This window comes from Mycobacterium sp. MOTT36Y, from assembly GCF_000262165.1.
Classification (GTDB): Bacteria; Actinomycetota; Actinomycetes; order Mycobacteriales; family Mycobacteriaceae; genus Mycobacterium; species Mycobacterium intracellulare.
Map to the genome: position 1 here is coordinate 4234805 of NC_017904.1, position 459345 is coordinate 4694149.

Genomic DNA, 459345 nt, shown 5'->3' on the forward strand with positions numbered 1-459345 from the left:
GGAGGCTTCCGAGCGCACCAGCGCGTCGCTTTCGGCGAAACCGAGGTTGAGCTGCCGGGTCACCTGCTGTGCCACCCAGTTGACGAACCTCGCAGCCAGCACCGCCGCGATCAGCACCATGGCGATCCGCAGACCCCTGGTGATGATCCACTCACCGATCTCGCCCCGCCAGAAGTCGTGCCAACGGTGCGTCATCGAGGCCGCAAGAATGCTTGTGTTATTCGTCATCTTTTCGGTTGCGCCAACGGATTCCCGCTTCCAGGAATCCGTCGATGTCTCCATCCAGGACGGCCGCCGGATTGCCGACCTCGTATTCGGTCCGCAGGTCCTTGACCATCTGATAGGGGTGCAGCACGTAGGAGCGCATCTGGTTACCCCACGAACTGCCGCCTTCGCCTTTTAACGCGTCCAGCTCCGCGCGTTCTTCGGATCGCTTGCGCTCCAACAACTTTGCCTGAAGCACTCGCATCGCCGAGATCTTGTTCTGCAATTGCGATTTTTCGTTCTGGCAAGTGACGACGATACCCGTTGGGACGTGGGTTAAACGTACCGCGGAGTCGGTGGTGTTCACGGATTGGCCGCCCGGGCCGCTCGAACGGTAAACGTCAACGCGCACATCGCCTTCCGGAATGTCGATGTGATCGGTGGTCTCCACCACAGGCAGCACCTCGACTTCGGCGAACGAGGTCTGACGCCGGCTCTGGTTGTCGAACGGGCTGATTCGCACCAGCCGATGGGTGCCCTGCTCCACCGACAGCGTGCCGTAGGCGAACGGGGCGTGCACGGCGAACGTCGCGCTCTTGATGCCGGCCTCTTCGGCGTAGGAGGTGTCGAACAGCTCGACGGGATACTTGTGCTGCTCGGCCCACCGGATATACATCCGCATCAGCATCTCGGCCCAGTCGGCGGCGTCCACCCCACCGGCGCCGGAACGGATCGTGACCAGCGCCTCGCGCTCGTCGTACTCGCCCGAGAGCAGGGTGCGCACCTCCGTGGCCTCGATCTCGGCCTGCAGCGCCTTCAGCTCGGCGTCCGCCTCGGCCAGCGCCTCTGCCGCGCCCTCGCCCTCCTCGGCCGCCAGCTCGTACAGCACCGGAAGGTCGTCCAGACGCCCCCGCAGCTCCTCGATCCGGCGCAGCTCGCCCTGGGCGTGGGACAACTCGCTGGTCACCCGCTGGGCGCGGGTCTGGTCGTCCCATAACTGAGGATCGGACGCCTCGTGTTCGAGCTTCTCGATGCGGGCGCGCAGACCGTCCACATCGAGCACCCGCTCCACCGTGGTCAGGGTGGAGTCGAGGGCGGCGATGTCGGCTTGACGGTCGGGTTCCACAGCCGACAACGTTACCGGGGGCCGCCAGCCTGCTCGGCCACCGGCGAGTGCTGAGGTCACGACCAGCGGTCATGCGTTTAGAGTCGAGGCACGATCATGTGCGCCCCGCGTTGCGCGCCGGCCTACTTTGGAAGCCCCCGGCGCTGACGTGGCCCGAATAGAAGGTCGAGAATGCGCCCGTACCACGTTGCAATCGTCGGCTCCGGACCGTCGGGGTTCTTCGCCGCGTCCTCCTTGCTGAAGGCGGCCGACGCGTCGCAGGACACCGATGTCGCCGTTGACATGCTGGAGATGCTCCCCACCCCGTGGGGGCTGGTGCGCTCTGGCGTCGCGCCCGATCATCCGAAGATCAAGTCGATCAGCAAGCAATTCGAGAAGACGGCCCAAGATCCGCGGTTCCGTTTCTTCGGCAACGTCTCGGTCGGCGAGCACGTGCAAGCCAGTGAGCTCGCCGAGCGTTACGACGCCGTCATCTATGCCGTCGGGGCCCAGTCCGACCGCGCGCTGAACATCCCCGGCGAGGAGTTGCCGGGCAGCATCGCCGCCGTCGATTTCGTGGGCTGGTACAACGCGCACCCCAACTTCGAGGAGGCCACGCCCGACCTGTCGGGCGCGCGCGCCGTGGTCGTCGGCAACGGCAACGTCGCCCTCGACGTCGCGCGCATCCTGGTCACCGATCCCGACGTGCTGGGCCAGACCGACATCGCCGACCACGCGCTGGAGTCGTTGCGGCCGTGCGGGGTCGACGAAGTGGTGGTCATCGGCCGGCGCGGGCCGCTGCAGACCGCCTTCACCACGCTCGAACTTCGCGAGCTGGGCGAGCTGGAGAACGTCGACGTGATCGTCGACCCGGCGCAGCTCGAGGGCGTGAGCGACGAGGACGCCGCCGCGGCCGGCAAGACGGCCAAGCAGAACATCAACGTGCTGCGTGATTACGCGAAGCGCTCCCCGCGCCCGGGGCATCGCCGGATCGTGTTGCGCTTCATGACCTCGCCGATCGAGATCAAGGGCGAGGGCCGGGTTGAGCGGATTGTGCTCGGCCGCAACGAGCTCGTCACCGACGCCAACGGGCGGGTCTCCGCGAACGACACCGGCGAGCGCGAGGAGCTGCCGGTGCAGCTGGTGGTGCGCTCGGTCGGTTACCGCGGCGTGCCCACGCCGGGGCTGCCGTTCGACGAGAAGACCGCGACGATCCCCAATAGCGGGGGCCGGGTCGACGGGAGCCGTAACGAATACGTGGTCGGGTGGATCAAGCGCGGGCCGACCGGCGTCATCGGCACCAACAAGAAGGACTCCCAGGACACGGTGGACACGCTGCTCGCCGACCTGGCCAGCGTCGCCCGCCCCGACGGTGGCGGCCTGGCGGATTTCCCGCACGACCACGCCGATCAGCTGGCCGAATGGCTGGCCTCGCGCCAGCCCAAACTGGTCACCTCGGCGCATTGGGAGCTCATCGACGCCCACGAGCGGGCGGCCGGCGAGCCGCACGGGCGCCCCCGCGTCAAGCTGCCGAGCTTGGCCAAGTTGCTTCGGGTCAGCCACGGCTAGATTGGGATCGTGCGGAGCGACGAACCGGTGAGCGTGCTTACTGAAGACGAGAGCTGGAATCGGTTGGGCAGCGTCACGCTGGGCCGGCTGGTCACCAATTTCGCCGGTGAGCCCGAGATCTTTCCGGTCAACTTCGTGGCCCAAGACCGCACCGTGCTGTTCCGGACCGCCGAGGGCACCAAACTGTTCTCGGCCGTGGCGAACCACGCGGTGGTTTTCGAGGTGGACGATCACACCCTCGTCGAGGGCTGGAGCGTCATCGTCCGCGGTCGCGCTCGGCTGCTGAAAACCAACGCGGACATTGCCAGGGCCGACCGCGCGCAATTACTGCCGTGGACGGCCATGCCCAAGCCGCACTATGTGCGGATCACCCCGACCGAAGTCACCGGTCGTCATTTCCGGTTCGGGCCGGAGCCGGACCCGCACGCGAGCTTCGCCTGAACGGTTCAGCGGGCCACGAGGGCGTCGGGCTCGCGCGCGTCCACGCCCACCAGCCGGCGGTGTATCGCCCACGCGATCCTGGCGGCCTGCACCTTCGCCCGCTCGGCCGCCGGGCCGCGATACATCTCGTCCACCGTGTGACACCAAAGGTCGAGCCAGCGCCGGAAGTGGTCGGCCGACAGCAGTGTGCGGTCGTGGATGTCGCGGTGGACGTTCAGCGCGCTGCCCCGGCACCGGCCTGCGCGAAACAGCACCGTCTCCCAGAAGTCGCACATCGTGGGGATGTGCCCGTCCAGCCCGGCCGCGCGCAGCTGCGCGAACGGCTCGGATAGGACATCGTCGACGAGCGCGCGTTCGTAGAAGCGTCGCAGCAGCACCTCGATGTCGGTCCGGTCGGCCAGGTCCATGCGTCCACTATCCGCCGCGGGCGCCGGTGGGCGGCAGGGCCGAAAGTCCCTTGTGTACGGGGCTTTCGCCTCTCCCGCCTGCGGTGTCGACGCACGAAGCTGGAGGTCATGATCGCGGGTGCTCACCGTGAGGCCGGAGAGGCAATCATGTATCCCTATTTCCCCGACGCCGTGACCATCCGGACGGCGCTGACGCTGGCCGGGCGGGCGCCCTCGATCCACAACACGCAGCCATGGCGGTGGCGGGTGGGCGGCGCCGACCTCGAGTTCTACTGCGAGCCCAACCGGCAGCTGGAGAACACCGACCCGGACGGCCGCGACCTGATGATCAGCTGCGGCGCCGCGTTGCATCACTGCGTCGTGGCCCTGGCCGCGCTGGGCTGGAAGGCCAAGGTGCATCGCCTCCCCGACCCCGACGACGCCGGCTACCTGGCCGCCGTCGAGGTGATGCCGCACTCCCCCGACCAGGTCGACATCGCGCTGGCCGCGGCCATCCCGCGGCGACGCACCGACCGGCGGGCCTACAGCTGGTGGCCGGTGGCGCCGGGCGACATCGCCCTGATGGCGGCCCGGGCCGCCCGCAGCGGGGTCATGCTACGCCAGGTCGATGCGGTGGACCGGATGAAAGACATTGTGGCGCAGTCAGTCTGGGCCCACATCACCAATCACGACTACCTGGTGGAGCTCACCAGGTGGAGCGGGCGCTACGGTTCGGTGGCAGGGGTGCCGGCCAGGAATACCCCGCCGTCGGACCGCAGCGCCCCGATCCCGGGCCGGCTGTTCGCCGAACCGATGCTGGCCCCCTCCGGCGCGTCGCCCGCCGAGGACGGCGCCGCGATCCTGGCGCTGGGCACCGAAGGCGACGACCGGTTGTCGCGGCTGCGCGCCGGGGAGGCGACGAGCATGGTCGCCCTGACCGCGACGGCGCTGGGGCTGGCGTGCTGCCCGATCACCGAGCCGCTGGAAGTCCGCGAGACGCGCGAGGCCGTGCGCGCCGACGTGTTCGACGGCGGCGGCTACCCGCAGATGCTGCTACGGGTGGGCTGGCCCCCGATCAACGCCGATCCGCTGCCGTCGACGCCGCGCCGGGACGTGTCCGAAATCGTCGAGTGGGCAGGGCTATTGGAGCAGCGGGGCTGACCAGCGCAGCACCGTCCCCCCCGTGTCCGGCGCGCCGTCGATGTCGAACCGGCCGCCGGCCTGTTCGGCCCGTCGCCGCAGATTCGTCAGGCCGCTGCCGGTGTACTGATCCGGCATCCCGCGCCCGTTGTCGGCCACCTCGATCGTCAGGTCGTCGTCGACCGCGACCCGGACCGTCACGGTGGTGGCCTGCGCGTGACGGATGGCGTTGCTGACGGCTTCGCGGACCACCGCCTCCGCATGGTCGGCCAGCGCGGCGCCTACCACCGACAGCGGCCCGACGAACTGTACGGTGGTGCGCAGTCCGGAGCCGGCGAACTGGCCCACCGCCTCGTCGATGCGCTGGCGCAGCCGGGTGATGCCTTGCGACGCGCCGTGCAGATCGAAGATGGTGGTGCGGATTTCACCGATGACGCCCTGCAGGTCGTCGATAGATTCGGAAAGCCGTTGCCGCACTTCGGGTTCGGCCGCCCTGGCCACGGTGCCCTGCAACGCCAGGCCGACGGCGAACAGGCGCTGGATCACGTGGTCGTGCAGGTCGCGGGCGATGCGGTCGCGGTCGGTGAGCACGTCGAGTTCGCGCATGCGGCGCTGCGAGGTGGCCAGCTGCCACGCCAGGGCGGCTTGATCGGCGAAGGCGGCCATCATCTCGAGCTGCTCGTCGCCGAAGGAGCCCGGGCTGCCGTGGCGGAGCACGACCACGACGCCGGCGACGGTGTCGGCGGCCCGCAGCGGCAGCAGCAGCGCGGGTCCCGCGTCGTCCACGCCGTCGAGTTCGAGGCGCTCGACGCGCCGCGGGACGCTCGTGGTGTACACCTCACCGAGCGGCGTGCCGGCCACCGGTATCGCGCTGCCGCCGACGGAAGCGACTGCGCTGCCGATGGTTTCGATGACCAGCAGCTCGGCCGCGGGCTCCTTCTCACCCGCCGGGATGGCCACCAGGGCCGCGTCAGCCGCGGTCAGCTTGAGCGCCTCCTCGGCGACCAGGCGGAACACCGTCGCGGGCTCGCTGCCCGACAGCAGCTCGGTGGCGATGTCACGCGTGGCCTCGATCCACGACTGGCGCTCCTTGGCCTGCTCGTAGAGCCGGGCGTTGGCGATCGCGATCCCCGCGGCCGCGGCCAGCGCCTGAACCAGCACCTCGTCGTCGACGCTGAACGGTTGGCCGTTGGTCTTCTCGGTCAGGTACAGCGTGCCAAAAGCGTTGTCGCGCACCCGAACCGGAACACCGAGAAACGTCCGCATGGGCGGATGGTTTTCGGGAAACCCGACCGAGGCCGGGTGCTGCGCGACGTCTTCCAGCCGCAGCGGCTTCGGCTCGTCGATGAGCAGTCCGATGACCCCCCGGCCTTCGGGCAGATGACCGATGCGCCGCACCGTTTCCTCGTCGACACCCTCGTAGACGAAGTGCACCACCCGGTTGTCGGCGCCGTGGACCTCCAGGGCGCCATAGCGGGCGTCGACGAGGCTGGTCGCCGACCGCACGATCGAGCGCAGGGTGGCGTTGAGCTCCAGCCCCGAGGTCACCACCAGCATCGCCTCGAGCAGGCCGTCGAGCCGGTCCCTGCCCTCGACGATCTGGGTCACCCGGTCCTGCACCTCGACCAGCAGTTCGCTCAGGCGCAGCTGGGACAGCGTGCGGCGCAACCGCATTCCCGCGTCGTCCTGATCGGCCGTGGTCACCTCACCGGTCCCCGTCCGGGCGCGTGCGCTTCAATTCCGTTGCGAACACCGCTGCCTGGGTGCGGCGCTCCATGCCAAGCTTGCTCAGCAGCCTCGACACGTAGTTCTTCACCGTCTTCTCGGCCAGGAACATCCGGTCCGCGATCTGCTTGTTGGTCAGGCCCTCGCTGAGCAGCGCCAGCAGCTTGCGCTCCTGATCGGTGAGGCCCGACAGCGGGTCCTCGCGCTCGGCGCCGCCGCGCAGCTTCGCCATGAGCGCAGCCGCGGCCCGGTTGTCGAGCAGCGAGCGCCCCGCGCCCACCTCCTTGACGGCACGGGCCAACTCCATCCCCTTGATGTCCTTGACGACGTATCCACTGGCGCCGGCCAGTATCGCGTCCAGCATCGCCTCGTCGGAGGTGTACGACGTCAGGATCAGGCAGCGCAAATCGGGCATGCGCGACAACAGGTCTCGACACAGCTCGATACCGTTGCCGTCGGGCAACCGGACGTCGAGCACGGCGACGTCCGGATTGGCCGCCCCGATCCGGGCCAGCGCCTCGGCGACTGAGCCCGCCTCACCGACCACGTCGAGGTCGGGGTCCGCGCCCAGCAGGTCGATCAGGCCGCGCCGCACCACCTCGTGGTCGTCGACCAAGAAGACTCTGACCAAGGTGTCGCTCCCGGGATCGGTTCCTTATAGGTTGCCGCATCGTACGGTGAGAATCGAGCTCTTCGCGCTGTACGAGCCGCACAAGTTGTCGGCGAGGCACGCGTCGACGACGAACACGTGGCCGGGCTCGGCGTCGGTGGCCAGGTAACGCTCGACGCCCCCGCGGACGACGGCCGATTCGACGGGCACGTCCGGATACAGGCGCGTCCACCGGGCCAGTCGGCGGCTCAATTGCGCTCGTGCCGAACGGTTTTGGTACACGACGTCGTCCGGCGTCTCGGGAGTGCGCAAGCAGATTGCCCGCAGGGCGACCCCGCGCATCCTGGCCTGCTCGAACGCGTGACGCAGCACCGAACCATTGTCCACTTGGGCGACGACGGCGGTGACGGCGGGGCTTGCCGGCGCGCCGGGCGGCTGGTGGACGACCGCCACAGGGCACAGCGCCGATCCGGCGAGGCGCGCGGCCACCACCCCCTGCCCGCGCAGCGCGTGGTTGCGGCCGAGCGATCCGACGCAGACCATCGCCGCCCATCGCGATTCGTCCAGCAGCTTGGTCAGTGGCCGCCCCCAAAGGATTTCGGTTTCCACCTTGACCGGCCGGCCGGTCGCCTCGACGGCCGCGCGCGCGTCGAACAGTGCGGCGCGCGCCGCGGCGTAGGCCACATCGGAATCGTGGGCGTTGCGCGCGTCGCGCGAATCGATGGCGTACACCAGGCGCAGCGGAATGTCCCGCTCGATCGCTTCGTCGATGGCCCACACCGCCGCGTGAGTCGCGGCCCTCGAGCCGTCTACGCCGACGACGATCGTCGGGGCTGCCTTCATGTCGCTCATCGCGGCCTCCCTCATCGAGCCGGGGGGACGAATCCCCTGATGAACCCACGTTATTGGCGCGCGAGGGCGCCTCCCAGAGGCATTGGTCCCCGATTGGGTGCCAGAAGTCCCTTTCAATCGGGTGGGGCCGAAACTAGGGTTTGACGTGCGTGACCCGGACCAGCCCCGCCGTCCACCAGGGAGTTCACCGAATGGCCACTGAACAGTCCGCTGCCCAGACGTCGTCCGCACAGCCGCTGGTCGGCAAAGGCTGGGTCCAGGGTGTCGCCCTCGTCATGATCTTCGGCTTCCTGGTGATGGGAATTCTGGCCTACCGCACCTATTCGGCGTCGATGCCGATGCCGGACAAGGTCGTCAGCGAATCCGGTCAGCTGCTGTTCACCGGCGAGGACATCACCCGCGGACAGGAGCTCTACCAGGCGCGCGGACTGATGGAATACGGCTCGGTGCTCGGCCACGGCGCCTACCTGGGACCCGACTACACCGCCGAATACCTGCGCGCGGCAACGCAGGACGTCGCCGATCAACTGCGGGCGCAGGGTGTCACCGAGCCGCGCGATCGGGTGGTCACCGAATTCCGCACCAACCGCTACAACCCGGCGACCAAGACGTTGGTGTTCACCGATCGGCAGGCCGCGGCGTTCGACCACATCCAGAACCGGTACGCGGCCTACTTCGGGGAGAATTCGACGAAATACGGTCTGCTGCCCCACATGATCACCGACCGGGCGCAAATCCGTGAACTGACCGGGTTCTTCGCCTGGACGGCATGGGCGGCGGCGGCCGAACGCCCCGGGCACCGGTACACCTACACCAACAACTGGCCCGCCGAGCCGCGAGTCGACAACGGCCCCACCGCTCCGGTGATCGTCTGGTCGGCGCTGTCGCTGATCGCCCTGCTGGGCGGCATCGGCATCATGTTCGCGGTCTACGGCCGCTGGAGCCAGAAGGTCGGCTGGCACAGCGCCGAGTCGTCCACCCTGTCCTTCCGCCAACCCGGCGAGGTGAGCCTGACGCCCGCGCAACGAGCCTGCATCTGGTTCTTCGCCATCGTCTCGGTGCTGTTCCTGGCGCAGACGCTGCTGGGCGCGGCCGCTGAGCACTACCGGGCCGACCTGTCGAACTTCTTCGGCTTGGACCTGGCCCGCGTGCTGCCGTACAACCTCGCCCGCACCTGGCACCTGCAGCTCTCGCTGTTCTGGACGGCGGCGGCGTTTTTGGCCGGTGGCATCTTCTTGGTGCCGTTCATCGCGCGTCGCGAACCCAGGCGTCAGGCGTTGCTCGCCTACGTGTTGCTCGGGGCGGTCGCCGTGGTGGTGTTCGGCTCGCTGATCTGTGAAGCGCTGTCCATCTATGGCGTGATCCCCGCGGGCGGGCTGTTCTCCCAGCAGTGGGAGTACCTCGACCTGCCGCGGCTGTGGCAGGTCCTGCTGATCGTCGGCATGTTCTTGTGGATCGCCATCATCTGGCGCGGCATCCGCGGCAGGCTCAAGACCGAGTCGAAGATGAACATGCCCTGGCTGTTCTTCTTCTCCGGGCTGGCCATCCCGGCCTTCTACGCCGTCGGCCTGTTGGCCGGCAGCGACGCCCACTACACCGTCGCGGACTTCTGGAGGTTCTGGGTCGTGCACCTGTGGGTGGAGGACTTCCTGGAGTTGTTCACCACCGTGATGGTGGCCTACATGTTCGTTCTGCTCGGTGTGGTGCGCGAGCGGATCGCACTCGGCGTGATCTTCCTCGACGTCATCCTGTACTCGGCCGGCGGCGTCATCGGCACCATGCATCACCTGTACTTCTCCGGCACGCCGGTGGAGCACATGGCGCTGGGGGCGTTCTTCTCCGCCGCCGAAGTCATACCGCTGACCTTCCTGACCGTCGAGGCGTGGGCGTTCCTGCAACTCGGCGCGCGCCAGCAATCCGGCGACGCCAATCCCTTCCCGCATCGCTGGGCGGTGATGTTCCTGGTCGCGGTCGGATTCTGGAACTTCTTGGGGGCGGGCATCTTCGGGTTCCTGATCAACCTGCCCATCGTGTCCTACTACCAGATCGGCACCGCCCTGACGGCCAACCACGGGCACGCGGCGATGATGGGTGTTTACGGCATGCTCGCCGTCGGCCTGGCCATGTTCGCCTTCCGGTACGTGATCCCGGCCGACAAGTGGCCGGAGAAGCTGGCGCGGATCTCGTTCTGGTGCATGAACATCGGGCTGGCGTGGATGGTGTTCGCCACCCTGCTGCCGCTGGGCGTGCTGCAGCTCTACCATTCGGTCAACGACGGCTATTTCGAGGCGCGGTCGCTGGGCTACATCACCAAGCCGGGCAACGCGGTACTCGAATGGCTGCGGCTACCCGGAGACGTCATCCTGATCGTCGGCGGCGTGCTGCCGTTCGTCTGGATCGCCTGGATCGCGCTGCGCAATTTCCGGTCGGGCACGACGGCGCAGGAGCTGCCCGAAAGTCCGCTGTACACCCAGGCCGCGGTCGAGCCGGAGGCCGGCGCCGCGGTGCCGGCGAAGGATTGACGGTGACCGCGCCGGCGACCTCGGTGTGGTTGATCGCGGGGTACTCCCTGGCCCTGCTGGCCGTCGGGTGGAGTTTCGACGTCATGGCCCGACGGGCGTCGGCGCACGCGGCGCGCTGGCGCACAGGCCAATTCACCTACCGGCCCGACCATGACGCCTGGATATGTCCGCAGGACCACTGGCTGTGGCCGACGTCGTTCGATCCCAAGCACCGGGTCATGCGGTACCGCGCGCTGCCGGTGGTCTGCAACAGCTGCCCCGTCAAATCCGACTGCACCACATCGGAGCACGGTCGCGAGATCAGCCGCGAGATCGACCCGTGGCCGCATTCGGACGCCGGCCGGTTTCACCGCGGAATCGCCTGCTGCGTGGCGGCATTGGGCATCGTGTTGCCGCTGGCCACCTTGATCGCCAACCACTCGGCCGCGGACGCGCTGGTCCTGATGGCGACCGTGCTGCTGGTCGCACTGCTCGGAGCGCCGCTCGTCCGCCACCTGTGGAACACTCCGTCGAACGCGCCTGAACACCTGCCGCACCGCACCGCGATCGAGGATCAGGTGGCGGCGGCGATCGACCGCTACTCCACGCGCTGGGGCGGCTGGAAGCCCAAGGAGGACAACACGACATGACCACACTGGTGATCGGTCTCATCGCCGCCGGATTCGTTGTGCTTGTGGTACTGGCGACGTGGTCGCTGGTGGTGCTGCGCGAGTACGAACGCGGGGTGGTGTTCCGGATGGGACATGTACGTCCGCTGTACGCCCCGGGGCTGCGCCTCCTCATTCCGCTTCTGGACAAGATGATTCGCGTCGACCAGCGCCTGGTCACGCTGACCATTCCGCCGCAGGAGGTGATCACCCGCGACAACGTGCCGGCCCGCGTCAACGCCGTCGTGATGTTCCAGGTGACCGATCCGCTGAAAGCGATTCTGGCGGTGGAGAATTACGCGGTCGCGACCTCGCAGATCGCCCAGACCACCCTGCGTTCGCTGCTGGGCCGGGCGGACCTGGACACGCTGCTCGCCCACCGCGAGGACCTCAACAGCGACCTGCGCACGATCATCGAGAAGCAGACCGAACCCTGGGGCATCCAGGTCCGTGTCGTGGAGATCAAAGACGTCGAGATCCCCGAGTCGATGCAGCGAGCGATGGCGCGTGAGGCCGAGGCCGAACGCGAGCGCCGCGCCAAGGTCATCAACGCCCGCGGCGAGTTGCAGGCCTCGGAGGAGCTGCGCGAGGCCGCCGAGACCCTGTCGAAGAGCCCGGCCTCACTGCAGTTGCGTTACCTGCAGACGCTGCTGGAGCTGGGGGCCGATCAGAACTCGACCGTCGTCTTCCCGTTGCCGGTCGACATCATCACGCCGTTCCTCCGAAATCCCGAGATGCTGCGGGGTGTGGTCGACAGCTTCAACCACCGCGGTTGACGGCGGGCCGACGCCGGGGTTAGCCCAAATATCAAGCGCGTCAATTACTTTCAATATTCGACACGCGTAGATCTAGAGGCCGATTCGGTGAACAGAAGATGAACGATGGGCAAACGTAGTCTTAATTCTGCCTGGTCGGCGCCGTGAAATACACAAAACCCCGCACACGTCGGCCGCACCTGCGACCTTTGAAGGGCCCAAAAACCGAAGGTCTCCCGCGATGCCCTGTGCGCACGGTCCGCCAACTCGATAAGTACCGCGCTGCCCGCTAGGCAGGCGCGGAGCGATCGCGCCCGGCCGTCCCGTCCCCCGACGCGGGGATGAGCTTTGCCGGCTTGTCACGCCGGCCTGGGAACGGCCCCACCAACTTTGATCAACGCCGTTGCGGCAAGCGCCGGCGCCAGTGGCGTCTGTCCACAGACCGCACTTTGAGGGGATGTATCCACATGGATTGGGCTTTTCTTCCACCAGAAATCAACTCCGCCCGGATGTATACGGGCCCCGGCATGGGCTCGCTGTTGGCCGCGGCGGGAAGCTGGGACGCGCTGTCGGCCGAGCTGAGTTCGGCCGCCGAGGGCTACGAATCGGCGCTCTCGGGCCTGGACCTGCAATGGCGCGGTCCCGCAGCGCAGGCGATGGCGTTCGCCGCCATCCGCTACGCCGAGTGGCTGCAGGTGACCGCCGAGCAGACCAGGCAGACGGCCATGCAGGCCCGGACGGCCGCGGCGGCTTATGAGCAGGCGTATGCGATGACGGTGCCCCCGCCCGTGATCACCGCCAACCGCACGCTGCTGGCGGCGCTGGTGGCGTCGAACATCGTCGGCCAGAACACCGCGGCCATCGCGGACACCGAGGCGCAGTACGCCGACTATTGGGCCCAGGACGCCGCCGCCATGTCCGGCTACTCGGTGTCCTCGGCGGCCGCGACCCAGTTGCCGCGGTTTGCGCCCGCGACCAACTCCACCAACGAGTCCGGGGTGAGCGCCCAGAAGGCCGCCGTGACCGCGGCCAACAGCAACGCCGCCGCCAACAAGGCCGTCACGCAGACGTTTTCGGCGCTGGACGACACCACCGGAACGACGGTGAACAACTACTACTACTTGGACGCATCGACCACCAGTGCGGCCAACGCCAATGCCAACGCCTTCCGGGTCCTGGATGCCATTCAAGGAACGGGCCTTGGCTTCAGCGCCCCGTACAACATGGAGCAGTTCGTGTCCGGAATCATCGGGGCCGAGAACAATCTGGGCATCCTCGCCAAGCCCGTGGCCGCCGCCCCCAGGCTTGCAGCGCCCGCACTCCGCGGTGCCACAGCGGGACTCGGTGGGGGCCTCGGCGGGGGGCTGGGCAACGTCACGGCAACGCTCTCGCGGGCCGGCTCGATCGGGCCGATGTCGGTGCCCGCGAGTTGGGCCGCACCGACGAGCACCCACATCTCGCCGTTGACACCGGCGGGCTTCACCACGCTGCCGGGGACCGAGGAGCCGATGGCGTCCGGTTACCCCGGTTACCCCGGCATGCCGGGTGGGGGCGCCTCGCGAACCGCCGGCGCGGGCGTCCCGCCCCGCTACGGTGTGCGGCTCACGGTGATGCCACGCCCGCCTGCCGCCGGGTGACGCACCGCCGGCAGGGCCGCTGTACGCAGCTGATAGCGCTGTAAGACAATGGATTTCGGGTTTCTACCTCCAGAGGTGAACTCTGGCCGGATGTACGCGGGTCCCGGGTCGGGCTCGTTGTTGGCCGCTGCGGGAAGCTGGGACTCGGTGTCCGCCGAGTTGAGCATCACGGCCGCCGTGTGCGAATCGGTGCTGTCCGGCCTGACCAACCTGTACTGGCACGGGCCGGCATCCCAGGCGATGGCGGCCAGCGCCGCCCCCTATGTTGGATGGCTGTACGCGACGGCCGAGCGGGCACAGCAGACGGCCATGCAGGCCCGGACGGCGGCGGCGGCCTACGAGCTGGCGCGCGCCATGACCGTGCCCCCACCCGTGGTCGCGGCCAACCGCACGCAGTTGGCGACGCTGGTGGCAACGAACTTCTTCGGGCAGAACACCGCCGCGATCGCGGCAAACGAGGCCCAGTACGCCGATTTCTGGGCCCAGGACGCTTCCGCGATGTACAGCTATTCCGGCAGTTCTACTGCGGCGGTGCAGTTTTCGCCGTTCTCCGCCCCGCGCCAAGCCACCGATCCGGATGGGGTGAGCGCCCAAAGCGCCGCCGTCGCCCAAGCCGACGCCAGCACCACCGGTTCAACCGCGGGCGCGCAGGCCGCGCCCGGCGCCTCGGAAATCCCGCTCGACTTTCGCGTCCTTGACACCATCCTGGGCACCCAGGTCGCCTTCCGATCACTGTTCACGGCGGAGGGATTCAACGCCGGAATCATCCAGGCCGACAAGAACTTGGGCATTTTGCCGAATCTCGCCGCGGTTCCGGCCGCGCTCCCCAAGGTTCCCGCGCTCAGCGGCGCCGCGTCCGGTCTGGGGAACGTCAATGCGGTGCTGGCCCGCGCCGGCCGGATCGGCCCGATGTCGGTGCCCGCGGGTTGGGCCGCCACGGCGGGTGACCCCGTCCCGGCGTTGCAAGGCGGCGGGTGGTCCGGGCTGCCGGCGACCGAGGAGCTCGCCCGCACCGGGCCCGCCGCCGCGGGCGTCCCCGGCATACCCGGAGGGACGGTTCGGCGGGCACCGCTTGTGGTGCCCCGCTACGGCGTTCGCATCACGGTCATGACGCGCCCGCCCGCCGCCGGCTGACGCGCCCTAGGCCTGCGGCTCCTGCGGTGCGGGGGGAGTCGGCGGGGCGATTCTCCAGTTGTCCGGATTCTTGGGCGAATACAGCACCGGGAAGAGTTGACCGATGGTCGGCCACTGATCCACGTCGACGGCCATGCGCTGATACACCGCGTGTTCGTTGACGGAGGGGCCGTTGATCACTCCGGCGATGGTGACGAATTGCTCGCCGGTGGCATCGGGACGCGGGCTGACTCCAGTCACCAGCAGCGTGCCACTCAGCAGCTCACCGCGGGGACCGCGCGGGACGAACCGCTGGACGAGGAATACCGCCAGCACCGCGATCAGGAGGATCAGCAGTCCGAATTCCCACACCCCGCCATCGTAGGGCCGTGATAAGACTGCGTCATGAGTGGCACCGAGGATCTGGCGCTGGCACTGACGCTTGCCGACCGCGCAGACTCGTTGACGTCCTCCCGATTCGGTGCGCTGGACCTGCGCGTTGACACCAAACCGGATCTGACGCCGGTGACCGATGCCGACCGCGCGGTCGAAACCGAGCTGCGGGAGGCGCTCGCGCGCGAACGGCCGAAGGACAGCATCGTCGGCGAAGAATTCGGCGGAGACACCGCCTTCACCGGGCGGCAGTGGATCATCGACCCGATCGACGGGACCAAGAACTTCGTCCGCGGGGTGCCGGTCTGGGCCAGCTTGATCGCGTTGCTGCACGACGGCGTCCCCGTCGTCGGCGTTGTGAGCGCCCCAGCGTTGCAGCGCCGGTGGTGGGCCGCGGACGGCCACGGCGCGTTCGTCGCCCTCAACGGCACACCACCCCGCCGGATATCGGTTTCCTCAGTGGCGCAACTGAATTCGGCCAGTCTGTCGTTCTCCAGTCTTTCCGGGTGGGCGCAGCTGGGCGTGCGGGACCGCTTCATCGCGCTGACCGATGCCGTGTGGCGGGTGCGCGCGTTCGGCGACTTCCTGTCCTATTGCCTGGTGGCCGAGGGGGCCGTCGACATCGCCGCCGAGCCGGAAGTGTCGGTATGGGATCTGGCCGCGCTGGACATCCTGGTGCGCGAAGCGGGCGGGACGCTGACGGCGCTCGACGGCACCGCGGGACCGCATCATGGCAGCGCCGTGGCCACCAACGGCCTGCTGCAGGGGCAGGTGCTCGGCAGCCTCACTGTGAATTAGTTAACAAGTGTTCTCTGTGATCTTACTCCGGAGTAAGATCGGCTGTATCCGCTTGCCCATCAACCTGAGGCCGCTGACCCATGACCGATACCGGTTCACCAAAAACAACCGCCCGCTCGCGCGTCAAACGGCGCGACCATAAGTCCGCGGTCGGGCTGCAACCGCACAAACGCACCGGCGTCGACATCGCCATCGCGCTCATCACCCCGCTCGTCGGCCAGGAGTTCCTGGACAAATACCAGCTGCGCGACCCGCTCAACCGCGCCCTGCGCTACGGCACCAAGACGATTTTCTCTACGGCCGCCACGACTTCTCGGCAGTTCAAGCGGGTCCAGAATCTGCGCACCGGGCCGACCCGGCTCAAGTCCAGCGGCAAGGACTATTTCGACCTGACGCCCGACGACGAGCAGAAGATGATCGTCGAGACCCTCGACGAATTCGCCGAAGAAGTGCTGCGCCCCGCGGCGCACGACGCCGACGAGGCGGCCACCTACCCGCAAGACCTGATCGCCAAGGCCGCCGAGCTGGGCATCACGGCGATCAACATTCCCGAGGATTTCGACGGCATCGCCGCGCACCGCTCCAGCGTGACCAACGTGCTGGTCGCCGAGGCGCTCGCCTACGGCGACATGGGCTTGGCGTTGCCGCTGCTCGCGCCGGGCGGCGTCGCCTCCGCGCTGACCCATTGGGGCAGCGCCGATCAGCAGGCGACTTACCTACCGGAATTCGCCGGCGAGAACGTGCCGCAGGCCTGCGTGGCCATCGCCGAGCCGCAACCGCTCTTCGACCCCACCCGGCTCAAGACGACCGCGGTGCGCACCCCGAGTGGCTACCGCCTCGACGGCGTGAAGTCATTGGTACCGGCCGCGGCCGACGCCGAGCTTTTCATCGTCGGCGCCCAGCTCGACGGCAAGCCGGCCTTGTTCATCGTCGAGTCGTCGGCGAAAGGCCTCACCGTGAAAGCCGATCCCAGCATGGGGCTGCGCGCGGCGGCCCTGGGCCACGTCGAGCTCTCCGGGGTGTCGGTGCCGCTGGGCGCGCGCCTCGGCGAGGACGACGCCTCGGATCAGGATTACTCCGAGGCCATCGCGCTGTCCCGGCTGGGCTGGGCGGCGCTGACGGTCGGCACGTCGCACGCGGTGCTCGACTACGTCGTCCCCTACGTGAAGGAACGCGAGGCCTTCGGTGAACCGATCGCCCACCGCCAGGCAGTCGCCTTCATGTGCGCCAACATCGCCATCGAATTGGACGGGCTGCGGCTGATCACCTGGCGCGGCGCGGCGCGTGCCGAGCAGGGCCTGCCCTTCATCCGCGAAGCGGCGCTGGCCAAGCGACTCGGCGCCGACAAGGGCATGCAGATCGGACTGGACGGCGTTCAGCTGCTCGGCGGCCACGGCTACACCAAGGAGCACCCGGTGGAGCGGTGGTACCGCGACCTGCGGGCCATCGGCGTCGCCGAGGGTGTCCTAGTCATCTAGCAGTCATCTAAGTCGTTAACTCATTCGAGCTGAAAGTTCAATCATGGCAATCAATCTGGAACTGCCCCGCAAGATGCAAGCGGTCACGACCAAGACGCATCAGGGCGCCGCTGAGTTGATGCGGCCGATCGCCCGCAAGTACGACCTCAAGGAGCACGCGTACCCGGTCGAGCTCGACACCCTGTTCAGCCTCTTCGAAGGGGCTTCGGAGTCATTCGAATTCGCCGGAGCGAACGCGCTCGGCGGCGAGGACGAAGAGCGCGACAAGAACCACAACGGCGCCAACATGGCCGCGCTACTCCAGACGCTGGAAGCCAGCTGGGGCGACCTCGCGATGATGCTGTCGGTCCCCTACCAGGGGCTGGGCAACGCCGCCATCTCCGCCGTCGCGAACGACGAGCAGCTGCAACGCCTGGGCAAGGTGTGGGCGGCGATGGCGATCACCGAGCCCGGCTTCGGGTCGGACTCGGCGGCGGTCGCGACGACCGCCACCCTGGACGGCGATGAGTACGTGATCAACGGCGAGAAGATCTTCGTCACCGCCGGGTCGCGCGCCACGCACATCGTGGTGTGGGCGACCCTGGACAAGTCGCAGGGCCGCGCGGCGATCAAGTCGTTCGTCGTGCCGCGCGAGCACCCCGGGGTCACGGTCGAACGGCTCGAGCACAAGCTGGGCATCAAGGGTTCCGATACCGCCGCCATCCGGTTCGACAACGTCCGCATCCCGAAGGAAAACCTGCTCGGCAACCCCGAAATCGAAGTCGGCAAGGGCTTTTCCGGCGTCATGGAGACCTTCGACAACACCCGGCCCATCGTCGCCGCCATGGCCGTCGGCGTGGGGCGCGCGGCGCTCGAGGAGATTCGCAAGATCCTCACCGAGGCCGGCGTGGAGATCTCGTATGACCGACCGGCGCACGTTCAGAGCGCGGCGGCCGCCGAGTTCTTGCGAATGGAAGCCGACTGGGAGGCCAGCTACCTGCTGTCGTTGCGGGCGGCCTGGCAGGCCGACAACAAGATCCCCAACTCCAAGGAAGCGTCGATGAGCAAGGCCAAGGCCGGCCGGATGGTCACCGACGTCACCCTCAAGTCCGTCGAATTGGCCGGCACCGCAGGGTATTCCGAACAGACCCTGTTGGAGAAGTGGGCGCGCGACTCGAAGATCCTGGACATCTTCGAGGGCACCCAACAGATCCAGCAGCTGGTCGTCGCGCGCCGACTGCTGGGCCTGTCCTCGGCCGAGCTCAGGTAGCGACCGCGTTCAGCCGCTCGCGGTCGTCGTCGTCCAGTTCGATCGAGGCGACGTCGACGTTCTCCTCCAGGTGCCGCAGCGACGAGGTGCCGGGGATCAGCAGCACGTTGGGCGCCACGCCGAGCGTCCACGCCAGCGCGACCTGGGCCGGGGTGCGGCCGAGGCGCTGCGCGATCCCCTGGACCAGCTGATGGCCGAGCACGGGGTTGGGACGCATGAACGCCGCGCCCAGCGGGAAGAAGGGGACGAACGCAATCCCCCGCGTCGTGCACTCGCCGAGCACCGCGGCCGACTCGCGGTGAATGAGATTGAATGCGTTTTGCACACAGGCGATTTCGGTGCGCTCGCACGCATGGGCCAGCTGCTCGCGGCTGACGTTGCTCAGTCCGATTGCGCCGATCAGCCCGGCGTCGCGCGCGGAGATCATGGCCGAGAGCTGGTCGTCGAACAGCTGATCGGGAGCCGAGCTGTCGAACACCCGCAGGTTGACCACGGCGAGCCGCTCGACGCCGAGAGTGCGCAGGTTCGTCTCGATGTCGCGGCGCAGCTCGGCCGGCTCGCCGGCCGGCAGCCAGGCCCCGTCGCCGTCGCGGCGCCCGCCGACCTTGCTGACCAGCGCCAGGTTTGGCGGATAGGGATGCAGCGCCTCGCGGATCAACTCGTTGGCAACGTCGGGCCCATAGATCTGGGCGGTGTCGATGTGGTCGACGCCGAGTTCGACCGCGCGCCGCAGTACGGCCAACGCCTCGTCGCGGTCGCGCGGCGGGCCGAACGCGTTCGGACCGGGCAGTTGCATGGCGCCGAAGCCCACGCGGTTGACCGAAAACCCACCGAGTGGAAAGGGATCCATACGGTGAGGTTAGCGTCGAAGCATGGACACGTTTCACGCGCTCGTCGCGCGCCAAGATGGTGACCGGATAACCGCGTCGGTCGAGACGCTTCGTCCCGACGACCTACCGCCCGGGGACGTGACGATCCGGGTCCTGTATTCGAGCGTCAACTACAAAGACGCGCTGGCGCTGACGCCCGGCGGCGGCGTGGTGCGCAACTATCCGGTGGTGCCCGGCATCGACCTGACCGGCGAGGTCGTGGAGTCCACCTCACCGGACTTCGCCGTCGGCGACGCGGTGCTGGCCCACGGCTATGCGATCGGCACCGGCCACCACGGCGGCTACGCCGAATACGCGCGGTTGCCGGCCGACCAGGTGGTGGCGCTCGGCGCGTTGAGCCCCCACGAGGGCGCGGCGATCGGAACCGCGGGCTTCACCGCGGCGATGAGCGTGCAGGCGCTGATCGACTGGGGCATCGCACCCGACGCCGGCGACATCGTCGTCACCGGCGCGACCGGCGGAGTCGGCTCGGTCAGCGTGGACCTGCTGGCGGCCGCCGGGTACCGGGTCGTCGCCTCGACCGGCAAGGCCGACGCCGCCGAGCGGCTGAAAACCCTTGGTGCCGCGGAGGTTATCGGTCGCCTGCCCGCCGATCCCGACGCCAAACCGCGACCGCTCGGCAAGGCCCGCTGGGCGGGCGGGGTGGATTGCGTGGGCGGGGCGACGCTCGCCGACGTGCTCAGCACCATCGACTACGGCGGCGCGGTGGCGGCCAGCGGTCTCACCGGCGGTCCCGCCCTGCACACCACGGTCATGCCGTTCATCCTGCGCGGTGTGGCGCTGCTGGGCATGGACTCGGTGCTGATGCCGATCGGGCCGCGGCGCGCGCTGTGGGCCCGGCTGGGTGATTCGTTGCGGCCGCGTCACTTGGACTCGCTGGTCAGCGACGTCGACGTGAAGGACGTCGTCGGCGTGATCGATCAGGTGCGCGCCGGCAAGTTCTCCGGCCGGGCCGTGGTGCGGGTCGCGGGCGGTTTTTGAGGCGGCAGTAGGCTCTGCTGGCATGCGCGCGGTACGGGTGACTCGGCTCGATGGTCCAGACTCGGTCGAGTTGGCCGACATCGACGAACCGACTGGTGACGGGGTCGTCGTCGACGTGCACGCCGCCGGGGTGGCGTTCCCGGACGCCCTGCTCACCCGCGGCCTGTACCAGTACCGCCCGCAATTGCCCTTTGTGCTGGGCGCCGAAATCGCCGGCGTGGTCCGGTCGGCGCCCGAGGGCGCGCACGTGGGTCCCGGCGACCGGGTCGTCGGCCTCACGATGCTGTCCGGCGGCATGGCCGAGGTCGCAATCTTGGCCCCGGACCGGGTGTTCAAGCTGCCCGACAACGTGAGCTTCGAGGCCGGCGCCGGCCTGCTGTTCAACGACCTGACGGTGTACTTCGCGCTCACCGTGCGGGGCCGGTTGCAGCGCGGCGAGACGGTGCTGGTCCACGGCGCGGCCGGCGGCATCGGCACCTCGGCGCTGCGGTTGGCGCCGGCGCTGGGCGCCTCGCGCACCATCGCCGTCGTCAGCACGCAGGACAAGGCCGACATCGCCACGGCCGCCGGCGCGACGGACGTGGTGCTGGCTGACGGGTTCAAGGACGCGGTCAAGGAGCTGACCCACGGCCGTGGCGTCGACATCGTCGTCGACCCGGTCGGCGGCGACCGGTTCACCGATTCCCTGCGCTCGCTCGCCCCCGGCGGACGACTGCTGGTCGTCGGATTCACCGGCGGTGAGATCCCCACCGTCAAGGTAAACCGATTGCTGCTCAACAACATTGACGTCGTCGGCGTGGGCTGGGGCGCGTGGGCGGGCACGCATCCGGGCGCGCTGGCCGAGCAATGGGCCGGCCTCGAACGTCTGCTCACCTCCGGGGAGCTGGCTCCGCCCGAGCCGGCCACCTACCCGCTGGACGAGGCCGCGGCCGCCGTCGCCTCACTCGAAAACCGCACCGCCAAGGGCAAGGTCGTGCTGCGCGTCCGGGGTTGACGGACGTATTTGTTGGCCGCCTCCCAGCGAGCGGGCGCGTTGCCATCGGAGTTGTCGCTGGGAGGTGGGCACCGAGCGGGTCCGGCCTGCCGGAGACGCCTGTGGCGACTGTGACTGACGCGAGACGACGACGGCCTGGCGCTCTTGCGGCCCTTGTGTCCGACCAAAACAAAAAGTAATGTCACTTTCAGTTTTGTGACCGCCGAGCTTGGCCCATCGGAGGAGCCGTCCATGGAATCCTTTGTGCACCTGCGGAAAGGGAAGACGCCACGCCGGCTTCATGCGGATCTTGACGGGCTCAAGGACGACGAGCTGGGCCGCGGCGGGTTCACCGGTCGCACCGCCAACCTCTACCGGCGCAACGATCCCACCGCCTACCGGTCGGTCGGCCCGCTGCGCCCCCTCGACGTGCTGTCCAGCGAGCTCAAGCCCGGCGACGCCACCGACGCGGGTGGCGGGCCGCTGCTGATGTTCAGCAACGACGACTGCCGAATTCTGTTGAGCCGTCGCCATGAGCCGATGCCGTTCTTCGCTCGTCACGTCGACGGCGACCTGCTGTGCTTCGTCCACCAAGGCACCGGTCTGGCCGAGACGGAGTTCGGGCCGCTGCGCTATCGGGAGGGCGATTGGCTGTACATCCCGAAGGCGTGCACCTGGCGCCAGCTGCCCGATACCGCGACGACGATGCTGATGATCGAGGCCCGCGACGAGTTTCGGATACCGCCCCCCGGCGCGCTCGGCCGCCACTTCCCCTTCGACCCGTCGCAGGTCGTCATCCCCGAGCCGGTCCCCGCCGACGACGACGCGTCCGGCGGCGAGTACGAGGTCCGGCTGATCCACGAGGGCGGACCGACAACGCTGTTCTACCAACACAATCCGCTCGACGTCGAGGGCTGGCGCGGCGATAACTTCGCGTTCACGTTCAACATCGCAGACTACAACGTGGTCACCTCCGACAGCGTCCACCTGCCGCCGACCGTGCACCTGTTCATGCAGGCCACCGGCGTCTACGTGATGAACTTCCTGCCCAAGCCCGCCGAGGGCGTCCCGGGCACCGAGCGCACACCGTGGTATCACCGCAACGTCGACTACGACGAGATCGCCTTCTTCCACGGCGGCTCGCTCTACGGCATCCCGATGCCGCCAGGTTTGATTTCGCATGCGCCGCAAGGGGTTCACCACGGCGCACCCGAAAAGGCGCGCGAACGGGCGCGCCGCAAGTTCGACGAATACTCCCGCGTCGACTGGCAGGTGATCGCCATCGACACCCGCCGCCGGCTGACCCCGTCGGCGGAAATACTCGCCCACGACCTAGGACAACATTGATGACCCGCGATGAGGAGGAGCGGCGCTAATGACGCACGCCGTGAAACCCAAGAAGCACGAGTACGATCGCATCCCCTATCTCGTTGCCTTCCAGAACAATTCCGGTGTCCGGGACGTCTACGGCGGCCTGGCCGAGATCACCGTGCTGGAAAGCTACCTGCTCAAGCCCAGGGACAATCCGTCGGACACCGTGCTGGTGTTCATGCACCCGATCGGCGGTGGCGCCTACCTGCCGATGATCAATGCCCTGGCCCGCGCCGGTCATCACGTCATCTACTGCAACAGCCGCTTCCGCGGCACCGACTCGGCGCTGCTGATGGAGAAGGTGGTCGAGGACCTCGGCGAGTGCATCAAGGACGCCAAGAAACGGCTGGGCTACTCCAAGGTGGTGCTGGCCGGGTGGAGTGGCGGAGGTTCGCTGTCGGTGTTCTACCAGCAGCAGGCGCAGAATCCGACGATCACCTCCAGTCCGACCGGTGACGGCCCCGACCTGACCAAACTCGACCTGCCCGCCGCCGACGGCATCATGCTGCTGGCCGCGCACATCAGCCGGCACGGCACGCTGACCGAATGGCTGGACGCGTCGATCCTCGACGAATCCGACCCCACCAAGCGCGATCCCGAGCTGGACCTGTACAACCCGGACAACCCCAACCAGCCGCCCTACAGCCAAGAATTCCTGGCCCGGTACCGGCAGGCGCAGGTCGACCGCAACCGCCGCATCACGGCGTGGGTCAAAGACAAGTTGGCCGAGCTGAAGGCCGCCGGCCGGCCGGACGACGAGTTCGGGTTCGTCGTGCACGGCACCATGGCCGACCCGCGATGGCTGGACCCGACCGTCGATCCCAACGAACGCGCCCCTGGGACGTGCTACCTGGGGGATCCTCAAGTGGTGAACATGAGCCCCGTCGGGTTGGCCCGGTTCTCGACGTTGCGCGGCTGGCTCTCGCAGTGGAGTTACGACGACGCCCGCGGCGACGCGGTGTCCTGCGGCCCAGACATCGCGATCCCGGCGCTGGTGATCGGTAACCTGGCCGACGACGCGTGCACACCCAGCCACACCCGGCGGCTTTTCGAAGCGATCGGACACCCGGACAAGGAGATACACGAAATCCCCGGCGCCACACACTATTACGCGGGACCCGACCAGCGCGACGCGCTGCGCACGGCGGTCACCATCGTCACGAACTGGCTGGTCCGGCACGACTTCGCGAGCGCCGAGTGATTCCCACTGGTCCGCTGGACGGCGTCCGGGTGCTCGAACTGGGCACCCTGATCGCCGGCCCGTTCGCCGGGCGGCTGCTGGGCGACATGGGCGCCGACGTCATCAAGGTGGAACTACCCAAGGCCCCGGACCCGTTGCGCACCTGGGGCCAGGCCGAAGTCGACGGGCAGCACGTCTTCTGGACGGTGCACGCCCGCAACAAACGAGCCATCACCCTCGACCTGCGCCACCCCCAGGGCCGCGAACTATTCTGCGAGCTCGTCGAGAAATCCGACATCGTGGTGGAGAACTTCCGCCCGGGCACCCTGGAGAAGTGGAACCTGGGCTACGACGTGCTGTCCGAGCGCAACCCCGGCATCATCCTGGTGCGCGTGTCCGGTTACGGACAGACCGGACCCGACGCGTCCAAGGCCGGTTACGCGTCGGTCGCCGAGGCGGCCAGCGGACTGCGACACCTCAACGGTTTCCCGGGCGGCCCACCGCCCCGGCTGGCGCTCTCGCTCGGCGACAGCCTGGCCGGCATGTTCGGCGCCCAGGGAGCGCTGGCCGCGCTGTACCGCCGCGGCGTGACCGGGCGCGGCCAGGTAGTCGACGTCGCGCTCACCGAATCCTGTTTGGCCGTCCAGGAATCCACGATCCCCGACTACGACGTCGGCGGCGTGGTGCGCGGACCGTCGGGCACCCGGCTCGAGGGCATCGCCCCGTCCAACATCTACCGCAGCGCCGACGGCTCGTGGGTGGTGATCGCCGCCAACCAGGACACCGTCTTCGCGCGGCTGTGCAAGGCCATGGGGCGCCCGGAGCTGGCCACCGACGACCGGTTCGCCACGCACGTCGCGCGCGGCCGCAACCAGGACCAACTCGACAACATCATCGGCAGCTGGGCGGCCGAACGCCAGCCGGGCGAGATCATCGAAACCCTTTCCGCCGCAGGGGTGATCGCGGGTCCCATCAACACGGTCGCCGAGGTCGTCAACGACCCGCAGCTGCGGGCCCGCGACATGCTGGTCGAGCACTACGACGAGCGGTTGCAGCGCAATGTCCTCGGACCCGGCATCGTTCCGGTGCTCTCGGAATCTCCGGGCCGGCTGCGCAACGCCGGTCCGGCGCGTCCGGGCGAACACAACGACGACGTCTACGTCGGGTTGCTGGGCAAGACCGCCGCGGAACTCGAGGAGCTGCGGGCCCAGGAGGTGCTATGACCGCCCAGCATGTCCAGATTCGGGAAGTGGCACTGCGCGACGGCCTGCAGATCGAGGCGCCAATCCCGTTGTCGGCCAAGCTCGAACTGCTGGCCGCGGTGGCGGCCACCGGCGTCCGCGAGGTGGAGGCCACCGCGTTCGTCTCCCCGACGAAGGTGCCGTCGATGGCCGACGCCGCCGAGCTCGCCGCCCACCTGCACGACTACCCCGACATCGAATTCTCCGCCCTGGTCGCCAGCCCCAACGGGGCCAGGCGGGCCGTCGCGGCGGGGCTGCGCTCCATCGAGTACGTGGTGGCCGCCGACGACACCTTCAGCAAGGCCAACGTCGGGCGCACCAGCGCGGAGGCGACCAACCAGATCGACGAGATCGTCGCGATCGCGCACGACGGCCCCACCGGCGTCCCTGTCACCGTCGAGGTCGTCATCGCCACGGCGTGGGATTCGCCGTTCGAAGGCCCCACCCCGCCGCAGCGGGTGCTCGACATCGCCGCGGCCGCACGCGAGCGCGGCGCCGACCGGCTGTCGATCGCCGACACCATCGGCACCACCACCCCGGGCCGCGTGAGTTCGCTGATCGCGCAACTGCGTCCGGTCATCGGGGACATGCCGCTGGGCGGCCACTTCCACAACACCCGCGGCTCCGGACTGGCCAGCGCCTATGCCGCGGTCACCGCCGGGGTGACCCGGCTCGACGCCTCGGTCGGCGGGCTGGGCGGCTGCCCGTTCGCCCCCGGCGCCACGGGCAACATCGCCACCGAGGACCTGGTGTATCTGCTGCGCGACAGCGGTATCGACGTCGACGTCGACCTGCAAGCCGCCATCGCCGCGGCCGCCGTGGCGAAGTCGTTGGTGGGCCACGATTTACCGAGCTCCCTGCTGCGCGCCGGCGACCGGATACAGAATTGATGTCCGCCCCGGAGGCAACCCGCGAGCTGACCGCCAAAGGCCGCCAAACCAGGCAGGCCATCGAGCAGGCCGCCCGTAAACTGTTCGCCGAACGGGGCTTTCACGGCACCACGGTGGCCGACATCACGTCGGCCGCCGGGAAATCGCCGGCGGTGTTCTACCGCTACTTCACCGACAAGGAAGACCTGCTGGCGGCGCTGGCGAAATCGTTCCTGCACGAGGTGGTGACCCCGTCGGGGGCCAGCGTTCACCTGCCCGACGCCCCCGACGACGACGCCTTCTTCACCTCCGTGGTCACCGGCTACTGGAACATGTTCAAGCAGAACATCGGGATCATGATCGCGGTGGCCCAGCTGGCCGCCACCCAGCGCCGGTTCGCCGCCGTGCAGAACGAATTCCGGCGATTGGGCATCGATCTCGTGGCGGCCTCGGTGCGCCGCGCCCAGGAGCAGGGCTACGGCGCCGAATTGAACCCCGAACACACCGCGGCGGCCATCGCGCTGCTGTTCGAGAACTTCACCACCGTGTTCGTCGGTCCCTCCAACCTGGGCATCAAGATCAGCGACAAGGACGCCATCGCCACGCTGTCGACGATCTGGAAGAGAACCCTGTACGGCGCATAAGGAGAACACCATGGATTTCACGCTGCCCGAGCACCTTCCGGGTGTGCTCGCCGAGATGGACGAGTTCATCGAGGCCGAGATCAAACCGCTGGAACGCGAGAACATCCAGTATTTCGACCAGCGCCGCGAGCACGCGCGCACCGATTGGGACAACGACGGCATTCCCACCCGCGAGTGGGAGGACCTGCTCGCCGAGATGCGCAGGCGCGCCGACAAGGCGGGCTGGCTGCGCTACGGCCTGCCGGCTTCGCTCGGCGGCCGCGACGGCAGCAACGTCGACATGGCCGTCATCCGGGAACACCTGGCGCGCAAGGGACTTGGCCTGCACAACGACCTGCAGAACGAGTCGTCGATCGTCGGGAACTTCCCGCAGGTGATCATGATGGAGCGCTTCGGCACCGACGAGCAACGCCGGGTGTGGTCGGAAGCGCTGATCACCGGGGAACGTTCGATGGCGTTCGGGCTGACCGAGCCCAAGCACGGCTCGGATGCCACCTGGCTGGAAACACACGCCGAACGTGACGGCGACGCCTGGGTGATCAACGGCTCCAAGCGGTTCAACACCGGCGTGCACCGCGCCACCCACGACCTGGTCTTCGCCCGCACCTCCGGGGAGCCCGGCGGCGCACGCGGAATCACCGCGTTTCTGGTGCCGACCGATACGCCGGGGTTCGACGTTCCCTACTACTGGTGGACGTTCAACATGCCTACCGACCACGGCGAGGTCGAGCTGACCGACGTTCGGGTGCCCGCGGACGCGGTGCTCGGCGAGGTGGATCGCGGCCTGGAGGTGGCGCAAACCTTCCTGCACGAGAACAGGATTCGGCAGGCGGCCAGCAGCCTGGGCGCCGCGCAATACTGCATCGATCGCGCCGCCGAATACGCCGGCGGCCGAACGGTGTTCGGCAAGCCGCTCTCGGTCAACCAGGCGGTGCAGTGGCCGCTGGCCGAGTTGCAGACCGAAGCGCAGATGGTGCGCCTGATGGTCCAATACGCCGCCTGGCACCTGGACCGCGACCACCACATGGAGGTCTCCGACAAGGTGTCGATGGCGAATTACCGCGCCAATCGCCTGGTCTGCGACGCCGCCGATCGCGCCATGCAGATCTTCGGCGGCCTCGGGTACAGCCGGCACGAGCCGTTCGAGCACATCTACCGACACCACCGTCGTTACCGGATCACCGAGGGCGCCGAAGAGATCCAGATTCGCCGGGTGGCGCAGCGGCTGTTCAACTTCGGCCGAAAATGATGCACGACGACGAGTCGGCCGAGCTGACCGCCAAACTGGCCGCCGTGCTCACGTCGGCCATCGGCACCGACACGGCGGTCGAGAACCTGCGCGCGCTGACCGGCGGCGCCAGCAGAACCACCTGGGCGTTCGAGGCCGTGACCGGCGCGCAACGCCGCTCGCTGATCCTGCGCACCGGTCCACCCGACGACGTGCATGCCGGCATGGAACTCGAGGCCCGGTCCCAGGCCGCCGCCGCGGCCGCCGGCGCTCCGGTCCCCCACGTCCTGATCGCCGACGATTCGCCTGCGGCACTGGGTAATCCGTTTCTGATCTGCGATGAGATCAAGGGCGAGACCATCGTGCGGCGCATCCAACGCCGGCTCGACTCCGGTGACGGGCACGCCGGCCGCGCCCGATTGCTGCAGCAGTGCGCGCAGGCGGCGGCCGCCATTCACCGCGCCGACCCACACGGCCCGGGCCTGGCACACGAGGACCAGCTCGACGAATGGCGCCGGCGCCTCGACGACATGGGCGACACCACCGCCACGTTCGAATGGGGGTTTCGCTGGCTGGCCGCCCACCGTCCCGAACCGACGCCGCCGGTGCTGGTGCACGGCGACTTCCGGATGGGCAACCTCATCGTCGACGGATCCGACCTTGCCGCCGTGCTGGATTGGGAACTGGTGCACGTCGGCCAGGCGTACGAAGACCTGGCGTGGTTCTGCATCCGGGCCTGGCGATTCGGCGCCCCGGCCAGCCTGGGCGCCGGCGGCCTCGGCAGCATCGAGAGCTTCCTGCGGGCCTACGAGCAGGCCGGCGCGACTACCGTCGACCGGGTGGCGTTTCACTGGTGGCTGGTGCTGGCCACGCTGCGCTGGGGTGTCATCTGCCGATTCCAGGCGGAACGGCATCTGAGCGGTCAGCACCGCTCGGTCGAGCTGGCCACCATCGGGCGCCGCGTCTGCGAGACCGAGTGGGACTTGCTCAACCTGCTCGCGCCCGCCGACGACGCGCGCCCCGCGGCGGCGCGAGGAGGAGGCGGGCAATCGGGGCCGGGCGCAGCCATGACCGGCGCGTACGGCCGCCCGCGGGCCGCCGAACTCGTGGCCGCGGTGGCCGAATTCCTGGAGACCGACGTGCGCGCGGCGACCGACGGCCAGGTCAACTTTCACGCCAGGGTGGCGGCCAACGCCCTGCGCATCGTCGAGCGCGAACTGCTCGACGACAGCGAGGCCGAATCCCGTGCGGCGCTGGCCGGCCTGGGTGTCGCCGACGAGGACCAGCTGGCCGCCGCGATCCGGTCCGGCGAGATGGACGACCGGGCGGCCGACGTCACGGCCTGCCTGCGCACCCTGGTACGGCGCCGGCTCGCCGTCGCCCACCCCGGATACGACAGCGAATAGGAGCCACCGCCATGCCCGCGTCCCGCGCAGAAACGGTCATCGAGGCCGCCGACCGCCTGTTCACGGCGATCGAGCGAGGCGATGTCGCGGCGGTCGGCGCGATGTGGAGCGACGACATCGCGGTATGGCGCGTCGGCTCGCGCCGCGACCCCCTCAAAACGGACGACAAGGCCCGCGCGATGCGGGTCATCGAGTGGTTCATCGGCGCGACCACGCAGCGCCGCTATGAAATTCTCGACCGGCAGCTCTTCGACGACGGGTCCGCTCAGGGCTTCGTCCAGCAGCACGTCCTGCACGCGACCGGGCATGCGGGGCAATCGATCTCGCTGTGCGTGTGCATCGTGATCCGGGTGGGCACCGACGGCCGGATCGAGCGCATCGACGAGTATTTCGATCCCGCCGGGATCGCGCCGTTGCTGGATTGAGACTAGATTCGCCACCAGACATGGGGGTGACGATGACGACTTTGGAGACACTGCTTCACGATCCCGATCTCGCCGGCGGGTGGAACCTGGTCCCGGATCGCTCGGCCATCACGTTCAAGGTCCGCAACATGTGGGGGCTCGTCAACGTCAAGGGCCGCTTCACCGACTTCAGCGGCGACGGCCAACTGACCGGCAAGGGAGCGGTTTTCGGGCGCGTCGACATCCGGGCCGCCTCGCTGGACACCGGGATCGGCCGCCGCGACAAACACCTGCGCTCGGCGGACTTCTTCGACGTGGACCGCTTTCCCGAGATCGGCGTCGTCGTCACCGCGCTGCGCCCCACTCAGGGCCCTCCCAAAGGCAGGGCCGCCGACGTTCGGACCAACTTCACCGTCAAGGGCATCACCACCGAGCTGCCGCTGCCCGTCACGATCTCCGAACTCGACGACGGCTCGGTCCGCGTCGCCGGCGAGACCACGCTCGATCGTGCCCGGTTCGACCTGGGTTGGAACCGGCTCGGCATGATCGGCCCGACGGTGACCGCGGCGGCGGAAGCCATCTTCGTGCGCGAATCGCGATGAGATTTCTGCGGGCACCGGCGATAAACCCGCAGCGACCCCAGTAGCATCTGCACCGTGTCCGACAGCCTCCCCCAATCCAGCGTCGCCCTGCGGATCCTCGTCTACAGCAGCAACGCCCAAACCCGCGAACGGGTGATGCGCGCGCTCGGCAAGCAGCTGCACCCGGATTTGCCCGAGTTGAGCTATGTCGAGGTGGCGACCGGTCCGATGGTGGTGCGGACGATGGACGAGGGCGGCATCGACTTGGCCATCCTGGACGGCGAAGCCACCCCGACGGGCGGCATGGGAATCGCGAAACAGCTCAAAGACGAACTCGAGACCTGCCCGCCGCTGGTGGTGCTCACCGGGCGTCCCGACGACGCGTGGCTGGCGTCCTGGTCGCGCGCCGAGGGTGCGGTGCCACATCCCATCGACCCCATCCTGCTGGGCCGCACGGTCCTCAATTTGCTGCGGACCCCGGTTCGCTGACTTTCTCCTAGCCGCGGCGTTGCCGCGGCTTTTGCCTTCCGCTGACCCCCTGCGGCGGTTCTGACCACCGGCGCCGGTCCGAGTTCGCGCAGCACAGCACGCGCGCGGCCCCCCAATAGTGCAAAACGCCCACCCCGGGCAAGCGCACCGCGCGCCGCGACGCTATGTTGAAGATCACTGTGACGGGCTCCAGACCCAGTTCGTCACAGCAGCCCGGTTACCGCCTGGCCGCTGCAGGCGGCTCGTACGACGGATCATGGAGCGAATTGAACGTCTACATACCCATCCTGGTGCTCGGTGCGATCGCCGCGGCCTTTGCCGTGGGCTCGGTGGTGATCGCGAGCCTGGCGGGCCCGTCACGGTTCAACAAGTCGAAGATGGCGGCCTACGAGTGTGGGATCGAACCCACCGAGACCTCGGTGAGCGGGCCGCATGCGACGGCAGGACAGCGGTTTCCGGTCAAGTACTACCTGACCGCGATGCTATTCATCGTCTTCGACATCGAAATCGTGTTCCTGTATCCGTGGGCGGTCAGCTACGACGCGTTGGGCACGTTTGCTCTGGTCGAAATGGTCGTGTTCATGCTCACGGTCTTCGTGGCCTACGCCTACGTGTGGCGCCGCGGCGGCCTGACGTGGGATTGAGGTAAAACGTGGGTCTTGAGGAACAGCTGCCCGGCGGGATTCTGCTGTCCACGGTCGAGAAGGTGGCGGGCTATGTCCGCAAGAACTCGCTGTGGCCGGCGACATTCGGGTTGGCCTGCTGCGCCATCGAGATGATGGCAACCGCCGGGCCAAGATTCGACATCGCGCGGTTCGGCATGGAACGCTTCTCGGCCACCCCCCGGCAGGCCGATCTGATGATCGTTGCCGGCCGGGTCAGCCAGAAGATGGCACCGGTGTTGCGGCAGATCTACGACCAGATGGCCGAGCCGAAATGGGTGCTGGCCATGGGCGTGTGCGCGTCGTCGGGCGGAATGTTCAACAACTACGCGATCGTCCAGGGCGTGGATCACGTGGTCCCGGTGGACATCTACCTGCCCGGATGCCCGCCACGGCCGGAGATGCTGCTGTACGCAATCCTGAAGCTGCACGAGAAGATTCAGGAGATGCCGCTGGGCGTCAACCGGGAAGACGCCATCGCCGAGGCCGAGCAGGCGGCGCTGTCGGCCCGGCCCACCATCGAGATGCGCGGACTGCTCCGATGAGTTCGCCGAATCAGGATCCTCACGAGGCGATCGGCCGCGCCGACGAAGAAGTCATCGACGTGCGCCGCGGAATGTTCGGCGTCCAAGGCTCGGGTGACACGTCCGGCTACGGCCGGCTGGTGCGCGAAGTCCTGCTTCCGGGCAGCAGCCCGCGGCCCTACGGCGGCTACTTCGACGAGCTCGTCGACGGACTGGCCGAGGCCCTGAAAAAGGGTGGCGTCGAATTCACGGACGCGATCGAAAAAGTGGTGGTGTACCGCAACGAGCTCACCTTGCATGTGCGCCGGGAGGCGCTGCCGCAGGTCGCCCAGCGCCTTCGCGACGAACCGCAACTGCGCTTCGAAATGTGCCTGGGCGTCAGCGGGGTGCACTACCCGCACGAGGCCGGCCGCGAACTGCACGCGGTTTATCCGCTGCAATCGATCACGCACAACCGCCGCGTCCGCCTGGAAGTGTCTGCGCCCGACGATGATCCGCACATCCCGTCGCTGTTCGGCATCTATCCGACCACCGACTGGCACGAGCGTGAGACCTACGACTTCTTCGGCATCATCTTCGACGGTCACCCGTCGCTGACCCGCATCGAAATGCCCGACGACTGGCACGGACATCCGCAGCGCAAGGACTACCCCCTCGGCGGAATTCCCGTCGAATACAAAGGCGCACAGATACCCCCGCCCGACGAGCGGAGAGCGTACAACTGATGAGCACCACCACCGAATCGACGCACGACGGCGCCGGCGAGACACTCGTGGTCGCCGGCGGCCAAGACTGGGACAAGGTCGTCGAAGCCGCCCGCAACGCCGATCCCGGCGAACGCATCGTCGTCAACATGGGGCCCCAGCACCCGTCCACGCACGGGGTGCTGCGGCTGATCCTGGAAATCGAGGGCGAGACGGTCACCGACGCCCGCTGCGGGATCGGGTACCTGCACACCGGCATCGAAAAGAACCTCGAATACCGCTACTGGACCCAGGGTGTCACCTTCGTGACCCGGATGGATTACCTCGCACCGTTTTTCAACGAGACCGCCTATTGCCTGGGCGTGGAGAAGCTGCTCGGCATCACCGACCAGATACCCGAGCGCGTCGACGTCATCCGAGTGTTGATGATGGAGCTCAACCGGATTTCGTCGCACCTGGTGGCCTTGGCCACCGGCGGCATGGAACTGGGCGCCATGACCCCGATGTTCGTCGGTTTCCGGGGCCGCGAGATCGTGCTGACCCTGTTCGAATCGATCACCGGCTTGCGGATGAACAGCAACTACATCCGGCCCGGCGGCGTGGCCCAGGACCTGCCGCCGAACGCGCAGACCGAGATCGCCGAGGCCCTCGAACCGCTGCGGGAAGTGCTGCGCGAGATGAGCGGTCTGCTCAACGAGAACGCGATCTGGAAGGCCCGCACCCAGGACGTCGGCTACCTGGACCTGACCGGGTGCATGGCGCTGGGCATCACCGGGCCGATCCTGCGTGCCACCGGGCTGCCGCACGATCTGCGCAAGAGCGAACCGTACTGCGGATATGAAAACTACGAATTCGACGTAATCACCGAAGACACGTGTGATGCTTACGGGCGCTACATGATTCGTGTCAACGAGATGTGGGAGTCGATCAAGATCGTCGAGCAGTGTCTGGACAAGTTGAAGCCCGGCCCGACCATGGTCTCCGACCGCAAGATCGCCTGGCCGGCCGACCTGAAGGTGGGGCCCGACGGCATGGGCAACTCGCCGGAGCACATCGCCAAGATCATGGGCGGTTCGATGGAGGCCTTGATCCACCACTTCAAGTTGGTCACCGAGGGCATCAGGGTTCCGCCCGGCCAGGTGTACACCGCGGTCGAGTCGCCGCGCGGGGAGCTCGGCGTGCACATGGTCAGCGACGGCGGCACCCGGCCCTACCGAGTGCATTACCGAGACCCCTCCTTCACCAACCTGCAGTCGGTCGCCGCGATGTGCGAGGGCGGGTTGGTCGCCGACCTGATCACCTCGGTCGCCAGCATCGACCCGGTCATGGGCGGGGTGGACCGGTGACCGGCCCACAGGGACAGCCGGTCTTCCTGCGGCTCGGCCCGCCGCCGGACGAGCCCAACGCGTTCGTCGTCGAGGGCGCGCCCACGTCGTATCCGCCCGAGGTGCGGGCCCGGCTGGAGGTCGACGCCAAGGAGATCATGGGCCGCTACCCCGAGAAGCGCTCGGCGCTGCTGCCGTTGCTGCACCTGGTGCAGGCGCAGGATTCCTACCTGACGCCGGCGGGCCTGGAGTTCTGCGGTGAGCAGCTGGGACTCAGCGGAGCCGAGGTGTCCGCCGTGGCGAGCTTTTACACGATGTATCGCCGCGGCCCCACCGGCGACTACCTGGTAGGCGTCTGCACCAACACGCTGTGCGCCGTCATGGGCGGCGACGCCATTTTCGATGCCCTGAAAGAACATTTGGGCATCGGCAACGACGAGACGACCGCCGACGGATCGGTCACCCTGCAACACATCGAATGCAACGCCGCCTGCGACTACGCGCCCGTGGTGATGGTCAACTGGGAGTTCTTCGACAACCAGACTTGCGAATCGGCACGCGAACTCGTCGACTCGCTGCGTTCCGGTGAGCCGAAGGCCCCGACCCGCGGCGCGCCGCTGTGCGCCTTCCGGGAGACGTCGCGCATCCTGGCCGGCTTGCCCGACGAGCGGCCCGACCAGGGGCAGGGAGGCGCCGGTGCGGCGACCCTGGCCGGCCTGAAGGTAGCCAAGGAACACGGCATGCAGGCGCCCGGCGCGCCGGAAGGCCAGCCATGACAACCACTTCCGAGACGTCCGGCGCCACGCCGCTCACTCCGGTGCTCAGCCGCTTCTGGGACGACCCCGAGTCCTGGACGCTTGAGACCTACCGCCGGCACGGTGGCTACGAGGCGATGAAGAAGGCGCTGGCGATGGAGCCGGACGCGGTGATCGGGGTGGTGAAGGATTCCGGGCTGCGCGGGCGCGGCGGCGCGGGCTTCTCGACCGGGACCAAGTGGTCGTTCATCCCGCAGGGCGACACCGGCGCGGCCGCCAAACCGCACTACCTAGTGGTCAACGCCGACGAGTCGGAACCCGGTACCTGCAAAGACATTCCGCTGATGCTGGCGACACCGCACGTCCTCGTCGAGGGCGTCATCATCGCCGCCTACGCGATCCGGGCCAACCACGCGTTCATCTATGTGCGCGGCGAGGTGCTGCCGGTGCTGCGCCGCCTGCAGAACGCGGTGGCCGAGGCGTACGCCGCCGGGTACCTGGGCCGCGACATCAACGGCTCGGGATTCGATCTGGAGCTGGTCGTGCACGCGGGCGCCGGCGCGTACATCTGCGGCGAGGAGACCGCGCTGCTGGATTCGCTGGAAGGCCGACGCGGCCAGCCGCGGCTGCGCCCGCCGTTCCCCGCGGTGGCCGGCCTGTACGGCTGCCCCACGGTGATCAACAACGTCGAGACCATCGCGAGCGTGCCGTCGATCATCGGCAACGGCGTGGACTGGTTCCGCTCGATGGGAAGCGAAAAATCCCCGGGCTTCACGCTGTATTCGCTGTCCGGGCACGTCACCCGCCCCGGACAGTACGAGGCCCCGCTGGGAATCACGTTGCGGGAGTTGCTCGCCTACGCCGGCGGGGTGCGGGCCGGCCACCGGCTGAAGTTCTGGACGCCCGGCGGCTCGTCGACCCCGCTGCTGACCGACGAGCATCTCGACGTCCCGCTGGACTACGAGGGCGTGGGCGGCGCCGGCTCGATGCTGGGCACCAAGGCGCTGGAGATCTTCGACGAAACCACCTGCGTGGTGCGTGCGGTGCAGCGCTGGACGTACTTCTACAAGCACGAATCGTGCGGCAAATGCACGCCGTGCCGCGAGGGCACCTTCTGGCTGGACAAGATCTACGAGCGGCTGGAGGCCGGCACCGGCACCCACGAGGACCTCGACAAACTGCTGGACATCTCCGACTCCATCTTGGGTAAAGCGTTCTGCGCCTTGGGCGATGGCGCCGCCAGCCCCGTCATGTCGTCGATCCAGTACTTCCGCGACGAGTACGTCGCCCATGTCGAGGGCGGCGGATGCCCGTTCGACCCACGAGACTCCATGCTGATACCGAACGGAAAGGCATGACGAGCTGATGACGAGCCTTGCCAAAACCGAGACCGGCGACGAGGTGCGTCCGCCGGAGATGGTGACGCTGACCATCGACGGCATCGAAATCAGCGTTCCCAAGGGAACTCTGGTGATCCGGGCCGCCGAACTGATGGGCATCCAGATCCCGCGGTTCTGCGACCACCCGCTGCTGGAGCCGGTCGGCGCGTGCCGCCAGTGCCTGGTCGAGGTCGAGGGCCAGCGCAAGCCGATGGCCTCGTGCACCACCGTGGCCACCGACGACATGGTCGTGCGCACCCAGCTCACCTCCGAGGCCGCCGACAAGGCGCAGCACGGCGTGATGGAGCTGCTGCTGATCAACCATCCGCTCGACTGCCCCATGTGCGACAAGGGCGGCGAATGCCCGCTGCAGAACCAGGCAATGTCCAACGGGCGGGCCGATTCTCGCTTCACCGACGAGAAGCGCACCTTCGCCAAGCCGATCAACATCTCCTCGCAGGTTCTGCTCGACCGCGAGCGCTGCATCCTGTGCGCGCGCTGCACGCGGTTCTCCGAACAGATCGCCGGCGACCCGTTCATCGACATGCAGGAGCGGGGCGCCCTGCAGCAGGTCGGCATCTACGCCAACGAGCCGTTCGACTCCTACTTCTCGGGCAACACGGTGCAGATCTGCCCGGTGGGCGCGCTGACCGGGACCGCCTACCGCTTCCGGGCCCGTCCGTTCGATCTCGTCTCCAGCCCGAGCGTCTGCGAACACTGTGCCTCCGGATGCGCACAGCGCACCGACCACCGCCGCGGCAAGGTGCTGCGCCGGCTGGCCGGCGACGACCCGGAAGTCAACGAGGAGTGGAACTGCGACAAGGGCCGGTGGGCGTTCACTTACGCGACCCAGCCCGACGTGATCACCACTCCCCTGGTTCGCGACGCCGACGGCTCGCTGCAGCCGACCTCGTGGTCACACGCGATCGCCGTCGCGACGCAGGGCCTCGAGGCGGCGCGCGGGCGCACGGGGGTGCTGGTCGGCGGCCGCGCGACCCTGGAGGACGCCTACGCCTACTCCAAGTTCGCGCGAATCGTGCTGGACGGCAACGACATCGACTTCCGCGCCCGGCCGAGTTCGGCCGAGGAGGCCGACTTCCTGGCGGCCCGCATCGCCGGCAGGCCGATGACCGTCAGCTACGCCGATCTGGAGTCGGCGCCGGTGGTCGTGCTGGCCGGGTTCGAGCCCGAGGACGAGTCGCCGATCGTGTTCCTGCGGCTGCGCAAGGCGGCCCGCAAACGCGGGTTGCCCGTCTACGCGGTGGCGCCGTTCGCCACCCGGGCGCTGGACAAGATGTCCGGCCGGCTGATCAAGACCGTGCCCGGCGCCGAAGCCGCGGCGCTGGACGGGTTGGCCACCGGCGAGGTGGGTGACCTGCTGTCCACCCCCGGCGCGGTCATCATGGTCGGCGAACGCTTGGCCACCGTGCCGGGCGGATTGTCCGCTGCGGCGCGGCTCGCCGATACCACCGGCGCCCGCCTGGCCTGGGTGCCGCGGCGCGCCGGCGAGCGGGGCGCGCTGGAGGCCGGTGCGCTGCCCGGGCTGCTGCCCGGCGGCCGTCCGGTGGACGACGAGACCGCCCGGGCGCAGGTGGCGCGGGCCTGGAACGTGTCCGAATTGCCCTCCGGCCGTGGGCGTGACGCCGACGGCATCCTGGCCGCCGCCACCGACGGGACGCTGGGCGCGCTGCTGGTGGGTGGCGTCGAGCCCGACGACTTCGCCGACCCCGAAGCGGTGCTGGCGGCGCTGGACGGCGCCGGCTTCGTGGTCAGCCTCGAGATGCGGGACAGCGCCGTCACGCGGCGCGCCGACGTGGTGTTCCCGGTCGCGTCGACGACACAGAAGGCCGGCGCGTTCATCAACTGGGAGGGCCGCTTCCGGCCCTTCGACGCCGCGCTGCGCAACACCCAGGACGCCACCCAGTCCGACCACCAGGTGCTCGACGCGCTGGCCGACGAGATGGGCGTCTACCTGGGCATGTCCACCGTCGACGCGGCCCGCGAAGAACTGGCCGCGCTGCGGCACTGGGACGGCAAGCGCCCCGCGAGCCCGGACGTCGCGGCGCCGCAGCCACCCGAGGTCGGCGCTGGCGAGGCGGTGCTGGCCGGCTGGCGGATGTTGCTGGACAACGCCCGAATGCAGGACGGTGAGCCACATCTGGCGGGAACGGCCCGCAAATCCGTCGTGCGGCTGTCCGCCGACACGGCCGCCGAGATCGGCGCCGCCGAGGGCGACGCGGTGACCGTCAGCACGTCACGCGGGTCCATCAGCCTGCCGCTGCTCGTCACCGACATGCCCGACCGGGTGGCGTGGCTCCCACTCAACTCGTCGGCGTCGGCGGTGTACCGCCAGCTCGGGGCAACCCCCGGCAGCACAGTGAAAATCGGAGTGGGCAAATGACTCGCGCCGGCGACGATGCAGAGCGAAGCGATGAGGAGGAGCGGCGCACATGACCACCGGCTTGACGGTCTTCGGGCACGACACCTGGTGGCTGGTGCTCGGCAAGGCCCTGGCCATCTTCGTGTTCCTCATGCTCAACGTGCTCGTCGCGATCCTGCTCGAACGCAAGATCCTCGGCTGGATGCAGCGCAGGCCCGGACCGAACCGGGCGGGACCCTGGGGCGTCCTGCAGAGCCTGGCCGACGGAATCAAGTTGGCGCTCAAGGAAACGATCACGCCCGGTGGTGTCGACAAGTTCGTCTACTTCGCGGCGCCGGTCATCTCCACGATCCCGGCGTTCACCGCCTTCGCGTTCATCCCGTTCGGCCCGGTGGTGTCGGTGTTCGGCCACCGGACGCCGCTGCAACTGACCGACCTCCCCGTCGCGGTGCTGTTCATTCTGGGGCTGTCGGCCATCGGGGTGTACGGAATCGTGTTGGGCGGCTGGGCATCCGGGTCCACCTATCCACTGCTGGGCGGGGTGCGCTCCACCGCCCAGGTCATCTCCTACGAGGTGGCGATGGGACTGTCGTTCGCGGCGGTGTTTCTGTACGCCGGCTCCATGTCGACGTCACAGATCGTCGCCGCGCAGGACCGGGTCTGGTACGTGTTCCTGCTGCTGCCGTCGTTCGTGATCTACCTGATCTCGATGGTCGGCGAAACCAACCGGGCGCCCTTCGATTTGCCCGAGGCCGAGGGTGAACTGGTCGCGGGATTCCACACCGAGTACTCGTCGCTGAAGTTCGCGATGTTCATGCTGGCCGAGTACGTCAACATGATGACGGTGTCCTCGCTCGCCACCGCCTTGTTCTTCGGCGGCTGGCATGCGCCGTGGCCGCTGAACATGTGGGCCGGCGCCAACACCGGGTGGTGGCCGGTGCTGTGGTTCACCGCCAAGATGTGGACCTTCTTGTTCATCTACTTCTGGCTGCGGGCCTCGCTGCCCCGGCTGCGCTACGACCAGTTCATGGGCCTGGGCTGGAAGCTTTTGATCCCGGCCTCGCTGGTCTGGGTGCTGATCGCGGCGGTGGTCCGCACACTGCGCAACCAGGGGTATCAGCACTGGACCCCGGTACTCGTGGTGAGCAGCATCGTGTTCGCCACGGTCCTGGTGATGTTGCTGCGAAAACCGTTCAGCGCGCCGGGGATTCGCGCGCTGGAGCGCCAGCTGCGGCGTCAGGCGAAGAAGGTGCCGGCCGCATCGATCTCCACACCGGTATTCCCGACACCGCCGCTGCCGGCGAAAGAGATGAAGTCGCTGGCGGCGGCGAGCAAGGAGGAAGCACGTGGCTAAATTCTTGGACGCCGTGGCCGGATTCGGCGTGACGCTGGGATCGATGTTCAAAAAGCGCGTCACCGAGGAGTATCCGGAAAAGCCGGGCCCGGTCATGCCCCGCTATCACGGGCGTCACCAGCTGAACCGCTACCCCGACGGCCTGGAGAAGTGCATCGGCTGCGAACTGTGCGCGTGGGCGTGCCCGGCCGACGCGATCTACGTCGAGGGCGCCGACAACACCGAGGAACTCAGGTACTCCCCCGGGGAACGCTACGGCCGGGTGTATCAGATCAACTATCTGCGCTGCATCGGCTGCGGCCTGTGCATCGAAGCCTGCCCGACCCGGGCGCTGACGATGACCAACGACTACGAGATGGCCGACGACAATCGCGCCGACCTCATCTACGAGAAGGACCGGCTGCTGGCTCCGCTGCTGCAAGACATGCTCGCGCCGCCGCATCCCAGGGCCGAGGGCGCCACCGACAAGGACTACTACCTGGGCAACGTGACCGCACACGGGCTGCGGGACAACCAGCACGCCGGAGACTCCCGGTGACCGGTTTCGCGGGCCACGCCGTCACGTCCGTGATGGCATCCAGTTTCGCCCACGACACCATCGCTCGAACCTCCACCGGCGAAGCGGTGACGTTCTGGGTGCTGGGGGCGCTGGCGGTGATCGGTGCGCTCGGGGTGGTGTTGGCGGTCAACGCCGTCTACTCGGCGATGTTTTTGGCCATGACGATGATCATCCTGGCGGTGTTCTACATGATCCAGGACGCGTTGTTCTTGGGCGTCGTTCAGGTCGTCGTCTACACCGGCGCGGTGATGATGCTGTTCCTGTTCGTGCTCATGCTCATCGGCGTGGACTCCGCCGAATCGCTGCGGGAGACGCTGCGGGGCCAGCGCGTCGCCGCGGTGGCCGCCGGTGTCGGGTTCGGCATCCTGCTCATCGCCGCCATCGGCAACGTGGCCACGGGCGGCTTCGCCGGGCTGACCACCGCGAACGCCGCCGGCAACGTGGAAGGGCTGGCGGCGCTGATCTTTTCGCGCTACCTGTGGGCATTCGAACTCACCAGCGCGTTGCTGATCACCGCGGCCGTCGGGGCCATGGTGCTGGCGCACCGCGAGCGTTTCGAACGCCGCAAGACGCAACGCGAGCTCTCCCAGGAACGATTCCGGCCCGGCGGGCACCCCACCCCGCTGCCCGGCCCCGGCGTGTACGCCCGCCACAACGCCGTCGACGTGGCCGCGCTGCTGCCGGACGGCTCGTACTCGAAGCTGTCGGTGTCGCCGATGCTGCAAAGCCGCGGCGCCGACGGCAAGAAGACCCCGTCCCCCGAGGCAAGCTCGGGTCTGTCACAAGGCGGTCCGTCGTGAATCCCGCTAATTACCTGTACCTTTCGGCGCTGCTGTTCACCATCGGGGCCGCCGGTGTGTTGCTGCGCCGCAACGCCATCGTGATGTTCATGTGCGTCGAGCTCATGCTCAACGCCGTCAACCTCGCGTTCGTCACGTTCGCGCGGATGCACGGCCACCTGGACGGACAGATGATCGCGTTCTTCACGATGGTGGTGGCCGCCTGCGAGGTGGTCATCGGCCTGGCCATCATCATGACCATTTTCCGTGCCCGCAAATCGGCGTCCGTCGACGACGCGAACCTACTCAAAGGCTGAAGAGCGCCACGTGACGAATCTTATTGGGACTCAATACAGCTGGCTGCTGGTCGCGCTGCCGTTGGCGGGTGCCACCATCCTGCTGTTCGGCGGGCGGCGCACCGACCGCTGGGGGCATTGGCTGGGCTGCGCCACCGCGCTGGCGGCATTCGCCCTGGGCCTGAGCCTGCTGGGCGAGTTGCTCGGCCGCCCCGCCGACGACCGCGTCATCCACCAAAAGGTGTTCAGCTGGATCCCGGTCGGCCAGCTCCAGGTCGACCTCGGGCTCCAGATCGACCAGCTGTCGGTGTGTTTCGTGTTGCTGATCTCCGGGGTCGGCTCACTGATCCACATCTATTCGGTCGCCTACATGGCCGAAGACCCCGACCGCCGGCGGTTTTTCGGCTACCTCAACCTGTTCCTCGCCTCGATGCTGCTGCTCGTGGTCGCCGACAACTACGTGGTGCTCTACGTCGGCTGGGAAGGGGTGGGCCTGGCGTCCTACCTGCTGATCGGGTTCTGGTACCACAAGCCGACCGCCGCCACCGCCGCCAAGAAGGCTTTTGTGATGAACCGGGTCGGCGACGCCGGGCTGGCGCTCGGAATGTTCTTGATGTTCAGCACTTTCGGCACGCTGTCGTACGCCGGGGTGTTCGCCGGGGCGCCGGCCGCAGGGCGGGGCGCGCTGACCGCGATGGGACTGTTGCTGCTGCTGGGCGCCTGCGCCAAATCCGCGCAGGTGCCGCTGCAGGCCTGGCTGGGTGACGCCATGGAGGGCCCCACCCCGGTGTCCGCGTTGATCCACGCCGCCACCATGGTGACCGCCGGGGTGTATCTGATCGTGCGGTCCAACCCGCTGTACAACCTCTCGCCCGACGCGCAACTGGCGGTGGTCGTCGTGGGTGCGGTCACGTTGCTGCTCGGGGCGTTCATCGGCTGCGCCAAGGACGACATCAAGCGGGCGCTGGCGGCCTCGACGATGAGCCAGATCGGTTACATGGTGCTGGCCGCGGGCCTGGGTCCGGCCGGCTACGCGTTCGCGATCATGCATCTGCTCACCCACGGCTTCTTCAAGGCCGGGCTGTTCCTGGGATCCGGCGCGGTGATCCACGCGATGGACGAAGAGCAGGACATGCGCCGCTACGGCGGCCTGCGCGCCGCGCTGCCGATCACGTTCGCCACGTTCGGCCTGGGATACCTGGCGATCATCGGTGTGCCGCCCTTCGCGGGCTACTTCTCCAAGGACGCCATCATCGAGGCGGCGCTGGCCGCCGGCGGCGTCCGGGGTTACGTGCTGGGCGCGGCGGCGCTGCTGGGCGCGGGCGTCACCGCGTTCTACATGACCCGCGTCATGCTGATGACCTTTTTCGGTAAAAAGCGCTGGGCGCCCGGCGCCCACCCGCACGAGGCGCCCGGCCTGATGACGTGGCCCATGATCCTGCTGGCGATCGGCTCGGTGTTCTCCGGCGGCCTGCTCGCGGTCGGTGGCACCTTGGCGCGCTGGCTCGAACCGGTCGTCGGGAAACACGAAGAAGTCACCCACGCGTTCCCGGTCTGGGTGAGCAGCGCGCTGGCACTGGGTGTGGTCGCCATCGGGATCGCCGTCGCCTACCGGCTTTACGCCACCGCGGACATCCCCCGGGTGGCCCCCCTGTCGGTCTCGCCCCTGACGTCGGCCGTCCGCAAGGACTTCTACGGCGATGCCCTCAACGAGGAGGTGTTCATGCGCCCCGGTGCGCAACTGACCCACGCGCTTGTCGAAGTCGACAACGCGGGCGTCGACGGCTCGGTCAACGCGCTGGCGGCGCTCGTGAGCCAGGCGTCGAATCGGCTGCGGGGCCTGCAAACCGGCTTCGCCCGCAACTACGCACTGTCGATGCTGACGGGCGCGGTGCTGGTGGTCGCGCTGATCCTGGCGGTGAAACTGTGGTGAACCCGATGACCTCGGTTCCATGGCTCAGCGTGCTGTGGCTGGTGCCGCTGGCCGGAGCCGTGCTGATCATCCTGATGCCACCCGGGCTGCGGCAGCTCGCCAAGTGGACGGGCCTGGTGTTCGGCGTCGCGACCCTGGCGGTCGCGATCGTCGTCACCCTCGGGTTCAAGACCGGCGGCGCCCCGTATCAGTTCGTCGAAAAGCACCAGTGGATCCCGGCTTTCGGGGCCGGCTACACCCTGGGCGTCGACGGCATCGCGGTGGTGCTGGTGCTGCTGACCGCGGTGCTGATCCCGGTGCTGCAGATCGCCGGCTGGAACGACGGGGGCCAGCGCACGCGCGGCGTGCACGCCTACGTCGCGCTGACGCTGGCCATCGAATCCATGGTGCTGATCTCGGTGATCGCGTTGGACGTGCTGCTGTTCTACGTGTTCTTCGAAGCCATGCTCATCCCGATGTACTTCCTGATCGGCGGCTTCGGCGGGGGGTCGGGCCGCTCACGTGCGGCCGTGAAGTTCTTGCTGTACAACCTGTTCGGCGGGCTGATCATGCTGGCCGCGGTGATCGGGCTGTATGTGGTGACCTCGCAGCACGGGTCGGGCACGTTCGACTTCCGTGAGATCGTCGCCGGCGTCGCCTCCGGGCGCTACGGGGCGGATTCCGCGGTGTTCAAGGCGCTCTTCCTGGGCTTCATGTTCGCGTTCGCGATCAAGGCCCCGCTGTGGCCGTTCCACCGCTGGCTGCCCGACGCCGCGGTCGAGGCCACCCCGGCCACCGCGGTGCTGATGATGGCCGTGATGGACAAGGTCGGCACCTTCGGCATGCTGCGCTACTGCCTGCAGCTGTTCCCCGATGCCTCAACGTATTTCCGCCCGCTGATCGTCGTGCTGGCGGTCATCGGGGTGGTCTACGGGGCGATCGTCGCCATCGGCCAGACCGACATCATGCGCCTGATCGCCTACACGTCGATCTCGCACTTCGGGTTCATCATCCTCGGCATCTTCGTGATGACCAGCCAGGGCCAGAGCGGGTCGACGCTGTACATGCTCAATCACGGGCTGTCCACGGCGGCGGTGTTCCTGATCGCCGGCTTCCTGATCTCGCGGCACGGCAGCCGGGCGATCGCCGACTACGGCGGCGTGCAGAAGGTGGCGCCCATCTTGGCGGGCACCTTCCTGGTCTCCGCCATGGCCACCCTGTCATTGCCCGGCCTGGCCCCGTTCATCAGCGAATTCCTGGTCCTGCTGGGAACTTTCAACCGGTACTGGCTGGCCGCCGGATTCGGCGTCACCGCGCTGGTGCTGTCGGCCGTGTACATGCTGTGGCTCTACCAGCGCGTGATGACCGGGCCGGTGGCCACCGGCAACGAGAAGATCGGCGACCTGAGGGCGCGCGAATTGATCGTCGTCGCACCGTTGATCGCGCTGCTGCTCGTGCTCGGGATCTATCCCAAGCCCGTCCTCGACATCATCAATCCGGCCGTCGAGAACACCATGACCACCATCGGCCAGCACGACCCCAAACCGACGGTGCCGGTGGGCAATCCCAGGCCGGCCCAAGCCCGGACCGCTGAAGGACCGCGATGACCCTCCCCACCCCCAGCATCCAGTACTTTCTGCTGTCCCCGACCCTCATCGTGTTCGGCATCGCCGTGGTGGGGGTCCTCGCCGAAGCGTTCCTGCCCAGGCGCATCCGCTACGCCGGCCAGGTGACGCTGGCCCTCGGCGGCTTGATCGCGGCGTTCGTCGCCGTCGTCGCCGTGAGCCGCTCGATCAAGAGCTCGGGGCGGGCCGCGGTCCTGGGCGCCATGGCCATCGACCGTCCGACGCTGTACCTGCAGGGCACCGTGCTGCTGGTCGCGGTGATGGCCGTCATCTTCATCGCCGAACGGACCCAAACCAAAACGGAGAGCAAGGTTTCCGTCGCAACGGGCGCCGGCGGCACGGGAGGCCTGGACTCGTTCACCCCGCAGGCGTCGGCGGTGCCCGACAGCGACGCGGAGCGGGAGGCCGAGCGGGCCGGAGCCGCCCAGACGGAGCTCTTCCCGCTGGCGATGCTGTCGGTCGGCGGCATGATGGTCTTTCCGGCGTCCAACGACCTACTGACGATGTTCGTCGCGCTGGAAGTGTTGTCCTTGCCGCTGTACCTGATGTGCGGCCTGGCCCGCCACCGTCGCCTGCTGTCGCAGGAAGCGGCCATGAAATACTTTCTGCTGGGCGCGTTTTCGTCGGCCTTCTTCCTCTACGGTGTGGCGCTGCTCTACGGCGCGACCGGCACGCTGCTGCTGACCGGTATCCGCGACGCGCTGGCCACACGCGGCGACAGCTCGCTGGCGCTGGTCGGTGTCGCGCTGCTGTCGGTCGGTCTGCTGTTCAAGGTCGGCGCCGTTCCGTTCCACTCGTGGATTCCCGACGTGTACCAGGGCGCCCCCACCCCGATCACGGGATTCATGGCGGCGGCCACCAAGGTGGCGGCGTTCGGCGCGCTGCTTCGGGTGATCTACGTGGCGCTGCCGCCGCTGCATGACCAGTGGCGGCCGGTGCTGTGGACGATTTCCATCCTGACCATGGTGGTGGGGACCATCACCGCGGTGAACCAAACCGACGTCAAGCGGATGCTGGCCTACTCCTCGGTCGCCCACGTCGGATTCATCCTCACCGGCGTCATCGCCGACAACCACACCGGACTTTCCTCCACATTGTTCTATTTGCTCGCCTACAGCTTCAGCACCGTGGGCGCGTTCGCCATCGTGGGCCTGATTCGCGACGACGACGGTGTCGAGGATGCCGCGCTGTCGCACTGGGCCGGGCTGGGACAGCGCTCCCCCATTGTGGGCGTGATGTTTTCGATGTTCTTGTTGGCGTTCGCCGGCATCCCGCTGACCAGTGGATTCGTCAGCAAGCTCGCCGTGTTCAAGGCCGCCGCCCAGGGGGGCGCCGCGCCCCTGGTGATCGTCGGTGTGGTCGCCAGCGGTGTCGCCGCCTACTTCTACGTGCGGGTGATCGTGTCGATGTTCTTCACCGAAGCCACCGAGGACACCCCGCACGTGGTGGCGCCGGGCATCCTGAGCAAGGCCGCGATCGCGGTCTGCGCCGCGGTCACCGTGGTGTTGGGCATCTTCCCGCAGCCGCTGCTCGACCTGGCCGATCACGCCGCGCACCTGCTGCACTGACGGTGACCGACGTCGGCGCTCAGGCCAAGAACGGCCGGATCGCCAGCAGGTAGATCACCAGCGCACCCAGCGGGGCGGCCAACGGCAACCACGGCAACTGCAACGGGAACGACGTTGCGACCAACCCGGCGAACGTAAACCCCACCGCGGCAACGGCCGTCGGCCAGCTGCTCAGCACCACCGGGGCGGCCGCGCCGGCCGCATGGCGGCACACCAGGTAGGCGGCCGCGCACAATCCGGACAGCGCGACGAACACGACCGGCGGATCGGACAGCGTGACCGTCACGACCGCCAGCAGCACGGCAACCGTTGCGGCGAACCGGAATACCGTCCCCGCACCCACCGAAACCAGGGCCGCCACCCACGCGGCCACGGCGAAACCGTGCGAGCCCCCGGCCGCCGATCCCACCATGAGCAGACCGAACCCGGTCGCGAACGCGGGCGAGCCCAGCCGACCCAGCGCGCCCGCACCACCGCTATCCACGCAGCCTCCCGCGCACCCGGCGGCGGCGATCGGGCAGCACACCCATCGACTGCTCGAGGCCGCTCTCGCCCCGCCACGACACGATGTCCACACCGACGGTGGCCATGTCGCGATACATCGAGGAGCGCTGCAGCGCCCACATCCGATCGACCAACGGATCCTGATCGTCTTCGAACGGCGAACAGTCGAGGATGTCCATGGCCAACACGACATGGCCCCGCCTCCGCAGATCGATGAGGGCGAGAGCGAATTCGGTGTCGAGCAGCGTGGAGAACGCGATGACGATCGCCCCGGCAGGCACCGCCGCGCGCGGCGCCAGCGTGCCCGTGGTGCGCTCGAATCGGTCACCGGCACCGAGCACGGTGTCGAGCACCCGATAGAACTGGCGCTGCCCGATGTCGGCGCCGAGCCAGCGCGGACGGTTGCCCCCGAGCGCGACGATCCCGGCCCGATCACCGTGCCGCAGGGCGGTTTGCACCACTTGCGCCGCGCCCCGGACGACCCGTTCGGTGGCTACGGTCGCCGGACCCGCCGGCTGCCGATACCCGTCGATCAGCACGACCACGTCCGCCGCGCGGTCGGTCAACCGCTCCGTGACGTGCAGCTGGCCGCGGCGCGCGCTCACCGGCCAATTCACCGCGCGCAGTTGGTCTCCCGGCACGTAGGGACGAATGTCGGCGTATTCCACCCCGGGGCCGACGTGCCGGGTCAGGTGGGCGCCCAGCCGGTCGAGCAACTCGATCTGCGGGATGGGCGTGGCCTGCGGCGGCGTCAGCGGAAACACGATGACCTCGGCGGCGTCGACAACGCCGGTGCCGGTGAGCAGCCCACCGCGTGCGATCACCTCGACGCGGGCCGCGATCCGGTACCGTCCCCAGCGCTGCGCCGTGGCCGCCACCGTCTTCGCCCGGCCCGCATCGGCATCGGCGATCTCGAGCTCCATCCCCTCCACGTCCGGGACCGTGAGCCGGGCGGCCGACAACCCTTGTTCTTCCCCGCTGATCCACACCCGCAGGTGCGCCTGCTCGCTTTCGAAGCATCGCTGGGCGTCAGGCTCGCCGTGCACGCGAATTTCCGGCACCCGCCGCTGCCAGCTGATCGAACACAGCACGCCGAGCAGCGGCGCCGCGAACGCGATCAGCTGCCACCGGGCGCCGATGACGGCCGCGGCCATCGCGAACCCCGCGCAGGTGGCAACCGCGCGCGTCAATCCCGATGCGCGCCAGCGAAACTCGATCTCGCGGCCCTGCGTCACGCCGGACTCATCCGGTGTCCCCCGGGCTCGCGCCGGTGCGCGGCACCGGCAGCCGGTGCAGCAGCTCCCCGATGACGTCGGCGCCCTGGATCTTTCGCACCCACATCTCCGGGCGCAAGGTGATGCGGTGCGCGACCGCCGCGGTGGCGAGCGCCTTGACGTCCTCGGGGATCACGTAGTCGCGGCCGAGCAGCAGCGCGCGGGCGCGGGCGAGCTGGACCAGGTCGAGTTCGGCGCGCGGGCTGGCTCCGACCGCGACCTGCGGGTGGTGCCGCGTCGCGTTGGCCAGCGAGACCACGTAGTGCAGGACGTCTTCGTGCACCGTCACCTGCTCGACCGATTCCCGCATCGCCAGCAGGTCGTGCGCGTCCACGACCTGATTGACCGTCGGCTCGGCCGATCCGCGTTCGAGGCGCTGCCGCAGCATGGAGGTCTCGTCGCGTTCGGAGAGATAGCGCAGTTCCAGCCGGATCGCGAATCGGTCGAGCTGCGCCTCGGGCAGCGGATACGTGCCCTCGTACTCGATCGGGTTGTCGGTGGCCAGCACGATGAAAGGCCTTGACAGCTGGTGTGTTTCGCCGTCGATGCTGACCTGTCGTTCGGCCATCGCCTCCAGCAGCGCCGCCTGGGTTTTCGGTGGCGTGCGGTTGATCTCGTCGGCGAGCAACAGGTTGGTGAAGATCGGTCCGGGCCGGAACGCGAAGCGCCCCGACTGCATGTCGTAGATCGTCGACCCGAGCAGGTCCGCCGGCAGCAGGTCGGGGGTGAACTGCACACGGGTGAATTGCAGCCCCAGCGCGGCCGCAAAGGATCTCGCGATCAGCGTCTTGCCCAGACCCGGCAGGTCCTCGATGAGGATGTGACCGCGCGCGAGAACGGCGGTCAGGATGAGCTTGAGCGCGGCGCGCTTGCCCACCACCACGCGTTCTATTTCGTCGAGGATCGCCTCGCAGTGTGCGGTCGTGGTTGCTGCCGGCAGCGTCATTTCTGGATCGCGCCCCCTGTCATACCTGCTCCAACTTTCGCAGAATCTCTTCCAGCGCCGCCCGGCCCGGCCCCGGCTGGCGGTCACCGTTGCGGATGACGTTGTTGGGGTTGACCCAGTCCCACAGCTCGACACCGAAGAGCATTCGGCCAGTCGCGTGGAAGGCGGCGGGATCTTTGGCTTGCCGTTGGCCCGTGGCGATTTCGTACCGTCGGGCCAGCATCGGGCGCAGATGCCGGTCCCAGTCGGCCCGGGTGGCCTCCGACCGGCGGATGGTCGTCTCGGTGGTGGAAAGCCAGCGGCGCAACGAATCCCCGAGGTCGTCGGCCTCGGGCTCGGTGCCGGCCTCGGGCCCGCGTCCCAGCGTGCGCCGCAGGCCGAGCAGTACCACGGCCAGCCCGATACCGGAGGCCGCCAACACGAGTCGGCGGTCATGCTGCGTCAGCGTCAGCAGTTCGATGGCGATGATGAGGCAAACCCCGAGGGCCGCGGTCCTTTTCATGCGACGCTCAGCGATCGGAGTTCGTCGAGGACCAATCGAAGCACGCGCACCGCCACGTCGCGGTGTCCCTCGTTCATCACGTGCGGACTGAACCGCGCCTCGGTGAACAGGTTCACCAGTTGTACGGCGTTATCGGCATGCAGGGCATGGCGTTCGACCGCACGGGCCAACACCTCGGACGGGGTATCGAAGTCCTGGGGGACGGCCCCGGGAACATGCGCGAGTTCGCGTTCCATCGCGGCGTAGCAGGCGATGATCGCCTCGCGCGGCTCGCGGCTGAGGTCCGTCATCTCCGCCAGTCCACGCTCGGCGGCCCGCGCCAGCGACCGCGGCGGCGCCGCGGCCGCAGGGGTTTCGGCCGGCTCGTCGGCGATGCGGGGTGCGATCGGGTGCCGCCGTCGCCTCGCCGTGGCGACCGTTCCGGCGACGATCACGAACAACATCGCGGCCGTGCTGGCGAGCAGCACGCCGAGCATGCTCTGGGAGCCGTCGCGCGGCCGGTGCTGCTGCTGCGGTGGTGGCGGCGAGCCGCCATGCCCCGACGGCGGCTGGCCGCCGGTCTCGGATGCGGAGGGAGCCGGGCCGATGCCGTGGGGCGCCAGGAGCCTGCTCAGCAGCATCACGATCAGTAGCCACGCGACGATCACCGCGAGGCCGATCAGCAACACCCGCCAGCTCGGTCGGCCCCTCCCGGTGCCCAGCATGTCGGACAGCGCCCCGGCGGACGGCGCGGGTGCACGGGGGTCTCGCAACCGCGCGACGACCGCGATCGCGACCAAGGCCAGCGTCGCCGCCAGGATCGCGACCACGAACACCATGGCCGCCCGGCCCCCCGCCTCGCTGCGGGCCGCATGCTGCTGAGCCGGGAAATACCCGCGCAGGGCGGCCGCGACCACGAGTAGGAGAACGATCAGGGCCACGACCCGCCCTGTCGGCTTGTCCATACCAGGCATGGGCACACCACTCAACCGGTTGCCTGCCGCCGTTGCGGCACTGGCTTTGCTCATACTTGCACGTCAGGCGACCCTAGGGCCAGGACTGGCGTTCGATAGCGTCGGTGGCGTGGTCCGGGCTTCGCCGGAGTGCGATCGACCGCCCCGGCTCAGTCCAGCGCGAACGGCCGGAAACTGCCGTCGAGCACTTGTAGGTGCCCGATGGTGCGTCCGGTGACCTTGCCGGGGTCGACGAGCGCCAATTCCACTGCAGCGCGGGCGAATTCATCCGCGGACGCGGTGTCGTCGAAGTTGCGGGCGTAGTAGGAAAGCCCCGGTGTGAGGATCGGCTTGGACGGCGACAGCGCGTTGACCGCGATGTTGTGGTCGGTGAGATCGAATGCCGCGCATTGGGTTAGATGCTCGAGCGCCGCCTTGGACCCACCGTACCCGGGCAGCACACCGCCGCTGCGGTCGGCGTACGGGCCATCACCGGGCAGTCGCGACGCGACCGAGGTGATGTTGATGATCGACCCGCCACCCGCCTCGATCATGTCGGGGCACACCAGCTGCATCAGCTCGTAAGCCGCGAACACCGCGATGTCGAAATGCCGGCGATACGCGTGCAAGGGCGTACTGACGAACCCCGGCCAGCCGGGCCTGGCGGCGCCGCTCGGCGGTTTGGCGGGCTTGGGGCGCGGTTCGCCGCCGGGCGCCGGCGGGCGGCCCGGCGCGGTGAAGGCCGCATTGTTGACCAGAATCGCGATCGGGCCCAACGCATCTCGCGCCGAGTCCACCAGCCGGGCGATCTCGTCGCGGTCGGTCAGATCGGCCCGCACCGCGACGGCGCGTCCGCCCGCGGCCTCGATGTCGGCGACCGTCTCACCGATCGTTCCCGGCAGCCGGTCATCCCAGACCTCTTCGGTGCGCCCGCCGACCGCCACCGCCGCGCCCTCGGCGGCCAGCGCCAACGCGATCGCTCGACCGAGGCCGCGGCTGGCACCGGTGACGATCGCGGCGCGCCCGGCGAGCCGGCCCGTCATCGCCGCACGCCGTGCACGACGATGGCCGTGGTCTGTTCCACCCACGCGTCGTCGAGCTCCTCCTCCGGGCGCAGCAGCATCCGCAGCATCGTCGCTCCCCCAATCAACTCGATCAAGCGATCCGGATCCACGTCGGGATGGGCTTCGCCCCGGTCGACGGCCTCGCGCAGCCGCACCCGCACCGCGGCGAACAAGTCCACGAATCGCGACATCACCCGCGCGTTGAGCGCGGGATCGGCCGTCATGTCGGCCACCAGGCCGGGCAGCGCGGCGCGCACCACCGGGGTGGTGAACACGTCGCGGGCGGCCTCGATCATCATCCGCGTGTCGGCGGCGATATCCCCGGCCGGCGCCTCCAGCGCGGTGGGGGCAACGGGGAAGGCCGCCTCGTGCACCAGTTCGGCCTTGCTGGACCACCGCCGGTACAGCGCCGACTTCGTGGTGCCGGCGCGCTCGGCAACCGCGGCCAGACTGATGTTTGAATAGCCCGTTTGGACAAGCAGTTCCGCGGTCGCCGATAGGATGGCCGAGTCGATACGCGGATCGCGCGGGCGGCCGGCGCCGGGGGCCTTGTCAAGGCCGGACGGGTCTGCTTTCATAACGCTACCTACCGTATCGTAATTGCCGCGAAAAAGTCTCAAAGGATGGAGGCACTCCCCGTGGCCACTGAACCGGCAGTCGACAACGTCGACCGGCTGCAGCGCTCCAGCCGCGACGTCACCACGTTGCCGACGGTGATGTCGCGCTGGCTCTCCACCGTACTGCCCGACGGCGCAAAACCCGAGGTGACCGTCGAAAGCGGCGTGGATTCGACGGGCATGTCGTCGGAGACCATCATCTTGACCGTCCGCTGGCAGCAGGACGGGCAACCGACCGAGCAAAAGCTGGTGGCGCGGGTGGCGCCCACCGCCGAGGACGTGCAGGTCTTCCCGACCTACCGGCTCGACCACCAATTCGACGTCATCCGCAAGGTCGGCGAACTCACCGACGTGCCCGTGCCCCGGGTGCGGTGGCTGGAGAACACCGGCGACGTCCTGGGCACACCGTTCTTCGTGATGGACTACGTCGACGGGGAGGTGCCGCCCGACGTCATGCCCTACACGTTCGGCGGCAACTGGTTCGCCGACGCGCCCGCCGAGCGGCAACGCGAACTGCAAGACGCCACCGTCGGCGTCTTGGCTTCGCTGCACTCGATTCCCGACGCGCAGAACACCTTTGGCTTCCTCACCGAGGGACAAATCGGGGACACCGCGCTGCGCAAGCACTTCAATTGGGTGCGGTCCTGGTATGACTTCGCCGTGCCCGACATCGGGCGGTCGCCGCTTTTGGAACGCACCTTCGACTGGCTGGAGGCCAACTGGCCGACCGAGACGGCCGCCGCCGAGCCGGTGCTGCTGTGGGGCGACGCGCGCGTCGGCAACGTGTTGTACAAAGACTTCGCGCCGGTGGCGGTGCTGGACTGGGAAATGGTGACGCTGGGCCCGCGCGAGCTGGACGTGGCGTGGATGATATTCGCGCACATGGTCTTTCAAGAACTCGCCGGCCTGGCGACGCTGCCTGGGTTGCCGGAGGTGATGCGCGAGGACGACGTGCGCGCGACCTACGCGCGCCTGGCCGGCGTCGAAGTCGGCGACCTGCACTGGTTTTACGTGTACTCGGGCGTCATGTGGGCGTGCGTGTTCATGCGCACCGGCGCGCGCCGCGTGCACTTCGGCGAGACCGAAAAGCCCGACGATGTCGAATCGCTGTTCTACCACGCCGGATTGATGCGACGTTTGATCGGAGAGGACCAGTAATGCTCGGACCGCTCGACGAATACCCGGTACATCAGATCCCCCAGCCGATCGCGTGGCCGGGCTCCTCGGACCGCAACTTCTACGACCGCTCCTACTTCAACGCCCACGACCGCACCGGGAACATCTTCGTCATCAGCGGCATCGGCTACTACCCCAACCTCGGGGTCAAGGACGCGTTCCTGCTCGTCAGGCGCGGCGACACCCAGACCGCCGTGCACGTCTCAGACGCCATCGATCAGGACCGGCTCAACCAGCACGTCAACGGCTATCGCGTCGAGGTCATCGAACCGCTGCACCGGCTGCGCATCGTGCTCGACGAAACCGAAGGCATCGCAGCCGATCTCACCTGGAAGGGGCTGTTCGACGTCGTCCAGGAACAGCCGCACATCCTGCGTTCGGGCAACCGGGTGACGCTGGACGCCCAGCGTTTCGCGCAACTCGGCAGCTGGAGTGGCCGCATCGTCATCGACGGGGAGGAAATCACCGTCGACCCCAACACCTGGCTGGGCAGCCGCGACCGGTCCTGGGGCATCCGCCCGATCGGCGAGGCCGAGCCCGCCGGCCGGCCCGCCGACCCGCCGTTCGAGGGCATGTGGTGGCTCTATGTGCCCATGGCCTTCGACGATTTCGCGATCGTCCTGATCATTCAGGAGGAGCCCAACGGGTTCCGTTCGCTCAACGACTGCACCCGGATCTGGCGCGACGGCCGCGTCGAGCAGCTCGGCTGGCCGCGGGTCAAGATCCACTACCGCTCGGGCACCCGCATCCCGACCGGCGCGACCATCGAGGCCACCTCCCCCGACGGCACCGAGGTCCACTTCGACGTGGAGTCCAAGCTGCCGGTCCCCATTCACGTCGGCGGTGGCTACGGCGGCGATTCCGACTGGATACACGGCATGTGGAAGGGCGAGAAGTTCGCCGAGCGGCTGACCTACGACATGACCGACCCGGCGATCGTCGCGCGCGCGGGGTTCGGCGTGATCGACCATGTCGGCCGGGCGCTGTGCCGCGACGGCGACAAGCCACCGGTGGAGGGTTGGGGCCTCTACGAGCACGGCGCGCTGGGCCGCCACGACCCGTCGGGATTCAAGGACTGGCTGACGGTCGCGCCGTAACCGGTCCGCTTCACGATTTCGCCCTGCAAACCGCGGAAATGCGGTTCACTAGACCGCGTGTCAAAGCCGCCCCGGATCGTCGACGTCGTCGTGGTCGGAGCGGGCTTTGCCGGGCTCGCCGCCGCGCGCGAGCTCAACCGGCAGGGCCACGACGTGGTGGTCTTCGAGGGCCGCGACCGGGTCGGTGGGCGGTCGCTGACCGGCAACGTCGCCGGATTGCCGGCCGACCTGGGCGGCACTTTCGTCGGGCCGACCCAAGACGCCGTGCTGGCGATGGCGGCCGAACTCGACGTTCCCACCACGCCCACGCACCACGACGGCAAGAATCTGATCCACTGGCGCGGCTGGACGCACGCGTATCGCGGCACCATTCCCAAGCTGTCCCTGACCGGCCTGCTGGACATCGGCCGACTGCGCTGGCAGTTCGACCGGATCGCCCGCGGCGTCCCGCTGGCGGCCCCGTGGGACGCCCGCCGGGCGCGCGAACTCGACGGCCTGTCGCTCGGCGGCTGGCTGCGCTCGGTGCGGGCAACCGCCTCGTCGCGCGACCTGCTGGCGATCGTGGCGCGGGTGACCTGGGGGTGCGAGCCCGACGACGTGTCGATGCTGCACGCCGCCCGCTACGCGCACGCGGCCGGCGGCCTGGACCGACTGCTCGACGTCGAGGACGGCGCCCAACAGGACCGCTTTCCCGGCGGCACGCAACAGATCGCCGAAGCCGCGGCCGCCGAACTGGACACGCGGGTGGTGCTGGGCGCACCGGTGCGGCGCATCGAACGCCACGGTGCGGGCGTGACCGTGACGACCGATGTCGGCGAGACCGAAGCCGGCTTCGTCATCGTCGCGATCCCGCCGGCCCATCGCGCCTCGATCGAGTTCACTCCCCCGCTGCCCGCCGAGTACGAGCAGCTCGCCCGGCATTGGCCCCAGGGCCGGCTGTCCAAGGCGTACGCGGCCTATTCCACGCCGTTTTGGCGGGCCAACGGCTTTTCCGGCCAGGCGCTGTCCGACCGGGGCCCCGTTTTCATCACGTTCGACGTCAGCCCGCACCCGGACGGTCCGGGCATCCTCATGGGTTTCGTCGACGCCCGCGCGTTCGACTCACTGCCCGGCGACCAGCGCCGTCGCGACGTGTTACGTTGCTTTGCAACGCTTTTCGGTGACGACGCACTCAAACCGCTCGACTACGTCGATCATCGTTGGGGCGCAGAGGAATTCGCGCCGGGCGGCCCGACCGCGGCGGTGCCGCCGGGGTCGTGGACGCGGTTCGGGCGGTGGCTGCGCGAACCGGTCGGCCCGATCCACTGGGCGGGCACCGAGACCGCCGACGAATGGACCGGGTTCCTCGACGGGGCGATCAGGTCCGGCCAGCGTGCGGCCGCCGAGATCACCGCGCTGCTATGAGCTGATCCGGCTGGTCGCCGCTTGGTGGATCGCCGCTTCGGCCAGCGTGCGCAGCTGGCGGCTCACCTCGCGCGGGTGCTCGAGCATCGAGCAGTGCCCACCGGGCAGCTCCACCAGACCGATCAGATTGGGCACGTCGCGTGCGATCCGGCGGGACTGGCTGATCGGTGTCAGCCGGTCGCGTTCGCTGCCGATGACCAGCGTCGGCACCGTCAGCCCGCTCAGGTCGAGATAGCGGGACCCCATCGACGTGACCAGCGCCCGCGCGCAGCCGGCCCGGCCCCGCGGCGACGTGTTCTCGAAGAGCTCGTAGACGAGGCGGGCGATGCTCGGGTCGGCGTCGCGCCCGGTCGCCAGCATCGCGACCACATAACGGCTCGGGATGCGGGCCGCACCCGGGACGGGAAACCCACCAAAGACGCCGATGAGGGCCTGCCCGGCGAGCACCCGCGCCGGCGACAGCCCGTGGGGCACCGCGAGAAGTTGCACGTTGCGAATCAGGTCGCCGCTCGTGGTGTTGATCAGCGCGACGGCGTCGGCGCGCCGCGGAACCTTGTGCCGGTAGCGCTCCGACCACGCGGCGATCGTGATGCCGCCCATCGAGTGGCCGGCCACCACCGCCCGTTCATGCGGCGCCAGCGTCGCGTCTAGCACCGAATCCAGATCGGACGCAAGGTGTTTGAGGCTGTACGCCTTGGCCCGCGGTACGCCGCTGCGGCCGTGCCCGCGATGGTCGAACGCGATCACCCGGTAGTCGCCGGCCAGGTCGACGATCTGGTAGGCCCACGCGCGGATCGCGCACGTGATGCCGTGCGTCAAGACGATCGGATAACCGTCAGCAGGCCCGAACACCTCCGCGTGCAGCCAGGTGCCGTCGGCCGCGCGGACCGGCAGGGTCTCGCTCGGTGGCAGCCGTTCGGGGAACGGGTCAAAGGCGCGTACCGCCCGTCGAGCACTCATGCGCCGCTCCCCCCTCGAACACGGCCCCGCCGCCGCAGCTAAGGATGAGACGATTTTATCCCGACATTCGGTATGGGTTTGGGAAATCCGGCTCTTCGGGTACCACATCGCGCTGACCGACGTACGGACGTGGATCCGCCCGGCTCCGGCCACCGCGACCGGCGCGGTGCTCGGTGGGCGCTATGCCGCGAAGCAACTGCTGCACCGGGTGAGCGGTTGATCGCGCGGCCGTCACGCCGGGGTCTGCTGGCGCAGCGTGGTGTGGGGGCTTTGCCCGTAGGTCTGCCGGTACAGCACCGCGAACCGCCCGGTGTGCGCGAACCCCCACCGCTGGGCGATTTCGGTGACGGTCGAGGTGCCCGCCGACGCCGCGATCAGCTCTAGATGGGCGCGGCGCAGCCGGACACGGCGCATGTACTCGGTGGGTGTGGTGTCGAGTTGGCGGCGGAACAGGTACTGGACCGCCCGGGGGGTCAGATGCACCGCGGCCGCGACATCGTTGATGCCGATGTCCTCGGTGGTGTGACGGTGGATGAAAGACACCGCCTCCTTGAGCGTTTCGGGCAGCGTGCCGTCGCCGCCCGGATCCTGCTCGGTCAGATTGGATGGATAACACTCGAGCAGCGCGCCGGCCAACAGGTTGGCCATGCCCGCGGCGATCATCGGTTGCTGGGCGGTGTCGGCACACGCCAACGTCGTCAACACGTAGTCGAGCGCGCGATGCCAGGCCCGCACGGCGGCACGCGAACGTGGTCGCCACTTCAAGAACTGGGTCCGTTGCGACAGCGCCGTGTGCCATTCGGCGGCGACCGCGTGCAGCACCTCCGCCGCGAGGACAACCACATCGAAACGTGCCCCGTTGCAGTGCAATACACACGACATGCCGTGCGCGACGAGGATGGGGAAGTCCGCGGTCGCCGAGGGGCCGCCCGCGACGCTCAACGATCCCGCGCGCGGCTGTATGACGACAACGGTGTCGCCCGCCGGGATCTCGAGCGTCAATCGACCCTGGATCGCCACCTCGTCCACCGTCATCGATCCGGTGTCCCGGCGCCGATGCGACACCGCGCAGTGTCCGGTGAAGCCGGAGAGCCGCCAGCCCGGCCGATAGGCGGCGGCGAAAAGCCGGCGCGCAGCCCGCGCATCGATGCCGCGAAACTGCTTGTATTCCACCGCGACTGGCTGAACCCCGTGCTCGTGCTCACCTCCGAGCTCGGGACGTGCGGGGCGGTACTCGGCCCGGGTCTCCTCGCCCGCGGAACCCAGGAGCCCCCCAGAGGGCAAACTGGCGGTCGCGCGGGTCGCGGTGGTCATGGCCGGCTCGGAGGAAAGACCGGGGGCAGCCTCGTCATTGCATCACCGTGCCGCCGTCGAGGACAGATCTGTGGATGCCCAACCCTGCGCGCCCAGGCTCTGGTAGACATTCAGCGCGTCGAGCGCGATTCGCTCCCATGCGAAGCGTGACTGTGCGCGGCTGCGTCCGGCCGCGCCCATGCTTTCGCACTGAAAGCGCTGGGCGAGAAGCCGTCTCAGCGCGGCTGCCAGGCCGACGGGATTCTCCGGGGGCAGTATGACGCCGGTGATGTCGTCGAGGACGACGTCGGCGAGGGCGCCCACCGTCGCGGCGACCACCACCACGCCACTGGCCATGGCCTGCAACGCGGTCGAGGGGCGCAACGGTTCGCGAGGGGTGCACACCATGACATCGGCGGACCGGACCCACATCGGCATTTCGTTGCCGGGGATCGTGCCCGCGAAGCGGACGCGGTCGGCAACCCCGAATTCCTTGGCGAGATACTGCAGCTGGGCCCGCGCGTCGTCGTGCGCGGGGTTGGTCGCCTCGGTTTCCGCAATGACCAACTCCGCTCCGGGGACGCGGTACAGCGCGCTGATCGCAATGTCAAAACCGTTATGCTGCAGGGGGTTCGGCGCTATGCAGAGAACACGCTGCAGCCCGTCACGGGCAATTGCGGGACCGGCCGGGGTGTATCGCTCGGAATCCACCCCGCAGGTCAACGCGGACACCCGCGCCCGGCTGCGGCGCAGTTGGGCCAGGAGGTCGACGTCGGCGCTGCTCTCGCCGGTCGCCCAGGCGGCGCCGCGCGCCAGCAACGGCTCGATGCGCCGGCGTTCGCTCCCATTCCCCGCGTGGGCGCCTGATGCCGTGGCGAGGCCCAAGAACGTCTGCACTACCGGGACACGCTGACGTCGTGCGGCCAGCTGGGCGGCCAACCCGCCCAGCCACCCGTACGCGTGCACGACGTCGGGTTGTTCCTTCGACCAGACCCGCTCGAGTCTGGCCGCCCAGTCCCCGACGTAGGGCAGCACGTCGGTGGCGGAGGCCGCGGCGCGCGGACCGACGGGAACCGACACGCTGCGGCAGGCACCGGCCCTGGCACGCCGCCGGCCGTTTTGCCGCAGGCAGACCACCGCATCGTGCCCCTGGGTGGTCAGCGCGGCGCCCAGCTGCTCGGGGTCCTCCCCGACCACGTCATCGCCGCTGACGATTGCGATCTTCACTCGCGGTTCCCTCCGCGCACGTCATCCATCCACCCCGACATCACCTGGGCATACCACCCTGGGGCGTCCGCGAAACGAACAAGATCACCGCTTCGTTTGGTGGCCGGGAATTCGGTTGATGGACCACACGTGTGCTGGCGTGGACTGCTAGCCCAGAACCTCCATCAGCAGCAGGGCGCCGCCGACCGTGCCGATGTTCGAACGAAACGGCGTGCAGGTGACCCGCACCCGAGCGGGGCGCCCGCGCCGGTTGACCGCGTCCACCACGACTTCCCCGGAGGTGTCGGGGTCGACGAAGGCGTTCCCGATCAACGGCAGCACGCCGTCGAGCGGCAGGCCGATGTCGAGGGCGGTCAGCCGCGACCCGAGCGTCTCGTCGGCGCGGAGCCCCCACAGGTCTTCGCAGCCGCGGTTCCACAGAACGATCTTCATTTCGCGGTCCACCACCACCATGCCGCTCTGGATCGAGTCGACCAGGGAATCCTGGAAGCTCTTCGCCTCGTCCAGTTCCAGGCTGCGTTCGCGCAGCATGTCGTTGATGGTTTGCAGTTCGTCGTTGGTGGACTGCAGCTCCTCGTTCATCGTCTCGAGTTCTTCGTTGGTGGACTGCAGTTCCTCGTTGGTGGTCTCGAGTTCCTCGACCGTGGATTGCAGTTCCTCATTGGTGGTTTCGAGCTCTTCGTTGGTGGACTGCAGCTCTCCGTAGGCGGCCTCGAGCTGGCGGTTGGTTTGCACGACCTTGTCCAGGAGAGCCCGCGTCGCGGTGACGTCGAAGAAGACGATCGACACGCCGAGCAGACCGTTCTCGGCGTCGACGAGCGGATTCACGTGGATCTCGAACCACACCGTCTCGGTGCCCGGCCGCTGCCATTTGACGTCCTGGATCCGCGACGGACGGCGCTCCACCTTGGCCTGCTCCACGTAGGCGCGCAACTCCACCGGACGATAGGAGACCTCGAGATCACGCAGCAGCCGGCCGATGTCGCGCGCCGAGAGGCCGAACAGGGTTTCGGCCTGCTGGTTGATCATGGCGACGATGTCCTCGCCGGTCACCACGATCTGGGCCACCGGGCTGGCGCGGAAGGCCAGGTCGCGCACGGTCGCCAGGCCCGGCAGCTCCGCGTGGCGTTCGTAGAACGCCCCGCCCGGCTCGTAGCGATCCGCGCCGACATGGGTCCCGGCCGCCTTGCGGAAGATTCGATGTTTCAGGCTCACCGGCGTGAATCGGTCACCATGACTGAGGAGCATCTCGGCGTGCCCGAGAAACAGCGTGCCCTGGGGCGTGAGCGCAAAGTGTAGACGCCCCAACACATTTCGCTGCGTCTCCGCGTTGAGATACATCAACGCGTTGCGGCACACCAGAAGGTCGACCCGTGATATCGGCGCATCCGTGACCAGGTCATTGCGGCCGAAGATCACCGCCCGGCGCAGGTCTTTGCGAAAGACGTAGCGGCCGTTGACCTGCTCGAAGTAGCGCCCGAGCATTTCCGGCGGCACGGACTCGACCGCCTTGGCGTCGTAGGACGCCCCGCGCCCCTCGCCGAGTGCATCTTCGTCGACATCCGTGGCATAGATTTTGACCCGCTGGCGAAACTCCTCGGCTCCCAGCGCCTCGGCCAGCATCATGGCCAGCGTGTAGGCCTCCTGGCCCGACGCGCATCCGGCGCTCCACACCCGGATCGGGTCGTCGGGTCCCCGCTCGGCCAGCAGCCGCGGGATGACCTCGGCGCCCACGTAGTCCCAGGCCTCCGCGTCGCGGAAGAACGACGTGACGTTGATCAGGATGGTGTTGAAGAGCGCGGTGAATTCGTCCGAGCTGGCCTGCAGAAAGTCAAGGTACTCCTCGAACGAGGTGTAACCCGCCTGGTCCATCCGGCGACGGACGCGGCGCATCAGTGAGGTGCGCTTGTAGCCCGTGAAGTCGAAGCCCCGCGAATCGCGCATATAGCGCAACAGGGCCTCGAAAGCCTCGTCAGTGGTGGATTCCAATGCAAGTCCCGTCCGACAACGGTTCGACGAAGGACTTGAACACTACTCGCGAAATCAGAGGCGGTTTTCCCGACCGACCATCGCCCACACCGTCTTGCCCGACAGCGTGGGGGTGGCCCCCCACCGGCGAGACACCGCGGACACGATCGCCAGACCGGAGACGACGTGTGCGCCGCGGTCGGCATCTTCGTGCCGGCCCGGCAGATGCGGGCTGTTGTCCTCGACCGCGACCGTGACGGTGTCCTGATAGCTCTCGACGATCAGCACGGGCGCGCTCTCGGTGTGGTCGAGGACGTTTTCGACGAACACGGTCGCCACGGTGGCCGCGACCGCGATCACCTCGCGAATGTCCCAGTTGGTCAGCCAATCGGCGACGACGGCACGGGCGAGATCGATGCTGGCGCTGGATCGCGACAGCTCGGTGCGGGCCCGTCGCCGGACCTTGAGGGACTCCCCGTGCACCGCCTCCAGCGCGAGCTTGCGGTCCGGATGCACCGGCACATACCGGGTGACCCCGGCCCTGGTGAGCGCCCGGCGCACCGCCGGATGTTCACATACCAGCAGGATCGGGACGTCCGGCCACACGCTGACGTGCCAGCGAGCGCTGGTGAACACCGCCCACGCCGAGGCCGACGGCGCATGCAGACCGTTGATGTCGACGATCACCGCGGGCGGCGCGTCGATCGCGGCCTTGATCACGGCGTCGCGGATCGTTCGATACGAAGAGCTGTCCAGCACGCCCTCCACCCTCAGGATGGGCGCATCCTGACGGGGTTCCAACGCTACCCGCGGGGCGGGCGGGCGATCGGTCATCCGGCTTCACCCGGATGACGGGCCGCGCCCGACAGCCGGTCGCTGAGCACGTGCAGCGCGCGTTCGGTTTCCTCGGCGATCGCCGAGTAGCGGCGGACGAGCAGTCCCGGCCCGGCCCTGTCGGCCATGTCCCTTGCGAGCCGGGCCTTTTCCTGCAGGCTGCGCACCGCGATCCACAGCGCCCCCTCGAGCTCGTTGTCCCGCGCGCCGAGCAACGCTTCGGCCGTCCAGGCGTGGCCGACCTGGCAGCGGAAGTTGCCCTCACTGATGGAAACCAGCGAACCGTTGCAATCGGGGCAGGTGTAGCCGGACGGCGACCCCAGTTTTTCCGTGTCGAAGTCGGTCGCGAACCGCGACCTCATGGCGATGCGGTTCTCGAGCTCCATCGCGGCGTCGCGCTCCATGGCAAAACCCTCTATCTCTCGGTGCGACAGCTCTTTGAGGACCGCTCCGATGTCGGCCGCGTCGGCCTGCCGATCCACCACGCCGGCCTCGGCGGCGTTGACGGGCATCGCGGGGAACAAGGCGTCCTCGGGTGACTGGCCGATGGTGGTGCCGCCTCGGGCACGGATGGCTCCCATTCCCAGCACGCCGTCGTCGAGCACGCCGGACAGCAGCACGCCGATCGCGCGGGGCCCGAACGCGACGGCGACCGATCGGAACAACGCATTGATCGCCGGCCGATGCCCGTTCTCGGTGGGCCCCTGGGACAGCAGGACGTGATGGTCGGAGACGAGCAGGTGGCGATCGGGAACTCCGACATAGATGTGTCCCGGCTCCAGCGGCGCGCCGTCCTGCGCGGCGACCGCGGGCAGCGGCCCGCTGCGGTCGATGATGCGCGCCAGGATGCTGGGTGCGTCGGCGGGCACGTGCAACACCATCAAGTAGGCGAATGGCACATCCGGCGTCAGACCGGCGGCCAGATTCGACAGCGCTTCGACGCCGCCCGCCGAGGCGCCGATCGCCACTACACCGTTGAGGCCCTGGAGGTCGCCCTCGAGGTCGCCACCGTCCGCCGCCGCAATCACCACTTCCGTCTACCCGGATCGATGGTAGGCAACCGTCGACGCGATGGACAGGGCCGGATTCGGGCCGTTTTACACCGGTTTCGCTGTGGTACCCCACACCGTTGAGCGGCCCATCACAGCAAATCAGTCCCGATTCCACATCAGGCAGAGAGGGAGGCCATGGCCACCGACCAGAATCCCAAGCAGCGCGACCTGGAATCCGCACGGTTCCGCCGCGACACGGGATACCTGACGACCCAGCAGGGCGTGCGCGTCGACCACACCGACGATTCGCTGTCGGTCGGTGAGCGGGGACCGACGCTGCTGGAGGACTTTCACGCCCGGGAGAAGATCACCCACTTCGACCACGAGCGCATCCCGGAGCGCGTGGTGCACGCGCGGGGCGCCGGCGCCTACGGCTATTTCGAACCGTACGACGACTCGTTGTCGCAATACACCGCGGCGAGATTCTTGACCACTCCAGGTTTGCAGACCCCGGTGTTCGTGCGATTCTCCACGGTGGCCGGCTCGCGGGGTTCGGCCGATACCGTGCGCGACGTGCGCGGCTTCGCCACCAAGTTCTACACCGAACAAGGCAATTACGACCTGGTGGGCAACAACTTCCCGGTGTTCTTCATCCAGGACGGCATCAAGTTCCCCGATTTCGTGCACGCGGTGAAACCGGAGCCGCACAACGAGATTCCGCAGGCGCAGTCGGCCCACGACACGCTCTGGGACTTCGTGGCGCTGCAGCCCGAGACGCTGCACACCATCATGTGGCTGATGTCGGACCGGGCATTGCCGCGTAGCTACCGGATGATGCAGGGCTTCGGCGTGCACACCTTCCGGTTGGTAAACGACCGCGGCGAGGGCACTTTCGTGAAATTCCACTGGAAGCCGCGGCTCGGCGTGCACTCGCTGATCTGGGACGAATGCCAAAAGATCGCCGGCAAGGACCCCGATTACAACCGCCGCGACCTGTGGGAGGCCATCGAGTCGGGCCAGTACCCGGAGTGGGAGCTCGGCGTCCAGCTCGTTCCCGAGGAGGACGAGTTCAGCTTCGATTTCGATCTTCTCGACGCGACGAAAATCATTCCCGAGGAACAGGTTCCGGTGCGCCCGGTGGGCAAGATGGTGTTGAACCGCAACCCGGACAACTTCTTCGCCGAGACCGAGCAGGTCGCGTTCCACACGGCGAACGTGGTGCGGGGCATCGACTTCACCAACGATCCGCTGCTGCAGTTGCGCAACTTCTCCTACCTGGACACCCAACTGATCCGGCTGGGTGGCCCCAACTTCGCCCAGCTGCCGATCAATCGGCCGGTGGCCGAGGTCCGGACCAACCAGCACGACGGCTACGGACAGCACGCGATTCCGCAGGGCCGCTCCAGCTACTACAAGAACACCATCGGCGGCGGCTGCCCAGCGCTGGCCGACGAGAACGTGTTCCGGCACTACACCCAGCGCCTCGACGGGCAGACCATGCGTAAGCGGGCCGAGTCCTTCGAGAATCACTACAGCCAGGCGCGGATGTTCTGGATGAGCATGACGCGCGTGGAGGCCGAACACATCGTCGCCGCGTTCGCTTTCGAGCTCGGCAAGGTGGAGATGCCCGAGATCCGTTCGGCGGTGGTGGCACAGCTCGCGCGGGTCGACGGCGAATTGGCCGCCCAGGTGGCCGCGAAGCTGGGGCTTCCCGCGCCGCCCGAGGAGCAGGTCGACACGGTGACCGCCTCACCGGCGCTGTCACAGGTCACCGATGCCGGCGACACCATCGAATCGCGCAAGGTCGCCGTGCTGGCCGCCAACGGCGTCGATGTGGTGGGGACACAGCGCTTTATCGAGCTGATGGGACAGCGCGGGGCCGTGGTCGAGGTGTTGGCGCCGGTGGCCGGCGGCACGCTGGAGGGCGGATCCGGCGGCGAACTGCCCGTCGACCGGTCCTTCACGACGATGGCGTCGGTGCTCTACGACGCGGTCGTGGTGGCGTGCGGGCCGCGGTCGATCGCGACGCTGTCCAACGACGGGTATGCGGTGCACTTCGTGACCGAGGCCTACAAGCATCTCAAGCCCATCGGGGCGTACGGGGCCGGCGTCGACCTGCTGCGCACCGCCGGTATCACCAACCGCCTCGCCGAGGACACCGACGTGCTCAACGACCAGTCCGTCATCACCACCAAGGCCGCCGCCGACGAGTTGCCCGATCGCTTCGTCGAGGAATTCGCCGGCGCGCTCGCCCAACACCGTTGCTGGCAACGGCGCACCGACCCGGTTCCGGCCTAGCGCCGGTGTTTTCCCCGCGGCCGGGGCGGGCATAACTGAAAAGGTGTCTCATCGTGGACAGGAGGATGGATCATGCCGCGTTCGTCGATCAAGAACGAGAAGCTGTACCAGGATCTGCGCAAGAAGGGTGACTCCAAGGAGAAGGCCGCGCGGATTTCGAATGCGGCCGCCGGCCGGGGCAAGTCCTCGGTGGGCCGCAAGGGCGGAAAGTCCGGGTCTTACCAGGACTGGACCGTTCCGGAACTGAAGAAGCGGGCCAAAGAGCTTGGCATGTCAGGTTATTCGAGCCTGACCAAGGACAAGCTGGTGGCCAAGCTGCGTAATCACTGACGCGACAGGCCGAGTCGGTCGGCCAGCACCAAGAAGGCGACCGCGTAATCGTTTTCGGCGGTTTCCGCCTCGATGCGCTGCCAGTCCAGGCGTTCACGCACCGCGCGCACGGCCGGCAACAGCCGGGCGAAGTCGCAGTGATGCTCCCCCAGGGAGCGCAACTGCTGGACGAGCACCATGGTCGGGGGCAGCACCGGCATGCCGATTGCCAGGACCTCCTGCTGTTCGGCCTGATCCAGCGTCGCGGCGTCGACGGGCACGCCGTTGATGCGATGCAGGACGTCGACGAGCGTGTCGCCGGTGCGGGCCTTGAACAACCAGTCCTCCGGGGGACGTTCGATGGCGAAGCCCGCATTGGTCAGGGTGGCCACCGCCGTCTCCACGTCGGCCTCGGCCACCACGAGGTCCACGTCGTGGCTGGGTTCCGGTGCGCCGTAAGCCCATAACGCATAGCTGCCGGCCAGGGCGAAGCGCGGCCCATGTTCCTTGAGGGCCGAGGCGGCGCCTCTCAGCGCCTCTCGCAACCGCGAGGCGCAGCTGGTTGCGTCGGCATGTGCGTCGAGGGGTTCCATGGTGCATTAGGTGATACCCCGCGGGCCGGACCGGCAACCTGACGACGGACGGTCGTAAGGCCGTTTAACTTGCGCGCAACGGGGAAATCGTCCGTTATGTCAACCGCGGTGCCACGTTCATACGATGCTGCGGCCGTCGTGATTTCGGCCCCCTCCCCCGACCCCATCAGGCGAGGGGGAACGCTCCCGGTGGGCGGCCCGGCGTGACGGCGGGGCTGGTCGAGCACTGGCTCGAGTCCGGACGGCTCGAGCTTCCCCTGCCCGCGTCGGGACGCACGGCCGAACGCTGGCAGCGGCTGGCGCGGCTGGCCGAGGACAACATCGTCGCGGCCAGGATCGCCGAGTCGCACGTGGATGCGGTCGCGATCCTGCACGAGTTGGGCGGCAAGCCCCCCGACCCCGGTCAGCTGTGGGGCGTGTGGGCCGCCGAAGCGCCGGACACGGCGTTGACGGCAACCGACACCGACGGCGCGTTCACCCTGAACGGCACCAGGGTCTGGTGCGCGGGCGCCGGGTTCTGCACGCATGCGCTGGTGACGGCGCGGCTCGAGGACGGGACCCAAGGCCTGTTCGCGGTGACCGTGACCGACCCCGCCGTCAAGGCCCTGCCCAGCACCTGGTGGAACGCGGGGATGGCCGGCAGCGACACCAGGCCGGTCCAGTTCACCAACGCCCAGGCCGTCGCCGTGGGTGACCCCGGGGCCTACCTGAATCGACCGGGCTTCTGGCACGGCGCAATCGGTGTCGCCGCCTGTTGGCTCGGCGGTGCACGCAGGGTCGCCGACCCGCTATACCGCTGCGCCGCAAGCCGATCCGCCGACGCGTACTCGCTGGCGCACCTGGGCGCGGTGGACGCCGCGCTCGCCGCCAGTGACGCAATGCTGGCCGAGGCCGCGGCGCAGGTCGACACGGATCCGTTCGACCGATCCGGAACCGCGCAACTGCTGGCCCGCCGCGTCCGCACGGTAGTGGAACACGCTGTCGACGAAGCGATTACGCGCACCGGCCGGGCCCTGGGCCCCGGCCCGCTGTGCCAGGACGGACGGCACGCTCAACGGGTCGCCGACCTGAGCATCTACATCCGGCAGAGCCATGCGGAGCGGGACCTGGCCGAACTCGGGCAGCTGGCGGGCAGACAGGCGATGAGGGCGCCGTGAAAACCGCGCCGGCGGGCAACTGCGCGTTCGCGGCCGATCCGCTGACCCACGGCGGCACACCGGTGCCGTTGTGGCTGGCCGCTTTCGCCGAAAGTCCCCTGCCGACACTGGATCTGGCGGAGTGTCAACGGCTGATCGTCGTAGCCCCGCATCCCGACGACGAAACCCTCGGCCTGGGCGCGATGGCCACGCAGCTGAGCGCGCTGGGGGTTGACGTTCAGGTGGTCTCGGTCAGCGACGGCGGCGCCGCCCAGCCCGGCGTGTCGGTCACGGATCGACTTCGTATGGCAACCATCCGCAGATGCGAATTGGGCCGGGCGGCCAGCCTTTTGAATGTCCCCAGCCCGATCTCGCTGGGTTTTCCCGACGGTGAGCTGACCGATCACGAGGACACGCTGGCCGACACGCTGGCGGAGATCCTCGAGGGTGGCGGCCCGGCGACCTGGTGTGCGGCGACGTGGCGGGGGGACGGGCATCCCGATCACGAAGCCGCCGGGCGCGCGGCCTGGGCGGCGTGCGCCCGCACCGGCACGACGCTGCTGGAATATCCGGTGCTGATGTGGCATTGGGCGCGCGTCGCCGATCCTGCCGTGCCGTGGGATCGGGCCTATTCGGTGCCGTCACCGAGTTGGGCGATGGGCCGCAAACGCCGCGCGGCGCAATGCTATCGGAGCCAACTCGAGCCCGCCGGCGGGGAATCCTCGCCCACCTTGCCGGGTTTCGTGCTTGCGCGGCTGCTCGCGGTGGGCGCCGCGATGGGGGAACTCGTATTCCGGTGACCCCCGCGCCGACCCGCGACGAAATGCCGCGGTGAGTGCCCAGGCGGCAAAGTGGGTAGGTGAAAACCTATGCGCGTGGCGACCTTCAACATCCTGCATGGCCGCACGGTCGGGGACGGTGTCGACGTTGCGCGCCTGCGCGATTGCGTGCGCCGTCTCGATCCGGACGTGCTCAGCCTGCAGGAGGTCGACTGCGATCAGCCACGCTCCGAGCGGGCCGACCTGACCGCCGCGGCGGCAGAGGCCATGGGCGCGGTCGAGCACCGGTTCGTGGCGGCGATTTCCGGTACCCCGGGCGCGACCTGGATGGCCGCCACCGGCCGGGAACAACCCGGGACAGCCGCGTACGGAATCGCCCTGCTGTCCCGATACCCCGTGGCCAGTTGGCAGGTGTTGCGACTGCCCCGCATCCCGATGCGGTTTCCGATGTACCTGCCCGGCCCCAACCGGGTGATGATCGTCGACGAGGAGCCGCGGGCGGCAGTCATCGCGCAGCTGCGCACCCCGATGGGCGGGCTGACGGTTGCCAACACGCATTTGTCCTTCGTTCCGGGCTGGAACAGGCGCCAGCTGCTGCGGGTGATTCATGACCTGCGCGGCTTCCCCGGTCCACGGCTGCTGACCGGCGACCTGAACATGACGCCGAAAACCGTTGGCCGCTGGTCGGGTATGCGGGCGTTGGCCACCGCCGAAACGTTTCCCGCCGATAACCCCAACCGCCAGCTCGATCACATCTTGACCGACGATCCCCGGCTGCGCGGCGGAGCGGTCGACGCCAGCCCCATGCCGATTTCCGATCACCGACCGCTGGTGGTCGACCTGCAGCGAGTCTGAGCCCGCGGCGTCAGCACGGGCGATCGCCGGCCGATTTCATGGCACCCAGGACGCGCTCGATGTCGTACGTCGACGGCGCCTCGCCGGTGACCCTGATGATCTCCACTCCGACGTCGGCGCTGTCGACCGGGCGATGCTGGGGCGCAACAAGTTTGCGGGCGATGGCCATGACCTCGTCGTCGGCCACCCGTCGCGGCAACAACGCCAGCAGCGGCGCGTATCCGGTGGCCGGCGCGAGCGGCGGGCAGCCCGCACGCAGAAACGCGACAACCCTGGACACCCGAGCTTGAAGGTTCATGGTCCACCTCGCTCATCCACCGCCCGCCCGCTCCAGCGGGACACGGCAGGGATAACCAGGCGCGGCGGATTGAAACCGGTCCCGGACCGGACCCCTCGAGCAAGCGGCTTACTGGTTTTTCTTCTGGCGCTCTTCGGCCGCGTCCGCGCCGGCTCGCGCCGACTCGGCTTCGGCTTCCTTCTTGCCCGCGTCGCGTTGGGCGTCGGCTTTGTCTTGCTGAGCCCGGCCCTCGTCGGCAAGGTCGTCACGGCCGAGCACGGCCCCGCCGACCTCCTTGGCCTTGCCCTTCACGCCCTCGACGGCGCCCTGCACCGCTTCCTGCGGCCCGCTCTTCTGATCCCCATGGGTCGACCTCCCTCTCGGTGGTGAGTGACTTGCGCTCGATGGCACCTAGGGCGTTCCCGCCGCACGCCTCGCCAAACGCCCCGCCGTCGCATCCCACGCCCCACGTATCGGAGCGTCGATCGGTCGGTTTGAACGGGGTTTTACCGGGTAGTAGTACTAGCCGGCGGCGCGAAGGGGGGTGAAGGCGGTGACCACCATCGCCGTGATAGGGGCCACCGGCACGGCCGGGTCCCGCGTTGTCGCCCGGCTGAGGTCGCGCGACGTCGCGGTGGTCGAGATCTCACGCGAGCAGGGCGTCGATGTGTTCAGCGGGTTGGACCTGTGCGAGGCGCTCCAGGGCGTCGACGTGGCGATCGACGTGTCCGATCCGGTGCCGCCCGAGCCGTCCGACATCGGTCAATCTCTGGCCACCGCCTCCCACAACATCGTGGGCGCCTGTGCCATCCAGGAGGTGCATCGCCTGGTGGTGCCGACGATCGCGGGCATCGACGACCCGGAATTCGACGGCATCCCCTACTACGAAGGCAAACGGGCGGCGAAGAACATCGTGCTCGACGGCCCGGTGCCGACGACGATCGTGAAGTCCACCCAGTGGTATGAATGCGCCACCCACTGCGACGCGGTGAGCTGCGACGGTGACGAGGTGATCGTCGAGGACTGGCTGATTCAGCCGATCGCCGCCGACACCGTCGCCGACGTGCTCGTCGAGGCGGCGCTGGGACAGTCGCACACCCCGCGCACCATCACCGGCCCGCACCCCATTCGCCTGCCCGAGCTGACATCGAAACTGCTTGCCCAGCAAGGCGATGGCCGGCAGGTGCGGACCGTGCGGCCCGCGGTGGCCGCGCTCGCCAACGGGGCGCTGTTGGCGTCCGGGCACGCGGTGGTCGTCGGTCCCGACGTCGACACGTGGCTACGGACGTTGGCGCCGAGCACCGACGGGCACCATGCGGCCGACGGCGAAAAACCCGGCGGGGCTTAGCTCACAGCAGCAGCGCACAACTGACGACGATCATCCCGCCGGTGACGAACGCGGCGTAGTCGTTGATGCTCCCGGTGTGGACGCGCCGCAGCCACCCCAGCGATCGCGCAACGCCGTCGCGCCGCAGCGCCAGCACCAGCAGCGCCACCCCGAGGATCAACTCGATGGCGATGGTTCCCAACGTCTTCGGTTCGAAATAGCCGAATCCCACGCCGGGGTCCGGCAGCGTGACCGCCGACCCCAGGGCGCCCGCCGCATATCCGGCCGGGTCGAGCAGCCCGGCGGTAGCGGGGCCGGCGACGTGCGCGACGAACGGGCCGGCCAGCACGCCGAAGCCCAGGCAGCACGCGCTCAACATGATCAGGCTGGCCTTCATGCCCGGCCGGATCGGCTCCAAATGGGCGTATGCCCGGTTCCGGCGGCGGTAGAAGCCCAGGTATGCGGCGCGCCCCAGGGCGGCGACGGTCAGGACCTGCGCCAGCAGCGCACAGCCCAGCACGGCGGGCCGGTCGGACAAACCCTTGTGTATCAAGCCAAGTGAGGCATAGCCGTTCAGCGGCGGCAGGCCGGCGATCGACAACACCCCGACCGTGAACGCCGCGGTCAGCAGCGGACGCCGACGCGCCAGCCCGCCCATCTCGGAGAGCTTGGTCAGCCCGGTGGCGTGCACCACCGCGCCGGCGCATAGGAATAGCAGCGCCTTGAACAGTCCGTGGTTGACCAGGTGATAGACCGCACCCGCGACGCCGTCCGCGGTCCTGCTCGCGAATCCCGTTGTCAGGACTCCGGTTTGGGCGACGGTGTCCCAGGCCAGCAATCGCTTGAGGTCGTCTTGCAGCAACGCCATCGCCGCGCCGACCAGCGCCGAGGCCAGGCCGAGTCCGGTCAGCAGCGCCGGCAGCGACGGCAGGTTCACGAATACCTGCAGCCTGAGGCGGGCCAGCGCCACCACCCCGAGGTCGACCATCAGCGCCGAGAACAGCGCCGACACGGCGCCCGGGACGGGGGTGTGAGTGTCGGGCAGCCAGGCATGGAACGGCACCAGGCCGGCCTTGGTCGCGAAGCCCGCCACCAGAAACGCGACCGCGAGCAGCGTCGCCCTGGTGGCACCGGTGGCGACGGCGCCGTGCAGTTGCCCGAAGTTCAGCGCCCCGGTCGCCGAGTAGAGCATCGCGCTGCCGATGAAAACCGAGAAGCCGGCGATGCTGGTGAGGACCAGGTTTTTGAAGGCGGCCTCCACCGCGATGGGGCGTTCCAGAAAGAAACCGGTCAGGCCGTAGCTGGCCAGCGCGGCCACCTCGAACCAGACGAACAGATTGACCGTGTCGGCGGTGAGCGCGGCCCCGATCAGCGCGGCCAACAGCAGCTGCACCAGGCAGGCCAGGCCACCCAGCTCTCGGCGGCCGAGGTCTCCGAGTTCGGAAAGCGCGCTGACCACCAACACGATGCCCACCCCGGCGGCCAGCGTGGCGAAGGTGAGCCCGAAAGGGTCTGCCACCAAGGCGATTCCGAGCGACGCGCCCCGCACCGGGTGTTCGTTGGACAGGAAGTGCGTCAACAGATGACCGGTACCGGCGAACACGCGCGCGGCGACGCCCAGCAGCACCGCCAGCGATGCGCTCAACGCGGTCACCGCCACCCACAGCGGCGCCCGCGGCGCCCGCCGGGCGGCCAGCGGGGCCAGCACCGCGCCGATCAGCGGGAGCACCACTGGCAACGGGAGCAGCTGCGCGGGCGTCGGCACCGGCTCAGCCCCGCAGCTCGGTCAGGTCCGCCGCGTCGACGCTGCGGTAGTGCTGGGCCACCCGGACCACCACCGTCAAGAACACCGCGGTGATGGCCACCCCGATGACCACCGCGGTGATGCAGAAGTTCTGCAGCACCGGATCTGCCACATTCCCGGCAACCAGGTCTTTTTGAGTGCGCCCGCCCGGCAGCCCGGCGAGCACCGGCGCGGTCGAGTCGTTGCGATAGGCCATCGACACCAGCAGCAGATAGGTCGAGGACTCCATCAGTGACAGGCCGAGGACGATTTTGATCAGGTTGCGGCGCGACGTCACCGCGAACAAACCGAGGCAGAACAACACCCCGGCGGCGACGTAGTTGGCGACGATCATGATTCGTCCTCGTCGGGTGTCCAGTCATGTCCCATGCCCAGCAACGCGAACACCGCGATCGTGATGCCGGTGGCCACCTCCACCAACTCGGCGGCCGAGATCACCTGCAGCGTGCCACCGGCGCGGATCGTCTGTTGGGGCGCCAGCGGAAGCCAATTGTCCAGGAATGAACCGGTCAGCCACATGCCCACCAGGCCAACCCCGACAATGGCTGCGGCGCCGGCCATTTCGGCGACCTCCAGCGTCGCCGGGCGCACCGCGGCGCGCACCGCGCGGTGCCCGAGCGCCGTATAGAGCAGGACGACGCAGCCCGCCAGCACCACCCCGGCGGGAAAACCGCCGCCGGGCGTGTAGCCCCACGCGGCCAGGTAGACCCCGGCGACCGCCAGGATGACCGCGGCGACGCGCGCGCCCACTCGCACCACCACCGTCATCGCGACCGCCCGCTCCGGGGCGGGCGCGCCCAGCGCGTCGTCGTCGGCGTGCTCGGGGGCGGGCTCCGGCTCGTCCCGGCGCTCTTGGTCTTCCGCCGCACGCGCCTGTGACTCCCGCCGGTCGGGGCCTTCGTCGGGGTCGGCCTTCTCCTGCTCGGCGCGCCCGGCGCTGGCTTCGCCGACGAACTCCGATCGCGGTTCGCGGCCCCGCGAGAGCAGCAGCACCGCGACGACGGCGGCCAGCAACAAGAACGTCTCGCCGAACGTGTCGAAGGCCCGGCTGCCGTAGACCACTTCGCTGACCGCCTCGGTGGTCCCCCACCGCGGCAGAGCGATCGCCATCGCGTGTCTTGCGATGTCCGGCAACGCGTTTGAACCGTCGGGCAAGGCCGTGAGGCCGACGGCCACCACGGCGGCGAAACCGCCGACCAGCAGCCCGCCCAGCCACGCGCGATGCCACCCGGCCTCGCGCGGGGATCGTCGATCAGTCATCGCGGGCACCACCATCGTCGAGGGCCTCGCCCAGCTCACCCCGGTCGAAAACGTCGGTGCGAATCTTCCCGATGGCGATCAGGTACAGGACCGGCTGGGCGATCGCGCCGACCGCGACCGTGGCGAGCGCGACGTCCGGCGCGGCCATGACCACGAACAGCGCGCCCAGCACGGTGCCCATCGCCGACAGGGCCATCACCGAACCGGTGATGCTGCGCAGGAACACCACCAGCACCGCGCAGCCGATGACCAGCGCCAGGCACAGATAGTCGACCGCCCATAGCGATGTCACCGGCCCGCTCCGGGCCCCTCGGGCTGGTCGATGACCGCGCCGTGCCACATCGGCACCCCGGTCTTGTACGCCGCCCGCGCCAACGCGTGCGCGGCGATCGGATTGACCAGCAGGAGCAACACGGCGACCAGCAGCGCCCTCGAGCCGTACTCGGTGAAAGGCCCTTTGGCCACCGCCAGACCGGCCAACAGCGGTAACGCGCCGGCGGTGATTGTCTTGGAGGAACACTGGATTCGCGTGTAGACGTCGGGCATGCGCAGGATGCCGATCGCCCCGCTCAGCGAAAAGAACACTCCCACAACGCATAAGACGATCACTAGTGCGTCGGTGACGACGGAGCTCACAGCAGACCCCGCTCCAGGTACCGCGCCCACACCAGCGCGCCGAGGTAACTGAACGAGGCCAGCCACAGCGCCACGTCCAGATAAATCGCGCGGTCGGCCACGGCGGCGTAGAACAACACCACCAGCGCGCACTGCGTGGAGATGGTGTTCAGCGCGACCACGCGATCCGACACCGACGGCCCCCGCGCCAGCCGAATCAGCAGGACGCACGCCACCAGCAGCTGCGCGATGCAGACCCCCGAAAGCACGCCGCTCATCCGCTTCTCCCGCCCCGAGACCGGCTCACCGCGATCACTCGGCTCTCCAGCGGCCCGTTCACCGATTCCCGCGCCGGGCCGCGCGGCACGGCCATCGCGTGATACTGCAACAGGTGCCGGCCGCGATCGAGGTCGACGAACTGGTTGTCCACGACCAGGGACGTCAGCAGGCCCGTCGCGGCGAGTTCCCCGTCGGAGCGCGCCTGGGTCGGCACGATGATCATGCCCGAGCGCAGCGGCCGCGACGGCGACAAGATGCGGCGCGACAGCGACAGGTTGGCCGCCACGATGCGCGCCGCACAGGCGGCCGCGAGCGCCACCAGCGCGGCGAGGCGGCGCGGCGCCAACGCCGACCACGGCCCGGAGACCGGGCCCAGCGGAGCGAAAGCGAACCCGCACCCCACCGCGACCACCAGGCCGACCAGCAGGTTTTCCACTGTCGGGGTCCAGGTCAGCAGGATCCACACCGCGAAAGCCCACGCCGTCAGCGCCACCACCCGCTGCGCACGCGCCGCAATGCCCACCCCGATGCCCACCTTTCGCCCTCGTATCGCGGGGACGGTCCGGAATACCCGTCGCACGGCATGATCAACCGTCCACGGTCAGCGCACCGCGAATAACGATTGCGTCACGATCGACATCACGATTGGTTAAGAACGGGTGCGTTCTCTTAGAAATTTGCGGACCGCTTCACGGTTCGCTTAGCAAAGACGGCCGCGAGCGCCCTCAACGGCCCAAGCGCGCCCGATCGTTCGTCGTCAGCGAACATCGCCACTGTTTGCCTCCGCTACTTTGGATTTCGAGGATCGGGAGCCTCAGTCGAAAGAAATCCATTTCGTTTCGAAGGACAACAAACATCATGAAAATCAGCAGTATTGTCGCGCGCCGCCGAGTGGCCGGAGTCAGCGCCGGCTGCCTGCTCGGGGGGATGGCCATGGGCATCGTCGGCGCGCCGTCGGCTGCCGCGGCACCCGACTGCAGCCCCGCCGGTGTGAACTCCACCGTCTCCGCGGTGCAAGGATCCGCCGAGCAGTATCTGGCTGCGCACCCCGGGGCCAACCAGGTGGTGACGGCCGCCTATGGCCAGCCGCGCCCCGAGGCCGCATCGAGCCTGCGCAGCTACTTCACCGGGCACCCGCAGGAGTACTACGACCTGCGCGGCATCCTGGCGCCGATCGGCGAGACCGAACAGCAGTGCAATGTCACCGCCCTGCCGCCGTACCTGGAGTCGGCCTACCACGAGTTCATGGCCGGCTGATCCAGCCCACGAGACGACCCGCCACGACGTTGTGGCGGGTCGTTTCCGCGTTGACTCCCGAGCACCCGTGTGAACGGCTTTGCGGGCGGGTACTTCTGGCGAATATCGGTGCGGGCGGCGAACGGGAGTGGAGGGCCGATGATGCGACTGCGTCGCAGCGTGCTGAGCAAGCCGGGAATCGCGCGCAAGCGTCGCGGAAAGGGCTTCTCCTACTACGAGCCGGGCGGCAAGCCGGTTTCCGATCCGGAAACCCTGCAGCGCATCAAGGATCTGGTCATCCCGCCGGCGTGGAAGAAGGTGTGGATCTCGCCGCATCCGAACGGCCACATCCAGGCCGTCGGCGTCGACGCCGCCGGGCGCCGGCAGTACCTCTACCACTCCGCGTGGCAGGCCGAACGCGCCGAGGAGAAGTTCGACCGGGTGCTGGAACTTTCGACGCGGCTTCCCGCGTGCCGCGCCGAGATCGCCAAAGACCTTGCGCGCCACGGCTTGACCCGCAAGCGCGTGCTGGCGCTCGCGCTGCGGCTGCTCGACCGCGGTTACTTCCGCGCCGGCGGCGAGCAATACGCCGAGGAGCACGAGTCCTACGGGTTGTCCACCCTGCTATGTGAGCATGTGGTTGTCCGGCGTGACGCCGTCGAATTCGACTTTCCGGCCAAGAGCGGGGTTCGGCGCACCGTGGAAATCGAGGACCCCGACGTGGTCCGCGCGGTGCGTGCGCTGATGCGCAGGCCCGACCGCACCGAGCGATTGCTGGTGTGCCGCAACTCTTCCGGGTGGATCGATGTGCGCGCCGATGACCTCAACGCCCGATTCAAGGAGCTGGCCGGCGACGACTACACCGTCAAGGACCTGCGAACGTGGCACGGGACGGTGCTGGCGGCCGCGGCCTTCGCCGACGCCGACCCGGCGGTATCGGGCCGGGTGGCCAAGCGCGTCGAGGCCGCCGTGATGAAAGAGGTCGCCGAGGAGCTGGGCAACACGCCCGCGGTGGCGCGCGGTTCCTACGTGGATCCCCGCGTCGTCACCGGCTATGAGCAGGGTCTGACCATCGCCGCGGCGGCGCGCCGCGCCGAGCGCGCCAAATCGCCCGACCTGGCGCAGGAGATTCTGGACAAGGCCACCCGAATGCTGATCCGGCGCGTGGCCAAGGCCGACAGCGCCAACGGATCGTCCGGCCTGCGCAAGACGGCATGAACGATTCCCCACCGTCAGCTGTTAACTCGCTGTGAGTCCGCCGGCCGGACCGTGAAGGGGAATAACAACCCTCTTTGCGGGTAACCCGGCACGTGTGGGAAGTGCCAAAGCCGCCCATGCGCGGTCGCCTGCCGTAGTCACGCCTGCCTGCAGGTGGTTCAACCAACAGCCACACACGCCCACCCGCCAGCACTGAAGAACCGTCTGCCCAGGAGGGAACAACATGTCCAAACAAGAGGTCTCCGACTACCTGCTGGAACGGTTGCGGGCGTGGGGCGTCGAGCACGTGTTCGGCTACCCGGGCGACGGCATCAACGGCCTGCTCGCCGCGTGGGGCCGGGCGGACAACAAGCCCCAGTTCATTCAGTCGCGCCACGAGGAGATGAGCGCCTTCGAGGCGGTCGGCTACGCGAAGTTCACCGGCCGAGTGGGCGTCTGCGCGGCGACATCGGGCCCTGGCGCGGTCCACCTGCTCAACGGCCTCTACGACGCCAAACTCGACCATGTCCCGGTGGTGGCGATCGTCGGTCAAACCAACCGCAGCGCCATGGGCGGCAACTACCAGCAGGAGGTCGACCTGCTGAACCTGTTCAAGGACGTCGCCAGCGACTACGTCCAAATGGTCACCGTCCCCGAGCAATTGCCCAACGTGCTGGACCGCGCGATCCGCATCGCGATGACCCAGCGGGCGCCGACGGCGTTGATCATCCCCAGCGACGTCCAGGAGCTGCCGTACTCGCCGCCCGAGCACGCGTTCAAGATGGTGCCCTCCAGCCTGGGCATCGAGTACCCGGACATCGCCCCCGACGACGCCGCCATCGCGCGCGCCGCCGACGTCCTCAACGCCGGCAAGAAGGTCGCCATGCTGGTGGGCACCGGGGCGCGCGGGGCCCACGAAGAGCTGGCCGAGGTCGCCGACCTGCTCGGCGCCGGCGCGGCCAAGGCGCTGTTGGGCAAGGACGTCCTTTCGGACGAATTGCCTTGGGTCACAGGATCGATCGGGCTGCTGGGAACGCGGCCGAGCTACGAGCTGATGATGGGCTGCGACACGCTGCTCACCGTCGGATCCAGTTTCCCCTACACGCAGTTCTTGCCGCAGTTCGACCAGTGCCGGGCGGTGCAGATCGACATCGACGGGCGAATGATCGGGATGCGCTACCCGTACGAGGTCAACCTGGTCGCCGACGCGAAATCTGCACTGCGCGCACTGATTCCGCACCTGCGCCGCAAGGAGGACCGGTCGTGGCGCGAAGGCGTCGAGAAGAACGTGGCGCGCTGGTGGGAGACGATGGATAAGGAAGCCATGGTCAGCGCCGACCCGATCAACCCCATGCGGCTGTTCTCCGAGCTGTCCCCCCAGCTGCCCGAGAACGCCATCGTCACAGCCGATTCCGGCTCGTCGGCCAACTGGTACGCGCGCAACCTGCGCTTCCGCGGCAACATGCGCGGCTCGCTGTCGGGGACGCTGGCGACGATGGGCCCCGGGGTTCCCTACGGCATCGGCGCGAAATTCGGCCACCCGGACCGGCCGGTCATCGTGTTCGCGGGCGACGGCGCCATGCAGATGAACGGCATGGCCGAGCTGATCACGATCAAGCGCTACTGGAGCGAGTGGAAAGACCCCCGCCTGATCATCGCGATCCTGCACAACAACGACCTCAACCAGGTGACCTGGGAGATGCGTGCGATGGCCGGCGCCCCGAAATTCGCGGAGTCCCAAAACCTTCCTGACGTCGACTTCGCCGCGTTCGCGGCCAGCCTGGGCCTGAACGCCATGGCGATCAAGGATCCGGACGAATTATCCGACGCGTGGCGCAATGCCTTGTCGGCCGACCGCCCCACCGTGCTGGACGTCTTCACCGATCCCGACATGCCGCCCATCCCGCCGCACGCCACCTGGGAGCAGTTCAAGTCGGCCACCACCGCGGTGTTGTCCGGTGACGAGGACCGTGTGGGCTTCGTCAAGGTTGGCCTGAAAACCAAGATGCAGGAGTTCATGCCGCACAAGAAGAGCTGACCGGGCCGGGTCAGCCGAGCGACTACGCCAGCCCGGAGCGGGCGATGCGCAGGTCGTCGACGAACGACTGGTAGACCTCGTCGCGGCGGTCGCTGCGGTCGCGCAACACCGACGACGGGTGCACGGTCGCCACCACGATGGGCTCGGGCGTCCTTGCGATGTCGACGGACGCCGGGAGCTTCAGCTCCCGGCCCCGCTGCTCGGAAACCCGAAAGGTGGTGCCCAGCAACGATTGTGCGGCCGTTGCCCCCAGGCACACGATGACCTCGGGCTGCACGGCCTCGATTTCGGCGATCAGCCAGGGCCGGCAGGCGACGACCTCGGTGCGGCCGGGCTTTTGGTGGATGCGCCGTTTGCCGCCCTTGCGGGTGAACTTGAAATGCTTGACGGCGTTGGTCTGATAGGTGAGCACCGGGTCGATGCCGGCGTCTTCGAGCGCCCGGGCGAGCAGTCGGCCCGCCGGCCCGACGAACGGCTCACCGGCGCGGTCCTCCTGGTCACCGGGCTGCTCGCCCACCAACATGATCGGCGCCCCGGGATGCCCGTTGCCGAACACGGTTTGGGTGGCATCTTCGAAAAGCGCACAGCCGTGGCATGTTTCGGCCGCGCTGCGCAGCGCGTCGATGTCCCGCTCCTCGGGGAGATAGCGGTCGGCGCCGGGGGCCTTCGCGGTGGCTGTCATGAGAATGTGGCGGCGTGGGTACCCCCGCTCCCCCACCGAGCGGGGGTACCCAGCCTCGGGTGGCTCGTCAGCCCTTGCCCACGATGGCGTCGCGGGCACGGTCGAGCATCGCGGCGAACGGGCCCGCGGCCAGGTTGGCCACCTGTGATTCCACACCGGCGTGGGGCCGGGTGGGCGCGATGGCTTCGGCGAGCTGCGCGGCGCGGCCCATCCGTTCCAGCTCGTCGGCGCTCAATTCCTCGCCCAGCTTGGCGAATTCGTCGTGCTCCTCGTGCTCGGCGTGGTCGATCACCGCGTCGCGCAGCTTGGTCAACTCGCGGGTGAATTCCTCGCTGTCGACGTCGAGCTTTTCCAGCCGCTGCAGCACGGTCTTGGCCTCGTGCTCTTCGTGCAGCCGCTTGTCGACCACGGTGGTGCCATTGGCGATCTTGCGCTTGGCCCGCGGGTGAACGATTTCCTCCTCCGCGGTCTCGTGCACGGCGAGCAGCCGCCGAAGCTCGACGAAGGCCTTCTCCCGTGCTTCTCCGGACGCCGCCAGGGTGTCGGCGAACATCGCCTTGATCTGCTCGTGCTGACTGACGAGAAAGTCGACCACGTCGGTGGGCGACGTGATGGCGCGTGCCATGGTGTCCCTCCCATCTCCCTTGGTTCGACGCGCAGGGCTGTTGCGCGCTCACCGAAGCGGCTACCCGGCGAAATCGGCCATCAAACGGGTGTGGGCGCGCCCGGGTGGGGTATGTGTCCCTGGTCGTGGGCTACATTTCGGGCAGGTTCGGCCGCGAAGGAGGCACGGCGTGACCAACCCCCAGGACCCGTATTGGCAGAACCCGCTGAGTTACGACCCACTCGGCCGGGTCCCCCCGATCGAGCCGATGGAGCCGATCGAACCGCCGGCGGAACCGCCCGGGATCCCGCCGCCGCCCGCACCCCCGCCGTACCGCCCGGCCGTCAACACCCTCGCGACGCTGTCACTGGTGTTCGCGTTCGTGTTCGCTCCCGCCGGAGCGGTTCTGGGGCACCTCGGGTTGGCGCGGATCCGGCGCACCGGCGAACTCGGCCGCGACCGCGCCCTGGTCGGGGTGACGCTGTCGTACGTGTTCATCCTGTTGGCGGTCGTCGCGCTGGCCGGATGGGCGACGCTGGGCGGGTCCACGTCGTCGCACCGGACGGCCCACGACGCGACCACGTCGGCCGGACCGCCGCCCCCGACCGTCCCACCGGACACGATCACCACGCTGCTGCCCGGATTGGACGCGCTGCGGAACATCACCTCCGACGCGAACCTCGAGGTCGGTCCGACGTGGAACAGCCCCGGCCGCTCGGCGCAGGACGGCAGCATCGACCGCCCGGAATGCTGGGGAAGCATCGCCGCGGGCAGCCCGGACGCCTACACCCCGGGCTCCTTCACCGGGTATCACGCCGGCGAATTCACCGACACGCGCAGCATGTTCAAGTCGATCCAAGTCATCCAGGGCGTGGCGGCTTTCCGCGATCCGGCCGGGGCGCAGTCCCAACTGGACACGCTGCTGTCCGGATGGCGCCAGTGCGGCGGCTCGACCGTCACCGTGACGGCTTCGGGTGGGCAGCCGATCAAGATGGCGGTGAGCGCTCCCGCCGACGCCGGCAACGGCATCACCACATTGGACTTGACGCCCAAGGGAATACAGGTGCGCTCGGCGCGAGCGGTCGCGGCCAAGGCCAACGTCGTCCTCGACCTGAACGTGTCGGCCAGCGGCACCACGGACAGCGAGCGCCCGCGGCTGGCCGCGGTCACCATCGCCAACTACATCCTCGGCAAGATCCCCGGCTGAGCGGCCCGCCCGGCTCCGCCGCGCTTGCCATCGCCACAGGGTCACGCGTGGCGACCCGCCGCGCCCGGCTCCGCCGCGCTTGCGATCGCCACCGGTTCAGGCGTGGCGACCCGCCGCGCCCGGCTCCGCCGCGCTTGCGATCGCCACTAGGCTGACCGGATGAAATATGTCGACGTCGACGGGGTCGGGCGGGTCAGCCGGATCGGCTTGGGCACCTGGCAGTTCGGCTCGCGCGAATGGGGTTACGGCGACAGCTACGCCGCCGGCGCCGCGGGCGACATCGTGCGGCGCGCGCGAGCCCTGGGGGTGACGCTGTTCGACACCGCCGAGGTCTACGGGTTGGGCAAGAGCGAGCGGATCCTGGGCACCGCACTGGGCGACGAACGCGCCGAGGTGGCGGTGGCCAGCAAGATCATGCCGGTCGCTCCCTTCCCCGCCGTCGTCAGGCAACGCGCGCGGGCCAGCGCCCGGCGGCTGGGACTGGACCGCATCCCGCTGTACCAGATCCACCAGCCCAACCCGGTGGTGCCCGACTCGGTGATCATGCCGGGGATGCGGGACCTGCTGGACCGCGGGACGATCGGCGCGGCGGGCGTCTCGAACTATTCGCTGCAGCGGTGGCAGAAGGCCGACGCGGCGCTGGGCCGGCCGGTCATCAGCAACCAGGTGCATTTCTCGCTCGCCTATCCGAAGGCGCTCAGGAACCTGGTGCCGTTCGCCGAACGGGAGAACCGCATTGTGATCGCCTACAGCCCGCTCGAGCAGGGGCTGCTGGGCGGCAAGTACGGCGTCGACAACCGCCCCGGCGGCGTTCGGGCGGTGAACTCGTTGTTCGGCACCGAGAACCTGCGCCGCGTCGAGCCGCTGCTGCAGTTGTTGCGCGACGTCGCAACGCAACTCGGCGCCAAGCCGGCACAGGTGGCGCTGGCCTGGTTGATCAGCTACCCGGGCGTGGTGGCCATCCCCGGCGCGTCCAGCGTCGAGCAGCTCGAGTTCAACGTCGCGGCCGCCGACATCGAGCTGCCGACCGAATCCCGTGACGCGCTCACCGAGGCGGCGCTGGCGTTCCGGCCGACGTCGGCGGCGCGCTTCCTCACCGACCTCGCGCGCGAGAAACTCGGCCGGCGCTAGGACTGGTTGGCCTCGGCGAACGCGGCCGGGCTGGCCGGCGCGCCGCGCGCGACCACGAGCGGCATCGACGTCGAGGCGTTGGTGCGCAGGATGGTGTGCACGACGTCGATCAGGTCGTCGACCGGCATCAATTTGCCGGGCATGCAGCCGCGCGACGACCACAGCGGAACCGCCTTCATGGCGAGGTCCATATCCCAGTCGGCGTTCATTCCGGTTGCCGCGTCGCCCTCGCCGCCCGCGCACTCCCCGACGATCAGGTTGGTGAAGCCGACGTCGGAGTGTTCGGCCCGCCACGCCTCCACGAGCCGTTCCAGGGCGGCCTTGCTGACGCCGTACGCGCCCAGGCCCGGCCACGGCGGTCCGAAGGTGCCGGCATCGGAGGACAGGTACACCGCCTTGCCGGCCGACGCGGTCAAGTGCGGCATTGCGGCGGCCGTCACCAACGATGCGCCGATCACGTTGGTGTCGAAGATGCGCCGCCACGTGTCGGCGTCGGTGTCCACCATGCGCACGAGCGGCCCGACGGCGGGTGTGTAGACGAGGTTGTCGATCCCGCCGAGGGCGTCGGCGGCCCGACCGATCGCCGCCCGGCAGGACGCCTCGTCGGTGACGTCGCATTCGATGGCGGTCGCGTTCGGGCCGGCCTCCTTGGCCGCGGCCTCGATGCGCTGCAGACGCCGGGCAAGCAACGCGACCTGATCGCCGCGCTGCGCGAGACCGACCCCGATGCAACGCCCCAGCCCACTCGAGGCGCCGACCACCACTGTCCTTGACATATTCGCCCTCTCTTGTAACGCGAGACGCTGTCGCGGTGAAACCTACCGGATGCGAAACGTCCGTTGGCGATCACTCGCTACTTAAGTCGCCGCTTAGGTCGCCACCACGGCGTTCCGGTCGCCCGACTTGGCCCGGTACATGGCCTCATCCGCGCGCGCGGTGACCGCGTCGACGGACTCGGCGGGAAGGGCGAGCGTGGCACCGATGCTCAAGGTCGCGCCGATCGTGTTGCCGGAAACGTGGATGGGTTCGGCGACGCGCCGGCGAATCTTCTCGGCGATCTGGGCGAGCTCGTCGGCGCTGCGGACGCCGGGCAGCAGGATCAGCATTTCGTCCCCGCCCGTGCGCCCCACGGTGTCCTCGCGGCGGACGCTCGCCCGGATCCGCGCCGCGACGGTCGCCAGCACGACGTCGCCCGTGCCGTGTCCCCACCGGTCGTTGATCGCCTTGAAGTGGTCGACGTCGCAGAACAGCACGCCCACATGCGTTTCGGGGGGCCGCGGTTGCCGCAGCGCGGCGTCCAGGCGGGCCAGGGCCTCGGCCCGGTTCACCAGGCCGGTGAGGGTGTCGAACCGTGCCAACCGTTCCAATTGTTGTTCGGCCTCGACCTGATCGTCGACCACCCGCAGCGCCGCGATCAGCCCATCGGTGTTGCCCTGGGCATCGGTGTAGGGCTTCCCATGACCGTCGACCCAGTGGTATTCGCCGTCGAGGGAACACACCCGGAAGCGTTGGAGCACCTGTTCGCCCCCCGCGATGCGGCGCAGGGCGGTTTGGAGTTTGTCGCGGTCCTCGGGGTGGATGCGGCGGGCGAAATCCGTACCGGTCCACCTCGACAGCGGGCCGCCCAGCGCGGGTTCCACGGACGGGGAGATCCACGCGACCCCGCCGCCGCGAAAGTGCACGATGATGTCGACGGCGTTGTCCGCGAGGATGCGATATCGCGTCTCGGCCTCGGCGCGTTGCTTGCTGGCCAGCTCCTTGGCGATCAGCAGGTGCTGCTCGCGCTGGCTGAAGTAGAAGGTCACGGCGCCGACGACCGCGGTTCCCAACAGGATCGAGAAGGTCCACTGCGCGTTGGCGTCCGGGCCGAGCTCCAAAAAGATCGGCCTCACCACGGCCACGACGAGCGGAAAGCCGGCCAGGATCGCGAGCAACCGGACGAGCGAGGAACGGTCGGGCCGCGCGAGCAGCCACGCGAGCGGAAACCGGTCAACGCGCGCCAGCGACGCGGCCGCGACGAGCAGCAACAGGGCCGCCGCCGTCAGGAACGCCTGGCCCTTGGACGGCGAGACCCCCACCAGCGCCAGCGCGTCGAACAGGTAGGCCCCGGCCGTGACGAAGGGGATGGCAGCGCTCGCCGCCAGGCACAGCGGCCAGACCGCGCGGGTGCACCGATCCACCCGGATCAGCGCGACGGCTGTCGCCAACGGCAGGGCCGACAGCGCCGTCTGCACGCTCGGGCGCCCCGGCCAGGACCACTCGTGCATGCCGACCGCCTCGCCGAACCAGATCCGGTCGACGGTGAACGAGCCGAGGCTCGCGTACTCCGCGAGCACGAGGACGGCGAAGGCGGCCGCGGCCGCGGCCAAACACCGTCCGGCCCATCGACGCCCGCGCGAGGGATTCCCCCATTGCAGCAGGATCGCCGCGCCCAGCGTGGCCAGCCACAGCGCGGTCCACGGCATCATCTGCGGCCAGGTCGGATAGATCCGCGTCAAGCGCTCGATGCCTGCCGTCCAGCCCACCCACGTCAGCGCTGCGACCACGAGCACCAACAGCGCGGCGGCCCGCCCGGAGGTGTTCATCGCCGATTCCAGTCGCGCGTCGGGACCGGGCCTGTCCATCGGCTGTCCCTTTCGTTCCCGGCGCTCGGCGCGCAGCATCAATGCCGCCGTCGAAAAAATTAGCCGATGTGGCTTGTCGGCGAGAGCGATTCGCGCGATCCGGAGCCGCGGATCGCGCTAGTTCGAGGGAAGTGCCTGCAGCACCACGGCGGTGTGGGCCTCCACGTTGAGGGTGCCTCCGCCGGGGACCTCGTCGGCGGGGGAGGTCTCGTCGGGCCCGGTGTACACCACGACCTGCCAGGCGCCACCGAATTCCTTTGGTGGAAGGGTGAATTCGATCGGTTCGTGGTGAGCGTTGAAGCACAGCAGGAACGAATCGTCCAGCACCCGTTGGCCCCGCTCGTCGTGGCCGGGGATGCCGTGGCCGTTGAGGAACACCGCGACGGACTTGGCGAAGCCAGCGCCCCAGTCCTCGTCGCTCATCTCCGTGCCGTCGGGAGTGAACCAGGCGATGTCGGGCAGCCCGCCCTGGCCGCGGCGGCCCACCGGCTTTCCGGAAAAGAACCGGCGCCGCCGGAACACCGGATGCTCGGCACGCAGCGCCGACACCGCGCGGGTGAACTCCAGCAGGCCCGCGTCGGCGTTGGCCCAGTCGATCCAGGTGAGCTCGTTGTCCTGGCAGTAGCCGTTGTTGTTGCCGTTCTGGGTGCGTCCGAGTTCGTCGCCGTGGCAGATCATCGGAACGCCCTGCGACAACAGCAGGGTGGTCAGGAAGTTGCGCTGCTGCCGGGCGCGCAGCGCGTTGACGGCCTCGTCGTCGGTGGGTCCCTCGGCGCCGCAGTTCCACGACCGGTTGTGGCTTTCGCCGTCGTTGTTGTCCTCGCCGTTGGCCTCGTTGTGCTTCTCGTTGTAGGACACCAGGTCCCGCAGCGTGAACCCGTCGTGGGCGATGACGAAGTTGATCGACGCCACCGGGCGCCGCGCGGTGTGCTCGTAGAGGTCTGCGGATCCGGACAGCCGGTAGGCGAATTCGTCGAGGGTGGCGGGCTCGCCGCGCCAGAAGTCGCGGACGGTGTCGCGGTACTTGCCGTTCCATTCCGTCCACTGCGGCGGGAAGTTGCCCACCTGATAGCCGCCCGGCCCGACGTCCCACGGTTCGGCGATGAGCTTGACCTGGCTGACGGTCGGATCCTGTTGCACGAGTTCGAAAAACGTCGACAGCCGGTCGACGTCGTAGAACTCGCGGGCCAGCGTCGAGGCCAGGTCGAAGCGGAAGCCGTCGACGTGCATCTCGGTCACCCAGTAGCGCAGGGAATCCATGATGAGCTGCAGCGCGTGCGGATGCCCGACGTTGAGGCTGTTACCCGTGCCGGTGTAGTCCATGTAGTACTGCTTGTCGTCGTCGACCAGCCGGTAGTAGGCGGCGTTGTCGATGCCGCGCATCGACAACGTCGGGCCCAGGTGGTTTCCCTCGGCCGTGTGGTTGTAGACCACGTCGAGGATGACCTCGATGCCGGCCTCGTGCAGCGAGCGCACCATGGCCTTGAACTCTTGCACCTGGCCGCCCGGCGTGGTGGCGCTGGAGTACTTGAAGTCGGGCGCGAAGAATCCGATCGTGTTGTAGCCCCAGTAGTTGGACAGGCCCTTGTCGACCAGCGTGGAATCGTTGGCGAAGTGGTGCACCGGCATCAATTCGATGGCCGTGATGCCGAGATCCTTGAGGTGGTCGATGATCACCGGGTGGGCCACCGCGGCGTAGGTGCCGCGCAGCTGTTCGGGGATGTCCGGGTGGGTCTGGGTCAGGCCCTTGACGTGTGCCTCGTAGATGACGGTGTCGGCGTAGTGGCGGTCCGGTGGGCGGTCGTTTCCCCAGTCGAAGTAGGGGCTGATCACGACCGACTTGGGCATGCTGGCCGCCGAGTCGTCGTCGTTGCGGCTGTCGGGGTCGCCGAAGTTATAGCTGAAGAGCGATTGATTCCACTCGAACGAGCCGTCGATGGCCTTGGAGTACGGGTCCACCAGCAGCTTGTTCGGGTTGCATCGGTGCCCCGCCTGCGGGTCGTACGGACCGTGCACGCGGTAGCCGTAGCGCTGGCCGGGTTCGATGTTGGGGATGTAGGCGTGCCAGATGAAGCCGTCGACCTCGGGCAGGGTGATGCGGCTCTCGGCGCCCTCGGCGTCGAACAGGCACAGCTCCACCCGCTCGGCCACCTCGCTGAACAGCGCGAAATTGGTGCCCGCGCCGTCGTAGGTCGCGCCCAGGGGGTAGGCCCTGCCGGGCCACACCTCGCCGGTGGGTGTGGGGGCGCCGGCGTCTGCGGCCTCTGCTGGAGTCATGGCGCATTCAATACCCGGCGAAAGCGCCAGTCAAACTCCCGGGCCGCTCGCCGGGGCGGCGTCACCACACGGAAAGCCTTGTGGCATAGCCGATCACGGATTGAGGATGACCTTCACCGCTCCGTCCTGCTTCTTCTGGAAGATCTCGTACGCGTGCGGGGCCTCATCAAGCGGAAGCACGTGGGTGGCGAAGGTGTCGACGCCGAGCGGGTCGTCGTCGGTCAGCAGCGGCATGATGTCGTCGACCCAGCGCTTGACGTTGGCCTGCCCCATCCGCAGGGTGACCTGCTTGTCGAACAGGGTGAGCATCGGCAGCGGGTCCGCCATGCCGCCGTACACGCCGATCAGCGAGATCGTTCCGCCGCGCCGCACGATGTCGATGGCCGAGTACAGGGCGGACAGCCGGTCCACGCCGGCGGTTTGCATGAGCCGCTTGGCCAGCGCGTCCGGCAACAGCCCGGTGGCCTGCTGCGCCAATTTGGCGGCCGGCGAGCCGTGCGCCTCCATGCCCACCGCTTCGATCACGGAGTCGGATCCACGTCCGTCGGTCAGGTCACGGATCGCGTCACCGAGCGAGGAGTCGAGCCGGCCCACATCGATGGTGTGGATGCCGCGTTGCGCGGCGCGGCCCAGCCGCTCCGGGACCAGGTCGACGGCGATGACGCGGTAACCCAGGTGATCGGCGATGCGGGCCGCCATGTCCCCGATGGGGCCCAGGCCGAGCACGGTGACCGTGCCTCCCTCCGGGATGTCGGCGTAAGCCACCGCCTGCCACGCGGTGGGTAGCACGTCGGACAGATAGACGAACCGCGAATCCGGCGGCCCCACAGGGACTTTGATGTGGGTGAACTGGGCCTGGGGGACGCGCAGCAGCTCCGCTTGCCCGCCGGGGACTTCGCCGTAGAGCTCCGAATAGCCGAACAGCGCCGCCCCCATGCCCTGGTCGCGCACCTGGGTGGTCTCGCACTGGGTGTAGAGCTGCTGGCCGCACATGTAGCAACTGCCGCAAGAGATTTGGAAGGGGATGACGACCCGGTCCCCCACCCGAAGGTCGCCCGTCTGAGTGCCGACCTCCCGTACGATGCCCATCGGTTCGTGGCCGAGGATGTCCCCCGGCTTCATGAAGGCCCCGAGGATCTCGTAGAGGTGCAGGTCCGACCCGCAGATGTTGGTCGATGTCACCTCGACGATGGCATCGGTGGGCTGCTCGATCTTCGGGTCGGGCACCGACTCCACCCGGACATCGCGCTTGCCGTGCCACGTGACAGCCTTCATGGAAAGGGCGCATACCCGCCTGCCACCCGACGAAACGACGGGCGCCGGCGCCGCAACCGTCGTGGTCAGTGCCCGCGGCGCCTGAGCGGATGCTCGCTCTCGATCAGCGCCCGCGCGATCTCGATCAGCTTGATGTTGCATTGTTGCGAGACCCGGGCGAGCAACTGGAACGCTTCAACGGCGTCGATACCGAAGCGCTCCATGATGACCCCCTTCGCCTGCCCGATGATGTCGCGCGAGGCCAGGGCGCTACGGAATTGATCGTTGCGGCGCATCATCGACCACGCGAGAGCAATGTGTGTGGCGAAAACCGTGCCGATCTCCACCGACTCCTCGCTGAACGCGTGCGGGTGGTCGGCATAGAAGTTCAGCGCCGCCATGCTGCCGCCGTCGATGAACAACTCGTAGGACAGGATGGAGCGGATCGGGGTCTGCTCGAGCGCCATGCGGCGGTAGCGCAACCAGCGCCGTTCGGCGCTCAGGTCGGCGATGTGCATGATGTGGTGCTCCCAGGCCGCGGCCAGGCAAGGCCCCTCGCCGGAGGTGTCCTGGATGGCATCCAGCACCATCGGGTAGCGATGCGTGGCGACCACACTGCTGACCGACGCGCCCTTCTCGGCGAGGGTGATCCCCGCGTACTGGGCGCCGGTGACGTGCTGGACCCCGTCGTCGAGCAGTTCGTGCAGGCCGGCCGCGGTGCCGCTGTGTTCACGCTCCAGATTGGCCACCAGCTCCACCAAATGATTGGCAATCGTGGCGCTGCCGTCTCGCATCACATCACCCCCGGAACCGTTCGTGGCCCGCAGAGCCCTTCCTGATAGGCGTCGCGATGGCACGCAAAGCCCGCGCATACCAACGCTCACCAGAAGTGTATGAGCCATACAACGAAGCGCAAGGCACGATAACGAAACGCCCGGGCGATAGCGTAGGTGGCGGCATCCGAGCGGAGGACGTTCTGGGCCGTTTTTGCCCGGCCGGTCCCCTTGGATTCCCTTGTCGAACAGTCGTTTTCAAGCCGCCGTCGGTCTCGGGGCGGCGCGGGACACTCCTCACCACCGAAGTCCGCCTACACTCGGGTCGGTGACCTCCATTGCGATCGTGGGAAGCGGCTTCACCGGATTCACCTGCGCCCGCCGTCTGGCTCGAATTCTGCGCCGGCGGCACGCGCCCGTCGACATCACGATCATTTCTCCGGTCGACTACATGCTGTACACACCGTTGCTGCCCGACGTGGCGGGCGGGGTGGTCGACGCCCGATTTGTCGCTGTCCCACTGGCCAATTCGTTGCGGGGTGTGCACGCGGTGCGCGGCCGCGTCGACGGGGTGGACTTCGCGCAACAGACGCTGACGTATTGCGATCCCGAGGAACGCAGCCATTCCATGTCCTGGGACCGGCTGGTGCTCACGCCGGGGTCGGTGACGCGGTTGTTCGACGTCCCGGGCCTCGCAAGGCATGCGCGCGGGTTGAAGACCACCGCCGAGGCGCTCTACCTGCGCGACCACTTCGTCGAGCAGCTCGAGCTGGCCAACAACGAGGACGATCCGCGGGTGGCGGCGGCCCGGCGCACCGTGGTGGTGGTCGGCGCCTCCTACTCGGGCACCGAGTTGGTGGCGCAGCTGCGGGCGCTGGCCGACGCGGCGGCCAAACAGATGGGCTTCAACCCCGCCGAAGTGCGATTCCTGCTCCTGGACCTGGCCGAGCAGGTGATGCCCGAGGTGGGCAAGAAGCTCGGCGAGGCCGCGATGAAGGTGTTGCGCAAGCGCGGTATCGACGTCCGGCTCGGCGTCACACTCAAGCAAGCGCACGCCGATCACGTTGTGCTGAGCGACGATTCGCGCATCGACACGCACACGATCGCCTGGGTGACGGGGGTGACCGGCGCCCCGCTGATCCAAGACCTGGGGCTGCCGACCGAGAAGGGCCGGATCACGGTGCAGCCCGATCTGCAGGTGCCCGGTCACCCGGAGGTGTTCGCCGCCGGCGACGCGGCCGCGGTTCCCGACCTCACCCAGCCCGGCAAGATCACGCCGCCGACCGCCCAGCACGCCACCCGGCAGGGCAAGGTGCTGGCCCGCAACGTCGCCGCCAGCCTCGGTTACGGCAGCCCCAAGCAATACAAGCACCGCAACCTGGGTCTGGTGGTCGACCTGGGGCCCCGCTACGCGGTGGCCAACCCGCTGAACATCCACTTGTCCGGGCTGCCGGCCAAACTCGTGACGAGGTCCTACCACCTGTACGCGATTCCGCGCGGCGTCAACCGATGGGCGGTCTCGCTGGCCTACCTGACCGACGTCCTATTCAACCGCTCCGTCGTCTCCATCGGGTTGTCCTCCGAGGACGACGCGCAATTCACGGCCAGCGAGGGCATCCCGATGCCCAAGACCAGCTGATCGTCAGCCTTCGGCGGACTGCTGGGCCATCGCGTAGGCGAGCTGAAGGAAATCCGCCCCGGCCAACGCGCTGAAGACGCCCGCGATCAGCCGGGTGAACCGCGGTACGAACACCAGGCCGATGGCGAATCCGGTGGCAACCCACATGTCCAGGCAGAACGGGCAGGTCAACAACTCGCCCAGGCTGTGCCGAAGCTCGCTGTGCTCGCGGACCTCTTCCTGGACCTCGGCCGGGCCGCCGGTGCCCGCGTAATGCGTGAACGGGGCGCGCAGCGGACTGGTCACCGCGTCTTTGGTCAACGTTCGCGAGAGCTTGTGGGTGCCCAGCGTGAGGATGATCAGGTCCTGAATCCGCCAGCGCGACGGCAACGTGCGCCCGCTGACCACGGCGGCGACCACCGCCGCCGTCACGACGAGGCCGTAGACCACCAACACCGCCAGGTAGCCCCCCAGCGGCCGGGGATTGTCGCCGCGGTAGGCGTCCGCCTCCTGGCGTGCACCGTCCACCACCTGGGCGCCGGTTTCCGTCAACTCACCCATCGCTTCTCCTTGAAGGCATAGGGGGTCGAGTACCCGGCGCCGCCCGGCGCAATCGGCGATCAGCTCACCGCCGCGTGCCCTCCCGATCCCGGGACTCGCCGGGCTTGGCCGCCTTCGCCGCTTCTCGCAACGTGCGGTTGGTGGACCGCAGGTCGGTGTTGGCGGCCGCCAACGTCTCGTTGTCGTCTTCGAGATCGAGGATGCGCGCGATGCCGGCCAGGTTGACGCCGGCCTCGACCAGACCGCTGATGCGCCGCAGCCGCGCGAGGTCGTCGGCGCTGTAGCGGCGCGTTCCCCCTTGGCTTCTCGCGGGCGTGAGCAGCCCATAGCGTTCGTAGAGCCGCAACGATTGCACCGGAATCCCGGACAGTTCGGCGGCCACCGAGATTCCGTACACGCCGTGGCCGGACGCCGGCGCCCCGGCCTCGCCGTGATGTTCGACCATCGCACATCCCCTCAGCTGATTCACTCAAAAAATCTGTTTAGCACACTTGCATGAATATGTCGACAATGCTATACCGAATCTATGTCGTCAGACACAGGAAATTTGCCCGACCACCGCGTAGATCGGAGTGAGAGGTGACAACCATGCTGATGCGTTCAGATCCCTTCCGTGAGCTCGACCGCTTTGCCCACCAGGTCCTCGGCACGGCCGCCCGGCCCGCAGTCATGCCGATGGACGCCTGGCGCCAGGGCGAGGAGTTCGTCGTCGAGTTCGACCTGCCCGGCATCGATGCCGACTCGCTGGACATCGACATCGAGCGCAATGTCGTGACCGTGCGCGCCGAACGCCCGGCCCTCGACCCCAACCGCGAGATGCTGGCCACCGAGCGCCCGCGCGGCGTGTTCAGCCGCCAGCTGGTGCTCGGCGAAAACCTCGACACCGACAAGATCCAGGCCTCCTATTCCGAAGGCGTCCTGAGTCTGCACATCCCGGTGGCCGAGAAGGCCAAGCCCCGCAAGATCGCCGTCGGCCGCGGCGACGGGCACCGCGCCGTCGCAGAGGGCGCCAACCAGCGCGAGGTCATCAACGCCTGACCGGGCGACGGACCGGGCGGCGGCCGCAGGCGCACGCGCTCGCGTGCCGGCCCCGCGGCCGCCGCCCGCCACGGCAGTCAGCGAGGAGCCACGGTGGAATCGACATGGGAACTCAACGGCGAAACGGCCAGCGTCGAGCAGGCGTTGTCCGGCGGCAACGCGCAACCCGCGGGCTGGTTTCGGTTCCACTTCACCGATCAGCGGTGGGAATGGTCGGAACAGGTGCAGCGGATGCACGGCTACGAGCCGGGCACCGTCGTGCCCACCACCGATTTGGTGCTCTCGCACAAACACCCCGATGACCGCGGGCAGGTCGCGGCCACCATCGATCAGATCGTGAACACCCGCCAGGCGTTCAGCACCCGGCACCGGATCATCGACACCGGCGGAAACGTACGCCACGTCGTCGTGGTCGGCGATCGGCTCTACAACGACGACGGCGACGTGATCGGGACGCACGGGTTCTACATCGACGTCTCCGCATCGAACGGGCAGGTGCACGAGGACGCGGTCAGCGCGAAACTCGCTCAGATCAGCGAGAATCGGGCGGGCATCGAACGCGCCAAGGGCATGCTGATGCTGATCTACGGCCTCAGCGACAGCGCGGCCTTCGAGTTGCTCCGATGGCTCTCGCAGGAGGCGAATGTCAAGCTGCGCACGCTCGCCGAGCAGATCGCCGAGGACTTCCGCGGCGCGGGCTTGCCGCTCAATACCCAGTCGGAATTCGACCATTTGCTCCTGACGGCGCACCAGCGCGTCCGTCCCGCCGACGACCGCGGGTAAGGCACTGCAGCCCACGTCTTTTCGGCGTGGGCGACCCGCTGGGGACCGTCCGCATTTATGCTGACCACGATGGCGAATCACGGCCCCGATCCCACGACGCCGCTGTGGCGCGCGGCGCAGGTTTTTCGGTTGCTGAGTTGCGTGTATGCCGCCGGGTTTCAAATCGCGATCAATCCCGATCTGCGCCGGCCCGCGCTCGGTTGGGTCCTGTTCACTGTGCTGATCGGCTGGAGCGCGGCGTGCGCCGTCGCCTACCTGCGGGGGTTCGGGCGACGACCGTCATGGGTGCTGGCCGAGATCGCGATCGCGGTGTTGCTCATGTGGTCGAACACCGTCGTCGCGACGCCGCACTGGGCGGCCGAGAACCAGACCTGGCCGACGACATTGTGGGCGAGCAATCCCACGATTTCCGCCGCGATCCAGTTCGGCCCCGGTGGCGGGATGCTGACGGGCCTGGCGGTGATGGCCACCAATTTCGCCGTCAAGGACTACCTCGCCCTCAACCTGGGGCACAACGCCACCGTCATCATCGAGCTGGCCATCGGCATGGCGATCGGCATGGCCGCGCAGACCGCGCGCCGCGCGCACGCCGAACTGCAACGGGCGGCCCAGTTGAGCGCCGCGGTGCAGGAACGCGAGCGACTGTCCCGCGAGGTGCACGACGGCGCCATCCAGGTGCTGGCGCTGGTCGCCAAGAAGGGCCATGAAATCGGCGGCGCCACAGCGGAACTCGCCGACCTGGCGAGCGAGCAAGAACGAGCGCTGCGTCGATGGGTGGCATGCGCCGATATCGATCCCGATGCCGACGGCGCCACGATGGATCTGCGCACGCTGCTGCGATGCCGGGCGTCCGACCGGGTGTCGATCAGCCTGCCGGCGACTCCGGTGTTGTTGGGACGCCGGATAGGGACGGAGCTCGACGCCGCGGTGGGCAATGCCCTGGACAACGTCGGTGCCCATGCGGGGCCGGAGGCACGCGCGTACGTACTCGTGGAGGACCTCGGCGATTCCGTCGTGGTCAGTGTCCGCGACGACGGCGTGGGCATTGCGGCCGGTCGACTCGAGGAGGCGGCGCGTCAGGGACGCCTGGGCGTTTCCCAATCGATCGTGGGGCGGCTGGCGTCGCTCGGCGGCACCGCGCAACTGCGCAGCGGCCCCGGCGAGGGCACCGAGTGGGAGTTGTGCGTGCCGCGCGGGGAGGGACGTCGTGGTTGAGGATGCGGCGCCGGCGACGGTGATGGTGGTCGACGACCATCCGATCTGGCGTGATGCGGTCGCGCGCGACCTGGCCGAGGGCGGATTCACCGTGGTGGCCACGGCCGACGGGGTGGCCGCCGCGGGGCGGCGGGCGGCCGTGGTCAAACCCGACGTGGTGGTGATGGATATGCAGCTGCCCGACGGGAACGGCGCACAGGCCACCGCGGCGGTGCTCGCGGCGTCGCCGTCGACGCGGGTGCTGGTGCTGTCGGCCTCCGACGAACGTGAGGACGTCTTGGAAGCCGTCAAAGCCGGTGCGACGGGATACCTGGTCAAGAGCGCCTCGAAATCCGAACTGGCACAGGCTGTGACGGCGACGGCCGCGGGCCGGGCCGTGTTCACCCCGGGGCTGGCCGGACTGGTGCTGGGTGAATACCGGCGCATCGCGCAGAGCAAGGACGACGGCCCCGCCCGTCCCAGCCTGACCGAACGCGAGACAGAGGTGTTGCGGTACGTCGCAAAAGGGCTGTCCGCCAAGCAGATCGCCATGAAGCTGTCGTTGAGCCACCGCACGGTCGAAAACCATGTGCAGGCGACATTCCGTAAGCTTCAGGTCGCGAACCGGGTGGAATTGGCGCGCTACGCGATCGAGCATGGCCTGGACTCCGAACCGTGACCCGAGGGGCAGGCGACCGCCCGCGCGGCGACTAGTGCGGCCACGACCACGGCCATGCACACCAGCCCGTCGTCCTTGAGGCCCCACCTGATCGCGGCCAGGATCGCGACACCGGCCACGCACAGCAGCGCGCCGACGACCGCGCCCCGCCCGCGCGAGGTGACGGTCCCGGCGCCGTCCCAGCCGGCCAGCGGGTTGTTTTCGAGCGGCCGCAACGCGACGAACAGCACGGCCACGGCGAGGACCACGATGAGCACCTGCGCGACGCTGACGGCGAGGAAATCCGGCTGGCCCGGAAACCGCGGGGAGCCAAGGTAATCGAAGAGCAGGTGCACGCCCAGCAGCACCGGCATGTGCCACAGGTAGAGGGTCATTGCTCCGGAGTTGCCGATCGCGGTCCACCACCACACCCGCGGTCGCTGCGCCCAGCGCGCGATCGCCGGTGCGGCCGCGATGGCCAAGGCGCTCAAGATGATTGCGTGCCCGGCCAAGAGCAACGACGGCGGGCTGGTGTTGGAAAGGTGGTGATCCCCGGTGCCGACCATGCTGATCTGGTAGGGCCCCCAGCGCACCAGTGCGACGTCGACGGCGAAGAAGACGCCGGCCACGGTTAGCGCGGCGCGGCCGCTGAGCAGCCGGCGGCGGTAGGCGACGCCGAACATGGCCGGAATGAGCCAGACGCACAAGTTGAGGTAGCCCAGCGGCATCATCGCCGGCGAATGCAGCCGGATGACGTCGATCAGCGCGGTCGCGCCGTAGACCGCGGCCACCCCCGCGGCGAGGCGCCGCGCCGTGGTGATGCGATACAGCATCGGCATGGCGGCCAGCACCAGGACGTAGGCGCCCAGGAACCACAGCAGCTGCGTGCTGACGCCGGCAATCGGCTCGTAAATGTGTTGGGGCAGAGCCCGATACAGCACGGTCAGCGCGACCGCCCAGAACGCCAGGTAGTAGAACACCGGCCGGAACAGCCTGGTGCAGCGTTTCATCAGCCAGTCTCCCCAGTTGGTGCCCGGGGACCAGGAGGACAGGCAGGCCGCGGCGCCGGCGAAGAAGAACAGCGGCATGATCTGAAGCAGCCAGGTCGCCGCCTGGAACAACATCGAGGTGGTGAGCAGGTTGTCCCAGATCAGGACATGGTTTTCGATGACGCTGATGGCCATCACGGTATGGCCGAGCACCACACCGATCAGGGAGGTGATGCGGATGACGTCCAGGACGCGATCACGGTCGGCCGGCGTGCGCGCGGCCACCTCGGCGACGTCGGGAAATCTGGCGAGAGTTGACATGGGTGTCCTTCTGTGAATCGGGATGAAAGCGTTGCGGCGGAGCCGAAGTCGTGCGATGAAAGAAGCATTGCCGACCGCGCGGCTGTGAGCCTGAGCGGTTCTACGCGTTGGGGCTGAGTAGTACTACTCAGCTCGCGGTGTTGAGTGGGTCGTAGTCGGCCAGCAGCCTCTCGATGCGGGCTTCGTCGAGTCGGACCCGCACGGTTGCGGCTTCCTGCTGGTCGCGAATGACCTTGGCCAGCGTGAACGCGCTCGACACCAAAAAGAGGAAGGTGATGCCGAGGAACAGGCGTTGCCACGCGTCAAGGGGAAGAAAGTAAATCCCGGCCAGCGCGGTGAGAAAGCTGATCGCGAACGCGACGGCGGCCTGAACGAAGAAGGCGGCGGTGGTTTTTGACATGCTGTTGGGAACGGTCATGCCAATAAGCCTGCGACGGCGCACCCTTGGCGGGATCCGTAAGACTACTCAGATTTGGCGGGGATCCGTGGCGCCCTCGACAGCGACGCCGCGACACTCGCGGCGCACGCCCCGAGCATCGTGGCGATCACCGTCGCCACCTCCACCACGGCGAAGTGGGCATCCACGACCGGCTTGACCACCAACACCACGGCGAGGGCGGGCACGATCAGCCGCACCCACCACGCCACGAGGCTGTCACCGGGGATGCGTGAATTAGCCTCTATGGCAAACACATACAACAAGACGAGCAACAGGGCCGCCGCGCCGAAAACGACCGTGGCGATCACGCGCATCCCGTGCGCCGAAAGGATGGCCGACATCGCCGCGACAAGCCCTACCACCGCCACTCGCAGGCCGGTATTCGGCGTTGCCTCACGAGCGGCCGCCAGCCCGGCGGCGATGCGCACCGCCGCCCACCCCGAACCCAACGCGGCCGCCGCCGTCAACGCGACGCCCGCGACGGCCATCCACGTCCAGCCTGCGTCGGCGTAGAACTCCGGAACAGCCTCGGTCAGAAACTTGGCGTTCCACCGCCACGGCCCCGCGACGCCCTGGTGGTCGCCCACCCACAAGATCACCGCCGCGCCGCTCACCACCGCGACCGCCAGCGACATCGATCGGCCCGGCCTGGCGATGCGCGCGGCGCGGGCCGTGACGAGTTCGACGCCCACCATCCCCAGACCGAAGCCGACGAGCTGGCCGGACAGCTGGCTCGGCGTTGCGGCCGTTCCGATGACGACCGCGTCACTGCCCGCGGCGACGCGGGCGGTGACCGCCAGCGCAAGGTAGACGTAGACGAGCAAACCCGCGACCACGAGCGGCGCCACCACCGAGGCGACCACCCAAGTCGTCACCCAGCAGACGACGGCACCGACGGCGAGCGCGGCCACCAGTGCGCAAACCGGCAGCCACAGAACAACCTTGGCGGGGTCGTCACCGGAGGAAAAGTCCACCAGCACAACCGCTCCGAGCGCGACCGCGAACTTAGCCGCCAACGCGAGGTAGGCAAGCAGCTGAATGGCGCCCGCCGCGAAACCCGCCCGGGGGGTGGCGCCGATCAACTCGGCGGTACTGCGCGCGTGCGGGGCGTAGGCGCGCAGCCGCGTCAAGGCATAGATCACCGGAGTCACGGTCACCGCTCCGAGCAGCGCGCCCAGCCCATCCGCCGCCGCGGACGCGATCACGGCCATGCTCAGCCCGGCCGCTTGCCACGTCCCCAGCAGCGGACCGTTTGGACCGGATTCCGGTGGCGCCGGCGGGCGCAGCGATTTCTTCGGCATCGCTCCAGCATGACCCAGCGGCGCGCAATCGAATACCGAACGCCAACGCATTCCGATACTTTGTAGCCCCAGGGTCAAGGTAGGTAGGGCTGCACATGTCTGACACGGTGAAGGTGACCGTCGACCGCGACTCGGTCGCCATGGGCGACGACGTCGACTCCCATCGCGAGTTCTGGGTCTATCCCGCCTCGGCCACCATCGATGACCTGCTGGTCGAGATTTCTTCCCACTACGTACCGGGAATCGCCGGGCCGGCCGGGTGGTGCGTGTATCTGGACAACGACGACCGATCGCGCCACCGGGAAATCGGCCTCATCTATAGCCGGGATGACCTCAGGCAGCGGGATCACATCTGCAGGTTGTTGCCCGGAAAGACGACCATGAGCGATTTGACAAAACGCGTGGGGTCGCCGGAATTGGGCGTCTATGTGTCCTACCTGACTTTTGACGAAGCGCGACCCTTAAGCCTGGACGAGGTTGAGGGAAGTTCCACGTTCACCGGATGCCGGCCCACCAAGCTGGAATCCGAGGCCGCCGCCGACGCCAAACGCGACTGGGTGCTGATGCGCGAGCTGGACCGACTCGCGCGGAGCGTCGCCGGGGCGCGCCGCGACTGGGTTCGGGCCAATCTCCTTGCGGCGCCGCCGCCATGGATCGACATCTTCATCGCCCGCAACTTCCACTACCTGACCGAATTGCATTGCCCGGCCAGCATGTCAATAGCCGCAGAGCTTCTCGGCGTCGACGCCTCCCGCGATGAGGACTTGGCGGCAGTGGCCAACGCCGACGCGCGCCCCATCGTCGTGACGCTCGCGATGGTGCTGGCCGCCTTCGAATGGGGAACCCAGCGCGGCACGTGGCGGGCAGGAGAACAGCCATCCCACAAGGTCTACTTGGAGCTGCTCGCCCATTGCGGCTACCGGCTCTCGCCCATCGAACAGGTCATGGCCGGCCACATCAGCGTCGAGCAGCTCAAATTCGGCGCGGCGGACGCCGCCAGGCTCGATCGGATCCGCCAACTCCGGGACCAGCAATACCAGCTCCGCATGAGCCGCTACTACGCCAAGACCCTCACCGACGAGCAATACCAGGCCGCCATCGGGCCCGTGCATGCCGAACTTTCCAGCCTGGGAGAGCTTCCCGGCCCCATGTAGGCGATTCGAAACGCTCAGGCGTCGATGACCACGCGCCCGTTTTTGGCCCGGGACACGCAGACCAGCATCTCGTCGTCGCCCTCGGCGGCGCTCCCCCGTCGATCGACCTGTCCGGCAAGGACTTTCACCTTGCAGGTGCCGCAGAAGCCCTGCTGGCAGGAGTAGGCCGTCGTCGAGTCGCGGTCGAGCATCACGTCCAGCGCCGACCGGTTGGACGGCACGGTGAGCACCCGCTGCGAACGCGCGAGTTCCAGTTCGAACGGGACGCCGTCGATCACCGGCGGCGGTCCGAAACGTTCGTAGTGCAACGGCGCGTTCGCGTGTTCGTCGCGCGCGATGCGCACCGATTCGAGCAGCGCGGTCGGGCCACACACGTAGACGGCGGTGGTTGGACCGGCGTCGGCGAGCAGGTCCGCCGCGGTGGGGATCCGGCCGCGCTCGTCGTCGGCCCAGACTGTGACGCGGTCCGGCGCGACCGCCACCACTTCGTCGAGCAGCGGCATGTAATCGCGGCTGCGCCCGGCATACACGGCGCGCCAATTGATTCCGTGCTGCTGCGCGGTCTGGATCATGGGCAGGATGGGCGTGACCCCGATGCCGCCGATCACGAACAACACCTCGTGCTCGTCGGTGACGAGATAAAACGCGTTGCGGGGGCCTTCGAACTCGATCAAGTCCCCCACGTGCAAGGTGTCGTGCATTTCGATCGAACCACCGCCGCCGTCGGGAATGCGGCGCACGGCGATGCGATAGTCGGTGCGCCGCCCGGGCGCACCACACAGCGAGTACTGCCGGCGGCGTCCCGATGGGAGCCGGACGTCGATGTGCGCGCCGGGCGTCCAGGATGGCAGCAATCCGCCGTCCGGGTCGGCCAGCGTCAACGCGACCACATCGGGCGCCGGCTCCTCACGTTTGGTGATCACCGCGGTCGTGGTCCGCCGCACGGGCTGGACCCGTGAGGGCGTCCACCGCGACGCCGACGCCATGCCGCCGAACAGCGTGCCGACGCCGTACAACGCGGTGTACATCCGGTCGCGTTTGCGCCGGCCGTAGAGGTCGGCCGGAATGCTGTCCCAAATAGCCCGTGTCACAGCCATCCTCACGCCTGCCCCATGCCGTGACGGCCCGCGGGCTCCGACGTCAGGTTGACCCACTCGCCGGTGAATCCGGCGATGACGTCGGGATGCGAGGTGACCACCCAATGGCCACCCTCGATCGGGACGATCCTGCCGCCGTCCGGAATGGAGCCGGTAAACCGTTGCAGGGCGGGCGATACGAAATAATCCCGCCGGGCGACGAGCACCTGCACCGGCACCCGTGTCTGCGGCAACTGCTTCACGGGCACGAAGAACGGCGCCGGCATGTTCGCCCGGTACAGGTTGAGGCCGTTGAGGTAGTCGTCGATCGACCGGGTCGCCGCCGCCCGCTGCCGGTCGCTGCCGCGGCTGCGGCCGATACGTTCCACCGCGGCAAAGACTTTCCCGGTGGCGCGCGAGCGGATCGCCAGCTCCGGCACAACCGGGCACAGGAAGAACCAGATGTACGACGACGCGAGGGCCTGCTTGACGACGTCGAAGACGGCACGCGGTGTGCGCGGGGACCGTAGGAACCTCCCGGCATAGTTCAGGTGCGGCCCGGAGATCGACGTGAACGAGGCGACCTTGGCCATCACCGTATCGTCGGTGACCGCCGCCCAGCCCTGGATCGAACCCCAGTCGTGGGCCAACAGGTGAACCTGGCCAACCCCGAGGCTGTCGATCACCGCGCCGACATCGGAAACCAGCTGCGGCAGCACATAATCCGTTCGCCGTGCCGGTTTGGAGGAGTCGCCAGACCCGCGCACGTCATACGCCACGACGTTGAACCGGCCGGCGAGTTCACCTGCGACACCGTCCCACACGCGGTGGTTGTCCGGGTAGCCGTGGATCGCCAGAACGGTGGGCCGCCGCGGGTCGATCTCCGTGTAGGCGTGGACGGCCAGCGAAACCCCGTCGGAGGCGATCACTGTGCTGGACTGAGTCATCCCGAACGCTCCCGTGTTCAGTGCGACGCGCGGGCGGCGGGTGAGCGGGCCAAATAGTCGACCGCGCGACCCACCCCGCCCAGCTGGGACGGATGGAAACTCGGCGTGTAGTAGGCGCCGATGACCCGCAGGAACTGGAATGGCCCGGGCACCAAGCCCCTTCGGGCCGCGCGGAAGTAGTCGCGCCAGCGCGGTTTGGTCCCCGGCGGCAGGTACGGGTCGACCGAATACATGAACCGCACGCCGCGGATGAACAGCCACAGCAACGCCGGCGTCACGAGCAGCTGGGTGCGCACCTGCCGCCAATACCCGGCGCGCAGGTGCTTCATGGTGTCGAACGCGACGGCCTTGTGCTCGACCTCCTCGGCGCCGTGCCAGCGCAGCAAGTCCAGCATCACCGGATCGGTGCCCAGGGCGTCGTGCTGCGGGGTGTCCAGAATCCATTCGCCCAGGATCGCGGTGTAGTGCTCGAGCGCCGCCACCATCGAGACCCGTTCGAGCAACCAGCTCTGCCGGCGACGCCGGCTCCAGTGCGGCCGGTCACCGATGAGTTGGGTGAACAGCCAGCGCATCTGGTCGGTGAAGGGCGTGACGTCGATGTCGTTGGCCGCGAAGTGCCCGAGCACCCCCGCGTGCGCCTGGGAGTGCATGGCCTCCTGGCTGACGAATCCCTGCACATCGCGCCGCAATTGATCGTCTTTGATCAGCGGCAGGGTGTCCTTGAACGCGTCGACGATGAACTCCTCACCCGCCGGCAACAGCAGATGCAGCACGTTGCAGAAGTGGGTGGTGAAGGGCTCGTTCGGCACGTAGTAGAACGGCAGCGTCGACCAGTCGAAGTCGACGTCACGCGCCTGCAGGACGATGCGCTCGCGATCGAGCGAGGCGTCATGCGGGCCCGCTGCCATGTCATCGACGGTGAACATCGTTGCCATCCCCTTTCCGTGCTAGGCGCTGCGCTGGGCCTCGTCCTCTACTTCAGTGATCAGACGCTCGCTGCGCAAGAACCGGACGAGGTGATCGACCGTCTCGGTGAGCGCCGGCTCGCGCAGGCGGACCGTGGCCAGCCCCCGCCGGTGACGGTACTGGGTGTTGTCGTAGCGCTTGTCGCGCATCGCCGCGATCTTGCCCGCCGACCGGGTGAGGAAGTCGACCAGCGGATACATCTGGTCGTTCGGCGTGCACCGACGGTCCAGCTGCTCGGCGAACGATTCGATGTCGTGGTACTCAAAGCGGTACCCGTAGCGCTCGGTCAAGATCCGGGTGATGTCGGTCAGGTTGTAGTAGTCGTCGGCCGTCATGTTGAAGACACTGCCCGACTCGTCTGGGAGGTCCATCAGCGCGACGATGTGATCCGCGATGAGGTCCGCCGGCAGCAGGCTGATCTGGTTGAGCGCGTTGACGGCCAGACCGTGCTCGATCATGAATGCCGTGAGGCGCACCAGGATGTCGTCCTGGCTGCCGAAGCCCGCCCGGGTCGGAGAGATCAGCGACGGCCGGTAGATGCGGACGTCGAGGCCCTTCCGCTGCGCGGCCAGCGCCAGCTGCTCGCCTACCCACTTGGTTTGCGAGTAGCCGAAGTCCAGCCCGGCCATCTTCTCGTTCGCGTCCCACTCCCCGACCACCGGTTCGGTGCTCCAGCCGTAGATGAACGTGCTCGATACCAGGTGGAAAGTCTTGCGGTGGGCGGTCATCGCCAGCCGCAACAGCTCGCGGGTGCCTTCCACGTTCGCGGGCCGCAGCGCGTCGTAGGTCCGCACGTAGTTGACCAGCGCGCCGTTGTGCACGACGGCGTCGACGTCCTCGGCGAGTTGCTGGAAGGCCGCCTCCCCGATGCCCAGCGCAGGCTCGGCGAGATCGCCACAGATCACCCGCACCCGCGCCCGGACCTCGGCCTCGAGCGCCGGCGTCCAGAGCTGGGCGCGGCGCAGCGACGCGACGATACGGTCCAAACCGTGCGCGGCGTCGGTGGCTCGCACCAGCGCGTGCACGTTGTACGACGTCCGGCTGAGCAGGCTGCCCACCAGGAACGGCCCCAAAAACCCGGTCGCGCCGGTCAGCAGGATGTCGGTGGGCGCACCCGCTCGCGCGGGCGCGAGCTCGGGCAGCGGCAGGGCGGCGTCGGCACGCATCTGCGCGGTCTCGTAGGCCTCGTAGTCGGCCGAGATCTGATCCAGCGCCCGGCGCAGGGCGTCCAGCGGCTGGCCGGATCCCTCGCCGAATTGGCGCATCAGCCCGAAGAATTCGGCCACCGTCAGCCGCTGCAGCAGGCGCGTGTTGACCTCGTCGGCGAGCTCGCCCGCGCCGTGCTCCTCGAGCACGGCCTGCAGGTCGGTGCGGAGTTCGGCCAGCGCCAGCGAATCGATGCCGAGGTCGGCGAACGAGCAGTCCTCGTCGCCGGTGAGGTCGTAGCTCTCGATGAGATTGCGGAAGCGCTCCAGCGGGCCCGCACTGACCTCCACGGCCTCGCGGGTCCGGGTGGCCGCCGGGTTGACCCAACTCGTGAACGCGGGCAGCGTGCCGTCCAGCCACAGCTGGCGGGTCCGCGCGCGCCGGATCTTGCCCGAGGTCGTCTTGGGGATGCTGCGTGGCGGCGCGAACACGATGGTGTGCGGATCGATGTGGCAGTGCCGCCGGATCGCGCGGGCCAGGGCCTTCGCGTCGGGCAGGTTGTGCTCGTCTCGCACCTCGGCGACCACGACCAGCGCCTCCTGCTCGTCGCGCTCGACCGACAGCGCGGCGACGCACCCGCTGCGGACCTGGCCGGCGGAGCGTTCGACGACGGCTTCGACGTCGGAGGGGTAGCAGTTGACGCCGCGCACGATGATCAGGTCCTTGCTGCGGCCGCAGACGAACAGCTCACCCTCGTAGAGGAAGCCGAGATCGCCGGTCCGCAGATAGGTGTGGTGGTCATCGCCGGCGATGCGGGCCCCGAACATCTCCGCGGTGAGCTCCGGGCGGTTCCAGTAGCCGCCGCCCTTGGAGGGCCCGTCCAGCCAGACTTCGCCGACCCGACCCTCGCCCAGCGCCGTCCGCGATTCGGGATCGACGATGCGAACCAGGGTTTCGTCGATGGGCTTGCCGCAACTGACCAGCGGGACCTGGTTGCTGTTCTCCGGCAACGCCTTTTCGACCCGTGCGACATTCTTTTCCAGCCCGCGCTTGTTCACCGTGATGGTCTGGCGCCCCCGGATCGAGACGATCAGGGTGGACTCGGCCATGCCGTAGGCGCCGGTCAGCGCCTCGGGCCGCAGGCCGTAGTCGCCGAACCGCTTCCGGAATTGGTCGAAGGTGTTGGCCCGCAACGGTTCTGCCCCCACGACGATGCACTCGAGGCTGCTCAGGTCGACACCGGCCAGCTCGGACGCGGGCAGCTTGTCCTCACGCAGGCAGTATTCGAGCGCGAAATTCGGTCCCGGCGTGTGCGTGGCGCGCACGTCGCTGATCAGCCGAAGCCAGGACGAGGGCCGCGCGAGGAAGTCCAGCGGCGACATCGCATGGGTGGACCCGCCCAGCAGCAGGATGAACATGTAGGCCGAGATCAGGCCCATGTCGTGATGCTGCGGAAGCCACGAGGCCAGGACCACGTCGCCGGTGAAGGCGGACCCGTTGGCGATCACGTTGGCGTGGCTGACGATGACGCCCTTGGGGTCGTTCGTCGAGCCCGAGGTGTATTGCAGGAAGAGCACGTCCCCCGGCGTGTCCGCCACCGGGGCGCCGCCGAATTCCTGGGCGCCGTCGGTGGCGAACCAGGGCAGCTCCGGCAGGGCGGCGTCGGACCACGCCTGCCCACCGTGGCGCTGGCCGAGCAGCAGCCGGAAGTCGTACTCGAACTGCTTCGTCGACAGCACGGCCTTGGCGCCGCAATCCCGCGCGATGAAACTGAGCTTGGCCAGTCCGGACTCGAACGACATGGGCAGCGGTGGGCTGACGGGGACGGCGATCACCCCGATTCGGGCGCAGGCATACAGCGCCGCGATCATCTCCAGGCCGGGGGGGTAGACGAGCAACGCGCGCTCGCCCGCTTTGAGGCCGGCCTCTTTGGACAGGTAGGCGGCCAGCTCGCGGGTGCGGTCGGCGAAGCTCTGATAGGTGTAGTGCTCGAGTTCGCGCCCGTCGGCGTCGACGAAGCGGAAGAGAGTCTGGTCCGGCTTCAGCGCTTCCCACTTGTGCAGGTAATCGATCAGCGTCTCCATCTTTGGAGCGACCCCCTTCCAGGTTTGGGCTGAGCCCGGGAACGACTTCCGTCATGAATATAAAACCAATGTAACCCTGACGGCCGGTGAAGAGCAAAACATCCAGCATCATTAATGGGCTATGCACAACACATTCACAGCTTCGACTTAAGCGGGGAATTTAATTGCATAAATCCTGATCTGTGTCGATACGGACTTCAGTATCTCAGTGGTTGGTGACCAGGAATTATGCTCGATGTTTCTCCTCAGATACTGACGTACGGATGTACTAATCCACGCAATTCATATGTCCTGTGGCGCGCGCAATAATAACCCTGCCACCCCGTCTCCTTATGGTCAAATCGCTGAGCCAGAAAAGATTTCCATATTCCGATTTTCCGGGCTTTTTGTGCCCAGGCGCCGGAAGTGGATTGCGAACTAAAAAGTGACAGGCGTCACGGCGCCGGCGCGCTGTGCGCGCGGGCGATGGTGGACGGGGCGACCGGCGCGATGCGGATCCGCGGTCCCGCCCGGGCCACGAGCTTCACGATGCCCAGGAAGCGCTCCCCGTCGATGATGGGTGACAGCGGCTCGTCCTCGGCCTCGATGATCATCTCGTGGCCGTTGACGTCGCGCAGCCCCTTGCCGCGGAGCATGCCGTTGGTCAGCGCCGTGGGAAGCTGCGCCACGATCCGCGAGGGCCGCAGGTATCCGGCCTGAAAGTGCAGCGCGCCCGGCTCGGCAGCCTTGGGGAACAACCGCAGCGGGCCGCCGATGCGCAGATCGATCGCGCCGGCGTGCAGCAGGCTGTGCGTGCGCGACGGGACCTCCTCGCCGTCGATGACCACGCGGGCGCTCGTGGGGGTGAACAGGATCGAGGCGTAGTTCGGCGTCTTGACCCGGCTCGGGGCGATCTTGGACGTGATGTAGTCGCCGAAGCTGCGGGCGATCACCCGCGCGACGGCGAGCCGACCGTGATCGGGGGCGTCGTAATACCGGTCGTAGAAGCGGTTCCCGACCCCGCCGGCGGCCAGCCCGAAGCAGAGGCGATGAAACGCCGCGCCGTCGTCGGTTTCGCCGTCGAGCACCAGCGTGTCGAGCCACATCTCGGGCGGAGGCTGATCGGCCTCGGCGGCGGCGACCAATGCGCGGATGATCGTCTCCGGCCGGCCGCGCACCCGGGCCTTGCGGGCCACCGCGTTCACGCTGCCCCCGTTGGACGGGACGAACGCCGGCCAACTTTCCGGGTCGCCGATGCATCGCTCGGTTTCGTTGATCAACCAGTGCAGCGCGCCGTCGCCACCGTCGCCCACCAGGTGGGTGACCCGGGGACCGATCTGCGCGATGGTTTCGCGGAGATCGTCGATGGATGCGGTCTCGTGCACCTCGCCCCAGGGACCGACGAGGCGACGCAGTTCGTCGATGCGCCCGCGGGGCGCGGCACGATTCTTCCGCGCTTTCGGATTGACGATGACGCCTAGAAACATCCGGCGGTCCCCCACGCGTACCTGACAAAACACCGCTGTCGTGCTACCCGCGCCGGTGGGATGTCGCTGGTCATCCCAGGCACGATACCTGCGAGCGCCGCCGGACGAGCAATGCGTCCTCACCGCCACCGCGCGGCCGCTCGGCCCAGCGGCGCGCCCGGCAGGTGCGTCGTTAGGGTGTCTGCCATGGCCGATTGGACCGCAGCGGAGCTGCCCTCGTTCGCCGGAAGGACCGTCATCATCACCGGCGCCAACGCCGGGCTGGGTGAGGTCACCGCCCGCGAGTTGGTGCGGGTTGGTGGCCACGTCATCCTGGCCGTCCGCAACACCGACAAGGGGCACGCCGCCGCCGCCGCCCGCATGGCCGGCCCCGGTCGGGCCGAGGTGCGCCAGCTCGATCTGCAGGACCTGTCGTCGGTGCGGCGCTTCGCCGAGGGCATCGACACCGTCGACGTCCTGGTCAACAACGCCGGCATCATGGCCACCAAACACGCGGTGACCGTCGACGGCTTCGAGGGTCAGATCGGCACCAATCACCTCGGCCACTTCGCCTTGACCAACCTGCTGTTGCCCAAGCTGACCGACCGCGTGGTGACGGTGTCCTCGCTGATGCACCACTTCGGCTATATCAGCCTCAAGGACTTGAACTTTCAGTCGCGGCCCTATTCGGCCTGGCTGTCCTACAGCCAGTCGAAGCTGGCCAATCTGCTGTTCACCAGCGAGCTGCAGCGGCGTTTGGACGGCGTCGGCGCGTCGCTGCGCGCCCTGGCCGCCCACCCCGGATGGTCGCACACGAACCTGCAGGGCAACTCCGGCCGCAAACTGGGTGACGCGGCGGTCCTGGCGGTCGACCGCATCGTGTCGACCGACGCGGAGTTCGGCGCCCGCCAGACGTTGTACGCGGTGTCGCAGGATTTGCCGGGCAACACCTTCGTCGGCCCGCGGTTCGGGCTGTACGGTCGCACCCAACCGACGTGGCGCAACTGGCCGGCCAAGAGCGCGGGCACCGCCGCCGCGCTCTGGGAACTGTCCGAGCGGCTCACCGGAACCGCATTCCCGCTCTGAGCGGGCCGCGTCTGTGCGGCTGGGCAACCGCGGGGCGCGCGGGTCGGCGCCGCGATTAAATTAGTAGTTCGAGCACAAGCCAGCTGGGTGAGGAGGTTATGCCATGTCCGACGTGCATCTGGCGGCCATTCTCGCCCTGTGTGCCGCGCTGGCATCCGCGATCGGCAACGTCGTGCGTCAGCGGTCCGCGCAGGAGGTCACCGACGGGCGGGTGGGCCACCTGACGTTGTTCGGCATGTTGCTGCGCGACACCCGGTGGTGGCTGGGCGGTTTGGGCGACATCGGCAGTTACGTGCTGCTGGCCGCCGCCCTCGACAAGGGCTCGGTGTTGCTGGTGATGTCGCTGCAGGTGACGGCGCTGCTGTTCGCGCTGCCGATTTACGCGCGGATGAGCCATCACCCGATCACGCGCCGGGAGTGGACCTGGGCGCTGCTGCTGGCGGTCGCGCTGGCGGTGCTCATCGCGATCGGAGACCCGACCGGCGGTCAGCAGCGGGCGCCGCTGCAGACGTGGCTCGTGGTGGCCGCGGTGATCGGCCCGCTGTTGCTGCTGGGCTTGTTGGGCGCCCGCATCTGGGTGGATCGTCCCGTCGCGGCGCTGCTGCTTGCGGCGGTGGCCGGCTCGCTGCTGGCGGTGTTCGCGGTCCTGATGAAGGGCGTTGTCGACATCCTCGAGCGCCATCCGGGCCAGGTGTGGCAATCCTTCGAGCTCTATGCCCTGGTGGGCTGCGGGGTGGCCGGGATGATCTATCACCAATCGGCGTATCGGGCCGGCGCGCTCACCGCGTCGCTGCCGACGATCATCGTGGCGAAGCCCGTGGTGGGCGGGATCCTCGGAATCGTCGTGCTCGGCGAGACGCTTGCGGCCGGCGGCTGGGAGTGGTTTGTCCTGGCGGTGACGGCGGTGGTGGTGATCGTCGCGACGGTGGGCCTGGCGCGCGGTGAGGCGGCCACGGTGTCGGCCGGCGCGGGGCGCGACGTGAAATCCAATGAGCGGCCGACCGCCGCCACCCAAGCGTGAGCGGGCCGGAGCGGGACGCGAATCACCGCCTCTAGCAAGCTTTTCGGCTGCTACGGGTTGATGGTGTTGTCGCCGACCTGGCGGCCCCAGACGTACTCGATCGCGTACGGCGATCCGGTGTCCAGGTGGTTGTAGGGCGCGATGCTGTTGCCGGTGTCCATGACCAACTCGGGTGCGGGCCACAGGTCGCGGCTGATCTTCTGCCAGCAACCCGGGGCGCCGCCGGGGCCGCCGCGGGCGTTCACGCGTGGCAGGTTCTCGGGCCAGATGTAGGGGTTGGGCGCCCCGCCGACCACCCCGGCGATGCCGCCCACCAGCGACGCGATGACGGGCACCGCGGACACCGGGTTCGCGATCAGTCCGAGCCCGGAGAGCACCTCGGTGTCCATGTTCAGCGAGTAACCGTTGAAGCCGCCTTCGGCCGCGCCCGTGGGGCCCAGCGCATCGACTTCGCTGCGCATCAGGCAATAGATCTCGGGGCTGTAGGTGTCGAGCAGTTGGGCCGTGGGCACCAGGTCGGCGGCCCCGCGGGCCAGATACGGGCCGCCCTTGGTGAACAAGTCGGCCCCGGTGTTGCCGAACCCGGCCGCCGACAACAACGCCTGATCCAAATCCTTTTGCTGCGCGTTGATCGTGCGCGAGGTGACCACCGCGTTGTTCAAGAAGTCGAACAGATCCGGCGAGGCGTCCGCATACGTGTCCCCCAGCGCCGCCAGCCGCTGAATGTCCTTGCGCGCCTGCGGCATCCGCGGATTCACGTCGTCGAGGAGCGTATTGGCGTTGACCACCGACTGCCCGAACTTCTCCCCCAACCCGGCCAACGACTGCGCCGCCGCGCTCAACGTCAGATTCAACTTGACCGGATCGACCTTCTGCGCGATCGAGGTGATCGTCTGAAACAGCGTGTTGATCTCGGTGGTCACCGAACGCGCATCCAGCACGGTGTGCGCCGAGATCTTCTGCGGCGACGGGTGCGCCGGCGTCGTCAACGACACATACTTGCCACCGAACACCGTCGTCGCCTTGATATCGGCATTCACATTCGACGGGATCAACGCCAAATACCGCGGATAGACCTCCAGCGTGAACTTCGCCGCCGGCTTGCCATCACGCACCGTCTCCGCGATCTTGCCGACCCGCCCGATCTCCACCCCGTTATAGGTCACCTTCGACCCCGGATCCATCACCAACCCAGCCCGCGACGCCAGCATCGTCAACTCGGTCTTCGGCGTGAAGCCGCCCCGGAACTGGATGTACACCAAGGTGAAGATCACCGCGAGCACGAGCAGCGTGGCGACCGCGATCCACTTATAGGGCGGGGTCCGCTGCGAGTTGATCTGCACAGGTGAACCGGGACTCTGCTGTCTCGATACCACCGTCGCCGCCCCTTACGTTCTCCCCCGGGTCAGAGCCGATACCAGGAGCCCTTGATAGAAAGATCATTAAAATCTACCGCGGCGCCCGCACTTATGCGAACCGCCATTAACAAAATTCGTGTTGGCGCCTGTTCCAGCGCTCAACTTTACGAGACGCGCTGGCGCGTCCCCTCTTCGGTGGCGGCGCACCCGTCCGCGTGCGGGTCTACGCTCGGGTAGCGGTAAGGAGAGGTGCGCAATGCTCGCAGCGTTCGGATTCGAATCCCTGGGTGTGGTCGTCGGCGACATGTATTTCGTCGACCCGTCCCCGCTCGAAGGTCAGGAAACCCCGGAGCGGGGCGTCAGACTGGAACTGCGCCTCGTCGACCGGGCCGAGCCCCAGGGCTCGATCTATGCCGGTGTCCCGATCGCCTTCACCCGCCCGGTGTGGCGGGTGGACCTTTTCGGATCGACGGAAAGCCCACCGGGGACGCTGGACCGGGCCCATCACCACCCGCGTTTCGACGGCTGGGAACCCGGACGCCGGCACTTCGTCCCGGAGCTCTCAGCGGACCCGGTGTCGTGGCTGGCCGAGCAGCTGGCCGACCCGTCCGCCGTGCTGACCCGGGCCGGCGTCGACGCCGACGCGGTCAGCGAGGCCGACAAGGAAGGGCTCGCCGCCGCGGCGCCGGAGATCGTCGCCGCGGTGAAGCGGTTGCTCGACGGTGTGCGGGACGGGGAGCTGGCCCCCGAACCCGCCGAGCCGGTTGCCGCCGCCCGTACCGGTTGGCTCTGATCTGCGTTAGCGTCGTCGGCGTGACCCTCAAAGACATCGCCCTGAACACCCTCGACGGCCGGCCCACCACGCTGGCCGAATTGTCCGACGGCGCAACGCTCGTCGTCAACGTGGCCTCCAAATGCGGGCTCACTCCGCAGTACACGGCCCTGGAGAAGCTGGCCAAGGACTACCGCGACCGCGGCCTGACCGTCGTCGGCGTCCCGTGTAACCAGTTCATGGGACAGGAACCCGGCACGGCCGACGAGATCCAGGAGTTCTGCTCGACGACCTACGGAGTGACGTTCCCGTTGCTGGCGAAGACCGACGTCAACGGCGACGGCCGCCACCCGCTCTACGCCGAGTTGACCAAAGCCGCCGACGCCGACGGCCAGGCGGGAGACATCCAGTGGAACTTCGAGAAGTTCCTCCTCGCACCCGACGGTGCGGTGGTGCAGCGCTTCCGGCCCCGCACCGAGCCCGACGCCCCCGAGGTCATCAGCGCCATCGAGGCCGTGCTGCCGCGGTAGGTCGGCGCTCGCTAGGCGAGCATCGGGTCGATCGCGGAGCGCGGCACCAACACCTGAGTGGCGTCGGGCACCATGCGACCTTGGTCGAAAAAGAAGATCACGCCATCGTTGGTGACGGCGAAATTCTGGTAGTTCGCCGGGTCGTAGGCGGCGGCCGGCGCGATGGCCACCGGCGGCGCCGTCGGCGTCTGGTTCGCGGGCGGTGTGGTCTGCGGCTGGTTCGCCGGCGGGGTCTGCGCCGGGTTCGCGGGCGGCGCGGCCTGCTTCTGCAGCTCGCTCTGCACGATCGGCGCGACTGTCTGCAGCGGGTCGTCGACGCGCCACAAGGGCGTGTTGTTCTTGTCGTCCGAGGCGGCGGTCCACACGATCGCCTTGCGATAGGTCTGGTCCCAGTTGAACGACTTGAACGTCGTCTTGGGGGCGCCGGTGTTCTCGACGACCTTGAACACCACGGCCTCGGTGCCGCGCGGTGGTATCGCTGACCCGTAATTCGTCGACGAAATGGTCAGTTGGTAGGGCTGGTCGCGGGGTGCGGACGATTTGGCGGCGTTGAGGAAATCGTCGCGCTCCTTGGTGATGAAGTCCGCCACGGACTTCTCGTCGGGGTAGTTGACCGGGAAGCTGATGTTGACGTTGTAGCCGGGGTCGGCCATCTGGATCTGGCATGCCTGGCCGGTGTTGGCGCCCTTGAGCTCGGCGCAGTAGTCCTTCGGCGGCGCGGCGGCGGCGACGCCGGCCGAGCCGAAGAGCACGAGGGCCGTGGCGGACGCTGCCACCTGGATGCTGCGCATGTGGGATCTCCTCCGACAACTCGCGGTACCGATGCGACGGACGGAGGTAAAGATATGCCATCGCGTGCTTGGCGAACACGTTCCCGACTGATCATTCGCTTTGCGAACGTTCGCGCCAACGCCCCCGCCGGGCGTGAAAACGGCCCCCGGAGCAATCTCCGGGCGCCGTTTTACCTGGTAGCGGGGACAGGATTCGAACCTGCGACCTCTGGGTTATGAGCCCAGCGAGCTACCGAGCTGCTCCACCCCGCGTTGGTGAATGCCAGGTTACCGAACCGGTGTCACGGCGACCAAATCGCGCGCTCAGCGGGGTGAGCGGCCCGGCGTTCGCTGACAGGACTGCGCCGGGCGCGTCAGAGCGCCATCCCCATTTGCGTCAATCTGACCCGGTTCTCGTCGAACCACTCCTGTTCGCGACCAGGCTCAGGCAAAACCAATCCAGCCTCCATTGCATTTGCCGGGTCGACTTCGGTCAACGCGACGAGAAATTCGGCTTCAGACTGGCCGGTGGCACGACTCCACATCCGCGAGAATTCGCGCAGCATCGTTTGGCGGGTCGCGGCATCGCGCCCGTGGCGGATGGCGCCGAACAGGTAGGAGTGGCTCGCCTGTTTGCGGCCAACGAAGCAGTCACCCACCGGGATCTCGTGGAAAAGAACGTTGACGAATAATTCCGGTGCTCCGGTGGCGCTGGTGTGAATGGTGGTGATCTCGTCGGCGATTCGAGCCTTCGCCGACTCGCTCAGCAGTCCTGGCGGACTGTAACACTGGTAGACGGGCATTTCGTGGGAGTCCTTTCGAACGAGTAGGGATTTGGCCGGCGCTATGCCGCCAAGGAAGGCGAGCAGATCAGCGACCCCATCGGGGCGACCGAACCGGCCGTGCTAACCACGCACGGCCGCCATGAATCTTTCGAGTTCGCATGGGATGTCGGGTCCCGAGGGCTCGATCATGACCTCGGTGGCACCGGCCTCCGCCATCGCCGCGACGGCCCTCCCGACCGCGTCGGCCGATCCGCTCAGGGTGACCGACGGAACCGAGGCGTAGCCTCCGGCATGCCAGGCCGCCATGTCGGCCGTGTTCATCTCGACCATGGTCCCCTGGTGAATGTGTAAGTGGCGCAGGCGTTGCGGGATCCGCTCGATCACGTCCAACCACGCTGCGCCACCCGGCATCTCGCGCAACGCGTCGGCACCCTGCGTGGTGTAGACGAAATGATATGCCGCCGCCCAGGGGGCACCCACCGCCGAGCGGACCCGTTCGTCTGCCAGGCTCTCCCCTTCGTCGAGTACGGTGCCCATTGTCGCTACCACTGTGCGCGCAAAATCACGCTGTCCGGGCACGACATTGAACATCGAGATGATCCCGTCGGCGCCGACCCGCTTGGCGACGCCTGCACCCTTGGGACCGGTTGCCGCCAGCAGCAACGGGATTCGCAGGGGCAGCACCTCCGATTGCGATGAGCTGAGCATCAATTTTATGGCCGCACCTTCCCAGTCGACCACCTCGCCGGCCAACAGCGCCTGGTAGGCACGGATATAGGCCTCCATGTACGACCATGCGATCGGGGGCTGGCCGATGGCCGCGCGGCTGGAGAATCCTGTGCCGAACGACGTCAGAATGCGTCCGGGTGCCACTCGGTGCAGTGAGACGGTCTCTGCGGCGTTGACCAACGGATGACGCTGTGTCGGAATCAGTACCGCGGGACCCAGCTCAATCGTCGTCGTCCGCTCGGCGGCGCGGTGCAAGGCCAGCCAGACGTCATCACCACCGAACGGACTGTCGTAACAGTAGGCGCGCCGATAGCCAAGTTTCTCCGCTGAGGCAATGTGCTGAGCCGACTCGATCGACGGTGGTAACGCGACGCTTACCGCAACATCCGTCATCGCCTCTCTACACCTCCGGCATTCGCTTGCTGAGTTTTTGCAGCGTCAGCATTTCGCGTCCTTCGTCGTCGAGGTACGGGATGCCGATCCCGTACTCTTCCCACCGGCCGGCAATTTTGGATTCCAGCTCGGGCGATAACCGATCGGTCGGCGGGAAGCGGCGCCCGCCCCATTCCGCGCGAGGCTCGATCTCCCAGCTACGGGTGGCGTCGATGAGCACCCGCGTCCACTGGCCGGCCCCGTACTTGTTGGTGTCGTTCTTCTCCGGCGGGGTCGACGGATCGAGCGAGGAGCCCAAACCCGGTCCAAAGAAAGCGATGTCGCCGAGCCCCGCGTTGACCCGATAGGACATGGCCCAATCCAGCGCGACCGGATCGTGGATGTCGATGTCCTCCTCGACGACCATCACGTTTTTGTGGAACCACACCGATCCCCCGGTGCCCCAGAGCGCCGCGGCGATCTGTTGCGCGTGGCCGCGGTACCGCTTCTGGATCTGCACCAGTGTGTTCTGGCCGTTGGTCACCTCGGTCATCCAGAGGTCGGTGATGCCGCCGATGCCAAGATCGTCGAGCACGTTCCAGGTGATCGCCGACCGTGCGAAGTTGGTGATGCTGTCCTCGTTGAACATCCCCGGCCGGATGCCCTCGAGGGTGCCGCGAAGCACCGGGTCGTTGCGGTGGGTGATGCGGGTGACCCGCAGGACCGGCGCCGGTGCCGCGCCGCCGATGAAGCCCGGATACTCGGCGAACGGACCCTCTACGACGAACGTCGAGGGGTCGGGATCGATGAAGCCCTCGACGACGATCTCCGCGGTCGCCGGCACGTGCAACGGCACAGATTCGCAGGGCACCAGGTCAACGGGTCGGCCGAGCAGCGCCCCCATCATGTCCCACTCACAGACGTTCTTGGGAAAGGGGCTGCCGGCGCAGAACGGCAGCACGTCGTGCCACCCATAGACAACCGCAACCGGCATCGGCTCTGGCTTGTATTCCTCCATATGGCCGCCCCAGCCCTGGCTGGGCACCAACAATTTGGCGATCTTGTCGCGGTCGACGATCTGGCCGCGGTAGAGACCAATGTTGTCGCGTCCGGTTACCTTGTCTTCGGTGACGACGCCGCAGAAGGTGTCGATGTAGCGGCCGCCGTCCTCACCGTGCCACTTCGGGACGGGGAGCTCCCACAAATTGATGTCGTCGCCTTCGACGATGTTCTCTTTGACCGGGCCCGAGTCGACAACGCGTGGTGGGATGGGCTTTTTGAACGCCTCTCGCAAGTGACGAACGATGGCCGAATCGCTGGTGCCTTCTGGCAGCCCGAGCATCAGTTGGACCTGGCGCCGGCTGCCCAGTGCCGACGTCAACAGCTTTGTGCACCTGGTGTTCTCATGGCCGACAATGTTTTCGAACAGCAGAGCCGGGCCGCCCAGAGACAGGTTGGCGCGGGTGATCGCACCGATTTCCTGGTCCCAGTCGACAGCGGCTCTGACCCGACGCAACTGGTCCGCCGCTTCCAGTGTTGCCAGCCAGCTACGCAGGTCGGGTCCCGCACCGGCCCCGTCCGGTTGGGTGATACTCGTCGTTTCCGGCAGGCTTGTGCCCGTGGTCATTTCGGTCTCCTCACTCGATCGGGGCGCACAGCGGCTGGCGCAACTCCTGCTCGATCCGGGTGGCCCACCGGTCGGCCTCCGTTAGAGCTGAGTCGCCGTTTGGGTGTTGCTGATCGTCCTTCCAGCGCTTGATCAGACTGTGTTCGATGCCGAGCTGATCAAGGACCCGGCCGACCACATAATCGGTCACTTCGTCGACCGAGGTGGGCCGCGCGTAGTACGCCACCGTCGGTGGGAAGATCACGGCTCCGGCTCGCGCCAGGTAGTGCATGTTCTCCAAGTGGATCTCACTCAACGGGGCCTCGCGCGCGACCAGGACCAGCCTGCGTCGTTCCTTGAGCGTCACGTCGGCGGCGCGCGTGATCAGGTTGTCGCTGAAGCCGATTCGGATGGCGCTCAACGTCTTCATGCTGCACGGGCAGACCACCATGCCGTCGGTGCGGAACGATCCACTGGAGATGCCGGCGGCGAGGTCGCGTGCGCTGTACGCGTGTGAGGCCAACGCCCGAACCGCCTCGACGCTGGTATCGGTCTCGAGCTTGATCGTCGCCCGCGCCCAGTCACTCAACACCAGGTGCGTCTCGACACCCAAGTGCCCGAGGGTTTCCAGTAGGCGGATGCCCAGAGCGGCACCGGTCGCTCCGGTCATGGCAATCACCAATCTCATGACCTCCTCCTTTCACGGATCGCCGCTCGAGAACAGCTACGGCGTAACGTTTTCCGACTTCAGCAGCCACGCCTCTTTCTCGAGGTCATCGATGATGGCGTGCAATAGGTCGGCGGTCGCGGGGTCAGCAGCGTCGACGTCGTCGTGCACGGCGCGGATGGTGCCGACGACGGCGTAGATGCGGGTGGTGATCAGGTCAACGGCTTCGGCGGCGCCGATCAGACCCGGGGGGATAGCCGGAACCGTCGTCGTCGCCACCACCGTGTCCGAGCGGCCGTCCGGGACCGCGTCCAACGCGCGCAGTCGTTCGGCGATTGTGTCGCTGGCCTCGCGGGCGGTGTCCACGATGGCGTCAAGTTGCAGGTGCAGGTCGCGGAAGTTCGTGCCGACGAGGTTCCAGTGCGCCTGTTTGCCTTGCAGGTGCAGTTCGATCAGGTCGACCAGGACCCTCTGCAGGTCTTCGAACAGGCTCGCCGCGGCCCGAAAGGGCCGTACGTCGGCGGCGTTACGCCGGTTGGCGGACAGTGAGATCGTCATCATGCTTCCCTTCAGATGGGGGCCGGGTGGCGGTACCCACGGCAATCCTTCCGTCGTGGATCCAAGTCTGCGGCGAACCGAACGGCCGTCGCATCCGCCGGTGGCTAGTCATGCGGGGTCGTCGATCTTCACGCCATAAGGGGTCCGACGGCCCATGCTCCGGAACCCTTCGGTTCACTATGCGTTGCCGAAAGGTTGTGCCCACTTATCAGACGGGACATCTTTCCCACAATTAGCGCCATGGCCGTACAAACGCCTGGGCGCTCTGCTGCGCCGCCTTGTTCAGCCGAAGCGAGAAAGTCCCGTGCAAATCGCTGCCGTTGTGCACACACTGCGCGCGGTGATTGCGCTCGACGCACGCACTGTCGCCAGCCTCCGGCCTGTCGAAATCCCACGCGTCACGCGAGCAAGTCCCGGCGGTAGGCGGTCGGCGTCGTCGCGAGCCTCCGGCGCATCACCGCCGCCAAATGCTGAGAACTCGCGAACCCGCATTGGTGGGCGATATCGGTGATGCTCAGTGACGGGTTGCCCAGCAGCTCACAGGCGTGCATGAACCGACGATTCATCAGCCACCGGTGCGGCGGCTCTCCGGTGCCCTCCAGGAACAGTCCTGAAAGGCGTGTCGTCGACAAGCCCACCACCGCCGCCAGTTCGTTCAGGCCGACATCATCCGAGAGGTGCGCCTCTAGGTAGTCGATTGCGCGCCGCAGGCGCCAATCCCGATAGCCTGGACCGCTTTTCTTCGCTAAGGACGGGGATCCCGACACACTCGAGTGCTGGCGTATAAGTCGAACAACGAGTTGTTGACCGAGAGAGTCAATCATCATCCGGGAACACCCGTCCCGGTGAGTCATTTCGCGAACGATCTGCCGGCATATGCTCTCTGCCAAAGGGTCCCGGGAACACATTGGATCGATCAACGTGACCGACCGAGCCACGTTGGCGGCGCCGCTTTCCACCGCGAGCCTTTCCACCATCGCGTGCGGCACATACACGTGCAGATAACTAAATGGCCGCTCAGCGCTGAATACTCCTCTTGGCTGTTCGCCGGCGACCACAACGTTCATGTGGAAAGCCGGATGTTCGCGGCCCCATTTGCGGCGCCCGTCACCAAAGTACGTGTGGTGGTGATGTCCGCTCAGGGGCATGGCGATAAGGTCCGTGGTGTCGACGGCCGGACCCACCAATTCGTATGCCGATTTGTTTTCGAACCGCCAGATCGCTGCGGTAAGAACACCGCCGGAGCCTGTGATGCGTTGTCCGGGCTTGAAGCCCAGGCACTCAGAAACATCTTCGGGCGTGACGAATGCGGGCCCAGTCATGCTTGGACGCCCTGCCCAGGCGCCGTGTGGACGCCGCGCGCGGACCGGTCGCGGTCATCCGAGATCACACAGACAAGTCTCGACTCGGTGTCGGGCCTTCAGCCACCGATGATGGGACACGTTTCCCACAGATAGCGACATCGTCCGGCTACGCACGACATTCCCGAAATCGGTGCGTGTCTCGTGCACAAGGTACGCGCCGCAGACACGCCAGTGACCCACCTGTCGCGGTAGACACGTCCGGACGTTTCGTTTTACACGCGGAGGAACACGATGGATGTCAATCGGTTGGACGCCCAAGCGGCATCCACGGTCACGGCGGAGAAATCGGCCAAGTCTCAAGCGAGACCGAACGCTCGATTTCCGGAGCACCGCCCCCTGCCCCTGCCGTCCGTGACGAGCATTGCAGGGCAAGCATGCTTTCACAGCTTTGTCGCGCTATCGCTGGTGTTCGCAAGCGCCATGTTGTGGGCGGCAACATTCGGCGAGCTTCCCATGTTCGTCAAGCCTCCCACACATTGCGTTCAATACGACTTCGGCCCGGCGGGCTCGGCTGACCGCCTCAGTCGATGAAGATGGGCATGAACACACACCGAAGCACGAGAACGAGATTCGGCTCAGAGCGCTATCGCTTTGTGATCCCGGATTATTCGCGGTCGACCGAATTGGACGACTCGCTTGGCCGGGATGTCGTTTTACGACAACTTGTCCTGCACGGCCTCGCCACGGTCTTGCTGATGATGGCCGCCTTCGCAATCAGCTGTTAGTCCTCGCGCGTCGTCCGCCGACAAAAACGGATCAGAAGGAGACTCAGTGTGCCTGAATTCGGCGAAACCGCAGTCGTTCTGGGGGGAAGCATCGCCGGCCTGATGGCCGCCCGTGTTCTGGCTGACTACTACACCACGGTGACCGTGGTGGAACGAGACGTTCTGCCCGAACGCCCAGTGGCCCGCCGCGGAGTGCCCCATGGCCCCAGTCCGCACATTCCCCAAGTTCGCGCCACGCAGACCATGGAGGAGCTGTTCCCCGGGCTCCTCGATGAGTTGGTGGCGATGGGAGCGCGAGTGTGGAAGGACGGTGACCTATCGCGAATCTGGATGTCGTTCGCTGGGCACAAATTTCTGCAATCCGGCACCATCCCGGATCCCGAGACGGTGATCAAGTACTACGTCAATAGGCCCCTACTCGAGTGGTGCATCGGACGCAGAGCACGCCACATTCCCAATATCGAGTTCCTCGTTGGCCACGATGCGGTGAGACTGACTTCGACTCCGGCCCGTAACCGGATTACGGGTGTCGTGACCGCACAGCGTGACTCAGGTGCGGAAAGAATCTTGGCCGCCGATCTGGTGGTCGACGCCACAGGACGCGGTTCGCGGACCCCGGTATTCCTCGACGATCTCGGCTACCGTCGCCCCCACGAAGATGAGCTGATGGTGCATGCCGCCTACGCGAGCACGTTGTTGCACGTGCCACCTGGAACGTTGCGCGAATACATGGCTGTCAGTGGCGCATTGCCCGGCCGGCCAACGGGATTCGCAATGTTCGCCGGCGAAAACGACACCTACATGGTTGGAATGCAGATGATGGCGGGAGGCCAGCCGCCCTCCGACCACGACTCGCTGCTGGCCCGCTTGGCAGAAGTCGCGCCCGCGCATGTCGTTGAAGCCGTGCGTCGCGCCGAACCACTCGGACCGCTGCGTCAGCATCGCTTTCCAGCGAATCGGTGGCGCCGATACGACAAGTTGACGGCGATGCCTCAGGGTTTGATCGTCATCGGCGACGCCATGTGCAGCTTCAATCCAGTTTACGGGCAAGGAATGTCGATCGCCGCTGTCGAGGCGCTCATCCTGCGCACGTGCCTTGAGCGCGGCGACCGCGACCTTCAGCGGCGGTATTTCCGAGCGGCCGCCAGGGAGATCCGGACCGCTTGGCAGGCCGCCGTCGGGGCAGACCTAACGCTTCCTCAAATCCAGGGGCCGCGGCCTTTGTCCATGCGAATAACAAACGCGTACCTCCGTCGGGTTATGGCAGCCGCGGAAACCGACCCCGTCGTCGTCCAGCAATTCATGCGGCTGATTGGCATGGTCGACCGTCCGTCGCGCCTGCTGCGCCCCTCGATGGTGTTGCGTGTCATGACGAAGTCGAGGCGGGCGACCAAGGACAAAACGCACGTCAGCGCCCAGCCCTGCAAAGAGGAACAGGTCAATGGACATCTATGAAGCGCTCTACACGACCAGAACGATGCGCCGCATGCGGCCGGACCCGATACCCCTGGGCACGCAGGCCCGCATACTTGATGCGGCGATCCGTGCGCCCAACGGCGGCAACACCCAGCGCTGGCATTTCCTCGCGGTCGACGATCCCGCGCTCAAGCGCTCGCTGGGTGAGTTGTACCGCCGCGGCCGCGAGAAAGAGCACGAAGAATTCAGGACAGGGACAATGGCCGCGCCCGCGCCCGGCCTGGATCCCACCGCGCACGCCGACACGCTGCGTCGCGTCATCCGCTCGGGCGACTACCTGGCCGATCATTTCGACGAGACACCGCTATTGCTCTTTGTTTTCGCGATCGACGACCACGGCGGTGCCAACATCTTTCCCGCCATCTGGAGCGCGCTGCTGGCCGCCCGCGCCGAAGGCGTCGGCGGTGCCATGACAACTTTGCTTCGCTATTTCCCAGATGCGGTGAATGAGCTCTTGGGGGTGCCGATCGAGCAGGGGTGGACGATGTCGGCCATGGTGGCGTTCGGGTATCCACTCGGCAGGTGGGACGTTGCCGCCAATCGCCGCCCGGTGCACGAAGTCTCATCTCGTAACCGTTGGGGCGCTTCTTTCGGCACCGACGTGCCGCGACCACTGTGGCCCGGTAGCGACGAACCAATCCTGGGCAATCGGTTGCGGCAGGTGAATCCCGACTCCCGGTGTTGAGAGCCAAGGATTCCATTCCACATCGATCAAATCGGGGAGATTGCGTGATCACTTCAGCAAGGGCATTTTCGCTCGACGCCACGACGACGCGCGTGGACGCCCTGTGAACGGGCATCAGCGGCTGCTCGGCCAAACCGGGTTCCGGATGGTCCGGAAAGCCGACACTACAACGGATTTCAGCGTCGTCGAAGCCCGCGTCAGATGACTTCGACACCAATGCCGGCACCCGAGGTTGCCGCGCGCTACGACTTCGTGATCTGTGGGTCAGGGTCTTCTGGATCGGTCGTCGCCGGTCGGCTTTCGGAGAATCCGGACGTTACGGTGCTTTTGCTCGAGGCCGGTGAAACCGATGATGTTTCGGCAGTCCACGATCCCACGCAGTGGCCGCTGAACTTGGGTAGCGAGCGTGACTGGTGTTTCGTCTCGCAGCCGAGCGCCCATCTCAAGGGCAGATCGGTGCTGCTGTCGATGGGGAAGGTGCTCGGCGGGGGGTCGAGCATCAACGTGATGGTGTGGGCTCGGGGACATCGAAGCGACTGGGACTACTTCGCAACCCAGGCGGGTGACGAAGCCTGGGGCTATGAATCGGTGCTTGACATCTACCGTCGCATTGAGGATTGGCACGGGCCGGCAGTCTCCGCCCGCGGCACCGGGGGCCCCATGTCCGTGACGTCCCCGCCCGACCCCAATCCGATCGCTCCGGCCATCGTCGAGGCTGCTCGCTCGCTGGGGATCCCGAGCTATCCGAGCAACAACGGCGCCATGATGGACCGCGGCGGCGGCGCAGCGCTCTTGGACGTGACATTGCGAAACGGGCTGCGGCAGTCCGTGTATCGCTCCTACGTTCATCCGCACCTGCACCGCCCGAACATGACAGTCCTCACCGGTGCGACGGTGACTCGGTTGGTCGTCGGCCGAAACCGGGCTACGGCGGTCGAGTTCTCGCACAACGATCGGACGCACCAGGTCGTCGCGGCACACGAGGTAGTTGTCTCGCTTGGGGCCATCAACACGCCAAAAGTCCTCATGCACTCCGGTATCGGCGACGCTGACGAGCTGCGGCGCTTCGGAATTCCCGTCGTGGCGCATCTTCCGGGCGTCGGCAGAAACTATCAGAGCCATCCACGGATCGACTGCGTGTGGGAATTCCGCGAGCCACTCGAGCCACGGAACAACGCCGGGGGCGCCGGGGTGTTCTGGAAGAGCGACCAGAACCTGGAGGCACCCGACCTGCAGATCTGCTTCGGCGAAGTTCCGTTGTCCAGCAGCGCGAACGCTGCCGCTTATGGCCTGCCCGAGCACGGGTGGACGGCGTGCGCCGGGGTGCTGCGCCCGAAAAGCTCTGGCCGAGTCCGGATTACCGGAGCAAGGCCATGCGACCCGGTGTCGGTCGAAGACAACATGCTGGCACACCACGACGACCTCGCGGCCGCCATCGCCTGCGTGGATCTCGCCCGTGAGATCGGCAACTCGACAGTACTTCGGCGTTTCAACAAGCGCGAGGTCATGCCGGGCGATCTCACACGTGCCGAGCTCGAACAGTTCATCCGCTATGGGGCCGAATGCTATTTCCACCAAAGCTGCACGGCGAAGATGGGACGCGACAGCATGTCTGTGGTCGACTCGAACCTCAAAGTTCATGGCATAGAAGGGCTTCGGATTGCAGACGCCTCAATCATGCCTCGGATCACCACCGGCAACACCATGGCGCCCTGTGTCGTCATCGGTGAGCGCGCCAGCGACATCCTCAAAACGGCGCACGGACTCTGACGCCGGCGCTTGGGCATCTGTTTGTCACCCTGAACCTGGACGATCTGTCGGCAAGACCCGGTCAAGTTGACTGCGCGAGCTGATATCGAGCTTGGTGAACACCTTGCGAAGGTGGTACTGGACGGTTCTGGGGCTGATGAACAACCGGGCGCCGATCTCCGGATTCGACAAGCCGTCCCGAGCCAGCCGCGCGACCTGAGTTTCCTGCGCCGTCAGCTTTTCACCGTCGACACCGGCAGTGCGCTTTCGTGCGGTCTCACCGGTGGCCTGCAGCTCACGTCGGGCCCGTTCAGCGAATGCCTCCATCCCCATCGCGTCGAGCATTTCGTGCGCGATACGCAGCTGCGTCCGCGCCTCCGTGCGCCGGCGCCCCCGCCGCAGCCATTCACCGTAGAGCAGATGCGTGCGGGCGAGCTCGGCACGGACACGACTGTGCCCGTAGTGTGCGATCGACTCTCGGTACAGCAGCTCGGCGGCCTCACCGTCGGCCAGCAGCGCACGGCAGCGCGTCTCCACACCGAGCGCCCATCCGGTGCGGGAAGCGCTGGTCATCTCGGTGATCCACTCCATCGCTTGGGTTGCCTCTTCGCGCATTCCGCTTCGCACGGCGGCCTCGACAAACTCTGCCGCGGCCCAGTTGGCCACCCCCGGGTAACGAAGGCTGGGATACTCCTGTTGCTCGAGCCCGCGGCGGGCGGCCGCCAGTGCTTCCGCGTAGTTGCCGAGGCCGTTATGAAGCAGGGCTTTCGTCCACTCGGCCACGGCGATCGAGATGCCTTCTCCCCGTTGAGGGGCTTCTGCAACGGTCCGCGAGATGAGCGCCTCCGCGTCTGCTTGATGGCCGCGGATCGAGGCCAGGGTCATGGCGGCGTACGGCGCGAGGTTGCTTCCCGTGGCCTCTGTCACCGTGTGCTGCTCTTCGACCAGCACGCTCACAGCCGTCAGATCGCCAACGAACGTCAGCAACATCGCCCGTGTGCTCAGGGCGAGCGGAAGCGCGTTCATCGCGCCCGTCTTACGTGCCAACGTGAGGTAACGTTGCGAGAGCCTGTCCCAGTGTGCGTCATCCCAAAGGTGCAGTGCCGCTTGGCTAGTCAGCCACATCCAGCGAAGCTCGTCATCAACCGACATACCGGTTCCCGTGGCGTCCAGCGCCGCACGCAGGTATGGCACCGCGGCCGAATACCCCTCGATGAAATTCGCCGCCAGCCCGTTAAGCACGAGATCGGGAGCGCGTGGCAGCTCCGCCGATCGGGGGGCCGCGGTCGCAGCCCTTGCTACCTCGAGTACGTGACCCCCCGGACTGGCGAGACGGCCTGCGAACTCAGCGGCGGAAATCGCGTCGAGGTACGTCTCCCGGGCCAGTCTGGCGTCAATCGGCTCGAGGCGCCGCGCCGCCCGAAGCAGCAGGAGCGGAGCATCGCCGCCCCGGTTCGTGGCGTATGCCAACTGGGCACGAATGAGGTCCGCCCGAGCATGCTGCAGTTCGCTGAGCGGTCCGCGCTCGGCCATGGCAAGCAGATCCAGCGTCGAGTCGAACGCGCCGGCGTCGGCTTTCGATGCCGCGGCAACCAGAGCGCGCTCGACGCGAAGGGCCGGATCGAGGGTCAACATCGTCGCCCGCTCGTGAAAGGCGGCCGCGGCCGCCATGCCGCCACGGGCCCGCGCCCGCCCTGCCGAACGCTCCAACTCGGCGGCGACGTCCTCGTCCGGACCTGGCGCAGCATGTGCGCGATGCCATGCGCGCCGGTCAGGATCGGAGTCCGGGTCGGTCACCTCGGCCAGCGCGGCGTGTACCTGCTGTCTGATGTGCAACGGGGCCGCCCGGTAGGCGGCTGAGCGTGCCAGCGGATGGCGGAAACGCACCCGCGCACCGAATTCCGCCAAGCCCGCCTCGATCGCCGGGGTGGCGGCCTGCGCACGGATCTCCAAACGTGCGGCGGCGCGCCACAGCAGCCCCGGGTCGCCGAGCGGCTCCGCCGCCGCCAACACCAACAATCGACGGCTCTGATCGGGCAAGGCCTCCACCCCGCGGCGGAAACTTTGCTCCATCGCCGCTGACAGCCGCGGCGCCCCTGGTAACCCGAACCCGCCGGCCAGTTCTCGCCCCGCGAGACTACGGGGCAATTCGAGCAGCGCCAGTGGATTGCCGCGAGTCTCGGCGATGATCTGGTCGCGCACCCGCGCATCCAGCGGCGTGGCCAAAACCGTCTCCAATAAAGCTCGCGCGTCCGTTTCCGTGAGCCCGTTGACCTCCAGCGTCGGGAGCTTTTTCAGCTCGGGGTTCACAACCCGCGTCGTGAGGACCAAACCCACAGATTCAGCGGCCAACCGCCGGGCGACAAATACGAGCGTCTGCGACGAGGCCTGGTCGAGCCACTGCAGATCGTCGACCAAACAAACGAGCGGCTCGACCTCAGCCATGCTGGAGAACATGTTCAACACCGCCAACCCGACGAGAAGGCGGTCCGGTGCGGGACCTATCGTTTGACCCAATGCCGTGCTCAAAGCGTCGCGTTGCGGCACCGGCAGATAGTCGAGACGATCGAGCATCGCCGCGCACAACTGGTGCACCGCGGCGTAGGCCAGCTCCATCTCCGACTCGACCCCGCTGGCACGGATGACGCGACAGCCGGCGGCCCGTTCACCGACGTAGTCCAGCAAGGCCGTCTTGCCGACACCCGGCTCTCCATGAAGTACCAGAACACGACTCTCACCGGCGCGTACGCGGGTGAGAAGCTGTTCCAGCGCAACACATTCCGCGTGCCGGCCTATCAGGCCACCACCATTCCGTGGCGGCGACACCGGGTCCACGGTGTCGAGAATAGTCGCGTGGTCAGCCACCCGCTGGCCAAAGGATGCTGTTCGGGCGCCAGGCGTCGTTCACGATGATGTCACGCGCTGACAAGAGCTTGAGCCCCCAGGTTCCGCGCCGGGTGAATTTCTTTGTCGCAGTGTGAGTCCAGCGTCGCGCACGCCGCCACTTATCCGGCAGCGTTTCTCAGGTGATCGCCGTTCGTGTCGCCGATCCACACGTTGTGACATCCTCCGGCTTGTACTCGTCGTCGCCGGCGCGACACGATGGGCGTATGGCGGAGGCCAACGCAACAACTCGTGTGGTGGTGATCGTCGTCTTCGACGGCGTGAAACTGTTGGACGTTGCGGGTCCCGCCGAGGTGTTCGCCGAAGCCAATCGGTTCGGCGCACGCTATTCGCTCGAAATCGCATCGGTAGACGGACGCGATGTGACCACGTCGATCGGCACCCGATTCGCTGTGACGTGTCCCCTCTCGGCCCTCGAATCCGTCGACACCGTCATGGTCGCGGGCGGTGACACGCTGATCGGGCGGCCGATCGATCCCGCTCTCATCGAAGCACTCAAGACCGTCCCGGGCCGGACCCGGCGCTTGGCATCCGTTTGCACGGGTTCGTTCATCCTGGCGCAGGCGGGCCTGCTCAACGGCAAGCGGGCGACCACGCACTGGCGGCATACCGGGCGGTTGGCCCGCATCTTCCCCGAGGTGAGCGTCGAACCGGATGCGATCTTTGTCCGCGACGGAGATGTATTCACCTCGGCGGGAGTGTCGTCGGGCATTGATCTCGCGTTGACGTTGGTGGAGGCGGATTATGGAGCCGAGTTGGTCCGTAAGGTCGCCCGGTCGTTGGTGGTATATCTCAAACGCGCTGGCGGACAATCGCAATTCTCCGTCATGGTGGAGGCCGACCCTCCGCCGGATTCTCCACTCAGGGCGGTTACCGATGCCGTCAACGCGGATCCAGGTGCCGACCACAGCGTGAAAAAGCTTGCGGCTCAGGCATCTTTGAGTACGCGCCAATTGTCCAGACTGTTTCAGTCCGAGTTGGGTTTGACGCCGGCACGTTATGTCGAGTTGGTTCGCGTCGATTTCGCTCGTGCCGCACTCGAAGCCGGCCGGACCGTTGCCGAGACCGCACGGGTAGCGGGCTTTGGGAGCACAGAAACACTCAGGCGGGTTTTTCTCAGCCGCCTGGGCATCACCCCCAGCGCCTATCGGGATCGTTTCCGCACCTCCTACGACTGAAACAACCGGGCCGGCTGCAACAGGTCGTGCATCCCGATGCGGTGGAGCATCTCGGCCCTGAGCCTGTCGAGCACGGCGAAGCCGACCTCCGCGCCATCATCGGCAGGGTCGATATGGACCCGAAAAGGACGCTGCCCAAAGGGTTCTTGCACCACGTTGACGACGGCTTCGGCCACTGTGGATGCATCGGCATCCGGAGGCACGATCGCTGCAACGGCCTCACGAATGCGGGCGGCGAACCCCGCGTACGGTCCGCCCTCATACTCGTCGACCACCGCCTCATCAGCGGGTGAGCCGGCACGTGCGAAGTGGTTGGTGCCGCTGGTGAACGCGCCGGGAACGATGATGGTCGTCTCGATGCCCCACCGCGCGAGCTCCCGGGCGTAAGCCACGGCCAACGCATCCATCGCGGCCTTCGCCGCAAAGTAGGGGGCGAGATAGGGTGGCGTGCCGCCGGCCGCACTGCTGCTCGATACCCACACCAGGAGGCCTTGCCGTTGCCGTCGCATGTGCGGCAGGATCACGCGGTTGACGCGCTGCGTGCTCAGCACGTTCACGTCATAGAGCTCTGCCAACTGTTGCGGTTGAAACGCCTCGGCCGGGCCGAACACCATCTGTCCCGCGTTGTGAACCACCACGTCGATCCGCCCGTTGGCCTCGAAGATCCTTTCAATCGCGGCATCCACCGAAGTCTGCGACTGCACGTCCATTTCCACAGCCCGCAGCTCGACGCCATTGTCCTTCGCGAAGTAGCCGATCGTCTCAACCTGAGACGCGTTGCGGCCGTCCGTGTCCCGCATCGACGCATAAACCCTGTGGCCGGCTAACGCCAGCGCTTCCGCGCTGAGGCGGCCGAACCCGCTTGATGCACCGGTGACCACGATGACGTCGCGACCCATATGGAAAGCTTGACTAGCCTATCGGGTGATCGCATCCGCCGATGGCTAGTTCTCGTCCCTCTGGACTTCCCGGACGCCGCGTTGGCCCGCACGGCCGATTCATCCTGCCGCGGGCAGGCTCGCCGTGTCCTGCGGCGGCCAAAGCGGTTGCGGCACTTCGACACCGAACGGCGTGTTCCAGCCGTTTCGGGATGAAACCTCGTGCACGGGATGCCGATTGGCCGCGACACCCCATTTGCCCCGCGGGTAGCCGAGGGCCAGCATGGCCGACATCGTCCAGCCCTCCTCGACGGGGACGCCCAGTAACTCGTTGACCCTGTCCTCGAAGTTGCGGAGCACCATGGTCATGACGCCGCCGACGCCCTCGGCGCGGGCGGCCAGCAGCACGCTCCAGATCGCCGGGAAGATGTTGGCTCCACCGAGGTCGTCGATCGCGAAGACGAAGAGCAGCAAGGGAATCTCTTCGAAATGGTCGGCCAGGTAGTCCCCCGACCCCTTGATTCGGCGCATCGTCTCGGCGTGGGCGGCCGCGTCGGCACCGGGCGCGGGCGCCACCATCGGTCCCGTCCCCGCCCCGAACTTCTCGTATTCGAGGGCGCGGGCCCGCCGGAACAGTTGGGCGAACTCACCGATGAGCGCCGGATCGTCGACGGCGACAAAGTGCCAGCGTTGGGTGTTGGCCCCGTTGGGGGCGCGAATGGCCGCGTCGAGGATGCGGGCCTGCGTGTCCAGCGGAACCGGATCCGGCCGCAGCCGCCGCATCATCCTGGTGGTGTACAGCGCCTCGTGGATGTCCATCTGTCTACTCCCTTCCGGGCTATTCTGGCCAGCTGTTGTGCAGGATCTTGTCGACGAAGTCGACGCGCTCGAACTTGGGATCGAAGTGCGCCAGGACGTCGGCGTTCATGGTGCCGGCCGTGGTGTGCGGGCGGTGCTTCATGCCGTCGTTGAACGCCGCCAGGATGCGGTTCTTGAAATCGGGGCGCGGGTGGGCGGCGGTCACCGCGGCGAGCGCCTCGGGAGCCAGCTGCTCGCGCCCGACGCCGACCACGTCGACCTCCACACCGGCCTGCAGCAGCGCGACTTCGGGCGCCAGGAACTCGGGCACGCCGGGCGTCGTGTGCAGGGCGATGCCGAGCCACACGGTGTCGGCGTCCGCCTTGTCGGCGCCGGCGTCCATCAGGAAGTCCCGCGCCGCGTTGGCGCCGTCGACCTCGAAGCGGACGGTTGAGTTGCGGTAGTGGTCGGTCAGGCCGACGTCGTGAAACATCGCGGCGGCGTAGAGCAGTTCCAGGTTGGGGTGGATCCCGCGGCGCAGGCCCTGCAGGGCGCCGAAGAAGAACACCCGCCGGGAATGGTTGAACAGCAACTCGTCTTCGGTGTCGCGAATGAATTCGGTGACCTCGCGCGCCAGCGCGGTGTCGGGCACGTGGATGCCGGCGATGGCGTCGATCGAGCTGGTGGTCATGGTCGTGTCTCCTTCTGCGGCGACGGTTGTGCCCAGTGTGCGACGGTCCGGTCGATCCGACGCCGCTCGTTTGAGCCGTCAACTCCTCAAAAAGCGACACAATGGCTGACGTGGCGCACGAGGGAAAGCATTCGCGGGTGGTGGTCATCGTCGTCTTCGACGGGGTGACGCTGCTCGACGTCGCGGGGGCGGGTGAGGTCTTCGTCGAGGCCAACCGCTTCGGCGCCGACTACCGGCTCAAGATCGCGTCGGTGGACGGCCGCGACGTGACGAGCTCGATCGGGACCCGGTTGGGGGTCACCGATTGCCTGTCGGCCATCGACTCCGCCGATATCGTCCTGGTGGCCGGCAGCGACCACCTGCCCGGGCGACCGATCGATCCGGCGCTGGTCGAGGCCGTCAGGTCGGTCGCCGCGCGGACCGGGCGGATGGCGTCCATCTGCACGGGGTCGTTCATCCTCGCGCAGGCCGGCCTGCTCGACGGCCGGCGCGCCACCACGCACTGGCACGACGCCCGGTTGTTGGCCCGCGCCTTCCGGGACGTCACCGTCGAGCCCGACGCGATCTTCGTGCGCGACGGCGACGTGTTCACCTCGGCGGGGATTTCCTCGGGTATCGACCTGGCGCTGGCACTGGTCGAAATGGATCACGGGACCGAACTGGTGCGCGACGTCGCCCGGTGGCTGGTCGTCTATCTGAAACGGGCCGGCGGCCAATCACAGTTCTCGGTGCTGGTCGAGGCCGATCCCCCGCCGCAGTCGCCGCTGCGCGCGGTCACCGAGGCGGTCGCGGCGGACCCCGGCGCCGACTACAGCGTGAAAAAGCTTGCGGCCCTGGCATCGTTGAGCACCCGCCAGCTGACCCGGCTCTTTCAATCCGAGCTGGGGATGACACCGGCGCGCTACGTCGAACTGGTTCGCGTCGACTTCGCCCGTAACGCGCTCGAGGCCGGCCGATCGGTCACCGAGACCGCGGGCATGGCCGGCTTCGGCAGCATCGAGACGCTGCGACGCGCGTTCGTCAATCACCTGGGCATCAGCCCGAAGGCCTATCGGGACAGGTTCCGAACCGCCTACGCCTGAACGCTATTTGGTGTTGTTGTACTTGGTGATCGCGTCGTCCAATCGCTGCAGCGCCGCGCCGTAACCGGCGAAATCGCCCTTCTTCTGCGCGTCCTTGGCCGCGCCGATCGCAGCCTGGATCTCTTGCAGCACAGCCGCTTTGGCCGGTGACAGCGCCACCGACCCGTCCGGCGCCGGCGGGACGGCCGCGGGCGGCGGCGATCCCGGCGTCGCGGCGGGCGCCGGCGCGCTGGGCGGCGGATTCGCCGGGGTCCCCGCCTCGGTGGGCTGAATGCCCGTCGCCGCCGCCCCCGCGCCGGGGCCGAACAGCCCGGTGAGCGCGTCGCGCACGGTCGGGCCGTACCCGATCTTGTCGTTGTACATCATCGCCACCCGGATCAGCCGCGGGTAGGACGACGCGGCGTCGCTGGCCCCCGGGGAGGCGTACACGGGTTCGACGTAGAGCAGCCCGCCCTGCCCCACGGGCAACGTGAGCAGGTTGCCCCACCGGATCCGGTTCTGGTTGTCGCGCCCGATCACCCCAAGGTCCTGGGACACCACCGGGTCGGTGGTGATCGCGTTGTTGGCCAGCTTGGGCCCGTTGACCTGGCCCGGGATGGTCAGCACGGTGATCCGCCCGTACGTCGCCGGGTCGGAGCTGGCGCTGATGTAGGCGGCGAGATAGTCGCGCTTGAACCTGTTCATCGCGCTGGTCAACTGATACGACGACGAATTGTCGTTCTTCGCAATGTTTTTCGCGACGATGTAATACGGCGGCTGATAGCTGCTGGCGGTCGGGTTCGGGTCCAGCGGCACGTCCCAGAAGTCCGACGTGGAGAAGAACGTCACCGGGTCGTTGACGTGATACTTCGCCAGCAGCATCCGCTGCACCTTGAACAGGTCCTCGGGATAGCGCAGGTGCTCGGCCAGCTCGGGGGTGATGTCGCTCTTGGGCTTGACGGTTCCGGGGAACACCCGCATCCACGCCTTGAGCACCGGATCCTGCTCGTCTTGCTGATACAGGCTGACGGTGCCGTCGTAGGCGTCGACGGTCGCCTTCACCGAGTTGCGGATGTAGGAGACCCGCTTGTCGGGTGCGAGCCTGTTGAACGCCACCTCGTTGGAGTCCGCGGTCGCCGACTCCAGCGACGTGAGTTCGGAATACGGGTAGTTGTCCAGTGTGGTGTAGCCGTCGATGATCCACACCAGTCGCTTGTTGACGATCGCCGGGTAGACGGCGCTGTCGGTGGTCAGCCACGGCGCCACCGCCTCCACCCGACGCGCCGGGTCACGGTTGAACAGGATCTTGCTGTTCGAGCCGATCACGTTGGAGAACAAGAAGTTCCGCTCGGCGAACTTGGCGGCGAACACGCTGCGCGACAGCCAGTCGCCGAGGGGTACGCCGCCGAGTCCGGTGTAGGTGTAGTTCTTGGTTTCGTTGCTGGTCTCGTAGTCGTATTCGCGGTCGGCGCCGTTGCGCCCGACGATCGCGTAGTCCGCGGCCGTGTTGGAGATGACCGGCCCGTAGTAGACGCGCGGCTGGTCGAGCGGCGCGGGACCGTCGGACACCACGTTGCCGTTGGCGCCGACGACGTTGACCAGGAATTCGGGGTAGCCGCCGTTTTGGTTGGGGTCGTTGGCGATTCCGCGCACCGTGTTGGCCGGTGACGCGATGAACCCGTTGCCGTGGGTGTAGACCGAGTGCCGGTTGATCCAGTCGCGCTGGTTGTCGATGAGGCGGTCGGGGTTGAGTTCGCGGGCCGCCACGACGTAGTCCCGCAGCGACCCGTTGCGGTCCAGGTAGCGGTCGATGGAGAGCTGGTCGGGGAAGTAGTAGAAGTTCTTGCCCTGCTGGAACTGGGTGAACGCCGGGCTGACGATCGTCGGGTCGAGCAGCCGGATGTTGGAGGTGGTGGCGCGGTCGTCGGCGACCTGCTGGGCGGTGGCCTGCGCGTCGCCGGTGTAGTTGCGGTAGGTGACCACGTCGGCGGTCAGGCCGTAGGCTTGCCGCGTCGCGGCGATGCTGCGGCTGATGTATTCGCTTTCCTTTTGCGCGGCATTGGGTTTGACGCTGATCTGCTCGACGATCAACGGCCAGCCGGCGCCCACGATCAACGACGACAGCAGCAACAGGACCAGGCCGATCGCGGGAATCCTCAAGTCCCGCAGGACGACCGCGGAGAACACCGCGCCCGCGCAGATGAGCGCGATCGCCATGAGGATCAGCTTCGCCGGCAGCACGGCGTTGATGTCGGTGTATCCGGCGCCGGTGAAGGGCTTGCCGCCGCGGGTGTGCGACAACAGCTCGTAGCGGTCCAGCCAGTAGGCGACCGCCTTGAGCAACACCAACAGACCGACCAGGGTGACCAGCTGGATCCGCGCCGACCGGCTCAGCGCGCCGGTGCGTCCCGACAGCCGAATGCCGCCAAAGATGTAGTGGGCCAACAGGTTGGCCACGAACGCCAGGAACACCGCCACGAATAGGTAGGACAGCAGCAGCCGGTAGAACGGCAACTCGAACGCGTAGAAGCCGAGGTCCTTGCCGAACTGCGGGTCCTTGATGCCGAAGTCGCCGCCGTGCAGGAACAACTGGATCCGCACCCAATAGCTTTGGGCGATGATGCCGGCCAGCAAGCCGATCGCCACCGGGACGCCGGCGCTTACCAGCCGCAGCCGGGAAAGGACCAGGGCGCGGTAGCGCGCCACCGGATCGTTGTCGTTGCTCGGCACGAACACCGGTCGGGTGCGGTAGGCCACCGCGAGCCCGGCGAACACGATGCCGCCCACCAGCAGGCCCGCGATCAGAAAGACCACGAATCGGGTGACGAGCACGGTGGAAAACACCGACCGGTAGCCGAGCTCGCCGAACCACAGCCAGTCGACGTAGGCGTCGATCAGCCGCGGGCCCGCCAGCAGCAGAGCGATCACACCCAGTGCGATCAGGATCAGAATCCGGCTACGCCGAGTCAGCTTCGGCATTCTTGCGGTGGGCCGCATCCCCACTGGCTACGCTCCCTGATCGATTGCTAGACGGTGACAACTCTACGCACTGCACAACCGGCGATCCCGCGCTTGCCTAGCAACTCGGCGGCTGCCCACCGGACGTGATCGCGTGCAGCGCATCTACCGCCTGGCTGAGCGTCTCGACCTTGACCAGCCGCAGGCCGGACGGATTGTCCGAACTGGCCTCGTAGCAGTTCTTCGCCGGCACCAGGAACACCGTCGCCCCGGCCGCGTGCGCGGCGACCATCTTGTGGGTGATGCCGCCGATCTGGCCGACCTTGCCGTCGGCGGTGATGGTCCCGGTTCCCGCGATGAAATTCGACCCGGCCAGGCCACCGGTGGTCAGCTTGTCGACCACGGCCAGGCTGAACATCAGTCCGGCGGACGGGCCGCCGATGTTGGCGAGATTGAAGTCCACGACGAACGGCGCCCACGGCGCGTCGAGCACCGCGACGCCCACGTAGCCGTAGTCGCGGTCCTTGTTGGAGCCCAGCGTGATCTGCGCCACACCGCCGGGTTCGTTCTTGCGGCGGTAGTCGATCGTCACGGTCTGACCGGGTTTGGTGTTCTTCAGCAGCCCGGTGAAGGCGTCGACGGTCGCGACCGGGGTGCCGTTGACCGCGTCGATGGCGTCGCCGGCCTTCAGCTTGCCCGCCGAGGGACCGGGTTCGGGGACCTTCGCCACCGTCACCGCCGACGGGTACTTCAGATAACCCAACGCCGCGTATTCGGCGCTGTCCTCGGATTGCTTGAAGTCGGCGCTGTTGGCCTTGTCCACTTCCTCCCGCGACTTGCCGGGCGGATAGATGATGTCGCGCGGCACCAGCTGTTCGGTGTCCGAAAGCCAGAGCGTCAGCGCCTCGCCCAGCGTCAGATCGTCGCGCTGGGACACCGTCGTCATGTTCAGGTGACCGGTGGTCGGATGCGTCAGGGTGCCCTGGATCGCCACCACCTGCTTGCCGTCGACCTCGCCGAGCGTGTCGAAGGTGGGGCCGGGACCCAGCGACACGAACGGCACCGTCACCACCGCCAGCAACACACCGAACACCACGATCGGCACCAGCGCGACCATCAGGGTCAGGATGCGCCTGTTCACGCCGAATACACTAGACGGAGCGCGCCGCCGGTCATTCGGCTGCAAGGCCCCCGGTGCGAGGTTCAGCTACAAGCTGACCCGCCGTCGCGCGCCTTCCGATCCCACGGTGAGTACCGTTGGGGTCATGGCTGACCTGCCGTTCGGCTTCTCCCCCGGGGAGGACCCCGACAAACACGGGAAAAAAGATCCCGACTCGGGGTCGAACCCGTCCGACCCGTTCGCCGCGTTCGGCATGAGCGGGGACTTCGGCATGGGTGACCTGGGCCAGATCTTCACCCAGCTGGGTCAGATGTTCAGCAGCGCCGGAGCCGTCGGACCCGGCGGAACGGCTTCGGGGCCGGTCAATTACGAACTGGCGCGGCGCGTCGCCTCGAACTCGATCGGCTTCGTGGCGCCGGTGCCGGATACGACGAATTCGGCGATCGCCGACGCGGTGCACCTGGCCGAAACCTGGCTGGACGGAGCGACGGCGCTGCCCGCGGGCACCGCCAAGGCGGTGGGATGGACTCCCGCCGACTGGGTCGACAACACATTGGAGACGTGGAAGCGGCTGTGTGACCCGATGGCCCAACAGATCTCGACGGTGTGGGCGGCGTCGCTCCCCGAGGAAGCCAAGAGCATGGCCGGCCCGCTGCTGCAGATGATGTCGCAGATGGGCGGCATGGCGTTCGGTTCGCAGCTCGGGCAGGCGCTGGGGCGGTTGTCCCGGGAGGTGCTGACGTCGACCGATATCGGTTTACCGTTGGGGCCCAAGGGAATTGCGGCGATCATGCCCGACGCCGTCGAGTCGTTCACCACCGGGCTCGAGCGTCCGCGCAGCGAGATCCTGACCTTTTTGGCCGCGCGCGAGGCCGCCCACCACCGGCTGTTCAGCCACGTCCCGTGGCTGTCGAGCCAATTGCTGGGAGCGGTCGAGGCCTACGCGATGGGCATGCAGATCGACATGTCGGGAATCGAGGAGCTGGCCCGCGACTTCAATCCGGCGTCGCTGTCGGATCCGGCGGCGATCGAAAACCTGTTGGGGCAAGGCGTTTTCGAGCCCAAGGCCACGCCCGCGCAGACGCAGGCGCTGGAGCGCCTGGAGACGTTGCTCGCACTGATCGAAGGGTGGGTGCAGGTGGTGGTGGCCGCCGCGCTGGGCGACCGGATTCCCGGCGCGGGCGCGCTCGGCGAGACGCTGCGCCGGCGCCGGGCCAGCGGCGGCCCGGCCGAGCAGACCTTCGCGACGCTGGTCGGGCTGGAGCTGCGGCCGCGGAAGATGCGTGAAGCCGCCGCGTTCTGGGAGCGCCTGACGCAGGCCGCCGGGGTCGACACCCGCGACGGCATCTGGCAGCACCCCGACCTGCTGCCTGACGCCGAGGACCTCGATGAGCCCGCCGGTTTCATCGATCGTGTCATCGGTGGTGACACCAGCGGCATCGACGAGGCGATCGCCAAACTCGAGCGCGAGGACCCCGACTCCGACGGCCCTGTGGACAACTGAACGGGGCCGTCGCCCCCGCCGTGGCACAGTTGCGCGGTGACTCAGCAGTGCCAGGCCGCGCTGTCCACCTACGCGCTGGACCCGGCGATGCCGGTGCTGCTGCGCCCCGACGGCGCGGTGCAGGTCGGCTGGGATCCCCGTCGCGCGGTGCTGGTACGTCCTCCGGGCGGTTTGGCCGCCGCCGAGCTGGCCACGCTGTTGCGGACCATGTCGTCGCCGACCCCGCTGCCGGAGTTGCAGCGACGGGCGCTTGACCGTGGCCTGACCGACACCGAGGGCCTGAGAAGCCTGGTGGCGCAACTGGTTCGGGCCGGGGTGGCGACCGAATGCGGGCGACCGCGCGGCCGGGCGCCGTCGGTGCGGGTGCACGGCCGCGGGCCGCTCTCGGAGTTGCTCGTGGAATCGTTGCGCTGCTCGGGCGCCCGGATCGCGCACAGCAGCCAACCGCACGCGGCGGTGTCGGCCGGCGACGTCGACCTGGTGGTGTTGTCGGACTACCTCGTCGCCGACCCGCGCATGGTGCGCGATCTGCACGACCAGGGCGTCGCGCATCTGTTGGTGCGGGTGCGCGACGGCATCGGGCTGGTGGGTCCGCTGGTGATCCCCGGGGTGACGAGCTGCCTGGGCTGCGCGGACCTGCACCGCAGCGACCGCGACGCGGCGTGGCCGGCGATCTGTGCGCAGCTGCGGGAAACCGTCGGCGTCGCCGACCGGGCCACCGTGCTGGCGACCGCGGCGCTGGCGCTGTCTCAGGTGAACCGGGTGATCGCGGCCGTGCGCGGCCAGGGCGCGGCGTCCGAGCCCGAACCGCCCCAGACGCTGAACGCGACGCTGGAATTCGATCTGCACGCCGGCGCGATCGTCGCGCGGCAGTGGGTCAAGCACCCGTTGTGCGCCTGCTGAGGGCGGTCCCGTGCGCTGACCTGCGGCGACGCGAGTTGACAACAAGCGTTGTCGGCTTCTCTCCACATCGCGTGGGCCATCATGGATGATGGTTACGTGGCAGACATCAAACGGGGCCGGGCTGCGCGTAACGCCAAGCTGGCCAGCATTCCGGTCGGATTCGCCGGTCGGGCAGCGCTCGGATTCGGTAAGCGGCTGACCGGCAAGTCCAGGGACGAGGTCCAGGCCGAGCTTCTGGAAAAGGCCGCCCACCAGTTGTTCACCGTCCTGGGTGAGCTCAAGGGCGGCGCGATGAAGGTGGGCCAGGCCCTGTCGGTGCTCGAGGCCGCGATTCCCGAGGAGTTCGGCGAGCCCTACCGCGAAGCGTTGACCAAGCTGCAAAAGGACGCCCCGCCGCTGCCGGCGGCCAAGGTGCACCGGGTGCTCGACGCCCAACTGGGCACCAAGTGGCGCGAGCGGTTCAGTTCGTTCGACGACACCCCGGTGGCCTCGGCGAGTATCGGCCAGGTGCACAAGGGCGTGTGGTCCGACGGCCGCGAGGTGGCGGTCAAGATCCAGTACCCCGGGGCCGACGAGGCGCTGCGGGCCGACCTCAAGACCATGCAGCGGCTGGTCGGGGTGTTCAAGCAGCTCGCGCCGGGCGCCGACATCCAGGGCGTGGTCGACGAGTTGATCGAGCGCACCGAGATGGAACTGGACTACCGGCTCGAGGCCGAGAACCAGCGCGCGTTCGCCAAGGCGTATCACGACCACCCGCACTTCGCGGTGCCGCGCATCGTGGCCAGCGCACCGAAAGTGGTGATCCAGGAGTGGATGCAGGGCATCCCGATGGCCGAGATCATCCGCCACGGCACCACCGAGCAGCGCGATCTGGTCGGCACCCGCCTGCTCGAGCTCACGTTCGACGCGCCGCGCCGGCTGGAGATGCTGCACGGCGACGCCCACCCGGGCAATTTCATGCTGCTCGACGACGGCCGCATGGGCGTCATCGACTTCGGCGCCGTCGCGCCGCTGCCCGGCGGCCTGCCGATCGAGCTCGGGATGAGCATCCGGCTGGCCCGCGACAAGAACTACGACCTGCTGTTGCCGACGATGGAGAAGGCCGGGTTCATCCAGAAGGGCCAGCAGGTGTCGGTGCGCGACATCGACGACATGCTGCGCCAGTACGTCGAACCGGTCGAGGTCGAGGTCTTCCACTACACCCGCAAGTGGCTGCAGAAGATGTCGGCCATCGAGATCGACCGGTCCGTGTCGCAGATCCGCACGGCCCGGCAGATGGACCTGCCGCCCAAGCTGGTGATCCCGATGCGGGTGATCATGTCGGTGGCCGCGATCCTGTGTCAGCTGGACGCCCACGTGCCGATCAAGGCGCTGTCCGAAGAGCTGGTGCCCGGGTTCGCCGAACCCGACAACGCGGTCGTCTAGTCTCGCGCGCTAGGTGTAACTCTTCGACAGGTTGTGAACGGCGTGGTGAGCGGAAGTAGGTGAGGACCTCCGGTATCGGTGTGGTTACCACATACACCCCGATTACCGAGAGGTCCTCATGTCCCACGCTAATGCCTGTTTGACCCCACGTGGCCGGTTGCGGCTTGCTCGTTGTGTCGTCGATGACGGTTGGACGTATGCCCGAGCCGCTGAGCGGTTCCAGTGCTCGACGGCCACGACCAAGAAATGGGCCGACCGTTACCGTGCCGGCGGGCCTGAGGCCATGGTCGACCGCTCCAGTCGCCCACATCGCAGTCCAGGTCGGCTTTCTCAGCGTCGGGAGCGGCGGATCATCAAGGTGCGCTTCACGCGGCGCTGGGGCCCGCATCGCATCGCCGCCTACCTGCGGCTGGCCCGCTCGACGGTGGAGGCGGTGCTGCGCCGTTACCGCATGCCGTTGCTGCGCCATCTCGACCAGGCCAGTGGGCTGCCGGTGCGCCGGGCCAAACCGCGCCGTTATGAGCATCCGCACCCGGGGACCTGGTCCACCTCGACATCAAGAAGCTGGGCCGCATCCCCGACGGTGGCGGGCACCGCAAACTGGGACGGCAAGCCGGTCGACGTAACCGCAGCGGTGTGGGGTATGCGTTTTTGCACCATGCCGTCGATGATCATTCGCGGCTGGCCTACTCCGAGATCCTCACCGACGAACGCAAAGACACCGCAGCCGGGTTCTGGTTGCGGGCTAACGGGTTTTTCGTCGATCACGGGATCACCGTCAGGCGTGTGTTGACTGACAACGGAAACTGTTATCGGTCAAAGGCTTTCACTGATTCTCTCAGCGCGAAGATCACCCACAAACGCACCCGCCCGTACCGTCCTCAGACCAACGGGAAAGTCGAGCGGTTCAACCGCACCCTGGCCAGCGAATGGGCCTACGCGCAGACTTACCTGTCTGATGCCGACCGCGCGGCGACTTATCAGGACTGGCTGCACTACTACAATCACCATCGACCCCACACCGGCATCGGCGGAAAAACACCCATCGACCGCCTACGCGTTCACAACCTGCCAGTGAAGAACAGCTAGGCCGCCTTGCGGGGGCGGCCGCGGGGTCGTTTGAAGCTCAACACCGAACCGCGGTCGAAGATCTCGCCGCCCCACACGCCCCAGGGCTCGGCCCGTTCCAGCGCGGCCGCCAGGCACTGGCGGCGCACCGGGCAATCGACGCACAGCGACTTGGCGCGTTCGAGATCGGCCGGCGCTTCGGCGAACCAGAGATCGGGATCGCCGGCGTGACACGGCAGGTCCGGCCTGGGGGCTATCCGTGCCGACATGTCCTACCACCTACTTCCTGGTCTGGGTTGCTGTCCTTGAGCGGTGATCCGGACCAGGTCGCTTCGTTGCCGACCGATAACTATGGCCACGGATCCTTGACTTCGGGTCCGTGGCCATCTGGGTGAAAACCGGGGCTGCTGCTTACGTTGCCTTCGGTGGGCCCCCGACTCCTACGGACGCGTCGGTCGCGGCGGCGGCGCGATGCTTACGCGCGGCCGCCGACACGGCGGCGTGTGCGGCATGGGAGGTACCCGCGGACAGCTCCGCGCGGGCCACGCCTACACCGAACGCGTCGCTGAGCATCGCGGCCACCTCCTTCGTCCGTAGTGCCGAGTCGCGGTATCGAGGGTAAACGGTCACCGTCGTCGTCACAACCGATTTTCTGACCTGCGCGTTTGGCGGTCAGCGACCGCGAACCAGCTCCAGCACGTCGGGGCCGTACTGTTCCAGCTTGCGCGCGCCGATGCCGGGAATCGCGATCAGCGCCTCGTCGTCGTCGGGCCGCAGCTCGGCGATGGCGATCAGCGTGTTGTCGGTGAAGACGACGTAGGCGGGCACCTTCTGTTCCTTGGCGACGTCCAGCCGCCACGCCTTGAGCCGGAGCAGCAGGTCCTCGTCGATGTCGGCCGCGCAGGTCTCGCAGCGGCGCAGCATGACGGCCGCCGGGGTCGTCAGGTTGTTGTTGCAGATCCGGCAGCGGGTCGCGGTGGCCCGGTTGCGCCGAGACTTGTTCGGCCCCGGCTCCGCCCGCGCCTGGGGTGCGATGCCGTTGAGGAACCGCGACGGCTTGCGCCCCTGGCGCCCGCCCGGGCTGCGGGCCAGCGCCCAGCTGAGCGCCAAATGCGTTCGGGCCCTGGTGATTCCGACGTAGAGCAGGCGACGTTCCTCCTCGACCGCCTCGCTCTCGGCGCCGTGGGCGAGCGCGTGTGAGATGGGGAGCGTGCCGTCGGCCAACCCGACCAAGAACACCGCGTCCCATTCGAGCCCCTTGGCGGCGTGCAGCGATGCCAGCGCGACGCCCTGCACCACCGGCGGGTGCCGGGCGTCGGCGCGCATCCGAAGCTCGGCCAGCAGCCCCGGGAAGTCCAGCTGCGGGCGTTGGGCGACTTCGTCGTCCACCAGTTCGGCCAGCGCGCTCAGGGCCTCCCAGCGCTCGCGGGCGCGGGTACCGACCGGCTCCTGGGCCGTCAGGCCCAGCGGTTCCAGCACCGCGCGGACGACGTCGGGCAGGGGACCCTCCGCACCGCGCTCCGTGGCTTGTTCTGAGGCCCGATGCAACGCCAGCAGGGCCTGTTTGATCTCCTGGCGATTGAAGAATCCCTCCCCGCCGCGGACCTGGTAGGCGATGCCCGCCTCGGTCAGCGCCTCCTCATAGATCTCCGACTGCGCGTTGACCCGGTACAGCACGGCGATCTCGGATGGCGGGGTGCCGGATTCGATGAGCCGCGCGATCGACGCCGCGACCGCGGCGGCCTCGGCCGGCTCGTCGGGATGCTCGTGGAATGTCGGCGCGGGACCCGGCGGGCGCTGGCCCACCAGGTGCAGCTTGCTGCCGGCGACCCGCCCGCGCGCCGCGGCGATCACCTGGTTGGCCAGCGAGACCACCTGGGGGGTGGACCGGTAATCGCGCTCGAGGCGCACGACGGTGGCGTCGGGGAAGCGGCGGGAGAAGTCGAGCAGGAACCGCGGCGAGGCCCCGGTGAACGAGTAGATGGTCTGGTTGGCGTCGCCCACCACCGTCAGGTCGTCGCGGTCGCCCAACCAGGCCGTCAGCACCCGCTGCTGCAACGGCGTGACGTCCTGGTATTCGTCGACCACGAAGCAGCGGTAGCGGTCGCGGAACTCCTCGGCCACCGCCGGGTCGTTTTCGATCGCGGCCGCGGTGTGCAGCAGCAGGTCGTCGAAATCGAGCAGGGTGACGTGTTCGCCGCGCGCTTTGAGGGCCTCGTAGGCGGCGTAGACGCCGGCGATCTGGGCGGCGTCCAGGGGGATGTCCCGCCCGGCGGCGGCCACCGCGGCGGGGTATTCCTCGGGGCCAATCAGCGACGCCTTGGCCCACTCGATCTCGCCGGCCAAGTCGCGCACGTCGTCGGTGCTGGCGTTGAGCCGGGTGCGGCTGGCCGCCCGGGCCACGACCGCGAACTTGCTGTCCAGCAGCTGCCACCCGGTGTCACCGACCACCCGCGGCCAGAAGTATCGCAGCTGCCGGTGGGCGGCGGCGTGAAAGGTCAGGGCCGAGACCGCGCCGACGGCCGGCCCCGTGCCCGCCGCGGCATCGATCGCCCGCAACCGGGAGCGCATCTCCCCCGCCGCCCGCTGGGTGAACGTGACCGCCAGCACCTGGCCGGCGGCGACATGACCGCCGGCGACCAGCTGGGCGATCCGGTGAGTGATGGTGCGGGTCTTGCCCGTTCCGGCGCCGGCCAGCACGCAGACCGGGCCGCGCGGAGCCAGCACGGCCTCGCGCTGCTCGTCGTCCAGCCCGGCTGTCAGTGGATCGGCGACCGTCGGCATGGCGTCCATAGTGGCTTCCCATACTGACAAGTCGCCGAGCGAGCTGATGCGTCGCCACGCCCGAATCGGATGGCCTGGCGTGTCGCCCCGGCGCGTCGCGTCCCACTCCTCCGCATCCCGTCCCCCTCGCCGCTGCGCGGCTGGGGGCGGTACCCCCGGCGCGGAATGCATCGTCGCCGGGCTACGTTATCGGGCTATGACCACTGCCCCGCTCACCGTCTACACGACCTCCTGGTGCGGCTACTGCCACCGGCTCATGACGGTGCTCAAGTCCAACGGAATCCCGTATGAGGCGGTCGACATCGAGCACGACGCGGCGGCCGCTGACTTCGTCAGCTCGGTCAACGGCGGCAACAGGACGGTCCCGACGGTGAAGTTCGCCGACGGGTCGACCATGACCAACCCGAGCGCGGCCCAGGTGAAGGCGAAGCTGGCCGAGACCGGTAGCTGAGCCAGGCCCAGTCAGTCGATCGCGGCCCAGGATTCGATGATCACCCGCGCGATCGAAATCGACCCGGGCAGCAGGAGTTTCGACTCCGAGGAACTCGACCAGTCCCCGGCCGCCAGCGCCTCGCGCACCTCGTCGCGCGTGAACCACGCCGCCTCGGCGATCTCGCCGTCGTTGAACGAAAAGTCCTGCGCCGGGTCCCCGACGGCGTGGAAGCCGACCATCAGCGAGCGCGGGAACGGCCACGGCTGACTGCCCAAATAGCGCACGTCGCGCACGGTCAGCCCGATCTCCTCACGGATCTCCCGAGCCACGCACCCCTCGAAAGACTCACCGGCCTCGACGAATCCGGCCAACAGCGAGAACATCCGCTCCGGCCACACCGCCTGGCGCGCCAGCACCGCGCGGTCGCCGCCGTCGTGCACCAGACAAATCACCGCCGGGTCGATGCGAGGGAACTCCTCGTGCCCGGTGACCGGGTTCACGCGGGACCAGCCCGCCCGGGCCGGACGTGTGGGTGAACCGTCCACCGAGCTGAATCGCGACTTCTCGTGCCAATTCAGCAGTGCGACGGCCGATGACATCAGTTGGCCGCTGGTGTCGTCGAAGATCGGGCCGAGGCTGCGCAAGTTCACCACCTCGGTGCGCGCGTCGGGGTCCTCCGGTGCCTGCAGCGCGCCGCGGATCGCCCACACGTGGCGGCCACCCTCGAGGCGCCCCAGAAACACCGCCTCCGACGGCGGCTTGTCGCCGAGTTCGGCGGCGGCACCCAGCACCACCCGGCCGTCGGAAACCAGCACCTGATTGCGCGAGTCCACCCGCAGCAGCGCCGCGTCGGCCCAGCCCGCGGTGGCCGCCTCGACGTCGGTGCGCAGCTGATCGGCTCGGTCGGCTCCGACGCGCGACAGCAACGGGACGCTGCGCAGCTGAAAGTCCGCGATCGCCATCAATGCCCCACGCTTCGGATGTAGAGCAGGCGGTCGTTGGCCTCGACGGCGTCCACCTCCGGGGCGTCGATGCGCCACAGGTGCCCGTCGCGCACCACGCCGAGCACGATGTCGCGCAAGTGCCGCGGTGAACCGCCCACTTCGCTCTGCTCGACCTCGCGCTCGGCGATGGCGAGCCCGGCGTCGGGGGTCAGGAGGTCCTCGATCATCTCCACGACGCTGGGCGTCGTGGTGGCAAGCCCGAGGAGGCGACCGGCGGTCGCCGACGAGACCACGACCGAGTCCGCGCCCGACTGCTGCAGCAGGTGCTGGTTTTCGGCCTCCCGGATCGAGGCGACGATCTTGGCGTTGGGCGCGATCTCGCGCGCGGTCAGCGTCGCCAGCACCGCGGTGTCGTCGCGGCTGGTGGCGACGATGATGGACGCGGCGTGCTGGGCCCCGGCCAGCCGCAACACATCGGCCTTGGTGGCGTCACCGTGGACGGTGACCAGACCCGCGCTCTCGGCGTGTTCGAGCGTGCTGCGATCGGTGTCGACGACGACCACCTCCGCCTGGATGGTTTCGTCGCCGAGGATCGCGGCCACCGCCGTTTTCCCCTTGGTGCCATAGCCGATCACGATGGTGTGGTTGCGCACTCTGCTCCTCCAACGCTGAATCTTCCACCCTTGGCGAGACCGCTCGGAAAGCACTTCGAGCGTGGTGCCGACCAGCACGGCCAGGAACGCGATCCGCAGCGCGGTGAAGATCAGGGTGTGCACTAGGCGCGCGGTTTCGGTGTACGGCGTGATGTCGCCATAGCCGGTGGTCGACAGCGAAACCGCCGAGAAATACAGGCAGTCCAAAAATGTCAGCGGCTCGTTGCGCACATCGCGGAACCCGTCGCGGTCCAGATAGACGATGACGGCCGCGCCGAACAGCACCACCAGGGCGATGGCCAGGCGGCGGGTGATGACCCGAATGGGGCTGGCGTGCTCTTCGGGGATGCGCACCACGCCGATCAGCTGGTGACCGCGCTGGGCGGTCAGCGTTTCGTCCAGACCGCTCAGCTTTTGGGACCTACCGTTGCCCACGGCGGCCCGTCATCGGTTTGATTTCCGCGCACGAGACACGCACGCGTCTTATGTAACCACGGGCACCGCCTCCCCAATACTCGGGCGGCGCGGGTCACACCGTGTACCGTCCGGATCGGTCAGCAACCCGGCCAGCTCGGCGGCGCTCGGCAGTTCGTCGGGGACCACGGTGGTGCCGGCGCGCACGTAGTAGAAGGCGGTGCGCACCGACGATTCCGCGACCCCGGCCAGCGCCGCCCAGGCCATCCGGTACACCGCGAGCTGGACGGCGGCCTGGCGCAGCGCCTCCGCGCCGTGCGGCGGTTCGCCGGTTTTCCAGTCCACGACGGTCGCGCCGCCGTCGGGATCGGCGAACACCGCGTCGATGCGCCCGCGGACCAGGGTCTCACCGATCGGCATCTCGAACGGCACCTCGACGGCGACGGGAGTCCTTGCGGCCCACGGAGATTCGGTGAATGCGGCCTGCAGTGCGGCCAATTCGGCGCTGTCGCCGACGTCGGAGTCCGCCGCACCCGGCAGATCGCCGAGATCGAACAGGCATTCTGCGCCGTAGAACTTCTGGACCCAGGAGTGAAACGCATTGCCCAGCAACGCATGCGGATCCGGCCGCGACGGTAGCCGATGCCTCAACCGCTGCGCGGTGCCCGCCGGGTCGCGCGCCAGGCCGACTAGGGAGCTGACCGACAGCTGGCCGGGCAGTGCCCGGACCGGTGGCTCGATCAACCGCGCCCGTTCGGCCAGCAACGCATCGACGTCGGCGCCCCAGCCGTCGACATCGGCGCACGGCCGACCGGGCCCGGCGGCGAGCGCCCGCCTCACCAGCGCCGCACCGCGCTCGACCTCGTCGCGCCGCACGGCCAGCGGGTCGGCCGGCCACACCGCTTCGATAACGTTGTCGCGAAGCGGGTTTCGCTCGCCGTCGGCGGGCGTCGGCGCCCAGTGCTCCACGGTGCCGCAGGGGTCGCCCGCCACGGCCGCACGGTCGATGACGTCCTTGATCTCCACCAGGAAATCCGACGGGCCGCGCGGCTTGACCCCGGTGGCGCCCCAGTGGTGCCCGGACACCAGCAGGGTGTCCTCGGCCCGGGTGATCGCGACATACAACAATCGGCGCTCCTCGTCCACGCGCCGCTGATCGAGGTGGCGGCGATGCTCGGAGATCTTGTCCGACAGTTGTTTTCGGTTGGTGACGTCCGAGGCGTCGAGCACCGGGATGCCCAGCGCCCCGGTGGCGGCGCGGTCGCCGCGAAGCAGCGGGGGCAGCTCCGCGGCGTCGGTGAGCCAGGTGCTCCTGGACGCGGTCGACGGGAACGTCCCACCCGAGAGGTGCGCGACCGCCACCACCTGCCATTCGAGTCCCTTCGCCGAATGCACGGTGAGCACCTGGACGCGGTCGCGCGCGACGGCCAAAGGTGCTGGCGCCAAACCGTTCTCGACCGCCTCGGCGGCATCCAGAAACCCCAGCAGCCCGGCCACCGAGGCGGTTGCGGACGCGTCCAGCCGCGTGGCCGCGCCGTCGGCGCGCTCGGCGTAAGCGGCGACGACGTCGGCGAACGCGTCCAGGTGCTCGGTGCCGGCCCAACCCGCCGCCACCCCCGCCGCGGCCCGGACCTCGCAGTCGACGCCCAGCACGCGGCGCACCTCGGCCACCAGGTCGGCGAGGGGATGCCCGAGGTGGGCGCGCAGGGCGCTCAGCTCGGCGCCCAAGGCAGTGATGCGCTGATACCCCGCCGCCGAATACGAGCCGGCCGGACCGGGATCGGCGATCGCGTCGGCCAGACAGACAGTATCGGCGTCGACGTGCGAGGGGTCGGCGGCGCGCGCAATCGCCTCGGGCGAGGGCGGCGCGGTGTCCCCCGCGGTCCCGCCGAGCGCGCGCGCACGCTGCCACAGCGCGGCGATGTCGCGGGCGCCGAGGCGCCAGCGCGCGCCGGTGAGCACCCGCATCGCCGCCGCGCCGGCCGTCGGGTCGGCGACCAGCCGTAGCATGGCCACCACCTCGGCGACCTCGGGCACCGACAGCAGCCCGGCCAGCCCGACCACCTCGACGGGGATGCCGCGCGCCCGCAGCGCGTCGGCGATGGGCGCGGCGTCGGCGTTGCGGCGCACCAGCACCGCGGCCGTCGGCGGGCTCACGCCGTCGGCCCGGGCCCGCCGGTAGTGGGCGTCGAGGTGATCGGCGATCCACTCGCGCTCGGCCACCACGTCGGGCAGCAGGGCGCAGCGGACCGTGCCGGGCGGGGCGTCCGGGCGAGGGCGCAGCGCGTGCACGGCCACCGATCGCCGCCGCGCCTCGGCCGACACCGCGTTGGCGACCCGCAGGGTCCGCGGCGGATTGCGCCAGCTGGTCCGCAATTCCAGGACGGGCGCGGGCGTGCCGTCGGAGCGGGGAAAGTCGGTGGTGAACCGGGGCAGGTTGGTCGCCGAGGCCCCGCGCCAGCCGTAGATGGACTGGATGGGGTCGCCCACGGCCGTCAGCGCCAGCCCGTCGTCGACCCCGCCGCCGAACAGGGCCGACAGCGCGATGCGCTGGGCGTGGCCGGTGTCCTGATACTCGTCGAGCAGCACCACCCGGTAGCGGGCGCGCAGGTCCGCACCGACCTGGGGGAAGCCCGCGGCCAACCGCGCAGCCGAGGCCATCTGCATGCCGAAATCCATCACCTTCTCGGCGCGCATGCGCTCGTCGAGCGCGTCCAGCAGCGGCACCAACTCCGCGCGCTCGGTCTGGGTGCCCAGCAGGCGCAGTAACCATTGGCTGGGACCGCGCTCCCGCTGATAGGGCCCGGCGGGCAGGCCATGGACGAGCCGCTCTAGCTCGACGTGGGTATCGCGCAGCTGTCCGGTGTCGACGAGGTGTTCGGCCAACTGTCCCCACAGGCGCAACACCATCGAGGTGACGGCGGCCGGGTTCTTGTCGGTGTGCAGCTCGCCGCGGTACCCGTTGACCACGTCGAAAGCCAGCTGCCACAGCTCGGTTTCGCTGAGCAACCGGGTGTCGGGCTCGACGGGCAGCAGCAGCCCGTAGTCGCGCAGCAACGAACCCGCGAATGCGTGGTAGGTGCTGATCACCGGGGCGCCCTCGGGCTCGGCGGCGGCATCGCCGACGGGGCCCAGGCCGACGCCGGCCAACCGGGCCAGCCGGGACCGAACGCGGCGCATCAGCTGGCCGGCGGCCTTGCGGGTGAACGTCAGTCCCAGCACCTGGGCGGGTTCGGCGTAGCCGTTGGCGATCAGCCACACCACCCGTGCGGCCATGGTCTCGGTCTTACCGGCTCCGGCCCCCGCGATGACGACCAGCGGGCCCGGCGGCGCGGCGATGACCGCGGACTGCTCCTCGGTCGGCGGGAAAAGGCCGAGCGCGCAGGCCAATTCGCTCGGGTTGTAGCGGGCGTTCATCGGGCCGCTCCGTCGGTGTGCGCCGGGCAGCACGGCCGGATGGGGCAGTGCGTGCAACCGTCGTTGCGCCGCGCCACGAACTGCGGGCCGGCCGTCGCGGCGGCGGCACGCCGGATGACCTGTCGCCATTCGTCGCCGGCGTCCGCGGTGAGCGGGTCCTGTTCGCGTTCGACGGCCCCGGCCGCCCCGGCCTTGCCGACGTAAACCAGCCGCGCCCCACCGGGTTCCACGGTGTCGCCCCCGGCGGCCACCAGGCCTTCGGACACCGCCAGCTGATACATCGCCAGTTGGGCGTGTTGTTGGGTGTCGTCCTTGCTGACCGGGGACTTGCCGGTCTTGACGTCGACGATCACCAGCCGGCCGGCGGCGTCGCGCTCCAGCCGGTCGACGCGGCCGCGCAGCCGAATCTGTTCCCCGTCACCGGTTTCAAGGGTTCCGTCGATCTCGACCTCGACGCCGACCTCGGTGAGCGCGCCGCGGCTCTGGCTTCGCCACTCGACGAACGCCTCGAGCATCGCGCGGTGACGGGCCAGCTCGTTGTCCGAATGCCATTGCGCCGCAATGGGTAGGTGCTGCCAGGCGCGCTCCAGCTCGGCCAGCAGTTCGGATTCGCTTCGATGCGGTTCGGCGATCAGCGCGTGCACCACCGAACCGATGGTGGAGCGCAGGTCGCGCGGATTGGTCCCGCCGTGGCGTTCGGCGAGCCAGCGCAGCGGGCAGTCGGTCAGTGTCTGCAGGGTCGACGGGGTCAGCGTCACGACGTCGCCGCCGCCCCGCAGCGGCTCGCCGGTGCTGACCGGGGTCAGGCCGTGCCAGCCGGCCGGGTCGGCGCCGGGCACCCCGGCTTTGGCCAGGCGGGCCAATTGCGTTGCCGCGCAGTCCCGGGCGAGCTCGTCCACCGCCCCGTCGGGAGCGCAGACCACGCCCCGCAGCCGTCCCACCAGCGCAGCCGCCGACAGCACCCGGGGCGCCGAAACAGGTTGCAGCGCAGTTGTTTCCACGTCTTCGTCGGCCCATTGCGCGATGTCGAAGAAGAACGGCGACGGCAGCGCGGCCGCGTGGTCCGCCCCACCGGTGTCGCTGTCGACCGCCGTCACCAACAGCCGCCGGCGGGCACGGCCCATCGCCGCCACCAACAACCGGCGCTCCTCGGCCACCAGGGGTGCGCGCATCGAGGCGTCCGCGGTGACCCCGTCCAGCTCGTCGAGCAGCCGCTGGGTGCCCAGCACACCGCCCCGCGGAACGGTGTTGGGCCACAAACCATCCTGCAATCCGGCGATGACCACGAAATCCCATTCGTGTCCCAGCGCGGCGTGCGCGCTGAGCACCCTGACCTGCCCCGCCGTGGCGGCCGGCTCGGGGTTGGCGTTCGGCAGGTGCAGCGCGGCGACGTGCTCGACCAGGCCGCGCAACGACGCGCCGGAAGTGCGCGACACGTAGTCGTCGGTGATGTCGAACAACGCGGTGACCGACTCGAGATCCCGGGTGGCCTGGGCGGCGGCGGGGCCGCCGCGCTCGCTGACCGACAGCCAGCGGCGCTGCAGCCCGGACCGGTGCCAGGCGGCCCACAGGGTGTAGCGCGGGTCCTCACCGGCTTCGTGGCACCGCGCGGCCGCATCCAGCACCGCGCGGACCCTGCGCAACGAACGGAACTGTGGACCCGGCGGCACGGCGCCCGACAGCGTCTCGACCAACAGCGCGGCGAAGTCGCCCGGCGGGCGATCGGGGTTGGCGCGCTGCAGGGTTCGGCGCAGTTGCCGCAGCGAAACCGGGTCGACGCGGCCGATGGGGCCGGTCAGCAACGCCAGCGCCTGCTGCCCGTCCAGCCCGTCGGCGGCGGCCAGCAGCACGGTCAGCAGCGCGCGCACCGCCGGCTCCTCGGCCAGCGGCCCGGTGGCGGCGGCCGCGGCCACCGGCACCCCGGCGGCCGCGAGCGCGCGCGGCAACCGCGCGCCGGCCCGCGGTACCGACCGGACGATGACCGCCATCTGCGACCAGGGCACGCCGTCGACCAGGTGCGCCCGCCGCAGCGCGTCGGCGATCGCCGCCGCCTCGGCGTGCGCCGAGGCGGCGAGGCGCACCGTGACCGATCCCTCCCCCGCCCCGGCGCCGTCGATCCGGCGGCCGGCGCCGCCGCCGGGCAACCGGGCGGCGATGCCGCTGACGGCGCGGGCCACGGCGGGCGCGCAGCGATGCGACGTCGTCAACGTCACCGCCGGGCCGTCGCCGTCGAGCAGCAGCCCGGCCGGTTCGCCGCCCCGGAAGCCGAACACCGCCTGATTGGGGTCCCCGGCGATCAGCGCCAGCTCGGCGCCCGCCGCGAGCACCCGCACCAGGCGGGCCGCCTGAGGGTCGAGCTGTTGGGCGTCGTCGACCAGCAGGACCCGGATCCGGCCGCGTTCGGCCGCCAGCAGCTCGGGGTCGACGGCGAACGCCTCCAGCGCCGCGCCCACCAATTCGGCGGCGCCCAGCGCGGGTGTCGTCGCCTCTGGCGCGGCCGTGCCGACCGCCGCGCGCAGCAACATCACCTGCTCGTACTGGCGCGCGAATTGCCCCGCGGCGATCCACTCCGGCCGGCGGCAATGACGGCCAAGCCGCTCCAGTTCCCCTGGGTCGATACCGCGTTCGGCGCAGCGGGCCAACAGGTTTCGCAGTTCCGTGGCGAACCCCGCGGTGCTCAGCGCCGGCCGCAGCTGAGCCGGCCACGCGGACGTCGCGCGGGGGCCGTCGTCGAGGTCTCCGGCCAGCAGCTCCCGGATGATGGCGTCCTGCTCGGCGCTGGTGACCAGCCGCGGGGGCGCGTCGCCGGCCCGTTCGGCGGCGCGCCGCAAGACCGCGTAGGCATACCCGTGCACGGTCCGCACCAGCGGTTCGCTGACGGCGACCCGGCCCGGTCGGGAGCGCAGCAACGCCGTCGTCAACGCGCTGCGCTCGGCAATCCCGAGCCGGCCCGAACCGGTCAGCAGCAGAACCGATTCCGGGTCGATCCCGGCGTCGATCCGGGCGACCGCGGCGTCGATCAGCAGGCTGCTCTTTCCGGTTCCGGGCCCGCCGAGCACGCGAACGATCCCGCGCGCACCGGGCGCCAGCACAGCGCTCGCGTCGGCCTCCCAGGTGTGTGCCATGGCTGCATGCAATCACCAGGGTGTGACAAGTGGACCCGGCCAGCGCCGACGCGAGCTCTTACCCTGGAAGTCGCAGCAGCGCGAAGAATGGTCTCAAGGCTGCAAAAGGAGGGGTTGACGAACATGACGGACGAGCACGGCTTTCCCACCGACGAGGCGCCCGAGGGCGACGCGGTGGAGCAACTGCGGCCCGCCGATTCCGACGACGACGCCGGCCTGGACACCGATTACGTCAGCGCCCGGGACCGCGAGGCCAACGAAGCCGACGTGATCGAGCAGGCATACGTCGTGTCCGCGGACGACGAACGGGACGACGATCGCTGAGGACCGCCCGCGACGCCCGGTGACGGCGGCTGGCACCATCGACGGGTGACCGCGAAGTTGTACGTCCACCGCTACGGTCCGTCCGGCCCGGCGCGGATCCTCGCGCTGCACGGGCTGACCGGGCACGGGCAGCGTTGGCAACACCTGTCCGGCCTGCTGCCCGAGATCGGCCTGGCCGCACCGGATCTGCTCGGCCACGGCCGGTCCTCGTGGGCGGCGCCGTGGACCATCGACGCCAACGTCTCGGCGCTGGCCGCGCTGCTCGACGCGCAGGCCGGCACGCCGGTGGTGGTCGTCGGCCACTCGTTCGGCGCAGGGCTTGCCATGCACCTGGCCGCGGCGCGGCCGAACCAGGTTTCGGGGCTGCTGCTGCTCGATCCGGCGATCGGGTTGGACGGCGCGTGGATGGGCGAGATCGCCGAGGCCATGTTGTCCTCGCCCGACTATCCCGACGCCGAGGAAGCACGCCTGGAAAAGGTGCACGGCTCGTGGTCGGATGTCGAGCCCGCGCTGCTCGATGCCGAGCTCGACGAGCATCTGATCGCCCTACCCAATGGCCGCTACGGCTGGCGCATCAGCCTGCCGGCGATGATGGCGTATTGGAGCGAGCTCGCCCGCGACGCCGTGCTGCCGCCGGCGCAAACGCCGACGATCCTGGTGCGCGCCAAGCGAACATCGCCGCCGTATGTCACCGACGAACTCATCGCGGGCCTTGCGCAGCGGCTGGGATCGCGTTTCCGGCTGCTGGATTTCGACTGCAACCACATGGTGCCCTACGCCAAGCCCGACGACGTCGCCGCGCTGGCCCGCGAGCTACTGGAAGCCCGCTGACCGTGGCGCCGGTGACCGACGATCAGGTCGAGCGGGTGCGGGCGCTGGTCGCCGCCATCCCGTCCGGCAGGGTGGCCACCTACGGCGACATCGCCTCGGTCGCAGGGCTTTCCAGCCCGCGGATCGTCGGCTGGATCATGCGGACCGACTCCTCGGACCTGCCGTGGCACCGCGTCATCACCGCCTCCGGGCGCCCGGCGCGCCACCTGACCACCCGGCAGCTGGAGCTGCTGCGCGCCGAGGGCGTGCTGGCCCGCGACGGCCGGATCGCGCTGCGCGAGGTTCGCTACGAATTCCCGGACGGGGTTTTGTAGTTTCGACTACAGCACCAACCGGACCAGCGCCGCGGTGCGCGCCAGACCGGGGAACGCCGCGGCGGTGGACCGCGGGTGCAGCGCATGGACCGCCAGGCGAAACATCAACGCCCGCAACAACATCTGCGGCCATTCCGGTAGGGCGTTCCAGCGCTCGATCAGTCCGTCGTCGGCCTCGCCCCAGGACAACGCGTCGATGACGGCCACGCCCGCCGCCCACGACGCGGGCCGCCAGTACGGAGTGATGTCGGTGATGCCCGGCGCCGCGGTGCCCACGAAAAGCACTGTGCCGTAAAGGTCCCCGTGGACCAGCTGGTTGGGGCTCTTGGTCGGCTTGCGCAACGTGGCGAGCTGGTTGAGCAACTCCACCGAGCGCTCGGCGTCCGCGGTGGCCGGGGCCACCCGCGCGCCGGGCGGCACCGAGGCCAGTGGCCGTTCCTCCCACGCCGCGCGGTCGGCGGCGATGAAAATGTCGACGTCCCCCCAGGGCGCCGCGGGGCCCTGGGTCAAAAAGCGGGGGCGTTCCAGTTTGCCCGTCGCCTCGTGCAGGCGCACCGCCGCCGAGACGACCTCGTCGTGGCGGGGCTCCGGCGTCCCCGCGACGAAGGTGTCCGCCCGCCACCCGGAAACGACGTAGCGCCCGTCGGTGGACCGGACCGGGCGGGCCAGCCGGACGCCGTCGACGAACAACGTCTCGCGGACCCGGGCGGACCACGCCGCGCGGGCGTTGTCGGCCACCAGCGACAGGACGACCTCGCCGCACCGCCAGCCGCCCTCCCAGCTGGCGCCCAGATAGACGGGTTTGACGCCGGCCAAACCGAACGCCGACAGCACATGGTCCGGCGGTGGCTCGACTGTCACACCGGTACTCTAAACGAGTCCAACAGCGGCGAAGCTCAGTACAGGATCATGTCGGGTTGCATCTGCTGCGCCCAGGCCACAATTCCGCCCTCCAGGTGCACCGCATCGGCGAACCCCGCCTGCTTCAGCACCGCCAGCGCCTGCGCCGAGCGCACGCCCGTTTTGCAATACAGCACCGGCATGCGGTCCCGCGGCAGCTTTGCCAGACCCTCACCCGAGTCGATCGACGACTGCGGGACCAGCTGCGCGCCCTCGATGTGCACGATGTCGAACTCCACGGGCTCGCGGACGTCGATCAGGGCCAGCTCCTTGCCGGAATCCAGCAGCTCGCGCAGCTCCCGCGGGGTGATCGCCGTCGCGTCGCCGGCCAGGGTGTCGGCCACCGCACCGCACAGCTGCTCATAGTCGACGAGCTCGGTGATCGTCGGCCTCGACGCGTCGGACGGGTCCCGGCGAATCGCGATCGTGCGGTAGGTCATCTGCAGCGCGTCGTAGATCATCAACCGGCCCAGCAACGAATCGCCGATGCCGGTGATGAGTTTGATCACTTCGGTGCTCATCACCGAGGCGATGGACGCGCAGACGATGCCCAGCACGCCGCCTTCGGCGCACGACGGAACGGTGCCGGGCGGCGGCGGCTCCGGGTAGAGGTCGCGGTAGTTGAGGCCGCGTCCGTCCGGCGCGTCCTCCCAGCACACCGAGATCTGGCCCTCGAACTGGTAGATCGACCCCCACACGTACGGCTTCTTCGCCAGCACCGCCGCGTCGTTGATCAGGTACCGGGTCGCGAAGTTGTCGGTGCCGTCCACGATCAGGTCGTAGCAACCGAACAACTCGACGGCGTTGGTGGAGTCCAGGCGCACCTCGTGCAGGCGCACGTCCACCAGCGGGTTGATCGCGAGCATCGACTCCCGCGCCGAGACGGCCTTGGGACGCCCGACGTCGGCCACGCCGTGAATGATCTGGCGGTGCAGGTTCGATTCCTCGACGACGTCGAATTCGACGATGCCGATCGTGCCCACGCCGGCCGCGGCCAGGTACAGCAAGGTCGGCGCCCCCAGGCCGCCGGCGCCGATCACCAGCACCCGGGCGTTCTTGAGTCGCTTCTGCCCGTCGACCCCCAGGCCGGGAATGATCAAGTGACGGCTGTAGCGGGCCACCTCGTCGCCGGTCAGGTGGTCTGCGGGTGCCACCAGAGGCGGCAACGACGACACGGACAACTTCTCCTCGGTCTGCTTCGCGGTTCTGCTTATGAATCCATCACAGCAGCCCGCCGGGGCGACGGCAACGAAGGCAGTCGGCCGCTAGGCGATCGGGTACGGCCAGGGGTTGAAGCGGCAGGTTTTCCCGTCGGCCTTGACGGTGTCGGGGTCGAATTGGGCGGCGTCGTTGTTGGACGTGGAGAACGTCTGCTGCATCATCACCGGCGCCAGGGCGCCCTGCTGTTCGCAGGCCTCGTGGTGCAGGTATCCGATGGCGTGGCCGACCTCGTGGTTGATCACGTATTGCCGGTACGAACCGATGTCCCCTTCGAACGGCACGGCGCCGCGCACCCAGCGCGCCTCGTTGATGAAGACCCGCGCCTCGCGGTTGGCGCCGAAAACCGGGTTGTAGCAGGACGTCTCCAGCCGGAATTCGTAGCCGCACCCCTCCCGCACCGTCACCGGCGACACCAGCGAGATCCGAAAGTCGGGCTTTGCCCCACTGGCGCCGTCGATCCGGATGAAAGCGAACTGCGGGTTGTGCGTCCAGCCCTTCGGATTGGCCAGCGTCTGGTCGACCATCTGCGCGAAGGCTTCGTCGTCGCCGAACATCGTAGGGTCGATGCCGTTCTCCACCTCGACGGTGTACCGGAACACCTTGGCGGTGCCCTGGCCGAACTGGGGCGTCGCGCCCGGCACCGCGTGCCACGTCTTGTCACCGGCTTCGGTGAAGGGGCCTCCGTCGGGCAACGTCCCGGCCGGCAGGTTGGCGTCGAACGCGGCGAGCCCACGCGGCGGCGCGTCGATGATCGTGGTGCCCACCGCGCCGATCGCGGGCGGACTCTCGATGGGCTGGCTGTTCGTGGGCTTCGACGCGCCGGCGCCGGTCACCGTCTGGTACATGACCACGGCCGTCAGCACCGCCAGGACCGGCAGCGCGTACGCGCGCCAGCCGTAGGTGGAGACGAACCGCCCGAGCCACGTTTGTTTGCGCCACTGCCGCTGCCGCTCACGGTCGGCCCGCGCCCGCCCGGCTTCCGGGGCGGCCAGGGGGTCACGCAGCGCCCGCAGCGGCTCGCGCCACTCGTCGCGCAGCACCGGCACGCGACCGCTGCTGCGCGGGGGTCGCTGCGACGTCATTTTCCCAGGATTACACAGCGGACCACCCACGCCGACCGTGGCGCGCCCGAATCCGGCGCCCGACACCGCTTCTGCCAGGTACGACGACGCCGACGGCGGGAGCTCCAACCCCGCGGGTAGTAAGGTCTTTTCAACGAGCTGCGAGCGGCTAGCCCCGGTGGACCGACGGCCGGCCGTCGACAATCAGATGAGGACTCGATGAGCGAACTCGCCAAGATGCCGGCACGGCGTGCCGTCAGATCGGCTGACCGCGGCAGGCCGGCGGACGGCGCCGCGGCCCCCAACCGGCGGGGCAACCGGCTGCCCCGCGATGAGCGCCGCGGCCAGTTGCTCATCGTCGCCAGCGACGTCTTCGTCGACCGCGGCTACCACGCGGCCGGCATGGACGAGATCGCCGATCGCGCCGGGGTTAGCAAACCCGTTCTGTACCAACACTTTACGAGCAAGCTCGAGCTGTACCTCGCCGTGCTGGCGCGGCACGTGGAAAACCTGGTCTCCGGCGTCCAGCAGGCGTTGAGCACCACCAAGGACAACCGCCGGCGGTTGCACGCCGCGGTGCAGGCGTTCTTCGATTTCATCGAGCACGACAGCCAGGGCTACCGGCTGATCTTCGAAAACGACTACGTCACCGAGCCCGAGGTGGCCGCCCAGGTGCGCGTGGCCACCGAATCCTGCATCGACGCGGTGTTCGCGTTGATCAGCGAGGATTCCGGGCTGGACCCGCACCGCGCGCGGATGATCGCCGTCGGGCTGGTCGGCATCAGCGTCGACTGCGCCAGGTACTGGCTCGACTCCGATCGCCCGATTTCGAAGGCGGACGCCGTCGAGGGCACCGTCCAGTTCGCCTGGGGCGGACTGTCACACGTGCCGCTGACCCGCTCCTAGCGTCCCTTGCCGGCATGTTTGCCGGCTTCGATTTCGGCACCGATCCCGAAGCCGACCCGCCGCGCGTCGGCGACGCCGATCTCGACGTAGGCGATCTTGCTGGTGTGGATCAGGAAGCGACGGCCCCGCTCGTCGCTCAGTCGCAGCAGCCCCGACCCCTCGCCGAGCGCGGCGCTGACCAGGTCTTCGACTTCGGCGGGCGTCTGGTCGCTGGCAAGGACCAACTCGCGCGGACTATCCGTGATCCCGATCTTGACCTCCACGGTCACCCCTTCCGTAGGCATTGAAGTCGTGCGCGGGCGGCGAAGTCCCAGCCCCGTCAGCAGCAGGCTAGTTGACGCGGCCGACCCCCACCTCGTCGCGTCCCCACACTTCGCGGTCAGCGAAACTTCGGTCGCGCGCCGATAACGATTCGCTTGCAGGTTGTCTCACACACCCGCGCGATACCCGATCCGCGCTTTCGCATGGCTAACTTCGGCCCCATGGGTACCACATTGCCGCACCTCGACGACCGGATCCGGAGCTACCCGGACGACGACGCTGACGACTGCGACACCGACCCCTACCTGAACGCCGACTACAACTGGACGGGCTGGCCGGCCGATTCACGCTGGCGACCCGCGACGGCGATCCTCGGCGCGGTGGTGGCCGTCGGCGCCATCGCCACCGCCGTCATCATCAACAGCGGCGACAGCGCGTCAACCAAGGCCACGCTGGGAGCGCCGGCCCCCCACCCGGTGACCTCGGCACCCGCGACCACCAAGGCGTCCGCGCCACCGAGCCCCTCGCGCGTGGCCCAGCTGCCGCCGGAGACCGTGACGACCGTCACCACACCGAGCGCCGCGCCCAGCACCCCGGCGGCCCAAACCCCCACGGCCGCACCGCCTCTCGCGCCCGCGCCGCCGACGGCCGCGCTGAACCCGCGCACCGTCGTCTACAGCGTGAGCGGGACCAAGCAGCTGCTGGACCTGGTGAACGTGGTCTACACCGACGCGCGGGGCGTCCCGCAGAGCGAGTTCAACGTCTCGCTGCCGTGGTCGAAGGTGGTGGTCCTCAATCCCGGCGTGCAGACCGAATCCGTGGTCGCGACCAGCTTCTACGGCCAGCTCAGCTGCTCGGTCTTCAACGCCGCCGGTCAGCGGATCATGGCGTCGGGCAGCCCGTCGAACATGGCGACCTGCTCGCGCTGAGTTTGACGGCCGTCAGCTCAGGCCCAACTCGTGCATGCGGCGGTCGTGCGTCTGCTGCAACCGATCGAAGAACGCGTTGAGCTGGCCCAGCCCGCCGGCGCCCGACATCACCAGGTCGACGAGCTCGTCGTGGTCGGCCAGCAGGTACTGGGCCTGGGTGATCGCCTCGCCGAACAGCCGGCGCGACCACAGCGCGAGCCGGCTGCGCTGCTTGCCGCTGGACGTGACGGCGGCGCGCACCTCGGCGACGACGAACTGCGAGTGCCCGGTCTCGGCCAGCGCCCCCCGCACCACGTCGGCAACCTCGTCGGGCAGCCCGTCGGCGATCTCCAGGTACAAATCGGCGGCCAGGGCGTCACCGACATACGTCTTCACCAAGGCTTCCAGCCACGTGCTGGGCATCGTCAGGCGGTGGTAGTTCTCCAGCGCCGACACGTACTTCGACATCGCCGACACGACGTCGACGCCGCGGCTTTCCAGCGCGTCGCGCAGCTGCTCGTAGTGCTGCATCTCGGCGGCGGCCATGCTCGCCATCGAGATCCGTCCGCGCAGGTCAGGGGCCATCCGCGCCTCGTCGGTGAGCCGGTAGAACGCGGCGATCTCGCCGTAGGCCAAGACCGCGAACAACTCGTTGACCCCGGGGTGATCGGCCGACAATCGCGGGGCAGCCGACTCCTCCACTTGGTCGGTGGAAGAGGGCTGGTAAGAGGGCCGGGTCATGGCAACACTGTAGTCGGCGGAGTTGGCGCGAAACGGGTGCCGGAGCTCGACCAGCTATCATGTAGGTAGATGGCGGTGGTATTTGTGCCAAATGTTCTTCCCACGCCGCTATCGGCGAAATGTGCGTGCACAGCAGGCCCGCCCGGGCTGGGATCCCCAGACTGAGCCGGAGCCCGCGACTCGGCGACGTATTCGGAGTCGGAACTCGTGCGCGCGTGACCGCGACAGAGAAACACCCGACACAATCCGATACGTCTTCGAGAGGCTACCTACCCACGCATGACCACACTGACCAGCACAACTGAACTGACCTTTGCTCAACTCGGTGTCCGCGACGAAATCGTGCGCGCACTCGCCGAAAAGGGGATCGAAAGCCCTTTCGCCATCCAGGAACTGACCCTGCCGCTCGCGCTCGCCGGCGACGACCTGATCGGGCAGGCCCGCACCGGCATGGGCAAGACCTTCGCCTTCGGGGTGCCGCTGCTACAGCGCATCACCTCCGGCACCGCCGCGCGGCCGCTCAACGGAACACCCCGCGCGCTGATCGTGGTGCCCACCCGCGAGCTCTGCCTGCAGGTAACCGATGACCTGGCGCTGGCGGCCAAGCATTTGACCGCCGACGAAGGCCGTCGGCTCTCCGTGGTCCCCATTTACGGCGGCCGCCCCTACGAGGCGCAGATCGAGGCGCTGCGCGCCGGCGCCGACGTCGTGGTGGGCACCCCGGGCCGGCTGCTCGACCTGAGCCAGCAGGGCCACCTGCAGCTCGGTGGGCTCTCGGTGCTGGTGCTCGACGAGGCCGACGAGATGCTCGACCTCGGCTTTTTGCCCGACATCGAGCGCATCCTGCGGCAGATCCCCGTCGACCGGCAGTCGATGCTGTTCTCGGCGACCATGCCGGACCCGATCATCACGCTGGCCCGCACCTTCATGAACCAGCCCACCCACATCCGGGCCGAAGCGCCGCACTCGGCGGCCACCCACGACACCACCGTCCAGTACGCCTACCGGGCGCACGCCCTGGACAAGGTGGAGCTGGTCAGCCGGATCCTGCAGGCCGAGGGCCGCGGCGCCACGATGATCTTCACCCGCACCAAGCGCACCGCCCAGAAGGTCGCCGACGAGTTGGCCGAGCGCGGTTTCGCGGTGGGCGCCGTCCACGGCGACCTCGGACAGGTGGCACGCGAGAAGGCGCTCAAGGCTTTCCGGACCGGCGACATCGACGTGCTGGTGGCCACCGACGTGGCCGCGCGCGGCATCGATATCGATGACGTCACCCACGTCATCAACTACCAGATCCCCGAGGACGAGCAGGCGTACGTGCACCGCATCGGGCGCACCGGCCGCGCCGGCAAGACCGGCGTCGCCGTCACCCTGGTGGACTGGGACGAGCTCACCCGCTGGGCGCTGATCGATAAGGCGTTGGGGCTGGACAACCCCGAACCCGCCGAGACCTACTCCAGCTCGCCGCACCTGTACGACGAGCTGAGCATCCCCGCCGATGCCGGAGGCACCGTCGGTGCGGCCCGCAAGGCGCAGGGCGCGCGCCGCACCGGTGAGCGCGCCACCCAGAAGCCGGGACAGAAATCGGAGAAGACCGCGCGGCGGTCCGGGACGCGGCGGCGCACCCGCGGCGGCCAGCCGGTCAGCGCGCACCCGTCGGGCAACGGCGCCGCGAGCAGCAACGGTGATGCCGCCGCGGAAACGCCGGCCGGCTCCCCGCCGGGAAACGCCGGCTCCAGCCGTCGCCGCCGTCGGCGCCGCAAGCCGGCGGAAGCCGCCGCGGCGGCCCCCACCGCGCAAAACAACTAATTCCCCGCGCCACGCATGGTCAGACCCGAGCGCCGGACCAAGCGCGACATCCTGGCCGCCGCGACCATCGCGGTCGTCGTCGCGGTGACGGCGGCCCTCATCTGGTGGACCAGCGACGCGCGGGCCACCAGCAGCCGCCCGGCCGCCGTCCCGGCGCCCAACCCGAGCCCGGCCCGGCAGGTTCCCGCCGGCCTGAAACAACTGTGGACCGCCTCCAGTCCGGCCACCACCGAGCCGGTGGTGGTGGGCGGGGTGGTCGTCACCGGTGCGGGCGTGCGGATCGACGGGCGCGACGCCGGCACGGGCCAGTCCCGCTGGAGCTACGCCCGCGACACCAGCCTCTGCGGAGTCTCGTGGCTGTACCGCTACGCCGTCGGGGTCTACCGCGACGACCGCGGCTGCGGGCAGGTGAGCACCCTGGACGGCTCCACCGGTCACCGCGGCCCCGCCCGCAGTGGCTACGCCGACCCGCGGGTGCGGCTCTCCTCCGACGGCATGACCGTCTTGTCGGTCGGTGACACCCGCCTGGAGCTGTGGCGCTCGGACATGGTCCGGATGGTGGCCTACGGCGAGACCGACGCCCGGGTGAAGCCGTCGTCGCGAGGGCTGCACTCCGGCTGCAGGCTGATCTCGGCCGCGGCCAGCTCGTCCGCGGTCTCGGTGCTGGAGAGCTGCGCGAATCAGGCCGACCTGCGCCTGGTGCTGCTCCGGCCGGGCAAGGACGACGACGAACCCCAGCAACACGTCGTGGCCGAGCCGGGGATCGCGCCCGATTCGGGTGCCCGGGTGCTGGCAGTCCGGGACACCACCACCGCGGTGTACCTGCCGGCGCCCCAGCCCCGGGTGGACGTGATCGACGAAACCGGCGCCACCGTGGCGAGCACCCTGCTGCCCAAGCCGCCGTCGCGCTCGGCGGCGGTCTCGCACGCCGGCAGCCTGATGACCTGGTGGACCGGCGATTCGCTGATGGTTTTCGACGTGAACACCCTGGCGCTGCGCTACACCATCGCCGCGGGTGACAAGACGGCGCCGCTGGGGCCGGGGGTAATGATGGCGGGCCGGCTGCTGGTGCCCGTCACCGGCGCGATCGGCGTCTACGACCCGGTCAGCGGGACCGGCGAACGCTACATTCCGGTCGACCGTGCGGCCAATCCCCCGCCACCCGGGAGGGCGGTGGTCCCGGCCGTGTCGGGGTCGCGGGTGTTCGAGCAGCGCGGCGACACCGTGGTCGCCCTGGGCTGAGCGTTCGGGGCGGCGACGGCCGCCCGGGCGTCTTAGCCCATCGGGCCGCGACGGCCGTCGCCCGAGTTAGCCCGTCGGGCAGCCTAGGGCCCGTCGAGTGTGAATCGTTGGCTTTCGGTGTGAATCTGCGGCGGCGACACGCCGATCGGGCGCGCCGCCAGTTCACACTCAAAGCCGTCAGTTCACACTCAAGATTGCGGCTCGGCGCTGAGCGCCGGGCGGGCGATCGCCGCTAGACCTCGACCGCGAACGTCGGCAGCGGCTTGCCGTTCTTCCAATGCCTGAGCAGCGCCGTCGCCAACTCGCCGTACGCCGACGCGCCCTTGTTCTTGCGGCCCGCCATCACCGACGAACCCGAGGCGCTGGCCTCAGCGAAACGCACCGTGCGCGGAATCGGCGGGGCCAGCACCGGCAGGCTATAGCGGTCGGCGACATCGAGCAGCACGTCGCGGGTGTGGGTGGTGCGCGAGTCGTACAGCGTCGGCAACGCGCCGAGCAGGCGCAGCTCCGGATTGGTGATCTGCTGGACATCGGCGACCGTCCGCAGGAATTGGCCCACACCGCGATGCGCGAGCGTCTCGCACTGCAGCGGCACGATGACCTCGTCGGCGGCCGTCAGCCCGTTGAGGGTCAGCACACCCAGCGACGGCGGACAGTCGATGATCACCACGTCGAACCGGTCTGCGAGTTTGGCCAGCGCTCGCTTGAGCGCGTATTCGCGCCCTGCCCGCATCAGCAGCATGGCCTCGGCGCCCGCCAGGTCAATGTTGGCCGGTAGCAGCGTCATTCCCTCGGCCGTCTCAACGAGCGCGGCGTTGGGCTCGACCTCGCCGAGCAATACCTCGTGCACGGAGACCGGGAGTTTGTCCGGGTCTTGGCCGAGAGAGAAGGTCAGGCAGCCCTGCGGGTCGAGGTCGACCAGCAGGACCCGCTTCTTCTCCTCCACCATCGCCGCCCCCAGCGAGGCAACGGTGGTCGTCTTGGCGACGCCGCCCTTCTGGTTGGCCACCGCCAATACCCGGGTCCTACTCACTGGCCGCCCGCCCCTCCGCATCGCCGCGCGCTCACAGTGCCATCCTGGCATGTTCGTCCACCATGCGCTCGGGCCCGGCAGCCACCGCATGTCGTCCGGCAGAATCATTCTCTATGGGCTTGCATGATCACCGTTTGGTGCTGCTGCGCCACGGCGAGACCGAGTGGTCGAAGTCTGGCCAGCACACCGGCCGCACCGAGGTCGAGCTGACCGATGCCGGCCGTGACCAGGCCCAGCTGGCCGCCGGGGTGCTGGGCGAGCTCAAACTTGTTGACCCACTGGTGATCAGCAGCCCGCGGCGACGCTCGCTGGTCACCGGCGAGCTGGCCGGATTGTCCGTCGACGACGTGACAGAACAGCTCGCCGAGTGGGACTACGGCTCTTATGAGGGCCTGACCACCGAACAGATCCGGGAGTCGGTGCCCGACTGGCTGGTGTGGACGCACGGATGTCCGGGCGGCGAGAGCGTCGCACAGGTCAGCGAGCGCGCCGACGCGGCGGTCACGACAGCGCTGCGGCACATGGAGTCGCGCGACGTGGTCTTCGTCAGCCACGGCCACTTCTCGCGCGCGGTGATCACCCGCTGGGTCGAACTGCCGCTCGTCGAGGGCAGTCGCTTCGGCATGATCACCGCGTCGATCGCGGTCTGCGGGTTCGAGCACGGGGTGCGGCAGCTGCGGGCGCTCGGGTTGACCGGCCAGTGAATCGCGAAGACGACGATGCGCGCCGCGCAGCGGCGCGAGAAGGAGTCGAGCATCTAGATCACGAACCGCCGTTCGCGTTGTGCGGGCCGACCCGAACCCTGATCGCCGACGGCGTGTTGCGGCGCTACTGCGACGTGGGCGCGGCGCAGGCGGCGCTGCGGTCGAATCAGGCGCCGATTGTATTGGGCGCGTTGCCTTTTGACGTCAGCAGCCCGGCCGCTTTGCTGACGCCGCGCGCCGTCGACGTCACCCACGGACTCCCGGACTGGCCGACGGGCCCGCTGCCGCCGGTGCGGGTGGCCGCGGCGCTTCCGCCGCCGGGCGACTACCGCGACCGGATCCGCCGCGCCCGCGATCAGCTCGCCGCAGCCGACAACCCGCTGCACAAGGTGGTCTTGGCGCGCGCCTTGGAGCTGGTGACCGATGCCCCCATGGATGCGCGGGCCGTCCTGCGCCGGCTCGTGGCCGCGGACCCGGCGGCCTACGGCTACCTCGTCGATCTGAGCGCCGCCGGCGACGGCTACGCGGGCGTGGCCTTGGTGGGCGCCAGCCCCGAACTCCTGGTGGGGCGCAGCGGCGACCGCGTCGAGTGCCGGCCGTTCGCGGGGTCGGCCCCGCGGGCCGCCGACCCGGATGCCGACGCCGCCAACGGCGCCGCGCTGGCCGCCTCAGCCAAGAACCGGCACGAGCATCAGCTGGTGATCGAGACGATCCGGGCGGCCCTGCAGCCGTTGTGCGACGACCTGTCGATCGCCGCCGAGCCGCAACTGAGCCGCACCGCCGCGGTCTGGCACCTGTGCACGCCGATCAGCGGACGGCTTCGCGATACCTCAACGAGCGCAATCGATTTGGCTTTGGCGCTGCACCCCACCCCGGCCGTCGGAGGCGTCCCGACCGAGGCGGCGGTCCAGCTGATCGCCGAGCTGGAGGGCGACCGCGGGTTCTACGCGGGGGCGGTCGGCTGGTGCGACGCCGCCGGCGACGGCCGCTGGGTGGTGTCGCTGCGCTGCGCGCAGCTGTCGGCGGACCGGCGCAGCGCGCTGGCTCGCGCCGGCGGCGGTATCGTCGCCGAGTCCGATCCCGACGACGAAGTCGCCGAGACCACAACGAAATTCGCCACGATACTCAACGCCCTAGAAGCCCAACGATGACCACAGACATCCGTCGCGCCGCGCCCCACGACGTCGCCGCCATCACCGAAATGATCCACGCGCTGGCCGAATTCGAGCACGCCGCCGATCAGTGCACTGTCAACGAAACACAAATATCCGCAGCGCTTTTCGGTGACCGCCCGACGGTGTACGGACACGTGGCGGAGGTGGACGGCGAGGTCGCGGCGATGGCGCTTTGGTTCGTCAACTTCTCTACCTGGGACGGTGTGGCCGGCATCTATCTGGAAGATCTGTTCGTGCGCCCGGGATTTCGCCGCCGCGGGCTGGCCCGGGCGCTGCTCGCGGCGCTGGCCAACGAATGCGTGCAGCAGGGCTACACCCGGTTGTCCTGGGCGGTGCTGAACTGGAACACCGACGCCATCACGCTCTACGACGGGATCGGCGGGGAACCGCAGAACGAGTGGACCACCTACCGGCTGTCGGGGTCGCAGTTGGCGTGGCTGGCGGAGTCGCCCTGACCGCCGGCGGCCCAGCGCACCGCGGCCGGGCTGAACAGCAACCCCAACACGACCAGCGCGACAAGCCCGGCCGGGATCCCGTAGCCGGGCTGGTGTGATCCGACCGCGAGGTACCACGCCACCGGCAGCAGGAGCAGCTGGGTGATCACGGCCAGGCCGCGGCCCCAGCGCTTGCCCAGCATCAGCGCTCGGCCCGCGGCGATCACCCCGGCGCCGACGAGGACGAACCAGCCGGCGGTGGCCAGACCGTTGGCCACGTGCTGGTCGGCCCCGGCGATCCCGCGCACCACTAGGACCACGGCCACGATCAGCGCGGCCACCCCCTGCACGGCGACGACGACGCCGGCGCGGCGGACGGCGGTCGGGGCGGATGGCGGCGTCACAGCGCCAGCGTAGTCAGGGCGGCGACGCTCCTCCTCACGCCGCTCTGCGGCGCGCATCGTCGCACCGCCTAACCCGATCGCGGCGCTCCTCCTCACGCCGCTCTGCGGCGCGCATCGTCGCACCGCCTAAGCTCGTGCTTCATGCGGGCCGTGCTGATCGTCAACCCCACAGCCACTTCCACCACGCCGGCCGGTCGCGATCTGCTGGCCCACGCCCTCAAGAGCCGGCTACAGCTCAGCGTCGAACACACCAACCACCGCGGGCACGGCACCGAGCTCGCGCAGAAGGCCGTCGCCGACGGCGTCGACCTGGTGGTCGTGCACGGCGGCGACGGCACGGTGAGCGGGGTGGTCAACGGTCTGCTCGGCCGCCCCGGCACGCTTCCGAGCGGCCCGGTGCCCGCGGTGGCCGTGGTGCCCGGCGGTTCGGCGAACGTGCTGGCGCGATCGCTGGGCATCTCTGCGGATCCGGTCGCGGCCACCAACCAGCTCATCCAGTTGCTCGACGACTACCAGCGGCGCGGCACGTGGCGCCGGATCGGCCTGATCGACTGCGGCGAGCGGTGGGCCGTGTTCAACACCGGCATGGGTGTCGACGCCGAGGTGGTGGCCGCGGTCGAGGCCGAACGCAGCAAGGGCGGCAAGGTCACCGCGTGGCGCTACATCCGCGCATCGGTGCCGGCCGTGTGGGCCTACACCCGCCGCGAGCCGATGCTGACGCTCGAACTTCCCGGCCGCGAACCCATCACCGGGGTGAGCTTCGCGTTCGTTTCCAACTCCAGCCCATGGACGTTCGCCAACGAGCGGCCGGTGTGGACCAACCCAGGCTGCAGCTTCGAGTCGGGACTGGGGGTGTTCGCGCCGACCAACCTGAAGACGATCCCGACCCTGCGGATCGTCCGGCAGATGTTCGCAAAACGGCCCACGTTCAACTTCAAGCACCTCGTCACCGAGGACGACCTGCCGTGCGTGCGAGTTACCTCGACCGGGGGCCCCGTCGCCTGCCAGTTCGACGGGGATTACCTCGGCGTGCGCGAAACCATGACGTTCAAGTCGGTGCCCGACGCGCTGGCGGTGGCCGCCCCTCCTCAGCAAAAACGACGCTGACCTGCGGCAACGCGTGGGCTGTGGCGCACGCGACACCAACACGGGCGGGGAGAGGCCCGCCAGTGTAGTACAACGGAGTAAGGGCTTGACTACGAGATGATCAAAGTGAGATAGCCCACGAGCGAACTCACACTATTGACATCTGTTGAGCCTGTGAAACGATCAAAAGGTTGCATGCAGAAATTACGTAGGGGTGCGGCCCCTTTTCTTCTGCACGCGTTTAACAGCCGAAGAAAATAGCCGTGCGCCTTGCTGCGCACTCAGTAAGGAGTAAAGACGTATGGATTGGCGCCACAAGGCGGTCTGTCGCGACGAAGACCCGGAGCTGTTCTTCCCGGTGGGGAACAGTGGTCCGGCGCTCGCGCAGATCGCTGACGCGAAACTGGTCTGTAATCGGTGCCCGGTGACGACAGAGTGCCTCGGCTGGGCCCTGAACACGGGCCAGGACTCGGGCGTCTGGGGCGGCATGAGCGAAGACGAGCGGCGTGCGCTGAAGCGTCGCAACGCCCGGACGAAAGCCCGCAGCGGGGTTTAACCCAGATAACGCAAAACGGTGCGGCCTCGACGATTGTCGGGGCCGCACTCTTGCGTGTGCCTACAGCAGCATTCGGGTCCGCCGACCGATCGGGACGCGCAGCACCACGTCGGTGCCGCGGGCCGGGGCCTGGGTCATCCCCAGGGTGCCGTCGAGTTCCGCCGACACCAGCGTCCGCACGATCTGCAGCCCGAGGCTGTCGGAGGTCTCGAGGCTGAAGCCGTCAGGCAGCCCCCGGCCGTCGTCATGCACGACAACATCCAGCCAGCGCGCGGAGCGCTCGGCCCGAATCGTCACCGACCCTTCCTCGACCGCCGGGTCGAAGGCGTGCTCGATCGCGTTTTGCACCAGCTCGGTGATCACCATAATCAGCGCCGTCGCGCGGTCCGAGTCCAGCACGCCCAGATCGCCGACCCGGTTGATGCGGATCGGCCGGTCCACCGAGGCCACGTCGTTCATGATCGGCAGGATTCGGTCGATGACCTCGTCGAGGTTGACCTGCTCGTCCACCGACATCGACAGCGCGTCGTGCACCAACGCGATCGACGACACCCGGCGCACCGACTCGATGAGCGCCTCCCGCCCCTCCGCGTTGGCCGTGCGGCGGGCCTGCAGGCGCAGCAGCGCCGCGACGGTCTGCAGGTTGTTCTTCACCCGGTGGTGGATTTCGCGAATGGTGGCGTCCTTGGAGATCAGGGCCCGGTCGCGGCGCTTGACCTCGGTGACGTCGCGGATCAGCACCGCCGCGCCGGCGCTGGCGCCGTCGACCACCAGCGGCAGCGTGCGCAGCAGCACGGTGGCTCCCCCGGCGTCGACCTCCATGCGCATGCTGCGCCCGCCGGCCACCAGATCCCGCACATGCTCGGCCACTTCCTGCGCCTCGAACGGATCCGAGATCAGCGGGCGCGTGACCTCGATGAGGTTGTGTCCCTCCAGGTCGGCGGTCAGGCCCATGCGGTGGTAGGCCGACAGCGCGTTGGGACTGGCGTAGTCGACGACGCCCTTGACGTCGAGGCGGATGAAGCCGTCGCCGACCCGGGGGGTGGAGCGCGACATCACGACGTCCCCCGCGTCGGGAAAGGTGCCCTCGGCGAGCATGTGGACGAGGTCGCCGGCGCACTGCCGGTAGGCGATCTCCAACTGGCCGGACGCGCGGTCGGCGGCCACCGCGGTCTGATGATGCGTGAGCACGGCGACCACCTGGCCGCCGTAGCGCACCGGGGACGCCTCGACGTGCGTGCCCGGCAACCACGAATTCTCTTGACCCGCAACGTCATCCCTCTTGGCGGTGCCCGACGCGAAGGTGTCGGCGACGAGGGACAGCCGCTCGGAGGCGATGGCGGTGCCCACCGCATCGGTCTGTAGCACCGTGGGCGCGGTATTGGGGCGGCATTGCGCCACGCACACCAGCACGCCGTCGTCGCGACGCACCCACATCAGGTAGTCGGCGAACGACAGGTCGGCCAGCAGCTGCCACTCCCCTACCACCGCATGCAGATGGTCGACCGCGTTGCCCGGCAGCATGGTGTGTTCGGCGAGCAGATCACCGAGAGTTGACATCGCTTACTCCCCGGGTCGTTCCCCGGCGGCTGGTCGAAGGGCCCGACCGGCTAGCTGATCACCGCGATGAGGTCGCCCGCCTGAATGACGTCGCCCACCGACACGCTCACCTTGCTGACGGTGCCGCCGACCTCCGCAAGGACGGGAATCTCCATCTTCATCGACTCCAGCAGCACCACGATGTCGCCTTTGCCGATCTGATCACCCTCGTTGACAACGACTTCGAGCACGCTGGCCACGATCTCGGCGCGCACATCCTCGGCCATCTTCACCCCACTCGTTTCGGCCTCTGCGCAGGCTGGCCGCTGGTCATCGCTGGTTGTTGGTCCATCGCTGGTTGGTCCATCAACGTTCTATCAGGTCGCCTACATCGAACCACAGGCCCCACCGCGACGACGGCGCCCGGCCCCTCCCGCGGGCCGCACCAGGGCGAAGACAGTGCGCGGCGCGTCTCATGAGAGACTGGACGACAAGCCAACCGGCGCCAGGCGCCTGGTTTGACAGCAATCAACGGAGGTTCGACCCATGGCCAAACGAGGCCGTAAGAAGCGCGACCGCAAGCACAGCAAGGCCAACCACGGCAAGCGGCCCAATTCCTGAGGACGCTACTGCGTACCCCGGATGATGGTGGTACGCCGAATCTCGAGCCGTAGCCGCTCGCGCAGGCCCTCCGGGGCCCTCTCGCCTTTGCACTTGGTGGCGATCAACGCCTTGATCCGCTCTTCGAGCCCGTAGTGCTTGAAGCAGCCGGGGCACGCCTCGAGATGCCTGCGCAGTTGTTCGCGGGTATCCGGGCCGCATTCACCGTCGAGCAGCAGCCAGACCTGGCGGATGACCTCCGCGCAGCCGACGCTGCCGTGGGACTCGTCGTTGGGGCAGGCATCCGCCGAAGCACCGCCCTGGCCGGCGAACTCGCTCATGACGACACCTCCTCGTGCGCCTGCTGACCGCGGTTGAAGCCCCGCTCCTTGGCAACGTCGGCCAACAGGCCGCGCAGTTGCCGTCGACCGCGGTGCAGCCGTGACATTACCGTTCCGATGGGCGTGTCCATGATTTCCGCGATTTCCTTATACGGAAATCCCTCGACGTCGGCGTAATAGACCGCCATCCGGAATTCCTCCGGCAAGGCCTGCAGCGCGTCTTTGATCTCGGAGTCCGGCAGCGACTCCAGCGCCTCCACCTCGGCCGAACGCAGCCCGGTGGAGGAATGCTCGGCATTGGCGGCCAGCTGCCAGTCGGTGATTTCCTCGGTCGGGTACTCCGCGGGCTGGCGCTGCTTCTTGCGGTAGCTGTTGATGTAGGTGTTGGTCAGGATCCGGTACAGCCACGCCTTGAGATTGGTCCCGGCGCGAAACGAGCGGAAGCCCGCGTAGGCCTTCACCATCGTCTCTTGCAGCAAATCCTCGGCGTCGGCGGGATTCCGCGTCATGCGCAGCGCACCGCCATAAAGCTGGTCCAGCAGGGGAATCGCGTCGCGCTCGAACCGCGCCGTCAGTTCCGCGTCCGTCTCTTCGGGCGCCGCGGGTTCGGTGATGGACGGCCCCGCCGCGCTATCGCGGCCATCTAGAGAATCGGCCATATCGATTAACCCGGTCCCTTCTGCTGCGGTGTTACCGGAAAGCACCGAAAGTGCCACCGGACTCGCAAGGACGCCAGCCAACTGCTCCTCGCCTAACAGGCTCGTCGCCGTTGACACCACGCTGCTCCTCCCAATCTAAAGGCTCACCCCGACAGCTTTTGCCCGGGTGTGATCCACCGCATCGAAAACCAATTGGATCAACCGCGCGCGCGATCCGGCTATTTCCGGGCGGAATTCGGCCCGCGATATCGGTGCCCGCTCCCCGGCGTAGACCCCGATCGGACCGATTCCGGCGTGGCGTTAGTGTGACGCCATGTCCCTGAATGGCAAGACCATGTTCATCTCCGGCGCCAGCCGCGGCATCGGCCTGGCGATCGCCAAGCGCGCCGCGCAGGACGGTGCCAACATCGCCCTGATCGCCAAGACCGCCGAGCCGCACCCGAAGCTGCCGGGAACGGTGTTCACCGCGGCCAAGGAGCTCGAAGAGGCGGGCGGGCAGGCCCTGCCGATCGTCGGGGACGTCCGCGACCCCGATTCGGTCGAGGCGGCCGTGGCCAAGACCGTCGAGCAGTTCGGCGGCATCGACATCTGCGTCAACAACGCGTCGGCGATCAACCTGGGTTCGGTCACCGAGGTGCCCATGAAGCGGTTCGACCTGATGAACGGCATCCAGGTGCGGGGCACGTACGCGGTGTCGCAGGCATGCATCCCGCATCTGAAGGGCCGCGAGAACCCGCACATCCTGACGCTGTCGCCGCCGGTGCTGCTGGGCCGCGAGTGGTTGAAGCCGACGGCGTACATGATGGCCAAGTTCGGGATGACGCTGTGCGCGCTGGGCATCGCCGAAGAAATGCGGGACGAGGGCATCGCGTCGAACACGCTGTGGCCGCGCACGCTGGTGGCGACGGCCGCGGTGCAGAACCTGCTCGGCGGCGACGAGGCGATGGGCCGGGCCCGCAAGCCCGAGGTGTACTCGGACGCCGCCTACGTCGTCCTCAACAAGCCGTCCAGGGAGTACACCGGCAACATGCTGCTGTGCGAGGACGTGCTGGTGGAATCCGGCGTCAAGGACCTCTCGACATACGACTGTGTGCCGGGTTCGAAGCTGGGCGTGGACTTCTGGGTCGACGGCGTCAACCCGCCGGGGTACTCGGGGCCCTAGTCGTGATCGCAAGCGCGGCGCAGCCGGGCGCCGCGGGTCACGACCAGCGGAGGTAGCCGGTGGGCGGCGCGGCCACTCCGGGCATCGCCGCGTTGATGAAAGCCGGTGTGCCGCACCAGGTTCTGCACTTCGACGCGGTCACCGACCTGTCCGAGTCGTCCGACGTCGCGCCCGAACAGGTCTTCAAGACCCTGATCGTCGCCCTGCCGGGTGAGCTGGCCGTCGCGATCGTGCCGGTGCCGTGGCGGTTGTCGCTGAAGGCGGTCGCCGCGGCGCTGGGTGTGCCCAAGGCCGTCATGGCCGAGCCGGCCGCCGCCGAGCGGGCCACCGGCTATGTGGTGGGCGGCATTTCGCCGTTCGGTCAGCGCAAGCGGCTCCGCACGGTCCTGGACGCCTCCGCGTTGCGCTGGGATCGGATCCTGTGCAGCGCCGGCAAGCGGCATTATGACGTCGCGGTCGCGCCCCGGGACCTGATCCGCCTCACCGGCGCGATCACCGCCGACATCAGCCGAACGTGACGACGACCTTGTCCGCGGCGCCCGGAGTCTGGGCGAGCTCGAGCGCCTCACCGACGCTGCCGAACGGGATGGTGTGGCTGACGATCAGCGCGTACTTCTCCCAGTTCGCGACGAGATCCTTGGTCACCTCGAAGATTTCGTCGGGGTAGCCCATGCTCCCGAGCAGGGTGATCTCGTTGCTCATCAGGTTGATGAGGTCGACGGGCACCGGCTCCTTGTGGACGCCGACGATGCCGACGGTGGCGCCCTTTTGCGCCGCGGCGAGCGCGGTGTTGACGACGGCGGGCACACCGGCCGCGTCGAGATAGATGTTCGTGCCGGCCTTCCCGGGGTACATGGAATCGCCCGCGCCGTGCAGTTCGATCAGCCGCGCCACGACGTCCTCGTCGGCGGAGTTGATGACGGCGTCGGCGCCGATCTGCAGCGCCTTGTCCAGCCGGCCGGGGAGCAGGTCCACGACGACGACGTGGCTCACGCCAAGGGATTTGAAGGCCAGCGTGGCGCCCAGGCCGATCGGTCCGGCGCCGAACACGGCGACCTTGTCCGTCGGCTTGGGTCGACACCGGTTGGCGCCGTGGCGCGCGACGGCCATCGGCTCGTTGAGCGCCGCGACCTCCCACGGGACGTGGTCGGGGATGACCTCGAGACTCGTTCCGCGGACGGCGTTTTCGATGAGCAGGTAGTCGGCGAGCGCGCCGCTGGGCCCGCCGTTGCCGATGATGCCGCTCGGGGCGGCCATCGGGTTGATGACGACGTGGTCGCCGACGGCCAGGCCGCTCACCTTCGCGCCGACCTCGGCGATCTCCCCGGCGGGCTCGTGTCCGAGCGGCGTGTGTCCCTGGCGCGGGGGCAGCCCGCCGATGGTGATGTAGAAGGCGTCCGAGCCGCAGATGCCGCAGGCGCGCATCCGGACCAGTACGTCGTTGGGGCCCACCGCGGGACGCTCGGCGTCGAGCACCTCGGCCTTGCCCGGGCCGGTGACCATTGACATCTTCATCGGTGACTCCTTGGTCTTACGGTCAAGCCGCCATGGATTGCAGAAACCCCGGCCAGTCGGGAAACAGTGCCCGGTCCACGATCTCGATGCGGACTCCGGCCGGGTCGACGTAGTAGGCGAACATCGACAGCGTCTCGCCGCTGGGTCGCGCCTCCAGCCGGTACCCGCTGCGTTCGAGCTGCGCTGCGGCACCGGCCATGTCGTCGACCCAGTAGCCGAGGTGGTGGGCGCCGCCCCCGGGCGGCGGGGTCCAGATCGTGCCGGGCACCGCCTGAATCAGCTCCAGGTGCGGTGCGTCCACCGAGTACACAAAGCGGAACGGCACTTCGATGTCGCCGTCCGCCGCGGTGGCCACGCTCAACGCGGCATCGACCGGTTTCGTCCACCGGTACCCCATCGCCCTGGTGAGCCGTTCGGCGGCGGCGGCCATATCGTCGACCACCAGCCCGGTGTGGTAGCAGTCCGCCGGATTCATGCTGTGCCTTCCAGTTCGATGTCGAACGTATCGAGATATTCGGCGAAGATCGGTTCGAGCGCTTCGACGGTCAGGCCATACTGGTCGAGGGTGTAGGCATTGAGCGCGAACCGGTCCTGGGGGTGCCCGGCGAGCCAATTGCGCATCCGCGCTTCGGTTTCTGCGGTCAGCGGCTCGTCGGCCCATTCGTAGATGCGCCGCATGACGTCCATCGGGTCACGCATCATCTCGTGGTAGTACATATGGAAGAAGCGCTCGTCGCCGATGCGATCGCGGGCGCGCAGCGGCCGCTCCACGTGGTAGCGCATCTGCGCCATGGCGTTGCGCCCCATGGCATTCAGGTCGATGGCATCGGGATGCAGCACCATCCCCTTGGGCAGCTTCCACAGGTTGCACAGCGACCCCGTCGCCCTGTAGGGGTCCCGGTGCGCCCAGATCAGCCGGGCGTCGGGGAACACCTTGAGCAGCGCCTCGATGTGCACCGAATGCGACGGCATCTTGAGGCTCCAGTTGCCGGGCGCGGTGGACTGCAACACCTGCAGGTAACGCTTCTGATATTCGTACGTGCTGGTCATGTCGGCCTCGTGGAACAGCCATTCGGCGTAGCGCGAGGTCGACAGGAACGAGTCCCAGGACAGCCCCTTGAAATCCTGATTGTGGATGAACATGTCCTCGGTGGGCCCATCGGCGTCTTCCCAGTGCGGCAGCGGCACTTTGGCCTGCGTGACCATGTCCAAAATCTTGCGCTGTTCCTCCAGCAGGGCCAGGCAGCGCGCGTCGGTGCGCAGCGCCTCGGTGGTGGCCGGCGGGATCGGGTGCACGCACTGCCAGTGCAGCAGCGAGCGCCGGGCCGGATCCTGGTCGAGCAGGTAACTGATGACCGTGGTTCCAGTGCGGGGCATGCCCAGCACGATCAGCGGTCGCTCGACGGGCGCGTCGAGGACTTCGGGGTGCTCCTGGATGTAGGCGTGGACCTGCATGCGCCGCCCGAGCGCGTCGGTGGCGTCGGTGAGGACCCGTTCGCGGCCGAAGGGGGTGAACGCGGCCGAACTGTTGAGCTCGTCGAGCATGATGGCCAGGCCGTCTCGCCAAGAATCGGAATCGATTTCGGTGAGGCCGGTGCGCTGTGCGGCCAGCTTGAAGACGTCGTCGGTGGTCGAGACGTTGTCGAAGTTGTTGTCGCTCATCGTTTCAGACCGTCAGGTATCCGCCGTCGACGGCGATGGTGGTGCCGGTGATGTACGAGGCGGCGTCGGTACACAGGAACAGCGTCGCGCCGGCGCAGTCCTGGGGCGTGCCGGGCCTGCCCAGGGGCGTGTGGAAGCCGATCTCGACGTCCATCACCTCGGGAATGCCCATGGCCGGGTGGGTCATTCGGGTGTCGATGAGGCCGGGTGCGATGGCGTTGACCCGGATCCCGTCGTTGGCCCACCGCCGCGACAGGTTCATCGTGAGGGCGAGCAGGCCCATCTTCGACGAGGCGTAGCCGGGGACGAACACGGCGGAGCGGAACGCGGACATCGACACGACGCTGACGACGCTCGCCCCGCCGGGAGCCTGGCTGGACTTGAGCAGGTCATGGCAGCGCATGGTCAGCCGCATCGGGCCGAACATGTTCTGCGTCACCGACGCGACGTATCCGTCCGGGTCGTATTCGTCACCCGCCGGGTAGGGGCCGCCGGCGTTGTTGATTAAGATGTCCAGTTCACCCAGCGAATCCGCCAGGGCGTCAACCGATTTCGGGTCCTGTATCTGGCATTGGCGGTAGGTGTAGGCGCTCAGATCCGTCTCGGAATAGTCCGTGGCGGACCCGCGGGTGCCGGTGACGGTGACGGCCGCGCCCGCCCCGGCGAATGCGGCGGCGATGGCGTTGCCGATGCCGCTGGTGCCGCCGGTCACCAGCACGGTGGCGCCGGTGAAATCGAAGTTGACGGTGTTCATTCGGGTGACCTCAGTTCGTTGATGGATTTGGTGAGCCACGCTTTTTCCCAGAAGTTGTCGGCGTCGGCCAACAGCGCCTCGTGGGCTTCGGCGGCGACGGCACGTGCCGCCGCGTGCAACGGCTGGGCGGCCAGGATCAGGTCGGTGAGGTGGATGGCCTGCACCGGCCGCCCGACCGCCAGGTGCGCGCGGGCCGCGTCCACGAGCGCGTCGGCCCCGGCGGCGCTCACCACATCGGCCGCAACGGAATCCGGTGCGATCCCATACAGTTCGGTGGTGGAGCGATGCCGGAACCACCCGGTGTACATCTCCCAGATGGCGCGCACGTTCCACGAGGTCTTGCCGTACCCTTCACCGATGTCGAGGTGCTCGGGCACGGTGACCTCGCGCATCGCGGTATGGACGTCGGCGCCGGAATTCATCAGTTCGGCGGTGCGGTCGTGCACGGCCTGCATGGCGTCACGCATCGCGCTGACTTCCTCCGCGATGCGGTCGGCGCCCTCGATCGGGTCGAAGTGGCCGGTGATCAGCCGCTGCGGTCCGTAGTCGAGCACGGTGTTCAACGACTCGATGTAGAGAATGGGATCGCGATAGCGGTCGCCGCGGATGGTCATCAGATTCGGGACATGCCCGAATAGCGGGCCGAACAGGTTGCCGGTGAACAGGATTCGCTCCTGCGGCAGCCACACCACCAGTGCGTCGGTGGTCTCGCCGCCCGGCGTCCACGCCAGCTCGAAGGTACGCCCTCCGACGGTGATGTTGTGGCGCTGGTCGAAGGTCGTCGTCGGCTCGGGGAACGAGAAGTCGATGGTCGCGGGGTCGAGGGTCTTGAAGTGCTCGAGCACGGCGTCGGAGAACTTCTGGAAGGCGAACGACGTCTTGGGCACCCGGTAGCCCATGAGCAGTGTGTTGTCGTCGCGCCAGTACCGGTAGTTGCGGTGCATCACGACGTTGGTGCCCTCGTCGCGCAGCGCCTTCACCCCGCCCCAATGGTCGGCGTGCCCCTGGGTGACGATGATGGCCCGTGTCGGGCCCGGCACCTTGGCAAAAGCCTTGCGGTGCAGCGGCCCCTCGAAGACCAGCCCGCTGTTGACGATGACCCGCCCCTCGTCGGTGGCCACCGCGTAGGCGTTGGAGACGCCCGGCGACATCCACACGCCGTCGCCGAGGGCCAGCGCGGGCGTGTCCGTCGCCGCCGACAGGTCGCCGGCCCCGGGCCGCTCCCGATGAATCCCAGCCATGACTGGCGATCCTCTACAGTTCTAGAGGTAAAGTCAATATCCATGGGATTGCAGGGTCTGATCGACAAGGTGGCGGTCGTGGTCGGCGGCGCCACCGGCATCGGCGCGGCGACGGCCGCCCGTCTCGCCGGCGAAGGCTGCCGGGTAATCGTCGGCGACGTCGCCGACGATTGCGCGCGGCGGACGGCCGAACGCATCGCCGCGACCGGCGGCGCGGCGACGCACGTGGCCTTCGACCTGGCGGATCCCGCGTCGGTCGCGGCGCTGATCGACACCGCCGCAACGACTTTCGGCAGCGTGGACCTGCTGTTCAACGTGGGCGCCGACATGAGCATCATCCGGGCCGACACCGACGTGGTGGACATCGATTTCGACGTCTGGGATCGGGTGATGGCGGTGAACCTGCGCGGGTATGTGGCCGCGATGAAATACGCCATCCCGAGAATGCTGGACCGCGGCGGCGGGGCCATCGTCAACATGTCGTCGGCGGCGGCGTTCCAAGGAGAGCCCGCGCGCCCGGCCTATGCCACCGCGAAGGCAGGCATCGGCGCGCTCACTCGCCACGTCGCGTCGCGGTGGGGGAAGGACAACATCCGGTGCAACGCGGTCGCGCCCGGCTTCACCGCGACCGAGACCATCCGCTCGGTGCCGCAGTGGCCGGACCTGGAGGCCGGCGCGCTCAAGCGCATTCGCGGACCGCGCGTCGGCGAGCCCGGCGACATCGCCGCGCTGGTCGCCTTCCTGCTGTCCAGGGAGGGCGAGTGGATCAACGGTCAGGTCGTCAACATCGACGGCGGCACCGTCCTTCGGTGACCCATGGCCGCCAGTACGAGATCCCGCAAGCGCGACGGCGATGAACGCCGCCGCGACCTGTGCGACGCGGCGATCCGGGTGCTGGCCGAGCACGGATCGCGTGGCCTCACCCACGGACAGGTCGACCGCTGCGCCGGCGTCCCCGAGGGCACCACGTCGTACTACTACCGCACCCGCGCGGCCCTGCTGCGCGGCGTCGGCAAGCGGGTGGCCGAGATCGACGTCGCCAATTTGCAGTCGGTGATCGATGAGCCGGTCGACCCGGTCTCGCCGTTCGCGCACCTGGCCCGGCTGACCATGATGCAGGCCGACGGGACCGGGCTGATGCTGAACCGGGCGCGCCACGAGTTGCTGCTGGGCGCCGCGCGCGATCCCGATCTGGCCGAGACGGCGCAGGTGTTCGTCGCCCGGATCAACGCGATGGCCCGCGACGCCATCGCCCATCTGCAGCCGGACACCCGCGACCCCGAACTGCTGGCCGCGCAGACCACCGCCGTCACGACCTTCATCGCCGGCATCTTCACCCGGCTGGCCGCCGGCGACCGCACCGTCGGCGACGCCGAGCAACTCACCCGCCTGCTGGAGGCGGTGGCCACCGCCGTGGCGCTCGCGGCGCAGCGGGATTGAGGGTCTCGGCTGGCGGCGAGCGCGTCATCCCCTTCCTTGCCCTACCCTGACCAGGTTTTCGGATATCGGAAACGTATATTGAAATCCCTTGTGCCACTGTTGTTTCAGTGGCCACAATGCGGGGTTTTCTGTCGGTGGCCCTCGATAGTTTGACGGGTATGAGTTCGGGCGGCATCATCGATCGGGACGCGATCAGCGCGGCCTTCGACGCCCTCGATGCCGCCATCGAGGGCGTGGCGGGGCTCAGTTTTGATGCGCTGGCCCCGCGGGAGTGCCTGGCGCTGTTGGAGCGCTGCGAAAAGGCGCGCCGCCGATTGCACGTGCCTGAGCATGCGTTGATCAACCACCTGGCACGCCAGGCCAGCATCCAAGAACTCGGCGCCAAACTCGACCAGGCGATCGCCGACCGCCTGCGGATCAGCCACACCGAGGCCGGCCGGCGCATCAAAGACGCCGCCGATCTGGGCCCACGCCACGGCCTGACCGGTGAACCCTTGCCCCCGGTGTTGGCGGCCACCGCCGCCGCCCAGGCCCGCGGTGAACTCGGTGCTGCCCATGTGGCGGTGATCCGCCGATTCTTTCGCCGCCTGCCCGGCTGGATCGACTCGGCCACCCGCGAGCGCGTCGAAGCCGACCTCGCCGGCCACGCCGCGTATCACCGGCCCGACGAACTCGACGGCCTGGCCCACGTCCTGCAAGATTGCCTCAATCCCGACGGCCTCTTCACCGACGAGGACCGCGCCCGCAGCCGCGGGGTGACCCTGGGCCGCCAACGACCCGACGGCATGTCGGAGTTGCGGGGCCTGATCACCCCCGAACTACGCGCCACGCTGGAAGCCGTGGAGGCCAAACTCGGCGCCCCGGGCATGTGCAACCCGCTTGATGAGATGCCGTGTGTGGATGGCGCGCCCAGCCAGGCCGCCATCGACGGTGATACGCGCTCGGCTACTCAGCGCGGCCACGACGCCTTGTTGGCGGCGCTGCGTGGGCTGTTGGCTTCCGGGGAGTTGGGGCAGCACAACGGGTTACCGGCCTCCATCATCGTCACCACCACCCTGGCCGAGTTGGAGGCCGCCGCCGGGCGAGCCCTGACCGGCGGCGGCACCATCCTGCCGATGAGTGAGGTGATCCGCCTGGCCCGCCACGCGCATCACTACCTGGCCATCTTCGATAAGGGCAAGGCCCTGGCGCTCAACCACACCAAACGGCTGGCCTCCCCGGGGCAACGAATCGTGTTGTACGCCAAGGACCGCGGCTGCACCGCCCCGGGCTGCACCGTCTCGGGTTACTACTGCGAAGTCCATCACGTCACCGACTACGCCACCTGCCACAGCACCGACATCAACGACCTCACCTTCGCCTGCGGCCCGCATCACCGCATGCTCGACCCCGGCGGCTGGACCACCCGCAAAAACACCCGCGGCGACACCGATTAACTCCACCGTCAACAAACGCTATAGTACTGGGTATGGCCACCACGTCAAGACATCGCCCACGGCGCGCCGCGATCTACGCCCGCGTCAGCCTCGACCAGACCGGCGAGGCCACCAGCGTTGGCGGCCAAGAGGAATCGGCCCGCGAGCTGATCGAACGCCGCGGCTGGACGCTGGCCGGCGTGTTCGTCGACAACAGCATCACCGGGACCGGGAAGAAGCACCGGCCGGCGTTCTATCAAATGCTCGAGGCCGTCAAGGGGGGCGAAGTCGACGCTGTGGTGGCCCGCCACATGGACCGCATCGCCCGCAACCCGCGGGAGCGGCTCGAGCTGGTCGAAGCGTGCCGCAACCAGGGCGTCATCATCGCCCTCGTGGAAGGCTCCGACATGGATCCGACGACGGCGAGCGGCCGCATGGTCATCGACGTCCTCGGTTCCGTCGCCGAGATGGAGATCGGGATCAAGTCCGAGCGCCACGTCGCCGCGCTGCGCCGCCACGCCCACAACGGCGGCGTCCCCCACGGCCCGGCCCCGTACGGATACACCACCACCGGCGACGTCGTGGCAGACGAGGCCGCGGTCGTGGCCCGCATCTTTCGGGCGTTCGATGCCGGCGGCTCGCTGCGCTCCATCACGGCCAAGCTGACCGCCGACGGTGTGCCCACCCGCCGCGGCCGGCCGTGGAACGTCCGCACCGTCCGCGACATGCTGACCAACCCGCGGTATGCCGGCTGGGCCGTCTATCGCCGCGAGATCGCCACAGACGGCGACGGTAACCGGATCCGCGGCAAGTGGGAGCCGATCGTGACGCCCGAGGTCTTCGACGTCATCCAGGCGCGGCTGTCCGACCCGTCACGGAAGTCGAACCGCTTTGGGACCGACCGCCGTTACCTCGGATCGAGCCTGTTCGTGTGCGACACCTGCCGCGGCCCGATACAGACCGGCAACGGCGGAAAATACCTCTGCCCCGGGCACCTGACCCGCGAGCACAAGCACGTCGATCGCTACGTGATCGACGTGATCGCTGAACGCTTGGGCCGCAAGGACTTCGCGCGCCTGCTGGCGCCGCCCACCGAGGATATGGCCCCGGTCGTCGCGGAGTCAGAGCGGCTGCGGAAGCGCCTGGCGGTCATCGACGCTGACTACGACCGCGGCGACATCGACGCGAAGCGCTGGAAGGCGGCCAAGCAGCGCGTGCAGGTCGAGCTGGCCGAGGTTGACCAGAAGCTCGCGGCCCGCCGCGGCGGCGCCGCGCTCGGGTCGATCCTGTCCGCCCCGGACCCGGCCGCGGCGTTCCGCGGCGCATCGCTGATGGCACAACGCTCGGCGATCGACGCGCTGGCGGTGGTCCGCTTGCGGCGGGCTGGGCGGGGGCGGCTGCCCGCGGAGCTGTATATCGACCCGACCACGGTCGACGTCGACTGGCGCCGTTGATATTTGCTGTGGTCGCGGGGGTGTCGCCTGCCCGTGTCGGTGGCCCTGCGGTCTACGCTGCGGGGATACCCGGAGTATGCCGCGAGGTGTCGCCCACTGCGCCGTTGCAGTGACAAAGACTAGACAATGCCAACGGCGGTAGCGCATAAAGTGCGAAGCATAACCAAGGCGATCCCCAACACGTAACGCACGCAACGAATTTCCCTTGGTTCCAAGGTAGTTGAAACTTGGTCCGAAAGGCTTACTTCCGCATGTCCATTGCACCCGACGTAGCTAGAGCGCGCGCCCGGGTTGCCGGCTTCCACGCACGACCCGCCGACGACCCCGACCTCATCAACGCCCGCCGCGACCTCGCATACGAACAACTCGCCGAACACATTCGGCGCGTTGTGGACGCCGCACCCCCGGCGACGCCTGAGCAGGTCGACAAGCTCAGCGCGATCCTGGCCGGCGCCGCCTAGCGCGCTGAGCCCCAACCACTTCGGACCCTGGCTGCACCGAATCCCGAAGGAACCCCCGACCGTGACAACCCCACAACGAAAAGCGGCCCCCGTTTCCGAGGGCCGCAATCCCGAGATCGTCTCTCGACATGTGGACCTTCAGTCTAACGCAACAGACGCCTTCCGCGCCAACCTCATCCGAATGGCGCGGAAGGCGGCCAGCTGCCCCGGCTTTTACGAAATCGCCGGCGGCACAGTGCAACGCCTCGCCGACGAGATGCGGCGAGGTGCGGCATGACAGACGTCGCATACGAGAACAACCCCACCCGCAAGGAGCAAGTCGAGGGTTGGCTTTACCCAGAGGATTCCCCGAACCACCCGAACAACAGGCAACGGCCAGCCAGCCGCCGTACACCCATCCCTGACGCGGCCGGCACCGACCAGGCGTACGCCGTCGCCACACTCAACCGGCTCGCCGGCGAAGTCGCCATGGCGCCCGGAGGGGCGATCAACGACACCCTCAACATCAAGGCCCTACGTGCCTACCGGGTAGCCGACGCGCACGGCCTGGACCGCCAAATCGTCACCGACACCATGAAAGACGCAGTGCGGCGCGCCGGCGGCACCGACACCCACAAAGACGAATCAACACTCAGGTCCGCCCGCAACGGCGCCGACAAATACGGCCCCGCCTACAAAGACCCCGGCGACACCGAATACAACGCAACAGACTTCGGATACGGCGTCGGTCGCCCGGTCGCCGCGTCCGACGACACCGCCGAACCTGAGCCCATCCGGTACACCGACTTCGGCGCGCTGCTCAACGGCGGCCTGCCCGACCCGCCCAAACCATCGGTGCTGACCCGCACCGACGAGGTAGCGATCTTCTACCGCGGCAAGCGAAACGACCTCCACGGCGACCCCGAGGACGGGAAAACAATGGTCGCACTCGCGGCCGCCGTCGGGGAACTCCGCAACGGCGGCAACGTCCTATTCCTAGACCTCGACAACAACGGCCCCGAGGAAACCGCGCAACGCCTAACCATGCTCGGCGCCGACCCGGCAGCGCTGGCTGGCCGCAACCGCTTTCGTCACATCGAACCCGCCGACGCCGACGAAACACTCCGGGTGGTCGCCGACTGCGCCGGATGGGCCACGCTGGTGATTGGCGACTGCGTAGGCGAGCTGATGCCGCTATTCAGCGCCAACTCCAACGACACGGACGACTACACCCGCGTCATGCGGATGGTGTCCAAGCCGCTCGAGGACGGCGGCGCGGCCGTCATCTGGCTCGACCACCAAGCCAAGAACCCCGACTCCCGCAAATACGGGGCCAGCGGCACCATAGCCAAACGCCGCGCCGTCAGCGGGGTGTCCATCAACCTGGTGCGCCAGCAGACGTTCACGCCCGGCCACGGCGGTATGGCGGCCCTATGGATAAACAAGGACCGGCCAGGCGGCCTCCGGGCGCACTGCCCGAAGCGCGAAGGCCGGCGGCAGTTCGCGGGCACATTCGTCCTCGACCCGCCGCACCCGGGCACAGGCGTCGCCGACTGGCGCGTAACGACCGACAGCCCCGACGCCACCACATTCGACGTCCAAGCCGAACGCTACTTCGACGCGGCCCGCACGCTCACGGGACCATTCACCGCCGATGACCTCGCGGCCGCTGTCGGAAGCGAGACACCACCGACCCGTTCGCAACGCGAAGCCGCCCGCCGAAACATCGGGCAGCTCACCGAAACCGGACGCCTCGCCGTGGTTGATCCGGGCGGCCGAGGACGTGGCCGCAGCGCGACGTGGAGCGTCTCAGAAAATCACGCGGAAAATCACGCGGAAAATCACGCGGGGTTGTTCTGATGGAAAAACACGCAGAAATCACGAAAATCACGCGGCAGACCAAAAGCGCTGGTCAGAAAATCACGCAAAATCACGCGACTGTTCAAACGGCCCTATCTCCCAAAAAACACGCACCGCGCTACCCCCTAGGGGGTAGCGGCGTGATTTTAGGGGAGGGCTCAGTAAAACCTCCACCGCGAATTAGCGTGTGGCGCGCAGACATTCCCACCGCGCCATGGAACGCGGGGGCCGAATCATGACCGACCGACCGCTTCGCCAGATCGGCCCGCGGCGCGGGCTGGCCAAGACCAACTTCCTGAAAACCCACTGCGTCCGCGGCCACGAGTTCGACCACGACAACACAGGCTGGCAGATAGACGCGGCCGGATACCTTCACCGATGCTGCCGCAAGTGCGCCCGGGACTACCGCCGACCCAGTAAGCAACCGGCGGTGGCCTCGTGAATGAACGGTTCCTGGACGAAACCGACCTCCGGGCGTGTTCGTTCGCGGTGAGTGAGTTGCTGCGGTACGTGCCGAATGCGCCCGCGTCGCTGTGGTTCGTGCGCGACAAACTCGACTACGCGATCGCCAACCCCGATGTCCTCACGAGGACGGAATGCGACTGCGGGGAGCGACAATCGGAGCATGCAGACGAAACGATCGGAACGCGGCTCGCGGCGAAAATCCTCGGACGAAGCCAGAAGTGGGTGTCGCGGCACCGCGACGACCTCGGCGGCCGCCTCGTCGGCGATCGGCTGGTGTTCGACGCCGAACAGGTCCGCGACTTCGCGGCAGAAATGAACGGAGCAGCCTGATGGTTGACATCGACCCCGAAATCGAGAGGCAGCTCGCTGCGCTCGACCCCGCCGACTGGGACGCCCTGTGCGCCCGCGTCCGGCCGCCCGAGCAGCACCCCGACGCCAAGGTGCGCGCCGCAGCCGCCATCCGCGCCCACCGGGCCGCAGCGACCGTCACCATGGTCGCCGGACCTCGCCCGCTGGATTCGTCCGGCCGCGGCCGCCTGACGGTCGGGGCGGCACCCTCTGACCGCGGAAACGCGATTGCCGCCCTCCGCGCCTCTGGCGTGGCCTACGACAACAGCGACGACTAACACCCAACAAGGAGCCATGATGTCTTACCACCGCGATGCCGGCCTGATCCACCGCGCCCGCCAGGCGCTGTCCCGCCTCAACGAGCTGGACGTGAAGCCACCGAAAGCCGTTGCCACCGCGGTCGAAACCCTCGACCGCCTCGAGGCGTTCAGGCTCACGCCGCCCGACGCGCTGCCCGCGGCGATTGTGGCCGGCGCGGAACAGGCCGAGCTGGAACGGATCGCGCTGGCCGACATTGCCGCCGCGCCGATCCGCGACGCGCTCGGCAAGGCCAAGATGGGCGCCGCCGATGCGATACTCGAGGCCATCCACGGCTCGCGCGACGAGATCCACGCCCAGCTCGCGAAGCAGGCAAACGTCGCCATCGAGAAGCTGACAGCAGTTGCTGCGCTTGGCGGTATCCCGCTGGACGCGCTGGTGCGCGCTGGGCGGCACCGTGACGCCGAAGCGGTGGCCTCGGCCGCGGTGACCGAACAGAGCCTCGACAGCCTGTACCGTCTGCGCGACCAATTGCTCTGCCGCGTGGCCGGTTCCCGGTTGTCGATGTGACTCGTTGGCGTGACCCCGCATTCGCCGGGTCCGCCTACCTCGAGGGTTTGAGCCGCGGCGGCAAGCTGTGGTTTCCGAGCTGGGCTGAGGCGACCGGGCGGGCGACCGAGCTGCACGAGGCCCAGCGGGCCGACGAGGCAGCGGTGTTGGCCGCGGCGGGCGGCTAGGCAACATGACTCGGGCGGCCACCTCGCGGGCGCGTGCTCATCCTCTCAGCGGGGTGTGCGCTGCAGCCCTGGTCGCCCAGCTGCCCAGCGGGCGCGGCTGGTTGATCATGGCCGGCCAGCCGCGCCCGGCTGCGGCCCGCACCATCCAGCAAACATTGCCGATCAGCCAGCAAACTATGCTGGCGACGACCATGCGGGGCTGCCATCGAACAGACGTGCGCTACGTTCGCCTCGGTGGGCCGCGCGCGACTCGACGAGCCCGCAGTGTGTCGAACAACAGTGCGAGGGGTGGGGAGGGGACCCCGCCGCTGGTCACGGCGCCCACGGCCGGACTTAGCGTGTGCCTCTGCGTGCATTGCAACGGGAACATTCTTCGCACGCGGGTTCGACGGTGCGCAGCATCGCCATCGCACGAGCATTCGAATCGGGAGGTGAAATGACCGCCGGTGAAGCCCTCCGGGCAACGATGGACGCCGCCCTTGCAGATGCCAGCGAAGGCGATAGCAAAGACTACGAGTGGAGCGAACACGAACTCCATCACCTCGAGGCGGCCTCGCGCGCCGCGGATCGGGTCGAGCTGCTGCAGCGCGCCCTGGACGCCGCCGCGGCCGCGAACGACCCGGCCCTGGCCGTGAAGATTTCGGCCGAACTGCGGGCCTGCGACAAGGCGATCGGTGACCACCTGGCGCGGGTGCAGATCGGCGAGGGTCCGGCGAAGTCTGAACGCCACCAGCGGGCCGCAAACAGCCGCTGGGATTCCGTGCGGAAGGCGCGGGACGAGTCGCGGCTGCGGGCGGTGCGCTGATGGCCCGAGTGAAGCGCAACCAAGCGCGGCCGGCGTCGCCAGAGGATGAGCGCCGGCTGCAGTGGCTGGAAGACCTGATAGCGGATCCGCGTGGGATGCCGCCCAACCTGTACGACAACTATCCGACTTCGACCAAGTATCGGGGTCCACGGTGAGGCTGCAATCACAAAGGGAGACAACAACATGAGCGACGGAGTGAAGCTCGCCTCGGGATTTGTGGAGCTGACGGTCAAGAAGGCCGGCAACGCCATGAAGGAGATCACAGCCGAGATCACCGGCGTCGGAAAGGCCGCGGATAAGGCCGGCCAGCAGGCCGGGAAGGCGTTGAACGACGGAATCACCAAGGGCGTCAAGGATGCTGGCAAGTCCGTCAGCGAGGAGCTGGGCAAGGCAACCAAGACCGCCGAGAAGGTCGGCAAGGATGCCGGCGAAGCCCTGAACAAGGGAGTCAGCAAGGGCGCCAAGGATGCCGGGAAGTCGGTCAACGACGAACTCGGCAAGGCGACCAAGCGGACCGGGGATTCGATCGTCAAGGATTTGGGCTCATCAATCCTCGAGGCTGCCCGCCAGGGCGCCAAGGATGCCGGGACCACGCTTGAAGCCGAAATGGGCAAGGCCGCCGCGAAGGCCGGCCGTGCTATCGGCAACGCCATCGGGGACTCGCCGCTGGGCGGGTGGGTGCGCAGCCTGGGCGTGGACGGCGATCAGGTCATCAGCGTTATGGATGGCATCGGTAAATCCATCACCGGGGTGAAGAACCAGGACATCGGCGGGACGCTGACGGGGATTGGCGACGCGCTCAACGGGATTGGGCAAAGCGACGCCGCCAACGTCTTCGAGAAGATCGGCACCGTGGCCGGGAATGCCCAGCAGTCGTTCAGGGACATCAAGGGCGACATCGAGGACACGGCAACGGGTTTGGGCTTGCTGGCCACCAATTCGCCGAAAGCCGCGAAGGGCCTGGAGTCCATCGGCGCCGCGGCCGGGCCGATCGGTCTCACCGTGACCGCGGCCAAAGAGCTGGACGACGCACTAACGCAGCTCGGCGTGGCGAAATACGCCGAAGTCCCGGGTTCGGCGTTGTGGTTCATGCACCAGCTTTCCAACGGGTTTTCGGGAGTGAAAGATTTTCTCAGCGCCACGCCCTTCGGTGGACCCGACCCGACCAAGGGTGTTCAGCTTCCCGAGAATGTGCACCCGAAGCCGGGCGTGTCAGCGATCCCGCTGCCCGGCTCAGCGCCCGCAGTGGAGGACGGCTACACCGCTGTCACGGGTTCGATGAATCCGTTTGCGGCGCTCGCGCCGCAAGGTAAGCCTGGTGCCGCGCCGAGCGGAAACAGCGGCGGCGCCCCCGCCGTCCCGCTTGTTCAAACCGCTTCCGGCACATGGACATCCCCTAATCCCGCGTGGGCGCACCTGATCGGCCGCGAATCGAGCGGCATCAACCAGCGCCAGGGCATCATCGACGCGAACTCGGGCGGTAACGAGGCCGAGGGACTGTTCCAGATCACCCCGCGGACGTGGGCAGCGCATGGCGGGACGAGTTTCGCGCCGTCGGCGATTGCGGCTACCCCGCAGCAGCAAGCCCAGATCGCGGCGAGGATTTTGCAGTCCAACCCATCTGGTTCGGATTGGGGCGCGGGCTTGCCTGGGCGGGAGAACGCGGCGGCGCTGCTTCAGGGCCTTGTGCCCACGGGGTTCGACGACGGCGGGCCTCTCCCGCCTGGTCTGCAGTTGGTCAACAACGCCAGCGGTAAGCCGGAAATCGTTCTGACGCAGGATCAAGCGAAGAACGCCTTGCAGGGCATTCCGGGCGCCGGGGCGGGGCCTAGCGACACCCCGTTGTCGTCGGGGCAGTCTCCTGGCCCGAACGGAGCCGCCGCCCTGACGGCGTTGACAGGTGCACCGGCGGGCAGCGATTTGCGCACGCAGGGGTACATTCCCGCGGGTGCGGGCGGCGGCGGCCAGGCCGGTACGTCGCTGTGGTCCGGTGCGATGCAGATGGGCGCATCAGCGGTAAATGGCCTCATCGAGCAGGCCGCTTCTGCGGCGTCGACCGCGATCTCCGCCGCCGCGGCGGCCGGCAGCTTCGGCGCCGGCGGCCAGGCCGGGGGCGCCGCCTCGCAGTTCTTGATCGGCGTGGGCACGAAAATGGCCGAACGCGGTGTGCAGTACGGGTTTCAGCTCGCCGGTATCGGCGGCGACGCCCTGGCCGAGATTCTGCTGCCGTTCGGCGTGCCGCGGTTCTTCCAGACAGACCCGTCGCAGTTCATGCCGCAGCTGCCCGGCCAGGCCGCCGCAGTGACCACCGGCGAGAAGGCCGAGCAGCAGCAGGACAACCCGGGTGGCGGCGCCGCGAGCCCGGCCGGCCCGGTGCAGCCGGGGCAGATGCCCGGACAGCAGGTGGTCGGCCAGAGCGTCCCGCTGGCCACCGAGGGCACCGGCAACTTCACGCCGGCACCCGTTGGCGCGCCGGGGCTTTCGCCTTCCGGCGCGACGCCCAGCCTTGCGCCCACCGCCCCGCTGGGGCCGCAGGCCCCGAAGTCTGGCCCGATGGCCCCGCAGCCGGATCAGCCGCCCGTACAGCCGAAGAAGCCGCAGGGTCCGCTGGATTTCGTGCCGCTGGACATGCCCGGAGTGTTCGACGACGGCGGCTGGCTGCAGCCGAACGGTATCGCGGTGAACCTCTCGAACAAGCCTGAGCCGATTCTCAACGCCGACCAGTGGGGAGACATGCACGCCATCGCCGCCCAGGGCATGCCTCAACTGGACCCCAAGGCGGCCAACGGGTACGCGCCGAACTTCAGCGTGAACATCGACAGCGTGACCGTCAAGGACGTCAACGAGTTGCAGCGCGAGATTGATTCACGTCAGCGGCTGCAAATGTGGCGCTACGCCGGAAGGCCGTAGCAGCGCCCTCGGAACAACGAAAACCGCCCCCGGCAACCGGGGGCGGTTTCTCGTATGCGGTGGGCTTATGGTGCGCCGGCCGGCGCGACCGGAGCCGGCGGCGCCGGCGGTACAGCCCCGCACATCGCTTTGAGCATCTCCTGAAAAATCAGGGTGCCCAACGGGTCACGGACAGACACCCGCGGATCCAACGGCACCGCCTGCCCGGCGCAGTCAACCACCGTTCCCGGCACAAATGGTTGCTGGTCCGGGTCGGCATGAGCCGTGGGTGCAGCGACAATGGCAAGGGCGGCGACCGCGGACAGCGCCCACCCGCGGCGGCTCATCGGTTCCGCTCCCCGAGGTACTGGCCCAGCAGCACAGCGCCGAACATGACAGCGGTGATCGCACCGGCGGCGAGGCCGACCGCCGCGGCGACATAGACGGCCCCACAGAAGGTCACGGCGGCGGTCACCGCAACCGCTGCGGCGATGCGTTCGGGCCAGCTACGGCCGATCACAGCGCACGCCCTGCGGGGTGGCGCTGCTTGGCGGCGTCGATCGCGTGGCGTCGTTGCGCAAGGCGTAGCGCGTTGCCGGACTGCATCAGCACCGACGCCGCATCGAACAGCCGGGCGGAATCACCGCACGACCCGATGTCGAAGCCGAGGCTCGCGTACACGTCATACTGGACATCACCAGCCGCGAAGGCGTGCTGTTGCAGGACGGCCTCGGCCCGGCCGGCGGCGAACCTTTGGACGTCGGTCGTGGTGATTTCGGGGATGGTTGGCATTGGGGCGGTTCCCTTTCCGTTGGTGTTCGTTTGCCAACGGCGGAGCTGGGAATGGAAACCACCACCCCACCTCGAACGCGGACAACCCCGCACCAACACCTACCACCACCCCGAAAAACTCCTCCACCACGAACACGACGACGACGAAGAAGCCGACAATCCAGGCGCGGCATAACCCGCGCGTGTTGCGCTAGAGAAGCCGTGCCTGCTCGGGCTCCGGCTCGGCCGGCTCGAGTAGCTGCGGGCCGTTGTTGCGCACGTTGTTGACCAGCGTCGACACCTCACGCGTGCGGATGGCGCGCACGTCGGGCGTGCGGGCCAGCAGTTTTTCGTCGATCGGGGCGTCGGGGTCGAGCCACCGGTCCCAATCGCGTTCGGGCATCACCAACGGCATCCGATCGTGGATCTGCGCGAGCTCCCCGGGCGCGTCGGTGGTGATGATCGTGCAGCTCAGCAGTGGCGACGCGTCCTTGGCCGGCTTCCACACCGACCACAGGCCCGCCATGAACAGCGGCTCGCCGTCCTCCCGGTACATGAAAAACGGTGTCTTGCGGGACTTCTTGCCGACCGCGGCGTCGGAATTGACCCGCCATTCGTAGTAGCCGTCCATCGGGATCAGGCAACGCTTGGACTTGGCGCTGGTCCGGAAGGCCGGCGAGCTGGTGACCTTGTCGGCGCGGGCATTGATCAGCATCGGACCCTTGGTTTCGGGCGCGCCGTCGGCGCCCGCCTTGGCCCACGGCGGCACCAAGCCCCAACGCATCAGCCGCACCCGCCGCGTCGGCTCGTCCTCGGGTTCGGAATGCCGGCTGACGACGGTCGCGATGGTCGAGGTCGGAGCCACGTTGTAGTTGGGCGCGCTCGAATCGGCGTCGGCGCCGGTGGTCTCGTCGATCGCCTTGATCTTCTGGGCCAACAGGGCCGGGTCGGTCGTGACCGCAAACCGTCCGCACATACCTCCATGGTGGCAGAAGCCACGGGACTCCTATGGGTGGCAGAGCCACGGAACTCCTATGGGTGGCAGAAGCCACCGAACTCCTATTGGTGGCAGCAACCGGTGACAGGCGATGATGGACCGGTGAGTACGTGGACGGCCCCCCAGGCACCGCAACCGGTGCACGCGACCGTGACCGTTCCCGGTTCGAAATCGCAGACCAACCGGACCCTGGTGCTGGCGGCGCTGGCGGCCGCGCAGGGCCCGGGGTCCCCGGGCTCGCCCAGGGGAGGCACCCCGACCATTAGCGGGGCACTGCGCAGCCGGGACACCGACTTGATGATCGGCGCGCTGCGCACGCTGGGCCTGCGCGTCGACGGCGACGGGACGGAGTTGACGGTCAGCGGCCGCGTGGTGCCGGAACCGATGGCACAGGTCGATTGCGGCCTGGCGGGCACGGTGCTGCGGTTCGTACCGCCGCTGGCGGCGCTCGCCGAATCGATCGTCGAGTTCGACGGCGACGAGCAGGCCAGGGCGCGGCCCATCGCGCCGCTACTCGACGCGCTGCGCGGGTTGGGCGTGCGGATCGACGGCTCGGGTCTGCCGTTTCGGGTCCTGGGCACCGGCGCGGTCACCGGGGGCACCGTCGAGATCGACGCCTCGGCCTCGTCACAGTTCGTCTCCGGGTTGCTGTTGTGCGCGGCCTCTTTCGCCGAGGGGCTGACGGTGCGGCACACCGGTTCGGCGCTGCCGTCGGCGCCGCACATCGCGATGACGGTGACGATGCTGCGCCAGGCCGGCGTCGACGTCGACGACTCCGTCCCCAACCGCTGGCGGGTGCGACCCGGGCCGGTCGCGGCCCGGCACTGGGTGGTCGAGCCGGACCTGACGAACGCCGTCCCGTTCCTGGCGGCGGCCGTCGTCACCGGCGGCGCGGTGCGCATCACGGGCTGGCCGGCGAACAGCGTGCAACCCGCCGAGCACATCCTGGCCGTGTTGGGCAAGTTGAATGCCGTTGTCACCCAACATGATTCGTACCTGGAGGCGCGCGCCTCCGGGGACTACGGCGGTTTTGACGTCGACCTGCGCGCGGTCGGCGAGTTGACACCGTCGGTGGCCGCCCTGGCGGCGCTGGCGGCCCCGGGCTCGGTGTCGCGCCTGTCCGGCATCGCCCACCTGCGCGGCCACGAGACCAATCGGCTCGCCGCGCTGAGCGCCGAAATCAACCGCCTGGGCGGCGATTGCACCGAAACGCCCGACGGCCTGGTGATCACCGCGACACCGCTGCGGCCGGGCGTCTGGCGCGCGTACGCCGACCACCGGATGGCGATGGCGGGCGCAATCGTCGGGCTTCGGGTAGCCGGCGTCGAGGTCGACGACATCGGCGCCACCACCAAGACGCTGCCCGACTTTCCGCGGCTGTGGGCCGACATGCTGACCGCCCAGGAAGACCGCGGCATGTGAAGCCCGGCGACTACGACGAGTCCGACGTCAAGATCCGCTCCGGCCGGGGTTCGCGGCCGCGGACCAAGACCCGTCCTGAGCACGCCGACGCCCAGGCCGCCATGGTGGTCAGTGTCGACCGCGGCCGCTGGGGGTGCGTGCTGGGCGGCGACGTCGACCGTAGGGTCACCGCCATGCGGGCCCGGGAACTGGGCCGGACGCCGATCGTCGTCGGCGACGAGGTCGATGTGGTCGGCGATCTGTCCGGGCGGACGGACACGCTGGCCCGCATCGTGCGCCGCGGTGAGCGCCGAACTGTGTTGCGGCGCACCGCCGATGACACGGATCCGACCGAACGGGTGGTCGTCGCCAACGCCGACCAGCTGCTGATCGTGGTGGCGCTCGCCGACCCGCCTCCCCGCACCGGGCTGGTGGACCGGACGCTGATCGCCGCCTATGCCGGCGGACTCACCCCGATCCTGTGCCTGACCAAGACCGACCTCGCCCCGCCGGAGCCGTTCGCGGAGCAGTTCGTCGACCTGGATCTGACGGTGGTCGTCGCGGGCCGCGACGATCCCCTGCTCGCCGTGGCGGATTTGCTCGCCGGCAAGATCACCGTGCTGCTCGGGCATTCCGGAGTCGGCAAGTCGACGTTGGTGAACCGGCTGGTGCCCGACGCGGACCGCGCCGTCGGCGACGTGACCGACATCGGCCGGGGGCGGCACACCTCCACGCAATCGGTCGCGCTCCCACTGGCGACGTCGGGCTGGGTGATCGACACGCCGGGCATCCGCTCCTTCGGGCTGGCCCACATCCAGCCCGACGACGTCATGATGGCGTTCTCGGATCTGGCGGACGCCATCGACGACTGTCCGCGCGGCTGCGGGCACATGGGCCCGCCGGCCGACCCCGAGTGCGCGCTGGACACACTGACCGGGCCCGCCGCCCGCCGCGTCGCGGCCGCCCGCCGGCTGCTGGCCGCCCTCAACCACGCTTCTTAGCCAGCCGCATGCCGAGCTCATCCGGCGGCACCAAATGTCCCTCGGCGCACCGAATTTCGACGCCGACCTCGGCACCGCAGCCCACGTGTGTCAGCCGCAGCCGGTGGCGCCCCGGCAGATGATGCCTACCCCACTCGAACATCGCCCACACCACGGGCATGAAATCGATGCCCGCCTGGGTGAGCACATACTCGTCGCGGCTGCGCTGACCGGGCTCCCGATAGGGCTGGCGCCGTAGCAGACCCAGCTCGACGAGCTCGGCCAGCCGCGCCGAGGTGGCGGCCTTGGTGATGCCCACCCGGCGGGCGAAGTCGTCGAAACGCGTGGTGCCGTAGTACGCCTCGCGCATGATCAGCATCGCGGATTTGGTACCGACGACCGCCATCGTCTTTTCGATCGCGCACTCACCCACCGCCGACCAGGCGTCGCGGTCGGCCAGCGGCCCCTGCAGCAGTGTCATCTAAATCACCTCCCCAGCTGGGTTGCTTTCATCATACCGAGGTGTTTATCTGAGTACAGCTTGATATACCCAGATGGACTCGAGGAGGAGCCATGACCCGCGACGCCGTCATCGTCGGAGCAGTGCGCACGCCCATCGGCAAGGGCAAGGCCAGCGGCGCGCTGCACGGTGTGCTGCCCGCCGACCTGCTCGCGCACAGCCTGCGCGAGCTGGTGACGCGCACCGGCGTCGATCCGGCACAGGTCGACGATGTCATCGCCGGCGCCGTCACCCAGGTCGGGGACCAGGCCGTCAACATCGCCCGCAATGCCCTGCTGGGCGCGGGATTCCCGGAGACGGTGCCCGGTGTCACCATCGACCGCCAGTGCGGCAGCAGCCAGCAGGCCATCAGCTTCGCGGCACAGGGTGTGATCGCCGGTGCCTACGACCTGGTGATCGCCGCCGGCGTGGAATCGATGGGGCGCGTCCCGATGGGCAGCCAGGTGTCACCGGGCAGCAACCCGTTCGGCGAGGGGATGGACGCGCGCTATCCCGACGGCCTGGTGCGCCAGGGCATCAGCGCCGAACTGATCGCCGCGGAGTGGGGCTTTTCGCGCACCGAACTCGACGAGTTCTCCGCCGGCAGCCACGAGAAGGCGGCCCGCGCCACCAAGGACGGGCTGTTCGACAACGAGCTCATCCCGATTGCCGGGCTCGCCACCGACGAGATCATCCGCCCCGGCACGACGGTGCAGACGCTATCCGGACTGCAGCCGGCGTTCTACAGCGAGGCGGCCAAAGCCCGCTTCCCGCAGATCAATTGGGAGATCACCCCGGGCAACTCGTCACCGCTGTCCGACGGCAGCGCCGCGGTCATGATCACCAGCAGCGAGGTCGCCCGGAAACTGGGCCTGCGCCCGCTGGCCCGGATCCACACCACCACCGTGGTGGGCTCCGACCCGCTCTACATGCTGACCGGCGTCATTCCCGCCACCGAGAAGGTGTTGTCGAAAGCAGGGCTCACGCTGGCCGACATCGACCTGTTCGAGGTGAACGAGGCGTTCGCGCCCGTGGTGCTGGCCTGGGCGCACGACACCGGAGCCGATCTGGCCAAGACCAACGTCAACGGCGGGGCGATCGCGATTGGTCATCCGTTGGGCGCCAGCGGCGCTCGCATCATGACGACGCTGGTGAACGCTTTGGAGCAGCGCGGCGGCCGGTATGGGCTGCAGACGATGTGCGAGGGCGGCGGCATGGCCAACGCCACCATCATCGAGCGACTGGGCTAGGAGACGGGGCGATGGACGTAATCCGCGCCGCCGCAGTGCAGCTCAGCCCCGTCCTTTACAGTCGCGAGGGCACCGTGGAAAAGGTGGTCGGCAAGATCGCGCAGCTGGCACGCCGCGACGTGCAGTTCGCGACATTCCCGGAAACGGTGATTCCCTACTACCCGTACTTCTCGTTCGTCCAGCGCCCCTTCGAGATGCGACCGGAGCACCTGCGGCTCCTCGACCAGGCCGTGGCGATCCCGTCGCCGGCGGTCGACGCGATCGCCGAGGCCGCCCGTGCGGCAGGCATGGTCGTATCGATCGGTGTCAACGAGCGCGACGGTGCTTCGCTGTACAACACGCAGTTGTTGTTCGACGCCGACGGCACCCTGCTGCAGCGCCGCCGCAAGATCATGCCGACCTACCACGAACGGATGGTCTGGGGCCAGGGCGACGGTAGTGGGCTGCGCGCGGTCGACAGCGCAGTCGGGCGCGTCGGACAGTTGGCGTGCTACGAACACTTCAATGCATTGGCCCGCTACGCCTTGATCGCCGACGACGAGCAGATCCACTCGAGCATGTTCCCCGGATCTTTCGGCGGCGACCTGTTCGCGCGGCAGATGGAGATCAGCGTGCGCAATCACGCGCTCGAGTCGGGCGCCTTCGTCGTCAACGCGACCGCGTGGCTCGAAGCGGATCAGCAGGCGCAGATCATGGCCGACACCGACTGTCCGATCGGACCTATCTCGGGCGGCCACTTCACCGCGATCATCACGCCCCAGGGCGAATACGTGGGTGAGCCGCTGCGCACGGGCGAGGGCGACGTCATCGCTGACCTCGACTTGTCGTTGATCAACACGCGGAAGGCGCTGATGGATGCCGGCGGCCACTACAGCCGGCCCGAAACGCTCAGCCTGCTCATCGATCGCACCCCACGTACCCAGGTACACGAGAGCATCGGACCAGAGGAGGTCGAAAGTGTCTGCGTCTGAAACCAAGTTCGAGGGCATTCGGGTGCGCTACGACAGCGCCAAGAGCTATGACGCGCTGGTCGGCGCGCTGCTCGCCGACATCGGAGAAAGCCCGGTGCCGATCGACGACATTACGACGACGACCGGCGACTGGCAGGAATACGAGGGTCGAATCCAAAACCACGCCGGCCCAAGTGGATTCATGTTATTCGGCACGGTCGACCACGGCGCCTGGATCACCAAGGCCGGCATCGACCGCAAGGCGTTGCGCGTCATCCTCGGCAACCCGCTGATCGCCATCACCATGCTGCGCCACGACGTCAAGGCCGGATTGTTCGCCCCGGTCGAGCTGTTGGTCGCCGACGAGGGCGACGATGGCAGCAGCGTGACCTACGTCAAACCGTCGTCGCTCATGGTCGTCGAGCCCAATCCCGAGTTGCTCAGCGCCGCTGAGCAACTCGACGGCAAGCTGGCGGCCCTGGCCGAAAAGGTGGCCGGCGGCTCCTGACGACCCAAATTCGCTGACGCCCGTCATTGACGGGCGTCAGCAATTGGCGTACCGTGCCTGCATGGCGTCGGCACGCGCAGCATCCTCGGCCAACTCCGCAGCCGCGAGCGTCCGGGAGGCCCGGCGGCTCGAGACGCGGGCGCGCCTGTTCGACGCGGCGTTGTCCGAGATCTCGCAACGCGGGTTTGCCGCCGCCGACGTCAGCGCCATCGCCGCCGCGGCGGGCGTGGTGAGGGGGACGTTCTACTTCCACTTCCCCACCAAGGAGCACGTCCTTATCGAGGTGGAGCGCAACGAGGAGACCCGGATCATCAGCGAACTCGGCGATGCCACGGGCGATCTGGCCTCGGTGCTGTCGCAAGTTGTACAGCACGTTCTTCGTGCCGAACGCCGGCTGGGCGACGCCGTTTTCCGGGACATGCTCGGGTTGCATTTCTCCTCGACCCGTCCGGTCGAAGACGAATTGATGCAGCATCCCCTCGCCCAGTTCCTGGTGGGCGTGATCGGCCGGGCCCAAGACGAGGGACAGGTGCCCGCCGACGCCGACCCGGCGGAACTCGGAACGTTCTTCCTCACCGGGCTTTTCGCGCTGCTGTCCACCGGAGCGCACGACGAAGCGCTGTTAAGCCGTTACGTGACAACGATTGTCAAGGGAATGGAGAAACGATGAATCGTACGGGCATCGAGGGCTACCGGGACTTCCTGGCCCGCCGCGACGGCGAGGCCGACCTGCTCAACAGGCGGCTGGCGAACCGAGAGCGGTTCTTCGGCGAACTCGAGGCCAACCCCGTCCGGTCGGCCCATCCCGCCGACCGACAGACGTTCCTGCGCAACCTGCGCCGCCGGCGACCGGAACCCGGCCTGGACCCCAAAATGCTGTTCCTGCTGGCGACCGCCAAGCTGAATCAGGCCGAGCGGTTCGGCGTGGGACTCGGCGAAACCTATGGGCGTAACAGCGACGAAAGCCTGCCGCCCGAGAACGTCTACCTCGAACTCGAGGAGCACTACCACACGCGGCTGCTCGCCTACGCGCTGGACGTCTTCGATCTCACCTTCCAGGTTGTGCCCCCGCCTTTCGTGATGCGCCAATTCGTCAAGACGGGCGTATTTCTGCCCGAACGGCTCGGCTTCCTGTTCGTCGGGGCCGCAGAGATGGCCGGCTGCATCATGTTTGACGAACTGCGCCGCGTCGGCGGAAGGCTCTTCGCCGACGAACCCGATGTTGCCCGGCGAATCGAATTGCTCTACAGCGAAATTCTCACCGACGAAATCGGCCACGTCGGCTACTGCGCGTCACGCTGCACCTCCGCGGAGCGGGCGATCATGCGCCGCATCTACCCGTACATCGGGCGGCTTTTCGCGCGGCAGACCGCGGAGATCAGCCTCCTCGTCGACAAGGAGGCGTTGGCCGCGCGGCTCGACCGGCCCTTCGACGTCGACGAACTCACCGCCGACCTGGGCAACGAAACGTACCTCGTCACGCACCCCTGACGACGCCCGCGGCGAGCGTGCACTCAGGGCGATAAGCCAACGAAATATTCGCCGCCAGAACACGTTCGGCGAGAAGCTCTAGAGAGCCCCTAGGCGGCGAGGCCATCGTCAACACTGCGCGCGACGGCCGCGCGCTTCCCGCGCCGCCAACCGCGCACGGCGGCGATCGCGGACTTCAAACCGCGGCGGCGGCCGGTGGCCGGATCGGTACCCAAAAAACCCGGCTCGAGTTCGTCGAACATCCGCTCGCTGCGGGTCTCCGGGGCGTTGTCGGCGTCGTCGCGCAGGTACTTGTTCGGCAGCGACAGCTTGGCCAGCGTGCGCCACGTCTTCGCGTACTGGAAAAGGAAAGACCCTGTGGTGTAAGGCAAGTCGTACTTGTCGCAGACCTGACGCACCCGCAGCGAGATCTCGTGCAGCCGGTTGCTCGGCAGATCGGGATACAGGTGGTGCTCGATCTGGTGGCACAGGTTGCCGCTCATGAACCGCAGGGCGGGGCCGGCCTCGAAGTTGGCGCTGCCCAGCATCTGGCGCAGATACCACTGACCCTTGGTCTCGCCGATCATGTCGGTCTTGGTGAATTTCTCTGCGCCGTCGGGGAAATGGCCGCAGAAGATCACCGCGTTGGCCCACACGTTGCGAATCACGTTGGCAAGCGCGTTGGCCTTCAGCGTGGACATGTAGGTGGCTCCGGGTGACAACGAGGTCAGCGCGGGGAACGCCACGTAGTCCTTGAACACCTGCCGCCCGGCCTTGGCCAGGAACTCATCGACCCGCTCCCGGGCTTCGTCGTTGTCCATGCGTCGCTTGGCGATCTTGCCGAGCTCCACGTGCTGCAGGCCGACGCCCCACTCGAAGAGGAGCGCCAGCAGGGTGTTGTACACCAGGTTGAAGATGTTGAAGCGCTTCCAGCGCTGGTCGCGGGTGACGCGCAGCAGGCCGTAGCCGACGTCGTCGTCCATCCCGAGGATGTTGGTGTACTTGTGGTGCACGAAGTTGTGGGTGTAGCGCCAGTGCTTGGACGACCCGCTCATGTCCCACTCCCACGTCGAGGAGTGAATCTCGGGGTCGTTCATCCAGTCCCACTGCCCGTGCATGACGTTGTGGCCAATCTCCATGTTCTCGACGATCTTGGCCACGCCCAGCGTCACCGTCCCCGCCCACCAGGCCGAGCGCCGCGAGCTGGCGGCCAGCAACAGCCGGCCGGTTACCTCAAGCGCGCGCTGGGCCGCGATGGTGCGGCGGATGTAGCGAGCGTCCCGCTCGCCGCGCGAGTCTTCCACGTCCTGGCGGATGGCATCGAGCTCAACGGCCAGGTTTTCGATATCGGCGTCCGTCAGATGGGCGAATACGTCGACGTCACTGATCGCCATCGTCGTCATCTCCCTGCGGTCGTTTGTTCGGTACTAGACCTACGCTATCGTAACCTACGAATCCGTAGGTTACCTGTGAGTAGCCTTTAAATGTCGAGCACGCAATCGCCGGACGCGGCCGACACGCAGGTCTGCACCCGGGTCCCCGGGTCGTGCTCCTGGCCGGTCCGCAGGTCACGGACGTGGCCCTCCACCAGGCCGACCACGCAGGACTGGCAGATACCCATGCGGCACCCGAACGGCATCTGCACGCCGACGCTCTCCCCCGCATCCATCAACGACGTCGCGGCGTCGGCGGCGACGGTGCGTCCGCTTTGCGCGAAGGTGACCGTCCCACCCGCACCGGCGGGCGCGGCCTTGGACACCGCGAACCGCTCGAGATGCAACCGCTCGGCGATGCCCGCGGCCGACCACACGCGCTCGGCGGCGGTGAGCAGGCCCTCCGGCCCGCAGGCCCAGGTCTGGCGCTCGCGCCAGTCCGGCACGTCGGCGTCCAGCGCGGACAGGTCGAGCCGGCCCTGGGTGCGCGTCTCGCGCAGCTGCAACCGATAGCCCGGGTGGTCGGCCTGCAGCGCGGCCAGCTCGCCGCGAAACATCACGTGCGATTCCGTGGGGGCCGAATGCAGGTGGGCGATGTCACCGATTTGGTTGCGGCGCACCAGGGTTCGCAACATCGACATCACGGGCGTGATCCCGGAGCCGGCGGTGAGGAACAGGATCGAGGCGGGTGCGGGGTCGGGCAGGACGAAGTTGCCCTGCGGCGCGGCCAGCCGGACGACGGTGCCCGGTTCCACGCCGGCCACCAGGTGCGACGAGAGGAAACCCTCCGGCATCGCCTTAACGGTGATGGTCACGGTGCGCGCCGAACCGGAGCGCGCGGGCGTCGCCGCCGGGGTCGAGGTCAGTGAATACGACCGCCAGCGCCAGCGCCCGTCCATCAGCAGTCCGATGCCGATGTACTGGCCCGGCTGGTAGTCGAAGTCGAAGCCCCAACCCGGCTTGATGACCAGGGTCGCGGAATCCTCCGTCTCGCGACGCACCTGCAGGACGCGTCCTCGCAGTTCGCGCGCCGACCAGAGCGGATTGGCCAGGTGCAGATAGTCGTCGGGCAGCAGCGGCGTCGTGATGCGCGCGGCGAGCTTGCGCAGGGCGTGCCAGCCGGGATGCCGGTCGGCACCGGCGACCACGGGCCGCTTGGTGTCGACGACGTTGCCCGCGATCGATGGGTTCCGTTTGCCCAGAGGAAGCTCCTGCTCACGACGTGGCGCTTTAATTACGCTCACATTGTGATCGATTCTGTGTGCTTCACGAAACCTACGGTACCGTAACCTACGGTGTCGTAGCTAGCGCTAGGGGCGGGAATGCCTCACAGCGTCACATCAACTCCAGCAAAAACGGCAGCTCCTGGTTGGCGTACCAGGCCAAGTCGTGGTCTTGCGCGTCGCCGACGATCAGCTCGGCGTCCTCGTCGCCCAGGTCCGCGGCGTCGACGGCCTCGATGGCCCTGGCCACCGCCTCCTCGGCAGCCGCGTTGTCGACGTACGCGGCGATGACGTCCTCGATCGGGACCGCGCCGGGCAGCCTGACGACGGCGTCGTCGAGGTCGGGACGGTAGGTGACCCCGGATGCGTCGAAGTCGACGTCGGCGGCCAGCACCGCGCGGCGCGGCGGCCGGGAATCCGAGGGCGCTTCGCCCGCCAGCAGGCGCAGAGAGGCCAGCGCCGCCTCGCGCAGCGCCACGTCGGCGAGCTCGTCGTCGTCGCCCGCGGCGTAGGCCTCGCGCAACTTTGGCGTCAGCGCGAACGCCGTGCCGCTGACCGGGCGCAGCGAGCCGTCGGCGACGAGCTGCTGCAGCATGGCCAGCGTGGCGGGGATGTAGACGACGGTCATGTCGGCTAGATCGGCGTGGAGGCGTCGGAGATCGTGGGCGCGGCTGGTTTCACAGCAACGAAGGATAGCCGCACGCAGGGGTTTTCACCGCCGGCTAGGACCGGGAAGCCTCCAGCAGCTCCTCGAGCGCCTGGCTCAGCAGTCCCGGCAGCAGGTCGACGTCGCTCATGGCCTCGCGGTCGGCATTGATTCCGTAATAGAGCATGCCGTTGTAGGACGTCACGCCGATCGCCAGCGCCTGGTTCTGCAGCAGCGGCGGCACCGTGTAGGTCTCCAGCAACTTGGTGCCGGCGACGTACATCTGCGACTGGGCCCCCGGCGCGTTGGTGATCAGCAGGTTGAACGTGCGCTTGGAGAAGCTTGGGAAACTGGTCGCGACGCGGATTCCCATGGCGTGCAGCGTGGGCGGGGCGAACCCCGACAGCGTGACGATGGTCCTGGCGTCCACCAGCTGGGCGGCGGTCGGGTTGGACTCGGTGGCGTGCGCGATCTGCGAGAGCCGCACCACGGCGTTGGGCTCCCCCACCGGCAGGTCGACGAGGAAAGGCATGACCTGGCTGATCGCCTGGCCGGGGCCGCTCGCGTCGAGGTCGCCGTCGTCGTACACCGACAGCGGCGCCATCGCCCGCACCGTCGCCGTCGGCGACACCGCCACCCCGCGCGACATCAGCCAGTTGCCCAGCGCGCCGGCGATCACCGCGAGCACCACGTCGTTGACGTCGCAGTCATAGCGCGCCCGCACGGCGCGGTAGTCCTCGAGGCTGCCGGTGGCGACGGTGAACCGGCGATGGCGCGAAACGGTGGCGTTGAGCGGGCTGCTGGGCGCGTCGCCCCGGGCCAGGTTGCGCACGAAATCGAACGCCCGGCGCCCCGCGCCGACGAGCTCGCCGTAGTTGGTCACCAGGCCGCCGATCGCGGACCCGACGGCCTGCAGCTGCGCGCTCGGACCGGTCAGCCACTCGCCGATCGCGCCCAGCACCAGCCGGGTGTTGCCCGGGTCGCGTTCCGGGATCCAGATGTCTTCGGGGGCCGGGGGCGGGCGTCTCGTCCGGTCGCTGATGACGTGGTTGATCTCCAGCGCCGCCATCCCGTTGATCAGGGCTTGATGCGATTTGGTGTAGAGGGCGAGCCGGTTCTTGGACAGGCCCTCGACCAGGTACATCTCCCAGAGCGGCCGCGACTTGTCCAGCGGCCGCGCGGCCAGCCGCGCGATCAGTTCGTGCAGTTGACCGTCGCTGCCCGGCGAGGGCAGCGCCGAGCGCCGCACGTGATAAGTGATGTCGAAGTCGGCGTCGTCGATCCACACCGGCCGGGCCGTGCCGACCGGCACCTCGCGGACCTTCTGCCGGTAGCGCGGGATCTGGGGCAGCCGCTGCTCGACGGTGGCCAGCAGCGTCTCATAACTCAGCCCGGCCCGCGGACGGCGCAGGATGGCCAGCGATCCGACGTACATGGGGGTGGCGGTGTTTTCCAGCCGATAGAACGACGCGTCCGGCGGGGACAACCGGGTCACCATACGGCGCAGTCCTCCTCGTCGATTCATCGCCCTGTCGCCTCAAACGATGTCTGGCCAACGGTAATCGTCCAGCCCGCGGCGCACGTCGGCATGGGGACGCGCGATTGCGACTTATGCCATGATGACGACTGTCTGCCCCTCTCCAGCAGGCTTCCGGTCCGGCCGAGAAGTTGGAGAGTGCGCGTTGAACACTAGCCCCGTTGCGAATCCATCCGGCGCTTTCACCGTCATGCCGGTCGTCGACTACGAACCGGAAACCCGGGATGTGCCGCGCACCGTCCCGTCGTGCCGGCCGTCCTCGCGCACACCGCTACGCCGCCGCGGCGGCCACGCCACGCCCCGGTCCTACACCGGGCAACTCAGCAGAGCGCCGGCGCCGGTCATGTCCGCGCGGATGCGCCAGGCGGCGACCTTCGCCGACGCGGCGCTGCGGCGCGTGCTGGAGGTCATCGACCGGCGCCGCCCGGCCGCCCAGCTGCATCCGTTGCTGTCGCCCAGCCTGGTGGATTCGGTTGTCGCGGTGGGGCGTTCGGTGGCCGGGCGGGCGCCCGGCCACGCGGGTGCCGCCGTGTTGCGGCGCATGCGACTGCAGCCGGCGGGCCACCGGGACCCGGACGCGGCCGCCGAGGTCTTCGGCTCCTACAGCCGCGGGAACCGAGTCCACGCCATCGCCTGCCGGGTGGAGCAGGTGGGCGCGGCGAGCGGCGCCCGGTGGATGGTCGTGGCCCTACACATCGGGTGACCGCACCGGTCACCTCGCAGCGAGCGGCCGTCCGCGGTGAACCGCTCGCCCGAAAGCTAATGCAGCTCCGCCGGTTGGGCCGGGTCGCGCCGCGGGCGGTGTCCCAGCGGCAGCAACATCGGCACCCGGCGACGGTAGTCGCGATACTGCTCACCCAGCGCCTCCACCAGGTCGTGCTCCTCCAGGTGGGTGGCGACCAGGATGTAGCCCGTCATGGCGACCGAGAACAGCAGGTGTCCGGCCGTCATCGTGGGCACCGCCCAGAAGACGATCACGAAGCCGAGCATGAGCGGGTGGCGCACCAACCGGTACAGCATCCGGGCGTGAAAACCTATGTGCGTGTAGGGTTTTCCGCGCCACGCCAGATACACCTGGCGCAGGCCGAACAGGTCGAAGTGGCTGACCATGAACGTCGCGGCCAGCGCGATGGCCCAGCCGAGCCAGAACAACGTCCACAGCGCCAGGCGCCCGGCCGGTGGCCGCACGTCCCAGACGACGGCCGGCATCGTCCGCCATTGCCAGTAGAGCAGCACCAGCACGGCGCTGGACAGCACCACGTAGGTGCTGCGCTCGATCGGCGATGGCACGATCCGCGTCCACCACGCCTTGAACGACGGCCGCGCCATGACGCTGTGCTGGATGGCGAACACGGCAAGCAGCCCGATGTTGATCAGCACCGCCTCACCGATCGGCGCCGGCAGGCCGTGATCGACGGTTCGCGGCACCCAGAAGTTTCCCAAGAACGCCACGAGGTACAGAAATGCGGCAAGAAAGAGCAGGTAAGCGGCGGCGCCGTAACCGACAATCAAGAATCGCTTCATTCGCTGATTGTGCGCCTCGCCGGCGCGTTTGAACATGGGGCGGATGCCTCATTTTCGGCCGCGTACGGCACGTTTCCAGACGCCCGTCGGGTTAGCTGGGCACCGGGTTCACCAGGCCGTGCCGCAGCGCGTACATGCTGGCGCCGATGCGGTTCGAAACGCCGATCTTGGCGTACGTCCGCTCGACGTGATTGCGGGCCGTTTTCTCGCTGATCACCAGCGACGCCGCGATCTCCTTGTTGGACGCGCCGCGGGCGACCAGGCACAGCACCTCGACCTCCCTGGGGGTCAGCCGGTCCGGCCGCAGGTTCGGTCGTTGCGCGGGTTGTCCGGCCGCGTGCAACACCGCTTCGACCGCGACCGCGTCGAGTTCCCCGGCCTGCGCACGCCCGCGCAGCCGGCGGGCCGCCGCGCCGGCCGACATCGGCTCCCGGTACGGCCTCGGCTCGCGGGCGGACTGGTAACAGACGGCGGCGGCCAGGATGCGGTCCGGCATGTGCAGCGCGGGCCCGGCCAGCCCGCGCGGATATCCCGCGCCGTCGAGGCATTCGTGGTGATTGCCGGCGACCTCGGCCAGCCGGCCCAGGCCGGGGACCTGGTTGAGGATGCGCACCGTCAGATACGGGTGCAGCCGTACCCGCTCGAATTCCGATGCGCTCAACGGGCCTTGCCGCGACCAGATGTGATTCGACACCCCGATGCGGCCGAGGTCATGGACGTGGCCCGCGCGCCGGGTCAGCTCCACCGCGTCCGTGTCCATTCCGGCGGCCAGCGCGGCGTCGCCCGCGAGCCGGGCCACCGCGCGCGAATGCCCAAGGGTGAACGGGCATTTCAGGTCGACGAAGTCGCCCAGCGCGACGAGCAACGCGTCCAGCGACGCATCGTCAAGCCGCTGATGGCGATCGGGCGCCTCGCCCAGCGCCGCCGCCCACGCATCGCCTGCGGGCGGTCCGGCCAGGATCGCGTCGGCGTCGCGCAGGAACGCGTCGGCGACCCGGGGATCGAACTGCCCGCCGCGCCGGCCGCTCACCATGGCCACGGCGCCGGCGACGCCGTACGTGCGGTGATGAACCTCGACCATGTCGGCGAGCTGCGCGATGCGCATCTGGATGGGGATGGTCTCCCCCCGCGCTCCCGCGGGCAGCCCGCCGCCGTCGTAGCGCTCGAAGGCGAACGCGAGCGCGGCCTGCACGTCGGGACTCAACCCGATCCGGTCGGCCAGCAGCGCCGCCGACGCGCAGTGCGAGTGGATCAGCCGGGAGATGTGACCGCGCGCGTTGGCGAAAAGCGTTGCCAGCACGGCCATTCGATGCGCGAGGGGCTGGCCGCGGCCGACGTTGCTCGCCAGGAAGCGCAGGTACGGGATGCCGGACCAGTCGACCAGATAGGAATCGTGGCGGACGGCGATGTCGTCGCCGAACCAGCGCGCGTATTCGTGGGAGTCCGCGTGACAGCCGACCCACATGATCAGCGTGGTGTAGTAGGCGCAGTCGCGCTCGTCGGCACACAGCCCGAGCCGGTCGGCGAGCCGGGTCGCGATGAGCGCCGCGCGCAGCATGTGCTCGGCGGGTTGGCCGAGGCCGAGATCGATCGCCACCGACAACGCCGCGAGCAGCTCCGCCCGCGTCGGTAGTTCGGACTCTGGCATGAGCCTCATTGTGCCCAGCCGGCGGCCGCGGGGTCACCCGATTGCGGCGGTGCGCCGCACGGCCTCGTGCCGGGCGGCGTCGAAGCTGTCGAAATGCCCGGAGCCCACCGCGAACACGCCGCGTTGCGGCGGTCGGAAGCCGGCCAGCCGCGCCTGCGGGCGCAGCGGCCCCACCGGCCCGAGGTCCACCTCGCGCAAGACCGCGCGCGAGTGTCCCACCGCCCACACCTGTACGGGCGCGATCATGAATCGCTGGCCGTTGGGCGCGGTTCCGGCGAGCCGGATCCGCCCGGCCCGCAGCGTCGGCCCGGCGACGCGGCCGAGGACGGCCAGGGCCGCCCGGTTGGTCCACGCCCAGGCGGGCAGTCGCGCGCCCACCGCGCTCATCAGCCGCGTCGACCACGTGGCGTGCAGGTCGATCTGCCAGGCCAGCAGCCCCGGGATGGCGACGAACAACGACCACGGGGTGACCCACGCGACGTCGATGTCGCACTGGACCGCGTCGCGGCTGGTCGCCGCGCTGAAGAAGCGGGCGCAGCTCTGCGGGCCCGGCGTGGTCGCGTAGAAGGTCCAGGCACCGTGGGGGTCGCGGTGCCACACCGAGCGATAGCCGGGCGAGAACGACGTCGCCGGGAACTGCCGCAGCGCCAGGTAGTGCCCGCTGGCGAAGGGGAGCCCCAGCACGCCGAATCCGACGAATCGTTCGTCATCTCCGGCGGGCAGGACGGGGTGGTGCAGGACGGCGGTGGCGGCGTCGAGGGGGGTGCATGCTGTGGTCATCCCTGGATGGTCCGCGCGGCCACCGCCCCGGCGCATGGGGCGGATGCCTCAAATTCGGCGCGCCCGGTTCGCGAGCGCCCGGCCAGTCGGGCGTTGGGCCGCGAGCGCCCGGACAGTCGGGCGGCGGGCGGAAAGCCGAAAAGGCGAGTGCGCCCCGCTAGCGCCGCTTCACCGATTTGGGTGGTTTGGCGCCGCGGCCCTGTTGGCGCGCCGCCGCTCGCCGCTCGCGACGGCTGGCCCCGGCGGGAACCCCCGCCGGTGTCTTGGCGTCACCGCCGTTGCGCTGCACCTGCGCCGAGCCGTCCTCCGAGGGGCCGGAATAGGTGAGCGCCGGCGCCTGGTTGTCAATCCCCTTGGCGCGCAGCGTACTTGGGGCCTCTTCGCGCACTGCGGTCGTGGTACCGCCCTGCTGGGCGGCCGCGGCGGTGGCGAATTCCTCGAGCCCTTCGGGCGCCTCGACCGGGGCGACCTGCGGGGTGGGCACCGCCTCGACGGTCACGTTGAACAGGAAGCCGACCGACTCCTCTTTCATGCCCTCGAGCATGGCCATGAACATGTCGTAGCCCTCGCGCTGGTATTCGACCAGCGGGTCGCGCTGGGCCATCGCGCGCAGCCCGATGCCCTCCTTGAGGTAGTCCATCTCATAGAGGTGCTCGCGCCACTTGCGGTCGATGACGTTGAGCAGCACGTTGCGCTCCAGCTGACGCATCGCGCCCTCGCCCGCGATCTCCTCGAGCTCGGCTTCCCTTGCGGCATAGGCGTTTTCGGCGTCTTTCAGCAACGCCTCGAGCAGCTCCTCGCGGGTGAGGTCGTCGCGCTCGGAGTCGGCGTCGTGGTGGGTCAGCGGCGCATGGTCGATGCCCACCGGATACAGCGTCTTCAGCGCCGTCCACAGGGATTCCAGGTCCCAATCCTCCGCGTAGCCATCGGCCGTCGCGCCGTTGACGTAGGCGGTGACCACGTCGCGGACCATGTCCAGCGCCTGCTCCTTGAGGTTCTCGCCTTCCAGGATGCGGCGGCGCTCGGCGTAGATCACCTTGCGCTGCTGGTTCATCACCTCGTCGTACTTGAGGACGTTTTTGCGGACCTCGAAGTTCTGCTGCTCCACCTGGGTCTGGGCGCTCTTGATCGCCCGGGTGACCATCTTCGCCTCGATGGGCACGTCGTCGGGGAGGTTCAGCCGGTTGAGCATCGCCTCGAGCGCGGCGCCGTTGAAGCGGCGCATGAGCTCGTCGCCCAGGGACAGGTAGAAGCGCGACTCGCCCGGGTCACCCTGCCGGCCGGAACGGCCGCGCAGCTGATTGTCGATCCGCCGCGACTCGTGCCGTTCGGTGCCCAGCACGTACAGGCCGCCGGCCTCGATCACCTCTTCGGCCTCCTTGGAGGCCTCCTCCTTGACCTTCGGCAATTCCTCGTGCCAGGCCGCTTCGTACTCGTCCGGCGTCTCCACCGGGTCGAGGCCACGCTCACGCAGCCGCTGGTCGGTGAGGAAGTCGACGTTGCCGCCGAGCACGATGTCGGTGCCTCGACCGGCCATGTTGGTGGCCACGGTGACGCCGCCGCGGCGGCCGGCGACCGCGATGATGGTCGCCTCCTGCTCGTGGAACTTCGCGTTCAGCACGTTGTGCGGGACGCGGCGCTTCTGGAACTGCCGCGACAGGTACTCGGAACGCTCGACGCTGGTGGTACCGATCAGCACCGGCTGGCCCTTTTCGAAGCGCTCGACGACGTCGTCGACGACCGCGATGTACTTGGCCTCCTCGGTCTTGTAGATCAGGTCGGACTGGTCGGCGCGGATCATCGGCTTGTTGGTGGGGATGGGCACCACGCCGAGCTTGTAGATCTCGTGCAGCTCGGCCGCCTCGGTCTGGGCGGTACCGGTCATGCCGGCGAGCTTGTCGTAGAGCCGGAAGTAGTTCTGCAGGGTGATGGTGGCCAGCGTCTGGTTCTCGGCCTTGATCTCGACGTGCTCCTTGGCCTCGATGGCCTGGTGCATGCCCTCGTTGTAGCGGCGGCCGTAGAGCACGCGGCCGGTGAACTCGTCGACGATGAGCACCTCGCCGTCGCGCACGATGTAGTCCTTGTCGCGGTTGAACAGCTCCTTGGCCTTCAGCGCGTTGTTGAGGTAGCTGACCAGCGGCGAGTTCGCGGCCTCGTAGAGGTTGTCGATGCCGAGCTGGTCCTCGACGAACTCCACGCCGAGCTCGTGCACGCCGACGGTGCGCTTGCGCAGGTCCACCTCGTAGTGGGTGTCCTTTTCCATCAGCGGCGCGAGCCGGGCGAACTCGAGGTACCAGTTGGAGGCGCCGTGGGCGGGGCCGGAGATGATCAGCGGGGTGCGGGCCTCGTCGATCAGGATGGAGTCGACCTCGTCGACGATGGCGAAGTTGTGTCCGCGCTGGACCAGGTCGTCGAGCGAATGCGCCATGTTGTCGCGCAGGTAGTCGAACCCGAATTCGTTGTTGGTGCCATAGGTGATGTCGGCGTTATAGGCCACCCGCCGCTCGTCGGGCGTCATCTGGGCCAGGATCACGCCGACGTCCAGCCCGAGGAAGCGGTGCACGCGGCCCATCCACTCGCTGTCACGTTTGGCCAGGTAGTCGTTCACGGTGACGACGTGGACGCCCTTTCCGCCGATGCCGTTGAGGTACGCCGGGAGCACCGAGGTCAGGGTCTTGCCCTCACCGGTCTTCATCTCGGCCACGTTGCCGAAGTGCAGCGCCGCCGCGCCCATCACCTGCACGTCGAAGGGGCGCTGGTCGAGCACCCGCCAAGCCGCCTCGCGGGCCACCGCGAAGGCCTCGGGCAGCAGGTCGTCGAGGCTCTCGCCGTCGGCGTGCCGCTTCTTGAACTCGTCGGTCTTGGCCCGCAACTCGGCGTCGGTGAGCTTCTCGATCTCGTCGGACAAGGTGTTGACGTAGTCAGCCACCCGCCTGAGACGCTTGAGCATGCGACCTTCGCCAAGGCGCAGCAACTTCGACAGCACAGCTATGTCCTCTACGGTTTGATCGCCCGGCTCCTCCTCATCGCGCTACGCGCTCTGCATCGTCACCGGGCCGGATCGGAGTCTTTGGCGACACCCATCCTAGGTGACGTCGCTCTTTGGGCGCCGAACGTCGACTTCTTGCGCCAATTTGCTTGAAATCTCGCAACAAGTCGACGTTCGGCGGGGTGACGGGATCAGCCCAGTCGGATCAGGCCGTAGTCGTAGGCGTGGCGCCGGTAGACCACGCACGGCCGCTCGGTGTGCTTGTCGTGGAACAAGAAGAAGTCGTGCCCGACGAGCTCCATCTCATAGAGCGCGTCGTCGACCGTCATCGGCGTGGCCGGGTGCTCCTTGGTCCGCACGATCCGTCCGGGTTCGTGGTCGGGCTCCACCCCGTCATGCTCGGCGGGAGCCTCGGGCGCGCCGCGCGCCGGTTCGGGGGGCGGCACCGCGGTGGCGGCGGCCAGCGAGACCGGCGTCTTGTCGCCGTAGTGGACCTTGCGGCGGTCCTTGACGCGGCGCAGCCGGCTCTCCAGCTTGTCCACGGCGGACTCGAAGGCGGCGTAGAAACTATTGGCGCAGGCCTCCGCCCGGCTCACGGGGCCGCGGCCGCGGGCGGTGATCTCCACGCGTTGACAGGACTTGCGCTGCCGCCGGTTGGGAGCGTGCTTGAGCTCGACATCGAAAAGGTAGATGGAGCGATCGAACCGCTCGAGGCGGGCGAGCTTTTGGGAGACGTACAGACGGTAATGATCGGGGATTTCAACGTTGCGGCCTTTGAACACAACGTCGGCGGTGGTTGTCGGTTGGGCTTGCCCATCGGTGGCCGAGGGCGGTTGGTCCAGAATCTGACCGGAATCCACGGATAGCCTTGACATACGTGACAACTCATTTCTCTTTACACGTCGCACGCGCGTTGCGTGCCCGGCTGGCTTGATGCGCCGACGAGGTGAGAGCGGTTCGAGACTGGCTACCGCCGCAGGCTGCCCGCCGGTGCAAGGTGTCGATTACTCACCCCTTCCCGCAAGTGGGGCTCAACCTGGGAATATCCCGACCAGTGAGTCAATGAATGTTGATTCCGACGTTAGCTCGTGTTCGCCTACCCATGCCACTAATTTCGCAGAGCTGTTGCGAGTTCTTCACAACCTCTTGGCTGCCGCACACGCTCACGCGGCGGCAATCGCCAGCACCGCGACGACCCGGACCCCCGCGGCTTCCAGAACGCGCACCGACTCCCGCGCCGTCGCCCCGGTGGTGACGATGTCGTCGACGACCATGACGTCGGTGCGCGGCACCCGGCCGCGCAGCACGACGCGCCCGGTGATGTTGCGTTCCCGCGCGGCGGTGCCCAGCCCCACCGAGTCGCGGGTCAAGGCCTTGATGCGCAACGCCGGCGCGACGGCGATCTCCGGATGCTGCGCCACCGCGGCGCGGGCCAGCCGGGCGACCGGGTCGCCGCCGCGCCGGCGTGCGGCCGAACGCCGCGTCGGTGCGGGCACGAGGGTCAGCGGGGTATCGACCATCCCCCACGCCAGCAGCCGGTGCACCCCGAGGGCCAGTGCGCGCGCCAGCGGCGCGACGAGATCGGCGCGGCCGTGTTCCTTGAGCGCGAGGATCGCCTGGCGGCGGGCGTTGGCGTAGCGCCCGAGCGCGAACACCGGGACTCCGGCGTCGATGCGCGGGTTCACCACGTGCGGCTCGTCCGGCCGGACGGCCAGCTCGGTGGCGCAGGCGTCGCACCAGCGCGACGACGGCGCCCCGCAACCGCCGCACTCGGCCGGCAGGACCAAGTCGAGCATGGCGACAGTGTGGCGGACGGGGGTGACATGGGCGGGCCGCTAGCCGCTGGCGCGCGCTCAGCCCGGCAGCACCGGCGCCGCGCCGGGAATCGTCAGCCCGGGCACGTCCGACCAGCCCTGCTGGCCGTCGGCGGACGGCGAATACTGCAGCACCCCTTCGGGTCCCGCGACGTAGGCCGTGGACGGGCTGGCCACCACAGTTGTCACCGGCATCTGCAGGCCGCGGGCCGGCGCATCGGAATTCACCCCGTCGATGTTCACGTACGAGACCGGATGGTTGGCGTCGGTGCGGGTCACCACGATGTCGTCGCCGGTGCGCCACGACAGCGACACGACCGAATTACCCAACCCGAAGCCCAGCCGGCGTGGATACGTGAGGGCGTACTGGCCGGCCTGGGTCTGCTCGACGCTGGCGAGGATCACCTGCCCGCCGATCACCATCGCGGCCCGCGTGCTGTCGCGGGACAGCTGCAAATCGGTGATCGGCCCCGGGAACCGGGTGGCCACCGCCACCGAATCCACCGGAATGCGCGCGGGTTGCCCCGACGCCGGCTCCTGGATCGCCCGGAGCACGTTGTTGCCGTCGACCACGACCCAGACCACGTCGTCCAGCGACCAGGTGGGCCGCGACAGGCTGTGCCCGTCGGCGGACTGCACCGCCTCGGCGCCGAGATCACCGATCCACAAGGAGGCCGCCATGTCCGGGGCGCCGCGGTGCAGCGTCACCACGGACGCCACCTCCCGGCCGCTGCGCGACAACGCGGCGCCGGTCTGATCCCCCATGCGACCGAACGCGCCCGGCACCATCGCGGTGTGTTGCCCGTCCAGCGACACCAGTGAGCCGTTCACCAGGGCGTGCAGCCCGGCGCCCGCGCCGTCCGCCACGCCGGGATCGGTGGCCGCGACATCGGAGGTGGTCCAGCCGTCGCGGAACCGGTCGTCCAGCGGCGCGCCGTCGGCGTTGATCACGTACGGTCCCCGGATATCGGCGCGGGCCAGCGTCCAAATGATCTGCGCCGCAACCAATTGCCTGCTGTGCGGGTCGGTGGTGGACAGCTTCTCCAGATCGACGCGCGCCCCGCCATACCCGCGCCCGATCCCGTTCTTGCCGCCGTCGGCCCGGGTCACCGGCCCGCGCAGCCGCAGCGGCGGGGCGAGCAGGTTGCGGACCGTGTGCGCCATCTCCGGCCGCGGCCCGGCGATCAGCTTGGACACCAGCTCGGTCGCCAACTGGTCGTGGTCGGGCACCGCGACATAGCGCGGATCGGGGACCACGGTCTTGCCGGTCGGGTCGGCGAAGTAGAGGGTATTTCGTTTGTAGGTCGCCTGGAACTGTTGCCAGTCCAGGAAGACCCCGTTGGGCAGGCGGTCGATGCGCCAGCCGCCGGAGGTCTTGACCAATTCGATCGGCCCGGGATCGGGCAGCACGCCCTCGGCGGTTTCGAACACCCCCATGTCGGACAGCGAGCCCAGGATGTCCGCCCGCATGGTCGCCGAAACACGTTCGGCCGCACGGGTTTCCACGAATACGACGTGGTCGATCAGCAGCGCGCTACCGGCGTCGTCCCACGAGTTGGACGCCGACTGGGTGAGGAACTGGCGGGCGGCCAGGTGCCGGTTCGCCGGATCGGCTGTGGCCTTGAGGAATTCGCGCAGCAGCACGTCGGGGTCCATGCCCGGGGTCGGCTTGGGCAGGTTCGACGGCGCCGGCCGCTCGACGGTGCCGATCGCCTGCGGCGCCGACGAACTGGGCACCCCGGCGCAACCCGCCAGCAGGACGGCCAGTATCAGCAGGCCCAGCAGGCGCCGCATCACAGGGTCCTCTCGGCGTGCTCACGCTGGCGCTGCGGACGTTCCTTGCGCTCGGACCCGCCGGCCTGCGGGGCGGGCCCACCCGGCTGAGAAGGCTGCGGGATCGGTTTCATGGGCAGCGGGCTGGTGGTGACCTTATGGCCCCGGACCAGCGGCAGCGTCAGCCGGAAGCACGAGCCGTCGCCCGGTTCGCCCCACGCCTCGAGCCGGCCCTGGTGCAGCCGCGCGTCCTCGATGCTGATCGCCAGGCCGAGCCCCGTGCCGCCGGACCGGCGCACCCGCGAGGGGTCCGCGCGCCAGAACCGGCTGAAGACCAGCTTCTCCTCGCCCGGCCGCAGCCCGACCCCGTAGTCGCGGACGGTGACGGCGACCGTGTCCTCGTCGGCGCCCATCCGGATCTTGACCGGCTTGTGCTCGGCGTGGTCGATGGCGTTGGCGATCAGGTTGCGCAGGATCCGCTCCACCCGGCGGGTGTCGACCTCGGCGATCACCTCGTGCGTCGGCAAATCCACCTGCAGTTCGATGCCGGCGTCCTCGGCCAGATGCCCCACGTTGCTCAGCGCGCTGCGCACGGTGGTGCGCAGGTCGACCGCCTCGACGGACAGCTCGGCGACACCGGCGTCGTGCCGGGAGATCTCCAGCAGGTCGTTGAGCAGCGACTCGAACCGGTCCAGCTCGCTGACCATCAGCTCGGTGGAGCGCGCCAGCGTCGGGTCGAGGTCCGCGCTGTGGTCATAGATCAGGTCGGCGGCCATGCGCACCGTGGTCAGCGGGGTGCGCAGCTCGTGGCTCACGTCAGAAGTGAAGCGGCGCTGCAGGTTACCGAACTCCTCCAATTGGGTGATCTGTCGCGACAGGCTTTCGGCCATGTCGTTGAACGACATCGCCAGCCGCGCCATGTCGTCCTCGCCGCGCACCGGCATCCGTTCCGACAGGTGCCCCTCGGCGAACCTTTCGGCGATGCGCGACGCCGACCGCACCGGCACCACGACCTGGCGCGACACCAACAGCGCGATCCCGGCCAGCAGCACCAGCAGCACCGCGCCGCCGGTGATCATCGTGCCGCGCACCAGCTGGATGGTGGCCTGCTCGTTCTTGAGCGGGAAGATCAGGTACAGCTCCAGATTGGCCACCTGAGACGACGCCGGGGAGCCGACGATCAGCGCGGGGCCCGAGAACCCGTCGGTGTGCACGGTCGCGTACTGGTAGGACGCCTGCCCGGCCTTGACGAAGCCGCGCAGGGAATTGGGCACCTGGTCGACGGGCCCGGCCGTGGTCGCGGCGCGCGGTCCGTCGCCCGGCACCATCAGCACCGCGTCGAAGGCGCCGGCCATCCCCGCGCCGGAGGCCTGGTCGGTCTTGGACGTCAGCGTGTTGCGGGCCAGCTGCAGGCTGCTGTCCAGCGAGCGCGCCTCCTCGCCGTTCACGATCCCACCGACCGTGGTGCGCGCCCGCTCGATCTATTCGATGGCGGCCTTGACCTTGACGTCGAGCACGCGATTGGTGACCTGAGACGTCAACACGAAGCCGAGCGCCAGGATGACCGCCAGCGACAGCCCAAGCGTCAGCGCGACGACCCGCAACTGCAGCGAGCGGCGCCAGGCGATGGCGACGGCCCGACTCACCGCGCCCATGCCGCGAGTCATGGGGCCGGAGCGCCCCCAGCGGCTCCGTGTGCGTCGCCGGGAGCCCCAGATCACGTGTTCCTACCGGTCACGGAGGTCCGGCCTTGTACCCAACTCCTCGAACGGTCAACACCACGGTCGGGTTCTCAGGGTCTTTCTCGACCTTGGCCCGCAGACGCTGGACGTGCACGTTCACCAGGCGGGTATCCGCCGGGTGACGATAGCCCCACACCTGTTCGAGCAGCACATCACGAGTAAACACCTGCCGCGGTTTGCGCGCCAACGCCACCAGCAGGTCGAACTCCAGCGGGGTCAGCGAGATCTGCTCGCCGTTGCGCGTGACCTTGTGCGCGGGCACGTCGATCTCGACGTCGGCGATGGACAGCATCTCGGCGGGCTCGTCGTCGTTGCGCCGCAGCCGCGCCCGCACCCGGGCCACCAGCTCCTTGGGCTTGAACGGCTTCATGATGTAGTCGTCGGCGCCCGACTCGAGGCCAAGGACCACGTCGACGGTGTCGGTCTTGGCGGTCAGCATCACGATCGGCACGCCGGAATCGGCGCGCAACACCCGGCACACGTCGATGCCGTTCATGCCGGGCAGCATCAGGTCCAACAACACCAGATCGGGGCGCAGTTCGCGCACCGCAGTCAGGGCCTGGGTGCCGTCACCGATGACCGCAGTGTCGAAACCCTCCCCACGAAGCACGATGGTGAGCATCTCGGCTAGCGAAGCGTCGTCATCGACGACCAAAATCCTTTGCCTCATGGAGTCCATGGTGTCACCAGATCGGGACAAAACTCGGGCGCCACACGGGCGTTTCTTCTCCGATACGGCCGAATCGTGACAAATTTGTGCTATCTGGCCATCAAACTGGCGGCCAAACCACCCGGATCGACGTCTTTGTCGACGACCCGCCACGGGCCGCCCCAGCCCGCGGCGGCCAGCCCGGCGTAGACGTCGCCGGTGCGTTGCTGGAGCCCGTCGTCGCGTTCGTAGCTGTCACGCGCCCGGCCCGGATCGGATGCGGCGCGGCTGCGCGCACGCTGCCCGGCCAGTTCGGCCGGCACCGCCAGCAGCACCTGCCAGTCGGGCGCGGGCAGACCCAGGCGCTGGTATTCGAGGCCGTGCACCCACGCCACCGCCGGCCCGCCCGCGTCCTGATGCAGGCGGGCGGCGGTGTAGGCCGCGTTGGAGGCGACGTAGCGGTCCATGATCACCACGTCGTGGTCGCGGCGCAGCCGCTCGAGATGCTCGACCGCGGCGGCGCGGTCGAGCGCGAAGAGGGTCGCCATCGCGTAGACCGAGGACGCCAGGTCCCCGTGCTCGCCGTGCAGCGCCTCGGCCGCGATGTCGGCGGTCACCGATTGCCCGTACCGCGGGAAGGCCAGCGTGGCCACCGACCGCCCGGCCGCTTCGAAAGCGGACAGCAACCCATCGGTTAGCGTCCGCTTGCCGGCGCCGTCGACGCCTTCGATCGCGATCAGCACGGCGCGAGCCTAATCCCTCGCCGAGTGCCCGGCTGGCCGGGCACTCGGTGCCGAACGCCCGCTTGGCCGGGCGTTCGGCCAAAGCCGGCTCAGTAGCGGTAGTGGTCGGCCTTGTAGGGGCCGTCGACGTCGACGCCGATGTACTCGGCCTGCTCCTTGGTCAGCTTGGTCAGCTTGCCACCGAGCGCCTCGACGTGGATGCGGGCCACCTTCTCGTCGAGGTGCTTGGGCAGCCGGTAGACCTCGTTGTCGTACTCGTCGTTCTTGGTCCACAGCTCGATCTGCGCGATGACCTGGTTGGAGAAGCTGTTGCTCATCACGAACGACGGGTGGCCGGTGGCGTTGCCCAGGTTCAGCAGCCGGCCCTCGGAGAGCACGATGATCGACTTGCCGGTGTCCGGGAAGGTCCACAGGTCGACCTGCGGGCGGATGTTGGTCTTGGTGGCGCCGGACTTCTCCAGCCGGGCGATCTGGATCTCGTTGTCGAAGTGGCCGATGTTGCCCAGGATGGCCTTGTCCTTCATCGCCTTCATGTGCTCGAGGGTGATGATGTCCTTGTTACCGGTGGTCGTGATGATGATGTCGGCCTCGCCGATCACGTCCTCCACCCGCTTGACGTCGAAGCCCTCCATCAGCGCCTGCAGGGCGTTGATCGGGTCGATCTCGGTGACCGTCACCCGGGCGCCCTGGCCGGCCACCGACTCGGCCGAACCCTTACCGACGTCGCCGTAGCCGCAGATCAGCACCTTCTTGCCGCCGATCAGCACGTCGGTGCCGCGGTTGATGCCGTCGATCAGCGAGTGCCGGCAGCCGTACTTGTTGTCGAACTTGGATTTGGTGACCGAGTCGTTGACGTTGATCGCCGGGAACGCCAGGTCGCCGGCGGCGGCGAACTGGTAGAGCCGCAGCACGCCGGTGGTGGTCTCCTCCGAGACGCCCTTGATCGACGCGGCGATCTTGGTCCACTTGTCCTTGTCGGTCTCGAAGCGCTTGCGCAGCAGGTTGAGGAACACCCGGTGCTCGGTCGAGTCGTCCTCGTCGTCGGGCGGCACCACGCCGGCCTTCTCGTACTGCGCGCCGCGCAGCACCAGCATGGTGGCATCCCCGCCGTCGTCCAGGATCATGTTGGCCGGCTCGTCGGGCCAGGTCAGCACCTGCTCGGCCGCCCACCAGTACTCCTCGAGCGTCTCGCCCTTCCACGCGTACACCGGCACACCCTTGGGTTCTTCGGGGGTGCCGTGCGGGCCGACGACGACGGCCGCGGCGGCGTGGTCCTGGGTGGAGAAGATGTTGCAGGACGCCCACCGCACCTCGGCGCCCAGCGCGACGAGGGTCTCGATCAGCACCGCGGTCTGCACGGTCATGTGCAGCGAACCCGAGATGCGCGCGCCCTTGAGCGGCTGCACGTCGTGGTACTCGCGGCGCAGCGACATCAGACCGGGCATCTCCTGCTCGGAGAGCTCGATGTCCCGGCGACCGTAATCCGCCAACGACAAATCGGCGACCTTGAAGTCGATGCCGTTTCGAACGTCGGGGGTGAGTGCGTTTTCGGTCGTCGTCATGGCTTCTCTTCCTTTTTCCTGCCGTCTCGGGGCTCGCTCGGATCCAAGCGGTAATTAGCTTAGGTATGTTCTTGCGCCACTGTAGTCGTGCGCCCGCGCGCCGCACGGGCCAGGGAACGTTCAGGGAACCTTGACGACGCCGTGCCGCTCGGCGAACGGGGTCATCAGCCGCGCCAGGTCGGCGGCCACGTCGTGGTCGGCCTCGGGCGGCATCGACACATAGCTCAGCGCCAGCCGCACGATGGCGCGCGCCAGCACACCGGCATCCTCGTCGCTGGTGGCCACCCAGCTGTGCGTGAGCGCAGTGGTCAGCCGCTCGGAGGCCCGCGTGATGATGGGCGCGCTGCCGGTGGTGATGATCTGCAGCAGGTCCGGCTTGGCGACGCCGGTCAGCAGCGAGATCACCAGCGGATCGGCCGACAGCTCGGTGAACAGGTCGCGGAAGCCCTGCAGGAACGCCGCATAGATGTCGCCGACGTGGGCACCCAGCGCGGCGTTGACGGCGTCGACCAGGCGGTCGGCCAGGCGCAGGCCGTACCCCTGCGCCAGCCCCTGCCGCGAGCCGAACTCGTTGTAGATGGTCTGCCGGCTGATGCCCGCGGCGCGGGCCACGTCGGACAGGGTGATGGCCGACCAGTCCCGGGCCAGCAGCTCCTCGCGCATCGCGTCGAGCACCGAGTCACGCAGCAGGGCGCGCGACGCCTCGGCGTACGGCATCCGCTTCACAGGCGCGACAATAGTGGCTCGCGAGCCGAAATCGGCTCTTTCGCTACTGGCGGTGGCGGCCGAAGGAATCACGAACGGGCGATCTCCACCATCTCGAAGTCGGTTTTGGCCGCGCCGCAATCCGGGCAGCTCCAGTCCTCCGGGATGTCGGCCCACCGGGTTCCGGGCGCGATGCCGTCCTCCGGCCACCCCTTCGCCTCGTCGTACTCGAATCCGCATTGGACGCAGACGAAAAGCTTGTAGTCCTCGCTCATCGGTTCACTCCTATCGGGCTGGTTTCGAAATCGACCTTCTCGCGCACCGCGCAATCGGGGCAGCACCAGTCGTCGGGAATGTCGCTGAAGGGCGTGCCCGGCGGAAAGCCTTCCCGCGGAGCGCCTTTCGCCTCGTCGTAGATGTAGTCGCAGCCTGGGCAGCGGTAGGCGGTCATGCGCGGGCCTCCTGGGCCCCGTAGCGCGCCAGCAGCTTCTCGCGGAGCCGCGGCTGGATGTTGACCCGGGTGATGTCACCGTCGTAGTGCGCCAGCACCCGGTGGTCCATGACCTTGCGCCACAGCGGCGGGAAGTACGTGAGCGAGATCATCGACGCGTACCCGCTGGGCAGGTTGGGCGAGCCGTCCAGGCTGCGCAGCGTCTGGTAGCGCCGCGTCGGATTGGCGTGGTGATCGCTGTGCCGCTGCAGGTGATACAGGAACAGGTTGGTCACCACGTGGTCGGAGTTCCAGCTGTGCGCGGGGGTGCACCGCTCGTAGCGGCCGCTCGAATTCTGTTGCCGCAGAAGGCCGTAGTGCTCGAGGTAGTTGACCGCCTCGAGCAGGCTGAAGCCGAAGACCGCCTGGACGATCACGAACGGGATCAGCGCCGGCCCGAAGACCGCGATCAGGATCCCCCACAGCACCACCGACATGGCCCAGGCGTTGAGCACGTCGTTGGACGGGTAGGTGAGGGGGTTCCAGGGATTCTTGCCCAGCCGGCGAATCCGCTGGGCCTCCAGCCGCAGCGACGAGCGCAGGCTCCCGAAGACGCTGCGCGGCAAGAACTCCCAGAAGGTTTCCCCGAAGCGCGACGACGCGGGATCCTCCGGGGTGGCGACCCGCACGTGGTGGCCGCGGTTGTGCTCGATGTAGAAGTGGCCGTAGCAGGTCTGCGCCAGCGTGATCTTGGACAGCCAGCGCTCCAGCGAATCCTTCTTGTGGCCCATCTCGTGGGCGGTGTTGATGCCGACGCCGCCCAGCACCCCGACCGACAGCGCCACGCCGAGCTTGCCCGCCCATCCCAGCGGCCCGTCGAAGCCGAGCCAGCTCAGGTTCGACGCGGTGAACAGGTAGGCGCCGAAGACCACGCTGAGGTACTGGAACGGCAGGAACGCGTAGGTGCAGTAGCGGTAGTACCTGTCGTTCTCGAGGCGCTCCATCACCTCGTCGGGCGGGTTCTGCCCGTCGGGCCCAAAGCGCAGGTCCAGGATCGGCAGCAGGACGTAGAGCAGGATCGGCCCGATCCACAGCGGCGCCTGCGCGGCGGCGTGCCAGCCGAGCCGGTTCAGCGCCCAGACGAGCGGCAGCATCACGAACAACGCCGTCGGCGCGATCAGCCCCATCAGCCAGAGTCGGCGCTTCTTGTCCCGCCACGCGGGCGCGCCGGCTGCCTGTTCTACCTGCGGTTCGAGTGTGGTCATCTGCCCAACCTCCTTGTGAGTCACACCACGTTGAGATTGGACAATACCGGCGTTTGCGTCTCCTGTCTAGACAAACACCATGATTTTGTAAACCCGCCGCCGCTACGGCACCGGGCTGTTCGGGTCCGCCTCGAGCGAGTCGCTCGGCTCGGGCGCCACCGCCTCCCGCTCGCCCTGCACCGAATGCCGGTAGCCGTAGCCGACGTAGATCGCCGTGCCGACCACCAGCCAGACCCCGAACCGGACCCAGGTGAGCGCGGTGAGGTTGAGCATCAGCCACACGCAGGCCGCGATCGAGGCGATCGGAAGCAGCGGCACCCACGGCGCCTTGAAACCGCGCTCCAAGTCCGGCCGGGTCCGGCGCAGCACGATCACGCCGGCGGAGACCAGGACGAACGCGAACAGCGTGCCCACGTTGACCATCTCCTCGAGCTTGGTGATGGGGAACACCGAAGCGGTCACGGCCACCACCAGGGCGACCAGCACGGTGATCCGCACCGGGGTGCCCCGCGAACCGGTCTTGGCCAGCGAGCGCGGCAACAGCCCGTCGCGCGCCATCGCGAACAGCACCCGGCACTGGCCGAGCATCAGCACCATCACCACGGTGGTCAGCCCCGCGAGCGCGCCGATCGAGATGATCTTGCTGGCCCAGTGAATGCCGTTCGCGGTGAAGGCGGTCGCCAGGTTGGCCTGCCCGCGGCCCGGGACCGTCTTGAGCTGCGTGTAGGACACCATGCCCGACAGCACGACCGCGACCGCGACGTAGAGCAGGGTCACGATGCCCAGCGACGCCAGGATCCCGCGGGGGACGTCGCGCTGCGGATGCTTGGTCTCCTCGGCCATGGTGGCCACGATGTCGAATCCGATGAACGCGAAGAAGACGATGGACGCCCCCGCCAACACGCCGTACCAGCCGTAGTGGCTGCTGTGCGCCCCCGTCAGCAACGACAAGACCGATTGGTCGATGCCCTTGGCCTCGCTGCTGGCCTCCGGTTTGGGAACGAACGGCGAATAGTTGGCGCGCTTGATGTAGAAGACCCCGACCACCACGACGAACAGCACGACCGACACCTTGATGCCGGTGACCACCGCGGAGAACCTCGACGACAGCTTGGTGCCCAACGCGATCAGCGTCGCCACCCCCGCGACGATCACCAGCGCGCCCCAGTCGACCTGGGCCGATCCGAATTCGGCTGTGCCACCGGCGAACCCGAACACGGTGCCCAGGTAGCTCGACCAGCCCTTGGCCACCACGGCGGCGCCGATCGCCAATTCCAGCAGCAGGTTCCAGCCGATGATCCAGGCCAAGAACTCACCGAAGGTCGCATACGAGAAGGTATAGGCGCTACCGGCCACCGGCAGCGTCGAGGCGAACTCGGCGTAACACAGCGCCGCGAGCGCGCAGGTGCCCGCCGCGATCACGAACGACAGCCAGATGGACGGCCCGGTGATGTCGCCGGTCGTCGACGCGGTGACCGTGAAGATGCCGGCGCCGATCACCACCGCGACGCCGAAGACGACCAGGTCCCACATGGTCAGGTCCTTGCGCAACTTGGTGTCCGGCTCGTCGGTGTCGGCGATCGACTGTTCCACCGACTTCGTGCGCCACCGATTGGCCATGCAACCGCCCTTTCCCAACGCTGGGAGCCATTGGTCCGACACAGTACTGGGTACTCCCCCCAGATGCCGGACAGCAAAGCAGACGCGCGGGACCACGCGCTGGTCATCGGGGGGAGCATCGCCGGGCTGTGCGCCGCGCGGGTGCTGTCGGACGCGTATTCGCGGGTCACCGTCTACGAGCGCGACGAGTTGCCGGCCTTCCCGGCGAACCGGGCGACGGTCCCCCAGGACCGGCACCTGCACATGTTGATGGCGCGCGGCGCGATCGAATTCGAGAACCTCTTTCCCGGCCTGCTCGACGACATGGTGGCCGCGGGCGTGCCGAAGCTGAAGAACCGGCCCGACTGCATCCACCTCGGCGCGGCGGGCCACGTCCTGGGCACGGGGCAAACCCTGCGCGACGAATTCACCGCCTACGTGCCGAGCCGGCCGCACCTGGAATGGCAGTTGCGCAAACGGGTTCACGACCTCGACAACGTCACCATCGTGCGGCGCTCGGTGGCCGAACCGCGGTTCGACCCCGCGCGACAACGGGTGACCGGTGCGCTGGTGGATCCGGCCGATCCCGACGGCGGGGAGCCGGAATTCGTCGGCGCGGACCTCGTCGTCGACGCGGCGGGGCGGGGTACCCGGCTGCCGGTGTGGTTGGCGCAGTGGGGTTTTGCGCGCCCCGTCGAACAGGCCGTCGACATCGGCATCAACTACGCCACCCAGCAGTTCCGCATTCCCGACGGGCTGATCGCAGAGAAGGTCGTCGTCGCCGGCGCCTCCCACGACCAGTCCCTGGGGCTGGGCATGCTGTGCTACGAGGACGGCACCTGGGTCCTGACCACGTTCGGCGTGGCCGACGTCAAACCGCCGAGAACGTTTCCCGAAATGCTGGGTCTGGCCGGGCAGCTGCTTCCGGGCCGCTTCAGCGTGGCGCTGGCACAGGCCGAGCCGCTAGGCGATCCGGCCTTCCACGCGTTCCCGGCCAGCCGGTGGCGCCGCTACGACAAACTGGAGCGCTTCCCCGGCGGCATCATCGCCTTCGGCGACGCGGTGGCCAGCTTCAATCCCACCTTCGGCCAGGGCATGACGATGACCTCCCTGCAGGCCGGCCATCTGCGCCGCGCGCTGCAAGGCCCCGACGATCAACTCGCCGCGACGCTGCACCGCGCCACCGCCAGGAGCACCTTCCCGGTGTGGATGATGAACGCCATCGGCGACATCACCTTCCACCACGCCGGCACGAAGGGGCCGATTCCCTGGTGGTGGCGGCCCTCCGGCGCGCTGTTCGACCAATTCCTCGGCGCCGCCGAAACCGAACCCGTTCTGGCGGAATGGTTTTTGCGCCGGTTCTCCCTGCTGGACAGCCTCTACATGGTGCCGCCGCCGCGGATCATCGGCCGCGCCATCGCGCACAACGCGCGCCTGTGGTTAGGCGAGCGTCGTCAGGCGGTCAGGCAGCGGCGCGTGGCGACCGCAAACGCGGCCGCGGCGACCGCAAGCGCGGCGGAGCCGGGCGAAGCGGGTCGCCGCGCTCGGCACCAGCCGGGCGCTGCGGGTCGCCACCATCAGTCCTAGCCGCTACAGCCCTACCGTCGCCCTGAACAACTTGCTCGGCTCGTGCGCGACCAGCCGGATCGGGGCGTCGTCGGCCGCCACCCACGCGGCCATCCCCCGCTTGAGCGTCAGCGAGCCGGACTTGCCGTGCACCGTCGTGGAACCCTGGATGCACAACAGGATCTGCGGGCCGTCGTGGCTGCACGTCGCATCCACCTCGTGGCCGACGTACTCGTCTTCGAGGTCCAGCAGCGCGACGGCGAACTCGTCGGTCGGCGTCTCATAGATCAGCCCGAAGCCCTCGCGGCGGATGTGCGGCCGCAACTGCTCCTCGGTGGTGGGCGCGAAGTCCAGGACCCGCAGCAGCTCGGGCACGTCGACGTGCTTGGGGGTCAGCCCACCCCGTAACACGTTGTCGGAGTTGGCCATCACCTCCACCGCGAAACCCCGCAGGTAGGTGTGCAGGTTGCCGGCCGACACGAAGATGGCCTCACCCGGGCCCAGGCTGACGCGGTTGAGCAGCAACGCCGCCAGCACGCCGGCGTCGCCGGGATAGCGCTCGCCGAGCTCGAGCACCGTCTTGGCCTCGGCCGCGAATTCGGTTGCCCCCGAACTGAGGTACGCGATCGCGCCGTCCAGCACGGCGGGCACCAGCACGTCGATGTCGGGCTGCGGGGCGGTGATCCACGTGGTGAACAGCGCGCGCAGGCCGTCGGCGTCGGACTGGTCGTTCAGCAGATCGATGAAGGGGTCGAGGTCGGAGACCGCCAGGGCCCGCAGCAGCTCGACGGTGCGCGACACCTGGCGGAAGCCCGCGAGCGCCTCGAACGGGTGCAGCGCCACCAGCAGCTCCGGCTTGTGCGAGGTGTCCCGATAGTTGCGCACCGGCGAGGTCAGCGGGATGCCGACCCGCTCCTCGCGCAGGTAGCCCTCGGCCGCCTGCGCGGCGCTCGGGTGCGCCTGCAGCGACAGCGGCTCGTCGGCGGCCAGCACCTTGACGAGGAACGGCAGCACGTCCCCGAAGCGGGCCCGCGACCCGGGGCCGAGCTGGCCCTCGGGGTCGGCGTCGAGCGCCTCGAGCAACGTGATCTCACCGTTGTCGGTTTCCAGCCAGGCCGGGTCGCCCGGGTGGGCGCCGAACCAGAGCTCGGCCTCCGGATGCGCCGCCGGCACCGGACGTTCGGTGAACTCGGCGATCGCGGTACGCGAACCCCACGCGTACGTTCTCAAGGCCCCGCGAAGCAGTTCCACTGTTCTATTTATCCCCGCACCAGTCGCATGTAAACCGCGGCCATCTCCAGCCGGACGGCTAATACTGCCAGCTGCTGCTCGACGCGACCGGGACCCCCCAGCGCAGGCGAAACACCGGAGCCGGCCGAGCCGCCGGGACCGTCGGGCACATCCTCGGCGGCGAGCAGGTACACGTCGTCGAGCCCGGCCGTCCGGGCGGCCACCACGGTCTGCTCGGCCGCCAGGATGATCGCCAGCACCCGCAGCCGCGGCGGCAGCGGCCCGTCGATCTCCTCGTCGTGGAACAGGGCGGCGTCCGGATCGGCGATGGCGCCCCCGAAACCGGACGAGGCCGCGGCGCGCAGGGCGACCACCGCGTCCGCCAGCCCGGTGGCCGGGGTGACCTGGTTCGCGATCCGCAGCAGCACCGAGCTGCCGTGCCGGGCCAGGGCCAGCGTCGCGGCGCCGTCGCCGGCCAGCGCGATCTGGCGGTCGGCGATGCGCGCGGCCAGCAGCTTCGCCGGATTGGTGAACAGCTCGCGGGCGGCGCTGTTGCGCAGCGCCTCGGCGTCGAGCTCGTCGGCGAGCAACGCCAGGTCCACGCTGGGCCGTGGGTCGACGGCGTGCACCACCGCGAGCCCGGCGGCCAGATACCGGCACAGCCCGAATTCGTCGGGAACCCCCAGCCGGGGCGCCAGCAGCGCCGCGTGCCCGGCCGTGGCGTCGCGCAACGGACCCTCGTAGGGCGCGGCCACCACGACCCGCGCGCCACGGCGCACCCCGGTCGCGGCGGCGGCGACCAGCGCGGGGTCGCCGGGGTCGTCGCCCGCGACGATCAGCACGTCGAGCGGCCCCACCCACGGGGGCGCCTCGCCGGCCAGCGTGAACGGCTGGGACGCCACCGAATTCAACGTCGCGGCCAGGATCGCCCCGGCGGTCTCCGCGGTGCCGCGGCCCGACACCCAGATCACGCTGCGCGGACGGTCCTCGGCGCTCAGCGGGTCCAGCGCGCCCTCCTCGACCGCGGTGGCGATCGCACGCACCTGCGCGCCGGCCGACGACGCCGCCCGCAGCAGGCCGTCGCGGTCGGCGGTCAGCAGGCCGTCGGTGTCTTCGAGATCGATTGCCTGGGTGGCGTTCACGGGGCGGCCCCCGCGCGTGGGGTCTGCGCGGCGATTTCGGCGCTGATCTGGGCGACCACGGCGCCGACGTCCTCGGCGGTGCGGCCCTCCACGTTGAGCCGCAGCAGCGGCTCGGTGTTCGAGCTGCGCAGGTTGAACCAGTTGCCGTCGCCCAGGTCGACCGTCACGCCGTCCACGTGATCGAGGGAGTGGATGCGGGTGCCGAACGATCTCAGCACCGCCTCGGTGCACTGCGCGGCGTCGGCCACGGTGAAGTTGATCTCGCCGGACGATTCGTAGCGCTGGTAGTCCGCGGTCAGCTCGGACAGCGGGCGGTCCTGCTCGCCGAGCGCGGCCAGCACGTACAGCGCGGCCAGCATCCCGGAGTCGGCGCCCCAGAAGTCGCGGAAGTAGTAGTGGGCCGAATGTTCGCCGCCGAAGATCGCGCCGGTGTCGGCCATCAGCGCCTTGATATAGGAGTGGCCCACCCGCGAGCGCAGCGGTGTGCCGCCGCGCTCGCTGACCAGTTCGGGCACCGCGCGCGAGGTGATCACGTTGTGGATGATCGTCGCGCCGATCTCGCGGCCCAGCTCGCGCGCGGCCACCAGGCTGGTCACCGTCGACGGCGACACGGGGTTGCCGCGTTCGTCGACCACGAAGCAGCGGTCGGCGTCCCCGTCGAAGGCCAGCCCGATGTCGGCGCCGGTCTCGCGCACGAACGTCTGCAGGTCCACCAGGTTGGCGGGCTCGAGCGGGTTGGCCTCGTGATTGGGGAAGGAGCCGTCGAGCTCGAAGTACAACGGCAACAACGTGATCGAGGCGATCGGGCCGAGCACCGCGGGGGTGGTCAGGCCGGCCATGCCGTTGCCGGCGTCGACGGCCACGCGCAGCGGGCGCAGCCCCGAGGTGTCCACCAGGGACCGCAGGTACTGCCCGTAGTCGGCCAGCACGTCGCGGTCGGAGACGGTGCCGGGTGGGCCGTCGTAACCCTGCACGCCGGCGATGACGTCGTCGGCGATGACGCGCAATCCGCTCTCGGCGCCGACCGGTTTGGCCCCCGCCCGGCAGAGCTTGATTCCGTTGTAGGCGGCGGGGTTATGGCTCGCGGTGAACATCGCGCCGGGGCAGTCCAGCAACCCGGAGGCGAAGTAGAGCTGATCGGTCGAGGCCAGACCGACGCGCACCACGTCGAGGCCCTGGCCGGTGACGCCGGCGGCGAAGGCCGCGGCCAGGGTGGGCGAACTGTCGCGCATGTCGTGGCCGATCACGACTTGGCGGGCGCCCTCGGCGCGCATCAGTCTGGCGAAGGCTGCGCCCAAATCGGTGACCAGCGGCTGGTCGAGCTCTTCGCCGACTAGACCACGCACGTCGTACGCCTTGACGACACGGTGGACAGTCGCGGCGGGCCGAGACATGCGGGACTCCTGACGACGTGAACTCTTGGCCGTCAGCCTATCGGGCCGAAGAGAACACGAGCCGCGGTGCGGGCGGATTCGCCTAGTCGCTGGGATCGGGCAACACACGCAGGTGCCCGCGGCGCCTTCCGGACCGATGCTCCGGCGGGGCGAGCACGCTGCTGCTGGGCGCGGTGGCCTGGGTGCCGCCGTGATGGAGGTGCGGGTCGGCGAAGCCGTTCACGGGCGTTGGGGCGCCGCCGTACGGCGCGCCGCGATCCCCCGAACCTCCTTCGCGGACGGCGTCGGCCAGGGCGACCAGGTCGTCCTCGTCGGGGTGGGTGGGCAGGGGGCCGGCATGGCGCACCAGCTCCCATCCGCGGGGGGCGGTGATGCGGCCGGCGTGGTTGACGCACAGATCCCAGGAGTGCGGTTCCCGAGCGGTCGCCAGCGGGCCGACGACTGCCGTCGAGTCCGAATAGACGAACGTTAGGGTCGCCACGGCGTAGTGCGGGCACCCGGGCCGGCAACAGCGACGGGGAACGTTCACGCTCGAAAGGCTATCGTGCGCAAACGCCGCCGAAGCGCCGGACACGCGCAACCGGACGGCCGCCGATGTCCAACCGTTACCATCGGCCCAATGAGTGAATCCCGCGGCGATTCGCGCAGCTCCCCGCAAAGAGATCGGTTTTCGGACGGATCGGCTCCGCGCCGGCCCGCCGGCCATCGACGGTTCCGCCGGGGTCGCGAGATGCGCGGGGCGCTGCTGCCCCCCAGCGTGCCGGGGTGGCGCAGCCGCGCCGAGCGGTTCGACATGGCGGTGCTGGAGGCCTACGAGCCCATCGAGCGGAGCTGGCACGACCGGCTGGCCGACCTCGACGTGGCGGTCGATGAGATTCCGCGGATCGCGGCCAAGGATCCCGACAGCGTGCAGTGGCCGGCCGAGGTGATCGCCGACGGGCCGATCCCCCTCGCCCGGTTGATCCCGGCCGGTGTCGACATCCGCGGCAACTCCACGCGGGCGCGAATTGTCCTGTTCCGCAAGCCAATTGAGCGACGGGCGAAGGACACCATCGAACTCGGCGACTTGCTGCACGAAATCCTGGTGGCCCAGGTCGCCATCTATCTCGACGTTGAGCCATCGGTCATCGATCCGACGATCGACGACGAATAACGACGGTGCGCGGCTTTTAGATGATGCCGCGCTTGAGGCGGCGGCGCTCGCGTTCGGAGAGACCGCCCCAGATCCCGAAGCGCTCATCATGCTCGAGGGCGTACTCGAGGCACTCGTGGCGCACCTCGCAACCCAGGCAGATCTTCTTGGCCTCGCGGGTGGAACCACCCTTTTCCGGGAAGAAGGCCTCGGGGTCGGTCTGGGCGCACAGCGCCCGGTCCTGCCACTGGTCGGCGACGGGCGCCGGCAACGGCTCGGGCTCGAATGCGCCTGGCGCATCAGGAACCACGGTCAAATGCGGCCGGGCGGGTCGGGCCGGCGCCGAGTCGATCGGGGTGTGCGGCGTGCTCGCCATTGCGCCTCGAAAAGTTTCGTAAGACATACGGTCGTCCGCCTCCTCAGCTTGATTGAGAAAGAGTGATTGATTTCCCACTGTTCTGATGTACAGACAATTCGAACAAGTGATCGAATCTCGGTCTGCGACACCGGAGTCGGCCGGCCAACCGGGAAATGACACTGATGTGATTAGACACGGGTTGATCTGCCGGGTCAAGCACTTCGGCGCATTTCCATACCATCTCGTGATCGAATTTCGGCGTTTCTGTTGCTTTGGGCCGTCGGCGTGTTGATCACATAGCTCACAACTTCCCCACAAGTCGTGGGGAGCCCCGACTTTGAGGCAGGCCCGACGGGCCCACCACCGCACGCTCGTCGGGCAGTACTGTCGTGCTGTGTGAGGCTCAAGTGAAGGTCACCGTCCTGGTCGGTGGGGTTGGCGGCGCCCGCTTCCTGCTGGGGATTCAACAGTTGTTCGGGCTGGGTCAGTTTCACACGCAAGGGCGCCCAGACACGAAAGCCGGCAGTCACGAGCTGACGGCGATCGTCAACGTTGGCGATGACGCCTGGATCCACGGACTGCGAGTCTGCCCCGATTTGGACACCTGCATGTACACCTTAGGTGGAGGTGTCGACCCGGAGCGAGGGTGGGGGCACCGCGACGAAACCTGGCACGCCAAAGAGGAATTGGCGCGCTACGGGGTGCAGCCGGACTGGTTCGGACTCGGCGACCGCGACCTGGGCACCCACCTGGTGCGCACCCAGATGCTCAACGCCGGCTACCCGCTGTCGCAGATCACCACGGCGCTGTGCGACCGCTGGCAACCGGGCGCGCGGCTGCTGCCCGTCACCGACGACCGCTGCGAGACGCACGTGGTGATAACCGATCCCGACGACGGCGGCCGGCGGGCCATCCACTTCCAGGAATGGTGGGTGCGCTACCGCGCCCAGGTGCCCACCCACAGCTTCGCGTTCGTCGGCGCCGAAAAGGCAGCGGCCACAACCGAAGCCACAGCGGCCATCGCCGAGGCGGACGTCATCCTGCTGGCCCCGTCGAATCCGGTGGTGAGCGTCGGCGCCATCCTGGCGGTCCCCGGCGTTCGCGGCGCGCTGCGGGCGGCGAAGGCCCCGGTCGTCGGCTACTCGCCGATCATCGGTGGAAAGCCGTTGCGCGGCATGGCCGATGCCTGCCTGTCGGTGATCGGCGTCGAGTCCACCGCCGAGGCCGTCGGCCGCCACTACGGCGCGCGTCGGGGCACCGGCATCCTGGATGGCTGGCTGGTGAGTGAAGGCGACGGCGCCGACATCGAGGGCGTCGCGGTGCGCTCGGTGCCGCTGGTGATGACCGACCCCGAGGCGACCGCCGAGATGGTCCGCGCCGGGCTGGAGCTGGCGGGGGTGGCGTTTTGACCCCCTCCCCCGGCGAGCACGGCACCGCCGCCGCGATCGAGATCCTGCCCGTCGCCGGGCTGCCCGAATTCCGGCCGGGCGACGATCTGGGCGCGGCCGTCGCCGCGGCCGCGCCGTGGCTGCGCGACGGCGACGTCGTGGTGGTCACCAGCAAGGCGGTGTCCAAATGTGAGGGCCGGCTGGTGCCGGCGCCCCGCGACCCGGAGGAGCGCGATCGGCTGCGGCGCAAGCTGGTCGACGACGAGGCCGTTCGGGTGCTGGCCCGCAAGGGCAAGACCTTGATCACCGAGAGCCGGATCGGGCTGGTGCAGGCCGCCGCGGGCGTGGACGGCTCCAACGTCGGGCGCGACGAGTTGGCCCTGCTGCCCGTCGACCCGGACGGCAGCGCCGCCACGCTGCGCGCCGCGCTGCGCGAGCGGCTCGGCGTCGAGGTCGCCGTCGTCATCACCGACACCATGGGCCGCGCCTGGCGCAACGGCCAGACCGACGCGGCGGTGGGCGCCGCGGGACTGGCTGTGCTGCACGGCTATTCGGGGGCGCTCGACCAGCACGGCAACGAGTTGCTGGTCACCGAGGTCGCGATCGCCGACGAGATCGCCGCGGCCGCCGACCTGGTCAAGGGCAAACTGACCGCGATGCCGGTGGCGGTGGTGCGCGGATTGTCCGTGACCGACGACGGCTCGACGGCACGGGACTTGTTGCGGCCCGGCACCGAAGACCTGTTCTGGCTCGGCACGGCCGAGGCGATCGACCTGGGCCGCCGCGAGGCGCAGCTGCTGCGCCGATCGGTGCGCCGGTTCAGCGCCGAGCCGGTCCCGGCCGATCTGGTGGAGGCGGCCGTCGCCGAGGCCCTCACCGCGCCGGCCCCCCACCACACCCGCCCGGTGCGGTTCGTCTGGCTGCAGCACCCGGGCACCCGGGCCCGGCTGCTGGACCGCATGAAGGACAAGTGGCGCGCCGACCTCGCCGGCGACGGCAGGCCCGCCGACGCCATCGAGCGCCGGGTGGCGCGCGGCCAGATCCTCTACGACGCGCCCGAAGTCGTCATCCCGATCCTGGTTCCCGACGGCGCCCACTCCTATCCGGACGCCGCCCGCACCGACGCCGAGCACACCATGTTCACCGTGGCCGTCGGGGCGGCCGTGCAGGCCCTGCTGGTCGCGCTGGCGGTGCGCGGGCTGGGCAGCTGCTGGATCGGGTCGACGATCTTCGCCGCCGACCTGGTGCGCGCCGAGCTCGACCTGCCCGCCGACTGGGAGCCGTTGGGCGCCATCGCCATCGGCTACGCCGCCGAGCCCGCCGGCCCGCGCGACGCCGCGGATCCCGGGGACCTGCTGATCCGCAAGTGAGCCGTCGTTTTTCCGAGATACTAAGCCCATGAACTTCGCGGGCAAGGCGGCGGCCTCGGCCGACAAGGTCCGCGGCGGCTACTACACCCCGGCGCCGGTGGCGCGCTTTTTGGCCCGCTGGGTTCGCGAGGCCGGCCCCAAGATCCTCGAACCCTCCTGCGGTGACGGCGCGATCCTGCGCGAGCTGGCCGCGCTCAGCGACCGCGCCCAAGGCGTCGAGCTGATCGCGCGCGAGGCGGCCAAGGCCCGCCGGTTCGCGCCCGTCGACACCGACAGCCTGTTCACCTGGATGGCCCGCGCCGCCGAAGCCGGCGCCGGCGGCTGGGACGGGGTCGCCGGCAATCCGCCCTACATCCGGTTCGGCAACTGGGCGTCGCAGCACCGCGACCCGGCCCTGGAGCTGATGCGCCGCGCGGGGCTGCGCCCGACCAGGCTGACCAACGCGTGGGTGCCGTTCGTCGTGGCCGCCGCACTGCTGGTGCGCGACGGCGGGCGGGTGGGCCTGGTGCTGCCGGCCGAGCTGCTGCAGGTCTCCTACGCCGCGCCGCTGCGCGACTTTCTGGTGAGCCGATTCCGCGACATCACGCTGCTGACCTTCCAGCGCCTGGTGTTCGACGGCATCCTGCAAGAGGTCGTGCTGTTCTGCGGCATAAGGGACACGGTCGGGTCCGGCCCCGCCCGCATCCGGACCGTGCACCTGCCAAACGCCGACGCGCTGGCGCGGGCGGACCTCGAGGCCGGCTGGGCGCCCGCGCTGCTGCACGAAAACGAGAAGTGGACCAAGTACTTTCTGGACCCCGCCGCGATCCGGCTGCTGCGCGCGCTCAAGGGCTCCGGCGCCCTGCTCCCGCTCGGGTCCGTCGCCGAGGTCGACGTCGGCATCGTGACCGGGCGCAACGCGTTCTTCACCCTGACCGACGCCCAGGCGGCGGAGCTGGGTTTGCGGCCGCACTGCGTCCCGCTGGTCTCGCGCAGCGCCCAGTTGTCCGGGCTGGTCTACGACACCGATTGCCGGGCAAGCGATCTCGCGGCCGGGCACCGCGGCTGGCTGCTCAACGCGCCACGCGAGCCGGCCGATCCCGCGTTGATCGCCCACATCCTCGCCGGGGAAGCCGCCGGCGTGCACCGCGGCTACAAGTGCTCGATCCGCACGCCCTGGTGGCGGACGCCGTCGCTGTGGGCGCCGGATCTGTTCCTGCTGCGCCAGATTCACCGGGCGCCGCGGCTGACCGTCAACGGCGTGGGCGCGGTGAGTACCGACACCGTGCATCGGGTGCGCCTGTCCGGTGAGGACCCCGCCGACCCAGCGGCGCTGGCCGCGGTGTTCCACAACAGCGTGACGTTCGCCTTCGCCGAGATCATGGGCCGCAGCTACGGCGGGGGCGTGCTGGAGCTCGAACCCCGCGAGGCCGAGCAGCTGCCCATCCCCGCGCCGGCACACGCCGATCCCGACCTCGCCGTCGATGTGGACCTGCTGTTGAAGGCGGGCGAGATCGACAAGGCGCTCGACCTCGTCGACCGTCGCGTGCTGATCGACGGGCTGGGACTGCCGGCCGAGGCGGTGGCGGACTGCCGCCGGGCGTGGGCATCGCTGGCCGATCGCAGGAAACGGCGGCGCACCCGGTGAGCCTGCGGGAGTCGGTGATCGCGACCCTGTCCGGCTGGGAACCCCCCGACGCGGGCCAGGATTCGTTGCGGCACGCCGTCTTGGCGTTCGTCGCGGCCCGCGACGACGCGTGCCGCCGCGAGTGTGTGCCGGGGCATGTCACCGCCTCGGCGCTGGTGCTCGATGACGCCGGCGACCGGGTGCTGCTGACGTTGCACCGCCGCCTGGGCCGGTGGGTGCAGCTGGGCGGCCATTGCGACGACGACGACGCCGACATCGTCGCCGCGGCGTTGCGCGAGGCCACCGAGGAGTCCGGGGTCGACGGGCTGCGGATCGAGCCCGAATTGGCGGCCGTGCACGTGCACCCGGTGGTGTGCTCGCTGGGCGTGCCGACCCGGCATCTGGATTTGCAGTTCGTGGCGCACGCGCCGGCCGGCGCGCGGATCGCGATCAGCGACGAGTCGGAGGACCTGCGCTGGTGGCCCGCCGACGAGTTGCCGGAGGGCACCGATCACGCGCTGGCGTACCTGGTGTCGCGGGCGCTCGGTCGAGCGCCCGGCTAGCCGCACATTCGCAGCCGAGTGCCCGGCTAGCCGGGCACTCGTCGGGAACGGCCTTCAGACGTCGGACGAGTAGCGGATCCCGCCGTCGGGAATCGAGACACCGGGCCACACCCGGGCGCCGCGCAGCAGTTCGCACCGCGCGCCGATGTCGGCGCCGTCGCCGATCACCCCGTCGCGGATCAGCGCCCGCGGGCCGATGCGCGCGCCGAACCCGATGATCGAGCGCTCGATGACGCTGCCCGCCTCGACCTTGGCCCCGTCGAAGACCACCGCGCCGTCCAGCCGGACGCCGGGCCCGATCTCGGCGCCGCGCCCCACCACGGTCCCGCCGATCAGCACCGCGCCCGGCGACACCGCCGCGCCGTCGTGCACCAGCTGCTCGCCGCGGTGGCCATGCAGGGCGGGAGACGGCGCGATGCCGCGCACCAGATCCGCCGATCCCCGGACGAAGTCTTCCGGGGTGCCCATGTCGCGCCAGTAGCTGGCGTCGACGTAGCCGCAGACCTTGACGCCGGGATCGGAAAGCAGCGCGGGGAACACCTCGCGCTCCACCGAAACCTCACGGCCGCGCGGGATCCGGTCGATCACGCGGCGCGAGAACACGTAGCAGCCGGCGTTGATCTGGTCGGTCGGCGGATCCTGCGTCTTCTCCAGGAAGGCGGTGACCCGGCCGTCCTCGGTGCTCACGCAGCCGAAGGCCCGCGGGTCGCCCACCCGCACCAGGTGCAGGGTGACGTCGGATTCCTGGGCGCGGTGGAAGTCGAGCATCTGGCCCAAATCGGCGCCGGAGAGCACGTCGCCGTTGAACACCATGGCGGTGTCGTGCCGCAGGTGGCCGGCGACATTGGCGATGCCGCCGCCGGTGCCCAGCGGGCTCTCCTCGGTGACGTATTCGATCTGCAGGCCCAGCTTTGAGCCGTCACCGAACTCCGCCTCGAAGACGCCGGCCCGATACGACGTGCTCAAGATGACGTGCTCGATGCCCGCCGCGGCGACCCGCGACAGCAGATGGGTGAGGAACGGCAGTCCGGCCGTGGGCAGCATGGGCTTGGGCGCCGACAGCGTCAGCGGCCGCAGCCGGGTGCCCTTGCCGCCGACCAGGATCACGACGTCGACTTGCGGAGTTCCCACCTCAGTGTCGCCCTTCTACCAGTTTCGCCCGGCCCGACGCGCGCACCGCGCTGCGCACCATCAGGCGGGAACGTACCGCCAACGAGGCGCGCAGCGCCCAGCGCAGCGGCGCGCGCAACCAACCGGCATGCCGGTCGGCCAGAAACATATACGTGCTCTTGTGATGGGCGGCGAGGTGGCTGGCCGGGTCCCCGCCCGTGGAGTGGCCCTTGTGGTGCAGGACTTCCGCCGACGGCACGTAGACGGACAGCCAGCCCGCCTTGCCGAGCCGGTCGCCGAGGTCGACGTCCTCCATATACATGAAGTAGCGCTCGTCGAACCCGCCGATCTGGCCGAACGCCGACCGCCGCACCAGCAGGCACGACCCCGACAGCCAGCCCACCGGGCGCTCGCTGGGCTCCAGCCGCTCCTGGCGGTACGCCGCCGACCACGGGTTGGTTTTCCAGAACGGCCCGACGACCGCGTGCATGCCGCCGCGGATCAGGCTGGGCAGGTGCCGCGCCGACGGATACACCGAGCCGTCGGGATCGCGGACCAGCGGGCCCAGCGCACCGGCGCGCGGCCAGCGCGATGCGGCGTCCAGCAGGGCGTCGATGCTGCCCGGTCCCCACTGCACGTCCGGGTTGGCCACGATCACCCACTCGTCGTCGCGGTCCAGCTGCGCGACGGCGCGATTCACCGCGGTGCCGTAGCCGAGGTTGGCTCCGGTGTGAAACAGCCGCACGTTGGGATAGCGATCGACCGCCGCCTGCGGGGTGCCGTCGGTGGAGCCGTTGTCGGCCAGCAGCACGCACACCTCCCGCTCCGTGGCCAGCGACAGCGAGGCCAGGAAGCGCTCCAGATGCGGGCCCGGCGAGTAGGTCACCGTCACGACCGGCAGCACGTCAGTCACGCGTAGAGGGTAACGGTCGATCGGCCGCGGCCAGGGCCGCGACAAGCGCGGGGCGCCAGGGCCGCAGCGGCCGCAGCCCGGCCGCCGCGGACTGGCCACCCGACAGCGCGGAGTAGGCCGGTCGCGGCGCCGGCCGGGGAAAGCGGTCGGTGCCGACCGGACGCACCCGCGCCGGGTCGGCGCCGCATTCCTCGAAGACGGCGCGGGCCTGCTCGAACCGCGATACCGCTCCCTCGTTGGCGGCGTGCAGGATCGGGCCGGGCACGCGGTCGTCGACGATCTGCAGCAGCGCGGCGGCCAGGTCGCCGACGTAGGTCGGCGAGCCGGTCTGGTCGTCGACCACGTCCACCGGGCCGTCCCCGGCGGCCAGCCGGCGCATGACGGCGACGAAATCCTTGCCGGCGCCGCCGGTGTAGACCCAGGCGGTGCGGACCACGACCGCCTCGGGCAGCGCGGCCAGGACGGCCCGCTCCCCCGCGGCCTTGCTGCGGGCGTACACGCCCTGCGGCGCGGTTTGGTCGCTGGGCTCGTACGGTCGCGGTGCGGCGCCGCCGAAGTCGCCTTCGAAATTGCCACCGAAGACGTAGTCGGTGGAGACGTGGATCAACTGGGCGCCGGCCCGCGCGCAGGCCCGCGCGATGTGCCCGGGACCGGCCTCGTTGACCGCGAAGGCGCCCGCCTCGTCGGTCTCGGCGCCATCGACGTCTGTGTAGGCCGCGCAGTTGATCACCACGTCACCGCGCTGCACGATCCGTTCGGCGGCCGCGGGGTCGGTGATGTCCCACTGCGACGACGAATGCGCCAGGACCTCCCGGCCCTGATCCGCCGCCAGCGAGCTCAAATAGCCGCCCAGCTGCCCACCGGCGCCGGCGATCACGATCCTGCCTGACATGGTTCGAGTTTGGCATGGCCCGGCGAAGCCCAGAAAAGCGCGGGGCCCAAGAAATCGCGGGGTAGCGCGGGCCACGCCGCGATCGGCTACCCGTGAAGCTCGTGTGTCGCAAGTAATGTAGTGGGATGCCTGTGCAACGTGTGGTTCGTGTGATTGCCACCGTGCTGACGCTCGCGGTCGTCGTCGGCACCGGGATCGCGTGGAGCAATGTCCGGTCCTTCGAAGACGGCATCTTTCACATGTCGGCGCCCTCGCTGGGCAAGGGCGGCGACGACGGCGCGATCGACATCCTGTTGGTCGGCCTCGACAGCCGCACCGACGCGCACGGCAACCCGCTGTCCCAAGAGGAACTGGACACGCTGCGGGCCGGCGACGAGGAAGCCACCAACACCGACACGATCATCCTGATCCGGATCCCCAACAACGGGAAGTCGGCAACCGCGATCTCGATCCCGCGCGACTCCTACGTCGCCGCCCCCGGCCTGGGCAAGACGAAGATCAACGGCGTCTACGGCCAGACCCGGGAGGCCAAGCGCGCCAGCCTGGTCCGCGCCGGCGACGCCGCGGCGGACGCGGCCGCCCAGGGCACCGAGGCCGGCCGCGAGGCGCTGATCAAGACCGTCGCCGACCTGACCGGCGTCACCGTCGACCACTACGCCGAGATCGGCCTGCTCGGCTTCTCGCTGATCACCGAGGCCCTCGGCGGCGTCGACGTCTGCCTCAAAGAGCCGGTGTTCGAGCCCCTTTCGGGTGCCGACTTCCCGGCGGGCCCGCAACGGCTCAGCGGCCCCGAAGCCCTCAGCTTCGTGCGCCAGCGCCACGAACTGCCGCGCGGCGACCTGGACCGGGTGGTGCGCCAGCAGGTGGTGATGGCCTCGCTGGCCCACCGGGTCATCTCCGGCAAGACGCTGTCCAGCCCCACCACGGTGCGGCGCCTGGAAGCCGCCGTGCAGCGTTCGGTGGTGATCTCGGCCGGGTGGGACGTGATGGATTTCGTGCAGCAGATGCAGAAGCTGGCCGGCGGCAACGTCGCGTTCGCCACCATCCCGGTGCTCGACGGCGCCGGCTGGAGCGACGACGGCATGCAGAGCGTGGTGCGGGTGGACCCGCACCAGGTGGCCGACTGGGTGAACGGACTCCTGCACGAGCAGGAGGAGGGCAAGACCGAGGAGATCGCCTACACGCCCGCGAAGACCACCGCCAGCGTCGTCAACGACACCGACATCAACGGGCTGGCCGCGGCCGTGTCAGACGTGTTGAGCGCCAAGGGTTTTGCCACGGGCACGGTGGGCAACAACGACGGCGGGCACGTCAAGGCCAGCCAGGTCCGCGCCGCCAAGAGCGACGACATGGGGGCCAAGGAGGTCTCCAAGGAATTGGGTGGGCTGCCGGTGATCGCCGACGCCTCGCTGGCGCCGGGCGCGGTGCGGGTGGTGCTGGCCAACGACTACAGCGGCCCGGGCTCGGGCCTGTCGGGCACCGAGACGATCATGCCCGCGCGGGTGTCCACCGCCGGCGCGGTGGCCACCAACCCCAACGTCCCCCCGCCGTCGCCGATCCTGACCGCCGGCTCCGACAAACCGGAGTGCATAAACTAACGACCCGTGCAGCAACCGAGCACGCTGAGCGGGGCCATCCTCGATCCGATGTTGCGGGCCGACCCGGTCGGCCCGCGGATCACCTACTACGACGACGCGACCGGCGAGCGCATCGAGTTGTCCGGGGTGACGCTGGCCAACTGGGCCGCCAAGACCGGCAACCTGTTGCGCGACGAACTGGGGGCCGGGCCGGCCAGTCGCGTCGCGATCCTGCTGCCCGCGCACTGGCAGACGGCCGCGGTGCTGTTCGGGGTGTGGTGGATCGGCGCCGAGGCGGTGCTGGCGGGGCCGGCCGACCTGGCGCTCTGCACCACCGAGCGCCTTGACGAAGCCGACGACGCGGTGGCCGGGGGCGAGGTCGCGGTGCTGTCGCTGGACGCGTTCGGCCGCCCGGCACCCGACCTGCCGATCGGTGTGACCGACTACGCCACCGCGGTGCGGGTGCACGGCGACCAGATCGTCCCCGAACCGCGCCCGGGGCCCGCGCTGGGTGGCCGCTCGGTCGACGAGGTGCTGGCGGATTGTCAAACATCTGCGGCGGCAAGGGGTTTGACGTCGAGCGACCGCGTGCTGTCCGGTAAGCCGTGGACCGAACCCGCCGAGCTGGTGGACAACCTGCTGGCGATCATGGCCGTCGGCGCCTCGCTGGTGCAGGTGGCCAACGCCGATCCGGACGCGCAGTCGCGCCGCATCGAGACCGAAAAGGTCACCCGGGTGCTCTGAGGCGGGGGGCCACCCTCGCCGACGCGATTCATATTGATATCGCAATATTTCGATGTTAACGTCGAGCGAGCACGGGCTGAACGCGCGGACGACGAGGAAGGTTGCGGCAATGGCGGTGTACGGGCTCTTGGCGAAGGCGGCGGGGACGGTCGTCACCGGGCTGGTCGGCGTGACGGCCTACGAGGTGGTGCGCAAGGCCGTGGCCAAGGCGCCGCTGCACGAGACCGCGGTGAAGGGCGCCGAGCTCGGTCTGCGCGGCACCCGCAGGGCCGAGGAGGCCGCCGAGTCGGCGCGCCTGCGGCTCGCCGACGTCATGGCCGAGGCCCGCGAGCGCATCGGCGAGGAGGCGCCCACACCCTCGATCGCAGAACCCCACGACCACGAGCACTGATCGCCGCTATGGACCTCGCCCTAGTCCCCGACGTTGACGACGAGGTGCGGGCGAAAGACCCCGCGCTGCAGGTGATTTCCGACGCCGCCGGACGCATGCGGGTCGCGGTCGCCTGGGTGCGCGCCGATTCGCGGCGCGCCGTGGCGGTCGAGGAGGCCGTCGCCAAGTGCGAGGGCGTGCGCGTGGTGCACGCCTACCCGCGCACCGGGTCGGTGGTCGTCTGGTATTCGCCGCGGCGCTGCGACCGCTCCTCGGTGCTGGCGGCCATCGGCGACGCGGCGCACGTCGCCGCCGAACTGATCCCGGCGCGCGCGCCGCACTCCACCGAGATCCGCAACGCCGACGTGCTGCGCATGGTGATCGGCGGCGCGGCGCTGGCCCTGCTCGGGATGCGCCGCTACGTGTTCGCTCGGCCGCCGCTGCTCGGCCCCAGCGGCCGGTTGTTCGCCACCGGTGTCACCGTCTTCACCGGCTACCCCTTCCTGCGCGGCGCGCTGCGCTCGCTGCGCTCCGGCAAGGCCGGGACCGACGCGCTGGTCTCCGCGGCGACCGTGGCGAGCCTGGTGCTGCGGGAGAACGTGGTCGCGCTGACCGTGCTGTGGCTGCTCAACATCGGCGAGTACCTGCAGGATCTGACGCTGCGACGGACCCGTCGGGCCATCTCGGAGCTGCTGCGCGGCAACCAGGACACGGCGTGGCTGCGGCTCGACGACGGCCCCACCCCGCGCGAAGTCCAGGTGCCGATCGACACCGTGCAGATCGGCGACGAGGTCGTGGTGCACGACCACGTCGCGATCCCGGTCGACGGCGAGGTGGTCGACGGCGAGGCCGTCGTCAACCAGTCCGCGATCACCGGGGAGAACCTGCCGGTCAGCATCGTGGCCGGCGCGCACGTGCACGCAGGTTCGGTGGTGGTGCGCGGACGCCTGGTGGTGAGGGCCAGCGCGGTCGGCAACCAGACCACCATCGGGCGCATCATCGCCCGGGTCGAAGAGGCGCAACACGACCGGGCGCCGATTCAGACCGTCGGCGAAAACTTCTCCCGCCGTTTCGTTCCCACCTCGTTCATCGTCTCGGCCATCACGCTGGCGATCACCGGTGACGTCCGCCGGGCGATGACGATGCTGCTGATCGCCTGCCCGTGCGCGGTGGGTTTGGCCACCCCGACGGCGATCAGCGCGGCGATCGGCAACGGCGCGCGCCGCGGCATCCTGATCAAGGGCGGTTCGCACCTCGAGCAGGCCGGCCAGGTGGACGCGATCGTGTTCGACAAGACCGGCACGCTCACCGTCGGACGCCCGGTGGTCACCAACATCATTGCGCTGCACAAGGACTGGCAGCCCGAACAGGTGCTGGCCTACGCGGCCAGCTCGGAGATCCACTCGCGGCACCCGCTGGCCGAGGCGGTGATCCGCTCCACCGAGGAACGCCACATCACCATCCCGCCGCACGAGGAGTGCGAGGTGCTGGTCGGGCTGGGCATGCGGACCTGGGCCGACGGCCGGACCCTGCTGCTGGGCAGCCCCGGGCTGCTGCGCTCCGAAAAGGTCAGGGTGTCCAAGAAGGCGTCGGAATGGGTGGACAGGCTGCGCCGCCAGGCCGAGACGCCGCTGCTGCTGGCCGTCGACGGCACGCTGGTGGGTTTGATCAGCCTGCGCGACGAGGTGCGGCCGGAGGCCGCCGACGTGCTGAAGAAGCTGCGCGCCAACGGTATTCGCCGGGTGGTCATGCTCACCGGGGATCACCCGGACATCGCCGAGGTGGTGGCGCGCGAACTCGGGATCGACGAGTGGCACGCCGAGGTGATGCCGGAGGACAAGCTCGCGGCGGTGCGCGAGCTGCAGGACGAGGGCTTCATCGTCGGGATGGTCGGCGACGGCATCAACGACGCGCCCGCGCTCGCGGCCGCCGACATCGGCATCGCGATGGGGCTGGCCGGAACCGACGTCGCCGTGGAGACCGCCGACGTGGCCCTGGCCAACGACGACCTGCATCGCCTGCTCGACGTGCGGGACCTCGGGGCCCGCGCCGTCGACGTCATCCGCGAGAACTACGGCATGTCCATCGCCGTCAACGCCGCCGGGCTGATCATCGGGGCGGGCGGCGCGCTGTCCCCGGTGCTGGCCGCGATCCTGCACAACGCGTCGTCGGTGGCGGTGGTGGCCAACAGCTCCCGGCTGATCAGATACCGGTTGGATGCGCCGCGCAACGGCAGCGGCAACTGACCCGGCTCAGCAGCCGCACTGCTCGCCGCGCCAGGCGCGCACGCCCTGCCACACGGCGACACCGGCGATCGCGAGCCCCACGGCGGGGTCGATCCACCAGGCGCTCGACCACAGCGCCGTCGCCGCGAGGCCGATCAGCACCCCGGCCGCCTGGGCGCCGCACAGGTAGTTCTGAATCCCCTCGGCCTCGGTGGCGCCCGAGCCCAGCCGCGCGCCCAAGCGGTGGTTCGCCCGGCCCAGCACCGGCATGAGCAGCAGGGCCAGGGCGGTCAGGGCGATGCCGATCATCGACGTCTCGGCGCGGTGTTCGCCGACCAGCTCGCGGATGGATTCGGCGGCGATGTACGGGGCGGTGAGCCAGAACGACACCGCGACGCCGCGTTGTGCGCGCCGCTCGGCGCTCGGGGAAAAGGTGCGCGCGCCGCTGAACCGCCACACCACCATCGCGCTGGCCAGCGCCTCCGACGCCCCGCCGAGGGCCCAGCCGGTCAGGGCGATGGAGCCGACCGAGAGCCCCTGCCACAGCCCGACGGCGCCCTCGACGAGCACCACGGCCAGGCTGATCCACGCCAGCCGGCGCGCCCACGCGGCGCCGCGCCGCCAGCCGGCGTCGTGCGCGGCGGTGCATTCCTGCGTCAGGGCGGCCGATGTGGTCATTGGGCCAGGTTAGCGAGCGCGCGGCGGGGCCGGGGTCGCAACACCCGGCCGTGATCGATCTGTGTCGCGCCGCCGGCACGGCGGGGCCCGGCCCGCCGGCCGCCGCCCGGCGTTGGTAGTTATTGTGGCTAACCAGTAGACCCGAAGGGATTTCCGCGATGGCGCGCACCGACGACGACACCTGGGACCTGGCGACCAGCGTGGGCGCGACCGCCACCATGGTGGCCGCGGGACGGGCCCGGGCCACCCGGGACGGCCTGATCGACGACCGGTTCGCCGAGCCGCTGGTCCGCGCGGTGGGCGTCGACTTCATGACCCGGTGGGCGGCCGGTGAACTCGACTCCGCCGACGTCGACGAGCCCGGCGCCCCGTGGGGCATGCAGCGCATGACCGACATGATGGCCGCCCGCACCCGCTACATCGACGCGTTCTTCGCCGAGGCGGGCGCGGCCGGCATCGGTCAGGTGGTCATCCTCGCCTCCGGCCTGGATGCGCGCGCCTACCGGTTGCCCTGGCCCGCGGGCACCACGGTGTTCGAGATCGACCAGCCGCAGGTGCTCGAGTTCAAGGCCGCCACCATCGCCGACCTCGGCGCCGAGCCGACCGCCGAGGTGCGCAACGTCCCGGTCGACCTGCGCCACGACTGGCCGTCGGCGCTGCGCCAGGCCGGCTTCGACGCCGGGCGACCCGCCGCCTGGGCCGCCGAGGGGCTGATCGGCTTCCTGCCGCCGGAAGCCCAGGATCGGTTGCTGGACAACATCACCGAGCTGTCCGCCGACGGCAGCCAGTTGGTGGCCGAGGTGTTCGCGAACACCGGTGTCAGCGGGGACGCGCTGAACGCGGCGAGCGAAAAGTGGCGGCAGGGCGGCCTCGACATCGCGCTGGGCGACCTGGGATTCCCCGGGCCGCGCAACGACGTGGCGACCTACCTGCAGCAGCAGGGCTGGCAGCCGGTGCGCACGCCGCTGAATCAGCTGCTGGCCAACACCGGGCTCCCGCTGCAATCGACCGACCCCGAGGCGCCCTTCGCCCAGAACTACTACTGCACCGCGGTGCGCAACGCGGCGCGTTGAGGAAGGCAGGCACCAGTGCCAAACAGCAAGCCACCCAAGCCACTTGACGGATTCCGGGTGCTCGACTTCACCCAGAACATCGCCGGGCCGATGGCCGGCCAGGTGCTGGCCGACCTGGGGGCCGAGGTCATCAAGGTCGAGGCGCCCGTCGGCGAGGCGGCCCGCCACATCACCGCGGTGCTGCCCGGCCGCCCGCCGCTGGCCACCCTGTTCCTCCCCCACAACCGCGGCAAGAAGTCGGTGATGGCGGACCTGCGCGACGACGAGGCCAAGCAGCAGATCATGCGGCTGGTCGACACCGCAGACGTTGTGCTGGAAGGGTTTCGGCCCGGGGTGATGGAACGCATGGGACTGGGGCCCGACGAGCTGCAATCCCGCAACCCCAAACTCATCTACGCGCGCCTCTCGGCCTACGGCGGCAACGGCCCGGAGGGCAACCGGCCCGGCGTGGACCTGATGGTCGCCGCCGAATCCGGCATGACCACCGGGATGCCCACGCCCAGCGGCAAACCCCAGATCATCCCGTTCCAGCTCGTCGACGCCGCCAGCGGACACGTGCTGGCGCAGGCGGTCCTGGCCGCGCTGCTCAACCGCGAGCGCCACGGCGTGGCCGACGTCGTGCGGGTCGCCATGTACGACGTCGCGGTCAGCCTGCAGGCCAGCCAGCTGACCATCCACCTGAACAAGCCCAACGCGGAACCCAAGCCGTCCGATTCGGCGCCAAAGCCCAAGCGGCGCAAGGGCGTCGGGTTCGCCACCCAGCCGTCGGACGCCTTCAAGGCGGCCGACGGATACCTGGTGATCAGCGCGTACGTGCCCAAGCACTGGGACAAGCTGTGCGAGATCATCGGCCGCCCCGACATGCGCGAGGACGAGCGGTTCATCGACCAGCGCGCCCGGGCGCTCAACTATCCGGAGCTCACCGAGGAACTCGAGAAGGCGCTGGCCGCCAAGACCGCCGACGAATGGGTCCGGCTGCTGCAGGACGGCGGCCTGATGGCCTGCCACGCCTACACCTGGAAGCAGGTGGTCGGCACCGCGCTGTTCGCGGAGAACGAGCTCGCCCTGCCGGTCGGCGAGGGTGAGGACGCGGTCACGGTGATCCGCACCCCGGCACGCTATTCCAGCTTCGAGGCCTCGTCGGCCGGCTGGGCCACCGACCCTCCCCCGGCCCTCGGGCAGCACACCGAGGAGTATCTGGGCGCACCGCAACCCGCGTCGTGAGCCTCAGGGCGTCAGCTTGACCACCCGGTCGTTGCCGCGGTCGGCGATATAGACGCTTCGTTCCTTGTCGACCGCCACCGCCAAGGGCGTGTTGAGCCCGTCGAACGGCAGGACGGTCGGCGTGTTCGAGCCCGCCGGGAACTTCAGCACGTCACTCTTGTCGTGTTCGGTGACGTAGACGGTGCCGCTGTTGTCCACCGCGATGCCCCACGGCACGGAGACGTTCTGAAATGGCAACTCCGCCTGGGTATTCGAATTGGCGTCGAGCTTGACGATCCTGTTGTTGTCGGTGTCGGCGACGTACACGGTGCCCGCGGCGTCGACGGCGACACCGTCGGGATTCTTCAGTCCGTTGAACGGCAACTCGGTCTGGGTCTTGGAGCCCGCCGCCAGCTTCACCACCCTGCTGTTGCCGCGGTCGGCGACGTACACCGCGCCCTGGCTGTCGACCGCGACGCCCTCGGGGTAGCTCAGACCGGAAAACGGCAGCACCTTCTGGTCGTTGGAGCCCGCGGCCAGGCTGACCACCCGGTTGTTGAAATCGGCGACGTACACCGTGCCGGCGCCGTCGACGGCCAGACCCTGCGGCTGGTAGAGCCCGTGGAACGGCAGCACCGTCGTGGCGTTCGAACCGGCCGTCAGCTTCACCACGCGCCCGTACATGCCCTCGCTGGTGACGTAGACGTCGCCGGCGCTGTCCAGCGCCACCCCGCCCGGGGAGAGGCGGAAGTCAATCCCGTTGAAGGGCAACACACTTTGACCGGACGCCTCCTGCGGCGGCCCCGAGGACCGCGTGGACAGGTAACCGGCGACCGCCACGATGAACGCGACGAGGGCGACGAGCGCGATGGCGCCGACGATGATCCACTGCTTTCGCTTGCTGTCGATCGGCACGGCGGGACTCCTGAAGTCCGGCCCGGACCCGTAGGTGTGGCCGAACGTCGTTGGGGCGGGACGGATCAGCGAGGGGTGATGGCCGGAGCGCTCGGACCAGCCGGTGCCGACGGTCCTCGGGGCCACCGGACCGGCCATGGTCTCGGCCGCGGGCCAGGACTGCGGCTCGCGCTCCGGGCGTTGGGCCGACGCCTCCGCACGCTGGACCGCGTCCTCCCCTTCGCGCAGGATCGTGGTCGCCTTGCGCTGCTCGGACGTGGTCAGCGCGTCATGCGCGGCGGCGGCGAATTCGCCCGCGGTGCGATAGCGCTCCTCGGGACGTTTGGCCATGCCCTTGGCGATCACCTGATCCAGGGCGGGCGGAAACGCCCCGGGGCGCAGTTGGCTGGGTGACGGGGGTGCCTTCGTCAGGTGCGCGGCGACCAGCCGTTCGATCGTGTCGGCCCGATACGGCGGCGAGCCGGTCAGGCACTCACTCAAAACGCATGCGAGCGAATAGATGTCGGCGCTGTGGGTGACGGTGTCGTCGGTGAATCGTTCCGGCGCCATGTAGTAATACGTGCCGATCGCGGTCCCGAACTGGGTCAACCCCGGATCGGTTGCGGCCCGGGCGATTCCGAAATCCGCCAGGTACGCGAAGTCGCTGCCGGTGATCAGGATGTTGCCCGGTGTGACGTCGCGGTGCGTCACCCCGACGGCGTGCGCCGCGTCCAGCGCGGCGGCGACCTGGCTGATGATCGCGATCGCCCGCGGCGCGGCCAGCGGCCCGTCGCGGCGCAACAGCGTGCCCAGGTCGACGCCGTCGACGAGGCGCATGTCCACATAGAAACGCCCGTCGATCTCGCCGTAGTCGTGGATCGGCACCACATGCGGTTCGGTCAGCCGTCCGGCGATATCGGCCTCGCGCTGCAGGCGGGCACGGAACTCCGAGTTGCCGGAGAACTGTTGTGAGATCAGTTTCAGGGCCACCATGCGGCGCTTGCGGGTGTCCTCGGCCTCGTACACCTCGCCCATGCCGCCCTGGCGCAGCAGGCGCACCAGCCGGTAGGGCCCGAACCAGGACCCGGCCCGCGAGGCCGGTCCGCTATCGCTCACCGTCGAGTCTCCATGTCACGAAATCGCATTGACCGCGCCCGACAGCTTCGCCGTGAACGAGCTGGGCAGCGGGATGGAACCGTACTGGTCCAGCCCCTCCTGGCCCGGCCCGATCGCGGCCTGCATGAACGCCTTCACCGCCTTGCCCGTCGCCGCGTCCGGATACTTCGAACAGACGATTTCATAGGTCGCCAGCACGATCGGGTACGCGCCGGACTGTGTCGGCTTGTAGAACGACGAGGTGTCCAGCACCAGGTCGTTGCCCTGCCCCTTGAAGGTCGCCCCGGCGATCGTCTTTTCGACGCTGTCCTTGGTGATCGGCACCGCGTCCGGGCCCGCCGACGTGATGATCGACGCCATGTTCAGCTGCTTGCCCACCGCGAACGACCACTCGTTGTAGGTGATCGACCCCTCGGTGTTCTGCAGCAGCGCGGACGTGCCGTTGTTCCCGCTGGCGCCCTGCCCGACGCCGCCGTTGAACACCTCGCTGTCGCCCTTGCCCCAGGCGCCGTCCGACGCGCCGTCGAGGTACTTCTGGAAGTTGGCGGTGGTGCCGGATTTGTCGCTGCGGAAGATGACCGTGATGGGCGTCGACGGCAGGGCCAGGCCCGAGTTGATCGCCTTCAGCGCCGGATCGTCCCACTTGGTGATGGTGCCGTTGAAGATCTTCGCCACGGTGGGCCCGTCCAGTTTCAGCCCGCTCACCCCGGTCAGGTGATAGGTGACCGCGATCGGGCCGAACACCGTGGGCAGATCCCAGGCCTGCGAACCGCACCGCTGCGCCGCCCTGTCGTTTTGACCGGTGGACGGGTCCAGCGGGACATCGGAACCGGCGAGATCCGTTTGGTTGTTCAGGAATTCGGTCACGCCGGCGCCGGAGCCGTTGGCGTCGTAATCAAGCGTGTAACCCGGGCAGGCCCGAACGTAGGCGTAGACGAACTGCTCGATGGCGTTCTGCTGCGCGGTCGAGCCGCTGTCTTTGAGGACCTTCTTACCGCCGCAGTCCACCGACGCCTGCTTGCCGCTCGATCCCGACGACGAGTTGTTGTCGCCGCATCCCGCCAGCGCCAGGGCGACGGCGGCCACCACGCTCACGGCGACGCCAGATCGAGCGAACCTCACGAAACTCCTTCGATCGTCAACAAAAGTTAACCAATCGCGAATATACAAACCCTTGACAAAGAATAAGAGGTTAATGGCCGGTGACCGCGTGCCGGGCGCAGACACGTAGCATCGGTTGTCAATGCGTCGCGAACAACAGTTACCGGCCGCAGTTGCGGCTCCTGTCGCCGAGGGTGGCCAGCTCATGCGGGCCGTCGACCTCACCCTGGGGTTCGGCCCCAAAACGGTCCTCGAGCAGGTCAGCCTCGACTTCCCCGCCCGTTCCGTCACCACCCTGCTGGGGCCGACCGGCTCGGGCAAGACCACCTTCCTGCGCACCCTGAACCGGATGAACGACAAGGTCTCCGGATTCCGGCACAGCGGTGACGTCCTGTTAGGCGGGCGCACCATCTTCGCCGACCGCGACCTGATGGAGTTTCGCCGCAGCGTGGGCATGCTGTTCCAGCGTCCCAACCCGTTCCCGATGTCGATCATGGACAACGTGGTGGCCGGCGTGCGCGCGCACAAAATGGCGCCGCGCAAGCAATTCAAAAGCGTCGCCGAGGCCCGGCTCACCGAGGTCGGCCTGTGGGACGCGGTGAAGGATCGCCTCGGCGATTCGCCGTTCCGGCTCTCCGGTGGCCAGCAGCAGTTGTTGTGCCTGGCCCGCGCGCTCGCGGTCAACCCGGACGTGCTGTTGCTCGACGAGCCCACCTCGTCGCTGGACCCGACCACCACCGAGAAGATCGAGGGACTGATCCGCTCCCTCGCCGACCGGCTGACCGTGATCATGGTCACCCACGATCTCGCGCAGGCCGCCCGTACCGGCGACCGGACCGCCTTCTTTTTCGAGGGCAGGCTGGTCGAGGAGGGGCCGACCAAGCAGTTGTTCCTGTCGCCGCAGCACGAGGAGACCGTCCGCTACTTCGCGCCGTTCCGGCCGGCACAGGGCTCGGATCGGGGTTCCTCGCAGACGGCCGGGGTCGCGGAAAGCGTCTCAGAAAGCCAATAGCGGGAAAGGGTCTCGCCGGGAAGAGGAAGCGGGGACGTGAGGAGTCGTCTGGGTACGCTGCTGGGTCTGGTGGCCATCGCGCCGCCGGTCCTCGGGATCGCGGCGTGCGGTTCGCACGCCGAGACCGCCGGGCGTGGTGCGTCGAGCACCGGCCCGGCCGCCGTCAGCGTCGCCACCGCCCCGGCGACGTCCACGATCGAGCTCTCCGAGACCGGCAGCACGCTGCTCTACCCACTGTTCAGCGAGTGGGGCGCCGCCTACCGCGCCAAGCACCCGAACGTCACCATCACCACCCAGGGCAGCGGCTCGGGCGCGGGGATCTCCCAGGCCGCCGCCGGGGCGGTCGTCATCGGCGCCTCCGACGCCTACCTGTCCGCGGGCGACATGGCCGCGCACAAGGGGCTGATGAACATCGCGCTGGCCATCTCGGCGCAGCAGGTCAACTACAACCTGCCCGGGGTGCATCAGCACCTCAAGCTCAACGGCAAGGTGCTGGCCGGCATGTACCGGGGCACGATCAAGACCTGGAATGACCCGCAGATCGCCGGCATCAACCCCGGCTTGCAGCTCCCCGCGACCCCGGTGGTGCCGCTGCACCGCTCCGACGGGTCCGGCAGCACGTTTCAGTTCACCCAGTACCTGTCCAAGCAGGACCCCGACGGCTGGGGCCGCTCGCCCGGGTTCGGCACCACCGTCTCCTTCCCGGCCGTGCCCGAAGCGCTGGGCGAGAACGGCGACGGCGCCATGGTGACCGGCTGCGCCGCGAACCCGGGCTGTGTGGCCTACACCAGCATCGGTTCGCTCGACGAGGCCGACCAGCACGGCCTCGGCGAGGCAAAGCTGGGCAACGCCTCCGGCAAATACCTGCTGCCCAACGCCAAGAGCATTGGAGCCGCGGCCGCCGGCGTCGCCTCGAAAACCCCGGCGAACCAGGCGATCTCGCTGATCAACGGCCCCGCCACGGATGGGTACCCGATCGTCAACTACGAGTACGCGATCGTTAACGCGGACCAGCGCGACGACGCCACCGCCCAGACGCTGCAGGCGTTCCTGCACTGGGCGATCACCGAGGGCAACGGCCCGTCGTTTCTGGACAAGGTTCACTTCCAGCCGCTGCCGGCCGAGGTGGTGACGCTGTCGGACGCCCAGATCGCCAAGATCGGCGGATGAGCGCAGAAAAGCAAAGGGACGCAAGGGACCTAAAGGAAAGAGAAAGGGAGATGGCCGTGAAAGTTCGTATGAGTAGGTTGCTGGCGATGGCCGCGACCGCGCCCCTGGTTTTCGCCGCCGCTGCGTGTGGTTCGAACTCGCAGACCGGTGCGCCGAGTCAGGGTGGCGGCGGCCCGGTCGCGACGACGCCGGCGTCGTCGCCGGTGACGTTGTCGGAGACGGGCAGCACGCTGCTGTACCCGCTGTTCAACCTGTGGGGCCCCGCCTATCACGACAAGTACAACAACGTCACTATCACCACCCAGGGCACCGGCTCCGGGACCGGGATCTCCCAGGCCGCAGCCGGGGCGGTCGCGATCGGCGCCTCCGACGCCTACCTGTCCGAGGGCGACATGGCCGCGCACAAGGGACTGATGAACATCGCGCTGGCCATTTCCGCGCAGCAGGTCAACTACAACCTGCCCGGTGTCACCGAACACATCAAGCTCAACGGCAAGGTGCTGGCCGGCATGTACAACGGCTCCGTCAAAACCTGGAACGACCCGCAGATCACCGGGCTGAACCCCGGCGTGAATCTGCCTGCCACACCGGTGGTTCCGCTGCACCGCTCCGACGGCTCCGGTGACACCTTCCTGTTCACCCAGTACCTGTCCAAGCAGGACCCCGACGGCTGGGGCAAATCGCCCGGCTTCGGCACCACCGTCGCCTTCCCGACGGTGCCCGGCGCGCTCGGGGAGAACGGCAACGGCGGCATGGTGACCGGCTGCGCGGACACCCCGGGCTGCGTGGCCTACATCGGCATCAGCTTCCTCGACCAAGCCCAGGGCAAGGGGCTCGGCGAGGCGCAGCTGGCCAACGCCTCCGACAAGTACCTGCTGCCCGACGCCAAGAGCATTCAGGCCGCGGCCGCCGGATTCGCCTCGAAAACCCCGGCGAACCAAGCGATCTCGCTGATCAACGGCCCGGCGCCGGACGGCTACCCGATCGTCAACTACGAGTACGCCATCGTCAACAGCGGACAGAAGGACGCCGCCACCGCCCAGACCCTGCAGGCCTTCCTGCACTGGGCGATCAGCGACGGCAACAACGCCTCGTTCCTGGACAAGGTTCACTTCCAGCCGCTGCCGGCCGACGTGGCGAAGCTGTCGGACGCCCAGATCGCCAAGATCAGCGGCCAGTAGGGGTTTGGTGACCGACATCGCGATGGGCGGCGCGCGGGCGCGGATCCGCGGCGCGCGCCGCCCGGGCCTGGCCATCCGTTCCCTGGGTGTGGCGGGCGCGGTGGTTCCGCTGCTCGCGCTCGTGTTCGTGCTCGCGACCCTGCTTCTCGAGGCGCTGCCCGCGATCAGGGTCAACGGGCTGCACTTTTTCACCGCCACCGAGTGGAACCCCGGCAACACCTACGGCGACGCCGTCGTCACCCGCGGCGTCCGCCATCCCGTCGGCGCCTACTACGGGGCGCTACCGCTGATCGTGGGCACCCTCGCGACCTCGGCGATCGCCCTGGTCATCGCGGTGCCGGTGTCGATCGGGGCGGCGCTGGTGATCGTGGAGCGGTTGCCGAAGCGTCTCGCGTCGGCCATCGGGATGGTGCTCGAATTGCTCGCCGGCATCCCCAGCGTCATCGTCGGCCTTTGGGGCGCAATGACATTCGGTCCGTTCATCGCCCACTACGTGGCCCCGGCGATCGCCCGCAACGCGCCCGACGTGCCGGTGCTCAGCTACTTGCGCGGCAACACCGGTAACGGGGAGGGCCTGTTGGTGTCCGGGCTGGTGCTGGCGGTGATGGTCATTCCCATCATCGCCAGCACCACCCGCGACCTGATCCGTCAGGTGCCGGTGCTGCCCCGCGAGGGCGCGGTCGCGCTGGGGATGACCGACTGGGAGTGCGCGCGGCGGGTCACCCTGCCGTGGGTGTCGAGCGGCATCGTCGGCGCGGTGGTGCTCGGGCTCGGTCGCGCGCTGGGAGAGACGATGGCCGTCGCCATGGTGTCGGGTGCAGTGTTGGGCGCGATACCCGCCAACATCTACGCGACGATGACCACCATCGCGGCCACCGTTGTGTCGCAGCTGGATTCGGCGATGACGGACTTCACCGACTTCGCCGTGAAGACCCTCGCCGAGGTGTCCCTGGTGTTGATGGTGATCACGTTGCTCACGAACGTCGCGGCCCGCGCGATGGTGCGCCGGGTGTCGGGCACGGCGCTGCCGGTGGGACGGGGTGTCTGAGATGGTCGGTACCCGACGCAAAATCGTCAACGCGCTGTTCTGGATCGGCTGCGTGTGCTGCCTGGCGGTGGTGGTCGTGCCGACGCTGTGGATGCTGGTCGAGGTCGTCGGGCGCGCCCTGCCGGTCTTCAAATGGAGCGTGCTCACCGAGAACACCCGCGGCAACGGCGGCGGGCTGCGCAACGCCATCATCGGCACCGTGGTCATCGGCGTCGGCGTCATGCTGGTCGGGGGCACCGTCAGCGTGCTGACCGGGATCTATCTCTCCGAATTCGCCGGCGGCAGAACGCGTTCCATCCTGCGCGGCGCCTACGAGATCCTGTCCGGCATCCCGTCGATCGTGCTCGGCTACGTCGGCTACCTGGCCCTGGTGGTGAAATTCCACTGGGGCTTCTCCCTGGCGGCCGGGGTGCTGACGCTCTCGGCGATGAGCATTCCCTACATCGCCAAGGCCACCGAGTCCGCGCTGGCGCAGGTGCCCACGGCCTACCGGGAGGGGGCCGAAGCGCTCGGGTTGCCGCTCGGCTGGACCCTGCGCAAGATCGTGCTCAAGTCGGCGATCCCCGGCATCGTCACCGGGTTACTGGTGGCGCTCGCGCTGGCGGTGGGCGAGACGGCGCCGATGCTGTACACGGCGGGCTGGTCGAACTCGGCCCCGACCGGCAAGCTCACCGACTCACCGGTCGGCTACCTGACCTACCCGATTTGGACGTTCTACAACCTGCCGTCGAAGGCGGCCCGCGACCTGTCCTACGACGCCGCGTTCCTGCTGATCGTGTTCGTGTTCCTGCTGATCATCCTCGGGCGGCTGATCACCTGGTTCGCGCGGCGGCACTCGGAATCCGGGTAGCCCGATTCGGTTGCGCCACAGTCTCGTTCAGGCCGTCGGCAGCCGCACCACCTGAACGAAGAACTCGTCGATCTGCCGGACCGCCTTCATGAACTGGTCCAGGTCAACGGGTTTGGTGACGTAGGCGTTGGCGTGCAGCTTGTAGCTCTTGAGGATGTCCTCCTCGGCCGAGGAGGTGGTCAGCACGACGACCGGGATCTGGGCCAGGTCGGGGTCGGACTTGATCTTCTCCAAAAGCTGGCGGCCGTCGTATTTGGGCAGGTTCAAATCCAGCAGGATCAGGTCGGGCCGCGGCGCGTCGGCGAACTCGCCGCGCCGGTACAGGTAGTTGAGTCCCTCCTCCCCGTCGTGCGCGACGTGCAGCCTGTTCTTGAGTTTGTTGTGCTCGAACGCTTCTCGCGTGATCAGCTCGTCCCCCGGGTCGTCTTCGACCAGCAGGATGTCGATCGCTCTTCCTTCGGGTGTCACTGATGCGCTCCTTCCAAAGCGACTGAGTCCTCTTCCTCGACGGGCCCGGGCATGGGCAACGTGAATTCGAATCGCGTCCCCTCCGTGTAGGACGTGTCGATCCGCACGGTGCCGCCGTGGTGCTCGACGATCTTCTTGACCAACGCGAGACCCACGCCGGTTCCCGCGTACACCTCCCGGCCGTGCAGCCGCTGGAAGATGACGAAGACCTTGTCGGAGAATTCCTCCGGGATGCCGATGCCGTTGTCCGACACGCTGAACAACCATTCGCCGTCGTGGGTGCCCTCGCCGGGTGCGCATTCGATGACGACGCGGGGCGGGCGATCCTTGTGCCGGAACTTGATCGCGTTGCCGATCAGGTTCTGCCACAGCATCGTCAGCAGCGTCGGATCCCCCACGATCTCCGGGAGCGGCTCCGTCGGGCGCACGATCTGGGCTTCGGTCTCCTCGATCGCGACGGCCAGGTTGGCCAGGCCGGCGTCAAGCGTCGCGTCGAGCTGCACCTCGGTCTCCGTGGTGCCCAGCCGGCCGACCCGGGAGAAGGTGAGCAGGTCGTTGATCAGCGCCTGCATGCGTTTGGCGCCGTCGACCGCGAATCCGATGTATTCGATGCCGCGTTCATCGAGCTTGTCGGCGTACCGTTTCTCGAGCAGCTGACAGAAGGAGGCCACCTTGCGCAGCGGCTCCTGCAGATCGTGCGAGGCGACATAGGCGAACTGCTCGAGTTCGGTGTTGGACCGGCGCAATTCGGCGGTCTGCTCATCGAGCAGGGTTTGGGCCGAACGGGACACGTCGAGCTCTTCGACCATGCGCTTGCGCATGTTCTCGACGTCGATGGCCATGTTGCGAATGTCCTTGGGCCGCTTGGGCGCCGAGATCACTTCGTCGAAATTGCCCTGGGTGATCCGGCGGCAGGCCGCGGCCAGGTTCGCGATCGGCCGGGTGATCGCCGCGCGACTCAGCAACCCCAACAGCAGGGCCGCGGCCAAAACGATCAGCACCATCGCGCCCAGCACCCAGTCGCGCCAGCCGTTGATGTCGTTGAGCTCGTCGACGGCGCTGGCCGCCGCGTCGGCCAGGTGCGTGTTCTGCGTGTCGAAAAGCACTCGCAGACGGTCGAATTTGGCCTTGCCGAGGTCGGCCATCGAGGTGCTGACGACGCTGGGAACCTTGGGGGTCACGGCCGCGATGACGGGTTCGGCGTAGCTGGTGCGCCAGTCCGCGGCGGCGGTTTCGACCGCCTCCAGGTCGGCGATCAGCTCCGCGCGCCCGCCCACCAGCCGCCGAATCTCGTCGGCGGCCGCCCGTTCGGCGCGTTGCCCGTCGTAATACGGCGCGAGGAACTGCCGGTCGGCGGTGATCAGGTAACCGCGCACGCCCGTTTCCTGGTCCCGCAGGGCCGCCTGCAAATGGGTCGCGGCGACGCGCGCCGGCTGGATGTCCTCGCCCACCTGGCGCGACACCTGGTCGGTGCGGTCCAGCAGCACCCCGCCGACGACCGCGCCGAGGAGCACCGTCGCACCCATGATCCACAGGACGAGGGCCAGCCACCCCCGCACGGTGAGCTGCGCGAGCCGAAGCGGAGCCGGTGGGATCACGTGGTGGTCCTCTCGATGCGGAGCACGGCGATGTCGTCGGTGAGGCCGCCGCGCGGCTCGGCGAGTTCCTGGGCGCCGTCGATGAGGGCGTCGACGAATGCCGGGCCGGGTCGGTTGGCGTGCGAGCGGGCCAGCTCGAGCAGGCCGTCCTCGCCGAGCCGCTCGGTCCCCTGCCCCGAATAGCCTTCGTAGAGACCGTCGGTCAGCAACAGCAGGCCGTGGCCGGCGGGCAGCTCCAGCTCGTGGCGCGGCCAGCCGTCGGCGCGCAGGCCCAGCGCCGGGCCGCCCGGCGGCTCCACCCACTGCACCGCGCCGCCGCCCTGCAGCAACATCCCCGGATGCCCGGCGCGGATGACGCTGACCTCCGGGCGCTCCGGGCAGATCTCGAGGCTGAGCACGGTCGCGAAGATGCCGGTGCCGGTGCGTTCCGAATACAGCACCCGCTCGAGCTGGCGCATCAGGTCGACGCCGTGCACGCCGGCGAAGGTGAGCGTGCGAAACGCGATCCGCAGCGCCGCGCCCAGGGCCGCCTCGTGCGGGCCGTGCCCGGCGACGTCGCCGATCAGGACGTGCACGATCCGGTCGGGCGTCTGGACGACGTCGTAGAAGTCGCCGCAGAGCAAAGCGCCTTCACGGCTGGGGCGGTAGCGGGCGACGATGTCGACGCCCGGGTCGTCCAGCAGCAGCGGGGAGGGCAGCAGTCCGCGTTCCAGCAGCGCGTTCTCCCGGGCCCGCAGCTGGGTCGCGTGCAGGTCGGCGGCGATCAGCTCGGCGCGCTTGCGCTCGATCGCGTACAGCAGCGCGCGGCGCAGCATCTCCGGCTCGACGCGGCCCTTGACCAGGTAGTCCTGGGCGCCGGCGGCGACGGCCGACGCCCCGAAATACTCGTCGTTGAGCCCGGTCAGCACGACGATCGGGACGGTGGCGTCCAGCTTGGCCACGCGGTCCAACGCGTCGATCCCGCTGGCGTCGGGCAGGTGCAGATCCAGCAGCACGCAATCGGGGCGGGCGGATTCCAGCTCGCGTTCGGCGTCCGCCATCGACTTGGCCCACACCACCCGGATGTCGGCGGCCGCGTCGGCGATCAGGTCTTCCACGAGCACCGCGTCGGCGCGGTCGTCCTCGACCAAGAGCAACGACAAGGATTGCCAACTCGCCGTCGGCGTGACCGGAGCACGTGCCGGAATCAATTCCCGGCCATCTGTGGACGGGTGTGGGAAGTCACGTTCTGCACTTGCAGACCCCCTGGCCGCGATAAGACCCTTGCTCGTTGGCGGTGGTCGGACGGGATAGCCGGTGCCTGTTTACCGACCGTCGGCTTGGACTTCACGCGCCGTGGAGATCCTATGCGGTGCGGGCCGGGTTTTCCCAATGGACCCGCGGAACGAATCAGCGCAGCAGCGCCCGCGACATCACCACGCGCTGAATCTGATTGGTGCCCTCGTAGATCTGGGTGATCTTGGCGTCACGCATCATCCGCTCGACGGGGAAATCGACGGTGTAGCCGGCGCCGCCGAACAGCTGCACCGCGTCCGTGGTGACCTCCATCGCGACGTCGGACGCCAGGCACTTCGACGCCGCCGAGATGAAGCCCAGGTGCGATTCGCCGCGCTCGGCGCGGGCGGCAGCGTGGTACACCATCAGCCGGGCGGACTCCACCTTCATCGCCATGTCGGCGAGCATGAACTGCACGCCCTGGTTGTCGCTGACCGGGCGGCCGAACTGCTTGCGGTCCTTGGTGTAGGCGATGGCCGCGTCCAGCGCGCCCTGGGCGATGCCGACCGCCTGCGCGCCGATGGTGGGCCGGGTGTGGTCCAGCGTCGCGAGCGCCGTCTTGAAACCGGTGCCCCGCTCGCCGATGATCCGGTCGCCCGGGATGCGGCAGTTCTCGAAGTACAGCTCGGTGGTCGGCGAACCCTTGATACCCAGCTTCTTTTCCTTGGGCCCGACGCTGAATCCCTCGTCGTCGGAGTGCACCATGAACGACGAAATCCCATTGGCGCCCTTGTCCGGATCGGTCACCGCCATCACCGTGTACCAGCTCGACTTGCCGCCGTTGGTGATCCAGCATTTGGCGCCGTTGAGGATCCAGTCGTCCCCGTCGGCCTTGGCCCGGGTCCGCATCGATCCGGCGTCGCTGCCGGCCTCGCGCTCGGACAGCGCGTAGGACGCCATCGCCGAGCCGTCCGCGATCGAGGGCAGCACCTGCTTTTTCAGCTCGTCGGAGCCGCGCAGGATCAGCCCCATCGTGCCGAGCTTGTTGACCGCGGGAATCAGCGACGCCGAGGCGTCGACGCGGGCGACCTCTTCGATGACGATGCACGCGGCCACCGAGTCGGCGCCCTGCCCGCCGTACTCCTCGGGCACGTGCACGGCGTTGAAGCCCGACGCGTTCAGGGCCTCCAGCGCCTCCTGCGGGAAGCGCGAGTTCTCGTCGACGTCGGCGGCGTGCGGGGCGATTTCCTTTTCCGCCAGCGCGCGGATCGCCGCCCGCAATTCGGTGTGTTCCTCGGGCAACTGGAACAGATCAAAGGTGGGATTTCCGGCCCATCCAGCCATCTCGAGCCTCCTACGCTCTCCTGTGGCGCCCTGCCGAACCGCCCGACTCCTGCGCGGGCGCGGCGCGCCTCGTCGCCAAGCTACTAGTCGGTAACTTTACCCCGGCGCTGCTGCAGCGCCTCATCCTTGGCCCGCACGGTCTCGGCCAGCTGCTGCTGGAAGTCGACGATCCGGGCACGCAGCGCCGGGTCCGACGATCCGAGGATGCGCACGGCGAGCAGGCCGGCGTTGCGGGCGCCGCCGATGGAGACCGTGGCCACCGGGACACCGGCGGGCATCTGCACGATCGACAGCAACGAGTCCAGGCCGTCGAGCCGCGCGAGCGGCACCGGCACGCCGATCACCGGCAGCGGCGTCGCGGACGCGACCATGCCGGGCAGGTGCGCCGCCCCGCCGGCGCCGGCGATGATCACCTCGATGCCGCGCCCGGCCGCGTCGCGGGCGTAGTCGAACATCACCTGCGGGGTGCGGTGCGCCGAGACGACCCGGACCTCGGCCGGCACGTCGAACTCGGCCAGCGCCGCCGCGGCGTCGGCCATCACCGACCAGTCGCTGTCGCTGCCCATGATCACGCCGACGCGAGCCTGCTGCTCACTCATGGTCATGGTCATTTGCGCCGCTCCTCCTCATCGACTGCGCTCTGCATCGTCGCCGGCGTGTGGATCCCATCCGTCCGTCCACTGCCCGTGTGACAACCAGTGTGCCGCCAGGTCGGCGCGTTCCCGCAGCTTCGCCACGCTTTCGCGGGCCGGGTCCAGGCCGACGAAGTTGATGTGGCCGACCTTGCGGCCGGGGCGCTCCTGCTTGCCGTACAGGTGCACCCGCGCGTCGGGCATCCGCGCGAACAGGTGGTGCAGCCGCTCGTCGACGCTCATCTGCGGGGGCCCGGAAGCTTCGGCGGCGCCCAGCACGTTGGCCATCACGGTCACCGGCGCCAGCGCGTCGGTGTCGCCGAGCGGGTAGTCGAGCACCGCGCGCAGATGCTGCTCGAACTGGCTGGTGCGCGACCCGTCCATGGTCCAGTGCCCCGAGTTGTGCGGCCGCATCGCCAGCTCGTTGACGAGCAGCGACCCGTCACCGGTCTCGAACAGCTCGACCGCGAGCACCCCGACCACGCCAAGCTCGGCCGCCAGCCGCAGCGCCAGCTGCTGTGCGGCGGCGGCCTGCTCGCCGGGCAGGTCCGGCGCGGGGGCGATCACCTGCACGCAGATCCCGTCGCGCTGCACGGTCTCGACGACCGGCCACGCCGCCCCTTGCCCGAACGGCGACCGGGCCACCAGCGCGGAGAGCTCGCGGCGCAGGTTCACCTGCTCCTCGGCCATCACCGGCACGCCGTCGGCCAGGAAGGCGGCCGCGATCTCGCGAGCGTGCACCGGGTCGCGGGCCATCCGCACCCCACGCCCGTCGTAACCGCCGCGGATCGCCTTCACCACCACGGGCCCGGCGATCCCCCGCGCGAACTCGTCGAGTTCGTCGACGCTGCGGATCTCGGCGTAGCGGGGCACCGGCACGCCGAGGGCCTCCAACCGCCGCCGCATCACGAGCTTGTCCTGCGCGTGCACCAGCGCCTGTGGCGGTGGCGCCACGTTGACGCCCTCGGCGACGAGCTTGTCCAGCAGTTCGGTCGGCACGTGCTCGTGATCGAACGTCAGCACGTCGGCACCCTCGGCCACCCGGCGCAGGTCCTCGAGATCGGTGTGCGAACCGATCACCACGTCGGGGGCGACCAGCGCGGCCGATTCGCCGGCGTCGGTGGCCAGCACCCGCAGCGTCTGCCCCAGGGCGATCGCCGCCTGGTGGGTCATCCGGGCGAGCTGACCGCCTCCAACCATCGCGACGACGGGGATGACCCGGGGAACGGCTCGGGCGGCCGGGGGGCGCGTTTCGAGGGGGGCTGCGCCCGGGGGGCGTGTACTCGGCACGGCCATCATCGTGTCACGGCCGCGCACACCGCCGCCAAGGCGTGTGACCGGCGCTGACACTGAATTGTTATGTACGATTTTGCGTCGAATTTGTGTCCGTCCGTACACTGACGTGTTGTGTCCTTCGCCGAAGCCACGATCGCGCGTCTGCCAAGGGTTTTGCAGCCCTATTTGCTACGCCACCACGAACTGATCAAATTCGCCATTGTCGGCGGCACCACGTTCGTCATCGACTCGGCGATTTTCTACACGCTCAAGCTGACAATTCTTGAACCCAAACCGGTCACCGCGAAGGTGATCGCCGGGATCGTGGCGGTCATCGCGTCCTACGTGCTGAACCGGGAATGGAGCTTCCGCAACCGCGGCGGCCGCGAGCGCCACCACGAGGCCCTGCTGTTCTTCGCGTTCAGCGGCGTCGGGGTGCTGCTGTCCATGGCGCCGCTGTGGTTCTCCAGCTACGTGCTGCAACTGCGCGTGCCGACGGTGTCGCTGGCGGTGGAAAACCTCGCCGACTTCATCTCGGCCTACATCATCGGAAACCTGCTGCAGATGGCGTTCCGCTTCTGGGCGTTCCGCCGCTGGGTATTTCCGGACCAATTTGCCCGCACCCCCGACAAGGCGCTGGAATCCGCCCTCACCGCCGGCGGTATTGCCGAGATCTTCGAAGACGAGATCGAGGGCGGAAACGTCACCCTGCTGCGCGCCTGGCGCAATCGGGCCGGCCGCCTGGGTCAGCTCGGCGATTCCTCGGAACCGAGGGTGTCGAAGACTTCGTGATACAGCAGCGCGTGCACCTCGCGCAGCCGCGGAATGTCGTAGAACTCCAAGGGGTCCTGTGACGCCGATTCGATGATCAGCGTCCCGGTGCGAAACATTCGCTCGGTGATCCGGTCGCGGAATTCCACGCTGTTGATCCGGGCCAGCGGGATGTCGATCCCGGTGCGCGTCAACACCCCGTGCCGGAACATCACCCGCCGGTTCGTCACCACGAAATGTGTCGTCAGCCAGCTTCCGAAGGGCCACAACGTCAGCCACCCGACGATCACCAGCCAGATCCCCCAGATGACGCCGTGGATGATGTTCTTGGCGAGCTGCTCCCAGTGCGTCGAGTTGAGGTATCCCGAGCCGAACGCCGCCAGCCCGGTCACCACGATGAGAACCAGCACCGGCCAGATCAACCGCTTCCAGTGCGGGTGCCGATGCACGATGACGTGCTCGCCGGCGGCCAGCACATTGTCCGGATAGCCCATGCCCGCCGACCTTAGCCTCGCGGCGCGACGAACTAGCGCAAATGCACCACATCGCCGGCCGCGACGACGGCGGTCTGCCCGCCACTGTCCAGGCACAACCGGCCCTGATCGTCGATGGCGGTCGCGGTGCCGTCGATCTGCTTGCCGCCGGGCAAGTGCGCGCGCACCCGGTTGCCGAGGGTCAGGCTGCGCGCCCGGTAGTCGGCGGCCAGCGCCCAGTCGGCGCCGCGCGCGGCGCGCCAGGCCACGATCCGCCGCCCCAGCTCCCGCAGCAGGTCCGACACCAACCGCGTGCGGTCGGGTTCGGCCACGCCGAGATCGAGCAGCGACGTCGCGCCGGGGCCGTCGATCTCCTCGGCGGACTGAGTCACGTTGAGCCCCAAGCCGATAACCACCACCGGCTTTGCCACCTCGGCGAGAATCCCGGCCAGCTTGCCCGGCGAATCGGCCGGCCCGGCCAGCACGTCGTTGGGCCATTTGAGCCCCACCCGGGCCCCGGACCCTTCCAGCAGCGGGGCGACGGTGTCGACCACCGCCACCCCGGCGGCCAGCGGCAGCCAGCCCCACCCGGTGCTGGGGACGTCGACGACGCTGACGCCGACCGACATGGTGATCTGGGCGCGCGGGGTGGCCGACCAGCCGCGGCCGTGCCGCCCGCGGCCGGCGGTCTGGTGCTCGGCGATCAGCACGGCGCCGGCGACGTCGGCGCCCATTGAACTCCGGGCCGCCCGCGCCAGCAGGTCGGCGTTGGTGGATCCGGTCTGCTCGACGACGTCGAGCTGACGCCAGCCCAGCCCGGTGCCGATCAACTCGGCGCGCAGCGCGGCGGCGTCCAGCGGCGCTCGAAGTTGATCTCGGTCTGTCACCGGACCCAGCCTAGAACTCAGGACCGACGGTCGCGCATGTCCAGGACGGCCAGGTGGCTGAACAGCATGCTGGTTCCGATCGGGTTGCCCCCACCGGGATACGCGGTGCCGCTGGGCGCGGCCATCGTGTTGCCCGCCGCGTACAGGCCCGGAATCGGGTGGCCGGACGTGTCGAGCACCCGCGCCGCGGCGTCGGTGCGCAGGCCGCCTTTGGTGCCCAGGTCCGAGATGCCGAACGCCGCGGCGTGATAGGGCGGCGAGTCGATGGGCACCAGCGGCGAGGCGCCCGCCGAGAACGCACGATCGAATGCCTCGTCACCGCGGCCGAAGTCCTCGTCGACGCCGGAGGCGGCAAAACCGTTGAACCGCTTCACCGTTGCCGCCAGCCGCTCGCCCGGCACCCCGATCTTGGCGGCCAGCTCCTCGAGGGTGTCCGCGGAGTGCCACAGGCCGGCGGCGACGTACTTCTCGGTCTCGACGATGGAGACGTTGGCCGCCTTGACCGGCGGCACCTCGCCCTCGGAGTCGTCGTAGATCATCCAGTACGGCAACGTGATTGAGCCGTCCTGCAGTTGCGCGATGATCTCGCGGCCGGCCCGGTCGTAGGCCCGGGACTCGTTGACGAACCGGTCGCCGTCCTGGTTGACGAAGATGCCGCCGGTGAACCACAGCGCGAAGGCGGACCGGCCGTCGGGGTGGGTCATGCCCGGCGACCACCAGGCCTGGTCCAGTAGGTCGGTGTCCGCGCCCGCGGCGATGCCGGCCTGCAGCGCCAGACCGCGACTTCCCGGGCCCCCCATGGTGTCTCGCGCGCTGCCCGGCACCCCGTACTTTCGCCGGAGCTCGTCGTTGCCCTCGAAGCCGCCGGCGGCCAGCAGCACTCCCCGGCGGGCGCGGATGGCGCGGCGCTGCCCGCCGGTCTCGACGATCGCTCCCGTCACGCGGCCCTCGTCTACCACGAGGTCGACCAGTGCGGTGTCGCGCTGCAGCGACGCGCTCGGGTACTCGCCGATGGCCTTGAGGAATCGGGCGATCAGCGCGCGGCCCCCGACGTAGTAGTCCGACGGCGGTTCGGCGCCGAGCCGGTCGGTGTCCAGCGGCCCGCGGATCGCGTCGCGGAATTCGGGGGCGGCGGCCACCGCCAGAGGCTTGGCCGCGATGTGACGCTGGCCGTCGAGGCGCGCCTTGGGCGCCTTGCCGTAGTAGTCGGGCCACGGCAGCGGCACGAACTTCAGGTTCGGGTCGGCCTCCAGGTACTCGATCAGCGGCGCGCCGCCGCGGACGTAGGTTTCCTGCAGCTCGCGCGGGGTGCGATCGCCGACCACGGCGCGGTAGTAGGTGAGCGCGTCCTCGATGGTGTCGTCGGTGCCGGCGCGCAGCAGCACCGGATTGCACGGGAACCACACGCCGCCCCCGCCGGAGTACGCGGTGGTGCCACCGAACTTGTCGGTCGCCTCGACCAGGAGCACGTCAAGGCCTTCGCGCGCCGCGGTGTACGCGCCGGTGACGCCGCCGCCGCCCGATCCCGCGACCAGTACGTCGCATTCGGCCTTCCAGTCCACCGTGCCCATAGTCAGCGCAGCCTATCCGCGCCGCTAAGCTCGACTCCCATGACGAGCGTTACCGACCACACCGCGGAACCCGCCGCCGAACACACCATCGACATCCACACCACCGCCGGCAAGCTGGCCGAACTGCACAAGCGCCGCGAGGAGTCGCTGCACCCGGTGGGTGAAGAGGCCGTCGAGAAGGTGCACGCCAAGGGCAAGCTGACCGCCCGCGAGCGCATCCTCGCCCTGCTCGACGAGGACTCGTTCGTCGAGCTCGACGCGCTGGCCCGCCACCGCAGCAAGAACTTCGGCCTGGAGAACAACCGCCCGCTGGGCGACGGCGTGATCACCGGCTACGGCACCATCGACGGCCGCGACGTGTGCATCTTCAGCCAGGACGCCACCGTGTTCGGCGGCAGCCTAGGCGAGGTGTACGGCGAGAAGATCGTCAAGGTCCAGGAGCTGGCGATCAAGACCGGGCGCCCACTGATCGGCATCAACGACGGCGCGGGGGCGCGCATCCAGGAGGGCGTCGTCTCGCTCGGCCTCTACAGCCGCATCTTCCGCAACAACATCCTGGCCTCCGGCGTCATCCCGCAGATCTCGCTGATCATGGGGGCCGCCGCCGGTGGGCACGTCTACTCCCCCGCGCTGACCGACTTCGTGGTCATGGTCGACCAGACCAGCCAGATGTTCATCACCGGGCCCGACGTCATCAAGACCGTCACCGGCGAGGACGTCACCATGGAGGAGCTGGGCGGCGCCCACACCCACATGGCCAAGTCGGGCACGCTGCACTACGTCGCCTCCGGTGAGCAGGACGCCTTCGACTGGGTCCGCGACCTGCTGAGCTACCTGCCGCCCAACAACGCGACCGACCCGCCCCGCTACGCCGAGCCGCACCCGCCCGGCGCCATCGAGGACAACCTCACCGAGGAGGACCTCGAGCTGGACACGCTGATCCCGGACTCGCCCAACCAGCCCTACGACATGCACGAGGTGATCACCCGCATCCTCGACGACGACGAATTCCTGGAAGTCCAGGGGGGTTACGCGCAGAACATCGTCGTCGGGTTCGGCCGCATCGACGGCCGCCCGGTCGGGATCGTGGCCAACCAGCCGACGCAGTTCGCCGGCTGCCTGGACATCAACGCCTCGGAGAAGGCGGCCCGCTTCGTGCGGACCTGCGACTGCTTCAACATCCCGATCATCATGCTGGTCGACGTGCCGGGCTTTTTGCCGGGCACCGGCCAAGAGTACAACGGCATCATCCGGCGCGGCGCCAAGCTGCTGTACGCCTACGGCGAGGCCACCGTCCCCAAGATCACCGTCATCACCCGCAAGGCCTACGGCGGCGCCTACTGCGTCATGGGCTCCAAGGACATGGGCTGCGACGTCAACATCGCCTGGCCGTCGGCGCAGATCGCCGTGATGGGGGCCTCCGGGGCCGTCGGATTCGTCTACCGCAAGCAGCTTTCCGAGGCGGCCAAGGAGGGCAAGGACGTCGACGCGCTGCGCCTGCAGCTGCAGCAGGAGTACGAGGACACCCTGGTCAATCCGTACGTCGCCGCCGAGCGCGGATACGTCGACGCGGTGATCCCGCCGTCGCACACCCGCGGCTACATCGGCACGGCGCTGCGCCTGCTGGAACGCAAGATCGCCCACCTGCCCCCCAAGAAGCACGGGAACATACCGCTGTGACCCAGACTCAGACCGAAGCGGCGGCCGCTGAAGCTCAGCAGCCGCACGAGCCGCACATCCAGATCCTCAAGGGCGAACCCACCGTCGAGGAGGTGGCCGCGCTGGTCGCGGTGCTGGGCTGCGTCGGCGGTGCGCCCGAGCCCGAACAGCCCGAGGAGACCCGCTGGGGCCTCCCGGTCGACCGGCTGCGGTTCGCGATGTCGAACTACCAGCGGCTGACCATGCAGCAAATGACGCACATGAGGCGTTGACCCGCCTGGTGCTGGCGTCGGCCTCGGCCGGCCGGCTCAAGGTGTTGCGTCAGGCGGGCGTCGACCCGCTGGTCGTGGTGTCCGGCGTCGACGAGGACGCGGTCGCGGCGGCGCTGGGACCCGGCGCCGAGCCGCCCGACGTGGTGTGCGCCCTGGCCCGGGCCAAGGCCGAACAGGTCGCCGGCGGGCTGGACGGCGCCGTCGCGGCCGATTGCGTTGTCCTTGGCTGTGATTCGATGCTTTCCCTCGACGGCCGGCTGTGCGGCAAGCCCGGATCGGCCGACGCCGCGGCGAGCCAGTGGCGCCGCATGGGCGGGCGGTCCGGCGGGCTGCACACCGGGCACTGCCTGCTGCGGATGTCCGACGGCGCGATCACCCATTGCGAGGTCGAATCAGCTTGCACCACAGTTCATTTCGCCGAACCGACGGACGCCGATCTGCGCGCCTACGTGGCCGGCGGCGAACCGTGGCACGTGGCGGGCGGCTTCACCCTCGACGGCCTGGGCGGCTGGTTCGTCGACGGCATCGACGGCGACCCGTCGAACGTGATCGGCGTGAGCCTGCCGCTGCTGCGGCGCCTGCTGGGGCGGGCCGGGCTGTCGGTGGCCGCGCTGTGGGCCGGCGACTCGACCACCGGCGCCGGCGAGACATAAACCACGGCGATCCGCGACGGCGTGTCGTCGCCCTCGTTGATGTGTCGCGGCGGCCCGCGGCAACTAGTCGACGTTGGTGACGAAATCCCGGGATGAGTAGGCTCGGCAGCGTGGCATTACCCCCCGATCCAAGCCCGACACTGTCGAACTACGCCCACCCCGAGCGACTGGTCACCGCCGACTGGCTGTCGGCCCACCTGGGCACCCCCGGCCTGGTGATCGTCGAGTCCGACGAGGACGTGCTGCTCTACGACGTGGGCCACATCCCCGGTGCGGTGAAAGTCGACTGGCACACCGACCTCAACGACCCCCGGGTCCGCGACTACATCGACGGTGCGCAGTTCGCGGAGTTGATGGACCGCAAGGGCATCGCCCGCGACGACACCGTGGTGATCTACGGCGACAAGAGCAACTGGTGGGCCGCCTACGCGCTGTGGGTGTTCACCTTGTTCGGTCACCCGGACGTGCGCCTGCTCAACGGCGGCCGCGACCTGTGGCTGGCCGAACGCCGGGAGACCACGCTGGACGTCCCCACCAAGACGTCCACCGGCTACCCCGTCGTCACGCGCAACGACGAGCCCATCCGCGCCTTCAAGGACGACGTGCTGGGGATCCTCGGCAGCCAGCCGCTGATCGACGTGCGCTCGCCGGACGAGTACACCGGCAAACGCACACACATGCCCGAATACCCCGAGGAGGGCGTGCTGCGCGGCGGCCACATCCCCACCGCCCGGTCGATCCCGTGGGCCAAGGCGGTCGACGAAAGCGGCCGCTTCCGCAGCCGCGAGGAACTCGAGGAGCTCTACGGCTTCCTCGAGCCCGACGACAAGACCGTCGTGTACTGCCGCATCGGCGAACGGTCCAGCCACACGTGGTTCGTCCTGACGCACCTGCTGGGCAAGCCCGGCGTGCGCAACTACGACGGGTCGTGGACCGAGTGGGGCAACACCGTGCGCACCCCGATCGTCGCGGGCCCAGAACCGGGACAGGCCCCGACCGTTTCCGTCTGATGGGTGCGCCATGAGCATGCCCGCGCCGCTGGCCGAGGTGGTCTCCGACTTCGCCGAGGTCGAGGGCCAGGACAAGCTGAAGCTGCTGCTGGAATTCGCCGACGAGCTGCCGGACCTGCCGCCCGAGCTCGAAGAGCAGGCCATGGAGCCGGTGCCCGAGTGCCAGACGCCGCTGTTTCTGCACGTCGACGCCAGCGACCCGAACCGGGTGCGGTTGCACTTCAGCGCGCCCGCCGAATCGCCCACCACGCGGGGCTTCGCGTCGATCCTGGCCACCGGGCTGGACGAGCAGCCCGCCGCCGAAATCCTGGCCGTGCCCGAGGATTTCTACGACGACCTCGGGTTGGCCGCGCTGATCAGCCCGCTGCGGTTGCGCGGCCTGTCGGCGATGCTCGCCCGCATCAAGCGCAGGCTGCGCGAGTCGACCTGAAAAAAGGTGGACCGCCTCGTCGGGCCCAACGGCGCGGCGCTTAGACTTCCCGAGAACTCGTTGTAAGAAATTCTCTTAGAGAAGCCCCGCAGAAATACGTCTGCGACCGATGCCATACAGGAGGCGCTGTGGCCAGTCACGCCAGCTCGAGGATCTCCAAAGTCCTCGTCGCCAACCGCGGCGAGATCGCTGTCCGGGTGATCCGCGCGGCCCGCGACGCGGGCCTGTCCAGCGTGGCGGTGTACGCCGAACCCGACGCCGACGCGCCGCACGTGCGGCTGGCCGACGAGGCGTTCGCGTTGGGCGGACAGACGTCCGCGGAGTCCTACCTGGACTTCGGCAAGCTCCTCGACGCGGCGGCCAAGTCCGGCGCCAACGCCGTGCACCCCGGCTACGGGTTCCTCTCGGAGAACGCCGATTTCGCTCAGGCTGTGCTCGACGCGGGCCTGATCTGGATCGGCCCCAGCCCGCAGTCCATCCGCGACCTCGGTGACAAGGTCACCGCCCGCCACATCGCCGCCCGCGCCCAGGCGCCGTTGGTGCCCGGCACCCCCGACCCGGTCAAGGACGCCGACGAGGTGGTGGCATTCGCCAAGGAGTACGGCGTGCCGATCGCGATCAAGGCCGCCTTCGGCGGCGGCGGCCGCGGCATGAAGGTGGCCCGCACCATCGAGGAGATCCCGCACCTCTACGAGTCGGCCGTGCGTGAGGCCGTCGCGGCGTTCGGCCGCGGCGAGTGCTTCGTCGAGCGCTACCTGGACAAGCCGCGCCACGTGGAGGCGCAGGTGATCGCCGACCAGCACGGCAACGTCATCGTCGCCGGCACCCGCGACTGCTCGCTGCAGCGCCGGTTCCAGAAGCTGGTGGAGGAGGCGCCCGCGCCGTTCCTGACCGACGCCCAGCGCAAGGAGATCCACGAATCGGCCAAGCGGATCTGCAAGGAGGCCCACTACTACGGCGCCGGGACCGTCGAATACCTGGTCGGCCAGGACGGCCTGATCTCCTTCCTGGAGGTCAACACGCGCCTGCAGGTCGAGCACCCGGTCACCGAGGAGACCGCCGGCATCGACCTGGTGCTGCAGCAGTTCAAGATCGCCAACGGCGAGAAGCTGGACCTCACCGAGGACCCCACCCCGCGCGGGCACGCCATCGAGTTCCGGATCAACGGCGAGGACGCCGGGCGAGGCTTCCTGCCGGCTCCCGGCCCGGTCACCCGCTACGACATCCCGACCGGGCCCGGCGTCCGGCTGGATTCGGGCGTCGAGGCCGGTTCGGTCATCGGCGGACAATTCGACTCCATGCTGTCCAAGCTGATCGTGTACGGCGCCACCCGCGAGGAGGCCCTCGCCCGCTCCCGTCGCGCCCTGGACGAATTCCACGTCGAGGGGCTCGCCACGGTCATCCCGTTCCACCGCGCCGTCGTGAGTGACCCGGCGTTCATCGGTGACGGCGAGAGCTTCTCGGTCCACACGCGCTGGATCGAGACCGAGTGGGACAACACCATCGAACCGTTCACCGCCGGCGAGCCCCTGGACGACGAAGCCGACGCCCGGCCCCGCCAGAAGGTCGTCGTGGAGGTCGGCGGCCGCCGGCTCGAGGTGTCGCTGCCCGGTGACCTGGCGCTGTCGGGCGGGGGCTCCGGCGGCGGCGAGGCGGGTGTCATCCGCAAGAAGCCCAAGGCCCGCAAGCGGGGGGCGCACGCCGGTGCGGCCGCCTCCGGCGACGCGGTCACCGCGCCCATGCAGGGCACCGTGGTCAAGGTCGCCGTCGAGGAGGGCCAGGAGGTTGCCGCCGGCGACCTGGTGGTGGTCCTCGAGGCGATGAAGATGGAGAACCCGGTCACCGCGCACAAGGACGGCGTCATCACCGGGCTCGCGGTCGAGCCCGGCGCGGCCATCACGCAGGGCACGGTGCTGGCCGAGATCAAGTAGCGGCCCGACGGACTTCACCGGGATCACCGGGAGCGTTGTCGCCCCTGGCCACCACGAGTAGGGTGGCGGGCAAGGTTGAGTTCACAGCCGCCGCCCGGGGTACGTTGTTGGCGTGGGGACAGGCGAAACTCCCTGCTTCTGCGAACTTTTTGCAGTCGGCTGACGTATTCCACAGCAGGAATCCTCCGCACGGATGGAGTCAGCAATGTCTGTGGCGCAATCGTGGCAACAAAGCCGCACGGCGCAGTTCACCGCCCGGTGGGGCCCGACGGGCACCCTGATCACGGTCGACGGTGAGCTCGACGCGGCCAATGCGGATCAGCTCGCCGCGTACGTCCAACAGAGCGTCAACCGCTCCCGGCGGGTGATCCTCGACCTGCGCGGCCTGAAGTTCATTGGCACCGCGGGCTTTTCGACCCTGCACCGGATCAACGTGGTGTGCTCGGCCGCGCAGGTGTCGTGGGCCATGGCGCCGAGCCCGGCGGTGTCGAGGTTGCTGCGCGTCTGCGATCCGGACGGCACGCTCCCGGTGACGACGCCGAAGGCCGAGCCGCTGCTCGAGCCGCTGCGGGTCGATGAGGGCGAAAACCCCCGGCCGCTATTGCAATTGGTCCCGCAGCCGCGTTAGCGATTTCGCCAGTAGGCGCGAGACGTGCATCTGTGAGATGCCGACCCGCTCGGCGATCTGCGTCTGCGTCATCGACTCGAAGAACCGCAGCACCAACACCGTTCGTTCCCGCTCGGGCAGCGCCTCGAGCAACGGGCGCAACGATTCCTGGTCTTCGATGCGGTCCAGGCCGGTGTCCACGTCGCCGAGGGTGTCGGCGATCGCGCGAGCTTCCTCTTCCTCGCCCCCGCCCCCACTGTCGATCGACAAGGTGTTGTAGGAGCTGCCGGCGACCAGGCCCTCGACCACCTCTTCGCGGTCCATCTCGAGCTCGGCGGCGAGTTCGGTCGCGGTGGGCGCACGGCCCAGCCGTTGGGACAGATCGGCGGTGGCGGTGCCGAGCCGCAAGTGCAGTTCCTTGAGGCGCCGTGGCACCTTGACCGACCAGCTGTTGTCGCGGAAGTGGCGGCGGACCTCGCCCATGATCGTGGGCACCGCGAACGAAACGAAGTCGGAGCCGGCGTCGACGTCGAAACGCACCACCGCGTTGACCAACCCGACGCGCGCCACCTGGACGAGGTCGTCGCGCGGCTCGCCGCGGCCCTCGAAGCGGCGCGCGATGTGGTCGGCCAGCGGAAGGCAGCGCTCGACGATCTTGTCCCGTTGGCGCTGAAGTTCCATGGAATCGGCCGCGACGGAGGCCAACTCACGGAACATGTCCGGAACATCGGCGTACTCGTTCGGACGCGAGACCGAACCGCCGGCAGCTCGCGGTGTCACCTGCTGGAGGCCGCCCGTCGCGCCGTCAGTGTGATGCCGAAAACACTGCCGGTTTCATTGGGTTCGCGACCATCGTGAAAAGTCTGCACGTCGTCGGCCAACGACGTCAGCACATGCCAACTGAAGCTGCCGGGCGACACCACATCGTGGGTGTCGCATGCCGCGGAAGCCTCCACCACCAATTGGTCGTCCTGCGGATCGACCACGACGCTCAGCGTCGCGTCGGGAGTGGCCGAGCGAATCAACCTGGTGCACACCTCATCGACCGCGAGTCGCAGGTCCGCCACCGCATCGAAATCCAGGTCCTCGAAGGTGCCGATCGCGCCGACCAGGGTGCGCAGCATCGCGAGGTTCTCCAGCCGAGCTGCGACGTGAAGTTCGACGGCGCGATGGCCGCGCGGACGCTTGTTAGCGTGCGATCCAGCATCGTTCATATGGTCTCCCGGCATGGTTTGACTGACACTACTACTGCTCCGCAGCCCGCCGTGGACCGTGCGTTCGAGCCGGTCAGTCATGATCGCCGCCGGGTATCCGGCCCGCCATGGACGGGCCTGACGCGACCGATACAGACCGGACGCGCCGGCTTAGGCGCGTCGCAGTAATCGCCGGGGTCACGCTGATCGTCTTGCTGGTGGTCGCAGTGGGCATTTATGTCGATGTGCTCGTGTTTCTGTCCCCCATGATGGGGTGACGCCATTTTTGTCCAAGCAAACGCAACCGTTTCGGCACTCATCATGGTGCACACCTGATACCCACTCGACGGCGCCCGTAATCTCGGATTCGGGTTTCCGGCAGGATCTGACCGCGGGCGACGTCGTGGCAGGTCACCCGGGAAAAGCGGGGCGCCGCATGCGCGGACGGCCCCCTAGCTGGCGGGCCTTTGCCGCAGCACCTCGGGATGTTCGGAGTACCAGCGATCCGCGAGCCTGCGTATCCGCCGGTGCTCCAAGCCCAGCCAGATCAGACCCAGCACCGCGGCGACGACGGCGGTGACGCCCGCGGTCATGCCCTCATGGTGGTGTCCGGTCGCGAAGGCCGCCAGGCTCCCGCAGGTGCCGATCACCCCCGCGACCACCAACAGGTACCCCGGCCAGTGCAGGACGTCGATCAGCGACTCGCCGGCGAGCGGCCGCGTGGTCCTGAGATGGTCGACGGGGTCGTGATAGGTGTCTCCCATGGCTGCTCCCTGCTCCTCAGCGCACCATCAACGTTAGATCCCGGGGAGGCAAACCTAAAGAGCCAGCACCGGACCGGCGATCGGGGCGACGCCCATGGCGACCATCAGCGCCATGACGGTCAGCAGGAACCACCCGGCGCCCTGCCACCCCCACCAGGTTCCGCGGGCCTTCCACACGCGGTAGGTGCGCACGAACGCCCAGATCCCGCCGGCCAGCGCGATCATCGGACCGCCGATCGCCAGCAGGGTGCGCTGCGGCGGGCCGCAGGCCACCGTGTCGACGCCCCCGGCCGGACACGTGCTCACCCACACCGCGGCGATCAGCAGGAAGCCGACGGCGCCGGCCGTCGCCGCGGCGGCGAACCGGACGGCGGCGAGCACCTCGCGGTCTTCCTGTCCCAGGCGGTCACCGCCTGGTCGCTGGCCTGCTTTCTGCATCGTCCTCACCTCCCCGGATTCGGCCCGCCTACGTTCATCGCTAGCCGCGTCGTTTTGGTTACAACCCTCGCGGCGACGCCCCCCGGCGGCGGGTCTAAGAAATACCCCCGGACAAACCGGGGCAAACGGCCCGGGGCTCTGGTCAGGCCGTCAGGGCCGGTCGGTCAGGGCGCCGCGAATGGCCCGCATCGCGGCGTCGATCTCGGCGCGCGTGACGGTCAGCGCCGGGCGGAACCGGACGCCGTCGCGGCCCGAGGGCAGCACGATCACCGCGCGCCGCCACAGCCGGCGGATCAGCTCGTCGCGGTCGGCGGCGCTCGGCAGGCTGAACGCGCACATCAGCCCGCGGCCGCGGGGCTCGAGGACGACGCCGGGGAACTCGGCGGCGAGTTGCTCGAGGCAGCCCAGCAGGTAGGCGCCCTGGGCGGCGGCGCGATCGAAGAGTTCGTCGGCCTCGATCACCTCCAGGATGCGGCGGGCGCGCACCATGTCGGCCAGGTTGCCGCCCCACGTGGAGTTCAGCCGGGACGGCACCGCGAACACGTTGTCGGCGACCTCGTCGACGCGGCGGCCCGCCATGATGCCGCACACCTGGGTCTTCTTGCCGAATGCGACCACGTCGGGTTGCACGCCGAATTGCCGGTAGGCCCAAGCGGTTCCGGTCAGGCCGCAACCGGTCTGAACCTCGTCGAAGATCAGCAGCGCATCGTGCCGGTCGCACAGCTCGCGCATGGCGGCGAAGAACTCCGGCCGGAAGTGGCGGTCCCCGCCTTCGCCCTGGATCGGTTCGGCCACAAAGCAGGCGATGTCGTGCGGGTGGGCCTCGAAGGCCGCGCGGGCCTGGGCCAGCGACGCGGCCTCGAGCGCGGCCACGTCGGCCCCCGGCCGGATATAGGGGGCGTCGATGCGCGGCCAGTCGAACGTGGGGAAGCGATCCACGGTGACCGGGTTGGTGTTGGTCAGCGACAGCGTGTAGCCGCTGCGGCCGTGGAAGGCGCCGCGCAGGTGCAGCACCCGGGTGCCCAGCGCGGGGTCGAGGCCGCGCGCCTCGTTGAACCGGCTCTTCCAGTCGAACGCCACCTTGAGCGCGTTCTCCACCGCGAGCGCCCCGCCGTCGACGAAGAACAGGTGCGGCAGCGCCGGGTCGCCCAGCACCCGGGCGAACGTCTCGACGAAACGGGCCATCGCCACCGAGTACACGTCGGAATTGCTGGGCTTGTTCAGCGCGGCGGCGACGAGCTCCGCCCGGAATGCGTCGTCGCCGGCCAGCGCCGGGTGGTTCATGCCCAAAGCCGAGGAGGCGAAGAACGAGAACATGTCGAGGTAGCGCCGGCCGTCGCGGGCGTCATAGAGGTAGGAGCCGCGCGAGCGGTCCAGATCCAGGACGAAGTCGAAGCCGTCGATCAGCATGCTGCGCGCCAGCACCTCATGGACGCGGCCGGGATCCCGGTCGGCGTCCGGGCGGCGACCGGCGCGGTCGAAACGTTCCAGGGCGGCCGTCATGACGCCCATGCTACGGGCATGACGCCCGCTTTTTACACTATCATGGCGCCATGCCAGGATAATTTATGGAATATGCTGCCTATCAGCGTAAAAAGTATTCAGGATGATGGTGCTGCGGGTCTTGACGTTCGCGGCCGTCCGGATCCGCTGCAGCAGGTCCTCGAGCGCCCGGGCGGACGCGACGCGCACCAGCAGGACGTAGCTTTCTTCGCCGGCCACCGAGTGACACGATTCGATTTCCTCGATGTGCTCGAGTCGGGCGGGCGCATCATCGGGTTGAGAGGGATCCAGAGGAGTGATGGCCACGAACGCCGACAGCAGGTGCCCGACGGCCTCCGGGTCGACGCGCGCCGAGTATCCGGCGATCACGCCGCGGGCCTCGAGGCGGCGCACCCTCGACTGGACCGCCGACACCGACAGCCGGGCGCTGGCCGCCAGCTCCGCCAGCGTCGCGCGCCCGTCGGCGACCAGCTCGCGCACCAGGATCCGGTCGACATCGTCGAGCGTCTCACTCATGGCCGGAGACTATCGCAGGAACGGCGCGCCGTGACCCGCGCGAAATGGCTGCCGGCGTGGCAGCTTCGCGCGTTGTTCGCGGCGGGCCTCTCGGCGATGTACGCCGCCGAGGTGCCCGCCTACGGCACCCTGGTCGCGGTGAGCGAGCAGGTCAACGCCGATGTCGTGGCGCGCCATCCCGACGCCGAACGGTTCGGCTCGCTGCGGCGCGTCACCGCCGAGCGGCACGGCGCCATCCGTGTCGGCAGCCCGGCCGAATTGGCCGCGGTCGCCGACCTGTTCGCCGCGTTCGGCATGCTGCCGGTCGGCTATTACGACCTGCGCTGCGCGGCCTCCCCCGTCCCGGTGGTGTCGACGGCCTTCCGTCCGGTCGATGCAAACGAGCTGTCGCTCAACCCGTTTCGGGTGTTCACCTCGATGCTGGCCACCGGAGACGCGCGCTTCTTCGACCCTGACCTGCGCCGCCGCGTCGAGGCCTTCCTGGCGCGCCGCCGGCTGTTCGATCCCGCGTTGCTCGCCGGCGCGCGCACCATCGCCGCCGACGGCGGCTGCGCCCGCGACCGCGCGCACGAGTTCGTCGCGGCGGCGGTGGCGGCGTTCGCCATGTCGGCCGAGCCCATCGACAAGTCCTGGTACCACGAGTTGTCGCGAGTGTCCGCGGTGGCCGCCGACATCGCCGGCGTCGGCTCCACCCACCTCAACCACCTGACGCCGCGCGTCCTCGACATCGACGATCTGTACCGGCGGATGACCGGGCGGGGCATCGCGATGATCGACGCCATCCAGGGTCCGCCGCGCACCGACGGGCCGACGGTCCTGTTGCGCCAGACCTCTTTTCGCGCCCTGGCCGAACCCCGCCGGTTCCGCGGCGCCGACGGCCGGATCACCGAGGGGGCGCTGCGGGTGCGCTTCGGCGAGGTGGAGGCCCGCGGTGTCGCGCTGACCCCGAAGGGCCGCGCGCGCTACGACGCCGCGATGAGCGCCGCCGACCCGGCCGCGGTGTGGGCGGAGCACTTTCCGCCCACCGACGAGCAGATGGCCGCCGAGGGGCTGGGCTACTACCGCGGCGGTGACCCGTCGGCGCCGATCGTCTACGAGGACTTCCTGCCCGCGTCGGCGGCGGGCATCTTCCGGTCGAACCTGGACAGCGACGCCGAAACCGCCGACGCGCCAGACGAATCCGGCTACGACGCGCAGTGGCTGGCCGGGGCGATCGGCCGCGACATCGCCGACCCCTACGCACTCTACGAGGAGGCCTGCGCATGACCACCGAACAGTTACGCGCCCGGGTGCTGGGGGCATTCGACGCGATCGGCGTCACCGCGAGCCTCGGCGAGCCGGACGCCCATGGGCTGCCGGCCAGCACGCCGATCACCGGCGAGGTGCTCTTCACCGTCGCCCCCACCACACCCGACCGCGCCGAGCGGGCGATCGCCGAAGCGGCCCAAGCGTTTTCGGTGTGGCGAACCACGCCCGCGCCGGTGCGCGGCGCGCTGGTGGCGCGGCTGGGCGAGTTGCTGACCGAACACAAGCGCGAGCTGGCCACCCTGGTGACCGTCGAGGTCGGCAAGATCACCTCCGAGGCGGCCGGCGAGGTGCAGGAGATGATCGACGTCTGCCAGTTCGCCGTCGGCCTGTCGCGCCAGCTGTACGGGCGCACCATCGCGTCGGAACGTCCCGGGCACCGGCTGCTGGAGACCTGGCACCCGCTCGGCGTGGTGGGGGTGATCACCGCGTTCAACTTCCCGGTCGCCGTGTGGGCCTGGAACGCCGCGCTGGCCCTGGTGTGCGGGGACCCCGTGGTGTGGAAGCCCTCGGAGCTGACGCCGTTGACGGCGCTGGCCACCCAGGCGTTGATCGCCCGCGCCGCGGCCGACGTCGGCGCCCCGCCCGCGGTGAGCTCCCTGGTGCTCGGCGACCGCGACCTCGGCGGGCTGCTGGTCGACGACCCCCGGGTCGCGCTGGTGTCCGCGACCGGTTCGGTGCGGATGGGCCGCGAGGTGGGCCCCCGCGTCGCCGCGCGGTTCGGCCGGGTGCTGCTGGAGCTGGGCGGCAACAACGCCGCCATCGTGACCCCGTCGGCCGACCTGGACCTCGCGGTGCGCGCCGTGGTGTTCGCCGCCGCCGGCACCGCCGGCCAGCGCTGCACCAGCCTGCGCCGGCTCATCGTCCACGAATCGGTGGCCGGCGAGGTGGTGGACCGCGTCGTGTCCGCCTTCCGGCGACTGCCCGTCGGCGACCCGTCCGCACCGGGCACGCTCGTCGGGCCGCTGATCCACGAGACCGCCTACCGCGACATGGTGGGGGCGCTGGAATCCGCGCGCGCCGACGGCGGCGAGGTCATCGACGGCGACCGCAGGCACCCGCCGGGTCGCGAGCACCCGAGCGCCTACTACGTCGCGCCCGCCGTGGTGCGCATGCCCGCTCAGACAGCCATCGTGGCGACCGAGACCTTCGCGCCCATCCTCTACGTGCTGACCTACGACCGGCTGGACGACGCGATCGCCCTCAACAACGCCGTGCCACAGGGACTTTCGTCGTCCATCTTCACCACGGACCTGCGCGAGGCCGAACGGTTCCTGGCCGAATCCGACTGCGGAATCGCCAATGTCAACATCGGCACCTCCGGCGCCGAGATCGGCGGCGCGTTCGGCGGCGAGAAGGAAACCGGCGGCGGGCGGGAATCCGGCACGGACTCGTGGAAGGCCTACATGCGCCAAAGTACCAATACCGTCAATTATTCCGGCGAGTTGCCGCTGGCCCAGGGCGTGGAGTTCGGATGAAGCCTGTGAATCCATTGTGGCCGTCGTCTCATGTCGTGTGAGTACTATCTGACACATGCCGACAGCCCGAAGGCGTCTATCCCCCGAGGATCGGCGCGCTGAGCTGCTCGCTTTAGGGGCAGAGGTTTTTGGGAAGCGACCCTACGACGAGGTCCGCATCGATGAGATCGCGGAACGCGCCGGGGTGTCGCGGGCCCTGATGTACCACTATTTCCCCGACAAGCGAGCGTTCTTCGCAGCGGTGGTCAAGGACGAGGCCGACCGCCTGTACGAGAACACCAACATGGACGACGTCACCGGTCTGACCATGTACGAGGAGATCCGGGTCGGCGTGCTGGCCTACATGGCCTACCACGAGCAGAACCCGGAGGCCGCCTGGGCGGCGTACGTCGGGCTGGGCCGGTCCGACCCGGTGCTGCTGGGCGTCGAGGACGACGCCAAGAACCGCCAGATGGAACACATCATGTCCCGGATCAACCAGCTGCTCACCGAGCTGAACACGAGCATGGAACCCGACGTCGAGCGGCACCTGCGGGTGATCCTGCACGGCTGGTTGGCGCTGACCTTCGAGATCTGCCGGCAACGGATCATCGACCCCACCACCGACGCCGACAAGCTCGCCGACGCCTGCGCGCACGCGCTGCTCGACGCGATCGCGCGGGTGCCCGAGATCCCGGAGAAGCTCGGCGAGGCGATGTCCACCTCGCGGCTCTAAGCGCGGCATGTCGGTCCCCGTTGGCACCATGGATGGGTGAGCACTCGCGCTGATTCCGGGCCGCCCGGCCCCGCCGACCCGCTGGGCCGGTTCAGCGCCGTCACCCGCGAGTGGTTCACCGGCACCTTCGACGCACCGACCACGGCGCAGGCCGAGGCCTGGGACGCCATCGCCGACGGTCACCACACTTTGGTGATCGCGCCCACCGGGTCCGGCAAGACGCTGGCGGCGTTCCTGTGGGCGCTGGACAGCCTCGCCGGCGCGGCCGACCGCCCGCCGGGCACCCGGGTGCTCTACGTGTCCCCGCTCAAGGCGCTGGCCGTCGACGTCGAGCGCAACCTGCGCACCCCGCTGGCCGGGCTCACGCGCATCGCCGAACGCCGAGGCCTGCCGCCGCCGGACATCAGCGTCGGCGTGCGCTCCGGCGACACCCCGCCCGCCACCCGCCGCCAGCTCATCAATCGGCCTCCCGACGTGCTCATCACCACACCGGAGTCGCTGTTTTTGATGCTCACCTCCGCCGCGCGCGAAACCCTGGCCGGGGTGCAGACGGTGATCGTCGACGAGATCCACGCCATCGCCGCGGGCAAGCGCGGCGCACACCTGGCGGTGTCGCTGGAGCGCCTCGACGCGCTGCGGGAGGACCAACCCGCCCAGCGGATCGGGCTGTCGGCGACGGTGCGGCCACCCGAGGAGCTCGCCCGGTTCCTGTCCGGGGGGCAGCCGACCACGATCGTGGCGCCGGCGTCGGCCAAGACCGTCGAGCTCACCGTGGCCGTGCCGGTGCCCGACATGGCCAACCTGGCGAACAACACGATCTGGCCCGACGTGGAGAACCGCCTGGTCGACCTGATCGAGGCGCACAACTCGACGATCGTGTTCGCCAATTCGCGTCGGCTGGCCGAACGACTTACCGCCCGCCTCAACGAGATTCATGCCGAGCGCAGCGGCGTCGAGCTTTCCACGGAGGCCAACCCGAAGGTGGCGGGCGGCGCCCCGGCACACATCATGGGCTCCGGCCAGACCTATGGGGCCGAGGCGATACTGGCGCGCGCCCACCACGGTTCGGTCAGCAAGGAACAACGCGCCCTGGTCGAAGAGGACCTCAAACGCGGACTGCTCAAGGCGGTGGTGGCGACCTCCAGCCTAGAGCTCGGCATCGACATGGGCGCCGTCGATCTGGTGATCCAGGTGGAGGCGCCGCCGTCGGTGGCCAGCGGGTTGCAACGCATCGGCCGGGCCGGGCACCAGGTCGGCGAGGTCTCCCAGGGGGTGCTGTTCCCCAAGCACCGCACCGACCTGATCGGCTGCGCGGTCAGCGTGCAGCGCATGCTGGCCGGCCAGATCGAGACGATGCGGGTGCCGGCCAATCCGCTCGACATCCTGGCGCAGCAGACCGTGGCGGCCGCCGCGCTCGAGCCGCTGGACGCCGACAAATGGTTCGACACGGTGCGGCGGGCCGCCCCGTTCGCGACGCTGCCGCGCAGCGTGTACGAGGCCACCCTGGACTTGTTGAGCGGCAAGTACCCCTCCACCGATTTCGCCGAGCTGCGTCCGCGGTTGGTCTACGACCGCGATACCGGCACGCTGACCGCGCGCCCCGGCGCGCAACGCCTGGCGGTGACCTCCGGCGGCGCCATCCCCGACCGGGGGCTGTTCGCGGTGTATCTGGCCTCCGAGGCCGAAAAGCCTTCGCGGGTCGGCGAACTCGAAGAGGAAATGGTCTACGAGTCCCGCCCCGGCGACGTCATCTCGCTGGGCGCCACCAGCTGGCGCATCACCGAGATCACCCACGACCGGGTGCTGGTGATCCCGGCGCCCGGCCAGCCGGCCCGGTTGCCGTTCTGGCGCGGCGACGGGGTCGGCCGCCCGGCCGAACTGGGCGCCGCGCTCGGCGCGTTCACCGGTGAGCTGGCCGGGCTCACCCGGGAGGAATTCGAAACCCGCTGCGCCGGACTGGGTTTCGATGCCTACGCCACCGACAACCTGGCCCGCCTGCTCGACGAGCAGCGTACCGCCGCCGGGGTGGTGCCCACCGACACCACCCTGCTGGTCGAACGGTTCCGCGATGAGCTCGGCGACTGGCGGGTGATCCTGCACTCGCCCTACGGGCTGCCGGTGAACGGTCCGCTGGCGCTGGCGGTGGGACGGCGGCTGCGGGAACGCTACGGCATCGACGAGAAGCCCACCGCCTCCGACGACGGCGTCGTGGTGCGCCTGCCCGACACCGTGTCCGATTTCGCGTCGGACACGGGGATCGAAACACCGCCCGGCGCGGACCTTTTCGTCTTCGACGCCGACGAGATCGACCCCATCGTCACCGACGAGGTGGGCGGCTCGGCGCTGTTCGCATCGCGGTTCCGCGAATGCGCGGCCCGCGCCCTGTTGTTGCCGCGCCGGCACCCGGGCCGCCGCTCGCCCCTGTGGCAGCAGCGCCAGCGCGCGGCCCAGTTGCTCGAGGTGGCCCGCAAATACCCCGACTTCCCCGTCGTGCTGGAGACCATCCGCGAATGCCTGCAGGACGTCTACGACGTCCCCGCCCTGGTGGCGCTGATGACCGGCATCGCCCAGCGCAGGGTGCGGGTTGTCGAGGTGGAAACGGCGCGGCCCTCGCCGTTCGCCGCCTCGCTGCTGTTCGGCTACGTCGGCGCGTTCATGTACGAGGGCGACAGCCCGCTGGCCGAGCGCCGCGCCGCCGCGCTCTCGCTGGACAGCACGCTGCTGGCCGAGCTGCTGGGCCGGGTGGAACTGCGCGACCTGCTCGACCCCGAGGTCATCGCCGCCACCGCCCGCCAGCTGCAGCACCTCTCGGCGGAACGGGCCGCGCGCGACGCCGAGGGCGTCGCCGATCTGCTGCGGCTGTTGGGCCCGCTGACCGAGGAGGAGGTGGCCGCCCGCAGTGCCGTCGCCGACGGCAAACAGGTGGGGGGCTGGCTGGAGGGCCTGCGCGCGGCGCGGCGCGCATTGACGGTGTCGTTCGCCGGCCGCAGCTGGTGGGTGGCCATCGAGGACATCGGGCGGCTGCGCGACGGCATCGGCATCCCGGTTCCGCTGGGCGTGCCGACCGCCTTCACCGAGGAGGTCGCCGATCCCCTGGGCGAATTGCTGGGCCGCTACGCGCGCACCCACACCCCGTTCACCACGGCCGAAGTCGCGGCCCGATTCGGCCTGGGGCTGCGGGTGACCTCCGATGTCCTGGGCCGGCTGGCCGCCGACGGGAGGCTGGTGCGCGGCGACTTCGTCGCCGAGACCCCGGGGCCGTCCGGCGGTGTCGCCGGGGCCGAGCAGTGGTGCGATGCCGACGTGCTGCGCATCCTGCGGCGGCGATCGCTGGCGGCGCTGCGGGCCCAGGTCGAGCCGGTCAGCACCGCCGCCTACGGGCGCTTCCTGCCCGCCTGGCATCACGTGGGGGCGGCCGAATCCCCGCGCGCCCCTGGCCATTCCGGGCTGGACGGGCTGATGTCGGTGATCGATCAGCTGGCCGGCGTGCGGATGCCCGCATCGGCGATCGAGCCGCTTGTGCTGGCCCCCCGGGTCCGCGACTACTCGCCCGCGATGCTCGACGAATTGCTGGCCACCGGCGAGGTCACCTGGTCGGGCGCCGGGTCGATCTCGGGTAGCGACGGCTGGATCGCGCTGCACGCCGGCGAATCCGCGCCGCTGACACTGGGCGGGCCCGCCGACATCGAGCTCGGCGACGCCCACCGCGCCATCCTGGACACGCTCGCCGGGGGCGGCGCCTACTTCTTCCGCCAACTCGCGCACAGCGGAGTGCCCGACGCCGCGCTCAAAACCGCGCTGTGGGAACTGATCTGGGCCGGCTGGATCACCGGCGACACGTTCGCCCCGGTGCGCGCCGTCCTCGGCGGCGCCGGCGCCCGCAAGCGCTCGGCGCCCGCGCACCGCTCGCAACGCCCGCCCCGGCTGAGCCGGTACAGCGTCGCGCACGCGCAGTCCCGGCCCGCCGACCCCACCGTCGCCGGCCGCTGGTCCATCCTGGCGGCCCCCGAGCCGGATTCCACGCTGCGCGCCCACTACCAGGCCGAGCTGTTGCTGGGCCGCCACGGCGTGCTGACCCGGGGCGCGGTGGCCACCGAGGGCGTCCCCGGCGGGTTCGCCACCCTGTACAAGGTGCTGAGCGCCTTCGAGGACGCGGGCCGCTGCCAGCGCGGCTACTTCATCGAGTCGCTGGGCGGGGCGCAGTTCGCCGTCGCGTCGACCGTCGATCGGCTGCGCAACTTCAGCGAGGGGGTCGATCCGGAACGGCCGCAGTACCGGGCGGTGGTGCTGGCCGCCGCGGACCCGGCCAACCCGTACGGCGCGGCGCTGCCCTGGCCCACCTCCGGCGGCGAGGGCGCGCGCCCCGGCCGCAAGGCCGGCGCGCTCGTCGTGCTGGTCGACGGCGAGCTGGCCTGGTTCCTGGAGCGCGGTGGGCGGTCGCTGCTGACCTTCACCGACGATCCCGGGGCCCACCACGCCGCGGCGGCGGCACTGGCCGACCTGGTCGCGTCCCGCCGCGTGGCGGGGATGCTGGTGGAGCGCATCGACGGGGTGCCGGCCCTGGCCCCCCGCGCGGAGGCGTCCGGCGCGCTGGGCGCGCTCACCGAGGCCGGATTCCACACGACGCCACGCGGACTGCGGCTGCGCTGAGATGCCCGAAGGTGACACCGTCTGGCACACCGCCGCCGTGCTGCGCGAGCACCTGGTCGGCGCGACGCTGACCCGATGCGACGTTCGGGTGCCGCGGTTCGCCACCGTCGACCTCACCGGCGAGGTGGTCGACGAGGTCGTCAGCCGCGGCAAGCACCTGTTCATCCGGGTGGGACGGGCCAGCATTCACTCGCATCTGAAGATGGAGGGCAGCTGGCGGGTCGGCGAGCGCCCGGTGCGGGTCGACCACCGGGCGCGCATCGTCTTGGAGGCCGGCACCGTCCGGGCCGTCGGCGTCGACCTGGGCGTGCTGGAGATCCTGGACCGCGACCGCGACGGCGAGGCCGTCGCGCACCTGGGACCCGATCTGCTGGGCGAGGATTGGGACGCCGCGCGTGCCGCCGCCAACCTGATGGCCGACCCGCAGCGGCCGATCGCCGAGGCGCTCTTGGATCAGCGGGTGCTGGCCGGGATCGGCAACGTCTATAGCAACGAATTGTGTTTTGTCAGCGGGCATCTGCCCACCGCGCCGGTGGGCGCCATCGCTGATCCGCTCCGGCTGGTCTCCCGCGCACGAGAAATGCTGTGGCTCAACCGCTTTCGATGGAATCGGTGCACCACCGGTGACACCCGCAGCGGGCGCCAGCTCTGGGTATACGGGCGCGCCGGGCAGCGCTGCCGTCGCTGCGCCACCCCCATCAACGTCGACGACACGAAAGAGCGGGTGGCCTACTGGTGCCCGTCGTGTCAGCGCTAATCCTGATGGCGACGACCCGCTGCGCCCGGCTTCGCCGCGCTTGCGATCGCCGCTAGTCCCGTGCGTGCGCGAGGAAAAACTGGGCGATGGCCTCCGACCCGTCGAGGGCGTGCGTGGTGGGCCCGATGACGGCCGCGGGCAGATATTGCTTGCCGCCCGGCCAGGTGTGCCCGCCCTTTTCGATCTTGTAGAACACCACCTCGGTGGACGCCGCACACGCCGCGGAGACAAACCGGCGCACGACCGTGCCGTCGCGGACGTCGGGCAGCAGCTCCATCGACGGTTCGCCGGCGCACCCGTCCGCCGCGCGCCACTTGGCCACCATGGCATCCGCCGAGATGGAATGACTGAGCCCGCCACGGCCGCGGACCGCGCCACCCTTGAACGGCACCAGCGGGTCGGCGGTCCCGTGCGCCTCCCACACCGACACCGGCCGCGACGGGTTGCAGGCCACACCCACGCCCAGGGTGCCGGCCACCGGCGCCGCGGCGGCGAAGACGTCGGCCCGGTCGCAGGCCAGCCGGTTGGACATGAAGCCGCCATTGGACATCCCCGTGACGAAAACGTGTCCGGGCGCGATGTTGAAGTCGTTTCGCAGCTTGCCCACCAGCCCGACGAGGAAGGCCACGTCGTCGATGTGGCGGCGATCCGCGGGTGACGCGCCGCGCCCGTCGGCCCAGCTCTTGTCGTACCCGTCGGGGTAGACGACCAACAGGTCGTGGGCGTCAGCAACGGAGTTGAACCCCGTCAGCGCGCGCTGCGCGATCCCGGTTCCGCCGCCCCCGTGCAAACTGAGCACCAGGCCGATGGGGTCGCCCGCCGGCACGTGCAACATGTAGGTTCGGTCCATGCCGCCGGATCGGAACGTACCGGAAACGTCTCGAGCGCTCGCCGCCGACACGTGCCGCACGCCGCAGCCGACCACGCATATCGCCACCACAGCGAGCCACAGCCATCGCGCGTACGGCATGTTGTCAGGTCGCCGATGGCGCAGCGACGGACCACGAACGGTTACGCGCCGCCGAAGACAGAGCAAACATTGATGTGGCACGGACCGCATTATCGGCGATCCTCCATCGGGTAACGCCGCGGCGTGCGAGCATTCGAACTGGCCCCGCCCTCAGCAAGCTACGGCTCTTCTGTTCCACGGGAGTATCACAAATGACGAGCACCCAGATCCGCAAGCCCGGCCGGGCGCGGTCGCTCCTGGCTATCGGCGCCGTGCCGGTCGCCGGCCTACTCAGCGCCATGACGGCACCGGCGACCACGCATGCCACCTCCGCCGATGACGCGTTCCTCGCCGCGCTGAAAGCCAAGGGGATCAATTTCGAGTCGCCCGAGGCGGTGGTCAACTCCGGTCATACCGTGTGCCACGAACTCGATTCGGGCCAAACGCCGGAACAGGTTGCCAACAACGTGCTGTCCAGCAGTTCGCTGGACAGCTATCACGCCGGTTACTTCGTCGGCGTCAGCATCAAGGCGTACTGCCCCAAGTACGCGGCGGCGGCATCCGGGTCCTGAAATTTACAGCCGGTTGACAGACTGGTGACCAATTCGCGGCTAAAGTTGGAACATCCGAAACTGATGTGACGACCACAAGGCCAAAATGATTCCGAAACTTTTGGTCGGTGTTGCGGGTGTTGCCATCGTTGTTGGCGCTTCCGGCTGGACCGCAGCATCGGCCAGCACCGACCCTAATCCCTTCAGTCATCTCAGCTGCGCCTGCAAGGAGTTGGATCCACCGGGCAGCTCCGCCCAGCGGGACAAAATCAGCCAGGGCATCCAGCACGGTCTTTCGGCCGCACCCCCCGTCGCACAGTGAGCGCGGTCTAAGCCAGTCGCGACGTTTGAACATCACGTACAGCACCACCATCAGGACGGCTATCACGCTGGTGCTGGCGGCGAATCCGGCCGCCGTACCGAAGCCCGGGTAGGGAACGTTCTGCCCGTAGAACCCGGTGATCGCCGTCGGCACGGCGATGATGGCCGCCCATCCCGTCAACTTCTTCATGACGGTGTTCAGCCGGGCGTCCTGCAGCGACAGATTGGTCTCGAAAATCGTGGTGACCATGTCGCGCAGCGACTCCGTCCATTCGGACACCCGCAGCACGTGGTCGTAGAGGTCGGCGTACAGCGGATCGAGCTGGCGGTCGGCGCCGTCCGAAATGCGGTGGTGCTGAATCGAATTGACCACCTCGCGCATCGGTAACGCCACCCGCCGCAGGTTCACCAGGTCCCGGCGCAACCCGAAGGTGCGGCGCGCAAAGTCGCCCTTGCGCGACGTGCCGTCGAACAACTCATCCTCGATGGCCTCGATGCCGTCGTCGAGGGCCTCGACGGCGGCGAAATGGCTGTCGACCACGACGTCGAGCAGGCCGTGCACCAGGGCGCCGACGCCGTACGCCTGGCCGCCGATCTCCTCCCACCGCCGGGTCACCAGCGCCATGTCGAGGTCGGGCGTCAGGCGCACGGTGATCAACCCCTGCGGCAGCACGAACGCCGAGATGCGGCGCATCGACAGCGTGCGACCGGGGGCGTCGACGACGTTCGTTGCGGCGCCGGCGATCTCGGCGGCGTACACGGTGAAGAAGGTGTGGGTCTCGTAGCCGGTGGCTTTGACCCGTTCGGCCGCCGCCACGGCGTCTTCCACCGCCCAGCGGTTCAGGCCGAGTTCGCCGGCCAGGCCGCCCAGGGTGTCGTGGTCGGGATTGCACAGGTCGGCCCACACCAGGGTGTCGGGCTCGGCGAGGTAGTCCGATATCTTGCCGAACTCGAAGTCGTCCTGCGCCTTGCCGCCGCGCCAGACGCGGCCCTGGATCTGCGGAGCGGTCTGCACCAGGCGATCTTCTCAGCCCGCCGACGGCGGACGGTGCATCACCGTGCCCGGAAGCTCCGCGCCGTACTCGATGTCGTCGTAGTCGCGGCCCTTGCGGCGGCGAGCGCCGCTCGCACCCGAGCCGGGGCGCACCGGGGCCATCGGGAGCATGGGCGGCTCCGCGCCGCCCGGGGGAAGCGGCGAAGCCGCCGAGGCGAGCTGCACCGGCGCCTGCGAGGTCCCCAACATCCCCACCGTCGCGGGCGGCATGGTCAGGTGGCCCAGCGAAATTCCCACGCCCAGCGCCGCCCGGGGCGCCAGTGACGACCCCGCGGCGCCGATCGCGCTGACGAGCCTCGTCTCCGCCGACGCCAACGCCGCGGCGCCGTCCGCCAAGCCCGGACCGATGTCCTCCCCCAGCGACGCAAACGCGTGCGCGGTGGCCAATTGCGCGCACACACCCAGGATGTTGACGGGCATCCCACCCGCGATGGTCTGGTTCCCCCAGGTGCTCCAATACCCGAACCAGCCGTCGTTTGGGTCGAAAGCGTCTGCGGCGCTTGACCCTTGGCCGATCGAGTCGGCGGCCAGGAGCTGCGCCCCGGAATTTCCCGTGGTCGCCGCGTGCACCATGGTGGCCTGCGCCGTTGCCCCCGACGGGTTGGTCACCTGGGGCGGCGGCGAGAACTGGGGCAGCTTGACCGCGCCCGCCGAGGTCGCGGCGTAGCGATACATGGCCGCGGAGTTGTTCATCCACATGGTGTGGTACTCGGCCTCGGTTTCGGCGATGGCCGGGTAATTGACCCCGAAGAAGTTGGTGGCCAACAACATCGCCAGGCGCGCCCGGTTGGCGGCGACCAGCGAGGGATGAACCACCGTCCAGTGGGTCCATTCGAACGCCGCGGCAACGACTTGCACCGACGCCGCGGTCTGCTGGCACTGCTGCGCGGTGAGGCGCAGCCAGGCGAGATAGGGTTCGAGCGCCTGGGCCATCGCCATCGACGACGGACCGTGCCACGTCGTGGACAGCCACGACAGCTCCGCGGTGTAACTACTCGCCGATTGCTCCAGCTCGGCGCTCAATTCCTGCCAGAAGCCGGCGGCTTCGATAAGTGACCAAGCGCCGGGTCCGGAGTGGATCAGCGCCGAGATTATCTCGGGCGGCAGTATCCCAAAATCCATGAACCTTTACCTTGGGGAAGAAGTGGGTGGGGCGAACGCCGCGCGTGTGCGCTGGTGCTGGTGGCCGCTGAGGGACCTGTCGGACCCGGCCTACCCGGTGAATGCGATCGGCGCCCGCAGTCGTGCGGCGCCACCGTCAATGTCATCCGGCCGACGGGTTTCGAGGCATCACTTTGCCTTTGACCTCCCGGCCCACGGCAACGTCCTCGTACTTTTGCTGTTTGCGTTTTCGCCAGCCCGTGCCCGCCGAGGCGGTCGGCGGCGGCACCATCATCGGCATCATGGGAAATCCGGATTCCGCGGCGGGCAGCGGGGACGCCGCGGACGCGAGTTGGACCCCGGTCTGCGTGCCCGGCAGCAGGCCCACCACGGCGGGGGGCGCGGTCAATTTGCCCAGCGAGACGCCGACGCCCAGCGCGCCGGTCGGCGCCGACGCTCCCGCGCCGATGCCCTTGATCGCGTTGGCCAGGGTGGCCGAGGTCAGTCCCAGGCCCTCCGACAGGCCCGAGCCGATGTCACCGCCCACGGACGCGACCCCTTGCGCGGTCGCCAACTGCGCCCACACACCGAGCAGGTTGATGGGGAAACCCGACGAGATGAACTGGTTGCCCCAGGTGCTCGCCCAGCCGAACCAGCTGGCATTGGGGTCGAAGCCGGTGACGCTGTCGCCGAGGCCGCCGAGCGCGTCCTGGACCTGCGGACCAAACGAGTCACTCGCGGCTTTCATCACCGCCGCCTCTTGGTTGGCCGTCCCGTCCGGATTGGTATCGGGAACCGGGGAGGTGAACCGGGACAGCTGCCCTGTAGCCTGCGACGTCGTCGCCTGATAGCGGGTCATCGCCGCGGCGTTGTTCGCCCACATGGTCTGGTATTCGTTTTCGGCCTCGGCGATCGCCGCGGTGTTGGTCCCGAACCGGTTGGTCGCCAGCAACTGTCGCAGGCGCGTCCGGTTGGCGGTGACGACCGAGGGGTGGACCACCGTGGCCCGAGTGGCGCTGAAGGCCGAGGCCGCCGCCTCCGCCGAGGTGGCCATCTGCGCGGACTGCTGCGCGGTCTCGCGCAACCACAGCAGGTAAGGCTGGACGGACTGCAGCATGGCCGTCGCGGACGGGCCGTCCCAGGATTCGATGAGCGAGGTCAACGTGGAGGTATAGGTGGAGACGGAATTCTCCAGTTCGACGGCCAGGCGCTGCCAGGCGCCGGCGGCCTCGATCAGCGAGCCCGCTCCGGGCCCGGTGTGGATGAGTGTCGAGGTGACCTCGGGGGGTGCTAGTAGATCCATCTCGTCTCACAATGCCCACGCTGAGAACGCCTCAGCAAATTTCCGTTAACCAGGCCGCGAAAAAGCCCCAAACTCTGTGCGTCGATGCCTGCTACCTGCCGTCGGTACCTCCCAGTTCGACCGCAAGCCGCTAGGACACCCTATACCCCCAGCAACGCGCTCCTCTTCCCATTTAATCGAGCAGGGGACTAGCCCCCCGCCGCTGGTCGGGAGCGGGGGCCTTCTATCAGACGGTCACCGAGTCGCCGCGGTTCACCGTGACGATCCGGTCGCCCAACCCGCGACGCTGCATTTGCCGGGTGAAGTCGGACAGCGGCGACGCGAACACCGCGTAGTCGTCGAAGTGCACCGGGATGGCCTTCGGCAGGCCCAGCATCGCGACGAGTTCGGCCCCCTGGCGACCGTCCATGGTTACGGTCAGCCCGAACGGAAGCCGCCGGCCGGCCGGCAGCCGGGTGCCGCCGAGGTGCAGCATGCCGACGTCGATCGGGTCGAACCGGGCCGGGATCTCGTTCAGCTCCTCAATCAGCAGGGTGTCCCCGGAGATGTAGAGCCGGCGCCGGGGTGCGCCGTCGGCGGAGCCGATCTCGACCATGGTGCCCATCACCGGCGGCAGCAGGCGCCGGCTCCACCCCGGCGCGTGGCGCCCGGGCAGCGACGTGAGCGTCAGGGCGGTGTCGCCCTTGGTGATCGTGTGCTGCTGCCAGGTGTGCAGGCCGCGCGCCTGCGCGAAGCCGCGGTGGCGCAGGCGCTTGGCCGCGTGCGGCGTCGTGACGATGGGCAGGCCGTGGTCGAGACCCCGCTGCGACACCCGGTCCCAATGGTCGCCGTGCAGGTGGGAGAGCACGATCGCGTCGACCGGCGGAAGCTCGTCGATGCTCCACGCCGGCTCCTTCAGGCGCTTGGACACCAGCCCGTGGCCGAGGTAGGCGCGTTGCCCGCGGTGCAGGAAATTCGGGTCGGTCAGCAGCGTGAGCCCGCCGACGGAAATCAGCGTGGTGGCGTTGCCGACGAACGTGACGGCGATGTCCATACGCGCGGGCTACCCGATCCCGGGCGGTCCACGCCCGCGGGTTGCCCGCCTCAGTCGATGTGCGACGGGGGGTCGGCGAACGCGAGGTCCGACGGGCGCTGGTCGGGACCCATCACGTCGCAGTGCCCGTCGGGCACGAGGTAGGAACTGGCGCCGTTGGGAATCAGGCGGGTGACGGCCACGCAGCGTTGCCAGGTGCCGTCGGGCTGGACGGGCCCGTCGCACTTGCTGAGCACGCCTCCCCCGTACTGGCAGCCGGCGCTCACTGGTGGTGACCAGGCGATGAGCCCGGCGGCCATCAGGAGGGCCGCCGATCCCGACACGATGCCGCGCTTCATGGTCGCCTCCCGTCACCTCGCCCCTGGGGCCCTGCGGCGTTGCCGACTGCTTGTGACGCTACCGCTTGCGCACCCTGTCCGCGTAGGGATCACGGCGGCTGACGAACTCGCGCCGCACGCCCGAGCGCGGGTCGGTGAACTCGATGCGCCGTGCCAACAACCGCAGCGGTGTGCTGAAGTCGTCGGGCGCAACGTCAATCACGTTGGGGTACAACGGATCCCCCTCGATCGGTATCCCCAGCGAGGCCATGTGCACGCGCAGCTGGTGGGTACGCCCGGTGCGCGGGGTCAGCCGGTAGAGGCCGTCCGCGCTCACCAGCTCCACCAGCGTCTCGGCGTTGGCCGCTCCCGGCTCGCAGACCGCCTGCAGCTGACCCCGGCGCTTGACGATGCGGCTTTCCACCACGCGGGGCAACCGCAGCGCCGGGTCGACGGCGGCGCGGGCCAGATACGTCTTGTCCACCAGGCCCCGCGAGAACAGCGTCTGGAACGCGCCGCGCACTTCGCGGCGCGCGGTGAACACCAGCACCCCGGCGGTCAGCCGGTCCAGCCGGTGCGCCGGGCTCAGCTCGGGCAGCTCCAGCTGCCGGCGCAGCCGCACCAGCGCGCTCTGCGCGACGTGGCGTCCCCGCGGCATGGTGGCCACGAAGTGGGGCTTGTCGACGACCACGATGTCCTCGTCGCGGTAGAGCACCGGGATCTCGAACGGCACCGGCACCTCGTCGGGCAGCTCGCGGTAGAGGTAGACGCTGGCCCCGGCGGGCAGCACGGTCGCGGCATCGATCACCGCACCGTCGGCGCCCACCACCTCCCCCGCCAGCACCTTGGCGCGGGCCGGCGCGCCGAACCGGGCGCTCAGCTCGGCCAGCACCGGTCCGCCCCGCAGCCGCACCCGCGCCGGGCCGAGCCCGTCGCGCACGGGAAGCGGGGCGGGCCTCACTTGAGCGGGACCGGCTCGAGGATTTCGGCGCGGGCCTCGGGCGCGCTGGCCCGCAATTCGTCGGCCGACACGTCGTCGGGCTGGGCCTGGGACAGCACCTCGGCCTCCACCCGGGCGGTGTAGTTGGCGACCTCGCGGTCGATGTCCGCCGCGGACCAATTCAGCACCGGCGCAACCACATCCGCGACCTCGCGGGCGCAGTCCACACCGCGGTGCGAGTATTCGATGGAGACGCGCATCCGGCGGGCCAGGACGTCCTCCAGATGCAAGGCCCCCTCGGCGGTCACGGCATAGAGCGCCTCGACCCGCAGGTAGCCCGGCGCCTCCTTGATCGGGTCGAGCAGGTCGGGGCGGTCGTCCGCCAGCGCCAGCACGTCACCGATCAGCGAGCCGTAGCGGTCCAGCAGGTGGCGCACCCGATAGGGATGCAGTCCCTGCAGCTCGGCGACGTGCTCGGCCTGGTTGATGAGCGCGAAGTAGCCGTCGGCGCCCAGCAGGCTGACCTTCTCGGTGATCGACGGCGCCACCCGTGCCGGAATGAATTGGGCCGCAGCGTCAATCGCGTCCGCGGCCATCACCCGGTAGGTGGTGTACTTGCCGCCCGCGATGGCCACCAATCCCGGCGCGGGCACCGCCACGGCGTGCTCGCGGGACAGCTTCGAGGTTTCCTCGCTCTCCCCGGCCAGCAGCGGCCGCAGCCCGGCGTACACCCCGTCGATGTCGGCGTGGGTCAGCGGGATGGCCAGCACCGTGTTGACCGTGGTGAGGATGTAGTCGATGTCGGCCTTGGTGGCCGCGGGATGGGCCAGGTCGAGATTCCAGTCGGTGTCGGTGGTGCCGATGATCCAGTGGCTGCCCCACGGGATGACGAACATCACCGACTTCTCGGTGCGCAGGATGATCGCGACGTCGCTGACGATGCGGTCGCGCGGCACCACGATGTGCACGCCCTTGGAGGCCCGCACCTGAAATCGCCCGCGCTGCTTGGACAATGCCTGGATCTCGTCGGTCCACACCCCGGTCGCGTTGACCACCACGTGGCCGCGGACTTCGGTGACCGCGCCGTCCTCGGAGTCGCGGACCCGCACCCCCGTCACCCGATCGCCCTCGCGCAGCAGGGCGACGACCTGGGTGGAGGTACGCACCACCGCGCCGTAATGCGCGGCGGTGCGCGCGACGGTCATGGTGTGCCGGGCGTCGTCGACGACCGTGTCGTAGTAACGGATTCCGCCGATCAACGAGCTGCGCTTGAGGCCCGGGCTCAACCGCAACGCGCCCGCACGGGTCAAATGCTTTTGCGCCGGAACGGATTTCGCGCCGCCCATCCGGTCGTAGAGAAAGATGCCGGCGGCGACGTAGGGCCGTTCCCACACGCGATTGGTCAGCGGGAACAGGAACGGCATCGGCTTGACCAGGTGCGGCGCCAGCGTGGTCAGCGACAGCTCGCGCTCGTAGAGCGCCTCGCGGACCAGGCCGAACTCCAGTTGCTCGAGGTAGCGCAGGCCGCCGTGGAACATCTTCGACGAGCGGCTCGAGGTGCCCGAGGCGAAATCGCGCGCTTCCACCAGCGCCACCTTGAGCCCGCGGGTCGCGGCGTCCAGCGCGCAGCCCGAACCCACCACGCCGCCGCCGATCACCACCACGTCGAACTGCTCGGCGCCCAGCCGGTCCCAGGCCGCCTGCCGCTGCTCCGGACCCAGCACGGACACCGGCGAGCTTCGCTGGGTGGACGCGTGGATGGGATCAGTCACGACCTGGACTCCTCACTGGGTTACTCGTCAGTAGGGGCGTGCTGCACCAAGGCTAACCGCTAGTCCAGATCGTCGTGCGCCATCAGCCGCCGCGCCGCCTCGGTGATCGAGCCGGACAGCGACGGGTACACGGCCAGCGTCTGAGCCAGCTCGTTGACCGTGATGCGGTTCTGCACGGCCACGGCGATCGGCAGGATCAGCTCGGACGCGATCGGCGCCACCACCACGCCGCCGATCACCACACCGGTGGACTTGCGGCAGAACACCTTCACGAAGCCCTGCCGCAGCCCGGACATCTTCGCGCGCGCGTTGGTGCGCAGCGGCAGCATGATCGTGCGCGCGGACACCGAACCGTCGTCGATCATCGTCTGCGGCACCCCGACCGCGGCGATCTCGGGCCGGGTGAACACCGTCGCCGCCACCGTGCGCAACCGGATCGGGCTGACGCCCTCGCCCAGCGCGTGATACATCGCGATGCGGCCCTGCATGGCCGCGACCGAGGCCAGCGGCAGCAGGCCGGTGCAGTCGCCGGCGGCGTAGATGCCGGACACCGAGGTCCGCGACACCCGGTCCACGGTCAGGTAGCCGCCGCGGCCCAGCTCGATGCCGACCCGTTCGAGGCCGAGGCCGTCGGTGTTGGGCACCGAACCGATGGTCATCAGCGCGTGGCTGCCCTCCACGGTGCGCCCGTCGGCCAGGGTGACCAGCACGCCGTCCCCGGTGCGGGTGACCGACGCGGCGCGGGCGTTCTTCACCAGCTTCACGCCGCGCTCGGAGAACGCGGCCTCCAGCACCCGGGCGGCGTCGGCGTCCTCATACGGCAGCACCCGGTCGCGGCTGGCGACGACCGTCACCGGCACACCCAATTCGGTGTAGGCGTGCACGAACTCCGCCCCGGTGACCCCCGACCCGACCACGATGAGGTGCTCGGGCAGCGCCTCCAGGTCGTAGAGCTGGCGCCAGGTCAGGATGCGCTCGCCGTCGGGCTGGGCCGACGGCAGCACCCGCGGGCTGGCGCCGGTGGCGATCAGCACCACGTCGGCCTCGTACTCGCTGGTGGTGCCGTCCCGGGCGGTTGCCCTGATGTTGTGGCGGGCCAGCCCGGGCGTGGGGTCGATCAGCTCGCCGCGGCCGGCCACCACGCGCACGCCCACGCCGAGCAGCTGATCGGCGATGTCGGCCGACTGATCGGTGGCGAGTTGCTTGACGCGGGAGTGGATCTGCCGCAGCGAGAGCTTGGCGTCGTCGATGTCGATCTCGAAGCCCAGCCGCGGCGCGCGGCGCAGCTCGGTGCGCAGCCACGTCGACGCGATGAACGTCTTGGACGGCACGCAGTCGTCCAGGACGGCGGCCCCGCCGATGCCCTCGGACTCGATGACGGTGACGTGCGTCGTGTCGGGGTGGGAAGTGGCGGCCACCAGCGCGGCTTCGTAACCGGCCGGGCCGCCACCGAGGATCACGATGTGCGTCGCCACAGCCCTAACCTAACGAAGCCGGGCGCACGCCGCCCAACGCTCGGGGGAAGACCGGGCCAGCTCGGACGTCTAAGCTTTCCCCGTGCCGCTCTACGCCGCGTACGGGTCGAACATGGACCCCGAACAGATGCTGAAGCGCGCACCCCATTCGCCGATGGCCGGAACGGGCTGGCTGCACGGGTGGCGGTTGACGTTCGGCGGCGAGGACATCGGCTGGGAGGGCGCGCTGGCCACGGTGGTCGAGGATCCGGACTCCAAGGTGTTCGTCGTCCTCTACGACATGACACCGGCCGACGAGGTCAACCTGGACCGCTGGGAGGGCTCGGAGTTCGGCGTCCACCAGAAGATCCGCTGCCGGGTCGAGCGCATCTCGTCGGACACCACCACCGACCCGGTCCTGGCGTGGCTGTACGTGCTGGACGCGTGGGAGGGCGGACTACCGTCGGCCCGGTACCTCGGGGTCATGGCGGACGCCGCCGAAATCGCCGGCGCGCCAAGCGATTACGTGCACAGCCTGCGCACTCGCCCGGCCCGCAACATCGGCCCGGGCACCAGCGCCTGAAAAATCACTCGCCTCTGGGCGATGAGGAGTGTAAACAGACAGACCGAAAACCTACGCGTACTTCCACGGAAGGAAATTCGACTGTCAATCCTGTCCGCACCGCCGGTCGCCGACGCACTGGCGCGAGCGTTCGCCGCCGCGGTCAACCCGGCCCCCAGGGCCGCCGTGCGCTTCCCCGAGGTTTCGGGCCGCACGAGCGAAATCACCGTCCCCACCCGGCACGGCCCCACCCGCGCGACCGTCTATCACCCGCCGGCCGGCACCACCGACCCGCCCGTCTATGTCAACGTGCACGGCGGCGGGTTCGTGGTCGGGCACCCCGAGCAGGACGACCCGTGGTGCCGCTACCTCGCCGCCAGCGCGGGCGTGGTGGTGATCAACCCCGACTACGTGCTGGCGCCGCGTCACCGCTTTCCCGCCGCGGTGCACCAGATCTATGACGTGGTGCGCTGGGCGGCCGGCCCGCACCCCGACTGGGACGGTGCCCGGCTGTGCGTCGGCGGCCAGAGCGCGGGCGGCAACCTGTCCGCCGCGGCGGCCCGGCTCGCGTGGGAGAACGGCGGCCCGCCGATCGCGTTGCAGGTGTTGCACTACGCCCCGCTTGACCTGGTCACGCCCACCCGCGACAAGCCGTCCACCCTCGGCCGCCGGGCGATCATGAAGCCGTGGATGGGCGAGGTCTTCGACACCGCCTACATACCCGAGCGGGCGCAGCGGCGCGACCGCCTGGCCTCGCCCGCCTGGGGGAACAACGCCGACGACATCGCCGGCATCGCGCCGGCGCTGGTCGTGACGGCCGAGCACGACCGCCTTTGCGGCGAAGCCCGCCGGTACGCGGAGAAGCTGGACGCGGCCGGCGCGTTGGCGGAGTACTACGAGGTGGCCGGCGCCGACCACGGATACAACATCATGAGCCAGGCCGGCGACGTCACGCGCCGCGCGTACGCCCACATCGCCGGCCACGTCGTGCGCGCCACCAACCGCGGCGGCACCCGCTAAGAGCGCCCGAACGCCGCCGACTGCTCGACGATGTTGGCCAGCACCCGCACCCCGATCGCCAGGGCCCGCTCGTCGAGATTGAACGTCGGCTGGTGCAGGTCCAGCTGCGGCCCCACCCCCGGCCACACCCCCAGCCGCGCCATCGCGCCCGGGATCTCCTCCAGGTACCAGGAGAAGTCCTCGCCGCCCCCGGACTGGCGGGTGTCGGCCAGCGCGTCGGGGCCGACGGCCTCGATCGCGTGGGTGAGGATGCGCGTCGACACGTCCTCGTTGACCACCGGCGGCACGCCGCGGCGGTATTGCAGCGTGTGCTCGATGGCCAGCGGCGCCAGCAGCCCGGACACGGTCTCGCGGATGATCTCCTCGAGCCCTACCCAGGTCTGCCGGCTGGCGGTGCGCACGGTGCCGGCCAGCACGCCGGTCTGCGGGATGGCGTTGGCGGCCACGCCGGCGTTGACCGCGCCCCACACCAGCACGGTGCCGTTGCGCGGGTCGATGCGCCGCGACAACACCCCGGGCAGGCCGGTGATCAGCGTGCCCAGCCCGTACACGAGGTCGGCGGTCAGGTGGGGGCGAGAGGTGTGGCCGCCGGGTGAGTACAGCGTGATCTCGATCTGGTCGGCGGCCGAGGTGATGGGGCCGTGCCGGACCGCGATCTTGCCGACCTCCAGCCGGGGATCGCAGTGCAGCGCGAAGATCCGGGACACCCCGCTGATGGCGCCGGCCGCGATGGCGTCGATCGCCCCGCCGGGCATGAGTTCCTCGGCGGCCTGGAAGAGCAACCGCACCCCGATCGGCAGCTCGGGGACCGACGCCAGCACCAGGGCCGTGCCCAGCAGGATGGCGGTGTGCGCGTCGTGGCCGCAGGCGTGCGCGACGTTGGGCATGGTCGACGTGTAGGGGGCGCCGGTGCGTTCGGCCATCGGCAGGGCGTCCATGTCGGCCCGCAGCGCGATCCGGGGCTCGTGCTCGGGGCCGATGTCGCAGACCAGTCCCGTGCCGCCGGGCAACACCTTCGGGTTGAGCCCCGCTTCGGCCAGCCGCTCGGCGACGAACTGGGTGGTGGCGTACTCCTGGCGGCCCAGCTCGGGGTAGCGGTGGATGTGCCGGCGCCATTCGACCAGGTCTGCGTGATGAGAGGCCAGCCAGGATTCGGCGGCGTCGGCGAGTCTCATGCGCGCTCCCCGCCGCATCTGCGTTCGTGCGCCGCCATCACCCGGTCGCGTTCGGCGGGCGTCTGGGCCAGCTGGACCACCGTGCGTGCCAGCATGATCGCGCCCTCGATCACGGCGCGGTCGGCGCTGGGGTTGGTGGCGGCCTCGGCGAAGCCGCGCTGGTGCACCATGGCCCCGCCGGAGTCGAGCCCGATCACCGGGTGGATCCCCGGCAGCGCCTTGGTCACGTTGCCCATGTCGGTGCTGCCCATGGGCAGCGCCGCCTCGTACTCGCGGGCCACCGGCTCGCGGCCGAGCCTGCGCATCTCCTCGCGAAAGACGTCGGCCAGCCATTGGTCGGGGGTGAGTTCGTCGTAGGCGGGTGCCGGGTTGTCGATGTCGTATTCGCAGCCGGTGGCCAGCGCGCCCGCGGCGAAGCAGGCGTACATCCTGCCCTCGAGTTCCCGGAGCGAGTCGGCTTCGACCGCGCGCATCGCGTACTGAAGCGTCGCGCGCCCGGGGATGACGTTGACCGCCTGCCCGCCGTCGGTGACGATCCCGTGCACCAGCTGCCCGGGCGCCAGTTGCTGGCGCAGCAGCCCGACGGCCACCTGCGCGACGGTCACGGCGTCGGCGGCGTTGATCCCGAGGTGCGGCGCGACGGCGGCGTGGGATTCCGTGCCGCGGTACGTGATGGTCGCCTCGGACAGGGCCAGCGAGCGGGCCGCGGCGATATCCGTCGGCCCGGGATGGAGCATGACGGCGGCGGCGATGTCATCGAACACCCCCGCCCGCAACAACAGCGCCTTGCCGCCGCCGGCCTCCTCGGCGGGAGTCCCCAGCAGCGCCACCCGCAGGCCCAGCTCGTCGGCGACCTCGGCCAGCGCCAGCGCGGTGCCCACCGCCGAGGCGGCGATGATGTTGTGGCCGCAGGCGTGCCCGATCTCGGGCAGCGCGTCGTATTCGGCGCACACCCCGACGGTCAGCGGCCCGCTGCCGTAGTCGGCGCGGAAGGCGGTGTCCAGACCGCCGGGGGCGGCGGTGATCTCGAAGCCACGCTCGGCGACGAGTGCCTGCGCCTTGGCGCAGCTGCGGTGCTCGGCGAACGCCAGCTCGGGCTCGGCGTGAATGGCGTGCGACAACTCGACGAGGTCGCCGCCGCGCCGCCGCACGACAGCTTCGACGCTGTCCAGCAGGCTGTCTAACGGGGCGGTGGGCACTCTCGCAGTATGTCACTCACCGGCCTACGGCCCTGAGGCCCTGAGGGCTACACCAGCCCGGCGATGAAACCCGCCGCCTGGCCCGGGTAGGGCGGGGCGGAGTAGTCGTGGTGCGCATCCCGGTCGCGACCGCCGACGACGCAGACGGGATCGCCTTCGCTGCACAGGTCGATGGTGCGGCCGGCGAACGCGCCCGTCGACGACAGGGGTGTGTCGAAGCGGTTGCCGGGATTGCCGAACACCGCGACGGCCCTGATCTTGTTGGCCAGGGCGGGATCTAGCGGGGGCGCCGACCCGAAGTTCCCGATGCGCTGGCCGACGGGCGGCACCCCGGCGAGCATCGAGATCGCGGCGGCGCCCTGCGAGAAGCCGCCGAGCACCAGCCGCGTGGACGGGCACTGGTCGACCATCTCCGCGATGTGGTCGCGTGCGTCGTTGGCGGCGTCGGCGGTCGTCAGGAAGTTGTAGCTGGCCGGATAGTTCACCGCATAGGAATCGACGGTGCGCGACCCCAGCGCGGGCTGCAGGGCGGCGAACAGCGCGTCGCCCACCACACCCAGGCCCGGCGGCTCGGCGGTGCCGCGGGCGAAGATCAGTTGGACGTTCGGACAGTCCGCCTTGGCCGACGGCGCCGGGCCGAATGTGACCGAAACCACTGACAGCACAACACCAACGGCGATTGCAATGACCGGGCCAACCACCGGCCACCTACGAAGACTCATACGCCAGATCTTGACACATACCGGCGACACCGTCGCCGGGCCAGGTTCGATCGCCCGGCTCCTCACTCGCGCCTCAACGGCGCTCGCCGTCCCCGGGCCAGGTTCGATCGCCCGGCTCCTCACTCGCGCCTCAACGGCGCTCGCCGTCCCCGGGCTAGGTTCGATTGCCCGACTCCTCACTCGCGCCTCAACGGCGCTCGCCGTCGCCGGGCTAGGTTCGATTGCCCGACTCCTCACTCGCGCCTCAACGGCGCTCGCCGTCGCCGGGCTAGGCTCCGGCTGTGACCCAAACCTCGTCCGACCCAGGCGACCTCGCGCGCCGCGCCGCCGCGGTCATCGCCGAGCGCACCGGAATCGACGAGCATGACGTCGCCATCGTTCTCGGCTCGGGATGGTCGCCGGCGGTCGCCGCGCTCGGCACCGAGGCGATCGGGAAGACCGCCGTGCTGCCCCAGGCCGACCTGCCCGGCTTCCGGCCGCCCACCGCGATCGGGCACACCGGCGAGCTGTTGTCGATGCGCATCGGCGAACACCGAGTGCTGGTGCTCGTCGGCCGCATCCACGCCTACGAGGGCCACGACCTGTGCCACGTCGTGCACCCGGTGCGGGCGGCCTGCGCGGCCGGCGTGCGCGCGGTCGTGCTCACCAATGCGGCGGGCGGACTGCGCCCGGACATGGCCGTCGGCGAACCGGTGTTGATCAGCGACCAGCTGAACCTGACCGCGCGTTCCCCGCTGGTCGGCCCGCAATTCGTGGACCTGACCGACGCCTACTCCCCGCGGCTGCGCGAATTCGCCCGCCAGGCCGACCCGACGCTGACCGAGGGCGTCTACGCCGGCCTGCCCGGCCCGCACTACGAGACCCCCGCGGAAATCCGGATGCTGCGCACGCTGGGCGCCGACCTCGTCGGCATGTCGACGGTGCACGAGACCATCGCGGCGCGGGCCGCCGGCGCCGAGGTGCTCGGGGTGTCGCTGGTGACCAACCTGGCCGCCGGCATCGGCGGCGAGCCGCTCAGCCACGCCGAGGTGCTCTCCGCGGGGGCCGCGTCCGCCAGCCGGATGGGCGCCCTCCTGGCCCTGATCCTCGAGCGGCTGCCCCGGTTTTAGGACCATGACGCCCGAGGAGTGGATCGCCCACGACCCCGACCCGCGGACAGCCGCCGAGCTCGCCGCGTGCGACGCGGGAGAATTAGCCGCGCGGTTCGCCCGTCCCCTGAGGTTCGGCACCGCGGGCCTGCGCGGCCCGGTGCGCGGCGGGCCCGACGCGATGAACGTCGCGGTGGTGTCGCGCACCACCTGGGCGGTGGCGCAGGTGCTCAAGCGGCGCGCCCCGGCCGGAGGGCGGGTGATCGTGGGGCGCGACGCCCGGCACGGTTCGGCGGTATTCGCCACGGTGGCCGCCGAAGTGCTTGCCGATCAAGGGTTTTCGGTGCTGTTGCTGCCCGGTCCGGTGCCGACCCCGGTGGTCGCGTTCGCGGTGCGCCACACCGGCGCGCTGGCCGGGATCCAGATCACGGCGTCGCACAACCCGCCGGCCGACAACGGCTACAAGGTGTACGTCGACGGCGGCATCCAGCTCGTCTCCCCCACCGACCGCGAGATCGAGGCCGCGATGGCCGACGCCCCGCCCGCCGACCAGATCGGCAGGGCCCCCGTCGAACCGGGCCAGGCCGATCTGGTCGAGCGCTACGTCGAGCGCGCGTCCGGGCTGCGGCGCGGGGCCGGCTCGGCGCGGGTCGCCCTGACGGCCCTGCACGGGGTGGGCGGCGCGGTGGCCGTGGAGACGCTGCGCCGCGCCGGCTTCGCCCAAGTGCACACCGTCGCAGCGCAATTCGCTCCGGACCCGGACTTCCCCACCGTCGCGTTCCCCAACCCCGAGGAGCCGGGTGCCGCCGACGCGCTGTTGGCCCTGGCCTCCGACGTGCGCGCCGACGTGGCGATCGCGCTGGATCCCGACGCCGACCGGTGCGCCGTCGGCATCCCCGACAAAGCGGGGTGGCGGATGCTGTCCGGCGACGAAACCGGTTGGCTGCTGGGCGATTACATTCTTTCCCAGCCGCAGCGCGCCGAAACGCCGGTGGTGGCCAGCACCCTGGTGTCCTCGCGGATGCTGTCGGCCATCGCCGCGCACCGCGGCGCCGTCCACGTCGAAACCCTCACCGGCTTCAAATGGCTGGCGCGCGCCGATGCCGAGGTCCCCGGCGGCACCCTGGTATACGCCTACGAGGAAGCGATCGGGCACTGCGTCGACCCGGACGCCGTGCGCGACAAGGACGGCATCAGCGCCGCCGTCCTGGTGTGCGACCTGGTGGCCACGCTGCTGCGCCAAGGCCGTTCGGTCGTCGACCTGCTCGACGAGCTGGCGCGGCGGTACGGGGTGCACGACGTCGCCGCGATCTCGCGCCGGGTCGCCGACCCCGCCGAGGCGGCCGCGCTGATGCACCGGCTGCGGACCACCCCGCCGGCGACGCTGGCCGGGTTCCCCGCCGGGCTCACCGACGTCACCGACGCGCTGATCTTCACCGGCGGTGACGACCACACGTCGGTCAGGGTGGTGGTGCGGCCCTCCGGGACCGAGCCGAAACTGAAGTGCTACTTGGAGATTCGCTGCGCGCCTAGCGACGATCTGGATTCTTCGCGGCGGCGCGCCGATGCCCTGCGCGCTGAGCTGGTCGCTGCGATGCGGGGCTGGTGAACAGGTTCGGCCCGAACTGGCGGTCCCCCGCGTCGCCGAGGCCAGGCATGATATAGGCCGACTTGTTGAGTCCCTTGTCGACCGCGGCGGTCAACACTCGCGCGTCCGGCGCCGCTTTCTGCACGGCCGCAAGGCCTTCCGGCGCGGCGACCACGCACAGCGCGGTGATGTCGGTGGCGCCGCGGCGCTGCAGCAGGCCGATGGTGTGGGCCATCGACCCGCCGGTGGCCAGCATGGGGTCGAGGACCATCACCGGCCGGCGCGCGAGTTTGTCGGGCAGCGCCTCGAGATACGGGACCGGCAGGTGGGTTTCCTCGTCGCGGGCGACACCGACGAAACCCACCTCCGCCTCGGGTATCGCGGCCTGGGCGGCCTCGACCATGCCCAACCCGGCCCGCAGCACCGGAACCAGCAGCGGCGGGTTGACCAGTCGCGTCCCGGCCGTCGCGGCCACCGGGGTGCGGATCCTGACCGACTTTCGCGGCGCCTCCCGGCTGGCCTCGTACACCAGCATCAGCGTGAGCTCGCGTAGCGCGGCCCGAAACCCGGCATTGTCGGTGCGTTCGTCGCGCAGCACCGTCAGCCTGGCCGCGGCCAGCGGGTGGTCGATCACGCGCACGTCCATCCCATGAAGGGTATATAACGATCGGGCAAAGCCCTTCTGACACGCTTGCGTTCGTCCCGGCCATACCGCAGGCGCGTTCGTATACTCCCGGGGTGTCGCGCGAAAAACGAAGTCCGAGAAGCCTACTCGGCAGGGCGCATCGCCTCCTGCTGGCGCTCGGCGTGGTCGCATTGGTGGCACTGGCGGCAAGTCCGCTGACCCCGCGCATAGGCCTTGCGGCAGCGGCCATTCCGCAACCGGCGCACATCGTGATCGTGGTGGAGGAAAACCGTTCCGAGAACGCCATCATCGGCAACAAGTCGGCGCCCTTCATCACCTCCCTGGCCGCCAATGGCGCCAACATGACGCAGTCATACGCCGAAACCCACCCCAGCGAACCGAATTACCTGGCGCTGTTCGCGGGCAACACCTTCGGGGTGACCAAGGACCTGTGCCCGATCAACGCCGGCGCCGCCCCCAATCTCGGTTCCGAATTGCTGGCCGCGGGCCGCACGTTCGTCGGCTTCGCCGAAGGCCTGCCAACCGTCGGCTCGCCGGTGTGCACCGCGGGCAAGTACGCGCGCAAGCACGTGCCGTGGGCCAACTTCACCAACGTGCCGGCGGCGAACTCGATGCCGTTCTCCGCGTTCCCGATGGGCAACTACGCCAGCCTGCCGACCGTGTCGTTCGTCATCCCCAACAACGACAACAACATGCACGACGGGTCCATCGCGCAGGCCGACGCCTGGCTGAATCGCCAGCTGTCCGGTTACGCCAATTGGGCGGTGGCCAACAACAGCCTGCTGATCCTGACGTTCGACGAGGACGATAACGGCAGCCACAACCAGATCCCCACGGTGTTCTACGGCGCCCACGTCCGCCCCGGCAACTACAGCGAGCAGATCAACCACTACAACGTGCTTTCCACCGTGGAGCAGATGTACGGGCTGCCCAAGACGGGCTATGCCGCAAGCGCCGCGCCCATCACCGACATCTGGGGCTAGACCACTGGGCTGATGGTGGCGACCCGCTTCACCCGGCCCCGCCGCGCTCGCGATCGCCACTGGGCTGATGGTGGCGACCCGCTTCACCCGGCTCCGCCGCGCTCGCGATCACCACTGGGCTGATGGTGGCGACCCGCCTCACCCGGCTCCGCCGCGCTCGCGATCACCACTGGGTCGATGGAGGCGACCCGCCTCACCCGGCTCCGCCGCGCTCGCGATCACCACTGGGTCGATGGTGGCGACCCGCTTCACCCGGCTCCGCCGCGCTCGCGATCACCACTGCCCGGCGGCGCCTTGGCCGGTCGTCGCTATTCTGTGCCGCATGGCTGCTGACCTCGTGCCCATTCGCCTGAGCCTGTCCGCCGGCGACCGCTACACCGTGTGGGCGCCCCGCTGGCGTGACTCCGGCGACGAGTGGGAGGCCTTCCTGGGCAAGGACGAGGACCTGTTCGTCTTCTCCTCCGTCGCCGACCTGGTGGCGTTCGTGCGGTCCGACACCGACAACGACCTGACCGACCACCCGGCGTGGAAGGCCCTGACGTCGGCGCACGCGCATGACTTCGAGCCCGCCGAGGACAAGCAGTTCGATCTGGTCGCGGTCGAGGAGCTGGTCTCCGAGAAGCCCACCGCGGAATCGGTGTCCGCGCTGGCGGGCACGCTGGCCATCGTGTCGTCCATCGGATCGGTGTGCGAGCTGGCGGCGGTGTCGAAGTTCTTCAACGGCAACCCCAGCCTGGGCACGGTGTCGGGCGGGGTCGAGCACTTCACCGGCAAGGCCGGCGCCAAACGCTGGCATGCGATCGCCGAGGTCATCGGGCGCAGCTGGGACGACGTGCTGGGCGCGATCGATGACATCGCCACCACCCCCGACGTCGACGCCAAGTTGTCGGCCAAGGCCGAAGACGAACTGGCCGAGGAGCGCGAAGAGGACGAGACCGAAGACGCCGTCGAGGAATCCGCGGCCGACGACATTGACGACGACGTTGACGACGAAGTTGACGAAGACGACGAGGACGACGACACCGAAGCCCGGGCGGCCGGCGACACCGCGGTGCTCGGCGGCGACAAGGACTTCTGGCTGCAGGTCGGCATCGATCCGATCCGGATCATGACGAGCTCGGGCACCTTCTTCACCCTGCGCTGCTACCTCGACGACGAGCCGATCTTCCTGGGCCGCAACGGACGGATCAGCGTGTTCCCGTCCGAGCGCGCGCTGGCCCGCTACCTGGCCGACGAGCACGACCACGACCTGTCCGATCTGAGCACCTACGACGACATCCGCACCGCCGCCACCGACGGATCGCTCACGGTCGAGGTCACCGACGACAACATCTACGTGCTCACCGGCCTGGCCGACGACCTGGCCGACGGGCCCGAGGCCGTGGACCGGGAGCAACTGGAACTGGCCGTCGAGGTGCTCCGCGACATCGGCGACTACTCCGAGGATCCCGCGGTGGACAAGGCGCTCGAAACCAACCGGCCGCTGGGCAAATTGGTGGCCGCCGTGCTCGAACCCGGCTCGGTCACCAAGCCGTCGCCGCCGTACGCCGCGGCGGTGCGCGAGTGGGAGAAGCTGGAGCAATTCGTCGAGGGCCGGCTCCGCCGCGAGTAGGGCGTTTCACGGGCTAGGTTGGTGACGTGTCGCTTCCCGGAATCGGCCCGCTGCCGCTGTACGGGTTCCAGCGCCCGGCCATGTTGCTGTTCGGTTTGGTGCCCCTGGCCCTGCTGGCCGTCTACGTCGTGGTGCAGGCCCGTCGCAACCGACGGCTGCACCGCTACACCGACGCCCCCGTGGCGCAGTCGCGGTGGCGGCACCTGCCGATCGCCGCGTCGCTGCTCTGCCTGGCGTTGCTGACGATCGCGCTGGGCACCCCCACCCACGACATGCGCATCCCGCGCAACCGCGCGGTCATCATGCTCGTCATCGACATGTCGCAGTCCATGCGGGCGACCGACGTCGAACCCAACCGGCTCAAGGCCGCCGAACAAGCGGCCAGCCAGTTCGCCAGTCAGCTGACGCCCGGCATCAACCTCGGGCTGGTCGGCTTCGCCGGCACGCCCTACTTGCTGGTCCCGCCCACCCCGCAGCACCAGGCGACCATCGACGCGCTCAAGAAGCTGGACTTCGCCGACAGCACGGCCACCGGCCAGGCCATCTTCACCGCCCTGCACGCGATCGGCGCCACGGCGGTCACCGGGGGCGACAATCCGCCGCCGGCCCGCATCGTGCTGCTCTCCGACGGCCGCGAGAACAAGCCGTCGAACCCCAGCGATCCGCACGACGGTGTCTACACCGCGGCGCGCCTGGCCAAGGACGAGGGCGTGCCCATCTCGACGATCTCATTCGGAACGAAGGGCGGCGAGATCGAGATGGACGGGCAGCGCGTCGCGGTCCCGGTGTCGACCGACCAGATGAAGACGATCGCCCGGCTCTCCGGCGGGCAGCCCTACACCGCCACCAACATCGGCGAGCTCAACAAGAGCTACAACGCGATCGAGAACGATATCGGCTACCGCACCGTGCCGGGACCCGGCAGTTCCGGCTGGCTACGCCTGGGGGTGCTCGCGGCGCTGATCGCGACGGCGTTGGCGCTGTTGATCAACCGACGCCTGCCGACCTAGCGCCCGTCCACCGACCGAGCCCCGCCCGGCGGGTCAGGCGGGCAGCCTGCGGTTCAGCAGCAGGCCGGCCAGCACGGCGCCGGCCATCACGACGGCACCGAGCAGCATCCACGCCAGGCTCGCGTCGCCCTTGACGGTTTCGTAGCCGATCTGGCGCTGCAGCGTCGTGTACACGTTCTTCAGCGAGTCCAGGCTGTCGGCGTGGAACGCCTCGCCGTCGGTGATCTCGCAGATCTTCTGCAGGGTCTGATCGTCCACCGGGACCGGAATGGTGGCGCCCTCGTAGTCGACGGTCCCGTACGGGGTGCCGAACGAGATCGTCGAGATCTGCACGCCCTGGCCCTTGGCGGCCCGGGCGGCGGTGAACGCCCCCTGCGGGGCGTTGGGGTCCAGCGGCACGTTCTCGGCGCCGTCGGACTCCAGCACGATCCGCGCCGGCGGCGGGCCTTCGCCGCCGCCCATCACCGAACCGACCGTCGCGATCGCCTGCAGCGCGGTGAAAATGCCTTCTCCCGTAGCGGTTTTCGGGGCGGGCTGCAGACTGTCGATGCCCGACTTCACCGCGCCGCGGTTCGTCGTCGGGGGCACCAGCAGCGTGGCGTTGGCCGCGAACTCCACCAGCCCCAGGTTGATGGCCGGCGTCAGCTGATCGGCGAACTGCTTGCCGGCCTCCTTCGCCGCGGCCAGGCGGCTGGGCGGAACATCGTTGGAGGCCATCGATTCCGAGACGTCGATGACGAGCATCACGACCGCCCGGTTGAGCGGGATCCGCACATCCGACGTCGGCCCGGCCATCGCCGTGGTCAGCAGCACCAGCGACGTGGCCAGCAGGATGGTCGGCACGTGCCGCCACCGGCTCGGGTGCGGCGGGGCCACGCGCTCCAGCACCTCCATGTTGGCGAACCGCAGCACCCGGCGACGGCGGGCGAATTGCTGCACGACATAAAGGCCGATCACCAGCAGCACGGCCAGCAGCGCGAGGAAGAACCAGGGGTTCTGGAATCCAGTCAGCGACACCGGGCCCAGCAGCGGCACCTTCATGTCGAGCCACACTAGGCGTCGAATCCGGGCCCCGCATCGGGCCCCGGCTCAGCCCGCGGCGAGATCGCGGCGCTGGGTGAACTTGATGTCGAGGCTGCGCAGGTGGGTCTGCAGCCCGGCGTCCTGGACCGGGATCAGGTGGGCCGGCTCGTCGGTCTCGTTGTAGTGGGCGTGCCACATGCCCGGCGGGGTGGTGAAGGCGCCACCGGCCTGCCAGTCCACCCGGATCGGATCGACGATGTCGCCGCGCGCGTCGAGACGCGTGCCCAGCAGCGTGTAGCAGCCGGCCGCGGGCGCGTCCAGGATGAGGTCCAGCGCGACCGACTGGTGCCGGTGCGGGCGCTGCACCTGATGGGGCGGAAGCACGCCGAACATGGCCCACAACACGTGCGTGATGGTCAGGGTCTGCTCCTGCTCGGCGTTGGCCAGCAGGACACTGACGCGGCTCTTCTCGTTGGCGCCGGGCCGCGACGCGATCTCGGTCAGCTTGGCGACGGCGTCGGCGCGGCGGAACTTGGTCGCGCGGAAGCGGGGCCGGGTCGCGTCGGCGCCGAGGTAACGCATCAGGGGCTCGTCGTGCACCCAGTACATGGCCGTGTCCGCGCCGGCGTAGAACACCGAGTGCGCGCCGGCGGGCAGCGTCACGAAGTCGCCCTTCTCCCACTCGATCAGGCGGCCGTTGACCGCCGCGAACCCCCGCCCGTAGAGCACGTAATACAGCTGCGAGGTGGCGTTGGGGTGGGTGTCGACGTGCTCGTTCGCGCGAATGGACACGAAGTTGGCCAGCAGCGCGGGGCTGGTCGCCGCGCCGGCCGGGCCACCCAGCTCGGCCGACAGGTCCAGCGGGATCACGCCGGTCGGCGCGTCAAGGTAGAGCTCGGGACCGAACCGCCGGATCGGCACCCGCGGGGTAAGCCCCGAGCCGATCGGGTTGGCGGCCCTGGAGTACTCGAAGTATTCGGCCTGCTCGGCCCACTCTTCGAACCGGCCCTCGAACGCGTACTCGGCGACGTTGACCATCGGCGCGGGGACCGTCGGGTCCAGGTTCGGGGTCGCTAGCTGCTGCATGTCGGTCTCCCTTGCCGCTCACGTGTGTCTGGTATCTGAATAGTATTTATCTTGTATCTAAGCGTCAAGCGTCGCAGCTAGACGCGGTCGGTGTACGGTCAATTGGTCGGTTGAGATACGACTTAGCTACCAGAGAAGAGGCCGGGCGTGGCGGCAAAGGACAGGCGGACGGCGACGGCCAAGGACCGCGCGCTGGACTACGTCAAGACGCGGGTGCTCACCGGCGAGTTCCCCGGCGGCGAGCTGATCAGCGAGGGCGACGTGGCCAGCGCGCTTGGGATGTCGCGCACGCCGGTGCGCGAGGCGTTTTTGCGGCTGGAGGCCGAGGGGCTGCTGCGCCTGTATCCCCAGCGGGGGGCCCTGGTGGTTCCGGTGTCGCCCGACGAGGTGCGCGCGGTGATGGAGGCGCGGCTGGTGCTCGAGCAGTTCGCGGCGGGCAAGGTGATCGGGCGCGGCGGCGCCGCGTGCGATGCCGTGTTCGGGCGCCTATCCGGCGAGCTTGCCCGGCAACGCGACGCGGCCGCCGCGGCGGACTGGCGAGAATTCGTGGAGGCCGACCGCGCCTTCCACGCCATCACGCTGCAGGAGTCGGGCAACGCCATCCTGTCCGGCTTCTACGCGTCCCTGCGCGACCGCCAGATGCGGATGATCGGCGAATCGACGCTGCGCGACCCCGACCGGGTGGCCACGATTCTCGAGGAGCATCGGGGTATCGCCGAAGCCCTGCGCGACGGCGATCGCGCGCGGGCGGCGACCGCGGTGCAGACCCACCTGGCCGGCACGGTTCGCGCCATCGGCCTGTCGGTCGACCCGGATCCGTTATGGGCTACCGGATTTGGCCGCGATGGAGCAGACTGATCGAATAACGCGGGGGCGCAGCGCTCCCGGTCCGCATATATCGGGGGGATCGATGACCTGGGTGACGGCCTCGAGGTTGCGCGGCACGATGACGAAAACGGTTGTGGCCCTGTCGATTTTGGGGTCGGCCACGACGGGTGCGACGATCCCGGCGAACGCGGCACCCGGCTTCGCGCGCACACCCGCCGCGCCGCTCGACGATCCCGATCCCGGCCTTCCCACCAACCCGTCGGATCCCCGATGCGCGGGGATGCCGGGGCTGGCGCAGTGCCAGGGCGGCCCGTACGCCATGGGCGGGGCACCCACCGGCCCCGCGGATTTGAGTTGCATCAGCATGCCCAGCGACCCGGTGTGCGCGGGTGGCCCGTACGCCCCGCCGCCACCGCCGCCCATCGCGCCGCCACCGGAACCGCCGGCGCCCATGGCCGCGGCACCGATGGCCCCGCCGCCGATGGTGGAGCCACCTCCCATGCCGGCGGCCGACCCGTCGATGGGGATGCCCGGGCACATCTGAGAACGCCGCACCGGCGGCTCAGCCGATCAGCACCGCGTACCGCGGCTTGATCACCTCGTCGATGATGGCCAGCCGCTCGTCGAACGGGATGAACGCGGACTTCATCGCGTTGATGGTGAACCGTTCGAGGTCGCTCCAGCCGTAGCCGAACGCCTCCACCAGGCGGAGCATCTCGCGGCTCATGAAGGTATCGCTCATCAACCGGTTGTCGGTGTTGACGGTCACCCGGAACCGGGCGCGGGCCAGCAGGTCGAACGGATGCTCGGCGATGCTCTTGACGGCGCCGGTCTGCACGTTCGAGCTCGGACACAGTTCCAGCGGAATTCGCTTGTCCCGCAGGATCGCCGCCTGCTGACCCAACCGGACCTGTCCGTCGGGCAGCACGTCGATGTCGTCGACGATCCGCACCCCGTGCCCCAGCCGGTCGGCACCGCAGAACGCGATCGCCTCGTGGATGGACGGCAGGCCGAACGCCTCGCCGGCGTGAATGGTGAAGCGCGCGTTGTGGTCTCGCATGTACTCGAAGGCATCCAGGTGGCGCGTCGGCGGGTTGCCGGCCTCGGCGCCGGCGATGTCGAAGCCGACAACGCCCTTGTCCCGGAACCGGATTGCCAGCTCGGCGATCTCGCGGGACACCGCCGCGTGCCGCATCGCGGTGACCAGTAGGCGCACCACGATCGGACGGCCCGCGCCGGCACAGGCCTTCTCACCGTCGGCGAATCCGGCCAGCACGGCATCGACGATCGCGTCGAAGGACATCCCGCGGTCGATGTGCAGCTCGGGTGCGAACCGCACCTCGGCGTAGACCACCGAGTCGGCGGCCAGGTCTTCGACGCACTCGTAGGCGACGCGGTGCAGCGCCTCGGGGGTCTGCATCACCGCGACGGTGTGGGAGAACGGCTCCAGGTAGCGCTCCAGCGAGCCGCTGTGCGAACGCGTGCGAAACCACGTCGCCAGCTCGTCGACGTCGGTGGCGGGCAGCTCGTCGTAGCCGGTCTGCCCGGCGATCTCCAGCACGGTCGACGGGCGCAGCCCGCCGTCGAGGTGGTCGTGCAGCAGGGCCTTGGGGGCCTTGCGGATCTGCTCGAGGCCCAGCGGCGCGGTCATTGCGAGATCCGATCGATGATCAGCGGACGCGAAGCCGGGGCGGCGTCGCCGACGCCGAAGGCGCCGTCCAGCTCGGCGAGCGCCGCGCCGAAGCGCTCCGGGGTGTCGGTGTACAGGGTGAACAGCGGCTCACCGGCCGTGACCGGCTCGCCGGGGCGGCGATGCAGCCGGATGCCGGCGCCGAACTGCACGCGATCGCCCGGACGGGATCTGCCCGCTCCGAGCCGCCAAGCCGCCAGCCCCACTGCCATCGCGTCGATATCGCCCATTGTGCCGCCCCGGGTGGCAGTCACGGTCTCGGCATGCCGAGCGATCGGCAGCGGCACCGACAAATCGCCGCCCTGGGCGGCGACGAGCTGGCGAAACCGGTCCATCGCGGTGCCATCCCGCAGTGTCTCGGCGGGATCGCGGCCGTCGACGCCGGCCAGCTCGAGCATCTCGGAGGCCAGCCGCAGCGTCAGCTCGACGACGTCGGGCGGCCCGCCCCCGGCCAGCACCTCGAGCGACTCGGCGACCTCGAGGGCGTTGCCGACGGTCGCGCCCAGCGGGGTGTTCATGTCCGTCAGCAGCGCGCGGGTGGGCACCCCGTGCGCGGCGCCCAGCGCGACCATGGCGCTCGCCAGGTCGCGGGACTGCGCTTCCGAGTCGGTGAACGCCCCGGAACCGACCTTCACGTCGAGCACCAGCGCGCCGGCCCCCTCGGCCAGCTTCTTGCTCATCACCGAGCTCGCGATCAGCGGCAGCGACTCGACGGTGGCGGTGATGTCGCGCAGCGCGTACAGCTTGGCGTCGGCCGGGGACAAGTCACCGGCGGCGAAGATGGCCGCGCCGAGGTCGCGCAGTTGGTCGCGCACCCGCCGGTTGGACAGCGCGGCGGTGAATCCGGCGATGGATTCCAGCTTGTCCAGCGTGCCGCCGGTGTGGCCGAGCCCGCGGCCCGACGCCTGCGGCACCGCGGCGCCGCACGCGGCGACGACGGGCACCAGGGGCAGGGTGATCTTGTCCCCCACCCCGCCGGTGGAGTGCTTGTCGACCGTGGGCACGCCGAGGTCGCTGAAGTCGAGCCGCTCGCCCGAGGCCAGCATCGCCGACGTCCACCGGGCCGTCTCGCCGCGATCCATGCCCCGCAACAGGATCGCCATCAGCAGGGCCGCCATCTGCTCCTCGGCCACCCGGCCGGCGGTGTAGGCGTCGACGACCCAGTCGATGGCGGCGTCGGACAACCGGCCGCCGTCGCGCTTGGTCCTGATCACCGTGGGCGCATCAAAGGCGGGCGGCATCAGCGACGCCCGGCGGCCACGTCGTCGGGACCGAAGGCATCCGGCAGCAGGTCGCCGAGCCGGCGCGGCCCGCGCGGATGGTCGATCAGCAACTCGGGACCGCCGTGTTCGAGCAGCACCTGCCGGCATCGCCCGCACGGCATCAGCACCGATCCGCGCTGGTCCACGCACGCCAGCGCGACCAGCCGGCCGCCGCCGGTGGAATGCAGGGCGCACACCACGGCGCACTCGGCACAGAGACCAAGGCCATATGAGATGTTCTCCACATTGCACCCGGTGACCACGCGGTGATCGTCGACCAGCGCGGCCGCACCCACTGCGAACCGCGAGTACGGCGCATAGGCCCCTTCGGATGCCTGGATTGCCTTGTCCCGCAACGTTTTCCAGTCGATCTCCGGCATCGCGCAACCCCGCTCGTCGGTGGCCGTTTCCGACAGTCACCCTAGCCGCAAAACGGCATTTCGCTTGACGGACATTGACGCAAGCCACACCGTGCGCGAGCTAAGCTCAAGTGCCCGGCGTGACTGTCGCGCAACGTCGCAAGAAGGTCGCAAGAAGGCTGGTGAGGACTGGGGTGACTACACAACCGACAACCGCGGATCCGGCGGCACCCGCACCGGCGACCTCGCGCAAACGCAGGCCGCCGCGGACCCTCTACCGGGGCGATCCCGGAATGTGGTCGTGGGTGCTGCATCGCATCAGCGGCGCGACCATCTTCTTTTTCCTGTTCGTGCACGTCCTGGACGCGGCGATGCTGCGGGTCAGCCCGCAGACCTACAACGCGGTGATCCACGACTATCAGATGCCCATCGTCGGCCTGATGGAATACGGCCTGATCGCCGCGGTGCTCTTCCACGGCCTGAACGGGATCCGGGTGATCCTGATCGACTTCTGGTCCGAGGGCCCGCGCTACCAGCGCCTGATGTTCTGGGTCGTCGGCGTCGTGTTCCTGCTGCTGATGGTCCCGGCCGGCGTCGTGACCGTCATCCACATGATGGAGCACTTCCGATGAGCAGCCCCGACCTTCAGCTGACCCGCGGCCAGACGGCGCCGGTCAAACAACGCAGCTACGACCGGCCCGCCAGCCTGGACAATCCCCGCTCGCCGCGGCGCCGGGCCGGCATCCCCAACTTCGAGAAGTTCGCCTGGCTGTTCATGCGGTTCTCGGGCATCGCGCTGTTCGTGCTGGCGATCGGCCACCTGTTCATCATGCTGATGTGGGACAACGGCGTGTACCGCATCGACTTCAACTATGTGGCGCAGCGCTGGGCGTCGCCGTTCTGGCAATTCTGGGACCTCGCGCTGCTATGGCTGGCGCAGCTGCACGGCGGCAACGGCCTGCGCACGATCATCGACGACTACAGCCGCAAGGACAGCACCCGGTTCTGGCTCAACAGCCTGCTGTTGCTGTCGATGGGGTTCACGTTGGTGCTGGGCACCTACGTGCTGCTGACGTTCGACCCCAACATTCACGCCTGACGGAGGGAGGCTGACCCGTGATCCAGCAACACCGGTACGACGTGGTGATCGTCGGCGCGGGCGGCGCAGGGATGCGCGCCGCGGTGGAAGCGGGTCCCCGGGTGCGCACCGCGGTGCTGACCAAGCTCTACCCCACCCGCAGCCACACCGGCGCCGCCCAGGGCGGCATGTGCGCGGCGCTGGCCAACGTCGAAGAGGACAACTGGGAATGGCACACCTTCGACACCGTCAAGGGCGGCGACTACCTCGCCGACCAGGACGCGGTGGAGATCATGTGCAAGGAAGCCATCGACGCGGTGCTCGACCTGGAAAAGATGGGGATGCCGTTCAACCGCACCCCCGAGGGCCGCATCGACCAGCGCCGGTTCGGCGGACACACCCGCGACCACGGCAAGGCCCCGGTGCGCCGGTCCTGTTACGCCGCCGATCGCACCGGCCACATGATCCTGCAGACGCTGTACCAGAACTGCGTAAAGCACGACGTGCAGTTCTTCAACGAGTTCTACGCGCTGGACCTGGTTTTGACGCAGACGCCGAGCGGGCCGGTGGCCACCGGCGTGGTCGCCTACGAACTGGCCACCGGCGAGATCCACGTCTTCCACGGGAAGGCGATCGTGCTCGCCACCGGCGGTTCGGGCCGCATGTACAAGACCACCTCCAACGCGCACACGCTGACCGGCGACGGCATCGGCATCGTCTTCCGCAAGGGACTTCCCTTGGAGGACATGGAGTTTCACCAATTTCATCCGACCGGCCTGGCCGGTTTGGGCATCCTGATCTCCGAGGCCGTGCGGGGCGAGGGTGGCCGGCTGCTCAACGGCGAGGGTGAGCGGTTCATGGAACGCTACGCACCGACGATCGTCGACCTGGCACCGCGCGACATCGTCGCCCGCTCAATGGTTTTGGAAGTCCTGGAGGGCCGCGGTGCCGGCCCGCACAAGGACTACGTCTACATCGACGTCCGCCACCTCGGCGAGGACGTGCTCGAGGCCAAGCTGCCCGACATCACCGAGTTCGCCCGCACCTATCTGGGCGTGGACCCGGTCAAGGAGCTGGTCCCGGTGTACCCGACGTGTCACTACGTGATGGGCGGCATCCCGACCACCGTCACCGGACAGGTGTTGCGGGACAACACCTCCACGGTCCCGGGCCTGTACGCGGCGGGCGAATGCGCGTGCGTGTCGGTGCATGGCGCCAACCGGCTGGGCACCAACTCGCTGCTGGACATCAACGTGTTCGGCCGCCGGGCCGGCATCGCCGCCGCCAATTACGCACGGGGACACGACTTCGTGGACATGCCGCCGGATCCGGCGGCGATGGTCGTCGGCTGGGTGGGCGACATCCTCTCCGAGCACGGCAACGAGCGCGTCGCCGACATCCGCAACGCGTTGCAGCAGTCGATGGACAACAACGCCGCGGTGTTCCGCACCGAGGAGACGCTCAAGCAGGCGCTGACCGACATCCACGCCCTGAAGGAGCGCTATTCGCGAATCACCGTGCACGACAAGGGGAAGCGATTCAACAGCGACCTGCTGGAGGCCATCGAGCTGGGCTTCTTACTCGAGCTGGCCGAGGTCACCGTGGTCGGCGCGCTGAACCGCAAGGAGTCCCGCGGCGGGCACGCCCGCGAGGACTACCCGAACCGCGACGACGTCAACTACATGCGCCACACCATGGCCTACAAGCAGGGCACCGACCTTTTGAGCGACATCGCGCTGGACTTCAAGCCCGTGGTGCAGACGCGCTACGAACCCAAGGAACGGAAGTACTGATGACGGACGTTGCAGAGCCGCAGGCCGAAAGTCTGGAACCGCCCCTTCCGCCGGTTCCCGACGAGGCGGTGATGGTGACCGTCAAGATCGCCCGGTTCAACCCCGACCAGCCCGATGCCTACGCGGAAACCGGTGGCTGGCAAAGCTTTCGGGTGCCCTGCCTGCCCAGCGACAGGATGCTCAACCTGCTGATCTACATCAAGAGCTACCTGGACGGGACGCTGACCTTCCGGCGCTCCTGCGCGCACGGGGTGTGCGGGTCGGATGCCATGCGGATCAACGGTGTCAATCGGTTGGCCTGCAAGGTGCTGATGCGCGACCTGCTCCCCAAGAAGGCGGGCAAACCGCTGACCATCACGGTCGAGCCGATCCGCGGGCTGCCGGTCGAGAAGGACCTCGTGGTCGACATGGAGCCGTTCTTCGACGCCTACCGCGCGGTCAAGCCGTACCTGATCACCACCGGCAACCCGCCGACGCGCGAACGCATTCAGAGCCCGACCGACCGCGCCCGCTACGACGACACCACCAAGTGCATCCTGTGCGCGGCGTGCACCACCAGCTGCCCGATCTTCTGGCACGAGGGCAGCTACTACGGCCCGGCCGCGATCGTCAACGCCCACCGGTTCATCTTCGACAGCCGCGACGAGGCCGCCGCCGAGCGCCTGGACATCCTCAACGAGGTCGACGGCGTGTGGCGGTGCCGCACCACGTTCAACTGCACCGAGGCCTGCCCGCGCGGCATCCAGATCACCAAGGCGATCCAGGAGGTCAAGCGCGCGATCATGTTCTCGCGCTGACCTGCCGCGTCTGCTCGTCACACATCGCCGGGCTGTCTCGTCTGAGGGGTATGACACAGAAAACCCGCATCGAGCCCCTGCCCCCCAAGCGCGCCGGATTGCTGATCCGGGCCATGTACCGGATAGCCAAGCGTCGCTACGGCCAAGTTCCCGAACCGTTCGCCGTGGCCGCGCATCATCGCAAGCTGATGACCGCGAGCGCCATGCACGAGACGATGGTCGAGCGGGCGTCGAAAACCCTTCCGGCCAGCGTGCGTGAGCTGGCGGTGTTGTGGACCGCGCGCCAGATCGGCTGCTCGTGGTGCGTCGACTTCGGATCGATGCTGCAGCGCCTGGACGGCCTGGACGTGGAGCGGCTCAAGGAGATCGACAACTACGCCACCTCGCCGGCCTATACCGACGACGAGCGCGCCGCCATCGCCTATGCCGACGCGATGACCACCGATCCGCACACCGTCACCGACGAGCAGGTCGACGACCTGCGGGCCCGCTTCGGCGATGCCGGGGTGTTCGAGCTGACCTATCAAATTGGGTTGGAGAACATGCGCGCGCGGGTGAACACCGCGCTAGGCATCACCGAGCAGGGCTTCAATTCGGGTGACGCGTGCCGGATTCCCTGGGCTAGCGACGATCGCAAGCGCGGCGTAGCCGGGCGCAGCGGGTCGTCGCCAATTGGCTAGCGAACCAGGGCGTGGGCTGATCAGCCCTCCTGGGCGGGCTCGATCTCGATATAGGTGGTCGGAATACTGAGCGCCGCGCTGCCCTTGTCCAGAGTGCGCTCGAACAACTTCATCGGCAGGCTCCAGTTCGCCGCAATCACCTTGTACGCGTGGGCGTGTTCGGACTCGGGCAAGATCCTGGCCTTTCCGGCGACCGCTTGCCCTTTTGGCTTGCCCCGAAGACTGCTGGGCACCACAACGACACGCGGATTGTTGTTGATCCGCTTCACCTTTCCGGTGGACGCATCCGTTCGCACGTAGATCTTTCCGTCTGCGACACCGTGGTTTATCGGGCTCGGCATCGCCTCGCCGGAACGCTTGAACGTCACCAACAAGATTTGCCGCGTTTTGTCGAAACCGGTGAAGTCCTTACCTTGCGGGGACACAGCGCCGACGTCGAAGGCGCTGCGGTGGCGCATCATGTCCATACCGCGGAACATCAATTTGCCCATCGTTTCGGTGACGCTGCCGCCCATGTGCTCTCTCTCCAATCTGCGCCTGACTCGACTGACTTACGGCTGCTCGCGCCGCAGCGGAGAGCCGGTGAACTTCTCGGGATTGGCGACATCCCATAAGGCGCAAACCTTTCCGTCACGCACCGTCATCGCCATGATCCGCGGGCACATCTCGCGGTAGCCGTCGGCAGCGGGGAAGCCGGCGGTGTAGATGCCCAGCTCGCCGTTGACCAGTCCTGCTTGATAGGACGTGTAGAAGGCGGGCCCGTAGCGGTTGGCAAGGCCGAGCATGAACCGGACCACCTTGTCCGGGCCGTGGATGACGTGAACGGCCGTGGGCGCCTTGCCATTTGAATCGCCGGTGAAGATGACGTCCGGGTGCAGCAAGGAGACCACCGCCTCCAGATCGCCGGCGGCCATGGCGGCCAACAACTTTCCCACCACCTCGTTGTGCGATGGGTCGGGTTCGGGCGGCGGCTCGGCCGCGACGGCCTTGCGGGCCCGCGAGGCCAGCTGCCGGGCGGCGGCCTCGCTGGTACCCAGCGCCTCGGCAACCTCCGCGAACGGCACGTCGAACCCGTCATGCAAGACGAACGCGACCCGCTGGTCGGGCGAGAGGCGCTCCAGCACCACCATCGCCGCGAACCGGGCGTCCTCGCCGGCCACCACCGCGGACAGCGGGTCGGCTTCGGAAGCGGGCGGGCCGAATCCGGTGACGACGGGCTCGGGCAGCCAGTTTCCGGTGTAGGTCTCGCGCCGGTGCGCCGCCGAGCGCAGCCTGTCCAGACCAAGCCGGCTCACCACCGTGGTCAACCACGCCCGCAGGTCGGTGATCTGCGTTCCCTTGTCGGGGTCCTGGCGGTGCCAGCGCAGCCAGGCGTCTTGGACGATGTCCTCGGCGTCGGCGACCGTGCCGGTCAGCCGGTAGGCGACCGACATGAGATGCGGTCGCAACGACTCGAATTCGCTGACCTGTTGCGCTGAGGTCATATCGCCGAGCCTAGCCCGGCGACGGCGAGCGCCGAAACGGCGCGAGCGAGGAGTCGGGCAAACCAACCAAGCCCGGCGACGGCGAGCGCCGAAACGGCGCGAGTGAGGAGTCGGGCAATCCAACCAAGCCCGAAGCGGGCGCTACGCTCACCACCAATGACCGACAACCTGTGGCTGCACTTCTCCCGGCACGGCCCGGGAATCACGCCGCCGATCATCACCCGCGGCGAGGGCGTCACCATCTTCGACAACCACGGCAAGAGTTACCTCGACGGCCTGTCCGGGCTGTTCACCGTGCAGGTCGGTCACGGGCGGGCCGAGCTCGCCGAGGCCGCCGCCCGGCAGGCGGGCACGCTGGCGTTCTTTCCCCTGTGGGGATACGCCACCCCGACGGCGATCGAGCTCGCCGAGCGCCTCGCCGGCTACACCCCGGGCGACCTCAACCGCGTCTTCTTCACCACCGGCGGCACCGAGGCCGTCGAGACCGCGTGGAAACTGGCCAAGCAGTACTTCAAGCTCACCGGCAAACCCAGTAAGCACAAGGTGATTTCGCGGTCGGTCGCCTACCACGGCACCACCCAGGGCGCCCTGGCGATCACCGGGCTGCCCCGCTACAAGGCGCCCTTCGAACCGGTGACGCCCGGGGGCTTCCGGGTGCCCAACACCAACTTCTACCGGGCGCCGGAACCGCTGCGCACCGACCCGAAAGCCTTCGGGCAGTGGGCCGCGGACCGCATCGCCGAGGCTATCGAGTTCGAGGGCCCCGACACCGTGGCGGCGGTGTTCCTGGAGCCGGTGCAGAACGCCGGTGGCAGCATCCCGCCTCCCCCAGGCTATTTCGAGCGCGTGCGGGAAATCTGCGACGAATACGACGTGCTGCTGGTCTCCGACGAGGTGATCTGCGCGTTCGGCCGCATCGGGTCGATGTTCGCCTGTGACGACTTCGGCTACGTGCCCGACATGATCACCTGCGCCAAGGGAATGACGTCGGGCTACTCACCGATCGGCGCCATGATCGCCAGCGAGCGCCTGTTCGAGCCGTTCAACGACGGCGCGACGATGTTCCCGCACGGCTATACCTTTGGCGGCCACCCGGTTTCGGCGGCCGTCGGGCTGGCCAACCTCGACATCTTCGAGCGCGAGGCGCTCAACGATCACGTCCGGGCCAGCGCGCCGGCCTTGCGCGCCACCCTGGAAAAGCTCTACGACCTGCCGATCGTCGGCGACGTGCGCGGCGAGGGGTTTTTCTTTGGCGTGGAACTGGTCAAGGACAAGGCGACCAAGCAGACGTTCAGCGACGACGAGCGCCGGCCGCTGCTGGCGCGGGTGGGCTCGGCACTGTTCGATGCCGGGTTGTATTGCCGCACCGACGACCGTGGCGATTCCGTCATTCAACTGGCGCCGCCGCTGATCAGCGGCCAGGCCGAGTTCGACACCATCGAGGCCATCCTGCGTGAGGTGCTGCACGAGGAGTCGGCGCGGCTCTAGCCGGATGGTGGCGACCCGCTGCGCCCGGCTTCGCCGCGCTTGCGATCGCCACTAGCCGCTAGCCCGCTTGACCGCGTCGGCGGCCAGCATCACCTCGCGGGCGTGCGGGGCGCTCGGGTTGCGCCCGAACCGCGAGACGGCGTTGCACAACCATGCCAGCGCCGACCGCAGCTCCGGCTCGGTGGCGGCGTCACGGTGCAGCGTGAGTTCCGCCAGCACCTGATCGAGCCCGGAACGCCGCACCTGGGTCGCCTTCTCGACCTGTTTGAGCAGATCCTTCAGCGCGCGCGGGGTGACACCGGCCGCGCCGTCGCGCCGGCGCCGCAGCCTGGCCCACAATCGGTCGTCGGGAATGGCGAATCCTCTGAAGTCGGTGCGGGCGGGCGCTTTCCCGCGGACCGCGCGCCCAGCGTATCCCGGGGCCGCCGCCCCGGCTGAGTAACTTCCGTCTCATCCGTCACAGCGCGGCTCCTCGGATTCGGGCCCCCGATCGCTTAAGGTGCACAGACGATGAGCTTCCTACGTTCGATGTCGTGCCTGGTCGCAGCGGGTTTCGTGGCCTGGGCTCCCGCCACGATTGCCTTGCCGCTCGCGCTGCCACCCGCCAAGGCCGAACCCGGCGCCGAACCCAACGCCGCGCCCGCGAGCTGCCCGTACAAGGTGAACACCCCGCCGGCGGTGGACTCGTCGGAGGTCCCCACGGCCGGCGATCCCCCGATCCCGCTGGCGGTGCCCGCCAAGCCGGTCGGGGGTGACGCCCTGGCCAGTTGCGGCATTGTCGCCGCACCCAATACGCCGCCGCTCCCGGGCGACGTGTCCGCCGAGGCCTGGCTGGTGGCCGACCTGGACAGCGGCGCGGTCATCGCCGCCAAAGACCCGCACGGCCGGCACCGCCCGGCCAGCATCATCAAGGTGCTGGTGGCGATGGCCGCCATCAACACGCTCAACCTGAACAAGTCGGTCGCCGGAACCACCGATGACGCGGCCGCCGAGGGCACCAAAGTCGGCGTCCAGGAAGGCGGCGTGTTCACCGTCAACCAGCTGCTGCACGGGCTGCTGATGCACTCCGGCAACGACGCCGCCCACGCGCTGGCCATGCAGCTCGGCGGCATGCAGCAAGCGCTGGAGAAGATCAACGTGCTGGCCGCCAAGCTCGGCGGCCAGGACACCCGGGTGGCGACGCCGTCCGGGCTGGACGCGCCCGGCATGAGCACCTCGGCCTACGACATCGGGCTGTTCTATCGCTACGCGTGGCAGAACCCCACGTTCGCCAACATCGTCGCGACCCGGACGTTCGACTTCCCCGGCCACGGCGACCACCCCGGCTACGAGCTGGAGAACGACAACCAGCTGCTCTACAAGTATCCCGGCGCCCTGGGCGGCAAGACCGGCTACACCGACGACGCGGGCCAGACGTTCGTGGGCGCGGCCAACCATGACGGGCGGCGGCTGGTGGCGGTGCTGCTGCACGGGACGCGGCAACCGATCGCGCCGTGGGAACAGGCCGCCCATCTGCTGGACTACGGGTTCGCCACCCCGCAGGGCACGCAGGTCGGCTCGCTGGTCGCTCCCGACCCGTCGCTGGCGCCCGCCAAGAGCGACACCGCCGCCGACCGGCTCGCCAATAACGCCGCGGCCGGCGCGATCATCGGCTCGGCGGACGCCATGCCGGTCCGGGTGGGCGTCGCTGTCATCGGCGCCATCATCGTGTTTAGCTTGATCATGGCCGCACGCTCGATGAACCGCCGACCCCAACACCGCTGAGCGCCGGTGGGCACCGGATCGCGGCGCGGCCTGCTGGTCGGGCTGACCGCCGCCAGCGTGGGCGTCATCTATGGCTATGACCTGTCCATCATCGCCGGTGCGCAGTTGTTCGTCACCGAGGATTTCGGGCTGTCCACGCGGCAACAGGAACTGCTGACGACGATGGTGGTGATCGGCCAGATCATCGGGGCGCTCGGCGCCGGTGTGCTGGCCAACGTGATCGGCCGCAAACGCTCGGTCGTGCTGATCCTGTTCGCCTACGCGGCTTTCGCGCTGCTGGCCGCGTTCTCGGTGTCGCTGACGATGCTGCTGGGGGCGCGCCTGCTCGTCGGGCTGACCATCGGCGTGACGGTCGTGGTCGTCCCGGTGTACGTGGCGGAATCGGCGCCGACGGCGGTGCGTGGCTCGCTGCTGACGGCTTACCAGCTGGCGATCGTCAGCGGGCTCATTGTCGGATACGTGACCGGCTACCTGCTGGCCGGCACGCACAGCTGGCGGTGGATGCTGGGGTTGGCGTGCGTGCCCGCACTGCTGTTGGCGCCGTTGGTGATTCGGATGCCCGATACGGCCCGGTGGTACGTGCTCAAAGGCCGGGTCGACGACGCCCGGCGGGCGCTGCTGCGGGTGGAGCCCGACGCGCGGGTGGACGACGAGCTGGCCGATATCGGCCGGGCGGTCAGCGAAGGTGGCGGCCGGCTCTCCGAGATGCTGCCGGAAATGGTTCGCAGGCCCTATCTTCGGGCGACTGTCTTCGTCGTCGTTCTCGGCTTCCTGATCCAGATCACGGGCATCAACGCGATCATCTACTACAGCCCCCGGATCTTCGAGGCCATGGGCTTCACCGGAAATTTCGCGCTGCTGGGTCTGCCGGCGCTGGTCCAGGTGGCCGGATTGGCCGCCGTCGGCACGGCGCTGCTGCTGGTCGACCGGGTGGGCCGGCGGCCAATCCTGTTGTGCGGCACCGCGATGATGATCGGCGCCGATGTCGTGCTGATGGCCGTGTTCGGCCGTGGGATCGGCGGCGCGGTCGCCGGGTTCGCCGGCGTGTTGCTGTTCATCTTCGGCTACACCATGGGTTTCGGCTCCCTGGGCTGGGTGTACGCCAGCGAAAGCTTCCCGTCCCGGCTGCGCTCCATCGGGTCGAGCACCATGCTGACCTCCAACCTGGTGGCCAACGCCATCATCGCCGCCGTCTTCCTGACCATGCTGCATTCCTTGGGCGGCGCAGGGACTTTCGCGGCGTTCGCCGCGTTCGCGTTGATCGCGTTCGTCTTCGTCTATCGGTATGCGCCGGAGACCAAGGGCCGCCAGCTCGAGGACATCCGCCACTTCTGGGAGAATGGCGGCCGGTGGGACTGATCGCCGCGGGAACCATGGTCGTGGACGGGCGACTCTGCCGACCGGGCTGGCTCGAGACCGCTGGCGGGCGGATCGCGGCCGCCGCGCCCGGGCCGCCGCCGCGCCCGCCCGACCGCGACTACCCCGATTGCACTGTGGTGCCGGGATTTATCGACATGCACGTGCACGGCGGCGGGGGCGCTTCCTACACCGACGCCGACGGCATCGGCGAGGCCGCCGCCTTCCACCTGCGTCACGGCACCACCACGACGCTGGCCAGCCTGGTGACCGCCGCTCCCCCGGAATTGCTCAGTGGGGTGCGCGCGCTCACCGACGCCACCAGGAGTGGCACGATCGCGGGCATCCATCTCGAAGGCCCCTGGCTGAGCCGGGCACGGTGCGGGGCCCACGACCGCACCCAGATGCGCGACCCGGACCCCGACGAGATCGACGCGCTGCTGACCGCCGCCGGCGACGCGATCAAGATGGTCACCCTGGCGCCGGAGCTGCGCGGCGCCGACGCCGCCATCCGGCGTTTCCTGGACGCGGGAGTAGTTGTGGCGGTGGGCCATACCGATGCGACCTACGAGCAGACCCGCCGCGCCATCGAGCTGGGCGCCACGGTGGGCACGCATCTGTTCAACGCGATGCCGCCGCTGCACCACCGCGACCCCGGCCCGGCGCTCGCGCTGCTGCGGGACCCACGGGTGACCGTCGAGCTCATCGCCGACGGCGTGCACCTACACCCGGACGTGGCGCGCGCGGTGATCGAGGCCGCCGGCGCGGACCGCGTCGCCGTGATCACCGACGCGATCGCCGCGGCGGGCCGCGCCGACGGCGCGTATCGGCTCGGCGCGGTACGCATCGACGTGGTCTCCGGCGTCGCGCGGGTGCAGGGGACGTCGACGATCGCGGGCAGCACGGCCACCATGGATCGGCTCTTTCGCGCCGTGGCCGGGTTCGGCGCGAACCGCGACGCCGGGCTGGCCGCGGCAGTTCAGGTGACGTCGGCGACGCCGGCGCGCGCGCTGGGGCTCGAACGGGTCGGTAGCCTGCTGCCCGGCTACGACGCCAATCTTGTGGTGCTCGACCGTGATTTGCGGGTGAGCGACGTCATGGCGCGCGGCGACTGGCTCTGAGCGTTAACATCGGAGACGTCAGCACCTGACACCGGACGAGGGGCCCCGTACCCGGCCAGCGACAAGACGGGCGCCGTGGAGGTGCGCAATGGCATGGCTCGTCTTGGTCGCGTCGGGCGTCCTGGAGGCGGTGTGGGCGACCGCCCTGAACAAGTCCGACGGCTTCTCCCGGCTCGGCCCTTCGCTGGTCTTCGTTGTCGCGCTGGCGCTTTCGATGGCAGGGCTGGCGACCGCGATGCGCACGCTGCCGGTCGGAACCAGTTACGCGGTCTGGGTCGGCGTCGGGGCCGTGCTGACGGTGGGCTACGCGGCGCTGATCGGCGAGGAACCGGCGTCGTTGACCAAGCTGTTGCTGATCGGCGGCATCGTGGCCTGCATCGCGGGCTTGAAGTTGGTCAGCTAGCGGCCACGGCGGGCCAACCCGGCAATCCGCGAAAGTGCCAGCGCCCCAACGGCTCCCAGCCCCATCGCGGTCAGCGTCTGGCGGGTGCTCAGACCTTCGTCCATGTGCACCCGCGGCGCGATGATAGCCGGGGCCGGGGGCTCCACAGGGCGGTCGCGCGGGTCGGTGGATGCCGTCGCCCCCCACGCGGTGCAGAACAACACGAGATAGGCGGTGATGTAGGCGAACACCATCAACCCCAGCACCGGACCGAACGCCGCGCCCGCGGGGCTGCGCAACACCGTCTTCAAATAGATCGACCCCACCTGCTTGAACACTTCGAAGCCGACGGCCGCGATCAGCCCGGCCCGCATCGAATCGACGAAGCTGACCTTCTCCCGGGGCAGGCGCGCGATCATCCACGTGAACAGCAGCCACGACACCAAGGTCGCGATCAGGATCGAGAAAAGCCAGAACAGCCAGTCGAACACCGCGAATTGCGGCACGCCAAGCCATTTCAGCAACGCGGCCATCGGCGCGGCGTGGCCGACGGTGGTCAGCGCGACGGTGGCCAGGATCACCGCGAACGTCCCCACCATCGCCAGCAGATCGGAGAACTTGCTCCGCACGAAGCCCGGCGACTCGACGTGCGAGTCCCACCACATCTCGGTCAGCGCCTGCCGCAGGTGCGATATCCAGCCCAGCCCCGCCCACACCGCGGTGACCAGACCGATGACACCGACCGAAGTCCGGGCGTCGATGGCCGAGTTCATCAACTCCTGCAGCTGATTACCCAGCGTGCCCGACACCTGGGACCGGATGTGGTCATCGATCGTGCTCAGCAGGTGCGGCCGCCGGGCCAGCACGAAGCCGAACACCGCGAAACCGACCATGAGCAACGGGAACAACGCGAAAATCGTGTAATACGTGAGGCCGGCGGCGAAGAACCCGCCGTTGCGCTCGTCGAAACGCTGGTAGGCGCGGATGACATGGTCGAGCCACCCGTGCCGGGACCGCAGCCGATCAAGAAACCCCTCCTCGGCCGGCTCGCTCATGGTGAAACGTCTTACCTCCGTTGCGGAAGGAACCCAAGCCGATCGTAAACCCGCTGGACCGTCTTCCCGGCGACATCCTGGGCCCGTTCGGCGCCGGCCGCCAAAACGGCCTCCAATTCGGCCAAGTCGGCCATCAGTTCGTCGACGCGGGCCTTGATCGGGGCGACGAACTCGACCACCGCCTCGGCGGTGTCCTTCTTCAGATCGCCGTAACCCTTTCCGGCATAGCCCTCGACGAGCTTGTCGACGCCGACGCCGCTGACCGCCGACTGGATGGTCAGCAGGTTGGACACGCCGGGCTTGGCGTCGGTGTCGAAGCGGATCTCGCGCTCGCTGTCGGTCACCGCCGACCGAATCTTCTTGGCCGACAACGCCGGATCGCCGAGCAGGTTGATCAGCCCGGCGTCGGTGGCCGCGGATTTGCTCATCTTCGACGTGGGGTCTTGTAGGTCGTAGATCTTCGCGGTCGCCTTGGGGATGAGCACGTCGGGCACCACGAACGTGTCCGGGAATCGGGCGTTGAACCGCTGCGCCACGTCGCGGGCCAGCTCGAGGTGCTGGCGCTGGTCTTCGCCCACCGGCACCAGGTCGGTGTCGTAGGCCAGCACGTCGGCGGCCTGCAGCACCGGATAGGTGAACAAACCCACGGTGGTGGAGTCGGCGCCCTGGCGCAGCGACTTGTCCTTGAACTGCGTCATCCGCGACGCCTGCCCGAAGCCGGTGAAGCAGCCCAGCACCCACGCCAACTGGGAGTGGGCGGGCACGTGGCTCTGCACGAACACGGTGCTGCGCGCCGGGTCGATGCCCAGGGCCAGGTATTGGGCGGCGGTGACTAGGGTCCGCCGCCGCAGCGCCTCGGGATCCTGGGCGACGGTGATGGCATGGAGGTCGACCACGCAGAAGAACGCGTCATGGTCGTCCTGCAGTTCGACCCAGTGGGTGACGGCGCCCAACGCGTTACCCAGGTGAAGCGAATCGGACGTGGGCTGCACGCCGGAGAAAATGCGGCTGGATCCGGTAGCGGTGCTCATGATGCACCGATCTTTTCACGCGCGGCCGCCCCGCCCGGTGTGCGGCCAGCCTCACCCTCGATGCCGAGTGTGCGGCGTGCCGGCCGCTCGCGATCGGCCCGCCTTGCGATACCGGCGGTACCGCCTTTAATGTCGGGCTATGCACAACCTCGTCTGCTCGGCTCCCCGCTCGTGAGACCCGCTCACTCGGCGTCGTCCTCGGCCCGTCCCCCGATTCATCTCGGTTCCGGCGAGCCGGTCGTGCTACTCCACGGGTTTTTGATGTCGCAGACGGTGTGGGATCCGGTGGCGCCGCGGCTGGCCGACACCGGCCGCTACGAGGTCTTCGCCCCAACCATGGCCGGGCACAACGGCGGCCCCTACGCGGGCACCTGGCTGCTGAGCTCGTCGGTGCTGGCCGACCACGTCGAACGCCAGCTCGACCAACTCGGCTGGGAGAGCGCGCACCTGGTGGGCAACTCGCTGGGCGGCTGGGTGGCCTTCGAGCTGGAGCGGCGCGGGCGGGCGCGCAGCGTCACCGGCGTCGGCGCCGCGGGCGGGTGGACGCGCTGGAGCCCGGTCAAATTCGAGGTCATCAGCAAGTTCATCGCCGGGATGCCGATCCTGGGACTGGCCCGGCTGCTGGGCCCGCGCGCGCTGCGGCTGCCGCTGAGCCGCCGCCTGGCGACCCTGCCGCTGAGCGCCACCCCGGAAGGGGTCAGCGACGAGCAACTGCGCGGTGTGGTCGACGACGCCGCGCACTGCCCGGCCTACTTCCAGCTGCTGATCAAGTCGCTGCTGCAGCCCGGCCTGCTGGAGCTGGCGCAGACCGCCGTGCCCGTGCAGCTGGTGCTGTGCGAGAAGGACCGGGTCGTGCCGCCCAGCAGGTTCAGCCGGCATTTCACCGACTTTTTGCCCGAGGGAACGAAGATCACCAAGCTCGACGGCGTCGGGCACGTGCCGATGTTCGAGGCGCCGGAGCGGATCACCGCGGCCATCGCCGACTTCATCGACGAGTGCACCGCGGGCCCGGACCGGCTTTCCGACCGGCACCGGCCGCCGGCTAGCTAGCCAGTTCCTTTTCCAGGTTCTCCGCGATCGAGTCGAGGAATTCCTCGCTCTGCTGCCACTCCTGGTCGGGCCCGATCAGGATGGCGAGGTCCTTGGTCATCTTCCCGCTGTCGACGGTGGAGACGACGACGTTTTCCAGCGTCTGCGCGAACTCGACCACCTCGGGGGTGTCGTCCAGCTTGCCGCGGTGCGCCAGTCCCCGCGTCCAGGCGAAGATCGAGGCGATCGGGTTGGTCGAGGTCGGCTTGCCGGCCTGGTACTGGCGGAAGTGCCGGGTGACGGTGCCATGCGCGGCCTCGGCCTCGACCGTCTTGCCGTCGGCCGTCATCAGCACCGAGGTCATCAGCCCCAGCGAGCCGTAGCCCTGGGCGATGGCGTCGGATTGCACGTCGCCGTCGTAGTTCTTGCACGCCCACACGTAGCCGCCCTCCCACTTGAGGCAGGCGGCGACCATGTCGTCGATCAGCCGGTGCTCGTAGGTCAGGCCCTCGGCCTCGAACTGCTCCTTGAATTCCTCGTCGTAGATGCGCTGGAACTCGTCTTTGAACATGCCGTCGTAGGCCTTGAGGATGGTGTTCTTGGTGGACAGGTACACCGGCCACTTGGCGTTCAGGCCGTACTTGAACGACGCGCGCGCGAAGTCGCGCACGGAGTCCTTGAAGTTGTACATCCCCATCACCACGCCGCCGTCGTCGGGCAGGGACACCATCTCGTGGACCATCGGCTCGCTGCCGTCGGCCGGGGTGAACGTGATGGCGACGGTGCCGGGCTTGTCGACCTTGAAGTTGGTCGCCCGGTACTGGTCGCCGAACGCGTGGCGGCCGATGACGATCGGTTTGGTCCAGCCCGGAACCAGGCGTGGCACGTTGGAGATGACGATCGGTTCGCGGAAGATGGTGCCGCCCAAGATGTTCCGGATCGTCCCGTTCGGCGACAGCCACATCTTCTTGAGGTTGAATTCGGAGACGCGGGCCTCGTCGGGGGTGATCGTCGCGCACTTGACGCCCACGCCGTGCTTCTTGATGGCGTAGGCCGCGTCGATCGTCACCTGGTCGTCGGTGCGGTCACGGTGCTCGATGCCCAGGTCGTAGTAGTCCAGATCGATGTCGAGGTGCGGAAGGATCAGCTGGTCCTTGATCAGCTTCCAGATGACGCGGGTCATCTCGTCGCCGTCGAGCTCGACCACGCGGCCCTTGACCTTGATCTTGGCTTCTTTGGAACCCGGGCTCGACATCGGTGCCTTTCCTGCGGCGTCAGCCTTGTGCGGCGGCCAGCACTTCGTTGAACGTCTTGCTCGGCCGCATCACCGCCGTCGTCTTCTCGCTGTCCGGGTAGTAGTACCCACCGATGTCGACCGACTCACCCTGCACCTCGGCGAGTTCGCCCACGATGGTGTCCTCGTTCTCGGCCAACGAGTCCGCCAGCGCGGCGAAGCGCTCGCGCAAATCCTCGTCGTCGTCTTGCGCGGCGAGTTCCTGGGCCCAGTACAGCGCCAGGTAGAACTGGCTGCCGCGGTTGTCGAGTTCACCGGTCTTGCGCGACGGACTCTTGTTGTTGTCCAACAGCTTTCCGATCGCGGCATCCAGCGTCTTGCCCAAGAGCTTGGCGCGCTCGTTGTCGGTCTTGATGCCGATGTCCTCGAAACACGCTCCCAGGGCCAGGAATTCACCGAGGGAGTCCCAGCGCAGGTGGTTCTCCTCGACGAGCTGGTGGACGTGCTTGGGCGCCGAACCGCCCGCGCCGGTTTCGTACATTCCGCCGCCGGCCATCAACGGCACGATGGACAGCATCTTGGCGCTGGTGCCCAGCTCCAGGATCGGGAACAGGTCGGTGAGGTAGTCGCGCAGGATGTTTCCGGTGGCGGCGATCGTGTCCTGGCCGCGCATCGCGCGCTCCAGCGTGTACCTCATGGCCCACACCTGCGGCATGATGTTGATGTCCAGGCCCTCGGTGTCGTGTTCCTTGAGGTACTCCTTGACCTTCTTGCGCAGCTCGACCTCGTGCGGGCGTTCGGTGTCGAGCCAGAACACCACGGTCATGCCCGAGTTGCGCGCCCGGGTGACGGCCAGCTTGACCCAGTCCCGGATCGCTTCGTCCCGCACGATGGGCATGCGCCAGATGTCGCCGGCCTCCACGTTCTGGGTGAGCAGGACCTCCCCGGTGTCGAGGTCGACGATGTTGGCGACGCCGCCCTCGGGGATCTCGAAGGTCTTGTCATGCGAGCCGTACTCCTCGGCCTGCTGCGCCATCAGCCCGACGTTGGGGACCGTGCCCATCGTCGTCGGATCGAACTGCCCGTGGGTCTTGCAGAAGTTGATGATCTCTTGGTAGATCCGGGAAAAGGTGGACTCGGGGTTGACGGCCTTGGTGTCCTTCTGCCGACCGTCGGCGCCCCACATCTTGCCGCCTGCGCGGATCATCGCCGGCATCGACGCGTCGACGATCACGTCGCTGGGCGAATGAAAGTTGGTGATGCCCTTGGCCGAATCGACCATCGCGAGCTCGGGCCGGTGCTCGTGGCAGGCGTGCAGGTCGCGGATGATCTCCTCGTGCAGCGACGCCGGCAGCGACTCGATCTTGCTGTACAGATCGACCAATCCGTTGTTGACGTCGACGCCGAGTTCGTCGAAGAGCTCCTGGTGCTTGGCGAAGGCCTCCTTGTAGAAGATCTTCACGGCGTGGCCGAAGACGATGGGGTGGGAGACCTTCATCATCGTCGCCTTGACGTGCAGCGAGAACATCACGCCGGTCTCGTAGGCGTCCTGCATCTGCTCCTCGTAGAACTCGACGAGGGCCTTCTTGCTCATGAACATGGAGTCGATGACGTCGGCGTTGCGCAGCGACACCATCGGCTTGAGCACGATCGTCTCGCCGCTTTCGGTCTCCAGCTCCATCTTCACGTTGCGCGCGCGGTCCAGCGTCATCGACTTCTCGCCGTGATAGAAGTCGCCGCCGCGCATGGTCGCGACGTGGGTGCGCGACGCCGGCGACCAGGGCGCCATGCTGTGCGGATGCTTGCGCGCATACTCCTTGACGGCCTTGGGTGCGCGTCGGTCCGAGTTGCCTTGCCGCAGTACGGGATTCACGGCGCTGCCCAGGCATTTGGCGTAGCGGTCGCGAATTTCTTTGTCCTCGTCGGTCTTCGGGCTCTGCGGAAAGTCCGGAATCTTGAATCCCTTGCCTTGCAGCTCCTTGACGGCGGCGATCAGCTGCGGCACCGAGGCGCTGATGTTCGGCAGCTTGATGATGTTGGTATCGGCCAGCTTCGTCAGCCGGCCCAACTCCGCGAGGTTGTCCGGGACCCGCTGCTCTTCGGTCAGGTGTTCGGGGAACTCGGCGAGGATCCGGGCGGCCACGGAGATGTCGCTGGTCTTGATCTCGATGCCCGCGGGTTCGGCGAAGGCACGCACGATCGGCAGGAACGCGTAGGTCGCCAGCAGCGGCGCCTCGTCGGTCAGCGTGTAGATGACGGTCGGCTTTTCGGCGCTCACGGTCCCTCTCCCGGCGTGATTATGGTCAGATCTGTGGGGGGCTCAGCAATCTAACTGCCACGTTATCAAGGGTGTTTGGACAGGTGTCGACCTGCGTCTGCACCGCGACAGTTGGCAGCGGGTCGGCACAGTAAGATAGTCTTCGTATTGGTCATGAGCGCCAGCGACAAGCCCCGGCTTGCTGGCCGGCAACCCTCCAACCGCGGTGGGGTGCCCCGGGTGATGACCAGGTCTAGTAGCCACAGGCTGCGCGGCAAGCGCGGGTCCGCCATAACGGACCCCTGACTAGAGGGGACACGTGATGTGCTTCTGTCCAGCTCCTTGCGATCATCGGCTCGCCTTGGTGGAGCCGCTGATGTGCGCGACCGTGCGCCGCTGCTAGCCGGCCGGCCGTAAGGCCCCGCTGAAGACCCGAGCCCATATTTCAGGAGAAAGCCAACCCACGTGAGTTCCGACAGTTCTTCTTCCAACGGCACCACCAGCGAGAACACCGATCCGACCGCGCATTGGTCGTTCGAGACCAAGCAGGTGCACGCCGGGCAGCAGCCCGACCCGGCCACCAACGCCCGCGCCCTGCCGATCTACCAGACCACCTCGTACGTCTTCGACGACACCACGCACGCCGCCGCCCTGTTCGGGCTGGAGGTGCCGGGCAACATCTACACCCGGATCGGCAACCCGACCACCGACGTCGTCGAGCAGCGCATCGCCGCGCTCGAGGGCGGTGTGGCGGCGCTGTTCCTGAGCTCCGGCCAGGCGGCGGCCACGTTCGCCATCTTGAACATCGCGTGTGCCGGAGATCACATCGTCTCGAGCCCCAGGCTCTACGGCGGGACCTACAACCTGTTCCACTACTCGCTGGCCAAGCTCGGCATCGAGGTCAGCTTCGTGGAGGACCCCGACGATCTGGATTCGTGGCGGGCCGCGGCGCGGCCGAACACCAAGGCGTTCTTCGCCGAGACCATCTCCAATCCGCAGATCGACATCCTGGACATCCCCGGTGTCGGCGGGGTCGCCCACGACACGGGCGTCCCGCTGATCGTCGACAACACGATCGCCACGCCCTACCTGATCCAGCCGCTGAAGCACGGCGCGGACATCGTCGTGCACTCGGCCACCAAGTACCTCGGCGGCCACGGCTCGGCGATCGCCGGGGTGGTCGTCGACGGCGGCACGTTCGACTGGACGCAGGGCCGTTTCCCGGGGTTCACCACGCCGGACCCGAGCTACCACGGGGTGGTGTTCGCCGAGCTCGGTCCGCCGGCCTACGCGCTCAAGGCGCGCGTGCAGCTGCTGCGCGACCTCGGTTCGGCCGCCGCGCCGTTCAACGCGTTCCTGGTCGCCCAGGGCATCGAGACGCTGAGCCTGCGCGTCGAGCGTCACGTCGCCAACGCCCAGCGCGTGGCCGAGTTCTTGTCCGGCCACGACGGCGTGCTCTCGGTGAACTATGCGGGACTGCCCAGCTCGCCCTGGCACGAGCGGGCAAAGGAGCTGGCGCCCAAGGGAACCGGGGCGGTGCTGTCGTTCGAGCTGGCCGGCGGCATCGAGGCCGGCAAGGCCTTCGTGAACGCGCTGAAGTTGCACAGCCACGTCGCCAACATCGGCGACGTGCGTTCCCTGGTGATCCACCCGGCCTCCACGACGCACGCCCAGCTGTCCCCGCAGGAGCAGCTGAGCACCGGGGTCAGCCCGGGCCTGGTGCGGCTGGCGGTCGGCATCGAGGGGATCGACGACATCCTGGCCGACCTGGAGCTCGGCTTCGCCGCGGCGGCCAAATTCGGCGCGACCGCCGGAGCCTCGGGCACCGATCCGCACGCCGTGGCGGCGTTCTGAAGGAGACCGCCCCGATGACGATCCCCGACGCGCCCACCCAAACGCTGCCCGACGAAGGCGAAATCGGCTTTGTCCACATCGGCTCGCTGACCACCGAAAGCGGCGCGGTGATCGACGACGTGCACATCGCCGTGCAGCGCTGGGGCGAGTTGTCGCCCACGCGCGACAACGTGGTGGTGGTGCTGCACGCGCTGACCGGTGACTCGCACGTCACCGGCCCGGCCGGACCAGGACATCCCACCGGCGGCTGGTGGGACGGCATGGTCGGGCCGGGAGCCCCGATCGACACCGACCGGTGGTGCGCGGTGGCCACCAACGTGCTCGGCGGTTGCCGCGGCTCCACCGGGCCCAGCTCGCGGACCCGGGACGGAAAGCCTTGGGGCTCAAGGTTCCCGCGGATTTCGATCCGCGACCAGGTGGAGGCCGACATCGCCGCGCTGGCCGCGCTGGGGATCGACGAGGTCGCCGCGGTGGTCGGTGGATCCATGGGCGGCGCAAGGGCTTTGGAGTGGATGGTCGGTCACCCGGACCGGGTCCGGTCTGGGCTGCTGCTGGCGGTGGGCGCGCGCGCCACCGCCGATCAGATCGGTACCCAGTCCACGCAGATCGCGGTGATCGAGGCCGACCCGAACTGGCAGGGCGGCGACTATCATGACACCGGGCTGGCGCCCGACACCGGGCTGGCGATCGCGCGGCGCTTCGCCCACCTGACCTACCGCGGCGAGGTGGACCTGGACACCCGGTTCGCCAATGACGCGCAGGGCGACGAGGATCCCGCCGCCGGCGGCCGCTACGCGGTGCAAAGCTATCTGGAGTACCAGGGCGACAAGCTGCTCGAGCGCTTCGACGCGGGCAGCTACGTGGTATTGACCGAGGCGCTGAACACTCACGACGTCGGCCGGGGCCGCGGCGGGGTGGCCAAGGCGCTGCGCGGCTGCCCGGTGCCGGCGGTGGTGGGCGGCATCACGTCCGACCGGCTCTACCCGCTGCGTCTGCAGGAGGAGTTGGCCGAGCACCTGCCGGGCTGCACCGCTTTGCAGGTGGTCGACTCACTCTGCGGGCACGACGGCTTCCTGGTGGAATCCGACGCGGTGGGCGAATTGATCCGCAAGACACTGGTTTTGGCCGGCGCGGACAGCAGGGAAGGCACGTCGCAACGGTGACCCGCTCGCGGCACGACCGCTCCTTGTCATTCGGCTCGGCGGCCGCGGCCTATGAGCGTGGCCGCCCGTCCTATCCCCCGGAAGCGATCGACTGGCTGTTGCCGGTCGGCGCGCGCCAGGTGCTCGACCTGGGGGCGGGCACCGGCAAGCTGACGACCCGGCTGGTGGAGCGCGGCCTGGACGTCGTGGCCGTCGATCCGATCCCGGACATGCTGGAGGTGCTGCGGACCTCGCTGCCCGAGACCCGCGCCCTGCTGGGCACGGCCGAAGAGATTCCGTTGGAAGACAACAGCGTTGACGTGGTGCTGGTGGCCCAGGCCTGGCATTGGGTGGACCCCGAGCGCGCGATACCCGAGGTGGCCCGCGTGCTACGGCCGGGCGGGCGGCTGGGCCTGGTGTGGAACACCCGCGACGAACGGCTCGGCTGGGTGCGCGAACTGGGCCGGATCATCGGCAGCGACGGCGACGGCGGCCGCACCCAGGTGCAGCTGCCCGAGCCGTTCACCGACCTCGCGCAGCATCGGGTCGAGTGGACGAGTTACCTTACGCCGCAAGCATTGATCGACCTCGTCGCGTCGCGCAGCTACTGCATCACCTCGCCGACCGAGGTTCGCTCCAGAACGCTCGACGAGGTGCGCCAGTTGCTGGCCACCCATCCGGCGCTGGCGAATGCGACCGGGCTGGCGCTGCCCTATATCACCATGTGCACCCGGGCGACGCTGGCCGGCTGAGCGCCCGCGTAGTGTCTCGTCGCATGGAGCAGCGACTGAGTCTGATCACCCTGGGCGTTGCCGATCTGGACCGCGCCCGCCGCTTCTATGAGCGCCTGGGCTGGCACGGTCAAGTGGTGCAGGAGACCGTCTTCTTTCAGGCGGGCGGCATCGCGGTGAGTCTGTGGGCGCGAGAGAAGCTTTCGGCCGATCTCGGCATCGCCGATCAAGGCGATGACGGTTTCGGCGGCATCGCCTTGGCTCACAACGTGCGGTCGCGCGCCGAAGTGGACGAGATCCTGGCCGCGGCAACAGATGCCGGAGCCACCATCACCCGCGCCGCTGCCGAAACGTTCTACGGCGGGTATGCGGGCGCGTTCCGCGATCCCGATGGTCACGCATGGGAGATCGCCCACAACCCCGGGTTCGCGCTAGCCGACGACGGCGCGATCACAGTCCCCGACTTCTCGGAAGGCTGATCCGTCGTTCAAGTACCCCGGCCCGGTTACCACCCGTCATCGTCGTCGTCACGCAGTAGTTTCTCCGGATGGTGGAAGGTGTTGGTGCGTGGCCGATTACGCTCGAGGTGGGGTGGTGGTTTCCATTCCCAGCTCCGCCGTTGGCAAACGAACACCAACGGAAAGGGAACCGCCCCAATGCCAACCATCCCCGAAATCACCACGACCGACGTCCAAAGGTTCGCCGCCGGCCGGGCCGAGGCCGTCCTGCAACAGCACGCCTTCGCGGCTGGTGATGTCCAGTATGACGTGTACGCGAGCCTCGGCTTCGACATCGGGTCGTGCGGTGATTCCGCCCGGCTGTTCGATGCGGCGTCGGTGCTGATGCAGTCCGGCAACGCGCTACGCCTTGCGCAACGACGCCACGCGATCGACGCCGCCAAGCAGCGCCACCCCGCAGGGCGTGCGCTGTGATCGGCCGTAGCTGGCCCGAACGCATCGCCGCAGCGGTTGCGGTGACCGCCGCCGTGACCTTCTGTGGGGCCGTCTATGTCGCCGCGGCGGTCGGCCTCGCCGCCGGTGCGATCACCGCTGTCATGTTCGGCGCTGTGCTGCTGGGCCAGTACCTCGGGGAGCGGAACCGATGAGCCGCCGCGGGTGGGCGCTGTCCGCGGTCGCCGCCCTTGCCATTGTCGCTGCACCCACGGCTCATGCCGACCCGGACCAGCAACCATTTGTGCCGGGAACGGTGGTTGACTGCGCCGGGCAGGCGGTGCCGTTGGATCCGCGGGTGTCTGTCCGTGACCCGTTGGGCACCCTGATTTTTCAGGAGATGCTCAAAGCGATGTGCGGGGCTGTACCGCCGGCGCCGCCGGCTCCGGTCGCGCCGGCCGGCGCACCATAAGCCCACCGCATACGAGAAACCGCCCCCGGTTGCCGGGGGCGGTTTTCGTTGTTCCGAGGGCGCTGCTACGGCCTTCCGGCGTAGCGCCACATTTGCAGCCGCTGACGTGAATCAATCTCGCGCTGCAACTCGTTGACGTCCTTGACGGTCACGCTGTCGATGTTCACGCTGAAGTTCGGCGCGTACCCGTTGGCCGCCTTGGGGTCCAGTTGAGGCATGCCCTGGGCGGCGATGGCGTGCATGTCTCCCCACTGGTCGGCGTTGAGAATCGGCTCAGGCTTGTTCGAGAGGTTCACCGCGATACCGTTCGGCTGCAGCCAGCCGCCGTCGTCGAACACTCCGGGCATGTCCAGCGGCACGAAATCCAGCGGACCCTGCGGCTTCTTCGGCTGTACGGGCGGCTGATCCGGCTGCGGGGCCATCGGGCCAGACTTCGGGGCCTGCGGCCCCAGCGGGGCGGTGGGCGCAAGGCTGGGCGTCGCGCCGGAAGGCGAAAGCCCCGGCGCGCCAACGGGTGCCGGCGTGAAGTTGCCGGTGCCCTCGGTGGCCAGCGGGACGCTCTGGCCGACCACCTGCTGTCCGGGCATCTGCCCCGGCTGCACCGGGCCGGCCGGGCTCGCGGCGCCGCCACCCGGGTTGTCCTGCTGCTGCTCGGCCTTCTCGCCGGTGGTCACTGCGGCGGCCTGGCCGGGCAGCTGCGGCATGAACTGCGACGGGTCTGTCTGGAAGAACCGCGGCACGCCGAACGGCAGCAGAATCTCGGCCAGGGCGTCGCCGCCGATACCGGCGAGCTGAAACCCGTACTGCACACCGCGTTCGGCCATTTTCGTGCCCACGCCGATCAAGAACTGCGAGGCGGCGCCCCCGGCCTGGCCGCCGGCGCCGAAGCTGCCGGCCGCCGCGGCGGCGGAGATCGCGGTCGACGCCGCAGAAGCGGCCTGCTCGATGAGGCCATTTACCGCTGATGCGCCCATCTGCATCGCACCGGACCACAGCGACGTACCGGCCTGGCCGCCGCCGCCCGCACCCGCGGGAATGTACCCCTGCGTGCGCAAATCGCTGCCCGCCGGTGCACCTGTCAACGCCGTCAGGGCGGCGGCTCCGTTCGGGCCAGGAGACTGCCCCGACGACAACGGGGTGTCGCTAGGCCCCGCCCCGGCGCCCGGAATGCCCTGCAAGGCGTTCTTCGCTTGATCCTGCGTCAGAACGATTTCCGGCTTACCGCTGGCGTTGTTGACCAACTGCAGACCAGGCGGGAGAGGCCCGCCGTCGTCGAACCCCGTGGGCACAAGGCCCTGAAGCAGCGCCGCCGCGTTCTCCCGCCCAGGCAAGCCCGCGCCCCAATCCGAACCAGATGGGTTGGACTGCAAAATCCTCGCCGCGATCTGGGCTTGCTGCTGCGGGGTAGCCGCAATCGCCGACGGCGCGAAACTCGTCCCGCCATGCGCTGCCCACGTCCGCGGGGTGATCTGGAACAGTCCCTCGGCCTCGTTACCGCCCGAGTTCGCGTCGATGATGCCCTGGCGCTGGTTGATGCCGCTCGATTCGCGGCCGATCAGGTGCGCCCACGCGGGATTAGGGGATGTCCATGTGCCGGAAGCGGTTTGAACAAGCGGGACGGCGGGGGCGCCGCCGCTGTTTCCGCTCGGCGCGGCACCAGGCTTACCTTGCGGCGCGAGCGCCGCAAACGGATTCATCGAACCCGTGACAGCGGTGTAGCCGTCCTCCACTGCGGGCGCTGAGCCGGGCAGCGGGATCGCTGACACGCCCGGCTTCGGGTGCACATTCTCGGGAAGCTGAACACCCTTGGTCGGGTCGGGTCCACCGAAGGGCGTGGCGCTGAGAAAATCTTTCACTCCCGAAAACCCGTTGGAAAGCTGGTGCATGAACCACAACGCCGAACCCGGGACTTCGGCGTATTTCGCCACGCCGAGCTGCGTTAGTGCGTCGTCCAGCTCTTTGGCCGCGGTCACGGTGAGACCGATCGGCCCGGCCGCGGCGCCGATGGACTCCAGGCCCTTCGCGGCTTTCGGCGAATTGGTGGCCAGCAAGCCCAAACCCGTTGCCGTGTCCTCGATGTCGCCCTTGATGTCCCTGAACGACTGCTGGGCATTCCCGGCCACGGTGCCGATCTTCTCGAAGACGTTGGCGGCGTCGCTTTGCCCAATCCCGTTGAGCGCGTCGCCAATCCCCGTCAGCGTCCCGCCGATGTCCTGGTTCTTCACCCCGGTGATGGATTTACCGATGCCATCCATAACGCTGATGACCTGATCGCCGTCCACGCCCAGGCTGCGCACCCACCCGCCCAGCGGCGAGTCCCCGATGGCGTTGCCGATAGCACGGCCGGCCTTCGCGGCGGCCTTGCCCATTTCGGCTTCAAGCGTGGTCCCGGCATCCTTGGCGCCCTGGCGGGCAGCCTCGAGGATTGATGAGCCCAAATCCTTGACGATCGAATCCCCGGTCCGCTTGGTCGCCTTGCCGAGTTCGTCGTTGACCGACTTCCCGGCATCCTTGGCGCCCTTGCTGACTCCCTTGTTCAGGGCTTCGCCGGCATCCTTGCCGACCTTCTCGGCGGTCTTGGTTGCCTTGCCCAGCTCCTCGCTGACGGACTTGCCAGCATCCTTGACGCCCTTGGTGATTCCGTCGTTCAACGCCTTCCCGGCCTGCTGGCCGGCCTTATCCGCGGCCTTTCCGACGCCGGTGATCTCGGCTGTGATCTCCTTCATGGCGTTGCCGGCCTTCTTGACCGTCAGCTCCACAAATCCCGAGGCGAGCTTCACTCCGTCGCTCATGTTGTTGTCTCCCTTTGTGATTGCAGCCTCACCGTGGACCCCGATACTTGGTCGAAGTCGGATAGTTGTCGTACAGGTTGGGCGGCATCCCACGCGGATCCGCTATCAGGTCTTCCAGCCACTGCAGCCGGCGCTCATCCTCTGGCGACGCCGGCCGCGCTTGGTTGCGCTTCACTCGGGCCATCAGCGCACCGCCCGCAGCCGCGACTCGTCCCGCGCCTTCCGCACGGAATCCCAGCGGCTGTTTGCGGCCCGCTGGTGGCGTTCAGACTTCGCCGGACCCTCGCCGATCTGCACCCGCGCCAGGTGGTCACCGATCGCCTTGTCGCAGGCCCGCAGTTCGGCCGAAATCTTCACGGCCAGGGCCGGGTCGTTCGCGGCCGCGGCGGCGTCCAGGGCGCGCTGCAGCAGCTCGACCCGATCCGCGGCGCGCGAGGCCGCCTCGAGGTGATGGAGTTCGTGTTCGCTCCACTCGTAGTCTTTGCTATCGCCTTCGCTGGCATCTGCAAGGGCGGCGTCCATCGTTGCCCGGAGGGCTTCACCGGCGGTCATTTCACCTCCCGATTCGAATGCTCGTGCGATGGCGATGCTGCGCACCGTCGAACCCGCGTGCGAAGAATGTTCCCGTTGCAATGCACGCAGAGGCACACGCTAAGTCCGGCCGTGGGCGCCGTGACCAGCGGCGGGGTCCCCTCCCCACCCCTCGCACTGTTGTTCGACACACTGCGGGCTCGTCGAGTCGCGCGCGGCCCACCGAGGCGAACGTAGCGCACGTCTGTTCGATGGCAGCCCCGCATGGTCGTCGCCAGCATAGTTTGCTGGCTGATCGGCAATGTTTGCTGGATGGTGCGGGCCGCAGCCGGGCGCGGCTGGCCGGCCATGATCAACCAGCCGCGCCCGCTGGGCAGCTGGGCGACCAGGGCTGCAGCGCACACCCCGCTGAGAGGATGAGCACGCGCCCGCGAGGTGGCCGCCCGAGTCATGTTGCCTAGCCGCCCGCCGCGGCCAACACCGCTGCCTCGTCGGCCCGCTGGGCCTCGTGCAGCTCGGTCGCCCGCCCGGTCGCCTCAGCCCAGCTCGGAAACCACAGCTTGCCGCCGCGGCTCAAACCCTCGAGGTAGGCGGACCCGGCGAATGCGGGGTCACGCCAACGAGTCACATCGACAACCGGGAACCGGCCACGCGGCCAGAGCAATTGGTCGCGCAGACGGTACAGGCTGTCGAGGCTCTGTTCGGTCACCGCGGCCGAGGCCACCGCTTCGGCGTCACGGTGCCGCCCAGCGCGCACCAGCGCGTCCAGCGGGATACCGCCAAGCGCAGCAACTGCTGTCAGCTTCTCGATGGCGACGTTTGCCTGCTTCGCGAGCTGGGCGTGGATCTCGTCGCGCGAGCCGTGGATGGCCTCGAGTATCGCATCGGCGGCGCCCATCTTGGCCTTGCCGAGCGCGTCGCGGATCGGCGCGGCGGCAATGTCGGCCAGCGCGATCCGTTCCAGCTCGGCCTGTTCCGCGCCGGCCACAATCGCCGCGGGCAGCGCGTCGGGCGGCGTGAGCCTGAACGCCTCGAGGCGGTCGAGGGTTTCGACCGCGGTGGCAACGGCTTTCGGTGGCTTCACGTCCAGCTCGTTGAGGCGGGACAGCGCCTGGCGGGCGCGGTGGATCAGGCCGGCATCGCGGTGGTAAGACATCATGGCTCCTTGTTGGGTGTTAGTCGTCGCTGTTGTCGTAGGCCACGCCAGAGGCGCGGAGGGCGGCAATCGCGTTTCCGCGGTCAGAGGGTGCCGCCCCGACCGTCAGGCGGCCGCGGCCGGACGAATCCAGCGGGCGAGGTCCGGCGACCATGGTGACGGTCGCTGCGGCCCGGTGGGCGCGGATGGCGGCTGCGGCGCGCACCTTGGCGTCGGGGTGCTGCTCGGGCGGCCGGACGCGGGCGCACAGGGCGTCCCAGTCGGCGGGGTCGAGCGCAGCGAGCTGCCTCTCGATTTCGGGGTCGATGTCAACCATCAGGCTGCTCCGTTCATTTCTGCCGCGAAGTCGCGGACCTGTTCGGCGTCGAACACCAGCCGATCGCCGACGAGGCGGCCGCCGAGGTCGTCGCGGTGCCGCGACACCCACTTCTGGCTTCGTCCGAGGATTTTCGCCGCGAGCCGCGTTCCGATCGTTTCGTCTGCATGCTCCGATTGTCGCTCCCCGCAGTCGCATTCCGTCCTCGTGAGGACATCGGGGTTGGCGATCGCGTAGTCGAGTTTGTCGCGCACGAACCACAGCGACGCGGGCGCATTCGGCACGTACCGCAGCAACTCACTCACCGCGAACGAACACGCCCGGAGGTCGGTTTCGTCCAGGAACCGTTCATTCACGAGGCCACCGCCGGTTGCTTACTGGGTCGGCGGTAGTCCCGGGCGCACTTGCGGCAGCATCGGTGAAGGTATCCGGCCGCGTCTATCTGCCAGCCTGTGTTGTCGTGGTCGAACTCGTGGCCGCGGACGCAGTGGGTTTTCAGGAAGTTGGTCTTGGCCAGCCCGCGCCGCGGGCCGATCTGGCGAAGCGGTCGGTCGGTCATGATTCGGCCCCCGCGTTCCATGGCGCGGTGGGAATGTCTGCGCGCCACACGCTAATTCGCGGTGGAGGTTTTACTGAGCCCTCCCCTAAAATCACGCCGCTACCCCCTAGGGGGTAGCGCGGTGCGTGTTTTTTGGGAGATAGGGCCGTTTGAACAGTCGCGTGATTTTGCGTGATTTTCTGACCAGCGCTTTTGGTCTGCCGCGTGATTTTCGTGATTTCTGCGTGTTTTTCCATCAGAACAACCCCGCGTGATTTTCCGCGTGATTTTCCGCGTGATTTTCTGAGACGCTCCACGTCGCGCTGCGGCCACGTCCTCGGCCGCCCGGATCAACCACGGCGAGGCGTCCGGTTTCGGTGAGCTGCCCGATGTTTCGGCGGGCGGCTTCGCGTTGCGAACGGGTCGGTGGTGTCTCGCTTCCGACAGCGGCCGCGAGGTCATCGGCGGTGAATGGTCCCGTGAGCGTGCGGGCCGCGTCGAAGTAGCGTTCGGCTTGGACGTCGAATGTGGTGGCGTCGGGGCTGTCGGTCGTTACGCGCCAGTCGGCGACGCCTGTGCCCGGGTGCGGCGGGTCGAGGACGAATGTGCCCGCGAACTGCCGCCGGCCTTCGCGCTTCGGGCAGTGCGCCCGGAGGCCGCCTGGCCGGTCCTTGTTTATCCATAGGGCCGCCATACCGCCGTGGCCGGGCGTGAACGTCTGCTGGCGCACCAGGTTGATGGACACCCCGCTGACGGCGCGGCGTTTGGCTATGGTGCCGCTGGCCCCGTATTTGCGGGAGTCGGGGTTCTTGGCTTGGTGGTCGAGCCAGATGACGGCCGCGCCGCCGTCCTCGAGCGGCTTGGACACCATCCGCATGACGCGGGTGTAGTCGTCCGTGTCGTTGGAGTTGGCGCTGAATAGCGGCATCAGCTCGCCTACGCAGTCGCCAATCACCAGCGTGGCCCATCCGGCGCAGTCGGCGACCACCCGGAGTGTTTCGTCGGCGTCGGCGGGTTCGATGTGACGAAAGCGGTTGCGGCCAGCCAGCGCTGCCGGGTCGGCGCCGAGCATGGTTAGGCGTTGCGCGGTTTCCTCGGGGCCGTTGTTGTCGAGGTCTAGGAATAGGACGTTGCCGCCGTTGCGGAGTTCCCCGACGGCGGCCGCGAGTGCGACCATTGTTTTCCCGTCCTCGGGGTCGCCGTGGAGGTCGTTTCGCTTGCCGCGGTAGAAGATCGCTACCTCGTCGGTGCGGGTCAGCACCGATGGTTTGGGCGGGTCGGGCAGGCCGCCGTTGAGCAGCGCGCCGAAGTCGGTGTACCGGATGGGCTCAGGTTCGGCGGTGTCGTCGGACGCGGCGACCGGGCGACCGACGCCGTATCCGAAGTCTGTTGCGTTGTATTCGGTGTCGCCGGGGTCTTTGTAGGCGGGGCCGTATTTGTCGGCGCCGTTGCGGGCGGACCTGAGTGTTGATTCGTCTTTGTGGGTGTCGGTGCCGCCGGCGCGCCGCACTGCGTCTTTCATGGTGTCGGTGACGATTTGGCGGTCCAGGCCGTGCGCGTCGGCTACCCGGTAGGCACGTAGGGCCTTGATGTTGAGGGTGTCGTTGATCGCCCCTCCGGGCGCCATGGCGACTTCGCCGGCGAGCCGGTTGAGTGTGGCGACGGCGTACGCCTGGTCGGTGCCGGCCGCGTCAGGGATGGGTGTACGGCGGCTGGCTGGCCGTTGCCTGTTGTTCGGGTGGTTCGGGGAATCCTCTGGGTAAAGCCAACCCTCGACTTGCTCCTTGCGGGTGGGGTTGTTCTCGTATGCGACGTCTGTCATGCCGCACCTCGCCGCATCTCGTCGGCGAGGCGTTGCACTGTGCCGCCGGCGATTTCGTAAAAGCCGGGGCAGCTGGCCGCCTTCCGCGCCATTCGGATGAGGTTGGCGCGGAAGGCGTCTGTTGCGTTAGACTGAAGGTCCACATGTCGAGAGACGATCTCGGGATTGCGGCCCTCGGAAACGGGGGCCGCTTTTCGTTGTGGGGTTGTCACGGTCGGGGGTTCCTTCGGGATTCGGTGCAGCCAGGGTCCGAAGTGGTTGGGGCTCAGCGCGCTAGGCGGCGCCGGCCAGGATCGCGCTGAGCTTGTCGACCTGCTCAGGCGTCGCCGGGGGTGCGGCGTCCACAACGCGCCGAATGTGTTCGGCGAGTTGTTCGTATGCGAGGTCGCGGCGGGCGTTGATGAGGTCGGGGTCGTCGGCGGGTCGTGCGTGGAAGCCGGCAACCCGGGCGCGCGCTCTAGCTACGTCGGGTGCAATGGACATGCGGAAGTAAGCCTTTCGGACCAAGTTTCAACTACCTTGGAACCAAGGGAAATTCGTTGCGTGCGTTACGTGTTGGGGATCGCCTTGGTTATGCTTCGCACTTTATGCGCTACCGCCGTTGGCATTGTCTAGTCTTTGTCACTGCAACGGCGCAGTGGGCGACACCTCGCGGCATACTCCGGGTATCCCCGCAGCGTAGACCGCAGGGCCACCGACACGGGCAGGCGACACCCCCGCGACCACAGCAAATATCAACGGCGCCAGTCGACGTCGACCGTGGTCGGGTCGATATACAGCTCCGCGGGCAGCCGCCCCCGCCCAGCCCGCCGCAAGCGGACCACCGCCAGCGCGTCGATCGCCGAGCGTTGTGCCATCAGCGATGCGCCGCGGAACGCCGCGGCCGGGTCCGGGGCGGACAGGATCGACCCGAGCGCGGCGCCGCCGCGGCGGGCCGCGAGCTTCTGGTCAACCTCGGCCAGCTCGACCTGCACGCGCTGCTTGGCCGCCTTCCAGCGCTTCGCGTCGATGTCGCCGCGGTCGTAGTCAGCGTCGATGACCGCCAGGCGCTTCCGCAGCCGCTCTGACTCCGCGACGACCGGGGCCATATCCTCGGTGGGCGGCGCCAGCAGGCGCGCGAAGTCCTTGCGGCCCAAGCGTTCAGCGATCACGTCGATCACGTAGCGATCGACGTGCTTGTGCTCGCGGGTCAGGTGCCCGGGGCAGAGGTATTTTCCGCCGTTGCCGGTCTGTATCGGGCCGCGGCAGGTGTCGCACACGAACAGGCTCGATCCGAGGTAACGGCGGTCGGTCCCAAAGCGGTTCGACTTCCGTGACGGGTCGGACAGCCGCGCCTGGATGACGTCGAAGACCTCGGGCGTCACGATCGGCTCCCACTTGCCGCGGATCCGGTTACCGTCGCCGTCTGTGGCGATCTCGCGGCGATAGACGGCCCAGCCGGCATACCGCGGGTTGGTCAGCATGTCGCGGACGGTGCGGACGTTCCACGGCCGGCCGCGGCGGGTGGGCACACCGTCGGCGGTCAGCTTGGCCGTGATGGAGCGCAGCGAGCCGCCGGCATCGAACGCCCGAAAGATGCGGGCCACGACCGCGGCCTCGTCTGCCACGACGTCGCCGGTGGTGGTGTATCCGTACGGGGCCGGGCCGTGGGGGACGCCGCCGTTGTGGGCGTGGCGGCGCAGCGCGGCGACGTGGCGCTCGGACTTGATCCCGATCTCCATCTCGGCGACGGAACCGAGGACGTCGATGACCATGCGGCCGCTCGCCGTCGTCGGATCCATGTCGGAGCCTTCCACGAGGGCGATGATGACGCCCTGGTTGCGGCACGCTTCGACCAGCTCGAGCCGCTCCCGCGGGTTGCGGGCGATGCGGTCCATGTGGCGGGCCACCACAGCGTCGACTTCGCCCCCCTTGACGGCCTCGAGCATTTGATAGAACGCCGGCCGGTGCTTCTTCCCGGTCCCGGTGATGCTGTTGTCGACGAACACGCCGGCCAGCGTCCAGCCGCGGCGTTCGATCAGCTCGCGGGCCGATTCCTCTTGGCCGCCAACGCTGGTGGCCTCGCCGGTCTGGTCGAGGCTGACGCGGGCGTAGATCGCGGCGCGCCGTGGGCGATGTCTTGACGTGGTGGCCATACCCAGTACTATAGCGTTTGTTGACGGTGGAGTTAATCGGTGTCGCCGCGGGGGTTTTTGCGGGTGGTCCAGCCGCCGGGGTTGAGCATGCGGTGATGCGGGCCGCAGGCGAAGGTGAGGTCGTTGATGTCGGTGCTGTGGCAGGTGGCGTAGTCGGTGACGTGATGGACTTCGCAGTAGTAGCCCGACACGGTGCAGCCCGGAGCGGTGCAGCCGCGGTCCTTGGCGTACAACACGATTCGTTGTCCCGGGGAAGCCAGCCGCTTGGTGTGATACAACGCCAGGGCCTTGCCCTTATCGAAAATCGCCAGGTAATGGTGGGCGTGGCGGGCCAGGCGGATCACCTCACTCATCGGCAGGATGGTGCCGCCACCGGTCAGGGCTCGCCCGGCGGCGGCCTCCAACTCGGCCAGGGTGGTGGTGACGATGATGGAGGCCGGTAACCCGTTGTGCTGACCCAACTCCCCGGAGGCCAACAGCCCACGCAGCCCGGCCAGCAGGGCGTCGTGGCCGCGCTGAGCCTTCGAGCGGGTATCACGATCGATGGCGGCCTGGCTGGGCGTGCCGTCGACACACGGGATGTCGTCGAGCGGGTTGCACATGCCCGGGGCACCGAGTTTGGCCTCCACGGCCTCGAAGGTGGCGCGCAGCTCGGGGGTGATCAGCCCCCGCAACTCCGACATGCCGTCGGCTTGTTGGTTGCCCAGGGTCACCCCGCGGCTACGGGCCCGGTCCTCATCGGTGAAGAGGCCATCGGGGTTAAGCGCATCGGACATTCCGCGGGCCAATTCTTTGAGGTGTTCGGGGCCGAACTGGGTGCCGAACCCGGCCAGTTGGGCTTCGGCGAACTCACGGGCCGCAGCGCTCACCCAGCCGGGAAGTTGGTGGTAGAACTTGCGGATCACGGCCACCTGACCCGCGCCCAGGTCTCCGGCGCGCTGGGCCGCGGCGGTGGCGGGCAGGGCGGGTGGCAGGGGTTCACCGGTCAGTCCGTGGCGGGGTCCCAGGTCGCGGGCTTCCTTGATACGCCGAGAGGCTTCGTGGCGACTGATCAGGGTGCGTTCGGTCAGCGCGTGGGCCAGCCCGCCGCCGAGCTCCTGGGAGGGGACTTGGCGGGCCAGCGAATTGAGCAGCGGATGCTCGATGACCGGGATGCGCCGGCGCAGCCTCTCACAGCGCTCCAACACCGCCAGCTGCTGCTGCACGGTCAACACGTCGAGCACCAACGCACACGCGCGGTCCACCTCAGCATCGAGCGCGTCGAACACCGCGTCGACATCGGGCAGACCAGTGGAACTCACACCGCCAAACTATCGACACACACCGACAAAAATCGGCTCTGAGGCCGCCCTAGATTCACACTCGCGCAATTGGTTTCGAAAAATCCCATCCCGAGAACAAGGCCGATCCTCCGGCTGCTTAATAAGCCACATCGCGAACACAACGACCTCACGAAACGCTTATTGTGCGAACCTTTACCCCACCGTTTCGTAAACGTGACAGTGATAGATCAGAGTTCGTAGGCGTGATTCGAGTGCCGTCGGTGCACTCCATGCGGACGGGGAGGCTGGCGTGAAGGCACTTGCACGAACTCATCAATGGATCTGGGTCTTGCGCCAACAGCCGCTTACCATCCGCCTGCTCGCCGCGGCCGCCGGACTGCTCACCGTGGCCTCGGCCTTTGCGGCGCCGGCCGAAGCGGAAGGCAACGGCGACGACTTCATCGACGCGCTCAATCACGCCGGCATCGACTTCGGCGAACCCGGAAACGCGATGGCCGTAGGCGAGTCGATCTGCCCGATGCTCGCGCAGCCGGGCGGCAGCTTCGCCGGGGCAGCGTCCAGCATCTCTGGCCGTGGCATGTCCCCGCAGATGGCGAGCATGTTCACCACGATCGCGATCCAGACGTACTGCCCCCAGGAGATGGCGAACATCGCCAGCGGCAACCTGTCCGGTGCCATGCCGCAGGTTCCGGGAATGCCCGGCCAGATCCCGGGGATGGGGGGCCAGATCCCGGGCATGGGGGGCCAGATCCCGGGCATGGCGGGCCAGATCCCCGGAATGACGGGCCAAATCCCGGGCATGGCGGGCCAGATGCCGGGACAGGTTCCGGCGCTGCCGAGTTACTAGACGGTGCCCAGCGGGTCGATCGTCCAGGCGATGTAGTCCATCGCCGCCCCGACCGCCGCGGTGGTGATGAAGTCGATTCCCTTGCCGCGCACCACCAATAGGCCGGCCCGCTCCTCGGATAGCACCAATCGCAACAGCGCGGCCACGCCCACACCGATGCCGATCAACAGCGAGCCCCGCCGCCAGAAGTTGGCTCCCACTAATACCAGTGCCGCGGCAAAGATCAAGCCCACCAACAGAATCGGCCACTGGGCTCGCAGCACGGTCCGCGCGGTCATTCCCGTTCGGCCAGCTCGACGACGTTGGTCAGCAGGAACGCCCGGGTCAAGGGGCCCACGCCGCCCGGGTTGGGCGATACGTGCCCGGCCACGTCCCACACGTCGGGATGCACGTCGCCGACGAGTCCGTCGTCGGTCCGGCTCACCCCGACGTCGAGCACCGCGGCGCCGGGACGCACCATGTCGGCGGTCAGCAGGTGCGGGACCCCGACGGCGGCCACGATGATGTCGGCCTGTTTGGTCAACGCCTGCAGGTCGCGAGTTCCGGTGTGGCACAACGTCACCGTCGCGTTCTCCGAACGGCGGGTCAGCAGCAGCCCCAACGGGCGACCGACAGTCACACCGCGGCCGATGACGACCACGTGCGCCCCGGCGATCTCGACGTCGTAGCGGCGCAGCAGGTGCACGATGCCGCGCGGCGTGCACGGCAGCGGGGCAGGGTTGTTGAGCACCAGCCGGCCCAGGTTGGTCGGGTGCAGACCGTCGGCGTCCTTGTTCGGGTCGACGCGCTCCAGCGCCGCGTTCTCATCCAGGTGCTTGGGCAGCGGCAACTGCACGATGTAACCGGTGCAGTCGGGGTTCGCGTTGAGCTCGTCGATGGTCTCGTTGAGCGTGGCGGTGCTGATGTCGGCGGGCAGGTCACGGCGGATCGAGGTGATCCCGACCTTGGCGCAGTCGGCGTGCTTGCCCCGCACGTACGCCTGGGAGCCAGGGTCGTCGCCCACCAGGATGGTGCCCAAACCGGGGGTGCGTCCCGATGCGGTCAATGCGGCCACGCGCTGCTTGAGGTCGACGAAGATCTCGTCCCGGGTGGCCTTGCCGTCCAGCGTGATTGCTCCCACGCTGACAGTCTGGCAGATCTCGATGATGGCGACCCGCCGCGCCCGGCTACGCCGCGCTCGCGATCGCCATTAGATCGATGATGGCGACCCGCCGCGCCCGGCTACGCCGCGCTCGCGATCGCCATTAGGCTCCCGGTATGTCTACCCCTCCGGACGTCTTCAGCCCCGCGAAGCTCGGTCCGATAACGCTGCGTAACCGCACCATCAAGTCAGCCACGTTCGAGGCGCGCACGCCCGAGGCGCTGGTGACCGACGACCTCATCGAATACCACCGGCTGCCGGCCGCCGGCGGGGTCGCCATGACGACCGTCGCCTACTGCGCCGTCTCCCCCGGCGGTCGCACCGAGGGCAACGGCATCTGGATGCGGCCCGAGGCCGTGCCCGGGTTCCGGCGGCTCACCGACGCGATCCACGCCGAGGGCGCGGCGGTCAGCGCGCAGATCGGCCACGCCGGCCCGGTCGCCAACGCCAAGTCCAACAAGGCGAAGGCGCTGGCGCCGGTCCGATTCTTCAACCCGATCGGGATGCGCTTCGCCAAGAAGGCCACCCGTGAGGATATCGACGACGTCATCGAAGGCCACGCGAACGCCGCCCGGCTGGCCATCGAAGCGGGCTTCGACGCCGTCGAAATCCACCTGGGCCACAACTACTTGGCGAGTTCGTTCCTGTCCCCGCTGATCAATCGCCGCGACGACGAATTCGGCGGATCGCTGCAGAACCGGGCGAAGGTCGCCCGCGGGATCGTGATGGCCGTCCGCCGCGCGGTCGAAAAGGAAGGCACGCCGATCGCGGTGACCGCCAAGCTGAACATGGCCGACGGCGTTCGCGGCGGCATCAGCACCGACGAATCGCTGACCACCGCCAAGTGGCTGGAAGAGGACGGTGGGCTCGACGCGATCGAACTGACCGCGGGCAGCTCGCTGGTCAATCCGATGTACCTGTTCCGCGGCGACGCGCCGCTCAAGCAGTTCGCGGGCGCGTTCAAGCCGCCGCTGCGCTGGGGCATGCGCATGACGGGCAAGAAGTTCCTGCGCGAATACCCCTACCGCGAGGCCTATTTATTGCGCGACGCCAAGCTGTTTCGCGCCGAGTTGAAGATGCCGTTGATCCTGCTCGGCGGCATCACCAACCGCGAGACGATGGACCTGGCGATGGCCGAGGGTTTCGAGTTCGTCGCGATGGCCCGCGCGCTGCTCGCCGAGCCTGACCTGATCAACCGGATCGCCGCCGAGGACGCCCAGCACCGGGTGCACTCCGCCTGCACGCACTGCAATCAGTGCATGCCGACGATCTACAGCCGGACGCACTGCGTCGTGACCGGCGCGCCCGACGCCGCGGCCGCTCCACGCTGATCCACAGGGCCGCAAGCTACAGTTGTGGCGATGTCAGCACCAGCCCCGCCAGCGCTAACCGTCCATCACGAAGGGTCCGAACGTACCTTCGCAGCCGGCCACGATGTGGTCGTCGGGCGCGATCTGCGGGCCGACATGCGCATCACGCATCCGCTGATTTCGCGGGCCCACCTGTTGCTGCGTTTCGACCAGGGCAAGTGGCTGGCCATCGACAACGGTTCGCTCAACGGAACTTTCGTTAACGGCCGGCGCGTGCCCGTCGTCGAGATCCACGACGGGCAGACCCTCAACATCGGCAACCCCGACGGGCCGCTGCTGACGTTCGACGTCGGCCGCCACCAAGGCATGGCCGGGCGCCCGCCCAAGACCGAATCGATGAACATCCCGGTGGCGGCCCCGCCGCAGCCGGCGGCGTGGTCGGCGCAACCGGGCCCGCCCGTCGCCGCTCCACCCGGGCCGCCGCCGCCTCCAGCCGGGCGCACGCCCAACTGGGTGGCGCCTCCGCGGCGGCCGCAGCCCGCTCCCCGGCCCGGACCGGCGGGGCAAACCATGTACGGCGCCGGCGGTGGGCGACCGCCCGCCTACCCGCCCGCCGCGCCACCCCCGCCGCACAATTCCCCCCTGCAAGCCCCCGTCCACAGCCCCCCGCCGGCGCAGCACATCCCCGCGCCCACCCGGGCCGCACCCGCCAACGCCAAGCCGCCCGAGGTGGCGAACCTGGCGACCAAGATGTTCCAGGCCCTGCGGCCGTCGCGGTCCGGCGCGATCCAGAAACCGGCCGGGTCGCAAACCATCGGGCGGGCCACCGACAACGACATCGTCATCCAGGACGTGCTCGCCTCGCGCCATCACGCGTTCTTGATCCAGACGCCGCTGGGCACCGAGATCCGCGACGCGCACAGCGTGAACGGCACCTTCGTCAACGGCGTCCGGGTCGGGTCCGCGGTGTTGACCGAGGGCGACGTGGTCACCATCGGCAACGTCGACCTGGTGTTCACCGGCGACGGCCTGGTCCGGCGCACCGAGGCGGCGACGCGGACCGGCGGCCTGGAGGTCAACTCCGTCTGCTACACCGTCGACCACGGCAAGCAGTTGCTCGACCACATCTCACTGACCGCCCGGCCCGGGACGCTCACGGCCATCATCGGCGGTTCGGGCGCCGGGAAGACCACGCTGTCGCGGCTGATCGTCGGCTACACCAGCCCCACGTCGGGCACGGTGACCTTCGAGGGCCACAACATCCACACCGAGTACGCGTCCATGCGCAGCAGGATCGGGATGGTCCCCCAGGACGACGTCGTGCACCGCCAGCTCACGGTCAACCAGGCCCTCAACTACGCCGCCGAACTGCGCCTGCCGCCCGACACCAGCAAAGAGGAACGCGCCCGCGTCGTCGCCCAGGTGCTCGAGGAACTCGACATGACCCAGCACGCCGAGACGCGGGTCGACAAGCTCTCGGGCGGCCAGCGCAAGCGCGCCTCGGTCGCGCTCGAGCTGCTCACCCAGCCGTCGCTGCTGCTGCTCGACGAGCCGACGTCCGGGCTGGACCCGGCGCTGGACCGCCAGGTCATGCTGATGCTGCGCCAGCTCGCCGACGCGGGCCGCGTGGTGCTGGTGGTGACCCACTCGGTGTCCTACCTGGACGTGTGCGACCAGATCCTGCTGGTCGCGCCCGGCGGCAAGACCGCGTTCTGCGGGCCACCCGACCAGGTCGAGGCGGCCATGGGCACCCGCAACTGGGCCGACATCTTCGCCAAGGTGGGCGCCGACCCGGACGAGGCCAACCGACGCTTCAAGGAGCGCAATCAGCAGTCGTCGCAGCCGCCGACCCCGCAGAGCCCGGCGGACCTGGGCGAACCACCCCAAACCAACCTGTGGCGGCAGCTGTCCACGATCGCGCGCCGCCAGGTTCGCCTCGTCGTGTCCGACCGTGGCTACACGATCTTCCTGGCGATCCTGCCGTTCCTCATCGGCGCGTTGTCGCTGACGGTGAAGGGCCCGCACCCCGGCCTCGGGCCGGCCGACCCGATGGGCCCCGCACCCACCCAGCCGCAGTACATCATGGTGCTGCTCAACATCGGCGCCGTCTTCATGGGCACCGCGCTGACCATCCGGGATCTCATCGGCGAGCGCGCCATCTTCAAGCGGGAGCAGGCCGTCGGCCTGTCGACCACCGCCTATCTGTTGGCCAAGATCGCGGTGTTCTGCGTCTTCGCCACGGGCCAGGCGGCGATCGCGACCATCATCGTGCGGCTGGGGAAGGGCGCGCCGACCGCGCACCCGCAGTTCTTCGGCAACTCCACCTTCTCGCTGTTCGTCACCGTCGCGGGCACCTGTGTGGCCTCGGCCATGCTCGGCCTGCTGCTGTCGGCGCTGGCGCAGTCCAACGAGCAGATCATGCCGCTGCTGGTGGTGTCGATCATGTCGCAGCTGGTGTTCTCCAGCGGGATGATCCCGGTGTATCAGCGCATCGGGCTGGAACAGCTGGCGTGGTTGACGCCCGCCCGCTGGGGCTACGCGGCGGGCGCGTCCTCGATCGACTTCCCGTCGCTGGTGAAGGTCAAGCAGATCCCCACCAACGATCCGATCTGGCAGCACTCGAAGCACATCTTCGTCTTCGACATGGCCATGCTCACGCTGCTCTCGATCGCCTACACCGGCATCGTGCGCTGGCACATCCGGCTGAAACGCTGAGGCGGCTCTCAGGCGGCGACCCTAATCTGGGATGCGATGACCCGACCTGCCCAGCCCCTGCTGACGGCGCGATCCGAGCACTCGCAGGGCAGCTTCACCGCCGGCCGCGACGTCGTCGTCGGCAACGACCTGCGCGCCGACCTGCGGGTCGCGCACCCGTTGATCGCCCGCGCGCACCTGCTGTTGCGCTTCGATCGGGGCCGGTGGCTCGCGGTCGACAACAACACGCTCAACGGCATCTACCTCGACGGCCGGCGGGTGCCGGTCGTCGACATTCGCGACGGCCAGAGCATCAACATCGGCAAGCCCGACGGCCCGCGGATCACCTTCGAAGTGGGACGGCCGCCCGCACGCTCGTTTCGCCGCAGGGACGCCGGGCGCACCGCGCCGCAGCCGCCGGCCGACGCCGGGGAGTTCCCCACCACCCGGGTCGCCGTCGCGGGACCCGAAGCCGATCGCCGGCCGGTGACCGGGCGGGCCGCCTGGATCGGCCGCGCGCTCGACAACGACATCGTCATCCACGACGTGCTGGCCTCGCGCCGCCACGCCTTCGTGACGCCGACACCGGCCGGCCCCGAGATCCGCGACGCGAACAGCAGCAACGGCACCTTCGTCAACGGGGTCAGGGTCACCTCGGCGGCGCTGTCCGAGGGCGACGTGGTGACGATCGGCAACGTCGACCTGGTGTTGCGCGGCGGCGCGCTGGTTCGAATGCAAGAGGCGGCGACCCGCGCCGGCGGCCTCGAGGTGCGTGAGGTCAACTTCGGCATCGGTGACAAGCGCCTGCTGGAACGGATCTCGCTGACCGCCCGCCCCGGCACGCTGACCGCACTCATCGGCGGCTCCGGCGCGGGCAAGACGACGCTGTCGCGGCTGATCGCCGGGTACGCCACCCCGACGTCGGGCTCGGTCACCTTCGAGGGCCACGACATCCACACCGAGTACGCGTCGCTGCGCACCCGGATCGGGATGGTCCCCCAAGACGACGTCGTGCACCGGCAGCTCACGGTCAGCCAGGCGCTCGGATACGCCGCCGAGCTGCGCCTGCCGCCGGACACCAGCAAAGCCGACCGGGCCCGGGTCGTCGCCGAGGTGCTCGACGAGCTCGGCCTGACCGAGCACGCGAACACCCGGGTCGACAGGCTGTCCGGCGGGCAGCGAAAGCGCGCGTCGGTGGCGCTCGAGCTGCTCACCGGGCCGTCGCTGCTGATCCTCGACGAACCCACATCGGGCCTGGACCCCGCGCTGGACCTGCAGGTCATGACGATGCTGCGGCAACTCGCCGACGCCGGCCGCGTCGTGCTGGTGGTGACCCACTCGCTGACCTACCTCGACGTCTGCGACCAGGTGCTGCTGATGGCGCCGGGCGGCAAGACGGCGTTCCTGGGTCCACCCGGCCAGATCGGTCCGGCCATGGGAACCACCAACTGGGCGCACATCTTCGCCAAGGTGGGCGCCGACCCGGACGAGGCCAATCGCCGCTTTCTGGCCCAGAACAGACCGCCGCCCCCGCGGCGCACCCAGGCGCCGGCCGAGCTCGGCGCGCCGCCGCGCACCAGCAAGCGCCACCAGTTCTCCACCATCGCGCGCCGCCAGGTCCGGCTGGTGGTGTCCGACCGCGCCTATTTCGTGTTCCTGGCCGTGCTGCCGTTCGTCATGGGCGCGCTGTCGCTGACCGTTCCCGGCAGCGCCGGCTTCGGTTACGCCGACCCGGCCGGCGAGTCGGCGGGCGAGGCCGGGATGATCCTGACCCTGCTCACCATGGCGGCCGCGTTCATGGGCACCGCGCTGACCATCCGCGACCTCATCGGCGAGCGGCCGATCTTCCGGCGCGAACAGGCCGTCGGCCTGTCGACCACCGCGTACCTGCTGGCCAAGGTCGCGGTGTTCTGCGGGTTCGCCGTCGTCCAGGCGGCCATCGCCACCGCCATCGTGGTGCTGGGCAAGGGGCCGCCGACGCGGCCCGCGGTGCTGCTCGGTCCCTCTAGTTCGGCGGCCACCGTCGAGCTGTTCGTCGCCGTGGCGGCGACGTGCGTGGCCGCGGCCATGCTGGGCCTGCTGCTCTCGGCGCTCGCGCGCACGGGCGAGCAGGTGATGCCGATGCTGGTGGTGTCGCTGATGATGCAGATGGTGCTCTGCGGTGGGATGGTGCCGGTCACCGACCGGATCCTTCTCGACCAGGCGTCCTGGCTGATGCCGTCGCGGTGGGGATACGCCGCGCAGGGGTCGACCGTCGACCTGTGGGCGGTGTCGCCCGGCCCGCAGAGCCCGCGGGACAGCCATTTCCAGCACGCGCCGGCGGCCTGGCTGCTCGACATGGGCATGCTCGCGGTGCTCTCGGTCGGCTACGGGGCGCTGGTGCGCTGGCGCATCCGGCTCGCGCGCTGAACCTCAGCCGCTGATGGCTCAGTCGTGCGGGCCCCCATCCAGTCGAAGCCCGTGCGCCAGCGCGAAGGCCACGGCCTGGTCGACGTCGACGCGGGCGCCGGCCAGCGACGCGGTCGTCCACAACCCGGGGTCGGCGGTGGTGCCGCGCAGATCGGCGTCGTCGAGCCGGGCGCCGGCGGTCCGCGCGCCGCGCAGGTCCGCGCCGCGCAGCACGGCCTTGCGCAGGTCGGCCTCCACCAGGCTGGCCTCCCTCAGCCGGCAGCCGCTGAAGTCGACACCCCGCAGGTCGATGCCGGCGAGCACGGCGAGCGTGAAATCCACCTCGTCGAACGTGATCGGCCGCAACCGGCACTGCACGAACACCGACCCCAGCATCGAGCATTGGGCGAAAGAGCTGTGCCACAACGACGTCCGGTGAAACGTGCAGTTGCGGAAGGCCGAGCCGCGGTGTTGCGACTCGGCCAGGTTGGTGCCGCTGAAATCGCATTCGGTGAACACGGTCCGCTCGGTCCGCAAGCGGCTCAGGTCTTCGTCGGTGAAGTCGTGGCCGTCGAACTCGCGGTCGACCCACTCCTCGCTCAATTGGGCGTCAGGGTGGCCAGGGCGTATTCGCTGACCGCGATCAGGGCGTCGGTCGCCGACCGGCGATCGCGGGCGTCGACCGTGATCACCGGGATGTGCGGGGGCAGGGTCAGCGCTTCGCGCACCTCGGCGACCGGGTAGCGCGGCGCCCCGTCGAACTCGTTGACCGCGACCAGGAACGGCAGGTTGCGGTGCTCGAAAAAATCCACGGCGGCGAAGCTGTCCTGCAGGCGCCGGCAGTCGACCAGCACCACCGCCCCGATGGCGCCGCGGACCAGGTCGTCCCACATGAACCAGAAGCGGCGCTGCCCCGGCGTGCCGAACAGGTAGAGCACCAGGTCTTCGGCCAGCGTGATCCGGCCGAAGTCCATCGCGACGGTGGTGGTCCGCTTGTCCGGGGTGGCCTCGAGGGCGTCGACGCCGGTCGAGGCGTCGGTCAGCATCGCCTCGGTGCGCAGCGGCATGATCTCCGACACCGCCCCGACGAAGGTGGTCTTGCCGGCCCCGAATCCGCCGGCGATCACGATCTTCGTCGACGCGTGGGCGCCGGAATCTTGCTGCACCTCAGAGTGCGCGTAAGCCACGCAGGGTCCTTCCTATGAGTTCGTGACGCTCATCGCGGGTCGAACGCTCGGACAACGTCCTATACACCCGAAGGTAGCCGGACAGCACCAGATCCCCGACCAGGACGCGCGCGACGCCGAGCGGCAGGTCCAGCCGGGCCGAGATCTCGGCGACCGACGGGCTCGGCGGACCCTGGCCGCACAGCTGGATGATTCTGCCCCGCGCGTCGTTGGGCGGATACCGGTGGGGTGCGCCGGGCTGCAGCGTCTGCAGCGGCGCCTCCAGGGGGAGCTCGACGTTCGTGTCGGTCCGGCCGGACGTCAGGGTGTACGGGCGGACCAGGTTCCCCTTACGGTGTGCGGGCCAGCTCTCGGGGGTGTCCATCGCGGCTCACGAGTGGGCGGCGGACCGGCGGGTCGACTGCACGACGCCCCCGACCCGTTCGACGAGGACAGCCATCTCGTAGCCGATCTGACCGATGTCGCACGACGTCGCGGCGAGGGTCGCGAGATGCGAGCCATCCCCGACGCGCATCAACAGCAGGTACCCGTTGGCCATCTCGACGACCGACTGCAGCACCTGCCCGCCCTCGAACAGCTGCGCGGCACCGGTCGCCAGGCTGGCCAGCCCGGAGGCGACGGCGGCCAGCTGGTCGGCGCGTTCCCTGGGCAGGTGCTCGCTGGCGGCGATGGGCAGCCCGTCGACGGACACCAGCAGCGCGTGCGCGACGCCGGGGACCTCGCGGGCGAACCTGGTCACCAGCCAGTCCAGTGAGTTGTCGGGGGAGGTCATTGTTGGTCGGGTCCTTGCTCCGTGTCACGGGCATGCGAGCGTCCGCTGCGCACACCGCCGAAATGGTTGCTGAACGAGGCGCGCACCGCCTCGGGGTCGCGGGTGACGGCCGCGTGCTGCGGCTCACGGTGCGATCTGCCGTTCTGGCCGTGCTCGGGCTCGTCCCGTTCGGCCAGACCCGTTCCGTTGGCGCCGCCGGGCACCAGCCGGGCGCCGGGCGTGCGGACCGGCAGGCCGTGGTCGGTGGTGTGCGCTTCGACGGGCTTGTCCTCGGCGGCCGCCGCCAGCGTCCAGCCGCGGTCCCAGACCGACTGCCAGTCCAGGTCGGGGCTGTTGACCAGGTCGTGCGGGTCGCCCAGCATCTCCGAGAGCATCCGCCGGTAGATGACGTCATCGTCGGTCGCCGGGTCGGCGGGCTTGTCTTGCCGGGGTTCGCGGGGCCGGGCGGCGAAGAAGGCCGAGGTGTCCGATGCCGCCCGCACCGGCGGAGGCGGCGCCGGCTCGGGCGCGGGCTCCGGCGCGGGCTTGGCCTGCGGTGGTGGCTCCGGTGCGGCCTCGGGCTGGCCGGGCCTGGCGGCCGGCGCGGCCTGGGGCGCGTTTTCCCACCAGGGAGTCGCGAGCTCGCGGCGCCGCCGCGGGGGCGGTGGTTCGGCGGGCGGGGCAGGGACGTCGGTGATGCCGCTGGAACCCGGGTTGCGGCGCGGCAGCAGGGTGACCGACGGCCCGGGCGCGGGCGGGGCGTTGCGCGCCGCCGGCTCGCGCGCGCCGTCGTGCCGCCGCGCGTCATCGGCGGGCGGGGGCGCGGCGATCGCGCTGGCGAGTTTGGCGCTCGGAGACGACACCGCCCGAATGTGCCGGGGCGCAGCCGATTCCGCGGCTGCCAGGCCGGTGAGCACCGTCGGCGGCAGGTAGATCTCGGCGGTGGTGCCCGAACCCTTCTCGTTGGCCGCGGGGCCGCGCAGCCCCACCCGGATGCCATGCCGGCCCGCGATCCGACCCACCACGAACAGCCCCATGTGCCGCGCGTTGTCGGGGCTGACGTCGCCGCCGGACTGCAGGCGCATGTTGGCGATGCGGCGGTCGGCGTCGTTCATCCCCAGACCGGAGTCGGCGATCCGCACCACGACCCCGCCTTGAGAATCTGAGCCGCTCCGCGACGCCGAGACCCGCACCGACGTCGTCGGCGGCGAGTAGCGCAGGGCGTTGTCGATCAGCTCGGCGAACAGGTGGATGGCGCCGCCCGCGGCCGCGCCCACCAGCGCGCACTCGGGCAGCCCGGCGATCTCGACGCGGCGATAGTCCTCGACTTCGGACACCGCGGCGCTGATCACCGTCGCCAGCGGCACCGGGTCGCGCTGGTCGCGCGCAAGCTGCGCGCCGGCCAGCACCAGCAGGTTGGCGCTGTTGCGGCGCAGCCGGGCCGCCAGGTGGTCCAGCCGGAACAGGCTGTCGAGGCGTTCGGGATTCTCCTCGTTGCGCTCCAGCCGGTCGATGAGCGCCAGCTGCTGGTCGACCAGCGACCGGCTGCGCCGCGACATGGTCTCGAACATGTCGTTGACCAGCAGCCGCAACCGCGCCTCGTCGCCGGCCAGCAGCAGGGCCTGGGTGTGCAGTTCGTCGACGGCGTGGGCGACCTGACCGATCTCCTCGGTCGTGTAGACCGGCAGCGGCGTCGGAATCGGTTCGGCCCCACCGGCTTTCACCCGGGCGACCTCCTCCTCGAGATCGGTGTGGGCGACCTTGAGCGCGCCGTCGCGCAGGATGCGCAGCGGCCGCACCAACGCGCGCGCCACCAGCAGCACCACGACCAGAGCGATGACGATCGCCGCCAGCACCAACACGGTGTCGACGATCGCGGCGCCGCGCCGGTCTGCGGCCTGGGCGTGCACCGCCTTGGTCACCGAGGCGGTGACGTTCTTGATGACCTGGTCGGCGATGTCGTCGGTGGCTTGGACGGACCGCAGCAGGTCCGCGTTGTCGACGAGCACGCTGGCCGGGTCGGACATGATCGCCATCCGGGCCACCATCTGCTGTTGCAGCGTCTTGGCCTCGGGCGACCCGGCCCCGAGCACTTCGCTCATGCCGAACAGCGTCGACGGTTCGGTGCCCGCCAGGGTGGCCATCGAGGTGCGCAGCTGCGGCTCGGGCAGTTCGGCCCCGCGGGTGATGAGGATCTTCTGCATCGTCATCTGCCCGCGCGCGCCGACCGCCCGGCTCAAGCCCTGGGCCTGGGCGCGGATGTGCTCGTCGTCGACCCGCACCGAGGCGTTGATGACGTCTTCGGCCGTCAACAGGATCGGCGCGTACAGGGTCACCCGCTCCCGCAGACCGAGGCCGCTGTCCGACGCCTTGCTCACCAGCATCTGGCCGGCGTCGAGCAGCGTGTTGACGCCCGATCGGACATCGTCGGTGACGTCGGTGTCGGCCAGCCGGCCCTGCAGTTCGCCTTTGCGGGCCTCGTAGTTCTTTTTGGCGCCCTCGACGTCGCGCCCGGCGGAGCCGGCCTGCAGCGCGACGTCCAGGGCCGACATGTATTTGGTGATCACCGGGACCACGTCGGCGCGGGTGGCGGCCAGTTTCAGGCGCGCCGCGCTGTCCATCGCGGTGTGGATGCGAAGCACACCGAAAACCGTCACCAAGATCAGCGGCACCAGCACGATCGCCAGCACCTTCCAGCCGACCGGCCAGTTGCTCAGCGACCAGGCGGGCGGGCGTTTGGCCGCCGCGTCGGCGCCGGGAACCGGTGCGGGCGGGGCGGCATCCGCCTCGGCCGGGTCGGCCGGGCGGGCGAACATGGTCACGTCATCGCGGCCGCATGACCGGCCGCCGCGCTGACCCTGAGCGCTGAACAAAACGAGAGGCTCATGAAACTTCCTGCTTTATTTCCACCCGCCCCGCGCCAGATAGGCGCGCGCGTGTAAGTGTGGCAATCCGACGAGTATGACAGCCCGCGGCCCAGCCCACCAGGATCGTTACTGAGCAGACAGGTCCCTCCAAGGTGGCGCCGCGCGCCCGCGGTCGGCCCTGGCAAACACCGATCCCGCGAAAACGCTAGGCGGGGCGAAGGATTGCGACCAAAAAGTCGGAGTCGTCGGTGAACGGCCGCAGATCCCAGGTGGACAGCAGCACGTCGATCGCGAATCCCGCGTCGACCGCGTCGTTCAGAAACACGTCGAAGTCGTAGTCGCGCCCGGCGCCGAAGCCGATCGCCGCGCGGCCGTCGCCGGCGACGTGGGCGCGCAGCCGGCTCAGCACTCGGACCCGGGTGCTGGGCGCCAGAAACGTCATGACGTTGCCGGCGGAGACGATGACGTCGAACGGGTCGGCGATGCCGCGCGCGGGCAGGTCGAGCTCGGCGAGGTCGCCGACCAGCCAGCGCGGGCCCGGATGGTCCTGTTCGGCCGCGGCGATGAGCGCGGGGTCGACGTCCACGCCGACCACCCGGTGGCCGGCGCCGGCCAGGTAGCCGCCCAACCGGCCGGGCCCGCAGCCGGCGTCGAGGATGCGGGCGCCGCGGGGGGCCATGGCGTCCACGAAGCGGGCCTCGCCGGCCAGGTCGTCACCCGCGCGGGCCATGGCGCGGAATCGCTCGATATACCAATGCGAATGCCCGGGATCGGCAGCGACCTTCTGCATCCAAATGCTCTGCTCGACCATGCGACCATTATCGCGTTGTGTTCAAGCTGATGTTCTACTCCCCGCGCATCGCCCCCAACACGGGCAACGCCATCCGCACGGCGGCGGCGACGGGTTGCGAATTGCATCTGGTCGAGCCGATGGGCTTCGACCTGTCCGAACCCAAGCTGCGACGGGCGGGGCTGGACTACCACGACCTGGCTTCGGTCACCGTGCACGCCTCGTTGGCGGCGGCCTGGGACGCGCTGTCGCCCGAGCGGGTGTTCGCGTTCACCTCGCACGCGCCCACCTCCTTCGCGCAGGTGCGCTACCGCGCGGGCGACGTGCTGATGTTCGGCCCCGAGCCCACCGGGCTGGACGCGGCGACGCTGGCCGACCCGCACATCACCGGGCAGGTCCGCATCCCGATGCTGGCGGGCCGGCGCTCGCTGAACCTGTCCAACGCCGCGGCGGTCGCCGTCTACGAGGCGTGGCGGCAGCACGAGTACGCCGGGGCGCGATGAGTGTTGGACCGCACGTGGGTCAGCATTGATATGGCTACCTTCATCACCATCGGTTACGGAGACGAAGCCGGGTACAACCGCGCGAGCGACGACTGCAAGCGGGCCGCGCACGCGCGCGACGGCGAATTGCGTGCGGCCGGTGCCCTCATCGGGACCGCCGGGCGCCCCGTTCAGGTGCGTAATCCGGACAGCGCCGGCGTGCGGATCGAGCCCGGGCCCTATCTGCATTCGGCGTTGCCGATCGCCGGGTTCGCGGTCTTGGAGGCCGAGAATCTCGACGCGGCGATCGAGCGGGTGAGCCAGACCCCGTGTGCCGTCGCGCACGGGGTTGTCGAGGTGTGGCCGCTGATGTCCTGGCCGACCTAGCTCTCTACCAGCTGTTCCAGTGCGTGACCTGCTCGGCGGGCAACCGCTTGGCCGGGCGGAAGTCGGTGCCCTTGGTGTAGGCGATCGGGAACAGGCCGCCCTGGCTGTAACGGTCGCGCGGGATGCCCACGATGTCGGCGACCTGTTGCTCGCCGTCGCGCAGCAGGTGCAGCGTCGTCCAGCACGACCCCAGTCCCCGCGAGCGCAGCGCCAGGCAGAAGCTCCAGACCGCCGGGAACAGCGACGCCCAGAACGACACCCCACCCAACGGCGACTTGTCCGGGCGGCCCTCGAGGCAGGGGATCAACAGCACCGGCGCGGAGTGCATGTGCTCGGCGAGGTAGGTGGCGGAATCGCGGACCGCGCCCATCCGCTCGCCACGGGTGTCCCCGTCGGGGTACGCGGCCCCCGGGGCGCTGAGGTAGCCGCGGGCGTTGGCCAGGTAGACGTCGGCGATCGCCTTCTTCTTCTCGGCGTCCTCGACGAACACCCATTGCCAGCCCTGCGCGTTGGAGCCGGTGGGCGCCTGCAGCGCGAGTTCGAGGCATTCCCTCAGCACGTCGCGGCTGACCGGCTTGTCGAAGTCGAGGCGCTTGCGGACCGAGCGGGTGGTGGTGAGGACTTCGTCGACGGACAGGTTGAGGGTCATGGGTGGAGCCTACCGACTGCCGCGAAAGTGCAACTAGCGACACATTTCTCGAGTAACACCGTCAGCAGTTGCACTCTCGCGGCACCTCACCGGAAGTCGCGCGATTTCGAGCCGACCGCCAGGGTGATGCGGCCCAACCGCTCCGCGACGACGGTGATCGCGCCGGTGGCGTTTTGGACCTGCCCGCGCACCAGCAGCGCCGGCGCCGAGTTCGCCAGCTTGCGATGCCGCGCCCACACCCCCGGCGCGCAGAGCACGTTGACCATCCCGGTCTCGTCCTCCAGGTTCAGGAACGTCACCCCCTGGGCCGTGCCGGGGCGCTGCCGGTGGGTCACCGCCCCGGCGATCAGCACGCGGTCGCCGTCGGGCACCGATCCCAGCTTCTCGGCGGGCACCACCCCCATCGCGTCCAGGTCTTCCCGCAGGAACTGCGTCGGGTAACTGTCCGGGGAGATGCCGGTGGCCCACACGTCGGCGGCGGCCAGTTCCAGCTCACTCATCCCCGGCAACGCCGGGACGTGCGAGGACGAGCCCACCCCGGGCAAGCGGCCCGGCCGCTGGGTGGCGGCCGCCCCGGCCGCCCACAGACCCTCGCGCCGGGACATGCCGAAGCAGGCAAAAGCCCCGGCGGTGGCCAGCGCCTCGGTCTGCGGCACGCTCAATTGCAGCCGCGACGTCACATCCAGCAGGGAGGCGAAGGGCCCGTTGGCTTTTCGCTCCTCGACCAGTTGCTCGGCCAGGTCGTCGCCGATATGGCGGACCGCACCCAGACCGAGCCGGACGGCGTTTCCTGAGTCTTCCAGGGTGGCGTGCGCCAGGCTGGCGTTGACGTCCGGGCCGTGCACGGTCACGCCGTGCCGGCGCGCATCGGCCACCAGCGACTGCGGCGAGTAGAAACCCATCGGCTGGGCGCGCAGCAGCGCGGCGCAGAACGCCGCCGGGTGGTGCAGCTTGAACCACGACGAGTAGAAGACCAGCGACGCGAAGCTCAGCGCGTGGCTTTCCGGGAAACCGAAATTGGCGAATGCCTCCAGCTTTTCGTAGGTCCGGTCGATCACCTCGTCGGGCGCGCCGTGCAGCGCGCGCATGCCCTCGTAGAACCGGCCGCGCAGCCGTCGCATGCGTTCGGTGGAGCGCTTGGATCCCATGGCGCGGCGCAGCTGATCGGCCTCGGCGGCGGAAAACCCGGCGCAGTCGACCGCGAGCTGCATCAGCTGCTCCTGAAAAAGCGGCACCCCCAGCGTCTTTCGCAGCGCCGGTTCCATGGACGGGTGGTCGTAGACCACCGGGTCCTCGCCGTTGCGCCGCCGGATGTAGGGGTGCACCGACCCGCCCTGGATCGGGCCGGGGCGGATCAGCGCGACCTCCACCACCAGGTCGTAGAACACCCGCGGCTTCAGCCGCGGCAGCGTGGCCATCTGCGCGCGCGACTCCACCTGGAACACGCCGACGGAATCGGCGCGGGCCAGCATCTCGTACACCGCCGGCTCGGAGAGGTCCAGGCGGGCCAGGTCCACCTCGATCCCCTTGTGCTCGGCCACCAGGTCGATGGCGTAGTGCAGCGCCGAGAGCATGCCCAGCCCGAGCAGGTCGAACTTCACCAAACCGATTGCCGCGCAGTCGTCTTTGTCCCATTGCAGGACGCTGCGGTTCTCCATCCGCGCCCACTCCACCGGGCACACGTCGGCGATCGGGCGGTCGCAGATCACCATGCCGCCGGAGTGAATGCCCATGTGCCGCGGCAGGTTCCGGATCTGGTTCGCCAGGTCGATCACCGGCTCGGGGATGTCCTCTGGAACATCCAAATCCGGCGAGCCTCCTGCCAATCCACCCCAGTGGCTGATCTGCTTGCTCCACGCGTCCTGCTGGCCCTGCGAGAAGCCCAGGGCGCGGGCCATGTCGCGCACCGCGATCTTTCCCCGGTAGGTGATGACGTTGGCGACCTGGGCGGCGTAGTCCCGGCCGTATTTGTCGTAGACGTACTGGATGACCTTTTCGCGCTGGTCGGACTCGATGTCCATGTCGATGTCGGGCGGCCCGTCGCGGGCCGGCGACAGAAAGCGCTCGAACAGCAGCTCGTTGGCCACCGGGTCGACGGCGGTGACGCCGAGGGCGTAGCAGACCGCGGAGTTGGCCGCCGATCCCCTGCCCTGGCACAGGATGTTGTTGTCCCGGCAGAACCGGGCGATGTCGTGCACCACCAGGAAGTAGCCCGGAAACCGCAGCTGGGCAATGACTTTGAGCTCGTGCTCGATCTGGGAGTACGCGCGCGGTGCGCTCGGACCGTAGCGGTCACGCGCGCCGGCCATGGTCAGCTGCCGCAGCCAGCTGTCCTCGGTGTGCCCGTCGGGCACGTCGAACGGCGGCAGCTGGGGCGCGATGAGCGCCAGCCCGAACGCGCACTGCTCGCCCAGTTCGGCGGCCGCGGTCACCACGTCGGGGGCCCCAGCGAACAGCCGGGCCATCTCCGCGCCGGAGCGCAGGTGCGAACCGCCCAGCGGGGCCAGCCATCCGGCGGCGCAGTCCAGGGACTCCCGGGCCCGGATGGCGCCCATCGCCATGGCCAGCCGGCGCCGCGACGGCCCCGCGAAATGCGCGCCGGTGGTGGCGACGACGCCGACCCCGAAGCGCGGGGCCAGCGCGGCCAGCGCCGCGTTGCGTTCGTCGTCGAGCGGTTGCCCGTGATGGGTCAACTCGACGCTGACCCTTTGCGCGCCGAACCGGTCCACCAGGTCGGCCAGCGCCCGCTCGGCGGCGTCCGGACCCCCGTCGGAAAGCGCTTGGCGCACATGGCCTTTGCGGCACCCGGTCAGGATGTGCCAGTGCCCGCCGGCGGCCTCGGTCAGCGCGTCGAAATCGTAACGGGGCTTGCCCTTCTCGCCGCCGGCCAGGTGCGCCGCGGCCAGCTGCCGCGACAGCCGCCGGTAGCCCTCGGGGCCGCGGGCCAGCACCAGCAGGTGCGGGCCGGCCGGGTCCGGCCGCTCGGTGCGGGCCTCGCCGCCCAGCGACAGTTCGGCGCCGAACACGGTACGCATGTCGAGCTCGGCGGCCGCCTCGGCGAACCGCACCGCCCCGTACAGGCCGTCGTGGTCGGTGAGCGCCAGGGCGCGCAGGCCCAGCCGGGCCGCCTCCTCCACCATTTCCTCGGGCGTGCTCGCCCCGTCCAGGAAGCTGAACGCCGAATGCGCATGCAGTTCGGCATACGGGAGGCAGGTGTGGGTCGGGCGCGTGTCCCCCGGCGGCCGGTACGTGGCGCGCTTGCGCGACAGGGGGGCATCCTCGGGAAGGCCCGCCGGCTCACCGGCACGGCGCGGCTTGCTGTCGAGCACCCGCTCCATTTCCGCCCAGCTCGGCGGCCCGTTGAACCAGCCCACACCCGCAGTCTATCGAAAATATGTTCGATGGAGGTCGTCGTGAGAGGGTTGGCACATGCCGGTCATCATCGACCCGCGCCGCCACGACGCGGTGCTGTTCGACCTGGAAACCGACCTCGGCTCAACGCTGGCCGCGCGGCTGCGTGACGTCGGGGTGGGCACCGCCGTCGTCCCCGCGGACGGCCCGGCGCGGGCGGCCGCGGACCTGAAGGTGCGCCCGGGCCGCGCCGTCGTGGTCTCCGGGGCGACGGCCGGCGTCGAGGCCGCCCGCGCCGCGGGATTCGCGTCGGTGATCGGCGTCGGGCCGGCCGGGAGCGCCGGCGCGCTGCGTGACGCCGGGGCCGACGCCGTGGTCAGCGACCTCGGCGAGGTCGACGTGCGCACCGGGGACCTTCGGATGTCGCAACTGCCGGATGCGATGGCGGCCCTGACCGACACCGCCGATGGCCTGGCCGACCGGCGGCCGGCCGTGTTCTTCGACTTCGACGGCACGCTCTCGGACATCGTCGACGACCCCGACGCCGCGCGGCCCGTCGCCGGGGCCACCGAGGCGCTGGCGAAGCTGGCCGCCGGCTGTCCGGTCGCGGTGCTGTCCGGCCGCGATCTCGCCGATGTGACGAATCGCGTTGGCGTGCCGGACATTTGGTATGCGGGCAGTCACGGTTTCGAGCTGACCGCGCCCGACGGGACACACCATCAGAACGACGCCGCGGCCGCGGCCATCCCGGTGCTCGAGCAGGCGGCGGCCCGGCTGCGCGACCAGCTCGGCGGAATCCCCGGAGTGGTGGTGGAGCACAAGCGATTCGGCGTCGCCGTGCACTACCGCAACGCCGAACGCGACCGCGTCGGTGAGGTGCTGGCCGCGGTGCGCGCGGCGGGGCGCCGCGACACGCTCCGGGTGACCACCGGGCGCGAGGTCATCGAGCTGCGCCCGGATCTGGACTGGGACAAGGGAAAAACGCTGCGCTGGGTGATCGATCACCTGCACCGGGCCGGGTCGGGATCACTCACGCCGGTCTACCTCGGCGACGACATCACCGACGAGGACGCGTTCGACGCGGTACACGACGATGGCGTTCCGATCCTGGTGCGGCACAGCGACGATGGCGACCGCGCCACCGCGGCGCTGTTCGCGCTGGACAACCCCGCGCGGGCCGCGGCGTTCACCGACCGGCTGGCCGATCAGCTCGAAGCCTAGTCAGGCGTATTCCACCGCGCCGTCGTCGAGCACCACGCGAACCCCGGAACCCTCGGCGCCGGACGCCTCGGTGCGAAACACCGCCTTGCCCTCCCCGGTGCGCCAGATCAGCGTGGTCAGCGTCTCACCGGGGAACACCGGCGAGGTGAACCGCGAGGCGATCGAGGTGATGTTGGCCGCGACGCCCCCGCCGAGCTCGGCCACCAGCGCGCGACCCGACACCCCGTAGGTGCACAGCCCGTGCAGGATCGGCTTGGGGAACCCGGCGAGCTCGCGGGCGAACCACGGGTCGCTGTGCAGCGGGTTGCGGTCGCCGGACAGCCGGTAGATCAGCGCCTGGTCCTCGCGGGTGGGCAGCGCGATCCGCGCGTCGGGCTCACGGTCCGGGAACTCCGGCGCGACCGGCCGCTGGCCCGGCATCCCCCCGAAGCCGCCCTCGCCGCGGATGACCAGGGTGGTGAGCGTCTCGGCGATCAGCTGCCCCGAGTCCGGGTCGGTGCCCCGGCCGCGCAACACGAGGATCGCGTTCTTGCCCTCACCCTTGTCCTGGATGTCGGCGACCTCGGACACCACCGAGAGCTTGCCCGCGGGCGGCAGCGGCGCGTGCAGCCGGATGCTCTGCGATCCGTGTAACAGCATGGCCCAGTTGAACTTTCCGACCAGGCCCGCCGCGCCGAAGGCCGGGCAGCAGATCACCGCGTAGGTGGGCAGCACCTGCTGGTCGATGTCGTGGCTGTTCTCGGTGGTGAACGCCAGGTCGTCGATCCCGGCGCCGACACCGAGCGCATAGAGCAGCGTGTCCCGGTCGGTCCATTCGAAGGGCATGGGTTCGGTCACCGCGCCGACGGCACTCGGGTCAATCGCCATCAGGGCCTCCTTTTCCAGAAATCGATAGCTTTTCCGCACGTAACCATCGCAAACCCTTCCCACCGAAGCCGTCGGCAGGGCAGGCTATCTCCCATGCCCAAGCGCAGCTGGTTCCGGAAGGCCTCGGTGGCGGTCGCCGCCCTCACCGCAACGGTAATCGTCGCCGGCTGCGGCGGCGGCTCGCCGCAGGCGCGGTCGATCACGGTGACGTTCGTCCGGCACGCCCAGTCGGAGGCCAACGCCGCCGGCACCATCGACACCGACGTGCCGGGCCCGGGTCTGACCCCGGAGGGCAAGGGGCAGGCCGAACAGATCGCGCACCAACTCGGCCGCAAGGACTACGACAGCGTCTACGCCTCCACGATGACCCGGACGCAGCAAACCGCCGCGCCGCTGGCCGCCGAACTCGGCAAGCAGGTCGAGATCCTGCCCGGCATCCAGGAGATCAACGCCGGCTGGTACAACGGCAAACCCGAGTCGATGGCGAAGTCGACCTACCTGGTGGCCCCGGCGAACTGGATCAAGGGCGACGTGTCCTACAGCATCCCCGGCTCGATCAACGGAAAAGAGTTCAACGACCAGTTCACCGCGGCCGTCAACAAGGTCTACAACAGCGGCCACCGCAACCCGGTGGTGTTCTCGCACGCCAACTCGATCATGGTGTGGACGCTGATGAACACCCGCAACGGCAAGGAAAGCCTGATGAACACCCACCCGTTGCCCAACACCGGCCGCGTGGTGATCACCGGCAACCCGATGACCGGCTGGACGCTGGTCGACTGGGACGGGATCCGCGACTTCCACAGCTAGTCGGCAGATCGGCAGTTGACGTGGGCGGCTGCCGACGCCACCATGTCCTCATGCGGTATGTCGTTACCGGCGGTACCGGGTTTATCGGTCGCCGCGTCGTGTCTCGTCTTCTTCAATCCCGGCCCGACGCGCAGGTGTGGGTGCTGGTGCGACGGCGGTCGCTGGGCCGCTTCGAACGGCTCGCGGCGGCGTGGGGTGATCAGTGGGGCGATCGGGTCAAACCGCTGGTCGCCGAGCTGCCGGAGCTGGACCTGAGCGACGAGGTCCTCGCCGAGCTGGGCGAGATCGACCACGTGGTGCACTGCGCGGCGATCTACGACATCACCGCCGGCGAGTCCGAGCAGCGCGCCGCCAATGTCGAGGGCACCCGCGCGGTGATCACCCTGGCGCAGCGCCTCGGCGCGACGATGCACCATGTCTCGTCGATCGCCGTGGCGGGTGACTTCCGCGGCGAATACACCGAGGACGACTTCGACGTCGGCCAGCGACTGCCGACGCCCTATCACCAGACCAAGTTCGAGGCCGAACTGCTGGTGCGTTCGACGCCCGGCCTGCGCCATCGCATCTACCGCCCGGCGGTGGTCGTGGGCGATTCGCGCACCGGCGAGATGGACAAGGTCGACGGGCCGTACTACTTCTTCGGCGTGCTGGCCAAGTTGGCCGTCCTGCCGTCGCTGACCCCCATCCTGCTGCCCGACACCGGCCGCACCAACATCGTCCCTGTCGACTACGTCGTCGACGCGCTGGTCGCGCTGGCGCACGCCGACGGTCGTGACGGGCAGACGTTCCACCTCACCGCCGAGAAGACGATCGGCCTGCGCGGCATCTACCGCGGCGTGGCCAAGGCGGCCGGGCTGCCGCCGCTGCGCGGGTCGCTGCCCCGCTCGGTGGCCGCCCCCGTCCTCAACGTGCGCGGCCGGGCCAGGGTGCTGCGCAACATGGCGGCCACCCAGCTGGGCATCCCCGCCGAGGTGTTCGACCTCGTCGACCTGCCGCCCACCTTCGTCAGCGAGAAGACCCGAAACGCCTTGCGGGACTACGGGATACGGGTTCCCGAGTTCTCCTCCTACGCGCCCAAGCTGTGGCGGTACTGGGCGGAACACCTCGATCCGGACCGCGCGCGCCGCGACGATCCGCGAGGACCGTTGCACGGCCGGCACGTCATCATCACCGGCGCCTCCAGCGGCATCGGCCGGGCCTCGGCGATCGCGATCGCCGAGCGCGGCGCCACCGTGTTCGCGCTGGCCCGCAACGGCGCCGCGCTGGATGAGCTGGTCGCCGAGATCCGCGCCAATGGCGGTGCCGCCCATGCCTTTACCTGTGACGTCACCGATTCCGCGTCGGTGGAGCACACCGTCAAAGACATCCTGGGGCGCTTCGACCACGTCGATTACCTGGTGAACAACGCCGGCCGCTCGATCCGCCGCTCGGTGGTCAACTCCACCGACCGGCTACACGACTACGAGCGGGTGATGGCGGTCAACTACTTCGGCGCGGTGCGAATGGTGCTGGCGCTGCTGCCGCATTGGCGCGAGCGGCGATTCGGCCATGTCGTCAACGTGTCGAGCGCCGGCGTGCAGGCACGCAACCCCAAATACAGCTCCTACCTGCCGACCAAGGCCGCGCTGGACGCGTTCTCCGACGTGGTCGGATCCGAGGTGCTGTCCGATCACATCACCTTCACCAACATCCACATGCCGCTGGTGCGCACCCCCATGATCGTGCCGTCGCACCGGCTCAACCCGGTCCGGGCGATCAGTCCCGAACGCGCGGCGGCGATGGTGGTGCGCGGGCTGGTGGACAAGCCCGCGCGCATCGACACCCCGCTGGGCACGCTCGCCGAGGCCGGAAATTACTTCGTCCCCAGGACTTCTCGGCGCATCCTGCACCAGCTCTATCTCGGCTATCCCGACTCGGCCGCGGCGCGCGGGCTGGCACCCGCCGCCCAAGCGCCGCCGCCGGCCGTGCGCCGCAAGCCCAACCGGCCCGTCCGCGCCGTCACCGGCGGCCTGCGCACGCCGCGGGGCGTCAAGCGGCTGGTGCGCCGGGTGCCCGGCGTGCACTGGTGATCACTTCTGCAACGTGAACTGGTTGACGTCGACGTAGCCCACCCGAAAGGCGTCGGCGCAGCCGGTCAGATATTTCATGTACCGCTCGTAGACTTCCTCGGACTGCACCGCGATGGCCTGCTCCTTGTGGGCTTGCAGCGCGGCGGCCCAGATGTCGAGGGTCTTCGCGTAGTGCGGCTGCAGCGACTGGATGCGGCTCACGGTGAAGCCGTTCGCGGTGGCGCGCTCCTGCACCATCGGTATCGACGGTAACCGCCCACCCGGAAAGATCTCGGTGACAATGAATTTGATGAACCGAGCGAATTCGAACGACAGCGGCATGCCGCGTTCGGCCATCTCGGTCGGGTGCAGACCGGTGATGGTGTGCAGCAGCATGACCCCGTCGTCGGGCAGCAGGTTATGCGCCATGGTGAAGAACGCGTCGTAGCGCTCGTGCCCGAAGTGCTCGAAGGCGCCGATGCTGACGATCCGGTCGACCGGCTCGTCGAACTCCTCCCAGCCCTGCAGCAGGATCCGGGCGGAACGGCGGCTCTTCGACTGCGCGATCAGCCGATCGACGTGCTCGGCTTGGTTGCGGCTCAGGGTGAGGCCGACAACGTTGACGTCGTATTTCTCCACGGCGCGCATCATGGTGGCGCCCCAGCCGCAGCCGACGTCGAGCAACGTCATGCCCGGCTGCAGCCCGAGTTTGCCGAGGGCGAGGTCGATCTTGGCGATCTGCGCTTCCTCCAGCGTCATGTCGTCGCGCTCGAAGTAGGCGCAGCTGTACGTCTGGGTCGGGTCGAGGAACAGCCGGAAGAAGTCGTCCGACAAGTCGTAGTGGGCCTGCACGTCGTCGAAGTGCGGCGTTAACTCAGTGCCCTCCGGGGGCTCCGACGTTGTGGGCATCAGCTCAGCCTAATAGCCGTGATGGCTATGTTGTAGACAATGAACGCTCCCGTTTTCGTCGACGTCGACACCGGCGTGGATGACGCGCTGGCCCTGATCTACCTGTTCGCCAGCCCGGACGCCGAGGTGATCGGCATCGCCTCGACCGGTGGAAACGTCGGCGTGGAGCAGGTTTGCGAAAACAATCTCGGCCTGCTGCGGCTGTGCGAGGTCACCGGCATACCGGTTTCGAGAGGCTCCGATGAAACCCTGACCGGACCGATGTGTTTGCCGTCAAAAGTCCACGGCCCCAGGGGATTAGGCTACGCCGAGCTGCCCCCGGGTGGGGACGGGCTCACCGACTACGACTCGGCGGACGCGTGGGTGCGGGCTGCGAAGGCCCACCCCGGGGAGCTGATCGGCGTGGCGACCGGCCCGTTGACCAATCTGGCGCTGGCGCTGCGCGCCGAACCCGCCCTGCCGTCGCTGCTGCGCCGGCTGGTGATCATGGGGGGTTCCTATGACCACCGGGGCAACACCACCGCGGTCGCGGAATGGAACATCAGCGTGGACCCGGAGGCCGCGGCCGAGGTGCTGGCGGCCTGGGGCAAGGAAACCGTTGGGCGCCAACGGCTTCCGATCCTGTGCGGGCTGGACTTGACCCGTAAGGTCGCGATGACACCGGAGCACCTGGCCCGGCTGGCGGCCACCGCCGGGTCGACGACCACGCCGCTGAGCGAACACGACGAACGCGCAACCCGGTCCACGGCGTCCAACCCCCTGATCAGGGTGATCGAGGACGCGACCCGGTTCTACCTGGAGGCCTACCACGACCTCGGCCACGGGTATCAAGCACACATGCACGATCCGGTCGCCGCCGCCATCGCGCTGGATCCGGGGCTCGTGACGACCCGGCCGGCGACGGTGGACATCGAACTGACCGGGACCCTGACCCGCGCCATGACGGTGACCGACTGGTCGGGTCGTCGAGAACCCAACGCGCTCATCGGGATTGACCTCAAGGGTGGGACCGCAGCGGCGTTCTTCGATCGGTTCATCGAGCGGGTGGGCCCCTTCGCGCGCCGGTTAGCCGATACCCCATGAAGTTTCGTGCCATCGAGCTGATCCGGGCGGGGTGGGGCGGCGTGCTGCTGGCCGCCCCCGCCGAGGTGCTGAGCCACATCCACGGGGTACGGGTCGACCGCAAGGCGATCGTCGTCACCCGGATCCTGGGCGCTCGCCATCTGGTCCAGGCGGCGTTGTCGGGGGTCGACCCCGGGCCGGAGGAGCTGGCGGCCGGGGTCTGGGTCGACACGGTGCACTCGGCGACCGCGCTCGGCCTGGCCCTCGTCGACCGGCGCCGGGCCCGCGGCGGGGTGACCGACGCCGTGGTCGCGGCGTCGTGGGCGGGCCTGGGGTGGCGCCACCTGCGCACCGGCCAGGCCAGGACCGGCGCTCTGCGCGGCCGCGACCGGCTGGCCCGCGCCGTTCTGCGGGCGTTGCCGGGCGGCCGCGCCCTGGTGGCGCAGGCGCAGGCGGTACGCGCCGATTAACGCCACGCCCTTGACGTCAGGGACAATGAGGGTTTGTGTTGGCATGATTTGGTGGGATGAGTGGGGCTCGGCGTCAATTCGTTAGCAGCTCTCATCAAATGAAAGGTTTCGGAAGTCATGGCGGAGCTGGTTACGGGGAAAACGCTGCCGAACGTGGTCGTCACGGGCATTGCCATGACGACCGCACTGGCGACCGACGCCGAGGCCACGTGGAAGCTGTTGCTGGACAGGCAAAGTGGTATCCGCAAACTCGAGGACTCGTTCGTCGAGGAGTTTGACCTGCCGGTGCGCATCGGCGGTCATCTGCTCGAGGATTTCGACGGCGGACTCACCCGCGCCGAACGCCACCGGATGGGCTACCTGCAGATGATGTCGACCGTCCTGGGCCGGCGGGTCTGGGAGAACGCCGGCTCGCCCGAGGTCGACAGCAACCGGCTGATGGTATCCGTCGGCACGGGTTTGGGCTCGGCGGAGCAAATCGTGTTCAGCTACGACGACCTGCGCGCCCGCGGGATGAAGGGTGTCTCCCCGCTGGCGGTGTCCAAGTACATGCCCAACGGGGCCGCCGCGGCGGTGGGCCTGGAGCGGCACGCCAAGGCCGGGGTCATCACCCCGGTGTCGGCGTGCGCGTCGGGTTCCGAGGGCGTCGCCCAGGCGTGGCGCAACATCGTCTTCGGGGAGGCCGACATCGCGATCTGCGGTGGCGTGGAGGTCAGGATCGAGGCCGTCGCGATCGCGGCGTTCGCGCAGATGCGGATCGTGATGTCCACGAAGAACGACGACCCCGTCGGCGCGTGCCGCCCGTTCGACCGCGACCGGACCGGCTTCGTGTTCGGCGAGGCCGGCGCCCTGATGGTGATCGAGACCGAGGAGCACGCCAAGGCCCGCGGGGCCAACATCTTGGCCCGCATCATGGGCGCCAGCATCACCTCCGACGGCTACCACATGGTGGCCCCCGACCCCAACGGCGAACGCGCCGGGCACGCCATGACCCGCGCCATCCAGCTCGCCGGCCTGTCCCCCAGCGACATCCACCACGTCAACGCCCACGCCACCGGCACCTCGGTCGGCGACGTCGCCGAGGGCAGGGCCATCAACAACGCCCTGGGCCCCCACGGCGGCAACGCCGCCGTCTACGCCCCCAAGGCCGCCCTGGGCCACTCCGTGGGCGCCGTGGGCGCCGTCGAATCGATCCTGACCGTGCTCGCGCTGCGCGACCAGGTCGTTCCCCCGACGCTGAACCTGGAAAACCTCGACCCCGAGATCGACCTCGACGTGGTGGCCGGCAAACCCCGCCCCGGCAACTACGAGTACGCGATCAACAACTCGTTCGGATTCGGCGGACACAACGTGGCGACCGTCTTCGGACGCTACTGACGCGCGCATAGCGAAGCGCCGTCCGCGGCGGACCCGTGGGCGGCGCAACGCCTGGCCCCCAATACCTTTCGTCGGCCGCGCTGACCCCGCCCTTCGGGCGCCCGCTGGGGTGCGACGCGGCGCACCCGATAACCGCGACGACCCGCCCGTTTGACCTCCGCTGCGGAGGGTAAGCAACCGATCGTGGCCGCCTGCAACCGTTGCCACTGGCACACCCGTCGGTGGACGGTCGATGGCGTTGATCCGGTTGATCCACACAGCCGAAGGAATCGAACGGCGAGCTGGCCGCTGGCCGGACCGGAGGAGGGATCATGCCGAAAACCGCAGACTTCATCGTCGATCGCCTGCGCCAATGGGGCATCCACCGAATATTCGGCTATCCCGGCGACGGGATCCTGTCGATGCTCGGCGCGCTGGATCGGGCCGGCGGCGACCCGGAGCTGATCCAGCCCCGTCACGAGGAGATGGCCGCGTTCATGGCGACCGGGCACGCCAAGTTCACCGGCGAGATCGGTTGTTGCCTGGCCACGTCCGGCGGCGGCACGATCCACCTGCTCAACGGCCTCTATGACGCGAAGCTGGACCACCACCCCGTCGTCGCCATCATCGGTCAGCAGAAACGGATGTCGCTGGGCGCGGCGTTCCAGCAGGAGATCGACCCGCTGTCGCTGTACAAGGACGTCTCGTCGGACTTCGTGCAGATCTGCATGGCGCCCGAGCAGGCGCGGCAACTCGTCGACCGGGCGTGCAAGGTGGCGCTGAACAACCGCACGGTGGCGACGATCATCCTGCCCGAGGATGTGGGCGAGTCCGAGGCGGTCCCCTCGCCGCCCCGGATGCACGGCGCGGTCTACACCAGCGTCGGCTGGACCAAGCCCAGGGTGATTCCGCCGCAATCCGAGCTGGAGAAGGCGGCGCAGATCCTCAACGAGGGCAAGAAGGTGGCGATGGTCGTCGGGCAGGGCGCCGCCGAGGCCGTCGACGAAGTCATCCAGGCCGCCGAACTGCTCGGCGCCGGCGTGGCCAAGACCTCGCTGGGACGCGCCGTGCTGGCCGACGACCTGCCGTACGTCACCGGACCGATCGGGCTGCTGGGTTCGACCGCCAGCCACGCCATGATGTCCGACGCCGACACCCTGTTCTTCGTCGGCACCAGCTTCCCCTACGCCGAATGGCTGCCCGAGGAAGGCCAGTGCCGCGGGGTCGAGATCAACCTCGACGGCCGGATGATCGGGACCAGGTACCCGATGGAGGCCAACCTGGTCGGGGACTCCAAAAACACGCTGCGCGAACTAGTTCCGCTGCTGCAGCGCAAGGACGACAGGTCATGGCGAGACCGGATCGAAAAGGAGGTCTCCGAGTGGTGGGCGGTGCTCGACAAGCGGGCGCACGACAAGGCCGATCCGCTCAACCCCGAGCTGGTGGCCCACGAGCTGTCAAAACGACTGCCCGACAACGCCATCCTGACCACCGACGCCGGTTCGGTGGCCAACTGGTGGGCCCGGCACCTCAAGATGCGCCCGGGCATGGCGGCGTCGCTGGCCGGAAACCTGGCGACCATGGGGCCGGGGACGCCGTATGCGATCGCCGCCAAGTTCGCGCATCCGGGCCGTCCGGTGATCGCGCTGGTCGGCGACGGAGTGTTCCAGATGAACGGGCTGGCCGAGATGATCACCGTCAAGCGCTACAAGGATCGGCTCTCCGACGGACCGCTGATCTTCTGCGTCTTCAACAACGAAGACCTCAACCAGGTGACCTGGGAGCAGCGCGCGATGGGTGGCGAGCCGAAATTCGAAGGCTCGCAATATATTCCGGATGTTCCCTACGCCGAGTTCGCCAAGCTGCTCGGGCTGACCGGCATCCGCTGCGACGATCCGAAAAAGATCGGCGAGGCCTGGGACCAGGCGCTGGCGGCCAGCGGTCCGGTGGTGCTGGAGGTGGTCGTCGACAAGGACATCCCGCCGGTCCCGCCGCACATCAAGAAGATGATGGCGAAGAAGACCGCCAAGGCCGTCGTCAAGGATCCCGACCGGGTGAGCATCGCCAAGAAGGGCGCCAAGCAGAAGATGCACGAGTTCACCGAATCCATCAAGAGCGTCGGCGGTAGGGGCGACAACGAATGAGCCTGCTCAAGGCCGATCAGTCGCGGACCATCCCGGCCCGCCCCGATACGCGCTTCGTCGCCGGGATGGCCACCGTCGACAAGGTCAACGTCACCGGCCTGGAAAAACAGCTGCGCCGCCACGTCAGCGGCGAAGTGCGGTTCGACACGGCCACGTTGGCGATGTACGCCAACGACGCGTCGAACTTCCGGCAGGTTCCGATCGGGGTCGTGGTTCCCAAGACGATCGAGGACGTGGTGCAGACGGTTCGGGCCTGCCACGCCTACCACGCCCCGGTGCTGTGCCGTGGCGGCGGCACAAGCCTGTCCGGGGAAACCGTCAATGTGGCGGTGGTGATCGACTTTTCGAAGTACCTCACCGACATCATCGACATCGACGCGCCGCGCCGGCTGGCTACCGTGCAGACCGGGGTGATCAACGAACAGCTCAACAAGGCCACCGGCGAGCACGGGTTGGTGTTCGGCCCCGACCCGTCGTCGCATTCGCGGTGCACCCTGGGCGGCAACATCGGCAACAACTCCTGCGGGGTGCATTCGGTCCAATCGCGCTTCTACGGCCCGGGGCCCCGCACCTCCGACAACACCCACGCGCTCGACATCGTCACCTACGACGGCGCCCGGTTCACCGTCGGCGTCAACGAGGAGAAGGACCTCGACGCCATCATCGCCGCCGGCGGCCGCAAGGGCGAAATCTATGCCGCGCTACGGGATTTGCGTAACGAGTACGCCGACGACATCCGCAAGGGGTACGCCGACGTCGAAGAGGTGCCCCGGCGGGTGTCCGGCTACAACCTCGACGAGCTGCTGCCCGAGCGAGGGTTTAACGTCGCCCGCGCCCTGGTCGGCACCGAAAGCACCTGCGCGGTGGCCCTGACCGCGACGGTGATGCTCACCCCGGCCATGTTGCACCGCACGGTGGTGGTGGTGGAGTTCGACTCGCTCGGGGCGGCGGGCGACCTCGCGCCGGAAATGATGGAGTGGAAGCCGATCGGGCTCGAGGCCGTCGACCACATGCTCGTGCACGACCAGGAACTCACCGGAACCAATGCCGCCGGCCGGGCCGCGTTGCCGCGCCCGGATTCCCAAGGCGCCTGGCTGATGATCCAGTTCGGCTCCGACGAGCCGCACGAATCACTCGATCGAGCAGAGGAATTCGTTCGCTGGCTGAAGAAGAAGAAGCACGTCGAGGACGACCGCATCGTGCTGGCCCGCAGCAAGCAGGACGGCGGGAACAGCGCCGAGCTGTGGGCGATCCGCGAAGCGGGGCTGGGCTCGACGGCGTTCCCGGTGGACAGCGGCAATCACTGGCCGGGGTGGGAGGACTCCGCGGTCCCCTGGCGGCGGGTCGGTGACTACGTGCGTGATCTACAGCAGCTGTACGCCAAACACAACCTGCGCGGCGCCATGTACGGCCACCTCGGGGAGGGCTGCATCCACTCGCGGGTCGGGTTCGACCTGCGTCACAAGGACGGTCTTGTCAACTACCGCAACTTCATGGAGGAGGCCGGTGACCTGGTCGCGTCCTACGGCGGGTCGATGTCCGGCGAGCACGGCGACGGCCAGCAGCGCGCCGAGTTGCTGCACAAGCAGTACGGTCCGCGGCTGATGGAGGCCATGCGCAAGTTCAAGCTGATCTGGGATCCCGAGTGGAAGATGAACCCCGGCAAGGTGATCGACCCGTACCGGTTCGACGAAAACCTCAAGCTGGGCACGGATTACAATCCCCCGCGGCCGCAGGTGAAGTTCGCCTACGCCGAGGACCACGGCGACTTCTCGCATGCCGCGTTGCGCTGCGTCGGGGTCGGCAAGTGCAGGGTGCCCGAGGCGCAGGACACCATGTGCCCGAGCTACCAGGTGACCAGGGAGGAGAAACACTCCACGCGGGGCCGGGCGCGGCTGCTGTTCGAGATGCTGCGCGGCGAGGTGATCACCGATGGCTGGCAGTCGGACGAGGTCGCCGACGCGCTGGACCTGTGCCTGGCCTGCAAGGGCTGCACCAGCGACTGCCCGGTCGAGGTGGACATCCCTACCTACAAGGCGGAATTCCTCTACCACCACTTCCGGTCGCTGCGCCGCTGGCGGCCGCGGTATGCGTACGCGTTCGGGTTCATCGACCGGGCCGCGCGGTTGGCCAGTGCCATCCCCGAGGTGGCGAACTTCGCCACCCAGACGCCGGTGCTCTCCCGAATCGCCAAGGCGGTGGGCGGAATCGACCGCCGGCGGCCGCTGCCCACCTTCGCGCCGATGACGCTGCAACAATGGTTCTCAAAGCGCCCCGTCGTCAACCCCACGGGGCCGCGGGTGATCCTGTTCCCCGACACCTTCAACAACCGCCTGCACACCGACGTCGGGGTGGCCTGCGTGGAGGCGATCGAGGCGGCCGGCTGGCGCGTCGTCATGCCCACCGGCCACATTTGTTGCGGCCGCCCCCTGTATGACTACGGCTTTCTCGACGTCGCCGAACACTATCTACACGACGTGTTACGCCAGCTGCGCAGCGAAATACGCGCCGGCACACCGATTGTCGGCATGGAGCCGAGCTGCCTGGCCGTCTTCAAGGACGAGCTCAAGAAGCTGCTGCCGCACGACGACGACGCGGACCGCTTGGCGCGCAACAGCTATCACTTTGCACAGTTCTTCACCGAGTTCGACCTCGGGCTGCCCAAGGTGTCCTCCAACGGGTCGGCCGCCCGGGCGCTGCTGTGGGGCCACTGCCACCAGCGGGCCACCGGCGGTGTCGACGCAGACCAGCAGGTGCTGCAGAAGATGGGCATCGACGTGCAGCCGGTCTCCGGCGGCTGTTGCGGGCTGGCCGGCTCGTGGGGTTTCGAGCAGGGCAAGTACCAACTCTCGCTGGACTGCGGCGAACAGGCGCTGCTGCCGGCGATCCGACAGAACTCAGATGCCCTGGTCGTGGCCAACGGATTCTCCTGCCAGACGCAGATCCGCGACTCCGGGACGGCGAACGCGCTGCACCTGGGCCAGATCATGGCCATGGCGAACACCTCGGCCGACATCGGTTCCACGTCGCCGCCGGCCCGGCCAGAGCCCGACTCACGAACGCGCGCCACTCGGATCGCCGTGCCGGTGGCCGCGGCGAGTGCGGCCGCGCTGGCCGGTGCGGCCGTGGCGCGACAGCTCTGGACGACGCGGGGCGCGAGGGGCGCTTAGGGTCCGGCACGGGGGGGGCTTAAGCCGTTTGGTGCACGGGGTGCGGGGTACTGGACCGACTATGGCCTTCGCCGACTATCAAAAAGAGCTGTACGACCAGTCGCTGCACGGAAACCAGCCGCAGTACCCGATCAGGTTCGAGGACCTGGAGAAAAAGGCGGCGGCGGCGATGACACCGAAGGTGCTGCAGTACGTCGCGGGCGGCGCCGGTGACGAGCACACCCAGCGCGCCAACTGCGCGGCCTTCAAACGGTGGGGGCTGTACCCGCGGATGGGGATCGCCCCCGAGGAGCGCGACATGTCCGTCGAGCTGTTCGGCATGAGGTTTCCGTCTCCGATCTTCATGGCGCCCATCGGCGTCATCGGGGTGTGCGACCCGGATGGCCACGGGGACATGCTCTGCGCCCGGGCCTCGGTCCGCACCGGCGTCCCGTTCTTCGTGGGCACGCTCACCTCCGACCCGATGGAAGATATCGCCGCCGAACTGGGCGATACCCCGGCGTTCTTCCAGCTGTACACGCCGCCGGACCGCAAGATGGCCACCAGCCTGGTGCGCCGCGCCGAGGCGGCCGGCTTCAAGGCCATCGCGGTCACCCTGGACACCTGGGTCACCGGCTGGCGGCCCCGCGACCTCAGCGGGGGAAACTACCCCCAGGTGCCCAGCGGGTGCCTGGCCAACTACACCAGCGATCCCGTTTTTCGCTCCCGCTTGAGCCGGGACGAAGACGCCACCGAGGCGGCGGTGCGCAAGCTGCCCATTTTCGGCGGCCCGTTCCGGTGGGACGACCTGGAGTGGCTGCGGGCGGAGACCGACCTGCCGCTGATGGTCAAGGGCATCTGCCACCCCGACGACGTTCGCCGCGCCAAAGACATTGGCGTAGACGGCATTTACTGCTCCAACCACGGCGGCCGGCAAGCCAACGGGGGGCTGCCCTGCCTGGATTGCCTGCCCGACGTGCTCGAGGCGGCCGACGGGCTGCCCGTGCTGTTCGACTCGGGCGTGCGCAGCGGGGCCGACATCATCAAGGCGCTCGCGCTGGGGGCGACCGCCGTCGGGATCGGCCGCCCCTACGCCTACGGGCTGGCCCTCGGGGGCGTCGAGGGCATCGTGCACGTGCTGCGCTCACTGCTGGCCGAAGCGGACCTGATCATGGCCGTCGACGGATACCCCTCGCTCAAGGACCTGACCCCGGAGGCGCTGCGGCCCACCTACTCGTAGCTGCCCTCGAGGTACCAGCGCCGCTGGCGATAGCACAACAGCAACGCACGCTCGCTTTCCAGCAGGATCTGGGCGCGGGCGGTGCGGCCCGACCCTTGACCGGCCGCACCGCCCGCGGGCCGGTCGTCCCACCACCGCTCGTCGACCGGCCAGGGGCCGGCCCACCAGCACAGCCGCTCGTCTCGGCCCTGGCTGATCATGCGGGCGGGGTCGGCGGAGAACAGCCCGCGGTTGGTCACCCGTATCGGGTTCCCTTGGGCGTCAAGCAATTCCACCGGATCGTCCAGCAGCACCGCCGGTGACGGCTCGGGCAGCCGGCCGGGCCACGGCAGATCGGGATCGGCCCGCGGCACCGGCTCGTCGCCCAGCGGGATCAGCGTGATGCGCTCGGCCGGCCCGCGACCACCGGACAGCACCGGCACTCGCACCGCCTCCGGGCCGAGCAACCCCTGCACCCGCACCAGCGCCCGGCGGGCCCGCAGCCTGTCCTCCTCCCCCAGCCCACCCCAGAGCGGCAACTGCAGCGCCTCGGCGGATACCACCTCCACCGCCTGCAGTCGCAACAGCGTCACCGCGGCGGTGGGCCGTGGATCGCGCGCGGTGCGATTGCTCAGCCACCCGTCGAGCTGCCAGCGCACCCGGTCGGCGGTGGCGTCCTCGGTCAACGGCTCGGCGCACCGCCACACCCGATGGCGTTCTTCGCCGTTGGCGGTGACGGCGTGAATGGCCAGCCGGGTGCATCCCACGCCGGCGGCCATCAGCGCCTGATGCAGCGTTCCGGCCAGCGAGCGCCCGGCGAACGCCGCGGCGTCGACCCGGTCGATCGGCGGATCGCAGTCCAGCACGGCCTCGAGCTCGGCCGGCGGCTCCCGCCCGGAGGGCGGCCGTTCGGGCTCGCCGCGGGCCAATCGGTGCGCGGTCACCCCGTCGGCGCCGAACCGGGAGGCCACGTCGCTGCGCGACAGCGCGGCGAACTGCCCGATGGTGCGAATCCCCATCCGCCACAACAGGTCCGTCAGCTCTTCCCGGCCCGGACCGGACAGGCTCGGCTCGGTGGCGAGTTGGCGGATGGACAGCACCGACAAAAACCTCGCGTCGCCTCCCGGCTCGACGACACGGCCCGCCCGCGCCGCGAAGACCGCGGTGGACAACTGGTCGGCGATCCCGACCTGACACTCGGCGCCGGCGGCGGCCACGGCATCGATCAGTCGTTCGGCGACGACGGTCTCGGACCCGAAATAGCGGGCCGCCCCGCGCACCGGCAACACCAGGAGCCCGGGCCGCAGCACCTCGGCGCGGGGCACCAGGTCATCCACCGCCGCGATCACCGCTTCGAAGAAGCGGGCGTCGCGGTCCGCGTCGGCGGTGGTGACATGCAGCTGCGGGCACCGGGCCGCCGCCTCCCGGCGTCGCAGCCCCCGGCGCACCCCCACCGCGCGGGCGGCCGACGAACAGGCGACCACCCGGTTGGCCAGCGTGACCGCGACCGGGACGGTCGCGGACAGATCCGCGGCCGCCGCCGCCGCGACCGCGGGCCAATCCATGCACCAGATTGCCAAAACCCTTGAACCAGAGGGGGTTACCACCGGAGTTCACCCCGCTCGCGCTTGGGTCATCACCCGTCGTCCCGCACACATCCCGCTGACCTGCAGCCGCACCCCGCTGATCCGCCCGAATCCGGGGGCGGGCGTTCCCCAGTGCGGGGTGATCTCATAGCCACAGACCCGGGCCGCCAGCCGCGTCGGCGCGCCCTGCCAATCGCCTCCGGTGACCAGCAGGGTGCAGCCCTTGCTGCGGGCCCGCGCCACCACCGCCCGCGCCCGCGTCGGCGGCACCCGGCGCCCGCCCAGCCCGAGGACCACCAGATCCATGCCGTCGACGAGCACCGCGGCCACCTCGACCGGATCGGTTCCGGGATCCGGTATCACCGCGAGCCGGCTCAGGTCCGCCCCCATCTCCGCGGCGGCCAGCAGCCCGATGTCCGGTTGGCCGACGATCGCGGCGTTGCCACCGGCCGCCGTGACCGCGGCGACCATGCTCAACAACAGCGACCGGGCACCCGAGAGCACCGCCACCGTTCCCCGCGGCAGCGGCGCCGGCAGCAGGTCCGCCAGCCACTGCGGCAGCGCCAGCTGGGACTCCGAGTCCAGCAGGTCGTCGGGGACGGTCGGCCCGGCCTTTTTCGAGGAGATGCTCGCCATCCGCCGTCGAAGCGATTCGAGCTGCTCAGCGCGGGTTTCTTCGCGGTGGCTGGAGGCAAAAGCCGCGGTCATGACCTGCCTCCTTCACCGGGTGTTCGAAAGTATGTTCGAAGTAAACACCGGCCCTCTGACAACCGTCAAGCAACGTGAGGGGCTGCTTTATGCGCTCGGTGCCGGTGTGGCTGATGGTGTTTTTGGGCGTGATTTTTTCGCCGGCAGCGTCCCACTCCGTCGACGCTGACCATGTCAATGGGACGGCCGCCGGCGGCCCCGGCGGCGGCCGGCGTCGCCCCACGTCTCGTCCCACAAGTCCCATCGGCCACACCAGACCCTGGCGGAGGGCGCACCGCGTGTGCCCACCTCCGAGCGACAACACGTTTCCGCTGGTCATGGGCCCACCCGAGATTGTCGCTCGGAGGTGGGCACAACGCCTGTCCGCCCGCGCAGCGACTCCTGTGGCGCCCGTTACCCATGTTGTGCGGCGCCCCTCCGCGGCCAGAGTTCTTCGCTTCCGACACCAGCTGTTCGAGCTGCACGCCGACGAGACGATCGCCCACAACGGCAGGCGGCGGCTCAGCCCAGCACACGCACCGGCACGTTGTTCCAGCCGATGACGTTGGTCATGGCAACCCGGCGCAGCCCCTCCCGCACGATCGCGTAGCGCGGCATGTGATCCAGCAGCTTGTTCAGCGCGACGGCGCTCTCCATTCGGGCCAGCGCGGCGCCCAGGCAGCTGTGCACCCCGTAGCCCAACCCCAGGTTCTGCGCCTGGCTGCGGTCCCGGTTGATGTCGAAGATATCCGCGTCGGTGAACGCCCGCTCGTCCCTGTTGGCCGAACCCACACAGAGCAGGACGGGGTTTCCGGTGGGAATCGTAGTGCCATGCAACTCAACGTCTTTCATGGTGTACCGCACCAGGTACTGTGCGGGCGCCTCCCACCGCAGCAACTCCTCGACCGCGGCGGGAATCCGGCTGCGGTCGTCGAGCAACATCTGCCATTGATCTGGGTGCTCGGCGAAAGTGACCACCGCGTTGCCCACCAACTTGGTGACCGTCTCGGCGCCCGCCCCGCCCAACATCGAAGCGAAGCCGGCGATCTCGACGTCGTCGAGTTTGGTTGCCACACCGTCGCGCTCGACTTCGGCGGCGATCAGATCGCTGATCATGTCGTCCTGCGGATTGGCGTGCCGTTCTTGGATGATGTTGTAGTAGATCAGTCCGGTCTCGATGCCGGCCCGAACGCCCTCTTCGGGCGTCGCGACGTTGCCGTACTCCCGCTCCAGCGTCTTGTCCAGGAGAAGGCGGACCTTCTGGCGGAGCTCGGCGGGAACGCCGAGCAGCCGGGTGATCACTTCCACGGGAAACAACGCCGAAAAGTCCTGCACAACATCGAATTCGACGGGATCGGCCGCGGCGAGAAATCGTTCGATCTGTTCGACGACCAGCCGTCGCTGGCGTTCGATGGCGCGCGGCGTGAACACCTTGTTCACCAGGTTGCGCATCCGGCGGTGCTGGGGCGGGTCCATCATGATGATCAGGGGCGGCACGGGATTACCGGACTGCACCATCTCGAGATCGACCCCGCGCGAGGACGAGAATGTTTCGAAGTCTTTGATGGCCGCCGCGACATCGGCGTGACGGGTCAGCGCATAGAAGTCGTAATGTTCGTTGTAATAGACGGGCTCCTCGTCGCGCAGGCGCCGGTAGGTGGCATAGGGGGCGTTGAAGAAGTCGTTCGAAAACGGGTCAAAGACAACTTTCGAGGCGGTCAACGCGTCCCCCTGGATCCACCGCCGGGCAGACCGGCCGCGGCGCGAATCTCACGGCGGGCCACCGCCGGGTCGGTGTCCGGGAATACATAGTGGCTCAACGCGATTCGCGCGATCGCCCCGGCCAGGTTGCGGCTGTTGACCGCGGTGTCGAAGCCGTCCTCGCGAGCGCATTTCTCCAAGACGGGCAGCAGCCCTTCGATGATCATGGGTAACGCACGGGCCATCTGTTGATGGGCGAAGCCGGGCTCCAAGTCGAGCTGACGCCCGGGTGGCTGCTCCTCGACGAACGTCGCCACGACGTCGATCGCGGCTTCCAGTCGCGCGACTCCGGTCACCCCGATCATCGCCCTTTCCATTGCGGTGCTGAAGCGCCGGTACTCCTGCTTTCCCAGCGCGTCGAGGAGATCCTCTTTGCAGTCGAAGTAGCGGTAGATCGTCGGCCGGGATACCCCCGCCAGCGCCGCCACGTCCGACAACGACAATTTCCGGGCGCCCGTCCGCAACACGAGCCGTCGCGCGGCGTCGAGTATCCGATCGCCCAGATCGCCGTGCTCGGAACCTGATCGGCGCGTTTCGGCTGTCGACGCTTTCATGCGGCCACCGGATCGAGCCGGCCGAGTTCGCGCAGCCAGGGGATCAGCAGGCGCAGCCCGTCGTCGAAGGACATCGGGTCGTAGCCCAGCCGCCTGGTGGTCAGGTTGTCGTCGGCTCTGGGCTTGCGCACGTCCTTGGCCGCGGCCTCGGCGATGGCCATCAAGGTCGGTCCGAACTCTGCCGTCAACGCTTGCGGATCCGACCGATAATCGAGATCTTCGACGCGGTGCTCGATTTCGGCGATCTCGCAGGCCCGGTTGATGCCCGCGGCGGTGCTGACGGTGTCCTGTGGCTGGCCGATCAACAGATAGCGCTCACCGGCCACCCCACGGTCCAACGCCGCGATCGAGCCCTTCGCGACGTCCCTGCCCGCCACCCACGTCACGGGAAACGCGAGATAGCGCTTGATCTTTCCGCGCATGCCGGCCAACAGCACCCGGTTGAAGCTGGTCCGGTGCAGGGCCCGCTCCACCACCGGCGCCGGCCCGAAGATCGCGCCGGGGTGACAGGTCAGCACGTCCTCGCCGGCGGCGGCACGTTGGTGCGCCTCGAGGAACGCGGCGAGCTTGGTGACCGTATAGGGGTCGTCGGGCGGGTGCTGCAGAACGGGAGCCTCTTCGAAGTCGAGGTCCGTGCTCAAATCGATGAACGTGGCCGTGCTCAGGGCGACGACCCGACGCATGCCATGGCTTTTCGCCGCGTCGAGCACGTTGGTGGTGCCGATCATGTTGACCGCTTTGAAATCCTCGAGGTCCTGACTGGCCCCGCCCAGCAGCGCCGCGCAGTGGATCGCCGCCTCGGCGCCCTTGGCCGCGCGAAGCACGTCGTCGGCGTTGCTGATATCGCCCTTGACCAATTCGACGCCGATGGCGGCCAGCGCCGCGGCCTCGTCCGGGTTGCGAACCAGCGCGCGGACGTGGTCCCCGCGCTCGATCAGCTGTTCGCAGACGTTGCCGCCGGTCTGGCCGGTGGCACCGGTGACGAAGATGGTGTTGCCCATGGCGGCGCCCCTTCCCCTGACTACATATGCAACAGATCAAGTAAAAATCGTAACGCTTGACTTGCTATTACTCTATGATTAGTCCATGGCGCTCGATCCGGCAAGCATCCTTTTGACCGACCGTGTCGCCGTCGTCACCGGCGGCGGCGCGGGCATCGGTCGCGGCATCGCCGTCGGATTGAAGAAATTTGGCGCGAAGGTGGCGATCTGGGAGCGCAACCCCGAATCGTGCGCGGCGGCCGCGGCCGAGATCGGCGCGCTCGGCATCCCCGCCGACGTCCGCGACAGCGCCGCGGTCGACGCAGCACTGGCGCAGACCACGGCCGAACTCGGTCCGGTCACGATCCTGGTCAACAATGCCGGTGGCGTCTTCTGGTCCCCGATCCTCGACACCAGCGAGAACGGCTGGGACGCGCTGTACAAATCCAACCTGCGCCACGTCTACCTGTGCACCCAGCGGGTCGCGCGCGGCCTGGTTGAGCGGGGCCTGGCGGGCAGCATCATCAGCGTCACCTCGATCGAAGGCGTCCGCGCCGCACCGGGTTACGCCACCTATGCGGCGGCCAAGGCCGGGGTAATCAACTACACCAAAACCGCGGCCCTCGAACTCGCGCCGCACGGGATCCGGGTCAACGGCCTGGCCCCCGACATCACCTTGACCGAAGGGATCATGCACGTGGCGCCCCCGGGCTCCGAAGAGCGGTTCGGGCTCACGGTCCCGATGGGACGTGCGGGCCTGGTCGACGAGATGGCCGGTGCGGCAGTGTTTCTCGCGTCCGACATGTCCAGTTACATCACCGGCCAGACGATCCATGTCGACGGCGGCACCCACGCCGCCGGTGGCTGGTACCACCACCCCGAGACCGGCGCCTACGCCCTGGGGCCCACCAACAGCTAGGACGAACCCATGCCACGCATCGCGCCGGTCCCGATGGATCGATTGAGCACGGCTTCGCGGCGCATCGTGGAGGCGGGCGTGGCAGACGGCCGCTACGCCACACCGGTGCCCTTGCAGATATTCGCTTACCGCAGTGCGCAATTGGCCCAGGTGGATATGGCCAGAACACACCTGGGAGCGGACACGCTGCTGGGTGGCCGGATATTGGAACTGCTGCGCATACGCAGCGCCCAGCTGGGCGAGTGCGAGCCGTGCAGCCAATCACGCAAGCACGAGTCGATCACCGAGGACGACGTGGCGTGCCTGCTGGCACCACAGCACGACTTGTTGACGCCGCAGGAACGACTGGCCGTGGAATTCCTGGACCGCCTCTCGGGCGACCATCATTCGATCGACGACGAGTTCTATCGGCGATTGGGCGAGCATTTCACCGCCGCCCAGATCGTCGAACTCGGCTTCACCTGCGCCTCGACGATGGGGCTGCACCGCTTTCTGCACACGCTCGACGTGTACGGCGAATCGATCCCGGTCATCGACTACTCCCCTGACCAGGTCGATGCTGCCCATCCGCAAGGGCAGCGCTGATCGCTTCGGGCGTCAACCCCAGGCCGCCGAGGCAGAAACGCTGCACGCGATCCCGGATCTGGTCGGGGTCCCGGCTCGCCGTCGCCCAGTGCCGTTCGACATTGGACCACACCACGCCCTGGATGGAGAGCGCCTCAACATCGGGATCGATCTCGGGAAATATGCCCAGATCCCTTCCGCGCGCGAGTTCTTGGACAAGCGGGTGCAGTATTTCGCGGTACGCGGGAGCAACGATTTCGGGGGCGGCGAACATCTGGCGTTGCGCCTCGATCGACATCTGGCGTAGGTCCGCCCGGATCTGCTGATTGAAGGCGAGGTCGAGTCGGCCGGCGATCCACGCCAACACCGCACGAACCGGATCGACTCCCGACATGCGTTGCTGCAGCCGCGCGACCTCACCGCGGGCCATCTCCAGGAACACCGCCGCAACCAGCTGATCCTTGGAGTCGAAGTGGCGGTAGAACGCCCGGGTGCTCAGCTGCGTCCTGCTGAGCAGCGCAGCGACCGACAGCGCCTGGACCCCTTCGGTCCGAACGACTTCGGCGGCGGCGGACACGATCGCGGCGTGTACCTGCGGATCGGGTTCGAGTTTCTGGCGCCCGCCGGTCCGGTCAGGCCGAAGCATCGTAGGTGGCCATGTAGTCGCTGAACGCTTCGTGCACGCGTTCCGGCGTCAACCCGTAGTCAGCCAGGTCGTAGGTGTGGGTGCCGCGGTGACCGGGCTTGTGTTCGTCCGCCCACTGGCGAACCTTGGCCCGCGCCGAGTCGGTGAACGTCAGACCGAGCTTTTCGTAGCTGTCGGCCACGGTCGCGACCGGGTCGGTTTGCAGGGCGGCAAACGACACGTCGACAAACCGTTCGTCACCGAACTTCCTGCGGAATTCCATGGCCCGCCGCATGCCTTCGGCCCACCATGCCAGTTGCTCGGCGCCGAGCTCTTCGGGATCTTTTCGGTCGCTGCTCCAGCTGCGGACGTAGGCGATGAGGCTGCACACCGACCCCAGCACCCTGGCCGGATCACGGTGGCTCCACAGGAATTTCGCATTCGGATACGCGTCGACGAACGCGTCGAGGGCGAACATGTGCACCGGGGTCCGCAGGTGCCACAGGTTCGGCTTGCAATGCCACTGCAGCAATTTGAGCACATCCTTGTGGAAGGCGTACGTCTCGCGCATGTCGCTTCCCAGCAACCATTCCACGTAGCCGGGAACGCGCACCACGCCGTCGAAGTGGAAGGTGCGAAAGCTCATCCCCATCAGGTCCTGGCATTCGGTCGCGGCCTCGGGCTCGTTACTGTTCATGGCCCGGAAGTCGGGAAACATCTGCTCGATCATCGCGATGCCCTCGGCGGCCTGCGCGATGCGCGGGTCGCTGCGCTGCGTGGCCGCCTCGGGCGGCGGGGTGGGCGCCTGAGATTCCCACACCCGCAGCGACCTGAATTGTGGGTCGGCAGAAACCAATTGGCTCAGGGCGGTGGTGCCCGTGCGCGGCAGACCGAGGACGACGACCGGGCCCTCGACCACCTCGTCGGCGATCTCGGGGTGCTGCTTGTAGGTCTCCACGATCTTCAGCCGCTGGATGAGGGCGTTGCTGATGGTGGCGTGCTGCATGACGCGGCCGAGGTCGTTGAGTTCGGCTTCGGTGTTCAGGGCATCGACGGTGCGCTCGAGGCCCTCGCGGTAGTAGGACGAGCCGAAGTCGTCGAGCCCGGTGGCGGCGCGCGCGCCGTCTTCGAGTGCGTCAGCGGAAAAGCTCATCGGTAGAACCTTTGGTGTACGGCGCGGCGGCGGGCGTCGATGACGTGCGCGCGTTCGGCGGACGTGGTCATCGTGGTGTCGGCCGGGAGCGCCGCCACGACGTCGTCGACCTTCACGACGCGCGTGTCCGGCACCGGCGCGGTTTTCGTTCGGACGCAACGCAAGAGCATCGCACCGTTGCTGTGGCCGGCCGTGTCGAGCCAGTTCGCCACTCCGGGATCCGTCGCGGAAATGACGGCGCGGAAGACCCCGTCGGGGTCGATGACCGCCTGATGCCCGTTGAGGCTGGACTGATGGCGGCCGTAGTGGATCGTCTCCAACCACGGGTTACCCAGCGAGATGCTCCAGTAGACCCCGTCGGGGGGTTGCACCTCCAGGATGAGCGCCTCGTCGGGTTCGAGCTCGAATCGCCCGATGACGGGCCGGTTTTCGGCTGCCGCTCCCATCTCCGTCATGTCCATTGGGGGAATGAATCCGTTGGCGGGCGGCATCGCACCGAAGTCGAGGAAGAACTTCAGGTTGTCGTGGACGAAGTCCCCCAGCGCGTAAAGCTGTTGGGCGACCGAGGTATCCAGCTCGACCGAACGGACTTCGGGTACCACTTCGTCGCCGACGCGCTCGATGCGCAGCGACGCGGGAACCTCGGTGTCCCAGTCGTAGAAGAAGTTCCGTACGGTCAGCGTCGGATGCTCCCCGGCCAGGAGCAACCAATTGCCTTCGTGCTCGTCGGCCGAGAGGATCGCCTCGAAGCGCCCGTCCGTGTCGACGTCGAGGTCGTCGACGAGGCAATTGGCGGTGGCCGCGATTCCGTCCATGGTTTGCAACCCGACGTAGCGGGCCGTCCCCCGGTTGCCGAAGAGCCGATAGGTCTCGCCCGCGCGCAGGCTCGCGTTCAGGTACACGCAGTCGGGGCATTCCAGGCCCCAGGTGACGACGTCGTCCATGCTGGCGCGATTGACGGCGAGCACCGGGTCGGGATCGGCGCGCAGCGCCATGTCCGTGCCGACCGCCAGGAGCACCATCAGGTGCCGCATCCCCGACGCATGGTCGAGGCGGTTCTTGTTGACCGGTGTGCTCCGGACGAGTTGTTCGGCCGCGTTCAGTCGCTCCTGCAGGTGCCCCCACGCCTGGGCGAGGTCGGCCGCCGGGCCCTCCCCCGGTGACAGCGCCGCCTCCGCGATCGAGTGCGGCAGCCAGGCCATCGGGTTCTTCCAGGCTGGTTGTGCCTGTTCACGGGTTTGCTCGGCCACGTTGTCCTCCAGCCGGCGTCGGCGCCACGACCAATTGAAAATGTTGTTTTCAATTGAGCCATGAGTACCACCCGGATGCGGGGACTGTCAATGGGGCGGCGCCGCGAGCCAGGCGCGTTACGGCCGGGCGGCTACTCCCACTCGATGGTGCCCGGCGGCTTGCTCGTGATGTCCAGCACCACGCGGTTGACCTCGGCCACCTCGTTGGTGATGCGGGTCGAGATGCGTTCCAGCACCTCGTAGGGGACCCGGGTCCAGTCGGCGGTCATGGCATCCTCACTGGTCACCGGCCGCAACACGATCGGGTGCCCGTAGGTGCGGTTGTCACCCTGCACGCCGACCGAACGCACGTCACCGAGCAGCACCACGGGGCACTGCCAGATCAGGGTGTCCAGGCCGGCGGCGGTCAGCTCCTCGCGCGCGATCGAGTCCGCCCGCCGCAGCGTGTCCAGCCGCTCCGCGGTGACCTCGCCGACGATCCGGATGCCCAGGCCGGGTCCCGGGAACGGTTGGCGCGCAACGATTTCCTCCGGCAAGCCCAGCTCGCGCCCGACCGCGCGCACCTCGTCCTTGAACAGCAGCCGCAGCGGCTCGACGAGTGTGAACGTCAGGTCGCCGGGCAGGCCGCCGACGTTGTGGTGGCTCTTGATGTTCGCGGTGCCGCTGCCGCCACCGGACTCCACCACGTCGGGATACAGCGTGCCCTGGACCAGGAACTCGACGCCGGAGCCGTCGGAAGCGTTGTCCCCCACGATGTCTCGCACCGCGCCCTCGAACGCCCGGATGAACTGGCGGCCGATGATCTTGCGCTTGCCTTCGGGATTCGTCACGCCGGCGAGCGCGTCGAGGAAGGTGTCGGCCGCGTCGACGGTCACCAGGTTGGCGCCGGTGGCGGCGACGAAATCGCGTTGCACCTGCGCGCGCTCGCCCTCGCGCAGCAGCCCGTGGTCGACGAAGACACAGGTCAGCCGGTCACCGATGGCGCGCTGCACCAGCGCGGCGGCCACCGCGGAATCCACGCCGCCGGACAGCCCGCAAATCGCATGGCCATCGCCGATCTGGGCGCGCACCTGCTCGACCAGCGCCTCGGCGATGTTGGCGGCCGTCCAGTCCGCGCCGAGCCCGGCGAAGTCGTGCAGGAAGCGGCTGAGCACCTGCTGCCCGTGCGGGCTGTGCATCACCTCCGGGTGGTACTGCACGCCGGCCAGCCGACGAGCCCGGTTCTCGAACCCGGCGACCGCCGCGCCCGCGCTGCTGGCCACCACCTCGAACCCGTCCGGCGCGGCGGTGACCGCGTCGCCGTGGCTCATCCACACCGGCTGGACGCTCGGTAAGCCCGAATGCAGTTCGCCGCCAAGGACTTTCAGCTCGGTCCGGCCGTATTCGCTGGTGCCGGTGTGGGCGACGGTCCCGCCCAGCGACTGGGCCATGGCCTGAAACCCGTAACAGATGCCGAACACCGGCACCCCGAGGTCGAACAGCGCCGGGTCGATCTGGGGCGCGCCGTCGGCGTAGACACTGGACGGCCCACCGGAGAGCACCAGCGCCACTGGGTCGCGGGCCTTGATGTCCTCGGCCGTGGCGGTGTGCGGAATGACCTCGGAGAAAACCCGCGCCTCGCGGACCCGGCGGGCAATCAACTGCGCGTACTGCGCCCCGAAGTCCACGACGAGCACCGGACGAGCGGTCGCTCCGGACGCGCCCGCCGCCTCGGTTGCCTCGATTTCCCTGGATTCGGCCACGCAGGCGAGTCTAATGGCCGCCTGCGCCGGCGCCGCCCGAGAGGCCCACGGCGAAAACGCGGTGCGTAACGCGCCGCCGCGGCGAATTCTATGCCTTTGGCATGAGGTCGGCGCCCGAGTATTGATAACGACAACCATTTTCAATTAACTGGTCCACGATTCTGCACGCCCGCCCCAGCCCAGGAGTTGCCGTGACGACGTCACCCGCCACAATCACCCCGCCGATGGCCGACCACGGGGCCGCCCGCCGATGACCGCGCCGGTGTGGATGGCGTCCCCGCCCGAGGTGCACTCCGCGCTGCTCAGCAGCGGCCCGGGGCCGGCGTCGCTGTTCGCCGCGGCGGCGGCGTGGAGCTCGATGAGCGCCGAATACGCCTCGGCCGCAGAAGAACTCGGCGCGCTGCTGACGTCGACGCAAGCCGGCGCGTGGCAAGGGCCCAGCGCCGAATCCTACGTCGCCGCGCACGCCCCGTACCTGGCGTGGTTGACGCAGGCCAGCGCGCACAGCGCCGCGGCGGCCGCCCAGCACGAGGCGGCGGGCACCGCGTATGCCGCCGCGCTGGCGGCGATGCCGACCCTGCCGGAGCTGGCCACCAACCACGTCGTCCACGGAGCCCTGGTGGCGACGAATTTCTTTGGGATCAACACCATTCCGATCGCCGTCAACGAGGCCGACTATGCGCGGATGTGGGTCCAGGCCGCCGGCACGATGGCGACCTATGACGCCGTCTCCACGGCGACGGTGGCGGCCGTACCGCCGACCGACCCCGCGCCGCCGATCCTGAAGTCCGAGGCCACCGCGCACCACGACCACGAGGAGGACGACGACCACCACGACCACGAGCACGGGTTCGACAGCCCGCTCAACCAGTTCGTCGCCCAGATCCTGCGGCTGTTCGGCCTCGACTGGGATCCGGTCGAGGGGACCCTCAACGGCCTGCCCTACGAGGCCTACACCAACCCCGGGGACCTGATGTGGTGGGTGGTCCGGGCCCTCGAACTGTTTTCCGATTTCCAGCAGTTCGGGGCCCTGTTGCAGGAAAACCCGGCGGCGGCCTTCGAGTTCATCACCCAACTCGTGCTGCTCGACTGGCCGACACACCTGGCCCAGCTCGCCAGCTGGCTCCCGACGCAGCCCCAGTTGCTGTTGCTGCCGATGCTCATCGCCACGGCCCCCTTCGGGGCGCTGGCCGGCTTTGCCGGCCTGTCCGCGCCGGCGCCCCCGGCCCCGCCCGCCGCGGTGCCGGCCGCCCCGGCCCCAGGCGCACCCCCGAGCCTGCCGGCGGCACCCGCCATGGGCCCCGTCGCCGCGCCCGCCGCGGCCGTCGCGCCGGCACCCGCTCCCGCGCCCGCGTCCGCGGCGGCCACGGTGACCAGCCCGGCACCGCCCGCCCCACCGGCGCCGGGCGCGGTCCCCTTCACCCCTCCTTATGCCCTCGCGCCTCCCGGCATCGGGTTCGGTTCGGGTATGGGCGCGGGCGCCGGCGCCGGCGCGAAAAGGAAGGCGCCCGAACCCGATTCGGCCGCGGCCGTCGCGGCCGCGGCGGCGCGGGAGGCGGCGCGCAATCGCCGGCGCCGGCGGGCGCGGCAGCGCGGGCACGGCGACGAGTTCATGGACATGAACGTCGACGTCGATCCGGACTGGAACGAGCCGGAGACGACGGCGTCGCAGGGCGGTGCCGGAAACCTCGGCTTCGCCGGCACGGCACGCAAGGAACCCGTCGCCGCGGCGGGCCTGACCACCCTGGCGGCCGACGAATTCGGCGACGCACCCCGCATGCCGATGATGCCGGGCACCTGGCCCCGCGAGGACGGCAAGGGGGCGCCCGGCAGCGGGAAGTGAAGTTCATTGTCGACGTAATCGATTGCGGCGCAGCGTGATAATGCGTTTACGGCCAGCCCACCGCGTCCGCCGGTCCCCGCAGGCATCCGCCCCGCCGCGGCGGCGGGCACCGAAACGCTGGCGGCACGCATGGCGGACATGGTGGAGTGGGTATCGGTCAACCAGCCCCCGAGACCAGAAAGCGAGGACCGCCGGTGAGTTCAGAGCTGGGTCTGCCAGAAAAGGTGCGCGCTTGCCTGTTCGACCTTGACGGCGTGCTCACCGACACCGCCAGTGTGCACACCAAGGCGTGGAAGGCGATGTTCGACGCCTACCTGTCCGACCGGGCCCGGCGCACCGGCGACGAATTCGTCCCCTTCGACGCGGCCGCGGACTACCGCAAATACGTGGACGGCAAGAAACGCGAGGACGGGGTCCGGTCGTTTCTGGAAAGCCGCGGCATCGAACTGCCCGACGGCAGCCCCGATGACCCCGATGACGCCGAGACCGTCTACGGCCTGGGCAACCGCAAGAACGACATGTTCCAGAAGGTCCTCAAGCAGGACGGCGTCAAGGTCTTCGAGGGTTCGCGGCGCTACCTCGAGGCGGCGTCGGCCGCGGGCCTGGGCATCGCGGTGGTGTCCTCGAGCGCCAACACCCGCGACGTCCTCGAGGTCACCGGCCTGGACCGGTTCGTGCAGCAGCGGGTGGACGGCATCACCCTGCGCCAGGAACACATCGCCGGCAAGCCGGCGCCCGACTCCTACCTGCGCGGGGCGCAACTGCTCGACGTCCCCGCGGAGGCGGCGGCCGTGTTCGAAGACGCCTTGTCCGGGGTGGCCGCCGGGCGGGCCGGTAACTTCGGGTGCGTGATAGGTGTCGACAGAGTGGGCCAAGCCGAGGACTTACGCCGCAACGGCGCGGACGTGGTGGTCAGCGACCTCGCCGAGTTGCTGCAGTCATGATCACCGACGAAGCGTTTCCCGTTGACCCCTGGCACGTTCGCGAAACCCAGCTTGACCTCAACCTGCTGGCCCAGTCGGAATCCCTGTTCACCCTGTCCAACGGGCACATCGGGCTGCGCGGAAACCTCGACGAGGGCGAGCCCTACGGCCTGCCGGGCACCTATCTGAACTCCTTCTACGAGATCAGGCCGCTGCCCTACGCCGAAGCCGGCTACGGCTACCCGGAGGCCGGCCAGACGCTCGTCGACGTCACCAACGGCAAGATCATCCGGCTGCTGGTCGAGGACGAGCCCTTCGACGTGCGCTACGGCGAACTGCTCTCGCACGAGCGCGTTCTCGACCTGCGCGCCGGCACGCTGAAGAGAACCGCGCACTGGCGCTCGCCGGCGGGCAAAGAGGTCAACGTGGTCTCCACCCGGCTCGTCTCCCTGCCCCATCGCGGCCTCGCCGCCATCGAGTACGTCGTGGAAGCGGTCGGCGAATTCGTGCGGGTCACGGTGCAGTCCGAACTCGTCACCAACGAGGACCAGCCGCAGACCTCCGGCGACCCGCGGGTGTCGGCCATCCTGGAGAACCCGCTCGAAGAGGTCGACCACGAAAACACCGATACCGGTGCGGTTCTCATGCACCGCACCCGCAGTAGCGCGCTGATGATGGCCGCTGGCATGGATCACGAGGTGGAGGTCCCCGGACGGGTCGAGGTCAGCACCGATTCGCGCGCCGACCTGGCGCGGACCACCGTGATCTGCGGGCTGCGCGCAGGACAAAAGCTGCGCATCGTCAAATACCTGGCCTACGGCTGGTCGAGCATGCGCTCGCGTCCGGCGCTGCGCGACCAGGTCGCGGCCGCGCTGCACGGCGGCCGCTACAGCGGCTGGCAGGGACTGCTGGATTCGCAGCGGAAGTATCTGGACGACTTCTGGGACTGCGCGGACGTCGAGGTCGAGGGCGATCCCGAATCCCAGCAGGCGGTGCGCTTCGGGCTCTTCCACCTGCTGCAGGCCAGCGCCCGCGCCGAACGCCGCGCCATCGCCGCCAAGGGACTCACCGGAACCGGCTACGACGGGCACGCCTTCTGGGACACCGAGGGTTACGTGCTGCCGGTGCTGACCTACACCGCTCCGCACACGGTGGCCGACGCGCTGAAGTGGCGGGCCTCCACTCTGGATCTGGCCAAGGAGCGGGCGGCCGAACTGGGGCTGGAGGGCGCCGCCTTCCCCTGGCGGACCATCCGGGGGCAGGAGTGTTCGGCGTACTGGCCGGCCGGCACGGCGGCCTGGCACATCAACGCCGACATCGCGATGGCCTTCGAGCGCTACCGCATCGTCACCGGTGACGACGAGCTGGAAGCCGATTGCGGCCTGAAGGTGCTGGTCGAGACCGCCCGGTTGTGGCTCTCGCTCGGCCATCACGACCGGCACGGCGTCTGGCACCTGGACGGTGTCACCGGCCCCGACGAGTACACCGCGGTCGTCCGCGACAACGCCTTCACCAACCTGATGGCCGCGCACAACCTGCACACCGCCGCCGACGCATGCAACCGCCATCCCGACGCGGCCAAGGCGCTGGGGGTCACCACCGAGGAGGCGGCCGCGTGGCGCGATGCCGCCGACGCCGCCCACATCCCCTACGACGACGGGCTCGGGGTCCATCAGCAGTGCGAGGGGTTCACCACCTACGCCGAATGGGACTTCGAGAAGAACACCACCTATCCGCTGCTGCTGCACGAGGCCTACGTCCGGCTCTATCCCGCGCAGGTGATCAAGCAGGCCGACCTGGTGCTGGCGATGCACTGGCAGAGCCACGCGTTCACCCCCGAACAGAAGGCCCGCAACGTCGACTACTACGAGCCGCGCATGGTGCGCGACTCGTCGCTGTCGGCCTGCACCCAGGCGGTGATGTGCGCCGAGGTCGGGCATCTGGAGCTGGCGCACGACTACGCCTACGAGGCCGCCCTGATCGACCTGCGCGACCTGCACCACAACACCCGCGACGGCCTGCACATGGCCTCGCTCGCCGGCGCCTGGACCGCGCTGGTGGCCGGGTTCGGCGGCCTGCGCGACGACGAGGGCGTGCTGTCATTGGATCCCGCTCTGCCGGACGGGATTTCGCGGTTGCGATTCCGGCTGCGGTGGCGCGACTTCCGGGTCACCATCGACGTCAACCACGTCGACGTCACGTACACGCTGCGCGACGGGCCCGGCGGCGAGCTGACGATCCGGCACGCCGGGGAGGACCTCGAGCTGAGCACCGAATCCCCGACGACGGTCGCCGTGCGTCCCCGCAAGCCGCTCCTGCCGCCGCCGCAGCAGCCGCTGGGGCGCGCGCCCATGCACCGGCGGGTGCTGTCGCGGCCTCACTGAGTGTCGGCGGGCCCGAGCATCCGCTCCACTTCGGCGCCCACCGCGGCGCGCAATTCGGCGTCGGTCAGCTCTTCGATCCCGGTCGCCGAGCGCAGGACCGGCGCGAACAACCGCCAACCGAATTGCAGGGCAAGGGCATTGGCGACGGCGAGCCTCGCCTTGACCTCGTCGTCGTAGAGCGGCCGCACCCCGTCGAGCAGGGTGGCGATGTTGGGGAAGCGCTTCTGCAGCTGGCCCGCCGGATAGCCGTCGAGCACGGTGCGGGCCATCACCCGCATCTGGCGGTCCAGGGAGCGCTGCACCACCTCGGCGGGGGTGTCGGTTTCCAGCTGGGCGCTCAGGTCGTCCCCCAGGTGGTCGAGCACGGCGCCGACGAGTTGTTCCTTGGTGCCGAAGTGCCGGAAAACCAGCCCGTGGTTGACGTTGGACCGCGCGGCGATGTCGCGGATGGAGGTCGCCGCCGGGCCGCGCTCGGCGAACAGCTCGGTGGCGGCCTCCAGGATCGCCGCGGCCACTTCCGCCCGCCCGGTCGGGGGTTTCCCGCGGCCTCTTGCGGACGTTGTAGTCATCTGACTACACTACCAAACGTAGTCACTTGACTACACCCGTTTTGACTCGAGGAACACGACATGACTGCTCAAATCACCGTCACCAAGCTGGGAAGTCGCATCGGGGCCCGAATCGACGGCGTCAGCCTCGGCGGCCACCTCGACGACGCCGCGGTCGAGACGATCCGCCGGGCGCTGTTAACGCACAAGGTCGTCTTCTTTCGCCACCAGCACCACCTGGACGACGAGCAGCAGCTCGACTTCGCGCGCCTGCTGGGCACCCCCATCGGCCACCCGGCCGCGTCCGCCCTGGCCGCCAAGCACATGCCGGTGATCACGCCGATCGACTCCGAGTACGGCAAGGCGACCCGCTGGCACACCGACGTGACGTTCGCCGCCAACTACCCGGCGGCCTCGATCCTGCGGGCCGTCACCCTGCCCTCCTATGGCGGCTCGACGCTGTGGGCCTCCACCGTGGCGGCCTACCAGCATCTGCCGGAGCCGCTGAAGCACCTGGTGGAAAACCTCTGGGCGCTGCACACCAACCGCTACGACTACGTGTCCACCGAGGCGGTTCTGTCGATGAGCGACGCGCAGCGGGCGTTTCGGCAAGCCTTCGAGAAGCCCGACTTCCGCACCGAACATCCCGTGGTGCGGGTGCACCCGGAGACCGGTGAACGCGCGCTGCTTGCCGGCGATTTCGTGCGCGGCTTCGTGGGCCTGGACGACCACGAGTCGAGCGTGCTGCTCGAGCTACTCCAGCGGCGAATCACCATGCCGGAGAACACCATTCGCTGGGCCTGGGCGCCGGGCGACGTCGCCATGTGGGACAACCGCGCGACCCAGCACCGGGCCATCGACGACTACGACGACCAGCCCCGGCTCATGCACCGCATCACCTTGATGGGCGATGTGCCGGTCAACGTGCACGGCGAGCGCAGCCGGGTGGTCAGCGGCACACCGCTCGAGGTGCTGGCGAGCTAGCGCCCGATGGTGACGACCCGCAGCGCCCGGCTACGCCGCGCTCGCGATCGTCACGAGACCGAGCTGACCGGATCGACCGGTGACCAGCGCAGCGCGCCCGGGGCGGAGAGGGGCACCCGCGGGTGCGCCGGCGCTATCGGATCCAGCCGGCGATACGGCTCGCCCTGCGCAGGCCGCCGGTCGTTTTCGCCGTTGTTCGGCCACAGCGACGCGGCCCGCTCGGCCTGGGCGGTGATGGACAGCGACGGATTCACGCCCAGGTTCGCCGAGATCGCCGCGCCGTCCACCACATACAGGGTCGGGTAGCCGTAGACCCGGTGATAGGGGTCGATGACCCCGTGGTCGACGTTGTCGCCGATCACCGCGCCGCCGAGGAAGTGCGCGGTCAGCGGGATGTTGAGCAGCTCGCCCCAGGTGCCGCCGGCCACGCCGTCGATCTTGGCGGCGATGCGGCGGGTGACCTCGTTGCCCACCGGGATCCACGTCGGGTTCGGCTCGCCGTGGCCCTGCTTGCTGGTGTACCAGCGGATGCCGAGCTTGCCGCGTTTGGTGAACGTCGTGATCGAATTGTCCAGGTGCTGCATCACCAGCGCGATCATGGTCCGCTCACTCCACTGGCGTGGGTTGAGCAGCCGCAGCATTCCGCGCGGATCCGCACGGGCGGTGTCCAGCAACTGCTTCCAGCGGGGCACGAACGTCCCATCGGGCCCTCCGGGCCCAGGGGGTCCGTCGGTCATCAACGTCTGCAGCAGCCCCATCGCGTTGGAACCCTTGCCGTAGCGGACCGGCTCGATGTGGGTGTCGGGCGTCGGGTGGATCGACGACGTGATCGCCACCCCGTGGGTGAGGTCCAGATCCGGAGAGACCTCCAGGCGCCCGGCCCCGACGATGGACTCGGAGTTGGTGCGGGTCAGCACGCCGAGGCGGTTGGAGAGCCGGGGCAGCCGGCCCTCGTCGCGCATCTTGAACAGCAGGTGCTGGGTGCCCCACGTCCCGGCGGCCAGGATCAGGTGCTTGGCGGTGTAGGTGCGCCGGTCGCGGCGCAGCCAACTGCCGGTGCGCACCGTGCGGACCTCCCACAGCCCGTCGGGCCGCTGCTCGAACCGCTTCACCGTCGTCATCGGAATGACTTGCGCCCCACCCGATTCCGCGAGATAGAGGTAGTTCTTCAGCAGGGTGTTCTTGGCGCCGTAGCGGCACCCGGTCATGCAGCAGCCGCACTCCAGGCAGCCGGTGCGCTCGGGTCCGGCTCCGCCGAAGTAGGGGTCCGGCACGGTCTTGCCCGGCGCCTTGGTGCCGTCGGGGCCGAAGAACACCCCGACCGGCGTCGGCACGAACGTGTCACCGCAGCCCATGTCGTCGGCGACCTCCTTGACGACGCGATCGGCATCGGTGAAGGTCGGGTTCTCCACCACGCCCAGCATGCGTCGCGCCTGGTCGTAGTGCGGCATCAGCTCGTCGCGCCAGTCGGTGATGTGCGACCACTGCTGGTCTTTGAAGAACGGCTCGGGCGGCACATACAGCGTGTTGGCGTAGTTCAGCGAGCCGCCGCCCACGCCGGCGCCGGCCAGGATCAGCACGTTGCGCAGCGGGTGGATGCGCTGGATGCCGTAGCAACCCAGCTTCGGCGCCCATAGGAACTTGCGCAGATCCCAGGACGTCTCGGCGAAATCCTCGTCGGCGAACCGGCGTCCGGCCTCGAGGACGCCGACGCGGTAGCCCTTTTCCGTCAGCCGCAACGCGCTGACGCTGCCCCCAAAACCCGAACCGATGATCAGTACGTCGTAATCCGGCTTCATCGCACCAGTATGGCCTTACTCGCGGGTAACAAACCAGCGGCCTCCGCCGATGCGCGGGCGCCCGGCCGGCCGGGCGGTCGGCGTCCGGCGCCCGGCTGGCCGGGCACTCGCCGATGACGAGTCAGCTACCGACGGTCAGCCCGACCTTCTGGAATTCCTTGAGGTCGCAGTAGCCGGCCTTGGCCATCGACCGGCGCAGGCCGCCGACCAGGTTGAGGCTGCCGAACGGGTCGTCGGACGGTCCGCCCAGCACCTGCCGCAGCGGCGGGCGTTCACCGACGGCGATCTGCAGCAGCGCCCCGCGCGGCAGCGACGGGTGGGCGGCCGCGGCCGGCCAGAACCATCCCTCGCCGAGCGCCTCGGCGGACTCGGCGAGCGGGGTGCCCAGCACCACCGCGTCGGCGCCGCAGGCGATGGCCTTCGCCAACTCTCCCGAGGTGTGGATGTCGCCGTCGGCCAGCACGTGCACGTACCGGCCGCCGGTCTCGTCGAGGTATTCGCGGCGCGCGGCGGCGGCGTCGGCGATCGCGGTGGCCATCGGCACGCTGATGCCCAGCACCTCGTCGCTGGTGGTCACGCCCCGGGTGGCGCCGTAGCCGACGATGACGCCGGCGGCGCCGGTGCGCATCAGGTGCAGCGCGGTGCGGTGGTCCTGCACGCCGCCGGCGACCACCGGCACGTCGAGCTCGGAGATGAACGTCTTCAGGTTCAGCGGCTCGCCGTCGCTGGCGACCCGCTCCGCCGAGACGATGGTGCCCTGGATGACCAGCAGGTCGATGCCGGCCTGCAGCAACGCCGGGGTGAGCGCCTGGGCGTTTTGCGGGCTGACCCGCACCGCGGTGGTGACGCCGGCCTCCCGGATACGGGCGACGGCCGAGCCCAGCAGGTCCGGGTTCAGCGGGGCGGCATGGAATTCCTGCAGCAGCCGGATCGCCGCCGAGGGTTCGGGCTCCTTGCTGGCGGCCTCGACCAGCTGGGCGATCTTGGCCTCGACATCGGCGTGCCGGCCGATCAGCCCCTCGCCGTTGAGCACGCCCAGCCCGCCGAGGCGGCCCAGCTCGATCGCGAACTCCGGCGACACCAGCGCATCGGTCGGATGCGCCAGCACCGGGATCTCGAACCGGTAGGCGTCGAGCTGCCAGGCGGTCGACACGTCCTGCGACGACCGGGTGCGCCGGGACGCCACGATGCTGACTTCGCTCAGTTCATAGCTGCGACGGGCGGTGCGGCCCATCCCGATCTCGACCATCTGGGCCTCAGCGCGCGTAGTAGTTGGGGGCTTCGACCGTCATCGCGACGTCGTGCGGGTGGCTTTCCCGCAGCCCGGCCGCCGTGATCCGGACGAACTGGGCCTGCTGCAGTTCCTCGATGGTCGACGATCCGGTGTACCCCATCGCCGCGCGCAGACCGCCGGTCAGCTGGTGGATCACCGAGGACAGCGGGCCGCGGAACGGCACCCGGCCCTCGATGCCCTCGGGCACCAGCTTGTCCTCGGAGAGCGCGTCGTCGGCGAAGTAGCGGTCCTTGGAGTACGACTTTCCGGTCCCGGAGCCCCGGCCCGCCATAGCCCCCAGCGACCCCATGCCGCGGTAGCTCTTGAACTGCTTGCCGTTGACGAAGATCAGCTCGCCGGGCGCCTCGGCGGTGCCCGCCAGCAGCGAGCCCAGCATGGCGGTCGACGCCCCCGCGGCCAGGGCCTTGGCGATGTCGCCGGAGTACTGCAGCCCGCCGTCGGCGATCACCGGCACCCCGGCCGGCCCGCACGCGGCGACGGCCTCCAGGATCGCGGTGATCTGCGGCGCGCCGACGCCCGCCACCACCCGGGTGGTGCAGATCGACCCCGGCCCCACGCCCACCTTCACGGCGTCGGCGCCGGCGGCGACCAGCGCGGCGGCCGCCGACCGGGTGGCGACGTTGCCGCCGATCACCTCGACGCGGTCGCCTGCCTCGGCCTTGAGTTTGCCGACCATGTCGAGCACCAGCCGGTTGTGCGCGTGCGCGGTGTCCACGATCAGCACGTCCACCCCGGCGTCGATTAGCATCATCGCCCGCACCCAGGCGTCGCCGCCGACGCCGACGGCGGCGCCGACCAGCAGCCGGCCGTCGCTGTCCTTGGTGGCCAGCGGGTGCTGTTCGGTCTTGACGAAATCCTTGACGGTGATCAGCCCGGTCAGCCGGCCGTGGCCGTCGACGATCGGCAGCTTCTCGATCTTGTGGCGCCGCAACAGGCCCAGCGCCGCGTCGGCGGACACCCCCTCCTGCGCGGTGATCAGCGGGGCCTTGGTCATCACCTCGGCGACCTTCTTGGTCTGGTCGACCTCGAACCGCATGTCGCGGTTGGTGATGATGCCGACGAGCGCGCCCGACTCGTCGACCACCGGCAGCCCGGAGATGCGGAACCGCGCGCACAGGGCGTCGACCTGAGCCAGCGTGTTGTCCGGGCGGCAGGTGACCGGATCGGTGACCATGCCCGCCTCGGAGCGCTTCACCATCTCGACCTGGCCGGCCTGTTCGGCGACCGGCAGGTTGCGGTGCAGCACACCCATGCCGCCGGCGCGCGCCATCGCGATCGCCATCCGCGACTCGGTGACGGTGTCCATCGCCGAGCTCACCAGCGGCACCTTGAGCCTGATCTTCTTGGTGAGCTGGCTGGACGTGTCGGCGGTGGCGGGGACCACGTCGGAGGCCGCGGGCAGCAACAGGACGTCGTCGAAGGTCAGCCCCAGCATCGCGATCTTGTGCGGGTTGTCGCCCCCCGTGGGCACCGGGTCATCGACCAGGCCGCCGACCCGCACATACGGACTGCCGACGAGGTCAGAGCTGGCTTCCAGGTGGGACGTGCCACGGGTCATCAGTGGGGCCCTCCATACGATGCGGCGTGAGAAAACCCATCCTATCGGCTCCCCTTCGCCGGGTGACGATGCGCGCCGGGACGGCGCGAGGAGGAAGCCGGCCAATCGGGCACAGCGTGAGAGTTCGCTTGCTCGGGGCGCGCCGCACACCCCGAACGGAACGGGAACGGCGGGCAGCTCCCTGCTGGCGTTATCCCGACCGGGCTGCGTAGGCTAGGGGCGTGCGCGACCACCTCCCACCGGGTTTGCCGCCCGATCCTTTCGCCGACGACCCCTGTGATCCGTCGGCGGCACTGGAAGCCGTCGAGCCGGGCCAGCCCCTGGATCAGCAGGAGCGGATGGCCGTCGAGGCCGACCTCGCGGATCTGGCGGTGTACGAAGCGTTGCTGGCGCACAAAGGCATTCGCGGGCTCGTCGTCTGCTGCGACGAGTGTCAGCAGGATCACTACCACGACTGGGACATGCTGCGGGCCAACCTGCTGCAGCTGTTGATCGACGGCACCGTGCGCCCGCACGAGCCCGCCTATGACCCCGAGCCGGACGCCTACGTCACGTGGGATTACTGCCGGGGCTACGCCGACGCCTCGCTCAACGAGGCGACGTCAGACGCCGACGGCTTCCACCGCCGTCACTGATTGGGCGCACCCGGCGTAGCCGCCGACGAGGGCAGCGTCGCGTTCGGGTTGCGCGATTCGACCTTGGCGTTCAACAGCTTCAGCTGATTCATCAGCTCCCGCTTGGCGACGGGGTCGTCGATCGACTGCACCAAACTGCTCACGTCGGTCAGCTGATTCTTGGCCTGCTCCCACTCGCCGCGGTCGATCGATTCCTGCACCTTGGCCAGGTCGGCCTTGGCGGCCAGCATTTCCTGCTTTTCGTGGACCCGCGGTTGGTCGAAGAACATCGCGTGCAGCCCGTGCAGGGGGGTGCCGGGACGGGCCTCTACCACCATGGCCCCGAAACCGCTGAGCGCGATCAGCGCGGCGGCGACCGAGGCGATGGCGGTCAGGCCGCGACGGCCCCGCCGGCGCTCGGCCAGTCCTTTCCGCAGCGCGTTGACGGCCTCCTCGGGCGTCACCAGCGCGCTGGCCGGCGGCCATCGCAGGTTGTCGCGCCAGTCCTCGAGCATCGTGGTCAGCACGTCGACGTCGGGGTCCTCGACGCTCACCGGCCGGCGCTGGGCCAGCGCATCGAGGAGCAGGTCTGTGCGGGCGAATTCATCCAGGGATTCAGGCACAGTCACCTGCCGCAATCATCTCGGACTTCAACCGCGACAACGCGCGGTGCTGGGCAACTCGGACCGCCCCCGTGGTGCTGCCGACCGCGGCCGCGGTCTCCTCGGCGGACAGGCCGACGACGACGCGCAGGATCAAGATCTCGCGCTGCTTGGCGGGCAGGATTTCGAGCAGTTCGCTCATCCGGCTCACCGAATCGGCTTCGATGGCAAGCTGTTCGGGCCCCGCGTCGGGCGACCACCGTTCGGGAATCGATTCGGTGGGATAGGCGAGGTCACGACCGGCGGCCCGATGGGCGTCGGCGACCTTGTGGGCCGCGATGCCATAGAGGAACGCGAGGAAGGGGCGTCCGCGATCGCGATAGCGGGGCAGCGCCGTGATGGTCGCCAAGCACACCTCCTGCGCCACGTCATCCGCTGACAGGCCACCCCGATCGACCGTGCCGACGCGGGCCCGGCAATATCGCACGACGATCGGACGGATGGTCTCCAGCACCTCCCTCAGCGCGCCGTGGTCTCCGGTGACGGCCTTGGCGACCACGGCATCGAGACGTTCCCCTGCTGGAATTGTCATCGACGGTGATATCCCTAACGTTACGAACCGGACACATCGCGGGCCAACTGGGCTAACTAACGAAATGACAATAACGGGCGGGGGCCCGATTCAAGCGGAACGCCACGTTCCACCGGCGTGCCGCACCTGGCCTGCGCAGACATCCCGGATTTCGTGCAGTTGCTGTGCCGAAAACGTGACGCTTTCGATATCGATCAGCAAGCACGCCAACGCCCAACGCAACGGGAGCAGACCTAACCGGCCGGTGGTCTGCAGCGCGGCGTCCGCGACCGCGCGGGCGCGCTCGATGTTTCCCGCACTGCACAGCGCGGCGGCCAGCACCACCTCGCTCTTGACTCGGTGCCGGGCCGACGGGACGCTCATGGCCGCCGCCAGCTCCGCCGCCTCGCCGGCATGGCGGACGGCGACGTCACCCTCGCCGCGGGCCATCGCGAGTTCGGCGGCCACCCACCGCCGGCGCACCGGAATCCGGTCGGGCACGGGCGTTTTGGGGTCCGTGGCTGCCAGTAGCGGGTCGGCGCGCGCCAGCAGCGCCGCCGCGGCCGCGAAACGCCCCACGCCCAGCGCGTCGGCCGCCAGCCCGATCAGGGCGTCGGCGCCCGCCTCGGGATCGGCGCCGGCCAGCGCCAGGGCGCGCCCGTCCCAGCGTCGCGCGACGGTGTGCCAACCGAGCTGGCGCAGGAACGATCCCTGCGTGCTCATGCCCAGCGAGGCCAGCCGGCCGGCCGGCGCGGCGCGCCGCAGCGCCGCGAGGTCGCGCTGCGCGGCGCCGTAGCGCCCCTGTCCCCCGGCCGCGACGGCGCGCAGCCACAGTTGCGCCGGCGTCGTCGCCGACGGCAGCGGCCAGTCGCCGGGCCCGTCTCCGAACGCGGCGTCGGCCAACCGCCGCCCAATCAAGGAAGTGTGACGAGTTTCAATCACAATGATGTAGTAAACAGTTTGTGGTCTTCCTGTTACCGAACAGTTAATCACTATAGCCCATGGATAAATTCGGCCCGCGGGCGCGGTCGGCGCTGAGCTGGGAAATCACGTTTCGGACAACCGCCTGGTAGCGCCCCGTCGGAGGCGCCATTTCATTCGAGATGAACGCAACGTTAATTTTGCACCAAAGGACACATACTTTGCCGGGCTAAGTGGCTATTGACGGAAATTCACCGTCGCCCCTAACGTCTACACACGACGGGTAGTCATCGGGGACTCCACTCCGCTTAATTTAAGTTGCACACAATCGCTTTCGCGAACCCGACCGCACGTGGGCGGGCCGTGCAGAGAGGGAACGAACCAATGCCACAGCCGGAGCAGCTACCTGGACCCAACGCCGACATCTGGAATTGGCAACTGCAGGGCTTGTGCCGCGGCGTTGACTCAGCAATGTTCTTCCACCCCGACGGCGAGCGCGGGCGCGCCCGCATGCAACGCGAGCAACGCGCCAAGGAAATGTGCCGGCAATGCCCGGTGATCCAGGAATGCCGTTCGCACGCCCTCGAAGTCGGCGAGCCCTATGGGGTGTGGGGCGGCCTGTCGGAATCCGAGCGCGACCTCCTGCTCAAGGGTGACCTCGGCCGCGGCATCCGCCGCAGCGCCTGACCGATCGTCCTTCGCGGGCGGCGGCCTAGTATTCCGGCCGTCGACGCGACCTGGGCAGGTACTCCGCGCCACCCTCGCCTTCCCAGCGGTGGATCTGCTTGTCCGGAACGTGCGCCGAATCACGCTGGGTGAACAGCGATTTCGCCTTCTCCGCGGGCATGGTTGCTTCCATCGTCTGCATCATCGCAAGACCACCTGTGGCCCAAGGCTTTTCGCCGCATGCATTTCGTACGGCAGGGCCCTCAGCACCGTCACGGACCGCCCCGTCCCACCCGGGATGGCGTAGAAACGCTGGTCGCCGGGGCGGGCGCCGGCAATCGCGCGACCCAGCGGGGACGCCATCGAATAGGCCTTGATGCCGGCGGCCTCGGGGCACGGCCGGCCGAGCAGAAGCGTCTCCGTCTCGCCGGTGTCGTCGTAGCGGATGGTCAACACCATGCCCGCTTCGGCGACGGGGTCAAAGGCCGCCCCTTCGCCGACGACGACCGCGTGGGACAGCAGGCCCTCGATCTCGCAGATGCGCGCGCGCCACACGGACTGGCGCGCACGGCGATTCGGGTTGTAGTCCATGAGGTCGTCGGGAACCTCGGCCCCGCGGCGCGAACGCAGCCCGGCCAGTTCGTCGTGCAATCGGGTGTAGTCCTGAGGCGTCATCCGGATGCGCTGGATGGTGGTCATGGCGCGTGGCGTCCTTTCGTGTCGGAGGGGTTGCCGCCAGGGGCGGGCGGGCCGGTGCACCGCCCCTGACGACTCGGGTCGCCCGGGGGGCGAAGTCTTCGTCCGTCGCTGATTCCATGGTCGCGTGACCCGTCGCGCCGGCGCTTGCCCCCACCGGACAACGGGGAGGGGGCTCGTTGTCGAGCCCCGACAATGTCATCGCCGCCGCACGGCCCGGCCGGCCGTCGAATGAACGATTCGCATCCGCAGTCCGTGAACCAGACATGGACGCGGCGGGCCAGCCGCGGTCTATAGCCGACGCGGCGTCGAGACGCGTTGCGCCGCGCCGGTCCTCGCACCCGAAGGGGATGCACCGTGGCACATGGGCGCACCACACTGGGACGACAAGCGTGGCTGGATCGGCCGAGCTACCGACTCGAGCACGCTCTGACCTTCGTGTTCGCCGCGGCGGGTCGGCACCGGGATCGGATCAGCAATTTCTTGCACGGCACCTGGCTCGGTCATCCGCTGCATCCGGCTCTGACGTCGATTCCGATGGGAGCGCTGACGACGACGGTCGCAATGGATGCGGTCAGCGTGTTGCCGCGCCGCGCCGCGCCGCTGCACGACGCGTCGAGGTTTGCGCTGGGCGTCGGGCTCGCCGGCAGCGTCGGCGCGGCCGCCACCGGACTGACGGATTGGCAGCACACCCACGAACAATCGCGTCGAATCGGTCTCGTCCACGGCGCCCTCAACGCCATAGCGACGGGCCTGTACGCGGCGTCATGGTGGGACCGCCGGGGCGGGCGGCACCGGCGCGGGATGGCGGCGAGCGCGCTGGGCTACGGCCTCACCCTCGGCGCCGGCTACCTCGGCGGCACGTTGGTGTTCGCATCGGGCACCGGGGTTGACCGCTCCGGCGCCCGGCTGAGCGGAGACCGGTGGACACCGGTGCTGGCGGTCGCGTCCTTGGATGGCCAGCCGCGGCGTGTGGAGGTGGCCGGCGTCGGCGTGGTGCTCTATCGCAACGAAGGCCGGGTGTTGGCCGTCGGCGAGCACTGCCCCCACCTGGGCGCGCCGATGAACGACGGCTGGATCGACCGCGATCGAATCGTTTGCCGCTGGCACGGTTCCAGGTTCGCGTGCGAATCGGGAGAAGTGTTGCGCGGACCGGCAACAGCGGCGCTGCCGAGTTATCCGGTGCGGATCCGCGACGGGCTGATCGAGGTGCGCGGAGTCGCGCAGTGAACGCCTACGACGTGCTGTTCGAGCACCACAGAGTTTTACGCGGACTCTGCGAGAGGATCACAGCGATACCGCCCGAGGCCGACGAGCGCCAAGTCGCCCTCGACGAGCTGTTGATTGAGCTGGACGTCCACATGCGGATCGAGGACGACCTGTTCTACCCCGCCGTGTCGGCGGCGAGCACACTCGTCGCGATCGCCCATGCGGAGCATCGCCAGGTCTGGGATCAGTTGGCGGTGCTCCTTCGGACGTCGCCGACCGCGCCGGACTACGAAGACGAATGGCGCTCATTCGTCACCGTCCTCGATGCCCATGCCAGCGAGGAGGAACGCGACTTATGCCCGGCCCCAATAGATTTGAGCGAGGACATGCTCGAGCGCCTCGGCAACCGAATGATCGAGCGCATCGCCCGGCTGCGTGGGTCGACGCTCAACCGGCTCCGCGTCCGCGGCCGCGCGGCCCTGCTCAGTTCGCTGTGACGGGCGGGGATCTGGCGCTGCGGCGAGGCGTGCCCGTTTTTGAAATCGGCGAATTGGGTAGGCACCGCCCATGAACAAGGGCGCATCCTTCGCGGTCGCGGCGCTCACCGCGACCCTCGCACCGCTGGCCGCCTGCGCGAACCAGCAGGGCAGCCAACCCAATACGTCGCCGCTGACCAGCCCCGCCCCGGGCGCGGAGCGGCTGACCACCCAGCTCAAGACCGCCGACGGGATTCCGGTCGCCAATGCGACCTTGGAATTCGCGAACGGCTACGCCACGGTGACCGTGGAGGCCGGCCCCAACCAGGTGCTGAGCCCCGGTTTCCATGGGCTGCAAATCCATTCGGTCGGCAAATGCGAGGGCGACTTCGACTCCGCGGGAAGCGTCTACCAGGCGGCCGATCACACGGGCTACCCCGCCAGCGGAGACCTGACCGCGCTGCAGGTGCGCTCCGACGGCTCGGCGAAACTGGTCACCACCAGCAACTCGTTTACCGCCGCGGACCTGAGAAGCAGCTCGGGCAGCGCGCTGATCCTGCACCAGAGTGTCGACAACTTGGGCACCAGCCCGACCGCCGAGTCGAACAAGCGCATCGCCTGCGGCGTGATCGCCGCGGCGTCGGCGACGACGACCTCGTCGACCACCAGCGTCACGACCAGCACCACAACCGTCGCGGTGCCCCCGCCATCGATCAGCACCAGCACGAGCACGGTCACGGTCACCAGCACCCCGGCCGTGACGTCCACGCCGACCACGACCGTGACGACCCCGCCGAGCCTGCCCCCGGGAACCCGCTGACCCTTTAGGCCCGAAAAACGGCGCCCGCCCCGCGGCGGCGAATTACTGTTCTGAGATGCAGACCGCGCTGTTCACCCTGGGTCTGGTCTTGTTTCTGCTCGGCCTGCTCACCGGGCTGGCGGTGCCCGCACTGAAGAACGCGCGCATGGGGTTGTCGAGCCACCTCGAGGCGTTGCTCAACGGCATGTTCCTCGTGTTGCTCGGTCTGCTGTGGCCACATATCCACCTGGCCCACGCGTGGGGAATCGCGGCGGTCGCGCTCATCGTGTACGCGGCCTACGCGAACTGGTTGACGACGCTGTTCGCGGCGGTGTGGGGCGCCGGTCGCAGATTCGCGCCCATCGCGGCGGGCGACTTTGAGGCCTCGGCCGCCAAGGAGAGCTTTGTCAGCTTCGGGTTGGTGTCGCTCTCGCTGGCGGTGGTGGTGGGCGTCGGCATCGTCATCGTCGGGGTCCTCGTCGGGCGCTGAGGATCGTGCTTAGGTCGGGATTGTGAAACCCCTCGCCGACTTCTTTCGCGACACGGTCGGGGCGCGGATAGCGGTGGCCGCCGTGCTCGGAGTCGCCGTCGCCCTTGGGGTGGGCAACACGGTCGGCTGGCGGTTCGCGCTGGCCGGCTGGATCGTCACCGCCGGTGTCTACGTGGTGTGGACGCGGCTCATCCTGGGCGGAATGGATGCCGATCAAACCCGCGAATATGCGACCCGGGAGGATCCCACCCGGTGGGCATCCGACGCGGTCATCGTGTCGGCGAGCGTCGCGAGCCTGGGCGGGGTCGGTTACGTGGTCGCCGCGGCGTCGCGTTCGGGTCCCGGCGCCGTGGAAGCCGCCGTCGTCGGCATCCTGACCGTCGCGGCGTCCTGGTTCGCCGTGCACACGCTGTTCACCGTGCACTACGCGCGGCTGTATTACTCGGACGAACCGGGCGGAATCAACTTCCACGACCCGGAGCCGCCGCGCTTTCGCGACTTTGCGTATGTCGCCTTCACGGTCGGCATGACCTATCAGGTGTCAGATACCGAGATCGGATTGACCTCCATCAGGGCCACGGTGCTGCGCCAGGCGCTGCTGTCCTACCTGCTCGGCGCGGTCGTCCTGGCGGTCACCATCAACCTGATCGCGGGATTGGGCGCCAAGTTCTGACGCGTGCGGTCGAGTGGAACGCGTTGCGCCACAGACCTATCCGGAAACGTCACCGAAGGTGATAGGCGAACGACTTCTCTTGACGCTGCTTCATCTTCTCCAGGCACTGGTGGTGCTTGCGGGCGTGATACGCCAGCGGGAAGTAGGTGAGCCGGTCGGGCAGCACGCGGTAGGCGGTGCGGATCGCGGTGTACACGCGGATGAGTTGACGTTCCTCCTTGGGACTCCAAGTGACGCCGAGCTTTTCGCGAAGACGCGGGTCGAGCAACCCCACGACGGACAGGTAGTTGAGCCGGAGCGCGGGCAGCACCGCGGCCCGCACCAACGGCGCCAGCGCTTTCGGCAACGACGGCGGCACGTCGACCCTGCCGGTTTTCATGTCCTCCATCAGCTGCAGCGCCTGGGGCGTGCCCCGCAGCGTGTCGATCATCGCTTCGAAATAGTCGGCCATCTCTTGCTGCGACTCGGGATAGCCGCGCATGGGCACGTGGAGCAGCCGGGCCAGCCGGCGGTTGTCGCGCAGCAGCTCCTCTTTCTCGGCCTCGGTGAACTCGCGCCCGATCAACAACCGCCCGGCCTGTGCGTTGACGATGTAGCCGGTGGCGATCACCCACTGATAGGCCTCGGGATTCAAAGCGCTGATCTGCCTACCGGTCTCGGCGCTTTTCATGGTGATCGGCTGGTGCATCGCACGGACGCGGTCACCTTCCGCCCTGGCCTCGGTGCCGCCATAGGTCCAGCGCAGGACCGAGTCGACGGAACGGATCGCGCGGCCGCCGGGGTCCCCGTGGAAGGCAGCGGAGTAGCGGCCGGTGATTTCGGCGATGACCGGGTGCATGGCCTGCATCATGAACGCCGCGCCCTCGAGGATGAGGAATGTCCAGCGCCCGGTGTGCTCGGCGGTCAGCGATTCCGGCGGAACGAGTTCGATCTCTTCTGCGTCCTGTTGGTCCTCGGAGTGCCGGCGGACATCGACTTCGGGACTTGCGGTCATGGCGCCGACGCTAATGTGACCGTAAGGTCGCGTTCAAGTCGCGTTAGGAGTTCATGTGGGCACCGCAAAGTCCAGCTCAAGGCGCCGAAAAGCGCCGCAGCAAGCACGCTCTCGCGAGATGGTCGCGAAAATCGTGTCGTCGACAACATTGCTGCTGCGCCAGCACGCGCCCGAGCAGATCACCACCAACCTGATCGCCGAGAAGGCCGGCGTCAGCAAGGGCTCGATCTATCAGTACTTCGCCGACAAGGAACAAATCATCAACGCGGCGATCGAACGGCTCGCCGCCGAGCAGGCTCCCGCAATCGAGGACATGCTCAGGGGGATCACCCTCGACCGGCCGGAGTCGGCGATGGAGTCATCGATCGACATCCTGATCGACTACACCATCGCCAACCGTCGGCTGATCCGCTACCTCGCCGAACGGCCCGACCACGTCCGCACGTTCGACAAGGTCTCGGGACTCAACGCCACGCTGCTGGCGATGACCACGCTGCACATGAATCACTACCGCAGCCAATACCGCGACGAGCTCAGCCCCAGCGCGTTGGTGTGGTTGTTCTTCAACATGGCCGTGGCGACGACCATGCGCTACATCGAGTCGGACGATCCCATCCGGCTCGACGAATTGCGGGCCGGCCTGAAGTTCGCGTCCGCCGGCTTGCTGGCCGCGGGCCGCACCGAGCCCTGAAGGAAAACACCCCGGGGCGCCGGGGCGGAAGAATCGAGAGACTTACCCCGGGTCATGCGGCGGTCCGCACATCGAGCTTCGGAAGCATAAGCTGGCTATGACTTCGCCAATGCTTCGTACTTCTTAACTTGGGATTCCAGGGTTTTTATGACCTCGTCGGCGTTGGCATTCACTAATCCGCCACCGCCAGTATTGATGAGGACAGGCCCATCGACCGCGAAGAACGAAAGCAGGCTGGCGCCATCGGCAGTGATCTTGACTCCGACTGAGCCAGCGGCGACCTTTGGCGCGGACATCGGCGCGTAAGTGAGATTGGAACCGTTGTAGGTTTCGCCCGTGCAGGTTGCGAGGGCATCGGTTAAGGACTTGAACGACGCTCTAGCTTGATCGGCGTCGGCGTACTGGCGCAACCCGACTTTGAGAAATTCAGCGGACAGGCCACCTCCCTTGGTGAAGTCCCGCTTCACATAGCTTTTCTCTTGGAAGGCCGGCTTGTAGTCGCAGAATGTCTTGTCGACCGACCTGTCCGAGGGAGGGTCTTGGCTGTACCCGGCAGGAAGGTCCTGCACGCCAAGTAGCGCCTCGGTGAGCGCCTTCTCGGAAAGGATGCGTTGGGTGGGGGCGCCGGATGCGGTCGAGGCCGTCGTAGCAGTCGTGGTCTTACTTGAATCCGATGTGCCACTGCCGCAACCCGCGGCCGACAAGGTCAGCACGAGAGTCAGCAGGATCCGCGGCACCAATCGCCCCTGCGAGTTCACTTGCCGCAACTTACCTGAACCAGAATTACATTCGATGTCGATGCAGCCTTTTGGGCGGTTAGGTGCGACGCCAGAAATTGCCTCCAAAAACGAAGCACCCCCGGTTTCGCCGGGGGTGTTCCGTGTCTAGTCGCCTAGTGGTGGTGATGACCGTGGCCGTGGCCGTGGTCATCGGCTTCCTCGGCGGGCTTGTCGACGACCACCGTCTCGGTGGTCAGCACCATCCGCGCCACCGACGCCGCGTTGAGCACCGCCGAGCGGGTGACCTTGACCGGGTCGATGACACCGTCGGCGATCAAGTCACCGTAGGTGAGCTTGTCCGCGTTCAGCCCGTGCCCGTTGGGCAGCTCGGTCACCTTGTGCACCGCGACCGCGCCGTCGAGCCCGGCGTTGGTGGCGATCCAGTACAGCGGGGCCGCCAGCGCCTCGGAGAAGACGTCGACGCCGAGCGCTTGATCGCCGGACAGCGAGCCGCGCAGCTGTTGAAGCGCCTTGCGCGTCTGCAGCAGCGCCGAGCCGCCACCGGCGACGATGCCCTCCTCGACGGCGGCCTTGGCGGCCGCGACGGCATCCTCGACGCTTTCCTTGCGCTCCTTGAGCGCGGTCTCGGTGGCGGCACCCACCTGGATCACGGCGACACCGCCGGCCAGCTTGGCCAGCCGCTCCTGCAGCTTCTCGCGGTCCCAGTCGGAGTCGGTGGACTCGATCTCGGCGCGCAGCTGCTTGATGCGGTTGGCCACCGCGTCCTTGGCGCCGCCGCCGTCGACGATGACGGTGTCGTCCTTGCTGACCACCACGCGGCGAGCCGAGCCCAGCACGTCCGTGCCGACCTCGCGCAGCAGCAGGCCGGCGTCGGGGTTGATCACCTGGCCGCCCGTCACGATCGCCAGATCCTCGAGGAACGCCTTGCGACGGTCGCCGAAGAACGGCGCCTTGACGGCGACGGCCTTGAGCGTCTTGCGAATCGAGTTCACCACGAGGGTCGCCAGCGGCTCGCCCTCGATGTCCTCGGCGATGATCAGCAGCGGGTTGCCGGATTCGGCGACCTTTTCCAGCATGGGCAGCAGGTCGGGCAGCGAGCTGATCTTCTCCTGGTGCAACAGGATCACCGGGTCGTCCAGCACGGCCTGCTGGGCGTCGAAGTCGGTCACGAAATACGCCGACAGGAAGCCCTTGTCGAAGCCGACGCCCTCGGTGAACTCGAGCTCGGTGCTCAGCGTGGAGGATTCCTCGACGCTGACCACGCCGTCGGTGCCGACCTTGGTCATCGCCTCGCCGACGAGCTCGCCGAGGAGCTGGTCACGCGACGACACGGTCGCCACCTGGGCGATCGCTTCCTTCCCGGAGACCGGGGTGGCCGACGCCAGCAGGGCCTCGGACACCGCGTCGGCGGCCTTGGAGATTCCCGCACCGAGTTCGATGGGGTTGGCGCCGGCCGCAACCAGGCGCAGGCCGCCCTTGACCAGCGCCTGGGCCAGCACGGTGGCCGTGGTGGTCCCGTCGCCGGCGACGTCGTTGGTCTTGGTCGCCACCGACTTCACCAGCTGGGCGCCCAGGTTCTCGAACGGGTCTTCCAGGTCGATCTCCCGCGCGACGGTGACACCGTCGTTGGTGACCGCGGGCCCGCCGAATGCCTTGGCCAGCACCACATGCCGGCCGCGCGGGCCCAACGTCACGCGTACCGCGTCGGCGAGCGTGTTCACGCCCGCCTCGATGGCGCGGCGCGCCGTTTCGTCGTACTCAATAATCTTGCTCATCAGGCTCCTTCACGCCCCAGCTCTGAGGCTCTAACGCATGCCGCCCCGGAAATCACCCGCGCGGACGCGGGGATCGCCGGGGCGGGACACGGTTCTTACTTGGAGACGACAGCCAGCACGTCGCGCGCCGACAGGATCAGGTACTCCTCGCCGTTGTACTTGATCTCGGTGCCGCCGTACTTGCTGTAGATGACGGTGTCGCCTTCCGAGACGTCCAGCGGGATGCGCTTCTCGCCGTCTTCGTCCCACCGGCCGGGGCCGACTGCGACGACGGTGCCTTCCTGCGGCTTCTCCTTGGCGGTGTCGGGAATGACCAGACCGGACGCGGTCGTGGTCTCGGCCTCGTTGGCCTGCACGAGAATCTTGTCCTCGAGTGGCTTGATGTTCACCTTCGCCACGATTGGAGCCCTCCAGTGTTTGGGTCGGGTCCGGGACGAGCCCGGACCGGGAGTTGGTGGCCGGTCCGGGGCGGGCCCGGAACCTGCCGAATTATCAGGTGTTCGGCATTCGTCCATGCCCGAGCGCCGTCGTCGCGGGTGCCGACACAGGGCGTGGCCGATTGCCACCTAGCACTCTATACACGGGAGTGCTAGCACTCAAGGGGGCCCCGCTGCTCCCCGCGTGTTCGCCCTCAGCGATCAGCTGACCTGCGCCTTCACCACCGGCAGGCCCGGGTCGCTGGGCGCGTCCAGCGGGGACGGCGGCGCCCCGGCCGCCACCAGATGCGCGGCGAACGACGCGATCATCGCCCCGTTGTCGGTGCACAGCCGGGGCCTGGGGATGCGCAACGTCAGGCCGGCCGCCGCGCAGCGCTGCTCCGCCAGCTCCCGCAACCGCGAATTCGCGGCCACTCCCCCGGCGATCAGCAGTGTCGAGACGCCGAGGCCCGTCGCGGCGCGCACGGCCTTGCGGGTCAGCACGTCGGCCACCGCCTCCTGGAACCCGGCGGCGACGTCGGCGTTCACCGCGTCCGGGTGGCTTTCCAGGTGCCGGGCCACGGCCGTCTTGAGGCCGGAGAAGCTGAACGCGTAGGGGTCGTCGCGCGGCCCCGTCATGCCGCGCGGGAAGGCGATCGCGTCGCGGTCGCCGGTGCGGGCCAGCTCGTCGAGCACTCTGCCGCCCGGGTAGCCCAGCCCCAGCAGCCGCGCCACCTTGTCGTAGGCCTCGCCGGCCGCGTCGTCGACGGTGCTGCCCAGCTCGACGATCGGCTCGCCGAGCGAGCGCACGTGCAGCAGGTGGGTGTGGCCGCCCGAGACCAGCAGCGCCACGCACTCGGGCAGTGGCCCGTGCTCGTAGACATCGGCGGCCAGGTGCCCGCCCAGATGGTTCACCGCATAGAACGGAACCCCCCAGGCGGCCGAATAGGCTTTGGCCGCAGCAACTCCCACCAAAAGGGCGCCGGCCAGCCCGGGCCCGATGGTGGCGGCGACGATGTCGGGCCTGTCCAGGCCCGCGGCCGACAGTGCGCGGCGCATGGCGGGCCCCAACGCCTCCAGGTGCGCGCGCGAGGCGATCTCGGGGACCACGCCGCCGAACCGCACGTGTTCGTCGACGCTGGAGGCCACCTCGTCGGCCAGCAGGGTGACGGTGCCGTCGGTGTCCAGCCGCGCGATGCCAACTCCCGTTTCGTCGCACGAGGATTCGATGGCCAAGATCGTCGTCACAGCGCCTCCCGCCGCATGGTGTAGGCGTCGGCGCCGCTGACCCGGTAGTAGCGCCGGCGCACGCCGATCTGCTCGAACCCGACACTGCGGTACAGCCCGATGGCCGCCTCGTTGTCGGTGCGCACCTCCAGGTACACGACGCCGCCGTCGGCGAACGTCAGCAGCTCGTCGAGCAACCGGCGGCCGATGCCCTGCCCCTGGTAGGCGGGGTCCACGCCGATGGTGTGGACCTCGTGCTCGTAGGGCGGTGTGCGGCCCAATCGCGAGATGCCGGCGTAGCCGACGAGCGTTCCGCCGACGCGCGCGCCCACGTAATGGTTGTGGGCACTGGCCAATTCGCGGTTGAACGCCGCCGCCGGCCACGGATCGTCGCCGTCGAAGAGCTGCGCCTCCAGCTCGGCGCAGCGCTGCGCGTCGGCTCGCGTCAACGCCCCGACGGTCACCGGCTCGGCGATCATTGCCGCGCCGCCAGGGGTTTGGCGTCGGGCCGACGCAGGTACAGGGCCACCAGCGGAGCCGGGTCATCGCGCCAATCCCCCACCGCGGCAACGAGTCCGGCCGGTGCCGGGTGGACGGGACCGCACACCGGCAGGCCGAACATCGCCGCGTGGTCGGGTGAGCCGGCCACCGCCTGCGCTCCGCCGTGGTCGACGTCGGCGGGGGCATCAACACCCGGTCCGCCGGTCCGGACGCCGTCGCGGTAGCGGGCCCAGTAGACCTCGCGCCGTCGGGCGTCGGTCACCACGAGCGCGTCCCCGGTGGTGTGCACGCCGATGGCGTCCAGGCTGCACACGCCGTGCACCGGGATACCGAGCGCATGCCCGTAGGCGGCGGCGGTGGCCATCCCGGCCCGCAGGCCGGTGAACGGACCCGGGCCGCAGCCCACCACGACGGCGTCGAGGTCGGCCATTGTCAGCCCCGCATCGGCAAGGGCGGCAAGCACATTCGGGGTCAGGCGTTCGGCGTGGGCGCGGGCGTCGACGGTGACCCGCTGCGCCAGCACGCACAGGTCCTCGCGCCGCACGATGCCGGCCGTCACCGCCGGGGTGGCGGTGTCGAGGGCAAGGACGAGGGTGCTCATGAACCGGCCCTGCTGTCGGCCCACCGCCAGGTCGCGATCCGCACGTCGGACCCGCTGAGGCGCTCCAGCCTGATGTCGAGGCGGCGTTCCGCGAGGCGCTCGACCAGACCTTCACCCCATTCCACCACGACGACAGCGTCGTCGAGATCGCTGTCCAAGTCCAGCGAATCGAGCTCACCGAGCAGGTCGGCGCCCCGGTTGTCGGTGTGGTCGAGCAACCGGTACATGTCGACGTGAATCATTGCCGGGGCGTTTTCCCGTCGCGGCGGATGCACCCGCGCCAACACGTAGGACGGCGAGGTGACCGGGCCATCGACGTCCATGGCCGCGGCAATCCCCTTGGCCAGCACAGTCTTTCCCGCACCGAGCGGACCGGAGAGCACCACCACGTCGCCCGCCCGCAGCTGCTCACCGAGCCGGGTCCCCAACGCGATCGTGTCCTCGACGCGCTCGCAGGTCGCGGTGCCCTCACCCCGCGGCGATCGCAAGCGCGGCGCAGCCGGGCGCGGCGGGTCGCCGCCATCAAACTCAGCCACGACGCCACAGCCTTTCCCGTATCCGCCGCAGCCGCAGCGCCGCCTTGGTCGGGGTGGCGCGCCTGACCAGCCGCACCAGGCCGCCGTTGATCGCCTCCGGCTTGTCCAGCAGCGCCAGGTGACTCGCGCCGACGACGATGACCAACTCGGACCGCGGCAGGCTGGCGGCCATCTTTCGCGAATACTCGTCCGGGGTCAGCAGGTCGTGGTCCCCGCAGGCGATCAGGGTCGGGACCCGCAGGAGGGTCCACAGCCCGGCGGTTTCGTCGTGCTTTTCCAACGCGTCCAGAAACCCCACCATGGTGGGTATCGGCGTGCTGTTCATCATCCGCTGCGAGAACGCGTCCAGGCTCCGGCTGACCTGCAGATCGCTGTAGGACGCGGCGCGCAGCACCGGGCCGATCAGCGAGCGGGATACGTTGCGGCCGCGGTGCATCAGGTTCGGCGCGGACCGCGCTGCGACCCGGACCGCCTCCAGCGCAGGGTTTTTCAGGATCTCGCCCAGTGGTGATCTCGCCACACCTTCGGCCGCCGAGGAAATCAGCGCGGCGCCCACGATTCGGCGCCCGTACTGTTCGGGGAACTGGCGGGCGTGCGACAACACCGTCATGCCGCCCATCGAGTGGCCCACCAGCACGATCATTCCGCGGGGCACCACCGCGTTCAGCACGGCCTGCAGGTCCCTGCCGAGCTGGGTCAGCGTGTAGGTCTCGGGCGCGGCCTCGCCGGATCGACCGTGGCCACGCTGGTCGTAGAAGACCATTCGCACGTCGGGGCCCAACTGGTCGGGCAGCCGGGTCCGCTGAAAGTGGAAGGCCCCCATCTGCAGGCAGAATCCGTGCACGAACACCAGCGTCAGCGGCGCGTCGGCGGGGCCCGCGTCGCGCACCGCGAGCGGCACCCCGTCGGGCGTGGTCACCACCAGGCCGCGGTCGTCCTCGAGCCGGTTGAAATCCTCGTGGGCGTAAGGGTCTTCGACCGTGGCGCGTTGGGTGATCGAGCGGCGGGCCGAGGCTCCGATGATCGTGGCGATGGCCGTCAGCCCTGCACCACCCGCAAGCCATGCCCTGCCCCTGTAGCGCCTGCGGGTTCCGTCAGGGCTCAATGGTTCGCGCCTCGCGGTAGGTCCTGGTGATGCGCCCGCGGGGGCTGGTCACCACTTCGTAGTGGATGGTGCCGAGCAGATCCGCCCAATCCTGCGCGGTGGGTTCGCCGCTCGCGCCCGGACCGAACAGGATCGCCTCGTCGCCCTCGGCGACATCGGTGGGCCCGGGTCCCAGGTCGACGACGAACTGGTCCATGCAGATCCGCCCGACCCCCGGTCGGCGCCGGCCGTTGATCAACACCTCCAGGCGGTTGCCCAGGGACCGGAAGACGCCGTCGGCATAGCCCACCGGCAGCAGCGCAAGGGTGGTGTCTCGCCGCGCGGTCCAGGTGTGCCCGTAGGACACGCTCTCGCCCGCACGGATCGACTTCACCAGTGCCACTGGGCATTTCACCGTCATCGCGGGAATCAGTCCCATGTCGCCGAGCTCGGGCACCGGGCTCAGCCCGTACACCGCGATGCCGGGGCGCACCATGTCGAAGGCGAGGTCGGGCCGCGACATCGTGGCCGACGAGTTCGACAGGTGCGCGGCCTCGTACCGCACGCCCTGATCGCGCGCCTGGGCGAGCATCTCGGTAAACCGTTGGGCCTGAAGGTCGTTGACCGGGTTGGCGGGTTGGTCGGCGTACACCATGTGGGACATCAGGCCGCGCAGCACGATGGCGTTCTCGGCGACGGCGCGGCGCAGCGCGGTCAGCATCGACGGGTAGTGCTCCGGCGGCACGCCGTTGCGATTCAGCCCAGTGTCGACCTTGACGGTGACCGTCGCGGTCCGGCCGGTGCGGCGCACGGCGTCGAGCAGCTCGTCGAGCTGGCGCTCCGACGACACGGCGATCTGTATGTCGGCCAGCAGCGCGGGCGCGAAGTCGAAGCCGGGCGGGTGCAGCCAGGCCAGCACCGGCGCGCGGACGCCGTCGGCGCGCAGCGCCAGCGCCTCGTCGACGGTGGCCACACCCAGCTCGGCGGCCCCCGCGGCCAGCGCGGCGCGCGCCGTCTGGGCGGCTCCGTGGCCGTACCCGTCGGCCTTGACGACGGCCATCACCTGCGCGCCGCCGGCCTGCTCGCACAGCAGCCGCACGTTGTGCGCGATGGCGCCGAGGTCCACCAGGGCCTCGGCGAGGAGGCCCGGTGTCAGGGATATCGGCGTAGCGGCCCGCCCGGTCATGGGCGCCATTGTCCCAGAACCGCGCCGCACGCCGCCGAGCGTGGACTTGTTGGCGAGATTTCGGCGTGATCGGCGCAACAACTCCTCGCTCGACGGCGCGGCGCCACCACCTCAGTGCGCGAAGTGCTGATCCGCGTAGTGGCCGCCGGGCCGGAGCTTGTCCAGCGAACTGAGCGCCGAGACGGCGTCATCGTGCAGGGCCCGGGCCAGGTCGGCGGACAGGCCCTCGCGCACCACGATGCGCAGCACGGAGACGTTGGTGGCGTTGTCCGGCATGGTGTAGGCGGGCACCTGCCAGCCGTAGGTCCGCAGCTCGTGGGAGACGTCGAACTCGGTGTAGCCGCGGTCCTTGGACAGCCGGAACGCGACCACGGGGATCGCCGAGCCGTCGGAGACCAGCTCGCAGTGCTCGCTGACCCGCAACTGCTCGCCCAGCCAGCGCGCCGTCCCCGACAGCGCCTGCATGACCTTCGTGTAGCCCTCCCGGCCGAGCCGCAGGAAGTTGTAGTACTGGCCGACCACTTGGTTACCGGGGCGGGAGAAGTTCAGCGTGAAGGTCGGCATGTCGCCGCCGAGGTAGTTGACCCGGAACACCAGGTCGTCGGGCAGGTACTCCTTGCTGCGCCACACCACGAACCCGACGCCGGGATAGGTCAGCCCGTACTTGTGGCCGCTGACGTTGATCGACACCACCCGGGGCAGCCGGAAATCCCACTTGAGCTCGGGGTGCAGGAAGGGCACCACGAACCCGCCGCTGGCGGCATCGACGTGCACCGGGACGTCCACACCGCCGCCGGCGGCCAGCTTGTCCAGCGCGCCGCAGATGTCGGCGACCGGCTCCAGCTCGCCGGTGTAGGTGGTGCCCAGGATCGCCACCACGCCGATGGTGTTCTCGTCGACGGCGTCGACGACCTGTTCGGGGGTGATGACGTAGCGCCCCTCCTCCATCGGCAGGTAGCGGGGCTCGACGTCGAAGTAGCGGCAGAACTTCTCCCAGACCACCTGGACGTTGGACCCCATCACCAGGTTCGGGGTGCGATCCTTCCAGTCCTTGCCGATTTTCGCGCGCCACCGCCACTTCATCGCCAGCCCGCCGAGCATCACCGCCTCGCTGGAGCCGATCGTGGACACCCCGCACGCGCTGTAGGGGTCGGCATCGTTCAGGCCGTCGGCGTGGAACAGGTCGGCCACCATGCACACGCAGCGCTGCTCGATGGCCGCGGTCGCCGGGTACTCGTCCTTGTCGATCATGTTCTTGTCGAACGTCTCGGCCATCAGCTTGCCGGCCTCGGGGTCCATCCAGGTGGTGACGAAGGTGGCCAGGTTCAGCCGCGAACTCCCGTCGAGCATCAGCTCGTCGTGGATGAAGCGGTAGGCGGCGTCGGGATCCATCGATTCGTCGGGCATCCGCAGTGCGGGGACCGGCGCGGTGAACAGCCGGCCGGTGTAGGCGGGGGCGATGGAGTGCGCGGGCAGCGAAGGGTGTTGTGGCACTGGGGAATCCTCTCGATAGGTCTACAGGGCGGCCAGGGCCGCTCGGATGTGTGGCACCATGCGCGAGGCCGAGGTGGGCGCGTCGCCGGGGCCCGGGTCGGCGGCCGAGCTCGCCGCCGCGCGCGCGTGGACGAAGGCCGCGGCCGCGGCCGCCTCCCCCGGCGGCAGGCGCGCCGCCAGCAGCGCGCCGATCATGCCGGACAGCACGTCGCCGGAACCGGCGGTGGCCGCCCAGGACTGCCCGGCCGGGCTGAGGTAGACCGGACCGCCCGGATCGGCGACGACCGTGACGTTCCCCTTGAGCAACACCGTGGCGCCGAACGCGTCGGCCAGCTTGCGGCACGCACCCACCCGGTCATCACCGGGGGGGTTACCCGCGAGGCGGGCGAATTCACCCGCGTGCGGGGTCAGCACCGTCGGCGCGCTGCGTTCGGCGACCAGTTCGGGATGGGCCGCCAGGATGGTCAGCCCGTCGGCGTCCACGATCACCGGCAGGTCGGTATCGAGCGCGAACCACAGCGCCGCGGCCCCGGCGTCGTCGGTGCCCAATCCCGGCCCGACGACCCAGGACTGCACCCGCCCGGCCGACGCGGGGGTGGGCGAGGCGATCACCTCGGGCCAGTGCGCGAGCACCTCGCGGTGCGCGCTGCCGGCGTAGCGGACCATCCCGGAGGTCGCCGCGACGGCGGCGCCGGTGCACAGCACGGCCGCACCCGGGTACGTCGACGAGCCGGCCATCACCCCGGTGACACCCTGGGTGTACTTGTCGTCGTGGGGTCCCGGCACCGGCCAGCGCCCCGCCACGTCGGCGGCCTCGAAGCCCAGCACGTCCGTGGCGGGCAGGTCCAGGCCGATGTCGATCAGCCGCACCCGCCCGCACTCGCCGAGCGCGTGCACGGGTTTGAGCCCGCCGAAGGTGACGGTCGCCGCGGCGCGCACGGCGGGGCCGCTGGTGGCCCCGGTGGCCGCGTCGATGCCGCTGGGGATGTCGACGGCAACCACCGGGATCCCCGCGTCATCGACCGCGGCGAACACCTCGGCCGCGGCGGGCCGCAACGCCCCCGAGCCGGAGATGCCCACCACCCCGTCGATGACGAGATCGGTTGCGGGCGAGACGCTTTCGACGATCCTGCCGCCGGCCCTGCGGAACGCCGCCAGCCCCTTGCGGTGGGTGCGCTCGGGGTTGAGCAGGATCGCGTCGGCGGCCGCGCCACGACGGCGCACGAAGGTGGCCGCCCACAGCGCATCACCGCCGTTGTCTCCGGAGCCGACGACCGCGCACACCCGTCGCCCGCTCACCCCGCCGGTGCGGGCCGCCAACTCGCCGATGATCTCGGCGGCCAGCCCGTAGGCCGCGCGCCGCATCAGGGCGCCGTCCGGCAGGCTGGCCAGCAGCGGCGCCTCGGCCTGGCGGATCGCGTCTACGGAGTAGTAATGCCGCATCAGAGCCAGATTACGTGTCGCCGTCGCGGGGGCTTGGCGCCCACCATCTTTCGCCGCGGCCCGCCATCAGCTCGGGGGCACGCTGCGGCGCGCCATGGCCTTGAGTCGCGCGGGACTCAATTGCCGGCTGCGCCGGGACCGGGTGCGGGTCATCGGGTAGAAGCACAGGCCGATGAGGATCGAGGCGAAGTGCCCGATCGCGGTGAAGTCGAGGTCGACGCGGTCCATCGTGATCAGCGGGAAGCCGAAGATGATGAACAGCACCCCGAGATAGCCCCAGCGCCAGGGCCGGGCGATGTGGTAGGCCAGCACGGCCATCACGCCGACGAGGAAATAGCTGACCCCGATGTCGCGGGCGTGCACGAGGCGTTGCGACGCATCGCGTTCCTCGATCGCGAAGTAGAGGATGCCCTCGCTGATGTAGGTGGCCAGGATGTGAGAGCTCAATCCCACACTGAGCCAGCGCAGCTGACCGAGCCAATGCTCGGCCGGCGCGAGAAACAGCGTGAACAGCAGCAGGTAGGGCTCGAAGCTTTTGCCGTCGATCCACAGCAGGCTGGAAAACAGTACGTGGAGTGGATCCTTGCCCAACTCGTGAATGTTGGTGGAGCGGTGCAACAACACCGAGTGCAACTGCCGGCCGGTGAGATGGTTCTGGATGATCGTCGTGACCATCAGCACCAACAGCCAGCCGTAGGTCAGCGGCGCGGTGCTGACGAAATGCCACACCGCCAGCGTCATGCTGCGCACTCGTGCTCGAACCGATGCAGGCGCCACGACATCAACCTTCGCACGCGGGGCGCCGCGCCCCTACGACTTCGGCGGCTAACACGCCGCCACCCCTCAGCTACCCGATGGCGCGGGGACCTCGGCCGGTGGCGCGGCGGCGGGCGCCGGCGGTGTCAAATGTCGCCACCAGCAGCCGATGTAGAGCACCATCGAGGCCACCAGCGCGACCAGGACCCAGATCACGACGGTGATGTCGACCCAGCTGCCGAAGGGTGGTGAGCCGGGCAGGGCGTTTCGCAGCGGAACCACCGCGAACAGCATTGCCGCGTACCAGGTCGTCATCGGTGGCTGGAACGGCCGCCGGTCCCGCGCGGTCTGAACCGCAACGAACACAGCCAGACTGGCGATCGTGATGAGCACGCCGAGGATGACGATGGCGAACGCCGCGGTGCTCAGCGACCGCCGCAGTTGCAGCCGGTAGGGGCCGTCCGCCTGGGGCCTGGTCGCGGTGAGCTGCCACCCCGAGAGGTGGTCGACGAACGTGACGGGCACGTGTGCGGGCGCGCGGTCGGTGTCGGGGCCGTAGAAGATCTCGACTTCGATCAGCCCCGAGCGGTATTGGTCGAACGGCCAGCGTTCGATCTGCCCGGCGATGGTCAGCGGGACCGACATCAGGCCGGGGAGCATGCCCTTGGTCCAGGTGTGCCGGGACGGCATCGCCGAGGATCGGACGCGGAGGCTGAGATCCTCTTTGAGATGGTGGGTTTTCGGATCCAGCAACGCCGATCCCGGATTGAAGGCGAGGTTGACGGCGAGCACGCTGTAGTTCGACTGGATCTCTTCGACGTTGATCGTCGCCGAGGGCTCGTCGGCGCTCACGACCGGGGTTATGCCGTCCAGACGCCGGACGGCATCGCCTTGGGCGTACATCATGATCGACCCGATGTATGCCGCGACGATGAGCACGACGAGGCCCACGACGACGTATCTGATGCCGCCCGATCGCATACTTCCTCCCGCACGGACGCCGTGACCAGCTGGCCGAAATGCTTCCCAGGGCAATGTAATGGATCGGCCGCGGGTCCGTCGCCGATACGCGCGAAGCGGTGCGCGCTGCCTACTCGACGGTGACGGACTTGGCCAGGTTGCGCGGTTTGTCCACGTCGTAGCCGCGCGCCTGGGCCACGGACGCGGCGAACACCTGAAGCGGGATCGTCGACAGCAGGGGCTGCAGAAGCGTTGACACGGAGGGGATTTCGATCAAGTGGTCGGCGTAGGGACGCACGGTGTCGTCGCCTTCCTCGGCGATCACGATGGTGATCGCCCCGCGCGCCTGGATTTCGCGGATGTTGGACAGCAACTTGGCGTGCAGCACCGCGGACCCCTTGGGGGACGGCATGACGACGATGACGGGCAGATCGTCCTCGATCAGCGCGATGGGGCCGTGCTTGAGCTCGCCGGCGGCGAACCCCTCGGCGTGCATGTAGGCCAGTTCCTTGAGTTTGAGCGCACCTTCCAGCGCCACCGGGTAGCCGACGTGGCGGCCCAGAAACAGCACCGTCGGCGACTGGGCGAATTGGTAGGCCAGCGCGGCCACCGGCTTGATCGTCGCGAGGACCCGCGCGACGACGTCCGGCATGGCTTCCAGCTCGTGGTACTCGCGCGCGACCTCGTCGGGGTACTTGGTGCCCCGCGCCTGCGCCAGCGCCAGGCCGACCAGATAGTTGGCGGTGATCTGCGCCAGGAACGTCTTCGTCGACGCCACCCCGATCTCCGGGCCGGCGCGGGTGTAGAGCACCGCGTCGCACTCGCGCGGGATCTGCGAGCCGTTGGTGTTGCAGATCGCCAGCACCTTGGCCTTCTGCTCCTTGGCGTGCCGCACAGCCTCGAGCGTGTCGGCGGTCTCGCCGGACTGCGAGATGGCGACCACCAGGGTGCTGCGGTCCAAAACCGGGTCCCGGTAACGGAATTCGCTGGCCAGCTCCACCTCGACCGGCAGCCGCGTCCAGTGCTCGATCGCGTACTTCGCCAACAGCCCGGAGTGGTACGCGGTGCCGCAGGCCACCACGAACACCTTGTCGATCTCGCGCAGTTCCTGATCGGAGAGCCGCTGCTCGTCGAGCACGATCCGGCCGTCGACGAAATGGCCCAGCAGGGTGTCGGCGACGGCGGCGGGTTGCTCGGCGATCTCCTTGAGCATGAAGTACTCGTAGCCACCTTTCTCGGCGGCGGCCAGATCCCAATCGATATGGAACTCGCGGTATTCGACATCGTCGTTGCCGTCGAAGTCGGTGATCCGGTAGCCGTCCGCGGTGATCACCACGGCCTGGTCCTGGCCGAGTTCGACGGCGTTGCGGGTGTGCGGGATGAAGGCCGCGACGTCGGAGCCGACGAACATCTCGCCGTCGCCGATGCCGAGCACCAGCGGGGTGGAGCGGCGGGCGGCGACGATGGTGCCGGGGTCGTCGGCGTTGGCGAACACCAGCGTGAAGTGGCCGTCGAGGCGGCGCAGCACCGCGAGGACCGACGCGGGGAAATCGCCGGCGGTCTCGCCGTGGCGGTAGGCCTGCGCCACCAGGTGCACCGCGACCTCGGTGTCGGTGTCGCTGGCGAACTCCACGCCCTGGGCCTCGAGCTCGTGGCGCAGGTTCGCGTAGTTCTCGATGATGCCGTTGTGGACCACCGCGATCTTGCCGGCGGCGTCGCGGTGCGGGTGGGCGTTGCGGTCGGTGGGGCGCCCGTGGGTGGCCCACCGGGTGTGGCCCAGGCCGGTGGTGCCGGTCAGCGAGTGCCGCGGCATCTGGGCGACCGCCTCTTCCAGGTTGGCCAGCCGGCCGGCGCGGCGGCTCACCGTCAGGGTGCCGTCGCCGTTCGCCAGCGCGATGCCCGACGAGTCGTACCCGCGGTACTCCATCCGCCGCAGCGCGGCCATGACGACGTCACAGGCGGGCTGCTGCCCGACATAGCCGACAATTCCGCACATTCTGACCAGGGTAGTGCAGGCGGCACACCGGGCCCGCAATCCGGCGCTATGGTTAGGCCGCCCACCTGCGCCGAAGGCGTGCCCGGGCACCGCGACTGGGACGGCCTCAGGTGGACGTCCTGGACCAATCCGCCCAGTCCCCAGCCATTCATGTCACCGTCATAACCGGCGGGAGTTCTTTCATCTGATGTGCGCGCGACGTTTTCGTTCACGTCATCGCGGCCGCGCTTAACGCCTCTAGCATTCCAAATTGTCAGCAAAGATCGTCACCGACCAAAGGACGAGCTGCGTGAGGCTGCCCAGAGTTTCTGGCTACCTCGATTCCCGTTTTCGCCGACACATGAATTCAGCCGTCGATGGTTGTTCACCGGGAATTGTGCAGCGGGTCGCATTGAAATGCGTAACTTGCTCCGACCGACAACCGTGCGCCATGAGGAGGCAATCATGACCGCAGTTCGGTACGACGAAGTGGTGCCCGCCCCCTCGGCGCCGGCCCCCGGGCACGCCGCCCGGCCACGCCGGCACCCGTCCGCGGGCTCCGGAAACGCCTTGATGGACTTGACCACCCACGTGCTCACCGCCACGCTGCACCAGCTCTACGCGGCGCTGTGGCGGGCGGGGGTCATCGAGGTCACGGCCTAGTCATCTGCGCCGGCGCGCGATTGCGATGCGCTAACGTCGACGCGTGGCCCGCATCCGCAAGCTCGTCGCCGCTCTGCACCGCCGTGGTCCGCACCGGGTTTTGCGGGGTGACCTGGCCTTTGCCGGTCTGCCGGGTGTGGTGTACACCCCGGAGGAGGGCCTGAATCTGCCCGGCGTGGCGTTCGGCCACGAGTGGCTGGCCGGCGCCGCCCGCTACTCGAATCTGCTCGAGCATCTGGCGTCGTGGGGGATCGTGGCCGGCGCTCCCGACACCCAGCGGGGTGTGGCCCCCTCGGTGCTGAACTTCGCCTTCGATCTGGGCACCGCCCTGGACATCGTGTCGGGTGTGCGCCTCGGGCCGGGCAAGATCAGCGTGCATCCCGCCAAGCTGGGCGTGGTCGGTCATGGTTTCGGCGGCTCGGCCGCGGTATTCGCCGCCGCGGGAATGCCCGCCAAGCTCGCGGCGGTGGCGGCGATTTTCCCCAGCGTCACCAGCCCGCCGGCCCAGCAGCCCGCCGCGACGCTCAAGGTGCCGGGAGTGATCTTCACCGCGCCGGGCGACCGGACGACGTTGAACTCCAACGCGCTGGCGCTTGCCGAGGCGTGGAAGCCGGCGACGCTGCGCATCGTCAGCAAGGCCGAGCCCGGCGGGCTGGTGGAGGGTCGGCGGCTGGCCACGGTGCTCGGCCTGCCCGGCCCGCACCGGCGTACCCAGCGGTCGGTTCGGGCGCTGCTGACCGGTTACCTGCTCTACACGCTCGGCGGCGACAAGAAGTATCGCGATTTCGCCGACCCGGACGTGCACCTGCCCGGGACGGACGCCATCGATCCCGAGGCCGAGGCGATTCCCCTGGAAGAAAAGATCGTCGCCCTGCTGAAGTGAGGGGGAGTTGATGTCGAGCGCGCACGCGCTGTACGCCCGCTGGATCACCGAACTCTGGAACGGACGGCCGGTCGCGGCCGAGCTGGTCACCGACGACTTCGTCGGTCACTGGCCCGGCCGGGAGGTACAGGGACCGGACGCTCTCGCGCAGATCATCGAGCAGACACGAAACATGTTCTCGGACTTGAGCTTCGGCATCGAGGTCGGCCCGCTGACCGAGGGTGATCTGGTGGCCGGGCGCTGGGTGGGCACCGGCCACGGCCCGGACGGCCCGGTCTCGTTCACCGGTAACGACATCCTGCGCCTGGCCGCCGACGGCCGGCGCTTCGCCGAGTACTGGACGGGCACTTCCGCGGGCTGAGCGCCCCGTCCCGCACGGGCGCGTGGTAAGTGTCATGGATGCGAATCGGGATCGCTCTCAACTATTCGGGCGGCTTTCACGAAGCCGTGGACCGCGTCGTCGAACTCGAAAAGTCCGGCATCGAGGTCGCGGTGGTGGCCGAGGCGTATTCGTTCGACGCCATCAGCCAGCTGGGATACCTGGCCGCCAAGACCAACACGGTCGAACTGGCGTCCGGGGTGCTTCCCCTCTACATCCGCACGCCGTCGCTGCTGGCGATGACGGCCGCGGGCCTGGATTTCGTGTCCGACGGGCGATTCCGCCTCGGCATCGGCACCTCCGGACCGCAAGTGATCGAGGGCTTTCACGGGGTCCCGTTCGACGCCCCGCTCGGGCGCACCCGCGAGATCGTGGAGATCTGCCGCAAGGTGTGGCGCCGCGAGCGCGTGCAGTACGCCGGCAAGCACTACCAGCTGCCGCTGCCCGCCGACCGCGGAACGGGTCTGGGCAAGCCGCTGCAGCTCATCAATCACCCTGTGCGCGAACGCATTCCGATCAGCATCGCCGCGCTGGGTCCCAAGAATGTCGAGCTCACCGCGGAGATCGCCGAGGGTTGGCAGCCGGTCTTCTATCTTCCGGACAAGGCCGCGTCGATCTGGGGTGAGCCGCTGGCCGCCGGCGCCGCCAAACGCGATCCCGCGCTGGGTCCGCTCGACGTCATGGTGCACGCGTCGCTGGCCATCCGGGACAACGTCGACGAGCGGCTGGCCTGGGTCAAGCCGCAGCTCGGGCTCTACATCGGCGGGATGGGCGCCAAAGGCCGCAATTTCTACCACAATCTGGCGACGCGTTACGGGTACGGCGAGGTCGCCGACCGGATCCAGGAGCTGTATCTGTCCGGCCGCAAGCAGGAGGCCATCGACGCCGTGCCCGACGAGCTGGTGCGGGGCATGTCGCTGATCGGGCCGCGCGGGTATGTGGCCGAACGGATGGCCGCCTTCGCCGAGGCCGGCGTGACCACGCTGTTGTTGAGCCCGCAGGCCACCGACCGCGACGAGTCCATGCGTTTCGTCGAGGAAGCCCTGCAACTGCAGCCCTGAGCGGTCACTGCCCCGCCTGCGGAAGCTGGTCCGCGGCAATCTCGCACGGCGTCGACCCCTCCCCCGCGGCGGGTGCGGGTTCGGCGGCCGGCGCTGCCGCGGGAGCCGGCGGCTCGGCCGGCGCCGGATCCGCCGGCGGCGGGGTCTCGACCGGTTGGGCTTGCTGTTCGGGCTCCGTGGGATCGGGCTGACCCGCCTCCCCGTCGACAGGTTCGGCTGGACCGCTCCCCTCGGCGGTGTCGCCGGCGTCCTCGGCGTCGCCGGCGTCCTCTGCGCCCTTCGCGTCAGTCGGATCCTCGGCGTGAAAAGGGTTCTCGTCGAACGCGTTTCCGTCCGCCGAATCGCCGAGCGCGGCCGCGCCATCCGACCCGTCGCCCGCCGACCCGAGCAGATCGCCCATCGCGTCGACGATCCTGGCGGCGAGCCCAAGAAGACCGCCGCCACCCCCACCGAGCCCACCACTGCCGAGGCCGTCGCCGAGCCCACCGCCGCCGAGCCCGCCCAGATCGCCCAAGCTTTCGGCGGGCCACCCCGACGCGTCACCGAGGCCGCTACCCCAGCCCGCGACCGGCGCCGGCGGGGCCGGCAGGGGGGCGACCGGCGCCGGCGCCGCGGCCGCCACCGTCGCCGCGGGGTCGTCCACCCGCGGTGCGGACGCGGCGGCCACCGGCGGGGCGAGCTGCACCGGAACGACGCCCGCCCCGAGATCACCGGGAAACTCGAACCGCGCCGCCGGGGCGGCCGCGGCCCTGTCGATCACCATGGCGTAGGACGTCTGGACCCCGTCCGACGTGGACCGCATCGCGGCCAGCCAGTCGTTACGAATGTCGTTGTCCACGTAGGGAATCACCTGATGCCGCACCACATCCTCGGCGCCCCGCCGGTCCCCGGCCGTGACCGCGGCGGCGGCGGCCAACCAGGCCGGCCGCTGCGCCTGCGCGCGGTCGTCGACGGCGATGGCCGTCGCGACTTTCGAATCGACCAGGTGCCACAGGTTGTCGCGCAGCGACTCGCATCGCTGGGCCGCCGCGCGCAGTTCGCCGACGACCCCGTCCGCGCTGTCGCAATGCCGTTGCAACAGCTGCACCGCGGCGTCGCCGCCCGCGCCCTGCCACGCCGCGGCCAGCTCGGCCACCTGGGCGCGCTGCATGCGCAGCGCCTCGGCGGCCACCACGCCGGCGGCCCGCAGCTCCGCGCAGTCACGGTCGAGCGCGCGCAGGTCGAGTCCGTCCTCGCTCGCATACCATTCCCGGATCTGCGCGGGATGCGCTGTCAGGTCAAGATGTTGGTAGCCGAGCGCGTGGGACGCCTGCACGTAGGTCTGGGTGTGCTCGACGGCAACCCGGCCCTCGGCGAGGCGCGCGTCCACGTCCAACCGGTCGGCCACGAGCTACGCGATCCGCGCCGCGGCATACAGTTCGGCGTCGGCGTAGCGCTGCGCGCTGGACCGCAGGGCGGCGGCGATCTCGCTGGACGCGCGCGACCACTGCGTCACCTGCTGCGTCAGGCGCCCCAACTCGATGCGAAGCGCGTCGCCGCGCGCGGCGTGCGCCCGCCCGGCGCAGGCCCCGCCGAAGGCCAGCCTGGCCAGGTGATCGCTGACCGCGCGGTCGAGAAATTCCGCGGCCATGGCGAATTGGTTAGCGACCCGGTGCGTGGCCGACGCGTCGATCTGGGCGCGGGCGGCGGCGACAGGCCGTGTTCCCCCAACGAATTTCATGCCTAATCCGACGCCGGTAGGCGGGTCGGGGTTCCCGGCGCTGCGGGATCAGTGCGCGGCGCTGACCGCTTCGGCGACCCGGGTGGCGATCCGCGCAGCGATCTCCTTTTCGGGAGCCTCCACCATCACGCGGATCATGGGCTCAGTTCCCGACGGGCGCAACAGGATTCGACCGGTGTCGCCCAGCTCGGCCTCGGCTTGCCCGACCGCGGACTGCACCGACGGCGCGGCGGCGGCCGTGGCCTTGTCGGCCACCGTGACGTTGATCAACACCTGCGGCAGCGTCTGCATGGCCGAGGCCAAATGCGCCAGCGACGAGCCGGTCTGCGCCATCCGGTTCATCAGCCGCAGCCCGGTGACGATGCCGTCGCCGGTCGAGCCCAGCGCGGGCATCACGATGTGCCCGGACTGCTCGCCACCCAGGCTGTAGTCGCCGGCCCGCAGTTCCTCCACGACGTAGCGATCGCCGACGCCGGTGGTGCGCACCGTGATTCCGGCCGAACGCATGGCCAGATGCAACCCCAGGTTGCTCATCACGGTGGTCACCAGCGTCCGCGAGGACAGTTCGCCGGCCTCGTGCATGGCCAGCGCGAGCACCACCATGATGTGGTCGCCGTCGACGAGGTTGCCGTCGGCGTCGATGGCCAGGCACCGGTCGGCGTCCCCGTCGTGCGCCAGGCCCAGGTCGGCGCGGTGCGCGACGACCGCCGCGCGCAGCGAATCCAGGTGCGTGGAGCCGCAGTTGTCGTTGATGTTGAGCCCGTTGGGCTCGGCGTTGATCGCGATCACCCTCGCGCCGGCCGCGCGGTACGCGCGCGGGCCCACCGCCGAGGCCGCGCCGTGGGCGCAGTCCACCACCACGGTCAACCCGTCGAGGCGCAGCGTGCTGGCCTTGCTCAGGTGACGCAGGTAGCGGTCGGCCGCGTCCTCGGCGTCGACGACCCGCCCGATGCCGGTTCCGACCGGGCGCGGCCCCGGATCCCCGACGAGGGCTTCGATCTGGTCCTCGGTGCCGTCGTCTAGCTTGCGGCCGCCGGGCCCGAAGATCTTGATGCCGTTGTCGGGCATCGGGTTGTGGGAGGCGGAGATCATCACCCCGAAATCGGCGTCGTAGGCGCCGGTCAGGTAGGCCACCGCGGGGGTGGGCAGCACCCCCACCCGCAGCGCGTCGACGCCCTGGCTGGTCAGCCCGGCGATCACCGCGGCCTCCAGCATCTCGCCGCTGGCCCGCGGATCGCGGCCGATCACCGCGACGCGGCGGCCCGGCGCCGACGCGCTCGCCAGACGCCGTGCCGCCGCGGAACCCAGCGCCAGCGCCAGCTCGGCGGTCAACTCGCGGTTGGCGACCCCACGGACACCGTCGGTGCCGAATAGTCGACCCATGCGAACAAACCTCTCACAGTTGTCGGGCTAGCACCTAACGTGCCCGTTCCTTTGTGGCCGAAACCAGGCGCGGGTGGGCGCAGACACGCCGCAACCGGCCACAACTTGTGCACCGCGATGCCAAGTTGTGGCCGGAAAGCGACGGCTGATCAGCGCTTGCTGTACTGAGGCGCCTTGCGGGCCTTCTTCAGGCCGTACTTCTTGCGCTCGGTGGCGCGCGGGTCACGGGTGAGGAACCCGGCCTTCTTCAGCGCGGGACGGTCGTCCGGCGAGGCCACGATGAGCGCCCGCGCGATGCCCAGGCGCAGCGCGCCGGCCTGCCCCGAGGGGCCGCCGCCGTGCAGGTGGGCGTAGACGTCGAAGCTCTCCACCCGGTCCACGGTGACCAGCGGGGCCTTGATGAGCTGCTGGTGCACCTTGTTGGGGAAGTAGCCCTCCAGGGTGCGGCCGTTCAGGTTGAACTGGCCGGTGCCGGGCACCAGGCGCACCCGCACCACGGCCTCCTTGCGGCGGCCGACGGTCTGGATGGGCCGTTCGAACACGTAGGGCTCGGCGGGCGCGGCGACGTCGGCGGGCTCCGAGGCCTCGACCGGGGCTTCGGTCACCTCGGCGGCGGCCACTGTTTCCTCTGCGGTCTCTGGGTTGTCCGGGTTCTCTGGGTTCTGAAGGCCCTCGGTCGTTTCGGTCACTGGGCCACCTGCTTGATCTCGTACGGAACGGGCTGCTGTGCGACGTGGGGGTGCGTCGGGCCGGCGTAGACGTGCAGCTTGCGCGCGATCTGCCGGGCGAGCTTGTTCTTGGGCAGCATGCCGACGATCGCGTCCTCCACGACGCGGTCGGGGTGCTTTGCCATCAGCTCGCGGATTGTGCGGCTGCTCAGACCGCCGGGGTACCCCGAGTGGCGGTACGCCAGCTTCTTGTCCAGCTTCTGGCCGCTGAAGGCGACCTTGTCGGCGTTGATGACGATGACGAAGTCACCGCCGTCGACGTTGGGGGTGAACGTCGGCTTGTGCTTGCCGCGCAGCAGGTTGGCTGCCGCGACGGCAAGGCGGCCAAGCACCACGTCCGTGGCGTCGATGACGTGCCACGACCTCGTGGTGTCACCCGCCTTTGGCGTGTACGTAGGCACAGCGCTTACCACTCTTTCTCTGCGAGCCTCTGTTCCGAGGCTGTGGATCCCGGTGTGACCGGGTGCCGGTCAGGCGTCCGCGGTATGGGCTTGGTCTCGGCGACCGACGTTGACCCGAGGCCCTGGCGTACCGCACGCCAACGGAGCAGCTTACCGACCGCCATCCCCGCAGGTCAAAATGACTGTGTGGCCCCGACGGCTCTCCCCCGTCAGGACCACACAGTCTCACGCGCGGCCAGACCGCGCGGTGTCTCGTCGGCCGCTACCGCGCCCACACCCCGGCGGCGCGGCGGTCGGCGTTGGCCACCTCGTCCGCGCCGTCGCGGACCGCGTTTCCGAGCGCGGCCAGCATCTCGTTGAGCGCGGTCGCCGACTGGTGCCATTTCAGCTGCTCGGCCTGGTAGGCGGCGGCCGCTTCGCTGGTCCAGAGCTGCTGCAAGGGCGCGATGTGTGCTCTCAGCTCGTCGAGCGCGGCATTGAAGCGGGCCGATGTCGAGTGAATTTCCTGGCGCACCGAGTATTCGATTTCACCGAAGTTGTAGGACAACACCGAATCCACGGGATCTTTCCTCCTCACAGGTTTCCGCCGGCGGCGGCGATGCGGTCGGCGTGGCTTTGGCCGGCCTCCTGCAGGGTGGCCGCGTTCTGCCGAATGGTGTCGGCGATGGTGTGTAGGGCGTGGTAGAGCCGCACCGACTCGGCGTTCCAGCGATCGATCACGTCTTTGAAGCGCGTGGCCGCCGGCCCGCCCCACGCCGACGGCGGCACGCCGCTCATCCGGCCGATGAACGCCTGCAACATTGCCCTGATTTCCTCGTTGCGCGCGTCGGTGGTGCCCGCCACCGACCGCATCAGGTCGACGTCGGCGCTCAGTGGGTTTGGTGCAGCCATACCTATTACGACCGTGACGGGGGTCGTTCGGTTCCACGAATTGTCATCCGATCGCGTGGGCGGATCTGACCGCCTGCTCGCACGCATCGCGGACCCCGCCCTCGTCGCCGGGTCTGCTCTGGCATCCGACGCTGATCCGCAGGGGGCCGTCGAGCAGCACCGTCCAGCGCACCTCATGACCCGGGCGCACCTCGCGGTAGGTCACCGCCGACCGGCCCGCGCTGGTACCGGACGGGTTGAAGTCGACGAACAGCCCGGCGGGCTCGACGTCGATCGCGCGTTTCAACCGTTCGGCGGTGCCGCTGAGCGTCTCGCCGGCCACCGGCGACTGGGTGATGTGCAGCGCGACCTCGGGATCGGCCGGAGACGTGACCTGGACCCGCGCCGAGCCCGGCCCGGTGACCACCCGTCGCGCCGGCCATGTCGCCGGGACCGACAGCGCCACCCGGCCTTCCACCAAAAACGTCGTGGGCGTGGCCTCTACTCGCGTCGGGGGCACTACGCCACGCCGGTCCGGCGCCATCGCAGCCGGCGCCGCCGCGGCGACGACGATGGCGGCGGCCCCCAGTGTGCCCAGGGCCCGCACCCGCGACGGGCGGGCGGTGGGACGCGCCCCCGACGGCAGCGGGCGCACCGGGAAGGACGCCCGCGCAAGCCGGGTGAAGCGAATATGGTTGATTTCCAGCACACTTGGTGCCGACGGCCCGCTCCCGCGTAGCCCGTGGATGATCGACGCCGCCAGCGGCGACGCCCCGGCGACCGTGCTCGGCGTGTCGATCACCACCGCCGCGGGGGCCGCGCCGGCGATGACATCCGCGACGGCTTCGGCGACGGATTGCGGATCGGCGTTGCGCGGTACGGCGGTGATCTCGCTCGCGGTGACCGCCACCAGCCGCTCGGCGATTTCCACCGCCACCGTCGGTTCCGCGCGAGACGCCCGCGTCAGCAGCCATGATCGCGGGCGCGTCCGCACCGCGCCGGCCACCCTCGCGGCGGCCGCGGTCACCACGCCCACGCGCGAGGAGGACCACCAGGACGGGTGCACGACGACCATGCCGTCGGCGGTTCCGCAGGTTGCCGCCCGCAGCGCGGCCTCCCACAACGCGTCGACGGTTACCGGCCGCTCCCCCACCAGCGCGACGCGGTCGTCTATCGCGTCCAGGGCGGACCGGATGACGTCGGCCGTCTCGCCCTCGTCGATCGGTCCTGTGCCACAACATAACCGGCGGATAGTGCCCGGCCCGGCCTCGATGATCGGACGGTGTTCGCTCACGGCGGGCTCCAAGCCACCTGGACGAGGTCTTCGTCGCCGGTACGGTTGGTCAGCAAGCCGCGGCCCGGCGGCAATTGCGCCGGCCGAGCGCGGCCGAACGGCGCGCCCTCGCTGGGAGATCCGCTCATCATCAGCGACATGCAACCGAGGTCACGCAGACCCGCGAGCACCGGCTCGAACATCGCGCGCTCCGCCCCGGCGCCGCGCCGGGCGACGACGAGGTGCAATCCCAAATCTTGTGCGTAGGGCAGGAATTCGGCGATCGGTCCCAGCGGATTTTCCGTCGGCGTGGCGACCAGGTCGTAGTCGTCGACCACGACGTAGATCTGCGGCCCGGACCACCACGAGCGGCTGCGCAACTCGGCCTGGCTCGCGTCGGGCGGCGGCATTCGTGCGCTCAGCAGGGCGAGCACGTCGGGCAGCAGCGCGGCCAACGCGGCCGGCGACATCGCATACCCGCGGAGATGCTCCGACTCGACAACGCCGAGCAGCGTGCGCCGGAAGTCGACGATCAACAGCTGTGCTTGCGCGGCGGTCTTCGTCCGGACCAGCTCACGGCACAAGGTACGCAGCGTCGCCGTCTTCCCGCACGCGCTGTCGCCGAGGATCACCAGATGCGGCTGACCGTCGAAATCTATTGCCGCCGGGCGCAGTTCGCGCTCTCGCAGGCCGAGCAGCACTTGGGCGCGAAGCTCGGCTCCCGACCCGCGCACCAAGGTCTCGCGGTCCACGTGATCGGGCAAGAGCGGTATCGGCGGCGCAACCGAGTGACCGGCGAGCACCTCGGCTACGGGCCTTGCGACCACCATGTGCAGGCCGTCCCGGGACAGCCCCCGTCCCGGGCTGTCGTGCGGGACGTGCGCGGCGGCCTTGCGGTCCAGTTCGGAGTCGGCGGGATCGCCGAGCCGCAACTCGACGCGGGTGCCGAGCTGATCCCGCAGCGACGGCCTGACGTCGGCCCAGCGCGACGCCGACAACACCACGTGCACACCGAACGAAAGCCCATGGGTCGCAAGGGCGGTGATCGAGGCCTCCAGCGCCTCGAATTCCTGGCGCACGGTTGCCCAGCCGTCGATGACGAGGAAGACGTCGCCGAACGGATCATCGTTGGCGACGCCGGCTGCGGCCCGCCGGCGATAGTCGGCGATCGAGCCGATCGCGTGCTCACCGAATATGGCTTCACGCCGCCGCACGACCGACTCGCATTCGGCGACGATCCGCCCGACGAGTCGGGACTCGGCCCTGCCGGCGACCGCACCGACGTGCGGCAACGACCGCACCGACGACAGCGTCCCGCCACCGAAATCCAAGCAGTAGAACTGCACCTGGCTCGCGTCGTGCGTGGCCGCCAGGGCGGTGATGAGTGTGCGCAGCGCCGTCGACTTGCCGGATTGGGGCCCCCCGACGATCGCCGCGTTGCCGGCGGCCCCGGACAGGTCGATCATCAGTGGCGTTCGGCGCTGTTCGAAGGGGCGGTCGACAAGGCCGATGGGGACGGCGGTCAGGCCGGCCGGCGTGGGCTCCGCGCTGTGCAGCAGGGTGTGCAGCTGCGGCGCCGGCCCCAGCGGGGGCAGCCAAACCCGGTGCGCGGGCGGCCCCTGGCCGCGCAGCCGGTCCAGGACCGCATGGTAGATGGCCGGCGGGGAAGTCATGTTCGCCCGGTGGGTGCGACGGACCGCGCCGGTGACGCGGGTCGTGAACGCCTGGGTCGAGCGCGCCGCGGCGGGGGCCTTATCCGGGGAAGCGTCCGTCCGCAGCGGTCCCGAAACCGAGGCGGCCTGGAAGCGAATCGGTTCGCCGCCGCCGATCCGCAGGAAGCCGGCGCCGGGCGCGGCGGGCAGCTCGTACGCATCGAGATTGCCCAGCACCGTGCGGGATTCGGCGGCGGACAGGGTCTTCAGGCACAGGCGGTACGACAGGTGGGCCTCGAGCCCGCGTAGCCGTCCCTCGTCGAGGCGCTGGCTGGCCAGCAGCAGGTGCATGCCCAGGGATCGGCCGAGACGACCGATCGCCACGAAAGTGTCGGCGAAATCTGGTTGCTGGCTGAGCAATTCGGAGAACTCGTCGACGATTACGAACAGCGTCGGCAGGGCCGGCAGCGGCTCAGGCGGGTCGCCGCTGCGGCGCGCGCCTTCGTAGGCCTCGACGCTGACGCAGCCCGCCGTGCGCAGCAGCTGCTGGCGACGATTCATCTCGCCGGCCAGCGCGTCGCGCATGCGGCTCACCAGCGGCGCGTCGTCGGCCAGGTTGGTGATCACGGCGGCCACGTGTGGCGCTCGCGCATAGTCGAGAAAGGTTGCCCCGCCCTTGAAGTCGATGAGCAACAGGTTGAGCGTCAGCGGGGAGTTACGGACCATCATGCCCAGCGCGATGGTCCGCAACAGCTCCGATTTTCCCGACCCGGTTGCACCGATGCAGAGCCCATGCGGGCCCATCCCGCCCTCGGCCGGCTCTTTGATGTCCAGCTCGAGCGGTGCGCCCTGCATGGTGGTGCCGATGGGGACGCGCAGGCGGTCGCGGCGCGCCTGGCCGCGCCATAGCGTCGCCGGGTCGAAACGATGCACGTCGCGCAGACCGACCAATCCGGGCCAACCGGGATCACCGCCCCCCGCTCTCCCCCGATGACCGGCCAGCCGGAGGGCGCACACCAGCGCGTCGACGGGCTCCATCCGGTCGGGGCAAGAAACCGGCGCGGCCTCGCCGGAGCGCCGGATCGTCAGCGGCGCACCGTCATTGCCGCCGCCGATCGCGATGGTGGTGGCGCCGCCGAGCGCGGTGGGACCCTCGTCCAGCTCGGCGACCACCACCACCCGGGTCGCCGCAACGCCCGCGAGCGCGCCCTGCACCTGCGCGGCATCCGAATAGACCATCCGCACCGGACCGGCCGCGTCGGAATCGCCGGGATGTTGGTTGTGCGGCAACCATTTCAGCCATTCCCAGTGGGCGCGATGCGGCTCGCTGACCGCGGCGGCGATCCGCACCTGATCGGGCGCATGCTGCACGGCGAGCTGGCAGATCATCGCGCGTAGCAAGCCACGCGCGGCCCTCGCGTCGCCGTCGATCGTCACCAGCGATCCGTCCCGCAGGTCGATCGGTACCGGCGCAACGACTGTCGAATATGCGTGGAGGAACCGGCGCAACGCCGTGTCGGTGACCGGATCGCGAAGCTCCTCGGCGGCGAGCTCCGGCGCCACCAAACGACGGGCGAGCGGCTGAGGTCCCGTGCCCAGCCGCACGACGCAGAAGTCCGCGTCGCCCGGTCCGCGCTGCCACATCCGAGCGCCGCCGATCAACGTCCACAGTGTGTCGGGATGGGGATGACGCCGAATGGCGCACGCGCGCTGCGCCATAGCGACCTCGGATACGGATTGACTGAGCCGACTCAGGTAGTCGAGATACCGTCCGCGGTCGGCATCGATGCCATCGCCGCGCCGGTGGGCCCGGCCGGTCAGCCCGGACGCCAGGGCCGAGACCAGCATCATCAGCGGGAAGGCCAGGAACACGGGGGTGCGGGCCATGGCGGTCCCCGACGCGAACGCGGCGGCCATGATGCCGATGCTCACCACGGAGATCGCCACCGGCAGCAGGCGGGGCAGTAGGCCGGGCCCCGCCGGTGGCGGCAGGTCCGGTGGCGCCTCGACCACGATTGGCGCCTGTTGTGCCTCGGGCACCAACATCTCGGTCATCGCATCGCCTCCAGTTCGACGACGGTAGGGAGCACCGAAAACGGCGACAAGTCACCTGTGGACAGCCGGATGCCGGGACGTCGAAACCCGGCTATGTTCGCCAGGATCCGACCGAAGGGACCGCCGTTGGCTGCATCCGATACCGGGCTGTGCCGGGTCCGCGTTCATTGGGGCACCGCCGTCGCCGATCTGGTGCTGCCCGCCGGAGTGCCTGTCGCGGTGTTGATTCCGTCGCTCATCGACGCCCTCGGGGTCCGTCCCGCCGACCAGGAGGCGGTGCGCTACCAGGTGTCGATCCCCGGCGCGTCCGCGCTGAACCCGTCGACGACGTTGGCGCAGAACCGCATCGGCGACGGCGCGGTCTTGGTGCTGAGCACACCCTCCGTGCCGTTACCCGCGCCGCGTTACGTCGACATCGCGCGGGAGGTGGCGGCCACGCTGGAGGGGCCCGCTCGGTTGCGTGGCGGTGCCGCAACCCGGCGGGTCACCCGGCTCTGCGGAGCGACTGCGGCCGTCGTCCTGACGGCGGTTGGCGGGCTGGCTTTGGTCCGAAACACCTTCAGCGACAGCCACCCTCGAGACGAAGGGATGACGGGCGCCGCTTTGGGATCGGCCGCCCTCGTCGCGCTCGGGCTTGCCGCGGTCGCGCACCGGGCCTACCGAGACCCGATCGCCGGGCTGGCGCTGAGCGTGATCGCCACCGTCTTCGCGGCGGTGGCCGGGTTTGTGATGGTGCCCGGTGGCCCAAGCGTTTCCAACGTGTTGCTGGCCGCGGCGGCGGCGGCCGTCACCGCCGTGCTGGCGATGCGGCTGTCGGGCTGCGGCGTCGTCGCGTTGACGGCGGCGGCGTGCTTCGCGGCAGCCGTCGCCGCGGCGGCGCTGGTGGGCGCGATCACCGCCGCGCCTGTGCATGTCGTCGCGTCGGCATCCGCGGTCCTGTCGCTCGGTCTGCTCGGGGCGGCGCCGCGCATGTCCATTGCGCTGGCGGGGTTGTCGCCCCGACTTGCGACGACGGACTTCGCTGACCCCGAACCGATTGACTCGCGGGTGCCCGCGCAAGCGATCCGCGCCGACCGGTGGTTGGTGAGCCTGCGCGCGGGGCTGTCGTCGTCAGCCGGCGTCGGCGCCGCTCTCACCGTGCTCGCCGGCGCACCGCGGCTGTCCTGCATGGCGTTCGGGACCGTCACCGCCGCCCTGTTCCTGCTGCGCTGCAGGTCCGGCGCAGGCGCCGGGCTGCTGAGCTTTGCCACCGGCGGAACCCTCATCGCGGCAACGACCTTCGGCGTCACGGTACTGCGAATGCAGATGCCCGGACCGCTTCTCGCGGCGGCGACGGCGCTGGCCGCCGCCGCGATGTACCTCGGGTTAGCCGCGACATCCTCCTCGCCCGTCGCGCTCCGATGTGTCGAAGTGCTGGAGTGGCTGGCGTGGTCGGCACTGGTCCCGCTGGCCTGCTGGATCAGCGGACTCTACGGCGCGGTCCGGGGATTGAATCTCACGTGAGGAACTCGCACGTTGGGCGCGTGCTCGCGGTGTCGGCGCTGACGATGTTCGCCGCGTTCGGAACGCCATCGGCGCAGGCGGTTTCGCCACCCGGCATCGACGACAAGTGGCTGCCCGAGCCCGCCTTGCCCGCGCCGACGCGGCCGACCGTGCAGCGCGAGGTCTGCGCGGCGCTGACGCTCGACTCGAGGCCGGGCCGTAACCAGCCGCCGGGGGCGTTCGATCTCTCGGAGGTGTGGCGCCTCACCCGCGGCGCAGGGCAACGGATCGCGGTCATCGACACCGGGGTCTCGCGGCACCGCCGGCTGCCCGACGTGGTGCCCGGGGGTGACTACGTGTCGACCGGCGACGGCACACAGGACTGCGACGCGCACGGCACGCTGGTCGCGGGAATCATCGCGGCCGCACCGGATTCCAAGTCGGACGGCTTCAGCGGGATCGCTCCGGAAGCCACGTTGATCAGCATTAGGCAGTCCAGCGCGAAGTTCTCACCCGCCACCGACCGGTCCCGCTCCGGGGTGGGTGACGTCGACACCATGGCGAAAGCCGTTCGGACCGCAGCGGATCTGGGCGCGTCGGTGATCAACATTTCCTCGGTGGCGTGCGTTCCGGTGGCCGCCGCGCTCGACGACCGTGCGCTGGGCGCCGCGCTGGCCTACGCCGTCGACGTCAAGAATGCCGTCGTGGTTGCGGCGGCGGGGAATACCGGCGGCGCCGCGCAGTGCCCGCCGCAGCGACCGGACGCCACCTGGCAAACCATCACGGTCGCGGTCAGTCCCGCGTGGTACGACGACTACGTGCTGACCGTCGGTTCGGTGAACGCCGAAGGGGCGCCCTCGGGTTTCAGCCTTGCCGGGCCTTGGGTCGATGTCGCCGCGCCCGGCGAGGCCGTGGCCTCCCTCGCGCCGGATCCGGTGTCGGGCACGAGTTATGCCGCCCCGGTGGTGAGCGGTCTGGCCGCGCTCATCCGGGCCCGCTTCCCGGCGCTGACCGCGCGGCAGGTGATGCAGCGCATCGAGTCGACCGCGCATCATCCGCCCGCGGGGTGGGATCCGCTCGTCGGCAACGGCACCATCGATCCGCTCGCCGCGGTCAGCACCGGGATGGGCCCGACCGCCACCACTCCCAAGCCGCCGCCTGCCGCGGCGCCGGCCGCCGTGTCGCCGCCGACGACCCGATCGCGCGATACCCGCGCCCGGGACACCGCGGTGCGCGGCGCCGCGGTTTGCCTCGTCGCGCTGACGGTCGCGCTCGCCGCCGGAGGGGTCAGAAGCCGGTTACGGGGAGGCCGCGACCGCGTCCCGGGCGATTGACGCGCCGCGTCTGCTCAGCTCCGGTCCCGCCGGCAAGCGCGTGAGGATCCGCCAGGGCGCCGGGGTCGGCTCGGAGAGGCCGAGATCGTGCGCGGCGTCGTCGTCGGGGATGGCGAATCGCACCCCGGTGTCGACGATCAGGTAGCGGGTGCCGGCTTTGTCGCCCGCCCGCACATAGGCGCTGCGGCCGGTCGGCACGTACGCGGCATCCAGCGCGGGGCCCCGGCCGTCCGCCTGCGCCAGGGTCACCGCCGCCTGACCGGGCGGCACCGGCAGCCGGCTTCCCGCCAGCAAAGCCACCCCCGCTCGCCCGCCCGCCCAGCTGGCGCATAACATGCCGGCGGCCTCCGGCAGCGTCGGCGCCCGGTCGGGGAAACCGGCCACGGGCAGCTCGGCGACGACGGGCGCGGCCCGGATCGCCGCGGGCGCAACGGTGACGGGACTGACCGTGCCCTGGGAGCCGCTAAAGCGCATCAGGTCGGCGGCGACCTGGCCGATCCGCTGCACGCCGTCGGCCAGCACCGCGTAATACTCGTCACCGTCGGCGCGTGTGACGCGAAGCACACTGCCGACGTGAAACCCCGGCAGTTCGGGCGCGGCGCTCCCGAGGCCGCGGATGCGGGGAGCCGAGATCGGTGGCGCCTCGGGCATGGCGTTCAGCAACGCTTGCGAGATGAGCCGCGGCGCGCGGCCCTCGAGGCGGAGCGCCCGCACGACCGCGGCATCTTCCAGGTCCACAATGGCCCGGTGCCCGTCGTAGAGCAGATAGGCCGGCGAACCCGAGGAGACGGCGGCCAGGATGGCCTGTCCGGGGGGCATGCGGGTGACCGCGTTGTCGGCGAGGGGGCCGACGATGACCGTCGTGCTACTGGCGCCATCGCTGTCGCACATCGAGAAGGCCACGTCCTGTGTGGGCAGGGGCCTGCCGACGAATTGCGGTGCACCCGGGATGCCCAGCAGCGGGCCGCGTTTGGCGCGCTCCAGGTCGGCCTCGCGGATCGGCTGCGGATCGGCGGCCGTCCCCGCGATGAGCCGCGCGGAGGCCAGGTTCGGCACCGGATGCCAGACATCGCCCACTCGAACGAACAGCGCACCCGAGTCCCGGGACATCACGATCTGCGCCCGATCCAGCGCGACGTGCGGGCTCAGCAAACCCAGCAGCGCACAGCCCGCCAGCGCGAGGACCGTGACCACGCAGCCGGCTGCCAGCGATGCCGACGGCATCCGCGCCCGTGGACCGGTCGGGTATATCGCCTCGCCCAGCAACGCGCATTCGGTGCGGCGCACGAGGTACCGGTGAGCGCTGACGCGCAGCCACGTGGTCGGCTGACGCGGCACTGATCCCCCCACCCTGCGAAATCCGTCTGGGCCCACGGTAGGCCGCCGAACGGCCCCGCCGGAGCGCTTATCCACAGGTCGCAGGAGTTTCGCCCCGGCCGAAATTGGGTAAAATTGCCCGGTGAAAACTCACCGTGCAGCTCGCCTCGTCGGCCTGGGCGCGTCCGCCCTGGTGACCGCCGCCGGCCTCCTCGCCGCACCGGCCGCGACGCCGGTCGCCTCCGCCGATGACTGCCCGGACGTCGAGGTCATCTTCGCCCGCGGCACCAACGAGCCGCCCGGCCTGGGCCGGGTCGGCGACGCCTTCGTGGACTCGCTGCGCCAGCAGACGGGCGGGCTGAACATCCTGCCCTACGGCGTGAACTACGCCGCCAGCAAGCTGCAGCTGCACGGCGGTGACGGCGCCAACGACACCATCGACCGCGTGAAGAAGAGCGTAGAGAAGTGCCCGAGCACCAAGATCGTGCTGGGCGGCTACTCGCAGGGCGCCTCGGTGATGGACATCGTGGCCGGCGTGCCCATCGGCGGCATCAACTGGGGCAACTCGCTGCCGCCGCAGTACGCCGACAACATCGCGGCCGTCGCCACCTTCGGCGACGTGGCCGACCGCGCCGGCGGCACGCTGCCCAGCCAGAGCAAGCTGCTGGGCTCCAAGGCCATCGACCTGTGCAACCCCAACGACCCGATCTGCCACGCCGGCCCCGGCAACGAGTGGAGTGGGCACACCGAGGGCTACGTCCCCGTCTACACCACCCAGGCCGCGGCGTTCGTCGCGTCCAAGCTCGTCGGCGCCGGCCAGTCGGTGCCCGGGTACGGCCCGTCCTTCCCCGGCGCCGGCCCGCAGGTCCCGGGCCAGCCCGGGTACGGCCAGCAGACGCCGGTGTACGGGCAGACCCCGCCCGGGTCGGGCCCCTCGATCCACGGCGGCACCGGCACCGCCCCGGCACCCGCGCCGCTCGCGCCCGGGCCGGCCACGTCCGTACCGCAAGCACCTCTCGTCTAAATCGTTACCGGCGGGTTATCAACGCGCGCTTAACATCTCTGTGTGAGGCTTATCCCTTTAGGGCTGGGCGTCGGATTGCTCGCGGGGGCAGCGTTATTGGTTGCCCCGCAATTGGTTCCCCGTGCATCGGCGTCCTGCCCCGGCGTCGAAGTGGTGTTTGCCCGGGGAACGGATGAGGCGCCCGGTGTCGGGAAGGTGGGCGGGGCGTTCGTCAACTCGTTGCGGGAGCAGACCCGCAAAAGCGTTGGCGCATATGGCGTGAACTATCCCGCCGACAAGGACTTCCTGGCCGCCGCGGACGGCGCCAACGACGCGAGCAGCCACATCCAGCGCATGGCGGTGAACTGCCCCAACACCAAGCTGGTGCTGGGCGGCTACTCGCAGGGGGCCGCCGTCATCGACATCGTCACGGCCGCACCGGTGTCCGGCTTCGGGTTTCGCAGGCCGTTGCCGCCGGCGGCCGCCGATCACGTCGCCGCCGTCGCTCTCTTCGGGAATCCGTCCGGCCGGGCGGGAAACCTGATGAGCGCGCTGAGCCCGAATTTCGAGGGCAAGACCATCGACCTGTGCAACCCGGGTGACCCGATCTGTTCGGGCGGCCTGCGGTGGGCGTCGCATTTGAGCTACGTGCCCGGATTGACCAACAAGGCCGCGAGTTTCGCCGCGGCGAGGGTCTAGCGCGAGCGCACGTCCCTGGTGATGAGGTTGCGCGCGGTCAGCTGGTCGTCGGGCGGGTAGTCGACGCCGACCAGTGTCAGCCCGTGCGCCGGGGCGGTCGCGTAGTCGCTGGATCGGGCTGTGGCGGACAGCAGTTCGCGGCACCAGGACACGGGACGGCGGTGTTCGCCGACGGCCAGCAGCGCCCCGACCAGGGAGCGCACCATCGACCAGCAGAACGCGTCGGCGCTGACCCGCGCGGTGATCAGGTCACCCCCGCGCGTCCACTCCAGCCGCTGCAGGTCGCGGATGGTGGTGGCGTTCTCGCGGTGACGGCAGAACGCGGCGAAGTCGTGCAATCCCAACAGATCCCGCGAGGCGGTGGCCATGGCCTCGACGTCCAGGGGGCGCGGCCAGGCGGTGACGTAGCGGGCCTGCTGCGGATCCACCCCCCACGGCGCCGTCGACAACCGGTACACGTAGTGACGCCGCAACGCCGAGAACCGGGCGTCGAAACCAGCAGGGGCGCGGACGATGTCGACGACCCGGACGTCGGCGGGCAGGAACCGGCCCAGCCGGCGCAGCAACGGCAGAAACTCCGCCTCACCGACGTGCGGCGCACGCGAGTACGCGTTCGGCAGGGCCGCCGCGGGCACGTCGACATGGGCCACCTGCCCGGTGGCGTGGACTCCGGCATCGGTGCGCCCCGCCGCCCGCAGCCGCACGGGCGTGCGGAAGATGGTCGTCAGCGCCTCGTCGAGAACCCCGGCCACGGTACGCTGGCCGGTCTGAGTGGCCCAGCCTGCGAAACCTGTTCCGTCGTAGGCGATATCGAGCCGCAGACGGACGTCCTCGCTAACTCTCGTCAGCCTCGTCGTTCGCCTTCTCGGCGGCCTCGGCTTCGGCCCGCGCGGCCACGGCCTTGTCGGCCTTGTCTTCGGCCTCGGCTTGGGCCTTGGTCGGCTCGTCTGAGGCCTCGGAGGCCTCGGTCTCCCCGGCCTCGGCGGTGGCTTCCTCGGCCGTCGGCCCGACGGCTTCCTCAGGCTCGACGGCGGCCTGAGGCGCCGCCGCTGCCGCGACAGGAGCGTCAGACTTCTTGGACGCCTTCACCCGGCGGGCCCGATCGGCCTCGGAGGTGACCGTCTTCTCCCGCACCAACTCGATCACGGCCATGGGCGCGTTGTCGCCCTTGCGCGGCTCGACGTTGATGATCCGGGTGTAGCCGCCGTTGCGGTCGGCGAAGAACGGCCCGATCTCCTCGAACAGGGTGTGCACGACGTCCTTGTCGCGGATCTTCTTCAGCACCTCTCGACGGTTGTGCAGCGCACCCTTTTTCGCGTGGGTGATCAGCTTTTCCGCATACGGCCGCAGCGCACGCGCCTTGGGCTCGGTCGTCTTGATACGGCCGTGCTCGAACAGCGACGTCGCCAGGTTGGCCAGAAGGGCCTTCTGGTGCGATGACGACCCGCCGAGGCGAGGGCCCTTGGTGGGCTTGGGCATTGCGACTTCTCCTAATTGGGGCCGGTCCCCGTATCAGGTAGGACCGGGACGGAACTGCTACAGCTGTTCGGTTTCCGCGTAGTCCTGGTCGTCGTAGGCGGCCTCGGTGGACCAGGTGCCGGTGGCGACGTCGTAGCCCGCGACCTGCGAGGGGTCGAAGCTCGCCGGGCTGTCCTTGAGCGACAGGCCCAGCTGGTGCAGCTTGACCTTCACCTCGTCGATGGACTTCTGACCGAAGTTGCGGATGTCCAGCAGGTCGGACTCGGTGCGCGACACCAGCTCGCCGACGGTGTGCACGCCCTCGCGCTTGAGGCAGTTGTAGGACCGCACCGTCAGGTCCAGGTCGTCGATCGGCAGCGCGAACGACGCGATGTGGTCGGCCTCCGCCGGCGACGGCCCGATCTCGATGCCCTCGGCCTCGACGTTGAGTTCGCGTGCCAGACCGAACAATTCGACCAGGGTCTTGCCCGCGGACGCCAGCGCATCGCGGGGGTTGATCGAACTCTTGGTCTCGACATCGAGGATCAGCTTGTCGAAGTCGGTGCGCTGCTCGACACGGGTGGCGTCCACCTTGTAGGTGACCTTGAGCACCGGCGAGTAGATGGAATCGACTGGGATGCGGCCGATTTCGGCGCCTGAAGCCCGGTTCTGAACGGCCGGCACGTAGCCACGGCCCCGCTCGACGACCAGCTCGACCTCGAGCTTGCCCTTGTCGTTCAGCGTCGCGATGTGCAGGTCGGGGTTGTGCACCGTGACACCGGCGGGGGGCACGATATCGCCCGCGGTGACCTCGCCCGGACCCTGCTTGCGCAGGTACATCGTGACGGGCTCGTCCTCCTCGGAGGACACCACCAGGCTCTTGAGGTTCAGGATGATCGCGGTGACGTCTTCCTTGACGCCGGGCACGGTGGTGAACTCGTGCAGCACGCCGTCAATGCGGATGCTGGTGACGGCCGCACCCGGAATCGAGGACAGCAGCGTCCGGCGCAGCGAATTGCCCAGGGTGTAACCGAATCCGGGCTCCAGCGGCTCGATGACGAACTGGGAGCGGTTGTCGGTGAGGACTTCCTCCGACAGTGTGGGTCGCTGAGAGATCAGCATGGTGTTTCTTCTTCTCCTTCTCGGCACCCGCTATTTGATGCCGTTGGGTTTTCGGGCCGGCCGGCCCGAAAGTCACTTACTTCGAGTAGAACTCGACGATGAGCTGCTCGGTGAGTGGGACGTCGATCTGTGCCCGCTCGGGCAGCTGGTGGACGAGGATGCGCTGACGCTCCCCCACGACCTGCAGCCAGCTCGGGATCGGCCGGTCGCCCGCCGTCTCCCGCGCGATCTGGAACGGCACGGTGTTCAGCGAGGAGTCCCGCACGTCGATGATGTCATACTGCGACACCCGGTAGCTGGGGACGTTGACGTGCACGCCGTTGACGCTGAAGTGTCCGTGGCTGACCAGCTGGCGTGCCATCCGGCGGGTGCGCGCCAGTCCGGCGCGGTAGACGACGTTGTCGAGCCGGCTTTCCAGGATCCGCAGCAGCTCTTCACCCGTCTTGCCGGGCTGCCGCACGGCCTCTTCGTAGTAGCGGCGGAACTGCTTTTCCATCACGCCGTAGGTGAAGCGGGCCTTCTGCTTCTCCTGCAGCTGCAGCAGGTATTCGCTTTCCTTGATCCGCGCGCGGCCGTGCTGGCCGGGCGGGTAGGGGCGCTTCTCGAACGCCTGGTCGCCACCGACGAGGTCGGTGCGCAGCCGGCGCGACTTGCGGGTGACGGGTCCGGTGTAACGAGCCATGAGTATCTCCTAGACCCTTCTGCGCTTCGGGGGGCGAACGCCGTTGTGCGGCTGGGGGGTGACGTCGGAGATCGCGCCGACCTCCAGTCCGGCGGCCTGCAGCGACCGGATCGCGGTCTCCCGGCCCGAGCCCGGTCCCTTGACGAACACGTCGACCTTCTTGACGCCGTGCTCCTGCGCCTTGCGGGCCGCGTTCTCGGCGGCCAGCTGCGCGGCGAACGGCGTCGACTTCCGCGAGCCCTTGAACCCGACGTGACCCGACGACGCCCAGGCGATGACGTTGCCCTGCGGGTCGGTGATCGTCACGATCGTGTTGTTGAACGTGCTCTTGATGTGGGCGGCGCCGTGCGGGACGTTCTTCTTTTCCCGGCGACGGGTCTTCTGCCCCTTCTTGGGGGCGGACGCTGCCTTCTTGGCTGGTGGCATGGGGGGTTACCTGGCCTTCTTCTTGCCGGCGATGGTGCGCTTGGGCCCCTTGCGGGTGCGCGCGTTGGTCTTGGTCCGCTGGCCGCGCACCGGCAGGCCGCGGCGGTGCCGCAGGCCCTGGTAGCAGCCGATCTCGATCTTGCGGCGGATGTCGGCCTGGACCTCGCGGCGCAGGTCACCCTCCACCTTCAGGTTGGCTTCGATGTAGTCGCGCAGGTGGGTCAGCTGGTCGTCGGTGAGGTCCCTGGTGCGCAGGTTCTTGTCGATCCCCGTCGCTTCGAGAATCTCGTTCGAACGGGTCCGGCCGACGCCGAAGATGTACGTCAGCGCGATCTCCATCCGCTTGTCACGCGGCAGATCGACGCCTACTAGTCGAGCCATAGGTGGCGTTTCCTCTTTTTCTCGGCGGAGGTCTGATCCCAGCCCGTTCCCGATCTATCCGGGGCCCGGCCTCCGTCCGGGCGTGGATGAGCGACGTATTCGCTCAGTGGTGCTGGGAGGTCTGCATTCAGTTGTGTTGGTACCGCGGGGCGCCTGGCTCAGCCTTGGCGCTGCTTGTGGCGCGGATCGGAGCAGATCACCATGACCCGCCCGTGCCGACGGATCACCCTGCACTTGTCACAGATTGGCTTGACGCTCGGGTTCACCTTCACGGCTGTTCGATCCTGTTCTGTGTCGTTCGTAGGTTGTTCTGATCGGGCTTGTTACTTGTACCGGTACACGATGCGGCCCCGGGACAGGTCGTAGGGAGATAACTCCACCACCACCCGGTCCTCGGGCAGGATGCGGATGTAGTGCTGCCGCATCTTGCCACTGATGTGGGCAAGCACCTTGTGACCGTTCTCCAGCTCAATGCGGAACATCGCATTGGGCAGCGGCTCGACCACGCGGCCTTCGACCTCGATGGCGCCGTCTTTCTTGGCCATAACTAGTTAAGAATCCTCATCGTTTAGTCTCGTTCGCGTCTGCGCCCAGATCGGCGCGACATGGCGCACCGACTTGCAACGTGAGCCGGTGACAGGAAATTCCTAGGACTGGACACACAAAAAGTCGGCGCGGATGCCGCACCGTCGTTCCACGATACCTGGTCATCGGCGTCCACCAAAATCGCTGTCGGCGGAAGGCGGGCCGCCCGCTCGACCTCCCACACGCCCGCTGACGAGCGCATACTTAACGCCGATGACCAACCCCTCAAGCCAGCGCAAGCCCGTCATGCTCACCGTCGACGACGACCCCTCGGTTTCCCGGGCGGTCGCGCGCGACCTGCGTCGTCATTACGGCGAGGAGCACCGGATCGTGCGCGCGGAGTCGGGCCCCGACGCGCTGGGCACCCTCAAGGAGCTGAAACTGCGCGGCGAGACGGTCGCGCTGCTCATCGCCGACTACCGGATGCCGCAGATGAGCGGCATCGAGTTCCTCGAGCAGGCGATGGACCTGTATCCGGCGGCGCGCCGGGTGCTGCTGACCGCCTACGCCGACACGCACGCCGCCATCGACGCGATCAACGTCGTCGACCTGGACCACTACCTGCTCAAGCCGTGGGACCCGCCCGAGGAGAAGTTCTACCCCGTCATCGACGGGTTGCTGGACGCCTGGCGGGCCGCCCCCGAGCACCCCGTCCCGCACACCAAGGTGATCGGCCACCGCTGGTCGGCGCGGTCCTGGCAGGTGCGCGACTTCCTGGCCCGCAACGGCCTCTACTACACCTGGTTCATGGCCGACGAGCCCGCCGGCGAGCGGCTGCTCAACGCGGCGGGCGAGGACGGACTGCGGCTGCCGGTGGTGGTCACCCAGCGCGGCGACACCCTCGTCGAACCCACGGACGCGCAGCTGGCCGAGACCCTGGGCCTGACCACCACGCCGTCGCAGGAGTTCTACGACCTGATCGTGGTCGGCGGCGGGCCCGCGGGCCTGGCCGCCGCGGTGTACGGCGCCTCCGAGGGCCTGCGCACGGTGCTCATCGAACACATCGCGACGGGCGGTCAGGCCGGGCAGAGCTCGCGCATCGAGAACTACCTGGGCTTCCCGGACGGGGTTTCGGGCGGCCAGCTGGCCGACCGCGCCCGCCGCCAGGCCGAGAAGTTCGGCGCCGAATTGATCACCGCCCGCAAGGCGACCGCCCTCGAGGTGAACGGGTCCAAGCGCACCGTGCGCTTCGCCGACGGCGGCTCGATCGACGCTCACGCGGTCATCCTGGCCACCGGCGTCGCCTACCGCCAGCTGGACGCCGAAGGGTGCGCCGAGCTGACCGGCTGCGGCATCTACTACGGGGCGGCGGTCTCCATCGCCGCGGAGTGCGAAGACGAAGAGGTCTACGTGATCGGCGGGGCCAACTCGGCCGGGCAGGCCGCCATGTACCTGTCGCGCACGGCCAAATCGGTCAACATCGTGGTGCGCGCCCCCTCCCTGGAGGCGTCGATGTCCTACTACCTGATCCAGCAGATCGAGGCCAACCCCAAGATCAACGTGCTGACCTGCACCGAGGTGCAGCGCGCCACCGGCGACGGCCACCTCGAGCAGCTGAGCCTGGTCAACAACCGGACCGGCGAGACCGAGGACGTCACCTGCGGCCGGATGTTCATCTTCATCGGGGCCGCCCCGCGCACCGACTGGCTGGACGGGGTGCTGGCCCGAGACGACCACGGTTTCATCCTGACCGGCCCCGACCTGCGCAACGTGTGCGGCTGGACGCTGGACCGCCCGCCGCATCAGCTCGAAACCAGCGTGCCGGGGGTCTTCGCCACCGGCGACGTCCGCTCGACGTCGGCCAAGCGGGTCGCGGCCGCCGTCGGCGAAGGGTCGATGGCCGTGATGCTGGTCCACCGCTACCTGGCCGAATCATGACCGGCGCCGAATCGATCAAGGTCCCCTGCGAGCCCGACGAGCTGCGCAGCCTGTTTCTGTTCGAGGCGCTCACCGACGAGCAGCTTGCGGTGCTGTGCGCGGCGGGCCACATCGAAACCTACGAACCGGGCCCGATCTGCGTCGAAGGCGAACCGGCGACCTGCTTCTACGTGCTGATCGAGGGCGAGCTGATGATGTCCAAGCTCTCCGGCGGCCAGGACATCGAGACCAACCGCACCTCGCAGCGCGGCGTGTACTGCGGGGCCTGGCGGGCGTTCACCGGCGGAAAGCAGAAGAGCTACGACGCCTCGGTGCACGTGACCCGGCCGTCGCGGTTCTTCGTGATGGACGCCCCGGTGTTCGCCCAATTCATGCGCGACCAGTTCCCGATGGCCGTCCACCTGCTCGACGGCATCGCCGTCGGCACCGACCGGACCCGCCGCATCATCGACAACCGGGAGAAGCTGCTGGCGCTGGGCCGGCTGTCGGCCGGGCTGACCCACCAGCTCAACAACCCGGCCGCGGCGATCTCGCGGGCCGCGTCGGATCTGCGCGAACGGGTGGCCAGCATGCGGCACAAGCTGGCGATGCTCGCCGACGGCACCGTCTCCCCCGAGGCGCTCAGCGCCCTGGTCCGGCTGCAGGAGAGGGTCGCCGAGCAGGTCGCCAAGTCCGCCTCGCAGCATCTGAGTGCGCTGGAGACCGCCGACCGCGAGGACGCCGTCGGCGACTGGCTGGAAGCCCACGGCATCGACGGCGGCTGGGACATCGCGCCGACGTTCGTCGAGGGCGGCATCGACACCGATTGGCTGGAGCGGATTTCCGCGGTCAGCGAGGAGCTCGCGTCGACGTCGGCGGAGCAGGCGATCCGGTGGATCAACTACACCATCGAGAGCGAACTGCTGATGAACCAGATCCTCGAAGCGAGCAAACGGATTTCGGCCCTGGTCGCCGACGCCAAACAGTATTCGCAGCTGGATCGCGCGCCGTTCCAGGTGACCAACGTGCACGAGCTGCTGCGCAGCACGCTGGTGATGTTCGCCGACCGGCTGACCAAGGACGGCGGCAAAAACTCGCACGCCATCGCCGTGGTCAAGGACTTCGACCAGTCGCTTCCCGAAATCCCTTGCTATCCGGGTGATCTCAATCAAGTGTGGACCAACATCATCGACAACGCGATCGCCGCGATGCGCGATACCGGCGGCACGCTGACCATCCGCACCTGCCGGGAAGGCGAGCACATGGCCCGCGTCGAGATCTGCGACACCGGCCCGGGCATACCCGAGGACGTGCGCGAGCACATCTTCGAACCGTTCTTCACCACCAAGCCGTTCGGCGAGGGCACCGGCCTGGGCCTGGATCTGGCGTTCAACATCGTGGTCAAGAAGCATCGCGGGGACCTGCGAGTGGAATCGGCGCCCGGCGACACCCGATTCATCGTGCTGCTGCCACTGCAACCGCCCGCCGCCGACATCGCCCCCGACCTCGACGGCCCGGAAGAAAACGTCACGACCCCGGAATAGGACTGGAATAGGGCCGCACCGCGCCCGGTTGGGAAGACCATGACCGATGCAGCAAGCAAGCCCGATCTCGGCCGGTTCGGATCGTTCGGACGCGGCGTCACACCCCAGCAGGCCAAGGACATCGAGGCGCTGGGCTACGGGGCCGTCTGGGTCGGCGGGTCGCCTCCCGCCGAGCTGTCCTGGGTCGAACCCCTCCTGGAAGCCACGACGACGCTGCAGGTGGGCACCGGCATCGTCAACATCTGGACCGCGGCCGCGGGGCCCGTCGCCGAGTCCTTCCACCGCATCGACAAGGGGTACCCGGGCCGCTTCCTGCTGGGCATCGGCGTCGGCCATCCCGAGGCTCACACCGAGTACCGCAAGCCCTACGACGCCCTGGTCGACTACCTGAAGCAGCTCGACGACTACGGGGTGCCCGCCAACCGCCGGGTCGTCGCCGCGCTCGGGCCGCGCGTGCTGCGGCTGTCCGCGGAGCGCTCCGCCGGAGCACACCCCTACCTGACCACGCCGGAACACACCGCGCGGGCCCGCGAGATCATCGGCCCGTCGGCGTTCCTGGCCCCCGAGCACAAGGCGATCCTGACCACCGACGCCGAGAAGGCACGGGCGGTCGGCCGCAAGGCGCTCGACGTCTATTTCAATCTCGCCAACTACCGAAACAACTGGAAGCGGCTGGGTTTCGGCGAGGACGAGGTCACCCGGCCGGGCAGCGACCGGCTGGTGGACGCGGTGGTGGCCTATGGCACCGTGGACCAGATCGCGGCGCGGCTCACCGAGCACCTCGAGGCCGGCGCCGATCACGTCCCGGTGCAGGTCCTGACCAAGGATGAAAACCTGGTCTCGGCGCTGGCCGAACTGGCGGGGCCACTGGGACTGAATCCGTCCTGACGACCGGCAGGGGGAGCTGGATGACCGAGGGAGTTTCGCTCAAGCCCGACCTGGGCCAGTTCGGCGTGTGGCTGCCGACGCGATCCATCCAACCCGAGTTGGCGGCGGGGATCGAATCGCTGGGCTACGGCGCCGCCTGGATCGGCGGCTCGCCGGACGCCGAGTTGTCCTGGGTCGAACCGGCCCTGGCGCGCACCACGTCGCTGCAGCTGGCCACCGGAATCGTCAACATCTGGTCGGCGCCCGCCGCGGCCGTCGCCGAGTCGTTCCGCCGCATCGAAACTCACCACCCGGGAAGGTTTTTGCTCGGCGTCGGGGTCGGCCACCCCGAGCACACCGGAGAGTACGTCAAACCGTACGACGCCCTGGTCTCCTACCTCGACGAACTCGACGCGGCGCTGGTGCCGACCAGCCGCCGGGTGGTTGCCGCGCTCGGGCCGCGGGTGCTGCGGCTCGCCGCGCGACGCAGCGCCGGCGCACATCCCTACCTGACCACCCCGGAACACACGGCCAAGGCGCGCGAGTTGCTCGGCGGGGCAGTGTATTTGGCGCCCGAGCACAAGGTGGTGCTGAGCACGGACGCCGAACAGGCCCGCGAGATCGGCCGCCAGACCGTCGAGCATTATCTGGGCCTGAGCAACTACGTGAACAATTGGCTGCGGCTGGGGTTCACCGAAGCCGACGTGCGCACGCCCGGCAGCGACCGGCTGATCGACGCGGTGGTCGCCCACGGCACCCCGGAGGCGATCGCGGGCCGGCTGCGCGAGCACCTGGACGCCGGGGCCGACCACGTGGCCATCCAGGTGCTGGGCGGCTATTCCGAAGAAACCCTGCTACCTGCGCTGACCGAATTGGCCGGCGCTCTGGGGCTAACTGCCGCAAACTGACCCATCGGCTCGGTTAGGGTTTGGGGCATGCGGTTACTGGTCACCGGCGGCGCTGGTTTCATCGGCGCCAATTTCGTGCACAGCACCGTTCGCGAGCACCCCGAGGACTCGGTGACCGTGCTCGACGCCCTGACCTATGCGGGCCGGCGCGAGTCACTGGCCGGCGTCGAGGACGCCATCGAGCTGGTGGTCGGCGACATCACCGATGCCGAACTGGTGTCGCGGCTGGTCGCCGAATCCGACGCCGTGGTGCACTTCGCCGCGGAGAGCCACGTCGACAATGCGCTGGAGGGCCCCGAGCCGTTCCTGCACACCAACGTGGTCGGCACCTTCACCATCCTCGAAGCGGTGCGGCGTTACGGTGTGCGGCTGCACCACATCTCGACCGACGAGGTCTACGGCGACCTGGAGCTCGACGACCCCCAGCGGTTCACCGAGGCGACGCCGTACAACCCGTCCAGCCCCTATTCGGCGACCAAGGCCGCCGCCGACATGCTGGTGCGGGCCTGGGTGCGCTCATACGGGGTGCGCGCGACGATCTCGAACTGCTCCAACAACTACGGGCCGTATCAGCACGTCGAGAAGTTCATCCCGCGGCAGATCACCAACGTGCTCACCGGGCGGCGGCCCAAGCTCTACGGCGCCGGCGCCAACGTCCGGGACTGGATCCACGTCGACGACCACAACAGCGCGGTGCGGCGCATCCTGGAGAAGGGCGAGATCGGCCGGACGTATTTGATCAGCTCCGAGGGCGAGCGCGACAACCTGACCGTGTTGCGGACGCTGCTGCAGATGATGGGCCGCGAACCCGACGACTTCGACCATGTCACCGATCGCGCCGGCCACGACCTGCGCTACGCGATCGACCCATCGACGCTGTACGACGAATTGTGTTGGGCGCCAAAGCATACCGACTTCGAGGAGGGGCTGCGTGAGACCATCGACTGGTACCGCGCGAACGAATCATGGTGGCGCCCGTTGAAGGACGCCTCCGAAGCCCGCTACGAAGAACGTGGGCAGTGACGTGGAAGTTCGCGAGCTGAAAGTTCCCGGCGCCTGGGAGATCACCCCCGCCGTTCATGGCGATTCGCGGGGCCATTTCTTCGAATGGCTGACCGACAAGGGATTCAGGTCCTTCGCCGGTCACCGGCTGGAGGTTCGGCAGGCCAATTGCTCGGTGTCATCGGCCGGCGTGCTGCGCGGCCTGCACTTCGCCCAGGTACCGCCGAGCCAGGCCAAGTACGTGACCTGCGTGCGCGGGGCGGTATTCGACGTCGTCGTCGACATCCGGGTGGGCTCACCGACATTCGGTCAGTGGGACTCGGTGCTGCTCGACGACACCGAGCACAGGACGATCTACCTCTCCGAGGGCCTCGGACACGGTTTCCTGGCGCTGCAAGACAATTCGACGGTGATGTACTTGTGCTCGGCGGAATACAACCCGCAACGCGAACACACCATTTGCGCAACCGATCCGGCGCTGGGGATCGATTGGCCTCTGGTGGACGGCGCGCCGCCCACCCTGTCCGACCGCGACGCGGCGGCCCCCAGCCTCGACGACGTACGCGCCTCCGGCCTGCTCCCCACCTGGGAGGAGACGAACGCGTTCGTCGAGGGTTTGCGGGCAAAGCCCGCGAATTGACGCGGGTGATCGGCGTCGCCCATTCGAGCGATGTGCGTTATCCCGCACCATTGTTGACGCGCGCGGCGCGCAAAATCATTTTCACCGCCTGAGCTGCCTATTAGACGCATATCTATTAACGTTCCCCATTGCGGGGGCCGAATTGGACCAGTACCGTAAACCGGCCCAATTCAGTATTCGGTGGCGCTAGGATTGCGCCGATGAAACTCGGGCAGGTGTTCGATCCGCGAAGCAATGCGCTCAACGCATGGCGGTTAGCGCTCGCGGGCGAGGTCATCTTCTGGCACACCTACCCGGTCCGGGGTCATCTGCCTTCGGTGCGGGCGGTTCTTCAGCTGCTGCTCTGCGTCGGCGTCGACGGATTCTTCGCGATCTCGGGCTTTCTCATCACCGCGAGTTGGATCAGCAACCCGCGGCTGCGCGCGTACCTGGCCGCGCGGGCGCTTCGCATCCTGCCCGGCTTCTACGTCTGCATGATCGTGACGGCGTTCGTCTTCGCCCCGCTGAGCGTGGCGATCCAGGGCGGCTCCGCGGCCAGGCTGCTGTTCTCGTTCGCCCCGTTCGAATATGTCCTCAAGAACATCGCGGTGATGTGGCTCAAGCCCGACGTCGGCGGCACCCCGCACGACATTCCCAACGCGGGCATCTGGAACGCGTCGCTGTGGTCGTTGTTCTGGGAAGTGATGTGCTATCTCGTCGTCGCGATCATCGGCATCGCCGGACTCGCCAACCGCCGGTGGGTTTCGTTGACGATTTTGGTGATGGCGGCAATCGGCGCGTCACTCATGCCGCCCGTCCGGTTCCCCGACGTGTTCCATCACCCCGAGGGCAACATAGCGACCACTCTCATCTTCATGGCGTGCCGCGCCGCCATCATGTTTGCGGCTGGAGCGTTCTTGTATCAATGGCGGGACGTGATTCCCGCTCGCTGGTCGCTGGTCGCGGTGAGCGTGGTCATCGTGCTGGCGGCCGGCCAACTGCCGGACTACCGGGTGGTCGCCGCCATCCCGCTCGCCTATGCGGTCGTCGTCTCGGGCTCCCTGCTGCAAAGCAGGCGGTTGAGATTGCGCACTGACCTGT

435 protein-coding genes, 1 tRNA gene, 8 pseudogenes and 2 riboswitches (2 of these 446 only partly in view) are annotated in these 459345 nt (G+C 69.0%); of the genes and pseudogenes, 209 read left to right on the top strand and 235 right to left on the bottom strand.

Annotated features, from left to right (window positions below; all coding sequences use genetic code 11):
- Both W7S_RS19200 and prfB read right to left on the bottom strand, forming a co-directional pair.
- Positions 1 to 228, bottom strand: partial view of a mechanosensitive ion channel family protein gene (locus W7S_RS19200; RefSeq protein WP_050989392.1) — the beginning only. Its footprint begins 750 nt before the window's first position; only the first 228 of its 978 coding nucleotides appear in the window; it begins with the start codon at positions 226 to 228; the stop codon falls past the left edge of the window.
- A complete protein-coding gene (gene prfB / locus W7S_RS19205) occupies positions 218 to 1330 on the bottom strand; it encodes a peptide chain release factor 2 (RefSeq protein WP_008259372.1) in 1113 nt (370 codons plus the stop codon). Before prfB ends, W7S_RS19200 begins: the two co-directional genes overlap by 11 nt.
- A gap of 171 nt (positions 1331 to 1501) precedes the next feature.
- Here prfB and W7S_RS19210 point away from each other — a divergent pair, with 171 nt between their 5' ends.
- On the top strand, positions 1502 to 2878 hold the full coding sequence (locus tag W7S_RS19210) for an FAD-dependent oxidoreductase (RefSeq protein WP_014712151.1): 1377 nt from the start codon (positions 1502 to 1504) through the stop codon (positions 2876 to 2878).
- Between the two features lie 9 nt (positions 2879 to 2887).
- Entirely contained in the window at positions 2888 to 3319 is a 432-nt protein-coding gene (locus W7S_RS19215) for a pyridoxamine 5'-phosphate oxidase family protein (protein ID WP_036429418.1), read from the top strand.
- A gap of 5 nt (positions 3320 to 3324) precedes the next feature.
- Here W7S_RS19215 and W7S_RS19220 read toward each other — a convergent pair whose 3' ends face one another.
- Entirely contained in the window at positions 3325 to 3726 is a 402-nt protein-coding gene (locus tag W7S_RS19220; protein WP_008259375.1) for a group III truncated hemoglobin, read from the bottom strand.
- 147 nt (positions 3727 to 3873) lie between these two features.
- Here W7S_RS19220 and W7S_RS19225 point away from each other — a divergent pair, with 147 nt between their 5' ends.
- Positions 3874 to 4866, top strand: coding sequence for an NAD(P)H nitroreductase (locus tag W7S_RS19225; RefSeq protein ID WP_014712152.1), 993 nt, complete (start codon positions 3874 to 3876; stop codon positions 4864 to 4866).
- Here W7S_RS19225 and W7S_RS19230 read toward each other — a convergent pair.
- From W7S_RS19230 to W7S_RS19240, 3 genes are read right to left on the bottom strand one after another with little or no spacing between them, the layout of a single operon-like run.
- Positions 4846 to 6519 carry a GAF domain-containing sensor histidine kinase gene (locus tag W7S_RS19230; protein ID WP_081490168.1) on the bottom strand — a complete coding sequence of 558 codons (1674 nt, stop codon included), beginning with the start codon at positions 6517 to 6519 and terminating at the stop codon, positions 4846 to 4848. The two genes, W7S_RS19225 and W7S_RS19230, sit on opposite strands and share 21 nt — an antisense overlap.
- A 31-nt stretch (positions 6520 to 6550) precedes the next feature.
- Positions 6551 to 7201: a response regulator transcription factor gene (locus W7S_RS19235; protein ID WP_008259378.1), complete on the bottom strand. Its 651-nt coding sequence runs from the start codon at positions 7199 to 7201 to the stop codon at positions 6551 to 6553.
- 24 nt (positions 7202 to 7225) lie between these two features.
- Positions 7226 to 8032 (bottom strand): universal stress protein, encoded by an 807-nt coding sequence (locus tag W7S_RS19240; RefSeq protein WP_014712154.1) that lies wholly within the window; start codon positions 8030 to 8032, stop codon positions 7226 to 7228.
- Positions 8033 to 8223: 191 nt separating this feature from the next.
- On the opposite strand from W7S_RS19240, the gene W7S_RS19245 reads away from it, so the two are divergent.
- From W7S_RS19245 to W7S_RS19265, 5 genes are all read left to right on the top strand, one after another.
- Complete coding sequence (locus W7S_RS19245) at positions 8224 to 10554, top strand: nitric-oxide reductase large subunit (RefSeq protein WP_014712155.1); 2331 nt, start codon at positions 8224 to 8226, stop codon at positions 10552 to 10554.
- A gap of 2 nt (positions 10555 to 10556) precedes the next feature.
- Positions 10557 to 11183: a hypothetical protein gene (locus tag W7S_RS19250; RefSeq protein WP_014712156.1), complete on the top strand. Its 627-nt coding sequence runs from the start codon at positions 10557 to 10559 to the stop codon at positions 11181 to 11183.
- On the top strand, positions 11180 to 11977 hold the full coding sequence (locus tag W7S_RS19255; protein WP_008259382.1) for a slipin family protein: 798 nt from the start codon (positions 11180 to 11182) through the stop codon (positions 11975 to 11977). The genes W7S_RS19250 and W7S_RS19255 overlap by 4 nt, the downstream gene beginning before the upstream one ends.
- 446 nt (positions 11978 to 12423) lie before the next feature.
- Positions 12424 to 13593: a PPE family protein gene (locus W7S_RS19260; RefSeq protein WP_041297982.1), complete on the top strand. Its 1170-nt coding sequence runs from the start codon at positions 12424 to 12426 to the stop codon at positions 13591 to 13593.
- A 48-nt stretch (positions 13594 to 13641) separates the two neighbouring features.
- A complete protein-coding gene (locus W7S_RS19265; RefSeq protein WP_041297983.1) occupies positions 13642 to 14727 on the top strand; it encodes a PPE family protein in 1086 nt (361 codons plus the stop codon).
- Between the two features lie 6 nt (positions 14728 to 14733).
- Here W7S_RS19265 and W7S_RS19270 read toward each other — a convergent pair whose 3' ends face one another.
- A complete protein-coding gene (locus tag W7S_RS19270; protein ID WP_008259393.1) occupies positions 14734 to 15078 on the bottom strand; it encodes a hypothetical protein in 345 nt (114 codons plus the stop codon).
- Positions 15079 to 15111: 33 nt separating this feature from the next.
- Between W7S_RS19270 and hisN the strand changes: the two genes are divergently transcribed.
- The 3 genes from hisN to W7S_RS19285 all read left to right on the top strand — a co-directional run bounded on the left by hisN (position 15112) and on the right by W7S_RS19285 (position 18624).
- Positions 15112 to 15897: a histidinol-phosphatase gene (gene hisN, locus W7S_RS19275; protein ID WP_008259395.1), complete on the top strand. Its 786-nt coding sequence runs from the start codon at positions 15112 to 15114 to the stop codon at positions 15895 to 15897.
- 80 nt (positions 15898 to 15977) lie between these two features.
- Positions 15978 to 17375, top strand: a complete 1398-nt coding sequence (locus W7S_RS19280) for an acyl-CoA dehydrogenase family protein (RefSeq protein ID WP_014712159.1) — start codon at positions 15978 to 15980, stop codon at positions 17373 to 17375.
- A 43-nt stretch (positions 17376 to 17418) separates the two neighbouring features.
- Positions 17419 to 18624 (top strand): acyl-CoA dehydrogenase family protein, encoded by a 1206-nt coding sequence (locus W7S_RS19285; RefSeq protein ID WP_008259399.1) that lies wholly within the window; start codon positions 17419 to 17421, stop codon positions 18622 to 18624.
- Here the strand turns inward: W7S_RS19285 and W7S_RS19290 are convergent.
- On the bottom strand, positions 18617 to 19474 hold the full coding sequence (locus W7S_RS19290; RefSeq protein WP_009955101.1) for an oxidoreductase: 858 nt from the start codon (positions 19472 to 19474) through the stop codon (positions 18617 to 18619). The genes W7S_RS19285 and W7S_RS19290 overlap by 8 nt on opposite strands.
- A gap of 22 nt (positions 19475 to 19496) precedes the next feature.
- Here W7S_RS19290 and W7S_RS19295 point away from each other — a divergent pair, with 22 nt between their 5' ends.
- The 26 genes from W7S_RS19295 (at position 19497) to nuoN (ending at position 46703) form a co-directional block, all read left to right on the top strand.
- Positions 19497 to 20495 (top strand): acryloyl-CoA reductase, encoded by a 999-nt coding sequence (locus W7S_RS19295; protein WP_009955102.1) that lies wholly within the window; start codon positions 19497 to 19499, stop codon positions 20493 to 20495.
- Positions 20496 to 20517: 22 nt separating this feature from the next.
- Positions 20518 to 21489 carry an NADPH:quinone oxidoreductase family protein gene (locus tag W7S_RS19300; protein WP_014383089.1) on the top strand — a complete coding sequence of 324 codons (972 nt, stop codon included), beginning with the start codon at positions 20518 to 20520 and terminating at the stop codon, positions 21487 to 21489.
- Positions 21490 to 21720: 231 nt separating this feature from the next.
- A complete protein-coding gene (locus W7S_RS19305; protein ID WP_009955104.1) occupies positions 21721 to 22815 on the top strand; it encodes a homogentisate 1,2-dioxygenase in 1095 nt (364 codons plus the stop codon).
- Positions 22816 to 22843: 28 nt separating this feature from the next.
- On the top strand, positions 22844 to 24040 hold the full coding sequence (locus W7S_RS19310) for an alpha/beta fold hydrolase (protein WP_014712160.1): 1197 nt from the start codon (positions 22844 to 22846) through the stop codon (positions 24038 to 24040).
- Positions 24037 to 25242 carry a CaiB/BaiF CoA-transferase family protein gene (locus W7S_RS19315; RefSeq protein ID WP_014712161.1) on the top strand — a complete coding sequence of 402 codons (1206 nt, stop codon included), beginning with the start codon at positions 24037 to 24039 and terminating at the stop codon, positions 25240 to 25242. Before W7S_RS19310 ends, W7S_RS19315 begins: the two co-directional genes overlap by 4 nt.
- Positions 25239 to 26150, top strand: coding sequence for a hydroxymethylglutaryl-CoA lyase (locus W7S_RS19320; protein ID WP_014712162.1), 912 nt, complete (start codon positions 25239 to 25241; stop codon positions 26148 to 26150). Before W7S_RS19315 ends, W7S_RS19320 begins: the two co-directional genes overlap by 4 nt.
- A complete protein-coding gene (locus W7S_RS19325) occupies positions 26150 to 26773 on the top strand; it encodes a TetR/AcrR family transcriptional regulator (protein ID WP_009955109.1) in 624 nt (207 codons plus the stop codon). Before W7S_RS19320 ends, W7S_RS19325 begins: the two co-directional genes overlap by 1 nt.
- A gap of 10 nt (positions 26774 to 26783) precedes the next feature.
- Positions 26784 to 28022, top strand: a complete 1239-nt coding sequence (locus W7S_RS19330) for an acyl-CoA dehydrogenase family protein (protein WP_014712163.1) — start codon at positions 26784 to 26786, stop codon at positions 28020 to 28022.
- Positions 28019 to 29407 carry a phosphotransferase family protein gene (locus tag W7S_RS19335; protein WP_041297986.1) on the top strand — a complete coding sequence of 463 codons (1389 nt, stop codon included), beginning with the start codon at positions 28019 to 28021 and terminating at the stop codon, positions 29405 to 29407. The genes W7S_RS19330 and W7S_RS19335 overlap by 4 nt, the downstream gene beginning before the upstream one ends.
- A gap of 11 nt (positions 29408 to 29418) precedes the next feature.
- Positions 29419 to 29832, top strand: a complete 414-nt coding sequence (locus W7S_RS19340; RefSeq protein ID WP_014712165.1) for a nuclear transport factor 2 family protein — start codon at positions 29419 to 29421, stop codon at positions 29830 to 29832.
- Positions 29833 to 29864: 32 nt separating this feature from the next.
- Entirely contained in the window at positions 29865 to 30413 is a 549-nt protein-coding gene (locus W7S_RS19345) for a YceI family protein (protein ID WP_179300162.1), read from the top strand.
- 54 nt (positions 30414 to 30467) lie between these two features.
- Positions 30468 to 30881, top strand: a complete 414-nt coding sequence (locus W7S_RS19350; RefSeq protein ID WP_008259435.1) for a response regulator transcription factor — start codon at positions 30468 to 30470, stop codon at positions 30879 to 30881.
- A 266-nt stretch (positions 30882 to 31147) separates the two neighbouring features.
- Positions 31148 to 31525, top strand: coding sequence for an NADH-quinone oxidoreductase subunit A (locus tag W7S_RS19355; RefSeq protein ID WP_008259436.1), 378 nt, complete (start codon positions 31148 to 31150; stop codon positions 31523 to 31525).
- Between the two features lie 8 nt (positions 31526 to 31533).
- Positions 31534 to 32088, top strand: a complete 555-nt coding sequence (locus tag W7S_RS19360) for an NADH-quinone oxidoreductase subunit B family protein (protein ID WP_008259437.1) — start codon at positions 31534 to 31536, stop codon at positions 32086 to 32088.
- Positions 32085 to 32792, top strand: a complete 708-nt coding sequence (locus W7S_RS19365; RefSeq protein WP_009955118.1) for an NADH-quinone oxidoreductase subunit C — start codon at positions 32085 to 32087, stop codon at positions 32790 to 32792. The genes W7S_RS19360 and W7S_RS19365 overlap by 4 nt, the downstream gene beginning before the upstream one ends.
- The gene (gene nuoD, locus W7S_RS19370) at positions 32792 to 34117 is read left to right on the top strand and encodes an NADH dehydrogenase (quinone) subunit D (RefSeq protein ID WP_014712167.1); all 1326 of its coding nucleotides are present in this window, start codon (positions 32792 to 32794) and stop codon (positions 34115 to 34117) included. The genes W7S_RS19365 and nuoD overlap by 1 nt, the downstream gene beginning before the upstream one ends.
- Entirely contained in the window at positions 34114 to 34872 is a 759-nt protein-coding gene (gene nuoE, locus W7S_RS19375; RefSeq protein ID WP_009955120.1) for an NADH-quinone oxidoreductase subunit NuoE, read from the top strand. Before nuoD ends, nuoE begins: the two co-directional genes overlap by 4 nt.
- On the top strand, positions 34869 to 36209 hold the full coding sequence (gene nuoF / locus W7S_RS19380; protein WP_009955121.1) for an NADH-quinone oxidoreductase subunit NuoF: 1341 nt from the start codon (positions 34869 to 34871) through the stop codon (positions 36207 to 36209). The genes nuoE and nuoF overlap by 4 nt, the downstream gene beginning before the upstream one ends.
- Before the next feature lie 7 nt (positions 36210 to 36216).
- On the top strand, positions 36217 to 38631 hold the full coding sequence (locus W7S_RS19385) for an NADH-quinone oxidoreductase subunit G (RefSeq protein WP_014383097.1): 2415 nt from the start codon (positions 36217 to 36219) through the stop codon (positions 38629 to 38631).
- Between the two features lie 61 nt (positions 38632 to 38692).
- On the top strand, positions 38693 to 39964 hold the full coding sequence (nuoH, locus tag W7S_RS19390; RefSeq protein WP_014712168.1) for an NADH-quinone oxidoreductase subunit NuoH: 1272 nt from the start codon (positions 38693 to 38695) through the stop codon (positions 39962 to 39964).
- The gene (gene nuoI / locus W7S_RS19395) at positions 39957 to 40502 is read left to right on the top strand and encodes an NADH-quinone oxidoreductase subunit NuoI (protein WP_009952979.1); all 546 of its coding nucleotides are present in this window, start codon (positions 39957 to 39959) and stop codon (positions 40500 to 40502) included. Before nuoH ends, nuoI begins: the two co-directional genes overlap by 8 nt.
- A gap of 32 nt (positions 40503 to 40534) precedes the next feature.
- Positions 40535 to 41323 carry an NADH-quinone oxidoreductase subunit J gene (locus W7S_RS19400; RefSeq protein WP_014712169.1) on the top strand — a complete coding sequence of 263 codons (789 nt, stop codon included), beginning with the start codon at positions 40535 to 40537 and terminating at the stop codon, positions 41321 to 41323.
- The gene (nuoK, locus tag W7S_RS19405) at positions 41320 to 41619 is read left to right on the top strand and encodes an NADH-quinone oxidoreductase subunit NuoK (protein ID WP_008259456.1); all 300 of its coding nucleotides are present in this window, start codon (positions 41320 to 41322) and stop codon (positions 41617 to 41619) included. The genes W7S_RS19400 and nuoK overlap by 4 nt, the downstream gene beginning before the upstream one ends.
- Before the next feature lie 10 nt (positions 41620 to 41629).
- Positions 41630 to 43531, top strand: coding sequence for an NADH-quinone oxidoreductase subunit L (gene nuoL, locus W7S_RS19410; RefSeq protein ID WP_014383100.1), 1902 nt, complete (start codon positions 41630 to 41632; stop codon positions 43529 to 43531).
- A gap of 5 nt (positions 43532 to 43536) precedes the next feature.
- Positions 43537 to 45117 (top strand): NADH-quinone oxidoreductase subunit M, encoded by a 1581-nt coding sequence (locus W7S_RS19415; protein ID WP_014712170.1) that lies wholly within the window; start codon positions 43537 to 43539, stop codon positions 45115 to 45117.
- Positions 45114 to 46703: an NADH-quinone oxidoreductase subunit NuoN gene (gene nuoN, locus W7S_RS19420; RefSeq protein WP_009952984.1), complete on the top strand. Its 1590-nt coding sequence runs from the start codon at positions 45114 to 45116 to the stop codon at positions 46701 to 46703. Before W7S_RS19415 ends, nuoN begins: the two co-directional genes overlap by 4 nt.
- Before the next feature lie 19 nt (positions 46704 to 46722).
- On the opposite strand, the gene W7S_RS19425 is transcribed toward nuoN, so the two are convergent.
- The 7 genes from W7S_RS19425 to W7S_RS19455 form a co-directional block, all read right to left on the bottom strand.
- Positions 46723 to 47187 (bottom strand): hypothetical protein, encoded by a 465-nt coding sequence (locus tag W7S_RS19425; RefSeq protein ID WP_014380857.1) that lies wholly within the window; start codon positions 47185 to 47187, stop codon positions 46723 to 46725.
- Positions 47180 to 48442 (bottom strand): DUF58 domain-containing protein, encoded by a 1263-nt coding sequence (locus tag W7S_RS19430; protein WP_014712171.1) that lies wholly within the window; start codon positions 48440 to 48442, stop codon positions 47180 to 47182. The genes W7S_RS19425 and W7S_RS19430 overlap by 8 nt, the downstream gene beginning before the upstream one ends.
- A 7-nt stretch (positions 48443 to 48449) precedes the next feature.
- Complete coding sequence (locus W7S_RS19435) at positions 48450 to 49427, bottom strand: MoxR family ATPase (protein ID WP_014712172.1); 978 nt, start codon at positions 49425 to 49427, stop codon at positions 48450 to 48452.
- Positions 49428 to 49446: 19 nt separating this feature from the next.
- Positions 49447 to 49929 carry a hypothetical protein gene (locus tag W7S_RS19440; RefSeq protein WP_014712173.1) on the bottom strand — a complete coding sequence of 161 codons (483 nt, stop codon included), beginning with the start codon at positions 49927 to 49929 and terminating at the stop codon, positions 49447 to 49449.
- Positions 49926 to 50873, bottom strand: coding sequence for a DUF4129 domain-containing protein (locus tag W7S_RS19445; protein WP_014712174.1), 948 nt, complete (start codon positions 50871 to 50873; stop codon positions 49926 to 49928). Before W7S_RS19445 ends, W7S_RS19440 begins: the two co-directional genes overlap by 4 nt.
- Positions 50874 to 51031: 158 nt before the next feature.
- Positions 51032 to 51904: an SDR family NAD(P)-dependent oxidoreductase gene (locus W7S_RS19450; RefSeq protein ID WP_014712175.1), complete on the bottom strand. Its 873-nt coding sequence runs from the start codon at positions 51902 to 51904 to the stop codon at positions 51032 to 51034.
- Positions 51901 to 52503: a TetR/AcrR family transcriptional regulator gene (locus W7S_RS19455; protein WP_008259472.1), complete on the bottom strand. Its 603-nt coding sequence runs from the start codon at positions 52501 to 52503 to the stop codon at positions 51901 to 51903. The genes W7S_RS19450 and W7S_RS19455 overlap by 4 nt, the downstream gene beginning before the upstream one ends.
- A 60-nt stretch (positions 52504 to 52563) precedes the next feature.
- On the opposite strand from W7S_RS19455, the gene W7S_RS19460 reads away from it, so the two are divergent.
- Genes W7S_RS19460 through W7S_RS19470 form a run of 3 tightly spaced genes read left to right on the top strand, consistent with a single transcriptional unit; the run spans position 52564 to position 56219 of the window.
- Positions 52564 to 53700 (top strand): phosphotransferase family protein, encoded by a 1137-nt coding sequence (locus W7S_RS19460; protein WP_014712176.1) that lies wholly within the window; start codon positions 52564 to 52566, stop codon positions 53698 to 53700.
- On the top strand, positions 53700 to 54815 hold the full coding sequence (locus W7S_RS19465) for a hypothetical protein (RefSeq protein WP_014712177.1): 1116 nt from the start codon (positions 53700 to 53702) through the stop codon (positions 54813 to 54815). The genes W7S_RS19460 and W7S_RS19465 overlap by 1 nt, the downstream gene beginning before the upstream one ends.
- 57 nt (positions 54816 to 54872) lie before the next feature.
- Positions 54873 to 56219 (top strand): flavin monoamine oxidase family protein, encoded by a 1347-nt coding sequence (locus W7S_RS19470; protein ID WP_008259483.1) that lies wholly within the window; start codon positions 54873 to 54875, stop codon positions 56217 to 56219.
- On the opposite strand, the gene W7S_RS19475 is transcribed toward W7S_RS19470, so the two are convergent.
- From W7S_RS19475 to W7S_RS19500, 6 genes are all read right to left on the bottom strand, one after another.
- The gene (locus W7S_RS19475; RefSeq protein ID WP_014712178.1) at positions 56214 to 57179 is read right to left on the bottom strand and encodes an alpha/beta fold hydrolase; all 966 of its coding nucleotides are present in this window, start codon (positions 57177 to 57179) and stop codon (positions 56214 to 56216) included. The genes W7S_RS19470 and W7S_RS19475 overlap by 6 nt on opposite strands.
- Before the next feature lie 231 nt (positions 57180 to 57410).
- Entirely contained in the window at positions 57411 to 58493 is a 1083-nt protein-coding gene (locus W7S_RS19480) for a helix-turn-helix domain-containing protein (protein WP_014712180.1), read from the bottom strand.
- A 42-nt stretch (positions 58494 to 58535) separates the two neighbouring features.
- Positions 58536 to 59699 (bottom strand): glycosyltransferase, encoded by a 1164-nt coding sequence (locus tag W7S_RS19485; protein WP_014712181.1) that lies wholly within the window; start codon positions 59697 to 59699, stop codon positions 58536 to 58538.
- 147 nt (positions 59700 to 59846) lie between these two features.
- Positions 59847 to 61688: a CheR family methyltransferase gene (locus W7S_RS19490; protein WP_014712182.1), complete on the bottom strand. Its 1842-nt coding sequence runs from the start codon at positions 61686 to 61688 to the stop codon at positions 59847 to 59849.
- A gap of 54 nt (positions 61689 to 61742) precedes the next feature.
- Positions 61743 to 62501, bottom strand: coding sequence for an STAS domain-containing protein (locus tag W7S_RS19495; protein WP_041297989.1), 759 nt, complete (start codon positions 62499 to 62501; stop codon positions 61743 to 61745).
- Positions 62498 to 63532, bottom strand: coding sequence for a chemotaxis protein CheB (locus tag W7S_RS19500; RefSeq protein ID WP_014712184.1), 1035 nt, complete (start codon positions 63530 to 63532; stop codon positions 62498 to 62500). The genes W7S_RS19495 and W7S_RS19500 overlap by 4 nt, the downstream gene beginning before the upstream one ends.
- 156 nt (positions 63533 to 63688) lie before the next feature.
- Between W7S_RS19500 and W7S_RS19505 the strand changes: the two genes are divergently transcribed.
- Positions 63689 to 65791, top strand: a complete 2103-nt coding sequence (locus W7S_RS19505) for a catalase (protein WP_014712185.1) — start codon at positions 63689 to 63691, stop codon at positions 65789 to 65791.
- 72 nt (positions 65792 to 65863) lie between these two features.
- Complete coding sequence (locus W7S_RS19510; protein WP_008259505.1) at positions 65864 to 66121, top strand: hypothetical protein; 258 nt, start codon at positions 65864 to 65866, stop codon at positions 66119 to 66121.
- On the opposite strand, the gene W7S_RS19515 is transcribed toward W7S_RS19510, so the two are convergent.
- On the bottom strand, positions 66115 to 66693 hold the full coding sequence (locus W7S_RS19515; RefSeq protein ID WP_008259507.1) for a nucleotidyltransferase family protein: 579 nt from the start codon (positions 66691 to 66693) through the stop codon (positions 66115 to 66117). The two genes, W7S_RS19510 and W7S_RS19515, sit on opposite strands and share 7 nt — an antisense overlap.
- 203 nt (positions 66694 to 66896) lie before the next feature.
- Here W7S_RS19515 and W7S_RS19520 point away from each other — a divergent pair, with 203 nt between their 5' ends.
- The 3 genes from W7S_RS19520 (at position 66897) to W7S_RS19530 (ending at position 69463) form a co-directional block, all read left to right on the top strand.
- A complete protein-coding gene (locus W7S_RS19520) occupies positions 66897 to 67850 on the top strand; it encodes an acyl-CoA dehydrogenase (RefSeq protein ID WP_014712186.1) in 954 nt (317 codons plus the stop codon).
- Positions 67847 to 68629, top strand: coding sequence for a PIG-L deacetylase family protein (locus tag W7S_RS19525; protein ID WP_014712187.1), 783 nt, complete (start codon positions 67847 to 67849; stop codon positions 68627 to 68629). Before W7S_RS19520 ends, W7S_RS19525 begins: the two co-directional genes overlap by 4 nt.
- A 69-nt stretch (positions 68630 to 68698) precedes the next feature.
- Positions 68699 to 69463 (top strand): endonuclease/exonuclease/phosphatase family protein, encoded by a 765-nt coding sequence (locus tag W7S_RS19530; protein ID WP_008259511.1) that lies wholly within the window; start codon positions 68699 to 68701, stop codon positions 69461 to 69463.
- Positions 69464 to 69473: 10 nt separating this feature from the next.
- Here the strand turns inward: W7S_RS19530 and W7S_RS19535 are convergent, their stop codons facing one another.
- On the bottom strand, positions 69474 to 69761 hold the full coding sequence (locus W7S_RS19535; RefSeq protein ID WP_008259512.1) for a DUF3349 domain-containing protein: 288 nt from the start codon (positions 69759 to 69761) through the stop codon (positions 69474 to 69476).
- Between the two features lie 108 nt (positions 69762 to 69869).
- Positions 69870 to 70073 carry a hypothetical protein gene (locus tag W7S_RS19540; RefSeq protein ID WP_014712188.1) on the bottom strand — a complete coding sequence of 68 codons (204 nt, stop codon included), beginning with the start codon at positions 70071 to 70073 and terminating at the stop codon, positions 69870 to 69872.
- A gap of 211 nt (positions 70074 to 70284) precedes the next feature.
- On the opposite strand from W7S_RS19540, the gene W7S_RS19545 reads away from it, so the two are divergent.
- Positions 70285 to 71088, top strand: coding sequence for an SDR family oxidoreductase (locus W7S_RS19545; RefSeq protein WP_009957448.1), 804 nt, complete (start codon positions 70285 to 70287; stop codon positions 71086 to 71088).
- Between the two features lies 1 nt (position 71089).
- Here W7S_RS19545 and W7S_RS19550 read toward each other — a convergent pair whose 3' ends face one another.
- The 7 genes from W7S_RS19550 to W7S_RS19580 are packed head-to-tail and all read right to left on the bottom strand — an operon-like array spanning position 71090 to position 75560.
- Complete coding sequence (locus W7S_RS19550; protein ID WP_014712189.1) at positions 71090 to 72832, bottom strand: complex I subunit 5 family protein; 1743 nt, start codon at positions 72830 to 72832, stop codon at positions 71090 to 71092.
- 4 nt (positions 72833 to 72836) lie between these two features.
- The gene (locus W7S_RS19555; protein ID WP_014380866.1) at positions 72837 to 73205 is read right to left on the bottom strand and encodes a sodium:proton antiporter; all 369 of its coding nucleotides are present in this window, start codon (positions 73203 to 73205) and stop codon (positions 72837 to 72839) included.
- A complete protein-coding gene (locus W7S_RS19560; RefSeq protein WP_014712190.1) occupies positions 73202 to 74146 on the bottom strand; it encodes an MnhB domain-containing protein in 945 nt (314 codons plus the stop codon). Before W7S_RS19560 ends, W7S_RS19555 begins: the two co-directional genes overlap by 4 nt.
- Positions 74124 to 74423 carry a hydrogenase subunit MbhD domain-containing protein gene (locus W7S_RS19565; RefSeq protein ID WP_014712191.1) on the bottom strand — a complete coding sequence of 100 codons (300 nt, stop codon included), beginning with the start codon at positions 74421 to 74423 and terminating at the stop codon, positions 74124 to 74126. Before W7S_RS19565 ends, W7S_RS19560 begins: the two co-directional genes overlap by 23 nt.
- The gene (mnhG, locus tag W7S_RS19570) at positions 74420 to 74767 is read right to left on the bottom strand and encodes a monovalent cation/H(+) antiporter subunit G (protein ID WP_014712192.1); all 348 of its coding nucleotides are present in this window, start codon (positions 74765 to 74767) and stop codon (positions 74420 to 74422) included. Before mnhG ends, W7S_RS19565 begins: the two co-directional genes overlap by 4 nt.
- On the bottom strand, positions 74764 to 75024 hold the full coding sequence (locus tag W7S_RS19575) for a monovalent cation/H+ antiporter complex subunit F (RefSeq protein WP_014383120.1): 261 nt from the start codon (positions 75022 to 75024) through the stop codon (positions 74764 to 74766). The genes mnhG and W7S_RS19575 overlap by 4 nt, the downstream gene beginning before the upstream one ends.
- Positions 75021 to 75560, bottom strand: coding sequence for a Na+/H+ antiporter subunit E (locus W7S_RS19580; protein ID WP_014712193.1), 540 nt, complete (start codon positions 75558 to 75560; stop codon positions 75021 to 75023). Before W7S_RS19580 ends, W7S_RS19575 begins: the two co-directional genes overlap by 4 nt.
- Before the next feature lie 323 nt (positions 75561 to 75883).
- Here W7S_RS19580 and W7S_RS19585 point away from each other — a divergent pair, with 323 nt between their 5' ends.
- The 3 genes from W7S_RS19585 (at position 75884) to W7S_RS19595 (ending at position 79496) form a co-directional block, all read left to right on the top strand.
- Positions 75884 to 76282, top strand: coding sequence for a heme-binding protein (locus tag W7S_RS19585; RefSeq protein ID WP_014712194.1), 399 nt, complete (start codon positions 75884 to 75886; stop codon positions 76280 to 76282).
- Between the two features lie 141 nt (positions 76283 to 76423).
- Complete coding sequence (locus W7S_RS19590; RefSeq protein WP_041298260.1) at positions 76424 to 77479, top strand: DNA topoisomerase IB; 1056 nt, start codon at positions 76424 to 76426, stop codon at positions 77477 to 77479.
- 223 nt (positions 77480 to 77702) lie between these two features.
- Positions 77703 to 79496: a thiamine pyrophosphate-requiring protein gene (locus tag W7S_RS19595; protein ID WP_009956826.1), complete on the top strand. Its 1794-nt coding sequence runs from the start codon at positions 77703 to 77705 to the stop codon at positions 79494 to 79496.
- A gap of 22 nt (positions 79497 to 79518) precedes the next feature.
- Here the strand turns inward: W7S_RS19595 and W7S_RS19600 are convergent, their stop codons facing one another.
- Entirely contained in the window at positions 79519 to 80178 is a 660-nt protein-coding gene (locus W7S_RS19600) for a UdgX family uracil-DNA binding protein (protein WP_008259535.1), read from the bottom strand.
- A gap of 67 nt (positions 80179 to 80245) precedes the next feature.
- On the bottom strand, positions 80246 to 80803 hold the full coding sequence (locus tag W7S_RS19605) for a hemerythrin domain-containing protein (protein ID WP_014380870.1): 558 nt from the start codon (positions 80801 to 80803) through the stop codon (positions 80246 to 80248).
- A 169-nt stretch (positions 80804 to 80972) separates the two neighbouring features.
- On the opposite strand from W7S_RS19605, the gene W7S_RS19610 reads away from it, so the two are divergent.
- Both W7S_RS19610 and W7S_RS19615 read left to right on the top strand, forming a co-directional pair.
- Complete coding sequence (locus tag W7S_RS19610; protein ID WP_014383122.1) at positions 80973 to 81989, top strand: sensor domain-containing protein; 1017 nt, start codon at positions 80973 to 80975, stop codon at positions 81987 to 81989.
- A gap of 159 nt (positions 81990 to 82148) precedes the next feature.
- The gene (locus W7S_RS19615; protein WP_014712196.1) at positions 82149 to 83120 is read left to right on the top strand and encodes an aldo/keto reductase; all 972 of its coding nucleotides are present in this window, start codon (positions 82149 to 82151) and stop codon (positions 83118 to 83120) included.
- Here the strand turns inward: W7S_RS19615 and W7S_RS19620 are convergent.
- The 5 genes from W7S_RS19620 to W7S_RS19640 all read right to left on the bottom strand — a co-directional run bounded on the left by W7S_RS19620 (position 83117) and on the right by W7S_RS19640 (position 90069).
- The gene (locus W7S_RS19620) at positions 83117 to 83884 is read right to left on the bottom strand and encodes an SDR family oxidoreductase (protein ID WP_014712197.1); all 768 of its coding nucleotides are present in this window, start codon (positions 83882 to 83884) and stop codon (positions 83117 to 83119) included. The genes W7S_RS19615 and W7S_RS19620 overlap by 4 nt on opposite strands.
- Positions 83885 to 83989: 105 nt before the next feature.
- Positions 83990 to 85783 carry a sensor domain-containing diguanylate cyclase gene (locus W7S_RS19625; protein WP_041297994.1) on the bottom strand — a complete coding sequence of 598 codons (1794 nt, stop codon included), beginning with the start codon at positions 85781 to 85783 and terminating at the stop codon, positions 83990 to 83992.
- Positions 85784 to 85861: 78 nt separating this feature from the next.
- Positions 85862 to 88021, bottom strand: coding sequence for a glycogen debranching protein GlgX (glgX, locus tag W7S_RS19630; protein WP_014712199.1), 2160 nt, complete (start codon positions 88019 to 88021; stop codon positions 85862 to 85864).
- 93 nt (positions 88022 to 88114) lie between these two features.
- Positions 88115 to 89296, bottom strand: coding sequence for a zinc-dependent alcohol dehydrogenase (locus W7S_RS19635; protein ID WP_014712200.1), 1182 nt, complete (start codon positions 89294 to 89296; stop codon positions 88115 to 88117).
- A 65-nt stretch (positions 89297 to 89361) separates the two neighbouring features.
- Positions 89362 to 90069, bottom strand: a complete 708-nt coding sequence (locus tag W7S_RS19640; RefSeq protein WP_014712201.1) for a GAF and ANTAR domain-containing protein — start codon at positions 90067 to 90069, stop codon at positions 89362 to 89364.
- Positions 90070 to 90376: 307 nt separating this feature from the next.
- On the opposite strand from W7S_RS19640, the gene W7S_RS19645 reads away from it, so the two are divergent.
- A complete protein-coding gene (locus W7S_RS19645; RefSeq protein ID WP_014712202.1) occupies positions 90377 to 91687 on the top strand; it encodes an NAD(P)/FAD-dependent oxidoreductase in 1311 nt (436 codons plus the stop codon).
- 3 nt (positions 91688 to 91690) lie between these two features.
- Here the strand turns inward: W7S_RS19645 and W7S_RS19650 are convergent, their stop codons facing one another.
- The gene (locus W7S_RS19650) at positions 91691 to 92227 is read right to left on the bottom strand and encodes a DUF1360 domain-containing protein (RefSeq protein ID WP_014712203.1); all 537 of its coding nucleotides are present in this window, start codon (positions 92225 to 92227) and stop codon (positions 91691 to 91693) included.
- Between the two features lie 64 nt (positions 92228 to 92291).
- Entirely contained in the window at positions 92292 to 92672 is a 381-nt protein-coding gene (locus W7S_RS19655) for a helix-turn-helix transcriptional regulator (RefSeq protein WP_014712204.1), read from the bottom strand.
- Positions 92673 to 92815: 143 nt separating this feature from the next.
- Here W7S_RS19655 and W7S_RS19660 point away from each other — a divergent pair, with 143 nt between their 5' ends.
- From W7S_RS19660 to W7S_RS19675, 4 genes are all read left to right on the top strand, one after another.
- Positions 92816 to 93265, top strand: a complete 450-nt coding sequence (locus tag W7S_RS19660) for an Hsp20/alpha crystallin family protein (RefSeq protein WP_014712205.1) — start codon at positions 92816 to 92818, stop codon at positions 93263 to 93265.
- A gap of 93 nt (positions 93266 to 93358) precedes the next feature.
- Positions 93359 to 94048, top strand: coding sequence for a PAS and ANTAR domain-containing protein (locus W7S_RS19665; RefSeq protein ID WP_014380876.1), 690 nt, complete (start codon positions 93359 to 93361; stop codon positions 94046 to 94048).
- Between the two features lie 57 nt (positions 94049 to 94105).
- Positions 94106 to 95263 carry a MacS family sensor histidine kinase gene (gene macS, locus W7S_RS19670; RefSeq protein ID WP_014712206.1) on the top strand — a complete coding sequence of 386 codons (1158 nt, stop codon included), beginning with the start codon at positions 94106 to 94108 and terminating at the stop codon, positions 95261 to 95263.
- Complete coding sequence (locus W7S_RS19675) at positions 95256 to 95921, top strand: response regulator transcription factor (RefSeq protein ID WP_041297996.1); 666 nt, start codon at positions 95256 to 95258, stop codon at positions 95919 to 95921. The genes macS and W7S_RS19675 overlap by 8 nt, the downstream gene beginning before the upstream one ends.
- On the opposite strand, the gene W7S_RS19680 is transcribed toward W7S_RS19675, so the two are convergent.
- The 3 genes from W7S_RS19680 to W7S_RS19690 form a co-directional block, all read right to left on the bottom strand.
- The gene (locus W7S_RS19680; RefSeq protein WP_014712207.1) at positions 95885 to 97210 is read right to left on the bottom strand and encodes an acyltransferase; all 1326 of its coding nucleotides are present in this window, start codon (positions 97208 to 97210) and stop codon (positions 95885 to 95887) included. The genes W7S_RS19675 and W7S_RS19680 overlap by 37 nt on opposite strands.
- A 127-nt stretch (positions 97211 to 97337) precedes the next feature.
- Positions 97338 to 97628 carry a YiaA/YiaB family inner membrane protein gene (locus W7S_RS19685; RefSeq protein WP_009952929.1) on the bottom strand — a complete coding sequence of 97 codons (291 nt, stop codon included), beginning with the start codon at positions 97626 to 97628 and terminating at the stop codon, positions 97338 to 97340.
- 44 nt (positions 97629 to 97672) lie between these two features.
- Positions 97673 to 98950: a hypothetical protein gene (locus W7S_RS19690; RefSeq protein WP_014712208.1), complete on the bottom strand. Its 1278-nt coding sequence runs from the start codon at positions 98948 to 98950 to the stop codon at positions 97673 to 97675.
- Positions 98951 to 99045: 95 nt separating this feature from the next.
- On the opposite strand from W7S_RS19690, the gene W7S_RS19695 reads away from it, so the two are divergent.
- Positions 99046 to 100104, top strand: coding sequence for a hypothetical protein (locus tag W7S_RS19695; protein ID WP_014712209.1), 1059 nt, complete (start codon positions 99046 to 99048; stop codon positions 100102 to 100104).
- Positions 100105 to 100118: 14 nt separating this feature from the next.
- Here W7S_RS19695 and W7S_RS19700 read toward each other — a convergent pair whose 3' ends face one another.
- The 5 genes from W7S_RS19700 to W7S_RS19720 form a co-directional block, all read right to left on the bottom strand.
- Positions 100119 to 101201, bottom strand: coding sequence for a PDR/VanB family oxidoreductase (locus tag W7S_RS19700; protein ID WP_041297997.1), 1083 nt, complete (start codon positions 101199 to 101201; stop codon positions 100119 to 100121).
- Between the two features lie 2 nt (positions 101202 to 101203).
- Positions 101204 to 102127 (bottom strand): alpha/beta fold hydrolase, encoded by a 924-nt coding sequence (locus W7S_RS19705; RefSeq protein WP_041297999.1) that lies wholly within the window; start codon positions 102125 to 102127, stop codon positions 101204 to 101206.
- Positions 102128 to 102144: 17 nt separating this feature from the next.
- Positions 102145 to 103053 carry a metal-dependent hydrolase gene (locus tag W7S_RS19710; protein ID WP_014712212.1) on the bottom strand — a complete coding sequence of 303 codons (909 nt, stop codon included), beginning with the start codon at positions 103051 to 103053 and terminating at the stop codon, positions 102145 to 102147.
- A 21-nt stretch (positions 103054 to 103074) separates the two neighbouring features.
- Positions 103075 to 106323 carry a thioester reductase domain-containing protein gene (locus tag W7S_RS19715; RefSeq protein ID WP_014712213.1) on the bottom strand — a complete coding sequence of 1083 codons (3249 nt, stop codon included), beginning with the start codon at positions 106321 to 106323 and terminating at the stop codon, positions 103075 to 103077.
- A 434-nt stretch (positions 106324 to 106757) separates the two neighbouring features.
- Positions 106758 to 107789, bottom strand: a complete 1032-nt coding sequence (locus W7S_RS19720; protein ID WP_014712214.1) for a diacylglycerol kinase family protein — start codon at positions 107787 to 107789, stop codon at positions 106758 to 106760.
- 186 nt (positions 107790 to 107975) lie between these two features.
- Between W7S_RS19720 and W7S_RS19725 the strand changes: the two genes are divergently transcribed.
- Positions 107976 to 108854, top strand: a complete 879-nt coding sequence (locus W7S_RS19725) for an oxidoreductase (protein ID WP_014712215.1) — start codon at positions 107976 to 107978, stop codon at positions 108852 to 108854.
- A 103-nt stretch (positions 108855 to 108957) separates the two neighbouring features.
- On the top strand, positions 108958 to 109875 hold the full coding sequence (locus tag W7S_RS19730; protein WP_014712216.1) for a DMT family transporter: 918 nt from the start codon (positions 108958 to 108960) through the stop codon (positions 109873 to 109875).
- Positions 109876 to 109925: 50 nt separating this feature from the next.
- Here the strand turns inward: W7S_RS19730 and W7S_RS19735 are convergent, their stop codons facing one another.
- Entirely contained in the window at positions 109926 to 111218 is a 1293-nt protein-coding gene (locus W7S_RS19735) for an MCE family protein (protein ID WP_014712217.1), read from the bottom strand.
- Positions 111219 to 111489: 271 nt separating this feature from the next.
- Here W7S_RS19735 and W7S_RS19740 point away from each other — a divergent pair, with 271 nt between their 5' ends.
- Together W7S_RS19740 and W7S_RS19745 are read left to right on the top strand one after the other, a co-directional pair.
- Positions 111490 to 112026, top strand: coding sequence for a hypothetical protein (locus tag W7S_RS19740; RefSeq protein WP_014385621.1), 537 nt, complete (start codon positions 111490 to 111492; stop codon positions 112024 to 112026).
- A 20-nt stretch (positions 112027 to 112046) separates the two neighbouring features.
- Positions 112047 to 112535: a glutathione peroxidase gene (locus W7S_RS19745; protein WP_008259599.1), complete on the top strand. Its 489-nt coding sequence runs from the start codon at positions 112047 to 112049 to the stop codon at positions 112533 to 112535.
- Positions 112536 to 112546: 11 nt separating this feature from the next.
- Here W7S_RS19745 and W7S_RS19750 read toward each other — a convergent pair whose 3' ends face one another.
- The 8 genes from W7S_RS19750 to W7S_RS19785 all read right to left on the bottom strand — a co-directional run bounded on the left by W7S_RS19750 (position 112547) and on the right by W7S_RS19785 (position 119344).
- Positions 112547 to 113326, bottom strand: a complete 780-nt coding sequence (locus W7S_RS19750) for an RsiV family protein (RefSeq protein ID WP_014712218.1) — start codon at positions 113324 to 113326, stop codon at positions 112547 to 112549.
- A gap of 175 nt (positions 113327 to 113501) precedes the next feature.
- Positions 113502 to 113578, bottom strand: a tRNA-Met gene (locus W7S_RS19755).
- A gap of 101 nt (positions 113579 to 113679) precedes the next feature.
- Entirely contained in the window at positions 113680 to 114108 is a 429-nt protein-coding gene (locus W7S_RS19760) for a tautomerase family protein (protein WP_014383140.1), read from the bottom strand.
- A gap of 102 nt (positions 114109 to 114210) precedes the next feature.
- Positions 114211 to 115212 (bottom strand): LLM class flavin-dependent oxidoreductase, encoded by a 1002-nt coding sequence (locus tag W7S_RS19765; RefSeq protein WP_014385622.1) that lies wholly within the window; start codon positions 115210 to 115212, stop codon positions 114211 to 114213.
- A gap of 7 nt (positions 115213 to 115219) precedes the next feature.
- Positions 115220 to 116818 (bottom strand): UbiD family decarboxylase, encoded by a 1599-nt coding sequence (locus W7S_RS19770; RefSeq protein WP_014380896.1) that lies wholly within the window; start codon positions 116816 to 116818, stop codon positions 115220 to 115222.
- A 10-nt stretch (positions 116819 to 116828) separates the two neighbouring features.
- Positions 116829 to 117485, bottom strand: a complete 657-nt coding sequence (locus W7S_RS19775; protein WP_014385624.1) for a UbiX family flavin prenyltransferase — start codon at positions 117483 to 117485, stop codon at positions 116829 to 116831.
- 36 nt (positions 117486 to 117521) lie between these two features.
- The gene (locus tag W7S_RS19780) at positions 117522 to 118025 is read right to left on the bottom strand and encodes a Dps family protein (RefSeq protein ID WP_014380898.1); all 504 of its coding nucleotides are present in this window, start codon (positions 118023 to 118025) and stop codon (positions 117522 to 117524) included.
- A 395-nt stretch (positions 118026 to 118420) separates the two neighbouring features.
- Positions 118421 to 119344, bottom strand: coding sequence for a helix-turn-helix domain-containing protein (locus W7S_RS19785; protein WP_014380899.1), 924 nt, complete (start codon positions 119342 to 119344; stop codon positions 118421 to 118423).
- 815 nt (positions 119345 to 120159) lie between these two features.
- Here W7S_RS19785 and W7S_RS19795 point away from each other — a divergent pair.
- The 3 genes from W7S_RS19795 to W7S_RS19805 all read left to right on the top strand — a co-directional run bounded on the left by W7S_RS19795 (position 120160) and on the right by W7S_RS19805 (position 124042).
- The gene (locus W7S_RS19795; RefSeq protein ID WP_014380901.1) at positions 120160 to 121566 is read left to right on the top strand and encodes an NAD(P)/FAD-dependent oxidoreductase; all 1407 of its coding nucleotides are present in this window, start codon (positions 120160 to 120162) and stop codon (positions 121564 to 121566) included.
- On the top strand, positions 121553 to 122272 hold the full coding sequence (locus W7S_RS19800; protein ID WP_014712220.1) for a nitroreductase family protein: 720 nt from the start codon (positions 121553 to 121555) through the stop codon (positions 122270 to 122272). The genes W7S_RS19795 and W7S_RS19800 overlap by 14 nt, the downstream gene beginning before the upstream one ends.
- A 216-nt stretch (positions 122273 to 122488) precedes the next feature.
- Positions 122489 to 124042, top strand: coding sequence for a GMC family oxidoreductase (locus W7S_RS19805; RefSeq protein ID WP_014385628.1), 1554 nt, complete (start codon positions 122489 to 122491; stop codon positions 124040 to 124042).
- Between the two features lie 24 nt (positions 124043 to 124066).
- On the opposite strand, the gene W7S_RS19810 is transcribed toward W7S_RS19805, so the two are convergent.
- Positions 124067 to 126856 carry a LuxR family transcriptional regulator gene (locus tag W7S_RS19810; RefSeq protein WP_080588077.1) on the bottom strand — a complete coding sequence of 930 codons (2790 nt, stop codon included), beginning with the start codon at positions 126854 to 126856 and terminating at the stop codon, positions 124067 to 124069.
- Between the two features lie 275 nt (positions 126857 to 127131).
- On the opposite strand from W7S_RS19810, the gene W7S_RS19815 reads away from it, so the two are divergent.
- Positions 127132 to 128103 (top strand): GlxA family transcriptional regulator, encoded by a 972-nt coding sequence (locus W7S_RS19815; RefSeq protein WP_009956601.1) that lies wholly within the window; start codon positions 127132 to 127134, stop codon positions 128101 to 128103.
- Here W7S_RS19815 and W7S_RS19820 read toward each other — a convergent pair.
- The 3 genes from W7S_RS19820 to W7S_RS19830 form a co-directional block, all read right to left on the bottom strand.
- Positions 128094 to 129002 carry an SDR family oxidoreductase gene (locus W7S_RS19820; protein ID WP_014712221.1) on the bottom strand — a complete coding sequence of 303 codons (909 nt, stop codon included), beginning with the start codon at positions 129000 to 129002 and terminating at the stop codon, positions 128094 to 128096. The two genes, W7S_RS19815 and W7S_RS19820, sit on opposite strands and share 10 nt — an antisense overlap.
- A gap of 99 nt (positions 129003 to 129101) precedes the next feature.
- The gene (locus W7S_RS19825; RefSeq protein WP_014380908.1) at positions 129102 to 129800 is read right to left on the bottom strand and encodes a nitroreductase family protein; all 699 of its coding nucleotides are present in this window, start codon (positions 129798 to 129800) and stop codon (positions 129102 to 129104) included.
- A gap of 19 nt (positions 129801 to 129819) precedes the next feature.
- Positions 129820 to 130470, bottom strand: coding sequence for an HD domain-containing protein (locus tag W7S_RS19830; protein WP_009956598.1), 651 nt, complete (start codon positions 130468 to 130470; stop codon positions 129820 to 129822).
- A 101-nt stretch (positions 130471 to 130571) separates the two neighbouring features.
- Here W7S_RS19830 and W7S_RS19835 point away from each other — a divergent pair, with 101 nt between their 5' ends.
- Positions 130572 to 131552 (top strand): GlxA family transcriptional regulator, encoded by a 981-nt coding sequence (locus tag W7S_RS19835; protein ID WP_014385633.1) that lies wholly within the window; start codon positions 130572 to 130574, stop codon positions 131550 to 131552.
- 3 nt (positions 131553 to 131555) lie between these two features.
- Here the strand turns inward: W7S_RS19835 and W7S_RS19840 are convergent, their stop codons facing one another.
- Together W7S_RS19840 and W7S_RS19845 are read right to left on the bottom strand one after the other, a co-directional pair.
- Positions 131556 to 134534: a UPF0182 family protein gene (locus tag W7S_RS19840; protein ID WP_014712222.1), complete on the bottom strand. Its 2979-nt coding sequence runs from the start codon at positions 134532 to 134534 to the stop codon at positions 131556 to 131558.
- 73 nt (positions 134535 to 134607) lie between these two features.
- Positions 134608 to 135630 carry a PDZ domain-containing protein gene (locus W7S_RS19845; RefSeq protein ID WP_014712223.1) on the bottom strand — a complete coding sequence of 341 codons (1023 nt, stop codon included), beginning with the start codon at positions 135628 to 135630 and terminating at the stop codon, positions 134608 to 134610.
- Between the two features lie 106 nt (positions 135631 to 135736).
- Here W7S_RS19845 and W7S_RS19850 point away from each other — a divergent pair, with 106 nt between their 5' ends.
- From W7S_RS19850 to W7S_RS19865, 4 genes and pseudogenes are all read left to right on the top strand, one after another.
- Positions 135737 to 137113 carry a zinc-dependent metalloprotease gene (locus W7S_RS19850; protein ID WP_014712224.1) on the top strand — a complete coding sequence of 459 codons (1377 nt, stop codon included), beginning with the start codon at positions 135737 to 135739 and terminating at the stop codon, positions 137111 to 137113.
- Positions 137114 to 137200: 87 nt separating this feature from the next.
- A complete protein-coding gene (locus W7S_RS19855) occupies positions 137201 to 138016 on the top strand; it encodes a cyclodehydratase (protein ID WP_179300182.1) in 816 nt (271 codons plus the stop codon).
- 81 nt (positions 138017 to 138097) lie between these two features.
- Complete coding sequence (locus tag W7S_RS19860) at positions 138098 to 139441, top strand: AarF/ABC1/UbiB kinase family protein (RefSeq protein ID WP_008259631.1); 1344 nt, start codon at positions 138098 to 138100, stop codon at positions 139439 to 139441.
- Positions 139442 to 139559: 118 nt separating this feature from the next.
- A pseudogene (locus W7S_RS19865) lies at positions 139560 to 140530 on the top strand (IS481 family transposase).
- On the opposite strand, the gene W7S_RS19870 reads toward W7S_RS19865, so the two are convergent.
- The 3 genes from W7S_RS19870 to W7S_RS19880 all read right to left on the bottom strand — a co-directional run bounded on the left by W7S_RS19870 (position 140527) and on the right by W7S_RS19880 (position 143293).
- Positions 140527 to 140778 (bottom strand): WhiB family transcriptional regulator, encoded by a 252-nt coding sequence (locus tag W7S_RS19870; RefSeq protein WP_008259632.1) that lies wholly within the window; start codon positions 140776 to 140778, stop codon positions 140527 to 140529. The pseudogene W7S_RS19865 and the gene W7S_RS19870 overlap by 4 nt on opposite strands.
- A gap of 142 nt (positions 140779 to 140920) precedes the next feature.
- Positions 140921 to 141082: a hypothetical protein gene (locus W7S_RS19875; RefSeq protein WP_168160308.1), complete on the bottom strand. Its 162-nt coding sequence runs from the start codon at positions 141080 to 141082 to the stop codon at positions 140921 to 140923.
- A gap of 99 nt (positions 141083 to 141181) precedes the next feature.
- The gene (locus tag W7S_RS19880) at positions 141182 to 143293 is read right to left on the bottom strand and encodes an ATP-dependent DNA helicase UvrD2 (protein WP_014712225.1); all 2112 of its coding nucleotides are present in this window, start codon (positions 143291 to 143293) and stop codon (positions 141182 to 141184) included.
- A 196-nt stretch (positions 143294 to 143489) separates the two neighbouring features.
- On the opposite strand from W7S_RS19880, the gene mrx1 reads away from it, so the two are divergent.
- Positions 143490 to 143744 carry a mycoredoxin Mrx1 gene (gene mrx1 / locus W7S_RS19885; RefSeq protein ID WP_014712226.1) on the top strand — a complete coding sequence of 85 codons (255 nt, stop codon included), beginning with the start codon at positions 143490 to 143492 and terminating at the stop codon, positions 143742 to 143744.
- An 11-nt stretch (positions 143745 to 143755) separates the two neighbouring features.
- On the opposite strand, the gene nudC is transcribed toward mrx1, so the two are convergent.
- From nudC to W7S_RS19905, 4 genes are read right to left on the bottom strand one after another with little or no spacing between them, the layout of a single operon-like run.
- Positions 143756 to 144688 carry an NAD(+) diphosphatase gene (gene nudC, locus W7S_RS19890; RefSeq protein ID WP_014712227.1) on the bottom strand — a complete coding sequence of 311 codons (933 nt, stop codon included), beginning with the start codon at positions 144686 to 144688 and terminating at the stop codon, positions 143756 to 143758.
- Positions 144688 to 145758 (bottom strand): TrkA family potassium uptake protein, encoded by a 1071-nt coding sequence (locus W7S_RS19895; RefSeq protein WP_014712228.1) that lies wholly within the window; start codon positions 145756 to 145758, stop codon positions 144688 to 144690. The genes nudC and W7S_RS19895 overlap by 1 nt, the downstream gene beginning before the upstream one ends.
- A gap of 48 nt (positions 145759 to 145806) precedes the next feature.
- Positions 145807 to 149154: an ATP-dependent DNA helicase gene (locus tag W7S_RS19900; protein WP_041298263.1), complete on the bottom strand. Its 3348-nt coding sequence runs from the start codon at positions 149152 to 149154 to the stop codon at positions 145807 to 145809.
- Positions 149151 to 152279 carry an ATP-dependent DNA helicase gene (locus W7S_RS19905; RefSeq protein WP_014712230.1) on the bottom strand — a complete coding sequence of 1043 codons (3129 nt, stop codon included), beginning with the start codon at positions 152277 to 152279 and terminating at the stop codon, positions 149151 to 149153. The genes W7S_RS19900 and W7S_RS19905 overlap by 4 nt, the downstream gene beginning before the upstream one ends.
- Positions 152280 to 152402: 123 nt before the next feature.
- Here W7S_RS19905 and W7S_RS19910 point away from each other — a divergent pair, with 123 nt between their 5' ends.
- Genes W7S_RS19910 through W7S_RS19920 form a run of 3 tightly spaced genes read left to right on the top strand, consistent with a single transcriptional unit; the run spans position 152403 to position 153748 of the window.
- Positions 152403 to 152603 carry a hypothetical protein gene (locus W7S_RS19910; protein ID WP_014712231.1) on the top strand — a complete coding sequence of 67 codons (201 nt, stop codon included), beginning with the start codon at positions 152403 to 152405 and terminating at the stop codon, positions 152601 to 152603.
- Between the two features lie 45 nt (positions 152604 to 152648).
- Complete coding sequence (locus tag W7S_RS19915) at positions 152649 to 153434, top strand: alpha/beta fold hydrolase (protein ID WP_014712232.1); 786 nt, start codon at positions 152649 to 152651, stop codon at positions 153432 to 153434.
- Between the two features lie 2 nt (positions 153435 to 153436).
- Positions 153437 to 153748: an MGMT family protein gene (locus W7S_RS19920; protein ID WP_014712233.1), complete on the top strand. Its 312-nt coding sequence runs from the start codon at positions 153437 to 153439 to the stop codon at positions 153746 to 153748.
- Positions 153749 to 153754: 6 nt separating this feature from the next.
- Here W7S_RS19920 and W7S_RS19925 read toward each other — a convergent pair whose 3' ends face one another.
- The 3 genes from W7S_RS19925 to W7S_RS19935 form a co-directional block, all read right to left on the bottom strand.
- The gene (locus W7S_RS19925; protein ID WP_014712234.1) at positions 153755 to 154609 is read right to left on the bottom strand and encodes a TIGR02569 family protein; all 855 of its coding nucleotides are present in this window, start codon (positions 154607 to 154609) and stop codon (positions 153755 to 153757) included.
- A gap of 35 nt (positions 154610 to 154644) precedes the next feature.
- On the bottom strand, positions 154645 to 155829 hold the full coding sequence (gene moeZ, locus W7S_RS19930; RefSeq protein ID WP_041298005.1) for an adenylyltransferase/sulfurtransferase MoeZ: 1185 nt from the start codon (positions 155827 to 155829) through the stop codon (positions 154645 to 154647).
- An 84-nt stretch (positions 155830 to 155913) separates the two neighbouring features.
- Entirely contained in the window at positions 155914 to 156951 is a 1038-nt protein-coding gene (locus W7S_RS19935) for a DUF3152 domain-containing protein (protein WP_014712236.1), read from the bottom strand.
- Between the two features lie 198 nt (positions 156952 to 157149).
- Here W7S_RS19935 and W7S_RS19940 point away from each other — a divergent pair, with 198 nt between their 5' ends.
- Positions 157150 to 157836, top strand: a complete 687-nt coding sequence (locus W7S_RS19940; protein WP_008259670.1) for a TetR/AcrR family transcriptional regulator — start codon at positions 157150 to 157152, stop codon at positions 157834 to 157836.
- Here W7S_RS19940 and W7S_RS19945 read toward each other — a convergent pair.
- Entirely contained in the window at positions 157833 to 158099 is a 267-nt protein-coding gene (locus tag W7S_RS19945) for a DUF3107 domain-containing protein (protein WP_036389938.1), read from the bottom strand. The two genes, W7S_RS19940 and W7S_RS19945, sit on opposite strands and share 4 nt — an antisense overlap.
- Before the next feature lie 219 nt (positions 158100 to 158318).
- Here W7S_RS19945 and W7S_RS19950 point away from each other — a divergent pair, with 219 nt between their 5' ends.
- Complete coding sequence (locus tag W7S_RS19950; protein ID WP_014712237.1) at positions 158319 to 159026, top strand: MmpS family transport accessory protein; 708 nt, start codon at positions 158319 to 158321, stop codon at positions 159024 to 159026.
- Positions 159027 to 159038: 12 nt separating this feature from the next.
- Here W7S_RS19950 and W7S_RS19955 read toward each other — a convergent pair whose 3' ends face one another.
- Positions 159039 to 159746, bottom strand: coding sequence for a ferritin-like fold-containing protein (locus W7S_RS19955; RefSeq protein WP_026071232.1), 708 nt, complete (start codon positions 159744 to 159746; stop codon positions 159039 to 159041).
- A gap of 279 nt (positions 159747 to 160025) precedes the next feature.
- On the opposite strand from W7S_RS19955, the gene W7S_RS19960 reads away from it, so the two are divergent.
- Together W7S_RS19960 and W7S_RS19965 are read left to right on the top strand one after the other, a co-directional pair.
- Positions 160026 to 161555 (top strand): DEAD/DEAH box helicase, encoded by a 1530-nt coding sequence (locus W7S_RS19960; protein ID WP_014380922.1) that lies wholly within the window; start codon positions 160026 to 160028, stop codon positions 161553 to 161555.
- Positions 161556 to 161570: 15 nt separating this feature from the next.
- The gene (locus W7S_RS19965) at positions 161571 to 162797 is read left to right on the top strand and encodes a hypothetical protein (RefSeq protein ID WP_009956180.1); all 1227 of its coding nucleotides are present in this window, start codon (positions 161571 to 161573) and stop codon (positions 162795 to 162797) included.
- A gap of 232 nt (positions 162798 to 163029) precedes the next feature.
- Here W7S_RS19965 and W7S_RS19970 read toward each other — a convergent pair whose 3' ends face one another.
- Positions 163030 to 163830, bottom strand: a complete 801-nt coding sequence (locus tag W7S_RS19970) for a ParA family protein (protein ID WP_009956179.1) — start codon at positions 163828 to 163830, stop codon at positions 163030 to 163032.
- Positions 163831 to 163943: 113 nt separating this feature from the next.
- Here W7S_RS19970 and W7S_RS19975 point away from each other — a divergent pair, with 113 nt between their 5' ends.
- Genes W7S_RS19975 through W7S_RS19985 form a run of 3 tightly spaced genes read left to right on the top strand, consistent with a single transcriptional unit; the run spans position 163944 to position 166164 of the window.
- A complete protein-coding gene (locus W7S_RS19975) occupies positions 163944 to 164534 on the top strand; it encodes an acid phosphatase (RefSeq protein ID WP_014712238.1) in 591 nt (196 codons plus the stop codon).
- A complete protein-coding gene (locus W7S_RS19980) occupies positions 164531 to 165685 on the top strand; it encodes an isochorismate synthase MenF (RefSeq protein ID WP_014712239.1) in 1155 nt (384 codons plus the stop codon). The genes W7S_RS19975 and W7S_RS19980 overlap by 4 nt, the downstream gene beginning before the upstream one ends.
- Positions 165682 to 166164, top strand: a complete 483-nt coding sequence (locus W7S_RS19985; protein WP_014712240.1) for a GNAT family N-acetyltransferase — start codon at positions 165682 to 165684, stop codon at positions 166162 to 166164. The genes W7S_RS19980 and W7S_RS19985 overlap by 4 nt, the downstream gene beginning before the upstream one ends.
- Here the strand turns inward: W7S_RS19985 and W7S_RS19990 are convergent.
- Positions 166116 to 166547, bottom strand: coding sequence for a hypothetical protein (locus W7S_RS19990; protein ID WP_008259694.1), 432 nt, complete (start codon positions 166545 to 166547; stop codon positions 166116 to 166118). The two genes, W7S_RS19985 and W7S_RS19990, sit on opposite strands and share 49 nt — an antisense overlap.
- 141 nt (positions 166548 to 166688) lie before the next feature.
- On the opposite strand from W7S_RS19990, the gene W7S_RS19995 reads away from it, so the two are divergent.
- Both W7S_RS19995 and whiB1 read left to right on the top strand, forming a co-directional pair.
- On the top strand, positions 166689 to 167654 hold the full coding sequence (locus W7S_RS19995; RefSeq protein WP_014380928.1) for a diacylglycerol kinase family protein: 966 nt from the start codon (positions 166689 to 166691) through the stop codon (positions 167652 to 167654).
- 280 nt (positions 167655 to 167934) lie between these two features.
- Complete coding sequence (gene whiB1, locus W7S_RS20000) at positions 167935 to 168189, top strand: transcriptional regulator WhiB1 (protein ID WP_003874607.1); 255 nt, start codon at positions 167935 to 167937, stop codon at positions 168187 to 168189.
- Positions 168190 to 168249: 60 nt separating this feature from the next.
- Here whiB1 and W7S_RS20005 read toward each other — a convergent pair whose 3' ends face one another.
- Positions 168250 to 169749 carry a sensor histidine kinase gene (locus tag W7S_RS20005; protein ID WP_014385642.1) on the bottom strand — a complete coding sequence of 500 codons (1500 nt, stop codon included), beginning with the start codon at positions 169747 to 169749 and terminating at the stop codon, positions 168250 to 168252.
- A 50-nt stretch (positions 169750 to 169799) separates the two neighbouring features.
- Complete coding sequence (locus W7S_RS20010; RefSeq protein WP_007773063.1) at positions 169800 to 170015, bottom strand: biotin/lipoyl-binding carrier protein; 216 nt, start codon at positions 170013 to 170015, stop codon at positions 169800 to 169802.
- A gap of 259 nt (positions 170016 to 170274) precedes the next feature.
- Here W7S_RS20010 and W7S_RS27895 point away from each other — a divergent pair, with 259 nt between their 5' ends.
- Positions 170275 to 170349 (top strand): 50S ribosomal protein bL37, encoded by a 75-nt coding sequence (locus W7S_RS27895; RefSeq protein WP_085976515.1) that lies wholly within the window; start codon positions 170275 to 170277, stop codon positions 170347 to 170349.
- Between the two features lie 5 nt (positions 170350 to 170354).
- Here the strand turns inward: W7S_RS27895 and rsrA are convergent, their stop codons facing one another.
- On the bottom strand, positions 170355 to 170669 hold the full coding sequence (rsrA, locus tag W7S_RS20015) for a mycothiol system anti-sigma-R factor (protein ID WP_008259700.1): 315 nt from the start codon (positions 170667 to 170669) through the stop codon (positions 170355 to 170357).
- A complete protein-coding gene (locus W7S_RS20020; RefSeq protein ID WP_008259701.1) occupies positions 170666 to 171328 on the bottom strand; it encodes a sigma-70 family RNA polymerase sigma factor in 663 nt (220 codons plus the stop codon). The genes rsrA and W7S_RS20020 overlap by 4 nt, the downstream gene beginning before the upstream one ends.
- A gap of 313 nt (positions 171329 to 171641) precedes the next feature.
- Between W7S_RS20020 and W7S_RS20025 the strand changes: the two genes are divergently transcribed.
- Both W7S_RS20025 and W7S_RS20030 read left to right on the top strand, forming a co-directional pair.
- Complete coding sequence (locus W7S_RS20025; RefSeq protein ID WP_008259702.1) at positions 171642 to 172490, top strand: NAD(P)-dependent oxidoreductase; 849 nt, start codon at positions 171642 to 171644, stop codon at positions 172488 to 172490.
- Between the two features lie 59 nt (positions 172491 to 172549).
- A complete protein-coding gene (locus W7S_RS20030; protein WP_008259703.1) occupies positions 172550 to 173008 on the top strand; it encodes an aminoacyl-tRNA deacylase in 459 nt (152 codons plus the stop codon).
- Here W7S_RS20030 and W7S_RS20035 read toward each other — a convergent pair.
- Genes W7S_RS20035 through W7S_RS20055 form a run of 5 tightly spaced genes read right to left on the bottom strand, consistent with a single transcriptional unit; the run spans position 172995 to position 177662 of the window.
- Positions 172995 to 174005, bottom strand: coding sequence for a zinc-binding dehydrogenase (locus W7S_RS20035; RefSeq protein ID WP_014712241.1), 1011 nt, complete (start codon positions 174003 to 174005; stop codon positions 172995 to 172997). The genes W7S_RS20030 and W7S_RS20035 overlap by 14 nt on opposite strands.
- Before the next feature lie 22 nt (positions 174006 to 174027).
- Complete coding sequence (locus W7S_RS20040) at positions 174028 to 174480, bottom strand: VOC family protein (RefSeq protein ID WP_014712242.1); 453 nt, start codon at positions 174478 to 174480, stop codon at positions 174028 to 174030.
- Complete coding sequence (locus tag W7S_RS20045) at positions 174477 to 175667, bottom strand: sulfotransferase (protein ID WP_014712243.1); 1191 nt, start codon at positions 175665 to 175667, stop codon at positions 174477 to 174479. Before W7S_RS20045 ends, W7S_RS20040 begins: the two co-directional genes overlap by 4 nt.
- A 4-nt stretch (positions 175668 to 175671) precedes the next feature.
- Entirely contained in the window at positions 175672 to 176421 is a 750-nt protein-coding gene (locus W7S_RS20050) for an SDR family NAD(P)-dependent oxidoreductase (RefSeq protein WP_014380935.1), read from the bottom strand.
- Positions 176418 to 177662 carry an alkyl sulfatase dimerization domain-containing protein gene (locus W7S_RS20055; protein ID WP_014385646.1) on the bottom strand — a complete coding sequence of 415 codons (1245 nt, stop codon included), beginning with the start codon at positions 177660 to 177662 and terminating at the stop codon, positions 176418 to 176420. Before W7S_RS20055 ends, W7S_RS20050 begins: the two co-directional genes overlap by 4 nt.
- Positions 177663 to 177704: 42 nt before the next feature.
- Between W7S_RS20055 and W7S_RS20060 the strand changes: the two genes are divergently transcribed.
- The 13 genes and pseudogenes from W7S_RS20060 to W7S_RS20115 all read left to right on the top strand — a co-directional run bounded on the left by W7S_RS20060 (position 177705) and on the right by W7S_RS20115 (position 189794).
- Positions 177705 to 178475 carry an SDR family NAD(P)-dependent oxidoreductase gene (locus W7S_RS20060; RefSeq protein ID WP_014712244.1) on the top strand — a complete coding sequence of 257 codons (771 nt, stop codon included), beginning with the start codon at positions 177705 to 177707 and terminating at the stop codon, positions 178473 to 178475.
- 3 nt (positions 178476 to 178478) lie between these two features.
- Entirely contained in the window at positions 178479 to 179102 is a 624-nt protein-coding gene (locus W7S_RS20065; RefSeq protein ID WP_014712245.1) for a TetR/AcrR family transcriptional regulator, read from the top strand.
- Between the two features lie 158 nt (positions 179103 to 179260).
- Positions 179261 to 180535, top strand: a pseudogene (locus W7S_RS20070) (HNH endonuclease signature motif containing protein); the annotation flags it as partial.
- A gap of 35 nt (positions 180536 to 180570) precedes the next feature.
- Positions 180571 to 181971: a recombinase family protein gene (locus W7S_RS20075; RefSeq protein ID WP_014712247.1), complete on the top strand. Its 1401-nt coding sequence runs from the start codon at positions 180571 to 180573 to the stop codon at positions 181969 to 181971.
- Between the two features lie 251 nt (positions 181972 to 182222).
- Positions 182223 to 182432 (top strand): hypothetical protein, encoded by a 210-nt coding sequence (locus W7S_RS20080; RefSeq protein WP_014712248.1) that lies wholly within the window; start codon positions 182223 to 182225, stop codon positions 182430 to 182432.
- A gap of 273 nt (positions 182433 to 182705) precedes the next feature.
- The gene (locus tag W7S_RS25720) at positions 182706 to 184271 is read left to right on the top strand and encodes a hypothetical protein (RefSeq protein WP_014712249.1); all 1566 of its coding nucleotides are present in this window, start codon (positions 182706 to 182708) and stop codon (positions 184269 to 184271) included.
- Positions 184272 to 184506: 235 nt separating this feature from the next.
- On the top strand, positions 184507 to 184713 hold the full coding sequence (locus W7S_RS20090) for a hypothetical protein (RefSeq protein ID WP_148277773.1): 207 nt from the start codon (positions 184507 to 184509) through the stop codon (positions 184711 to 184713).
- Complete coding sequence (locus W7S_RS20095) at positions 184710 to 185066, top strand: hypothetical protein (protein ID WP_014712251.1); 357 nt, start codon at positions 184710 to 184712, stop codon at positions 185064 to 185066. Before W7S_RS20090 ends, W7S_RS20095 begins: the two co-directional genes overlap by 4 nt.
- Positions 185066 to 185362, top strand: coding sequence for a hypothetical protein (locus W7S_RS20100; RefSeq protein WP_014712252.1), 297 nt, complete (start codon positions 185066 to 185068; stop codon positions 185360 to 185362). The genes W7S_RS20095 and W7S_RS20100 overlap by 1 nt, the downstream gene beginning before the upstream one ends.
- A 19-nt stretch (positions 185363 to 185381) precedes the next feature.
- On the top strand, positions 185382 to 185912 hold the full coding sequence (locus W7S_RS20105) for a hypothetical protein (protein ID WP_148277774.1): 531 nt from the start codon (positions 185382 to 185384) through the stop codon (positions 185910 to 185912).
- Complete coding sequence (locus tag W7S_RS27210; RefSeq protein WP_168160325.1) at positions 185909 to 186079, top strand: hypothetical protein; 171 nt, start codon at positions 185909 to 185911, stop codon at positions 186077 to 186079. The genes W7S_RS20105 and W7S_RS27210 overlap by 4 nt, the downstream gene beginning before the upstream one ends.
- 391 nt (positions 186080 to 186470) lie before the next feature.
- A complete protein-coding gene (locus W7S_RS20110; protein ID WP_041298008.1) occupies positions 186471 to 186884 on the top strand; it encodes a hypothetical protein in 414 nt (137 codons plus the stop codon).
- 183 nt (positions 186885 to 187067) lie between these two features.
- On the top strand, positions 187068 to 189794 hold the full coding sequence (locus W7S_RS20115; protein ID WP_014712292.1) for a transglycosylase family protein: 2727 nt from the start codon (positions 187068 to 187070) through the stop codon (positions 189792 to 189794).
- 322 nt (positions 189795 to 190116) lie between these two features.
- Here W7S_RS20115 and W7S_RS27215 read toward each other — a convergent pair whose 3' ends face one another.
- Both W7S_RS27215 and W7S_RS20120 read right to left on the bottom strand, forming a co-directional pair.
- A complete protein-coding gene (locus tag W7S_RS27215) occupies positions 190117 to 190293 on the bottom strand; it encodes a hypothetical protein (RefSeq protein WP_168160326.1) in 177 nt (58 codons plus the stop codon).
- A complete protein-coding gene (locus W7S_RS20120) occupies positions 190290 to 190565 on the bottom strand; it encodes a hypothetical protein (protein ID WP_014712256.1) in 276 nt (91 codons plus the stop codon). The genes W7S_RS27215 and W7S_RS20120 overlap by 4 nt, the downstream gene beginning before the upstream one ends.
- Before the next feature lie 37 nt (positions 190566 to 190602).
- On the opposite strand from W7S_RS20120, the pseudogene W7S_RS27900 reads away from it, so the two are divergent.
- Positions 190603 to 190740, top strand: a pseudogene (locus W7S_RS27900) (hypothetical protein); the annotation flags it as partial.
- Between the two features lie 15 nt (positions 190741 to 190755).
- Here W7S_RS27900 and W7S_RS20125 read toward each other — a convergent pair.
- Complete coding sequence (locus W7S_RS20125) at positions 190756 to 191520, bottom strand: SOS response-associated peptidase (RefSeq protein WP_014712257.1); 765 nt, start codon at positions 191518 to 191520, stop codon at positions 190756 to 190758.
- Between the two features lie 123 nt (positions 191521 to 191643).
- Here W7S_RS20125 and aroA point away from each other — a divergent pair, with 123 nt between their 5' ends.
- Together aroA and rsgA are read left to right on the top strand one after the other, a co-directional pair.
- Positions 191644 to 192963 carry a 3-phosphoshikimate 1-carboxyvinyltransferase gene (aroA, locus tag W7S_RS20130; protein ID WP_041298011.1) on the top strand — a complete coding sequence of 440 codons (1320 nt, stop codon included), beginning with the start codon at positions 191644 to 191646 and terminating at the stop codon, positions 192961 to 192963.
- On the top strand, positions 192960 to 193943 hold the full coding sequence (gene rsgA / locus W7S_RS20135; RefSeq protein ID WP_014712259.1) for a ribosome small subunit-dependent GTPase A: 984 nt from the start codon (positions 192960 to 192962) through the stop codon (positions 193941 to 193943). Before aroA ends, rsgA begins: the two co-directional genes overlap by 4 nt.
- Here the strand turns inward: rsgA and W7S_RS20140 are convergent.
- Positions 193927 to 194403: a helix-turn-helix domain-containing protein gene (locus tag W7S_RS20140; RefSeq protein WP_014712260.1), complete on the bottom strand. Its 477-nt coding sequence runs from the start codon at positions 194401 to 194403 to the stop codon at positions 193927 to 193929. The genes rsgA and W7S_RS20140 overlap by 17 nt on opposite strands.
- A gap of 92 nt (positions 194404 to 194495) precedes the next feature.
- Between W7S_RS20140 and W7S_RS20145 the strand changes: the two genes are divergently transcribed.
- From W7S_RS20145 to W7S_RS20165, 5 genes are all read left to right on the top strand, one after another.
- The gene (locus tag W7S_RS20145; RefSeq protein WP_014712261.1) at positions 194496 to 195671 is read left to right on the top strand and encodes an acetyl-CoA C-acyltransferase; all 1176 of its coding nucleotides are present in this window, start codon (positions 194496 to 194498) and stop codon (positions 195669 to 195671) included.
- Between the two features lie 11 nt (positions 195672 to 195682).
- Positions 195683 to 196642, top strand: coding sequence for a carbon-nitrogen hydrolase family protein (locus W7S_RS20150; protein ID WP_008259741.1), 960 nt, complete (start codon positions 195683 to 195685; stop codon positions 196640 to 196642).
- On the top strand, positions 196629 to 197129 hold the full coding sequence (locus W7S_RS20155; RefSeq protein ID WP_008259742.1) for a DUF302 domain-containing protein: 501 nt from the start codon (positions 196629 to 196631) through the stop codon (positions 197127 to 197129). Before W7S_RS20150 ends, W7S_RS20155 begins: the two co-directional genes overlap by 14 nt.
- A 61-nt stretch (positions 197130 to 197190) precedes the next feature.
- Positions 197191 to 197799: a TetR/AcrR family transcriptional regulator gene (locus W7S_RS20160; protein ID WP_014712262.1), complete on the top strand. Its 609-nt coding sequence runs from the start codon at positions 197191 to 197193 to the stop codon at positions 197797 to 197799.
- A complete protein-coding gene (locus tag W7S_RS20165; protein WP_008259744.1) occupies positions 197796 to 198620 on the top strand; it encodes a hypothetical protein in 825 nt (274 codons plus the stop codon). The genes W7S_RS20160 and W7S_RS20165 overlap by 4 nt, the downstream gene beginning before the upstream one ends.
- An 89-nt stretch (positions 198621 to 198709) precedes the next feature.
- On the opposite strand, the gene W7S_RS20170 is transcribed toward W7S_RS20165, so the two are convergent.
- The 4 genes from W7S_RS20170 to W7S_RS20185 all read right to left on the bottom strand — a co-directional run bounded on the left by W7S_RS20170 (position 198710) and on the right by W7S_RS20185 (position 203399).
- Positions 198710 to 199993 carry a fatty acid desaturase gene (locus W7S_RS20170; RefSeq protein ID WP_008259745.1) on the bottom strand — a complete coding sequence of 428 codons (1284 nt, stop codon included), beginning with the start codon at positions 199991 to 199993 and terminating at the stop codon, positions 198710 to 198712.
- Positions 199994 to 200079: 86 nt separating this feature from the next.
- Positions 200080 to 201234 carry a ferredoxin reductase gene (locus W7S_RS20175; RefSeq protein ID WP_036429592.1) on the bottom strand — a complete coding sequence of 385 codons (1155 nt, stop codon included), beginning with the start codon at positions 201232 to 201234 and terminating at the stop codon, positions 200080 to 200082.
- 133 nt (positions 201235 to 201367) lie between these two features.
- The gene (locus W7S_RS20180) at positions 201368 to 201883 is read right to left on the bottom strand and encodes a hypothetical protein (protein ID WP_008259748.1); all 516 of its coding nucleotides are present in this window, start codon (positions 201881 to 201883) and stop codon (positions 201368 to 201370) included.
- Positions 201884 to 201977: 94 nt separating this feature from the next.
- Positions 201978 to 203399, bottom strand: a complete 1422-nt coding sequence (locus W7S_RS20185) for a wax ester/triacylglycerol synthase family O-acyltransferase (protein WP_008259749.1) — start codon at positions 203397 to 203399, stop codon at positions 201978 to 201980.
- A 229-nt stretch (positions 203400 to 203628) separates the two neighbouring features.
- On the opposite strand from W7S_RS20185, the gene W7S_RS20190 reads away from it, so the two are divergent.
- On the top strand, positions 203629 to 204141 hold the full coding sequence (locus W7S_RS20190) for an Rv3235 family protein (protein WP_014380951.1): 513 nt from the start codon (positions 203629 to 203631) through the stop codon (positions 204139 to 204141).
- Between the two features lie 56 nt (positions 204142 to 204197).
- Here W7S_RS20190 and mddA read toward each other — a convergent pair whose 3' ends face one another.
- The 16 genes and pseudogenes from mddA to W7S_RS20270 form a co-directional block, all read right to left on the bottom strand.
- On the bottom strand, positions 204198 to 204962 hold the full coding sequence (gene mddA / locus W7S_RS20195; protein ID WP_179300163.1) for a methanethiol S-methyltransferase: 765 nt from the start codon (positions 204960 to 204962) through the stop codon (positions 204198 to 204200).
- A 91-nt stretch (positions 204963 to 205053) separates the two neighbouring features.
- Positions 205054 to 206610 (bottom strand): HD domain-containing phosphohydrolase, encoded by a 1557-nt coding sequence (locus W7S_RS20200; RefSeq protein ID WP_008259753.1) that lies wholly within the window; start codon positions 206608 to 206610, stop codon positions 205054 to 205056.
- 33 nt (positions 206611 to 206643) lie between these two features.
- Complete coding sequence (locus W7S_RS20205; RefSeq protein WP_008259754.1) at positions 206644 to 207390, bottom strand: hypothetical protein; 747 nt, start codon at positions 207388 to 207390, stop codon at positions 206644 to 206646.
- 157 nt (positions 207391 to 207547) lie between these two features.
- Positions 207548 to 210376 (bottom strand): preprotein translocase subunit SecA, encoded by a 2829-nt coding sequence (gene secA, locus W7S_RS20210; RefSeq protein WP_014712263.1) that lies wholly within the window; start codon positions 210374 to 210376, stop codon positions 207548 to 207550.
- Between the two features lie 194 nt (positions 210377 to 210570).
- Positions 210571 to 211239, bottom strand: coding sequence for a ribosome hibernation-promoting factor, HPF/YfiA family (gene hpf / locus W7S_RS20215; protein ID WP_008259758.1), 669 nt, complete (start codon positions 211237 to 211239; stop codon positions 210571 to 210573).
- Between the two features lie 303 nt (positions 211240 to 211542).
- Positions 211543 to 212175 carry a ComF family protein gene (locus W7S_RS20220; RefSeq protein ID WP_014712264.1) on the bottom strand — a complete coding sequence of 211 codons (633 nt, stop codon included), beginning with the start codon at positions 212173 to 212175 and terminating at the stop codon, positions 211543 to 211545.
- 57 nt (positions 212176 to 212232) lie between these two features.
- The gene (lpqB, locus tag W7S_RS20225; RefSeq protein ID WP_014712265.1) at positions 212233 to 213987 is read right to left on the bottom strand and encodes an MtrAB system accessory lipoprotein LpqB; all 1755 of its coding nucleotides are present in this window, start codon (positions 213985 to 213987) and stop codon (positions 212233 to 212235) included.
- Positions 213987 to 215687: pseudogene (gene mtrB / locus W7S_RS20230) on the bottom strand (MtrAB system histidine kinase MtrB). The gene lpqB and the pseudogene mtrB overlap by 1 nt, the downstream one beginning before the upstream one ends.
- A 13-nt stretch (positions 215688 to 215700) precedes the next feature.
- Positions 215701 to 216387: a two-component system response regulator MtrA gene (mtrA, locus tag W7S_RS20235; protein ID WP_007168097.1), complete on the bottom strand. Its 687-nt coding sequence runs from the start codon at positions 216385 to 216387 to the stop codon at positions 215701 to 215703.
- A gap of 80 nt (positions 216388 to 216467) precedes the next feature.
- Positions 216468 to 217100: a dTMP kinase gene (locus W7S_RS20240; protein ID WP_014712266.1), complete on the bottom strand. Its 633-nt coding sequence runs from the start codon at positions 217098 to 217100 to the stop codon at positions 216468 to 216470.
- An 89-nt stretch (positions 217101 to 217189) separates the two neighbouring features.
- Entirely contained in the window at positions 217190 to 218662 is a 1473-nt protein-coding gene (gene ahcY / locus W7S_RS20245) for an adenosylhomocysteinase (protein ID WP_008259773.1), read from the bottom strand.
- A 120-nt stretch (positions 218663 to 218782) separates the two neighbouring features.
- Positions 218783 to 219379 carry a TetR family transcriptional regulator gene (locus tag W7S_RS20250; RefSeq protein ID WP_014712267.1) on the bottom strand — a complete coding sequence of 199 codons (597 nt, stop codon included), beginning with the start codon at positions 219377 to 219379 and terminating at the stop codon, positions 218783 to 218785.
- Between the two features lie 77 nt (positions 219380 to 219456).
- On the bottom strand, positions 219457 to 219642 hold the full coding sequence (locus tag W7S_RS20255) for a rubredoxin (RefSeq protein WP_008259794.1): 186 nt from the start codon (positions 219640 to 219642) through the stop codon (positions 219457 to 219459).
- Positions 219639 to 219818 carry a rubredoxin gene (locus tag W7S_RS20260; RefSeq protein WP_008259795.1) on the bottom strand — a complete coding sequence of 60 codons (180 nt, stop codon included), beginning with the start codon at positions 219816 to 219818 and terminating at the stop codon, positions 219639 to 219641. The genes W7S_RS20255 and W7S_RS20260 overlap by 4 nt, the downstream gene beginning before the upstream one ends.
- On the bottom strand, positions 219815 to 221062 hold the full coding sequence (locus tag W7S_RS20265; RefSeq protein WP_008259796.1) for an alkane 1-monooxygenase: 1248 nt from the start codon (positions 221060 to 221062) through the stop codon (positions 219815 to 219817). Before W7S_RS20265 ends, W7S_RS20260 begins: the two co-directional genes overlap by 4 nt.
- 102 nt (positions 221063 to 221164) lie before the next feature.
- Positions 221165 to 222682 carry an APC family permease gene (locus W7S_RS20270; protein ID WP_008259797.1) on the bottom strand — a complete coding sequence of 506 codons (1518 nt, stop codon included), beginning with the start codon at positions 222680 to 222682 and terminating at the stop codon, positions 221165 to 221167.
- A 99-nt stretch (positions 222683 to 222781) separates the two neighbouring features.
- Here W7S_RS20270 and W7S_RS20275 point away from each other — a divergent pair, with 99 nt between their 5' ends.
- Positions 222782 to 224248, top strand: coding sequence for an NAD(P)/FAD-dependent oxidoreductase (locus W7S_RS20275; RefSeq protein WP_231504902.1), 1467 nt, complete (start codon positions 222782 to 222784; stop codon positions 224246 to 224248).
- Positions 224249 to 224251: 3 nt separating this feature from the next.
- Here W7S_RS20275 and manA read toward each other — a convergent pair whose 3' ends face one another.
- The 4 genes from manA to W7S_RS20295 form a co-directional block, all read right to left on the bottom strand.
- Positions 224252 to 225478: a mannose-6-phosphate isomerase, class I gene (gene manA, locus W7S_RS20280; RefSeq protein WP_008259799.1), complete on the bottom strand. Its 1227-nt coding sequence runs from the start codon at positions 225476 to 225478 to the stop codon at positions 224252 to 224254.
- Between the two features lie 8 nt (positions 225479 to 225486).
- Positions 225487 to 226599, bottom strand: coding sequence for a hypothetical protein (locus tag W7S_RS20285; protein WP_014383187.1), 1113 nt, complete (start codon positions 226597 to 226599; stop codon positions 225487 to 225489).
- On the bottom strand, positions 226596 to 227993 hold the full coding sequence (locus tag W7S_RS20290) for a phosphomannomutase/phosphoglucomutase (protein ID WP_014712268.1): 1398 nt from the start codon (positions 227991 to 227993) through the stop codon (positions 226596 to 226598). The genes W7S_RS20285 and W7S_RS20290 overlap by 4 nt, the downstream gene beginning before the upstream one ends.
- Before the next feature lie 82 nt (positions 227994 to 228075).
- Positions 228076 to 228522, bottom strand: coding sequence for a DUF3499 domain-containing protein (locus W7S_RS20295; protein WP_193375011.1), 447 nt, complete (start codon positions 228520 to 228522; stop codon positions 228076 to 228078).
- A gap of 201 nt (positions 228523 to 228723) precedes the next feature.
- Here W7S_RS20295 and W7S_RS20300 point away from each other — a divergent pair, with 201 nt between their 5' ends.
- Positions 228724 to 229146 carry a metallopeptidase family protein gene (locus tag W7S_RS20300; RefSeq protein WP_009955382.1) on the top strand — a complete coding sequence of 141 codons (423 nt, stop codon included), beginning with the start codon at positions 228724 to 228726 and terminating at the stop codon, positions 229144 to 229146.
- Positions 229147 to 229162: 16 nt separating this feature from the next.
- Here the strand turns inward: W7S_RS20300 and W7S_RS20305 are convergent, their stop codons facing one another.
- Entirely contained in the window at positions 229163 to 229501 is a 339-nt protein-coding gene (locus tag W7S_RS20305) for a WhiB family transcriptional regulator (RefSeq protein ID WP_014380966.1), read from the bottom strand.
- Positions 229502 to 229890: 389 nt separating this feature from the next.
- Between W7S_RS20305 and cofD the strand changes: the two genes are divergently transcribed.
- The 4 genes from cofD to W7S_RS20325 are packed head-to-tail and all read left to right on the top strand — an operon-like array spanning position 229891 to position 234410.
- Positions 229891 to 230892 (top strand): 2-phospho-L-lactate transferase, encoded by a 1002-nt coding sequence (gene cofD, locus W7S_RS20310; RefSeq protein ID WP_014385678.1) that lies wholly within the window; start codon positions 229891 to 229893, stop codon positions 230890 to 230892.
- Complete coding sequence (locus W7S_RS20315; protein ID WP_014712270.1) at positions 230889 to 232241, top strand: coenzyme F420-0:L-glutamate ligase; 1353 nt, start codon at positions 230889 to 230891, stop codon at positions 232239 to 232241. The genes cofD and W7S_RS20315 overlap by 4 nt, the downstream gene beginning before the upstream one ends.
- A gap of 28 nt (positions 232242 to 232269) precedes the next feature.
- Complete coding sequence (locus W7S_RS20320; RefSeq protein ID WP_014712271.1) at positions 232270 to 233868, top strand: class I SAM-dependent methyltransferase; 1599 nt, start codon at positions 232270 to 232272, stop codon at positions 233866 to 233868.
- Positions 233865 to 234410, top strand: a complete 546-nt coding sequence (locus W7S_RS20325; RefSeq protein ID WP_014385681.1) for an NUDIX hydrolase — start codon at positions 233865 to 233867, stop codon at positions 234408 to 234410. Before W7S_RS20320 ends, W7S_RS20325 begins: the two co-directional genes overlap by 4 nt.
- Positions 234411 to 234464: 54 nt before the next feature.
- Here W7S_RS20325 and W7S_RS20330 read toward each other — a convergent pair whose 3' ends face one another.
- Genes W7S_RS20330 through rfbD form a run of 3 tightly spaced genes read right to left on the bottom strand, consistent with a single transcriptional unit; the run spans position 234465 to position 237325 of the window.
- Positions 234465 to 235541 (bottom strand): sugar phosphate nucleotidyltransferase, encoded by a 1077-nt coding sequence (locus tag W7S_RS20330; RefSeq protein WP_008259820.1) that lies wholly within the window; start codon positions 235539 to 235541, stop codon positions 234465 to 234467.
- Between the two features lies 1 nt (position 235542).
- Positions 235543 to 236433, bottom strand: coding sequence for a glycosyltransferase family 2 protein (locus tag W7S_RS20335; RefSeq protein ID WP_008259824.1), 891 nt, complete (start codon positions 236431 to 236433; stop codon positions 235543 to 235545).
- Entirely contained in the window at positions 236426 to 237325 is a 900-nt protein-coding gene (rfbD, locus tag W7S_RS20340; RefSeq protein WP_036429461.1) for a dTDP-4-dehydrorhamnose reductase, read from the bottom strand. Before rfbD ends, W7S_RS20335 begins: the two co-directional genes overlap by 8 nt.
- A gap of 125 nt (positions 237326 to 237450) precedes the next feature.
- On the opposite strand from rfbD, the gene W7S_RS20345 reads away from it, so the two are divergent.
- The 4 genes from W7S_RS20345 to ctpC all read left to right on the top strand — a co-directional run bounded on the left by W7S_RS20345 (position 237451) and on the right by ctpC (position 242262).
- Complete coding sequence (locus W7S_RS20345; protein ID WP_036389908.1) at positions 237451 to 238923, top strand: LCP family protein; 1473 nt, start codon at positions 237451 to 237453, stop codon at positions 238921 to 238923.
- Between the two features lie 6 nt (positions 238924 to 238929).
- A complete protein-coding gene (locus W7S_RS20350) occupies positions 238930 to 239646 on the top strand; it encodes a TIGR03089 family protein (RefSeq protein ID WP_014383192.1) in 717 nt (238 codons plus the stop codon).
- A gap of 109 nt (positions 239647 to 239755) precedes the next feature.
- Entirely contained in the window at positions 239756 to 240037 is a 282-nt protein-coding gene (locus tag W7S_RS20355; RefSeq protein ID WP_008259830.1) for a DUF1490 family protein, read from the top strand.
- Positions 240038 to 240045: 8 nt separating this feature from the next.
- Positions 240046 to 242262: a manganese-exporting P-type ATPase CtpC gene (gene ctpC / locus W7S_RS20360; RefSeq protein WP_014383193.1), complete on the top strand. Its 2217-nt coding sequence runs from the start codon at positions 240046 to 240048 to the stop codon at positions 242260 to 242262.
- A 6-nt stretch (positions 242263 to 242268) separates the two neighbouring features.
- On the opposite strand, the gene W7S_RS20365 is transcribed toward ctpC, so the two are convergent.
- Positions 242269 to 242919 (bottom strand): cation transporter, encoded by a 651-nt coding sequence (locus W7S_RS20365; protein WP_014385684.1) that lies wholly within the window; start codon positions 242917 to 242919, stop codon positions 242269 to 242271.
- Positions 242920 to 243077: 158 nt separating this feature from the next.
- Between W7S_RS20365 and W7S_RS20370 the strand changes: the two genes are divergently transcribed.
- Together W7S_RS20370 and W7S_RS20375 are read left to right on the top strand one after the other, a co-directional pair.
- Entirely contained in the window at positions 243078 to 243992 is a 915-nt protein-coding gene (locus W7S_RS20370; protein ID WP_014712273.1) for a class I SAM-dependent methyltransferase, read from the top strand.
- A gap of 15 nt (positions 243993 to 244007) precedes the next feature.
- Positions 244008 to 245216: a CaiB/BaiF CoA-transferase family protein gene (locus W7S_RS20375; RefSeq protein ID WP_008259842.1), complete on the top strand. Its 1209-nt coding sequence runs from the start codon at positions 244008 to 244010 to the stop codon at positions 245214 to 245216.
- Positions 245217 to 245219: 3 nt separating this feature from the next.
- Here the strand turns inward: W7S_RS20375 and W7S_RS20380 are convergent, their stop codons facing one another.
- Both W7S_RS20380 and pstS (W7S_RS20385) read right to left on the bottom strand, forming a co-directional pair.
- Positions 245220 to 247205, bottom strand: coding sequence for a serine/threonine-protein kinase PknD (locus W7S_RS20380; protein WP_008259849.1), 1986 nt, complete (start codon positions 247203 to 247205; stop codon positions 245220 to 245222).
- A gap of 15 nt (positions 247206 to 247220) precedes the next feature.
- The gene (gene pstS, locus W7S_RS20385) at positions 247221 to 248327 is read right to left on the bottom strand and encodes a phosphate ABC transporter substrate-binding protein PstS (protein ID WP_008259858.1); all 1107 of its coding nucleotides are present in this window, start codon (positions 248325 to 248327) and stop codon (positions 247221 to 247223) included.
- A gap of 184 nt (positions 248328 to 248511) precedes the next feature.
- Here pstS (W7S_RS20385) and W7S_RS20390 point away from each other — a divergent pair, with 184 nt between their 5' ends.
- From W7S_RS20390 to pstA, 5 genes are read left to right on the top strand one after another with little or no spacing between them, the layout of a single operon-like run.
- Positions 248512 to 249318: an ATP-binding cassette domain-containing protein gene (locus tag W7S_RS20390; RefSeq protein ID WP_008259860.1), complete on the top strand. Its 807-nt coding sequence runs from the start codon at positions 248512 to 248514 to the stop codon at positions 249316 to 249318.
- A gap of 36 nt (positions 249319 to 249354) precedes the next feature.
- Positions 249355 to 250488 (top strand): phosphate ABC transporter substrate-binding protein PstS, encoded by a 1134-nt coding sequence (gene pstS, locus W7S_RS20395; RefSeq protein WP_014712274.1) that lies wholly within the window; start codon positions 249355 to 249357, stop codon positions 250486 to 250488.
- A 50-nt stretch (positions 250489 to 250538) separates the two neighbouring features.
- Positions 250539 to 251669 (top strand): phosphate ABC transporter substrate-binding protein PstS, encoded by a 1131-nt coding sequence (pstS, locus tag W7S_RS20400; protein WP_020823406.1) that lies wholly within the window; start codon positions 250539 to 250541, stop codon positions 251667 to 251669.
- Between the two features lie 22 nt (positions 251670 to 251691).
- Positions 251692 to 252717 carry a phosphate ABC transporter permease subunit PstC gene (gene pstC, locus W7S_RS20405; protein WP_050989424.1) on the top strand — a complete coding sequence of 342 codons (1026 nt, stop codon included), beginning with the start codon at positions 251692 to 251694 and terminating at the stop codon, positions 252715 to 252717.
- Position 252718: 1 nt separating this feature from the next.
- Positions 252719 to 253567 (top strand): phosphate ABC transporter permease PstA, encoded by an 849-nt coding sequence (gene pstA, locus W7S_RS20410; protein ID WP_008259864.1) that lies wholly within the window; start codon positions 252719 to 252721, stop codon positions 253565 to 253567.
- 27 nt (positions 253568 to 253594) lie between these two features.
- Here pstA and W7S_RS20415 read toward each other — a convergent pair whose 3' ends face one another.
- From W7S_RS20415 to W7S_RS20440, 6 genes are all read right to left on the bottom strand, one after another.
- Positions 253595 to 254035, bottom strand: a complete 441-nt coding sequence (locus W7S_RS20415) for a response regulator (RefSeq protein ID WP_008259874.1) — start codon at positions 254033 to 254035, stop codon at positions 253595 to 253597.
- The gene (locus W7S_RS20420; protein WP_008259883.1) at positions 254032 to 255633 is read right to left on the bottom strand and encodes a CHASE3 domain-containing protein; all 1602 of its coding nucleotides are present in this window, start codon (positions 255631 to 255633) and stop codon (positions 254032 to 254034) included. Before W7S_RS20420 ends, W7S_RS20415 begins: the two co-directional genes overlap by 4 nt.
- Complete coding sequence (locus tag W7S_RS20425) at positions 255630 to 256775, bottom strand: PP2C family protein-serine/threonine phosphatase (RefSeq protein WP_008259898.1); 1146 nt, start codon at positions 256773 to 256775, stop codon at positions 255630 to 255632. Before W7S_RS20425 ends, W7S_RS20420 begins: the two co-directional genes overlap by 4 nt.
- A gap of 247 nt (positions 256776 to 257022) precedes the next feature.
- Positions 257023 to 258192 (bottom strand): acyl-CoA dehydrogenase, encoded by a 1170-nt coding sequence (locus W7S_RS20430; RefSeq protein ID WP_008259901.1) that lies wholly within the window; start codon positions 258190 to 258192, stop codon positions 257023 to 257025.
- Positions 258193 to 258275: 83 nt separating this feature from the next.
- Positions 258276 to 258791 (bottom strand): 5-(carboxyamino)imidazole ribonucleotide mutase, encoded by a 516-nt coding sequence (gene purE, locus W7S_RS20435; protein ID WP_041298268.1) that lies wholly within the window; start codon positions 258789 to 258791, stop codon positions 258276 to 258278.
- Between the two features lie 27 nt (positions 258792 to 258818).
- Positions 258819 to 260123, bottom strand: coding sequence for a 5-(carboxyamino)imidazole ribonucleotide synthase (locus tag W7S_RS20440; RefSeq protein WP_081490169.1), 1305 nt, complete (start codon positions 260121 to 260123; stop codon positions 258819 to 258821).
- Positions 260124 to 260231: 108 nt separating this feature from the next.
- On the opposite strand from W7S_RS20440, the gene W7S_RS20445 reads away from it, so the two are divergent.
- Positions 260232 to 260891 (top strand): GtrA family protein, encoded by a 660-nt coding sequence (locus W7S_RS20445; protein WP_008259906.1) that lies wholly within the window; start codon positions 260232 to 260234, stop codon positions 260889 to 260891.
- On the opposite strand, the gene W7S_RS20450 is transcribed toward W7S_RS20445, so the two are convergent.
- The 3 genes from W7S_RS20450 to W7S_RS20460 are packed head-to-tail and all read right to left on the bottom strand — an operon-like array spanning position 260846 to position 263801.
- Positions 260846 to 261364: a PH domain-containing protein gene (locus W7S_RS20450; RefSeq protein WP_008259908.1), complete on the bottom strand. Its 519-nt coding sequence runs from the start codon at positions 261362 to 261364 to the stop codon at positions 260846 to 260848. The genes W7S_RS20445 and W7S_RS20450 overlap by 46 nt on opposite strands.
- A gap of 32 nt (positions 261365 to 261396) precedes the next feature.
- Positions 261397 to 262230: a biotin--[acetyl-CoA-carboxylase] ligase gene (locus W7S_RS20455; RefSeq protein WP_008259913.1), complete on the bottom strand. Its 834-nt coding sequence runs from the start codon at positions 262228 to 262230 to the stop codon at positions 261397 to 261399.
- Between the two features lie 17 nt (positions 262231 to 262247).
- Positions 262248 to 263801, bottom strand: coding sequence for an FAD-binding protein (locus W7S_RS20460; protein WP_008259920.1), 1554 nt, complete (start codon positions 263799 to 263801; stop codon positions 262248 to 262250).
- 39 nt (positions 263802 to 263840) lie between these two features.
- Between W7S_RS20460 and W7S_RS20465 the strand changes: the two genes are divergently transcribed.
- The 7 genes from W7S_RS20465 (at position 263841) to W7S_RS20495 (ending at position 270384) form a co-directional block, all read left to right on the top strand.
- Positions 263841 to 265481 (top strand): acyl-CoA carboxylase subunit beta, encoded by a 1641-nt coding sequence (locus W7S_RS20465; protein ID WP_008259921.1) that lies wholly within the window; start codon positions 263841 to 263843, stop codon positions 265479 to 265481.
- A complete protein-coding gene (locus tag W7S_RS20470; RefSeq protein ID WP_008259922.1) occupies positions 265478 to 265732 on the top strand; it encodes an acyl-CoA carboxylase subunit epsilon in 255 nt (84 codons plus the stop codon). The genes W7S_RS20465 and W7S_RS20470 overlap by 4 nt, the downstream gene beginning before the upstream one ends.
- Positions 265729 to 266385, top strand: a complete 657-nt coding sequence (locus tag W7S_RS20475) for a nucleoside triphosphate pyrophosphatase (protein ID WP_008259923.1) — start codon at positions 265729 to 265731, stop codon at positions 266383 to 266385. Before W7S_RS20470 ends, W7S_RS20475 begins: the two co-directional genes overlap by 4 nt.
- Before the next feature lie 110 nt (positions 266386 to 266495).
- On the top strand, positions 266496 to 267395 hold the full coding sequence (locus W7S_RS20480; RefSeq protein WP_008259924.1) for a sulfurtransferase: 900 nt from the start codon (positions 266496 to 266498) through the stop codon (positions 267393 to 267395).
- Positions 267396 to 267405: 10 nt separating this feature from the next.
- Complete coding sequence (locus W7S_RS20485) at positions 267406 to 267825, top strand: SufE family protein (RefSeq protein WP_008259926.1); 420 nt, start codon at positions 267406 to 267408, stop codon at positions 267823 to 267825.
- A gap of 128 nt (positions 267826 to 267953) precedes the next feature.
- Positions 267954 to 269756 (top strand): acetyl/propionyl/methylcrotonyl-CoA carboxylase subunit alpha, encoded by a 1803-nt coding sequence (locus tag W7S_RS20490; RefSeq protein WP_009953248.1) that lies wholly within the window; start codon positions 267954 to 267956, stop codon positions 269754 to 269756.
- Between the two features lie 193 nt (positions 269757 to 269949).
- Complete coding sequence (locus tag W7S_RS20495) at positions 269950 to 270384, top strand: STAS domain-containing protein (protein WP_029384334.1); 435 nt, start codon at positions 269950 to 269952, stop codon at positions 270382 to 270384.
- Here the strand turns inward: W7S_RS20495 and W7S_RS20500 are convergent.
- The 6 genes from W7S_RS20500 to W7S_RS20525 form a co-directional block, all read right to left on the bottom strand.
- Positions 270355 to 271143, bottom strand: a complete 789-nt coding sequence (locus W7S_RS20500) for an RNA polymerase sigma factor SigF (RefSeq protein WP_008259929.1) — start codon at positions 271141 to 271143, stop codon at positions 270355 to 270357. The two genes, W7S_RS20495 and W7S_RS20500, sit on opposite strands and share 30 nt — an antisense overlap.
- Positions 271140 to 271577 carry an ATP-binding protein gene (locus W7S_RS20505; RefSeq protein ID WP_008259930.1) on the bottom strand — a complete coding sequence of 146 codons (438 nt, stop codon included), beginning with the start codon at positions 271575 to 271577 and terminating at the stop codon, positions 271140 to 271142. The genes W7S_RS20500 and W7S_RS20505 overlap by 4 nt, the downstream gene beginning before the upstream one ends.
- A gap of 431 nt (positions 271578 to 272008) precedes the next feature.
- Positions 272009 to 272320, bottom strand: a complete 312-nt coding sequence (gene usfY / locus W7S_RS20510; RefSeq protein WP_008259932.1) for a protein UsfY — start codon at positions 272318 to 272320, stop codon at positions 272009 to 272011.
- 54 nt (positions 272321 to 272374) lie between these two features.
- Positions 272375 to 272758 carry a hypothetical protein gene (locus W7S_RS20515; protein WP_008259934.1) on the bottom strand — a complete coding sequence of 128 codons (384 nt, stop codon included), beginning with the start codon at positions 272756 to 272758 and terminating at the stop codon, positions 272375 to 272377.
- Positions 272759 to 272908: 150 nt separating this feature from the next.
- The gene (lat, locus tag W7S_RS20520; RefSeq protein ID WP_008259936.1) at positions 272909 to 274261 is read right to left on the bottom strand and encodes an L-lysine 6-transaminase; all 1353 of its coding nucleotides are present in this window, start codon (positions 274259 to 274261) and stop codon (positions 272909 to 272911) included.
- Positions 274262 to 274324: 63 nt separating this feature from the next.
- Positions 274325 to 274777, bottom strand: a complete 453-nt coding sequence (locus W7S_RS20525; protein ID WP_008259938.1) for an Lrp/AsnC family transcriptional regulator — start codon at positions 274775 to 274777, stop codon at positions 274325 to 274327.
- Between the two features lie 30 nt (positions 274778 to 274807).
- Here W7S_RS20525 and W7S_RS20530 point away from each other — a divergent pair, with 30 nt between their 5' ends.
- The 5 genes from W7S_RS20530 to nei2 all read left to right on the top strand — a co-directional run bounded on the left by W7S_RS20530 (position 274808) and on the right by nei2 (position 283682).
- Entirely contained in the window at positions 274808 to 276043 is a 1236-nt protein-coding gene (locus tag W7S_RS20530; protein WP_008259941.1) for a VOC family protein, read from the top strand.
- Positions 276040 to 277560: an aldehyde dehydrogenase family protein gene (locus tag W7S_RS20535; protein ID WP_020823423.1), complete on the top strand. Its 1521-nt coding sequence runs from the start codon at positions 276040 to 276042 to the stop codon at positions 277558 to 277560. The genes W7S_RS20530 and W7S_RS20535 overlap by 4 nt, the downstream gene beginning before the upstream one ends.
- A 55-nt stretch (positions 277561 to 277615) precedes the next feature.
- Entirely contained in the window at positions 277616 to 278275 is a 660-nt protein-coding gene (locus tag W7S_RS20540) for a TetR/AcrR family transcriptional regulator (protein WP_008259944.1), read from the top strand.
- Between the two features lie 81 nt (positions 278276 to 278356).
- Positions 278357 to 282925: an ATP-dependent helicase gene (locus tag W7S_RS20545; protein WP_170320622.1), complete on the top strand. Its 4569-nt coding sequence runs from the start codon at positions 278357 to 278359 to the stop codon at positions 282923 to 282925.
- A 1-nt stretch (position 282926) separates the two neighbouring features.
- Positions 282927 to 283682: an endonuclease VIII Nei2 gene (gene nei2, locus W7S_RS20550; protein ID WP_008259946.1), complete on the top strand. Its 756-nt coding sequence runs from the start codon at positions 282927 to 282929 to the stop codon at positions 283680 to 283682.
- A 52-nt stretch (positions 283683 to 283734) separates the two neighbouring features.
- Here the strand turns inward: nei2 and W7S_RS20555 are convergent, their stop codons facing one another.
- Entirely contained in the window at positions 283735 to 284652 is a 918-nt protein-coding gene (locus W7S_RS20555) for a PHB depolymerase family esterase (RefSeq protein WP_008259947.1), read from the bottom strand.
- Between the two features lie 191 nt (positions 284653 to 284843).
- On the opposite strand from W7S_RS20555, the gene W7S_RS20560 reads away from it, so the two are divergent.
- A complete protein-coding gene (locus W7S_RS20560; protein ID WP_008259948.1) occupies positions 284844 to 285203 on the top strand; it encodes a DUF732 domain-containing protein in 360 nt (119 codons plus the stop codon).
- A 310-nt stretch (positions 285204 to 285513) separates the two neighbouring features.
- Here W7S_RS20560 and W7S_RS20565 read toward each other — a convergent pair.
- The 8 genes and pseudogenes from W7S_RS20565 to W7S_RS20600 all read right to left on the bottom strand — a co-directional run.
- Positions 285514 to 286518, bottom strand: a pseudogene (locus W7S_RS20565) (magnesium transporter CorA family protein); the annotation flags it as partial.
- Positions 286519 to 286530: 12 nt separating this feature from the next.
- The gene (locus W7S_RS20570; protein ID WP_008259952.1) at positions 286531 to 287679 is read right to left on the bottom strand and encodes a PPE family protein; all 1149 of its coding nucleotides are present in this window, start codon (positions 287677 to 287679) and stop codon (positions 286531 to 286533) included.
- A 142-nt stretch (positions 287680 to 287821) separates the two neighbouring features.
- Positions 287822 to 288961, bottom strand: coding sequence for a PPE family protein (locus W7S_RS20575; protein ID WP_008259954.1), 1140 nt, complete (start codon positions 288959 to 288961; stop codon positions 287822 to 287824).
- A 226-nt stretch (positions 288962 to 289187) separates the two neighbouring features.
- Entirely contained in the window at positions 289188 to 289994 is an 807-nt protein-coding gene (locus W7S_RS20580; protein WP_008259956.1) for an MBL fold metallo-hydrolase, read from the bottom strand.
- 50 nt (positions 289995 to 290044) lie between these two features.
- Positions 290045 to 290332 (bottom strand): hypothetical protein, encoded by a 288-nt coding sequence (locus W7S_RS20585; RefSeq protein ID WP_008259959.1) that lies wholly within the window; start codon positions 290330 to 290332, stop codon positions 290045 to 290047.
- Between the two features lie 58 nt (positions 290333 to 290390).
- Positions 290391 to 291272 carry a pseudouridine synthase gene (locus W7S_RS20590; protein WP_041298026.1) on the bottom strand — a complete coding sequence of 294 codons (882 nt, stop codon included), beginning with the start codon at positions 291270 to 291272 and terminating at the stop codon, positions 290391 to 290393.
- Positions 291269 to 293023: a glycerol-3-phosphate dehydrogenase/oxidase gene (locus W7S_RS20595; protein ID WP_008259961.1), complete on the bottom strand. Its 1755-nt coding sequence runs from the start codon at positions 293021 to 293023 to the stop codon at positions 291269 to 291271. Before W7S_RS20595 ends, W7S_RS20590 begins: the two co-directional genes overlap by 4 nt.
- A gap of 59 nt (positions 293024 to 293082) precedes the next feature.
- Positions 293083 to 294498 (bottom strand): NAD(P)H-quinone dehydrogenase, encoded by a 1416-nt coding sequence (locus tag W7S_RS20600; RefSeq protein ID WP_014712278.1) that lies wholly within the window; start codon positions 294496 to 294498, stop codon positions 293083 to 293085.
- A gap of 82 nt (positions 294499 to 294580) precedes the next feature.
- Between W7S_RS20600 and W7S_RS20605 the strand changes: the two genes are divergently transcribed.
- Both W7S_RS20605 and W7S_RS20610 read left to right on the top strand, forming a co-directional pair.
- Entirely contained in the window at positions 294581 to 295060 is a 480-nt protein-coding gene (locus tag W7S_RS20605) for a gamma-glutamylcyclotransferase (RefSeq protein ID WP_008259963.1), read from the top strand.
- Between the two features lie 165 nt (positions 295061 to 295225).
- Entirely contained in the window at positions 295226 to 296059 is an 834-nt protein-coding gene (locus W7S_RS20610; RefSeq protein ID WP_014712279.1) for an alpha/beta hydrolase, read from the top strand.
- On the opposite strand, the gene W7S_RS20615 is transcribed toward W7S_RS20610, so the two are convergent.
- From W7S_RS20615 to W7S_RS20625, 3 genes are read right to left on the bottom strand one after another with little or no spacing between them, the layout of a single operon-like run.
- Positions 296056 to 297234: an amidohydrolase gene (locus W7S_RS20615; protein WP_008259966.1), complete on the bottom strand. Its 1179-nt coding sequence runs from the start codon at positions 297232 to 297234 to the stop codon at positions 296056 to 296058. The two genes, W7S_RS20610 and W7S_RS20615, sit on opposite strands and share 4 nt — an antisense overlap.
- Positions 297231 to 298433 (bottom strand): M20 family metallopeptidase, encoded by a 1203-nt coding sequence (locus W7S_RS20620; protein WP_008259968.1) that lies wholly within the window; start codon positions 298431 to 298433, stop codon positions 297231 to 297233. The genes W7S_RS20615 and W7S_RS20620 overlap by 4 nt, the downstream gene beginning before the upstream one ends.
- A gap of 47 nt (positions 298434 to 298480) precedes the next feature.
- Positions 298481 to 299095: a cutinase family protein gene (locus W7S_RS20625; protein WP_193375031.1), complete on the bottom strand. Its 615-nt coding sequence runs from the start codon at positions 299093 to 299095 to the stop codon at positions 298481 to 298483.
- Between the two features lie 341 nt (positions 299096 to 299436).
- Between W7S_RS20625 and W7S_RS20630 the strand changes: the two genes are divergently transcribed.
- The gene (locus tag W7S_RS20630; protein WP_008259972.1) at positions 299437 to 300264 is read left to right on the top strand and encodes a purine-nucleoside phosphorylase; all 828 of its coding nucleotides are present in this window, start codon (positions 299437 to 299439) and stop codon (positions 300262 to 300264) included.
- A gap of 4 nt (positions 300265 to 300268) precedes the next feature.
- Positions 300269 to 301852, top strand: coding sequence for a phospho-sugar mutase (locus W7S_RS20635; protein ID WP_008259974.1), 1584 nt, complete (start codon positions 300269 to 300271; stop codon positions 301850 to 301852).
- Here the strand turns inward: W7S_RS20635 and upp are convergent.
- Positions 301773 to 302477: a uracil phosphoribosyltransferase gene (gene upp / locus W7S_RS20640; protein ID WP_014712281.1), complete on the bottom strand. Its 705-nt coding sequence runs from the start codon at positions 302475 to 302477 to the stop codon at positions 301773 to 301775. The two genes, W7S_RS20635 and upp, sit on opposite strands and share 80 nt — an antisense overlap.
- 161 nt (positions 302478 to 302638) lie before the next feature.
- Between upp and W7S_RS20645 the strand changes: the two genes are divergently transcribed.
- The 3 genes from W7S_RS20645 to W7S_RS20655 all read left to right on the top strand — a co-directional run bounded on the left by W7S_RS20645 (position 302639) and on the right by W7S_RS20655 (position 306082).
- The gene (locus W7S_RS20645) at positions 302639 to 303460 is read left to right on the top strand and encodes an alkaline phosphatase family protein (protein ID WP_008259986.1); all 822 of its coding nucleotides are present in this window, start codon (positions 302639 to 302641) and stop codon (positions 303458 to 303460) included.
- 322 nt (positions 303461 to 303782) lie between these two features.
- The gene (locus W7S_RS20650; RefSeq protein ID WP_014712282.1) at positions 303783 to 305072 is read left to right on the top strand and encodes a hypothetical protein; all 1290 of its coding nucleotides are present in this window, start codon (positions 303783 to 303785) and stop codon (positions 305070 to 305072) included.
- Positions 305073 to 305098: 26 nt separating this feature from the next.
- The gene (locus W7S_RS20655; RefSeq protein ID WP_014712283.1) at positions 305099 to 306082 is read left to right on the top strand and encodes a VWA domain-containing protein; all 984 of its coding nucleotides are present in this window, start codon (positions 305099 to 305101) and stop codon (positions 306080 to 306082) included.
- A gap of 33 nt (positions 306083 to 306115) precedes the next feature.
- Here W7S_RS20655 and W7S_RS20660 read toward each other — a convergent pair whose 3' ends face one another.
- Positions 306116 to 307123: a VWA domain-containing protein gene (locus tag W7S_RS20660; RefSeq protein WP_014712284.1), complete on the bottom strand. Its 1008-nt coding sequence runs from the start codon at positions 307121 to 307123 to the stop codon at positions 306116 to 306118.
- Positions 307124 to 307171: 48 nt separating this feature from the next.
- Positions 307172 to 308191: a cupin gene (locus W7S_RS20665; protein ID WP_008259998.1), complete on the bottom strand. Its 1020-nt coding sequence runs from the start codon at positions 308189 to 308191 to the stop codon at positions 307172 to 307174.
- 147 nt (positions 308192 to 308338) lie between these two features.
- On the opposite strand from W7S_RS20665, the gene W7S_RS20670 reads away from it, so the two are divergent.
- Positions 308339 to 309049, top strand: coding sequence for a GntR family transcriptional regulator (locus W7S_RS20670; protein ID WP_014712285.1), 711 nt, complete (start codon positions 308339 to 308341; stop codon positions 309047 to 309049).
- A gap of 88 nt (positions 309050 to 309137) precedes the next feature.
- On the top strand, positions 309138 to 309563 hold the full coding sequence (locus tag W7S_RS27320) for a hypothetical protein (protein WP_041298030.1): 426 nt from the start codon (positions 309138 to 309140) through the stop codon (positions 309561 to 309563).
- Positions 309564 to 309581: 18 nt separating this feature from the next.
- Here the strand turns inward: W7S_RS27320 and W7S_RS20680 are convergent, their stop codons facing one another.
- Genes W7S_RS20680 through W7S_RS20690 form a run of 3 tightly spaced genes read right to left on the bottom strand, consistent with a single transcriptional unit; the run spans position 309582 to position 312351 of the window.
- Positions 309582 to 310670, bottom strand: a complete 1089-nt coding sequence (locus tag W7S_RS20680) for an adenosine deaminase (RefSeq protein ID WP_008260006.1) — start codon at positions 310668 to 310670, stop codon at positions 309582 to 309584.
- A complete protein-coding gene (locus W7S_RS20685) occupies positions 310667 to 311950 on the bottom strand; it encodes a thymidine phosphorylase (RefSeq protein WP_014712287.1) in 1284 nt (427 codons plus the stop codon). Before W7S_RS20685 ends, W7S_RS20680 begins: the two co-directional genes overlap by 4 nt.
- Positions 311950 to 312351: a cytidine deaminase gene (locus W7S_RS20690; RefSeq protein WP_014712288.1), complete on the bottom strand. Its 402-nt coding sequence runs from the start codon at positions 312349 to 312351 to the stop codon at positions 311950 to 311952. The genes W7S_RS20685 and W7S_RS20690 overlap by 1 nt, the downstream gene beginning before the upstream one ends.
- Positions 312352 to 312623: 272 nt before the next feature.
- On the opposite strand from W7S_RS20690, the gene sdhC reads away from it, so the two are divergent.
- The 5 genes and pseudogenes from sdhC to W7S_RS20715 all read left to right on the top strand — a co-directional run.
- Positions 312624 to 312962: a succinate dehydrogenase, cytochrome b556 subunit gene (gene sdhC, locus W7S_RS20695; protein ID WP_014385723.1), complete on the top strand. Its 339-nt coding sequence runs from the start codon at positions 312624 to 312626 to the stop codon at positions 312960 to 312962.
- Positions 312959 to 313429: a succinate dehydrogenase hydrophobic membrane anchor subunit gene (locus W7S_RS20700; protein ID WP_009954090.1), complete on the top strand. Its 471-nt coding sequence runs from the start codon at positions 312959 to 312961 to the stop codon at positions 313427 to 313429. Before sdhC ends, W7S_RS20700 begins: the two co-directional genes overlap by 4 nt.
- 17 nt (positions 313430 to 313446) lie before the next feature.
- Entirely contained in the window at positions 313447 to 315201 is a 1755-nt protein-coding gene (gene sdhA / locus W7S_RS20705) for a succinate dehydrogenase flavoprotein subunit (protein ID WP_008260011.1), read from the top strand.
- Positions 315201 to 315998, top strand: a complete 798-nt coding sequence (locus W7S_RS20710; RefSeq protein ID WP_009954091.1) for a succinate dehydrogenase iron-sulfur subunit — start codon at positions 315201 to 315203, stop codon at positions 315996 to 315998. Before sdhA ends, W7S_RS20710 begins: the two co-directional genes overlap by 1 nt.
- Before the next feature lie 11 nt (positions 315999 to 316009).
- Positions 316010 to 316678: pseudogene (locus tag W7S_RS20715) on the top strand (carboxymuconolactone decarboxylase family protein); the annotation flags it as partial.
- 20 nt (positions 316679 to 316698) lie between these two features.
- On the opposite strand, the gene W7S_RS20720 reads toward W7S_RS20715, so the two are convergent.
- Both W7S_RS20720 and W7S_RS20725 read right to left on the bottom strand, forming a co-directional pair.
- On the bottom strand, positions 316699 to 317193 hold the full coding sequence (locus W7S_RS20720; protein WP_008260014.1) for a PPOX class F420-dependent oxidoreductase: 495 nt from the start codon (positions 317191 to 317193) through the stop codon (positions 316699 to 316701).
- A 36-nt stretch (positions 317194 to 317229) separates the two neighbouring features.
- Entirely contained in the window at positions 317230 to 318162 is a 933-nt protein-coding gene (locus W7S_RS20725) for a sigma-70 family RNA polymerase sigma factor (protein ID WP_008260015.1), read from the bottom strand.
- A gap of 156 nt (positions 318163 to 318318) precedes the next feature.
- Here W7S_RS20725 and W7S_RS20730 point away from each other — a divergent pair, with 156 nt between their 5' ends.
- Entirely contained in the window at positions 318319 to 319650 is a 1332-nt protein-coding gene (locus W7S_RS20730; RefSeq protein ID WP_008260024.1) for an aspartate aminotransferase family protein, read from the top strand.
- A gap of 51 nt (positions 319651 to 319701) precedes the next feature.
- Here the strand turns inward: W7S_RS20730 and W7S_RS20735 are convergent, their stop codons facing one another.
- Positions 319702 to 319989, bottom strand: a complete 288-nt coding sequence (locus tag W7S_RS20735; RefSeq protein ID WP_008260026.1) for a hypothetical protein — start codon at positions 319987 to 319989, stop codon at positions 319702 to 319704.
- Positions 319990 to 320160: 171 nt separating this feature from the next.
- On the opposite strand from W7S_RS20735, the gene W7S_RS20740 reads away from it, so the two are divergent.
- The 4 genes from W7S_RS20740 to W7S_RS20755 all read left to right on the top strand — a co-directional run bounded on the left by W7S_RS20740 (position 320161) and on the right by W7S_RS20755 (position 324294).
- Entirely contained in the window at positions 320161 to 321414 is a 1254-nt protein-coding gene (locus W7S_RS20740) for a D-alanyl-D-alanine carboxypeptidase family protein (RefSeq protein ID WP_014712290.1), read from the top strand.
- Positions 321415 to 321420: 6 nt separating this feature from the next.
- A complete protein-coding gene (locus W7S_RS20745) occupies positions 321421 to 322773 on the top strand; it encodes a sugar porter family MFS transporter (RefSeq protein WP_009954102.1) in 1353 nt (450 codons plus the stop codon).
- Complete coding sequence (gene nagA / locus W7S_RS20750) at positions 322764 to 323891, top strand: N-acetylglucosamine-6-phosphate deacetylase (RefSeq protein ID WP_014712291.1); 1128 nt, start codon at positions 322764 to 322766, stop codon at positions 323889 to 323891. Before W7S_RS20745 ends, nagA begins: the two co-directional genes overlap by 10 nt.
- Positions 323892 to 323903: 12 nt before the next feature.
- Positions 323904 to 323966, top strand: a riboswitch (guanidine-III (ykkC-III) riboswitch).
- A 13-nt stretch (positions 323967 to 323979) separates the two neighbouring features.
- Positions 323980 to 324294, top strand: a complete 315-nt coding sequence (locus tag W7S_RS20755; RefSeq protein ID WP_009954104.1) for a multidrug efflux SMR transporter — start codon at positions 323980 to 323982, stop codon at positions 324292 to 324294.
- Here W7S_RS20755 and yhjD read toward each other — a convergent pair.
- Both yhjD and trpS read right to left on the bottom strand, forming a co-directional pair.
- On the bottom strand, positions 324291 to 325328 hold the full coding sequence (gene yhjD, locus W7S_RS20760) for an inner membrane protein YhjD (RefSeq protein WP_009954105.1): 1038 nt from the start codon (positions 325326 to 325328) through the stop codon (positions 324291 to 324293). The genes W7S_RS20755 and yhjD overlap by 4 nt on opposite strands.
- An 11-nt stretch (positions 325329 to 325339) precedes the next feature.
- Positions 325340 to 326359 carry a tryptophan--tRNA ligase gene (trpS, locus tag W7S_RS20765; protein WP_014383221.1) on the bottom strand — a complete coding sequence of 340 codons (1020 nt, stop codon included), beginning with the start codon at positions 326357 to 326359 and terminating at the stop codon, positions 325340 to 325342.
- A gap of 240 nt (positions 326360 to 326599) precedes the next feature.
- Here trpS and W7S_RS20770 point away from each other — a divergent pair, with 240 nt between their 5' ends.
- The gene (locus W7S_RS20770) at positions 326600 to 327409 is read left to right on the top strand and encodes an alpha/beta fold hydrolase (RefSeq protein ID WP_014383222.1); all 810 of its coding nucleotides are present in this window, start codon (positions 326600 to 326602) and stop codon (positions 327407 to 327409) included.
- Here W7S_RS20770 and W7S_RS20775 read toward each other — a convergent pair.
- Both W7S_RS20775 and W7S_RS20780 read right to left on the bottom strand, forming a co-directional pair.
- Positions 327402 to 328643, bottom strand: coding sequence for an NADP-dependent isocitrate dehydrogenase (locus W7S_RS20775; RefSeq protein WP_014383223.1), 1242 nt, complete (start codon positions 328641 to 328643; stop codon positions 327402 to 327404). The two genes, W7S_RS20770 and W7S_RS20775, sit on opposite strands and share 8 nt — an antisense overlap.
- Before the next feature lie 19 nt (positions 328644 to 328662).
- Positions 328663 to 330900 (bottom strand): NADP-dependent isocitrate dehydrogenase, encoded by a 2238-nt coding sequence (locus W7S_RS20780; RefSeq protein WP_014381030.1) that lies wholly within the window; start codon positions 330898 to 330900, stop codon positions 328663 to 328665.
- Positions 330901 to 331049: 149 nt separating this feature from the next.
- Positions 331050 to 331166: riboswitch (SAM riboswitch) on the top strand.
- Between the two features lie 178 nt (positions 331167 to 331344).
- Between W7S_RS20780 and W7S_RS20785 the strand changes: the two genes are divergently transcribed.
- Genes W7S_RS20785 through W7S_RS20800 form a run of 4 tightly spaced genes read left to right on the top strand, consistent with a single transcriptional unit; the run spans position 331345 to position 335085 of the window.
- Complete coding sequence (locus tag W7S_RS20785) at positions 331345 to 332733, top strand: bifunctional o-acetylhomoserine/o-acetylserine sulfhydrylase (protein ID WP_009954112.1); 1389 nt, start codon at positions 331345 to 331347, stop codon at positions 332731 to 332733.
- 14 nt (positions 332734 to 332747) lie between these two features.
- Positions 332748 to 333896, top strand: coding sequence for a homoserine O-acetyltransferase (locus W7S_RS20790; protein ID WP_009954114.1), 1149 nt, complete (start codon positions 332748 to 332750; stop codon positions 333894 to 333896).
- The gene (locus tag W7S_RS20795; RefSeq protein WP_009954115.1) at positions 333893 to 334627 is read left to right on the top strand and encodes a class I SAM-dependent methyltransferase; all 735 of its coding nucleotides are present in this window, start codon (positions 333893 to 333895) and stop codon (positions 334625 to 334627) included. The genes W7S_RS20790 and W7S_RS20795 overlap by 4 nt, the downstream gene beginning before the upstream one ends.
- A 23-nt stretch (positions 334628 to 334650) precedes the next feature.
- Positions 334651 to 335085: a VOC family protein gene (locus W7S_RS20800; protein WP_009954116.1), complete on the top strand. Its 435-nt coding sequence runs from the start codon at positions 334651 to 334653 to the stop codon at positions 335083 to 335085.
- A gap of 26 nt (positions 335086 to 335111) precedes the next feature.
- Here W7S_RS20800 and W7S_RS27905 read toward each other — a convergent pair.
- Positions 335112 to 335213, bottom strand: a pseudogene (locus tag W7S_RS27905) (hypothetical protein); the annotation flags it as partial.
- Between the two features lie 49 nt (positions 335214 to 335262).
- Between W7S_RS27905 and W7S_RS20805 the strand changes: the two are divergent.
- Entirely contained in the window at positions 335263 to 335538 is a 276-nt protein-coding gene (locus W7S_RS20805) for a hypothetical protein (RefSeq protein ID WP_014712256.1), read from the top strand.
- Positions 335535 to 335711 (top strand): hypothetical protein, encoded by a 177-nt coding sequence (locus W7S_RS27220; RefSeq protein ID WP_168160326.1) that lies wholly within the window; start codon positions 335535 to 335537, stop codon positions 335709 to 335711. The genes W7S_RS20805 and W7S_RS27220 overlap by 4 nt, the downstream gene beginning before the upstream one ends.
- Positions 335712 to 336033: 322 nt before the next feature.
- On the opposite strand, the gene W7S_RS20810 is transcribed toward W7S_RS27220, so the two are convergent.
- The 10 genes and pseudogenes from W7S_RS20810 to W7S_RS20855 all read right to left on the bottom strand — a co-directional run.
- Complete coding sequence (locus tag W7S_RS20810) at positions 336034 to 338760, bottom strand: transglycosylase family protein (RefSeq protein WP_014712292.1); 2727 nt, start codon at positions 338758 to 338760, stop codon at positions 336034 to 336036.
- Between the two features lie 183 nt (positions 338761 to 338943).
- Positions 338944 to 339357: a hypothetical protein gene (locus W7S_RS20815; protein WP_041298008.1), complete on the bottom strand. Its 414-nt coding sequence runs from the start codon at positions 339355 to 339357 to the stop codon at positions 338944 to 338946.
- A gap of 391 nt (positions 339358 to 339748) precedes the next feature.
- Positions 339749 to 340447, bottom strand: coding sequence for a hypothetical protein (locus W7S_RS20820; protein WP_014712294.1), 699 nt, complete (start codon positions 340445 to 340447; stop codon positions 339749 to 339751).
- 19 nt (positions 340448 to 340466) lie between these two features.
- The gene (locus W7S_RS20825) at positions 340467 to 340763 is read right to left on the bottom strand and encodes a hypothetical protein (RefSeq protein ID WP_014712252.1); all 297 of its coding nucleotides are present in this window, start codon (positions 340761 to 340763) and stop codon (positions 340467 to 340469) included.
- On the bottom strand, positions 340763 to 341119 hold the full coding sequence (locus W7S_RS20830) for a hypothetical protein (protein WP_014712251.1): 357 nt from the start codon (positions 341117 to 341119) through the stop codon (positions 340763 to 340765). The genes W7S_RS20825 and W7S_RS20830 overlap by 1 nt, the downstream gene beginning before the upstream one ends.
- Positions 341116 to 341322 (bottom strand): hypothetical protein, encoded by a 207-nt coding sequence (locus W7S_RS20835; protein ID WP_148277773.1) that lies wholly within the window; start codon positions 341320 to 341322, stop codon positions 341116 to 341118. Before W7S_RS20835 ends, W7S_RS20830 begins: the two co-directional genes overlap by 4 nt.
- Positions 341323 to 341557: 235 nt before the next feature.
- Positions 341558 to 343123 (bottom strand): hypothetical protein, encoded by a 1566-nt coding sequence (locus W7S_RS25725; RefSeq protein WP_014712249.1) that lies wholly within the window; start codon positions 343121 to 343123, stop codon positions 341558 to 341560.
- 273 nt (positions 343124 to 343396) lie between these two features.
- Complete coding sequence (locus tag W7S_RS20845; protein WP_014712248.1) at positions 343397 to 343606, bottom strand: hypothetical protein; 210 nt, start codon at positions 343604 to 343606, stop codon at positions 343397 to 343399.
- A 251-nt stretch (positions 343607 to 343857) separates the two neighbouring features.
- Positions 343858 to 345258: a recombinase family protein gene (locus tag W7S_RS20850; protein ID WP_014712247.1), complete on the bottom strand. Its 1401-nt coding sequence runs from the start codon at positions 345256 to 345258 to the stop codon at positions 343858 to 343860.
- Positions 345259 to 345293: 35 nt separating this feature from the next.
- Positions 345294 to 346559 (bottom strand): annotated as a pseudogene (locus W7S_RS20855) (HNH endonuclease signature motif containing protein); the annotation flags it as partial.
- A gap of 271 nt (positions 346560 to 346830) precedes the next feature.
- Here W7S_RS20855 and W7S_RS20860 point away from each other — a divergent pair.
- Positions 346831 to 347388 carry a DUF732 domain-containing protein gene (locus tag W7S_RS20860; protein ID WP_170320609.1) on the top strand — a complete coding sequence of 186 codons (558 nt, stop codon included), beginning with the start codon at positions 346831 to 346833 and terminating at the stop codon, positions 347386 to 347388.
- Here W7S_RS20860 and W7S_RS20865 read toward each other — a convergent pair.
- Together W7S_RS20865 and W7S_RS20870 are read right to left on the bottom strand one after the other, a co-directional pair.
- The gene (locus W7S_RS20865) at positions 347385 to 347666 is read right to left on the bottom strand and encodes a DUF3017 domain-containing protein (RefSeq protein WP_008260053.1); all 282 of its coding nucleotides are present in this window, start codon (positions 347664 to 347666) and stop codon (positions 347385 to 347387) included. The genes W7S_RS20860 and W7S_RS20865 overlap by 4 nt on opposite strands.
- Positions 347663 to 348508 carry a bifunctional methylenetetrahydrofolate dehydrogenase/methenyltetrahydrofolate cyclohydrolase gene (locus W7S_RS20870; protein ID WP_008260055.1) on the bottom strand — a complete coding sequence of 282 codons (846 nt, stop codon included), beginning with the start codon at positions 348506 to 348508 and terminating at the stop codon, positions 347663 to 347665. Before W7S_RS20870 ends, W7S_RS20865 begins: the two co-directional genes overlap by 4 nt.
- A gap of 137 nt (positions 348509 to 348645) precedes the next feature.
- Between W7S_RS20870 and W7S_RS20875 the strand changes: the two genes are divergently transcribed.
- From W7S_RS20875 to W7S_RS20885, 3 genes are read left to right on the top strand one after another with little or no spacing between them, the layout of a single operon-like run.
- Positions 348646 to 349860: an NADH:flavin oxidoreductase gene (locus W7S_RS20875; RefSeq protein ID WP_008260057.1), complete on the top strand. Its 1215-nt coding sequence runs from the start codon at positions 348646 to 348648 to the stop codon at positions 349858 to 349860.
- A gap of 30 nt (positions 349861 to 349890) precedes the next feature.
- The gene (locus tag W7S_RS20880) at positions 349891 to 352554 is read left to right on the top strand and encodes an FHA domain-containing protein (protein ID WP_036429601.1); all 2664 of its coding nucleotides are present in this window, start codon (positions 349891 to 349893) and stop codon (positions 352552 to 352554) included.
- A 36-nt stretch (positions 352555 to 352590) separates the two neighbouring features.
- On the top strand, positions 352591 to 354942 hold the full coding sequence (locus W7S_RS20885; protein WP_014712296.1) for an ATP-binding cassette domain-containing protein: 2352 nt from the start codon (positions 352591 to 352593) through the stop codon (positions 354940 to 354942).
- A gap of 18 nt (positions 354943 to 354960) precedes the next feature.
- On the opposite strand, the gene W7S_RS20890 is transcribed toward W7S_RS20885, so the two are convergent.
- From W7S_RS20890 to W7S_RS20915, 6 genes are all read right to left on the bottom strand, one after another.
- The gene (locus tag W7S_RS20890; RefSeq protein ID WP_014712297.1) at positions 354961 to 355524 is read right to left on the bottom strand and encodes a pentapeptide repeat-containing protein; all 564 of its coding nucleotides are present in this window, start codon (positions 355522 to 355524) and stop codon (positions 354961 to 354963) included.
- Positions 355521 to 356108: an ATP/GTP-binding protein gene (locus tag W7S_RS20895; RefSeq protein WP_008260062.1), complete on the bottom strand. Its 588-nt coding sequence runs from the start codon at positions 356106 to 356108 to the stop codon at positions 355521 to 355523. Before W7S_RS20895 ends, W7S_RS20890 begins: the two co-directional genes overlap by 4 nt.
- Positions 356089 to 356472 carry a DUF742 domain-containing protein gene (locus W7S_RS20900; protein ID WP_014712298.1) on the bottom strand — a complete coding sequence of 128 codons (384 nt, stop codon included), beginning with the start codon at positions 356470 to 356472 and terminating at the stop codon, positions 356089 to 356091. The genes W7S_RS20895 and W7S_RS20900 overlap by 20 nt, the downstream gene beginning before the upstream one ends.
- Positions 356473 to 356478: 6 nt before the next feature.
- A complete protein-coding gene (locus W7S_RS20905) occupies positions 356479 to 356880 on the bottom strand; it encodes a serine protease inhibitor (protein WP_014712299.1) in 402 nt (133 codons plus the stop codon).
- On the bottom strand, positions 356877 to 359675 hold the full coding sequence (locus tag W7S_RS20910; RefSeq protein ID WP_014712300.1) for an ATP-binding protein: 2799 nt from the start codon (positions 359673 to 359675) through the stop codon (positions 356877 to 356879). The genes W7S_RS20905 and W7S_RS20910 overlap by 4 nt, the downstream gene beginning before the upstream one ends.
- A gap of 256 nt (positions 359676 to 359931) precedes the next feature.
- Positions 359932 to 360537, bottom strand: a complete 606-nt coding sequence (locus W7S_RS20915) for a bifunctional 2-polyprenyl-6-hydroxyphenol methylase/3-demethylubiquinol 3-O-methyltransferase UbiG (RefSeq protein WP_008260070.1) — start codon at positions 360535 to 360537, stop codon at positions 359932 to 359934.
- A 17-nt stretch (positions 360538 to 360554) separates the two neighbouring features.
- On the opposite strand from W7S_RS20915, the gene W7S_RS20920 reads away from it, so the two are divergent.
- On the top strand, positions 360555 to 361019 hold the full coding sequence (locus W7S_RS20920) for a tRNA (cytidine(34)-2'-O)-methyltransferase (RefSeq protein WP_014712301.1): 465 nt from the start codon (positions 360555 to 360557) through the stop codon (positions 361017 to 361019).
- A 30-nt stretch (positions 361020 to 361049) separates the two neighbouring features.
- Entirely contained in the window at positions 361050 to 361385 is a 336-nt protein-coding gene (locus tag W7S_RS20925; RefSeq protein ID WP_050989394.1) for a YciI family protein, read from the top strand.
- 4 nt (positions 361386 to 361389) lie between these two features.
- On the opposite strand, the gene W7S_RS20930 is transcribed toward W7S_RS20925, so the two are convergent.
- Positions 361390 to 362034: a nitroreductase family protein gene (locus W7S_RS20930; RefSeq protein ID WP_008260076.1), complete on the bottom strand. Its 645-nt coding sequence runs from the start codon at positions 362032 to 362034 to the stop codon at positions 361390 to 361392.
- A gap of 86 nt (positions 362035 to 362120) precedes the next feature.
- Positions 362121 to 365408, bottom strand: coding sequence for an error-prone DNA polymerase (locus W7S_RS20935; protein WP_008260077.1), 3288 nt, complete (start codon positions 365406 to 365408; stop codon positions 362121 to 362123).
- A gap of 55 nt (positions 365409 to 365463) precedes the next feature.
- Here W7S_RS20935 and otsB point away from each other — a divergent pair, with 55 nt between their 5' ends.
- Positions 365464 to 366606: a trehalose-phosphatase gene (otsB, locus tag W7S_RS20940; protein ID WP_008260078.1), complete on the top strand. Its 1143-nt coding sequence runs from the start codon at positions 365464 to 365466 to the stop codon at positions 366604 to 366606.
- Here the strand turns inward: otsB and W7S_RS20945 are convergent, their stop codons facing one another.
- The gene (locus W7S_RS20945; protein WP_008260079.1) at positions 366607 to 367473 is read right to left on the bottom strand and encodes a MaoC family dehydratase; all 867 of its coding nucleotides are present in this window, start codon (positions 367471 to 367473) and stop codon (positions 366607 to 366609) included.
- Positions 367474 to 367566: 93 nt separating this feature from the next.
- Between W7S_RS20945 and W7S_RS20950 the strand changes: the two genes are divergently transcribed.
- A complete protein-coding gene (locus W7S_RS20950) occupies positions 367567 to 368283 on the top strand; it encodes a histidine phosphatase family protein (protein ID WP_008260081.1) in 717 nt (238 codons plus the stop codon).
- Between the two features lie 50 nt (positions 368284 to 368333).
- Positions 368334 to 370352 (top strand): SDR family oxidoreductase, encoded by a 2019-nt coding sequence (locus tag W7S_RS20955; protein WP_008260087.1) that lies wholly within the window; start codon positions 368334 to 368336, stop codon positions 370350 to 370352.
- On the opposite strand, the gene cmaA1 is transcribed toward W7S_RS20955, so the two are convergent.
- A complete protein-coding gene (gene cmaA1 / locus W7S_RS20960; protein ID WP_014712303.1) occupies positions 370353 to 371240 on the bottom strand; it encodes a cyclopropane mycolic acid synthase CmaA1 in 888 nt (295 codons plus the stop codon).
- A gap of 39 nt (positions 371241 to 371279) precedes the next feature.
- On the opposite strand from cmaA1, the gene W7S_RS20965 reads away from it, so the two are divergent.
- The 6 genes from W7S_RS20965 to W7S_RS20990 all read left to right on the top strand — a co-directional run bounded on the left by W7S_RS20965 (position 371280) and on the right by W7S_RS20990 (position 380661).
- Positions 371280 to 372323: a nucleoside hydrolase gene (locus W7S_RS20965; protein ID WP_008260091.1), complete on the top strand. Its 1044-nt coding sequence runs from the start codon at positions 371280 to 371282 to the stop codon at positions 372321 to 372323.
- A complete protein-coding gene (locus tag W7S_RS20970; RefSeq protein WP_008260093.1) occupies positions 372320 to 372772 on the top strand; it encodes a hypothetical protein in 453 nt (150 codons plus the stop codon). The genes W7S_RS20965 and W7S_RS20970 overlap by 4 nt, the downstream gene beginning before the upstream one ends.
- A gap of 117 nt (positions 372773 to 372889) precedes the next feature.
- Positions 372890 to 374149, top strand: a complete 1260-nt coding sequence (gene kasB / locus W7S_RS20975) for a 3-oxoacyl-ACP synthase KasB (protein ID WP_008260105.1) — start codon at positions 372890 to 372892, stop codon at positions 374147 to 374149.
- A gap of 311 nt (positions 374150 to 374460) precedes the next feature.
- Entirely contained in the window at positions 374461 to 376272 is a 1812-nt protein-coding gene (locus W7S_RS20980; RefSeq protein WP_008260106.1) for a thiamine pyrophosphate-requiring protein, read from the top strand.
- Positions 376269 to 379442: an FAD-binding and (Fe-S)-binding domain-containing protein gene (locus W7S_RS20985; protein WP_014712304.1), complete on the top strand. Its 3174-nt coding sequence runs from the start codon at positions 376269 to 376271 to the stop codon at positions 379440 to 379442. Before W7S_RS20980 ends, W7S_RS20985 begins: the two co-directional genes overlap by 4 nt.
- 61 nt (positions 379443 to 379503) lie before the next feature.
- Positions 379504 to 380661 (top strand): alpha-hydroxy-acid oxidizing protein, encoded by a 1158-nt coding sequence (locus tag W7S_RS20990; RefSeq protein ID WP_014712305.1) that lies wholly within the window; start codon positions 379504 to 379506, stop codon positions 380659 to 380661.
- On the opposite strand, the gene W7S_RS20995 is transcribed toward W7S_RS20990, so the two are convergent.
- From W7S_RS20995 to W7S_RS21015, 5 genes are all read right to left on the bottom strand, one after another.
- On the bottom strand, positions 380652 to 382205 hold the full coding sequence (locus W7S_RS20995) for a DNA polymerase Y family protein (protein WP_008260110.1): 1554 nt from the start codon (positions 382203 to 382205) through the stop codon (positions 380652 to 380654). The genes W7S_RS20990 and W7S_RS20995 overlap by 10 nt on opposite strands.
- Positions 382206 to 382253: 48 nt before the next feature.
- On the bottom strand, positions 382254 to 382934 hold the full coding sequence (locus W7S_RS21000) for a hypothetical protein (RefSeq protein WP_008260111.1): 681 nt from the start codon (positions 382932 to 382934) through the stop codon (positions 382254 to 382256).
- A 501-nt stretch (positions 382935 to 383435) separates the two neighbouring features.
- Positions 383436 to 384635 (bottom strand): cytochrome P450, encoded by a 1200-nt coding sequence (locus tag W7S_RS21005; protein WP_008260112.1) that lies wholly within the window; start codon positions 384633 to 384635, stop codon positions 383436 to 383438.
- Positions 384632 to 385228: a TetR/AcrR family transcriptional regulator gene (locus tag W7S_RS21010; protein WP_014712306.1), complete on the bottom strand. Its 597-nt coding sequence runs from the start codon at positions 385226 to 385228 to the stop codon at positions 384632 to 384634. The genes W7S_RS21005 and W7S_RS21010 overlap by 4 nt, the downstream gene beginning before the upstream one ends.
- Positions 385225 to 386229 carry an NAD-dependent epimerase/dehydratase family protein gene (locus W7S_RS21015; protein ID WP_008260115.1) on the bottom strand — a complete coding sequence of 335 codons (1005 nt, stop codon included), beginning with the start codon at positions 386227 to 386229 and terminating at the stop codon, positions 385225 to 385227. The genes W7S_RS21010 and W7S_RS21015 overlap by 4 nt, the downstream gene beginning before the upstream one ends.
- 85 nt (positions 386230 to 386314) lie before the next feature.
- Between W7S_RS21015 and W7S_RS21020 the strand changes: the two genes are divergently transcribed.
- Together W7S_RS21020 and W7S_RS21025 are read left to right on the top strand one after the other, a co-directional pair.
- A complete protein-coding gene (locus W7S_RS21020) occupies positions 386315 to 387127 on the top strand; it encodes an SDR family NAD(P)-dependent oxidoreductase (protein ID WP_008260117.1) in 813 nt (270 codons plus the stop codon).
- Between the two features lie 9 nt (positions 387128 to 387136).
- Positions 387137 to 387712: a carboxymuconolactone decarboxylase family protein gene (locus tag W7S_RS21025; RefSeq protein WP_014712307.1), complete on the top strand. Its 576-nt coding sequence runs from the start codon at positions 387137 to 387139 to the stop codon at positions 387710 to 387712.
- On the opposite strand, the gene W7S_RS21030 is transcribed toward W7S_RS21025, so the two are convergent.
- The 4 genes from W7S_RS21030 to guaA form a co-directional block, all read right to left on the bottom strand.
- Positions 387657 to 388337, bottom strand: a complete 681-nt coding sequence (locus W7S_RS21030; protein WP_008260120.1) for a TetR/AcrR family transcriptional regulator — start codon at positions 388335 to 388337, stop codon at positions 387657 to 387659. The two genes, W7S_RS21025 and W7S_RS21030, sit on opposite strands and share 56 nt — an antisense overlap.
- Entirely contained in the window at positions 388324 to 389469 is a 1146-nt protein-coding gene (locus W7S_RS21035) for a sulfotransferase (RefSeq protein ID WP_014712308.1), read from the bottom strand. The genes W7S_RS21030 and W7S_RS21035 overlap by 14 nt, the downstream gene beginning before the upstream one ends.
- A complete protein-coding gene (locus tag W7S_RS21040) occupies positions 389466 to 390671 on the bottom strand; it encodes a DUF1214 domain-containing protein (RefSeq protein ID WP_014712309.1) in 1206 nt (401 codons plus the stop codon). Before W7S_RS21040 ends, W7S_RS21035 begins: the two co-directional genes overlap by 4 nt.
- Before the next feature lie 179 nt (positions 390672 to 390850).
- Positions 390851 to 392443 carry a glutamine-hydrolyzing GMP synthase gene (gene guaA / locus W7S_RS21045; RefSeq protein ID WP_085976519.1) on the bottom strand — a complete coding sequence of 531 codons (1593 nt, stop codon included), beginning with the start codon at positions 392441 to 392443 and terminating at the stop codon, positions 390851 to 390853.
- Between the two features lie 268 nt (positions 392444 to 392711).
- Between guaA and W7S_RS21050 the strand changes: the two genes are divergently transcribed.
- From W7S_RS21050 to W7S_RS21060, 3 genes are all read left to right on the top strand, one after another.
- Positions 392712 to 394304 carry a PPE domain-containing protein gene (locus W7S_RS21050; RefSeq protein WP_014712311.1) on the top strand — a complete coding sequence of 531 codons (1593 nt, stop codon included), beginning with the start codon at positions 392712 to 392714 and terminating at the stop codon, positions 394302 to 394304.
- 146 nt (positions 394305 to 394450) lie between these two features.
- Entirely contained in the window at positions 394451 to 395248 is a 798-nt protein-coding gene (locus tag W7S_RS21055; protein ID WP_369751696.1) for a beta-phosphoglucomutase family hydrolase, read from the top strand.
- Positions 395245 to 397611 (top strand): glycoside hydrolase family 65 protein, encoded by a 2367-nt coding sequence (locus W7S_RS21060; protein WP_008260137.1) that lies wholly within the window; start codon positions 395245 to 395247, stop codon positions 397609 to 397611. Before W7S_RS21055 ends, W7S_RS21060 begins: the two co-directional genes overlap by 4 nt.
- Here the strand turns inward: W7S_RS21060 and W7S_RS21065 are convergent.
- A complete protein-coding gene (locus W7S_RS21065) occupies positions 397605 to 398180 on the bottom strand; it encodes a TetR/AcrR family transcriptional regulator (RefSeq protein WP_008260139.1) in 576 nt (191 codons plus the stop codon). The two genes, W7S_RS21060 and W7S_RS21065, sit on opposite strands and share 7 nt — an antisense overlap.
- Positions 398181 to 398240: 60 nt before the next feature.
- Between W7S_RS21065 and W7S_RS21070 the strand changes: the two genes are divergently transcribed.
- The gene (locus W7S_RS21070; protein ID WP_014712312.1) at positions 398241 to 399143 is read left to right on the top strand and encodes a TauD/TfdA family dioxygenase; all 903 of its coding nucleotides are present in this window, start codon (positions 398241 to 398243) and stop codon (positions 399141 to 399143) included.
- 50 nt (positions 399144 to 399193) lie between these two features.
- Here W7S_RS21070 and W7S_RS21075 read toward each other — a convergent pair whose 3' ends face one another.
- The 3 genes from W7S_RS21075 to guaB form a co-directional block, all read right to left on the bottom strand.
- Entirely contained in the window at positions 399194 to 400942 is a 1749-nt protein-coding gene (locus tag W7S_RS21075) for a GMC family oxidoreductase (RefSeq protein ID WP_014712313.1), read from the bottom strand.
- A gap of 121 nt (positions 400943 to 401063) precedes the next feature.
- A complete protein-coding gene (locus tag W7S_RS21080; RefSeq protein WP_014712314.1) occupies positions 401064 to 402191 on the bottom strand; it encodes a GuaB3 family IMP dehydrogenase-related protein in 1128 nt (375 codons plus the stop codon).
- A 7-nt stretch (positions 402192 to 402198) separates the two neighbouring features.
- Complete coding sequence (guaB, locus tag W7S_RS21085; protein ID WP_014712315.1) at positions 402199 to 403794, bottom strand: IMP dehydrogenase; 1596 nt, start codon at positions 403792 to 403794, stop codon at positions 402199 to 402201.
- A gap of 221 nt (positions 403795 to 404015) precedes the next feature.
- Here guaB and W7S_RS21090 point away from each other — a divergent pair, with 221 nt between their 5' ends.
- Complete coding sequence (locus W7S_RS21090) at positions 404016 to 404429, top strand: DUF5319 domain-containing protein (RefSeq protein WP_007773416.1); 414 nt, start codon at positions 404016 to 404018, stop codon at positions 404427 to 404429.
- Here W7S_RS21090 and W7S_RS21095 read toward each other — a convergent pair.
- The 3 genes from W7S_RS21095 to W7S_RS21105 form a co-directional block, all read right to left on the bottom strand.
- On the bottom strand, positions 404423 to 405037 hold the full coding sequence (locus W7S_RS21095; RefSeq protein ID WP_014942862.1) for an anti-sigma-D factor RsdA: 615 nt from the start codon (positions 405035 to 405037) through the stop codon (positions 404423 to 404425). The genes W7S_RS21090 and W7S_RS21095 overlap by 7 nt on opposite strands.
- On the bottom strand, positions 405024 to 405602 hold the full coding sequence (locus tag W7S_RS21100) for a sigma-70 family RNA polymerase sigma factor (RefSeq protein WP_014381051.1): 579 nt from the start codon (positions 405600 to 405602) through the stop codon (positions 405024 to 405026). The genes W7S_RS21095 and W7S_RS21100 overlap by 14 nt, the downstream gene beginning before the upstream one ends.
- A gap of 90 nt (positions 405603 to 405692) precedes the next feature.
- Complete coding sequence (locus W7S_RS21105; RefSeq protein WP_008260168.1) at positions 405693 to 406523, bottom strand: hypothetical protein; 831 nt, start codon at positions 406521 to 406523, stop codon at positions 405693 to 405695.
- A gap of 363 nt (positions 406524 to 406886) precedes the next feature.
- On the opposite strand from W7S_RS21105, the gene W7S_RS21110 reads away from it, so the two are divergent.
- A complete protein-coding gene (locus tag W7S_RS21110; protein ID WP_008260171.1) occupies positions 406887 to 407189 on the top strand; it encodes a WhiB family transcriptional regulator in 303 nt (100 codons plus the stop codon).
- Positions 407190 to 407214: 25 nt separating this feature from the next.
- Here the strand turns inward: W7S_RS21110 and W7S_RS27225 are convergent, their stop codons facing one another.
- A complete protein-coding gene (locus tag W7S_RS27225; RefSeq protein ID WP_014381054.1) occupies positions 407215 to 407361 on the bottom strand; it encodes a hypothetical protein in 147 nt (48 codons plus the stop codon).
- A gap of 8 nt (positions 407362 to 407369) precedes the next feature.
- Positions 407370 to 407867 carry a GreA/GreB family elongation factor gene (locus tag W7S_RS21115; protein ID WP_008260175.1) on the bottom strand — a complete coding sequence of 166 codons (498 nt, stop codon included), beginning with the start codon at positions 407865 to 407867 and terminating at the stop codon, positions 407370 to 407372.
- Positions 407868 to 408221: 354 nt separating this feature from the next.
- On the opposite strand from W7S_RS21115, the gene W7S_RS21120 reads away from it, so the two are divergent.
- From W7S_RS21120 to W7S_RS21140, 5 genes are all read left to right on the top strand, one after another.
- Entirely contained in the window at positions 408222 to 409094 is an 873-nt protein-coding gene (locus tag W7S_RS21120) for a Rieske 2Fe-2S domain-containing protein (protein ID WP_014712316.1), read from the top strand.
- Entirely contained in the window at positions 409091 to 409570 is a 480-nt protein-coding gene (locus W7S_RS21125) for a hemerythrin domain-containing protein (protein ID WP_008260180.1), read from the top strand. The genes W7S_RS21120 and W7S_RS21125 overlap by 4 nt, the downstream gene beginning before the upstream one ends.
- Positions 409571 to 409640: 70 nt before the next feature.
- A complete protein-coding gene (locus W7S_RS21130) occupies positions 409641 to 410369 on the top strand; it encodes a superoxide dismutase family protein (RefSeq protein WP_008260182.1) in 729 nt (242 codons plus the stop codon).
- A gap of 55 nt (positions 410370 to 410424) precedes the next feature.
- Positions 410425 to 410838, top strand: coding sequence for a hypothetical protein (locus W7S_RS21135; RefSeq protein WP_008260183.1), 414 nt, complete (start codon positions 410425 to 410427; stop codon positions 410836 to 410838).
- 22 nt (positions 410839 to 410860) lie between these two features.
- A complete protein-coding gene (locus W7S_RS21140) occupies positions 410861 to 411511 on the top strand; it encodes a DUF1345 domain-containing protein (protein WP_008260184.1) in 651 nt (216 codons plus the stop codon).
- A gap of 49 nt (positions 411512 to 411560) precedes the next feature.
- Here W7S_RS21140 and W7S_RS21145 read toward each other — a convergent pair whose 3' ends face one another.
- Positions 411561 to 412505, bottom strand: a complete 945-nt coding sequence (locus W7S_RS21145) for an oxygenase MpaB family protein (RefSeq protein WP_008260185.1) — start codon at positions 412503 to 412505, stop codon at positions 411561 to 411563.
- 118 nt (positions 412506 to 412623) lie between these two features.
- Between W7S_RS21145 and W7S_RS21150 the strand changes: the two genes are divergently transcribed.
- Positions 412624 to 413196 (top strand): TetR/AcrR family transcriptional regulator, encoded by a 573-nt coding sequence (locus W7S_RS21150; RefSeq protein ID WP_008260186.1) that lies wholly within the window; start codon positions 412624 to 412626, stop codon positions 413194 to 413196.
- Positions 413197 to 413291: 95 nt separating this feature from the next.
- Here the strand turns inward: W7S_RS21150 and W7S_RS21155 are convergent, their stop codons facing one another.
- From W7S_RS21155 to glmS, 14 genes are all read right to left on the bottom strand, one after another.
- A complete protein-coding gene (locus W7S_RS21155; protein WP_008260187.1) occupies positions 413292 to 413954 on the bottom strand; it encodes a hypothetical protein in 663 nt (220 codons plus the stop codon).
- A 134-nt stretch (positions 413955 to 414088) separates the two neighbouring features.
- Positions 414089 to 415711, bottom strand: a complete 1623-nt coding sequence (groL, locus tag W7S_RS21160; RefSeq protein WP_014712317.1) for a chaperonin GroEL — start codon at positions 415709 to 415711, stop codon at positions 414089 to 414091.
- Positions 415712 to 415806: 95 nt separating this feature from the next.
- Positions 415807 to 416109: a co-chaperone GroES gene (groES, locus tag W7S_RS21165; protein ID WP_007167930.1), complete on the bottom strand. Its 303-nt coding sequence runs from the start codon at positions 416107 to 416109 to the stop codon at positions 415807 to 415809.
- Between the two features lie 240 nt (positions 416110 to 416349).
- Positions 416350 to 417375, bottom strand: coding sequence for a tRNA (adenosine(37)-N6)-threonylcarbamoyltransferase complex transferase subunit TsaD (gene tsaD / locus W7S_RS21170; protein ID WP_014712318.1), 1026 nt, complete (start codon positions 417373 to 417375; stop codon positions 416350 to 416352).
- The gene (rimI, locus tag W7S_RS21175; RefSeq protein ID WP_014712319.1) at positions 417372 to 417833 is read right to left on the bottom strand and encodes a ribosomal protein S18-alanine N-acetyltransferase; all 462 of its coding nucleotides are present in this window, start codon (positions 417831 to 417833) and stop codon (positions 417372 to 417374) included. Before rimI ends, tsaD begins: the two co-directional genes overlap by 4 nt.
- Complete coding sequence (gene tsaB, locus W7S_RS21180) at positions 417830 to 418456, bottom strand: tRNA (adenosine(37)-N6)-threonylcarbamoyltransferase complex dimerization subunit type 1 TsaB (protein ID WP_014712320.1); 627 nt, start codon at positions 418454 to 418456, stop codon at positions 417830 to 417832. Before tsaB ends, rimI begins: the two co-directional genes overlap by 4 nt.
- Positions 418453 to 418944: a tRNA (adenosine(37)-N6)-threonylcarbamoyltransferase complex ATPase subunit type 1 TsaE gene (gene tsaE / locus W7S_RS21185; RefSeq protein ID WP_036453805.1), complete on the bottom strand. Its 492-nt coding sequence runs from the start codon at positions 418942 to 418944 to the stop codon at positions 418453 to 418455. Before tsaE ends, tsaB begins: the two co-directional genes overlap by 4 nt.
- Before the next feature lie 40 nt (positions 418945 to 418984).
- Positions 418985 to 420034 (bottom strand): alpha/beta fold hydrolase, encoded by a 1050-nt coding sequence (locus tag W7S_RS21190; protein WP_193375032.1) that lies wholly within the window; start codon positions 420032 to 420034, stop codon positions 418985 to 418987.
- A 52-nt stretch (positions 420035 to 420086) separates the two neighbouring features.
- A complete protein-coding gene (gene alr / locus W7S_RS21195; RefSeq protein ID WP_014712323.1) occupies positions 420087 to 421262 on the bottom strand; it encodes an alanine racemase in 1176 nt (391 codons plus the stop codon).
- Positions 421263 to 421373: 111 nt separating this feature from the next.
- A complete protein-coding gene (locus W7S_RS21200) occupies positions 421374 to 422756 on the bottom strand; it encodes a glutamate decarboxylase (RefSeq protein ID WP_014712324.1) in 1383 nt (460 codons plus the stop codon).
- Between the two features lie 21 nt (positions 422757 to 422777).
- On the bottom strand, positions 422778 to 424199 hold the full coding sequence (locus W7S_RS21205) for an NAD(P)H-hydrate dehydratase (RefSeq protein WP_014712325.1): 1422 nt from the start codon (positions 424197 to 424199) through the stop codon (positions 422778 to 422780).
- 66 nt (positions 424200 to 424265) lie between these two features.
- Complete coding sequence (locus W7S_RS21210) at positions 424266 to 424976, bottom strand: rhomboid-like protein (protein ID WP_085976457.1); 711 nt, start codon at positions 424974 to 424976, stop codon at positions 424266 to 424268.
- 66 nt (positions 424977 to 425042) lie between these two features.
- Entirely contained in the window at positions 425043 to 425936 is an 894-nt protein-coding gene (locus W7S_RS21215; protein ID WP_014712327.1) for a DUF4436 domain-containing protein, read from the bottom strand.
- A gap of 109 nt (positions 425937 to 426045) precedes the next feature.
- Positions 426046 to 427911 (bottom strand): glutamine--fructose-6-phosphate transaminase (isomerizing), encoded by a 1866-nt coding sequence (glmS, locus tag W7S_RS21220; RefSeq protein ID WP_009952459.1) that lies wholly within the window; start codon positions 427909 to 427911, stop codon positions 426046 to 426048.
- Between the two features lie 444 nt (positions 427912 to 428355).
- Between glmS and W7S_RS21225 the strand changes: the two genes are divergently transcribed.
- Genes W7S_RS21225 through W7S_RS21240 form a run of 4 tightly spaced genes read left to right on the top strand, consistent with a single transcriptional unit; the run spans position 428356 to position 430876 of the window.
- A complete protein-coding gene (locus tag W7S_RS21225) occupies positions 428356 to 428553 on the top strand; it encodes an Rv1535 family protein (RefSeq protein WP_008260212.1) in 198 nt (65 codons plus the stop codon).
- 43 nt (positions 428554 to 428596) lie between these two features.
- Entirely contained in the window at positions 428597 to 429436 is an 840-nt protein-coding gene (locus W7S_RS21230; protein ID WP_008260214.1) for a dienelactone hydrolase family protein, read from the top strand.
- Positions 429437 to 429446: 10 nt separating this feature from the next.
- On the top strand, positions 429447 to 429797 hold the full coding sequence (locus W7S_RS21235; protein WP_014385763.1) for an ester cyclase: 351 nt from the start codon (positions 429447 to 429449) through the stop codon (positions 429795 to 429797).
- Positions 429798 to 429835: 38 nt separating this feature from the next.
- Positions 429836 to 430876: an LLM class F420-dependent oxidoreductase gene (locus W7S_RS21240; protein ID WP_014712328.1), complete on the top strand. Its 1041-nt coding sequence runs from the start codon at positions 429836 to 429838 to the stop codon at positions 430874 to 430876.
- A gap of 4 nt (positions 430877 to 430880) precedes the next feature.
- Here the strand turns inward: W7S_RS21240 and W7S_RS21245 are convergent, their stop codons facing one another.
- From W7S_RS21245 to eccCb, 9 genes are all read right to left on the bottom strand, one after another.
- The gene (locus tag W7S_RS21245; protein WP_014712329.1) at positions 430881 to 432263 is read right to left on the bottom strand and encodes a hypothetical protein; all 1383 of its coding nucleotides are present in this window, start codon (positions 432261 to 432263) and stop codon (positions 430881 to 430883) included.
- Positions 432264 to 432266: 3 nt separating this feature from the next.
- A complete protein-coding gene (locus W7S_RS21250; protein ID WP_014712330.1) occupies positions 432267 to 432596 on the bottom strand; it encodes a hypothetical protein in 330 nt (109 codons plus the stop codon).
- Positions 432597 to 432644: 48 nt separating this feature from the next.
- On the bottom strand, positions 432645 to 433979 hold the full coding sequence (gene glmM / locus W7S_RS21255) for a phosphoglucosamine mutase (protein ID WP_009955889.1): 1335 nt from the start codon (positions 433977 to 433979) through the stop codon (positions 432645 to 432647).
- A 149-nt stretch (positions 433980 to 434128) separates the two neighbouring features.
- A complete protein-coding gene (gene rpsI / locus W7S_RS21260) occupies positions 434129 to 434584 on the bottom strand; it encodes a 30S ribosomal protein S9 (protein WP_026071202.1) in 456 nt (151 codons plus the stop codon).
- A gap of 80 nt (positions 434585 to 434664) precedes the next feature.
- Positions 434665 to 435108, bottom strand: a complete 444-nt coding sequence (rplM, locus tag W7S_RS21265; RefSeq protein ID WP_008260230.1) for a 50S ribosomal protein L13 — start codon at positions 435106 to 435108, stop codon at positions 434665 to 434667.
- 262 nt (positions 435109 to 435370) lie between these two features.
- Positions 435371 to 435667: a WXG100 family type VII secretion target gene (locus W7S_RS21270; RefSeq protein WP_008260232.1), complete on the bottom strand. Its 297-nt coding sequence runs from the start codon at positions 435665 to 435667 to the stop codon at positions 435371 to 435373.
- A gap of 14 nt (positions 435668 to 435681) precedes the next feature.
- Complete coding sequence (locus tag W7S_RS21275; protein ID WP_014383255.1) at positions 435682 to 435999, bottom strand: WXG100 family type VII secretion target; 318 nt, start codon at positions 435997 to 435999, stop codon at positions 435682 to 435684.
- Between the two features lie 43 nt (positions 436000 to 436042).
- Entirely contained in the window at positions 436043 to 437272 is a 1230-nt protein-coding gene (locus tag W7S_RS21280; protein ID WP_014385768.1) for a type VII secretion-associated protein, read from the bottom strand.
- On the bottom strand, positions 437269 to 440958 hold the full coding sequence (eccCb, locus tag W7S_RS21285; RefSeq protein WP_014712333.1) for a type VII secretion protein EccCb: 3690 nt from the start codon (positions 440956 to 440958) through the stop codon (positions 437269 to 437271). The genes W7S_RS21280 and eccCb overlap by 4 nt, the downstream gene beginning before the upstream one ends.
- A 93-nt stretch (positions 440959 to 441051) precedes the next feature.
- On the opposite strand from eccCb, the gene eccD reads away from it, so the two are divergent.
- Positions 441052 to 442461 (top strand): type VII secretion integral membrane protein EccD, encoded by a 1410-nt coding sequence (gene eccD, locus W7S_RS21290; protein ID WP_014712334.1) that lies wholly within the window; start codon positions 441052 to 441054, stop codon positions 442459 to 442461.
- Complete coding sequence (gene mycP / locus W7S_RS21295; RefSeq protein WP_014712335.1) at positions 442458 to 443774, top strand: type VII secretion-associated serine protease mycosin; 1317 nt, start codon at positions 442458 to 442460, stop codon at positions 443772 to 443774. The genes eccD and mycP overlap by 4 nt, the downstream gene beginning before the upstream one ends.
- Here the strand turns inward: mycP and eccB are convergent.
- Entirely contained in the window at positions 443739 to 445112 is a 1374-nt protein-coding gene (gene eccB / locus W7S_RS21300) for a type VII secretion protein EccB (protein WP_014712336.1), read from the bottom strand. The two genes, mycP and eccB, sit on opposite strands and share 36 nt — an antisense overlap.
- A 121-nt stretch (positions 445113 to 445233) precedes the next feature.
- Between eccB and W7S_RS21305 the strand changes: the two genes are divergently transcribed.
- The gene (locus W7S_RS21305; protein WP_036429488.1) at positions 445234 to 446115 is read left to right on the top strand and encodes a cutinase family protein; all 882 of its coding nucleotides are present in this window, start codon (positions 445234 to 445236) and stop codon (positions 446113 to 446115) included.
- Between the two features lie 42 nt (positions 446116 to 446157).
- A complete protein-coding gene (locus W7S_RS21310; protein ID WP_026071200.1) occupies positions 446158 to 446793 on the top strand; it encodes a cutinase family protein in 636 nt (211 codons plus the stop codon).
- On the opposite strand, the gene truA is transcribed toward W7S_RS21310, so the two are convergent.
- From truA to infA, 8 genes are all read right to left on the bottom strand, one after another.
- Complete coding sequence (truA, locus tag W7S_RS21315) at positions 446790 to 447641, bottom strand: tRNA pseudouridine(38-40) synthase TruA (protein WP_081490132.1); 852 nt, start codon at positions 447639 to 447641, stop codon at positions 446790 to 446792. The two genes, W7S_RS21310 and truA, sit on opposite strands and share 4 nt — an antisense overlap.
- Positions 447628 to 448272: a 50S ribosomal protein L17 gene (rplQ, locus tag W7S_RS21320; protein ID WP_014712338.1), complete on the bottom strand. Its 645-nt coding sequence runs from the start codon at positions 448270 to 448272 to the stop codon at positions 447628 to 447630. The genes truA and rplQ overlap by 14 nt, the downstream gene beginning before the upstream one ends.
- Positions 448273 to 448329: 57 nt before the next feature.
- Entirely contained in the window at positions 448330 to 449373 is a 1044-nt protein-coding gene (locus W7S_RS21325; protein WP_008260253.1) for a DNA-directed RNA polymerase subunit alpha, read from the bottom strand.
- Positions 449374 to 449449: 76 nt separating this feature from the next.
- Entirely contained in the window at positions 449450 to 450055 is a 606-nt protein-coding gene (rpsD, locus tag W7S_RS21330) for a 30S ribosomal protein S4 (protein WP_009952905.1), read from the bottom strand.
- 9 nt (positions 450056 to 450064) lie between these two features.
- Complete coding sequence (gene rpsK / locus W7S_RS21335) at positions 450065 to 450481, bottom strand: 30S ribosomal protein S11 (RefSeq protein WP_008260256.1); 417 nt, start codon at positions 450479 to 450481, stop codon at positions 450065 to 450067.
- A 6-nt stretch (positions 450482 to 450487) separates the two neighbouring features.
- On the bottom strand, positions 450488 to 450862 hold the full coding sequence (rpsM, locus tag W7S_RS21340) for a 30S ribosomal protein S13 (protein WP_008260257.1): 375 nt from the start codon (positions 450860 to 450862) through the stop codon (positions 450488 to 450490).
- A 158-nt stretch (positions 450863 to 451020) separates the two neighbouring features.
- Complete coding sequence (gene rpmJ, locus W7S_RS26475) at positions 451021 to 451134, bottom strand: 50S ribosomal protein L36 (RefSeq protein WP_003879483.1); 114 nt, start codon at positions 451132 to 451134, stop codon at positions 451021 to 451023.
- A gap of 51 nt (positions 451135 to 451185) precedes the next feature.
- Complete coding sequence (gene infA / locus W7S_RS21345; protein WP_003418601.1) at positions 451186 to 451407, bottom strand: translation initiation factor IF-1; 222 nt, start codon at positions 451405 to 451407, stop codon at positions 451186 to 451188.
- 253 nt (positions 451408 to 451660) lie between these two features.
- Between infA and W7S_RS21350 the strand changes: the two genes are divergently transcribed.
- The 7 genes from W7S_RS21350 to W7S_RS21380 form a co-directional block, all read left to right on the top strand.
- Positions 451661 to 453325 carry an FAD-dependent oxidoreductase gene (locus tag W7S_RS21350; protein ID WP_008260494.1) on the top strand — a complete coding sequence of 555 codons (1665 nt, stop codon included), beginning with the start codon at positions 451661 to 451663 and terminating at the stop codon, positions 453323 to 453325.
- Positions 453322 to 454848 (top strand): ATP-binding protein, encoded by a 1527-nt coding sequence (locus W7S_RS21355; RefSeq protein ID WP_008260495.1) that lies wholly within the window; start codon positions 453322 to 453324, stop codon positions 454846 to 454848. The genes W7S_RS21350 and W7S_RS21355 overlap by 4 nt, the downstream gene beginning before the upstream one ends.
- Positions 454849 to 454887: 39 nt before the next feature.
- The gene (locus tag W7S_RS21360) at positions 454888 to 455736 is read left to right on the top strand and encodes an LLM class F420-dependent oxidoreductase (RefSeq protein WP_008260497.1); all 849 of its coding nucleotides are present in this window, start codon (positions 454888 to 454890) and stop codon (positions 455734 to 455736) included.
- 20 nt (positions 455737 to 455756) lie between these two features.
- Complete coding sequence (locus tag W7S_RS21365) at positions 455757 to 456623, top strand: LLM class F420-dependent oxidoreductase (protein WP_008260498.1); 867 nt, start codon at positions 455757 to 455759, stop codon at positions 456621 to 456623.
- 27 nt (positions 456624 to 456650) lie between these two features.
- On the top strand, positions 456651 to 457646 hold the full coding sequence (gene rfbB, locus W7S_RS21370; protein ID WP_008260499.1) for a dTDP-glucose 4,6-dehydratase: 996 nt from the start codon (positions 456651 to 456653) through the stop codon (positions 457644 to 457646).
- A gap of 1 nt (position 457647) precedes the next feature.
- Complete coding sequence (rfbC, locus tag W7S_RS21375) at positions 457648 to 458265, top strand: dTDP-4-dehydrorhamnose 3,5-epimerase (protein ID WP_036429607.1); 618 nt, start codon at positions 457648 to 457650, stop codon at positions 458263 to 458265.
- A gap of 200 nt (positions 458266 to 458465) precedes the next feature.
- On the top strand, positions 458466 to 459345 hold the 5' portion of the coding sequence (locus W7S_RS21380; RefSeq protein WP_014712339.1) for an acyltransferase. The gene runs 245 nt beyond the window's last position; the window shows 880 of its 1125 coding nt (coding positions 1–880); it begins with the start codon at positions 458466 to 458468; its stop codon lies off the right edge, out of view.

Excerpts from the sequence above, each read along its gene's own strand:
- W7S_RS19210 (WP_014712151.1), top strand. The coding sequence starts at position 1,502 with ATGCGCCCGTACCACGTTGCAATCGTCGGCTCCGGACCGTCGGGGTTC.
- W7S_RS19220 (WP_008259375.1), bottom strand. The coding sequence starts at position 3,726 with ATGGACCTGGCCGACCGGACCGACATCGAGGTGCTGCTGCGACGCTTC.
- W7S_RS19225 (WP_014712152.1), top strand. The coding sequence starts at position 3,874 with ATGTATCCCTATTTCCCCGACGCCGTGACCATCCGGACGGCGCTGACG.
- W7S_RS19230 (WP_081490168.1), bottom strand. The coding sequence starts at position 6,519 with ATGCGGTTGCGCCGCACGCTGTCCCAGCTGCGCCTGAGCGAACTGCTG.
- W7S_RS19240 (WP_014712154.1), bottom strand. The coding sequence starts at position 8,032 with ATGAGCGACATGAAGGCAGCCCCGACGATCGTCGTCGGCGTAGACGGC.
- W7S_RS19245 (WP_014712155.1), top strand. The coding sequence starts at position 8,224 with ATGGCCACTGAACAGTCCGCTGCCCAGACGTCGTCCGCACAGCCGCTG.
- W7S_RS19255 (WP_008259382.1), top strand. The coding sequence starts at position 11,180 with ATGACCACACTGGTGATCGGTCTCATCGCCGCCGGATTCGTTGTGCTT.
- W7S_RS19260 (WP_041297982.1), top strand. The coding sequence starts at position 12,424 with ATGGATTGGGCTTTTCTTCCACCAGAAATCAACTCCGCCCGGATGTAT.
- W7S_RS19265 (WP_041297983.1), top strand. The coding sequence starts at position 13,642 with ATGGATTTCGGGTTTCTACCTCCAGAGGTGAACTCTGGCCGGATGTAC.
- hisN (WP_008259395.1), top strand. The coding sequence starts at position 15,112 with ATGAGTGGCACCGAGGATCTGGCGCTGGCACTGACGCTTGCCGACCGC.
- W7S_RS19280 (WP_014712159.1), top strand. The coding sequence starts at position 15,978 with ATGACCGATACCGGTTCACCAAAAACAACCGCCCGCTCGCGCGTCAAA.
- W7S_RS19285 (WP_008259399.1), top strand. The coding sequence starts at position 17,419 with ATGGCAATCAATCTGGAACTGCCCCGCAAGATGCAAGCGGTCACGACC.
- W7S_RS19290 (WP_009955101.1), bottom strand. The coding sequence starts at position 19,474 with ATGGATCCCTTTCCACTCGGTGGGTTTTCGGTCAACCGCGTGGGCTTC.
- W7S_RS19295 (WP_009955102.1), top strand. The coding sequence starts at position 19,497 with ATGGACACGTTTCACGCGCTCGTCGCGCGCCAAGATGGTGACCGGATA.
- W7S_RS19300 (WP_014383089.1), top strand. The coding sequence starts at position 20,518 with ATGCGCGCGGTACGGGTGACTCGGCTCGATGGTCCAGACTCGGTCGAG.
- W7S_RS19305 (WP_009955104.1), top strand. The coding sequence starts at position 21,721 with ATGGAATCCTTTGTGCACCTGCGGAAAGGGAAGACGCCACGCCGGCTT.
- W7S_RS19310 (WP_014712160.1), top strand. The coding sequence starts at position 22,844 with ATGACGCACGCCGTGAAACCCAAGAAGCACGAGTACGATCGCATCCCC.
- W7S_RS19320 (WP_014712162.1), top strand. The coding sequence starts at position 25,239 with ATGACCGCCCAGCATGTCCAGATTCGGGAAGTGGCACTGCGCGACGGC.
- W7S_RS19325 (WP_009955109.1), top strand. The coding sequence starts at position 26,150 with ATGTCCGCCCCGGAGGCAACCCGCGAGCTGACCGCCAAAGGCCGCCAA.
- W7S_RS19330 (WP_014712163.1), top strand. The coding sequence starts at position 26,784 with ATGGATTTCACGCTGCCCGAGCACCTTCCGGGTGTGCTCGCCGAGATG.
- W7S_RS19335 (WP_041297986.1), top strand. The coding sequence starts at position 28,019 with ATGATGCACGACGACGAGTCGGCCGAGCTGACCGCCAAACTGGCCGCC.
- W7S_RS19340 (WP_014712165.1), top strand. The coding sequence starts at position 29,419 with ATGCCCGCGTCCCGCGCAGAAACGGTCATCGAGGCCGCCGACCGCCTG.
- W7S_RS19345 (WP_179300162.1), top strand. The coding sequence starts at position 29,865 with ATGACGACTTTGGAGACACTGCTTCACGATCCCGATCTCGCCGGCGGG.
- W7S_RS19365 (WP_009955118.1), top strand. The coding sequence starts at position 32,085 with ATGAGTTCGCCGAATCAGGATCCTCACGAGGCGATCGGCCGCGCCGAC.
- nuoD (WP_014712167.1), top strand. The coding sequence starts at position 32,792 with ATGAGCACCACCACCGAATCGACGCACGACGGCGCCGGCGAGACACTC.
- nuoF (WP_009955121.1), top strand. The coding sequence starts at position 34,869 with ATGACAACCACTTCCGAGACGTCCGGCGCCACGCCGCTCACTCCGGTG.
- W7S_RS19385 (WP_014383097.1), top strand. The coding sequence starts at position 36,217 with ATGACGAGCCTTGCCAAAACCGAGACCGGCGACGAGGTGCGTCCGCCG.
- W7S_RS19400 (WP_014712169.1), top strand. The coding sequence starts at position 40,535 with ATGGCATCCAGTTTCGCCCACGACACCATCGCTCGAACCTCCACCGGC.
- W7S_RS19415 (WP_014712170.1), top strand. The coding sequence starts at position 43,537 with ATGACCTCGGTTCCATGGCTCAGCGTGCTGTGGCTGGTGCCGCTGGCC.
- nuoN (WP_009952984.1), top strand. The coding sequence starts at position 45,114 with ATGACCCTCCCCACCCCCAGCATCCAGTACTTTCTGCTGTCCCCGACC.
- W7S_RS19435 (WP_014712172.1), bottom strand. The coding sequence starts at position 49,427 with ATGACGCTGCCGGCAGCAACCACGACCGCACACTGCGAGGCGATCCTC.
- W7S_RS19440 (WP_014712173.1), bottom strand. The coding sequence starts at position 49,929 with ATGAAAAGGACCGCGGCCCTCGGGGTTTGCCTCATCATCGCCATCGAA.
- W7S_RS19445 (WP_014712174.1), bottom strand. The coding sequence starts at position 50,873 with ATGGACAAGCCGACAGGGCGGGTCGTGGCCCTGATCGTTCTCCTACTC.
- W7S_RS19450 (WP_014712175.1), bottom strand. The coding sequence starts at position 51,904 with ATGACGGGCCGGCTCGCCGGGCGCGCCGCGATCGTCACCGGTGCCAGC.
- W7S_RS19455 (WP_008259472.1), bottom strand. The coding sequence starts at position 52,503 with ATGAAAGCAGACCCGTCCGGCCTTGACAAGGCCCCCGGCGCCGGCCGC.
- W7S_RS19465 (WP_014712177.1), top strand. The coding sequence starts at position 53,700 with ATGCTCGGACCGCTCGACGAATACCCGGTACATCAGATCCCCCAGCCG.
- W7S_RS19475 (WP_014712178.1), bottom strand. The coding sequence starts at position 57,179 with ATGAGTGCTCGACGGGCGGTACGCGCCTTTGACCCGTTCCCCGAACGG.
- W7S_RS19480 (WP_014712180.1), bottom strand. The coding sequence starts at position 58,493 with ATGACCACCGCGACCCGCGCGACCGCCAGTTTGCCCTCTGGGGGGCTC.
- W7S_RS19495 (WP_041297989.1), bottom strand. The coding sequence starts at position 62,501 with ATGACCGATCGCCCGCCCGCCCCGCGGGTAGCGTTGGAACCCCGTCAG.
- W7S_RS19505 (WP_014712185.1), top strand. The coding sequence starts at position 63,689 with ATGGCCACCGACCAGAATCCCAAGCAGCGCGACCTGGAATCCGCACGG.
- W7S_RS19510 (WP_008259505.1), top strand. The coding sequence starts at position 65,864 with ATGCCGCGTTCGTCGATCAAGAACGAGAAGCTGTACCAGGATCTGCGC.
- W7S_RS19515 (WP_008259507.1), bottom strand. The coding sequence starts at position 66,693 with ATGGAACCCCTCGACGCACATGCCGACGCAACCAGCTGCGCCTCGCGG.
- W7S_RS19530 (WP_008259511.1), top strand. The coding sequence starts at position 68,699 with ATGCGCGTGGCGACCTTCAACATCCTGCATGGCCGCACGGTCGGGGAC.
- W7S_RS19535 (WP_008259512.1), bottom strand. The coding sequence starts at position 69,761 with ATGAACCTTCAAGCTCGGGTGTCCAGGGTTGTCGCGTTTCTGCGTGCG.
- W7S_RS19555 (WP_014380866.1), bottom strand. The coding sequence starts at position 73,205 with ATGATCGTCGCCAACTACGTCGCCGCCGGGGTGTTGTTCTGCCTCGGT.
- W7S_RS19560 (WP_014712190.1), bottom strand. The coding sequence starts at position 74,146 with ATGGTGGTGCCCGCGATGACTGATCGACGATCCCCGCGCGAGGCCGGG.
- W7S_RS19575 (WP_014383120.1), bottom strand. The coding sequence starts at position 75,024 with ATGAGCGGCGTGCTTTCGGGGGTCTGCATCGCGCAGCTGCTGGTGGCG.
- W7S_RS19585 (WP_014712194.1), top strand. The coding sequence starts at position 75,884 with ATGAAAATCAGCAGTATTGTCGCGCGCCGCCGAGTGGCCGGAGTCAGC.
- W7S_RS19590 (WP_041298260.1), top strand. The coding sequence starts at position 76,424 with ATGCGACTGCGTCGCAGCGTGCTGAGCAAGCCGGGAATCGCGCGCAAG.
- W7S_RS19595 (WP_009956826.1), top strand. The coding sequence starts at position 77,703 with ATGTCCAAACAAGAGGTCTCCGACTACCTGCTGGAACGGTTGCGGGCG.
- W7S_RS19600 (WP_008259535.1), bottom strand. The coding sequence starts at position 80,178 with ATGACAGCCACCGCGAAGGCCCCCGGCGCCGACCGCTATCTCCCCGAG.
- W7S_RS19605 (WP_014380870.1), bottom strand. The coding sequence starts at position 80,803 with ATGGCACGCGCCATCACGTCGCCCACCGACGTGGTCGACTTTCTCGTC.
- W7S_RS19615 (WP_014712196.1), top strand. The coding sequence starts at position 82,149 with ATGAAATATGTCGACGTCGACGGGGTCGGGCGGGTCAGCCGGATCGGC.
- W7S_RS19625 (WP_041297994.1), bottom strand. The coding sequence starts at position 85,783 with ATGCTGCGCGCCGAGCGCCGGGAACGAAAGGGACAGCCGATGGACAGG.
- glgX (WP_014712199.1), bottom strand. The coding sequence starts at position 88,021 with ATGACTCCAGCAGAGGCCGCAGACGCCGGCGCCCCCACACCCACCGGC.
- W7S_RS19635 (WP_014712200.1), bottom strand. The coding sequence starts at position 89,296 with ATGAAGGCTGTCACGTGGCACGGCAAGCGCGATGTCCGGGTGGAGTCG.
- W7S_RS19640 (WP_014712201.1), bottom strand. The coding sequence starts at position 90,069 with ATGCGAGACGGCAGCGCCACGATTGCCAATCATTTGGTGGAGCTGGTG.
- W7S_RS19650 (WP_014712203.1), bottom strand. The coding sequence starts at position 92,227 with ATGGGTGAGTTGACGGAAACCGGCGCCCAGGTGGTGGACGGTGCACGC.
- W7S_RS19655 (WP_014712204.1), bottom strand. The coding sequence starts at position 92,672 with ATGGTCGAACATCACGGCGAGGCCGGGGCGCCGGCGTCCGGCCACGGC.
- W7S_RS19660 (WP_014712205.1), top strand. The coding sequence starts at position 92,816 with ATGCTGATGCGTTCAGATCCCTTCCGTGAGCTCGACCGCTTTGCCCAC.
- macS (WP_014712206.1), top strand. The coding sequence starts at position 94,106 with ATGCTGACCACGATGGCGAATCACGGCCCCGATCCCACGACGCCGCTG.
- W7S_RS19680 (WP_014712207.1), bottom strand. The coding sequence starts at position 97,210 with ATGTCAACTCTCGCCAGATTTCCCGACGTCGCCGAGGTGGCCGCGCGC.
- W7S_RS19685 (WP_009952929.1), bottom strand. The coding sequence starts at position 97,628 with ATGACCGTTCCCAACAGCATGTCAAAAACCACCGCCGCCTTCTTCGTT.
- W7S_RS19690 (WP_014712208.1), bottom strand. The coding sequence starts at position 98,950 with ATGCCGAAGAAATCGCTGCGCCCGCCGGCGCCACCGGAATCCGGTCCA.
- W7S_RS19695 (WP_014712209.1), top strand. The coding sequence starts at position 99,046 with ATGTCTGACACGGTGAAGGTGACCGTCGACCGCGACTCGGTCGCCATG.
- W7S_RS19700 (WP_041297997.1), bottom strand. The coding sequence starts at position 101,201 with ATGGCTGTGACACGGGCTATTTGGGACAGCATTCCGGCCGACCTCTAC.
- W7S_RS19705 (WP_041297999.1), bottom strand. The coding sequence starts at position 102,127 with ATGACTCAGTCCAGCACAGTGATCGCCTCCGACGGGGTTTCGCTGGCC.
- W7S_RS19710 (WP_014712212.1), bottom strand. The coding sequence starts at position 103,053 with ATGTTCACCGTCGATGACATGGCAGCGGGCCCGCATGACGCCTCGCTC.
- W7S_RS19715 (WP_014712213.1), bottom strand. The coding sequence starts at position 106,323 with ATGGAGACGCTGATCGATTACCTGCACAAGTGGGAAGCGCTGAAGCCG.
- W7S_RS19720 (WP_014712214.1), bottom strand. The coding sequence starts at position 107,789 with ATGTTTCTAGGCGTCATCGTCAATCCGAAAGCGCGGAAGAATCGTGCC.
- W7S_RS19725 (WP_014712215.1), top strand. The coding sequence starts at position 107,976 with ATGGCCGATTGGACCGCAGCGGAGCTGCCCTCGTTCGCCGGAAGGACC.
- W7S_RS19730 (WP_014712216.1), top strand. The coding sequence starts at position 108,958 with ATGTCCGACGTGCATCTGGCGGCCATTCTCGCCCTGTGTGCCGCGCTG.
- W7S_RS19740 (WP_014385621.1), top strand. The coding sequence starts at position 111,490 with ATGCTCGCAGCGTTCGGATTCGAATCCCTGGGTGTGGTCGTCGGCGAC.
- W7S_RS19750 (WP_014712218.1), bottom strand. The coding sequence starts at position 113,326 with ATGCGCAGCATCCAGGTGGCAGCGTCCGCCACGGCCCTCGTGCTCTTC.
- W7S_RS19760 (WP_014383140.1), bottom strand. The coding sequence starts at position 114,108 with ATGCCCGTCTACCAGTGTTACAGTCCGCCAGGACTGCTGAGCGAGTCG.
- W7S_RS19765 (WP_014385622.1), bottom strand. The coding sequence starts at position 115,212 with ATGACGGATGTTGCGGTAAGCGTCGCGTTACCACCGTCGATCGAGTCG.
- W7S_RS19770 (WP_014380896.1), bottom strand. The coding sequence starts at position 116,818 with ATGACCACGGGCACAAGCCTGCCGGAAACGACGAGTATCACCCAACCG.
- W7S_RS19775 (WP_014385624.1), bottom strand. The coding sequence starts at position 117,485 with ATGAGATTGGTGATTGCCATGACCGGAGCGACCGGTGCCGCTCTGGGC.
- W7S_RS19780 (WP_014380898.1), bottom strand. The coding sequence starts at position 118,025 with ATGATGACGATCTCACTGTCCGCCAACCGGCGTAACGCCGCCGACGTA.
- W7S_RS19785 (WP_014380899.1), bottom strand. The coding sequence starts at position 119,344 with ATGACTGGGCCCGCATTCGTCACGCCCGAAGATGTTTCTGAGTGCCTG.
- W7S_RS19800 (WP_014712220.1), top strand. The coding sequence starts at position 121,553 with ATGGACATCTATGAAGCGCTCTACACGACCAGAACGATGCGCCGCATG.
- W7S_RS19805 (WP_014385628.1), top strand. The coding sequence starts at position 122,489 with ATGCCGGCACCCGAGGTTGCCGCGCGCTACGACTTCGTGATCTGTGGG.
- W7S_RS19815 (WP_009956601.1), top strand. The coding sequence starts at position 127,132 with ATGGCGGAGGCCAACGCAACAACTCGTGTGGTGGTGATCGTCGTCTTC.
- W7S_RS19820 (WP_014712221.1), bottom strand. The coding sequence starts at position 129,002 with ATGGGTCGCGACGTCATCGTGGTCACCGGTGCATCAAGCGGGTTCGGC.
- W7S_RS19825 (WP_014380908.1), bottom strand. The coding sequence starts at position 129,800 with ATGGACATCCACGAGGCGCTGTACACCACCAGGATGATGCGGCGGCTG.
- W7S_RS19830 (WP_009956598.1), bottom strand. The coding sequence starts at position 130,470 with ATGACCACCAGCTCGATCGACGCCATCGCCGGCATCCACGTGCCCGAC.
- W7S_RS19835 (WP_014385633.1), top strand. The coding sequence starts at position 130,572 with ATGGCTGACGTGGCGCACGAGGGAAAGCATTCGCGGGTGGTGGTCATC.
- W7S_RS19855 (WP_179300182.1), top strand. The coding sequence starts at position 137,201 with ATGCCGGTGCTGCTGCGCCCCGACGGCGCGGTGCAGGTCGGCTGGGAT.
- W7S_RS19860 (WP_008259631.1), top strand. The coding sequence starts at position 138,098 with ATGGATGATGGTTACGTGGCAGACATCAAACGGGGCCGGGCTGCGCGT.
- W7S_RS19870 (WP_008259632.1), bottom strand. The coding sequence starts at position 140,778 with ATGTCGGCACGGATAGCCCCCAGGCCGGACCTGCCGTGTCACGCCGGC.
- W7S_RS19875 (WP_168160308.1), bottom strand. The coding sequence starts at position 141,082 with ATGCTCAGCGACGCGTTCGGTGTAGGCGTGGCCCGCGCGGAGCTGTCC.
- W7S_RS19880 (WP_014712225.1), bottom strand. The coding sequence starts at position 143,293 with ATGCCGACGGTCGCCGATCCACTGACAGCCGGGCTGGACGACGAGCAG.
- mrx1 (WP_014712226.1), top strand. The coding sequence starts at position 143,490 with ATGACCACTGCCCCGCTCACCGTCTACACGACCTCCTGGTGCGGCTAC.
- nudC (WP_014712227.1), bottom strand. The coding sequence starts at position 144,688 with ATGGCGATCGCGGACTTTCAGCTGCGCAGCGTCCCGTTGCTGTCGCGC.
- W7S_RS19900 (WP_041298263.1), bottom strand. The coding sequence starts at position 149,154 with ATGAACGCCCGCTACAACCCGAGCGAATTGGCCTGCGCGCTCGGCCTT.
- W7S_RS19905 (WP_014712230.1), bottom strand. The coding sequence starts at position 152,279 with ATGGCACACACCTGGGAGGCCGACGCGAGCGCTGTGCTGGCGCCCGGT.
- W7S_RS19910 (WP_014712231.1), top strand. The coding sequence starts at position 152,403 with ATGACGGACGAGCACGGCTTTCCCACCGACGAGGCGCCCGAGGGCGAC.
- W7S_RS19935 (WP_014712236.1), bottom strand. The coding sequence starts at position 156,951 with ATGACGTCGCAGCGACCCCCGCGCAGCAGCGGTCGCGTGCCGGTGCTG.
- W7S_RS19940 (WP_008259670.1), top strand. The coding sequence starts at position 157,150 with ATGAGCGAACTCGCCAAGATGCCGGCACGGCGTGCCGTCAGATCGGCT.
- W7S_RS19950 (WP_014712237.1), top strand. The coding sequence starts at position 158,319 with ATGGGTACCACATTGCCGCACCTCGACGACCGGATCCGGAGCTACCCG.
- W7S_RS19955 (WP_026071232.1), bottom strand. The coding sequence starts at position 159,746 with ATGACCCGGCCCTCTTACCAGCCCTCTTCCACCGACCAAGTGGAGGAG.
- W7S_RS19960 (WP_014380922.1), top strand. The coding sequence starts at position 160,026 with ATGACCACACTGACCAGCACAACTGAACTGACCTTTGCTCAACTCGGT.
- W7S_RS19965 (WP_009956180.1), top strand. The coding sequence starts at position 161,571 with ATGGTCAGACCCGAGCGCCGGACCAAGCGCGACATCCTGGCCGCCGCG.
- W7S_RS19975 (WP_014712238.1), top strand. The coding sequence starts at position 163,944 with ATGGGCTTGCATGATCACCGTTTGGTGCTGCTGCGCCACGGCGAGACC.
- W7S_RS19985 (WP_014712240.1), top strand. The coding sequence starts at position 165,682 with ATGACCACAGACATCCGTCGCGCCGCGCCCCACGACGTCGCCGCCATC.
- W7S_RS19995 (WP_014380928.1), top strand. The coding sequence starts at position 166,689 with ATGCGGGCCGTGCTGATCGTCAACCCCACAGCCACTTCCACCACGCCG.
- whiB1 (WP_003874607.1), top strand. The coding sequence starts at position 167,935 with ATGGATTGGCGCCACAAGGCGGTCTGTCGCGACGAAGACCCGGAGCTG.
- W7S_RS20005 (WP_014385642.1), bottom strand. The coding sequence starts at position 169,749 with ATGTCAACTCTCGGTGATCTGCTCGCCGAACACACCATGCTGCCGGGC.
- W7S_RS20010 (WP_007773063.1), bottom strand. The coding sequence starts at position 170,015 with ATGGCCGAGGATGTGCGCGCCGAGATCGTGGCCAGCGTGCTCGAAGTC.
- rsrA (WP_008259700.1), bottom strand. The coding sequence starts at position 170,669 with ATGAGCGAGTTCGCCGGCCAGGGCGGTGCTTCGGCGGATGCCTGCCCC.
- W7S_RS20020 (WP_008259701.1), bottom strand. The coding sequence starts at position 171,328 with ATGGCCGATTCTCTAGATGGCCGCGATAGCGCGGCGGGGCCGTCCATC.
- W7S_RS20025 (WP_008259702.1), top strand. The coding sequence starts at position 171,642 with ATGTCCCTGAATGGCAAGACCATGTTCATCTCCGGCGCCAGCCGCGGC.
- W7S_RS20035 (WP_014712241.1), bottom strand. The coding sequence starts at position 174,005 with ATGAAGATGTCAATGGTCACCGGCCCGGGCAAGGCCGAGGTGCTCGAC.
- W7S_RS20040 (WP_014712242.1), bottom strand. The coding sequence starts at position 174,480 with ATGAATCCGGCGGACTGCTACCACACCGGGCTGGTGGTCGACGATATG.
- W7S_RS20045 (WP_014712243.1), bottom strand. The coding sequence starts at position 175,667 with ATGAGCGACAACAACTTCGACAACGTCTCGACCACCGACGACGTCTTC.
- W7S_RS20050 (WP_014380935.1), bottom strand. The coding sequence starts at position 176,421 with ATGAACACCGTCAACTTCGATTTCACCGGCGCCACCGTGCTGGTGACC.
- W7S_RS20055 (WP_014385646.1), bottom strand. The coding sequence starts at position 177,662 with ATGGCTGGGATTCATCGGGAGCGGCCCGGGGCCGGCGACCTGTCGGCG.
- W7S_RS20060 (WP_014712244.1), top strand. The coding sequence starts at position 177,705 with ATGGGATTGCAGGGTCTGATCGACAAGGTGGCGGTCGTGGTCGGCGGC.
- W7S_RS20065 (WP_014712245.1), top strand. The coding sequence starts at position 178,479 with ATGGCCGCCAGTACGAGATCCCGCAAGCGCGACGGCGATGAACGCCGC.
- W7S_RS20075 (WP_014712247.1), top strand. The coding sequence starts at position 180,571 with ATGGCCACCACGTCAAGACATCGCCCACGGCGCGCCGCGATCTACGCC.
- W7S_RS20080 (WP_014712248.1), top strand. The coding sequence starts at position 182,223 with ATGTCCATTGCACCCGACGTAGCTAGAGCGCGCGCCCGGGTTGCCGGC.
- W7S_RS25720 (WP_014712249.1), top strand. The coding sequence starts at position 182,706 with ATGACAGACGTCGCATACGAGAACAACCCCACCCGCAAGGAGCAAGTC.
- W7S_RS20090 (WP_148277773.1), top strand. The coding sequence starts at position 184,507 with ATGACCGACCGACCGCTTCGCCAGATCGGCCCGCGGCGCGGGCTGGCC.
- W7S_RS20100 (WP_014712252.1), top strand. The coding sequence starts at position 185,066 with ATGGTTGACATCGACCCCGAAATCGAGAGGCAGCTCGCTGCGCTCGAC.
- W7S_RS20105 (WP_148277774.1), top strand. The coding sequence starts at position 185,382 with ATGTCTTACCACCGCGATGCCGGCCTGATCCACCGCGCCCGCCAGGCG.
- W7S_RS20115 (WP_014712292.1), top strand. The coding sequence starts at position 187,068 with ATGAGCGACGGAGTGAAGCTCGCCTCGGGATTTGTGGAGCTGACGGTC.
- W7S_RS20120 (WP_014712256.1), bottom strand. The coding sequence starts at position 190,565 with ATGCCAACCATCCCCGAAATCACCACGACCGACGTCCAAAGGTTCGCC.
- W7S_RS20125 (WP_014712257.1), bottom strand. The coding sequence starts at position 191,520 with ATGTGCGGACGGTTTGCGGTCACGACCGACCCGGCCCTGTTGGCCCAG.
- W7S_RS20140 (WP_014712260.1), bottom strand. The coding sequence starts at position 194,403 with ATGACACTGCTGCAGGGGCCGCTGGCCGACCGCGACGCCTGGTCGGCG.
- W7S_RS20145 (WP_014712261.1), top strand. The coding sequence starts at position 194,496 with ATGACCCGCGACGCCGTCATCGTCGGAGCAGTGCGCACGCCCATCGGC.
- W7S_RS20150 (WP_008259741.1), top strand. The coding sequence starts at position 195,683 with ATGGACGTAATCCGCGCCGCCGCAGTGCAGCTCAGCCCCGTCCTTTAC.
- W7S_RS20160 (WP_014712262.1), top strand. The coding sequence starts at position 197,191 with ATGGCGTCGGCACGCGCAGCATCCTCGGCCAACTCCGCAGCCGCGAGC.
- W7S_RS20165 (WP_008259744.1), top strand. The coding sequence starts at position 197,796 with ATGAATCGTACGGGCATCGAGGGCTACCGGGACTTCCTGGCCCGCCGC.
- W7S_RS20170 (WP_008259745.1), bottom strand. The coding sequence starts at position 199,993 with ATGGCGATCAGTGACGTCGACGTATTCGCCCATCTGACGGACGCCGAT.
- W7S_RS20180 (WP_008259748.1), bottom strand. The coding sequence starts at position 201,883 with ATGACCGTCGTCTACATCCCCGCCACGCTGGCCATGCTGCAGCAGCTC.
- W7S_RS20185 (WP_008259749.1), bottom strand. The coding sequence starts at position 203,399 with ATGGTGACCCGGTTGTCCCCGCCGGACGCGTCGTTCTATCGGCTGGAA.
- W7S_RS20190 (WP_014380951.1), top strand. The coding sequence starts at position 203,629 with ATGCCGGTCGTCGACTACGAACCGGAAACCCGGGATGTGCCGCGCACC.
- mddA (WP_179300163.1), bottom strand. The coding sequence starts at position 204,962 with ATGAAGCGATTCTTGATTGTCGGTTACGGCGCCGCCGCTTACCTGCTC.
- W7S_RS20200 (WP_008259753.1), bottom strand. The coding sequence starts at position 206,610 with ATGCCAGAGTCCGAACTACCGACGCGGGCGGAGCTGCTCGCGGCGTTG.
- W7S_RS20205 (WP_008259754.1), bottom strand. The coding sequence starts at position 207,390 with ATGACCACAGCATGCACCCCCCTCGACGCCGCCACCGCCGTCCTGCAC.
- W7S_RS20220 (WP_014712264.1), bottom strand. The coding sequence starts at position 212,175 with ATGCTCGACTTGGTCCTGCCGGCCGAGTGCGGCGGTTGCGGGGCGCCG.
- lpqB (WP_014712265.1), bottom strand. The coding sequence starts at position 213,987 with ATGCGGCGCCTGCTGGGCCTGCTGATACTGGCCGTCCTGCTGGCGGGT.
- mtrA (WP_007168097.1), bottom strand. The coding sequence starts at position 216,387 with ATGGACTCCATGAGGCAAAGGATTTTGGTCGTCGATGACGACGCTTCG.
- ahcY (WP_008259773.1), bottom strand. The coding sequence starts at position 218,662 with ATGACGACGACCGAAAACGCACTCACCCCCGACGTTCGAAACGGCATC.
- W7S_RS20250 (WP_014712267.1), bottom strand. The coding sequence starts at position 219,379 with ATGCCGTACGCCGAGGCGTCGCGCGCCCTGCTGCGTGACTCGGTGCTC.
- W7S_RS20255 (WP_008259794.1), bottom strand. The coding sequence starts at position 219,642 with ATGAGCGAGGACTACAAGCTTTTCGTCTGCGTCCAATGCGGATTCGAG.
- W7S_RS20260 (WP_008259795.1), bottom strand. The coding sequence starts at position 219,818 with ATGACCGCCTACCGCTGCCCAGGCTGCGACTACATCTACGACGAGGCG.
- W7S_RS20265 (WP_008259796.1), bottom strand. The coding sequence starts at position 221,062 with ATGACCACACTCGAACCGCAGGTAGAACAGGCAGCCGGCGCGCCCGCG.
- W7S_RS20270 (WP_008259797.1), bottom strand. The coding sequence starts at position 222,682 with ATGGCCAATCGGTGGCGCACGAAGTCGGTGGAACAGTCGATCGCCGAC.
- W7S_RS20290 (WP_014712268.1), bottom strand. The coding sequence starts at position 227,993 with ATGTCTCGGCCCGCCGCGACTGTCCACCGTGTCGTCAAGGCGTACGAC.
- W7S_RS20300 (WP_009955382.1), top strand. The coding sequence starts at position 228,724 with ATGCGCGGGGCGCTGCTGCCCCCCAGCGTGCCGGGGTGGCGCAGCCGC.
- W7S_RS20305 (WP_014380966.1), bottom strand. The coding sequence starts at position 229,501 with ATGGCGAGCACGCCGCACACCCCGATCGACTCGGCGCCGGCCCGACCC.
- W7S_RS20320 (WP_014712271.1), top strand. The coding sequence starts at position 232,270 with ATGAACTTCGCGGGCAAGGCGGCGGCCTCGGCCGACAAGGTCCGCGGC.
- rfbD (WP_036429461.1), bottom strand. The coding sequence starts at position 237,325 with ATGTCAGGCAGGATCGTGATCGCCGGCGCCGGTGGGCAGCTGGGCGGC.
- W7S_RS20345 (WP_036389908.1), top strand. The coding sequence starts at position 237,451 with ATGCCTGTGCAACGTGTGGTTCGTGTGATTGCCACCGTGCTGACGCTC.
- W7S_RS20355 (WP_008259830.1), top strand. The coding sequence starts at position 239,756 with ATGGCGGTGTACGGGCTCTTGGCGAAGGCGGCGGGGACGGTCGTCACC.
- ctpC (WP_014383193.1), top strand. The coding sequence starts at position 240,046 with ATGGACCTCGCCCTAGTCCCCGACGTTGACGACGAGGTGCGGGCGAAA.
- W7S_RS20365 (WP_014385684.1), bottom strand. The coding sequence starts at position 242,919 with ATGACCACATCGGCCGCCCTGACGCAGGAATGCACCGCCGCGCACGAC.
- W7S_RS20370 (WP_014712273.1), top strand. The coding sequence starts at position 243,078 with ATGGCGCGCACCGACGACGACACCTGGGACCTGGCGACCAGCGTGGGC.
- W7S_RS20390 (WP_008259860.1), top strand. The coding sequence starts at position 248,512 with ATGCGGGCCGTCGACCTCACCCTGGGGTTCGGCCCCAAAACGGTCCTC.
- pstS (WP_020823406.1), top strand. The coding sequence starts at position 250,539 with ATGGCCGTGAAAGTTCGTATGAGTAGGTTGCTGGCGATGGCCGCGACC.
- pstC (WP_050989424.1), top strand. The coding sequence starts at position 251,692 with ATGGGCGGCGCGCGGGCGCGGATCCGCGGCGCGCGCCGCCCGGGCCTG.
- pstA (WP_008259864.1), top strand. The coding sequence starts at position 252,719 with ATGGTCGGTACCCGACGCAAAATCGTCAACGCGCTGTTCTGGATCGGC.
- W7S_RS20430 (WP_008259901.1), bottom strand. The coding sequence starts at position 258,192 with ATGGCTGGATGGGCCGGAAATCCCACCTTTGATCTGTTCCAGTTGCCC.
- purE (WP_041298268.1), bottom strand. The coding sequence starts at position 258,791 with ATGAGTGAGCAGCAGGCTCGCGTCGGCGTGATCATGGGCAGCGACAGC.
- W7S_RS20440 (WP_081490169.1), bottom strand. The coding sequence starts at position 260,123 with ATGATGGCCGTGCCGAGTACACGCCCCCCGGGCGCAGCCCCCCTCGAA.
- W7S_RS20450 (WP_008259908.1), bottom strand. The coding sequence starts at position 261,364 with ATGGGCTATCCGGACAATGTGCTGGCCGCCGGCGAGCACGTCATCGTG.
- W7S_RS20460 (WP_008259920.1), bottom strand. The coding sequence starts at position 263,801 with ATGGGCACGGTGGACTGGAAGGCCGAATGCGACGTACTGGTCGCGGGA.
- W7S_RS20465 (WP_008259921.1), top strand. The coding sequence starts at position 263,841 with ATGACGAGCGTTACCGACCACACCGCGGAACCCGCCGCCGAACACACC.
- W7S_RS20485 (WP_008259926.1), top strand. The coding sequence starts at position 267,406 with ATGAGCATGCCCGCGCCGCTGGCCGAGGTGGTCTCCGACTTCGCCGAG.
- W7S_RS20495 (WP_029384334.1), top strand. The coding sequence starts at position 269,950 with ATGGAGTCAGCAATGTCTGTGGCGCAATCGTGGCAACAAAGCCGCACG.
- W7S_RS20505 (WP_008259930.1), bottom strand. The coding sequence starts at position 271,577 with ATGAACGATGCTGGATCGCACGCTAACAAGCGTCCGCGCGGCCATCGC.
- usfY (WP_008259932.1), bottom strand. The coding sequence starts at position 272,320 with ATGGGAGACACCTATCACGACCCCGTCGACCATCTCAGGACCACGCGG.
- W7S_RS20515 (WP_008259934.1), bottom strand. The coding sequence starts at position 272,758 with ATGCAGAAAGCAGGCCAGCGACCAGGCGGTGACCGCCTGGGACAGGAA.
- lat (WP_008259936.1), bottom strand. The coding sequence starts at position 274,261 with ATGACGGCCGCCCTGGAACGTTTCGACCGCGCCGGTCGCCGCCCGGAC.
- W7S_RS20525 (WP_008259938.1), bottom strand. The coding sequence starts at position 274,777 with ATGAGTGAGACGCTCGACGATGTCGACCGGATCCTGGTGCGCGAGCTG.
- W7S_RS20535 (WP_020823423.1), top strand. The coding sequence starts at position 276,040 with ATGACCACCGAACAGTTACGCGCCCGGGTGCTGGGGGCATTCGACGCG.
- W7S_RS20540 (WP_008259944.1), top strand. The coding sequence starts at position 277,616 with ATGCCGACAGCCCGAAGGCGTCTATCCCCCGAGGATCGGCGCGCTGAG.
- nei2 (WP_008259946.1), top strand. The coding sequence starts at position 282,927 with ATGCCCGAAGGTGACACCGTCTGGCACACCGCCGCCGTGCTGCGCGAG.
- W7S_RS20555 (WP_008259947.1), bottom strand. The coding sequence starts at position 284,652 with ATGCCGTACGCGCGATGGCTGTGGCTCGCTGTGGTGGCGATATGCGTG.
- W7S_RS20560 (WP_008259948.1), top strand. The coding sequence starts at position 284,844 with ATGACGAGCACCCAGATCCGCAAGCCCGGCCGGGCGCGGTCGCTCCTG.
- W7S_RS20570 (WP_008259952.1), bottom strand. The coding sequence starts at position 287,679 with ATGGATTTTGGGATACTGCCGCCCGAGATAATCTCGGCGCTGATCCAC.
- W7S_RS20575 (WP_008259954.1), bottom strand. The coding sequence starts at position 288,961 with ATGGATCTACTAGCACCCCCCGAGGTCACCTCGACACTCATCCACACC.
- W7S_RS20580 (WP_008259956.1), bottom strand. The coding sequence starts at position 289,994 with ATGGACATCGCCGTCACGTTCGTCGGCAACGCCACCACGCTGATTTCC.
- W7S_RS20585 (WP_008259959.1), bottom strand. The coding sequence starts at position 290,332 with ATGAAGCGCGGCATCGTGTCGGGATCGGCGGCCCTCCTGATGGCCGCC.
- W7S_RS20615 (WP_008259966.1), bottom strand. The coding sequence starts at position 297,234 with ATGAGACTCGCCGACGCCGCCGAATCCTGGCTGGCCTCTCATCACGCA.
- W7S_RS20635 (WP_008259974.1), top strand. The coding sequence starts at position 300,269 with ATGACGCCCGAGGAGTGGATCGCCCACGACCCCGACCCGCGGACAGCC.
- upp (WP_014712281.1), bottom strand. The coding sequence starts at position 302,477 with ATGGACGTGCGCGTGATCGACCACCCGCTGGCCGCGGCCAGGCTGACG.
- W7S_RS20650 (WP_014712282.1), top strand. The coding sequence starts at position 303,783 with ATGGCTGCTGACCTCGTGCCCATTCGCCTGAGCCTGTCCGCCGGCGAC.
- W7S_RS20660 (WP_014712284.1), bottom strand. The coding sequence starts at position 307,123 with ATGAAGGTGCCGCTGCTGGGCCCGGTGTCGCTGACTGGATTCCAGAAC.
- W7S_RS20665 (WP_008259998.1), bottom strand. The coding sequence starts at position 308,191 with ATGCAGCAGCTAGCGACCCCGAACCTGGACCCGACGGTCCCCGCGCCG.
- W7S_RS27320 (WP_041298030.1), top strand. The coding sequence starts at position 309,138 with ATGACGAAAACGGTTGTGGCCCTGTCGATTTTGGGGTCGGCCACGACG.
- W7S_RS20680 (WP_008260006.1), bottom strand. The coding sequence starts at position 310,670 with ATGACCGCGCCGCTGGGCCTCGAGCAGATCCGCAAGGCCCCCAAGGCC.
- W7S_RS20685 (WP_014712287.1), bottom strand. The coding sequence starts at position 311,950 with ATGCCGCCCGCCTTTGATGCGCCCACGGTGATCAGGACCAAGCGCGAC.
- W7S_RS20690 (WP_014712288.1), bottom strand. The coding sequence starts at position 312,351 with ATGCCGGAGATCGACTGGAAAACGTTGCGGGACAAGGCAATCCAGGCA.
- sdhC (WP_014385723.1), top strand. The coding sequence starts at position 312,624 with ATGTGGTCGTGGGTGCTGCATCGCATCAGCGGCGCGACCATCTTCTTT.
- W7S_RS20700 (WP_009954090.1), top strand. The coding sequence starts at position 312,959 with ATGAGCAGCCCCGACCTTCAGCTGACCCGCGGCCAGACGGCGCCGGTC.
- W7S_RS20710 (WP_009954091.1), top strand. The coding sequence starts at position 315,201 with ATGACGGACGTTGCAGAGCCGCAGGCCGAAAGTCTGGAACCGCCCCTT.
- W7S_RS20720 (WP_008260014.1), bottom strand. The coding sequence starts at position 317,193 with ATGGGCGGCAGCGTCACCGAAACGATGGGCAAATTGATGTTCCGCGGT.
- W7S_RS20725 (WP_008260015.1), bottom strand. The coding sequence starts at position 318,162 with ATGACCTCAGCGCAACAGGTCAGCGAATTCGAGTCGTTGCGACCGCAT.
- W7S_RS20730 (WP_008260024.1), top strand. The coding sequence starts at position 318,319 with ATGACCGACAACCTGTGGCTGCACTTCTCCCGGCACGGCCCGGGAATC.
- W7S_RS20740 (WP_014712290.1), top strand. The coding sequence starts at position 320,161 with ATGAGCTTCCTACGTTCGATGTCGTGCCTGGTCGCAGCGGGTTTCGTG.
- W7S_RS20755 (WP_009954104.1), top strand. The coding sequence starts at position 323,980 with ATGGCATGGCTCGTCTTGGTCGCGTCGGGCGTCCTGGAGGCGGTGTGG.
- yhjD (WP_009954105.1), bottom strand. The coding sequence starts at position 325,328 with ATGAGCGAGCCGGCCGAGGAGGGGTTTCTTGATCGGCTGCGGTCCCGG.
- trpS (WP_014383221.1), bottom strand. The coding sequence starts at position 326,359 with ATGAGCACCGCTACCGGATCCAGCCGCATTTTCTCCGGCGTGCAGCCC.
- W7S_RS20775 (WP_014383223.1), bottom strand. The coding sequence starts at position 328,643 with ATGTCGAGCCCGGGTTCCAAAGAAGCCAAGATCAAGGTCAAGGGCCGC.
- W7S_RS20790 (WP_009954114.1), top strand. The coding sequence starts at position 332,748 with ATGACGATCCCCGACGCGCCCACCCAAACGCTGCCCGACGAAGGCGAA.
- W7S_RS20800 (WP_009954116.1), top strand. The coding sequence starts at position 334,651 with ATGGAGCAGCGACTGAGTCTGATCACCCTGGGCGTTGCCGATCTGGAC.
- W7S_RS20805 (WP_014712256.1), top strand. The coding sequence starts at position 335,263 with ATGCCAACCATCCCCGAAATCACCACGACCGACGTCCAAAGGTTCGCC.
- W7S_RS20810 (WP_014712292.1), bottom strand. The coding sequence starts at position 338,760 with ATGAGCGACGGAGTGAAGCTCGCCTCGGGATTTGTGGAGCTGACGGTC.
- W7S_RS20820 (WP_014712294.1), bottom strand. The coding sequence starts at position 340,447 with ATGTCTTACCACCGCGATGCCGGCCTGATCCACCGCGCCCGCCAGGCG.
- W7S_RS20825 (WP_014712252.1), bottom strand. The coding sequence starts at position 340,763 with ATGGTTGACATCGACCCCGAAATCGAGAGGCAGCTCGCTGCGCTCGAC.
- W7S_RS20835 (WP_148277773.1), bottom strand. The coding sequence starts at position 341,322 with ATGACCGACCGACCGCTTCGCCAGATCGGCCCGCGGCGCGGGCTGGCC.
- W7S_RS25725 (WP_014712249.1), bottom strand. The coding sequence starts at position 343,123 with ATGACAGACGTCGCATACGAGAACAACCCCACCCGCAAGGAGCAAGTC.
- W7S_RS20845 (WP_014712248.1), bottom strand. The coding sequence starts at position 343,606 with ATGTCCATTGCACCCGACGTAGCTAGAGCGCGCGCCCGGGTTGCCGGC.
- W7S_RS20850 (WP_014712247.1), bottom strand. The coding sequence starts at position 345,258 with ATGGCCACCACGTCAAGACATCGCCCACGGCGCGCCGCGATCTACGCC.
- W7S_RS20865 (WP_008260053.1), bottom strand. The coding sequence starts at position 347,666 with ATGACCGCGCGGACCGTGCTGCGAGCCCAGTGGCCGATTCTGTTGGTG.
- W7S_RS20875 (WP_008260057.1), top strand. The coding sequence starts at position 348,646 with ATGTCTACCCCTCCGGACGTCTTCAGCCCCGCGAAGCTCGGTCCGATA.
- W7S_RS20880 (WP_036429601.1), top strand. The coding sequence starts at position 349,891 with ATGTCAGCACCAGCCCCGCCAGCGCTAACCGTCCATCACGAAGGGTCC.
- W7S_RS20885 (WP_014712296.1), top strand. The coding sequence starts at position 352,591 with ATGACCCGACCTGCCCAGCCCCTGCTGACGGCGCGATCCGAGCACTCG.
- W7S_RS20900 (WP_014712298.1), bottom strand. The coding sequence starts at position 356,472 with ATGGACACCCCCGAGAGCTGGCCCGCACACCGTAAGGGGAACCTGGTC.
- W7S_RS20905 (WP_014712299.1), bottom strand. The coding sequence starts at position 356,880 with ATGACCTCCCCCGACAACTCACTGGACTGGCTGGTGACCAGGTTCGCC.
- W7S_RS20910 (WP_014712300.1), bottom strand. The coding sequence starts at position 359,675 with ATGTTCGCCCGCCCGGCCGACCCGGCCGAGGCGGATGCCGCCCCGCCC.
- W7S_RS20915 (WP_008260070.1), bottom strand. The coding sequence starts at position 360,537 with ATGGTCGAGCAGAGCATTTGGATGCAGAAGGTCGCTGCCGATCCCGGG.
- W7S_RS20925 (WP_050989394.1), top strand. The coding sequence starts at position 361,050 with ATGGCTACCTTCATCACCATCGGTTACGGAGACGAAGCCGGGTACAAC.
- W7S_RS20930 (WP_008260076.1), bottom strand. The coding sequence starts at position 362,034 with ATGACCCTCAACCTGTCCGTCGACGAAGTCCTCACCACCACCCGCTCG.
- otsB (WP_008260078.1), top strand. The coding sequence starts at position 365,464 with ATGCCGGTCATCATCGACCCGCGCCGCCACGACGCGGTGCTGTTCGAC.
- W7S_RS20945 (WP_008260079.1), bottom strand. The coding sequence starts at position 367,473 with ATGGCGATTGACCCGAGTGCCGTCGGCGCGGTGACCGAACCCATGCCC.
- W7S_RS20950 (WP_008260081.1), top strand. The coding sequence starts at position 367,567 with ATGCCCAAGCGCAGCTGGTTCCGGAAGGCCTCGGTGGCGGTCGCCGCC.
- W7S_RS20955 (WP_008260087.1), top strand. The coding sequence starts at position 368,334 with ATGCGGTATGTCGTTACCGGCGGTACCGGGTTTATCGGTCGCCGCGTC.
- cmaA1 (WP_014712303.1), bottom strand. The coding sequence starts at position 371,240 with ATGCCCACAACGTCGGAGCCCCCGGAGGGCACTGAGTTAACGCCGCAC.
- W7S_RS20965 (WP_008260091.1), top strand. The coding sequence starts at position 371,280 with ATGAACGCTCCCGTTTTCGTCGACGTCGACACCGGCGTGGATGACGCG.
- W7S_RS20970 (WP_008260093.1), top strand. The coding sequence starts at position 372,320 with ATGAAGTTTCGTGCCATCGAGCTGATCCGGGCGGGGTGGGGCGGCGTG.
- kasB (WP_008260105.1), top strand. The coding sequence starts at position 372,890 with ATGGCGGAGCTGGTTACGGGGAAAACGCTGCCGAACGTGGTCGTCACG.
- W7S_RS20980 (WP_008260106.1), top strand. The coding sequence starts at position 374,461 with ATGCCGAAAACCGCAGACTTCATCGTCGATCGCCTGCGCCAATGGGGC.
- W7S_RS20985 (WP_014712304.1), top strand. The coding sequence starts at position 376,269 with ATGAGCCTGCTCAAGGCCGATCAGTCGCGGACCATCCCGGCCCGCCCC.
- W7S_RS20990 (WP_014712305.1), top strand. The coding sequence starts at position 379,504 with ATGGCCTTCGCCGACTATCAAAAAGAGCTGTACGACCAGTCGCTGCAC.
- W7S_RS20995 (WP_008260110.1), bottom strand. The coding sequence starts at position 382,205 with ATGGATTGGCCCGCGGTCGCGGCGGCGGCGGCCGCGGATCTGTCCGCG.
- W7S_RS21000 (WP_008260111.1), bottom strand. The coding sequence starts at position 382,934 with ATGACCGCGGCTTTTGCCTCCAGCCACCGCGAAGAAACCCGCGCTGAG.
- W7S_RS21010 (WP_014712306.1), bottom strand. The coding sequence starts at position 385,228 with ATGAAAGCGTCGACAGCCGAAACGCGCCGATCAGGTTCCGAGCACGGC.
- W7S_RS21015 (WP_008260115.1), bottom strand. The coding sequence starts at position 386,229 with ATGGGCAACACCATCTTCGTCACCGGTGCCACCGGCCAGACCGGCGGC.
- W7S_RS21020 (WP_008260117.1), top strand. The coding sequence starts at position 386,315 with ATGGCGCTCGATCCGGCAAGCATCCTTTTGACCGACCGTGTCGCCGTC.
- W7S_RS21025 (WP_014712307.1), top strand. The coding sequence starts at position 387,137 with ATGCCACGCATCGCGCCGGTCCCGATGGATCGATTGAGCACGGCTTCG.
- W7S_RS21030 (WP_008260120.1), bottom strand. The coding sequence starts at position 388,337 with ATGCTTCGGCCTGACCGGACCGGCGGGCGCCAGAAACTCGAACCCGAT.
- W7S_RS21035 (WP_014712308.1), bottom strand. The coding sequence starts at position 389,469 with ATGAGCTTTTCCGCTGACGCACTCGAAGACGGCGCGCGCGCCGCCACC.
- W7S_RS21040 (WP_014712309.1), bottom strand. The coding sequence starts at position 390,671 with ATGGCCTGGCTGCCGCACTCGATCGCGGAGGCGGCGCTGTCACCGGGG.
- W7S_RS21050 (WP_014712311.1), top strand. The coding sequence starts at position 392,712 with ATGACCGCGCCGGTGTGGATGGCGTCCCCGCCCGAGGTGCACTCCGCG.
- W7S_RS21060 (WP_008260137.1), top strand. The coding sequence starts at position 395,245 with ATGATCACCGACGAAGCGTTTCCCGTTGACCCCTGGCACGTTCGCGAA.
- W7S_RS21065 (WP_008260139.1), bottom strand. The coding sequence starts at position 398,180 with ATGACTACAACGTCCGCAAGAGGCCGCGGGAAACCCCCGACCGGGCGG.
- W7S_RS21070 (WP_014712312.1), top strand. The coding sequence starts at position 398,241 with ATGACTGCTCAAATCACCGTCACCAAGCTGGGAAGTCGCATCGGGGCC.
- W7S_RS21075 (WP_014712313.1), bottom strand. The coding sequence starts at position 400,942 with ATGAAGCCGGATTACGACGTACTGATCATCGGTTCGGGTTTTGGGGGC.
- W7S_RS21080 (WP_014712314.1), bottom strand. The coding sequence starts at position 402,191 with ATGGTCGAGATCGGGATGGGCCGCACCGCCCGTCGCAGCTATGAACTG.
- guaB (WP_014712315.1), bottom strand. The coding sequence starts at position 403,794 with ATGACCCGTGGCACGTCCCACCTGGAAGCCAGCTCTGACCTCGTCGGC.
- W7S_RS21100 (WP_014381051.1), bottom strand. The coding sequence starts at position 405,602 with ATGACAATTCCAGCAGGGGAACGTCTCGATGCCGTGGTCGCCAAGGCC.
- W7S_RS21110 (WP_008260171.1), top strand. The coding sequence starts at position 406,887 with ATGCCACAGCCGGAGCAGCTACCTGGACCCAACGCCGACATCTGGAAT.
- W7S_RS27225 (WP_014381054.1), bottom strand. The coding sequence starts at position 407,361 with ATGGAAGCAACCATGCCCGCGGAGAAGGCGAAATCGCTGTTCACCCAG.
- W7S_RS21115 (WP_008260175.1), bottom strand. The coding sequence starts at position 407,867 with ATGACCACCATCCAGCGCATCCGGATGACGCCTCAGGACTACACCCGA.
- W7S_RS21130 (WP_008260182.1), top strand. The coding sequence starts at position 409,641 with ATGAACAAGGGCGCATCCTTCGCGGTCGCGGCGCTCACCGCGACCCTC.
- W7S_RS21135 (WP_008260183.1), top strand. The coding sequence starts at position 410,425 with ATGCAGACCGCGCTGTTCACCCTGGGTCTGGTCTTGTTTCTGCTCGGC.
- W7S_RS21145 (WP_008260185.1), bottom strand. The coding sequence starts at position 412,505 with ATGACCGCAAGTCCCGAAGTCGATGTCCGCCGGCACTCCGAGGACCAA.
- W7S_RS21150 (WP_008260186.1), top strand. The coding sequence starts at position 412,624 with ATGGTCGCGAAAATCGTGTCGTCGACAACATTGCTGCTGCGCCAGCAC.
- groL (WP_014712317.1), bottom strand. The coding sequence starts at position 415,711 with ATGAGCAAGATTATTGAGTACGACGAAACGGCGCGCCGCGCCATCGAG.
- rimI (WP_014712319.1), bottom strand. The coding sequence starts at position 417,833 with ATGATCGCCGAGCCGGTGACCGTCGGGGCGTTGACGCGAGCCGACGCG.
- tsaB (WP_014712320.1), bottom strand. The coding sequence starts at position 418,456 with ATGAGCACCCTCGTCCTTGCCCTCGACACCGCCACCCCGGCGGTGACG.
- alr (WP_014712323.1), bottom strand. The coding sequence starts at position 421,262 with ATGACCGGGCGGGCCGCTACGCCGATATCCCTGACACCGGGCCTCCTC.
- W7S_RS21205 (WP_014712325.1), bottom strand. The coding sequence starts at position 424,199 with ATGCGGCATTACTACTCCGTAGACGCGATCCGCCAGGCCGAGGCGCCG.
- W7S_RS21215 (WP_014712327.1), bottom strand. The coding sequence starts at position 425,936 with ATGCGATCGGGCGGCATCAGATACGTCGTCGTGGGCCTCGTCGTGCTC.
- glmS (WP_009952459.1), bottom strand. The coding sequence starts at position 427,911 with ATGTGCGGAATTGTCGGCTATGTCGGGCAGCAGCCCGCCTGTGACGTC.
- W7S_RS21225 (WP_008260212.1), top strand. The coding sequence starts at position 428,356 with ATGACCGCAGTTCGGTACGACGAAGTGGTGCCCGCCCCCTCGGCGCCG.
- W7S_RS21235 (WP_014385763.1), top strand. The coding sequence starts at position 429,447 with ATGTCGAGCGCGCACGCGCTGTACGCCCGCTGGATCACCGAACTCTGG.
- W7S_RS21240 (WP_014712328.1), top strand. The coding sequence starts at position 429,836 with ATGCGAATCGGGATCGCTCTCAACTATTCGGGCGGCTTTCACGAAGCC.
- W7S_RS21250 (WP_014712330.1), bottom strand. The coding sequence starts at position 432,596 with ATGAAATTCGTTGGGGGAACACGGCCTGTCGCCGCCGCCCGCGCCCAG.
- glmM (WP_009955889.1), bottom strand. The coding sequence starts at position 433,979 with ATGGGTCGACTATTCGGCACCGACGGTGTCCGTGGGGTCGCCAACCGC.
- W7S_RS21275 (WP_014383255.1), bottom strand. The coding sequence starts at position 435,999 with ATGGCTGCACCAAACCCACTGAGCGCCGACGTCGACCTGATGCGGTCG.
- eccCb (WP_014712333.1), bottom strand. The coding sequence starts at position 440,958 with ATGACCGAGATGTTGGTGCCCGAGGCACAACAGGCGCCAATCGTGGTC.
- eccD (WP_014712334.1), top strand. The coding sequence starts at position 441,052 with ATGTTCGCCAGGATCCGACCGAAGGGACCGCCGTTGGCTGCATCCGAT.
- rplQ (WP_014712338.1), bottom strand. The coding sequence starts at position 448,272 with ATGCCCAAGCCCACCAAGGGCCCTCGCCTCGGCGGGTCGTCATCGCAC.
- W7S_RS21325 (WP_008260253.1), bottom strand. The coding sequence starts at position 449,373 with ATGCTGATCTCTCAGCGACCCACACTGTCGGAGGAAGTCCTCACCGAC.
- rpsD (WP_009952905.1), bottom strand. The coding sequence starts at position 450,055 with ATGGCTCGTTACACCGGACCCGTCACCCGCAAGTCGCGCCGGCTGCGC.
- rpsK (WP_008260256.1), bottom strand. The coding sequence starts at position 450,481 with ATGCCACCAGCCAAGAAGGCAGCGTCCGCCCCCAAGAAGGGGCAGAAG.
- rpsM (WP_008260257.1), bottom strand. The coding sequence starts at position 450,862 with ATGGCTCGACTAGTAGGCGTCGATCTGCCGCGTGACAAGCGGATGGAG.
- infA (WP_003418601.1), bottom strand. The coding sequence starts at position 451,407 with ATGGCCAAGAAAGACGGCGCCATCGAGGTCGAAGGCCGCGTGGTCGAG.
- W7S_RS21350 (WP_008260494.1), top strand. The coding sequence starts at position 451,661 with ATGACCAACCCCTCAAGCCAGCGCAAGCCCGTCATGCTCACCGTCGAC.
- W7S_RS21355 (WP_008260495.1), top strand. The coding sequence starts at position 453,322 with ATGACCGGCGCCGAATCGATCAAGGTCCCCTGCGAGCCCGACGAGCTG.
- W7S_RS21360 (WP_008260497.1), top strand. The coding sequence starts at position 454,888 with ATGACCGATGCAGCAAGCAAGCCCGATCTCGGCCGGTTCGGATCGTTC.
- W7S_RS21365 (WP_008260498.1), top strand. The coding sequence starts at position 455,757 with ATGACCGAGGGAGTTTCGCTCAAGCCCGACCTGGGCCAGTTCGGCGTG.
- rfbB (WP_008260499.1), top strand. The coding sequence starts at position 456,651 with ATGCGGTTACTGGTCACCGGCGGCGCTGGTTTCATCGGCGCCAATTTC.